Below are 392,030 nucleotides of genomic sequence, written 5' to 3'. Positions count from 1 at the left end.
TTGGCCGCCGCGGATGGAGGGGCGGCCCTTGGGATGGGAGCTTGACCGCCGCGCAGGTCCTTGAGCCAGTTCGCCGGACGGCTTTTTCACACAGCGGAAAGCGGGGTGCGCGAACGATCGCGTTGAGGGCGGCCACGGAACTCAGTTGACGCATACGTCAACCTGAACTAGGCTTCGCATCATCAATCATCCGTCTGCCTAGCGCCGCCAGAAGCGCGGGTTCCATAACCGGAGGAAGCGTCCCGTGACCCAGCCCTATCCGCATCTGCTGGCCCCGCTCGATCTCGGCTTCACGGTGCTGAAGAACCGGGTGCTGATGGGGTCGATGCACACCGGACTGGAGGATCGGCGCCGCCATTTCCCGCGGCTGGCCGCCTATTTCGCCGAGCGGGCACGCGGCGGGGTCGGGCTGATGGTGACCGGCGGCTTCTCGCCGAACGTGGAGGGGTGGCTGTCGCCCTTCGGCTCCACCCTGGCGCGGCATGGGGCGGCGCGGGCGCATCGGGTCATCACCGACGCGGTGCATGCCGAAGGCGGCAAGATCGCGCTGCAGATCCTGCATGCCGGCCGCTATGCCTACAGCCCGCTGTCGGTGGCGCCGTCGCGCATCAAGTCGCCGATCACCCCCTTCACGCCGCGAGCCCTGACCGCGCGCGGGGTGGAGCGCCAGATCCGCGCCTATGTCCGCTGCGCCGAGCTGGCGCGCGAGGCCGGCTATGACGGGGTGGAGGTGATGGGGTCGGAAGGCTACCTGATCAACCAGTTCCTGGTGACCCACACCAACCAGCGCACCGACAAATGGGGCGGGTCTTACGAGAACCGCATGCGCTTCCCGGTGGAGATCGTGTCGCGCATGCGCGAGGCGGTCGGGCGCGACTTCATCATCATCTACCGCCTGTCGATGCTGGACTTGATCCCCGACGGCAGCACGTGGGAGGAGGTGGTGCAGCTTGCCCAGGCCATCGAGCGGGCCGGCGCCACCATCATCAACACCGGCATCGGCTGGCACGAGGCGCGGGTGCCGACCATCGCCACCAGCGTGCCGCGCGCCAACTTCGCCTGGGTGACGGGGAAGCTGAAGGGCGCCCTGTTGGATCGGGGGATATCGATCCCGCTCTGCACCACCAACCGCATCAATACGCCCGAGGTCGGCGACGCGGTGATCGGCGAGGGGCTGGCCGACATGGTGTCGATGGCGCGGCCCTTCCTGGCCGATCCGGACTTCGTTGCCAAGGCGGCGGCCGGCCGGCCGGAGGCGATCAACACCTGCATCGCCTGTAACCAAGCCTGTCTGGATCACATCTTCTCCGGGAAGACGGCCAGCTGTCTGGTCAACCCGCGCGCCTGCCACGAGACGGAGCTGGTGATCGCCCCCGCAGTGAAGCGCAAGCGCGTCGCCGTGGTCGGTGCCGGCCCGGCCGGCCTCGCCTGTGCCACCACGGCGGCGGAGCGCGGGCATGAGGTCCATCTGTTCGACGCGGCCGAGGAGATCGGCGGCCAGTTCAACATGGCCAAGCTGATCCCCGGCAAGGAGGAGTTCTTTGAAACCCTGCGCTATTTCCGCAACCGGCTGGCGGAGACCGGCGTGGCGCTGCATCTGGGGCGGCGGGTGGCGGCCGAGGACCTGACCGGGGCCGGCTTCGACGCGGTGGTGCTGGCGACCGGGGTGGTGCCGCGCGACCCGAAGATCCCCGGCCAGGACCATCCCAAGGTGCTGACCTATGTCGAGGTGCTGCGCGGCGCCAAGCCGGTCGGTCGGCGCGTCGCGGTGGTGGGGGCCGGCGGCATCGGCTTTGACGTCAGCGAATTCCTGGCGCAGGAGGAACCGTCGCCCAGCCTCGACCCGGCGCTGTGGCGCGCCGAATGGGGGGTGGCCGACCCGGCCGAGGCGCGCGGCGGCGTCGCCGGCATCCGCCCCCACCTGACGCCGCCGGTCCGCGAGATCGTGCTGCTCCAGCGCAAGGCGACCAAGCCCGGCGCCGGCCTGGGCAAGACCACCGGCTGGATCCACCGGGCGCAGTTGAAGATGAAGAACATCAAGGCGCTGTCCGGCGTAAACTACGAGCGCATCGACGACGAGGGGCTGACCGTCAGCTTCGGCGAAAGGCGTGAGAAGGTGCAGACGCTGGCGGTCGATGCCATCGTTCTGTGCACCGGACAGGAGCCGCTGCGCGAGCTGCACGCCCCGCTGGAGGCCGCCGGCATCGCCGTCCACCTGATCGGCGGCGCCGACGTCGCGGCCGAACTGGACGCCAAGCGCGCCATCGCCCAGGGGACGAGGCTGGCGGCGGGGCTGTAGGAGCTTACTGACTTAGACGCCTGTTTGGCATGTTCCGGCAGGCTCACTGGCCGAGCAGCGGGACACGTGCAACGTGACGCTCGATGTTTTCCCGGGCCTGCGCGTCATATCCGAAATCGCCTTTGCTTTTCTGCCACGCGTCGAGAATGGCGGTGCGGGCCTGGTCCACCCACAAGGCCATGAAGCTTTCCTCGATGTCGATCTTCCGGGCCATACCCCGGAAGATCTCCTCGGTCACGTCTTCCCACCGTTTCGATCCCCCGAGATTCAGCGCTAGCTTGTCATCCGGGTGATACTGGATCGTGGAGACCAGATCATAGGCGGGAGAAAGAGAGGCGCTTATTCCATCCGGATAGATCATGCTCCAATTCTTGTGGTGCATGTCTCCGTTTCCTGACGCAATCATAAATACGATGCGGCGGATATATTGAGGGAGATCGTCTTCAGCTCCTAATGCCTTAATCAGCCTTGCCAATGTCTCGTAATTGTATTTCGAGTATTTCTGTTCCGGGTACAGATCCAAAATCTGGGCAAAGTCTTCCATATGGACCCGCTTGTCGGGTGTCGAGCGGTCGAAACGGCGGATCGCTAGGGCGAAGGGTTCGGCGAGATCGCCATATGTCGACGGCAGACCTGTCACGTCGGCAATGGGAACGAGGTCCATTTCGGGGATGGCAATGCCGCTGGCCTCGGCCCATCGCATAGTTGCGTATTCGGTGCGTGGAACATCACGAAAGCGTGCGTCAGGCAATTTGACGATCCAGTCGCCGCCGCGGCCACTAACCGGTATCGTCAATCCGCGTTCGGAACGGCGGGCGGAAAACTTTAATTGCACTCCCGCCAGGGAAAAATGCCAAGTGTCGCCGGCCTCCTTTGCCTCCGGTTCTTCCGGTCTCCCGTCGTCCGGTTCCATCCCCTCCATGTTGTCGAGGACGATGCGCACCGCGCCCGGCAGATCCTCACCGAGATGATGCAGCAAGAAGAACTCCCGCGCGGCGGGCACGCCAGCCTGTTTGGCAATCAACTCGCGCAGAACGCCTTCCGGAAGCAGGTTGGAGAACCAGGGCGGCACCCGGGCGCGGGTGCTCCAGACCTTGTCCGGATTGTCCAGGAAAGTCTGGCCCAGCACGGGCCTGGGATAGGCGTGCTTGTAGGACTCTAGGAGACGGAAATCGCTGCCGTCGGTAACGCTGAGAGTGAGCCGTCCGACGGGCAGGTCGCCGAGTAGAACACTGAGAGTCTTGACCATCACGCGTCCTCGTCTTCTGCCACGAGCGCTGCGATGGATGGCCGGTCATTCTCTTCCCAGCGGGCATGCCGGGCGAAGAACTGGTTGCAATGGTGGTTCAGGAAGTCCCCCCTCAACCAAAGGAAGCCGTTGATGTCTCCATCGCGCAAAGTCTGTGCGGCCACTTCGGAGATGCCATGCGAGGCCAGCACGTCCGGATCCCGCACCTCGATCAACCGTTGACGCAGTTTTGGGCGATGGGGATGGATCAGGCGATTGGCGATGGATCGAAAGGCTCGGTTTGCTTCGCCGTGCTGAGCGAAGATGGGAGGCATGGGAAAGTCCGGCTCCTCTGTCTCGGCCGCCAAATCGATACTAAGGAGTTTGCCGTTATCCAGATCCCGAGGCCGAAGGTCCAGCATGGCCAGCGCTAGCAGCTTGCCGGCGGCGAAGCGGAAATTGAAGGCTTCATCGACATTCGGCAAAATGCCAGCGCGGCCCTTTACCAATTCCAGAAGCCTCTGTACGGATGCCTCTTCGTTTCCATCGGTGATCCGATCCAAAGTAGCCCTGGTGGACACGGTATCGCCGCGGTGGGTGCCGGTCAGGGCTCCACGCCACACCCAGCGTTCCAGCAGTTGCCTGGATCGTGCTCCGGGATCGGGATGGAGGTGGAAGAACTTGCCCAGCAAAACGAATGGTTGCTTGTAAGGCAAAAGATCGTAGCGTGGAATTCCAACATCGTCTTTCAGGAACTGGATGACCCGCCGCGCAACCTCCGCTGTAGTCCGATAAGCGCGTTCCGCGTCGGCATCGTCCAGACGAAGTGGCCCCTCGCCCTTACCTTCAATGACGTCTTTGCCCTGCAGTACCCGCAGTAGACGGTAGAGCAGCTTTTCCTCGACCAGCCCGAATCCCATGGGTGCCAGCTCAGAAACGATCTGGCGCAGGGATGTGGGGCGGCCTTGGCTGCGCGCGCCGTTCAAGGCATCAAAGACCTGCTCCTGCCCGAGCGGATGGCCGCTGGAGTTGGTGCGGCCGAAGATTTCCCGCAGGGTCTGCTCCCGTTCGGTGCGCACCAGATAGGCAGGGATTTCGTATTCGCGAATTCGTTTGCCTACAGTGAACGCCCGCTCGCGCCGTTCGGGCTGATCGGCCGTATGCTGAAATACCCACTGCATCAAACGTTCGGAGTCCAGCACCTCGGTCATCGGCAGGTAACGAGAGGGATCCACCGCACGGTCCCTGGGCGGGGCCAAGAACCTCAAATCGTCCAGATCGAAATACAGGGCGAAATCGTCCCGGTCCGGCTCTGGTGCCAACAGCACCCGCGCAAGGGACATCAACCGTTGCTGTCCGTCCACCACCCACAGGGCGTCGCTACGCGCCCCGCCCCCCACGCGAACCGTCCCGAAGGTCACCTCGCCCGCTTCGGCACCGGTTTCCCAGAACAGCAGTGTGCCGATGGGATAACCGCGCCACAGACTGTCCAGCAGTTTGGCCGCGTCGCTCCTGTCCCAACGAAGGCCGCGTTGGAACGAGGGAATGCGCATCCGGCCGCGCCGCAATTCCCCCAGCAGGTCTTCCACCTTGAACGCCCGCGCCTCGGGGCGACGATCAAGGGATTCGACGTCGTCCCCGGCTGTGGCGTAGCGATTGGTGACCATTCAGACCTCAATCTCCAAACCGAAGCGCCCCGCACGCCACAGGCCCTTGAGCAAACAAGCGCAGAGTGCGGCATTTTCCCGTCCCGGATGCCGACCACCCGGAGTGGGGAAGTCTATAACATTCAAGCGAGAGACGGAATTTTCCCGGCATGGATGTCTGGTCATCCTCCCTTCACGGCTACCGAACCCCACAGCCATGGCGGGAGTGAGGGCGCCTTTGTCACACCCATGGGCGGACGCATCACGAGCGAAACTGCTTGCCGTTCCAGCTAATATATTAGTATTCTGAGGCATGTGCTTCTGAGGAGGCTGGACGCCATGCCATCGGGCAACCCGCCGGCCAAAACCGGTTCCATCGCGGTCCCCCCGCCATCAACGACGCCGACCCTGTCGGCCAAGGCCGCTCCGCTCTTGAGCCGCCCGCCGGCACGCCGGGACATGCGGCGCGGTCCGACCGCCGCCGACGCCATCCACCGCGACCTGCGGGCGGAGATCGTGTCGCTGAAGCGCAAGCCGGGCGAACCCATCGCCGAGAAGCAGATCGCCGAGGCCTATGGCGTCAGCCGCACGCCGGTGCGCGAGGCGGTGCTGCGGCTGGCCGACGAAGGGCTGATCGAGATTTTTCCGCAGTCCGGCACCTTCGTCGCCCGCATTCCGCTGGGCGCCCTGCCGGAAGCCGGCGTGATCCGCAAGGTGCTGGAGCGGGCGACTGTGCGCTTCGCCGCCGAACGCGCCACCCGCAGCCAGATCGCCGCACTCCACGCCTGCCTGGAACAGCAGCGCGAGGTCGATGCGGAAGGCGACGCCGACGGCTTCCATCAGGCCGACGAGGCTTTCCACGCCCAGATCACCGAGATGGCGGGCTACCCCGGCTTCTGGGGCATCATCCAGCAGGCGAAGGTCCAGCTCGACCGCTGCCGCCGCCTGACCCTGCCGGTCCCCGGCCGCATGCGCACGGTGATCGCCGAGCATGAAGCCATCGTCGAGGCCATCGCCGGCCACGACCCCGATCGGGCCGAAAAGAGCCTGATCCGGCATCTGGACAATCTGCAGATCACGGTGGACGACGTGCGCAACGCCGCCCCGCTTTATTTCTCCGGCAGCCTGACCGACGGGGCCGCCCTTCCCGATGGAGCACCCTGATGACGAACGAAACCCGCCGCCGCGTCGGCGTCATCGGACTGGGCATGGCCTCTGCACCGCATGCGCAGAGCCTGATCGATCTGGCCGGCCGGGTGGAGGTTGCGGGCTGCTTCAGCCCCTCGGCCGAGCGTCGCGCCGCCTTCGCCGCCCGCCACGGCCTGCCGGTGGTCGACCGGTTGGAGGCGCTGCTGGAAGATCCGGCGCTGTCGGCCGTCCTGCTGCTGACCCCGCCCGACACCCATGCCGAACTGGTGGCGCGTTGCGCCGCCGCCGGCAAGCATGTGCTGCTGGAAAAGCCGCTGGACGCCACGCCGGAGGGGGCACGGGCGGTGGTCGCCGCGATGGAGGCCGCCGGGCTGACGCTGGGCGTCATGCTGCAGCACCGCTTCCGGGCATCGGTGGAGCGGCTGGCCGGGATGATGCGCGACGGCGTGCTGGGCCGGCCGCTGACGGCGGCGGTTTCGGTGCGCTGGTGGCGCGACGCCGCCTATTACGCCCAGCCCGGCCGCGGCAAGAAGGCGCGCGACGGCGGCGGCGTGCTGCTGACCCAGGCGATCCACACGCTGGACGCCTTCGTCAGCCTGCTCGGCCTGCCGGATCAGGTCGCGGGATTTGCCGCGACGAGCGTCTTGCGCAGCCCGGAAATGGGTATGGACGCGGGCATGGACACGGAGGATGTGGTCGCCGCCGCGCTCCGCTACGGCAACGGCATGCTGGCGACCGTCGATGCGACGACCGCCGCCTATCCCGGCTATCCGGAGCGGATCGAGATCGCCGGGACCGGCGGCTCCGCCGTGTTGGCCGGCGATCGGCTGGAGGTGCAGCTGGTCACCGGCGAGCGCATCGTCGCGGGCCAGGACGGCGCCACGCTGGGCGGCGGGGCCGACCCGATGGCCTTTTCCCACCAGCACCACCGCGCCGTGCTGTCCGACTTCCTCGACGCGCTCGACCAGGGGCGCCGGCCGCGGGTGGACGGGCGCGAGGCGCTGAAGGTCCACCGGCTGATCGAGGCGCTGCTGGAGGCCGCAGGCAGCGGCAGAATCGTGGAGGTCGGCACTCCCTGATCGCCACTCCTCCCAGCGATTCCGGGGGTCGCAAGCGCGGCCTTGCGGAATCCACCACTTTGGCGTAAAGCGCCAGAACCAGGCCGGGCCCCTCTGGCAACCGTCACCGGTTGCGATGTCGGACTGGGAAGACAAGGAGCGGCCCGCGCCCCGTGCCCCTGACCGGCGCCTCCCGTCCGATGGTCTCGGCGTGACCCGACCGGTCGGCACGGACTTCGCGCGGCTTCTCCTCCCACATTCATCGTGATGCGAGGATTTCCGCTCAAATGACGGAATTATTCACCACAGAGGCGCTCTTTGCGCTGCTCCAGGTCATCATGATCGACCTGGTGCTGGCCGGCGACAATGCCATCGTCATCGGTCTGGCCGCCGCCGGATTGCCGCGGGAGCATCGCGGCAAGGCGATCCTGATCGGCATCCTGGCGGCCACCGTGCTGCGCATCGCCTTCGCGGCCGTCACCACCCAGCTTCTCCAGATCATCGGGCTGCTGCTGGCCGGCGGTGTGCTGCTGCTGTGGGTCTGCTGGAAGATGTGGCGCGAACTGCGCCAGTCGCACGAGGAGGACGAGGCGGTCGAGGCGCTGGAAGACGATGGCGGCGCCGAAGCCGCCGGGCCGCGCAAGACCCTCGGTCAGGCGGTCTGGCAGATCGTGATCGCCGACGTGTCGATGTCGCTCGACAATGTTCTGGCCGTCGCGGGGGCGGCGCGCGAGCATCTGGGGGTGCTGGTCATCGGCCTGACACTGTCCATCGCCCTGATGGGGCTTGCCGCCAGCGTCATCGCCCGCGTCCTGCACAAGCACCGCTGGCTGGCCTATGTCGGCCTCTCCATCATCCTCTACGTCGCTCTGCACATGATCTACCGCGGCGCCATCGAGGTGTGGCCCCTGGTGAACGGCCACGCCTGATCGGCCAGGGCGGCCGGGCGCCGCTTTCCAGCGGCCGCGGGGGAGGGGCGCGGGGGAGGGGCGTGGAGAGCGCTGAGGCTGAATGTCGCACGCGGCCCCTCGCGAGGATTTGTGATCTGGCTGAAACCCGCTCCTGCGGTCACTTTGTCCCTCTCCGCGCCAATCCGATTCTGATTAATGTCCAAACGGTAGTTGCCTCTTTGAACTTTCAGGGTTGCGCGCAGATTGATATACTAATATCCTAAGAAACAAGAACGGGGCGCCGCAGCCAAGCGGGGGCTGGATAGGAATGGGGGCGAGGGCAGGGCCGGCGGCGGCCAGTTGCGACTTCCCGGTCGCACGGTCCGGTCGCAGCGCTGCGAAAGCCAGGCGTCGCAATGGCCTCTCACCCATGCTCCGCCTGCCGCCGGTCCCCAATTCGTCCAGTCACGTGCGGGCGGCCCGCCGCCCACCAGGTAAACCGCAAACACCAGAACAAGAGAGGCCGGATCGCGTAAGGCTCCGGCTCCGTAATCAGGAGGAGATCCTAATGAAGTTTGGTCTGACTTCGATCCGCACTGCGATGCTGACCGCCTGTGCGATCTGCGGCATCCTGGCCGCTCCGATGCTGTCGGCGCCGGCCGATGCGCGTGACTTCCGATCCGCCGACATCCACCCGACCGACTACCCGACCGTCGAGGCGGTGCGCTATGTCGGCAAGCTGGTGGCCGAGCGCAGCAACGGCAAGCTGGGCGTCAAGGTGTTTCCGAACGGCGCCCTGGGGACCGAGAAGGACACCATCGAGCAGTTGAAGATCGGTGCGCTGGAGATGATGCGCATCAACGTGGCGCCGCTGAACAACGTGGTGCCGGAGACGATGGTCACCGCGCTGCCGTTCATCTTCCGCGACACCGGCCACATGCGCCGTGTCCTGGACGGCCCGATCGGTGATGAAATCCTGGCGGCGATGGAAAGCCAGGGCATGATCGGTCTGGCCTTCTACGACAGCGGCTCGCGCAGCATGTATTCGGCCGCCAAGCCCTACAAGACGCTGGCCGACATGAAGGGCGCCAAGATCCGCGTCCAGCAGTCGGACCTGTTCGTCGCCATGATCCAGGCGCTGGGCGCCAATGCCACGCCGATGCCCTTCGGCGAGGTCTACACCGCGCTGAAGACCGGCATCGTCGATGCCGCCGAGAACAACTATCCGTCCTATGAATCCTCGCGCCACTTCGAGGCGGCCAAGTACTTCACCCTGACCGAACACGCGATGGCGCCGGAAGTGCTGGTCTTCTCCAAGATCGCCTGGGACCGCCTGTCGAAGGACGATCAGGCCCTGATCCGCAAGGCCGCCAAGGACTCGGTGCCCTACATGCGCAAGCTGTGGGACGAGCGCGAGCAGAAGTCCAAGGAGATCGTCACCCAGGCCGGCGCCCAGATCGTCGAGGTGACGAACAAGCAGGAATTCATCGACGCGATGAAGCCGGTCTACGCCCAGTTCGCGAACACGCCGAAGCTGCAGAGCCTCGTCCAGCGCGTCCAGGAAACCAAGTAACGACCGTCCGGTAACGTTAAAGAAGGGGTGACGCGCGGCTTCGTCCCAAGCAGGACGGGCCGCGCCTCGCCAGGGGAGCAGCGGCATGGATATCGAGCTGCAGGCAATGGACGTCAGTCCGCCATATAGCGGCGGCTGGCTGACCCGGATGAACGCGACGCTTGCCAGGACCGGCATGTATGTCGCCATCCTCGGCCTGATGATGATCGTCGGCGTCGTCTTCTATCAGGTGTTCGGCCGCTATGTGCTGAACAACTCACCGACCTGGGCGGAAAGCATGGCGATCCTGCTGGTGCTTTACGTCACGCTGATCGGCGCCGCCGTCGGCGTCCGCGACGCCGGGCATATCGGGCTGGAGTCGCTGCTGGTGATGCTGTCGGACAATGCGCGCCGCAAGATGGACATGCTGATCTACACGCTGGTCGGCATCTTCGGCGCCTGCATGGCCTACAATGGCTGGGTGCTCGGCAGTTCGGTGGCCCATTACACCATTCCCAACCTGCACATCTCCGAAGCCTTCCGCTATGTGCCTCTGGTGCTGTCGGGCGTGCTGATCGTGCTGTTTTCCATCGAGCATGTCGTCGCCATCGTGCGCGGCGAGGAGGTTAAGCCGTCATGGAACTGACCCTCCTGTCGATCACCTTCTTCGGCTTCCTCATCCTCGGCATTCCGGTCGCCTTCGCCATCGGACTGTCGGCGCTCTGCACCATCCTCTATGAAGGCCTGCCCGTCGCGGTCGTCTTCCAGCAGATGATGTCGGGCATGAACGTCTTCTCGTTCCTTGCCATTCCCTTCTTCGTCTTCAGCGGCGAGTTGATGCTGCACGGCGGCGTCGCCGACAAGATCGTCGCCGCGGCCAAGAGCATGGTCGGCCATATCCGTGGTGGCCTGGGCATGTCCAACGTCGTCGCCTGCACGCTGTTCGGCGGCGTCGCCGGCTCGCCGGTCGCCGACGTGTCGGCCATGGGTGCCGTGATGATCCCGATGATGAAGCGGGAAGGCTACCACGCCGACTATGCAGTCAACGTCACCACCCATGCCGCACTCGTCGGCGCGCTGATGCCGACCAGCCACAACATGATCATCTATGCGCTGGCCGCCGGCGGAAAGGCGTCCATCGGATCGCTGATCGCCGCAGGGTTGATGCCGGCGGCGCTGCTGATGGTCTGCAACCTGGGTGCCGCCTATTATGTTGCGGTTCGCCGTGGCTATCCCAAGGGGACCTTCCCCGGCTGGGACATCCTGCTGCACTCCTTCGCCGCGGCACTGCCTGGCCTGCTGATCGTCGTCATCATCCTGGCGGGCATCACCACCGGCGTGTTCACCGCGACCGAGTCCGCCTCGGTGGCCGTGATCTACGCGCTGCTGCTCACCACCTTCGTCTATCGCACGCTCAGCTGGGAGAAGTTCCTGGCCGCCGCCGCCAAGACGGTGAAGACCACCGGCGTGGTGCTGCTGCTGATCGGCGTGTCGACGATGTTCCAGTACCTCATGGGGCTCTATGAGGTGGCGGACATGACCGGCGAGCTTCTGGCCGGCGTGTCGACCAATCCGCTGATGATCTTCCTGCTGATCAACATCATCCTGTTCCTGCTGGGCACCTTCATGGACATGGCCAGCACCATCCTGATCTGCACGCCGATCTTCCTGCCGATCGCCATGCAGTACGGAATGGACCCGGTGCAGTTCGGCATCGTCATGCTGATCAATTGCGCCCTTGGCCTGAACACCCCGCCGGTCGGCACCACCCAGTTCATCGGCTGCGCCATCGGCGGCGTGTCGGTGGGCGAGGTGATGCGCTCCATCACGCCCTTCTACGGGGCGCTGTTCGTGGCGCTGCTTCTGGTCACCTATGTCCCGGCCTTCTCACTGTGGCTGCCGCGCATGCTGATGCATTGAGACGGAGCGGGTTTAGGCCCTCCTGAACGACTTCTCTCCTGGACTGGGCCATCGGGATCTTCCCGGTGGCCCATTTTTTATGCGCGCTCGGTCCTGTGCTAATCCCGAATTGGAGGTAATTGAGCGGGAGACTTCCCAATTCGGGAAAAAGAGTGGCAAGCCGCCGCAACAGGCTGAGCCAGCCGGATGGCGTCGAAATCGATAGCACCTGTACTGCTTGCGCTTCCGGAGAGAAAAAGGTCGCCCGGCTGGGGCCGATGCTTCCCAAGGAATGATCGGCTTATTGGACGTTGTTCTGTGGACATGATCCCGTACATCACAGACGAGCAAAACGATTTCCAACAACTCCCCAGAAAGGGGTTTTCATGCACGGGATCATTCTTGCCGACGCCGGTCTGTCCGACATCGATGCGCTGATCGGCCGCCACGCGCCGGACACGACGGTGGTCCGGGTCGCCGCCGACGAGGACGCCGTCGCCCTGCTTGCCGAGGCGCTGGAAACGGCATCGGCGACGGGTTCCACCGCGGTCCACCTGATCGCCCATGGCGCGCCGGGCGTGGTGAAGCTGGGGGCGATGCCGCTCGACACCAGCGCCCTGTTCGACCGCCGCTGGCCCGATGCGTCCGGCTGCGAGATCCTGATCCATGCCTGCGACGTCGGCGCCGGCAGCAACGGCCGCCGCTTCGTCGAGCGTCTGGCCGCCGTCACCGGCGCCCGCGTCGCCGCCGCCAGCCATCCGGTCGGCCATGCCGACCAGGGCGGTTCCTGGGATCTCGACGTGGTGACCGGCCCGATCCTGGCGGCCCGCCCGTTCGCGGGGGCGGAAGCCTGGCCGCACACTCTGGCCTACAGCGGCACGGCGACCAGCGGCAACGACACGCTGATCGGCGACAATGGCGGCAACACCATCAACGGGCTGGCCGGCAACGACAGCATCACCGGCGGCACCGGCAACGACAGCCTGATCGGCGGGATCGGTGACGACACGCTGGTCGGCGGCGGCAACAGCGGCCAGTCGGCCGGCGACACCATGAATGGCGGGCTGGGCGCCGACCATTATGTCGGCGGCAGCGGCTTCAACATCGTCACCTACGAGAACGCCACCACCGGCATCACCCTGGACCTGACCAACGGTGCCAACAACACCGGCGAGGCGGCCGGCGATACCTTCGTCAACATCCAGCGCTGGGTCGGCTCCGAATATGCCGACAGCCTGACCGCCGGCGACAGCGCCGTGTGGTTCTGGGGCCATGGCGGCAACGACATTGAATATGGCGGCGCCGGCAACGACACGCTGGAGGCCGGCGACGGCAACGACACCATCTTCGGCGGCGGCGGCACCGACCTGATGTATGGCCGTGCCGACAATGACGAGCTTCACGGCGGGATCGGCAACGACACAGTGGCCGGCGGCGGCGGTGCCGACCTGCTCTATGGCGATGCCGGCAACGACCTGATGAAGGGCGATTGGGAACGCGACACCATCCATGGCGGCGACGGCGACGACACCATTCTGGCCGGCATCGTCAGCTCGGGCAGCTATGCCCAGACCCAGGCCGACACGCTCTATGGCGAGGCCGGCAACGACCGCTACATCGTGGTCAGCCAGTATGACGCCGGCACCGTCAGCTTCGACGGCGGCACCGGCACCGACACGCTGGAACTGCGGTCCGACAACCTGACCAGCTACAACGGCTACGATCTGGAATATTACACCGACGTCGCCTCGCCGAAGATCGACATCAGTGGCATGACGCTGACCAGCGTCGAGACGCTGGCCCTGACCGGCAGCAAGCGCCACACGGTGACGATGACGGCGGCCCAGGTCAACGGCTTCACCAGCGTCACCGGGGCTGTGACCGGCGACGCCTTCGCCATCGCCGGGGCGTCGCTGTCCGGCAGCGTCGGGTCGGGCACCGGCAGCACGCTGCAGGCCGGGCAGGTCCAGGCGGAGACGGTGAACGGCGTCACGCTGGTGCATGTCGGGTTGGATTCGACCGCCGGCGCCGACATGACCCTGCGCATCGCCGGCAGCTTCGCCGCGTCGGACATCAGCCTGTCGGGCAACACCATCACGCTGGGGCAGGCCGGTTCCGGCGGGTCCACCGGCGGCGGCGATACCGGGGGAGGAACGGGTGGCGGTACGGGGGGCGGCACCGGCGGCGGTACGGGGGGAACGGGCGGTCTGACCCTGACCGGCACCGATGCCCGCGACTATCTGGCCGGCGGCAGCGGCAACGACACCATCATCAGCAACGCCGGCAACGACTACATGGTCGGCGGCGCCGGCAGCGACACCTTCGTCTTCAAGCCGGGCGACGGCTGGGATTACATCGGCGACTTCCAGGCCGGCAGCGGCGGCGACGTGCTGAATGTCGCCGGCTGGAGCGGGCTGAAGGACTTCGCCTCGGTGATGGCCGTCACCGTTCAGGACGGCGCCAACACCGTCGTCCGCTTCGACAACGGCAACAGCGCCATCCTGGCCAACGTCACCCGCAGCAGCCTGACCGCCGCCAACTTCTCCTTCACGACGGCGGGCGGTGCGACGGGCGGCAGCACGGGCGGGTCCACCGGCCCCACCGGCCAGACCATCACCGGCACCTCGGCCGGCGAGTTCCTGGCCGGCGGCAGCGGCAACGACACCATCACCGGCAACGGCGGCAACGACTACATGGTCGGCGGCGCCGGGCGGGACACCTTCGTCCAGAATCCCGGCGACGGTTGGGACTGCATCGGCGATTTCCAGGCCGGCACCGGCGGTGATGTCGTCGATCTCCGCAGCATCTCCGGCTTCTCCAGCCTGAACGACGTGCTGACCCACTCGGCGCAGAATGGCGCCGACCTGTCGATCGAACTCGGTACCTTCGACTCCATCAAGCTGATGGGCGTCGACCGCAACAGCCTGACGGCGGAGAACTTCCTGTTCGCCAGTTCGGTTGGGTGATCGGGGGATTTGACCGCTCCCTCTCCCCCCTGGGGAGAGGGTCGGGGTGAGGGGGATGCGCCGCAGGATTTTGACAAAGGTCCCGCCGCGTGCCCCCCTCACCCTAACCCTCTCCCCGGAGGGGAGAGGGGATCTCGAACGTTATCGCCCTACCGTTCCACCGCCACCGGGACGTTCAGGGCGTTGCGCTTCGACACCGCTTCGTAGACCGGCGGGAAGGCGGGGCGGTTGACGTAGCGGCCGGCACCGCGCACCGCACGGCTCTCGCCCAGCGCGTGGACGATGCGGCCCTGGCTCAGCGTGTAGGCCGGGGTGCCGGTGACGGTCATGCCTTCGAAGATGTTCAGGCCGACCTTCTGCATCTGGGTCTTGGCCGAGATGGTCTTGGTCGCCTTCGGATCCCACACCACCAGATCGGCATCGGCCCCGACGCTGACCGAGCCCTTGCGCGGGTAGAGGTTGAAGATTTTCGCCGCATTGGCGGAGGTCACGGCGACGAACTCGTTCATCGTCAGCCGGCCGGTGTTGACGCCGTGGGTCCACAGCGCGGTCATGCGGTCCTCGATGCCCGCCGTGCCGTTGGGGATCTTGGTGAAGTCGTTACGGCCCATCGCCTTCTGCTCCGCACAGAAGCAGCAATGGTCGGTGGCGGTGGTGTGCAGGTGACCGGCCTGCAGGCCGCGCCACAAGGCGTCCTGATGCTCCTTCGGGCGGAAAGGCGGGCTCATGACATGGCCGGCGGCGAAGTCCCAATCGGGATTGCGGTAGACCCCGTCGTCGATCAGCAGATGGCCGGCCAGAACCTCGCCGAACACGCGCTGGCCGTCGTTCTGGCCGCGCTCGATGGCGGCGAGCGCCTCCTTGGCCGAGACATGGACGATGTAGACCGGCACGCCGAACACCTTGGCGACCTGGATGGCGCGGTTGGCGGCCTCGCCCTCCACCTCCGGCGGGCGGGAGAGCGGGTGCGCCTCCGGACCGGTCAGGCCCTGGGCCAGCAGCTTCTTCTGGAGCTGGAAGACCAGTTCGCCGTTCTCCGCGTGGACTGTGGGGATGGCGCCCAACTCCAGGCAGCGCTGGAAGCTGTTCACCAGCGTCTCGTCGTCGGCCATGATGGCGTTCTTGTAGGCCATGAAGTGCTTGAAGCTGTTCACGCCATGGTCGGCGACCAGCGTGCCCATGTCCTGCCGCACGCTCTCGTCCCACCAGGTGACGGCGACGTGGAAGCTGTAGTCGCCGGCCGCCTTCTCCGCCCAGCCGCGCCAGGTGTGATAGGCTTCCATCAGGCTCTGCTTCGGGTTGGGGATGACGAAGTCGATGATCATCGTCGTCCCTCCGGCGAAGCCGGCGGCGGTGCCGCTGAAGAAATCCTCCGTCGTCACCGTGCCCATGAAGGGCAGTTCCATGTGGGTGTGCGGGTCGATGCCGCCGGGCATGACGTAGCAGCCGCCGGCATCCACCACTTCGGCCCCCGCCGGCACGTCGAGAGTGTCGCCCACCGCGGTGATGATGCCGTCCTGGCAGAGGACATCGGCGCGGCGGGTGTGCTCGGCGGTGACGACGGTGCCGCCGCGGATCAGGATGGTGGACATGCTCGGGCGCTCCCTCAGGGATTTGGTGGGATGGAGTCGGTGTGCGGTTCGGGTGTTTCAGGTTCTGCTATTCGTGGCTCTGGCAGGCCGGCGGCGCGCAGGACCAGCCGCAGCACCTCTGCCGTCATGACGGCGAAGTCCTGGCGGGTCAGGCTGCGGCGGCCCAGCACCTTGCGGATCTGGACGTCGAAGTCGGCGTAATGCTGGGTTACCGCCCAGATCATGAACAGGAACTGGCGGGCGTCCACCGGCGCCATGCGGCCGGCGGCGACCCAGCCGTCGATGACCGCCGCCTTGGCGTCGACCAGCGCTTTCAGGTCCTCGGCCAGGAAACGCTCGACCTGGGTACCGCCATGCAGGATCTCGTTGGCGAAGACCTTGGAGGCGTGGGGACGGGTGCGCGACGCCTCCATCTTGGCGGTGACGTAGGCGGTCAGCGTCGCCGCCGGATCGGCGTCGGGGGTGAAGGAGGCGATCGGCGCCAGCCACATCCGTAGGATGTTGTCGAGCACCGCGCGGTAGAGATCCTCCTTGGTGCCGAAATAGTAATGCAGGTTGGCCTTGGGCAGGCCGGCCCGTTCGGCGATGTCGGCCATGGTGGCGCCGGCACAGCCGGCCTCGGCGAAGACGCGCTCGGCCGCCTTCAGGATGCGCTCGACGTTCTCACGCCGGATACGGCCCTGGGGCGACGTGGTGTCGGTGGTGTCGGCAGCCGTTCGCGCCATCGCGTTCGCCATTGCTCATTTCGACTGGGACCAATCCCCTCTCCCCCCCGCTCTCGCGCAAACTTCGTTTGCGCTGACGCGACAGGCGGACCATAGGTCCGCCGAAAGCGGGGAGAGGGTTAGGGTGAGGGGGATTCGCTGCGGGACTCCCCGAGAATCCTCGCTGCGCGTCCCCCTCACCCAACCCTCTCCCCGGGGGGGAGAGGGGCAGTTTGCTCGGCCATGGCGTTGGCGCGGTCCAGCACGGCGTGCAGCAGCACCTCGCAGCCGGCGGTCGACCATTCCGGGGTCGTCTCCTCGACCTCGTTGTGGCTGATGCCGTCGATGCAGGGGATGAAGACCATGGCGGTCGGCGCGACCTTCGACAGGTAACAGGCGTCGTGGCCGGCGCCCGACACGATGTCGCGGAAGCTATGGCCGGTGCGCTCTACCCCCTTGCGGACGGCGGCGACGCAGCTTTCGTCGAACTTGATCGGGGCGTAGTACCAGATCTGCTGGAAATCGGTCTCCAGTCCGATCTCGCCGGCGATGCGCTCGACCTCGGCGCGCAGCTCGCCGTCCATGGCGGCGAGGATGCCGTCGTCCGGGTGGCGGAAATCGACGGTGAAGAAGACGCGGCCGGGGATGACGTTGCGGCTGTTGGGGTGGATCTGCATCAGCCCCACGGTGGCGCAGGCGAGCGGGCCGTACTTCATGCCGATGCGGTTGACCGCATCGACGACGCGGGCGGCACCCAGCAGCGCGTCCTTGCGGCGCACCATCGGAGTCGGACCGGCATGGGCCTCCTGGCCGGTGAAGGTGATCTCGTACCAGCGCTGGCCCTGGCAGTCGGTGACGACGCCGATGGTTTTGCCCTCGATCTCCAGGATCGGACCCTGTTCGATGTGCGCCTCAAAATAGGCGCCGACCTTGCGCCCGCCGACTTCCCTATCGCCGGCATAGCCGATGCGGGCCAGCTCCTCGCCCATCGTCTTGCCGTCGAGGTCGGCGCGGGACAGGCCGTAGTCCAGATCGAACACCCCGGCGAAGACACCCGACGACACCATGGCCGGGGCGAAGCGCGAGCCCTCCTCGTTGGTCCAGACCGCGACCTCCACTGGGGCCTCGGTGACGTAGTTCATGTCGTTCAGGCTGCGCACCACCTCCAGCCCGGCCAGCACGCCATAGACGCCGTCATACTTGCCGCCGGTCGGCTGGCTGTCGAGGTGGCTGCCCATGATGACCGGGGGCAGGCTGTCGTCGCGGCCGGGGCGGCGGGCGAAGATGTTGCCCATCTTGTCGACCGACACGGTGCAGCCGGCCTCCTCGCACCAGCGCACGAACAGGTCGCGGCCCTGTTTGTCGAGGTCGGTCAGCGCCAGCCGGCACACGCCGCCCTTGGGCGTGGCGCCGATCTGCGCCATGTCCATCAGGCTCTGCCACAGGCGCGAGCCGTTCACGGCGACATTCTGCGGGGTGGACATGTTGCTCTCTCCTGAACGTCGTTCTTATTCGGCGGCGGCTTCGGGGACGCGCATCGGGTTGCGGGCGTCGTTGGGCCAGGTGACGTAGGGCAGGTTGTTCTGCTCCGGCACCATGGTGATGCAGTCCGGCACCGGGCAGACATGGCTGCACAGGTTGCAGCCGACGCACTCCTCGTTGACCACGGTGAAGACGCGGCGACCGTCTCCCTGGTCGATGCGGATCGCCTGGTGCGAGGTGTCCTCGCAGACGATGTGGCAGCGGCCGCAATCGATGCACAGGGCGGGGTCGATCACCGCCTTGGTCGAGAAGTTCATGTTCAGGTCGTTCCAGTTGACGACGTTGCGCACCGCGCGGCCGCTCAACTCGTCCAGCGTCCGGTATCCCTTCTCGTCCATCCAGTTGGACAGGCCGCCGATCATGTCCTCGACGATCTTGAAGCCATAGGTCATGGCGGCGGTGCAGACCTGGACGTTGGTGGCGCCCAGCGCCAGGAACTCCGCCGCGTCGCGCCATGTGGTGACGCCGCCGATCCCGCTGAGCGGCAGGCCGCGGGTCTCCGGATTGCGGGCGATCTCCGCCACCATGTTCAGCGCGATGGGCTTCACCGCCGGGCCGCAATAGCCGCCATGGCTGCCCTTGCCGTCCACCACCGGGGTCGGGGCCATGGCGTCGAGGTCCACCGCGACGATGGAGTTCACCGTATTGATGAGCGACACCGCGTCGGCGCCGCCGCGCTTGGCCGCTTCGGCCGACCACAGGATGTTGGTGATGTTGGGGGTCAGCTTGACGATCACCGGCAGGTTGACGGCGTTCTTCACCCAGCGCGTCACCTGCTCCACCATCTCCGGCACCTGCCCGATGGCGGAGCCCATGCCGCGCTCGCACATGCCGTGCGGGCAGCCGAGGTTGAGTTCCAGACCATCGGCCGCCCCGGTCTCGGCGATTCGGCGGGCGAGGCCGGCCCAGGCCGTCTCGGTCATTGTGGCCATCAGCGAGACGACCATGGCGCGGTCGGGCCAGTCGCGCTTGACCTCCATGATCTCGCGTAGATTGACCTCCAGCGGCCGGTCGGAGATCAGCTCGATGTTGTTGAAGCCGATCATCCGGCGGTCGGTGTCGAGATGCGCGCCGTAGCGGCTGGAGACGTTGACCACCGGCGGGTCCTCGCCCAGCGTCTTCCACACCACACCGCCCCAGCCCGCCTTGAAGGCGCGGACGACGTTGTAGGCCTTGTCGGTCGGTGGGGCGGAGGCCAGCCAGAAGGGGTTGGGGGAGCGGATGCCGGCGATGGTGCTGCGAAGATCGGCCATGATGTGGCTCCCTTTCCTCAGGCGGTCAGGTGGCTGTGGATGGCGAGTGCGGCGAGCTTGCCGTCCTGCACCGACTGGACCGTCAGATCCTCGCCCGTGGCGACGCAATCGCCGCCGGCCCAGACCTCGGGCAGCGTGGTGCGGTAGGCGTCGTCGATGGCGATCTTGCCGCCGGTGATCTGCAGGCCGTCGAGCGCGTCGGCCGACAGCGTCTGCCCCACCGCCTTCAGCACCATGTCGGCCTGGAGGGTGAAGGTCTCGCCGGTGCCGGCCAGCTTGCCGTCGCTGAGGCGCGTGCGCTCAAAGGTGATGGTGGTGTCGCCGATCTCTTTGGGCGCCGCGAAGGTCTTCAGCACGACGCCTTCGGTCTGCGCCAACTCCTGCTCCCAGGCGGTGGCGCCCATCTGGGCCCGGCCGCGGCGGTAGACCAGGGTCACGTCCTCCGCACCCAGGCGCTTGGCCTGGATGGCGGCGTCGATGGCGGTGTTGCCGCCGCCGATCACCACGACGCTGCGGCCGACGGCCGGCGGCTGGCCGGGGGACGCTTGACGCACACGCTCGATGAAGGCGGTGGCGTCCTCGACTCCTGAGCGCTCCTCGCCGGGGATGCCGAGGCGGTTGTTGGCGCCGAGACCGACGCCGAGAAACACCGCGTCGTAATCGGCGCGCAGGCTGTCGAGCGACAGGTCGGCGCCCAGCTTGCGGCCATGCTCCACGCTGATGCCGCCGACGCCCAGGATGAAGGCGACCTCGCGCTGGGCGAAATCGTCGGCCATCTTGTAGGGAGCGAGGCCGTATTCGTTGAGGCCGCCGGACTTCGCCTTGGCCTCGAACACCGTCACCTCATGGCCGAGCGTGGCGAGCCGGTGGGCGCAGGACAGGCCGGCCGGGCCGGATCCCACCACCGCCACGCGCTTGCCGGTGGCGGCGGCGCGGGCGAAGGGGTGGGCAGGCTCGCCGTCAATCAGGCGGTCGGTGGCGTGGCGCTGCAGCCGGCCGATGGCGACGGGGCGGTCCTCCGCCCGATTGCGCACGCAGGATTGCTCGCACAGCGTCTCGGTCGGGCAGACCCGGCCGCAGGTGCCGCCCATGATGTTCTCCGACAGGATCGTCGTCGCGGCGCCCTTCAGGTTGCCGGTGGCGATCGAGCGGATGAAGGCGGGGATGTCGATCCCGGTCGGGCAGGCCTTGATGCAGGGCGCGTCGTAGCAGAACAGACAGCGGTTGGACTCGGCCAGCGCCTGCACCGGCGTCATCGCCGGGGTCAGGTCGGTGTAGGGTGAGGCGCGGTCGTCTTCGGTGTCGGCAAGCGTAGCGATCAGGGTCATGGCGGATGGCTTCCCTTCGGTCGCAGAGCGGCGTGTCTACCGAAGTGTCAGCAACCCGCGTGCCAAGAGAACCAACCAGCACTGCCAAGGCACAGAGGCGGCGGAAAAGCTGACTGTTCGGTCAAGAACTGACGATATGGACAGGCATGGCGTCATCATGCCAGCCATGCGGATTGCACGCAACTCAGCCTTTTGGCGCCTCTTTTGGCGGCGATACGCAAGAAATGGATGGAAGGCGGGAAGAGAGAGAACAGGAAGTTGCGCCGTTTCAAAGGGTTGCATCCGGCGCCCGCTGCCTTCAATTTCGGCAGCGCGCCTATGCAACAGGGATAGGGGGGCCGCCATGCCTGTTCCGTCCAGCCTGCTGATCGACCGCACCGCCACGCCCATCGGCGAGCTGATCGTGGTGGCGGACGAAGACGGCGCTTTGCGTGCCATCGACTGGACCGAGCATGAGGACCGGCTGCATCGCCTGCTGCGCCTGCACTATTCAGGCGGTTACGAGCTGCGGCCGTCCGCCGATCCGGGCGGGTTGACGCGGGCGATGGATGCCTATTTCGCGGGCGAGCTTGCGGTGATCGACCGGCTGCCGGTGCACACCGGCGGGACGCCGTTCCAGCGCGCGGTGTGGGCGGCACTGCGCGGGATTCCCTGCGGCGGGACCGTCAGCTACCGAGAGCTTGCGGCGTTGGCCGGGCGTCCGGCGGCGGTGCGGGCGGCGGGGCATGCCAATGGCGCCAACCCGATCAGCATCGTGGTGCCCTGTCACCGTGTGATCGGCTCCGGCGGGGCGCTGACCGGCTATGGCGGCGGGGTGGATCGCAAGCGCTGGCTGCTGGCCCATGAAGGCGTGGCATTGCGATAGAGAGCCGCGCTCCTACCGCTTTTGCGCAGCGCACTTTGCGGCTCCGCTCCGGTTGTTGAAGGGAGAGGCGACGCAGCCGGTCAGCCGGCCCGCGCCATCACCACGCCAACGAAAGGGAGCGCCATGAGCGACAAGAACGACAAGAGCCGGACCGCAGGCGACAACGAGCGCATGAAGGGCGTGATCGATCAGGCCAAGGATCAGGCCGCGGGCGACCTTTCCGGACATGAGCAGGACGGGCGCAAGGGTGGCGAGCAGACCAGGCGCGCCGTCGACGCCATGTCCACCGGCAACACGCCGCGGACCGGTGACGATCCGCAGCACATCACCGGTGACACCACGCGCACGCCGATGCCGGACGAGACCGGCGGCGAAGGCGCGAAGCGGCGGGGCCGCGACAAGTAGGAACGCAAAAGGGGGACGGTCGACGTCCCCCATTTCTAGTGCCGAATGGCCGTCGTCAGGCGCCGAAGCCGCCGTCGATGGTCTGGAACGAGCCGGTGATCATCGCGGCATGCGGACCGGCGACATAAGCGGTCAGTTCGGCGACCTCGTCGGCGTGGATATAGCGCTTGATCGCCATGAATTCTTTCATGGTCGGTGCCATCGGCCCGTCGGCCGGATTCATGTCGCTGTCGGTCGGACCGGGCTGGATGGCGTTCACGGTGATGCCGCGGTGGCCGAAGTCGCGGGCGAGACCACGCACCATGCTCTGGATCGCCGACTTGGTCATGCCATAGGCGGCACCGCCCGCGAAGGGCACGCGGTCGCCGTTGACCGACCCGATCACGATGATGCGCCCGCCGTCGTTCATGCGCCGCGCCGCTTCGACCGCCGCGTGGTAGGGCGCGCGGATGTTGATGTCGATCATGCGGTCGACAGCGTCGGGGTCGAAGGTCAGCGGATCGCCGATAATCGCCGTTCCGGCATTGACGACCAGCACGTCCAGGGCGCCGCGCTCCGCCACGGTGGCGATCAGCGCGTCTCGGTCGGCGCTGTCGGTGCGGATGGCTTCCGCGCCGGTTTCGGCGGCAAGCGCCTCGGCGGCGTCCTTCGACCCGGCATAGGTGAAGGCGACGGTGCCGCCGGCCTTGGCGAAGCGGCGGACGATGGCCTTGCCGATGCCGCGGCTGCCGCCGAGGACCAGGATCTTGCGGCCGGTGAACTCACCCATGATGCGCTCCTTGAGAAAATGTAGTGAATGCTATATAAATTCGGGCAGGGGGGTTTGCGCAAGGAGAAATTATAGTGAGCGCTACAGAATCATCCGGAACGCGCGGACGGCGGCGGTCGTTCGATGTGGACGAGGCGGTCGAAACCGCGATGAAGCTGTTCCATGCGCGCGGCTACGACGCCGTGGGCGTCGCAGAACTGGGGTCCGAACTGGGGATTAAGCCGCCGAGCTTCTATGCGGCCTTCGGCAGCAAGGCCGGGCTGTTCGAGCGGGCGCTTCAGCGCTATGCGGCGGGGGAGGCGAACATCTTCGCCCGTGCGCAGGCAGACGGCGGCGGCGTGGCCGAGGTGATCGAGCGCACGCTGCTGCTGGCTGCGCGGCTCTATCCGGAGCGCAACGGGGTGGCGGGCTGCCTCGTGCTCGACGGGGCGCGCAACAGCGCCGATCCGGAAGCCTGCGCGTTGGCCGAGGCGCTGAGGAAGGCCGGCGTGGTGGCAATCCGGGACTTTATCGCGACAGAGGAGCCGGAGCGGGCCGACGCGCTGACGGACTTCGTGGCGATCGCGATGAAGGGGATGTCGGCGGCGGCGCGCGACGGCGCCGACGAGGCGGCGCTCACCGCATTCGCGCAGATGGCGAGCCGCGCCTTCCGCCGCGAACTGGCGGCGGAAGGGTGACGTTGGAGGCTGGAACCGCCGATGCCTCTTCCGCCTGCGCTCACACCGTCAGCAGCAGCCCGGCATAGCCGGCGGCCCCAAGGCCGAAGGCCCAGAAGCGGCTGCGCCGCTCGCTCGGCACCTCTTCCTTCAGAACGTTCAGGACCACGCCGCCGCCGAGGAAGGCGGTGAGCGCGCCGATGGCCGCCTCCGAGACCTCGGTGGTGGCGCCGATGGCCCAGCCGGCGAGCAGCGCCGCGATCAGCACCCAGCGGCCGATGCGCTGGTAGGGCGCCTTGTGGTCCTCGTTCAGCCCGTAATCGGTCACGATGAAGTGCAGAGCCATGGCGACGGTGAAGAAGACCAGCGCCGCCGTCGTCATCTGTTCGCGGTGCAGCAGAAGATAGCCGATCAGCGCGTTGTAGATGGAAAAGGAGGCCATATGGACCCAAAAGACCTCACGGCTGGTCGCCTCCTCCCCCGCCTCACCACCGCGCCCGGCGCGCACCGGCTTGCCGCTGGCCCGGCTGCGCGAGGTCTTCGCCATGCGGTCCAGCCCGTAGAAGGTCAGCAGCCCGACCAGGGCAATCAGATAGACATGCCGCTCGGCCAGTTGGATGCCGCCCGCCGCCTTCTGGATGGTTTCCTGTGCCGCCGCCAGTTCGGGCAGGAAATGGACGAAGACATAGGAGACCGAGACGCCGCCGGCGATGGACAGCCAGATGCTGCGCGGAGTCCCGTCGAGGAATCGCAACGACGGGGTGACGACATGCACCAGGGCGAGGAGCGCCGCCGCCAGCAAGGTCAAGGTCAACAGGGACATGAAATCAACCACCCGATCCAGATACCGAAAGGGCTCGCGCCGCGCGGCGGCGCGGGGCAAGCCCTTGGGCAACTGCGGGCGGCGGTTCCGGTTCCGCCGGCCGGTCTGCTTTCCGTCGCTCCCGTCAGGCCGGCATCGCCTCGCGCGGGATGATGGCGCCGCGGTGCTGGATGACGGCGGCGGCCAGCGTGTGGGCGGCGCGGGCGGCGTCGGCCGGACCCTCGCCACGCAGGCGGGCAGCGAGATAGCCGGCGCTGAAGCTGTCGCCGGCCGCCGTGGTGTCCACCACCGTGGCGACCTTCTGCGCAGGAACCTCGACGGCCTCGCCATTCTCGATCACCACGCAGCCGGGCTGTTCCAGCTTCAGCACGATCTCGGAGACACCGGCGTTGCGGACGCGGGCCAGCACGGCGTCGGCATCGGCGTCGCCATAGAGGTCGCGCAGGTCGGTGACGCCGGGCAGGGCGATGTCGGTCAGCCGCAGCATGCGGTCGAAGGCGGCGCGGGCGGTCTCAAGATCCGGCCACAGGCGCGGGCGCCAGTTGGTGTCGAAGGCGACCTTGCCGCCGCGCGCGCGGACCCGCTGCAGCACCTCGAACAGCCGCTCGCGGCCCTGCTCGCCCAGGATGGCGATGCTGATGCCGGAGAGATAGACGATGCCGTAGCCTTCCAGCGCCTTGGACAGCTCCGGGGTCTGCGGCAGGGCGAACAGCTCGCGCGCCGGCGCCCGGTCGCGCCAGTAGAGGAAGCGGCGCTCGCCGCTGGCATCGGTCTCGATCAGATAGAGGCCGGGCAGGCGGTTCGGCACGCGCAGCACATGGCCGGTGCCGACCCCTTCGGCGGCCCAGGCGGCGATCATGTCCTCGCTGATGCTGTCGTCGCCGAGTGCGGTGACATAGTCGACCGGCGTGCCCAGACGCGCCAGATAGACCGCGGTGTTCAGCGTGTCGCCGCCGAAGCCCATGGTCAGCGACCCGTCCGGCCGCCGGAACATCTCGATCATGCATTCGCCGAGCGCGGCGACGCGGTTGGGCGTGTCGGTCATGCTTCTTCTCCGCAAGCCGGGGAATGCCCCGGCAAATCCTTATTTTTCATGCCGCCGCCGGGCGGTTCTGGCGCGCACGCATTCGTTCGCGGTGCGCGGTGTAGAGGCCGCTGGCGATGATCACGCCGGTGCCGACGAAGGTCCAATGGTCGGGCACCGCGCCGAAGACGAGGAATCCCAGCGCGGTGGACCAGATCAGCTGGACATAGGTGAAGGGCGCCAGCACCGATGCCTCGCCCTGGCGGTAGGCCAGGATCAGCAGCCATTGCGACAGGGTGTAGACCAGCCCGATGAAGACCCCCAGCAGCATCTCCCACGGCGTCGGCCATGCCGCGTGCAGGGGAAGCAGCGCCGTCAACACGATCAGGCCGGTCAGCGCGCTCCACACCATGGTGGTCAGTGGGTTTTCCTGCACCGTCATCTTGCGCGTCGCCACAAGGCCGAGCGCCCAGCTGAAGGCGGTCAGGATCGGCAGCAGCGAGGCCGGTTGGAACCCTTCCGCCCCCGGCCGGATGACGATGATGACGCCGGCCAGCCCGACCAGCAGCGCCGCCCAGCGGCGGATGCCGACCTTTTCGGCCAACAGCAGGATCGACAGCACGGTGACGAAGACGGGGGAGACGAAGCTGATCGCCGCGGCCTCGGCCAGCGGCAGATGCTGCATCGCCATGATGAAGAACAGCGCCGAGCCCAGCATGCCCAGGCCGCGCACGACCTGAAGCCCCGGCCGCGTCGTCCTCAGCACCCGGAGCGAGCCGCCGCGCAGCGCCAGCGGCATCACCAGCGCGGTGAAGACGACATAGCGCATCCAGGCGATCTCGGCCGGCGGCAGGGTCCGGCCGAGATATTTCGCCGTGGCGTCGGAGCAGGACAGGCAGGCCACCGCCAGCACCACCAGCAGGATCGCCCGCATCGGCTCCGTGCCCTTGGACACCGATCCAGTGGGCTGGATCGGTGTCTGCGGCGCGTTGACCGGCTGGGGGCCGGGATCGCGGTGGGGGCCAGAGGGAGGGGTGGAACTGTCGGGCATGGTGCCGGCTCGTCTACGGTCATGAAAAAGGGGCGGACCCCTTACATAACCGCTCCCATCTGCCAAGGGGCGAACTCATCGGCGCCGACGCCGAGTTCCTCGCTCTTGGTCTTGCGGCCCGACGCGGTGTCGAGCACCAGCTGGAAGATCGCGCGGCCGACCTCCTCGATGGAGGCGTCGCCGGTGGCGATGGCGCCGCAATTGATGTCCATGTCGTCCGGCATCCGGCGGAACAGCGTGCTGTTGGTCGCCAGCTTCAGGCTGGGCGTCGGCTTGCAGCCGAAGACCGAGCCGCGGCCGGTGGTGAAGCACAGCACGTTGGCGCCGCCCGCCACCTGACCGGTGGCCGACACCGGGTCGTAGCCGGGGGTGTCCATGAAGACGAAGCCCTTTTCGGTGATCGGCTCGGCATAGCGGTAGACGGCGGTCATCGGGGTGGTGCCGCCCTTGGCGACCGCGCCCAACGACTTTTCCAGGATGGTGGTCAGGCCGCCCTTCTTGTTGCCGGGCGACGGGTTGTTGTTCATCTCGCCGCCGGTGCGGCTGGTGTAGTCCTCCCACCAGCCGATGCGCTCGACCAGCGCCTCGCCCACCTCGCGGCGGACGGCGCGGCGGGTCAGCAGATGCTCGGCGCCGTAGACCTCCGGCGTCTCGCTCAGCACGGCGGTGCCGCCGTTGCGGACCAGCAGGTCGACGGCATAGCCCAGCGCCGGGTTGGCGGTGATGCCCGAATAGCCGTCGGAGCCGCCGCACTGCAGAGCCAGCGTCAGGTGGCTGGCCGGTAGGGTCTGGCGGGTGACGTCGTTGATCTCCGGCAGCAGCGCCTCGATCCGGCGGATGCCCTCGCGGGCCGCCGCGGCGGTGCCACCCATGTCCTGGATGCCGATGGGAATGACGCGGGCGCCGGCCTCAAGCCCGGTGGCCTCCATCAGCTTGTCGATCTGGTTCACCTCGCAGCCGAGACCCAGCAGGATCACCGCGGCGAAGTTCGGGTGGCGGGCATAGCCGGCGATGGTCCGGCGCAGCGTGTCCATCACCTCGCCGCTGCCGGCCATGCCGCAGCCGTAGCCGTGGGTCAGCGCGACGACGCCGTCGATGTTGGGGTAGGCGGCCAGCGCGGGCCCACGGAAATGGTCGGCGATCATCCGCGCCGCGGTGGCGGAGCAGTTCACCGAGGTCAGCACGCCGATGTAGTTGCGGGTGGCGACGCGGCCGTCCGGGCGAACGATGCCCTGGAAGGTGGCGCGCTCGGCTTCCGGGATCGGCTCCACCGGGTGGACGTCGGCGCCGAAGGCGTAGTCGCGCTCGAAATCGCTGCCCATGCCCATGTTGTGGACGTGGACATGGTCGCCGGGCTGGATCGCCGCGGTGGCGAAGCCGATGACCTGATTGTACTTGCGCACCGGCTCGCCCAGCGCGATGGCGCGCACCGCGACCTTGTGCCCGGCCGGCACCGGCCCGGTGGTCGCGACGTCTGTGCCGGGCAGGGCGGTGCCGGGCTCCAGGTCGGCGCCGGCGACGACGACGTTGTCGGCGGGGTGCAGGCGGATGGTCAGCGATGCCATGGGAAGATGTCCTTGAGGAGACGTGATGTCGCGATATCCCCTCTCCCCCCCGGGGAGAGGGTTAGGGTGAGGGGGACGCACAGCGAGGATTCTTGGGATAGCCACGCAATGCATCCCCCTCACCCCGACCCTCTCCCCGGGGGGAGAGGGGGATAGAGGCGTTACAGCCAACCAATCACAGCTTGTAGGCGTTCTTGGCGAGGCGGTAGGCGAGGTCGACGGCCAGTTCCGCGGCCTCGTCCTCGGCCAGCCGGTGTTCGGCCACCAGACGGGCGAGGAAGCTGCAATCGACGCGGCGCGACACGTCGTGGCGGGCCGGGATCGAGCAGAAGGCGCGGGTGTCGTCGTTGAAGCCCACCGTGTTGTAGAAGCCGGCGGTCTCCGTGATCATCTCGCGGTAGCGGCGCATGCCCTCGGGGCTGTCGTGAAACCACCAGGCCGGGCCGACGCGCAGCGCCGGATAGTGGCCGGCCAGCGGCGCCAGTTCGCGGGCGTAGCTGTCCTCATCCAGCGTGAACAGGATGATGGTCAGGTTGCGCTCGTTGCCGAAGCGGTCGAGCAGCGGCTTCAGCGCCCGCACATACTCGGTGCCGCTCGGGATGTCGGCGCCCTTGTCGCGGCCGAAGCGCTGGAACACGAGGTCGTTGTGGTTGCGGAAAGACCCCGGATGGATCTGCATGACCAGACCGTCCTCCAGGCTCATCCGCGCCATTTCGGTCAGCATCTGGGCGCGGAACAGCTCGGCCTCATTGGCCGTGGCGCCGCCGCGGCGCACGATGTCGAACAGCTTCTCGGCTTCCGCGCGGGCCAGATCGGCGGTCGCCGCCGTCGGGTGGCCATGGTCGGTCGAGGTGGCGCCGAAGCTCTTGAAATAGAGGCGGCGGTCGGCGAGCGCGGCGAGATAGCCGTCCCAGGTCGCGGTGTCCTTGCCGGTGATGCGGGCCAGCTCGGCGAGGTTCTCGCGGAAGCCCTCGAATTCCGGATCGACGACCGGGTCGGGACGGAAGGCGGTGATGACCCGGCCCTTCCAGCCGCTCTCGCGGATCGCCTTGTGGTGCACCAGCGGATCGAGCGGCGATTCGGTGGTCGCCAGCACTTCGAGGTTGAAGCGCTCGAACAGGGCGCGCGGGCGGAACTCCGGCTTGCGCAGGCAGTCCTCGATCTGGTCATAGATGCGGTCGGCGCTGGCGGCGCTCAGACGCTCGGTGACGCCGAACACCGTCTCGAAGGCGTGGGTCAGCCACATCGAGGTGGGCGTGCCGCGGAACAGGTGCCAGTTGGAGGCCAGCAAGCGCCAGATGGCGCGCGAATCGGATGAGGTCTCGCCGCCGTCCTTGCGCGGAACACCCAGCTGTTCCAGCGGAATTCCCTGGCTGTAGAGCATGCGGAATGCATAATGGTCGGGCTTGACGAACAGGCTGGCCGGATCGGGGAACGCCTCGTCCTTCGCGAACCAGGACGGATCGGTGTGGCCGTGCGGGCTGACGATCGGCAGGGCGGCGACTTCGCCATACAGGCGGCGCGCGATGTCGCGCTGCGTCGGGTCGCTCGGGAAAAGACGGTCGGGGTGAAGCATCGGAAGCCTCTACGCTGCAAGAGAAGGACAAAAGCAGGGTGGGGGAAGGCGGGGTCCGTGCGGGGGACCGTCCCTACCGGCTGGCCGTATAATATTAATATATCAGATTAGATTGCAAGCCCAATCGTTCCCATTTCGCGGCATCGGTGCCAATGCGGCCTGCGCCCAGTCGCCGCACCCGATCCGTTTGAGAGGGTGGCGATGGATTTGACCTTGGTGAAGGGGGACGGGTAGATTGACGGGTATGACGAACATCCCACGGGCGGCGGTGCGCCGCCCGGAGACATGCCTGCCGGAATGGAGCCATCGGTGAAGAAGGTCGCGACGACAGAGGATGAAGGCGGCCTGGTCTCCGCAACCGTGCGCCGCGCGGCGGCCCCGGCCGCGGCGGTCCGTCCGCCGCGCCGCGCCGCGACCGTGGCGTCGCGCATCTACCGCGATCTGCGGGCGGAGATCGTCTCGCTGAAGCGCAAGCCCGGCGACGCCATCGCCGAGAAGCAGATCGCCGAGGCCTATGGCGTCAGCCGCACGCCGGTGCGCGAGGCGGTGCTGAAGCTGGCCGACGAGGGGCTGATCGAGATTTTCCCGCAGTCCGGCACCTTCGTGTCGCGCATCCCGCTGGACGCCCTGCCGGAAGCCTTCGCCATCCGCAAGGCGCTGGAGGAGGCGACGGTGCGCTATGCGGCGGCGCGGGCCAGCCGCAGCCAGATCGCCGCGCTCCGCGCCAATCTGGAACTGCAGCGGGAGATGCAGGAAACCGCCAACTATGAAGGTTTCCATCAGGCCGACGAGGCGTTCCACGCGCTGATCGCGGAGATCGCCGGCTATCCCGGATTCTGGACGCTGATCCAGCAGACCAAGGTGCAGATCGACCGCTACCGTCTGCTGACCCTGCCGGTGCGCGGCCGCATCGCCGAGGTGATCGCGGAGCATGCCGCCATCCTCGAAGCGGTGGCGGCCAACGATCCCGCGGCCGCCATCAAGGCGCTGGACGACCATCTGGACGACCTGCAGATCTCGATCGCCGACATCCGCCGCGACTATCCGCGCTACTTCACCGCGCCGGGAGATCCGGCTTAGGCGGAGTTCGGAGGTTTACTTCGCGTCGGCTTCCGCGACGTAGGCCACCGGCTCGCCCAGGAAGTCCTCGCGGATCGGCGTGAAGATGTCGAGCAGAACGCCCGGCTCCAGGGCCACCACGCCATGCAGGATGTTGGACGGCACCATATAGCCGTCGCCGGCGTTCAGCCGCTTGGTGCGGCCGTCGATGGTGACGTCGAAGGAACCCTTCTCCACCACGGCGCACTGGACATGGGGATGGCGATGCTGCGCGCCGATGGCGCCAGCCTCGAACTCCACCCGCACCATCATCATCGTGTCGTTGTAGCCGAGAATCTTGCGGCGAACGCCGTCGCCCAGATCCTGCCACGGAATGTCGCCCGCGGTGACGAACACGTCGGTGGTCATCCCTGGATTTCCTCCCCCAATGGAAAGCCCTCCTCCGCCCGTAAGGGGCGGGGAGGGCCGTTATCGTCAGCGCGCCAGCCAGCCGCCGTCGACGGGCAGGATGGTGCCGTGGATGTAGTCGGCGGCTTCCGACGCCAGGAACACCGCCGGGCCGCCGATGTCGGACGGCACGCTCCAGCGGCCGGCCGGGATGCGGCCGAGGATCTCGGCGCTGCGGCTCTCGTCGGCGCGCAGAGCCGCGGTGTTGTTGGTGGCGACATAGCCCGGCGCGATGGCATTCACGTTGATGCCCTTGCCGGCCCATTCGCAGGCCAGAAGCTTGGTGATGCCGGCGACGCCGCTCTTGGAAGCGGTGTAGGACGGTACGCGGATGCCGCCCTGGAAGGACAGCATGGACGCGATGTTGATGATCTTGCCCTTGCGGCCTTCATTGATGGCGTAGCGGCCGAAGGCCTGGCAGAGGAAGAACACCGTCTTGATGTTGATGTTCATCACGAGGTCCCAGTCGGCCTCGCTGAAGTCGACGGCGTCGGCGCGGCGGATCAGCCCGGCGTTGTTGACCAGGATGTCCAGCTTGCCGAACTTGCCGACCGTCTCCTCCACCAACCCCTGGACCGGGGCGATGGAGGTCAGGTCGGCATGGATGCCGTGGAACTTGCGGCCGGCCGCCTCGACCAGACCCTTGGTCTCGTCCAGCGACACCACGTCGACGGCGGCGATGTCGGCGCCGGCCTGCGCCAGCGCCACGGCGATGCCCTGACCGATGCCGGTGTTGGCGCCGGTGACCAGCGCAACCTTGCCGGTCAGGTCGAACGAAATGCTCATGGTCGGTTTCCGTTCTTATGATTTGGTTTTCAGGGGGCGCCTCAGCGCAGGCGGTCCATGGCGACGAAGTCCATGTCCGTGAAGTCCTGGTTGTCGCCGCCCATCGCCCAGATGAAGGTGTAGTTGCGGGTGCCGACGCCGGAATGGATCGACCAGGGCGGGGAGATCACCGCCTGCTCGTTGGCGACCACGAGGTGGCGGGTCTGCTCCGGCTCGCCCATCAGGTGGATGACGCGGGCATCATCGGGCAGGTCGAAGTAGAAATAGACCTCGCAACGCCGATCATGGGTGTGGCACGGCATCGTGTTCCACATGTTGTTCGGCTTCAGCACCGTCATGCCCAGCACCAGCTGCGCGGTGCGCACCACGTCGGGGTGGATCATCTGGTAGATGGTGCGCTCGTTCGACTGGGCCGGGTCGCCCAGGTGAACGGCCTTGGCCTGACCGATCGAGATCTTCATCGTCTCGAACCGGGCATGGGCGGGGGTGCTGTTCAGGTAGAACTTGGCCGGCTCGCGGCGGTCCAGGCTCTCGAACGTGACGTCCTTGCTGCCCATCGCGACATAGAGCGCGTCGCGCGGCGCCAGTTCATACACGGCACCGTCGACGGTGACGCGGCCGGCGCCGCCGACATTGACCACGCCCAGCTCGCGCCGGTCGAGGAAGTTGGGCGAGCCGATCTCCTTGGAGGACTCCAGCTTCACCGGGCCGGCGACCGGCATGGCGCCGCCGACGACGAAACGGTCGATGTGGCTGTAGGTGAAGACGGTCTCGTCGGCCTCGAACAGGGTCGGGACCAGGAAATGGTCGCGCAGCGTCTCGGTGTCGTAGCTGCGGACGGCATCGGGGTGCGAGGCGTGCCGGACGGAGATTTTCATGGGGTGGTCCTTTCAAATCTGTGCAGCCGGCTGTCCGGCAGGTCTGGCGCCATCATACTAATATACTAGTAAGCAGGGCAAGGGTTAATGATGGAAATCCGGACATTTCATCAAGCGGAGGGTGCGACAAAGACGCCGGGGGCGGTCGAACCGTGGCGGGGCGGGGGCGCCGCGTTGCGCTGGCGGCCATGGTAATATATTAGTGGGCGGTCCTCGTCCGGAGTGTCCAGTCATGACCACCGAGCAATCTGGCCAGCAATCTGGCCAGCAGCCCCGCAAGCGCATCGCCCTCGTCGCCCACGACGCCCGCAAGGCGGACCTCATCGCCTGGATCGGCGCCAACATCGCGGCGCTGGACGGCCACGCCTTCTGGGCGACCGGCACCACCGGCCAGAAGGTGCGCGACGCTCATCCCGGCCTGGACGTGACCCCGCTGAAGAGCGGCCCGCTGGGTGGTGACCAGCAGATCGGCGCGATGATCGCGGAGGGGCGGATCGACCTGCTGGTCTTCTTCGTCGATCCGATGACCGCCCAGCCGCACGACGTGGATGTGAAGGCGCTGACCCGGCTGGCGACGCTCTACAACATCCCGATGGCCTGCAACGAGGCGACGGCCGACATGATCGTCTCCTCCGCCCATTTCGCCAGCGGCTACGCCCCGCGCGCCGCCTGCTTCACGGCGTACGAAACGCGCAAGGTGTGAGCGCGCCCCGCCATCCTCAAGCAGTGAAATACTGCGGATAGGTCTGCCGGACGTCGGCGATGCCCAGTTGCAGGTCGGTCAGGTGGTGGCGCAGCTCGCCCACCGCGCGGTCGGGGTCGCGGGCGGCGACCGCCTCGACGATGGCGCTGTGTTCGCCCAGCGCCTTGTCCATCCGGCCGGCCGCTGGCAGGGTCAGGTGGCGGTAGCGGTCGATCTGCCGCTTCACCTGCTGGGTCACCGCCCAGAAGCCGGGATAGCCGGAGATCTCCGCCAGCAGCGCGTGGAACGCCTCGTCGGCATCGTGGAAGCCGTCGAGATTGCCGGCCTCCTTCATCTCGCGCTGCAGTTCCAAATTGGCGCGCAGGCGGGCGATCTGGCTGCCGGTCGCCTGTTCGGCGGCATAGCGCACCGTCGCCTCCTCCAGCGCGCGGCGGATGGCGATGGCCTCCGGCAGGGCACTGAGGGGGATGCGGGCGACGAAGGTGCCGGACTGCGGGAACACCTCCACCAGACCTTCGTCGGCAAGCTTCAGCATCGCCTCACGCACCGGCGTGCGGCTGACGCCATAGGCCTCCGCCACCTCCTTCTCGATCACCGGTTCGCCCGGCTTGCGGCGCAGCGAGACGATGTCGTCGCGCAGGTCGCGATAGATGGTGCCCGACACGGTGGCCCCGCGATGGGCGGGTCTCGCGGTGGCACTGGCGGGCCGGCGACGACGGCGGCGCGCCGGTGCGGCCACGGCCACCAAATTCGAATCGCCCGCATTGGAATCCATGGTCGTCCCGATCCTGTCCTTCGGCCTGATGCCGCAATTACTAATATATCGCTGCGCTTCCATGGGCGAAAAGCCTTTTGCCGCCGGAAATTCATGGCTGCCCGGCGACAGCTCCTGTGACAGCTTGGGACGGGCGGTTCAGCAGGGTTGCAATGGCCGGGCTGCTTGTTTCACTCTCCACAACCTACCCATACGTATACCCACCTTTACACCGCCCATTGCGAGCCCGATCCGCATGACCGCAGCGCCGACCACCCCCTCGCCGTCGGAACGGCTGTTCCGCAAGGCGGCGCTCGACCGCCTGTCGTCGCCGGAGGAACTGGACCGGCTGGTCACGCTGACCACGCCGCGGGGCTGGCTGGCCCTGACCGCACTGCTGGGGCTGCTGGCGCTGGCGCTGGTTTGGGCGGTGGTGGGGAGCATCCCGACGCGGGTGACCGGCTCCGGCCTGCTGGTCAGCAGCGGCGGCCGGGTGTTCGACGCGGTCGCCAGCGCGTCCGGCGCGCTGGTGGCGCCGCTGGTGAAGCCGGGCGACACGGTGACCGCCGGCCAACTGCTGGCCCGCGTCGACAAGGCGGAGCTTGAACAGACGCTCGACCACGCGCGGGCGGTGGTGAGGGAGCGGGAGCAGGATCTGTCCCGCCGCACCAATCAGCTGGAGCGCGAGGCGCAGGCCCGCCGCGCCAATTTCGCGGCCCGCCGCGCCGCCCTGCGGCAGGTGGTGGCCGCCGCCGAGACGCGGGTGCAGTTCCTCGACACCCTGCTGCGCGGGCAGGAGGACATCGCCAGCCGCGGCTTCACCACCCGCCAGCGGGTGGAGGACACGCGGCAGGAGCTGGCCGCCGCCCGCCAGAAGGTCAGCGACGCCAAGAGCCAGCTGCTGCAGATCGACACCGAGGAGCTGGATATGGCCAGCCGGGCCGAGCAGACGCTGACCGAGGGACGCGACCGTGTCGCCGACGCCCGCCGGCGGGTGGACGAGCTTGCCCTGCAGTTGGAGCAGGACACGCGGATCCTCAGCCCGACCGACGGGCGCGTCACCGAATGGAAGGTGGCGGAGGGCGCCCGCGTTGCCGCCGGCACCCCGGTGGTCAGCATCGAAAGCGGATCGCGCGGCCTGCAGCTGGTGCTCTATGTCCCGCCGGAGCATGGCAAGAAGCTGAAGCCCGGCATGGATGTCCGCATCGCCCCCTCGACGGTGCGCAAGGAGGAATACGGCACGCTGGTCGGCCGGGTCGCCGAGGTGTCGGATTTCCCCTCCACCCCGCAGGGCATGCAGGCGGTGCTGCAGAACGACCGGCTGGTGACGCAATTCTCTGCCAAGGGACCGCCCTTTGCCGTGCGTGTCGATCTGGTGCCGGAGGCCGGCACGCCGTCGGGCTACCGCTGGTCGTCCGGTGCCGGCCCGGCGATGACCATCACCAGCGGCACCCTGGCCGAGGGCGAGGTGACGGTGCGCGAACAGCCGCCGATGGCCTTCGTCATCCCGGCCCTGCGCAAGGCGACCGGCCTGTGAGCGCAAAGCCGCCGGTTCGCAAACAGACCCGCGTGCGCACGCCCACCCTGCTGCAGATGGAGGCGGTGGAGTGCGGCGCCGCCTCGCTCGGCATCGTCCTGGCCCATTTCGGCCGCTGGGTGCCGCTGGAGGAGTTGCGCGTCGCCTGCGGCGTGTCGCGCGACGGCAGCAAGGCCAGCAACCTGCTGCGCGCCGCCCGGCGCTATGGCCTGACCGCCAAGGGCTTCAAGAAAGAGCCCGACGCGCTGGCCGACATGCCCTGGCCGATGATCGTCCATTGGAACTTCAACCATTATCTGGTCTTCGAAGGCTTCAAGGGCGATCACGCCTATCTGAACGATCCGGTTACGGGCCCGCGCCGCGTCACCCGCGCGGAGTTCTCCGAGGCTTTCACCGGTGTCGCCCTGGCTTTCGAGAAGGGGCCGGAGTTCGTCGCCGGAGCGAAGCCGCCCGGCCTTGCCGGCATGCTGGGGCGGCAGTTGAAGCGGTCGCGCACCGCGGTGGGCTTCGCGCTGGCCGCCAGCCTGGCGCTGGTGCTGCCGGGCATCGCCCTGCCGGCCTTCACCAAGGCCTTCGTCGACGAGGTGCTGATCGGAGGCCAGCGCAGTTGGCTGGTGCCGCTTCTGCTGGGGATGGGCGCCACGGCGCTGCTGCGGGCGGCGCTGACGGCGCTGCAGCAGTCGGCCCTGCTGAAGCTGGAGACCAAATTCGCCATGGTGATGGCCAGCCGCTATGTCTGGCGGCTGCTGCAACTGCCGGTGCCCTTCTTCGGCCAGCGCCATCCCGGCGACATCGCCGGCCGCGTCGCCGCCAACGACCGGGTGGCGCGGCTGCTGTCGGGGGAGATGGCGACGGCAGCGATGAGCCTGCTGACGGTGGTCTTCTTCGGGCTGGTCATGCTGACCTACGACGTGGCGCTGGCGGCGGTGACCATCCTGCTGGTGCTGGGCAACGTGCTGTTCCTGCGCGGCGCCTCGCGCGGGCGGGAGGATGCCGGACGCCGCCTGCTGTCGGAACAGGCCAAGCTGGGTGCCGTCACCATCGGCAGCATCCAGGCCATCGAGACGCTGAAATCGGCCGGGCTGGAGGGGCAGGCGTTCGAGCGCTGGGCCGGCTATCAGGCGCGGCTGCTGTCGGTGCGCCAGACGCTGGGGGTGCATTCGGCGATGCTGACGGTGGCACCGACCTTCCTCAACGCGCTGGGTACGGCGGCGATATTGGGGCTGGGCGCGGTGCGGGTGATGGACGGGGCGCTGACCGTCGGCGCGCTGGTGGCGTTCCAGAGCCTGGCATCCAGCTTTTCCGAGCCGGTCGCCAAGCTGGTCGGCATGGGCGGGACGCTGCAGCGGGTGAAGGCCGACCTGCAGCGGCTGAACGACACGCTGGACCATGCGCCGGACCCGCAGTCCGGCCTCGCCGCCGAGGGAGCGGAGGTTGCGGACGGGCCGGCGCGGCTGAGCGGGGCGGTGGAGTTGGTCGACGTGTCCTTTGGCTACAGCGTGCTCGACCCGCCGCTGATCGAGGGGCTGTCGCTGGCGCTCGCGCCGGGGATGCGGGTGGCGCTGGTCGGCGGGTCGGGCAGCGGGAAATCCACCGTCGGCCGGCTGATCTGCGGTCTCGTCCAGCCCTGGTCGGGGCAGATCCTGTTTGACGGACGCGCGCCGGCGGAGATCCCGGTGGGGCTGCGCGCCGCCTCCATCGCCTATGTCGACCAGGACGTCTTCCTGTTCGACGGCTCGGTGCGCGACAACCTGACCCTGTGGGACCGCACGGTGCCGGAGGCGGCGCTGACCCGCGCGCTGGAGGACGCCGCCATCCTGGGCGAGGTGGCCGGGCGCCAGGGCCAGCTCGACGCGCCGGTCGCCGAAGGGGGGGTGAATTTCAGCGGCGGCCAGCGCCAGCGGCTGGAGATCGCCCGCGCGCTGACCGGCAACCCGTCGATCCTGGTGCTGGACGAGGCGACGGCGGCGCTGGACGTCGCGACCGAAAAACTGATCGACGACAATCTGCGGCGGCGCGGCTGCACCTGCATCATCATCGCCCACCGGCTGAGCACGATCCGTGATTGCGACGAGATCATCGTGCTGAACCAGGGCCGGGTGGTGGAGCGCGGCAGCCACGAGGATCTTCTGGCGCGCGGCGGCGAGTATGCCTCGCTGATCGCGGCGGGGTGAGACGATGGACGTTCTGGACAGCCCCGCGACACTGCAGGCCGCCATTCTGGTGGAGGGCGGCAACCACCGGCCGCTGACGTTGGACGACCCGCGGCTGGGCTGGCGGGTGGAGCACGGCTATGTCGACCTGTTCCACCTCGCGGGCAACAGCGGCCGGCGCCGCCACCTGTTCCGGGCGGAAACCGGGGCGCTGCTGTTCGGGGTCGGCAAGCAGGAGGACGCGACGCTGGTGGCGGTCGGCTCCATCGGCTCGCGCCTCAGCGGGGTGGAGCGGGAGGCGCTGGCCGGGGCGGAGGATTTCCTGCCCCATGCCGAGGCCTGGATCCTGCGCCTGACCGATGCCGCGACCGGCGGCGAGGCGGTCTGGCCCGACCGGGTGGCGGAACCGGGCGAGCGCTCGCTCGGTCCCGGCGAAAGGCTGTATGCCGATCCGCGCCGGCCGCTGTGGCTGACGGTGACGGAGGGGGAGGCCGCTTGGCTGGCTGGTCCGGCGACGGGGGCAGGCGAGCCGCCGCTGCCGATGGCCGACCGCGCCTGGATTGAAAGTACCGCCGGGGCCGCCGTTTCGGTGACCGAGGTCTGGCCCGATGCCGCCACGCTGTGGCCGGCCTTCGACCGCTTCCATGCGTTGGTGCTGGACCGCATCGGCAGCCGCATCGCCGCCCAGGCGGACAGCGAGGCGAAGCGCGCCCTGCGCAGCCGGGAATCGGCAAAGGAATCGTTGGCCCAGGCGCTGGGCGGCCTGTCCGACCTCGTCGATGGGCAGGCGTCCACGGCCGCTCCGGTCCTTGGCGATCCGCTGTCGGGTGCGCTGGCCGCGCTGATGGCGCACATGGGGCTGGAGGAGCCGCTTCCCCGCATCGATGCCGCCGGCAAGCCGGCCAGTGAAATGCTGGACCTGATGCTGGCCGCGGCGCGCCTGCGCGGTCGCAAGGTGATCCTGCGCGACGGCTGGTGGCGGAGTGAAGGGGCGCCGATGCTCGGCTGGCTGGAGGAGGGCAGGGTGCCGGTGGCGCTGCTGCCCACCCCGGCCGGCTTCGACATGCTGGTGTCCGGCGGCCGGCGCCGGGTGACGCAGGAGATGGCCGACATCATGGCGGCGGAGGCGCTGCACCTCTATCGCCCGCTGCCGGCCCGCGCGCTGGGTGCGGCGGAGGCGATCCGCTTTCCCCTGCGCGGCCTTGGCGGCGACGGCATGCGGCTGGGGCTGAGCGGGCTGGCGGCGGCGGTTCTGGGGCTGCTGGTGCCGGTCGCCACTGGCTTCCTGTTCGACAGCGCCATCCCGCGCGCCGATACCGGGCAGCTGGTCTTCATCATCGCCGGGCTGGTCGCCGCCGCCATCGGCGGTGCGGCGTTCGACATCGTCAAGGTGATGGCGGTGCTGCGGCTGGAAAGCCGGATCGATGGGGTGATGCAGGCGGCCTTCATCGACCGGCTGTTCGCCCTGCCGGTCGGCTTCTTCCGCCGCTTCACCGCCGGCGACCTCGCCGACCGGGCGCTGGGGTTGCAGACCGTGCGCGAGATCCTGGCAGCCAGCACGGTGACCGGCCTGCTGGGCGCGTTGTTCGGGTCGATCAGCCTGGGGCTGCTGGCGGTCTATGACTGGCGCCTCGCCCTGGTCGCGACGGGCTTGGCGCTGCTGTCGGCGCTGGTGACCGCGGCGCTGTCCTATGGGCAGCTGCGGCACGAGCGGGAGCATATCCGGCGTCAGGGCCGCTTGGACGGGCTGGTGCTGCAGCTGATCGTCGGCATCGGCAAGCTGCGCGTCGCCGGGGCGGAGCCGCGGGCGATGGCGGAATGGGCACGCGGCTTCTCGGCGCAGAAGTCGCGTGCGGTGGCCGCCCAGCGTTACGGCAATGCGCTGGAGACCTTCCACGCCGCCTTCCCGACGCTGGCGACCATCGCGGTGTTCCTGGCGGTGGCGCTGCTGATGGAATCGGACGCCAAGCAGCAGGCGTTGCAGGCGCTCGCCGCCACGCCGGGGCAGGAGGCGCCGGCCGCCTTCACCACCGGCAGTTTTCTGGCCTTCATCACCGCCTTCGGCCAGCTGCTGGCGGCGATGACCGAGATGGCGCACGCCCTGACCAAGAGCCTGACCGTCCTGCCGCTGCTGGAGCGCGCCCGCCCGATCCTGGAGACCGCACCCGAGGTTCAGGCCGGCCGCGACGCGCCGGGCGAGTTGCAGGGCGGCATCACCTTGAGCCGCGTCGGCTTCCGCTATGCCCCCGATGCGCCGCCGGTGCTGCACGACCTCAGCCTGTCGATCGAGCCGGGGGAGTTCGTCGCCATCGTCGGCGCGTCGGGCAGCGGCAAATCCACGGTGATGCGCCTGCTGCTGGGCTTCGAACGGCCGGACCAGGGGGAGGTGTTCTTCGACGGACGCGCCGCCGAACGGCTCGACCTCGCCGCCGTGCGCCGGCAGATCGGCGTGGTGCTGCAGAACGGACGGATCACGGCGGGCAGCCTGTTCCAGAACATCGTCGGCACCGCGCCGCTCGGGCTGGACGATGCGTGGCACGCGGCGCGGCTGGTCGGGCTGGACCGCGACATCGAACAGATGCCGATGGGCATGCACACGGTGCTGATGGACGGCGGCGGCACCCTGTCGGGCGGGCAGCGCCAGCGGCTGATGATCGCCCGCGCCCTGGTCCATCGCCCGCGCGTGCTGCTGCTGGACGAGGCGACCAGTGCGCTCGACAACCGTACCCAGGCGGTGGTGACGGCGTCGCTCGCCAAGCTCAGCGTCACCCGCGTGGTGATCGCCCACCGCCTCAGCACCATCCGCGATGTCGACCGCATCCTGGTGCTGGACGCCGGGCGGCTGGTGCAGTCGGGGCGCTACGAGGATCTGATGGCGGTGGACGGCCCATTCCGGACGCTGGCCAGCCGGCAGTTGCTTTAGGGGGAACGATGCGTAAGGTCCTGTATATTCTGGGCAATCTCAGCGACGAGGACATCGAGTGGATGGCCCGCGCCGGCCGGCGGCTCGATCTTACCGGCGGGCAGGTGCTGGTGCGCCAGGGGGAGGCGTCGGACTCGCTCTACATCGTGCTGGAGGGCCATGCCACCGTCGACGTCGCCGGGGTCGGGACGGTGGCGCGGCTGGGCAGCGGCGAGGTCGTCGGCGAGGTGTCCTTCGTCGATTCGGCCCCGCCCTCGGCCACCGTGTCGGCGGACGGGCGCTGCATCGTGCTGGCGCTGGCGAAGCGCGAGATCGAAGCGCGGCTGCGCAGTGACGGCGGCTTTGCCGGGCGCTTCTACAAGGCCCTGGCGATCTTCCTGGCCGACCGCCTGCGCGGCACCGTCGACCGGCTGAAATACGGCAAGGGCCAGCCGATGGACGCCGGCCGGATCATGGAGGACGAGCTGGACGAGGGGCTGCTCGATCAGGTCTCGCTCGCCGGCGCGCGGTTCGAGCGGATGCTGCGCACGCTGATGGCGGCGCGGGGATAGGGGGCGCGGGAAGCGCGGCCCCCTCCCCGACCCTCCCCCACCTTCGGTGGGAGAGGGTGCCTTATGCGAAGCGGCGGCGGTCCCCTCTCCCGCGTAAGCGGGGGAGGGCTAGGGAGGGGGCACGCGAGGCACCCGCTCTCCAAATGACAACCGCCTTACAGCTTCGCCGCCGCATCGAACACCGCGTGGCTGTAGGCGCCTTCCGGCTTCTTCGAGATGACCGGGGTGGAGGCGCCCGACATCAGGATGTCCACCGTGCGGTTGAAGTCCGCCGGGTCGAGATAGCCGGTGCCCTTGGCGCCGCCGTCGATCAGCTTGGCGACCTCCTGCATCATGGTGGTCTGGTGCTCCTCCGTCTGGGCGCCGGTGGTGTCGTTCTCCAGCACGATCTTGACCGCCTCGTCCTGGTTCTTGGCGGCGTATTCCCAGCCCTTGGCCGACGCCTTCACGAACTTCGCCAGCTTCTCCACCATCTTCGGATCGGACAGCGCCTTTTCCGTGGCGTAGAGGCCGTCCTCCAGGGTGGCGACGCCCTGGTCCTGATACTTGAAGACGGTCAGCTCGTCGGCCTTCATGCCGGCTTCGATCAGCTGCCAATACTCGTTGTAGGTCATGGTGGAGATGCAGCTGGCCTGCTTCTGCAGCAGCGGATCGACGTTGAAGCCCTGCTTCAGGACCTTGACGTCCGGGCTGGAGCCGGAGGTGGAGTAGCCCAGCTTGCTCATCCAGGACAGGAAGGGATATTCGTTGCCAGAGAACCAGACGCCCAGCGTGTGACCCTTGAAGTCCTTCGGGTCCTTGATGTTGGCGTCCTTGCGGCAGGTCAGCATCATGCCGGACTTCTGGAACATCTGAGCGATGTTGACCAGCGGCACGCCTTTTTCGCGGCTGGCGAGCGCCGACGGCATCCAGTCGACGATCACGTCGGCGCCGCCGGCGGCGATGACCTGGGTCGGGTTGATGTCGGGGCCGCCGGCCTTGATGGTGACGTCCAGCCCGGCGTCCTTGTAGAAGCCCTTGGCCGCCGCGACGTAATAGCCGGCGAACTGGGCCTGGGTGACCCATTTCAGCTGGAGCGTCAGCGGATCGGCGGCGGCGGCCGGCGCACCCCAGCCGGCGAGGCCGGTGAGCGCGGTGGCGGCGAGCAGGACGGCGGAGGCAAGGGTCTTCATCGCGTTCGATCCTCTTCTGGCTGGAGTTTGTCTTGGCTTGAGGCGGTCAGCGTTTGCGGAAAGACGGGTGCCAGGCGGTGACATGCCGCTCCGCCAGTGCAAGTGCACCGTAGAGCAGCGATCCGGTCAGGGCGGCGACGACGATGGTCGCCCAGACGATGTCCAGATTCATCCGGGCGACCTGGGTGGAGATGCGGAAGCCCATCCCCACCACCGGCGTCCCGAAGAACTCGGCGACGATGGCCCCGATAAGTGCCAAGGTCGAGTTGATCTTCAGTCCGTTGAACAAAAAGGGCAAGGCGCAGGGAAGCCGAAGCATCGCCAGCGTGCGCCAGTAGCCGGCGCCGTAGGAGCGCATCAGGTCGAGCTGGATGCGCTCGGCGCTCTGCAGACCGGCCAGCGTGTTGATGAGCATGGGGAAAAAGGTCATCACCACGATGACGGCGGCCTTGGACTGCCAGTCGAAGCCGAACCACATCACCATGATCGGCGCGATGCCCACCACCGGCACGGCGCTGGCGAGGTTGCCGAGCGGCAGCAGCCCGCGCGCCAGGAAGGGCACCCGGTCGGCCAGGATCGCCACAAGGAAGCCGGCGCCGCAGCCGATCAGATAGCCGCGCAGTACGGAGATCAGCACCGTCTGGTGGAAATCGTCCCACAGATCGGCGGCGTTGGCGGCGAAGGCGGTTGCCACGAGACTCGGCGGCGGCAGCAGGATGGTCGGCACCTGAAAGCCGCGGGTCAGGATCTCCCACAGCATGACAAGCGCCAGCCCGAACAGGGCGGGACCGGCCAGCCGCGCCGGGCCAGTGATGCCTGCCAGCAGGGCCAGCACCCGCCACAGCAGAAGCGTGGCGCCGGCCACGGATAGCCAAAGCCCGCCGGCCTGGGCAAGGGTGTAGCCCTGGCTCAGCAGCACCAGCGGCGTTGCGTAGGCGGCGGCGACTCCGGTCAGCAGGAGCAGGGACTCGCCCAGGGCGGAAGCGGGCAGGCGCCTCGCCAGAATGGTTGCGACGGTCAGTGCGAAGAGAGCCAGCGCCACCGGTATCTGCGGCAGATACAGGGCGGTGCCGTCGAGCGTGGCGAAGGGCAGCAGCGGTGCGGCCAGCATCACCAGTGGCCACGGGGACATGGCGGGGCGGCTCATCGCGCGCCTCCCCGGCCGCCCGGCACCAGCACCCGTTCGGCGAGGCCGACGGCGGCGACCAGCGTGACGCTCAGCAGGGCCGCCATCACCAGCGCGCTCCAGATCTGCACGGTCTGGCCATAGTAGGAGCCGGACAGCAGCCGCGCGCCCAATCCCGCCTGTCCGCCGGTCGGCAGCTCGGCGACGATGGCGCCGACGACGCTGGCGGCGACCGCGATCTTCAGGCTGGTGAACAGGTAGGGCAGGGAGGCCGGCAGGCGCAGCAGGCGGAAGGTCTGGGCGGTGCCGGCGCTGTAGGTGCGCATCAGGTCCAGCGTCAGCGGATCGGCGGAGCGCAGCCCCTTCACCATGCCGATGGTGATCGGGAAGAAGCAGAGATAGGCGGCGATGATCGCCTTGGGCAGCAGCCCGGTGAAGCCCATGTTGCCGAGGATCACCACGATCATCGGCGCAATGGCCAGGATCGGCACGGTCTGGGACGCGATGACCCAGGGCAGCAGGCTCGACTCCAGCGTGCGCGCCTGGACGATCCCCGCCGCCAGCGCCACGCCCAGCACCACCCCCATGGCGAAGCCGGCCAGCGCCGCCCCGGCGGTGACGCCGGTGTGGTAGAGCAGGTTGCGGATGCTGGTCACCGGATAGCCGGTCAGGGAGTTGTAGAGGTCCAACGCGACCTGATCCGGCGTCGGCAGGATCGGGCGCTTCATCGCCAGCGTGGCGCGGATCAGGTCGGCGGTCGTCCAGTCGTGGCCGGCGCGGTTCAGCGCGTCGGTCGCCGTCGGCGCGTTCAGCCAGACCGCACCGGCGTACCACAGCACCAGCACCGCCAGCGCCATCACCACGACGGGGAGCACGCGTTTAGTCGTCATAGCTGTGGCCCTCCATCAGCCCTTCGCGGACGCGGTGGGCGATGCGCTGGAACTCCGGGCTTTCGCGGATGTCCAGCGTGCGCTCGCGCGGCAGGTCGCGGTCGCAGTCGATGACGTCGAGGATGCGGCCGGGGCGCGGGCTCATCACCACGATGCGGGTGGAGAGGAAGACCGCCTCGGCAATCGAGTGGGTGACGAAGATGCAGGTCTTGCGGGTGCTGAGCCACAGGCGGGTGAGCTGAAGGTTCAGATGGTCGCGGGTGATCTCGTCGAGCGCGCCGAAGGGTTCGTCCATCAGCAGCAGGTCCGGATTGAAGGCAAGCGCGCGGGCGATGGACACCCGCTGCTGCATGCCGCCGGACAGCTGCCAGGGAAATTTGCGCTCGAAGCCGGAGAGGCCGACGAGGTCCAACTGCTCGCGGGCGCGCCGCCGCCGTTCGGCCTTGGGCAAGCCCATGATCTCCAGCGGCAGCATGACGTTGCGCTCCACCGTCCGCCACGGGTAGAGCGCCGGGGCCTGGAAGACATAGCCGTAGGCGCGCTTCAGCCGTGCCTGTTCCGGCGTCATGCCGTTGACCGTCACCTCGCCGGAGGTCGGATGTTCCAGATCGGCGACCACCCGCATCAGCGTGGTCTTGCCGCAACCGCTGGGACCGATCAGCGAGATGAAATCGCCCTTGGCGATCGACAGGCTGACGTTGCTCAGCGCGTAGACCGGATGGTCGGCGGCCTGATAGGTCAGGGTCAGGTTGCGGATGTCGACGATGGTGCGCGGCGCATGATCTGCACCCGGCGGAACCAGAGTGAGCGGTGCGGGCTGGGCGGCTGGCACGGCGGTCGTCCCTTCGCGTTGTCGTCTGTCGCGGAGGACGGGAGCAAGAAGCGGACCAGATGGGGCGGTGGTGGGGAGGCTGCTCGGTAGAGCGTTGTGATTGCTCAGAGAAAACTTGTCTATTAAGACAGGAACTGACGGGATGGACAGTGTTCGGGCGCGTGAGTTTTGGTGGGGACGCACAATTTTCGGGCTGAGGCTGAATGGGTGGTGAATTTTAGGGCAGAGGTGGGGAAATCTCCCTCTCCCCCCCGGGGAGAGGGTCGGGGTGAGGGGGATGCGCTGCGTGCCTTATCGAGAATCCTCGCTATGCGCCCCCCTCACCCTAACCCTCTCCCCGGGGGGGAGAGGAGATTAAGGGCGGGAGAGGGGAATCAAACCACCCTTGCCAGTCCTGCCCCGTCCCCGCTAACTGTTGGGACGGCCGACAAATGCACGGGTCCCATGCTCGACAGTTTCCTGCTCGCCTTCACCGCCCTGTTCTCCATCGTCAATCCGCTGGCGATGGCGCTGATCTTCAGTCAGGTGACGGCGGACAGCAGTCCGCGCGACCGGGCGCGGCTGGCCGGGCTGGTCAGCATCTATTCGGCCATCGTCATGCTGACCGCGCTGTGGGCGGGTGCCTATGTGCTGAACTTCTTCGGCGTGTCGATGGCGGCGTTGCGGATCGCCGGCGGCTTCGTGGTGGCCGAACGGGCGTGGGCGCTGCTGACCGCGCCGGAACGGCACGAGGCGCGCAAGCAGGAACAGGCCGCCCCGACCGGCGACAACGACCGCTTGGCGGAATCGGCCTTCTTCCCGATGACGATCCCCTTCACCACCGGGCCGGGCACCATCTCGGTCGCCATCGCGCTGGGCTCCACCCGCCCGACGCACGGGGCCGGCGGGCTGATGGAGTTCTTCCTGGGCATGTCGGGGGCGGCGCTGGCGATCGCCGCCCTGGTCTGGTTGTCCTACCGCTCCGCCGACCGCATCGTCGCCTTCCTGGGTCCGACGCGGGTGCGGGTGCTGACGCGGCTGTTCGCCTTCCTGCTGTTCTGCGTCGGCGTCCAGATCCTGCTGACCGGTGTTCTGGACGCCTTCCCGCTGCTGTCGCAGAAGGGCTGACCTCAAGCCTTCGGACGCAGGTCCTGCACGCGCTTGGCCTTGCCGATCGATCGCGCGATGCCGCCGGGTTCGACGGCCTCGACGCGGGTGCTGATGCCGATCAGCGACTTGATCGAATGCTGCAGGTGCTTGGCGTGGCCGTCCCATTCCGACGGGTGGATGTCCTCGTGCATCTCCACCCGGACGGCGAGGTTGTCCATGTGGCCGTCGCGGCTGACCACCAGCTCATAGTGCGGGGCGAGCGCCGGGATCTTGCAGATCAGCTCCTCGACCTGGGTCGGGAAGACGTTCACGCCGCGGATGATGAGCATGTCGTCGGAGCGGCCGGTGATCTTGTCCATCCGCCGCATGCCGCGCGCCGTCGGCGGCAGCAGCCGGGTCAGGTCGCGGGTGCGGTAGCGGATGACCGGCATGCCCTGCTTGGTCAGGGTGGTGAAGACCAGCTCGCCATAGGAGCCGTCGGGCAGCACCTCGCCGCTGTCGGGGTCGATGATCTCGGGATAGAAATGGTCCTCCCAGACCACCGGGCCATCCTTGGTCTCCACGCATTCCGACGCCACGCCCGGACCCATCACCTCCGACAGGCCGTAGATGTCGACGGCGTGGATGTTGAAGGTGCGCTCGATCTCCTCGCGCAGCGCGCCGGTCCAGGGCTCGGCGCCGAAGATGCCGACGCGCAGGCTGGTGCTGCGCGGGTCGATGCCCTGGCGGCGCATCTCGTCGGCGATGTTCAGCATGTAGGACGGCGTGACCATGATGATGGTCGGCTTGAAGTCCTGGATCAGCTGGACCTGCTTCTCGGTCTGGCCGCCCGACATCGGGATGACGGTGCAGCCCAGCCGCTCCGCCCCGTAATGGGCGCCGAGGCCGCCGGTGAACAGGCCGTAGCCGTAGGCGATGTGCACCCTGTCGCCGCGCGTGCCGCCTGCGGCGCGGATGGAGCGGGCGACGACCTCCGCCCACACGTCGATGTCGCCCTTGGTGTAGCCGACCACCGTCGGCCGCCCGGTGGTGCCGCTGGAGGCATGGACGCGCACGATGTCCTCCATCGGCACGGCGAACATGCCGAAGGGATAGGCTTGGCGCAGGTCGTCCTTCACGGTGAAGGGGAACAGCGCCAGATCCTTCAGCTCCTTGAAGTCGTCGGGATGGACGCCCTTCGCCTCGCACTTGGCGCGGAAGGGGGCCACGTTGGCGTAGGAATGGCGGAGCGACCATGCCAGCCGCTCCGTCTGCATCGCCACGATCTCGTCACGGCTGGCGAACTCGTAGCGGTCCATGCCGGCTTTCGCGCCCTGGTTAACGCCGGTATCGGTCATGATGGACATGGTGCGCTTCTCCCCTTCGTACTGATGCCCGGCGCTTGGCGGCCGGTGATGCCGATTTTTGTTCAGACCCGCTCCACCATCATGGCGATGCCCTGGCCGACGCCGATGCACATGGTGCAGAGCGCGCGGGTCGCCTTGCGGTCCTCCAGTTCCATCACCGCGCTGGCGACCAGACGGGTACCGCTGGCGCCAAGCGGGTGGCCGAGCGCGATGGCGCCGCCGTTGGGGTTCACATGCTCGGCATCGTCGGGCAGGCCCAGCATGCGCAGCACGGCGAGACCCTGCGCCGCGAAGGCCTCGTTCAGCTCGATCACGTCGACGTCGCCGATGGAGAGGCCGAGGCGGGCCAGCAGCTTCTGCGTCGCCGGGGCCGGGCCGATGCCCATGACGCGCGGCGCCACGCCGGCCACCGCGGTGCCGACGACGCGGGCGCGCGGGGTCAGGCCATAGCGCTTGACCGCGTCGGCCGAGGCGACGATCACCGCGGCGGCGCCGTCATTGACGCCCGACGCGTTACCGGCGGTGACGCTGCCGCCCTCCTTGCGGAAGGGGGTGGAGAGCTTGGCCAGCGCCTCCAGCGTGGTGTCGGGGCGCAGATGCTCGTCGGCGGCGACGATGGTCGGCTCGCCCTTGCGGCGGGGGATGCTGACCGGGACGATCTCGCGGGCGAGGCGACCGGATTCCTGGGCGCGGCCGGCGCGCTGCTGGCTGCGGACGGCGAAGGCGTCCTGGTCGGCGCGGCTGATGTTGTAGTCGGCGGCGACGTTCTCCGCCGTCTCCGGCATGCTGTCGATGCCGAACTTCGCCTTCATCAGCGGATTGACGAAGCGCCAGCCGATGGTGGTGTCGAAGATCTCCGCCTGCCGGGAAAAGGCGCTGTCGGACTTGCCCATGACGAAGGGGGCGCGGGTCATGCTCTCCACACCGCCGGCGACGATCAGCTCGGCCTCGCCCGCCTTGATGGCGCGGGCGGCCATGCCGATCGAGTCCATGCCGGAGCCGCAGAGGCGGTTGACCGTGGTGCCGGGCACGGCGACCGGCAATCCTGCCAGCAGGGCCGCCATGCGGGCGACGTTGCGGTTGTCCTCGCCGGCCTGGTTGGCGCAGCCGAGGATCACGTCGTCCACAGCGGACCATTCGACGCCGGGGTTGCGCTCCATCAGGGCCTTCAGCGGCACCGCGGCGAGGTCATCCGGGCGCACCGGGGCCAGCCCGCCGCCGTAACGGCCGAAGGGGGTGCGGACGGCATCGCAGATGTAGGCTTCACGCATGGTTCGCTCCAGAAACTATCAGATGGGGATCGTGACCGTGGCCGCCAGGGGCAGCGCCTTTGATGGCTTCAGGCCACAGGTATCACGGTCCCCGCGATGCGCGCCGACTGGCCGCGGAACAGGCCGACCACCGTGCCGTCCTGGTTGGTGACGGTGACGTCGTAGACGCCGGAGCGGCCGCGCTTGTGCACCTCGCGGCATTCGGCGGTCAGCACGTCGCCCAGCTTGGCCGGAGCCGGGAAGGTGATGGAGCAGCCCGCTGCCACCGTCACCTCGTTCGCCGCGTTGCAGGCATAGGCGAAGGCGGTGTCGGCCAGCGTGAAGGTCATACCGCCATGGCCGATGTCGTGGCCGTTCACCATGTCCTTGCGCACGGTCATCGCCATGCGGGCATAGCCGGGGGCGATCTCCAGCAACTCGATGCCATGGGCCTGGGCGCAATGGTCGCGCTCGTACATGCCGCGGCCGACCGCTTCGGCGAGGCTTTGGGGATCGGTGGTCATGCGGAAAGCTCCTTACCCCCTCTCCCCCCCGGGGAGAGGGTTGGGGTGAGGGGGATGCGCGGCGTGGTATCGGTGGCGCCGCCGGGGTTTCCGCTGCTTGCTGAGCCACGCGGTGCGACCCCCTCACCCTGACCCTCTCCCCGGGGGGGAGAGGGAATACGAGATGCGGAAATCTTGCGGCGCAGCAGGGCGGAGGCGCGGTAGCGGTCCTCGCCGTAGGTGCGGGCCAGCGCGTCGAGCACGGCCAGCACATGGGGCAGGCCGATGCGGTCGGCCCAGGCCAGCGGACCCAGCGGGTAGTTCACGCCTTTGGTCATCGCGATGTCGATGTCGGCGGCGCTGGCAACCCCCTGCATCGCCGCGTCCGCCGCCTCGTTGGCGAGCATGGCGACGGTGCGCATCACCACCAGACCGGGGGCGTCGTCGATCACCGACACTGCCTTGCCCAGCGCCTGGAACAGCCCGGCGGCGACGGCAACCGCTTCGGACGGCGTGCCGTCGGCGGGGGCCAGCGCCACGCGGGCGGCCTTGGCGTAGTCCAGCGCGAGGTCGAACAGCACCAGCGGAGCGATGCCGTCCTCGGCCGCGCGGGCGGTGGCGGTGCGGCCGTCGGTCAGGGCCAGGGTGACGCCGTCCACCAGCAGGACGCCGGGGCCGGCGGTCTCCTCCACCGCGATGCCGGCCTCGCGCAGCAGCCCGACCAGGGACGCGGCGGGGCCGAGGTCGCCTTGAACAACGACACGCTGCGGCTTGGTGGCCGGCTCGGCGCTGCGCGGCGCCGGCTTGGCGGCGCCGGGGCTGTGGTCGTAGAAGCCGCGGCCGGTTTTGCGGCCGAGGCGCCCGGCCTCGACCAGCTCCTGCTGGATCAGCGAGGGCTGGAAGCGCGGGTCGCCGAAATAAGCGGCGTGGACCGAGCGGGTGACGGCGAAGTTCACGTCATGACCGATCAGGTCCATCAGCTCGAACGGTCCCATGCGGAAGCCGCCGGCCTCGCGGGCGACGGCATCGATGGTGGCGGGGTCGGCTGCCTGTTCCTGCACCAGCCGCAGCCCTTCGGCGTAGAAGGGGCGGGCGACCCGGTTGACGATGAAGCCGGGGGTGGAGCGGCAGCGCACCGGGCTCTTGCCCCACGCCTTCGCGGTGTCGAACAGCGTGTCGAGCACCAAAGCGTCGGTGGCGAGCCCGCTGACGATCTCCACCAGCGCCATCAGCGGCGCCGGGTTGAAGAAATGCAGCCCGGCCAGCCGTTCCGGCCGCTGCACCCCGGCGCCGATGGCGGTGACCGACAGCGACGAGGTGTTGGTGGCGAGGATGGCGTCCGCGCCGACGATGCCCTCAAGCTCCGCGAACAGGCGGCGTTTTACGTCGAGGTCCTCGACGATGGCCTCCACCACCAGACCGGCGGGGGCGAGGTCGGACAGGCCGTTCACCGCGCGCAGGCGGTCTACGGTGGCGTCGCGCTCCGCCGCCGTGCGCTTGCCCTTCTCGACCAGCGCGGTCAGGGCCTTGGCGATGGACTCGACGGCGGCTTGCGCGGCGCCGGGGCGGGTGTCGACCAGCAGGACCGGGTGGCCGGCCTGGGCCGCGACCTGGGCGATGCCCTGGCCCATGGCGCCGGCCCCGACCACCGCGACGGTGACGGAGGGATCGAGCGCCGCCATCACCGCCCCTCGAACTTCGGTGCGCGCTTTTCGACGAAGGCGGCGACGCCTTCGCGATAGTCATGCGTGCGGCCGGCCTCGCGCTGGAGATCACGCTCCAGGTCCAGCTGGGTGTCGAGGTCGTTGGCCGAGGAGGCGTTGAGCGCCTGCTTGATGAGGGCCAGACCACGCGTCGGCTGGGTGGCGAGCTGGCGGGCGAGCGCGCCGGCCTCCGCCATCAGCCTGTCGTCGTCCACCGCCTTCCAGATCATGCCCCAGGCTTCCGCCTGCTCGGCCGTGACCTTGTCGCCCAGCATGGCGAGGCCCATGGCGCGGGCATGGCCGACCAGACGCGGCAAGGTCCAGGTGCCGCCGCTGTCGGGGATCAGCCCGATCTTGCAGAAGGCCTGGATGAAGCTGGCCGACCGCGCCGCCAGCACGATGTCGCAGGCCAGCGCGATGTTGGCGCCCGCCCCGGCGGCGACGCCGTTGACGGCGCAGATGACCGGCATCGGCAGGGCGCGCAAGGACCGGACCAGCGGGTTGTAGTTGGTCTCGATCGACACGCCGAGGTCGGGACCCTGGGCGCCCGGCGCGACGGCGCGGTCGGAGAGATCCTGCCCGGCGCAGAAGCCGCGACCGGCGCCGGTCAACAGCAGGCAGCGCACGGCCTTGTCCTCGCGCACCTCGCCGACGGCCTCGCGCAGCTCCTCATGCATCGCCGCGGTGAAGCTGTTCAGCCGGTCCGGCCGGTTCAGCGTGATGGTGGCGACGCCGTCGGCGATGTCGAGGAGGATGGTCTTTTCAGTGGTCTGCCGGTCGCTCATTGGGCGGCCTCCAGAACCGGAACGCGGCTCTGCACCACGCGGAAGCGGTTGGCGACGAAGGCGAGGTCGCACAGCGCCGCATTGGCCGCCGGGTTGGCGCCGGTGCCGTGGAAGTCGCTGAAGGCCGCCGACTGGTTGACGAAGACGCCGCCGGTCAGATTGACCGACAGGGCGACGCCGGCCTCGACGAACAGGTCGGTCGCCTGCTCGATCAGCTGCGGGTCGGTGCTGTAGAGGCCGGTGGTCAGCGCGCCCTTGGTGCGGGTCAGGCGGGCGGCGCGCTCCAGGCTGTCGGCGGTGCTGTCGGTCTTCACGATGATGGAGATCGGGCCGAACAGCTCATGGCCGTACTTGTCCTCGTCGGCCGCATCCATGGTCAGGATCAGCGGCGTGCGGATGCGGGCGTCAGGGAACTTCGGGTGTGTGATGGCGCGCGACGGCAGCACGACGGTGCCGAGCTTGGCGGCCTCGTCGATGCGGGCCAGCGTGGCGTCGGACTGGATGGCGCCCAGCACCTCCACCGCGCGTTCCGGGTCGGACAGGAACTTGTCGACGCCGCCGGCCAGTGCCGAGACGACCTGATCGAAGCTCATGCGGTCAGGGCCGGCCTGGATGCCGTCCTTCGGCACGAAGATGACCTGGGTCGTCGTGCACATCTGGCCGGAATAGAGGCTGAGCGTGAAGGCGAGGTTGCGCACCATGCCCTTGGGGTCGTCGGTGCCGTCGATCACCACCGTGTTGACGCCGGCCTTCTCGGTATAGACCTGGGCCTGACGGGCGTTCTGCTCCAGCCAATCGCCGAAGCCGGTGGAGCCGGTGTAGTCGATCACCGCCACTTCCGGCCGCAGCGCCAGATCCTTGGCGACGGTGTCGCCGATGGCGAGCGTGACGAGGTTGGGGTCGAGCCCGCACTCCGCCAGCACTTCGCGCGCGATCTTCACGGTGATGGCGAGCGGCAGGATGGCGGTGGGGCCCGGCTTCACGATCACCGCGTTGCCGGTGACGAGGCTGGCGAACAGGCCGGGATAGCCGTTCCAGGTCGGGAAGGTGGCGCAGCCGATGACCAGCCCGACGCCGCGGCCGACCACCTCGAAGCGCTTGTCCATCACCAGCGGCGGGTTCTTGCCCTGCGGCTTCTCCCAGCGGGCGGCCGGGGTCTGGTCGGTCATCGCCTTCCAGCCATAGGCGACAGCCTCCAGCCCACGGTCCTGGGCGTGCGGGGCGCCGGCCTGGAAGGCCATCATGAAGGCCTGACCGGTGGTGTGCATCACCGCGTTGGCGATCTCGAAGGACCGCGCGTTCAGCCGCTTGAGGATTTCCAGGCAGACGCCGGCCCGGCCGTTCGGCCCGGCCTTGCGCCAGCCCGGCATCGCCGCCTTGGCCGCCTTCACCAGTGCATCGACATCCGACACCGGATAAGTGATGCCGAGATCGAAGCCGAAGGGCGAGCGCTCACCCCCCACCGTGCCGGTGACGCCCGGCTGGTCCAGTTCGAAGGGCTTGTCGCGGTAGGCCGCGAAGGCCGCCTCGCCATCCGCCGCCGCCGTCTCGCCATAGGCGCGCGGGCTCGGCATTTCGGGGAAGGCCGACCAGTAGGCGCGGCTGCGGCAGGCCTCGACGGCCTTCTGCAGAGTCGCCTCGTGCGTCTCGAACAGGCTCTGCGGGGTGGTGGTCATGGCGGGGCGTTTCCTTTTTCTCGTTGATCAGGCGGCGTCGAAGTCGATGACGACCCGTTCAGTCAGCGGGCGCGACTGGCAGGTCAGGACATAGCCGGCCTCGACCTCCCACGGCTCCAGCGAGTAGTTCTCGGCCATCTCGACCTTGCCTTCGCGGACCTTGGCGCGGCAGGTGCAGCAGACGCCAGACTTGCAGGAATAGGGCAGGTCGGCGCCATGCCGGTGGGCGGCGTCGAGGATGCTCTCGCCGTCATAGGGCAGCGTGAATTCCTTGCGCTTGCCGTCCTGCAGGATGGCGATGGTCGCGGCATCGGTGGGGCTGTCGGCTGCAACCTTCTTCACTACGGGCCGCGCGGCGGTCGTGGTGCCGAACAGCTCGACATGGATGTTGGCCGGCGGGGTGCCGCAGGCGGCCAGGGCGTCGCGCACCTCCTCCACCATCGGCTGGGGGCCGCAGAGGAAGGCGGCGTCGATGTCCTCGGCCTTGAGCGGGCCGGCGCAGAGTTCGCGCACCAGACCGGCGCCGATCCGGCCGCCCAGAAGACCGGCCTCTTCCGGCTCGCGGCTCAGCACATGGTGGATGACCAGCCGGCCGATATAGCGGTTCTTCAGGTCCTCCAGTTCCTCCCGGAAGATGATGGAGGAGACGGTGCGGTTGCCGTAGACCAGCACGAAACGGCTCTTCGGCTCCTGCGCCAGCACGGTCTTCAGGATCGACATCACCGGGGTGATGCCGCTGCCGGCGGCGAAGGCGACATAGGTGCGCGCCGCATTCGGGTCGATGGGGGTGTGGAAGCGCCCCATCGGCGTCATCACCTCCAGCACCGCGCCGGGCGCCAGCGACTGGTTGGCGTGGGTGGAGAACAGGCCGCCATCGACCTTCTTCACCGCCACGCGCAGTTCGCCCTCGCCCACGCCGGAGCAGATGGAATAGGAGCGCCGCACCTCCTCGTGCCCGATGTGGGTCTTGAGGGTGAGGTACTGGCCCTGGACGAAGCGGAAGCGATCGGCGAGATCGGCCGGCACGTCGAAGGCGATCGACACGGTGTCCGCGGTCTCCCGCCGGCACTCGCGGATGGTCAGCGGGTGGAAGCTGGGGGTGGTCATGGGCTCGGGATCCTTGTGGAGCGGACGGAATGAGGCCCCCTCCCTAACCCTCCCCCGCTGGCGCGGGAGAGGGGACTGCCGCCGATCTGGCGCGTACTCCCTCTCCCGCAAAGCGGGGGAGGGTTGGGGAGGGGGCATCCACCGAAAGCACTCAATGGCATTTGAACACGTCGAACGGTTCGAGGCAGGCGTTGCAGGCGTGCAGCGCCTTGCAGGCGGTGGAGCCGAAGCGGCTGATCTGGCGGGTGTCCTGCGAACCACAGCGCGGGCAGGCGATCACCTCGTCCGGCGCGGTCAGGGCGCGCTTGCCGGAGTGCGGCGGCGGGACGATGCCGACCTCGGCCAGCTTCTCGCGGCCGGTGTCGCTGATCCAGTCGGTCGTCCAAGGCGGGGCGATCACCACCGAGACGCGGGCGTCGAGCTTGGCGCGGGCCAGCGCGGTTTCCGCCTCCAGCACGATCACGTTGGTGGCGGGGCAGCCGGAATAGGTCGGCGTCAGGGCCACCGTCAGCCGGCCGTCCGCGTCGGCCGACACCGCGCGGACGATGCCGAGATCGACGATGCTCAGCACCGGGATCTCCGGATCCATCACCCCGGCCAGCGCGTCCCAGGCGGCCTTCACGACCGCGTCGGCGCCCGGTTCCGGTCCCCAGCAGCCTGCTGCATCCGGCATTTCGCCCTCACCAGGTCGCGTCGGGATAGGCGCGCGGCAGGAACTGCATCTCGGCCAGCAGATAGCCGAGATGCTCGCTGTGCTCGCCGCGGCGGCCGCCCTTCTGCATCCAGCCGTCGGCGGGACGGTCGAGCGTCGCCTCCTCCAGCACCGCTTCGACGCGGGCGGTCCAGGCGGCCTTCAGCTCGGCCGGGTCGGGGACGATGCCGGCGGCGATCAGCGCCTGTTCGGCCTCGTCACGTTCGAACATCTCGCCGGTGTAGGGCCAGAGGCGGCCGAGCGCGTCGGCGACCTTGGCGTGGCTGACGTCGGTGCCGTCGCCCAGCCGCACCAGCCAGTCGCCGCTGTGGCGGACATGGTAGCGCACCTCCTTCACCGCCTTGGCGGCGATGCCGGCCAACGTCTCGTCCTTGGAGGCGCAGAGCCGTTCATACAGCTCCACCGCCCAGGCGTCGTGCAGGAACTGGCGGACGATGGTGTGGCCGAAGTCGCGGTTCGGCTGTTCGACCAGCAGGTGGTTGCGGTAGTCGAAGACGTCGCGCCGGTAGGCGAGGCGGTCCTCGTCGCGGCCCTTGCCCTCCAGCTCGCCGGCATAGGTCAGCAGCATGCGGGCGTGGCCGACGAGGTCGAGCGCGACGTTGGTCAGCGCGATGTCCTCTTCCAGCTCCGGCGCATGGCCGCACCATTCCGACAGCCGGTGCCCCAGCACCAGCGACGTGTCGCCCAGCCGCAGCGTGTAGCCGAACAGGGCCTCTTTGAGATCCGTGCTCATCAGATGTTCTTCACGTCTGCGGGGATGTCGTAGAAGGTCGGGTGGCGATAGACCTTGTCGTCGGCCGGGTCGAACAGGCTGGCCTTCTCCGAGGGGTCGGAGGCGGCGATGCTGGCGGCGGGGACCGCCCAGATGCTGACGCCCTCGCCGCGGCGGGTGTAGACGTCGCGGGCGTTGTCCAGCGCCATGCGGGCGTCGGCGGCGTGCAGGCTGCCGACATGCTTGTGCGACAACCCGTTCTTCGGCCGGATGAAGATCTCGAACAGCGGCCAGTCCTTACGATCCATGGTCTCGTTCCCTCGGAATTCTTTGGTCAGCCGGCCTTCTTCAGGGCGCGCTGCTTGCGTTTGGCGGCATGGGCGACGGCGGCTTCGCGCACCCAGGCGCCGTCGTCCCACGCCTTGCGGCGGGCCTCGATGCGCTCGCGGTTGCAGGGGCCGTTGCCCTTCAGGATCTCGTTGAACTCGGTCCAGTCGATGGCGCCGAATTCGTAATGGCCGGTCTCGGCGTTGAAGCGCAGCTCCGGGTCCGGGATGGTCAGGCCCAGGAACTCCGCCTGCGGCACCGTGGCGTCGACGAAGCGCTGGCGCAGCTCGTCGTTGGAGAAGCGCTTGATCTTCCAGGCCATGTTCTGGGCGGAGTGGGCGGACTGGTCGTCCGACGGGCCGAACATCATCAGCGACGGCCACCACCAGCGGTTCAGCGCGTCCTGCGCCATCCGCTTCTGCTCCGGCGTGCCCTGGGCCAGTGCCAGCATCAGCTCGTAGCCCTGGCGCTGGTGGAAGCTCTCCTCCCGGCAGATGCGGACCATGGCGCGGGCATAGGGCCCGTAGGAGCAGCGGCAGAGCGGCACCTGATTCATGATCGCCGCGCCGTCGACCAGCCAGCCGATGGCGCCGATGTCGGCCCAGGTCGGGGTCGGGTAGTTGAAGATGCTGGAATATTTGGCCTTGCCCGACAGCAGTTGGCCGACCAGCTCGTCGCGCGACACGCCCAGCGTCTCGGCGGCGCTGTAGAGGTAGAGGCCATGCCCGCCCTCATCCTGCACCTTGGCCAGCAGGGCCACCTTGCGGCGCAGGGTCGGCGCGCGGGTGACCCAGTTGCCTTCCGGCAGCATGCCGACGATTTCCGAATGGGCGTGCTGCGAGATCTGGCGGACCAGCGTGCGGCGGTAGCCCTCCGGCATCCAGTCGCGCGGCTCGATCTTCTCTTCGGCGTCGACGCGCTCCTGGAAGCGGCCCTGGAGAGCGGCGTCCTGTTCCGTCACCAAGCGGGGAGACGGTTGAGCGCCCTGCTCGGTCTTGGCATCCAAACCCTGCGTGTACATCGGCATCCCCGAGATGGATCGCGTGTCCAGCGAACATTTTCTGAAAGCAAAATATGATACAGATCAAAGACTGTAAAGCGGATTTGTGTGTCGCTTTTGGGGTGGGGCGGCAGGTCTCAAAAAGTCTTTTGAAAATCAGTAACTTGCCTTCGCTATTCAGCGCATGCCTTTGGTCGCGCTCGACCGGATGAGGGCGTGCGTGGGCCTGCACCGATACACAGTCGATGCGGATTTTAAGATTTTGTGCGATGCGGAAGAGGCAAGGCAAAGGAGGAGGGGCGCTGCCGGGCTCATAACCGACAACGGCGCTCTGGTTTGGGCGGCGGAGTGGCAAGAGTCCGCCACGTCCGCATGCGCCCTCTGCCGGACCCCTATCTGTCCGACGGGTGTCCGGCTTGCTTTACGGTGTTTGCGACGGCCCTCGGGCTCGCCGTAGGCAGAGGAGAATCGATGGGGGGCTTACGACGCCCGCAATGCCCCCAGGAATCCGTCCACCTCCTGCCGCATCCGACCGGCGTCGCCGGTGACGGTGTCGACTGACCGCACCATGACGCTGCTCGCCTGCTCGGCGGACGCGGCGGCGGCGGTGACGGCGGCGATGTTGTCGGAAACGCTGCGGGTGCCGTCGGCGGCGTCCTGGATGTTGGCGGCGATCTCGCCCACCGCGGCGCTCTGCTGTTCGACCGCGGCGGCGACCTCGCTGGCGATCTCGTTCAGGCGGGCGATGGTACGGGTGACGGCGCCGATGGTGTCGACCGCGGTGCCCGACGCGCTCTGGATTTCGGCGATGCGCGCCTGGATCTCGGCGGTCGCCTTGGCGGTCTGGCCGGCGAGCTGCTTCACTTCGCTGGCGACGACGGCGAAGCCCTTGCCGGCTTCACCGGCGCGGGCGGCCTCGATGGTGGCGTTCAGCGCCAGCAGGTTGGTCTGGCCGGCGATGCCGGAAATCATGTCGACCACCTTGCCGATCTCCTCCGCCGCCTCGGCGAGGCTGCCCATCACGGCGGTGCTGCGTTCGGCGTCGCGGGTGGCGTCGGCGGCGATGCCGGCGGAATCGGCGACCAGCTGCGAGATGCCGGCGAAGCTGGCCGACAGTTCGGCGGTGGCGGCGGCAACGCTGTCGACATTGGCCGAGGCGCGGCCGGCCGCCGACGACACCGCGTCGGAATGGCGTGCGGTCTCGGCGGCACCGTCTGCCATCGCGGCGGCGGCGGCGGTCATCTCGGCGGTGGAGGCGGACAGCGCCTCGACAAGGCGCTTCACCGTCGCCTCGAAGCCGTCGGCGAGCGTGCGCAGTTCGCGGCGGCGTTCCTCGGCGGCGGCGGTCTTCAGCCGTTCCTGCTCCTGCTGCAGGCGTTCGGTGTCGAGCATGGTGTCGCGGAAGACACGGGCGGCGGTGGCCATGCGGCCGATCTCGTCGCGGCGGCCCTCTTCGAAACTGGCGGTGAAATCGCGGGCGGCCAGCCGTTCCAGCGAACTGGCGACATCGAGGATCGGGCGGGAGATGCCGCGCACCAGCACGGCGCCGAAGCCGAGCGCCAGCAGCGTGCAGAGCGTCACCCCGCCCAGCACCATGCCGTGAGCGCTGTTGTAGACCGCCGCGCCCTGGTCGGCGACGGCGCCGGCGTCGACCATCGTGCCCTCGACCAGCGCGTCCAAAGCCTCCTGCACGCGGGCGAAGGCGACGGCGCTGGGGCGCTTGAAGACGCTGACGGAGGATTGGGCGTTGCCGTCGCGCGAAAGGCCGCGCACCCGTTCGGCGGCCGATGCGTAGGTGGTCCAGGCCTCGTCGAACGCCGCCAGCCGCGCCGCACCCTCGCCGCCGGTGAAGCGCGATCCTGCGGCCTGACGGCGCGCCGTCACCTCGGCCACCGCGTCGGTCCAGCCCTTTTCGGCCTGGTTCACCTGCATCTCGTTGGTGGCGAGCGCATAGGCGGCTTCGGCGATGCGATGGCTCTGCGCGGCGGAGGTCAGTTGACCGGCCAGCTGGGTCGCAGGGAGCGAGCGGCTGCGCATCGTCTCGGCGGCATTGTTTAGGATTTCCAGCCGGCTGAGCGTGAACAGTCCGAAGGCGGCGGCCATCACCACGGTGCCAAGCACGGCGACGATGATCTTGGCGCGGATGGTGAGACGTCCGAATAAACGAATTTTAGCCAATTTGTCTGCACCCCCGCCAAGCTTCCGGCAAGAAGACATCCCGCCCGAAGGAATTATTCGACCCTCAATCTTACTAATCCGAACGTTTAAAATTATCAACGCGGAAGGTGAGTGAAATGGTCGGAGATCGCGGGGAACCGGGCAATGGTCACAGTCCGGGGAAGGACGCGGGCGGGAAAGGGACTTCAAAACGAAACGGCCGCCGCACCCGGTTGGTGCGGCGGCCGTTTCGGGACCGGCTGAGGATGGAGATCAGGCGGCCTTGCGAACGGAACCCAGCTCGGTGAACAGCTTCACCACGGCTTCGACGAACTCGTTCAGCTGGTCCTGGCCCAGGGCCGAGACCGTGATGTCGTCAACGACCAGAGCCTCTTCGCTGATCCGGCCGCCGGCGGCGGTCAGGTCGGCGCGGTAGGCTTCCGGGGCGGCCAGCAGGCGGCCGCGCAGCTTGCCGGGGATCGCCAGCAGCTGGATGCCCTGGTCGATGGCGGCGATCGGCTTGCCGGCATCCAGGAAGTGGCCGACGATGCGGCGGGTGTGGGCCGACTGCTGCAGCTTCGCCACGCTGCGCTCACCGCCCGGCAGCAGCAGCATGTCGAAGTCGGCGCCGAGCGCCTCGCTCAGATGCTTGTCCACCGGGAAGTAATGGCCCCAGGACTTGCCGTGCCAGCCGTTGACCAGACCCGTCTCGGTGGAGATGGTACGCAGCGTGGCGCCGGTCTTGATCAGGGCGCGTTGCGGCTCGGTCATCTCCGCTTCTTCGAAGCCGTTGGAGACGAGGATGGCGATGGACTTTCCTGCGAGCGATTGATCCATACTGTCTTGTCCTTTCATCGTTTCACCAAAGAACGCCGGAGCATCTCCGATGGCATGTCCGCCAGGGGAGAACCCGCCGGGGCAAGTGGCGGTCGGGAAACGGTCATCGCCGCGCACGGGAATGCGCGGCGGCCAGTTCCGCCCGCCGGTGGCCCAAAGTCGGGTGCCGGCGTGTGGGACCTTTACGTCCCGGATCGGTTTGTTTTCAGCATGCGGACTTAATTGGTCCCGATGCGGTCCCAAGTCAACAAGGGATTCCGCGGCGCACCCAAGACCGCGGCGGCCCGGAAACCGCCTCACACAGTGGATTTGGCCGCATTTTCCAGCCCAGTTCAAGACTTTCGGCCGAGCCGGCCCGTACCACCGGTTGATGCCATGCAGGGCTGCCATACCATGGAGGCGTGGCTTCACCGAGGGATTATCGCCGATGACCCTTGCCGGATCCGTTCGGGCACAAAAAAGCGGCCGGGGGGAAGGCCCCCGGCCGTCGGCAAGTCAAAGCATCAGCCGTTCGAAAAGATCCAGCTCGCACACTGGATCACGGACCAATCCCGATGATCGGAACCTGCGATCAATGGAACTGGTCAGCCTCGGTGGAGTCCTTGTACGCGGTGGTCGAGGAGGTGCCGCCGGAGATCGCCGTGGCGACCGCGTCGAAGTAGCCGGTGCCGACTTCGCGCTGGTGCTTGGTGGCGGTGTAACCGTCCTTCTCGGCCGCGAACTCGGCCTGCTGCAGTTCGGAGTAGGCGGCCATGCCGCGCTCGGCGTAACCCTTGGCGAGCGTGAAGGCCGAATAGTTCAGGCTGTGGAAGCCGGCCAGCGTGACGAACTGGAACTTGTAGCCCATGGCGCCCAGCTCGCGCTGGTACTTGGCGATGGTGGCGTCGTCCAGGTTGGCCTTCCAGTTGAAGGACGGCGAGCAGTTGTAGGCCAGCATCTTGCCCGGGAACTGCTTGTGCACGGCCTCGGCGAAGCGGCGGGCTTCGTCCAGGTTCGGCTTGGAGGTCTCCCACCACATCAGGTCCGAATACGGCGCGTAGGACAGGCCGCGGGCGATGCAGTGATCGACGCCCATGCCCTTCTTCAGGCGGAAGAAGCCCTCGGTGGTGCGGCCGCTGTCGAAATCGATGAAGGGATGGTCACGCTCGTCGATGTCCGAGGTGATGAGCTGCGCCGACTCCGCGTCGGTGCGGGCGATCACCAGGGTCGAGGTGCCGCAGACGTCGGCGGCCAGACGGGCGGCGTTCAGGGTGCGGATGTGCTGCTGCGTCGGGATCAGAACCTTGCCGCCGAGGTGGCCGCACTTCTTTTCCGAAGCCAGCTGGTCTTCCCAGTGCACGCCGGCGGCGCCGGCCTTGATCATCGACTTCATCAGCTCGAAGGCGTTCAGCGGGCCGCCGAAACCGGCCTCGGCATCCGCGATGATCGGCGCGAACCAGTAGGTGTCGCCCTTGCCCTCGGAGGTCTGGATCTCGTCGGCGCGCTTGAAGGTGTTGTTGATGCGCTCGACGACCGCCGGGACCGAGTTCACCGGATACAGGCTCTGGTCCGGGTACATCTGACCGGCCGTGTTGGCGTCACCGGCGACCTGCCAGCCCGACAGGTAGATGGCCTTCAAGCCGGCCTTGACCGCCTGCATCGCCTGGTTGCCGGTCAGCGCGCCCAGCGTGTTGATGTAGGGCTCGGTGTTCAGCAGCTCCCACAGGCGGCGGGCGCCCAGCTCGGCCAGCGTGTACTCGATCTTGACCGAGCCGCTCAGACGCTTGACGTCGTCCATGGTGTAGTCGCGGCGGATGCCCTCGTAACGGGCGGCGTGGATGGCGGCCTTGGTCTTTTCATCGAGCGACATGGGTCAGGTTCCTTGTTGTCCGGTGCGCCCGGTTGATCGGCGCGGAACTGGGGTCTCGGGGCGGGCCTTTTGTCGGTCCCTGCGGCTGTTGTGCAGCGGCGTTTCCTCCCGCCGGTTTCATCTGCACTTTTCCGTCTTCGGGGCCGCTTGCGCTTTACAGCGCGGCCGTGAACCAAGACTTAAACCTGCCCTGAGTGCGTTGCAATAAGCCCTTGTTTGTAAAAAGGTCCGTTTGTAAACTGCCGTCTTCACAATCCTGTAAATCCGTAAATCTTGTAAAGTCAGTGATCTGCCGGAGGGGCGTGCCGTGGCGACTATGGAAAAGAAGGCGATGCTGGGTCCGAAGGTCCGCCGCCTGCGCCGCGACCACGCCCTGACTCAGGCGCAGATGGCCGAACAGCTGGGCATCTCCCCCAGCTATCTGAACCTGATCGAGCACAACCAGCGCCCGGTGACGGTGCCGCTGCTGCTGAAGCTGGGCCAGCAGTTCGGCGTCGATCTGCAGGCCTTCGCCGAGGATGAGGAAAGCCGGCTGGTGGCCGGCCTGCGCGAGGTGTTCGCCGACCCGCTGTTCGACGGCTCCGACATCAAGAACCAGGATTTCCGTGAGCTGGCGGCGGTGGCGCCGACGCTGGGGCAGGCGGTGGTGGCGCTCTATCGCGGCTTCCGCGGGGCGCGCGACGATCTGCAGGCACTGGCGGAGCGGGTGGCCGACCGCGAGAAGCTGCATCTGGTGCAGGCCACCGGCTTTCCGCAGGACGAGGTGCGCGACCTGTTCCAGGCCCATTCCAACCATTTCCCGGAGCTGGAGGCGGCGGCGGAAAGCCTGTGGCAGGACGGCAAGCTGGAGCGCGGCGACCTTTATCGCGGGCTGGTCGACTGGCTGAACACCCAGCACAGCGTCCGCGTCCGCCTGCTGCCGTCGGAGGTGATGGGTTATGCGGTGCGGCGGTTCGACCGCCACAGCCGGCGCATCCTGCTGTCGGAGATGCTGGCGCCGTCGGGCCGCACCTTCCAACTGGCCTGCCAGATCGCGCTGCTGCGCCACCGCGACCTGCTGAACGGCATCGTCGACGCCGCCAACCTGTCGGACGACGAGGCGCGGCGGCTGACCCGCATCGGGTTGGCCAACTACTTCGCCGCGGCGGTGCTGATGCCCTACGACCGCTTCCACGAGGCGGCGACCCAGCTGCGCTACGACATCGAGATCCTGCGGCGGCGCTTCGATGCGTCGTTCGAGCAGGTCTGCCACCGGCTGACCACGCTGCACCGGTCGGGGGCCAAGGGCGTGCCCTTCTTCTTCATGCGGGTGGACAGCGCCGGCAACGTGTCGAAGCGTTTTTCCGGCGCCGGTTTCCACTTTGCCCGCTTCGGCGGCGGCTGCCCGCGCTGGATCGTCTATGAGGCCTTCCGTACGCCGGGCAAGATCCACAGCCAGATGGCGGAGATGCCGGACGGCACCGCCTATTTCTCCATCGCCCGCACCGTGGTGAAGGCGGGCGGCGGCCACCGCAGCCCGCCGCAGCAATTCGCCGTCGCTCTCGGCTGCGATGTCCAGCATGCGGCTCAGGTCACCTATGCGGACGGGTTCGACCTGTCCAACACCGACGCGGCGACGCCGATCGGCGTGAATTGCCGGCTCTGCCCACGGCTGGACTGTTCGCAGAGGGCGTTTCCGCCGCTGAATCATCGGCTTATCGTCGATGAGAACCTGCGCGGCCTCTCCCCCTATCTGTTCGCGCCGCCCAGCGCAGAATAGGGAGCGGAATAGCGGGCGAATTGACCGGGATCAATGTTGTACGGCGTCGTTTGTGTTGTTTGCCGGAAAGCCCGTCATTCGACTGGTAGAAATCCGTGGCCTTTGACCGGGTTTGTTGATAGGTTTCGACCGTTGCGTCGCGGCAGCTCCGCTCGCGTCTTCGCGCACCGGCCACCTGAACGCAGCGTCCCGGACTTTGGTATTGAACACCGCCAACCGAGTTGGCCTCGACAGGTTTTGGAACGCCCCATGAGCAACTTGATCAAAGAGCGCGTGCTGACCGTTCACCACTGGACCGACACGCTGTTCAGCTTCACCACCACGCGCGATCCGTCCTTCCGCTTCCTGCCGGGGCAGTTCACCATGATCGGGCTGGAGGTCGAAGGCCGGCCCCTGCTGCGCGCCTACAGCCTCGTCAGCGCCCATTACGAGGAGACGCTGGAGTTCTTCAGCATCAAGGTGCAGGACGGCCCGCTGACCTCGCGCCTGCAGCACCTGAAGGAAGGCGACACGCTGCTGGTGAACCGCAAGGCGACCGGCACGCTGATCACCGACAACCTGCTTCCCGGGCGGAACCTGTATCTGCTGAGCACCGGCACCGGCCTGGCGCCGTTCCTCAGCATCATCAAGGACCCGGAGATGTACGAGAAGTTCGACCGGGTGATCCTGACCCACGGCACCCGCACCGTGGCGGAGCTGGCCTATGACGACCTGATCCACCACAGCCTGCCGGAGAACGAGTTCTTCGGCGAGCAGGTGAAGGAAAAGCTGCTCTATTACCCGACCGTGACGCGCGAGCCCTTCCGCAACCAGGGCCGCCTGACCACGCTGATGGAAACCGGCAAGCTGTTCACCGACCTGGGCCTGCCGGAACTGGACGCCGAGAAGGACCGCGTGATGATCTGCGGCAGCCCGGCGATGCTGGCCGAGACCACTGCGATGATGGAAAAGCGCGGCTTCGTCATGGGCACCAACGGCGAGCCGGGCGGATTCGTCATCGAGAAGGCGTTCGTGGAGCGGTGAGATTGGGGGGTGTCGTCTTACGAATGCCCCCTCCCCAACCCTCCCCCGCGTTCCGCGGGAGAGGGAGTAAGTGCAAGAGCGGCGGCAGTCCCCTCTCCCACCAAAGGTGGGGGAGGGTTAGGGAGGGGGCCAAGGACTTCTCCAGAAAGTCACTCCCCCCGGTGGAATAAACTCCCCCTCCCGCCGGTTTACCATTCCGTGACGAAGGCACGTCACTCAATCCTTGACCGACTGGGCGCGCTTCCTCCGGGGGGCGCGCCTATTTTCTGTCCGCACCCGGTGAATAAAATCGCCGTCCGGCCTGTTGGTGCGACGGTCACCGTTCAAACCGTCAAGCCTTTGGTGTAGACATCCCGCCCATGCGCCTGATCCTCATCCTCGCCGCGATGATCGTCGCCGGCCTCGCGAATCTCGCCGTCTGGTCCCTGCCCAACCGCCCGGTGCCGCTCGATCCGCCGCCGGGGGGCAAGCTGCGCAGCGTGTCCTTCGCCCCCTTCCGCGACGGGCAGAGCCCGCTGACCGGCGTCCTGCCCTCCACCGCCCAGATCGAGGAGGACATCGTCGCCCTCGCGCCGCAGGTGGCGGGCATCCGCACCTACACCTCGCTGGAAGGCTTGCAGGTGGTGCCGGAGCTGGCGCGCAAGCATGGCATGCAGGTCACCATGGGGGCGTGGCTGTCCTCCCGGACCGACAAGAACGAGGCGGAGATCGCGTCGCTGATCGACCTCGCCAACCGCTATCCCGACGTCATCACCCGCGTCATCGTCGGCAACGAGGTGCTGCTGCGCCGCGAGCTGACGCCGGAGCAGGTCGCCGGCTACATCGACCGCGTCAAGGCGGCGGTGAAGCAGCCGGTGTCCTATGCCGACGTGTGGGAATGGTGGCTGAAATACCCGCAGATCGCCGATCACGTCGATTACCTGACCATCCATCTGCTGCCCTATTGGGAGGACGTGCCGGCCGGCGTCGAGGGCGCGACCGAGCGCATCCGCCAGAGCTACCGCACCATCGCCCACCGCTTCCCCGGCAAGCCGATCCTGGTCGGCGAGACCGGCTGGCCGACGCAGGGCCGCTCGCGCGGGGCCGCTGTGCCGGGGCTGGTCAACAAGGCGAAGTTCGTCAACGCCTTCGTCCGCATGGCCGAGCAGGAGGGCTTCGATTACAACGTGATCGAGGCCTTCGACCAGGAATGGAAGGCCAAGCTGGAGGGCACCGTCGGCGGCCATTGGGGCCTCTACAATGCCGATCGCACGCCGAAATTCTCGCTGGCCGGGCCGGTGGTCGGCAATGTCGCGTGGCCCTGGCTGTTCGCGGCGTCGAGCGGGCTGGCGCTGGTGCTGCTGGGCGGGCTGGCGGGGCTCCGCCGCCATCTGCCGGGCACCGGCTGGGTGGCGCTGATCCTGCTGGCGCAGGCCTTGTCCACCCTCTATGTCCGTGCCGCCTTCGTGGCGGAGCATGGCAAGCATTACTGGCAGGACACCACGCTGGCCGTGGTCATGCTGACGCTGACCGCCGCGCTGGCGCTGGCGGTGCTGCTGACCGCCCACCGCACGTTGGCGAGCGGCGGTCTGGCGCGCGAGCCGCTGGTCGGCCTGCGCCACGCCCGCCCGGCCCTGACCCGCACCGAGCGGGTGGGGCGGTGGAGCGCCGTCGCGCTGGGCGTGGTGGCGCTGGTCTGGTCGCTGCTGATCGTCTTCGACGGCCGCTACCGCGACTTCCCCAACCCGTACCTGCTGATCCCGGCGGTGGCGCTGCCGGCGCTGGGGCTGATCCGCGCCGCCCGCCGGCCGGTCGGGACGGAGACGCGCAACGCGCTGGGCATCGCCAGCCTGTTCCGCCCGGCCGTCCCCACCGCCGACGGCGAACCGCGCGGCCTGTGCGGCGCCGTCCGCCGCCTGCCGGTCGAGTCGGCCCTGGGCTTCGCCCTTCTGCTGGGGGCGCTGCTGACGGTGCTGGCGGAGGGCTTTGTGCCGCTGGAATCGCTGATCTACGGCCAGCTTCCGTTCATGGAGGCGCTGCACGAGGTCGATTGGACGCGGCCGAACTGGGAGGCGCTGGGCTGGGCGGCCCTGCAGATCCTGCTGGCGCTGCCCTTCCTGGCCGGGGTGTGGAGCGCCCGGCGTCCGCTGCGGCGGATTTGACCCCAGGCGGCCATTGCGCCGGCCGCCACGCTGTGGATTGATGGACGGGTTCCTGGCACTAACCGGAGACCCGTCCGATGTCCCCCGATCTGTGGCTCGCCTTTGCCGCCGCCTCCGCCATCATGCTGATGATCCCCGGCCCGACGGTGCTGATCGTCGTGTCCTATGCGCTGGGCCATGGGCGGCAATCGGCGATGGCGACGGTGGCGGGAGTGGCGCTGGGCGATTTCACCGCGATGACCGCCTCCATGCTGGGACTGGGGGTGCTGCTGTCGACCTCGGCGGCGCTGTTCACCGTGCTGAAATGGATCGGTGCCGCCTATCTGGTCTATCTCGGCATCAAGCTGTGGCGGGCGCCGGTCAAGGGGGTGGAGACGGTGGCCGACGAGTCGGCGGTGCGGCCCTGGCGCATGATGCTGCACACCTATGCCGTCACCGCGCTGAATCCCAAGAGCATCGTCTTCTTCGTCGCCTTCCTGCCGCAGTTCCTCGACACCGGCCGGCCGCTGGCCGGGCAGATGGTGGTGATGGAGGCGACCTTCCTGGTGCTGGCGACGCTGAACGCCGCCGGCTATGCCCTGCTGGCCTCGGCGGCGCGGCGCGCGGTGCGGAGACCGTCGGTGCAGCGGGCGGTCAACCGGGTCGGCGGGTCGCTGCTGATGGCGGCCGGGCTGCTGACCGTCGCCTGGAAGCGGACGGCCTGACGCCGACGCCGGTTTGTTGACAGATCGTGATGGATTCATCGAAAATTGCCGGCGCATTGGGGGATGCACGCGCCGGTAAATTTTCGGGATGCCGGCCGAGCGAATTGAACCGCGGGGGCGGTGATGGCCGACGGCTGCGACAGGGGCGGGAACGGCGACGGCGCGGATGACGGCCGGCGGGGGGCCGCGAACGATGTTCTGGAATTCGCCGCCGAGACCGAGGACGCCGCCGATCGCGTGCGGCACAATCCGCCCTGGCTGATCCTGATCGTCGATGACGACCACGAGGTCCATGCCATCACCCGCGTCGTGCTGGGCGAAATGAGCTTCGAGGAGCGGCCGGTCCGTTTCCTGTCGGCCTACACCGCGCGGCAGGCGCGGTCGCTGCTGGTCGAGCATCCGGGCATCGCCGCCATCCTGCTGGACGTGGTGATGGAGACCGACGATGCCGGGTTGAAACTGGTCCGCCACATTCGCGAGGAGATGGGCAACCGGCAGGTCCGCATCATCCTGCGCACCGGCCAGCCGGGGCAGGCGCCGGAACGGCAGGTGATCGCCGCCTACGACATCAACGACTACAAGGCGAAGAGCGAGCTGACGGCGCAGAAGCTCTACACCGCCGCCGTCGCAGCATTGCGCTCCTACCAGCACATCGCCACCATCGAGCGCGGCCGGCAGGGGCTGGGGCGGGTGATGGAGGCGGCCGACCATCTGGCCGGGCTGCGCTCGCGCTCGCAATTCCTCGCCGGGCTGGTTGGGCGGGCGGCGGCGCTGCTGACCGATGTCCAGTCCGCTATCCTGTGCGGGATGGGGGAGGGCGACCAGCCGTCGATCCTGGCGGAGGCCGGACTGCCGGCCGACCTGCCGGCGGAGGTCGCGGCCGACATCGTGGCGGTGCTGGGCGATGGTCAAGCGCGCTGGGGGAGCCGGCATGGGGTGACGGTGTTGCGCAGCCGCGATGCGGCACCGCTGGCGCTCTGCCTGCTCGGCGGCCCGTTTGCCGAGGGCGACCGGCCGCTGGTGGAGCTGCTCTGCACCAAGGCGGCGGTCGGGCTGGACAATCTGCGGCTCTATGAACGGCTGAACCAGGCGCAGATCGCCACCGTCCATGCGCTGGGCAAGCTGGCCGAATACAAGGACGAGGTCACCGGCGACCATGTGAAGCGGCTGGGCCGCTGGGCCACCGCCATCGCCCGCGAGCTGTACGCCCGCAATGCCTTCGCGGACGAACTGGACGACTGGTTCTGCGACACCATCGGGCTGGCCAGCGTGCTGCACGACGTCGGCAAGGTCGGCATCCCCGACGCCATCCTGCGCAAGCCGGGCCGGCTGGACGAGGCGGAGATGGCGGTGATGCGCGACCATGCGTCCATCGGCGGCAACATCCTGCGCGACGCCTGCGGCGGCGACCGCCGCGGCTATCTGTCGATGGGCGCGGAGATTGCCGAGAGCCATCACGAGAAATTCGACGGCAGCGGCTATCCGCAGGGGCTGGCCGGCGACGCCATTCCGCTGGCCGGCCGCATCGTCGCCGTCGCCGACGTGTTCGACGCGCTGCTGCACCGCCGCCCTTACAAGAAGGCGTGGGACATCGCCGAGGTGCTGGACCTGCTGCGCGCGGAGTCGGGCAGCCATTTCGACCCGCGCGTGGTCGATGCCTTCCTGGCGGTGCTGGAGCGCGACGGGGCGGGGGCGTAGGTCCCCCATCCCGTCAAAAGGCGCCCCTTTGGAGCTTATACGCCCAGCACGTCGCGCATGCTGTAGAGGCCGGGGGTCTTGTCCTGCGCCCACAGCGCGGCGCGGACGGCGCCCTTGGCGTAGATCCCGCGGCCGGACGCCTTGTGGGTCAGCTCGACCCGTTCGCCGTCGCTTGCGAAGATCACGGTGTGGTCGCCGATGACGTCGCCGCCGCGCAGGGTGGCGAAGCCGATCTCGCCGCGCGGGCGGGCGCCGGTGTGGCCGTCGCGCACCTTCTGCCAGACATCCTCCAGCGCCACCCCGCGTCCGGCCGCCGCGGCGCGGCCGAGGCCCAACGCGGTGCCCGACGGCGCATCGACCTTGCGGCGGTGGTGCATTTCCAGGATGTCGATGTCGAAGTCGTCGCCCAGCGTATGGGCCACCTGCTCCACCAGCGCCAGCAGCAGGTTGACGCCCAGCGACATGTTTGGCGACTGGACGATGGCGGTGTGGGTGGCGGCGGCGGCGATGGCCGCCTGCTGCGACGGGTTCAGGCCGGTGGTGCCGACGACCAGCACGGTTTCCGACTGGGCGGCCAGCGCGGCGTGCCGCTCCGTCGATTCGGGGCTGGTGAAGTCGATCACCGCGTCCGCGTCCGCGAACAGGGCGACCGGGTCGTCGATGGCGGTCACGCCCAGCGGCTCCAGCCCGGCCAGAATGCCGATATCCTTGCCAAGCGCCGGGCCGCCCACCCGCTCGGTCCCGCCGGCCAGCGTACAGCCCGCGGTCGCCGCGATCTCGCGCACCAGCATCTGGCCCATGCGCCCCGCGCACCCGACGACACCGATCTTCATGACGCCCATCCTCCGTTCAGCTCTGCCGGCCAGATCTTCCGACCGTACCTTCCCGCCCTCCCAGCGGTTTAGCACAGGCCCGGCCGGGGCTTAAGCACCAAGGCAGCCGCGCAGCGATGCGGCGAGGTTGCGCATCAGGGTGGGGTAGAGCGCCTCGCCCTCCGGCAGGTCGGCGCCCTCGGGGTCGAGCACGCCGGTCTTGGCCTTGGTGCCTTCCACCACCGTGCGGACCAGCGTCGGTTCGAACTGCGGTTCGGAGAAGACGCAGGCGGCGTTCAGCCCGGCGATCTTGGCGCGGATGGCGGACAGCCGCTTGGCCGAGGGACGGCGGTCCGGGCTGACGGTGATCGAACCCACCGCCGACAGGTCGTAGCGCGCCTCGAAATACTGGTAGGCGTCGTGGAAGACGACGAAGGGTTTGTCCTTCAGCGGTGTCAGCGTGGCCTTCAGCTCCGCATCCAGCGCGTCGAGCGCCTGAAGCGTGCGGTCGGCGTTGGTGCGGAAGGTCTCCGCATCGGCCGGATCCTTGGCGGCCAGCGCGTCGGCCGTTGCCGTGACGATGGCGCGGGCGTTGGCGGGATCGAGCCAGATGTGGCTGTTCAGCTCTTCATGCTCGTCGGCATGGCCGTGCTGCTCATGGCCATGGTCGTGGGCTTCCCAGGCGCCGCCCTCGCGGGCTTGCAGCAGGGTCAGGCTTTTCAGGTCCATCAGGGTCAGCCGCGTCGCCTTCGGCGCGTTGGCCTGCAAGGGCTTTTCCAGGAAGCCCTCCAGTTCGGGACCGACCCAGACCACCAGATCGGCGGCCGACAGTGCCTTCGCGTCCGACGGCTTCATCGTGTAGCTGTGCGGAGAGGCGCCGCCGCGGACCAGCAGAACCGGCTCGCCCACCCCGTGCATGACCGAAGCGACAAGGGAATGGATCGGCTTGATCGACACCACCACCTTCGGCGCCTCTGCCCAGGCAGGTAGGGCGGTGGTGGCGACGAGAGCGCTCATTGTGCCGGTCAAAAGGGTGGACAGCGCGAATCGACGCATGGGAGGGATCCTCTCGACTTGCTGGACAGGTCGCTGGTTTCAGCGCATAGGGAAGTCACGCTCAACTGGTGTCACGTTATAACATAACATGTCAACACCCGCTCTTTCCCGGGATGCGTCCGCGCTGGTCGCCGGCCCGCTCGCCTGGACCGAGGATCTGACCGTCCGTTTCGGCCGCCGCACCGTGCTGGACCGCGTCAACGTCGCCGTCCAGCCGGGGGAGGTGGTGACGCTGATCGGTCCGAACGGCGCCGGCAAGACGACGCTGGTGCGTGCCGTGCTGGGGCTGGTGGCGCCCGACGGCGGGCGGGTGCTGCGGCGCCCGAACCTGCGCGTCGGCTACATGCCGCAACGGCTGTCGGTGGACCGCACGCTGCCGCTGACCGTGCGCCGGTTCCTGGCGCTTTGGCGGCCGGTGACGGCCGACAAGGTGGAGGCGGCGCTGGAGGAGGCCGGGGTGACGCGGCTGGCCGATTCGGCGGTGCAGACGATTTCCGGTGGCGAGATGCAGCGGGTGCTGCTGGCCCGCGCCCTGCTGGGCGAACCGGACCTGCTGGTGCTGGACGAACCCGACCAGGCGGTGGACGTGCATGGGCAGGCGGAGCTGTTCAACCGCATCGCCCAGGTGCGGCAACGGCGCGGCTGCGGCGTGCTGCTGGTCAGCCACGACCTGCACACGGTGATGGCGCGCACCGACCGGGTGATCTGCCTGAACAGCCATGTCTGCTGTTCCGGCCGGCCGGAGGATGTCAGCCGCCATCCGGAATATCACGCGCTGTTCGGCGGTCATGCCCGCGATCTGGCCGTCTATGTCCATCACCACGACCACGCCCATGCCGAGGACGGCAAGGTCGTGCATGACCATGACGGGGACTGCTGCCATGGATGAGTTCGTGATCCGCGCCCTGCTGGCCGGCGGTGGCATCGCCCTGCTGGCCGGGCCGCTGGGCTCCTTCGTGGTGTGGCGGCGCATGGCCTATTTCGGCGACACGCTGGCCCATTCGGCCTTGCTGGGGGTGACGCTGGGCTTCCTGCTGGGCGTCAACCCGATGATCGGCGTGATGGTGGTGTGCGTGACGCTGGCGCTGGCGCTGGTGGCGTTGCAGAGGCGGCGCAATCTCGCGGCCGACACGCTGCTGGGCATCCTGTCGCACGGCTCGCTGTCGCTGGGGCTGGTGGCGCTGGCGTTTCTGGAAACGCTGCGCGTGGATTTGATGGCCTATTTGTTCGGCGACATCCTGTCGGTGACCGACGGCGACCTGATTGCGATCTACAGCGGCGGCGCGGTGGCGCTGACCGGCTTGGCGCTGCTGTGGCGCCGGCTGCTGGCGGTGACGGTGGACGAGGATCTGGCGCGGGTGGAAGGCATGCCGGTTGACGCCCTGCGGCTGGCCTTCATGCTGCTGATCGCACTGGTGATCGCCATCGCCATGAAGATCGTCGGCATCCTGCTGATCACGTCGCTGCTGATCATCCCGGCCGCCTCCGCCCGCCGCTTCGCCCGCACGCCGGAAGGGATGGCGGTGCTGGCCTCGGTCCTGGGCATCCTGGCGGTCATCGCCGGGCTGCTGGCGTCGCTGAACTGGGATTTGCCAGGCGGACCGAGCGTGGTGGTGGCCGCAGCCGCCCTGTTCCTGCTGGGATCGCTGGTGCCCGTACGGCGTTGATGTGCGGCGCTGACCGCAATCAGAGAAAGAATACGACTGTATTGATTTCCCGTTTGCGGACGTTCCCGCCTGCGCCATAGTCCGCCGGCGGACGCGATGGCGGAAGGGCCGCCATCGCCGCCGTACCAACGGAGGGCTGGAGGATGGAGAAGATCCTCACTCTCCTGATCCTGGTGCTGGAGATCGTCAAGCGGCTGCTTGACCTTCTGATGCACTAAGATCGGGCGGGCGGGCCGGGGAGTACCAGTCCTCGGCCTGCCTACCCCCGATATTGGTGCGGCACCCGCCCGCTGTCAACGGGGTGCTCGAAAACACTCATTCGTCAATGTTGCGGGCCAGCACTTCGCGTTTGCCGGAGTGGTTGGGCTTGCTGACCACCCCTTCGGTTTCCATTCGCTCGATCAGACGGGCGGCGGAGTTGTAGCCGATGCGCAGCTGGCGCTGGATGAAGCTGGTCGAGGCCTTGCGCTCGCGGCAGACCACCGCCACCGCCTTGTCGTAGAGGTCGTCGCCCGACCCGCCGCCGGTGCCGGGCAGGCTGCCGTCGTCGAAGGATTCCTCGCCCTCCTCGTCCTCCAGGATGGCGTCGACATAGTTGGGCTCGCCCTGCGCCTTGAGGAACCTGACGATCTGTTCGACCTCGTGGTCGGAGACGAAGGGGCCGTGGACACGGGTGATGCGGCCGCCGCCGGCCATGTAGAGCATGTCGCCCTGGCCCAGCAGCTGTTCGGCGCCCTGTTCGCCCAGGATGGTGCGGCTGTCGATCTTCGACGTCACCTGGAAGCTGATGCGGGTCGGGAAGTTCGCCTTGATGGTGCCGGTGATGACGTCGACCGAGGGGCGTTGCGTCGCCATGATCAGGTGGATGCCGGCGGCGCGCGCCATCTGGGCGAGACGCTGGATCGCCGCCTCGATGTCCTTGCCGGCGACCAGCATCAGGTCGGCCATCTCGTCGACGATCACGACGATGTAGGGCAGCTCGGTGAGGTCGAGAGGCTGCTCCTCGAACAGCGGCTTGCCGGTGTCGGGGTCGAAGCCGGTCTGGACGCGGCGGGTCAGCGACTCGCCGCCCTCGCGCGCCTCGCGCAGGCGGACGTTGTAGCCCTCGATGTTGCGCACGCCCAGCTTGGACATGTTGCGGTAGCGGTCCTCCATCTCCCGCACCGTCCATTTCAGCGCGACCACCGCCTTCTTCGGATCGGTGACGACCGGCGTCAGCAGGTGGGGGATGCCCTCGTAGACCGACAGTTCCAGCATCTTGGGGTCGATCATGATGAAGCGGCAGCGCTCCGGCGGCAGCCGGTAGAGCAGCGACAGGATCATGGTGTTGATCGCCACCGACTTGCCCGAGCCGGTGGTGCCGGCGACCAGCAGGTGGGGGAACCGGGCGAGGTCGGCGACCACCGGCTGTCCGCCGATGTCCTTGCCGAGCGCCAGCGCCAGCTTGCCGCCGTGCTTGTCGAAGCCTTCCGCCGCCATCAGCTCGCGCAGCAGCACCGTCTCGCGCTTGGCGTTGGGCAGCTCGACGCCGATGACGTTGCGGCCGGGAACCACGGCGACGCGGACAGACACTGCGCTCATCGAACGGGCAATGTCGTCGGCAAGGCCGATGACGCGGGACGACTTGGTGCCGGGGGCCGGCTCCAGCTCGTACAGGGTGACGACCGGGCCGGGATGGACCTTCTGGATCTCGCCGCGCACGCCGAAATCGCCCAGCACGCCTTCCAACTGGCTGGCGTTGCGCTGGAGCGCTGCCTCGTCCAGCTGTTCGCCGCGGATACCGGTGGGCGGCATCTGCAGCAGGTCGAGCGGCGGCAGCTCGTAGCCCGGCGGACCGTCCTCCTCGCCCAGCGGCAGGCGGCTCTGGCGCGGGTCGGCCTTTGCGGCTTCGCGCTCCGATGTGGCGGATTTCGGCGGGGCGATGATCGGGACGGCGCGGACCGGCTTGTCGGCCGGGTTCGGAGAGGCAGCCGGGCCGGCGGACAGGGGAACCGGACCGGCGTCGAGGCCGGCCGGCGGCAGCGGGGTCACCTGGACGGCCTCGTCGAAGCGCGGGCGATTGCGTTTCGCCGCCTCCTCGCCGCGCAGCGCGTCGTCCACCGCGACCGAGGCGGCCTGGGCAGCACTGCGGCCATGGCGGCGCAGGACATCGACGCCGTTGCGGGCACCCTGGCGGATCATGCGCAGGCCGTTCACCGTGCCGCGGCCGAGCGAGCGGACGCTGGCGATCCATTCGCCGATGGTCAGCCCGGCGGCCAGGAACAGCACCAGCCCGCCGCCGACCGCGGCGGCGGTCGCCACCATCGGCTCGGCCCCGAACAGGTTGCCGACGCCGCGCAGCAGCACTTGACCGACGCTGCCGCCGGGAAGCGGGGCGAGCGGATCGGTGGAGGCGTCGGTCAGGCCGGCCAGCGCCATTGACACCAGGAACACGCCCCACAGAGCCAGCACGGTGCGGAACAGCGGGTTGCCGAGCTTGCGCTGGGCGCCCAGCCGCCAGCCCCAGAACATCGGCACCAGCGCAATCACGAAGGCGGCCCAGCCCAGCGACTGGATCAGCAGGTCGGCGGCATAAGCGCCGGGCGCGCCGAACAGGTTGCGCGCGCTTTCCGCATTGGCGGGGACCGAGTTCAGCGAGGCATCATGCGGGTCGTAACTGCCCAGCAGCACCATCAGCAGCAGGCCGAACAGGCCGAGCACGAAGCCCATCGCCTCGCGCGCGCGGGCAACGACGAAGGCGCGCATGGCGGGCGAGAAGAAGGGCGGCTTTTCCTGCCGGCCGCGGCCGGCGCGGATGCGGTCCTTGCCCGGTTCCTTCATGCCGTCGCGGGGCGCCCCCTTGCGCGGGCTGGGGGCGGGCCGTCCCAGGCTGGGCCGGGGGCGCGCGGAGGAGGGGCCGGCGGGTCGGGCCATTGGGCGGGAACCTCGTGCTGTAGAAACCGAAGATAAAAGGGGCTGGCCGGAGCCGGTCAGCCGAGAATGCGGACAATGGACGCACAGGCCTGGGCGACGGTGTCGGTGTCCTGCACCAGGGCAACACGGATGAAGGCGTCGCCGGGGTTCGGCTCGCCGGGGTTGTTGCGCGACAGATAGGCGCCGGGCAGGACGCGGACGGCGCCCTCCGCCCACAGCCGCTTGGCCGCCTCCTCGCCGTTGCCGACCTCCAGCCACAGGAAGAAGCCGCCGGCCGGCCGGTAATAGCCGTAGCGGCCGCCCAGCTCCGCCTCCGCCGCCGCGAACTTGGCGCGGTAGGCGGTGCGGTTTTCCTCCACATGCGCCTCGTCGCGCCACAACGCGGTGCTGGCGGCCAGGATCGGCAGCGGCATGCCGGCACAGCCGTAGCTGCGCAGGCGGGAGAAGCGGCCGATCAGCGCCGGGTCGCCGGCGACGAAGCCGGACCGCAGGCCGGCGGCGCTCGACCGTTTGGACAGGGAATGGAAGACCAGCAGGTTGGCCCAGGGCTTGCCGTCCGCGTAGGGCAGGGAGGCGGCGACCTGGAGCGCACCGACCGGCGGGGTGTCCAGCCAGATCTCGGCATAGCATTCATCGACCGCCAGCACGAAGCCATACTGCCGCGCCAGCCCGATGGCCTTGGCGAGATAGGCCGGCGTCGCCGCCGCGCCCTGCGGGTTGGCGGGGGTACAGAGATAGAAGAGGGCGGTGCGCTCCAACAACTCCGGCGTCAGGGCGTCGAGGTCGGGCAGGAAGCCGGTCTCGCGCGTCGCCGACAGGAACACCGGCTCCGCCCCCGCCATCACCGCCGCCCCTTCATAGGGCGCGTAGAAGGGGTTCGGCATCAGCACCCCCGGCTGCCGCCCCGCCTTCTGCGTCGGGACCGCCAGCAGCGCCAGCATGAACAGCGCCTCCCGCGTGCCGGACAGCGGCAGAACGGAGCTGTCGGCATGCAGCAGACCGGCCGGCAGGTCGTAGCGGCGGGTCAGCCAGTCGCCGACCGCGGCGCGGAACTCCGGCGTGCCGCCGACCGGCGGATACTTGTTCCAGCCGGACGCCGTGGCGCGCAGCGTCTCTTCGATGATGGCGGGCGGGGTGTGCTGCGGCTCGCCCACCGTCAGCAGGATGGGGGAGACGTTGGCGCGCGGGGTGATCGGCGCCAGCAGGTTAGCCAGCCGGGTGAAGGGATAGTCGGTCAGCAGGTCGAGCCGGTCGTTGCCGATCGCCTCCGTGAAGACGGCACCGCTGTTGACGCTGAAATCGGTGAGGACCATGGCGACCGCAACCCTCTTCGCACCCCGGATGCCGCACCCCGGCGCGGGGAGGCGGCCACGTCTCGTGAAGGGCCGATCCTATCGGTGCGACACGGGGGGCACAAGCTCACAAAGCCCTTGATTGCGGCTGAGCCCGGCAGGTGGCCGAACGGTCACAGGGGGGCAGAGCAGGGGATCTCTCTGTTTCACCCGGGTGATATTGACGCACCTATTTTATCCGGGTATAAAGCCAGCCTCACAACCGGAGCTCCCGTCATGTCCGTCACCGCTGAGACCCTCTGCACCGCCTTCCGGGGCGAGCGTCGCCTTGCCGCCGGGGATGCGTTGAGCGTTGCGCGGGCGTTGCGGGCGTTGCGGGCGGCGCTGGAGGCGGAGCCGGATGGGCCGCCGGTGCTGGTGTTCGAGGATGCCACCGGCAAGGCGGTCGACCTCGATCTGCGGGGAAGCGACGAGGAGGTCGCGTGGCGTCTTTCTCCCCCGCCGCGGGGGCCGGGGCGGCCGAAGCTGGGGGTGGTGGCGCGGGAGGTCACGCTGCTGCCGCGTCATTGGGAATGGCTGAACGCCCAGCCGGGCGGGGCGTCGGTGGCGCTGCGCAAACTGGTGGACGAGGCGCGCAAAGGGAGCGAGGCGAAGGACCGCGTGCGCCGGGCGCAGGAGGCCGCCTATCGCGTCATGTTGGAACTGGCAGGCGATCGGCCGGGATACGAGGAGGCGGTGCGGGCGCTCTATGCCGCGGACCGCGCGCGGTTCGACGCGCTGACGGCAGACTGGCCGGCCGATCTGCGCGATTATGTCCGTGCGCTGGCGGCGGAGGCGTTGGTCAACCTGAACGAAGGAGGCTGAAAAACGAGAAGGCGCGCGACCGGCGCGCCCATCGGGTCCGTTCCCGCCGGAAGGAGCGGACCCGCCGTGGCCGGCGGTTTGGGGCCGGCAATCTAGGGCCGGAAACCTTACAGCGCCTCGGAGTTGGTCTCGCCGGTGCGGATGCGCACGGCCTGGGCGATCTCCAGCACGAAGATCTTGCCGTCGCCGATGCGGCCGGTGTTGGCGGCCTTCTGGATCGCCTCCACCACCTGCTCGTACTGGTCGTCGGACACGGCGACCTCGACCTTCACCTTGGGCAGGAAGCTCACGGAATATTCGGCGCCGCGGTAGATTTCCGTCTGGCCCTTCTGGCGGCCGAAGCCCTTGACCTCGCTGACGGTCAGGCCCTGGATCCCGAGCGACGTCAGCGCCTCGCGCACTTCGTCGAGCTTGAACGGCTTGATGATGGCCATAACCAGTTTCATGTGGCTTCCCCTTAAAGCGTTGTTCCGGCCGCGTGCAAGGCTGTGGCCGCCCCGTTGCGGTTCCAGTCCGGCCCGTCACCGTACCGTCCTTGCGCCGATGGCCCAAGCCTGTTCGCGTCGACCGCAAAAATCAACGATTACAAGAATCGTGCCGGTTGAATTGCGCTGAAAGAATGGGAATATGCCTGTCGAATGGGCGCCCAAAAGGGCGGCATCTGCCTAAAATTCGTCCAGCGACAATCTGTGCGGTGGCCGGCCTCGACCGGTCCGGGACAGGACACTGGACAGGACGCGCCCGTGCGACAATTGTTTGACCGCGCGGCGGCGCCGGCAAGGCCTGGGCACAAGGCTCAAGCCCAGCCGGCGACCGCGCCACAGGCATCGAAGGCGAGAGGGCAGCGAGCATCATGGCCGTACCGGGCACCGAATCGGGCAACGCGACCGTCCCGCCGCAGGGCGGCGACATCACCACGGAGGTCGTGGTGCTGGGCGGCGGTCTGGCCGGGCTGACCATGGCGGCGGCGCTGGCCAGTGCCGGCGTGCCGGTGGTCTGCATCGACCAGGACAGCCCGGAACGCATGGGCGGCGGCGATTTCGACATCCGCACCACCGCGATCTCCTATGCCTCCAAGATGGTGCTGGAGGCGGCGGGGGTGTGGCACCACATGGCCGATCAAGCGGGCCCGATGCTGGATATCCGCATCGCCGACCAGTTCTCGCCCCTGTTCATCCATTACGACCACACCGAACTGGCGATGGAGGGCAAGCATCAGCCCTTCGGCTGGATCCTGGACAACAAGGACATCCGCCGCGCCCTGTTCACCCGCGCGGCCGAACTGCCGGGGCTGGTCCATCTGGCGCCGGCCAAGGCGGTGACGGTGGAGCGGGCGCGGTCGGGCGTCTCGGTGCGTCTGGCGGACGGGCGGACGGTGCGCGGCCGGCTGCTGGTCGGCGCCGATGGGCGGCGGTCGATGGCGCGCGAAAGCGCCGGCATCAAGGTGCGGCGCTGGTCCTACGACCAGAGCGCCATCATCTGCACGATCCGCCACACCGAGCCGAACAAGGGCGTCGCGGTGGAGCATTTCCTGCCCAACGGTCCCTTCGCCGTCCTGCCGATGACGGACAACCGCTGTTCCATCGTGTGGAGTGAGAAGACCTCGCTGGTCGACACCTATCTGAAGCTGCCCGACGACCAGTTCGTCGACGAGCTGCAGCGCCGGTCCGGCGGCTATCTCGGCGAGATCACGCTGCTGACCAAGCGCGAGGCCTGGCCGCTGTCGGTTCTGCTGGCCGACCGCTTCATCGCCGACCGGCTGGCGCTGGTGGGCGAGGCGGCGCACGCCATCCACCCGATCGCCGGGCAGGGGCTGAATCTCGGCATGCGCGATGTCGCCGCGCTGGCGGAGGTGGTGGTCGACGCCTATCGCCTCGGCCTTGATGTCGGCGGGCCGGAGGTGCTGGCCCGCTTCCAGCGCTGGCGCCGCTTCGACACGGTGCTATTGGCGGCGGTGTGCGACGGGCTGGTCCATCTGTTCTCCAACAACATCCCGCCGGTGAAGCTGGCGCGCGACCTGGGCATGGCGGTGATCAACCGGCTGCCGCCGGTCAAGCGCTTCTTCATGAAGCATGCGATGGGCGTGGTCGGCGACCTGCCGCGGATGATCAAGGGACAGCCGCTGTGACGCTTCCCGCCTGATTTTACTTCGGTGGTCCCGCCATTGGTGCGCCTTGGCAGCGGGGGACGGACGCCTTATGTCCGCCTCATCGCCCGGTCAAGCTGTTCGGGCCACTCCGACCAAGGATGAAGATCGTGCTTCGCCGCCTTTCCCGCTCTCTGCTGACCGGCGCCCTGCTGTCCGCCGCTCTTTTGGCTCCGCTGCCGGCCCTGTTCGCCTCGCCCGCCGCAGCCGCGCCGGCCACCCCGGTCTCGCTGTCGGCGCAGGATCAGGCGGTCGTCGCCAAGGTGGAGGAGTATCTGAACGGCATCACCACCCTGCAGTCGAAGTTCCTGCAGGTGGCGCCCAACGGGCGGCAGGCGACCGGCACCTTCTATCTGTGGCGGCCCGGCCGGATGCGGCTGGAGTATGACCGGCCGCTGAAGGACTTCATCGTCGCCGACGGCAGCTTCGTCTTCTATTGGGACGGCGAGATGCGCCAGCAGTCGAGCGCCCCCATCGGCTCGACGCTCGCCGACTTCATCCTGCGCAAGAACATCCGCTTGGCGGGTGACGTCACCGTCACCGACGTGTTCCAGGCCCCCGGCGTGATCGAGGTCAGCCTGCTGGAGACCAAGGACCCCGGCAAGGGCACCCTGACCCTCGTGTTCGAGGATCACCCCTTCCAGCTGCGCAAATGGCGGGTGCTGGACGCCCAGGGCATGACCACCGAGGTGGCGCTGCTGAACCCGCGCACCGACGTCACCTTCGACCGCGACATGTTCTATTTCAAGGAGCCGCAGCGCGGATCGGATTTCGGCCGCGGCAACTGATCGGCCCCGCCGCGAGCGGGAATAAAGCCCGGGCAACAAAGCCCTTCACCTCCTGTTGTCATGTCGCGGGACCGGCAACAGGAGGCGTTCCATGTCCACCGATCAGGCACATCAGACTGGGACCGGCCGGTCGGGAGTCGAACCGGCGGGTCGCCTGCGCAGCATGAACAGGGCGCTGGCGCGCAACTGGTGGGCTCTGGCCCTGCGCGGAGCGGCGGCGATCCTGCTGGGAGTGCTGGCCCTGCTGATGCCGGGCGTGACGGTGGCGACGCTGGCGCTGACCTTCGCCGCCTATCTGCTGCTGGATGGCGTCTTCGCCATCCTGGCCGGGATCCGTGCCTCCCGTCATCATGAACGCTCGCTGCCCTTCATCCTGGAGGGGGTGGTCAGCCTGATCGCCGGCATCGTCGCCGCCCTGTGGCCGGCCGCCAGCCTGTTCGCGCTGGTGTTCCTGATCGCGGCATGGTCGGTCATCACCGGCTTTGCCGAGGTGATGGGGGCGTGGCGGATGGACCGCACCCATGGGAAATGGGCCTGGGGCGTGGCCGGCGTGCTGTCGATCCTGTTCGGGCTCAGCATGTGGGTGCTGCCGGCGCTGGGGCTGCTGGCGCTCGCCTGGGGGGTGGCGGCGTACCTGATCGCCTTCGGGGTGCTGGCCTTGGTGACCGCCTTCCGGCTGCGGCACTGCCATCGGGAGACCGGTGGGGGAATGACTGCGGCGGTTTGAGGGGGCCTGTATGAGGTATTGCGGGATGCCCCCTCCCTCCCGCTCTTGCGAGCGGGTCCCTCCCTCCCCCGCCTTCGGCGGTAGAGGGTAAGTATGCAGTGCGGCGGCAGTTCCCTCTCCCTCGAAGAGGGGGAGGGTTAGGGAGGGGGCATCGTCAGTCCACACCCATTCATAGCTCCATCGTACAATTTCCTATACGAACAATCTTTGGCAGCCTGAACTCCGGCACGATGTTTGCTGCGCTGCGGCAAAACGGCTGCGAGGGGCTGTGTCATGACGCCGCACCGACCGACTATTGGGCAGACTGGCGACCGATCCGGCGACCGGCGCACAGGTTCTGTGCAACACAACATCCTGGCCGCCGCCGCGTCCGGGGTGTCGACCTTCATCGCCGCGCAGGGCGGCTGTCCCGACCGGGTGTTCCACCGCGCCGGCGTGGAGGAGCGGGCGCTGGGCCAGCCGACGGTGGCGCTCGACCTCCGCGCCTATGTGGCGATGATGGAGGTGGCGGCGGCGGAGACCGGCAACGACAATTTCGGCCTGCTCTACGGCCGCCAGTTCCAGCCGGAGATGCTGGGGCTGATCGGCTCCATCGCGCTGGCCGCGCCGACGCTGGGGGCCGCACTCGACCATCTGGCCCGGCTGTTTCCCTTCCACCAGCAGGCGACCGAGACGCGCTTCGTCCGCGAGGGCGAACTGCTGCGGCTGGAATACCGCATCCTCGACGGCCAGATCGTCGAGCGGCGGCAGGATGCCGAACTGACCATGGGCATGTTCGCCAATGTGGTGCGCGCCTGCCTCGGTCCGGGTTGGATGCCGGAGGAGGTGCATTTCGAGCATCCCAAACCGGAGGGCTGGCGCCAGCATCAGGCGTTGTTCGACGCGCCGGCCCATTTCGGCCAGCGCACCAACGCCATCCTGCTGCGCGACCGCCATCTCGACCGCCGCATGCCCGGCGGCGACATGGCGCGGCTGACAGGGCTGTGCGGCACGCTGATCGACATCGCCCGCGGCACCGGCACGCCGCCGCTGCTCGACCGCGTGAAGGCGGAGGTGCGGGCGCGGCTGCCGGAAGGTCCGCCCTATGTCGAGGACATCGCCGACCGGCTGGGCATCGCCCGCTGGACCCTGCAACGCCGGCTGGCCGACGAGGGGCTGAGCTTCTCCGATCTGGTGGAGGGGGTGCGGCGCGATCTGGCGGCGGTCTATATCCGCCAGCGCCACGTCCCCATCGCCGATATCGGTGCCCTGCTCGGCTATTCGGAGGTCAGCGCCTTCAGCCGCGCCTTCCGCCGCTGGTTCGGCGCGTCGCCGGCGAAGATGCGCGAAGGGAGGGGCTGAAGGATGGCAGTCGTGAGCCTCCCGTCATAAGATCGGTTCCGGGATATACCGGCGCAGGACAGGGCGGACATGGCGCGCGCATCGAGGAATCGTCACCGTTTCTGGCGGGACACCGCGCTTCCGCTTCTTGAGGCGCGGAGCATTGAGGAGGGGCAAGAGGTCAGTTACGGCTGGCACAGCCACCCGACCTTTTCCATCGGGTTGGTGACCGGTGGTGTCAGCGACTTCCGCATCGGCGCCGAATGCCACCGGATCGCTGCCGGCACGGTCGTTCTGATGAACCCGGACGAGGCGCATGTCTGTAACCCGCTGAACGGCCGGCCCTGGTCCTATCGCATGCTGTATGCCGATGCCGCGTGGCTGGCGGCGCTGGAGGGGGAGGCGGCATTCCGGCCCCACACGCCGCATTTGAGCCGCGATCCGGAACTGGCGGACAGGCTGGGCCGGCTGTTTGGCCTGTTGTTCGATCCGCTCCCCGACAGCTCGGAGAAAGAGGCGGCAGTCCGGTCCTTCTTCATCGCGCTGAGGCAGGCGCTGGGCGGTGTATCGTCCGGTCGGCATGGGGAGGGCCGGCCCGGCGGCGAGCATGCGGCGCTGGACCGGGCCGCCGATTTCATCTCCGCCCATTGCACCCAGCCGCTGCGGCTGGCCGAGATCGCCGCGGTGTCGGGCTTGTCGCCGTCCTATCTGGTACGGTCCTTCAAGGCCCGCTATGGGCTGACCCCACATGCTTACCAGATCAACCGCCGCATTCAGTTCGGCCGTCGGGAGCTGCAACGCGGCCGGCCGATCGTGGAGGTCGCGCTGGATGCCGGTTTCGCCGATCAGGCCCATTTCCAGCGCGCCTTCAAACGGCATGTCGCCGCCACCCCCGGCCAGTACATGCGGCGGGAGTGAAAGGCCGGCACGAAGGCGGACGTGGCGATCAGGCGGCGATGCCGATATGGGCGGCGCTCGCCACGAGCAGGGCGGCCATGGCACGGTTGAACAGCCGCATCCGCCGCCCATCCGCCAGCAGATGGCGCAACCGGGCGCCAGCATAGGCCCAGCAGCCGACCGACAGATAACAGATGACGAAATACAGCCCGGCGAAGATCCAGAGCCGGGCAGGATCGTCCCCGGCATAGGCGCCGACCCCGGCCAGCGCCGCGACCCAGGCCTTCGGGTTCAGCCACTGCATGGCGGCGCCCTGAATCACCGAGGGTGCCGGGGGCGGTTCGCCGTCGGCGATCCCGCCGTCGCTTCTCCACAGCTTCCAGCCCAACCACAGCAGAAAGGCCACGCCCGCCCAACGGGTGAGCGTGGCGGCGGCGGGCCAGCCGCGCAACAGCTCCGCCAGGCCGAGCCCGGCCAACACCAGCAGCAGGACGAATCCCAGGGTGGCACCGGCGACATGGCGCAGGGTGGCGCGCAGACCGTGGGAGGCTCCGCTGGACAGCGCCACCACATTGACCGGGCCGGGGGAAATCGATGCGGCCAGCGCGAAGCCGGCCATCGACAGGTAAAGCATCATCATCGCCGCCGTCCTATTTCAGCAGCGGCAGCGAACCGGTCAGCGAGCGCACCAGCGCCGCCGGACCGTGGAGGCAGAGGCCGAGATAGCACAACTCCTCCTGCCTGGTGGCGGCAAGGCGCTGGCGATAGTCGTCGTAGCTCTTGGCGCGCTGGGCGACATCGGTCATGCCGATCACACCCAGCCCGTCGGCTTCCCGTTCCGCCGCGCTCCGGCGCAGCGCGCGCAAGCCCTCGGCATCGGACACCAGGATCGGCATCACGATGGTGGTGATGCCGGGATGGCCGATGCCGTCGGCATCCTGAAGGTCGCAGCCGACCAGTTCGGGCCGCAGCTTCCCCAGCGTCATCGACAGGGCGGCGGCGGTGTTGGCGATCAGCCCAGGCGGCAGGGCGCGGTCGATGATGAAGGCACAGCGTGTCACGTCCGGCTTTCCCTTTGTTGGATGAAGGTCAGGCCGGGGGACTGTCGTGGATCGGGCGGGGGCGGGTATTGAATGAAATTACCCACGGCCGGAAGGGGTGCGGCCGCTCGCGGCACACTGCCGGCGGTTCAGCCCGTCGCCCGCGCGGACGCGCGGCGGCAGGGCTGCAACCGGCATCCGCACCGGCTATATTGTCCCGACAGCACCGTCGCTTTGGGGGTGCCCGGGGGCATATGGGGTGCCGGAATGTCAACGAACTACGTCAACACCTTCATCAACGCCGCGGCCGACTGCAAGGCAAAGACCGGCACCGTTCCGTCCAAAGCCGGTACGATCGGCGCGCTGCAGCTCTCGCTGCTGTTGGAACGGCCATATGCGATGACCAGCGACGAACTGCTGCTGGAGGTCCACATGATCCGCAACGGCATTCCGCCGGAAGAACGCGAGGCGGCGCGCGACCGGCTCTTCGGCAAGCCGCAGGCCTGCCTGCGGGCATCGCCGCTGGTCAAGCAGTATGGCTGGGGCCTGCACCATGACGGCGACGGCCGGGTCGCCGCCTATGGGGCCGAGAGCGACGCCTACCGCGACCTGAGCCGCCGTACGGACCTGAGCGTCGTTGCCGGAATGCGCAACAGCCGCGGCTGACGGCGCCGGTTCAGACCCCGACCTCCACCGCCGCGTTGACGACATAGATCTGCTCGTTGCGGTCGTTCTTGTCGGCCAGGAAGATGCCGCTCGGCGCCAGCATGCCGCCGTCGGTGACGTGGATGCTGACGGCGCCATAGGGGAAGACGGCCTTCACCGCCTCGTGGTCCAGCCGGTCGGCATCGGCCGGCACGGCGAGATGGACGCGCACCTGCATCCGGCTGGTGTCGCCGTCGACCAGGGTGCGCATGCCGGGCATGGAGTTGCGCTCTATGGCGTTGCGCACGGCGCGGACGGCGGCCTTGGTCACGTCCTGGCCATGCAGATCCACCCCCATGCCGAGTTCCACGAACATCACCTGTTTCATCGCGTCGGGCCTTTCATTGGCTGTCGGTCGTGGCTGTTGGTCGACGGGGATGATGGCGCGTGGTCGCAGGCAGGGCCAAGGGGGTGGCGGGGGAATTTCGGGGGGTGGAAGGTGCCGGCCCCCCACCTCACACCGCACCGGACTCTCGTCACGCCTTCGGGCGGATTTCGCCGTCCATCTTGGCGCCGTTGTGGTGGTGGGTGCCGGAGAAGGCGCGTTCCAGGCGGCGGGGCGCGCGGATCAGGTGGAGGTACAGCTCGTCGAACTGGCCGACGGAGGCGAGCTGGCGCACGTCGTTGACGGTGATCCGCTGGCCGTTCAGCTCGATCAGGCCGCTGTCGCGCAGCCGCCGCAGGGTGCGGTTGATGTGGACGATGCTGAGACCCAGCGCGTCGGCCAGGATCTCCTGCGTCACCGGCAGCACGAAATGCCCGTCGGTCACCATGTTGACGATGCTGAGGCGGCGCAGAAGCTCGACGATCAGATGGGCGGTGCGCTCCAGCGCGGTCCGGCGCCCCAGGCTGAGCAGCCGCTCGGCGACGATGGCCTCCTCCCGCGCGCCGGACCAGGCGAGTGCGGCGGCAAGGCGCGGGAAGGACCGGAACAGTTCGCCGATCCGCTCCGGCGGGAAGCTCGCCACCTCGACCGGGGTCAGGGTGGTGACGCTGTGGTCGGCCGATTCGAACAGGGTGCAGTACATGCCGATGATGTCGCCGGGCAGGACGAAATTGACGACCTGGCGCCGTCCGTCCGGCAAGGCTTTGTGGCGGATCGCCCACCCGTCCCGCATGATGCGGACGTCGCGATACCTTTCGCCTTGTTGGAGAAGATCGATGCGCGGCGGCACGCGGTCGGTCGTCCTTTCCAATTCGGCAAGATACATCTTTTCCTCATCCGACAGGACGAGGTAGCTGCTCAATTTGAGCCACAATGGAGTCGGTTCGAGGGCGCGGCTCGCCAGGGCGCGAGTCATGGTCGTCTCTTTGCCTTCTTTGTCCAAATATTGGCGTTTCGATAAACGGTCGCGCCGTTGAACCGGTTCCGCGTTGTCTCGAACGTTTAGGGTTTTCAGGCGAGGCAGCCACAACATAGGTTAATCGGCTGAATATTTTTCTCGAACGGTCTGTGACGCGCAGCCGACCCGTGTGTTGTTCCCTATGCAATTGGACCTACCGGCGGCTTGGCCGGGCGGGGTTGAGAACCAATCGAACGGGGGCATGATGACGTCGGAGGAAGAGGCGGCAGGTATGGCCGCTCTCTCGATTTGTGAATCGTTGGTGATCGCCATGGTCGAAAAGGGCCTCCTCACGGTCGAGGAGGCGCGGGGCGTGCTCGAGGACGCCGCCGCTGCCCATCTGCGACAGGAAATACCGGAACCGGCAATCCGGCGTCAGGAGATGGCGGTGCGCTTCATCGAGCGCCTCGCCCTGCAGGTGAACGCCGCCGGTCCCTACAGTCGCGGCTGACGCACCGGTGCGGGTGGACCGGCGCGATCAGTCCTGCAGGATGGTCGAATTGCGCCGGTCGCCGGCCTCTTGCCGGCCGGTGGGTCCATCCGTCAGGGAATCGCTCAACAACTGCGCGACCTCCTTGGCGGCGATCGGCTTGTGCAGGATGCGGTAGCCGCTGGCCTCGGCATCGGCGATGCGTTCGGGCGCGGTGTCGCCGGTCAGCACGACGCTGGCCGGGGCCGGGAATCCCCGCTCCCGCAGGGCGGTTTCGACCGCACGGAGGGCCTCCAGCCCGGTGGCGCCCGCTTCCAGCCGGTAATCGGCGATCACCAGATCGGGCGGGCGCGGCTGGTCCCGCAGCAGGCGGAGCGCATCGGCGGCGCTGTCGGCCGCGGTCGCGCGCCAGCCGAAATCCTCGATCAGCAGGGTCAGCCCCTCGCGCACCAGCGGATCGTCGTCGATCACCAGGGCGGTGCCGCGTCCGGGCTCCGGCGCCTGTTCCGCATCGGTCGCCCCGGACGCCGCCGCGACCGCCGGCAGGGCGGAGGTGGGGATGTCCAGCGTGAAGCAGGACCCCTTGTTCGGCCGGGACGCGACATGCACGCGGTAGCCCAGCAGCCGCGCCAGCCGGTCGACGATGGCAAGCCCCAGCCCCAGCCCCTTGCCGCGGTCGCGGGTGGGGTTGGAGATCTGGTAGAATTCGTGGAAGATCCGCTCCAGATGCTCGGGCGGGATGCCGATGCCGGTGTCGTGGACCTGGATGCGCAAGGCCCCCGGACGATGGCGGCAGCCCAGCAGGATGCGGCCGTGGTCGGTGTAGCGCAGCGCGTTCTCCACCAGATTGCGGATGATCCGTTCCAGCAGCGCCGGGTCGGCGTTCAGCGTCACGTTGGTGGGGACGCTGCGGAAGGCGACGCCCTTCTCCGCGGCGCGCAGCCGGTATTCGCCCTCCAGCCGGGCGAAGATGGTGCCGAGCGACACCGCCTGGATGTTGGGGGACACCGTGCCGGCATCCAGCTTGGAGATGTCCAGGATGGCGTCGAGCAGGCGGCACAGCGCGTCCATCGACGCCTCGATGCTGCCGACCAGCGACGCCGCCGGATGGTCGCCCAGCCGGATCGCCAGGGCGGAGGTCAGCAGGACCAGCGATTGCACCGGCTGGCGCAGGTCGTGGCTGGCCGCCGCCAGGAAATGCGTCTTGGCGGCGTTGGCGCGCTCCGCCACCATCAGCGCCATCACCGCCTCCTGGCGCGAGCGCTCCTCCTCGTTGCGGGCGCTTTCCGCCTCGGCGCGGGCCTGTTCGGCGCGCTCGGCCAGGGTGCGCTGGATGGTGATCTCCTCCGCCGCCCGCATCTCGCGCTCGCGCTGGATCGCCGCGATGTGGTCCAGCATGGCGTTGAAGCCGCGCGCCAGGGCCGAAACCTCGTCATTGCCGCGCACCCGGGCGCGCTGTCCGGTGAAGCCGTCGGTGGCGATGGCGCCGGCCAGCCGTTCCAGTTCGCGCAGGGACCGGGTCATGTGGTTGCCGACGGCGCGGCTGCCGATGTAGATCGCCAGCAGGGCGAGAACGGCCACCAGACCATAGGCCGGCAGCATCCAGGACAAGAGCGCGGTGGTCGGCGTTTCCGGCGCCTCCAGCCGCAGCTTCAACCCAAGCTTCGCCAGCCGTTCCGGCACGGTCAGCGGCACTGTCACCGCCATCATGTCGGCCGGCACCGGCGGAGGCGGCCCGCTGCCGTGGAGAAGCTCCGCCTCCGGATGCAGGACCAGGGAGTCGAGCGGCACCTTGTAGAGCAGCGCCCCTTCCGGCGAGGTGGTGCGGGAATAGATCAGCATCTCCGCAGCCAGCAGGAACTTGGTATCGCCCTGCTGCACCACCTGGGCGGCGGGCTTGCCGGCGGCGATGGCGGCGCGCAGCCAGGCCATGTCGGCCGGCGCGATGGCCAGCGGGGCGGCATGGCGCCCGTTGTCGGCGACCGGCTCTCCTTCGAAATCGGTGAAGACCAGCGCCACCGGCATGCTGGCGATGTGGTTGAAGCTGCCCAGGAAGGGGATCAGGTAGGTTTCCTTCCCCGCGGAATCGACCAGGGCGGTGGCGAGCACGCTGTTTTCCGCCAGTTCGCGCACCGTCATCACCAGCGTGTTCAGCAGTCCTTCGGTCTGGCGGGCGGCGAGGCTGGCGTTCGCCTCCACATTGGCATGGTGCTGGCGCGCCAGATGGCGGCTCGACACCAGATACAGGCTGGCGCCGATCAGAATGGCGATCAGCACGCCCAGCATCAGCGACACCATCGCGAAGCGGCGGGCCAGCCGTCCGGAGGTCAGCATCCGCTGGGCGGCGCGGGGGATGGTGCCGTCGGAGGTGGGGCCGGTGGGAATTGGTTCGCTCATCCGAGTTCTCAATCCACCGGAACCAGAACGCCGTCGGCGCGGAAGCGAGCCATCAGCAGGTCGTCGGGCCCCAGCGCCTCGTGCCGGCCGGGGGCGAAGGGACGGTCGTAGTCGCGGGTCACCCCGTGATAGGGGCCGACCTGTTCCAGCGCGTCGCGCACGGCGGCGCGGTCGGTGGTGCCGGCGCGGTCGATCGCGAGCGCCAGGATGCGGGTCAGATCATAGGCGTGCAGGAAGCCCACCGGCGACACGATGTCCTCCGGCCGGTGGATGCCGAACAGGCGTCCGGCCGTCTCCAGCACCGGGGCCAGCCGGTCCTTGGGGATGCGGAAGGGGCTGACCGTCTGGATCACGCTGAAATCGACCTCCTGCAGGGCCGGTCCGGCCTGTCCGACGAAATCGCCGCCGGTGACGCCCCAATGGCTGAGGATCGGCAGCCGCCGCTGCGGCGGCAGGGCGGCGACCTCGCGCACCAGCACGGCGGCCTCGTCGTCGTTGGCGACCAGCAGGATCGCCTGGGCGCCGGCATCGGCCAGCGCCTGATACTTGTCGATCAGCGAGCGGTCGCGCCAGTTGTACCATGCGGTGCCGACCAGATCAGGCGTCTTGTGCTCCGCAAGGTAGCGGTTGGCGGCCTCCAGGTTGGATCGTCCCCAGGCGGTGTTGGTCAGCAGCAGCCCGACATGGGTCAGGCCGCGGTCGGTGGCGCGCTTCAGCAGGAAGGGCATCGCCAGGCTGTCGCGCAACGACAGCCGGAAGATGTAGTTGGGCTCCATCCCGTTGTCGACGATGTCGTCGGCTGACGACCAGGGGGCCAGGAACAGGGTGCGGGTCTGTTCCAGGACCGGCAGCTCCTCGATCACCACCGGGCTGAACCGGCCGCCGAAGACGGCGACCAGTCCGGGGATGGTGGCCAGTTCCCGGATGTTCTTGATGCCGCGGGCGGAGATCGAGCGGTGTTCGCGGGTGATCAGCGTTAGCGGCCGGCCGCCCAGAACGCCGCCGCCGCGGTTGATGTCGTCGATGGCGGTCAGGATCCCGCGCTGGATGGATTCGGCCGAGGTGCTGTTGGTCAGCCCGAACTCCCCGTCCAGCGCCAGCACCACCGGTTCCCCGGGAAGGTCCCGCCCCGCCGGCCCGGCAGCAGCCGGCGCTGCCGCAAGCGAAACCGCGAGGGCAAGCAGAAGCAGGATCGGACGGAACAGGTGGAGGGCTGCGGAAAACATTGGCCGTCGTTCAAGTGGATCGGCAAACGGAAGATTTGGCTCCCGTGCGCGTAACGCGGCACTATGGGTGGGGGGAACCGGCGGGGTCAATCTTCCCTTCGGCCGAGCGGCGAGTACGGAAGACCAGTGCCATTGCGGCAAGTCGCTCGCTGGCAGTGATTATTATTATCGTTACAGGCATGAGTGCAGGGAAAGCGCCGCCCGGCGGTGGGCGGCGCCCCTGTCGGACGGATCAGACCAATTTGGCGGTCAGGCTGATCTGGGTGCCTGCCAGCGCCTTCGACACCGGGCAGTTGGCCTTGGCGCCGTTCGCCTGTTCCTGGAAGGTGGCCTCGTCGATGCCGGGGATTTCGGCTTCGCACTCCAGCTCGATCCGGCTGATGGCAAAGCCGGCGCCGGCCTTCTCCAGATGCACCTTGGCGGTGGTGTGGACGCGGGTCGGCGTGTGTCCGGCTTGGGCGAGCCCGGCCGACAGCGCCATGGAGAAGCAGCCGGCATGCGCCGCCGCGATCAGCTCCTCAGGATTGGTACCCTGGCCGTTCTCGAAGCGGGAGGGAAAGGAGTAGCTGCCTTCGAAGGCGCCGCTGCCCAGCCGCATCTTGCCGCTGCCCGATTTCAGGTCGCCGCGCCATTCGGCATCCGATTGCCGCATCGCCATGGTGATGTCTCCCCTTGCTGGTCATGGTCGGACCGGCCCGCCGCCATGGCGGGGACCGGTCGAGCCTGACCTAGGGCCATCGACCGCGGCGGCCAGCCGCATACTCCCTTCGCGCCGCCGACCGTTACAGCCAGCGTTTTCTAAAGCCAATCAGGCACGCGCTCGGCTGCCAGCATCTCCTCCACCGTCGGGCGGGGGCGGATGACGGAGAAGCGGTCGCCGTTGACCAGAACCTCCGGCACCAGCGGCCGGGTGTTGTAGGTCGAGGCCATCACCGCGCCATAGGCGCCGGCCGACAGGAAGGCGACGAGGTCGTCGTCGGCCAACGGCGGCAGCGGGCGCTGCACGGCGAAGGTGTCGCCGCTCTCGCACACCGGGCCGACCACGTCGTACGGCTCCTGCGCGACGCCCTCGGCCGGTTCCGCCACCGGGACGATGCCGTGATAGGCGTCGTACAGCGACGGGCGGATCAGATCGTTCATCGCCGCGTCGACGATGGCGAAGCGGCGGTGCAGCCCCTGCTTCACATAGATGACGCGGCTGACCAGGATGCCGGCGTTGCCGACCAGCGAGCGGCCCGGCTCCAGCGTGATGCGGCAGCCGAGATTGCCGGTGATCGAGCGTACCATCGCGGCATAGTCGGCGAGATCGGGCGGCGCCTCGTTCTTGTAGGTGATGCCGAGGCCGCCGCCGAGGTCGAGGCGCTGGATGTCGTGGCCGTCCTCGCGCAGCTGGTGCAGCAGGGCCGCGACCCGCTCGTAAGCCGCCCGGAAGGGGGCGAGGTCGGTCAGCTGCGAGCCGATATGGACGGCGATGGCGACCGGCTTGATGCCCGGCAGGGCCGCGGCGCGGCGGTAGATCTCGCGCGCGTGGTCATAATCGATGCCGAACTTGTTCTCTTTCTTGCCGGTGGCGATCTTGGCGTGGGTCTTGGCGTCGACGTCCGGATTGACTCGGAAGGCGATGGGAGCCTCCACGCCCATGGACGAGGCGATCTGGCTCAACGCCTCCAGCTCCGGCACCGATTCGACGTTGATCTGGTGGATGCCGGCCTCCAGCGCGGCACGCAGGTCGTCGCGGGTCTTGCCGACGCCGGAGAAGACGATGCGCTCGGCCGGAATGCCGCCGGCCAGCGCCCGCTTCATCTCGCCCACCGACACCACGTCGCCGCCGGCGCCCAGCTTTGCCAGGGTGCGGATGACGGCGAGGTTGGAGTTGGCCTTCAGCGCATAGCAGACGCCGGCATCCTGGCCGGCAAAGGCACCGGCATAGGCATTGTAGTGCGATTCCAGCGCCGCGGTGGAATAGAGGTAGAAGGGGGTGCCGACCTCGCGCGCCACATCCTCCAGCGAGACGGATTCGGCATGCAGCACGCCGTTGCGGTAGGCGAAGACGCTCATCGGCGAGCCGTTGGGAGAACCGGGGCGGGCGGCGTTCATGGGAACTGCACTCCGGAACCGGCCGGCTTGGCGGGCTTCGGGTCCTGTGAGGGGTTGGGGTAGGTGCGCGGGAAGGGATCGACCTGCCCCTCCGGAACCGGGCTGTCGACGAATTTCGGCTTCTTGCCGCAGCCGGCCAGCGCCAGGGCGCCGGTCAGGGCGAGGACGGTCAGGGTGAGGGAGCGGGGAAGGCGGCGGTTCACAGGAAACGCTCCCGGGCGGCCTTCACCGCCTCCTGCACGCGGACGGGTGCCGGGCCGCCGAAGCTGGTGCGGCTGTTCAGCGACGCCTCGATGCTCAGCGCCGGATAGACGGCTTCGGTGATGCGCGGCTCAATGGCCTTCAGTTCATCCAGCGTCAGGTCGGTCAGGCCGACGCGCCGGTCCTCCGCCGCCTTCACGGCACGGCCGGTGACGTGGTGCGCCTCGCGGAAGGGCATGTTCAGCTCCCGCACCAGCCAGTCGGCGAGGTCGGTGGCGTTCAGGAAGCCGCGGTCGGCCGCCTCGCGCATCGCCTGGACGTTCGGTTGCATGTCGCGCACCATGCCTTCCATGGCGGCGATGCAGAGCGCCAGCGTGTCGTCGGCCTCGAACACCGGCTCCTTGTCTTCCTGCATGTCCTTGGAATAGGCCAGCGGCAGGCCCTTCATGGCGATCAGCAGGCTGTTCAGGCTGCCGATCACCCGGCCGGCCTTGGCGCGCACCAGCTCCGCCGCGTCGGGGTTCTTCTTCTGCGGCATGATGGAGGAGCCGGTGGTGAAGGCGTCCGTCAGCTTGATGAAGCGGAACTGGGCCGAGCACCAGATCACGATCTCCTCGGCGAAGCGCGACAGGTGCATGGCGCAGATCGACGCCGCCGACAGGTATTCCAGCGCGAAGTCGCGGTCGGACACCGCGTCCAGCGAGTTGGCGGTCGGCCGGTTGAAGCCAAGCGCCTCCGCCGTCATGAAACGGTCGATGGGGTAGGGGGTGCCGGCCAGCGCCGCCGAGCCCAGCGGGCATTCGTTCAGCCGGCAGCGGGCGTCGCGGAAGCGGCTGCGGTCGCGCCCGAACATCTCGACATAGGCCAGCAGGTGATGGGCGAAGCTGATCGGCTGCGCCGCCTGCAGGTGGGTGAAGCCGGGCATCACCGTCCCGGTGTGCTGCTCCGCCAGATCGATCAGCGCGGTCTGCAGCGCGGTCAGGCCGGCGATGGTGCGGTCGATGGCGTCGCGCACCCACAGCTTGAAGTCGGTCGCCACCTGATCGTTGCGCGAGCGGCCGGTGTGCAGGCGCTTGGCCGGTTCGCCGATCAACTCGGCCAGCCGGGCCTCCACATTCATGTGGATGTCCTCCAGCTCCACCTTGAAGGTGAAGACGCCGGCGTCAATCTCTGCTTTCACGCGGTCGAGGCCGTCGATGATGGCATCGGCGTCGGCCTGGGTTATGATGCCCTGCTTGGCCAGCATCGCGGCATGGGCCTTCGACCCGGCGATGTCCTGGTCGGCGAGCCGCTTGTCGAAGCCGATGGAGGCGTTGATCTTCTCCATGATGGCGGCGGGACCGCGCGCGAATCGCCCGCCCCACATCTGGCTGGCGGCGGGTGCGGCAGAGCCCGTGGGGGCGGCGGAATTCGGCGGGGTCTGATCGGCGCTCATGGGGACGGATACCGGGGCATTCGGGTGAAGGGGAGCGAGGAAGCGTGAGTATGCGGACTTTGGCGGCCGTCGCAACGGTTTGTGTGTGCATGGCCGGGGCCGGCCTGTGGTGGAGCGCCGGCGCGGCGCCGAACCCCGGCTCGGGCGCCCCCGAGGTGGTGCGGCTGGGCGCGGCGGATGCCGCCACGCCGGTCGCCGCCACCGGCGCCGACAAGCTGGAGAAGTTCAAGGGGGCGGAGCCGAAGCCGATGCCGCCGCTGTCCTTCGTCGATGCCGAGGGGCGTCGGGTCGATCTCGCCGAATTCAAGGACCGGGTGATCCTGCTGAACCTGTGGGCGACCTGGTGCGGGCCCTGCGTGAAGGAGATGCCGTCGCTCGACCGCCTGCAGGCCCAGCTGGGCGGCGACGCCTTCCAGGTGGTGGCGCTGTCGCTGGACCGCGGCGGGCGGACGGCGGTGGAGCCCTTCTATAAGAAGACGGGGGTGGAGCATCTGACGGTGTTCCTCGATCCCGGATCGGAATCGATGAAGGTGCTGTCCTTGCGCGGCCTGCCCACCACCATCCTGGTCGATCCGGAGGGGCGCGAGCTTGGCCGCGTCGAAGGGGCGGTGGAGTGGGATTCGCCGGAGGTCGTCGCCTTCCTGCGCCAGTTCCTCGGTCATGGTGGCGGGCCGGCGCGTGACCGCGGCGGGGTGATGAAGACCGGCGGCTGACGATCCTGTGGCCTTGGGGTAGAGTGCGGCGATGATCGTCCGCCTGTCCCGAGCCATTCCATGACGCAGCCCGCAGCAATCGGCCCCAAGCGCTACACCATCGGTCCCGGCATCGTGATGATGCGGCAGGGCGAGCGCGCCGACCGGGCGTGGCTGATCGAATCCGGCGAGCTGGAGGTGCTGCTGACCCTGCCGGACGGCGGCACCCGGCGGCTGAGCGTCGTCGGCAAGGGGGCGGTGGTCGGCGAGATGGCGCTGATCGACGATGGCGAGCGCAGCGCCACCGTGCGCTCGCTGACCGAGGTGTCTTGCGTCGAGGTGACGCGGGAGGCCTTCCGCGGGCTGCTGAAGCGCAGTCCGCCGCTGGCGTCGTTTCTGCTGCAGAGCCTGATCGCCGCCATCCGCCGCGATTATGGCCTGCCGGCGGTCGAACGGTACGGAAATGCGGTGGATTTCCGCTCCACCAACTCCTTCCAGAAGGTGGTCGACCGTCGGATGATCCGCGAGGGGCATGTCTTCTTCGGCCCCAACGAGCCGGTGAACGCCGCCTACCTGATCCAGTCCGGCCGCGTGGCGCTGCGCCCCGGCCGCGGCACGCTGGGCGGCGAGATCGCGTCTCTCGGGCCCGGCCGCCTGTTCGGCGAGATCTATCTGCTGACCGGCCGCCAGCCCGACGTCACTGCCGTGGCGGTCGCCGGTGGCATCTGCGAGGTCATCGACAAGCGCAGCTTCGAGGATGCGGTGACGGCGATGCCGCCGATCCTGAAGTCGCTGGCCCGGATCTACATCGCCCAGCTGACGAAGAAGGCTTCCGCCCCGGCAGGCCCGCCCCCGTCCGCCGAGAAGGCCGGCTGAGTCGGGATCGGACTTGGTGCTGGATTTGCCGGGGCATCTGGTGGAAAACAGCGCCTTCACGAATATTGCGGCGCTCCGGCCCCCTCGGGGGTGTGCGCCATTCAGGGAGACAGCATGTTCACTGCCGCCAGCTTCCGCGTCGGCGACCGCGTGACGATCCGCAGCGGCCAGTCCATTCCGCAATCCATCGCAACGGTGGAACGCTATAAGGAGGGCGGCCGCTGCATGGTCCTGTCCGACGGCAGCGAATGGCGCGCCGACGGGCGCCGCCAGTGGAGCTTCCGTGGCGGCTACTACAAGGGTCCGGTGGTGGAGCCGTTCGAGGCCGGCGACGACGAGTTCATCGCTCGCCGCCGCGCCATCGGCGCCCTCCGCAAGTTCGGTGACGGCCTGACCATGGATTCACCGCTGACCACCGAAGCGCTGCAGCGGATTCTTGAAGCGGTGGACCGGGAGAAGGCGGCGGCCAAGCAGGGGTGAGGACTCACCCCGCCAGCGTCATGCCCATTTCCCAGAAGTCGGCCTCCAGCCGGCAGGCCTGACGGAAGACGGTAAGCAGACGGGGGAAGCGCGCCTCCGTCATCCCATCCGCCGCCAGCCGGTCGAGGTTCTCCCGCGCCGCCTGCGCCACCTCCTGATAGGCCTTCCCCGCATATTCGGCGATCCAGACGCGGTAGGGGTTGGACTCGTTCAGCGCGCCGGGTAGCCCGGCCAGCCGGCGGCCGATCTCGGCATAGCCGATGACGCAGGGGCTGAGCGCCACATGCAGGTCCAGCAGGTCGCCGCGCAAGCCCGTTTCCAGCACATAGCGGGTGTAGGCCATCGTCGCCTTGGCCTCCGCCGCCTGTTCCAGTTCGGCGGCCGGCAGGCCCCAGCCGGCGCACAGGCCGACATGCAGGTCCATCTCCACGTCGAGGATCGCCTTCAGGCCGTTCAGCGACGCCCGCATCTCGAGCAGGTCGCGGCCCTTGTAGATGGCGAGAGCGTAGGCGCGGGCGAAATGGATCAGGAACAGGTAATCCTGCACCAGATAATGCCGGAAGCACGCCTGCGGCAGCGTCCCGTCGCCCATCCCGCGCACGAAGGCGTGGTCGACATAGGCCGACCAGTCCGGCCGCGCCTCGGCGACGAGCCGGTCGAACAGGTCGGTTTGGCTGGTGGCGGCGGTCATGAGCGCAGTCTCCGGTGTCGCTGACGGAATTGGGCGCACACTCTACCCGCTATTCCCCGGTTTGCAGCAAGGCCCCGCGCACGCGCGCCTGGTGGAAGGCGTACAGGAACACGGCGATGCCGGCCGCCATGTAGAGCACGTTCAACCCGACCGCCCAGGCCAGATGGTCCCAGCGCAGGACGCCGTCGAACACCAGCGCCCGCATGCCCTCGAACACATGGGCCGACGGCAGGGCGAGCGAGACCGGCTGGAGCCAGGCCGGCAGGACCGAGACCGGGTAATAGACGGCACTGACCGGGGCCAGCATGAAGACGACGATCCAGGCCAGCCCCTCCGCCCCCATGCCATAGCGCAGGATCAGCGCCACGATCAGCAGCCCCAGCGACCAGCCCAGCACGATCAGGTTGGCGAAGAAGGCGGCGAGCGGCAGACCCAGCGCGTAAACCGAATAGCCGAAGAAGGGAATCGCCAGCGCCGTCGCCGGCAGCACGCCGATCAGGGTGCGCAGCAGGCTCATGGTCATCAGCGCCGTCACCCATTCGCCAGGGCGCAAGGGGCTGACGAACAGATGGCCGAGGTTGCGCGACCACATCTCTTCCAAAAAGGAGATGGAGACGCCGAGCTGGCCGCGGAACAGCACGTCCCACAGCAGCACCGCGCTGACCAGCACGCCGGCGCCCTGCGCCACCCAACCGCTGCCGCCGCCGTTGGTCGAGGCCATGAACTGGTTGATGTAGCCCCACAGGATCATCTGCATGGTCGGCCAATAGGCCAGTTCCAGAATGCGCGGCCAGGACCCGCGCAGCAGATACCAGTAGCGCAGCACCATGGCGCCGACCCGGCGCAGCGAGAAGTCGGCGCGCGGGATCGCCACCTCATTCGGCTGCATCGGCGGCCTCCCCGGTGAGGATGCGGCCATCGGATTCAACGCCGCCGGACGCGCGGGCGATGTCGAGGAAGACCTCCTCCAGCGTCTGGCGGCCATAGCGGGCGACCAGGGCGGAGGGGGCGCCGCGGTCGACGATCCGACCTTGCCGCATCATCAGCACGCCGTCGCACAGCCGCTCCACCTCCAGCATGTTGTGGGAGGCGAGCAGGATGGTGGCGCCGGTGCGAAGGCGGTACCGCTCAAGATATGTCCGGATCCAGTCGGCGGTGTCGGGATCGAGCGAGGCGGTCGGCTCGTCCAGCAGCAGAAGCTCCGGGTCGTTGAGCAAAGCTTTCGCAAGGGCAACGCGGGTTTTCTGCCCCGCAGACAGCCCGCCGGACGGGCGATCGAGAAAACGCGACAGGTCAAGATGCTCGGCCAATTCTTGGACGCGCTTTTTGACGCATGTCAAACCGTAGAGGTGGGCATAGACGGTAAGGTTCTCCCGCACCGTCAGCCGATGGGGCAGTTCGACGTAGGGGGAGGAGAAGTTCATGCGCGGAAGCACGGCATGCCGGTGGCGCGCCATGTCGACGCCCAGGATCTCCACCGTCCCGGCCGTCGGCAGCAAAAGCCCCAGCAGCATCGAGATGGTCGTCGTCTTGCCCGCCCCGTTGCCGCCGAGAAGGCCGGTGACGCTGCCGCGCGGCACGGTGAAGGTGATGGAGTCGACCGCCGTCACGTCCCGTCCGTCCGGAGCCGGGAAGCGCTTGGTCAATCCGTCGGCCCTTATGGCGGGCGATAAGACAGCGATCTGTTCGGTCATGGGCACAGAATATGGCGGTGTCCGCCGCAACCGCCAGGGGCATGCGCTCCAGATGCATGCAGGCCTTGGGCAGGTGGACTGGGGGAACGGATCATGGTGAGTTTCGCCAGCGCGCTGACCGCACCGATCCCGCTCGCTTCGCCGCCGCACTGGGCGCAGCCCGACGGCCGCATCACACTGCGCACGCTGATCCTGATCCGCTGGGTCGCGGTGCTGGGGCAGCTGGCCGCGGTGGCCTTCGTCAATCTCGGTCTGGGTTTCCCGCTGCCGCTGGGGCCGGTTCTGGCCGCCATCAGCGCGTCGGCCCTGCTGAACGTGGTGGCGATGGCCCAGCGCGGCGGCCGGCTGCGGCTGGCCGACCGCGACGCCGCGCTGTATCTCAGCTACGACATGCTGCAGCTGACGCTGCTGCTCTATCTGACCGGCGGGTTGAGCAACCCCTTCGCCATCCTGCTGCTGGCGCCGATGACCGTTGGTGCGGCCATCCTGTCGCGCTACAGCACGGTGCTGCTGACCGGGCTGAACCTGATCTGCCTGACCGCGCTCGCCCTCTGGCACTTCCCGCTGCCGTGGGAGGAGCCGGTGCGCTCGATGGCGCCGCTCTATGCCTTCGGTGTCTGGCTGTCGCTGTCGGTGTCGGCGGTCTTCATCGCCGGCTATGTCTTCCGCGTCGCCGCCGAGGCGCGTCGCTTCGCCGACGCGCTCTCCGCCTCGCAGGTGGCGCTCGCCCGCGAACAGCGCCTCGGCGCGCTGGGCGCCCTGGCCGCCGCCGCCGCGCATGAACTGGGCTCGCCGCTCGGCACCATCGCCGTGGTGGCGAAGGAGCTGGCGCGCGACCTGCCGCCCGACAGCCCCTATGGCGAGGATGTCGAGCTTCTGCAGAGTCAGGTGATGCGCTGCCGCGAGATCCTGGCCGATCTGGCGCGCAAGCCCGAGGCCGACGGCGGCGACCCGTTCGAACGGCTGCCGCTGACCACGCTGATCGAGGCTGCCGCGGCGCCGCATCGTCTCGGCCACATCGACTTCGTCGTGGAACCCCACCCGGTCGGCGAGGCGGAGGAGCCCTTCCTGCGCCGCAGCCCGGAGATCATCCACGGCATCGGCAACTTCATCCAGAACGCCCACCAGTTCGCCCGCCACAAGGTGACGGTCGCCGCCGCCTGGGACGGCCGCGGCGTCACCATCACGGTGATGGACGACGGCCCGGGCTTCCCGCCCCATCTGCTGGGCCGCATCGGCGAGCCGTACCTGTCGGTGCGCGGCGAGCGGTCCGGCCCGAAGGGGCAGACGGGCGGCGGCCATATGGGGCTGGGCATCTTCATCGCGCAGACGCTGCTGGAAAAGACCGGCGCGACCGTGCGCTACACCAACAATCCGCCGGCCGGCACTCCGCCCGCCGACCAGACCGCCGGCGGGCATTCCAACCAGGGCGGAACGGGTGCGCGGATTTCCGTGCGCTGGAAGACCATCAACGCCAAGAAATGAGGTTTCACGGTGGACACCCTCAAAACAACCGATGACCTGCTGTCGGGCGATGCCGTCAAACTGACATTCACTGGCGACGTCACCCGCAGCCTCCTGATTGTCGACGACGACGCCCCCTTCCGCACGCGGCTGGCCCGCGCCATGGAAAAGCGCGGCTTCAACGTCGTCGCAGTCGACTGCGTCCAGCTCGGCATCGAGGTGGCGCAGGAATCCGCCCCCGCCTTCGCGGTGGTCGACCTGCGGCTGGGCGACGGCAACGGGCTGGACGTGGTGTCGGCCCTGCGCGACGCCCGCCCCGACGCCCGCGTCGTCATGCTGACCGGCTACGGCAACATCGCCACCGCCGTCGCCGCGGTGAAGGCCGGCGCCGTCGATTACCTGCCCAAGCCGGCCGATGCCGACGCGGTGGAATCGGCGCTGCTGGCCGATGGCCGTCCGCTGCCGCAGCCGCCGGAAAACCCGATGTCGGCCGACCGCGTCCGCTGGGAGCACATCCAGCGCGTCTTCGAACAGTGCGACCGCAACGTCTCCGAAACCGCGCGCCGCCTGAAGATGCACCGCCGTACCCTGCAGCGCATCCTGAACAAGCACGCCCCGCGCGCCTGAATATCCGCGGCTTCGGCCGAGGTTCTTGGTCAGGAAACGCGAACGGCCCGCCCCGGAAGGGAGCGGGCCGTTCGCATGTCCGGTGCCGCGCCGGTCAGGCGGTGCGGTCTTCCGTCCGGCAGGTCTTGATGCCCAGCAGCGTGTAGGCCGGGCAGAAGCCGACGACGGCCGTCAGCAGCGGCACCAGCCCGACCAGTCCCCACAGGGTCTGCGGCCCGACGACGGTCAGCGAAATCAGGATCAGCCCGACGATGGCGCGCAACGCGCGATCCACCGGGCCCATGTTGCGGCAATTCATGGCGGCACCTGTTATGGATGAACAGTACCGCCTGCTTTACATCCCAGCCATTGGCTCGTCTGTGATTCAGTCACGCTGGGACGCGTTGACCCTAGTTTGACCACGAGCCGTGCGTCGGCAGACCCGGCCCGTCTTCAAGAAACTCGATCATTCGCCTTTCAATCCGCAGCAGCACCTCACGGGCCGGCAGACTGTGGCATTCGCGGCTGTGGTCGCGGATCTGCCTGATCGCGGTGACGGTGGCGGATTCCTGACGGTGCGGCATGACGCAATTCTCCGTCCAAAAGACATACTGATAGTATACCTTTCAGCTTATCCGGTACAGCCTAAAAATACGTATACGTCACAATTTGTCGCACGCCCGAAATCATGATGCGCATTTATCCAGCGCCAGCAGGGCCGCCGGGTCGAGCACCTGGATGCGCCCGCGTGACAGGGTCACGAAGCCGCGCCGCTCGAACTCCTTCAGCTGGCGGCTCACCACCTCGCGCGCGGTGCCCAGTTCCACCGCGAGCGCCTGATGGGTGGTGTCCAGCCCGCCGGTCGCGTCGCGGCGGTCGGCCAGGAAGCGGGCGAGGCGCAGGTCGACGCGGCCGAAGGCGACCTCCTCGATCAGCATCATCATGCCGGTCAGCCGGTTGCCGAAGGACGCGAAGACGAAGTCGCGGAAGGCGGCGGAGCGCGCCACCAGATCGTGGAAGGGGCCGGCCGCCAGCGCCACCGCGTCGATGTCGGTCTCCGCCACCGCCTCGGCGCTGTAGGGCTTGTCGGTCAACAGGCAGGCGGTGGTGACGATGCAGGTCTCGCCGCGGCCGACGCGGTACAGCACGATCTCGCGCCCGGTCTCCGATGCCATCTGCACCCGCACCGCGCCGTCGAGAACCATCAGGAAGGTGTGACAACGGTCGCCTGCGCGGAACAGGACGGTCCCGCGCGGAACGTTCACCCGCCGCCCGGCGTTGCCGAGAAGGGTCGCCGAGTCTTCGTCCAGCTTCGCCAATGTCGGGAAAAGTGCCGGGATTTCCGCCAACCGGCCGGTACGATCGAACGTCATGGAACCTGTCCTTCCGAGTAACCCCCATTATCCCCGGTCCTGCATCGACGGTCCATACTGCACTGCAACAGGGTCAGGAAGGCTACCCACTGCGCGCCCATTGCTCACCTCATGCACTGGATGGCCGATGCAACGGCTGGACTAACACTGCGTTTCAGCCAATCGGACGAACCGCCGAGCCTGCCCGCCGGACAGCATCAGCTGCCCGGAATGGAGGATCGGGCTAACGGACGGTCCTATGGCCGCGCTTCTGGTCGTTACGCGAGGAGGACCCTTTGGCCACCCAGGAACTTCAGGAACAACCCCGACGCAATACCCCTGAGTCTCGGCGGGGCTCCGGTTCCGCCTCCCCCGGCATCTCCTATGATCTGTCGGCCAGCGCCGCCAGTGCGGTGCGCCGGACAACCGGCCTCCTGCGCCGGCACAAGCTGCTGATCGGCACGGTGATCGTGCTCGGCACCGGGCTGGCGGCCCTGGTCGCCTTCCGGATGACGCCGCTCTACACCGCCGAAACCCTCATCATGGTCGAGCACCGCAAGAACACCGTCCTCAATTTCGAGGGTGTGGTGTCCGACATGACCCCCGACATCAGCGCGCTGCAGAGCGAGGTCGCGATCCTGAAGTCGCCGGCCTTCGCCGAGAAGGTGGTGGCGAAGCTGAAGCTGATGAACGATCCGGAGTTCAATTCGGCGCTGCGTCCGCCGCCGCCGGGATGGCTCGCCGCGCTGAATCCGCGCAACTGGATCCCCGACAGCTGGAAGAGCGGCGGCACCGTGCCGCTGTCGCCGGAGGAGGTCGAGCGCAACCAGATGACCTCGGTGGTCAACGCGGTGCTCGACAACACCTCGGTCCGGCCGCAGGGGCGTTCTTACGTCATCGCCGTCAGCTTCGACAGCGAGGACCCGCGCAAGGCGTCGCTGATCACCAACACCATGGCCGACCTTTATCTGGTCGACCAGTTGGACGAGAAGTTCAAGGCGTCCAAGCGCGCCACCCAATGGCTGGAGGAACGGCTGGCCGACCTGCGCAAGGAGGCGCAGACGACCGGCGACGCGGTGGAGAAGTACCGCACCGAGCATGGCCTGACCACCTCGTCCAACAACGAGAGCACGGTTGTCGGCCAGCAGCTGAGCCAGCTCAACACCGACTATATCCTGGCCCGCACCAAGCGGCAGGAGGCGGAAACCAAGCTGCGCGACGTCACCGCGATGGCGAATTCGCCGCGCGGCGCCTCGGCGGTCGGCGACGTGCTGGGCTCCCCGCTGATCCAGGCATTGCGTGAGCGCGAGGTCGATCTGCAGCGCCAGATCGCCGACGCCACCAACCGCTACGGCGCCAAGCACCCGATGCTGCAGGCCCTGCAGAGCCAGCTGCGCGACCTGCAAGGCCAGATCAAGGCCGATGTCGGCAAGATCGTCGCCAACCTCAGCAACGAGGTCGAACTGGCGAAGGGCCGCGAGCAGGGGCTGAAGGCCAGCCTGGACCAGGCGGAGGCGAAGCAGAACCAGCAGCAGCAGGCGACCGTCGGCCTGCGCACGCTGGAACGCGACGCCAGCACCGCCCAGGCGATGTACGAATCCCTGCTGACCCGCTCGCAGCAGATCGCGGCGCAGACCGATATGCGCCAGCCCGACGCCCGCGTGGTGTCGGAGGCGGCGATCCCGCTCGACCCGTCGCAGCCCAACCGCAAGCTGATCCTGCTGCTGGCGCTGGTGGCGTCGGGCACGCTGGGCGTGCTGCTGGCCATGCTGCGCGAACGGGCCGACGGCGGTTTCCGCAGCCCGCACCAGTTCGAACTGGCGACCGGCGTGCGCAGCCTGGGCATCGTGCCGCGCATTCCGCGCTTCGGCGGTTCGCCGGCCGCCTATGTGGTCGACAAGCCGATCTCCGCCTTCGCGGAATCGATGCAGAACCTGCGCACCTCGCTCCTGCTCGCCAATCCGGACGGGCGGCACCGGGTGATCCTGTTCAGCTCCTCGGTTCCGGGCGAGGGCAAAAGCTCCGTCGCCGCGGCCTTCGCCCGCACCTGCGCCAATGCCGGCCAGCGGACGATCCTGGTCGATTGCGACCTGCGGCGGAAGAGCCTGCACGAGATGCTGGGCCTGTCCAACAACCGCGGCCTGTCGGAGGTTCTGGCCGGCGCCGCCGCTCTGGAGGACGTGATCCAGGTCGATCCGCGCACCGGCCTGCACGTCATCGTCGCCGGCCATGGCCGTACGCTGCCGCAGGACGTCCTGGGGTCGTCGGCCATGCACCAGCTGCTGTCGCGCCTGTCGGTCAACTATGACCGCATCGTGCTGGATTCGCCGCCGGTGCTGGCGGTGTCGGAAGGCAAGCTGCTGGCGGCGCTCGCCGACCAGACCGTCTTCATCGTCCGCTGGGGCATGACCAAGCGGGGCACCGCGATGGCCGGCCTGAAGGAAGTGATCGAAGCCGGCGGCGAGGTGGTGGGCGTCCTGTTCAGTCAGGTCGATACCCGCCGCCATGCCCAGTACGAGTTCCCGGACAGCGGCCGCTATCACGGCTACCGCCGCTACTACGCGAACTGAGCCTCACTCTCCCGCCCCGAAAGGGCGGGAGATGAGTTTTTGCGCCGTGCAACGTGACGTTTTGAACCACTGAAGAGCCCATGAATGTCGGCTGGACACCGCATCTTCCGGAACATCCGCGCCCTTGCCGCCGCCAAAATGGCGACGATGGCGAGCGGGCTGGTCACCGCGGCCTGGACCGCGCGTGTGCTGGGCCCGGACAGTTTCGGCGTGCTGGGCTTCGGCACCTCGCTGATGGCCTATGCGGCGCTGTTCGTGAACATGGGCCTGTCCACCTACGCCATCCGCGAGATCGCCCGCGATCGCGAGCAGGCGGCCGAATTGTCGGAGCATGTGCTGACCCTGCGCACCGTGCTGGCAGTGGTGGTGGGCGCCCTCTATGCCGCCTTCATCCTTTCCCTGGATAAGCCAATGGAGGTGAAGGCGGTTCTTCTGGTGCAGGCGGTCCAGCTGCTTGGGAACGCCCTGGTGCTCGACTTTGTTTATCAGGCGACCGAGAAGATGGGGGTGATCGCGACGCGCGAGATCGGCACCTCCATCGGCTCGATGCTTCTCGTCTTTCTGCTGGTGCGTGGGCCTGAGGACGCCATAACAGCAGCCGCCATCACCGGCGGATCGATCACCGTCAACGCGCTGGTGATGATCGGCCGGTTCCGCCGCGATTTCGGCACGCTGCGCCCGCGGGTCGACCTGAAGGTCTGGCGCGAGATCCTGACGGCGGCGACGCCGATGGCGGTCGGCGTCTTCGCCTGGGCGATCTTCACCCATCTGGACGTGGTGATGCTGGGCTTCCTGGCCCCGCACACCGAGGTCGGCTGGTACAGCGCGGCGGTGAAGATCCAGACCCTGGCCAATCTGGTCGGCAACATCGTGATGAACGCCTTCCTGCCGCAGCTGGCCGCTGCCTATGGCGAGCTGGGGCCGATGCGCGACCGGATGCGGGCCTATGCCTCCGTCATGCTGGCGGTCGGCGGGCTGGTCATTGCCGGCGGCCTCGCCCTGGCGCCGTCCATCCTGGGAACGCTGTTCGGCGATGCCTATGCCCCGGCGACGCTGGCCCTGCGGCTGCTGATGCTGGCCTCGGCGGTGGTCTACGCCAACATGATCCTGGGCAACCCGCTGCTCGTCTGGCATCGGCAGACCGGCTACATGATCGCCATGTTGTCGGGTGGCGCGCTGAACGCCCTGCTGAACATCTGGTGGATCCCACGCTACGGCATCGAGGGGGCCGCGATGGCGACCTTCACCGCAGAACTGGCCGCCACGGTCGCCATCGCCTGGATCCACCGGCAGACGGTCGGCGAGCTGTATGGCGGGATCGCCGCGAAGGCGCTGCTGTGCGCCGGCGCCGCTGTCGCCGCGGCACTGGCACTCGACCAGTTCGCCGCCCCGCTGTTCGACCGGATGCCGGCGCTGGTGGATTTCGTCATCGGCAGTGTGGCGATGGTCGCGGTCTATGCGGCCATGGCGGTGCTGACGGGACTGGTACAGCTGAAGCGGTTGCGCCGTCTGACCAGCGCCACGGCCTGAGAGGGGCGGGTCGTGGCAGGGCGGGCGGATGCAACCCTCAATTCCGCAATGCCGGGCCGATCCATGCCGGCAGCTGAAGCAGTTTGCGCCTATTGCACCACTTTCGAACGTCTCTGTTGGTGCCTCCAAGCATTCATTTGGCGTCGGCGAGGGTTAGTACTCTTAATACGTCGGTGATCGGCAATCATAGTCTTTTCATCCGACGGTGATTTCTGAAACACTTCGCGCTGCACAACGCCGGAAACGGGGTACTTCATCGTCACGGCGAAGTCACAACAATAAAACAATTTCGAATTTCGAGGTTTCTCCGTCTGCATCCTTGCCGGCAGGGCAGGGCAGTCGGGGCGTCTCCAAACTCTCGGCAACCCGCCGCCGGTGGCGGGGCCTCAGCAAACGGCAGGAGCGACGATGCTTCCCAAGACTTTTTCCGATCGTAACGTCTGCGTCCTCGGGCTCGGCTATGTCGGCCTGACGCTGGCGGTGGCGATGGCGGACGCCGGCTTCCAGGTGCATGGGGTCGAGGTGCGGCAGGACGTGCTCGACAAGCTCGGCCAGGGCAACCCGCACTTCCACGAACCGGGCCTGACGGAGAAGCTGCGCCACGTCATCGGACGCGGCCGTTTCACCTTCAGCCGCAATCAGGCCGATTGCAGCAACGCCAGCGTCTTCATCATCACGGTCGGCACGCCGCTGAGCAAGGACGGCCGGGTCCGCACCGACATGATCGAGGCGGCGACCCGTCAGGTCGCCAGCTGCCTGCATGACGGCGATCTGGTTATCCTGCGCTCCACCGTGAAGCTGGGCACCACCCGCAACATCGTGGCGCCGATCCTGCGCGCCACCGGCAAGCAGTTCGACATCGCCTTCTGCCCGGAACGCACGCTGGAAGGGCAGGCGCTGCTGGAGCTGAACCAGCTGCCGCAGATCGTCGGGGCGGAGAGCATGGACGTCGCCACCCGCGCGGCGCAGATCTTCGGCTTCCTGACGCCGACCACCGTCAAGGTCTCCACCCTGGAGACGGCGGAGCTGATCAAGCTGGTCGACAACACCTATCGCGACGTCACCTTCGCCTTCTCCAACGAGATCGCCAAGCTGTGCAATGCCATGGAGATCTCGGCGGTCGAGGTGGCGCGCGCCGGCAAGCTGGGCTATCCGCGCACCAACCTGCCGCTGCCCGGTCCGGTCGGCGGTCCCTGCCTGGAGAAGGACCCCCACATCCTGATCGAGGCGGCGCGCGAGGTCGGCGTCGAGATGGCGATCACCGCCGCCGGCCGGCTGGTCAACGAAAGCCAGCCGATCGAGGTCGCCGACTTCCTCGGCAAGCTCGCCAATTCGATGCAGGGCTTCCCGCAGGCGCCGACCATCAGCCTGATGGGGCTCGCCTTCAAGGGCCGGCCGGCGACCGACGACCTGCGCGGCACCATGGCCAAGCCGGTGCTGGAGGAGCTGCGCCAGCGCTTCCCCACCGCCCGCCTGCGCGGCTTCGACGCGGTGGTGCGTCCGGACGACATCCGCTCCTTCGGGCTGGAGCCGGCGGCCAACATGGCCGAGGCGGTGTCCGGCGCCAATCTGGCGGTGATCCTGAACAACCACCCGGTCTTCACCTCCATGCCGCTGCCGGATCTGGCCCAGCGGATGGACCGGCCGGGCGTGATCTACGACTTCTGGAACAACTTCAACAGCCGCGATGTCGACCTGCCGGAAGGCACCGCCTACGTGGCTCTCGGCAGCCATGGCGCCGCCCGCTACGCGCATGTGGCCTGACGTCTTTCGGGCCAGAAGAGGAATTTGACCGACATGAAACACTATCTCGTCACCGGCGGCAGCGGCTTCATCGGCGCCGCCCTGGTCCACCGGCTGGTCCGTGACGGCCACCGCGTCCGCGTTCTGGACGACAACTCGCGCGGGCACACCGGGCGGCTGGCCGGCGTGCTGGACGATGTCGAATTCGTCCAGGGCGATATCCGCGACGCGGCTGCCGTGCGCGATGCGGTGCGCGGCGTCGACGGCGTGCTGCATCTGGCCGCCGTCAACGGCACCAAGCATTTCTACGAGAAGCCGGAAGTGGTTCTGGACGTCGGCGTGCGCGGCATGCTGAACGTGCTGGACGCCTGCCGCGCCGATGGCGTGGGCGACCTCGTTGTCGCCTCCTCCTCGGAGGCCTACCAGACCCCGCCGATGGTGCCGACGCCGGAGGAGGTGCCGCTGGTGGTGCCGGACGTGCTGAACGCCCGCTACAGCTACGGCGGCTCCAAGCTGATCTCGGAACTGCTGGCGATCAACTGGGGCCGCAGCGGCTTCGACCGCGTGGCGATCTTCCGCCCGCACAATGTCTACGGCCCCGACATGGGCTGGGAGCATGTGGTGCCGGAATTTTCCCGCCGCGCGGTGGAGGCGATCGCCGGCCACCCGAGCGGGGCGGTGCCCTTCAAGATCCAGGGTGATGGCCGCCAGACCCGCGCCTTCGTCCACATCGACGACGCCATCGACGGCATCGTGACGGTGGTCGACAAGGGCGAGCATCTCGGCATCTACCACATCGGCAACCCGGAGGAGGTCACCATCGCCGACCTCGCCCGCCAGACGGTCGCCTGCCTCGGCCGCGAGGCCCAGGTGATGCCGGGTCCAGCCGCCCCCGGCGGTACCGACCGCCGCAGCCCCGACATTGCCAAGCTGACCGCGCTCGGCTTCACCCCGCGCATCCCGCTCTCCGCCGGCCTGCCCGGCGTGGTCGAGTGGTATGCCGAACGTGCGCGGGCGGAGTTGGGGCGCATGGGGCAGGCGGCGGAGTAGGGGGCGTTCTCTGCCCCCTCCCTAACCCTCCCCCGCTTCGCGGGAGAGGGGACTGCCGCCGCTTCGGCGGTCAGGTCACGCCGACAAGCGTTCTACCCCCTCTCCCGCGAAGCGGGGGAGGGATGGGGAGGGGGCCTAGGAGCTTCCACCCCCAAGACACCTCTTCATCAGGAGACGGCCCGCATGGACCGCAACAGCCGTATCTTCGTCGCCGGCCACCGGGGACTCGTCGGATCCGCCATTCTGCGGCGGCTGACGGAGGCCGGGCACACCGACCTCGTGATCCGCGACCGGTCGCAGCTCGACCTGACCGATCAGGCGGCGGTGCGCGCCTTCTTCGACCGCGAGGGGATCGAGCATGTGATCCTGGCCGCGGCGAAGGTGGGCGGCATCCTCGCCAACGACCGCTTCGGCGGCGACTTCATCCGCGACAACCTGCTGATCCAGAACAACGTCATCGACGCCGCCTGGCGTGCCGGCGTGAAAAAGCTGCTGTTCCTCGGCTCCTCCTGCCTCTACCCGAAGCATGCGGAACAGCCGATCAAGGAGGAGGCGCTGCTGTCCGGCCCGATGGAGCCGAGCAACAAGCCCTACGCCGTCGCCAAGATCGCCGGCATCACCATGTGCCAGGCCTACCGGCGCCAGTACGGCTTCAACGCCATCTGCGCCATGCCGTCCAACCTGTACGGTCCCGGCGACCATTTCGATCCGGAGACCTCGCACGCGTTGCCGGGGATGATCCGCCGCTTCCACGATGCCAAGCTGGCGGGCGATCCGACCGTCACCCTGTGGGGCACCGGCAAGCCGCGGCGCGAGTTCCTCTATGTCGACGACATGGCGGACGCCTGCCTGCATCTGATGGATCATTACGACAGCGAGGAGATCATCAATGTCGGCCCCGGCGACGACATCGCCATCGCCGACCTCGCCGCCATGATCCGCGACACCGTCGGCTACACCGGCACGCTGACCCACGATCTGAGCAAGCCCGACGGCCATCCGCGCAAGCTGATGGACGTGTCGCGCCTGTTCGCCACCGGCTGGCGCCCGAAGGTGTCGCTGGAGGAGGGGCTGCGCCGCACCTACGACTGGTTCCTGGAGAACGCGGCGCCCGAACGCCTCCAGACCTCCAAGCAGGCAGCGGAGTAAAGCCCGATGCCGGACGATTCCATCCATCTGCGGCCGCCGGTCTTCGACCGGCCGTCCAGCTCGCTTTCCCTGACGGACGTGCCCGTGCCGGAAGAGCTGCTGCTCGTGGCGCAGAGCTATTGGCCGGAACCGGCCGGCAGTGCGCCGATGATGACCGACCTCGCCACCGCCTTCGCGGCGGCCGGGGCCGAAACGACCGTGCTGACCGCGCGTCCCAACTATCCCGGCAACAAGGTCTATGACGGCTACGCCGACGGGTCGCAGGACAGCAAGACGGTGGACGGGGTGCTGGTCGAGCGGCTGCACACCATTCCGCCGGCCGGCGGCGGCATGAAGGCCCGGCTGATCCACGAAGGCGTGCTGCATGCCGGCTTCGCCGCCGCCCGTGCCCGCGGCCGGGTCGGGCGGCACAGCGCCGTGCTTTCGCTCTGCCCGTCGATCCTGTCGGTGGGCATCGCCGACCGCTTCAAGGCGCCGGGCGGGCGCCACGTCGCCATCGTCCACGACATTCAGTCCGGCCTTGCCGGTGCGCTGGGCATGGGCGGCAAGGCGGCTGTCAAGGCGATCCGCGCCATGGAGCGCCGGGCGCTGAACCGCGCCGACGCCATCGTCGTGCTGTCGGAACCGATGCGCGGCGTGCTGGAGGAGCTGGGCGTCACCCGGCCGATCCATGTGATCCCGCCCCATGTCGATGCCGACGCGGTCTATCCGCTGCCGCGCCGCGACCAGCCGCCGACAGCGCTGTACAGCGGCGCCTTCGCCCGCAAGCAGGGGCTGGAGCAGGTGCTGGACATGGCCGGCCATCTGGCGGAGCTGATGCCGCAGGCCCGCATCAAGATGCGCGGGCAGGGCGGCCTGGAGGAGGAGCTGAAGTCGCGCGCCCGCGCCATGGGCCTCAGCAACGTGATCTTCCAGCCGCTGGCACCGAAGGACCAGCTGAACGAAGCAATGGCGGAGGGCGACGTCCATCTCGTGCCCCAGCGGCCGGAAGGGGCGGCCTTCGCCATGCCCGGCAAGGCGGTGACCATCCTCGCCGCCGGCCGGCCCTTCGTCAGCACCTGCCTGCCCGGATCGGCGCTCGCCACGCTGGAGGCGCAGGTCGGTGCCTTCCTGTGCACCCCGCCGGAGGAACCGCGCGCCATGGCCGAAGCGGTGGCAGCCCTGCTGTCCGACCCCGCCCGCGCCACCGCCATGGGACGCCGCGGCCGTGCCTGGGTGGAGGCGAACGCCACCCGCGCCGTGGCGCTCGACCGCTACGCCCGCCTTCTGTTGGGAGAGGCAGCATGAAGAAGCCCGCGCTGGTCTTCAGCTGGGAGATGTTCGGCCCTTACCACATGGACCGGCTGGAAGCGGTCGGCCGCCGGCTGGGTCATGTCTATGACGTGATCGGGTTGGAGGTCGGGTCGAAATCGCACACCTACGCCTGGGATTCGACCGGATCGGGGCAGAATTTCCGCAAGATCACCCTGTTTCCCGGCCAGTCGAAGGCGGATCTGTCGACGGCCACGGTGTACCGCGCCCTGCTGCGTGAATGCCGGCGCGTCGACGCCCGCTATGTCTTCCTGTGCCATTACGAGGATCCGGACGTCTTCGCGCTCGCCCTGACCATGCGGCTGATGGGCCGCAAGGTCATCAACATGAACGCCTCCAAATACGACGACAAGCCGCGCATCCTGTGGCGGGAGATGGTCAAGAGCGTCTTCTACTCCCCCTATCAGGCGGGGATCGGCGGAAGTCACCGCACGGTGGATTACTTCCGCCTGTTGGGACTCCCGAAGGATCGGCTCTATATCGGGTATGACACGCTGTCGCTGGACCGCATCCGACGACTGTCCGGGATGGAGCCGGCCCCTGGGGGAGTACCCTTCGCCGACCGCCACTTCACCATCATCGCGCGCTTCGTCCCGAAGAAGAACTTGTTCCGGGCGGTCGAAGCCTACGACATTTACCGGAAGTTGGCCGGTCCGGCCGCCCGTCCGCTCCACCTCTGCGGCTCCGGTCCGCTGGAGGCGGAGTTGCGGGCCGAGGTGACGCGGCGCGGGCTGGACGGGTCGATCATCTTCCGCGGCTTCCTGCAGGAGAAGGGGATCGCCGAGACGCTGGGATCGACGCTCTGCCTGCTTCTGCCGTCGCTGGAGGAGCAGTTCGGTCTGGTGGTGAACGAGGCTTTGGCCATGGGTGTGCCGACCATCCTGTCCGACCAGTGCGGCGCGCGCGACGTGCTGATCCGCAGCGGGCTGAACGGCCACATCGTGGAGCCGGACAACCCGGAGGGGCTGGCGCGCTACATGCTGTCGGTCGCGGCGGACGAGGACGAGTGGCGCCGGCTGAGCCTGAACGGCCGGCCCTTCCAGGCGTTGGCCGACGCCAGCTTCTTCGCCCAGTCGGTGGAGAAGGCAGTGGTGGCGCTGGGCGGCCCCAGGGCGGAGCGCAGCGCGGACACGGACTATGTGTCCGACTATTCCGCCGATCCGGAGGGTGGCCAGCATGGCCGGTCGACCGGAGCGGCATTGACCGGGAGTTGACGATGGAACGGAACGCGCGCACCCATGTGGTCGTCTCCGGGCGCCTGCCGCCTCCGGTGGACGGGATGAGCCGGGTGACGGCCCTGGTGCTGGAGCGTCTGCAGGACCGCATGCGGGGGCGCGGCCGCGTGGAGGTCGCCGACCTGTCGCCCGGTTGGAACGGCGGCGGCGTCGCCTACCATCTGCGCAAGATGACACGGGTGTTCGGCGCCATGGGCCGGCTCGCCGCCGGGCTGCGCAAGCCGGACCGCCGCTTCTACATGCCGGTGGATTCCGGCTGGGGCACGCTCTACACCGCGGCGCTCGCCGGGACCGCGCGGCTGTTCGGCTACGAGCAGGTGCTGCACCATCACTCCTTCGCCACCATCAGCAAACCGACCTGGCGGATGCGGCTGCTGACCCGGGTGGCCGGCGCCGGCTGCACCCATGTGCTGCTGTGCCCGGCGATGCAGATGCGCTTCCAGTCGGTCTATCCGGCGGCGCGCACCTGCATGACCATGTCGAACGCCATCTTCTCCACGCCCGGCGCGGCCCCGCGTCCGCGGCGTGACGGCCCCCTGCGCATCGGCCACCTGTCGAACCTGTGCGGCGAGAAGGGGCTGGACACGCTGTTCGCCCTGCTGCGCGCTCTGCAGTTGGATGGGGTGGACGCCAAGCTGGTGCTGGCCGGACCGGGGCTGAAGCCGAGGGACAATGCGATGGTCGCCGCCGGGCTGATGGCCTTCGACGGGGCGGTGGAGTATCACGGCCCGGTCCATGGCGAGGCCAAGGAGGCCTTCTACCGCGACATCGACGTCTTCGTCTTCCCCACCCAGTACCGCAACGAAGCGCAGCCGCTGGTGCTGTTCGAAGCGATGGCCGCCGGCGTGCCGGTGCTGGCCTATGAGCGCGGCTGCATCGGCTCCGACATTCCGGCCGACGGGCTGGTGCCCCAGAACACCGACTTCGTGAAGGCGGCGCTGCCGATCCTGGCGGCCTGGGCCGACGACCGCGAGGCGCTTGCCGCCGCCTCGGCCCAGACGCTGACCCGCGCGAGGGTCGCCTACGAGACCAGCCGCACCGGCCTGGACCTGCTGCTCGACCGCATCGCCGGTCCGCATCCGGCAGCAGCGGCGGCGGCCGTGCCGGCCAAGCGCCGTGTGGCGGGGTAGGGGAGGGAAGCAGGGGGGAGCTACGCCCCGCCCCCCAGCGGCAGAGCCGTCTCGAACTTGATTTCCTTCAGGGCGAAGTTGGAGCGGATGCGGACCTGGAAGGGCAGCTGGAAGACGAACTCCTCCAGGAAGCGGTTGTAATCGGCGATGGCCCGCACCGCGACCCGCAGCAGATAATCTGCATCCCCCGACACCGCATAGCATTCCAGCACCTCCGGCCGCTTGCGCACCGCGTCGATGAAGAGGGCTGCGGTCTCGGCCGAATGGTGGTCCAGCGTCACATGGGCGAAGACGCACTCGCCGACCGATGCCGCCTTTGGATCGACCAGCGCCGTATAGCGGCGGATCACCCCGGTTTCCTCCAGCGACTTCAGACGGCGCCAGCAGGAGGACGGCGAGGTCCCGACCCGGTCGGCCAGCTCCTGCACTGTCAGGCGCGAATCCTCCTGCAATGCGACCAGGATTTTGACGTCGATTTCCGATAGGGCGGCGGACAACGGCAAATTTCTCCGAGATGATAGGAGCAGGCGGAAAATCCAGCCAAAATCATAGGTGTACCCGCCTCACTTTGAAAGCTATTTCCACGGACTGTCCGGCATACTGATCGCACAATAAACCAAGGGAGAGACGATCATGGCCGACATGTGGGAAAACCCGATGAAGACCGACGGATTCGAGTTCATCGAATTCACCGCGCCGGACACGGTGGCGCTGGGCCGCCTGTTCGAGCAGCTGGGCTTCACCGCCATCGCCCGCCACCGGTCGAAGGACGTCACGCTCTACCGCCAGGGCGACGTGAACTTCATCGTCAATGCCGAGCCGTCGGGATTCCCGCGCAACTTCGCCGCCCAGCATGGCCCGTCGATCTGCGCCATCGCCTTCCGCGTCGCCGACGCCGCCTTCGCCTACCGCCGGGCCGTCGATCTCGGCGCCTGGGGGATCGAGAACCGCGTCGGCGCGATGGAGCTGAACATCCCCGCCATCAAGGGCATCGGCGATTCGCTGATCTACCTCGTCGACCGCTATGGCGAGCGCGGCAGCATCTATGAGGTCGATTTCGTGCCGCTGCCGGGGGTTGACCAGCATCCGAAGGGCGCCGGCCTGACCTACATCGACCACCTGACCCACAACGTCCACACCGGGCGCATGGAGGAGTGGGCCGACTTCTACACCCGCCTGTTCGGCTTCCGCGAGATTCGTTACTTCGACATCGAAGGCAAGCTGACCGGCCTGCGGTCGAAGGCGATGACCAGCCCCTGCGGCAAGATCCGCATCCCGATCAACGAATCCGCCGACAACAAGTCGCAGATCGTCGAATATCTGCGCGACTACAAGGGCGAGGGCATCCAGCACGTGGCGCTCGGCACCAACGACATCGTCCACACCGTGGAGACGATGCGCGGCATGGGCACCCCGTTCCAGGACACGCCCGACACCTATTACGAGCGTGTCGACAGCCGCGTGCCCGGCCACAACCAGGACCTGAAGCGCCTGCAGGCCAACCGCATCCTGGTCGACGGCGCCCCGACCGAGGGCCAGGGCCTGCTGCTGCAGATCTTCACCCAGAACGTCATCGGCCCGATCTTCTTCGAGATCATCCAGCGCATCGGCAACGAGGGCTTCGGCGAGGGCAACTTCAAGGCGCTGTTCGAATCCATCGAACTCGACCAGATCCGCCGCGGCGTCTTGAGCGAGAACGCCGCCTGATCCTCAGGCGCTTTTGCAGGCAGGTTCCGAACGCCGTCCGGTCGCAAGGCCGAGCGGCATTCGCATGTCAGGATAGCCCGCTCAATATCTTTCCATAATTCTGCTTATGTGTTTATTGTGCGCTGCAATATGGCACCGCCCCCTTCACGCCGCGCCCTTCACTCCGGATGCGTGTGGGCGTCGAAGCGTTCGCGGTCGCTCTTGTCGCTCATGAAGATGGCGAAGGGCCGCAGGGCGTCGGCGTGGTTCAGGGTGATGGCGATCAGCACCGCCATCGGCGCGGCCAGCAGTGCGCCGGCGGCTCCCCACAGCCAGCTCCACAGCAGAAGCGCGATCATCACCACCAAGGGCGAGATGGCCAGCTGCTTGCCCTGCATGTGCGGAGCCACGAAGTTGCCCATCACCTGCTCGATCACCAGCAGGCCGGCGGCGACGGCCATCGCGGTGCCGGCATCCTGCGTCGCCACGACCAGCAGCACGGGCAGCGCGCCGGCCACCACCGACCCCACCACCGGCACATAGTTCAGCAGGAAGGCCAGGAAGCCCCACAGCAGAACCAGATCGACGCCGAACAGCGACAGCCAGCCGATATAGAGCGCGCCGGTGATCAGCCCCAGCACGCTGCTGACCACCAGATAGCGGCGGAACTGCTGGGCGATTGCGGCCACCGCCTCCACCGCCATGCGGCAGCGCTCGCGGCCCAGGGTGATGACGATTTTCTCCCGCCAGACCGGCGCCTCCAACTGCATCAGCAGCGACAGGAAAACGGTCAGCACCAAGGTCGAGATCGTCTGTCCGGCGGAGGACAGGGCGGTCTTGGCGAATCCGGTGATCGGATCGACCGGCACCTCGCCGCCCTGCCCCACCCCTTGGCCGCCTTGCGCCGTCAGGTCGGCCTTGGCGCCCTGGAACCAGTGGTTCGCCTTGGCCCACAGCTTGCCCAGCGCTTCGGCATATTGCGGGAAATCCTCCGCCACCCGCTGCGTTACCAGGGCCATGCTGCCGAAGAAGGCGGCGAGGATGACCAGGATCAGCAGCATCGACGCGGTCAGCCCCAGCCAGGATAGGCGGCGCGACACCCGCCCGCGCACCCAGCGGCCGACCGGCGCTACCGCGATCGCGACGAAGAAGGCCGAGACCAGCGGGATCAGGATGGACGCCGCCGCCTGCAGCACCCAGAGCGATGCCGCCGCAGCCAGCACGCCCAGCAGCCAGAGGGCGAGATTGACGCGGTCGATGCGCGTCCCGCCCCGTCCTCCTCCCGGTTCCCGGCCGTCATCCCACCGCCCGCCGTCCGTTCCGCCGTCCACGCCCGCCGCCTCCGCCGCTTCGCTCCGCATCGTCGGGATGCTCGTTCTAGACGCGCCACGGGGGCATTCGGTTCCATTCACTCCATGGGCGTTCCCGCCACGGATAACTCGGAAAAGCCAAGTCAAAGAATCAAAAAAGGTCGGCAATTGAGCTTATTTCGCAACAGCTCGGTCGAACAGAAACGGCCAAGCTCAAGTTAAGTGGGAAAAATCTGCCGGTCTGTTAGCTGCGCCTTCGCAGCATCATCAAAGTTCCATTTTTGACTGATTCATGGCCGAGGGACGATATCCCTTTTTTGTCTCAATCCTGCCACGGAAAACCCCCTCATTCATAATTTCCTAACCATAAGTGTTAGTACCCGATTAAGGCTAACGAACGAGCCTGCGGAACAAGGCGATACCCATAAAGCGGAGTTCCAAAATGGCTACCACCAACACCGACGGCACGATCCAGGTCACCTTCGCGGTCAATGCCTGGGGCACGCCCGCCGATGGAAAATGGCCGCATTTTCAACTGCTTCTGGATGGCACCAGCATCGGTGAGGCCACCGTCTCCTCCGCCACCCAGTCGCGTTACGTCTTTACCGCCAACGTGCCGGCCGACAAGGCGCACGCGCTGCAGCTGGTCTATGACAACGACGACACGGTTAACGGCGTGGACCGCAACCTGTTCGTCAAGTCGTTCGAGGTGAACGACAGCACCATCCTGTCGATCGATCCGTCGGTCAAATACGACACCGGCAAAATCGACGGCCTGAACGTCATCGGCGGACAGACGGAGATGTACTGGCCGGGCGCGCTGAACGTGCCGCTGCCCGCCACGCTGTTCTCGTCCGCCGCCACCTCCCCGGATGCGGAGACCGCCGCCAGCATGACCACGACCATCAAGGTCAAGGCCTATGGCATCAGTGCCGGCGGGCAGGCCCCGCACTTCAAGCTGCTGGTGGACGATCAGGTGGTGGGCGACGCCTGGGTCAGCGCGACCTCGGCCACCGACTACACCTTCACCGCCAAGGTGGACCCGAACGAGGCCCACAAAATCCAGGTCTGGTACGACAACGACGCCACCGTGAACGGCATCGACCGCAACCTGTTCGTCAAGTCGATCAACATCGACGGCCAGACCATCGCCTCGACCTCCAGCATGGCGTCCTACGATAAGGGCCCGGTGGACGGCAAATATGTCGTCGGCGGCCAGGAGGCCCTCTATTGGGGCGGCGCCCTGACCTTCGGTGTGCCGGAGGAGTATTTCGGCGGCGCCTATGTTCCCCCGCCCCCGCCGCCGCCGAGCAAGGCGGTGGACATCGTCGTCAACGCCTACGGCACTTCGGCCGGCGGACAGGCGGCGCATTTCAAGCTGCTGGTCGACGGGCAGGTGATCGGCGACGCCAAGGCCGCCGCCACCACCGCCGCCTACAAATTCACCGCAAACATCGACCCGACCAAGGCCCACACCGTCCAGGTCTGGTACGACAACGACGCCACCGTGAACGGCGTCGACCGCAACCTGTTCGTCAAGTCGGTCGCCATCAACGGCCACACCGTCGCCGCCACCGACAGCATCGTCACCTATGACAAGGGCGTGGTCGACGGCAAGGACGTGGTCAAGGGCCAGGAAGGGCTCTATTGGGGCGGCGCCCTGAACGTCAAGGCCGGCGCCGATCTGTTCGGCGACGCCCCGATCAACCAGACGCCCGTGCCGACCGCTCCGACCAAGCCGGCCTTCTATGTCGCCGCCAACGGCAAGGATAGCTGGTCCGGCAAGCTGGCGGCCCCGAACGCCGACGGCACCGACGGTCCCTTCGCCAGCCTGGAGAAGGCGCAGGCCGCCATGCGGTCCAGCTCGACCATCGACACCACCTATGTCCGTGAGGGCACCTATCACCTGACCAAGACGCTGGAGCTGACCTCGCTCGACAACGGCCACAGCTTCCAGAACTATCCCGGCGAGAAGCCGGTGCTGAGCGGCGGCGAGGTGGTGAAGAGCTTCACCAGCGAGGGCAACGGCCTCTATTCGGCCAAGCTCGCCAGCGCCAGCAACCTCGACCTGATCGTCGGCGACGTCCGCCAGCATCTGGCGGAGAAGTACGCCTATGACGCCGCCGACGTCACCAGCGGCTGGCATTTCGCCGATGCGGCCTCGGGGGGTCCGAGCGGCTGGTACATCCGCTCCCACGGCACCGAGGTGACCAGCGCCGACATCCAGCCGAACACGCTGATCCAGGTGATGGACGCCGAACGGCTGGGTGACACGCTGACCAGCATCGCCAGCTTCAACGCCTCCACCCGCACCATCATGCTGAAGAACGGCGCCTCCCTGCCCTTCGCGGAAGGCACCACCTACAAGCTGCTGAACAACGCCTCCTACGTCGATCAGGCGGGCGAGTTCGCGTGGCGGTCGACCGACGGCAAGCTGCTCTACAAGGCGGCCAGCTCCGGCTTCGTCTCCAGCGGGGTGGAGGTGCCGCGGCTGGGCACGCTGGTCAAGCTGAACGGCGCCAGCGACGTCACCATCGACGGGCTGACCTTCAAGAACACCACCACCGGCGGCGACGCCCTGCTGCTGACCAATGCCGACGGCAACCACATCAGCGACAACAGCTTCCTCAACGTCGGCTCGGCGATCAAGCTGACCGCCGGATCGTCCAACAACCAGATCGCTCACAACACGCTGAACCACATGGCCGAGAACGGCATCGAGATGGATGGCCGCAGCAACGGCAACAGCATCTATGCCAACACGATCAGCAACATCGGCGAAGTGCGCAAGGCGGTGGCCGGCATCATCGGCACCGGGGTGGACAACAACCTGATCTCCAACAACGACATCGACCACAGCGCGCGCTACGGCATCTCGTTCAAGGATTACGGCGGCACCACCAACACGGTGAACCACAACAACGTCATCCAGTACAACCACATCTCCTACACCGGGCTGGAGACCGCCGACGACGGCGCCATCGAGATCCTGGGCCGGTCCAGCGCCAACACCGGCATGGTCATCCAGGGCAACTGGATCGAGCACGCCAACGGTCTGGCCACCAGCGCGCAGGATACCTGGATGTACGGCCAGAAGGGCTTCGGCATCTATCTGGACGACATGGCCGGCGGCATCACCGTCAAGGACAACTTCATCAAGGATGCCGACTGGGCCTCGGTGCAGATCCACGGCGGCGACAACAACGTTGTGACCAACAACTTCTCGGTCATCGCCAGCAACAAGGAAGACTTCATCCGCATCGAATGGCAGCCGGTGCACGGCACCGCCGGTGACCCGCACAACAACACGATCACCAAGAACGTGGTCATGGGCACCCTGCCGCTCGATGACTATACCGAGCTGCTGAGCGCCAACGACTTCGTCATCGACAACAACCTCGTCTACAACGTGCCCAAATACGGCGATCACGACGTGGTCGGGAAGCCGATGTTCACCAACGCCTATTGGGGCGACTATTCGCTGCAGGCGTCCTCGCCGGCCTTCGCCATGGGCATCCACGACCTCGCCTGGGCGAAGATGGGCGCCGAGGGCGTCGCCCATGTCGGGCTGGAGCATTTCTGGGACGCCGTCTGACCAAGGCCCGGATACGGCGCATCGGGGGTACGCCTTCGACGCGCCGGACCCGTGGCATGGGCGGGGCCTGTTTCGCTCCACGGGCGGAGCCTGTTTCGCTCGATGATCGGGCGGCGCGGGCTCCGCTCAACTGCGTTTGTGGGACTCCGCTTCGAACCTTCCGCTGCTTGGCTCCCGCACTGCAGCGCACCATATGCAGGCCGCGCCCCGGCGACGGATCGGGGCGCCTCTTCCTTTCAGACCAGATGGACCGAGACCGTTTTCCGATGACGCAAGCGACGTGGACCGCGGGAACTTTGGCGAAAATCCTGGGAAGCGGCCTTCTGCTGTGGACCGCCTGCATGGCGCCGCCCACGGCGTCGACTGCCTGGGCGCTGGAGGAGCTGAAGCCGAAATTCGGCCCGGACGCGGTGCCGATCACCCGCGCCAGCGACTATGTCCGCACTGCCGCAGCGCCGGATTACTGGGCGCTCAGCCCCTATTACGTGCCGCAGATGACCGGCGCCTCCTGCTCGCTGGCCAGCGTGACGATGATGCTGAACGCGTTGCGCGGCCTGCCCGCCCTCGCGTCGGAACGGCTGGTGACGGGCAAGCAGCTGCTCGACCGGCTGGACGACGACCATTGGCGCGCCGCCACCGCCGAGGATGGCGAAGGCGTCTCGTTCGGCGAGCTGATCGACTATGTCCGCCGCAGCCTCGCCGCCTACGACATCGATGCCGAGGTGGAGGTCTGGCGCCCGCGCGACGCCTCCCCCGCCACGCTGGCGGAACTGCGCCGCATCCTGGCCGGGAACGAGCGCAGCGCCGACGACATCATCCTGCTGGCCTTCGACCAGGGCACGCTGACCGGCGATGTCGGCGTCGGCCACGTCGCGCCGCTGGGCGCCTATGATGCCGCGACGAAGCGCGCGCTGGTGATGGATCCCGACCGCAACTGGTACGTGCCCTATTGGACCAGCGACGCCCGGCTGCTGGACGCCATGCTGAAGCCGGACCGCGCCGACCCCGAGGGCAGCGGCCTGATCCGCATCCGCAGCCGCCGGGTGTCCGGCTGACCTCCGTTTATTTGACCTCCTGGCTGGTCAGGTCGGAGGGGTTCTGCGACCGCGTCGGCTCGCTCGGCTGATCGGGCTCGCTTGCCCACTGGTTGGGACGCGGCACCGGGTTGCCGTTCAGGTCGGGCGGCGCGCTGCGCACGGCGGCGAGCGCCTGCTGCAATTCGCTGCTGCCGGTCGCGGCGGAACTGGACGCATTGGGCGGCCTCGTGCCCTGCGGCGTGGGGTGGGGATCCTGGCTCTTCTGAACCCCGGCATCGCGCGCGAGGGCATCGCCGGCCGACTCCTTCGAGCCTGAGTCCACCGGGGCCGCCCCGTCTTGTCCTGATTGAGGTTGTTGCTGATCCGCCTGCTGCGCGGCGGCACCGTGCAGCGGCAGGCCGGACAAGAGCCCCGACAGGAGCAGGGCGGCGGCGATCTTGCGCATGGCGCATCCTTCCTTTGGGCGACCGTCGGGGAATCGGTCGGAGCACGGCGTGCGGCGGCACCAATCGGCCATTGGCGCGTTGTACCGGGGACGGAGTCCGGCTTCGGCCGTCCGGTCCCAGCCCATCAGGAACACCGACAATGCCCAGCGAGTTCCCGTCTTCCCCCACCTCCATCTCCAACCCCACGGCGCCGGCCTCGCCACCCGACCGTGCCGAGCGGCGCAGCGTCGGCGTGGTGGTGGAGCGGCGGCGCGTCGACAATCCCTGGATCGAGGCGCGCTGGCAGCCGGTGATGCTGGTCCCGGCCGACCCCACCCTGCCGGACTGGAGTGTGCTGGCTGAAGGGCCGGACTGGACGCGCCATTACGCCGGCACTGCCGAGATCGCCCTGTTCCCGACCGAGGCCGAGAACTACAAGCACAACCTCGACGGCGGCAATCCCAGCGCCTACGTCATCCTGCGTCCGGGCGGTCCGGCGCCGGGGATCCGGCTGCTGGCCGTCACTGCCGACCCCGGCGAGATCGATGCCCATGCCGAAGCCGGCGACGACGTGATCGAGGCGCTGCCGCTGCCGATCCCGCTGGTGCTGTGGATGGACGGCTTCGTCGCCCGCCACCATGTCGAGCGCCCCTTCCACAAGCGCAAGCGCGACCGCGCCGACCCGGAAGCCCTGGCGCTCCGCCGCCGCACCGGGGGTCCGCAGCATGGCTGAGCGGATGGAGGGGGAAAGTGGGTTCCTCGGCCGCTGGTCGCGGCTGAAGCGTGAGGCGCGGACGGAGGAGCCGGCGGTCGAGCCGGTGGTATCGGAAGCGCCCACCATGCTGCCGGCGGAAACGGCCGAGGCTGAGATCGCGGTCGTCGAGGAAGAGGCGCCGGAGCTGCCCTCGCTGGACAGTCTGGATTCCGGCAGCGACTACACCGGCTTCCTCCGCCCCGACGTGCCGGCGGAGTTGCGCCGCCAAGCCTTGAGAAAGGCATGGGCGAGCGATCCGGTCATCGCCGGGTTCCGCGGTTTTGCGGAGTATGACTGGGATTACAACGCGCCGGGCTATGGCGCCCTGCTGCCCACCGACGACATCGCCCGCCTGCTGGACGCCGTGCTGCCCGACGAGAAGCGGGAGGAAGAGGTGGGTGAGGGGGAGGTGGTGGTGGCTCAGCAATCCGTTGAAGCAGAGGATTTGCCGACCTTGCCCCCTCCCCAACCCTCCCCCGCTACGCGGGAGAGGGAGTTAAGTGCCAGAGCAGCGGAGTTCCCTCTCCCGCCAAAGGCGGGGGAGGGTTAGGGAGGGGGCAAAGAGCGTCCCCTCAAATACACCGCCCGCCATCCACCTCCAGGCACACGCCCGTCAGGAAGTTCCCCTCGTCGGAGCACAGGTACAGCGCCGCGTTGGCGATGTCGGACGGCGTCGACAGGCGTCCCAGCGGGATGCTGCTGCGGAACTGTTCGCGGCGTTCCGGCGTGTCCTGGCCCATGAAGCGGTGGAGCATGCCGGTCTCGCCGGCCACGGGCGCGATGGCGCAGACGCGGACATTGTCCGCCGCCAGTTCCGCCGCCATCGACTTGGTCAGGGTGATGACCGCGCCCTTGGAGCCGTTGTACCAGGTCAGGTTCGGCCGCGGCCGCAGCCCGGCGGTGGAGGCGATGTTCAGGATCACGCCGCCGCCCTGGTTACGGAACACCGGCACGGCGTGGATGGCGCTGTGATAGATCGACTTCACGTTGACGGCATAGATGCGGTCGAAGGTGGCCTCGTCCACGTCCAGCATCGAGCCGTAGCGGTGGGTGTAGCCGGCATTGTTGACCAGGATGTCGAGCCGCCCGAACTCGCCGAGCGCCGCCGAGACGATGGCCTCGTAATCCTCCCCCACCGCGACGTCGGCGCGGACGGCGAGCGCCGTCTCGCCTAGGCTGTCGGCGACGCGGCCGGCTGCCGCCTCGTCCAGATCGGCGACGATGACGCGAGCCCCTTCGGCGGCGAAGCGGCGGGCGATGCCCTCGCCGAAGCCCGATCCTCCGCCGGTGACGACGGCGACCTTGTCAGACAAACGCATGAGCGGTTCCTCCCCGGCAATTCGCGGTCCGAGATGCGCGCGGCCGTTCGGCGCGCGGACTCCGTTCAACAGGGAACCGGCGCCATCGGCCGCATCGTGGACGCGGCGAAGAACGCATGATAGCGCGAAGCCGCCCGGTGGGGCAGTCGCCATCATCCGCTACATCGAATTGGGGAGGTATAGGAGAAAATGGCGCGAGTGACGGGACTTGAACCCGCGGCCTCCGGCGTGACAGGCCGGCGCTCTAACCAACTGAGCTACACCCGCGCGATGGCTCCCGGTGCTGGACTCGAACCAGCGACAAGCGGATTAACAGTCCGCTGCTCTACCAACTGAGCTAACCGGGAACGGAGGCCCGCGTTATATGGCCGATGACGAATCCTGGCAAGCGGAAAAACGCAAAGCTCCGCATTTTTTCCCTACGAGGCCGATTTCGCGCCCCTGGCCTGTGACAACGCGCACGGATCGCAGCCATGGGTTGCCGACGTGCAGGCTTGCTCTTGACAGTTCGGGGCTTCTCAGGCTTCTTCTCGCCTCCCCACCCCACCATTGCCGCAGGCCCCGATGTCCGAGGTCGTCCCCTTCGCCGCCGCCCGCGAGGCGCTGCTCGCGCGCCTGACCGAACAGTTGCCGCCCTCGTCGGAATGGGCGGGCCGGCTGATGCTGATGCCGGAGGGGCGCCGGGTGGAACCGATGCCGGCGGCCGAGGCGGTTGAGTCGCTGCGCGCGTTCCGCACCGGGCTTGGCGAGGCGATCGGCGCCGCCGCCTGCTCGGTCGGCGGGGTCTGGGTCGGTCGGGAGGATTGCCTGGACTGGGACGGGCTGCTGGCGCCGCTGGCGGTCGCCGCCGCCTATGTGGTCGGGCGCACCCAGTCGGCCGGCGGCTTCGCCGCCGAGCTGTTCCGCTGCAAGGATGCGTTGGCCGGCTGGGGCGTGCGCGGCCTGCGCGGCGAACCGGCGGTGGCGCGCGCCGCCGGCTATGCCGTGGTGTCGGTCAGCCGCCGCCCGGACGACAACGAGATCGTGCTGGACCGGGTGATGGACACCTTCGCCTTCGTCATGCGCAGCCTGGGCGAGCCGACGGTGGCCGCGGCCGACATGGATCGCCGGCTGGTCAAGCGGGCAGTGCCGCTGCGGCGGTGAAAAGCTTCTGAAGGGGCAGGCGTGATGCCCCCTCCCTAACCCTCCCCCACCTTCGGTGGGAGAGGGAACTCCGTAGCGAGCGCGCCGAACTCCCTCTCCCGCGGAACGCGGGGGAGGGTTGGGGAGGGGGCAACAAAACCTCTACCCTTGCTGCCCCAGCGCACAGCGCGCCGCCGCCAAATCCCACGCCGCGCAGCCGACGCTCTTGAACAGGCGCGGGCGACCCGGCGTGGCGCGGCCATCCAGCGCATCGACCAGCGACTTGACGGTGCCCCACTCGACTCCGGCCTGGATGAAATCGCCGGCCTCGTGGCGGGCGCCGGCGGGATCGTCGACGAACAGCTCGCTGCCATGGACGGCGGTCGCGCCGAACTCCACCATCTCCGGCTTGAAGGCGCCGACGCCGACCAGCAGGCGGTCCGGGCGCGGCGTCTCGTCATAGATGGGGGACAGGCTGGTGGTCAGCGCGATCACCACCTCGGCCGCCGGATCGACCGGGCCGCTCATCGGCCGCAACTCCACCCCCTGCCCGTCCTGTTTCGCGCAAAATGCCGTGGCCGTCTCCAGGCTGCGGCTGTGGATGTCGATGCGGATGCCGGGATAGAGCGATGCCAGCGCCGCCACATGGCCGGCCGACTGGGTGCCGGCGCCGAGCAGCGCGACGTGGCGCGGCGCCGGGGCCAGCGTCCGGATCGCGAGCATCGACACGGCGGCGGTGCGGCGGGCGGTGACGGTGGGGCCGTCCAGGATCACCTGCGGCGCGCCGGTCAGGGCGTCGAAGGCGCTGACCACGCCATGGATGGTCGGCAGCCCGCGGGCGCCGTTGCCGGGATTGACGTTGACCAGCTTGTGGATGGCAATGTCCGCCGCAGTGGCCGGCATCGACAGCAGCACGCCGCCGTCGGGCAGCGGCAGCACCTGCCGCTCCGGGCTGGTGATGCGGCCGGCGGAATAGTCGCGGGCGGCGGCTGCCACCGCGTCGCACAGCGCGGGAAAAGGAAGGCGGGCGGCGGTCTGTTCGGCGGTGAGGACGGCGAGAGACGACACGGGAGGCGGCTTCCTCTTCGATGAGTTGGAAAACGGTCAGGCGCGGGCGCGCTCGATCTCCACGCCGACGCTGGCGGCGTCGGGGAAAACGTCCAGCTTTTCCACCCGCACCTTGGCCATCGTCACCCGCGCGTCGGCGAGGCAGCGCTCGGCGATGCGTTCGGCCAGCGTCTCCACCAGCGTGACATGGCCCTGGGTGACCACGCCCTTGACGATGGTCGCCATGTCCTCGCCGGTGACGCCGGGGGCGATCACGTCGAGGTCGAGGTTCAGGCGGATGCGCTGGGGCTTCAGCCGTTCATGGGCATAGACGCCGATCAGCGCGTCCATCACCAGATCGCGGACGAAACAACGGGTGGACAGCGCCGCCGGGGCCGAACGCGGCACCGGGGCGGTGACGGTGGCGAAGAGCTTGTTCATGGGCGACAGCCCTAACACGGCGGCCCCACCGCTGCCAAGCCGCCGTCCCCGCCAACGCCTATGCCGGACGGACAGGTCAGGGGCGGAGTCAGTGCATCTCCGAGCGGATGCGCTCGCGCAGCACGTCGATCGGGCGCAGATCCTCGCCCTCTTCATAATGCCAGAAGGTCCAGCCGTTGCAGGCCGGCAGCCCGGCCAACGCCGCGCCGACCTGATGGATCGAGCCGCGATGGTCGCCGCGCGGGCCGGAGCCGATCAGCGTGCCGTCGGCGCGCACGCGGGCGGCGACGCGGCGGCGCTGGTCGAACAGGGTCGAGCCGGGGCGCAGCAGCCCGCGCTCCACCACCCAGCCGAAGGGAATGCGCGGCGCGCTGCGCTTGGGCGGCGTGTCGAGGATGGCAGCCTCCGGCGCTTCTTCCACCGCGTCGATGCGGGCCTGGGCCGCCTTGACGTAGGTGTCGTCGCGCTCCAGCCCGATCCATTTGCGGCCCAGCCGCTTGGCGACAGCGCCGGTGGTGCCGGTGCCGAAGAAGGGATCGAGAACCACGTCGCCGGGACGGGAAGAGGACAGGATCACCCGGTACAGCAGCGATTCCGGCTTCTGCGTCGGGTGGGTCTTCTTGCCTTCCTCGTCGCGCAGGCGTTCGCCGCCGCTGCAGATCGGCAGCAGCCAGTCGCTGCGCATCTGAAGATCCTCGTTGAGGTTCTTCATCGCCTCGTAATTGAAGCGATAGCGCGCGTCCTTGTCGCGGGCCGCCCAGATCATCGTTTCGTGCGCGTTGGCGAAGCGGGTGCCGCGGAAGTTCGGCATCGGGTTGGTCTTGCGCCAGACGATGTCGTTCAGAATCCAGAAGCCCAGATTCTGCAGCGTAGCGCCGACGCGGAAGATGTTGTGATAGCTGCCGATCACCCACAGCGAGCCTTCCGGCTTCAGGATGCGGCGGGCGGCCGTCATCCAGTCCTGGGTGAAGCGGTCATAGGCTTCGAAATCGTCGAACTTGTCCCATTCGTCATCCACCCCGGCGACGCGGGTGTGGTTCGGCCGCAGCAATTCACCGCCCAACTGCAAGTTGTAGGGCGGATCGGCGAAGACGAGATCGACCGAAGCGGGCGGCAGATCGTTCATGAGAGCGATGCAATCGCCGACCAGGATACGGTTTTCAGGGAGCATTTTACGACCGGCAAAGAACTGGGACTCGGCCGGACAATGAGTCGCGGCCGAGTCGCCGTCAACAGCTTTCTTTGCCAAGTGACGGCGGGTCAGCCGCTTAGTGCCTTTTGCCGTTTCACTGGTGCAAAACTGACTCGGTGATGCGGCGTGACACCATGGCGGGTCAGCGCTTCCAGATGCTCAGGCGTCGGATAGCCGGCGTTTCGGTCCCATCCATAGTGTGGATACAGCACCGACAACCGCAACATCTCGCTGTCGCGCGCCACTTTGGCGAGAATAGAGGCGGCGGCGATGGACTGGCTGCGGCTGTCGCCCTTGACGACCGCCACCCGCTCGCACGCGATGTCGGGGGTGAATTTGCCGTCCACCAGCGCTGCGTCCGGGGCCGGGCCGGGCAGCGCCAGATAGGCCCGTTTCATCGCCAGCAGCGTCGCCTTGTGGATGTTCAACTCGTCGATCTCGGCGGCCGACGCCTCGGCGATGGCGAAGGCAAGCGCATGGGCGCGGATCGCCGGTTCGATCTCCTCGCGCAGGCGGCGGGTGACCGCCTTGCTGTCGTCGATCTGGGCGGCGATCTCCGGCGGCAGCCCTTCGGGGGCCAAGACCACGGCGGCGGCGACCACCGGGCCGCAGAGCGGGCCGCGCCCGACCTCGTCGATGCCGCAGACGCGGCGGCCGGGGCCGAAGCCGGCCTCCAGCGACAGATCGGGCCGCTGCCGGGGAACGGCTGCTTTGCGGGGCGCTTTGGCAGGCATCGGCGGGCGGCCTTCCGGATAGGGGACGGGATGGGGCCGCTTGATAGCGGCGGCGGAGTCCGGGCGCAAGGCCGCGCCCATTTGCCTCAAGCAAGCTCTTGAGAAGCGAAGCGCGGCTGCGCTATGGATGCGCCCCGATTTGCCGGATCAGTGAAAGCCGGACCACGCCATAACCCGCCACGCCATCACCCGAGAAGCAGGCCATGACCGAAACGACCCAGACCGCCGCCGAATGCCCCTGCCGTTCCGGCAAGCCGCTGGACGCCTGCTGCGGACCCTATCTGGCCGGCATGCCCGCCCCGACGGCCGAGGCGCTGATGCGCTCGCGCTATTCGGCCTTCGCCACCGGCAACATCGACTACCTGCATGACACGCTGCTGCCCAGCACCCGCGACGACTTCAACCGTGAAGAGATCGAGACCTGGGCCAAGAACAGTGTGTGGACCGGCGTGGAGATCCGCTCGACCGAGGCCGGCCAGCCCGGCGACAGCGACGGGGTCGTGGAGTTCGTCGCCCGTTTCAGCATGAACGGCAAGCCGATGACCCACCATGAGACCAGCCGTTTCACCCACCAGGACGGCCGCTGGTACTATGTCGACGGCCAGTTGGGCGCCCGTCCGCGCAGCGGCCCCAAGGTCGGCCGCAACGACCCCTGCCCCTGCGGCAGCGGTAAGAAGTACAAGAAGTGCCACGGCGCGTGAGCCTGCATGCCTGACGGTCGGCCCTGAGTCGCGGCAGAATCGTCACGCTGCACCTGCACAAAAATGGCGAAATCGCACCCGCCCCGCCTGACCGACAGGCGGCGGCGGTGCTTTTGTTGTGCGAGAATCGTGAAAGTGCGCAATCACGATTGAATTATGGGTCGGAACCGATCATCCTTCGCTGGCCCTGTTCCGGGTCTCCCTTCTTTGGTTCTTGCCGGGATGGGGTTTAACACGACAGATGAGACGATACTGATGTTCGACCGTCCGCAGCGCTCTTCCTTCCGCGCTCCTGAGATCACCCAGCGCGACATCCGCGCCACCGTCAAGTGGTTCAACGCCACCAAGGGCTTCGGCTTCGTCACCCCCGACGATGGGTCGCCCGACGCTTTCCTGCACTCCACGGTTCTGCAGTTCTGCGGACACGACAGCCTGCCCGAAGGCGCCACCATCACCTGCGATCTGTCGCGCGGCCCGAAGGGCCCGCAGGTCGCCACCATCCACGCGGTCGACACCTCGACCGCCGCTCCGAGCCGTCCGTCGCGCGCCCCGCGCGAGCGTGACAGCTGGGGCAACGACGGCGGCTACGGCGGCGGCAACAGCTACGGCGGCAGCCGCGGCGGTTACGGCGCCGACAGCTACGGCGATTCGGAAGGCGGCGAAACCGTCGACGGCACGGTGAAGTGGTTCAACGTGTCGAAGGGCTTCGGCTTCATCGCCCCGTCCACCGGCGGCAAGGACATCTTCGTGCACATCCGTGCGCTGGAGCGGTCGGGCATCAGCGGTCTGGACGACGGTGCGCAGGTCCGCGTCACCATCCGCCAGGGCGCCAAGGGTCCCGAGGCTCAGCGCATTGAGATGGCCTGATCTCTCATCGGTCGTTGTGATGTGAAAAAGCCCCCGCTCCGGTTGGAGCGGGGGCTTTTTTTTTAATCCTCTGATCAGGTTACATTTCCGATGTTTCTTATCCTGTCCCAGTAATACCAAGCCCTAGCAACCTTAACTTCTTGCCTGCCCCTTCTCTGAACTAAATAGTTGTGCTCATTTATTAAATATTCTCTGATCCACTCATTTTGATGCGTTCTGGCGTAATTCGTGTTTAGAGACTCAGAGGGTGCCTTTCCAAGAAAGCCTAGAAAACTTCTAAAGAGGCTGTCGCCGTTTGACTTTTCGTTGTAGAAGTTAATTGTCCATTCTGAAGTATGCGATCCGTTCTTGTTGCGGATTTCCGTTAATATGTCGGGAACTTTTGGTAAAGGTGTAGCTAACTTTCCCTGCTGTCCAGAGATTGCAAGAGGAAGAAGGACTGACAATTCTATTTTTAGGTCTTCGTCCCATATAGTAACAAAGCTTCTAATTATATCAATACATTGAGCTGCGTCTCTGAGGCCGAGTCCATAGAAAACTAGTCCGCTGCTAATATAATTGTCTAGTGTATATCCAGGGGGGATGCGGAATCTATTTGCGTCAACACCATATTGCGTCACTAAGCTTTTTACGAAGTTTTCTATTATTGGTTCTTTGAATCGATATGTTCTGTCGAAAAACCTGCTCAGGTAACTTTCTGAGTCAAAGCTATCGCCATATACTGCTTTGATGGACTTCTGTAGCTGATCTGTATTCGTGCTCACAATGAACACACAACCATCTACATCAAATATGTGTTTTATTCGCTCCAGCATTGATATCGAGAATGTTGGCCTGCATCGGTCAAGTTCGTCTATAACTATAAATAATGGTAATTTTGCGGTGAAACAATCGTTATCTTTCATGAATAAACTAAATGAAGATTTAAACTCTTCGATAACACTTCTCCTGCTTCTGAATACTTGCAGGAATTCATTAGCGCTGCTTTCGATAGCATCTTCGACGGGTTTTGCAGCAGCCTTGGCCGTTTCAGAAAGATTTATATCTGTTACAAGATTCTTTAGCTCGTCGGCGCCTTCTCCAATGAACTTTCTAAGCCAATGCATTCCGGCACCTTTTGCGACCGAAAGCGCAATATAGGAACCTTTGCGAACGACCCCTTCCCACCTGTTGGTTTTTTCACCTTCTATCTGCACGAATTTTGATATCTCTGTATCAATTGCCGAAATTACCGGCAGCATAGGATCATCTGCGTGATCATCTTTCCAAGCGTCAACCTCAACCACAACGTAACCAAAATATCTCAATTGCTTCGCTAATCGCAAAATGAAAAAAGTCTTTCCTCGTCCCCAACCTGCATCCAAATTCAACACGTATGATCGATGCAAGCCACGATTCTCTCTTTCTTTTATCCTTCCAATAAGAAATTTTTGCAGAAATTCAGCGTCCTGTCGTCTATTTAACTGGTCATCCTCCCAGATGATTTCGATCATGTCGTTGTCGAAATCCTCGTGTATTGCTTTGCTCATCTAATAAGCCCTTTCATTGGAATATATTAACACCCCATCACCCGCTCCGACGGGAAGCGCAGCCGCACCGTGGTGCCGCGTCCCGGCGCGCTGTCGACGGCGATGCCGCCGCCATGCAACTCCACCAGCGCGGCGGTCAGCGGCAGGCCGAGGCCGGAGCCGTGCTGCGTCGCCGTCATCCGGTCGTGGGCCGGATCATGGATCTGGGCGAAGGCGGTCAGCGCCTGCGGAATGCGCTCCGGTGGCATGCCGCGGCCGTCGTCGGCGACCGCCAGGATCAGGCCGCCGGCTGCGTCGCGCTCCGCCGACACCGTTACATGGCCGCCGGGATCGGTGAATTTCAGGGCGTTGCCGACGAGGTTGGTCAGCATCTGCCGAACCAGCGACGGATCGGCCCACAGCACCGGCAGGTCGGCCGGCAGCCGGGCCGACAGCGCCACACCCGACCGCTCGGCCCGCGCCGCCATCATCGACAGGGTGGCGTCGACGATCAGGGCGGGCGGGCAACCCTCCTCATGCAGCTCCAGCCGCCCGGCCTCGATGCGGGCGAGGTCGAGCAGGTTGTTGATCAGTTCCAGCATATAGTCGCCGGCCGCGACGATCTGCGCTGCCGCCTCGCCATAGCGCGGGCTGCCCGGCGGCCCCAGCAGCTGGTCGCGCAGGATTTCGGCAAAGCCCATCACCGCGGTCAGCGGCGTGCGCAGCTCGTGGCTCAGGTGATGGACATAGTCGGACTTGCGGCGGTTGGCGGCGGCCAGCTCCAGCGCCCGTGCCTTCAGGTCGGTGATGTCGGTGCGCAGGCCGACGGTCCCGCCGTCGCAGGTCCGCCGCTCCTCGATCCGCAGCCAGCGGCCATCGGCCAGCTGCACCTCCATCGGCGGGCCGCCATGGCGGTGGAGGTCCAGCCGCCGGGCGATCCAGTCCTCCGCCCGCTCCGGCGGGATCCGATAGAGGCCGCGCCGCATCCCGTCGTGCAGCAGACTTTCGAACAGTGTGCCGGGCTGCGCCAGATCGGGGTTGGAGATCTTCAGGTCGCGGTAGCGCCGGTTGAACAGCACCAGCCGGTCTTCGGCGTCATACAGGACGAAGCCCTCGCCGATGCTGTCGATGGCGTCCAGCAGCAGCCGGTGCGCCCGCTCCGCCCGCTGTTCCGCCCGTGCCCGGCCGGTGATGTTGCGCAGGATGCAGAGGATGCGGTCGCCGTCGTCGGAAAGGGCGACCAGCCGGGCCTGGAACACCGCGTCGCCCTCTCCGCCGGTTTCCCGATTGACCGGCAGATGGATGTCGACGCTGGCGGTGAGGGCGCCTGCCGCCACCCGTTCCAGCGCCTCCACCAGCGGTCCGGCGGCGGCTTCGGGCAGCACCTCCTGGATGCGGCCGTTCAGGAAGCGCTGGGCCGGGATGCCGAGAGCGGCAGGGCTGCCGGCGGCGAAGTCCAGGATGCTGCCGTCGCGCCGCAGCTCGAACCGCAAATCGGGATAGGCGTAGGACAGGGCGACCAGCTGTTCGTTCAGCCGCGCTACCTCCTGCCGGGCGGCAAGATCGGCCGGCGCCTCCACCAGCGCGAGATAGCACCCCGGAACAGGGCCGATGCGCACGGTCAGAGACAGCGCTTCACCGCCGGCGCCGCGGATGGTCACGGCGCGCTCGGCGGCCGCCGTCGGCGCCGGTCCGGCAGGCGTCATGCGCAGAGTTCCGCCCATCGCGTCGGGGTCGAGCAGCTTGCGGGCCGCCCGGTTCAGCCAGACCACGCCGCCATCCTCCGCCCGCACCAGCCACAGCGGCGTGGCAAGGTCGGTCAGCAGGGTCAGGTCCGGCAGAGTCAACTCCGGTAGGGCGGGCATTGTGGCGGACAGGGACGGCATCGGCTCCCCGGCGGCGGGCGTTCCGGACAGGGTTCTGTCGCGTCTTGGAAGGATAGCACAATGGCATGAAAACAGCCAGCCGTTGAGGCGTAGCCGCTCACCCGTCCGTCGGCGTGTCCCAGTAATGGCAGGCGACATGGTGGCCGGGCGCCACCTCCTCCAGCGCCGGGACCGCCTGGGCGCAGAACTCCCGCGCCAGCGGGCAGCGGCGGCGCAGCGGGCAGCCGTTCGGCTGGCCGAAGGCGGACGGCGCATCGCCCTCCAGCGCCGGGCGCTCGCCACGGGACGCCGCCAGCATGGCGCGGCTGTAGGGGTGCAGTGGCGCGGTGCGCAGGGTCTCGGCGTCGGCGCTCTCCACCACCCGGCCGGCCAGCATCACGATGCCGCGATGGGCGTCGCGCAGCCCCTCGTCATAGCGGTCGGTCGCCAGCACCAGCGACAGGCGGCGGCGATCGCGCACCGCCATCAGCGTGTCGAGGAAGGTCTCGCGCTCCTCCGCCGACAGGCTGGCCGCCGGTTCGTCGGCGATCAGCACCCGCGGCTCCGGCAGGATGGCACGGGCGAGGCCGGCATGGGCGGCCTCCGCCACCGTCAGGGCCGCCGGCCAACGCAGCGCCGCCTCGGGGCGCAGGCCGGCTTCCTCCAGCGCCTCGTCGATGCGATGGTCGCGGCGGTCGGCGGCGATGTCGGGGCGCAGGCTCTCCAGCGCAAGGTCGAACTGGGCGCCGACGGTCATGACCGGGTCGAAGGACGCGGCCGGGTCGGGGAACAGCGGCTGCAGGTCGCGGCGGGCACGGCGCAAGCCGACATGATCGGGCCTGCTCTGGTCGGGGCCGCCGCGGTCGGGGTCCTCCCCCGCGGCCGGCGGCGCCGAGGCGGCCATCAGGTCGCGGCCCATCCACACCACCGCCCCCGCCGTCGGCGGCGGCAGGCAGAGCAGCGAGCGGGCGAGCGTCGCCTTGGCGCTGCCGGTCTCACCCAGCAGGGCCAGCGTCTCCCCCGTCCGCAGATCCAGGTCGATGCCGTGCAGGACGGCCAGCGTCCGCGCCTCCCCCTTCGGACCGGGGGAGAGCGGATAGGACATGCCGACGCCGCGGGCATGCAGGCGGGCGGTGCCCGGCGGCTCCAGCGGCGTCAACGGGGCGGTGCGCGGAGTCCTCGGCGGCAGCAGACGGCCGCGGCGGAGCGAAAGCACATGGTCGGCGGGACCGGCCACCCCGTCCTCCGGCCGGCCGGCGAGGATCAGCGCCACCCCGTCGGCCCGCGCCCAGTCGGCCAGCCGGTGGAGAAGCCGCAGCCGCACCGTCGGATCCAGCCCGGCGGCCGGCGCGTCTGCCAGCAGCACCGCCGGCCCCACCGCCACCGCCATGGCGAACAGGCAGGCCCAGCGCAGGGAGTCCGGCAGTTGTTCGGGCGGCAGGTCGAAGCGGCGGGCGGCGGCGGGCACGCCCATGCGGTCCAGCCCGTCGGCGGTCCGGCGCAGCGCCGACCGCAGATCCAGCCCGAGATGGTGGCCGACGACCTCCGCCACCTGCAGGGCCAGCGGCCGGCGCGGCGCCAGCCGTCCGCCCTGGGCGATCAGCAGATGGCCGTCGACGCGGATGCCGCCGGCCATGTCGACACCGGCCGGGGCCCCGGACGATGTCTGACCGGCGAGCGCCGCCAGCAGGGCGGTCTTGCCGCTGCCGGCCCCGCCGGTGATCGCCAGCACCTCACCCCGCTCCACCCGAAGGCTCGCGCGGTCGAGCAGGACGCGGTCGCCCAGCATCAGGGTCAGCGCCTCGGTCTCCAACGGCGCGGGCTTTGCGGAGATGTGGTTCATGACTTGCGGCTGTTCATGGCTTGCATGCCGTCGGCGATGGCGCAGGCGGCCCAGAGGGCGAGCGCCAGCAGCAGAGCCGGCGGGGCGAAGGCCACCGGGTCGCCCAGCCGCGCCGCCAGCCCGACCGAGGCGCCCCAACTGCCCAACGCCGGCGGCAGGCCGAGGCCGAGCAGGCTGGCGAAACTCTCCGCCGCCAGCACGCGCGGCAGGGCCAGCGTTCCGGCGGCCAGCAGCGGGCGCGTCAGGTTGGGGATCAGGTGCCGGCGCAGCACCTCGGCCTCCGGCAGGCCGGCGGCGCGGGCGGCGGTCAGGAACTCCGCCCGCAACAGGGCCGACAGCTCGGCATGGGCGAGCGCGGCGACCGCCGGGGCAGCGGTCAGGGCGGTGACCAGGGCCAGCAGCCAGACCTTACCCATCAGCCCGCCGGCCAACGGGATCAGCAGGGCGAGCGGCCAGCCGGCCATGCGGTGGGCGGCGGCGATGACGCGCCGCTCCACCCGGTTGCCGACCAGATTGCCGAGCAGCCCGGCCAGCAGCGCCCAGCCGATGCCCAGCGCCCCGCCCAGCACCGCGGCCAGCAGCGCGAAGGACAGGCTGCCCCGCCCGTCGAGCAGCGCCGCGGCGACCGGGTCGGCGTCCAGCCGGTGGACCGCGCTGCCGTCCGCCATCAGCGGCGCCGCGGCGCAGGCGAGCGCCAGGGCGGCAAGCACGGCGGCCCCGGACAGCTGGCGGGCGAAGCCGGCGCGCGGCGGCTCCGGCGGTACCGGGTGGGAAAGCGGCGATTGGTCGAACTCGGCCATCAGGATCCTTCGCGGCGGTCACGCCCCCTCATAGGGCGTGGAGCTGTGGTTGGCCGGGTCGATCCAGTCGCGCACCCCAAGGCCCAGCGCGTTCAGCAATGCGGTCAGCCCGCCCAGCGCCAGCAGGGCCGGCACCGCCCCGGCGGCCGAGCCGGCACGGGCGGCATCGATCATCAGCACCCCGGCCCCCGGCAGGTCCAGCAGGCTTTCCAGCGCCACCGCCCCGACCATCGCCGCCAGCACCGCGGCGCGCAGCCCGCCCATCACCGGGGCGACCGCCTGCGGCAAGGCGTGGTGCCGCAGCACGGTGCGTTCGTCCAGCCCCAGCCCGCGCGCCATGCGCACCGCCGCGCCTTCCGGCCCGGAGCCCAGGGCGCGGCCCATCGCCGGACGCGCCAGCCGGGCGGCCTGACAGGCGGCGGGAATCGACAGGGCGGTCCAGGCCAGCGGCGCCGCCGACGCCCCCGCCCGCACCGCGAGCGCCGCGACGGCGGCAAGTAGGAAGCCCGGCAGCAGCGGCCCGGCCCCGGCCAGCAGCCGCCCGACCAGCCCGCCGGCCGACCGCGGCGCCACCGCCGCCCAGGATCCGGCCAGCGTGCCCAGCGCGGTGCCGACCGCCAGCGACGGAAGAGTGAGCAGAAGCGTGACCACCAGCCCGCGCAACAGCGCCATGGCGGCATCCGGCTGCGGCACCACCAGCGCCGACAGCCCCACCCCGGCCGCCATCGGCAGGACGGCGGTCGGCACGGCATCGATCAGGCGGCGGATCACGGGACGCGGCATCTGGGCAAAGGGACCGGTGGGGAAAGATCCAATAGGTACGACATGCGACCGTAAGCGCCCCACCCCCGCCGGGCAACAGAATTAGCGCCGGCCGGCGCCTCCATCCCGGGGGTTTGCCGCGACACCCGATCAGAGCAACGACGCCGGGTTCAGGTGTGTACGTCCATGAGGCCCGGAGAATTTTGCCCGGGAAGACTTGGTGCCGCCGTAGGAACCGCGCTGCACCGTCCGGTCGCTTCAATGAGGCCCGAGCATTTCTGCCCGGGAAGACCACTCTGCCGCGGATCTTCCGCGCTATCCCTGATGCCGCTTCAATGAGGCCCGAGCATTTCTGCCCGGGAAGACTCCGCCCAGACTTCGGCCCATCCACCCTTGGTGTTGGCGCTTCAATGAGGCCCGAGCATTTCTGCCCGGGAAGACCGAGATCGACATCATCACCACCCTGAGAAAGCAGCTTGCTTCAATGAGGCCCGAGCATTTCTGCCCGGGAAGACGCATGGGATCCAAGCTGCGCAACACGGTGCGCAGCAATGCTTCAATGAGGCCCGAGCATTTCTGTCCGGGAAGACCCCCATCCCCGCCGCCGCTGTCGCCGCCGGCATCGTCGCTTCAATGAGGCCCGAGCATTTCTGCCCGGGAAGACGAAACTGATGTGGCCCGGCGCACGGGTCGTGAAAGCGCTTCAATGAGGCCCGAGCATTTCTGCCCGGGAAGACCGTTCCGCCACACCGTCGCTGGCACCTACCCAGATTTGCTTCAATGAGGCCCGAGCATTTCTGCCCGGGAAGACGCGATCCTCGCCTGTCGCGTCGCGCACCAACAGGTCGCTTCAATGAGGCCCGAGCATTTCTGCCCGGGAAGACCTGCCCGCACGAAGGAGGGCTGAGAGGATGCGGATGATGCTTCAATGAGGCCCGAGCATTTCTGCCCGGGAAGACGCTGCGCGAAATGATGATCGCCGCCCTGCTGAAGGCGCTTCAATGAGGCCCGAGCATTTCTGCCCGGGAAGACCATTCACTCGCTGCCTGCCGGCCACCCCCTGGCTTGCTTCAATGAGGCCCGAGCATTTCTGCCCGGGAAGACACGGTGGTGATCAGCGTCGACAGGGTGCCGCCGCCGGCTTCAATGAGGCCCGAGCATTTCTGCCCGGGAAGACCGGCTTGGCGATCGGCGGGCGGCTGGGGTGGAGGACCGCTTCAATGAGGCCCGAGCATTTCTGCCCGGGAAGACAAGGCGTTGGGCGCCTTTTTGCTGAAGCGGCTCTGCGCTTCAATGAGGCCCGAGCATTTCTGCCCGGGAAGACAGGCTGCCACTGCCTCTGGATCGTCCGGCGGTATGGGGCTTCAATGAGGCCCGAGCATTTCTGCCCGGGAAGACACGGCCCCCTCAGGCGCCCTCCAACTCCGGCACCCTGCTTCAATGAGGCCCGAGCATTTCTGCCCGGGAAGACCGCCACGCTGAACGACCGGACCTTCCGGGCCGCTTTGCTTCAATGAGGCCCGAGCATTTCTGCCCGGGAAGACCCGGAGCTAGTGGAGCTTGAAGGGTGGGGTGAGGTGCCGCTTCAATGAGGCCCGAGCATTTCTGCCCGGGAAGACGGCCACCCTGCAGCCCACTGAAAAGCAATGTGGATTCGCCACGTTTGCGAGGGGTCCGTGTTCCTGACCGGTCGGTCAGGATTTGCCGGTTCCGTTTCGTTCTTCACCTTGTCAAAGAACCTCGCAAAATCAATATGATCGCCTGATGCGAGCGGTAGACGGTGATTCGCGTGCGTCCCAGCGCTCGCAAGGCGACGTGAGCAGCGGAACAAAGGTAGCACAGGTTGAGGGGGCTCGCCAGCATCGTCCTCAGACCGGCCCCGACCACGCCCGTCTCCAACCCATACCCGTGTCCCCTATACCCGACCGCCACGCTTGACTTTCAGCACCGATTTTGTACTATATCACCGCCTGCTCCGCCGGAGAGGCCTGGGCCTGCCGACAGGGGGCCTTGCATCCGTCATATCGCTTTGCACGAGGATGTGACATGAGCACTGCCATTGCCCTCCGTTCGCCCGATTCCGGCGAATCGCTGTCCCGCTACATCAACGACACGCATCGTTACCCGGTCCTGCCGGCCGAGGACGAATACATGCTGGCCAAGGCCTGGACCGAGCATGGCGATGTCGATGCGGCGCACAAGCTGGTCACCAGCCATCTCCGTCTCGTCGTCAAGATCGCCGGCGGTTACCGCGGCTACGGCCTGCCGCTGTCCGACCTGATCGCCGAGGGCAATCTCGGCCTGATGACCGCCGTCAAGAAATTCGAGCCGGAACGCGGTTTCCGCCTGTCCACCTACGCGATGTGGTGGATCAAGGCCTCGATCCAGGATTACATCCTGCGGTCCTGGAGCCTCGTGAAGATCGGCACCACCGCCGCGCAGAAGAAGCTGTTCTTCAGCCTGGGCCGCCTGAAGCGGAAGCTGGGCGAATACGGCAGCGGCGACCTGCAGCCCGACAGCGTCACCAGCATCGCCAACGACCTGTCGGTGCCGGAAGAAGACGTGGTCGCCATGAACCGCCGCCTGTCCGCGCCGGTGGCCTCGCTGAACGCGCCGATGAGCGCCGACGGCGATTCCGGCGAATGGCAGGACCTGCTGGCCGACGAGCGTCCCTCGGTGGAGGACTCGCTGGTCGAGCGCGGCGAGGCCCGTCAGCGCAGCGCCCTGCTGCACGAGGCGATGGGCGTGCTGAACGACCGCGAGCGCGACATCCTCACCAGCCGCCGCCTGTCCGACAGCCCGCTGACCCTGGAAGACCTGTCGGTCCGCTACGGCGTCAGCCGCGAGCGCATCCGCCAGATCGAGGAAAAGGCCTTCGAAAAGGTCGCCCGCCAGACCCGCGTCCTGGCCGCCGCTGTCGCGGCCTGACGGCACCCTTGCTAACAGCTGTTGCGTACCCTGCGGCTCCCTCGTCATGATCGCGGTCCGGTTTGAAAAGACCGGACCATTCCGCCCGCCGATCATCCTGAGGAGTCCGCGATGCCCAGCTATCCCGCCGCCTATCAGGCCAACAAAGGCTCGGCGCTCGACGTCGATCGCGCTTTTTACGGGCGCATCGGGTCGGAGACCGGCGGGCGGGAGCTGGTGGACAGCTTCGTAGTGCCGATCCGCTCCGGCCGTGCCTGGACCGTGCCGGCCGGCCATGTCTTCCGCATCGTCACCATCGAGGGACCGCAGGTCGCCGACCTCAACATCTGGAACCGCCACAACCCGCGCGAACGCTTCTGGGCCTCGCGCACGCGGCAGCTCCAGCAGGCGCATGTCAGCACTTTCGACCGGCTGTGGTCGACCCTGCCCTATCTGCGGCCGCTGGCGACGATCACCCACGACACGCTGGTCGATTACGGCATCGACGAGTATGGCGGCCGGGTCCACGACCTGCTGGGCACCCGCTGCGATCCCTACGTCAACCGCATGCTGACGGGGGAGGATTTCCATCACCACTGCCATTCCAACCTGACCCGCGCCGTCGCCCCCTATGGCCTGACCGAGTTCGACGTGCATGACGTGCTGAACGTCTTCCAGGTCACCGGGCTGAACGCCGAGGACAAGTATTTCATGAAGGCCTGCCCGGCCAAGAAGGGCGATTTCCTGGAGTTTTTCGCCGAGATCGACCTGCTCTGCGCCCTGTCGACCTGCCCCGGCGGCGACCTCAGCGTGCCGCTGTGGGGTCCCGACGCCCGTGACCCGCTGGAGGTCTGCCGCCCGCTGGGCGTCGAGGTCTACCGGCTGGACCCAGCGCTGCTGGCGGGCTGGTCGCAGCCGGAGGTCGCGGCCTATCGCGGCAACCACGGCATGACGCTGCCGACCCCATCCTGGGAGAAGGGCCCGGCGTAATGGCGTGAAGCCCTACTCCACCTCGGTCAGCAGCCAGTCCTTGAAGCGGCGCACGCGCCGGGCCCGCTCGGCGCCCGGCGCGTGGGCGATCAGGTAGCAGCCGCGCGGGCGCAGGGTCTCGGGCATCGGCTGGACCAGCCGGCCCGACGCCACATCCTCCCGCACCAGAAAGACCGGCAGCAGGGCCACCCCCATGCCGGCCGACGCCGCCTCGATGATCATGAAGAAATGCTCGAAGGCCAGCGACAGCGCCGATTCCGGCAGCGGCAGGCCGAAGGCGCCGAGATAGACGCGCCAGGAATCGGGCCGGGTGGTGTGCTGCAAAAGCCGGTGCTGCGCCAGATCGGCGGGGTGGCGCAGCGGCGGCCCCTGCTCCAGCAGCGACGGCGCGCAGAAGACGCCCATCGTTTCCGGCATCAGCGTCGCCGTCTCGGCCCCCGGCCATTCCTCCACGCCATAGCGGATGGCGACGTCGATGCGCTCCTTGGCGAAATCGACGCGATGCTCGCCGATGCTGACCTCGACCTGGATGTCGGGGTTTTCCGCCTGGAAGCGCTTCAGCCGCGGGATCAGCCAGCGCTGGGTCAAGGTGGGCAGCGCGCTGACCCGCAGCACCCCGCCCTCCTGCGCGCGGGCCGCCCGCGCCGCCGCGGCGATGCGGTCGAGCGCCGCCGACGCCTCGCCATAAAAAGCGGCGCCGGTCGGCGTCAGCTCGATTCCCCGGCCGACGCGGCGGATCAGCTCGACGCCCAGATCCGCCTGCAGGGTCTGCATCATGCGGCTGACCGCCCCCTGGGTCACCGCCAGCTCGTCGGCCGCCCGGGTGAAGCTGAGATGGCGGGCCACCGCGACGAAACTGCGGACGGCGTTGAGCGACGGGAGGGCGCGTTCGGGCATGGACAAACCGAATCATGAGTTGAACTCATAAATCTCTGCCCGAGAACTCGTTTGTCAAGTCTGCGGCGATACGCTCTGCTTGGTCCACCAACAGCCATCCCTGAAGGCCACCCTCCGATGACGACGCTGACGCCCTTCCACATCGCCTTCCCGGTCGACGATCTCGCCGCCGCCCGCCATTTCTACGGCACCGTCCTGGGTTGCCCGGAGGGGCGCAGCAGCGACGAATGGATCGATTTCGACCTGTTCGGCCATCAGATCGTCGCCCACCTGAAGCCGCGCGATCCGAACGCCGCCCCGGCCCATCACAACCCGGTGGACGGCCACGACGTGCCGGTCCCGCATTTCGGCGTCGTGCTGCAGCCCGCCGATTGGGACGCCCTGGCCGAAAAGCTGAAGGCCGCCGGCATCAAGTTCGTGATCGAGCCCTACACCCGCTTCAAGGGTCAGGTGGGCGAGCAGTCCACCATGTTCTTCCTCGACCCCGCCGGCAATGCGCTGGAGTTCAAGGCGTTTGCGGACATGTCGCAGCTGTTTGCGAAGTGAGGGGGTGGGCTTAGTTTTGCCCCCTCCCTAACCCTCCCCCACCTTCGGTGGGAGATGGAACTCCGCTGCACCGGCACTTAACTCCCTCTCCCGCGGAACGCGGGGGAGGGTCGGGGAGGGGGCAACAGCACCTCCCCCCTCACCCGCACCCCGCCATCATCAGCCCCAGCGTCTTTTCGTCCGCCTGATCCGGCATCACCTCGCCGACGATGTGGCCGTCGAACATGACGACGATGCGGTCGGACAGCGCGCGGATCTCGTCCAGTTCCACCGACACCAGCAGGATGGCCTTGCCCTGGTCGCGCAGGGCCACCAGCCGGCGGTGGATGAACTCGATGGCGCCGATGTCGACGCCGCGGGTGGGCTGGCCGACCAGCAGCAGGTCGGGGTTGCGCTCGATCTCGCGGGCCAGCACGATCTTCTGCTGGTTGCCGCCGGAGAAGTTGGCCGCCGCCAGCGACCCGTTGCGCGGGCGGGTGTCGTACTCCTCCATCCGGCGGGCGCAGTCGGCGGCGATGGCCTCCCGGTCCATCAGAACCCGTCCGTTCCAGGCCGGATCGTCCTGAAACCCCAGGATCGAGCATTCCTCCGCCGAAAAGCTGGTGACGAGGCCGACCTTCTGCCGATCCTCCGGCACATGACCCACGCCAAGGCCGCGCAGCGCGCGAGCGTTGAAGCGGTCGGGGCGCCCGGCAAGTTCCTCCCCGCGCAGGAGGACGGAGCCGCCGGCGATGGGCCGCATGCCGGCCAGCGCCTCCAGCAATTCGGACTGGCCGTTGCCGGACACACCGGCGATGCCGACGATCTCGCCGGCCCGCACCGACAGGCCGACCCCCTTCACCCGCTCCACGCCCGACGGATCGCGTACCCGCAACCCCTCGACCCGCAGCACCTCCGCGCCAGGATTGGCCGGCGTCTTGTCGACGCGCAGCAGAACCTTGCGGCCGACCATCAACTCGGCCAGATGCTCCCGGCTGGTGTCGCGGGTGGCGACGTTGGCGACCACCTGCCCGCGCCGCATCACCGTGACGTTGTCGGTCAGCTCCATGATCTCGCGGAGCTTGTGGGTGATGATGATGACCGTCTTGCCCTGCTGGCGCAGCGCCCGCAGGATGCGGAACAGATGGTCGGCCTCCTGCGGGGTCAGCACGCCGGTGGGCTCGTCCAGGATCAGGATGTCGGCGCCGCGATAGAGCGCCTTCAGGATCTCCACCCGCTGCTGGGCGCCGACCGGCAGATCGCCGACCGGGCTGTCGAGATCGACCTCCAGCCCATAGTCGCGAGCCAGCCGGGTCAGCTCTGTGCGTGCGCGGGCAAGGCCGCCCGCCAGGGTGACCCCGCCTTCCGCCCCCAACAGCACGTTCTCCAGCACGCTGAAGGGGTCGACCAGCATGAAGTGCTGGTGAACCATGCCGATGCCGGCGGCCAGCGCGTCGCGCGGGGTGCGGATGGCGGCAGGATTGCCGTTCACCCGGATTTCCCCGCTGTCGGCGCGCAGATAGCCGTAGACGATGCTCATGATCGTCGACTTGCCGGCGCCGTTCTCGCCGATCACCCCGTGGATCGTCCCGGCCGGCACCGACAGCGACACGTCGCGGTTGGCGTGGTTGGCGCCGAACCATTTGTTGATCGCCACCGTTTCCAGGGCGACCGGCGCGCTTCCCTCAGTCATCAAGCAATCCGGGCTCAGGGCTGGTACGGCTTGACCGTCAGCGAGCCCGCGATGATCTGCTTCTTCGCCTCTTCCAGCTTCGCTTCCATCTCCGGCGTGATCAGCTTGCGGTTGTTGTCGTCCAGCGCATAGCCGACGCCGTCCTCCTTCAGCCCGACGACGCGGTGGCCGGGCTTCCAGCTGCCGTCCTTCGCCGCCTTCATGCAGTCATAGACGACGACGTCCACCCGCTTGACCATGGAGGTGAGGACGCTGCCGGGATGGACATGGTTCTGGTTGCTGTCGACGCCGATGGACAGTTTGCCGGCATCGGCCGCCGCCTGCAGCACGCCGAGGCCGGTGGCGCCCGCCGCGGCGAAGACCACGTCGGCCCCGCGCGAGAACTGGCTCTTGGCCAGCTCCGCCCCGCGGCCGGGGTCGTTCCAGGCGGCCGGGGTGGTGCCGGTCATGTTGACGAAGACCTCGTCGTTCGCCGCGACATGCTTCACGCCCTGCTCGTAGCCGGTCAGGAAGTTGCGGATCAGCGGGATGTCCATGCCGCCGACGAAGCCGACCTTGCCGGTCTTCGAGGCCAGCGCCGCCGCCATGCCGACCAGATAGGATCCCTCCTCCTCCTTGAAGGTCACGGACTGGACGTTCGGGGCGTCCAGCTTGTCGTCGATCAGGCAGAACTTGGTCTTGGGCGATTCCTTCGCCACCTTCTCCACCGCCGCGGTCTGCGAGAAGCCGACGGCGACGATCACCGAGGCGCCGCGGCGGACCAGCGTGCGCATCGCCTGCTCGCGCTGGCCCTCGTTGGTGATCTCGAACTCGCGGTAGGCGGTGCCGGTCTCTTTCTTGAACCGCTCGGCGCCGTTGAAGGCCGCCTCGTTGAAGGACTTGTCGAACTTGCCGCCCTGGTCGAACACCACCGCCGGCGAGAAGTCGTCGGCCAGCGCCGGAACGCCGGCCGCCGTGATCGCCGTCATCGCCAGCATGCCGGCAAGAATACGCGTCTTCATGTCCCACCCACTCCCGACTGCGGAAACTTGACCCAAAGGATAACCGCGCCATCATTCCGCACAACAGGGAAAGCGGACGAAGCGGTGCAGCGAATCGCGGCGCCCCCGGTTGACGGCAGGGGCGGGGGCGTTTATCACCCCCGCCGATGGTCTTTGCGACGAACTGGTCGCGAGAAACCGGTACGACCGGCCACGGGAATTGGGGGGCGACGCTCGGTGGACGAAGTCTGGGTGCTTTTGCAGGGAATCGTTCTCGGATTCGCCATCGCCGCACCCGTCGGGCCGATCGGTCTGCTGTGCATCCGCCGCACCCTGCAGCATGGGCCCCTGATGGGCTTCTTCACCGGGTTCGGCGCCGCGGTGGCCGACACCTTCTATGGCGCCATCGCCGCCTTCGGCGTGTCGGCGGCGCTCAGCTTCCTGCGCGGGCACGAGATCGCCTTCCAGCTGGTCGGCGGCATCTTCCTGCTGGTGGTTGCGGTCCGCACCTTCCGCCAGCATCCCGAAGCGGAGGAGCGCGAGGCCGCGGCCGCCCCCGACAGCAAATCCTGGTTCACCGGCTTCATGACCGGCCTGTCGCTGACCCTGACCAACCCGGCGACCATCATGGCCTTCATCGCCATCTTCGCCGGCTTCGGACTGGGCGGCACGCTGGACCGGCTGGAGGCGTCGACCCTGGTGCTGGGCGTCTTCATCGGGTCGTCGCTGTGGTGGATGACGCTGGCGATGGGTGTCGCCGCCGTGCGTCACCGCATCTCCGACCGCGGGCTGACCATGCTGAACCACTGCACCGGCGTGGCGCTGGGCGTCTTCGGCCTGTGGGCGCTGGGCATGGCCGCCACCGGCATCGTCGGGATGGCGACCGCCTGAAGACTTGTTCAGCAGCCGGCTGACGGCGTGACGCTCGGCGCTTCCCCGGCCGTACCGCCCTTGCGCAGCAGGTGCAGGTGCTTGGTCAGCCGCCACAGATACAGGCCCACCAGCACCACCAGCAGCCCGATGGTGAAATAGCCGACCAGCCGGTGGGCGAAGGGCCAAGTCGACAGCATGTAGCCGGTCCAGGCCAGCAGCAGCGTCCACAGCACCGACCCGATGCCCGACGCCAGCGAATAGTTCAGGATCGACATCCTGCAGGCGCCGGCCGGAATCGAGATCAGCGTCCGCACCCCCGGCACCGGCTGCGAGAACAGCACGGCCAGCCCGCCGCGCTTGGCGAACCAGTCGGTGCTCTGCCGCACCTTCTTCGGGTTGATGGTCAGCCAGGGGCCGTATTTCTTCAGGAACGCCTCCAGCCGCTCGCGCCCCATCAGGCGGCTCGGCAGGAACCAAACCAGCTGCCCGGCCAGCGAACCGAGCCCGCCGGCGACGGCGATCCCCACCAGCGAGAACTCGCCGGTCGCCGCCCCGATCCCGGCCAGCGGGATCACCGACTCGGAGGGAAGCGGCGGAAACACCCGCGCCAGCGCCACCAGAAGGAAGATCCCGATATAGTGAAGATGGTGCATTACCTGCACCAGCCAGTCCGTCAACCCGCCATCCATTCCGTCCGTCCTTCCCCACCGGTCGAATTGACCCGTATCGGGAGAACGGTTCGCTGTGGTGGGCGGTTCCCGTGTCGGCCAAAGTGTAGGCTTCGATGCCCCCTCCCCATCCCTCCCCCGCTTCGCGGGAGAGGGTGCCTTAAGCGAGGCGGCGGCAGTTCCCTCTCCCGCGGAACGCGGGGGAGGGTTAGGGAGGGGGCACCCGGAGAAATCGCTTAGCCTCACCCATTGAACAGCGCCGCGTCGATCCGCCGGACCATCGCCACCAGCTTCGGCGCGAACTCCTCCTCCAGCTTCTTCAGATCGACCATGAAGGCCGGCCCGCCGCAGTTGAAGGCCAGCACCTGCGAGCCGTCGCGCGGCACGAAGGGGACGCCGACGGCGTGCACTTCCGACTTCCAGGCGCCGATCGATCGGCAATAGCCGCGCGTCCGGTAATCCTCGATGGCCTGGAGGATGCCGTCGCGGATCTCGGGCCAGCGCTCCCCCTCATGCTCTTCCAGCTTCGCCATCAGCGGCGCGCGCTCCGCCTCGGGCAAGGCGGCCAGATAGGCGCGGCCCATGCCGGTGGTCGACAGCTTGATGTGGGAGCCGACGTCGAGCGACAGCGTGATCGGCCCGGTCGCCTTGCAGCATTCCAGATAGATCATGCTCAGCCGGTCGCGCCCGCCCAGCGCCACGGCAAGGCCGGTCTGGTCGGCCAGTTCCTGCATCAGCGGCCGGGCGACCTGCCGGATGCCCATGCCCGACAGGCTGGCATAGCCGAGCGCCAGCACCGAGGTGCCGAGCCGATACTTGCCGGTGTTCTGGTCGTAGGCGAGATAGCCCAGCTTCGCCAGCGTGTAAGTCAGCCGCGACACGGTCGGCTTGGGCAGGCCGGTGCGTTGCGCCAGCTCCAGATTGCCGAGCATCGATTCGTTGCGGCGGAAGGCGCGCAGCAGTTCCAGCCCGCGGGCAAGCGCCGTGACGAAGCGCGGGTCCTTCTCGTCGTCCGCCAGATCGTCGGCGACCAGAGCCTCTTCCCGCCTGCGCATGACCCGTCCCTCCCGCAAAAGATAGCGGGACGATCCTGCCAGCCGCCGGACAGCGCGTCAATGGAACAAGGTTTCGCGATGCGAAATTTATGCCCGGCGGACTATGCTCGCATCACTGCGTCGCCCCCAGCCCCAGCGTCACCATGCGTTCGTACAGCGACGCGCGCGAAATGCCCAGCAGCTTCGCCGCCCGCGCCTTCACCCCGTTGGCCTCCTCCAGCGCGGCGGCGATGGCGTGGCGTTCGGCGGCGTGCAGCACCTCCTGCAACGGCCGCGCGCCCGCCGCCAGCGGCAAGGAGGAGGCGCCGGCCGGATGCTGCATGCCGGGAAGCACGCTGCGGATGTGCGGCGCCGTCAGGATCGGTGCATCGGTCAGCGCCACCACCCGCTCCAGCGTGTTGTAAAGCTCGCGCACATTGCCGGGCCAGTCATAGTCGCGCAGCACCTGTACCGCCGATTCCAGAAGCTCGCGCGGCGGCGTGCCCTGCTGGATCGCCAGCTGTTCCAGGATGCGGTCGGCGATGCTCTCGATGTCCTCCGGCCGGTCGCGCAGCGGCGGCAGGGTGATCGGCACCACGTTCAGCCGGTAATAGAGGTCGGCGCGGAACTGCTTCTCGCGCACCAGGGCATGCAGGTCGCGGCTGGTGGCGGCGATGATCCGCACATCGACCCGCACCACCTTGTTGGATCCCAGCGGCTCGATCTCCCGCTCCTGCAGCACGCGCAGCAGCTTGGCCTGGACCGGCAGCGGCATGTCGCCGATCTCGTCGAGGAACAGGGTGCCGCCGTTGGCGAGCTGGAACTTGCCCTCGCGGTGGCGGCGGTCGGCACCGGTGTAGGCGCCGGGGGCGACGCCGAAGAACTCCGCCTCCAGCAGGGTATCCGGGATGGCGGCGACATTGACGCCGACGAAGGGCTTGGCCGCCCGCGGGCTGGCGGAATGGATGGCCTGGGCCAGCAGCTCCTTGCCCGTCCCGGTCTCGCCCAGCAGCAGGACGGTCGAGTCCATCTGGGCGGCGCGGCGGCCCAGCCGCTTGATCTCACGGATCGATTCGCTGGCGCCCAGGAACTGCGAGAAGGAGTATTTGGCCCGGCGCTCGTGCGCCAGCTCCTGCTGGGTGCGGGTCAGCTCCTCCTGCATCTTCTCGTATTTGCGGACCAGCGGGCGGAGATATTCGGCGCGGTCGAACAGCACGAAGCCGATGGCGCCGATGATCGAGCCGTCGATGCCGAACAGCGGCATCCGCGTCACCACGAAGGAACGGTCGTCGAACTCCATGATGTCCAGCGGCTGGGGCTGGCCGCTGTCGATCACACGGCGCAGCTGGCTGTTGGGGATGACGTCCTCCACCTGCCGGCCGCGCGGATCGTCCGGAACCCCCAGCAGAGCCTTGTACTTCTCGTCCATCCAGGCGATGCGGCCAGTGTGATCGACGGCGACGGCGCCGACGCACATGGATTCCAGATGTTCAAATAGGGAGTGCACCGCCCGCTGGCGCAACGCTTCGAAATCGACGGTGTCGCCCACGTCACCCTCCCAAACGGGACCGATCTTCGTCGTCCCGGTGTCGAGGCCTCTTGCGATGCCGGCTTTGGGGCCTGCTGCATTGCAACGCAATTTGCCAACAATATCAGAGGTCAACATAGTAGCCCATCCGTCGGATTAAAGGGAAGGCATGCAGGTTCGGTCGGGTGCGCGGGGTCGATCCGCACCCGTTCATCAGATCAAAGCTTTGCCGCGTGCCGGTTCGGACCGCTTTTTAAAAAGGCAATCCGGACGAGTTCTCTACATCCTCCGCCATATCCCTGTTTCTTTTTGGGTTTCTCAACCCAGGCGGGTGGAAAAGGGAAAAAGAGGGGGACCTTTCGGTCCCCCCTGGGGGAGTTACGGAGAAGACGGCAGACTCAATGTCCGCGCTTGGGCAGGCGGGCCATCAGCTCGCCGACGATGCCGCGGCGGAAGAGCAGGACGCAGACGACGAAGATGCAGCCGATCACCACCGGCACCGGCAGGCTGGTGGAGGCGAGGTAGCTTTCCAGCGTCACCACCAGTCCCGCACCCACCACCGGCCCGAACAGCGTGCCCATGCCGCCCAAGAGCGTCATCAGCACCACCTCGCCCGACATCTGCCACGTCACGTCGGTCAGGCTGGCGAGCTGGAACACCAGCGCCTTGGTTCCGCCGGCGAGCCCGGCCAGCGAGGCCGACAGCACGAAGGCCACCAGCTTGTAGCGGTCGGTGCGGTAGCCGAGCGACACCGCGCGCGGCTCGTTCTCGCGGATCGCCTTCAGCACCTGGCCGAAGGGCGAATGCACCGTGCGCCAGATCAGGGCGAAGCCGGCGACGAAGATCGCCAGCACGGCATAGTACATGGTCAGCGGCTGGCTGAGGTCGAACAGCCCGAACAGCAGGCCGCGCGGCACGCCCTGGATGCCGTCCTCGCCATGGGTGAAGGGCAGCTGCAGCGCCAGGAAGAACACCATCTGGCTCAGCGCCAGCGTGATCATGGCGAAATAGATGCCCTGCCGGCGGATGGCGATCAGGCCGAAGATCAGCCCCAGCAGCCCGGCCACCACGGTGGCGGCGAGCAGTCCGAACTCCGGCGCCCAGCCCCATTCCTTTACCGTGTGGGCGGCGATGTAGGCCGCCCCGCCGAAGAAGGCGGCATGGCCGAAGCTGAGCAAGCCGGCGAAGCCGATCAGCAGGTTGAAGGCGCAGGCGAACAGCGCGAAGCACAGCACCTTCATCAGAAAGACGGGATACAGCACGAAGGGTGCCGCAAGCGCGAGCAGCAGCAGGACGGCGGCGATCAGCATCGTGCCGATGGCCGGACCTCGAACCGCGACGCGGGTGGAATTGCTGGCGACGGTCATTGGATCAACGCTCCCGTCCGAAGAGGCCCGCGGGCTTGATGAGAAGGACGATCGCCATCACGACGAACACGACGATGTTGGACGCTTCGGGATAGAAGACCTTGGTCAACCCCTCCAACAGCCCCAGCCCGAGGCCGGTGACGATGGCGCCCAGGATGGAGCCCATGCCGCCGATCACCACCACGGCGAAGACGATGATGATCAGGTTGGTCCCCATCAGCGGCGACACCTGATAGATCGGCGCCGCCAGCACGCCGGCCAGACCGGCCAGCGCCACGCCGAAGCCGTAGGTCAGCGACACCATCACCGGCACATTGATGCCGAAGGCCTGCACCAGCGTCGGGTTTTCCGTCGCCGCGCGCAGATAGGCGCCCAGCTTCGTCCGCTCGATGGCGAACCAGGTGCCGAAGCAGATGACCAGCGAGGCGACGACGACCCAGCCGCGATAGTTGGGCAGGAACATGAAGCCCAAATTCTGCCCGCCCTGAAGGGCTGCTGGAATCGGATAGGGCTGGCCGGAGACGCCGTACTGATGGCGGAACGCCCCCTCCAGGATCAGCGCCAGCCCGAAGGTCAGCAGAAGCCCATAGAGATGGTCCAGCTTGTAGAGCCGCGACAGCATCGTCTTTTCCAGCGCGATGCCAAGCAGCCCGACGACGACCGGCGCCACCAGCAGCGCCCCCCAATAGCCGATGCCGGCATAGGTCAGCAGCAGCCACGCCACGAAGGCACCGACCATGTAGAGGGCGCCATGGGCGAAGTTGATGACATTCAACATGCCGAAGATCACCGCCAGCCCAAGGCTGAGCAGCGCATAGAAGGAACCATTGATCAGGCCGAGCAGAAGCTGCCCGAACAGCACTTGGGGCGGGATTCCCAGCAGGCTGACCATCTCCGCATTTCTCCCGGTTCGTTGGTGTTGTTCTTGGTTTTTGGTTGTTGCTTCGCAGGCCCCCTCCCCATCCCTCCCCCGCTTCGCGGGAGAGGGGGTAGGATGCTTGTCAGCGAGGCGTGATTGCCGAAGCGGCGGCAGTCCCCTCTCCCTCGAAGCTCTCGCACAAAGCCTCGCTTTGTGCTGACGCGACAGGCGGACCGTAGGTCCGCTGAGAGCGGGGGAGGGTTAGGGAGGGGGCAAGGCGCCCGCCTCCCCCTCACTTCACCAGCGGGCAGCCGCTCTGCTTCGGGTCCATGAAGGCGGTGTCGGCCGGGATGGTCTTCACGATCTTGTAATAGTCCCAGGCCCCCTTCGATTCGGCCGGGGTCTTCACCTGGGCCAGATACATGTCGTGGAACATGCGGCCGTTGGCGGCGACCTTGCCCTTCTTGGCGAACATGTCCTCGACCGGCAGCTCGCGCATCTTGGCGGCGACCTTGTCGGCGTCGTCGGTCTTCGCCGCCTCGACCGCCTTCAGGTAATGCTTCACCGCCGAATAGACGCCGGCCTGCACCATGGTCGGCTTCTTGCCGGCCTTGGCCTCGAACTTCTTCGACCATTCGCGGGTCTGGTCGTCCATGTCCCAGTAGAAGCCGGTGGTCAGCATCAGCCCCTGCGCCGACTGCAGGCCCAGCGCATTCACGTCGGAAATGAACATCAGCAGGCCGGCCAGGCTCTGGCCCGCCTGGGTGATGCCGAACTCTGCCGCCTGCTTGACGGCGTTGACGGTGTCGCCGCCGGCATTCGCCAGCCCGATCACATCGGCGCCCGAGCCCTGCGCCTGCAGCAGGAAGGATGAGAAGTCGGAGGTGCCGAGCGGATGGCGCACCGACCCGACGATGGTGCCGCCCAGCGACTTCACCATCTTGGTGGTCTCCTCCTCCAGCGACTGGCCGAAGGCGTAGTCGGCGGTCACGAAGAACCACTTCTTCTTGCCCTGCTCGTACAGGGCGCGGCCGGTGCCGGCGGCCATGGCGTAGTTGTCGTAGGTCCACTGGAAGCCGTAGGGGCTGCACTGAGCGCCGCTCAGCGCGGTGGCGCCCGGACCGGACATCAGGAAGATGCGCTTCTTGTCCTTGGTGATGCCCTGCACCGCCAGCGCGGCGGCGGAGTTCGGCACGTCGGCGATGGCGTCGACGCCGCCGGTGTCCACCCACTCGCGAGCCTTGGACGCGGCGATGTCGGCCTTGTTTTGGTGGTCGGCGACGACGATCTCGACCGGGGCGCCGGCGACCTTGTTGCCGAACTCCTCCGCCGCCATCCGGGCGGCGATGGCAGAGCCCTCGCCGGCGAGATCGGCGTAGATGCCGGAACGGTCGTTCAGCACGCCGATGCGGATGACGTTGTCCGACACCTGTGCCGAGGCCGGGATCGCGGTCCCGGCGAGCGTCAGCAGGGCGGTGCCGGCGAGAAGAAGCGTGCGCATCAGAAGGTCTCTCCCTCTTGGTTTTATTGTCGGCCGGTTCCCATTGCGGGTCCCTGTGGCCGTGTCCGGAGCAGGTAATCGGGCAAAATCCGGCGATCCGCCGTCCCGCCTTCGAAGGGAGCGGGACGGCGTTCGTGCCGGTGATATCGGCAGGCGATGCCGGATGGCTGGACGGCCTACACGCCGAGATAGGTGTGGAGCTTGTCCATGTTGGCGTCGAGCTGGTCGTTGGGGATCATGTCCACCACATGGCCCTCTTCCATCACGTAATGGCGGTCGGCGATGGTGGCGGCGAAGCGGAAGTTCTGCTCCACCAGCACGATGGTGAAGCCGCGCGCCTTAAGCGCCCGCACCGCGACGCCGATCTGCTCGATGATGACCGGGGCCAAGCCCTCGGTCGGCTCGTCCAGCAGGATCAGGGTGGCGCCGGTGCGCAGGATGCGGGCGATCGCCAGCATCTGCTGCTCGCCGCCCGACAGGCGTGTTCCTTGCGTCGAGCCGCGGCCCTTCAGGTTGGGGAACAGGTCGTAGATCTGCGGCACCGTCATCCCGCCGTCCTTCACCACCGGCGGCAGTGTCAGGTTCTCGTCGACGCTGAGGCTGGAGAAGATGCCGCGCTCCTCCGGCACATAGCCGATGCCAAGGCGCGGGATCTTGTGCTGGGCCATGCCGATCAGCTCGGTGCCCTGGAAGCGGATGGAGCCGGTGCGCTTGCCCATGATCCCCATGATGGCGCGCATGGTCGAGGTCTTGCCGGCGCCGTTGCGGCCCAGCAGCGTCACCACTTCGCCCTGCCTCACCTCCAGGCTGACGCCGTGCAGCACATGGCTTTCGCCGTAGTAGCCGTGCAGGTCGGCGATCTCCAGCATGGCAGTCTTGGTCATCGCGCCGTCAGGCATGTCCGGTCCCCATATAAGCTTCCATCACCTGCGGGTTCTTGGAGACGACCTCGTACGGCCCCTCCGCCAGGATCTCGCCGCGGCGCAGAACGGTGATGGTGTCCGACAGGTGGGCGACCACCGACAAATTGTGTTCCACCATCAGCACGGTGCGGTCGGCGGCGACGCGCTTGATGAGAGCCGCCGTGCCTTCGATGTCTTCATGGCCCATGCCGGCCAGCGGCTCGTCGAGCAGCATCACCTCCGGGTCGAGCGCCAGGGTGGTGGCGATCTCCAGCGCGCGCTTGCGGCCATAGGGCAGCTCGGCGGCGGTGTGGCCGGCCCAGGGGGTGAGGTTCACCGCCTCGATCAGCTCTAGCGCCCGGTCGTGCAGGTCGTAGAGCGACGATTCGGACTTCCAGAAATGGAAGCTGGTGCCGAGCGGCCTCTGCAAGGCGACGCGGACATTCTCCAGCACGCTGAGGTGCGGGAAGACGGCCGAGATCTGGAAGGAGCGGACCAGCCCCATCAGCGCGATGTCGGCCGGCTTGGTGCGGGTGATGTCGCGGCCCTTGTAGAGGATCTGGCCGCGCGTGGGCGTCAGGAACTTGGTCAGCAGGTTGAACACCGTGCTCTTGCCGGCGCCGTTCGGGCCGATCAGCGCGTGGATGGTGCCCCGCTTCACTTGCAGGTTCACCTCCTTCACCGCCACGAACCCCTTGAACTCCTTCGTCAGGTTGCGCGCTTCCAGGATGATGTCGTCGTTCGGTGCGGCGTTCATCGGTCGCGAATTCTCCTCCCATTCGTCCTTATGTCCGGGCTCCAAGCCCAGGGCTTATTTCCGACAACGCATGTCGGGGCCGCCATGCGGCGGGACGTTTCACCGATTGTTGTACGCACAAAGCGTGCCACGGCCGGGTTCGCTTCGGTCGGGCCGTCGGCCCCGTTGTTTCTCCGCCGGTTTTGCTGCAGCACCCTCCATCCACTGGCTCACCTTAGCACCGGAAAGTGTCGGATTTCCGGACACTCTGTCCGCCAAACATGACAGCATCCAAAATGTCGGTACGCAAGACCGTCCGTGCGGCAGACGCCTTATTGTGGGCTTGCCAAACGCGCGCGGCACTGCGATGGTGGCCGTCCGACGGTGCCCTGCCCGTCCTGACGGGCGGCGGGGATAATAGGGAATGCGGTGCGGAGCTTCTTTGGAAGCGCCAATGCCGCGGCTGCCCCCGCAACTGTAAGCGGCGAGCATCCCGTCCATCATGCCACTGGCCCTCAACGGGCCGGGAAGGCGGACGGCGATGCGGCGACCCGCGAGCCAGGAAACCTGCCGGCGGACGTACCAACCTTTCCCAACCCCGCCGGGTGTGGCGGGAGAGCAAGGATGTCTTCGATGACCACCCGTTCGATGAACACCGCCGCCGGTTCCGCGACCCGCAGCGCCGCCCAGACCGCGGTCGCCGCCTTTGCCGCGATCCTGCTCGGCAGCTTCCTGCTGTACGGCGTCGGCTTCGCCCAGCCGCAGCAGATCCACGACGCGGCCCACGATGCCCGTCACTCCTTCGCGTTCCCCTGCCACTAAGCGGCGGGTCATGGATCTGATCCGGCGGCTGTTCACAGCCGCCCTGGTCGCGGGCGTGCTCTCCGGCACGGCCGCGTCCGTCGTTCAGCAGGCGACGACCGTCCCGCTGATCCTCGAAGCCGAGAAGTATGAGGTGGTCACCCCGCCTCCTGCGATCTCGGCGGCGCCTGCCGGCGCGCCTGCGCCGTCGCACCAGCACGGCGCAGTGCGCGAGATCGGCGAAGGGGTGCCGACCACGCTGGACGAGGCGATGCAGCGCATCGGCCTGACCATCGTCGCCAACCTGCTGACCGGCGTCGCCTATGCGCTGCTGCTGGGTGCCGCGATCCTGCTGGCCGGCCGGCCGGTCGATGCGCGGCGCGGGCTGGTGTGGGGAATGGGCGGCTTCGTCGCCGTCTCGCTGGCGCCTTCCTTCGGCTTGGCACCGGAACTGCCGGGCCTGGCCGGGGCGGAGCTTGAGCTGCGCCAGCTCTGGTGGCTGTCCGCCGCCGCCGGGGCCGGCGTCGGCATGACCGCGCTCGCCTTCGCCCGCAACCGTCTGGTCATCGCCGCCGCCATCCTGGCTGCCGCCCTGCCCCATCTGATCGGCGCCCCCCATCCGGAAAGCGCCGAAGGTGCGGTTCCGCCGGAACTGGCCGCCCGCTTCGTCACCGCCTCTCTCGGCGGGGCCGCCCTGTTCTGGGCGATCCTGGGTGCCACCTGCGGCTGGCTGATGAGCGGTCTGGTCCGCGAGACCGAGTCCCGCCCGGCCCTGCGGGTCCAACCCGGCGCGCGTTAAGGAAACAATCCCATGTCCGCACTTGCGAAAACGGCCGCCGGCAAAGTCCCGGCGACCGTCATCACCGGCTTCCTCGGCGCCGGCAAGACCACGCTGATCCGTGGCCTGCTGGAGAAGGCCGATGGTCGCCGGCTGGCGCTGATCATCAACGAGTTCGGCGATGTCGGCATCGACGGCGACATCCTGCGCGCCTGCGGCAACCCGACCTGCACCGAAGACGACGTGATCGAACTGGCGAACGGCTGCCTGTGCTGCACCGTGGCCGACGACTTCGTCCCGGCCATCGAGAAGCTGCTGGCCCGGCCGGAACCGCCCGAGCACATCGTGATCGAAACCAGCGGCCTCGCCCTGCCGAAGCCGCTGGTCCAGGCCTTCCACTGGCCGGCGATCAAGACGCGGGTCACGGTCGACGGCGTCATCGCCGTGGTCGACGCCGCCGCCGCGGCGGAGGGCCGTTTCGCCCCCGATCCCGCGGCGCTGGAGGCCCAGCGCGACGCCGCCGGCACCGTCGATCACGAGACGCCGATCGAAGAGGTGTTCGAGGACCAACTGCTCTGCGCCGACCTGATCGTCGTCAACAAGACCGATCTGGTCGCCGCCGGCGACCTTGCCCGTGTCGAGGAACTGATCCGCGGCGCCCTCAACCACACGGTCGGCCGCGACGCCAAGCTGGTCCGCGCGTCGCAGGGCGCCGTCGATCCGCTGGTCCTGCTCGGCGTCGGTGCGGCGGTGGAGGACGACCTCGTCAACCGTCCCAGCCACCATGATGACGAAGAGGGTCACGACCACGACGACTTTACCAGCTTCGTGGTGGAGCTGCCGTCGCAGCCCGACCCCGCCCGTCTGGCGATGACGCTGGAACAGGTCGCCGGCCTGCATGGTGTTTTGCGCCTGAAGGGCTTCATCGACGTGCCCGGCAAGCCGATGCGCCTGCTGGTCCAGGGCGTCGGCACCCGCATCCAGACCCACTACGACCGCCTGTGGAAGCCCGGCGAGGAGCGCCGCAGCCGTCTGGTGGTGATCGGCGAGACCGGGCTGGACCGCGATGCGGTGACCAGGGCAGTTGTTGGGTAAGGGGTAGGGTATCGCGGCGTTTGCCCCCTCCCTAACCCTCCCCCACCTACGGTGGGAGAGGGAACTCCCGCCGCTTAGCAAATCTTCCCCCCTCCCGCGAAGCGGGGGGGGGAGGGACCCGCGGCGTAGCCGTGGGAGGGAGGGGGCCAACGCCCCTGGACGTCAAACCATGCACCTGCTCGCCGCCCGCCAGGACGAACTGGACGCCGGCCCCCAGGCGGAAGATCTGGGGCAGACTCCGGCCGACCTCGTCATGCTGTCCTTTTCCGACAGCGACCTGACCGCGCTCGCCACTGCGTGGCGCTCGGCACGCGACCGGCTGCCCAGCCTTCGGCTCGCCAACCTCAACCGGCTCGGTCACCCCCTGTCGGTCGATCTCTACGCCGACACCATCGTTGCCAAGGCGAAACTGGTGGTCCTGCGCCTGCTCGGCGGCAGCGGCTATTGGCGCTACGGCCTCGACCGCCTCGCCGCCCTCTGCCGCGAGCGCAACATCCCGCTGGCCGTCCTGCCCGGCGAGGCGCAGCCCGACCCGAACCTCACCGCCTACGGCACGGTCCCGCCAGACGCCGCCGACCGTCTCTGGCGCTACTTTACCGAGGGCGGCCCGGCCAACATGGCCCATCTGCTGGCCTGCGCCGCGACGCTGGCCGGCAAGCCCCTGCCCCATGACGACCCCGCCCCGGTCCCGCGTTTCGGCGCCTATGACGGCTGGAGCGGTGCCATCCCCGCCGACGCTCCCGTCGCCGCAGTTGTCTTCTACCGCTCCCACCTACTGGCTGGCGACCTCGCCCCGGTCCATGCGCTGTGCGACGCCTTGGCCGAGCGCGGCCTCAGCCCCCGCCCGCTGTTCGTCGCCAGCCTGAAGGAGCCGGACTGCGCCGCCTGGATGCGGGCCAGCCTGACCGCGCAGAACACCGCCGTGGTCGTCAACACCACCGCCTTCTCGGCGGCGCGCGACGACGGCTCGCCGCTGGAGGCCAACGGCAGCCCGGTCCTGCAAGCCATCCTCTCCACCACGCCGGAAGCCGGCTGGCAGGCCTCCACGCGCGGTCTCGGGCCATCCGACCTCGCGATGAACGTCGTGCTGCCGGAGATGGACGGCCGCATCATCGCCCGCGCCATCGCCTTCAAGACGGCGGGCGACCCCGACCCCGATCTGCAATTCGCCGCGCCCGTCCTGCGCCCGATTCCCGACCGGGTGGCCTTCACCGCCGACCTCGCGGCAAGCTGGGTCCGCCTGTCCCGCACCCCGCGGGCGGAGCGGCGGCTGGCGCTGGTGCTGTCCGACTATCCCGGTCCCGGCGGCGGCATCGGCCATGCGGTGGGCCTCGACAGTCCGGCCAGCACCGTGGCGATGCTCCACCACCTGTCCGCCAAGGGCTACAGCCTGTCCGCGATTCCAGACAGCGGTGCGGAGCTGATGGCGGCCCTCACCACCACGCCCACCCCGACCCTGTCGCTGGCCGAGTACGAGCGCCTCGCCCCGCCGGAGCTACGCGCCCGCATCGCCGCGACCTGGGGCGAACCCGCCGCCGATCCCGCTTGGCGCGACGGCGCCTTCGCCTTCCGCGTTCTTCCCTGCGGCAATGCCGTGGTGGCGGTGCAGCCCAGCCGCGGCCACGGTGCCCTGACCACCGCCCAGCACCACGATCCCGATACGCCCCCCAGCCACGGCTATTTCGCCTTCCATCTGTGGCTGCGCCATGTCATCGGCATCCATGCCCTGGTGCAGGTCGGCGCCCACGGCACGCTGGAATGGCTGCCGGGCAAGGCGGTGGCGCTGTCGGCCGACTGCTGGCCGGAGATCGTCGGCGGTGCCCTGCCGACCCTCTATCCCTTCATCGTCAACAATCCCGGCGAGGGCGTGCAGGCCCGCCGCCGCCTGGGCGCGGTGCTGATCGGCCACCTGACGCCGCCGCCAGTGGAATCCGGCCTCTATGGCGAGCTCGCCGCGCTGGAAACCGCCATCGACGAGTATTCGCAGGCGACCGGGCTCGACCCGCGGCGACTGGGCATGCTGCGCGAGACGATCCTCGACCTCGCCTGGAAGTCCGGTGTCGCCGCCGACTGCAACCTGCGCCCCGACGACGACCCCGACGCCATCCTGTCGCGGCTGGACGCCCATCTCTGCGACATCAAGGAGTTGCAGATCCGCGATGGCCTGCATGTCTTCGGCCAAAGCCCGACCGGCGAGCGCCGCGACCGCCTGACCGCCGCCGTCGCCCGCTCCGCCGATCCGGCCATGGTCGCCACTGCCGTCGATGCCTGCGGCGAGGCGGAAATGCGGGCGCTGCTCGACGGGCTGGACGGGCGTTTCGTTCGTCCCGGCCCCGGCGGCTCGCCGGCGCGCGGGCGGGCGGATACGCTGCCGACCGGCCGCAACCTTTATGCGCTCGACCCGCGCGGGGTGCCGACGCCGACCGCCTGGACGCTGGGCTGGCAGGCGGCGGATGCACTCATCACCCGCTATCTTCAGGACCATGGCGACTGGCCGCGCCGGCTGGTGGTGGATTGCTGGGGTACCCCGGCCATGCGCACCGGCGGCGACGAGTTGGCCCAGGCGCTGGCCCTGCTGGGCGTCCGCCCGATCTGGGAGAACGGCTCCGGCCGCGTCACGGGGTACGAGATCATGCCGGCCGGCGTGCTCGGCCGGCCGCGGGTGGATGTGACCCTGCGTATTTCCGGCCTGTTCCGCGACGTCTTCCCGCAGCAGATCGCCCTGTTCGATCAGGCGGTGCGCGCTGTCGCCGGGCTGGATGAACCCGACGATACCAACCCGCTGGCCGCCACCGCACGGGCCGAGGAGCAGCGCCTCGCAGCATCCGGCACCGCTGCGGAAGATGCCCGCCGCTGGGCCACCGCCCGCATCTTCGGCGCCGCGCCCGGAATCTACGGCACGGCGCTGTCCGGCATGATCGCGCGCGGCGACTGGACGGCGCGGGCCGATTTCGGCGCCGCCTATCTGGAGGGCGGCTGCCACGCCTATGGCGCCGGGCTGGAGGGCGTCCCCCTGCCCGCCCTGTTCCGCCGTCGGGTGGGCGGCGCCGACGCGCTTGTCCACCACCAGGACCAACGCGAGCATGACGTGCTGTCCACCGACGGCTTCATGCAGTTCGAGGGCGGTTTCGCCGCCGCCGCCGCGCTGGAGGACTCCGAACCGGCGCTCTATCATCTCGACAGCGCCGATCCGGAAAAGCTCGCCGTCCGCACGCTGGCGGAGGAGATCGCCCGTACCCTGCGCGGCCGGGCCGCCAACCCGCGCTGGATCCAGGGCATGATGCGTCATGGCTATCGCGGGGCGGCGGAGTTGGCGGCCGGCGTCGACACGCTGTTCGCCTTCGCCGCCACCACCGACGCCGTACGTCCTGCCCATTTCGACCAGCTGTATGACGCGTACGTCGAGGATGCGGAGGTATGGGACTTCCTGTCGCATGCCAATCCTGCCGCCGCCCGGCACATTCTGGCGCGCATGAGCGAGGCGCTCGACCGCGGCCTGTGGCATCCCCGCCGCAATTCCACCGCGGAGGATCTGCGGCGCCTCCGGGAGACCGCCGCATGACCAACCCTGTCGCCAACCAGCCCAGACGCCGCGGCACCTGCCCCGGCGTGCTGGCGCCGATGCAGGTCGGCGACGGGTTTCTGCTGCGCGTCCGCGTCCCCGCCGGCATGCTGCCCGCCGAGCATGCCCGCCGCATCGCGGATTTGGGCGATCGTTACGGCAACGGTCTGATCGATCTCAGCCAGCGCGGCAACCTGCAGCTCCGCGGCATCGCCGACGACGGGCTGGAGCCGGTGACCGAGGCCCTGCGCGGGATGGGCTACGTCTCCAGCGATGCAGCGAGCGAGGCGGTGCGCAATGTGCTGTGCTCCCCCACCGCCGGGCTGGACCCTGCGGCGCTGATGGACGTACGGGCGGTGGCGCGTACGCTCGACGCACGGCTGGCGGAGGACACGGCTCTGCACGGCCTACCGCCGAAATTCGGCTGGCTGGTCTGTGGCGGCGGGATCGGCCATCTGGCGGACAGCAGCACGGACGTACGCTTCGACGCGGTGGACGCGGAACGCTTCCGGGTATCCTTGGGCGGCACGCTGACGAAGGCCGCGCCGCTGGGGCTTTGCCAAGTGGAGGAAGTGGCGGACGTGGCGTCGGCGCTGGGCCGCGCCTTTCTGGAGTTGCGTGCGTCGTTGCCGGAGCCGCCGCGCCGCATGGCTGGATTGGTTGCGGCAATAGGCACCGATGAAATTGGCAAGCGCCTCACCTCCAAGATGTCCCCTCCCCCGCCCAGCTCTCGCACAAAGCTTTGCTTTGTGCTGACGCGGCAGGCGGACCGTAGGTCCGCTGAGAGCGGGGGAGGGTCAGGGTGGGGGCAAGTGTCGCACCTCATGGATCTCTTCGACTCTGCCGAACCCCCTCATCCCACCCTTCTCCACGGGGGGGAGAAGGAGCAAGCCCCGGCAATGGTGACGGCCTTCCCCTTCGGCCGCCTGACCGCCGACACCCTCTCGGCCCTCGCCTCCACCTGCGCCGAAATCCGCGTCACCCCCTGGCGCGCCCTGCTCCTCGTCGCTCCCTCCGCCGAAGCCGAATGCATCGCCAAAGCCCACGGCGCCATCCTGTCCCACACCGACCGCCGGCTGAAGCTGACCGCCTGCAGCGGAGCCGGCGGCTGCGATGTCGGCACGACCGACACCCATGCGACCGCGCTCGCCATCGCCGAGCGCGCAGGCCCCTTGCTGGACCATGTCCGAATGGTGCATGTGTCGGGCTGCGCCAAGGGCTGCGCCCATCCCGCCATCGCCGATGTCACCCTGACCGCCCGCGACGGCGTGTATGACGTCGCCCTGAACGCCAAACCCGGTGACGAGTCCCGACATATGCAGGGGCACACCGGCCTGTCCCCCGCCGACGCCGTGGCCCGCGTCGCGGATCTGTTGACCGAGGAGTCCACCGGTGCCTGAGCCGCTCTACGACTACATCCGCGACGGAGCGGCCATCTACCGCCAGTCCTTCGCCACCATCCGGGCCGAGGCCGACCTGTTCGCCATCCCCGACGACCTGAAGCCGGTGGCGGTGCGCGTCATCCACGCCTGCGGCATGGTCGATGCGGCCCAGGATCTGCTGTTCTCCGCCGATGTCGGCAGTGCCGCCCGTGCCGCCCTGCGATCCGGTGCGCCGATCCTGTGCGACAGCGAGATGGTCGCCCATGGCGTGACCCGCGCCCGCCTGCCGGCCGATAACGCGGTGGTCTGCACCCTGCGCGACCCCGCCGTGCCCGATCTGGCGAAGGCCATCGGCAACACCCGTTCCGCCGCGGCGCTGGACCTGTGGGGTGACCGGCTGGGCGGATCGGTGGTCGCCATCGGCAACGCGCCGACCGCGCTGTTCTACCTGCTGGAACTGCTGGCGGCTGGCGCGCCCAAGCCGGCGGCGATCCTGGGCTTCCCGGTCGGCTTCGTCGGCGCGATGGAAAGCAAGGAAGCGTTGGCCGAGAACCCCTTCGGTGTCCCTTATCTGGCGATCCGCGGCCGGCGCGGCGGCAGCGCCATGGCCGCCGCCGCCGTCAACGCCCTGGCGAGCGACGTGGAATGAGCAGCGAGACCTCCCTCACCCCCGGCACCCTGTTCGGCGTCGGCGTCGGCCCCGGCGATCCGGAGCTGATGACGCTGAAGGCGGTGCGCACCATCGGCGCCTGCCCGGTGGTCGCCTATTTCTGCAAGCGTGGCACCCGCGGCCAAGCCCGCCGCATCGCCGATCAGGCCATCACCGCCGACCAGATCGAGCTGCCGATGGTCTATCCGGTGACGGTGGAGCTGCCGCCCACCCATCCGGACTACGGCCGTCAGATCGAAGCCTTCTTCGACGAGTCAGCCGAGCGTATCGCGGAGCATCTTGCCGCCGGGCGTTCGGTCGCCGCGCTGAACGAGGGGGATCCGTTCTTCTACGGCTCCTTCATGCATCTGTTTCTGCGGCTGTCCGGCCGGTTCGCGACGGAGGTCATTCCCGGCGTCACCAGCATGGTGTGCAGCGCCTCGCTGCTGCCGCGCCCGCTGATGCTGCGCGACGATGTGCTGTCGGTGATCCCCGGCACGCTGGACGAGGAGTCGCTGGTCCGCGCCCTGACCGCCGCCGATGCCTGTGTGGTGATGAAGCTGGGCCAGAACCTGCCCAAGGTCCGCCGCGCCATCGCCGCCGCCGGGCTGGCCGAACGGGCGTGGTATGTGGAGCGCGCCAGCATGGAGGAACAGCGCTTCATGCCCTTCCTGGAGGCGCCGGACGTCGCTCCCTACTTCTCCCAGATCGTCATTCCGGGCGAGGGCAAGCGCGGATGACCGGTTGGCTTAAAGTCGTGGGATTGGGCCCCGGCCCCGAGGACTGGCTGACGCCGGAGGCGCGGCGCGATCTGGCCGAGGCGACCGACCTCGTCGGCTATTTCCCCTATGTCGAGCGTGTGCCGCCGGGCAATCAGGTGCGCCACGCCTCCGACAACCGGGTGGAGCTGGATCGCGCCCGCTTCGCGCTCGATCTGGCGGCGCAGGGCCGGCGGGTGGCGGTGGTGTCGGGCGGCGATCCCGGCATCTTCGCCATGGCCGCCGCGATCTTCGAAGCGCTGGACGATCCGGCCGCCCCAGAGGCGTGGCATGCGGTGCATCTCTCGGTCGATCCCGGCGTTTCGGCCATGCAGGCGGCAGCCGCGCGGGCCGGGGCGCCGCTGGGGCATGATTTCTGCGCCATTTCGTTGTCCGACAATCTGAAGCCGTGGGAGGTGGTGCTGAAGCGCCTGCGTCTGGCGGCGGAGGCGGATTTCGTCATCGCGCTTTACAACCCGATCTCCCGCGCCCGACCCTGGCAGCTGGGCGCCGCCTTCGACGCCCTGCGCGACATCCGCGCGCCTGAGACCCCCATCGTGCTGGGCCGCGCCGTCGGCCGCCATGATGAGGAATTGACGGTGACCACGCTTGGCGAGGTGCGGGCGGAGCAGGCGGACATGCGCACGCTGGTCATCATCGGCGCCTCGCACACGCGGTTCGTGGCACGGGCGGATGGCGGGCGCTGGGTTTACACGCCCCGGCATTATCGGGGGTGAGGATGGGTGTGACGACCAACCCGCAGCGAGTAACCCTCTCCCCCCCGGGGAGAGGGCTGGGTGAGGGGGCCGCGCGGCGTGGATTCTCGGGAAGTCACGCAATGCATCCCCCTCACCCCGACCCTCTCCCCGCTCTCAGCGGACCTCCGGTCCGCCTGCCGCGACAGCGCAAACTTCATTTGCGCGAAAGCGGGGGGGAGAGGGGGATATCGCGGGGGAGAGTGTCAGCCCACCCCCTCCAGCCACCTCACCGCAGCATCCACGTCGTGCAGTTCCGCCACGCCGTTGCCGGCCGGCCGCTCCACCATCACCACTGGCAGGCCCAACTCCCGCGCGGCCTCCAGCTTCGCGTCGGTCGCCCGGCCGCCGCTGTTCTTGCTCACCACCACCTCAATCCGCTCCCCGCGCATCAGCGCCAGTTCGCCCTCCACGGTGAACGGCCCACGGTCGAGGATCAGACTCATGCGCGGCAGCGCCGGCATCGGCTCCGGCGGGTCCACCGCGCGGATCAGGTAACGCTTGTCCGGCATCGCCTCGAAGGCCGCGACCTCCTGCCGGCCGATGGTCAGGAACACGGCGTCGCCCAGGTCGCGCAAGGCAAGAGCCGCCGCGTGCATGTCCGGCACCCCGATCCAGCGGTCGCCCGGCCCCGCCACCCAGGCCGGCCGGGTCAGCACACGCAGAGGCACACCGACCCGCGTGCAGGCCGCGGCGGCATTGGCGGAGATCTGGTCCGCGAAGGGATGCGTCGCGTCGATCACCGCCTTGATGCCCTCGGCGCGCAGGTAATTGGCCAAGCCCTCCACCCCGCCGAAGCCGCCGATGCGGGTCGGCAGCGGCGGCAGCACCGGGTTCTTCGTGCGGCCGGCCAGAGACACGCGGGCGTCGATGCGCGGATGGCCGGCCAGCCGCTTGGCCAAGGCCGTCGCCTCCGTCGTGCCGCCCAGGATCAGTACTTTGACCATCAGCGCCTTGACCATTTCCCCCTCCCCACCCGTCAGGATCGGCGCCATGGATAGCATGGGAACGGCCCGCTGGCTCAGCATCGTCGGCATCGGTGAGGATGGCTGGGACGGTTTGTCGCCCGCCGCCCGCGCGGCGGTGGAAAGCGCGGCCATCCTCTATGGCGGCAACCGCCACCTCGATCTCGTGCCGGTCGTTGCGGGACAGGAACGGTTGCCCTGGCCGTCGCCGATCACCGAAGCCTTCCCCGGCCTGATTGCGCGGCGTGGGCAGCGGGTCTGTGTGCTGGCGAGCGGCGATCCCTCCTGGTACGGGGTGGGCGCAACGCTGTCGCGGCTCGTTCCGCCTGCGGAAACGACGGTGATCGCGGCCGCTTCCGCCTTCAGCCTCGCCGCCTCCCGCCTGGGCTGGGCCTTGCAGGACTGCCGCTGCCTGACCGTTCACGGCCGGCCGCTTGAGCAGGTCGTTCCGCATCTGCAACCGAACACCAAGCTGCTGCTTCTTTCCTGGGACGGAACGACTCCGGCCAAGCTCGCCGCCCTGCTGCGCGCCCGTGGTTTCGGCGCCTCGCGCCTGACCGTGCTGGAGGCGATGGGCGGCCCGCGCGAGAACCGGCTGGAGGCCACCGCCGATGCCTGGAGCGCAGAGCGGGTCGCCGACCTCAACACCATCGCGCTGGACTGCGCCCCCGCCCCCGGCGCCCGTGTCCTGCCGCTTGCCCCCGGCCTGCCCGACGACTGGTTCGAGCATGACGGCCAGATCACCAAGCGTGAGGTGCGCGCCGTCACCCTGTCCTTCCTGGCGCCGCGCCGGGGCGAGCTGCTGTGGGATGTCGGTGCCGGGTCGGGCTCCATCGGCATCGAATGGATGCTGCGCGACCCCGCCAACCGCGCCATCGCCGTCGAGCACCACCCGGAGCGCATCGCCCGCATCCTCGCCAACGCCGCCAACCTCGGCGTTCCGGGCCTGCAACTGGCGCGGGGCAAGGCCCCGGCGGCGCTGGAGGGGCTGGAGCGGCCGGACGCCATCTTCATCGGCGGCGGGCTGACCGCGGATGGCGTGCTGGCGGCCTGCTGGGACGCCCTGCCTCCCGGCGGCCGGATCGCCGCCAATGCGGTGACGCTGGAAAGCGAGGCGGTGCTGATCGACGCGCACAAGCGTTTGGGCGGCGAACTGACCCAGATTTCGGTGGCCCGTGCCTCAGCGGTCGGCGGCTTCCGCGGCTGGCGCGCCGCCATGCCGGTCACGCTGTGGCGGGCGGAAAAGCCGTATGCGGAGGGCACATGGACCGCCTGACATCGGATGCCCTGTTGTTCGGCCCGGTCTTCGTCGGTCTCGGCTGCCGCCGCGGCTGCGGCTGGGAGGAGATCGCCGGTCTGGTTGCCGCCGCCTTCGACGAAGCGGCCCTGCCCGACGCCGCGCGCCAGTTGGCTGCATTGGCCGCCCCGGCGATGAAGGCCGACGAAGCCGGATTGGCGGAAGCCGCCCGCGCCCTCGGCCTGCCGCTGTGCTTCATCGATGAGGATGCGATGCTGGCCGCGCAGGACCGCGTCCACACCCGCTCCGCCACCGTGCTGGCCGCCGTCGGGCTGGCCTCGGTCGCGGAGGCCGCGGCGCTGGCCGCCGCCGGGCCGGGTTCGCGCCTGCTGCTGCCGCGCCGCTCCACCCCCCGCGCCACCGTGGCGCTCGCCTTGCCTGCCGTCGCCCTATTGGAGACCCGTTCATGACCGTCCATTTCATCGGTGCCGGACCGGGCGCTCCCGACCTGCTGACCCTGCGCGGCCGTGACCTGATCGCACGGTGCCCGGTCTGCCTCTATGCCGGATCGCTGGTTCCGAAGGAGATCATCGCCCACGCGCCCGCCGATGCGCGGATCATCGACACCGCCCCGCTGACGCTGGAGGAGATCGTCGCCGAGTTCCAGGCCGCCCACGCCGCCGGCCATGACGTGGCCCGGCTGCATTCCGGCGACCTGTCGGTCTACAGCGCGCTGGGCGAGCAGACCCGCGCGCTGCGGGAGTTGGACATCCCCTACACCATCACCCCCGGCGTGCCGGCCTTCGCCGCCGCGTCGGCGGCGTTGGGGCGGGAGTTGACCCTACCGGAGGTCAGCCAGACGCTGATCCTGACCCGCACCGAGGGGCGCGCCTCGGCCATGCCCGCCAACGAGACGCTGGAGGTGCTGGGCGCGTCGGGCGCCACGCTGGCGATCCACCTGTCGATCCACGTCATCGAGCGGGTGGTGGAGCGGCTGACCCCGCTCTACGGCGCCGATTGCCCGGCCGCGGTGGTCTACCGCGCGACATGGCCGGACGAGCGGGTGCTGCGCGGCACGCTGGCCGACATCGCGGCGCAGGTCGCGGCCTCACCGATGGAACGCACCGCGCTGATCCTGGTCGGCCCGGCGCTGGGCCATGAGGAGTTCCGCTGCAGTGCGCTGTATGACGGTAGCCATGTGCGCCGTTACCGGGGGCTGGGGGAGTGAGCACTTCCGACGATCCGCCCCTGGCGGTCTGTGACCAGAACCTCGACCGCGACCGGCGCATCCTCCAGCACATCCTGCGCGGCGCGGCGGGCCAGTTCGGCCACATGATCGGCCAGCCGCAGGCCGGCGGCATCCGCAATGCCCAGCACCTGCGCCGCCGTGTTGGCGCCGCGCGCCTGCGCGATCAGGTCCGGCCCGGCGCCGAGATCCGCCAAACGATCGGCCAGCCACTCGAAGTCGACGCTGTTCCGTTTGCTGTGCAAATCCATCAGCCCGCGCGCCAGCTTGCCGAACTTGGCGAAGCCGCCGCACAGCGTCAGGCGCGGGATGGGGTGTCGGCGCAGGTACTTCAGAGTGCCGCCGACGAAGTCGCCCATGTCGATCAGCGCCTGTTCCGACAGGCCATAGCGCGCGACCACCGCCTTTTCCGACAGATCGCCGGTGCAGGCCGCGACATGGGTCAGCCCGGCGGCTCGCGCCACGTCGACGCCGCGCTGGATCGAGGCGATCCAGGCCGCGCAGGAATAGGGCACGACGATCCCCGTCGTCCCCAGGATCGACAGCCCGCCGAGAATGCCGAGGCGCCCGTTCATGGTGCGCTTGGCGAGCTGTTCCCCATTCTCCACCCCAACTTCGACGACCAAGTCCGCGGGCTGGCCGGCCTCCTTCGCCGCCTCCCCCACCGCCTGCGCGATCATGCGGCGCGGCACCGGGTTGATCGCCGGCTCGCCGACGGCCAACGGCAGGCCGGGCAGCGTCACGGTGCCGACGCCGGCGCCGGCGCGGAACGTCACGCCGCTACCGGGCGCCCCGCGCCACACCCGCGCCCGCACCAGCGCGCCATGGGTCACGTCGGGATCGTCGCCGGCATCCTTGACCACGCCTGCCATGGCCCAGGGTCCGCCTGGGGAGCTGTCCGCCCCCTCCCCCCGTTCCGTCACCGCCAAGGCGAAGGCCGGAGTCTGGCCGCCGGGCAGGGTCACGGTCACCGGGTCGGGGAACTCCCCGCCGAACAGAGCCTCTGCCGCCGCCCGCGCCGCGGCGGTGGCGCAGGTTCCCGTCGTCCAGCCACGGCGCAAGGGTGTAGCATGCTCCGGCATGCCGGCACCCTCCGCACCGCCTTCCGTCTTCTCCGAGCCCGAGTCCGCGTTCATGTCGTTTGAGTCGTCCATTCCCGAAAGCGTCCTGGTCCCCTTTGCCCCCGGCAGCGTCTGGCTGGCCGGGTCCGGCCCCGGCGACCCCGGCCTGCTCACCCTGCTGGCCCTGCAAGGTCTAAGGCAAGCCGACGTCATCGTCCATGATGCGCTGGTGGGCGAACGGATCATGGCGCTCGCCAGCCCGTCGGCAAGGCTGGAGTTCGCCGGAAAGCGCGGCGGCCGCCCCTCCGCCCATCAGGACGACATCACCAACCGCCTGATCGAGCTGGCCAAGGAGGGGCACCGCGTCCTGCGCCTGAAGGGCGGCGACCCCTTCGTCTTCGGCCGCGGCGGCGAGGAGGCGCAGGCATTGGCGGCGGAGGGCATCCCCTTCCGCATCGTGCCGGGCATCACCTCCGGCATTGCCGGCCCGGCCTATGCCGGCATCCCGGCGACCCACCGCGACACCAACCAGGCGGTGATCCTGGCGACCGGCCATTCGCTGGGCGGCGGGCCGGATTGGCGGGCGCTGGCCGCCACCAAGGCGCCGCTGATCCTCTATATGGGCTGGAAGGCGCTGCCGACCATCGCGGCGGAGCTGATGGCCGGCGGCCTGTCCGCCGACACCCCCGTCGGCGTGGTGACTGAGGCGACGACCGCCAACCAGAAAAGCCTCATCACATCCCTCGGCAGTTGCGTCGCCGATCTGGCGGCCAGCGATCTGGAACCACCGGCCATCATCGTGATCGGCGAGGTGGTGCGGCTGCGCCCGGCGCTGGAATGGCTTCCCACCCAAACGGCGCTGCAAAATGCCAGGGGGAAGAATGACTGACGGCCTGATCATCGCCGCCCCGGCGTCGGGCACCGGCAAGACGACGCTGACTCTCGGCCTGCTGGCGGCGCTCCGCGCCCGCGGCGTTGTGGTCGGGGCGGTGAAGTCGGGGCCGGACTATATCGACCCGGCCTTCCACCGCGCCGCCACCGGCCGGCCGAGCGTGAACCTCGACACCTGGGCGATGGGACCGGACCTGCTGGACGGGCTGGCCGCCCGCGCCGCCGAGGGCGCCGATCTGCTGGTCTGCGAAGCGCTGATGGGTCTGTTCGACGGTGTCGCCGGGGTCGGCGCCACCGGCACCGGATCGACGGGGGAGGTCGCGGCACGCACCGGCTGGCCGGTCCTGCTGGTGGTGAACGCCAAAGGCCAATCGCAGTCGGCCGCAGCCCTGGTCAAGGGCTTCGCCACCTACCGCGACGACGTGACCATCGGCGGCGTCGTGCTGAACAATGTCGGCAGCCCCCGCCACACCGCACTGGCCGGCAACGCCATCGAGGCGCTGGGCATCCCCCTGCTGGGCGCTCTGCCCCGTGCTCCCGACCTAAGCCTGCCCGAGCGTCATCTCGGCCTCGTCCAGGCCGACGAGACGGAGGGGCTGGCCGACCGGCTGGCGGCGTTGGGCCGCTTCGTCGCCGAGCATATCGATCTCGACCGCGTCGTCGCGCTGGCCAAGCCGTCACGGGCCGGACGCGGAAGCGATGCCCCCGCCCTGCCGCCGCTGGGACAGCGGATCGCCATCGCGCGGGACGCCGCCTTCACCTTCGTCTATCCGCACCTGACCGCCGGCTGGCAGGCTTCGGGCGCGGAGCTGCGCTTTTTCTCCCCCCTGGCGGACGAGGCGCCGCCGGAGGATGCGGACGCCGTCTATCTGCCCGGCGGCTATCCGGAGTTGCATGCCGGCCGCCTCGCCGCCAACCACATCTTCCGCGACGGCCTGCGTGCGGCGGCGGAGCGGGTGCCGGTTTTTGGTGAGTGCGGCGGCTACATGGTGATGGGGGAGACGCTGGAGGATGCCGACGGCGTCACCCACCCGATGACCGGGCTGCTGGGGGTGCGCACCTCCTTCGCCAAGCGGCGGCTGCATCTGGGCTATCGCCGGGCGTCCCTGCTAGCCGACGGACCGTTGGGTGCGGCAGGAACGCCGCTGATGGGGCACGAGTTCCACTATGCCTCGACGCTGTCGCGCGGTGACGACGCGCCGCTGCTGCATGCGGCGGCGGCGGATGGCGGTGACCTTGGGCCGCTGGGCAGCCGGCGCGGACTGGCGCTGGGGTCTTTCGTCCACCTGATCGCGCGGGGGTGACGATGGAGGAGGATTTCACTCCGGCGGAGCGCGACGCGCTGTACAAGGCGATCTTCTCCCGCCGCGACGTGCGCGGGCAGTTCCGCCCCGACCCGGTGCCCGACGAGGTGCTGAACCGCGTCCTGCTCGCCGCCCATCACGCGCCGTCGGTCGGCTTCATGCAGCCGTGGAACTTCATCGTCATCACCGACCCGGCCGTGAAATCGCGCATCCACGCCGACTTCGCCCGCGCCACTGAAGAAGCGGCTGCGATGTTCGAGGGCGAACGCCGTAGCCTCTACAGCCGCTTGAAGCTGGAGGGCATCCGCGAGGCGCCGGTGAATTTGTGCATCACCTGCGACCGCGAGCGCTCCGGCCCGGTGGTGCTGGGCCGCACCCACATGCCGGCGATGGACCTCTACAGCTGCGTCTGCGCCGTGCAGAATTTGTGGCTGGCCGCAAGGGCGGAGGGGCTGGGGGTCGGCTGGGTCAGCATCCTGCACGAGGAGGCGTTGAAGGATGCGCTCGGCATTCCGGAACGGATCGTGCCGATCGCCTATCTCTGCCTCGGCCACGTCACCCACTTCGAAGCGACGCCGGAACTGGAAACCAAGGGCTGGCGGAAACGCCTGCCGCTGGAGGATCTGGTGTTCAGGGACCGGTGGGAGGGAGAGGAATGACGCGCGCCAGAAACGCCTCCTCCGGCCCGGCGGCCACCATCGGCTTGGCCGCCATCAGCAACTGCAGCAGCGCCGTGTGCAGCTCCGTGCAGGCGGACAGATCCACCCGCGGCGCGGCGGTCGTCTCCAGCCATTCGGCGAGCGGCAGGGCGTCCTCCACCGTGCAGGCGGCCTCGAAACGGGCAAGGTCGGCGTCATAGCGGATCGGCATCACAACAGCTCCCGCAGATCGAGCACCAGGATCAGCCGGCCGTCGCCCAGCACCGCCGTGCCGGCATAGCCGCGCAAGCCCCGCAAAACCCCGGTCATCGGGCGCAGCACCACGTCGGCGCGCTCGCCGACATCGTCCACCGCCACCGCGACCGGCCCGTCGCCCAGTTCGGCCAGCACCACGCAAACCGTCTCGCGCACCTGTTCGTCGTCGGGCTGGGCCAACAGGCGGCGCAGGCGGACCAGCGGCACCACCCGGTCGCGCAGCACGACGCTTTCCGCCCGCTTCACCGAGCGGATCTCGGCCCGCGGCACCCGCTGGACGCCGCCGACCAGCGCCACCGGGATGCCATAGAGCGATCCCGCCGCCTCCACCACCACGACGCGGGTGATGCTGAGCGTCAAGGGCAGCGCCAGCCGCACCCGCGTGCCGCTGCCGGGGGTGGACGCGATCTCCACCCGGCCGCCGGCACGCTCCACCGCCGCCCGCACCGCATCCATGCCGACGCCGCGGCCAGACAGGTCGGACACGCTGCCGGCGGTGCTGAAACCGGGGGCGAAGACCAGCCGCACCGCGTCGGCGTCGCTCAGCGCCGCGGCGGCGTTCGGCTCAAGCAGCCCCTTGGCGACGGCGGCGCGGCGCATCGTCGCCGGGTCGATGCCGGCGCCGTCGTCCGCCACCTCCACCACCACGCCGCCCTTGTCCTGGAAGGCGCGGACCCGCAGCGTGCCGGCCGGCGGCTTGGCCGCCGCGGCCCGCCGCTCCGGCGTCTCAATGCCGTGATCCAGCGCGTTGCGCACCAGATGCAGCAGCGGCTCGCCCAGCACGTCGAGGATGTCCTTGTCGGCCTCCGTCTCCGCCCCCTCCAGCACCAGTTCGATCGTCTTGTCCAGCCGGCGGGCGGTGTCGCGCACCAGCCGGGGCAGCGGATCGAACACGCGCGCCAGCGGCAGCAGCCGAAGCCGCAACGCCGCATGGCGCAGGTCGCCGACCAGACCGTCCAGCCGGGCGGAAAAGCTCTTCAGGTCGCGGGCCATCTCGCCGTCCCCGGCGCGGCGGACCAGCGGCCCCAGCTGCCCCTTCACCACCGACAGCTCGCCGACCAGCGCCATCAGCGCGTCCATCCGCTCCGGCTCCACCCGCAGGGCGCGGCGGGGGACAGGAGCGGTGGCGGGCTGCGGCTCGGTCACTGCGGGCTTTTCCGCAGGCCCATCGGCCAGAAACCGGCGCAGCGTGGGAGCGTCGGCACAGGCGGCCTCCACGGCGGCGCGCTCCGTCGGCTGCCCCAGCGCCGTCAGGATCGCGGCGACCGCCCGCGCCACCGCGGCGCGGCGGGAGTCTCGTTCGGCGGCGCTGCCGGGCAGGTCGAGGATGCGCGCCTGCTCCTCCAGCATCGCTGCCGCCAGTGATTCCGGCGGCGCGGCGGCAAGAGCTACAGCAGCGGGTACCAGCATAACGCTGCCGATCCGCACCTGATCGGGCACGCTGCGGAAGGCCGGCGTCACCGCCTCCACCCCGGCACCGCTCAGGGCGCGGAAGCGCAGGATGCAGCGGTAGGGGTCCATCTGGGCCAAGGGCGGTAGCGGCTCCGCCGGCTCTATCCGCAGCAGCCGGAGGTCGGGCACCCGGCGGAACAGCGCCAGCGGGTCGTCGCCGGTGAAGAAGCACTCCGGATCGGGCCTGTAGTCGATGGCGGTCAGCGTGCCCTCACCCACGGCAGCGCGCTCCTCCTCCGTCAGCGTCGCCACCCAGGGGAAAGCGTCCGCCTCACCGCCGGAAGCCGCAGCACCGGCTGTCGTCTCTCCCCCCGCCAGCCCGCGGGCCAGCGTCTCCGCCGCCTCCGCCGCATCGGCAGGCAGCGCGCCGGTTTCCTCCAAAGCCGCCACCCAGCGGGCGCACTGGTCGAGCGCGCGGAACAGCAAGTCGGCGAGATCGGGCGTCATGGCGCGGTGGCCGTCGCGCAGCAGTGACAGCGTGTCTTCCCCGGCATGGACCAGCAGGGTGAAGGGTGCCATGTCGAACAGCGCGCTCGACCCCTTCAGCGTGTGGAAGGCGCGGAACAGCTCGTCCACCGACGCGCGGTCGGCCGGGTCGCGCTCCAGCGCCAGCAGGGCGGCGCCGGCGGTTTCCAGCAGCTCGTGCGCTTCGACGACGAACTGGTCGAACAGATCGCTCATGGCGCATCCCCCGTGCCGGGAGGCCGCCCGGTCAGCAGCCGCGCCGCCTCCACCAGAACCTCCGGCCGCGGCGGCTTCACGATGTACCAGTTGGCGCCGGCCAGCAGGGCCTGCTCGCGGTCGCTGTCCTTCGATTCGGTGCTGATCATGATGGCGGGCACGTCGCGCAGGCTCGGATCGCGGCGCAGGACGCGCAGCATGGTGTAGCCGTCCATCTTGCGCATGTTGACGTCGACGATCACCAGATCCGGCGGCGTGGCCATCGCCCGCTCCAGCCCCTCGATGCCGTTCACCGCCTCGTCAACCACGAAGCCGTCGGCCTCCAGCACGCGGCGGCTGAAGGCGCGCACGGTCACGGCGTCGTCCACCACCAGAACACGCGGCCCGCAAGTGTTGGTTCCGCTCATGCCGCACCCCCGTCCGCCGGCTTCTGGTAGAGGATGGCGTCGGGGAAGCGGCGCGGGATGAACAGCGAGGACATGCGGCTCATGCTTTCCGAATGGCCGAGGCAGACGAAGCCGCCCGGCGCAAGGGCATCGTGGAACATGCTCGCCGCCTCCCGTCGGCCCAGATCGTCGAAGTAGATCAGCAGGTTGCGGCAAAAGATCACGTCGATCCCGCGAAAGGCCCGCACCTGCTGCGGGTCGGCGATGTTGACCAGAGAGAAATCGACGGACTCCCGCAGATCCTCGACGATCTGCCAGCGTGGCCCGCCGGCATCCGCCGCGCCCCGCACGGGCTGGAAATACTTGGCGCGCAGATGGGCCGGCAGCCCCTGCAGGGCGCGCTCGTCATAGATGCCCTCGCGCGCGCGTTCCAGCACGGCGCTGTCGATGTCGGACGCCAGCAGCTCGATCTCGTAATCGTCCACGCGGCCCCAGTTTTCCAGCAGCATGATCGCGATGGAATAGGGTTCCTCGCCGGTGGCGCAGCCGGCCGACCAGATGCGCAGCCGCGACCCCTTCGGCCGCCCGCGCACCAACTCGTCGAGGACGGAGTTCACCAGACAGTCGAGCTGGTACTTCTCGCGGAAGAAATAGGTCTCGTTCACCGTCATCAGGTTGACGAGCCGCTGAAGCTCCTCCCCCGACGCCTGGAAGCGCAGCAAATTCATATAGGCGCGCAGACCCGTCGCGCCGACCGCCTGCATGCGGGCGGCGACGCGGCGGTCGACGAAATAGCGCTTGGCCTCGGTGAAGGACAGGCCGGTGCGGTCCCGCAGGAATCCGCAGAGCGTCGCATAATCCTCCTGGGACAGGCCTTCCGGTTCGGCGTCGGTCACTCCGTTCACCGTCCCTGGAAGCTGGAACGGGCGGCGTCGACGGCGAATGCGACGAAGGCGTCGTCGGGGAAGCGGCGGGCCAGCGTCTCCAGGCTGGACAGCGCCTCCGGGCTTCCGGCCTCGGCCAGCGCCTCCACCGCGGCGAGGCAGACATTCACGTCGGCGTCGCGCTCCATCACCCTTGCCAGCCAGTCGGCGCGGCCGGAATGGGCGAGGCTGCCCAGCCCCTGCACCGCGAAGATGCGCAGGTCGGCGTCGGCATGGTTGAGCAGCGGCAGCAGCGCCGGGGCGGCGACCTCCGCCGGCATCTGCTGCAGGCTTTCCAGCGCCGCGTTGCGCAATGCCGCATCCTCGCGGTCGAGGAAGGGGACCAGCGCCGCCGCCGCCTCCGGCGTGGCGATGCGGGCGAGCGCGGTCAGGATAGCCTCGCGCACGCCGGCATCCCCCTCGGCCTGAAGCCGGCGGGCGAGCGCCGCCTCCGCGCCCGGCAGCGCCGCATGGCCCAGCGCATGCGCGGCATCGCGACGGACGGCGGCGTCGACATCCTCAAGCGAAGCCAACGGGTCAGGCGGGGCGTCAGTCGCAGCCGGGGCCGCGGCCGGGGCAAGTTCCGGAGCGGCCTTCTTCTTCACCAGTCCCATGGCATCACTCCTCAATCGATCCCGGCGCGCCGGCCGGCGGGCATCAGCCAGCGGGTGAGCTGGCCGGCGATCCGGCCCGACGGCAGCACGACGCCGGCGCCGCCGCGCCGGATCAAGTCCTGCGGCATGCCGAAGACGACGGCGCTGTCCTCCGACTCCGCGATGGTGCGACCGCCGCGGGCGTGAAGTTCGGCCATCGCCGCCGCCCCGTCATTGCCCATGCCGGTCAGCAGAACCCCCACCAGCCGGTCGGCGGGCAGCAGCCGCAGGGCGCTGGTCACCAGCCGGTCGGCATTGGGATGCCAGGGCCGGTCGGGCGAAGGCGGCACACAGACCGCCTGAAGCCGTCCGCCGCGCCGCGCCAGCTCGACGTCGGCGCTGCCGCGGGCGATGCAGACCATGCCCGGCACCAGCACCGTCGCCCGCTCCACCTCCACCACCCTCAGCGCGCACAGCTCGTCCAGCCGGCGCGCCAGCGTCGCGGTGAAGGCAGCCGGCATGTGCTGCGCCACCACCACCGGCCAGGGGAAGCCGGCCGGCAGCAGCGGCAGGATGTCCTCCAGCGTGCTGGGTCCGCCGGTGGACACGCCGACCAGCACCACCCCCTCGCCCTCGCCGCCCGCCGCTGCCGCCGTGACTGCAGGCGACGCCACCGTGGGCGGCACCGCAGACGTCAGCCCCTCCGGTGCGACGAAATCCTCCCCGGCGATGCGGGCACGGGCCAGCCGCAGCCGTTCGCGCAGGCCGCGGACGCGGCGCGGGCGGGAGGACGCGGCGGCGCGCACCGTCTCCACCAACTCCTCGCCGATGCGGCCGATGGAGCCGGCGGCCGGCTTCTGCACCGCCTCCACCGCGCCCAGCCGAAGCGCCTCCAGCGTCTCCTCCGCCCCCGCGCCGGTGAGGGCGGAGACCATGACGACCGGCTTGGGATGCTCCACCATGATGCGGGCAAGGCAGGTCAGCCCGTCCATGCCGGGCATGGTGACGTCGAGCGTCACCACGTCCGGATCGACGACCGGCAGGCGCGCCAGGGCCTCCTCCCCCGTCGCGGCGGTCTCCACCCGGAATCCGGCCTCGCTCAGCAGATCCGCGATGCGCCGGCGCATCAACGCGGAATCGTCCACCACCAGCACCGTCAGCACGCCGTCCCCCATCGCGTCTTCACTGTGGGGTAACGAGCAGGTCGGCCAGCCGGTCCATGTCGAGCAGGCTGTCCGCATCCATCTGCAGGATCAGGCGGGTGCCGCCAGCCACATCCCTGGCCGCATCCAGCGTGGCGACCCGGCGGATCAGCCGGCGCTGCGCCGCCGACACCGCCGGTGCCGGACCGATCCGCTCCGCCGGGACCGTCAGCAGGCCGGACAGCCCATCGACCAGCAGCCCGACCAGCAGCCCGTCGCGCCCGACCACCACCACCCGCCCGCGCTCAAGCCCGGCGGAGAGACTGACCGCAGCGGCCGGCAGGTTCAGCAGCCGGCGCTGGTCGATCAGCGGCAGAACCTCGCCGCGCAAGGTCAGCACGCCGGCGACGAAGTCGGGCGCGTTGGGCAACGGCGTGATGCTGTCGGGCCGGCGCAGCACCTCGCGCACGGCGGAGACAGGCAAGCCGTATTCCGCCCCGGCGAGGCGGAAGACGACGAAGCGTTCCGCGTTTCCGTTCCCCTCCGCAGGCTGCGCCGGTTCCATCCCGTCCCCCTCTCCGCCCGCTTCCGCGCCGATTGCCGCGCCATGGCGGAACAGCCGCTCCGCCGACAGCACCGACACCAGCCGCCGCCCGCCATCCGCGCGGGCGATGCCGTCCAGATCCTCGAACTCGGGCTCGCGCGCCAGCAGCGGCGGCACCGGGTCGATCAGCGCGGGATCGAGCCGCAGGATCTCGCGCACCTCGTCCACCAGCACGCCGACCGGCGCTTCCCCGGCCCCCGGCCGCACGACGACGACGCGGCGCCCGGCCCCCTGCCCGCCTTCCAGCCCGAACAGGGCGCGCAATCCCACCAGCGGCAGCAGCCGGTCGCGCACCGCCATCACGCCCAGCAGATGCGCCTTGGCCCGCGCCATGCGGGCGACCTCGCGCGGGGCCGGCAGAACCTCGCGCACCCGATCCACCGGCAGGGCGAATTCCTGCCCGGCGACCTCGAAGACCAGCAGAGCCTGACGGTCGGGTCCGGCAGCCGCTTTCCCGGTCCCGGCCTCGCCCGCCGCCGCACGTCCGAACCCACCGCTTCCCCGGTCAGTCCTCTCCGCCTCCGTCCGGTCGCCGAACTGGCGGTCGATCAGCACGTCCAGCTTCAGGATGGTGACCGGGCCGTCGCGTACCACGCCATCCAGCATGGCGGGGTCGAGCCCGCCCTCCTCCTGCGTCACCGGATCGATTCGATCGGGATCGCTGCGCAGGATGCCGGCCATCGCGTCCACCCGCAGCCCCACCGGCTGGCCGCGATGCCCGACCAGCACCACGCGCGTCTCCCGCGTGGCGGCCCCACCGTCCGGCCGACCCAACGCCCTGGCAAGGTCCAGCACCGGCACCGCCTCGCCATGCCACTGCGCCAGCCCGTCGAGGCTGGGCGGCCCCAGCGGAATGCGCACCAGCTCCGGCAGCCGGATCACCGCGCGGACCGCCGCCAGCGGCAGGGCGAGGCGCAGGTCGCCGACCGCCACCGTGACGAAGGCGAGACCCCCATCGACCACGTCTTGGGCCACGGCGGTCAAACCGCGCCCAGCAGGCTGTCGGCCATCGCCGCGATCTCCTCGATCGCCGACGCCAGCTCCTCGGCCCCCTTCGCCTGTTCGCGCGCGGCCTTGGCCGCTTCGGAGCCGGCGAGGTTCGCGGCGGCGGCGGCGGCGGCCACCTGTTCCACGCCGACGCGGGTCTCGCGCAGGGCGGCGGTGGTCTCGTTGGCGGCGTCCAGAATCTCGCGACCGCCGGCGGTGACCACCCGCAGCTCCTGCGTGCCGGCGGTCAGGGTGACGCCGAAGGCGCGGTGGCGCGCGATCTCCGTCACCGCCGTCGTAGAGACCTCATCCACGTCGCGGCGCACCCGCAGCATCTGGTCCTGGATGTCGCGGACGATGTCCTTCACCCGCTCAGCACTCTCCGCGCTGTCGCCGGCCAGCTTGCGGATATCGCCGCTGACCACGGTGAAGCCGCGGCCGAACTCCCCCGCCCGCGCCGCTTCGATGGAGCCGCTGACCGCCAGCATGCCGGTCTGGATGGCGACGGTGGCGATGGCGTCCACCACCTTGTCGATGCGCCGGCCGATCCGCTCCAGCGCGTCCAGCCGCTCACCGGCCCGGCGGGAGGAGTCGACCGCCTCCAGCATGCCGTCGGCCAGCTTCCCGATGGTGTCGCGGGTTTCGCCCAGCAGCCCTTCCATCGAGGTGCAGCGATCGACCGACTCGCCCGACCGCCCCGCGGCCAGCGTCGCGGCGGCGTCGATTTCCGCGATCGCCGAGGCCAGCTGGTGGGTGGCGGCGCTCTGCGCCTGCGCCCCGCCGGAGATCTGGCCGATGGCGGTCATGATCTGGGCGGCGCCGCGGTTGATCTCCTCGATGGCGGCCGACAGCTCCTCGGCGGCCGACGCCAGTTCGTCGGCGGTGGCGGCGAGGTCGGCTGTTCCCTCCAGATCCTCGGCCAACTCGGACAGCTGGCCGGCGGCGCGCTGGCTCTGGGTCAGGGCAAGGGCCTGCTCGCCTGCGGTCCTCAGCGCCTCCTCGGCGGCGGCGGACTGCTCCTCGGCGCTGGCGGCGATGGTCTCCGCCCCACGCAGGGCCTCGCGCGCCGCCTGATCGGCCTCCACGGCGGCGCGGATCGTCTCCTGCGCGCCCTGGACGATGGTCGACATGTCCGACCGCACGCCTTCCAGCTGCTGGACGATCATGCGCCCGCGCTCCACCTCCGCCTTTGCGGCGTCGGCGGAGGCGACGATGCCGGCGGCGATGGCGGCCACCGCCTCCTGGATTTCAGCGACCATCCCCTGGATGTCGTTGGCGCTGCGCTCCGACCGTTCGGCCAGCGCCTGCACCTCGTCGGCGACGACGGCGAAGCCCTTGCCGGCCTCTCCCGCCCGCGCCGCCTCGATGGCGGCGTTCAGCGCCAGCAGGTTGGTCTGGTCGGCGATGGCGGCGACGCTCTGGACGATGGTGCCGATCTCCTGCGCCCGGGATTCCAGGTCGCGGACCAGCCGCACCGACGCCTCCTGCCGTTCGGCGGCACGGACGATGCCGTCGATGGAGGACAGGATCTGGCCGCTGACGTCCTTCAGCGTCGCCTGCAGCGCCTCGACCCGCAGCACCGCCTGCTCCGCCGTGCTGCGCGACCGGGTCAGCAGCTCCGACGCGCGGCCGATCATGCGCTGGGACTGCTGGGTGGCGCTGGCCGATTCCTCCGCCCCGGCGGCGATCTGCTCCATCGCCCGGCGTAGTTCCTCCGCCGCAGAGGCCGCTTGCGTGACGCCGCTCGCCAGTTCGGTGGCGGCGGCGGCGATGCCGCTGGCGGCCTGCCGGCGGCGCGAATCGGCACGCGCCCGGCGGCGCTGCGGCGCGCCCGGCGTGGCGGCCAGCGGCGCGGTTTCGGTCGTGGCGGTCACGGATCCAGCGGCGGACCGATCCGGATCGCCGGCGGTGCCAGGCTTGCTCCGGGCGGTCTGCGCCGTGTCGATCTTTGTCTTCTTGATGAGTGCCATGGTCCTTACCCGCCTTTCCAGCCGGTTGTTCTTGTTGCCGTCACGCCACCAGCCGCCCGATGTAGCGGCCGAGCGTCGCCTGCAGCGCCCCGGCGGAGCCGGCGTCGAGCAGCAGGACAACCCGGCCCGCCACCGCCGCCCCGTCGCCGCCCGGCAGGGTCGTGCGCAGGTCGATGTGGAACAGCACCGCGGCGCCGTCCGCGGTTGGAGCCGTTCCCGAACATCCCCGCAGGACGTCCGCCGCACCGCCGCGGAACACCGCCGGCAGGCCGGTTTCGACCGGTTCGCCCAGCAGGTTGGCGACCAGGGCCAGCGCGCTGTTCAGCACGACGTTGCCCAGCTCCGCCAGAACCTCGTCCTCCAGCTCGGGAGCATCCTCCGCCGGTACGTCGGACGGCAGGGCGGCGCGCACCAGGCAAAGGCTGCCCGCCTGGGGGAAGACCAGCAGGGCGCATCCGGCGAACAGGCCGCCCAGCGTTTCCGAAATGCCCACCAGCGGCGGCGTCAGCGCCCGGTCCAGCAGCCCGGCCACCTCGTCCGGCGGCACCATCTCCACCGACGGGACCGACAGGGTGACCAGCCCGCCCAGCATGCGGCCGAGCGCCGTCGAGGCCCGGCCGATGCCGATGTTGCCCAACTCGGCCAGCGCGTCGCGCTCCAGCTCGCTCAGCATGGGGGCTGCGGTCACTCCTGAGGAGCCTGGGTGGGCCGGCGCGGCGGCAGGGCGGTGGAGTTCAGGAAGCGGGCGACCTGTTCCTCCTCCAGCGGCTTGGGCATGAAGGCGGCGCCGACCGCGCGGATGCCGGACACCACTGCGTCCTGGGCGTTGGCGGTGATGATGGCGATGTGGACGTCGGGGTGGCTCTGGCGCAGCTTCGCCGCGGTGTCCACGCCGTTGTCGCCGGGCATGTTGTAGTCGATGATCGCAACATCGACCGGCGTGTCCTGCAACGTCTTGAAGAGTTCGTCACCGTTCGCCGCCTCGACCACCGACCAATCGGGCTTGTTGCGCAAGACCATGGCGCGCACATGCATGCGCGAAAGCTTGCTGTCGTCGACGATGATTGCAGTCTTACTCAAGATATACGCCTTTTGGATGGAGATCGACCGACAAAGCCGGGTTCGGGCTGAATTATTCGCAAGTATACAGAATGAAGATTGGCATGCCAGTCCCCTTATTTGCCTCCGGGATTTTGCCTGCGCGCCGCCCGGCCGAATCATGCTATCGAAATGGCCCGTTCCTTCCCTTGGCGCCCCTCGCTCATGCCGCCACCCGCAGCCCCCGCCAGAGCCGTCTCCACCAGACTGGCCGCCCTCCTGCGCGAGGCGCTGGCCCACCACCGCGCCGGCGACCTGGACGGGGCGGAGCGCGGCTATCGCGCCATGCTGGCGGCCGACGGCAGCAACGCCGACGCGCTGCACCTGCTGGGCGTGCTGCACCACCAGCGCGGGCAGGATGCGGAGGCGGTCCGGCTGATCGGGCAGGCCATTGCCCGGCGCCCGAAGATGGCGGAGCAGCATGCCAATCTCGGCCTCGCCCTCCACGCGCTGGGCCGGCTGGCGGAGGCGGAGGCGGAATACCGCCGGGCGCTCGCCCTGCGCGAGGCTTATGCGGAGGCACACAACAGCCTGGGCAGTGCCCTGCAGGATCAGGACCGGCTGGCGGAGGCCGCCGCCCACTACCGCCGCGCGTTGGACCTCGACGCCGGCTATGCCGAGGCCTGGGCCAATCTCGGCACGCTGCTGCGGGCGCAGGATGACTATGGCGAGGCGGAAACGGCGCTACGCCACGCCCTGCAGCTCGACCCCGGCCATGCCACCGCCCTGACCAACCTCGGCGTCGTGCTGAAGGAGACCGGCCGCACCGGCGAGGCCGAGGGTGTGCATCTGGAAGCGCTGCGCCTCGCCCCCGGCGATGCCGAGACGATGGTGAATCTCGCCCTGCTGCGCGAGGCGCAGGGGCGCGGCGGGGAGGCGGAGGCGCTCTATCGCAACGCTCTCGTCCATGCGCCGGGCTTCGCTCTGGCCCGCTGGAACCTCGCCCTGCGGCTGCTCGGCCGCGGCCGGCTGGCGGAGGGGTGGGACGAGTATGAGGCGCGCTTCGCCTCCCGCCGGGTGTCGGCCGGGCGCAGCATCGCCCTGCCGGGCTGGGATGGCGCGACCGGCCGGCGCGTTCTGGTCTGGCGCGAACAGGGGCTGGGCGACGAGCTGATGTTCGGCACCGCCCTGCCCGACCTCGCCGCAAAGCTGGGTCCGGCGGCGCTGGTGGTGGAGGTCGATGCCCGCCTGACCGGGCTGGTCGGCCGCGCCCTGCCCGGCGTCACGGTGCGGGCGGAGACCGCCAACTCCGCCGATGCAACCACCGGTGCCGACGCCCATCTGCCGATGGGAACGCTGCCCCGGCTGCTGCGCCCGGCCCTAGCTGATTTTCCCGCCCGGCCGTCCTGGCTGGCGCCCGACCCGGCGCGCGCCGCGGAGTGGGCCGACCGGCTGGCGGCACTGGGGCCGGGTCTGCGCGTCGGCATCTGCTGGGGCAGCCAGAACATGCTGGGCGAGCGCAAGGCGTCCTACACCGCGCTCGCCGAGTGGGCGCCGCTGCTGACCCTGCCCGGCCTGATCCCGATCACCCTGCAATATGACGGGCGCGAGGCGGAAATCGCCGCAGTCGAGGCCAAACTGGACCTGCGCATCCACCGCTGGCCCGGAACCGACCTGAAGAACGATCTGGAGGGCGTCGCCGCGCTGATCGCCAACCTCGACCTCGTGGTGACGGTTGCGAGTTCGGTCGGCGAGATGGCGGGCGCGCTGGGCGTGCCGGTCTGGCGCTTCGGCCCGGCCGGCGACTGGACGGCACTGGGCAGCGGCGTGCGGCCCTGGTTCCCGTCGATGCGGCTGTGGAGCACGCGCCCCGGCGAGGGGTTGGCCGACCTTCTGGCCCGCATGGCTGCGGAACTGCGCCGGCTGGTCCCTGCCTTGCCCATCGACGCGTGGCTTGCCGAAGCGCGCACTCTCCACGAGGCCGGCCGCTGGCCCGAGGCGGAGAAGGCCTATCAGCACATCCTCGACCAGGGTGGAGAGGTGCCGGCGGCGCTGGAGGGCTACGCGCTGCTCGGTCATCAGGCCGGGCGTCCCGACATCGCCGCCACCCTGCTGACCCGCGCCATCGCGGTGGAGCCGACCGCCGACCGCCACAAGCGCCGCGCGCTGGCCCATCAGGAGATGGGCGCCCTGGCCGACGCCGAGGCCGACTGGCTGGCCGCCACCACGCTCGCCCCCGACGACGTCGAAGCGCTGGGAAATCTCGGCGCCCTGCGCCTGTCCCGCGGCGCGGCGCTTGAGGCGGCGGAGGCGACCGACGCGGCGCGGCGCCTCGCCCCCTTCCATGCCGGGCTGTGGGCCAATGCCGGGCTGGCGCGGCAGGGGGCGGGGGGCGACGGCCTGCCCTTCTTCCAGCGGGCACTCGCCCTCGACCCGGCACTGGCGGAGGCCTGGACCGCCCTGTCGGCCGAGGCCTTGCGTGACCCCAACCATGCCGCCGAGGCGGAGCGTGCCGCCGGCCGGGCCTTGCGCCTGCGACCCGGCGATCCGGCGGCGGTCAGCAACATGGGGCTGGCCGCCCTGGCGCTTGACCGTCCGGCCGACGCAGTGGCGCATCTGCGGCTGGCGCTCCAGGGCCGGCCGGGCGACATCGGCACGCTTGGCAACCTCGCCCTGGCGCTGGAACGGGCCGGCGGCGGCAACGCCGCCGGGCTGGCCTGGTGGCGGGTGATCCTGTTCGCTCCCGGCACCGGCGCCGGCTGGGCCGGGCTGGCCGACCTGCGGCAACGGCAGAGCCGGCTCGACGCCGCGCTGAAGGGCTGGGGCCGCGCCCTGGCGCTGGAGCCGGCGCGGGCGGACTGGCGCTACAATCTCGGCAACGCCCTGCACGCCGCCGGCCGTCCAGCCGAGGCGGACGCGGCCTATCGCCGGGCGGTGGAGGACGACCCGACCCTGACGCTCGCCACCTTCAACCGCGGTTATGCGGCGCTGGCGCGCGGGGAGATCACCGACGGCTGGACCGGGCTGGAGGCCCGTTTCGCCGCCGGGCAGGCCTTGCCCGACCGCCGCTTCCGCATTCCCGCCTGGGACGGCGGCGATCCGGCCGGAAAGACCGTGCTGGTCTGGCGCGAGCAGGGGGTGGGCGACGAGCTGATGTTCAGCGCCTGCTACCCCGACCTGATCGCGCGTGCCGGCCGGGTGATCTTGGAATGCGAGCCGCGGCTGGTGGCGCTGTTCGCACGCTCCTTCCCCCAGGCGGTGGTGCGCGCGGCGACGGACGATCCGGTGGACGCCGACTGCCACGCCCCGGCAGGGTCGCTGCCGTTGTTGCTGGGCTGGGGGTTGGGCGGCTTTCCGGCGCAGGGTGGATGGCTGCGGGCGGACGGGGCGGTGGTGGAGCGGTGGCGGGGGTGGGTGGATCAGTTCGGCAGCGATTGCCCCCTCCCTAACCCTCCCCCGCGTTCCGCGGGAGAGGGGACTGCCGCCGCTTCGCAATTAACGCACCCTGACGAGCATTCTACCCCCTCTCCCGCCGAAGGCGGGGGAGGGATGGGGAGGGGGCAATGGTTGAATTGCAACTCCACATTGACCATCGGCCTCTGCTGGCGCAGCAGCCTGCGCAACCCATCGCGCGACGCCAACTACGCCCCGCTGTCCGACTGGGCGCCGATCCTCACCCTGCCCGGCCTGTGGCTGGTCAACCTTCAATACGACGACTGCGAGGCCGAACTCGCCGACGCCGAACACCGCTTCGGCATCACGATCCACCGCCCGCCGCTGGATCTGAAAAACGACCTCGACGGCGCGGCGGCCCTGACGGCGGCGCTGGATCTGGTGATCTCCGCCGGAACGTCGGTGGCGGAAATGGCCGGTGCGCTGGGATTGCCGGTTTGGCGGATCGGGCCGGCGGGGGACTGGACGGCGCTCGGCACCGGCTGCCGGCCCTGGTATCCGTCGATGCGGCTGTTCGCGCCGCGACCGGGAGAAACGCTCGGCGACGCGCTGGGCGCCGCCGGACGTGCCCTCAACGCTCTCAGAATGCCGGAACCACGGCGTTCTTGAACTTGGTGAGGATGAACTCCTTCACCTCCGGGCTCTGGTAAGCCTTCACCAGCTTGGCGACCCAGGGCTTGTCCTTGTCGGCCTTGCGGACGGCGATGACGTTGGCATAGGGGCTGTCCGCCGCCTCGCGGGCGATGGCGTCCTTGACCGGGTCGATGCCGGCCTCCAGCGCGAAGTTGGTGTTGATGGCGGCGACGGTCACGTCATCCAGCGAGCGCGGCAGCTGGGCGGCGTCCAACTCGACGATCTCCAGCTTCTTCGGGTTCTCGACGATGTCGATCGGCGAGGCCTTCAGGGTGCCGCCGTCCTTCAGCTTGATCAGGCCCTTGGCCTGCAGCAGCAGCAGGACGCGGCCGCCGTTGGTCGGGTCGTTGGGGATGGCGACCTTGGCGCCGGGCTGCAGCTCGTCCAGGCTCTTGACCTTCTTGGAATAGATGCCGATCGGGTAGACCACCGTCTTGCCGACGCTGACCAGATCGAAACCGCGGTCCTTCACCTGGTTGTCCAGATAGGGCTGGTGCTGGAAGCTGTTGGCGTCCAGATCGCCGCCGGCCAGCGCCTGGTTCGGGATGACGTAGTCGGTGAATTCCAGGATCTGGATGTCGAGCCCGTCCTTGGCGGCGATGGGCTTCACCGCCTCCAGGATCTGGGCGTGCGGACCGGCGGTGACGCCGACCTTGATGGTTTCGGCGGATGCACCGAAGGCGACGGCCAGGGTGGCGGCACCGGCCAACAGGGAAGCCAGCGAACGGAAGCGCAGCATCTCGAACACTCCTTGGATTTCTCGGGTCAGGTTTTTGGGGTCAGGTTTTTGGGGTCAGGTTTTTGGGGGTCAGGTTTCTGGGGATCAGGATTTCAGATTACGTTTGTTGACGCGGCGGGCGATCCAGTCCCCCGTCGATTGAAGGATCTGCACCAGCACGATCAGCACGATCACCACCGCCAGCATCACCTCCGGCAGGAATCGCTGGTAGCCATAGCGGATGCCGAGGTCGCCCAGTCCGCCGCCGCCGACCGCGCCCACCATGGCCGAATAGCCGACGAGGCTGACCGCCGACAGGGTCAGGCCGGCGACGATGCCCGGCAGGGCTTCCGGCAGCAGCACCTTGCGGATGATCTGGAACGGCGTGGCGCCCATCGCCTGCGCCGCCTCGACCAGACCGCGATCCACCTCGCGCACCGCATTCTCGACCACGCGGGCGATGAAGGGGGCGGCGGCGACGGTCAGCGGCACGATGGCGGCATTGGTGCCGATGGAGGTGCCGGCGATCAGCCGGGTGAAGGGGATGATCGCCACCACCAGGATGATGAAGGGGGTGGAGCGGGTCATGTTGACCACCGCCCCCATCACCTTGTTGAAGGCGAAGTTCTGCAGCAGTTCGCCCCGGCCGGTGACGGCCAGCAGCACGCCGATCGGCAGCCCGATCAGCGTCCCGATGGCGCCCGACACCGCCACCATGTGCAGCGTGTCGAGCAGCCCCTTGATCAGCAGGTCAATGATTTGCGGGGAGAGCATGGCCCAACACCTCGACACCCAGATTGTTCTCTTTCACCAGCGCCATGGCGGCCTCGACCTTGGCCTGATCGCCCAGCGCCTCCACCACCAGCGTGCCGAAGGGCGCGCCCTGAATCTCGTCGATCTGGCCGTGCCAGATGTTGAGGTCCAACTCCAGCCGGCGGCTGATGGCGCTGATGACCGGGGTGGTCGCCTTCTCGCCGGTGAAGGTGATGCGCAGCACGGGGTTGCTGCCGGGGCCGGGCTGCGGCGACAGCCGGTCGCGCAGGCTGTCGGGGATGCCGCGGTTGATGACGGGATCGACGAAGCTGCGGGTGGTCGGGTGCTTCGGATGGGCGAAGATGTCGAAGACCGGACCCTGTTCGATCACCCGGCCGCCCTCCATCACCGCCACCTTGTGGCAGATCTCCTTGATGACGGCGATCTCGTGGGTGATGAGGACGATGGTCAGGCCCAGCCGCCGGTTGATGTCGGCCAGCAGATGCAGGATCTGCGTCGTAGTCTCCGGGTCGAGCGCCGAGGTCGCCTCGTCCGACAGCAGCACCTTCGGCTTGCTGGCGAGAGCGCGGGCGATGCCGACGCGCTGCTTCTGCCCGCCCGACAGCTCCGCCGGGTAGCGGTCGCGCTTGTCGGCCAGCCCGACGAGGTCGAGCAGCGGCTCCACCGCCTTGCGTATTTCCGCCCGCGGAGTGCCGGCCAGTTCCAGCGGCAGCGCCACATTGTCGAAGACGGTGCGCGAGGACAGCAGGTTGAAGTGCTGGAAGATCATGCCGATGGAATGGCGGGCCTGCCGCAGCTCCGCCGCGGACAGGGTGGTCATCTCCACCCCGTCGACCATGACGCTGCCCGATGTCGGGCTTTCCAGCAGGTTGACCGTGCGCAGCAGCGTGGATTTCCCGGCGCCGGACCGGCCGATGATACCGAAGATCTCGCCGCGGCCGACCGTGATGTCGACGTCGGCGAGCGCCTGGACCGAAGCCCCGCCGCCGCGCGCGGCGTAAGTCTTATGAATGTTTGTTAGCGTTATCATCATTTATTCGACAAAGGGGGACGTCCTGCGTCCCCCCAGCCCCTTCACCAAGTCGGAATGATGGAACCGTTGAAGCGCGTTTCGATAAACTGCCGCACTTCGGGCGAACGATACAGCGCAATGAAGCGCTTGATCGTCGGGTCTTCCATGCGATCCTTGCGGACCGCCCACACCAGGTTCCACTTGGACTGGTCATCCTCCAGCACCAACGCCTTCTTCGGTTCCAGTCCGGCCAGCACGGCATAGTTGAGGGTGATGACCGACGCATCCACGTCGTCGAGCGAGCGCGGAAGCTGGGCCGCATCCAGTTCCACCAGCTTGATGCCCTTCGGGTTGACGATGTCGGCGATGGTGGTGTTCAGCCCGGCCCCCTCCTTCAGCCCGATCACGCCGGCCCTGGCCAGCAGGAACAGGGCACGGGCACCGTTGGTGGGGTCGTTGGGGATCGACACCGACGCGCCCGGCTTCAGATCGGCCAGCGCCTTCACCTTGCTGCTGTAGACGCCCATCGGCACCACGACGCTTTTGGCGACGGAGACGATGTCGTAGTTGCGCTGCTTCACCTGATTGTCCAGGAAGGGCTGGTGCTGGAAGTTGTTGGCGTCGATGTCGCCGGCCTGGAGTGCGGCATTGGGCATGTTCCAATCGGTGAACTCGATCACCTGTGCCTCGATGCCCTCCTTGGCGGCCAGCTTGGCGGTGAAGTCCAGGATCTCGCCGTAGGGACCGGCCGAAACGCCGAGCTTCAGCGGAGCGGCGACGGCGGAGGCGGCGGAGGTCAGCAGGCCGGCGGCGACCGCCACCGACATCAGGATGCGTTTCATCGGGACTTTCCTCGGAATCGTTGGATCGGCGGGTCGTCAGCGGCGGCGGGTGTCGGGCAGCCGGCTGTAATGCTGGTGGGCGGCGCGCTGGGCCTGTCCGACATTGCGGAAGACGCGGCGGTCGAGATCGCGGAAAGCCCAATCGGACACGAAGAAGGTGAAGCCGCCGCGTTCGGCGACGACGATGCCGGCGGAGCGGCCCTGGACTTCGATGGCGTAGGCGTTGGCGTGGGACATGGCGAAGGACTCCCCTCGGCGCGGCTGGCCCTCGGCATGGCGGGGCGGCGGCGCAACGATGTTCGGCTCTGGCGTTCGGGACTGGCGGGTATGCGGGATGGGCGCTGTGTTGTTGTGCCGCAGGTCAGCGGCAACACAGGCCCGAACGCATCATGCAGGCCGGGGGCGCGGTCCGAAGCACGGATGGGGGAGCGGAAACTCGCGAGGTCATTCCGGTCTCTCCTTCTTGAAGAGGTCCACGACCGGTATCGTGGCGCTTTAGCGTTTGGTGACGCGGCGCAAGCTGCAGAAGTCAAATTGCCGCGGGATGCCCGGGTGGGGCGTCCATGGATTTTTATCTACCCTTTCGATGGGGTTTAGTCAAACTCATTTTCTAATTTGTGTGAAATACGTCGTTGGACATAACTTTCGTGTAAAATCTCGCAGACGCGACAGCGACAGGTGACGGGCGCGTGGAATGTGCTATCTATCGCGTCGATGGTTCATCCGGGGCATGCACATCGCCCCGGCGAGCGATGCGAGGAGAGTGTTTTGTCCGCCGATCCCAGCGCCCAAGGGGTGACTGCCGCCGCGATGACGGCCACACCGGTTGACGACCAGCTGGTGCTGGCCCTGCCCAAGGGCCGCATCCTGAAGGAACTGCGCCCGCTGCTGTCCCATGCCGGCATCCATCCGGAGCCGGCCTTCGACGACGACAAGAGCCGGCTTCTGCGCTTCGCCACCAATGTGCCGAACCTCAGCATCATCCGTGTCCGCTCCTTCGACGTGGCGACCTTCGTCGCCTTCGGTGCCGCCCATCTGGGCGTGGCGGGCAACGACGTGCTGATGGAATTCGACTATCCGGAAATCTATGCCCCGCTCGATCTCGGCATCGGCGCCTGCCGGCTGTCGGTCGCCGAACCGGTGGAGATGATGGAGGGCGACGATCCGTCGCGCTGGAGCCATGTGCGCGTCGCCACCAAATACCCGGAAGTGACCAAGCGCCACTTTGCCGCCCGCGGCGTCCAGGCCGAATGCGTCAAGCTGAACGGCGCGATGGAGCTGGCGCCGACGCTGGGCCTGTGCCGCCGCATCGTCGATCTGGTCTCCACCGGCTCGACGCTGAAGGCCAACGGGCTGGTGGAGGTGGAGCATATCGCCGACGTCACCTCGCGCCTGATCGTCAACCGCGCCGCCTTCAAGACGCGGACGGCCGAGATTTCTCAGTGGATCGACAAGTTCCGGGAGGCGGTGAATGCCCGTCAGGCTTGATATTCGCGACGCGGACTTCGCCGCCGGGTTCGAGGCTCTGCTGCACGCCAAGCGCGAGGCCAGCGAGGATGTCCAGACCCTGGTCGCCGGCGTGATCGAGCAGGTGCGCACGCGCGGCGACGCGGCCCTGATCGACTACACCGCCCGCTGGGACCGCCAGACCCTGACGCCGGAAACTCTGCGCATCGGCCAGGACGAGATCGACGCCGCCACGGCCAAATGCTCGGCCGAGACGCTGGAGGCGCTGGACCTCGCCGCCGCGCGGATCGAGGAGTTCCACCGCCGCCAGATCCCGGAGGTCACCGACTACCGCGACGCCGCCGGGGTGCGGCTGGGCGCGCGCTGGACGGCGGTCGGCGCCGTCGGCCTCTATGTGCCGGGCGGCACCGCCTCCTACCCGTCCTCGGTGCTGATGAACGCCCTGCCGGCCAAGGTCGCCGGGGTGGAGCGCGTCGTCATGGTGGTGCCGACGCCGGACGGGGCGATCAACCCGCTGGTGCTGGCCGCCGCCAAGCGCTGCGGCGTCGATGAGATCTACCGCATCGGCGGCGCCCAGGCGGTCGCGGCGCTGGCCCACGGCACGGCGACGATCCGGCCGGTCGACAAGATCGTCGGTCCCGGCAACGCCTTCGTCGCCGCCGCCAAGCGGCAGGTCTACGGCCTCGTCGGCATCGACAGCATAGCCGGCCCGTCGGAAATCCTGGTGGTCGCCGATGGCAGGAACGATCCGGCCTGGATCGCCATGGACCTGCTGTCGCAGGCGGAGCACGACACCTCGGCCCAGTCGATCCTGATCACCGACGATGCCGCCTTCGCCGACGCGGTCGCCGCGGCGGTGGAGAAGCATCTGGAGACGCTGCCGCGCACGGGAATCGCCGGCGAGAGCTGGCGGGAGCATGGCGCCATCGTGCTGGTCGGCGACCTGATGGCCGATGCTCCCGCCCTGGTCGACCGGCTGGCGCCGGAGCATCTGGAGTTGGCGGTGGAGGATCCGGACGCGCTGGCGGCGAAGATCCGCAATGCCGGCGCCATCTTCCTCGGCCGCTACACGCCGGAGGCCATCGGCGATTACGTCGCAGGTCCCAACCATGTGCTGCCGACGGCGCGCAGCGCCCGCTTCTCCTCCGGCCTCAACGTGCTGGACTTCATGAAGCGGACGACCTTCGTCGCCTGCGACGCCGACAGCCTGCGGGCCATCGGCCCGGCGGCGGTGACGCTGGCGATGGCCGAGGGGCTGGAGGCGCACGCGCGTTCCGTCGCGCAGCGGCTGCCGGGCTATAAAGACTAAGATCTACAAAGACCGAAGACAGCGGGGGGAGGCGGGGCGTGACGACGAAGAGCAAGCGGCGCATCACCCATGTGACGCTCGACGAGCGGAGTGTCGTCCGCCACAAGCCGGAGGTCGAGCATGAGCGCGCCGTCGCCATCTTCGACCTGCTGGAGGACAACGAGTTCTGCCCCTGCGACTTCGCGGAGGACGGGCCGTACCACCTGCACCTGTCGATCGAGGACAACCGGCTGGTCTTCGACATCCGGCGCGAGGACGACAGCGTGCTCGACCGGCTGATGCTGCCGATCACCGGCTTCCGCTCGATCGTGCGGGACTATTTCCTGATCTGCGAGAGCTATTACGCCGCCATCAAGCGGTCGACGCCCTCGCAGATCGAGGCCATCGACATGGGCCGCCGCGGCCTGCACAACGAGGGGTCCGAGATGCTGCGCGAACGTCTGGCCGGCAAGGTGGAGATGGACCTGCAGACCGCGCGCCGGCTGTTCACGCTGATCTGCGTTCTGCACATTCGCGGCTGACGGGCACGGGCGGCGCATGGCCATGGCGGCGACCCCGGTCCTCACATCCCTGCCGGTCACGAGCGTATTGTTCGCCTGTACCTACAACATGATCCGTTCGCCGATGGCGGCGGCGATGATGCGCCATTACCACGGCACCCGCGTCTATGTGGACTCGGTCGGCGTCCGTGAGGGCGACGAGGTCGATCCCTTCGCCGTCGCGGTGATGGAGGAGATCGGCATCGACCTGTCCAAGCACCGCTGCCGCACCTTCGAGGATCTGGAAGACACCAACTTCGACCTGATCGTCTCGCTGTCGCCCGAGGCCCAGCACCGCGCCATCGAGATGACGCGCACCATGGCCTGCGACGTGGAGTTCTGGAACACCTTCGACCCCACCCTGGTCGACGGCACCCGCGATGCCATGCTGGAAGCCTACCGGCAGGTCCGCGACGGCCTGCTGGACAAGGTTAAACAGCGCTTCCCCCTGACCCGCGGCCCGACGGTCTAGAGTTCATCTGATGCTTATTGAAGCATCAGATGAACTCTACAGCGCCGTGCGTTTAATATGAAACGCACGGCGCTGTAGCTTTATGGTTGGCGATCGGATTCACGCTCCAAATCGATTCCGATTTTACGCGATCCGATCTAGCCGTTTGATTTTCCGTGCGATTCACGTTTCAGACGAGTCCGTCTGAAACGATCGCACTCTAGCGGCAGGTCCCCACCGGCCGCGTTTACGTCTTCTGCCGCAGGCCGCCACACGGCATGGTCGGTAATAATTTTGGCATTCTGCAACTTTTTGCGCTGCGGGCAGTTCACAGTGCATCCCCGCCAATGTTATTGAGCTGTGTCATCGCAACGCGCCGAGTGCCGCCATAGGCTCAGGAGCGTCGACGAATTTTCGCGCGGAGAGCCGTCCATCCATGCCCGCCGGTCTGATGCCCCGCCTTCTCCGCGTCTTCAGCCCGCGCAGCCTGCGCGCGCGCCTGATGGGCGTGGTGCTGGCCTCGCTGGCGCTGCCGCTGGTTGGCGCGCTCTATCTCGCCGACCAGCAGCTCGACGACCACATCGGCGCCGCGCGCGAACTGGCCCTGCATCTGGCCGACGACGGGGTGCAGCGCCAGCATGACCTGATCGGCGAGGCGCGCAACCTGCTGGGCGTGCTGTCGCTGGTGCCGGCGATCCGCAACGCCACGCCGACCGACACCGACGGCTGCGTCGCCACCCTGGCGCCGATGCCGCGCCAGCACCGCTGGACCACCGGCGTCTGGCTGACCGACGCCGACGGCAACATCATCTGCGACACCACCGGCCCGGGCGCCGGCATCTCGCTGCGCGAACGCGAATATTTCCAGCGCGTCCTCGACACCAAAAGCTGGGTGGTCAGCGATTTCATCATCGGCAAGCGCTCGCTGAAGCCGCTGATCATCGTCGCCAGCCCGATCATCGAGAATGGCCGGATCGTCCGCGTGATGGGCGTCGCCGTCGACCTGACCTGGCTGACCGATCTGGTGAAGGTGCTGAAGCAGCCCGACGCCCGCGTGATGGTGCTGGACCGCAACGGCGTGATCGTCGCCCGCCAGCCCGATCCGGAAGGCTGGCTGAACCGCAATGTCGGCCATATGCGCCATGTCCAGCAGATGCTGAAGGAACGGGACGGCTTCCTGGATTCAGAAAGCGCCGACGGGCGCGACCGGCTGTGGGCCTTCCGCCATTCCGACGAAACCGACACGATCTTCGCCGTCGGCATGCCGACCAGCCCGATCATCGCAGAGGCGCGGCGCGACCTTTGGCAGAGCCTGGGGCTGCTGGGCATCGCAGCGCTGGTCAGCGTCACCGCGCTGTGGGTCCTGCTGCGCGCCTCCGTCCTGCGCTGGGTGTGGGAATTGGGCAGCGCGGCCACCCGCATCGGCGACGGCGGCGGCGGCACCGTGATCGAGGCGGAGCGGGCGCCGCATGAATTCCGCGTCGTCTCCCACGCCTTCAACAACATGTCGCGCCGCCTGAAGCAGCGCGAGCAGGAGCTGCGCTCCGCCATGGAGGAGGCGCGGGCCGGCAGCCGCGCCAAGGAGGAATTCCTCGCCACCATGAGCCACGAGATCCGCACGCCGATGAACGGCGTGATCGGATTCGCGGAGATGCTGCTGGAAACCCCGCTGACGGCCGAACAGCGGCGCTACGCCTCGCAGGTGCGCGACGCCGGGCGGTCGCTGCTGACCGTCATCAACGACGTGCTCGACCTGTCGAAGCTGGAGGCGGGGCGGCTCGATCTGGTCAGCGTGCCCTTCCGGCTGGACGATCTGGCCGACCGCTGCGTCGCCATCGTCCGCCTGGCTGCCGAACAGAAGGGGCTGGAGCTGCAGACCAGCATTTCCGCCACCGCCCGCGGCTTCGTCATGGGCGACCCCGACCGGCTGCGCCAGATCCTGCTGAACCTGCTGAGCAACGCGGTGAAGTTCACCGACCGCGGCTCGGTCCGGCTGACGGTCAAGGCGATCGACGATGATGGCAGCCGGACGGCCGGCAAGCCCGGCGGCGGCCGCATCTGCACCTTTACCGTCACCGACACCGGGATCGGCATCGCGCCCGAACGGCAGCGCGACCTGTTCCAGCGCTTCACCCAGTTGGAACGCGGGCGCGGCGGCACCGGGCTGGGGCTGGCCATCTGCCGCCGGCTGGTGGAGCTGATGGGCGGCGAGATCGGCATGGAAAGCCGGCCCGGCAGCGGCAGCACCTTCTGGTTCTCGCTGCCGCTGCTGCCCGCCGGCAGCGCCGCGGTCCAGCGCGATGGCGCCCCCCTTGCCGGCAGCGAGCCCGGCAGCCCCGGCGCCCGCATCCTGCTGGCCGAGGATCTGGCGATGAACCGCGATCTGGCGGTGACCATGCTGACCAAGGCCGGCCACCATGTCGATGCCGTGGAAGACGGTGCCGCCGCGGTCGCCGCGGTGCAGGAACAGACCTACGACCTCGTGCTGATGGACGTGCAGATGCCGGTGATGGACGGGCTGGAGGCCACCCGCCGCATCCGTGCCCTGCCCGGACCGGTCGGCCGCATCCCGATCCTGGCCCTGTCGGCCGGCGTCCTGCAGGTGGAGGTCGAACGCTGCCTGCAGGCGGGCATGAACGCCCATCTGGCCAAGCCGCTTGAGAAAACCAAGCTGCTGGCCGCGATCGGCCGCTGGGTTCGCGTCGGGCACGCGGACAATGGCCCGGGTGGCAGCGGACCGGCTGGCAGCGGACCGCCCGACGATGGACAGGATGAGCCCCCGCGTCCGCAGTTGATCGCGCACAGCTGACGAGTCGGTGCTATAGTGGCTGCACCTCTCCCGGCAGGCTCGGCCGGTCTGCAGCGAAGTGTGTGTCATGAAGGTTGCGCAGCCCCCTCTCGCCCCCGTTCCGGAGCGCAAGCCCGACAGCCCCCCGTCGCCAGCCGATGGCGCCGGCGGCGAGTCGTCCTTCCGTGACGCGCTGGTCCAGACCAATCGGCCCGGCACCGAGGCCGCGCCCGTCGGCCGTCCCGCCAACGGCAGGCTCCATGGCGGTCAGAAGGCACCGCCCCTGCCGGCCGCCAAGCCGCCGGCCCCGATCCTGCTGACCGACGGCACCCAGGTCCCCTTTCCGGCGGCCAAGCCGGTTACTCCAATCCGCTTGGCCGACGGTACGGTCGTGCCGCTCCCCGCCGTCAAGCCACCCGCCGTCAATTCGGAGGCGCCTGTCATGCTGGCGAACTCCGCGTCGGCGGACGGCGGGGCCGCTGCGCCACGCGCGCCCCTGCCCGGACTGAAGCCGGCGGCGCCGGTGGTGGGGCCGGCGGTGGCGCAAGGCCCGACTCCAAGCTCGAAGAAGGTGGCGGAGACGGTGAAGGCGGTGAACTCCGACGATCCGACCGCCACGCGGGTGCTGGTCGCCTCGCAGCAGGTCGCCGGGCTGTCGGGCCACAGCTTCACCGCGATCCTGGCCCAGGCCACCCAGGAAAGCGGGCTGGACCCCGGCGCCAGGAACAGCCGCAGCTCCGCCGCCGGCCCGTTCCAGTTCCTCGAATCGACGTGGCTCGACCTGTTCCGCCGCCATGGCGCCGCCTATGGTCAGGGTGAGCTGGCCTCGCACATCCAGGTCCGCAACGGCGTGTCCAGCGTCAAGGATCCGGCGATCCGCCGCCAGATCCTGGAGCTGCGCCACGATGTCGACCTGTCGGCCGGCATGGCCGCCCGCTATCTGGCCGAGGGACGCGAGGCGCTGGAGAAGCGGCTGGGCCGCCCGGCCAGCGAATCGGAGAGCCGCATGGCCTATGTTCTGGGCTCCGGCGGGGCGGCGAAGCTGATTCGCGCCGCCGAATCGAGCCCCGGCGCCGTCGCCGCCGACCTGTTGCCCAGCGCGGCGAAGGCGAATCACAACCTGTTCCACGACCGCTCCACCGGCCGCGCACTCACTGCGGCCGAAACGGTGGGCCGCCTGACCCGCCGCATGGAGATCGACCAGCGCGAGATGTTCGCGGCGATCGGCAAGGCGCTGGAACAGCCGCGCCGCTTGGAAGAAGGCGGCGCATCGCCGCTCAACCCCTATCAGGCGGTCTGACGCGGCAGGGGTTACAGGGTATTTTCGCCACACAACGCGGGGCTGCCCCGCGCGGATGGCTGCGGCCGAACGCACCGGTGGTGGGAATCCCCCTTGACCCGGCGGCCTTGGAAGGTCAGTTATTGCCGCGAAACTATTAGGACGGACATAAGGGCCTATGGCAAAGGAAGATCTGATCGAGTTTTCCGGGACCGTCGTCGAATTGCTTCCGAACGCGATGTTCCGGGTGAAGCTCGACAACGATCACGAGGTTCTGGCGCACACCTCCGGCAAGATGCGTAAGAACCGGATTCGCGTCCTGGCGGGCGACCGCGTCAATGTGGAAATGACGCCGTACGACCTGACCAAGGGCCGCATCACCTTCCGGTTCAAGTAGCATCCTTGCTGCATCGCGGTTCCCCGTGACGATCCCGTCCAAGGCGCCCCGGCTGGTGCTGGCTTCGGCCTCGCCCCGCCGGCTCGACCTTTTGCGCCAGATCGGCATCGTGCCCGACGCGGTCGATCCCGCCGATCTCGACGAAACGCCGCTGCGCGACGAACTCCCGCCCCAGCACGCCATGCGTCTGGCGGCGGAAAAGGCGTCGTGCGTCGCCGCGCGCCATCCCGATTCGTGGATTCTCGCCGCCGACACCGTGGTCGCCTGCGGCCGCCGCATCCTGCCCAAGGCCGAACGGGAGGAGGAGGCGCGACGCTGCCTGTCCCTGCTGTCCGGCCGGCGGCACCGGGTGATCGGCGGCATCGTGCTGCTGATCCCCGGACCTGAAGGCCACCACCGAATCGACCGGCTGGTCCGCACCGACGTCACCTTCAAGGTGCTCGACCGGGCGGAGACCGACGCCTACATCGCGTCCGGCGAATGGAAGGGCAAGGCCGGCGGCTATGCCATCCAGGGCCGGGCCGGGGCGCTGGTGCGCTGGATCGGCGGCTCCTACAGCAATGTCGTCGGGCTGTCCCTGCACGAAGTCGCCGGCATGCTGCATGGCGCCGGCTTCCCGCTTCCTCCCCCGACACCTCCCGAGCAATGAGCAGGCTTGAGCTGCTGGTCGACCGCGACGGCCCGCTGACGCGGGCGGCGGTGCTGGCCGACGGCCGTCTGACCGACCTGCACATCGACCATGCCGACCGCCCGTCGTTGCTGGGCGCCATCATCCTCGGCCGGGTGGAGCGAATCGCCACCGGCCTGAACGGCGCCTTCGTCGATCTAGGAAATGGCCTGTCCGGCCTGCTGCCGGCTGCCGACGTGCGCCGTCCAATCCTCGACGACGACTCTCCGCAGTCCCGCTCCCATCGCCCCGGCGCCAAGCCGGCGCCCATCGGCGCACTGCTGCGCACCGGCCAGCCGGTGCTGGTGCAGGTGAAGGCCGACGCAGTCGGGGCCAAGGGTCCGTCGCTGACGATGGACATCACCCTGCCCGGCCGTTTCCTGGTGCACGCCCCGCTTGGCCGCGACATCGCGGTGTCGAAGCGCCTCGGCACCGGCCCTGAGCGCGCAGCCCTGGCCCGCCGCATCGAACAGCTCGCCACCGGCGCCGGCTGGATCGTGCGGGCCGGCGCCGCCCAGGTCTCCGACGATCTTCTGGCCGCCGAATCGGAGGCGCTGCATCTGCAATGGCGCGCCATCCGCGACGACGCCCGCGCCGGCTCCGCCCTCCGCCTGCTGCATCCCGGCCCCGACGCCCCCACCCGCGCCCTGATCGAGCAGGGAGCCGCTGCCCCCGCCGCCATCCTGGTCGACGACCCGGCCCCGGCCGGCGGGATCAGAATGGGCGACGGGCCGCTGCTGTCGGCCTTGCGCGACTGGTGCGACCGCCACGCCCCCGACCTGCTGCCGCGCCTAAGCGCCCATAAGGACGCCCAGCACCTGTTCGACCTGCGCGACCTCGACACTGCGATTGCGGAGCTTCTGGATGTCCGGGTGCCGCTGCCGCTCGGCGGTTCGCTGGTGATCGAGCGGACGGAGGCGCTGACGGTGGTCGACGTCAATGCCGGGGAGCGCGGCAACCCGCTGGACGTCAACCTCGACGCCGCGGCGGAGATTGCCCGCCAGCTTCGCCTGCGCAATGTCGGCGGCATCGTGGTGGTGGATTTCGTCAACATGCGCAGCCGCGGCGATGCCGAGCGCGTGTTGGCCGCCCTGTCGCAGGCGGTGGAAAGCGACCCGGTGCAGACCCAAGTTTACGGCATGTCCAAACTGGGCCTGGTCGAACTGACCCGCGCCCGCCGCGGCACGCCGCTGGCAGCCCTGCTGCGGCCCTGACCGCTATCGTCCGTTACGGAGGCCATCCTTGTCCAACCCCCAATCCCCCGGCGCCCCGCAGCGCTCCCACACCCATGCCGGCGCCAAGGCGGGCACCAACTGCCCGATCTGCGGCCGCCCGAGCGAACCGGCCACCCGCCCCTTCTGTTCCAAGCGCTGCGCCGACGTGGATCTGTCGCGCTGGCTGGGCGGCGTCTACCGCATCGAGAGCCCGGAACCCCCCGCCGCGCCCGGCGGATCCGACCCCGATGAGGAGGCGTGAGACGGGTCTAAATTTTTTTGAATTTTCCTCTGGACAGCCCGTCCGAACCCCTCTAAAAAGCGCCCCACACGACGCGCCGCACCGACCGAAACGGTCACCCACCAAGCGGCGCCGAGATGCCCAGGTAGCTCAGTTGGTAGAGCAGGGGACTGAAAATCCCCGTGTCGGCGGTTCGACTCCGTCCCTGGGCACCACCTTCCCTCTTTTAAAATCAACGGGTTGGTTGGTGCGGTTTGGTCAGCTCTTCTGACCGAGTTTTCCAGAGTTTTCCAAACGGTTTTCCACCGCTGTTCTGGCTCTGGTCACGCCTTCTTCCCTACCCCTTCCAGCTTCATGATCGCCGCCGTCGCGCGCCGCTTCTGGTCTGCCGACCGGGTGTAGCGGGCGACCATCGCTTCGGTCTTGTGGCCGGTGATCGCCATGATGTCGCGGGTGTCGCAGCCGGCATCCGCGAGCTTGGTCGCTGCCGTGTGCCGCAGGCCGTGGAAGGTCAGGCCCGGCTGCACCTTGCCTTCGGCGACGAGCTGCCGAATCACCTTGAAGAACCGCGCGCGGAAGCCGGACTCGGTGAACGGTTCGCCACGCTGCCCAACCACAATGGTCATGGGCACCGGGCGGTTCTTCGCCGCCAGCTTCGCCGACAGGGCCGGCAGGCGGGCACGGGCTTCGTCGAGAATCGTCTTCAGCTCCGAATGCACCGGCACCCAGATCGGGTCGTCGGTCTTCGCCTGTCGCGACTCGATCACGCCGCCACGGTAGGCAGACCATGTCAGGCGGATGGCGTCGCCCTCGCGCAAGCCGGCATGCGCCCCCAGCGCCACAGCAACGCGCAGCTCCGGCGGCATTGCCGCCATGACCGTGGCGAACTCTTCGTTGGTCCACGGGCGGTTGACCACGCGTTCGCCGCGCGGCTTCCGGATCTTCGGAACTTTCTCGCAGGGGTTCGCGTCCATGTAGCCGTATGGGCGGCCCCAGTTGAACAGTGCCGACATGAAGCGCAGCAGGTGGTTCGCGAACCACCGCTTGCGCGTCTTGTACGCCTGATCGCGCAACCGGGTCATGGTGGGAGTGTCGATCCGATCCAGCGGCATGTCGTGCAGAGGCTTCAGCCAATCCATGGCTTCGTGATAGTCGGCCTTGGTCGAGTCGGCTTTCTCGGCAAAGGTCGGGCTGCCCCGATAGGCGATCAGCAGCGCGCCCAGCGTCTTGCAGATCACCGGGGCAGCCGCGTCGCTGTTCTCGACGGCGATGCCTTCCAGCCGCCGGTATTCGGCTTCGAACTCAGCACTGCCCGGTTCACCCGGCAGGCGCATGCCGGTGCCCCGGTGATAGTAGTAGGCCCGCCCCTTGGCGGTGACCCGCTTCACGTTCCGCATTGGGAAATTCGCTCCATCCAGGATTGAGGTTCCCCATCCTGCCGGTGGCCCGCCAAGTCGTCCACCCAGCGGTCCAGATCGGTCCGGTCGTACATCCGCCGGGAGCCGACCTTGTGAAAGGTGATGCCCAGCCGATCCAGCACGTTCGGCGACTGGCCGATGTAGGCCGCCGCCAGCTCACGCGACAGCAGGCGGGGCCAGCCGGGCAACTCGGACGGGCGCGCTTTGGCGGCAGTCATGCCTCACCTCACCAGCAGGGGCTGCACCGCCCCGTCGCCATAGATCATGTCCTGAGGGATGTCTCCGGTCGGCTCGTCCCCATCCCAGCCGTTCGGCCATGTGCCGGCGGCGATCAGCTCGCGAATGCGGGCTTCTTCCTCTGCGTTCAGCATGTCGATGGCGGGGCGGCCGATCTGCACGGCGGCTTCGTTCACGGCCGCCTGGATCGACAGGATGCGGTCTAGACCCATCAGCCGGGCTTCAAAGGTCAGCGGCCCCATGCGCTGCCGGTTCTTTGCCGTGGCGATGGTGCCATCCGCATTCAGCCCGGTCTTCTTCAGCCGGTGCCGCGGCAAGCGCAGCTCGCGGTACAGCGGCTTCAGGCCGCGCAGGGGTGACAGGTACGCCCACTTCGGTGACTTCAGGATGGACTCCAGCGCCAGCTCCTTCTGCGCCAGCGGGCAGCCGGTGCAGCCGGTACGGGCGTTGATTTCCTCCGCCTCGTCCCCGCCGTAGGCGTCGGCAATGTCCGCCGTGGCCCAGCCGGCGGCATGGGCGTCGAACATCAGCCATTCCCAGACGTGGCAGACCCGCCAGTGCAGCAGTGGGGCCAGCGTGGCGATCCGTCCCCGGATGCCCTTGGCCGCCGGCAACACCTGCTGGTACCAGCCCTGGCCGCATTCGCCGCCGTCCTTGCCGCAGGACAGGGCGATGCGCTGGTCGCGGGCGGCACTCTCGCCCAGGCGCACCCCGGTGATCATCAGGAAGGTGCCGTCGACAGCGTTGATCTGCTGTTCGATGGCCGCTGTCATCGGGTCCACCTTGATCTGACGGGTGCACCAGCGGAGCGTGTTGTTGTTCGGCGGCGGCACCCCGCGCCCCAAGATGTAGACGAGGAAGCGCTTTTCCAACGGGGCCGTGACCACGCGCACCGCGATCCCGCGCGCCCGCAACTGATCCATGATCCGCTGGGCGGCGATGGCGAGCGGCGGCAGTTCCTGACGGGTGTCGGCATAGAAGACCGTGAGGGAGCGCGGCCGGGGGATGCGCCCGGTGTCCAGCAGGTGCACCAGCAGGGTCAGTGTGGCGGAGCTGTCCTTGCCACCGCTCCAGGCGATTCCCCAGTGCGCGTGGTCGCAGCCATGGGCCAGCAGGCTTTGCACCGTCAACTCGACAGCGTCATCCTTGTGCAGGCGCTCGCGGTCCCAGAGGGTTGCTTGCAACTTGCTCATGACGCCCGCCGGCATGCAGAGAGGAACCACACGAACCCGCCGGCAGAGCTGGCGAGGATCGCGGTGACGGTCAGAGCGGGCAGAAGCTCAAAAGGCATGGTGGTCGCCTCCCTTCGGAAAGAGGTGGCGACCGATCAAGGCGATGGTGTCTTCGCGCGAAGGGAGAGCGGCGAGCATCTCCGCCTGTTCGGTGCAGCCGTCGCACAGGCGCGTGGCACGGTCGATGCGGGTGTGTTCCCCGCAGTCATAGCAGTGGCCGATGACGGTCATGGTTCCTCACTTCCGCCGTTCGCGGCGGCCGGTCTTGGGGTTGAAGGTGCGGGGCCGCCACCGCCGGCCGGCGGTGCGGTCTTCGTCGAGGAAGGCGGAGACAAGGGCGGTGACGTGGGCGAAGCCGCCGGGCTGGCGCAGGACGCGCCACGTCATCACCGCTTCGTAGAGCTTCGCGCCGCGCGTCATGGCGCGTGACCGCCATGCCCGGCGGCACACGGCGCAGCAGAATTCCTGCTGAAGGTCGATGGGTCGGAAGGGCCGTCCGCACTCTCGGCACTCGTTCGGGTGCCGATCTGCGGCGGATGGGCCGGAGGCCGATCCTGGCGCATCCTGCGGAACGTGCGTACGCGCGTTGGAAACCTTGGCCTTTGCCATCACTGGACCCGCAGGCGCAGGTTCAGGAAGTGGATGCAGCTCGCCTTCTGGCGCCGCAGGCCGTGCCGGGCGAGTTGGCGCAGCAGACCGGCGCGGGTGATCGGCTCCAGGCCGCGGGGCTGACACCACGCGACATAGGCGGTCCACAGGGCCTCCGCCTTCAGGCGGGCACCGGGGGCCGGTTCCGTGCTGTCGGAGAGGAAGGACTCGACCCAGTCGAGCGTGTCCTTGCCCTTGCTGTGCGCGTCCAGCGGCGGCAGGGGTGATGATCGCCACAGCCGGCGGGCGGCGTCGCGGCCACCCAGCATGCGCGCCTCGCGGATGATGTCGATCCACAGGCGGTAGATCGCTTCAAGATCGGGGGCGTGCGTCTGGGGCACGGCGGGCAAAGCTCCGCCGTCCACCGAAGCGGTGGTGTCGGTCATGGTCGAAGTCTCGGGGTGTGGTCCCGGCGACCCCCGGCACTTCCGCCGAAACCGGGGGTCTCACGCTGGGGCACTCGTATGGCCGGATTGCGCCAGCCGCGCCCGCTACCTACTGCGGCGGCGGCCGGAGGGGACGCAGTGCATCCACTCGGGTCGCCGTCGCCGCGCTGGGGCCTTGAACGTGCCCCAGCGCGGAAAACGATCAGGCGGCTTGCTTCATGCCCAACAGGTCGCGGGCATAGTCGCGGGCAGCTTCGATGTGGAGCTTGATGTCGCTGGCGCTGAAGTCGGTCAGCAGGTCGGCTTCCGTCACTGCATCGCCGGAGCCGCCCAGATCGGCAATCTTGCGGCCCATAGCGCGGGCGGTGGCATGCAGGGTGGAGGGGCTGCGCATCGTGTGACGGTGCTTCATATCGCGTATCCCTGAAAAACTCCCCGGCGGGCCGCGTCTCAGCCGCGCCGGGGCAGGTTGGGAGGAACGCCAAGTCGCGGCTATCAACCGGTGCTCACGACCAAGCGCGGCACATATATACACATACGCATAAGGGGCGACAAAGAGAAAAATGCAGGCCTGTATGAAACCCCGGCATTCATGCGCGATTATGCAGGCGAAAGGAGACGCCTGGACGCAGTTAGTGCGTCTGATTGCCGCACCGGTCTCAACCTGAGGTGCCGTGGAAAGTCGAGATAAGCGACTAGAAGAGTTAACGCCTGCGCAGGAACGGACGGTACGAGCCAATGACGAGGCCAGCGATAACCACTGTCTCCACATCATCTTCGTGGCCGTTGCGGAGCTTAATAGGCCGTTGGAACGCTGGGTGGTCTGACTCAGGCACAAGCCACGGCTCGTCATCCATAACAACGAGTTTCTTGACCGTAGCTTCGATGCAGCCATCAGCGCGATGGCGCTCAACAACTACATAGTCATTCGGCTGCGGCTCTTCGCCCAGATCCTCAAAGCGGAGGCACTCCACAACGGAGCCTTCAGGAAAGACGCGGTTCATAGATGGGCCGCGCACCTCGAGACCGAAACGCTTTATGTCGGGATATTGGGGGTGTGGCGGTAGGGAAACCGAATACCACTCGTCGCGATTCCACTCCACTGCTTCCACCCAATGACCGGCTTGCACTGCGCCGACCACGAATACGAGCTGCAAGGTTAACTCTTCGTTGACCTGCTGCCCAAATGCGAACTGCTGCGGCGTTTCGCCCGCCAGATCGGCCAAGGCGACGATCTGATCGAACTCAGGCTCGCTCTTGCCTAGCTCCCAACGGCTCACGGTTGGCTGGGTAACGCCGAGCAGTTCGGCGAACTCAGCCTGATTCAGCCCGCGCGACTTGCGGAGCTGCTTGATGCGTTGGGCGAGCGGGTTCATGAGGAACGGCATATTCGCTTGCGTATCACATGGCAAATACGAGGTGGCATAATCATTGGGATAACCCCTTGCCCCTTTATACGTATGTGCATATAGTCGCGGCTCATGAACGCCATTCGCCGCATCCGATGCGAAATTCTCCAGCTCACGCAGGCCGAATTGGCGCGGGCGGCTGGAACCACCCAGGCAACAGTAAGTCGATGGGAGCGTGATGAAGCCGAGCCGTCGCTGAGTGAAATGACCCGCATCCGCGCCCGCGTGAAATCGGCCGGACTGCCCTGGGACGATGCGTGGTTCTTCGAACCGCCTCCGTCGACGTCAAATCGGAAAGCAGTCGCTGCATGACTGGAACAACGCAAACCGCCGGACGCAGCACGCCTCAGCAACCTGCCCACCTCGGGCTGGAGGGCTGGCTGTTGCGGAATTCCGTTCTGCGTCCGGTGAGTAGCTTCGGGCATGGCCGAACTATGAACCCGCGAATTCATACAGTCTTGTTCAATCCCCAAGAGAGTGTCGGACAATGACCAAGCGCCGTGATCCGCTGTCCTTGGAAGACGCGGTGTTTCTCGTCCATGCCTCCCTGGGTGACGCCCAGGTCGAGGCCGTTACCAGCAAGAGCGCACGTCTCGTCCGTATGTGGTCGGACCCTGATGACGACGCACACCGTATTCCCCTGTTCCAGGCCCTGCGCCTGGATCGGGCCATGATTGGCCGTGGCGAGGCCCCGCCGATCCTGACCGCCTACAGGGCAGAGCTGCGCCGTGCGGCCGACGGCACCGCGGTGCCGGGTGACCCGATGGCGCGGCTTGCCGAAGCCATGGTCGAGCTTGGCGACGTGGCCGAAGCCGTCCGGCAGGCGCGCTGCCCCAAGAGTGACGGCGGCCGGCAAATCACGGTGGAGGAAGGCCGCGACGTGCTGCGTGAGCTGGCCGTCCTGCGCGGCGTGCTCGACGCCCTGGAACGCGACGTGACCGCCTCCATCCCGGCTGGCCCCCGCGCCGTCGAGGTGGCGTGATGACCGCGCTGCTGACCACTGGGGGCGCTGCCCTGATGCTGTCCGGCCGGATGGAGCATCCGACCGACGTGCGATTCCTTACGGCCTGGGGGGAAGGCTCTGCCGCCTGCCTTGCCCGCTGCCCGCTGTCCGACAACCCCTATCTGCCCGACACCATCAGCGGCTGGGGCTGGGCGTCCGGCTGGGCTGAGACCGACAGCATGGTGTCGGCTCTCGCCGGCCATCTGGAAGCCTGCCGTCCGGACCATGCAGCCCAAGAGGTGCCTGCATGACCGCCCCGGCCGGCTCCCGCGACCTCGCCCCCGGCATCGCCCTGTCGCTGGCTTGCGGCCGGGTGCTGATCGGCCGTCCCCAGGACGCCGACCGCGACGGCCTGGTTAAAGCGATCGCCGCCGTGCCGGATGTCGATAGCGCCGCGCGCGGGCTGGCCCAAGTCGCCGCCGCGTGGCTGGCCGGCGGTCTCGACAACCACGCCCTGGCCGTGGCCCTCGCCAACTTCAACGCCCCTTTCTGCGCCAGCCGGCGCCCCGATCCGGCGCAACGCGGTGTCGATGACATGCCGCTGTTCGCGCCCGCAACCCACGCCGCGAGAGTGGCCCAAGCTCTGGAGGATTGACCCATGTCCGCCACGTTGAACGCGTTCCTCCGCAGTGCATGCGAGGGACGCGAAGCCTCCGTTCGTGTCCGCGATCTGTTCAACGCCTACGCTCTTTTCTGCGACAGCAAGCGCCTGCGTCCCCTGACGCGGGCAAACTTCGGCCGGAGCCTGTCCCGCCACGGCTACAAGCCGGAGTTGGACCCGCAGGGCCACACCTGGGTGTCGGGCATCGGTATCCGGTCGCTGCCGGGCCTGCCGAAGGTTCAGGCGCGGCCGGTGCTGACGCTGCCGGAGGGGCTGACCCCGTCCGACATCGATGCTCTGTCCATCGTGGTGCGCGAGCTGGCCGCCGCACGGAAGGCGGTGGACGATGGCGCTGCTGCCGATGACGAACTGTCGCCCGGCACGCTGGACGCGGCCGGCGGCGAATACCTGTCCCATGCCGGCTATCACCGCCGGGACGATTTCCCGCCGGGCCAGCCGTCCGACTCCTGGCCGCTGGAACCGGAGGATTGGCAGCCGACAAAGCCGATGGACGATGCCGTGCGCGGGTGCGTGTTCGGCATCGCTGCCGTGTCCTACCGCCTGCGGGCGGGCGAGCGGGCGGAGGGCTGACCGATGGTCGCCTACAGCTTCAACAAGCGGTTTGCCGACCGGATCGTCGCTGGCCTGGAACCCGGCCCGCTGCTGTCGGGGATGAAGCGCCAGACCATCCGGGCGCCTCGCAAACGCCATGCCCGGCCGGGCGAAGAGCTTCAACTCTATGTCGGCATGCGAACCGTGTCTTGCCGCCTGCTGGGGCGCACGATCTGCACAGCCTGTGTCCCCGTCACCCTCCTTCTGGGTCGCCAGCCCTCGGTGATTGTCGGCGGGGAGGATAGCGGTCTTTCACAGATCGTCACCGACACGCCCGGCCTGAACCAGTTCGCCCATTATGACGGCTTCAGCGACTGGGCTGACCTCTGCGGCTTCTGGGCGGATGCCCATCCGGACCTGACGGAGTTCCGTGGTGTCCTGATCCGGTGGGAGCCATGGCCATGACCAGCGTGTCCTATCTGAGCGACCTGCGGAGGCTGGCCCAGGACGCCACCAGCCTCCGCACGGAATGCGAGGCGCTGCACTCCGCCATCCTGTGCCTGCGCGCAAGCGGCCGGATTGTTCTCAACGCCGATCAGCATGCGGGCTTGCGACGGCAGATCAGCGACGCCGCTTTTGGGCTGCTGCCGCCGGTCACGCTGGTCGGCGCTGCCCTGGTCATGGTCCCGGCCGGCTACCGGTTGGAGACCGCCGCGGGCGACCGGCGGGCGACGATCAGCCGTGCGGGCCAGTCCCACAGTTCGTGGGGCTTCTTCTCGCTGGCCCTGTCCATCGCCGATGCCTGCCTTTGGGCGCATGTCCACGATCTGACGTCCGGGGAGGTTCGGCCATGACCGAAGTTGCCGGACCGGAACTGTTCGAGGCGGCGGCGGCCTATGCCGCCCGCGGCTGGGCGGTGTTCCCTTGCTCCGCCCGATCCAAAGTGCCCTGCAAGGAAGAAGGATTCTTCGAAAACGGCGTGAATCAGGCGGCCGCGGGCCAATGGTGGGTCCGGCAATTCTGGAAACGCTGGCCGAAGGCAAACGTCGGGCTGGCGGCCGGTGAACAGTCCGGCTTCTGGGTGCTGGATGCCGACATCAAGGAAGCGGACGGCGACAAGCCGGCGGAGAACGGCTTCGAGACGTTGCAGATCCTTGAAGGGCTGTTCGGGGAGGCCCTGCCGGAAACGCTGGGGCAGAACACCCCCAGCGGCGGCCGGCACTGGCTGTTCCGCTGGCCGGGCCGCCCGGTGAAGAACAGCGCGCGGTCGCGCCTGGGTCCGGGTCTCGACACCCGGTCAAGCGGCGGCTACATCCTCGCCGCCCCGTCGATCCACCCTAACGGCGGGCGGTATGCCTGGGTCGGCAGTCCGGACTCTACCCCCATCGCCCCCGCCCCGGAGTGGGTGATTCGGCTGTTGATGGGCGAGCCGGAAGACCTTGAGTGGCTGCGCCTGCGCCTCGACGGGCGCGAGCTGCCGGCCTTCCTCGCCAAGCGGATCGGTCAGCCGGTGCCGAAGGCTGCCGCACGCGCGCCTTCGGCCAAGGCCGAACGCATCTCCGCCTATGCCCGCGCCGCGCTGGATGACGAAACCAAGCGCGTTCGGCAGACCGGGCCGGGCAATCAGAACAACGCGTTGAACGAAGCCGCCTTCAAGTTGGGCGGGCTGGTCGCCACCAATGCCCTGCCGGAAGATTTGGTGCGCCAGCACCTGATGGCGGCGGCGCTGGGGTGGAGCATTGACCCGCGCAAAGGCGGGTGGGACCCGGCGCACCTAGAGAAGATCATCGATGGCGGCATCGCTGCCGGCCGGAACCACCCGCGCGACGTGCCCGAGCCTCCGGAGCGGCAACAGCGGCGCTATCAGCCCCAGCGTCGCCGCCGTGGCAGTGCTCCTTCGCCTGCCGCCGTGGGCGTGCAGATGGCCGCTGGGCGGGCGGTGTGGAATGCCCGCGCCGCGTCGCTGACCGATACGCCCGCCGCCGCCTTCCTCGCTGCCAACGGCGTGGACCCGGCGACCGCCGGGCCGTGGTTCGGCTTTGGGGAGGTGGAATACCTGCATGGCCCAGACGGGTCGGAGCCGGGGTGCATCGGCCGGTGGCCCGCCCTGCTGGCCGGCATGGCGCGATGGCCCGACCGGGACGGCAAGCCCGAAGTGCGCGCCGTGCTGGCGACCTTCCTGTCGGCGGATGGCCGCATGGCGACCATCGCCGATCCCAGCACGGGGGAGGTGCTGCCGTCCCGCCGCCTGATCGGCGCGTGGCAGGGTGCGGCGGTGCGCCTGGGCAAGCTGTCGGGCGAGCGGCTGCACCTCACCACCGGGGCCGTGATTGGGCTTCAGACCCGCAACGCCTATCCGGGCGTGCCGGTGTGGATCGGCGGGCCGGTGTCGGCGCTGCTGCATCTGGCGCTGCCGGAGACGGTGCGAGACGTGATCGTGATCGGCGCGGATGCCGCGTCGGACGAGCTGCGCGGCCGGGTGGCGCGGGCGCTGGGTGGTGATGGCCGCGTGACGGTGCGCTTCCCACCCCGCCGGGCGCGGAATGGGGGCGGTCATGGATGACGCAGCCGCCCGCCTGCTGGCCTTCCGCTACATGACCATGACCGCGCGTCGTGCGCCGGACGTCTACCGTTGGTGTCGCCGGCTGCTGGGGCACCGTGATCGCCGCCGCGATTGCACCGCCTTGTGGTCGGATGCCTTCGACCTGCTGGTCGTGCTGATCGCCGATTCCGAACTGTTCGCCGCAGGCATCGCCCGGCGGGTGGCTGCGGCTGATCAGCTTGCGGCGAAATTCGACCAAGACCGAACGAGGGCCGTCGCGTGACCAAGACCACCTCCCCCGCCCCCCTCCTGTTCGATCTGCCTGCGATTGGTGGCGATGCTCCCTCTCGGGCGTCCTTGCTGTCGGGCAAGCCTGCATCATGGCAGTGGGGAAGCCTCGCGCCTGCGTCGTACCGCCTGATCATGGCTGACCCGCCGTGGCGCTTCTACAACCGCTCCGCCAAGGGCGAGGGCAAGAACCCGGTGGCGCACTACGCCTGCATGCCGGTGGACGCCATCAAGGCACTGCCGGTGCAGCAGCTCGCCAACCCGCGCGGCTGCCTGCTGTGGATGTGGGGCACCTGGGCCATGCTGCCCCAGGCCATCGCCGTGGGGGAGGCCTGGGGCTTCCGGTACGTCACCGGCTTCCCGTGGGTGAAGCGCACCCCCTCCGGCAAGCTGGCCTTCGGCCCCGGCTATGTCGTCCGGGTCTCGACCGAGCATGTCACGCTGTGGGCTATCGGAGACCCGCCCTATGGGCCGGGCTGCACGTCGGAACGCGGCATCCTGCTGGACGGTGGCGAAGCTCTGGACGCGGTGACGCGCGAGCACAGCCGGAAGCCGGACGAGCAATATGCCATGGCACGCCGGCTGATTCCCAGCGGTCCCGCGTGCGAGCTATTCGCCCGCCAGTCCTGGCCGGGCTTCGACGTCTGGGGAAACCAGACGGACAAATTCACGGCAGACGCCGGGGAGGTGGGTTCATGACCCGCTCGCACCCCTCCGCGCCTCCCCCCGCCCCCCTCACAGATTGGGCGCCCGATGGGCGTGCCAGAGGCTTTCAGGTGCGCGATGCCCGATGACGGAGCGAAGATCGTGCCGGTGGACTTGCCCGACACGCTGGAAGACCTGCGACAGCAGATCGACGGCGCTGTCGTGGTCGATGCCGGAACGGGCGGCAGCGGTGTCGCCCAGCCGCCGGACGATGACGACGGGGAACCGCCGCCCGACCGAGAGCTTGCAACTTACGATAAGTCCGACAAGGGCAACGGGGAGCGGCTGATTCAGCGGTTCGGCCGTGACCTTGTCTTCGTCGATCAGAACGGCTGGGCTGTGTGGGACGGCAAGCGCTTCGGCTACGAGCTGGGCGAGGCGGCGGCGACGAAGCTGTGCCACCGTATGGTGGAGAAGCTGCGGGACGAAGTGAAAGAGCTGCGCGACCTGGGGCCGCCACCGGCCCCTCCGACCGAGACCGAAGAGACTGACCCGAACGTCCAGGGCAAGCTGCGTCTGGAGCGCATCAAGGACTGGGAACGCGGCCTGAAGGCGTTCGAGGCGTTCGCGGTCAAGAGCGGCGACACCCCGAAGGTGAAGGGCGCGCTCGAACAGGCCAAGCCCTACCTGTCGAAGCCGATGCGGGCGATGGACGCGCACCCGTGGTTGCTGACGGTGGACAACGGCACGCTGGACCTGCGCCAGAAGCCGGAGAGCTGCGCCCAGATGCACCTGGGCGGCTTCCGCAAGGCGAACCTCATCACCCGGCTTGCCGGTGCGGCATTCAACCATGAGGCGAAATGTCCGCAGTTCGACCGGTTCATCAACCGCATCCTGCCGGATGCAGAGGTGCGGAAGTTCGTGCAGAAACTTCTCGGGTACTGTCTGACCGGCGACACGTCCGAACAGATATTTGTCATCTTCTACGGCACCGGCAAGAACGGCAAGTCAAAGCTGGTAGACCTCATCCGCAAGATTTTCGGGGACTATGCCGCCACCATCCCGGTGGGCGTCTTCCTCGACGGGAAGGACAAGAAGGCGGACGGGCCGAAGCCGTCCATCGCCAAGCTTCCAGGCGTGCGGCTGGTGCTGATGAACGAGCCGGACAAGGGCGAGGCCCTTTCGGAAGGTCTGGTCAAAGAGGTGACCGGCGGCGAACCGATGGAGACGCGCAAGCTCAACAAGGACCCCTTCGAGTTTCGGCCGGAGTTCACGCCAATCATGGTCACCAACCATCGGCCGATCATCAGGGGACAGGACGTGGGCATCTGGCGCCGCGTGATCCTAGTGCCGTTCGAAGTCTTCATCACCCCGGACGAGCGCGACCCGCACATCCTCGACAAGCTGGTCGCGGAGAAGGACGGGGTCTTGAATTGGCTGCTGGACGGGCTGTGGCTGTGGCTGGAAGAGGGGCTGGACCCGCCTGAGAAGATCATGGCGGCGGTGGAAGAGTACCGGCGCGATCAGGACCCGCTAGGCGACTTCCTTGAGGCGGAGACGGCGGCCTTGCAGGGGCGGCGTGTCACGGCCACGGCGTTGTACGACGCCTACACCAAGTGGTGTGAAAGAAATGCGCAAGAACCTCTCAAACAAAACGGGTTCGGACGGAAAATGAAGGATCGTGGCTTCCGCACAGTCAAGAGTTGCGGCGTGAACGAGTATGTGGGGCTGTGCCTGCTGGACGGGCTGCCCCAGCACGTCGAGGCCCCGCCCCCCGAATTCTGACGGGACAGGGAGCAATCGACCCCCAAGGGAGCAATCGCGGGCATAGCTCCCCTGGGGAAAGGCGCGGAAATGCTGGGTTTAGGGAGCATAGGGAGCGAAGGGAGCATTTTTCGGGGGTCTCACATATGTGCGTGCGTGTGTGCGCGGGTGCGTGCGGGCGCATATGGCAGACCTCCGAACATTGCTCCCTATCCTCCCTATCCTCCCTAAAGTGAGAGTTTCCAAGGGGTTCAGAGAGGGAGCATTCCCGCCGGGCGGGGAGCAATAGGGAGCATTCGGGCATGGATGGCGGAGCGGTGATACCGGGCAGGGGTGAGGACGACGGTGACGCGCTGGTCACCGGGCGGCTTCGGGACCTGCCGAAGCGGGGTGACCCGGCGGTGCCGGGGCTCGTCTGCGGCCGGGGGTGGGTGGCGCTGATGTACGCCCGTGGGCGGATGGACGTGGCGCAGCTTGCTGCTGCCGTGGACATCGGACGCGGGCTGGCGACGGAGATCGGGACGGCGTCGGGGCTGCGGGCGATTGATCCGTCGCGGCTGGTGGTCGATGGCGGCAATCGCACCAGCCCGCCGCTGGCTCCGTCCGGCGGCACGGTGTCGTGGGTGGTGTCGGCTCCGGCCCGGCGCGTGGCGGAGTGGCGGGCGGCGGTGCGGGCGGCGGGCAAGGCGGGTCTGCTGCGGGGCCGGCATGACGCGTTGTACCTCGACGTCGTCACGGTCAAGGTGCTGATGGGGGAAGCGTCGCCCGACGCGCTGGATCGTGACCTGGGCGTTCGCAAGGACCGCACGCGCGATGCGGTCCTGTCTGCTCTGGCAGGCTACGCCGCAACATTCCGTCTGGATGTTCCGAAAGATCCCTCTTGACGGACACCGGGGGGATTTTGATAGCCTCTCCGCTAGATTGAGGTAGTACGCCCGGCCAGGGTAATCCCCCGCGCCGGGCGTACTGCGTTTTACCCCCAATGATAGACACCCGCACCCCCTCCCTCCGGCACCCGACGGTGCCCCTCCGCTGCCCCCTGGGCGGCGGGGAACCGCGTCCGGAGGCTGCCACCCGCCGGTCGGGGCTGGCCGGGGTAGGTGCCCCCACCCCCACCACCCCCCTTGCGGGTCCTTCCGGCCATCCGATGGAATACGGGTGGCCGAGGCGTCCGCGCGGGCCAGTCGGTGGGGGTCAAGTTTGCGGCAACGCCGTTGCAGGCGTTGCAACAGGGCGTGCAACGTGAGCAACGAGCGTCCTGACGACCTTGTCGGCGTCACCGAAGCCGCTGCCGCCGTGGGCGTGAACAAGTCCACCGTCAGCCGCTACGTGTCCCAGGGGCTGCTGGCCGATTATGGCGTGCCCGGCCGGCCGCTGGTGTCGGTCGCCCAGGTGCGGTCCGTCCGTGCTGCCGCACTGGACCCGGCCAAACGCCGCACCCCTGCGCCCGCTCCGGCCGATGCCGACCCGGCCGAAGCGGCTCCGCGGCCCGGTCTCCCCACCAGCATCGCCGCCAGCGTCGAAACCACGCTGGCGAACGAGCGCATCCGCAAGACCCGCGCCGATGCGGACCGGGCGGAGCTGGAAAACGCAAAGTCACAGGGGCAGCTGGTGGAGCGGGACGCCGCCGCCAATGCCGGCTTCGATCTGGGGCCGGCATTGATGCGCCTGCTGGACGAGCGTGCGCCCGATCTGGCGAACCGACTTGTCGGCGTTGCCGACTATCGGACGGCGCTTGGCGCAATTCAGGACGCTGACCGGCAGATGCTGGAAAAGTGGAAGCGCCAGATCGAAACCACCCTGGCCGATTTCGGCCTGATGCGGACCGATGGCAAGCCTGAGTGACCGGTTCCCCGCGCTGGGCGATGCCCACGCCGTGGTGCTGGGGTCTTTCGCGCGCGGAATCACGCCGCCGCCGCGCCTCACCGTCACCCAGTGGGCAGAGACGGAACGCTATGTCAGCGCGGAGAGCGGAAGCCCCTATCCTGGCCGGTGGAACGGCGACCGCGTCCCCTACCTGCGCGAGGTGCAGGACGTTCTCAGCCTGTCACACCCCTGCACCGAAGTCGCGTCGATGAAGTCGGCGCAGGTTGCCTTTTCCGAAGCCGGCTTGAACCTTGTCGGCTCCGTCATCCATGGCGAGCCGTCGCCGATCCTGATCCTGCTGCCCAGCCTGGGCGAGATGGACAAGTATGCCAAGCTGAAGCTCGGCACCACCATCGACGTCACCCCGGCCCTGCGCGACCGCGTCCGCCCCCAGCGGTCGCGGGATGCCGACAGCTCCACCCAGGGCATGCTGCGCTTTGCCGGCGGCTTTGCCGTCATCGGCCATGCGTCGTCGTCGCAGCCGCTCCAAATGATGAGCTATCGCGTCGTCGTGCTGGAAGAGGTGTCGGAATACCCGTGGGATGTCGACGGGCGCGGCGACCCGGTCGATCTGGCCTTCGCCCGCACCAAGGCGTGGCGCGAGACGCGCGGCGCGAAGATTTTCTATTGCTCCACCCCCGGCATCGACGGCGCTTGCCGCATCACGGCCAAGTTCGAGGCCAGCGACCAGCGCCGCTACTATGTGCCGTGTCCCCATTGCGGTGCGTACCAGCTGCTGCGCTGGGAGAACCTGAAGTGGGAGAGCGACACGCCGCCGTTCAACGCCCATTTCGTCTGCCTGTCGGCGGGGTGCGGCGGGGTGATCGAGCATCACCACAAGACGGAGATGCTGGCCCGCGGCGTCTGGCTGAAGTGCCATCCGGGCAGCGAGGACGATCTGCCGCCGCCCAAGGTGTTCGAGCCGGAAGACCTCGCCCGCTGGCGCGCCCGCGGCTCCGCCGGCCGGGAACCCGGCTTCGCCATCTGGCAGGCCTATAGCCCGTTCAACAGCTGGGACGGGATCGTGAAAGAGTTCCAGGACGCCAAGCGCAAGGGGCCGGCCGGGCTGAAGGTCTTCACCCAGCAGACGCTGGGCGAGCCGTGGAAGGAGAAGGGCGACGCGCCGGAGGCCGAAAAGCTGCTGGAGCGTCGCTTGTCCTATCCGCACCGGCAGCTGCCGCCGGGAGCGCTGGTGGTCACCGGCTTCTGCGACGTGCAGGCGGATCGCCTGCAATGGGGCGTCTACGCCTGCGGCCAAGGCCTGCCCGGCGTGCCGACCTTCTGGCGCATCGACGGCGGCACCATTCCCGGCGACCCGGAAGGGGACGAGGTGTGGAAGCGCCTGGAAGCGGTCCAGTCCCGCCGCTATCCGGACGCCCGCGGCGCGACGTGGCCGATTGAGGCCTTCGGCGTCGACACCGGCTATCTGTCGCACCGGGTCTATCTGTGGGCGCGTCGCCGGCAGGGCGTGTTCGCCTGCGATGGGCGCGGTGGTGATGGTCGCGCCCAGGCATGGCTGCTGCCGCCGGTCGGCACGCCGAAGAAGGTCGACATCGACTGGCGCGGCCAGCGGGTCAAGGGCGGTTGCCTGCTGTGGCCGATTGGCACATGGCCGCTGAAGTCACAGCACTATGCCGCCCTGCGCCGCATGCTCCGCGGCCCCGGTCCGGATGGCGTCATCCGTCCCGGCGCCCTGTACGTCAATGAGGACGCCGACCTGGGCCTGCTGAAGCAGATGACGGCGGAGACCCTGCGCAAGGGCACCCGCAATGGGCGTCCGCACCAGTGGTGGGAACAGCACGGCGCGAACGAAGAGCTGGATATCGCCGTCGGCTGCCGGGCGCTCGCCTACTACTTGGGCTGCGACACCATGACCTCCGATCAGTGGCAGGCGCTCGCCGCCCACCGGGCCGCCGCTCCGGTGGCGGACCGCGACCTGTTCAACCTGCCGCTGGTCGCGGCAGCGGAACCGCCCGTCGTTGCCCCGGCTGCACCATCCGTCTCCCCATCCGATGAAGCGCCCCGCGCCGCGTCGGTCGTTCTGCCGGCACCTCTGCGCCGGGCGATGAAGGGGGCCGGCGGCCCCCGCATCACCCTGCCCAAAGCCACCACCGCCGACGATCCCTATCTGTCGTGAGGGTTCCCACCATGACTGACATCGAGACGCTTCGGACCCGCTTGTCCGAGGCGGACACCGCCTTGCATGCCCTGCTGACCGGTGGGCGCCCGGTGCGCGTCACCAGCGGCGACGGGCGAACCGTCGAGTTTTCGACCTCCACCGCCCCCGATCTGCGCCGCTACATCGCGGAGCTGAAGGAACAGATCGCCGCTGCCTCCGGCCGGCCCCGCCGTGCCCTGCTGATCAGCTTCTGAGCGCCCGGCCATGCCCCCCGTTCCGTCCGTGACCATCCTCGACCAGCACGGCCAGCCGATGCGCCCGGCCCGCCGTACTGCCGTCGATACCGCTTATGACGGCGCGTCGCTGATGTCGCGCGAGCTGGCGTCCTGGCAGGTCGGCGCCACCTCCGCCGACGCGGAGCTGCTGCCGGAACTGTCCACCCTGGTGGCGCGCTCGCGCGACCTGTGGCGGAACAACGGCATCGCCTCGTCCGGCATTCAGTCGATCCTCGACAACGTCGTCGGCACCGGCCTGCGGCTGTCGAGCACGCCCGATTACCGGGCGCTGGGCCGGGACAAGGCCTGGGCGGACGAGTGGAGCGGCATCGTCGAAGCCAAGTTCCGCGAATGGGCGGAGACCACCGATTGCGACGCCGCCCGCACCCTGACCTTTGCCGGCATGACCGCCCAGGTCACGCGGGCCGGTCTGCTGAACGGCGAAGGCCTTGCCGTGCCGCTGTGGCTGCCGTCGCGGGATCGGAAGTATGCGACCTGCATGCAGGTGATCGAGGCGGACCGCCTGTCCAATCCGGATGGCCGGATGGACGGCCCCACCCTGCGTGGCGGCATCGAAATCGACCGCAACGGCGCGCCCACCGGCTACTGGATCAGGAACGCCCACCCTGGCGACTGGTTCAGCTGGGCGCCCGACATAAACCAGTGGACGCGGGTGCCGGCGATGACGCCCTGGGGGCGCAAGCAGGTCATTCACATTCATGACCGCGAGCGCACCGGCCAGACCCGCGGCAAGCCGCTGCTGTCGCCCGTGCTGGCGCAGTTCAAGATGTACCAGCACTACACGGAATCGGAGCTGAAGGCGGCCATCGTCAACGCGATGATCGCCGCCTTCATCAAGACCAGCTCCACCGCCAAGGATCTGGAAGACCTGTTCGGCGGGGTTGACGAATACATGGACAAGCGGGCGGAACACGCCGTCCGGCTGAAGGCGGGGTCCGTCATCCCGCTGTTCCCCGGCGACGAGATGCAGCCCTTCACCCCGGCCCGGCCGGCGACCGCCTTCGACGCCTTCACCAAGTCGGTGCTGCGCCACATCGCGGCGGGGATGAACATCCCCTATGAGCTGCTGATGAAGGACTTCAGCCAGACGAACTACAGCAGCGCGCGGGCCGCCATGCTGGAGGCATGGCGCTATTTCCTGGGTCGCCGGGCGTGGCTGGCGACCTATTGGGCAACCCCGGTCTTCCATCTCTGGCTGGAAGAGGCGGTCAGCCTGGGCGAGGTGGAGGCCCCGGACTTCTACGGCAACCGCTACGCCTATGGCCGGTGCCGCTGGATCGGTGTCGGGCGCGGCTGGGTGGACCCGGTCAAGGAAGTCGCCGCCGCTGAGATGCGGATGAAGATCGGCGTCTCCACCCTGGAAGACGAATGTGCCGAACAGGGCAAGGACTGGCGCGAGGTGGCTGAACAGCGCGCCAGCGAAGCGGAGTTCCTGCGCAAGCTTGGCCTGCCGGTGCCCTGGGAGGCCCCGACGCAGGTGATTCTGCATGACGGTCCGGAACCGTCCGACCGCAACCGCCAGTCCCGCGAGGATTGATCATGGACCCCTTCCTGTTCGTGTCGGGGCCGGCGCTGCTGGCCCCGGCCTTCGTCACGTCCGCATCGGCGCTGCTGCCCCAGCTCGTTGGTGCGGCCCCCGCCTCGACCTCGTCCGGGCTTCAGCGCCCGGCGCCTGGTGCTTTGCATCTGTCGGAGCTGGACGAGCGCAGCCGGCCCTATCAGCTGGTCGGCGGTGTCGCCATCGTCCCGGTCTGCGGCCTGATCGTGCCGCGCCTCGACTGGATCGGCTGGAGCTACGCCACCGGCTGCAACGTCCTGAAGCTTCAACTCAGCATGGCCTTCGCCGATCCGCAGGTGCGGGCGGTGGCGCTGTGGTGCAAGAGCGGCGGCGGCTTCGTCTCCGGCGTGGCCGATCTGGTCGATTGGGCAGCCCAGGCCAAGGGCGACAGCGGCAAGCTGGTGGTCGCCATCCTCGACGATTACGCCTATTCCGCCGCCTATTGGCTTGCCGCCGGCATTGCCGACACCGTCAGCGTGCCGCGCACGGGCGGGCTTGGCTCCATCGGCGTGATTTCCATCCACTGGGACGTGTCGGCGGCGCTGTCGGAAGCCGGCTGGAAGCCGACGATCATCGCCGCCGGAAAGCACAAGGCGGAGGGCAACGCCTTCCAGCCGCTGGCTGACGATGTCCGCGACCGCTGGCTGGCGGAGAGCGAAGCCATCCGCCAGCTGTTCGCCGCCTCCGTCGCCCGTGGCCGCGCTGCCGCGGGCGCCTCTCTCGACCTTACCGCCGTGCTGGCGAGCGAAGCCGCCACCTGGGACGGCCCGACCGGCACGGCTGCCGCCGTCGAGCAGGGCTTTGCCGATGCGGTGCTGCCGCCGGACGACGCCTTCCAAGCCCTTCTCACCCATCTGACCACCGCACAGGGAGCCTGACCCCGCCATGAAGATTCCGTTCAGCTTTTCGCACCTCCGCCCCGGCGCTGCCGCCGGCCCGACGGTGCCCCCCGGTACGAAGCCCGCGTCGGGTGCCACCATCCCGCCGGCCCAGCCCGGCGGCCCGCAGTCCCAGGCTTCCGGCGACAGCAAGCCGGCGGATGAGGACGAGGACGAGACCGACGGCGAAGAGGACAAGCAGGCCCGCACGGTCCGTCGGAAGGAGCGCGAGCGTTGCGCCGCGATCTTCGCGTCGCCGGCCGCCGCTGGCCGGGTGGAGATGGCCGCCACGCTGGCCTTCGGCACCGACCTGACGGCGCAGCAGGCGATTGCCGTGCTGGAAACCGCTCCGGCCGCTGCGGCTCCGTCGTCCGCATCGTCCGCCCAGACGCCATCCAACCCGCTCGCCGCCGCCATGGCGGTGCTGGGTAACCCGCCGATCACCCCGGACGGCGGCGCGTCCGCCGGGGGTGACGACGTTTCGGCCGAAGTGGCCGCCATCATGAACCTGCACGCTGCCCACAACGGCACGCCCGCGAAGTAAAGGAGCGCCGTCCATGCCCGCCAGCTTCACCAGCGAAACCTTCAGCCCCGACCGCTTGCAGGTCGAAGGCCCGTACCCGGCCAAGGGAATCACCCTGGCGTCGGGCCAGACCCTGCCGCGCGGGGCCGTGCTCGGCAAGATCACCGCGTCCGACAAGTATGTGCTCAGTCTGGCCGCCGCCGCCGATGGCAGCCAGACCCCGGACCTGATCCTGGCCGAAGCCACCGACGCCAGTGCCGCCGACACCGCCACCGTCGCCTACATGGGCGGCAGCTTCGCCGATGGCGCGTTGACCTATGGCACCGGCCACAGCTACGCCACCGCCTTCGCCCCGCTGCGGGATGTCGGCATCCTGATCGTCAAGCCCCTGTCCTAAGAAAGGGCATCTCCCATGGTCGATACCTTCTCCACCGCGGTGCTGGCCGGTGTCGTGCGTCAGGTCAAGACGCCGCCGTCCTTCTTGCTGGACCGCTACTTCACCAGCGAAACCCGGTCGCAGACCGAGGAAATCGCCTTCGACCTGATCACCCGCCGCCGCCGTCTCGCCCCCTTCGTGTCGCCGATGGTGGCCGGTAAGGTGGTGGCGTCGCAGGGCTACACCACAAACACCTTCAAGCCGGCCTATACCAAGGACCGCCGCCCGTTCAATCCGGGCCGTGCCCTGAAGCGCGCGGTTGGCGAGACCATCGGCGGTGCCGCTCTGTCGCCGGCTGACCGCATGCGTCTGCTGCTGGTGGAGGATCTGGAAGACCAGATCGACATGCTGACCCGCCGCTTCGAATGGATGGCGACGTCGGCGCTGACCACCGGCAGCGTCACGGTGGTGGGCGAGCTGTATCCGGCGTGCGTGGTCAATTTCGGCCGTGACAGCTCGCTGACGGTGACGCTGTCGGGCACCGCCCGGTGGGGCCAGTCGGCGGCGGCCATCCTCGACAACCTTCAGGACTGGGCCTTGCTCGTCCTTCAGAAGTCGGGGTCGATGCCCACCGACGTGATCATGGGCGTCGATGTCTGGAAGGTGTTCCGCAAGGACCCCGCCATCAACGACAAGCTGAAGCAATGGAAGGATCAGGCGGCCAGCCTCAACACCGGGGCGATGACGTCCCCGGTCGAAGGCGGCCAGTTCATGGGGCAGGTCGACGGCTTCAACATCTTCACCTATTCGTCCTGGTATGAGGACGAGCAGGGCGCCGAACACTCCATGTGGCCGGCCGGCACCGTGGTGCTGACCGGTATCGGCGTCGAGGGCGTGCGCGCCTTCGGGGCGATCCGCGACGATGAAGCCGGATTGCAGGCGATGCCGTACTTCTCCAAGAGCTGGGTGGAGAAGGACCCGGCCATCCGCCAGCTGCTGACCCAGTCGGCACCGCTGATGGTGCCGACCAACGTCAACGCCTCTCTGGCCGCGCAGGTGCTCTGATGAAGATCGTCGCCGTCAACACCATCGTGGCGATGGTGAAGAAGGATCAGGTCACCGTGCTGCCGGGCCAGACGGTGACCCTGCCGGACGCCGAAGCGGCGGAGCTGATCAGGCGCGGTGTCGCCAAGCGGGCCGGGGCCGATCCGGACGCGGTGCCGGAGGCCGAAGCCGGCCCCGGTATCGCCAAGCGGACCAGTGCCGATCCGGATGCCGACGCCGGCACCGAAACCGGCACCGGTGTGGGGTCCGACCCCAAGCCCGACCTGCTGGGCTGATCCGGCATCACCTCGACCACGCGCGACGGGCGGCCCCAGGGCCGCCCGTCGCGCATCGGGAGACCGTCCGATGATCGTCGACCTTGATGCACTCCTTCACGGCCCGGTGGCTCAGGTTTGGGGCCGTCCGGCCATCTACACGCCGCCATCAGGCGCCCTGGGGGGCACCCCAGTGGCCTGCGTTGCCGTCCTGTCCGCGGGCGACCGCGACTGGCGGTCCGGCGGCAGCGGCGTGACCACCCCGGCCCGCATCGCCGAAGTGCGGGCGTCCGAAGTGGCGGTGATGGAGATCGAAGGCACGCTGACCGTCGGGGCGGACGTCTTCGTCATCGACAAGGCCACCCAGCCGGACGCGGACCGGCTGCTGTGGCGGCTGGAGCTGAAGTGATGCCGACAGCGATTCGCGAACAGGTTCTGGCCGCCTTCGAAGCTCGCCTGGGCATGGTGGTGGCGGCCAATCTGCCGGGGTCCATCACCGTCTATCGCGGGCTTCGTAAACAGGTTCCCGATGGCAAGCTGCCGGCACTGGTGATGAAGGCGTCGCCGGTGTCGTCCGATCAGGAAAGTGCCGCGGTGACCCGCAATGTCGAGCGGATCGCCGTCACCGGTTTCCTGAAGGCCAATGCGTCGGATGCCGAGTTGCACCGGCAGGGTGTCGACTTGGGGGCCGCTATCCTGCGCGTTGTCGAGGCTGACCCGACTTTGGGTGGCCTCGCCGTCGACACCAACCTGACCGAAGCCGATCAGGATGAAGCCGACGGTGAAGGCGTCGGTGGCCTAGGGGACATCTTCTTCGCCTTCACCGTCGAGTTCTGGACCAAGCCCGGCGACCCCTACGCCCTGGCTCCCTGACCCTTTTCCCATCCACCCGGAGAACATCCATGGACATCCCGGCCCATCGGGCGGCGGCGGTGGTGCCGACGCCTGCCCACAGCTTCGAGCTTCGCGACGGCGATCAGCTCGTCAATCTGACCGAGGAAGAGCGCGCGGCGGCCGAAGCCTCTGCCACCGCCGCCGCTGCCGCGGTTCCGGTCCCCGCCACCAAGGGCCGCCGGCCCGCCGCTGATGCGCCGGCCCAGTCCGCGCCGACGGCCGAGTAAGGAGTTCCCACCATGGCCCTGCGCACCCGCAATGCCGCCCTGCTGGCGAAGATCGAAACCACTGAAGGGACGGACGCCAATCCCGCCGCGTCCACCGATGCGGTCTTGGTCGAAAATCCGCAGATCAGCTTCAACCCGAACACCGTTCAGACCAACGAAGTGACCGGCAGCCTCGACGGCCGCGGGCCGATCACCGGGGGCATGACGGTGCAGATCACCTGCGACGTCCTGCTGAAGGGGTCGGGCGTGCCCGGCACCCCGCCGGAGTGGGGCGATCTGATGAAGGCGGCCGGCTGGGCGGAAGTGATCACCGCCGCCGCCGTCCCGGCTGCCGCCGAAGCCGCCACCGCTGGCACCACCACCAGCCTGACGCTGTCGGCGGGGGCGAGCGGCACGGCCCAGACCTATCGCGGCATGCCGCTGCTGCTGACCGGCAACCCGGCGGGTGGGGCGACCAGCTTCATTGCCGACTACACCGCCGGCAAGGTGGCAACCCTGACCGACCTGTTCGGCACGGCACTGTCCGCCGCCACCAACTATCAGGTGCCGGTGAACGTGCTCTACAAGCCGGCGTCTACCAACATCCCGTCGCTGACCCTGTACCTCTACATGGACGGCTTGCTCTACAAGGTGGTGGGCGCCCGCGCCAACGCGACGCTGAAGCTCCAGAGCGGCAACATCGGCCGTATCAGTTTCACCCTGACCGGCATGTTCGCCGGCAAGGTCGACGCTAACGTGCCGACCGGGCTTGTCTATGACGCCACCCGCCCGCCGGTCTGGAAGGGCGGCAAGGCGCTGGTTAATCGTGTCGTTTCGGCCATGTCGTCGATGTCGATCGAGTTCGGCAACCAGATGACGAACCCGGACAACCCCAATGCGGCCGAAGGCTTCGACCCCAGCATCATCACCAGCCGCAACATGACCGGGTCGTGCGATCCGCTGGAAACCCTGGTCGCCACCCGCGACAGCATGGCGGCCCTGCGCGCCGGCACCCAGCAGATCATCCATGCTTGCTACGGGATTACCGCCGGCAACCGGATCGGCGTCACCATGCCGGCAGCCTTCTACACCAACCTTCAGCCGGGCGACCGCAACGGCCTGATGACGAACACGCATCAGTTCGCCTGCACCGGTCAGGATGCCGGCTCCTTCCTCTGCCTCTACTGACCCCGCGACCCCGGCCGGCACCGGGCAACCAGTCGGCTTCGGCCGGCGGGGCGCCGTCGCGCGCCAGCGGGCGGTGATGTCGGCACCGCCCGTACCCCATCCCTCACCGACAGAGGATTGTCTCCCATGCTTCCCGTCTCGACCAAGGACGTGATTCCGTTCACCCCCCGCCTCGATCAGCTCGCCGCCCTGACCAAGCTGCGCGAGGCAGCCGACAAGCCGGAGCTGATCGCCGGCTTCGACCGCCTGATCGATCAGGTGCAGGCTGAAATCGACGCCGCACCGCAGCCGGTCTATCGTCTGAGGGTGCCCAGCCATTTCCAGCGGGCCGCCTTTCGCCGCGACCTGCGGGCGGCCGGTGCCACCTATCCCGGCGATGCCGAGCTGTACAAGGCCCTGCGCGAAGACCTGCGCGAGGTGAACCCCTACAACCTCGACAGCCTGCTGGAACTGGTCGATTCCGTCGAAGCCGCCGCCCAGGGCGATGTCGACCCCGACGCGCTGGACGGGCTGGAGGCCATCACCCGGCTGGCCCGGGCGGCCGGTGGCCGCTATGCCGCCATGGAGGGTGACCGCGAGTTCTGGCTGTCGGTCGCCCCCATCGTGGCGTGCCGGCACTTCCTGCTGGGATGGGAGGAAGTGAAGGCTGCGGATGGCACCGACGCCCCCTTCGTCCGCCGCCGCGACATCACCACCGATGAAACGCTGTCTCATCTGGACGAAGCCGAGCTGCGCACGGTGGGCTTCAAGATCATGAGCCTGATGCGCCCGTCGAAGGATCAGGAAAAAAACTTCGCATCGCCGTCGCGGTCAGCCTCCAGCCGGAAGCCTACCAAGACGGCGTCGAAGAGCTTGCCGGCGATGCCGGCTGGGTCCTCTTCGGAGAACACTTCCGCCGAAACCCCCGCCTTGAGCTGAGCGAGGATCATTTCGACATGGTCCAGCTCTGGCGGGCTTACCGGCCCCAGCCCGGCCGCATCGGCGGCATGGCGGCTGGCGTTATGCCGGTCTCCGGCCATCTGCCGGATGCCGGTGGTGTTGGCGATCAGGCCGCCATCATGATCGACGCCTTCGCGATCATGACAGCGGCCGAAGCCGAACTGCTGGCGCTGGAGCCGTCGTGATCGTCGGTCGCATCACAGGCGATCTGAAGGAGCTGGTGAACGCCGGCTTCGATGAGATTGCCGACGCCGCGCGGACGGCGGTGCGGTCCGCGTCTGAAGCGCTTCAGACGGAGTTGCGCCGGCAGACCCGTGCGGCCGGGCTGGGCACCGGGCTGGAAAAGGCGTGGCGGCTGGAGCTGTACCCGAAGACCGGCCGGCGCACCCTGCGGCCGGCCGGTCTGGTCTATTCCAAGGCCACCCGGCTGCACGATGCCTTCGACAGCAGTGAAACCATCACCGCGCGCGGCTCGAAATGGCTGGCGATCCCACTGCCCGCCGCGAAGGAGCTGGGATTCGATAAGAGCGACCAGCGGCCAGACAGCCGGCGGGCCAGCCCGATGCCGGCAAAATGGTCGAACGTATCGTCGGCTGAATATCACTTCGGCGGAGACCTGCGCTTCATCCCCATCGGGAATGGGGCGCGGGCGCTGCTGGTCGCCGATGGCAAGGCCCGCGGTGACCGGCTTGCCCGCGGCGGTGCCGGCCGCGCCACCTCCATCCCGCTCTTCCTGCTGGTGCGCAAGGTGCGCGGCCGGAAGCTGCTGGACATCAGTGCCGCCACCCGTGCGGCCGAAGCCCAACTCGCCTCCAACCTCTCCAACATTCTCGGGCGGTAGCCGTGGCAGCACAGAAGAAGGTCAGCGTCCGGATCGGCGTCGAGGCGGACAACCTCGACGCCGTTCGGAAGAAGCTGGAAGACCTGGGCGTCACCATCAAGGGGGTTGGCAATGACAATGCCCCGGTGGACCGGCTCCGCCGTTCGTTCGAAGCGCTGGAAAACCGGATCGACCCGGTGTCCCGCGCCACGCGCAAGCTGGCCGATGACGAAGCCCTGCTGAAGCGTGCCGTCGATGAAATGGGGGTGTCGCGCGAGCGGGCCAACGCGCTGCTGAAGGCCGCGCGGGATGCCTACGATCCGGCGGCCATCGCCGCCCGCAAGGAAGCGGATGCCTTGCGCGCCCTGGTCGATTCCCTCGACAAGACCGCCGCCGCCGAACGCAAGGTGACGGACGGTCAGGCGCTGCTGGACAAGGCTCTGTCCGGCGGGGTGCAGGGCGTCACCCTGAGTGAGACGCAGCACCGCAACCTGAGCAAAGCGCTTCGCGAACAGCACGGGCTGCTGGATCAGTCCGCGGGCAAGACCAAGCTGGCCGCCCATGAAATCACCAACCTGACCTATCAGATCCAGGATGCCGCCGTGCAGCTGGCCGGCGGCCAAAGCCCCTTCCTTGTCCTGATGCAGCAGGGTCCGCAGGCCACGGGTGCCGTGGGCGGTCTCAGCCGCGCCCTGGCGCTGATGCTGTCGCCTATCGGGTTGACCATTGCCGCGGGTGCGACGCTGGCGGCCGGGCTGGCGCTGGTGACCTCGCGCGCCGTTTCAATTGAAGGGCAGCTGCGCAGCCTGTCGGTCACCACCAAGGCCTATGGGACGGAGGCGCAATCCACCGCGGCACAGCTGCGCGATCTGAGCAAGGCCTTGTATGCCGGCGGTGCCGGCAAGGACGAGTCGGACGCTGCCGCCAAGGTGATCGCCACCACCCGCGGCCTGTCCGCCACCATGGGCAGGGAGATTGCCGGCATCGGCAACGACATGGCTGCCGGCATGGGCAAGTCGGTGGACGAGATGGTGAAGCAGCTCGGTTCGCTTGCGACCGAGGGCTATCCCGCCATCAAGAAGCTTCAGGACGAAATCGGCTTCCTGACGTCGGACGAGCTGAAGGCGGTCCGCGCGATGGCGGAGCATGGGCAGCAGGCCCAGGTGCTGGGCATCGCCTTGGAGGCCCTGCACCGTCGCTTCGACGGCCTGCGGCAGCAATCCATGTCGCCCGCTGAACAGGCCTTCCGCGACCTGGGCATCGGCTGGAATGCCTTCATGGATGCGGTGGCGCAGAGCCGGCCGGTCATGGACACCATTGCCAACGTGTCCGGGGCGGTGGTTCGCATGGCGAATGCCGTCAGCAGCACGCCGAAGGAACAGGTTGCCGACCTTGAGGCGCGAGCAGCCGAGATCCGCAAGAGCATCGCCATGCGCGACGCGGCTAAAAAGGACGGCGAAAGTTATCTGAATCTCAACCTGTGGAGCCTCATCACCGGCACCACGGATGGAAGCGACCTCGACGCCCAGCTTGCGAAGATCGAAGAGCAGCTGAAGGCCGCCCGCGGCCGGGTGGTGACGGAGCTGTCCAAGACCCCCGTTCGCATGGCTGGCACGTCGGCCGGCGCCGCCAGTGCTGGCGGCAAGTCGGATGAAAAAGCCGTCCAGTATGTGGACGAGCAGACCGCCGCTTATGAGCGTCTGGCGAAGGCGATGGGCGGCAGTCAGGCCGCCCGCACGCTCGAAATGGCGTCGATGCGCGCCGAAGACGAAATCCGCGAGAAGAAGCTTTCCGGGCAGGATGCTGAAGACATCCGCATCCTGCGCCGCAAGGAAGCGCTGTTGCAGCTGTCGACCGCCTATGGCGACGAACTGCACAGCATGTCGCTGACCACCCAGGGCAACGTCCAGCTGGCTGCGGCTTATGCCCAGAGCGAGGCGGCGGCCCTGCGCCAGAAGGCGGCCAACGATGCCCAGGCGGCAGCGGCCGGCAATGCCGCCGTCAGCGTCGCCGAACTGACCCGGCAGAACCTGCTGAACACGGCTTCCGCCGCCGCCGCCGATGCCGCGAAGTCGGTGGTCGATCTTGAGCGTCAGGTGACGGCACAAGAGAAGGTCGCCGTTGCCGCCAAGCAGGGTGCGGCAGCACAGGCCGAAGCGGAACGGCAAGCGCAGGTCGCCACCCAGACTTCCGGCCTTCTGGCCGCTGCCCAGGTGGCGGAGGAAGAGGGCGCGGCGGAGCTGGCGAAGACCCTGCGCACTCTGGCCGGCGCCTATGACACCATGTCCAAGCGCGGGGTGGAGGCGCAAAGGCGGACACAGGGGGAAGAGACCCTGCGGAACGCCCGGCAAGGGCTGGAGTATGCCCAACAGGAACTGGCCCTGATGGGGCAGGCTGAGCCGATCCGCAATCGCGCCCTGCGCTCGCTGCAAATTCAGCAGCAGGCGCAGGACATGGCGAAGTCCGCGACCTCCGATCAGATCGCGGAATGGGTGAAGCTTCAGGAACAGATTGCCGACACCCAGGCTCTGACCCAGTACGCGAACGACGTGAAGGCGACCTCCAAGGAAATCGCCGGCAGCATTTCGGAAAATCTCTATGACCGCCTGACCGATCCCGACAAGGCGACCAGTGCCGTCGACTTCTTCAAGTCGATCTTCAAGCGCATTGCCGTGGCAGCGCTTGAGAACGCAGTGGTGCTGCCCATTGTCACCCAGATTGTGGGATCGGTTCCGTCACTGTTCGGCATCCAGGCGCCGACGACAGCTGGGACTGCCGCCACTCAGAGCGGTGGGTTGACCAGCACGGCTAACCTGATCAGCACTGGGTCATCACTCTACAACGGCCTCACCGGGGCCACGGCGACAAGCTTTGCCAATGCCGGGACGTGGCTGGCTGAATCGTCGGTGGGGCACTCCATGGGGCTGTCCACCGCCTATCCGCTGATGAGCGGCGGCGGTGCGGCCCCGGTGACCCAGGTGGGGACGCTCTATGCCCAGAACTCGGCAGGAACGGCGCTGTCCAGTACGCTGGGTGACATCGGCGCGGGCCTGCCGTTTGGCGCTCTGGGCGGTTTTGGCGGCTCACTGATCGGCAATGCCACCGGCTCCAAGGCCGTAGGCGCGCTGTCTGGTGCTGGTCTCGGGGCGGGGTCTGCGCTTGCTTATGAGGCCATCTTTGGAGCGGGGTCTGCTGGCGGTCCAATTGGCATTGCCGCTGCGGCAGTGATTGCTGCCGTCATGGCCGCCATCGGCACGCAAAAGCCGACGGTGGGGCCAACAGCGTCCGCCGACATCACCATCAATGCCGGCGGCAAGAGCGCCTCTGCCGGCAACTTCCTGGTCGACAATGACGGCAAGATCGAAGACGCCCAGAACCTTGGCGCTGCCTTCAGCACGATCTTCAGCGCGGCTGCATCCGGCGGCGGCACGCTGACCAAGGATTTCGGCATCGGCCGCACGGCGGCCAAGGGTCTCTATGTCGCCGGCTCTGTGCCGTACCATGAGTTCGGTACCGGGGAAGACGCCTTGGGCAACCTGCTGCGTTACACGCTGCTGGAAGAGGGTGGGCTTCAGGGCGGCGGGGCCAGCGTCACCAAGGCCATCCAGCGCACCAAGGCCGCGACCTATGAGGATGCGGCCAAGGACATTGCGCTGGGTGCCAGCATCGATGCCGGAACCACTGCCCTGGCGGAGCTGGACCGCTCGCTCAACAGCGTCACCAAAGCGGCACGCGAGGCCACAGCCGAATCGCTGAAGCCGATGCTGGACGAGCTGGCCCGGGCCAAGTCGCTCGACCTGGGGGCGGAGTATGTCAACCTCGCCACCGGCCAGATCACCGCCTATCTGGACGCGCTGAAGAACCCGGTGGAGTGGACCCAGACCGAGCAGGACATGGCCAGCCTGACCGGCCGGTTCGATGCCATCCGCGAGGCGGTGCAGCAGCTCAATCCGGAGCTGGTCACCTATGTGAACCAGATCGAGGCGGAGACTCGCGCCCGCATCAAGGCGGATGCCCAGGCCAGCTATCTGCAACAACTCAACGAGGCGCAGGATCGCGGCTACATCAACCAGATCAATGAGCTGATCAAGTCGCGGGACGTCAATCAGCGGTCATGGGCTGCGGTGGGGCTGGACCCGGCCAACGCAACCACCCTGTTCACCACCCAGCTGACCAAGCTGCTGAAGACCCTGGACGACACCCAGCGGGCGGATGTAGTGGCGACCTTCGGCGACAGCATCACGAACCTCTCGACGGTGATGCAGCAGGCCGCACAAGCGACCGACACCGCCACGGCGGCGGCAGAGCGCGCCGCCTACAATGCCGATCTGCGAAGCCGGATGTATGCCGTCCTTGGCAACGACCGGATGTCGGGACTGGTCGCGCTGGACCAACAGCAGGCGGTGGAGTTGGCGCAGGCCAAGGCTGCCGGTCGCGACACAACGCTGCTCCAGCAGGTGCAGGCGGCAGAGCGGGCGACCAAGGCCTTCGATCTGGCACAAGCCGATCTGCTGGCCGCCTATGACCAGCAGATCGGCGCGCAGCAGGACTACATCTCGGAGCTGACCAACGGCGCGGTGAAGATTGCGCAGTCGGCCAGACAGTTCCGGGCCGCCTTCGATGCCCTGGCGCTCAACGACAACTCACCGCTGAGCGACATCGACCGCCTGAAAGAGGCGCGTCGGCAGTTCGGCATCGATTACGCGACCTACAAGGACCGGACCAAGAGCGACGACGAGCGGGACGCGGCCAAGCAGGACCTTCTCTCTCTCGGGCCGAGCTTGGTCCAGCTCGCGCGGGATTACTTCGGCCCCACCGACCGCACGGACTATGACTGGGTCCGCTCCGTCTTGGCGGAGTTCGGAGACACCACGGCCTTGGGCGTGGACACCGCTGAACAGACGCTCGTCACCGCCAACAACACGCTGAAGGAGATGCAGAAGGCCCGCGTCGACGCTGCGGCGATGGGGCAGAAGCAGTACGGGGCGCTCACTGACCTCGCCGCGGTGGCCGAGCAGAGCAAGACGGCGATGCTGGCGGCCTTGGCGCCGCTGGCGACCCTCTCGGCACGCAATTGGGGTGCGAGTGAATCCGTCTCCACCAACATGCAGCTGGCGCTGAAGACCGGGTACGCCGGTGACTTCGGCGCCGGCGGGTGGCAGGCCTGGATCACGCAGCAGCCTGACTCGGTCAAGGCGATTGCCCGCCAAGTCCTCACTCAAATGGGTCAGGCGTGGCGCATTAACGGCTTCGCCATCGGCACCGACTCCGCCCCTCCTGGCCTTGCCTGGGTGGGGGAGCGCGGGCCGGAGCTGATCCAGATGGCTGGCGGCGAGCGGGTCTATCCGCATGCCGAGAGCATGGCCCTCGCCCAGTCTTGGGCATCGGCGGCCAACGACCGCTTCTCGGCGAACGTCGTCACCCTTCGCCCGCCCCGCGCCTCTGCTGGGGGTGGCTCAGGTGACGTGGTGTCCGAGCTGCGCAAGTTCCGTGAGGAAGCACGCCAGGATGCCCGCGCCATCGCCAGCACCGTCGTCGACATGATGGAAAAGCAGATCAGCACGCTGCGTGAAGAGAACGCTGAGCTGCGGCGGCGCATCGACAAACAGTCTCAGGAAATCCGGCTCGGACAGTCCGCGCCGAAGTACGCAACGAAGGGAAAATAACCGATGCCGATGTCCAATTACCTGCGCAACAAGCTGCTCGACCACGCCAACGGGAAAACGGCTTACACGATGCCGGCCACGGTTTACGTGGCGGCCCTGACCACGGCGTCGACGGTCACGACGCCCGGAACCGAAGTCAGCACCGCCAGCACCGGCTATGCCCGGCAGGCCATCACCGCCGCCATGTCGGCGGCGAGCAACGGCGCGTCCGCCAATGCCGCAGCAATCGTCTTCGGACCGGCCTCGGCGTCTTGGGGGAACATCACCGACTACGCCATCTTCGACGCCGCAACCGGCGGCAACATGCTCTGGTACGGCACGCTGCCCGCAGCGAAAACAATCGCCGCCGCCGATGAGCTGAAGTTCGCCGCGGGCAACCTGAGCCAGTCGCTGACCTGATGCTTGGCATATCGCCGGTCGGGGCTGGGCCGCTCGCTGCCGTCGGCGGCGGCACCTCCCATGAGATCAGCGGTGCGGTGCTGGCAACGGCGGCGGTCAGTGGCGCGGCGGGGGTGGTCGCGAACCGGGTGGCGACACTCTCCGCCTCCGCCGCCTCTCTTGCCACTGGTTCCAGAGCGGCAGGTGGCGTGGGGAGGCTCGCCGGTGCCGGGACCTTCTCCGCTGCTGCAGCCCGCGTCGCTGGGATCAGCGGCAGTGTGGCCGCTGCGTTTAGCGGTGTAGGAACCGCCAGCCGGCGTGCGGGTGTCTCCGCAGTTGCCGGCGGTCTATCGACATCGACCGGTGCCGCAGGGTGGACGGCGGCGGCGATGGCCTCCGCCACAGCAAGTTCGGCAGCTGCGGCGGTCGCCGGCCGGGTGCAGCCCAGCATGGCCGCCGCCACGGCCAGCACGGGCGGTGCGGCGATGGCGGCGCGGGTGGGGGGCGGCGTTGGAACCGTGACCAGCACCTCCGCCGCGAATGGCGCGGCGGCCCTGGTGGCGGGAGCCTCCGGCCCAACCGTGGGGGCTGGATCAGTCGATGCAACGGCTGGGCGGTCTGCCTCCGCCTCCGGGGCGCCTGCGGCGACCGCAACGTTTTGGGCGGTCGCTGGCGCGATGCGAGGTGGCAGCGCCATCCAAGCCGCAGGCGGCACTGTCTGGGCTGTCGCTGCTCGGGTCGGTGCTGCCGTTGCCTCTCTTGCAGGCACATCGGTCAGCACAGGTCTCGCTGGTCTGAGAGCGGGGGTATCTGGAGCCGTATCGGCTACGTCAACATCGTCGGGCACCGCCGGCCGTCGTGCGGCCGTCATAGGGTCAGCTGTCGCCGCGCTGACTGCCTCAGCAGCGGCTGGTGCCCGGCGGGGTGTCAGCGGCGCGTCCATAGGCGCCAGCATGCTGTCCGCCATAGCCGGCCGGGTCCATGCCGCCAGGGCCTCCTTCGGCGGGACCGGCACCGTCTATGCCTACGGCGAGCTGCCGATTGAGCTGCTGACCAGCGGCCGGCACCGGCTCGTCTACACCATCGAACTGACAATCCGCCAAATCCCGAGGTAGCGCCATGCTCGGACAATCGCTTAGCGAGGCTCCGCTGGCAGTCGTGCCGGCGGTAACGGTGTCGGCTGACATCCTCACGCTCTACGCCGCCACCGAGGATTTCGAAACAGGCTTTGGCGAGACCCCGGAGAACACGCTCTGGCCCGGCACCCTGTTCTCTCCCCTGCGGGTGGAGCGCTCGCTGCTCTCCGACCTGCTGGGGGGCACCGTCGCGGTCTCCTATGGCGAGGCCGAGCTGGTCAATGTCGAGCGCACCTATGATGACCTGGTGCACGACTTCGACGTCGCCGGACGGCCGGTGGTGATCCGCGCCGGCGCGGCCGGGTCGCGCATTGCCGACTTCGTCACGCTGTTCGATGGCACCGCCTCCGGCTGGTACGAAACGGATGAGCGTCTGATCGTCCAGCTGCGCGGCTGGGAGTTCCTGCTGGAAGTCGCGCTCGAAAGCCGGACCTTCGCCGGCACAGGCGGTCTGGAGGGCACGTCCGATCTGGAAGGCAAGCGGCTGCCGGTGGCACTGGGGTGGCCGAACAACATCACCCCGGCCTTCGTCATTCCGGCCGAGCTGCTGTTCATGGCCCATGGCGGGCCGGTCAGCGACATCTCCGCCGTTTATGTGCGCGGTGCTGCGCTGAACAAGGGGCCGGACTACCCGACCGCCGCAGCTCTGCGTGCCGCAACCGTACCGGCGCAGAGCTACATCACCTGTGTGGCGGAGGGGCTGTTCCGGGTCGAATACCTGAACGACGGCGAGAAGGGGGCCGTCACCTGCGATGTGAAGGGCGCGGTGATCGGCGGTGCCTTTCTGGAGACCACGGCGCAGATCGTCGGGCATGTGCTGCTGGACCGCGCCGACGTGCCGGCGGCACGGGTCGCCCCTCTGTCTGCCGCGCCCTGGCAGTTCCACCGGCCGATCGGCTTCTACGCCGGTCCTGACGACAGCTCGACATGCGCTGATGTGGTGGAGCAGTTGCTGCGCGGCTGCGTCGGATGGGGCGGCTTCAGCCGGCGCGGCCTGTTCGGGCTGGGATCGTTCCGGCTTCCTGCCGGCCCGGCGGTGGCGGCCTATGAAGAGGCGGACATCATCTCCGCCACTGCGCTGGAGCTGCCGAGCGAGGTGACACCGCCGCCCTGGCGGTGGCGGGTGGCGTACGACCGCAACTGGACAACGCAGGACTCCGACATCGCGGGCGTGGTGACGGAGGAACGGAGAAAGTGGCTGAAGGAAGAGCGGCGGCTTGCCGAGTGGGCGAACATCATCGCCAAGGATCTCTACCGGAAGCCCAGCGATCCTGAGCCGGTGGAGGGGTGTTTCCGCGACCGTGCCGATGCCCTTCAGCTGGCGCAGGAACTCGAAGCCATGTGGCAGGCGCCGCGCGGCTTCTATCGCCTGCAGCTCGGCACCCAGGCCTTCGCGCGCGACCTCGGCGACATTGTTCACATCGACTATCCCCGCTGGCGCCTCAAAGGGGGCGCTTTGGCTGTCATCGCCGCGCTGTCCGAAGACGCCGAGGACGCGAGATCCGAAATCACCGTGCTGGTGGCCTGACATGAACACCGTCTTCAAGATCGGCTACATCAACCATGCCGACACCGCCGTGCTGTCTGCCTCGGGGCAGGTCGGCACCAAGCCCGTGACGCTGCTCGCCGATCCGCATCCGGCCCGGCGCTGGTCAGCCGGACTGACCTCCGCCGCCTGGGTCAACCTTGTCTGGCCGGCGCCGGTCACGCTGGATTGCGTGGCGCTGATGGGGTCCAGCCACAGCTGGGAGGCCGGCCGGTGCCGAGTCACGGCATCGGATGTGTCCGGCGGGACTGACCGCTACGACAGTGGCGATGTGCCGGCTCTGGTCGATCCGCGCTTTGGCTACCTGATCCACACTCTGCCGGCGCCGATCACCACCCGGTCGCTGCGCCTGTATCTGTCGGATCCATCGGTCGCGGAGACGCGGGGCGGGCGGCTGTTCGTGGGGCCGCTGTGGACCCCGGAATATGGTCCGGCGCTCGGGGTGGACTGGGGGCGAGCGCCAACCAGCACGCAGACCGTGGGCCGAGGCGGACAGACCTTCGTCGACCGCCGTGCCAACCCGCGGGCGACCAGCTTCAGCCTCGGCATCGTCCCGCTTGCCGATGAGCGCCGGCACCTGCGCGAGCTGCAGCGCACCTGCTCAAACACCGACGACATCCTGGTGATCTTCGACGCCAGCGACCCCAACCCCGGCGACGTGTCGATCTGGGGGCTGGCTCAAGACCTTCAACGACCAAAGCGCGACTACGGGCGGTATTGGTCCGCCGCATTCTCGATCACGGAAAGGCTGTAACAATGCCCTTGGTAAAAGACAGGGTCAAACAGACCACCATCACCACCGGCACCGGAGCCGTCGCTTTGTCCGGTGCGGTGGCCGGGTTCCAGACCTTCGCCCAGGCGTTCGCCTCAGGCGCGCAGGTCTATTACTGCATTGCCGACGGGACGGCCTGGGAGGTCGGCATCGGCACCTATACCGCCGGCTCCCCTGGTTCGCTGTCGCGCGACACCGTCCTCGACAGCTCCAACGGTGGGGGCTTGGTCGCCTGGGGAGTCGGCACGAGGGACGTCTTCGTGACCCTGCCGGCGGCGGCGGTTTCCTCCGGGTCCAGCGAGGTCACGCTGGCGACCATCCACTCCTATACCCTTGCAATGTGAGGCCGTGACATGTCTGCCAGCAACAACGCCATCTTCCCGCAACTGTCCTTCGGCGTCAGCGCCGTCGTGACGGGGGCCAACACGACCCTCAGCGACACCCCGGATGCCAACGCCGTAGAGCTTGTGCTGCCGGCAACCGTCGAGACGGACGGGGCACAACTCGTCGCTTTGTGGGCGCTGCCCCGCGCCACCTGTTCCGCAACGGTGCTGTACCTCTACCGCTCGTTGGACGGCGGCACCACCAAGCGCCTGATCGCCACGGCGGCGGTGGCAGCTGACACGGTGAGCACGACCGACGCCCCGGCGGAAGTCGTCTTCAAACTCAAGGGCGCCAGCATCTCCGAAAGCAACCCGCTGTACCTCCCGCCGGGCAGTGGCGTCGGAAAGACCCGCCTTTATGTCGGCGCGTCTGTCGCCCTGGCCGCGGGTTGGGCCATCTCCGGAGACGGCCTGCTCATGCAGAAGGCGGCTTGATCATGGCGGTCGGACGCGTGGTAGGCGCAAGCGGCAAAGCTGGGCGCAAGGCGGTGGGGGTGCCCGTCGTGGCAAGCGGCACTATCCAGCGCCGCGTCTCCTTTCTTCTTATCGGTGCCGGCGGTGGCATAGGAGGCGGAGGGCAAGGCCAGATGGGGGACGGTATTGGTGGTGACGCGGCTCCAGTTGCGTTTGACTATTTACTAGATCCCGGCACGACCCTGACCCTTGGGGTAGGCCCAGCCGGGTTGAGTGGCGACTGGGACAATCGAGCGGGGATGTCTGCGCCAACGTATTCCGGGATCACCGGCGCATGGGGACGCGGTGGTGATGGCGGGACGTCGAACGGAGCCAACTACGGCACAGGTGGTACCGGAGGGGGCGCAACACTAGTAATGATCGGGGACATGGTCTGGGCTGCATCTGGCGGGGGCTGGGGCGGCGCGGCGGCGCCGAGCGGGTCGTGGTTCTCTAACGCAACCATCAAAGGCGTAATACCAGCTTCTCCTGGAGGGCCGGGTGGGGGTGGGTATGGCGGTCATGGGGGCGGGGGCGGCTACGGTGGCATCGGCGGCATGACGGTCGGGAATAGCGGTCGTCGTGGCACGTCGGGACTGAACCTAATTCCATTTGGTGCCCTGCCTTACACTGGGCCGAGCGTGACAAATTATCCGCTTGGCAGTTACGGGGGCGGCGGCTCTTACTATGTCAGCCGAATGCCACAACCCGGAATCGCGGTAATTGCCCTTGGCAGTGACGCCAAGATCTTCACCACTGTTGGTCAAGACATTCCCCTGGTGATCGAATGAGCAATCTTTATTGCAAAATCGACTTGGCTCGGCTCGCCATCGTCGGTGCCCCCGGCCCACTGCCGTCTGAGCTGCGCGGCACCTTGTCTGATGCCGACCTCGCAGACCTGTCTTGGACAGACGAAACGCTCGGTCTGCACGGCTACGGCTTCTGGCCGGTGGAGCGAGCTGCGGCGACCTACGATCCGGCGACACAGCGTCTGTCTGGGGAGGTGAGCCGGCTGCCCGATGCCGACCGGCGTGTGGTGGTCGAGACGCCGCTGGTGGTGGAGCTGACGGACGAGGAATTGGCGGCTCGCCTGACCGTCGCGAAGGCCGAACGGAAAGCCGCCGCTACGGCCAAGCGCTGGGAGGTGGAAGTTGCGGGCACCATCGTCAATGGCATTCCGGTCGCGACGGATGATCGCTCCAAGACGCTGATCCTGGGTAAGCGCGCCCAGGCGCAAGCCGACCCGGACATGACGTTCCGCTGGAAGGCGGTCAACGGGTGGGTGGAACTGAGCGGTGCCCAGATCATCGCTATCGCCGATGCTGTCGCTGACCATGTGCAGGCGTGCTTCGACCGCGAGGGCGAACTGCACGATGCTATTGACGCGGCCAAGGACGCCGCCGCGGTGCTGGCTGTCGACATTACCGCCGGCTGGCCCGTTCAGTAATCTGGCGCGACAACATTCCAACTCAGATCGAACCGGCGCCCAGTGAGGCGCCTTTTCTCATTCCGGAGGATGCAATGCCTCTCATTGACTGGCTGTCGGTAGGCAGCTGGATTGCCACCCACTGGCATTTTGTCGCACTCTCTGCGCTATTCCTGGCCTGCGCCTTTCGCGAGCGAGGTCAGGGACATTCCTGGCTTGGCACCACCGGAGCGCGTGTGCTCTCTTGGGCGCTGCCGGTCGGTGCCGTCGTTTCAGCCATCTCCACAGCCCCCGCTGCGGGTTGGACGGCGGTGCTGACCGGTGCCATGGCCTATCTCGGCCTGCTGCTGCCGCACGGTGCCGGTCAGAACCTCACCGAAGCACCTACTGACTATCCGGCCAGTTGGACCGCCTGCCTGCCGCTGTCTGAGAAGCTGGGCTATCTGGCCGCTGTCGGTATCGCCCGCATGGCGCTCATCTCCTTGCCGCTGATCCCCGACCACCCGTCGGCGCTCTGTCTGCCGCTGACTGGCCTTGCCATGCCGCTAGCGTACCTGCTCGGGACCAAGCTCCCGGCACTCCCCTGGCGCCTGACCCGGGCGACCGAATGGGGTGAGTTCCTGACCGGCGCCAGTGTCGGCGCCGCGCTCGCTGTCCTGCTGACCGTCTAGTCAGAGGCCTGCAGCTTCGGCTGGCCCTTTGACAACACTCCACCCCTAACCGAACCGGCGCCCGCGAGGCGCCTTTTTCATGCGCGGAGGGCATTGTGACCATTCTTCGAGCTATTACCTACGCCGGCTCCGTGCTGGTGACCTGCGGTGCTGCGGTGGCGGCCACCGACCCGCCTCCCATCGATCAGTTAGCCGGGCAGCTTGAGCGCTTCCTCGACCTGCTGGAGCGCGGCGGCGCTGCTGTGGTGGCGCTGGAACTGGTGCTGGGCGTCGCTTTCCTCGCCGCCCTGGCTGCCGTCGTGCTCGTCCTCATCACCGTGGTGCAGGCGCTGCCGCGGGCCGCCCGGCCGCTGGCCGATGCCTACGCCACGATGCGAGGCGGTGCGACTCGCCGCGAAGAGCGGCTGCGCGAACTGAATGCCTCGCTCGCTCGCAAGGTGGAGCTGCTGGAAGCCCAGGTCGTGGGGCTGGAGCATCGCGACGAAGAGAAGAGCCGGATTATCTCCGCCCTGGTCGATCAACTCGGGGCCTTCGGCATCGACGTGGCAGCGCTACGCGCCATGGCCCCGCGCCCCCTCTCAGAAGTCGAGGTGGACCATGCCTCTGCCGCCTGATGCCGCGCAGCAGCTCGCCGCGCGCGTGCTGGCAGAGTGCGGCGGCGATGAAGCCCTTGCCCGCCTCACGCTCGCCCGCCTCCTTCTCGCCGCCAACGGCGGCATGTCCGCCGGTTTCCTCCGGCTTGGCCCTCCGTCCCGTCAGTAGAGGAATTCGACCATGACCCAGTCTCCCCCGCTCCCTGCCATGACGTCGCGTGAGGTGATCGCCCGCACCCTTTGGGGTGAAGCGCGCGGCGAAGGCCGCAACGGCATGGCGGCCGTTGCTTGTGTCATCCAGAACCGGGCGCGCAACCCGCGCTGGTGGGGCAATTCCCCGGCGGCGGTGTGTCTGAAGCCTTATCAGTTTTCGTGCTGGCTGGCAGACGATCCCAACCGGACCAAGCTGCTGGCGGTGACCGACCGCGACTCGAGCTATCGCGCGGCGCTGGAGCTTGCCGACTCGCTGCTGTCCGGCCGGCTGGTGGACGTCACCAACGGCGCTGACCACTACCACACCGCCGGAGTGACCCCGGCTTGGTCGGGAGGCAAGAAGCCGGTGGTCGTGATCGGTAACCATCGCTTCTTCCGGCTGGAGCTGAAGTAGCCCGGCGGCCCCCGTCCGCACCGCTGATCCACCGCTCTGCCGCCGGCATTCCGCCGAGCGGCATTTTTGATGCCCGAAGGAGGGGCACGATCATGAAGACCATCAACATGCAGCGCCTGAAGGAACCCAGCACCTATGCCGGTCTCGCCAGCATCCTGGGCGGCGTCGGGCTGATTGCCTCGTCCCCTTGGGTGACGGCGGCGGCCAGCCTTGCCGATGCTGCCGCCCAGGGCGCAGCTTCCGGTCAGGGGTGGCTGGGCATCGGTCTGGCCGTGCTGGGCGCGGCGGCTTCGCTGGCGAAAGACCCGTCCAGCCCGCGTTAACAAGATCAGGTCCGGGCCGGCGGAGATAGCTGGCCCGGACCCTAAGCAGCACAGATAATATTAAGACAATTTCATTGAACCATTCTTTTCATTTGCTGCACTTCCGCCTCAAGCCGCTGCTTCGCTGCCACTGCCTTGCCACGCGATACTCTGAGGCCATGAAGCTCTCGCTCCATTTCTCTTATTTGTGCTTGTATTGCAGCAATCTCAGCGGCTTGGGCATTTTGAACTTTTGTAATTCTCTGTACTTCAGACCAGAGATTTCTTACCCCCGCCGCCAAGCGCTTGCCTAGGCTGCTAACTGGTAGCTCTTCTTCATCAAAATCGTCAGTCATATGCGTTTCCTCATCGTGTAACCGGCACATGAAAATATCAATTTGTTGTTACGATTACTTTAGGAACTCAGGATAGTAGTTTGACTTAGCTGGCTCTAACTAATCTAGTTAAACCCATCTCCTGAATCCCCTGCGACTACGGCACGGCTTTCTCAGGAGCATAAGCATCAACCCTTACGTTGTAATCACGGTAGGGCGACAGCGGTCGGCCGGTCGTTCCCGACTGCCTATTTCGTCTGGCCGGGCCACGGCCATGGGCCTTCGTAAATGACTCCTTCCACCGGCAGGGCACCGCCTACTTCGACGGCTTCCAATCGCATGCCGGCCACGATTGGGCGGGCTGCCGCCAACTCGATTGCTCGCTCTGGCGAGCGGGCGCGCACCTGAAGGACAGCGGTTGGGGCGTCCGCTTCCTCTGGGAAGCCCTTCACCCCATAGAAGCGCATCGCGGTTGTGTTCATGGCACTGCCTTGTGGCTGTTCATGCGAGCGTCGTAACCCACCACGATATTGCGTCCGGTTGCCCCGCATCGCGAGCACCGCCATGGCAGGGCAGATGGGTGCCTGTTGAACGTCTTGGGGCGCAAGATGAGCGGCGCCGTGTCGACCTCTGCATATTTCCAGCAGGATCGGCACAGCACGGCGATTGGAACCCCGTGTCGATGGAAATCTCCCACACATTCGAAACGTTTGGTGCCCAAGCCGTTCTCCCTGCGTTCTCGCGCATGGAAGCCCAACGTGAATGGCCGGTCAACCGCTGTCGGAGGGATTTCGAAATCTATTCGAGAGGCGCTTTACAAGCAGTTGATATTAAAAGAAAAAATGTCAGTGGCCCATATTGTCGAACCACTGGTCGAAGAGGCTTATTCAGCTTAGCGGCAGCGAGAGCCGTGACATCCACAATGCGCACGCATACTCTCAGCAGTTGTTCACGCTTGGAGGAAAGGCGCATATGGCGAAGCGTAGCCGTACAGATAACTTCGAGATTGAGTTTTCAGGGCCGGGGGAAACGATACGCGGATGGGCATTCCCCGTTTCTTCCGCCTTTCGTGAGCCGCTTGATATTCAGTTCACTCAACGCAAGGGCGGCGCACGTTGGACTCAAGGCGAGCCACCGCAGTATCAGTTTTCAGCGGGAGCAAGGTTCTTTGACCCGCCAGCTGCAAGGCAGATGGTCTGGAGCGATGCCCTTCAGGTAATGCAGAGAGTGATTAAGATCGATTCTGCAACACCAGATGTGCTGGACGGAAGCAATGTGAGGTCTGGTTTTGTAGCTTTCAGGATCGACTATTACCAAGATGGAAAGATAACTTCCACTGAACGCAATGAAGCGACGCAGCGCGGCTTTGTTTCTTTATTACGTGATGGGGTTATCCCAGATCAAGAGCTTGTAAAAGAAACTCGCTTGCCCAAGCGCCATGGGATGACCCCGCGCTGGACACTGACAATGTCTGGAAGCAACGATGAACAGTATGAGCGGACTGTTCGGGCTCACTCACTAGTCGAAAGGCAAGATGTGCTCTACATCGACGGTGTTTGCGAGTATGCGCGCGCGCCGCGTCAGTTCCGCGTGGACGAAATCATCGAGATATTTGACCTGGATACGGGTGAGATTGTTGAAAACCCGCGAAACTGGATCGCTGCTCTTAAGCAGACTGCGATTGACGCTATGCCGGGAGCGCTTAAAGAAGAAGCAAAGCGCGGACTGAGAGTCTTGATGGCTATTGCCGCGGCTGGCGGGGGTCTCAACGATGAAAGAAGAGCATTGTTGAAGCGCTATACTCTATCCCGTGCCTCCATGATTGGAGTGACCATGGACGATAATGTGTCAGCGGTCATAGAAGCTTTGCTGGGGCGTATGAGACCATCCCGTGAAGTTGCTCTTGCTGCTCTGGAGAAACAATCACGTTTGGACAGAGAAAAGTGGCCGGATCACCATGGCCTGATCCTGGAAGTTGCTTCCGCACTCGCGCTTGCCTGTGACCCCTGCGATGAGGTCAATCTGATCCTGCAGGACATATCTTCCGCACTGCATGCAGCCGATGCCCACAGCTGAGGCCTGCCCAGTAAGCGCCTTTCCCTCCTAATGGTCCAGTTGGGAGCCTATGGGTGGTTTTCCGAATCGGGGCGCTCCTAAGATGTTGCTCGCACTTAGGAGCGCTCCAACTGAAAATCCCCGTGTCGGCGGTTCGACTCCGTCCCTGGGCACCATTTTCCTCTTGTAGATCAAGGGGTTAATGGTGAGATAGGTAAAGCCAACTTACCTAACACAGACCCAGCACAGTCGCAGAGGACAACTTTCCTCTCCTGCTAAGTCATTGATTTTCCTCACCTTAGAAATTCCGATTTTCGCTGTGCTAGCACAATCGCAGCACAGTCAAATCAGCAGTGTGAACCCCTCTGGGCGACGATTTCCACGCCCGAATCACCTCCTGAAAATCGCCCCTGCCGGCTGTGCTAACTGCTGTGCTAAATTCGCCCACAAGCGACAGTGACGACGCTACAATACAACCTATAGGTTGATGTCGTCAGGAGAGGGCAATGTCAGAGCCGTTCCAGCTTTTCCAGCGCACCGGCAGCAGCAAGTGGTGGGTTCGGTTCTCGATCCGCGGCCAGGGCCAGATTAGGAAGTCACTCGACACTACGGACGAAGCCGAGGCGAATCAGCGGGCGCGCAAGGTCTACTATGAAGCCCTCTACCGCACCGAAAACGGTCTGAACGCCACGGCAAAGACCTTCGGCGACATGGCCGAGGAGTTCATCGCCAAGATCGAGCGTGAGGTCGAGCGCGGCGAGCGTAAGAAGGAGCAGGGGGAGAAGTTTCCCGGCATCATCCGGCGCTACATGGTGGGCTATTTCGGCGACCGGGCGATGGACAGCATCACCGACCGCGACATCGACGCCTACACAGAGTGGCGCAAGGATTACTGGAGCAAGGGACCGGGCCGGGATATCGCGTTCATCACCTACGAGCGCGCTGGCCGCCAAATCCGCCGCCCCATTACCAAGCGCGATCCCCCTACCCTCTCCCGCCAGCGTAACGAGGCGGTGCTCCTTCGCACGCTTCTCCGATTCGCTGCCAAGCAGGGCTACATCAAGCAGGCGGCCATGCCCGAGGTCGAGGTGGTGAAAGCGCCTGATGTGCCCCGTCCCAGCTTCAGCGCCGACGAGTTTGGTCGGCTGGTCGAAACTTCAATGGCCCGTATGAGCGATCCGAAGCTCAATGAGCACGTTCGGCGGGATCGGGCTATCCTGCATGCCTACATGATGATCGCCGCATTCACCGGCTGCCGGCCGACGGAATTGAAGGGGCTGAACTGGGGGGATGTGCTGGGCTACCGGGAGGGGCGCGACAAGCCGCTCCGTGACCGCGACATCCGCCTTCGGGTCCGTGGCAAGGGCAAGGCTCGCACCTTCGTTCCCCAGGAAGCCGCCCTGCCCTGGTTCGACACCTTGTGGATGCTCTGGGTTCGAGCCATGAAGCGCGATCCGCTCGACGCTGAGCCGGTCTTCGCCACGACGGCCGGGAATCGGCTCGACAGCGTGAAGAAGAGCCTCGCCGAACTGCTGAAGGCATGCAACCTGCTGACCGACCATCGCGGTGTCCGTCGCACGTCGTATTCGTTCCGCCACTTCTACATCAGCCAGCAGCTCATTGCCGGCGTGGACATCTTCATCCTAGCGCGCAACACCGGCACAAGTAGCGACATGATCCATCGCTTCTACGCCGACGTGAAGCTGGAGCTGATGAAGGATCATCTGCGGCCCGAGTGGAAGCTGATGGTTTCTATTTGAGGCATCGTGCGTTGCCGAATAGCTCCTGGCCTGTGGTTAAAGCGCGCTGGCTGCTGCCTGAGCCCCACGCGCTACGTTGGTAGCAGAAACCGTCAGGGCCAACTGGCGCGCTTTGGCAAGCCGCCACCCCTGCCCCTATCCCCGCCAAGAGCAGAATAACCAATCGTGAGACAAGAACGTTATTCTCAGAATAACAGACAGCTCTTTGGCATTAGAGGGCTACAAGGCTGAATCTTGATTTTTTTCTTAAGAAATAGCGCTTGAAAGCTTGCAATGTTCTGCTAAACTAGATCTCGCCGTCACGAAGATCAAACTCTCCGGATGGCAATCGAGTTCGGGCTTCCTTGCCCAATTCGTCGGCGTTGATGGTTCTTCGGGGTGGTTCGATTCCACCTGAACGCTCCAAACGAACAGTTCGTTTGACGGTCGATTGTATTCGGCCGGCGAATTACCGCACTGCATTCGGTGCGACGCAAGGAGCATGCCTTATGACTCACACTAACCTCGATAACTCTGGAAACAAGTCGGAAACCACGGCCGCCGATGCTGTGGCCGACGAGACGAACAACAATGCGGTCCCGGCCGCCGAATCGCTGCCCCCTGATATCGCGACTCTGTTCGAGCCTCGCACGCCGCTGCCGGCGTCGTTCGAAACACGCTCCGCCAGCCACGCAGCGGTTCCTCTTCAGGCTGAAGCCGCTCGGAGGATCGGCGAAAGCATCAATAACCTCGCCCGTGTGAACGACAACGAGGCCGAGAAGGCTGCGCGTCAACATAAGGATCGGCGTTCCTATCTTGCCGACGCCAAGCTCGCGGCTCTGACCCTGAGTGATATGCTTCAGGAGGGCACGGAAGAGGAAAAGAAGAAGGCTTACGAGAGCTATGCCAAGGAACGCGGCATGGTGGCATTGGACAAGGGGTCGATGTATGCAACAGGCAACCTGATCGTCGGCATGCTGCTACTCGATACCAAGAGCCAGGACCAGCAAACCAAGCGCCATGCCTACAACGTGCTGAAGGATTACGGACCGGCGATTAGCGCGGCGATTGCTGCAATCAATGCGGTTAAGGGTGAGGGTTGGTTGCCGACCTGTGACGCCGCGAGCTTCGCCGACATCATCAGCATCATCCGCGAACGGGGTGGCCTGAAGAGGCTGGCCGAGGAAGGGCGACCCAAACCCGTGTCGGGTGCTGACGTCAATATGGCTCCGGAAATTGCTCTCGACCCCAAAGCTCTGGCAGCCCGGCTGACGACGAAAGCACTGGAGACGATCGATATCGACGCCATTGGCGCTGCGGCCAATTGGCTGGTATCCCGTGACCGCTTGGAAGCGTTTTATGCCCGAGAAGTGGTGGTTATCCCGCCAGAGATTGCAACGTTTCGCGAAGTGCTGATCCTGGGACAGATGATCAAGACCTACCCGTCTCCTCTGCCGGTTAGGCGCAGCGATGATCCCAGCACGGCCGATACACCGATGCAGATGGCACGCCGCCAATTCTACCTGCTGGCTGATGAAACGCTTCTCGTCAGCAATCCTCTAATGACGGCGGGGTGCGTGGTGATCGAGATGGTGTTGCGCTCACCCCTCGTCGGTCAGCCTCGCACCGTGGACTTGTGGTTTCAGCCTGGATCTACGGGGTGGCAAGGGCAAATCCGGAACGGCAGCATCCGCATGGCAGAAAAGAACATCCTGGATGCGCGCCGGGCCGCCGGCTTCACCATGGCGGTGGCGCCGACCACAAGCGAACCCAACCCGCCAAAGACCGGGCATTTCCGTCTTCACTTCACCACCGACGTGGCGAAGGAGGGAGAAGACCCGACCTTCAACGTCTTGTTGCGGGCGGCCAGTCGTGGCGACCACTGGCAAGAGCCTTGGGCAATCGACCATGACCGTTTCAACCCTACTGTCTCAGGCGCGCTACCTCGGACCAGCGTCAGCAACCTCATCCATGAGGCGTTCGTCAAGGATGTCGAGCGGCAACGCACCGACCGGGTTCGCCTGACATTCGGCGATGAAGCGGTCGCGGTTGGGGTCGGCACCAAATTCACCAAGCGGGAAGCGGCGGAAATTCACAGCCCGACCAGCAAAAGAGTCGTCACAGTGGAGATTCACGCCGACGACTTCATCGGTCTGGCCCGGTCCCTTCAGTTGATCACGTTGACATGCGACGCGGAGTTCGAACTCGACCCCGAAGGCTTGCTGATGCTGAAGTTCAACACGGAAGGGGCTGAGCATACGGTCGGCATTCCCCTGATGAAGGGTAAGGAGCGCAGCGACAAGCTCCTGCACCGGTATCCACTCAAGCGTTCTGCCACACCGACGGCTGACGACGAAGCTGACGCGCCCGGCCTCACGGACTGACCCCTTTCAATCAGCGCAGGGAGGAGCTGACGCAACTCGGCTCCTCCTCAGTGGTGGAGCGATCCATGGACCTCAGCATGGAACAAAACAAATACGCGATTTTCGCGCCGGCGGTTCAGCCCGATTACGCCAAGTTGGCGATTCCTCGCGCGATCAAGACGGATCGATTGCCCCAGGGGGTGAAGCCGCAGGATCTGAACTTTCTGCGCCGCCCGAACCCGCTGTTCACCATCAAAGCGACGCTGGCCAGCGCGGCGACCTTCGACGGCCAGCCGCCGCCCACAATGCTGGACCGCTCGGTTCGTGCGTCCGATAGCGTGGTGATCGTCGACAGCGGCGGCTTTTCGCTGATTAACAACAATGGCAATCTGGCGCTTACCGATGAAACCCGGCTGCGTTTCTTACGCTGGCAGGAATGCTGGGGCGATGTCGGCATGACCCTCGATGTGCCGCTCAAGGCCATCGACGTGCCGCAATCAGGATTCACGACGTTCAAGGAATGCCTGAACACAACGGTTCAGAACCTAACGTTCATCGTCAAACACCGGGATCGGTCATCGCCGCTGCGGCTGCTGAATGTTCTTCAGGGGCGGACACCGAAGGAAGCAGACCAGTGGTACGACGCCGTAAAGAGCTTTCCTTTCGAGGGCTGGGCCGTGGGCGGCGTGCTCAAGCTCGACCTCTACGGCGTGATCCGCCGCATCCTGATCATGCTGGAGGAGGGACGGTTGACCTCCAGCACGGCATGGCTTCACTTTCTTGGGGTGGAAAGCCCGCGCATGGCGGTGGTGCTGACGGCGCTGAAACAGGCGCTACAAGAGATTCTACCGACCATGGAAATTACCTTCGACGCGGCGACGCCGTTCACGTCCTTCGCGAGGGGAGCGGGACAGGCCGTGTTGGGGCTGCGGCTCGATGCCGAGCGTTTCAACTTTCAGCGTCACACCCTTCAGGACCTTTCCTCCCTGGACCCCAGCACGCCGCTTCCCCTGCACAGCCCACTGGCGGATCGTCTGACGGTGGGGATGGTGCGGGGCAACGATACTGGTTGGGGGCGCAAGCTGGATGGACTGGGGATGGTGATGGTGAAACACCACAACGTTTACGCGACCGTGATGGGGTTGCTGCTGGCGAACCGGCATGTTCTCCATACCGACGTCAACCATGCGATCGTACCCTACGACGTGATGGCGGTGGTCAAGGCAGTTCACTCTATCTTCAAGGAGACGGACCGCAAGGGTGAACTGGAACGACGAAAGATGACGCTGCGGAAACTGATGCCAGGAGAGCAACTGTCGTCTGACGATCAGAATGATGTAGATCGCTGATTATTCTCAGAATAACACTACAGACTCCAACCCTGGAAAGGCTCCAGGGTTGGTTTGTCCGCACTCTTTTCACAAAATAATCAACGCTGGGTACCGCCGCTCTTGATTGAAATCATGATACTCCTGATTTGCCTCTTTCGGTCCTGGCGGTTGCTCTGCGATTCACCATGGTGCGCGTCGAGCAACTGAGCGATTTCAGCGTGGTCGTATCCTGCTTGAGCAAGGCGACGAGCAAAGCGCCAAAAGCCCGCGTTGCCTTCTCCAGCGGTGGTGGCTCGCCAATCCTCCAGGGCGGCTTCATAGGCGCGCTTCCGGCATTCTTCACGCCGGTGGTCGGCGTCCTCGACTGTCTCTCGGTGAACCAACCGCTCTAATAGTCTACGCAAGTCTGGGTTGTGGTTCTTTACCGCCGCGACCTCTTGGTATTCGGGGGCATCAATCACAACGCGATCCAACCACTCCAAGGGATCGAGCATCGGCACGCCATCCCAATGATCGATCCAAAAGCTCTTCGATTGATCCTTGGCCTGACATGGCAAATAAAACCAACTCGATGGAGTGCGTTTGCTAATATCAAGTCCGCTGTTGATACCGCTCTCCCCCAACTTCGTCCCAACCGAGTAGCCAATATTTCTGACTCTATCAGCACATATATCCCAGATCGCCTTATATGCCTCCGAACCCACCGGGCAGTTCAATGGAACAACCATACGGTAACGCCACAGCCCGTCACGTCCATTGGAATAGGAGTTGAACAGTAGGTGCCTCACGTCTTGGAAAATTCGATGGACGCGTTCCGGGTCCAATGGGCTGTCATCAAAATCGAGCTGAAGCAATTGCATCTGGACGACATTCGCCGCTCCCTTCGTGGTGTCCGGTGATGCATCGGGATCGAACGTCGCCCCCGAGATGAGCCAGTTGTTGGCTTTGCTCGCAAACACCACCTCATGACACCGTCGTAGTTCATTGCGAACCACATCCCAGCTATTGAAGGTATGATTCACTATTGATTTTGAAGTCGTCGCAAGCTCAAACGACAGCGTTACCGGATAGCATGTTTTATTCACCAGATCGGCTTCTAACGAATAGTCCTTATATAAGGTATTTTCGTTAGATGCGAACCCATCATGGATCATTCGTTCCTGCAAATCCCGCAATGCTGCGACAGTCGCTTTTAACTGCTTCTTTCGTTTCTGATGAGCCGCATTGCGTTCTGCGTTACTTTGAACAACCACCTTGGTTGGACGGCCTCGCTGGCTTGGCCCGAGTTCCGGAATACCGAGGTCGAGAAAATCCAAACGACTGCCAGGGAGAAGGCCACAGATGTAATCTGCGGTGCGTCGATCCGGCACGATCACGCTGACCGGCACATCACTGTCACGGTCGCGCAATGCGGTTCGCATGATCATCTGGTAGGCAGCCTCTTGCGCCTTGGCACGACTCAGTTCCATTGGGTCAATGCCGAACGTCTTCTCAGCCCACGCAAAGTGACTGGTCATGTCGTTGAGCGCGGCAACAAATACGGCTTTATCAAAATCGCGATAGTCGTTGAGTCCATGGCTCACAGGCGGAATACGACACCCCAACGGAATAGTCCATTGCCAATCCTGAACGTCGCCATTTGCCGACCAAATGTGCCGACCATCGACATGATCTTTGAGTCTATTGCATATAGACTGCAACCCACCGCATTTGTCGCGCAGTGTCTTGCTCCAGATACCCTCTGTGAAATACTTTACTCGCACCCGACTACCCGTCGTGTCATCGTGACGAGGAAAAGCGGGTTGGATCATCGGGTGCGGTAGAAAATCGACGCCTTGGCTCTTCCACACCAGATAGAGCAGACTGTTGGTGAGGTTCGCGCCCATGATGGTCAGATCGCCCCAGCCCTCAAGCACGCTGGGTTGGAGCCAGCCATGAGCATGAAGCTGGGCTCGCCCCTGCCAACCGGCGCTCATCCAATCAGCTCTGGTCAGGGCAAGGTTCCAATGAGGGTTGATCAATGCGTTGAAGAACGGCTGAACCACAGCCACAATATCATCTTGCTCTTCATTGCGCGCCCATTGGTCAACGATGCTGGAATGACCCGGTTTGATCATGACATCAAGAAGCGCGTCACAAGATGAATTCGCCTCAACGTCAAAATGCTCGGTCCACCAATCCCACGTAATGCTGAGGTTCTTCTGAAAGCTAAAATCGACCTGTGGGACTTCGTCGATAACAAGGCTCCAATCGACCTTGCCCCGGAGATCGGGATTATCCAAGATGCATTTGTGAGTCACCAGGATGCAATCGACGTCTCTTGCCTGTAGTGCTTTGCGAAACTCGCTTGCTACCTCTCCAGGATGCTGGTCCGCAGTGATGGCTCGCCACCGCACGCTCGGTGCCATCTGCCGTGCCCGTTCAAGTGTGGATGCAATGAGTTGACGGGTGGGCTGAGCGATAACAAAGCGGCTTTGAAGCCTTTCAACCCCATGGGCAATCGACTTGATCGCCGCTGTTGTTTTTCCGCTACCTGCGCATGAATCTACATAATAAATCCGCATAATATGTCCCTACGATAATTCAAATAAAAAGCCCCATGGCGTGACGAGCGCCATGGGGCATTATGTAGATACGACATACGACAGAACGGGGCTTGTAATAACAAACCACACCACCCCCGAATGTGGTCGAAACTCAGAAAATTTCTTGTCGCATCTACAGCACGGGCCTCGTCAACCCTTATTACTTTTATTTATAATGTATATGATACCTTAGAATCAATATTATATCTATATTCAATAAAAGCAAAATTTGTTGTCTATTGCCCTTCAGGGTAGCTAACACCACTACGGCACACTTAAAAGGGGCCTATGCCATATCTATTACATGGAGATATGCATGCTACCAGCGGCATCGTACAATCAGAGCACATCAACCGCCGCCCGCATCAGTTCGTCGTTAACCTCAATATAGCGTTGGGTCGTGGTCAGGTGCTTGTGACCGGCCAGCGTCATGATAACCTTCGGGCTGATGCCACTGTGGGCGAGACGTGTGATGAACCACCGCCGTCCACTGTGTGAGGTCGCACCATCGAGCCCCGCCTGCTCGTAAAGCTGCGCCATCAACTGGCACAGGGTATTGGCGCTGAATGCCGTCCGCTTCTGCGTCAGCAACAGGGGCCGTTCCGGTTTCGCTCCCTCGCCCACGACGCTGCGGTAGCGTTCGATCTCCTTCCGCAGCCGGTCATTGACGAACGCTACCCGCGCATGACCGCCCTTGGTCATCTCCGCGCTGAGGCGGACCTGTTCACGCACAGCACCATTGCCGTCCAGCACGTCGCCCCAGGTCAAAGCCGCGATCTCACCGACCCGCAGACCCGCGAGGTAGGACAGCATGACGGCCATCCGATTGCGGGCAGCGTGCCGCCCCTGCGCGACCACGGCCAGCAACCGCTTCTGTTCCGCGTCCGTCAGCACCCGCGCCTGTTTCATCATAACCTCATTATGCGTAGTCGTTGCGCACAAGACATTATGTTTTCGGGCGCGGCCTCGCTCAAGACCTGAAAGAGGCTGAGGAAATATGCGACTTCCAATAGGAACATAAGAAAATGTAGATTGTCTTAGGTTCGTTCTACTGCTGCGTGCTTCCAGGTAGGTGCTATTTGCTTCTAGCGACGATGAGGTGGATTTTCCAGAGAGCATCACCTACTTTCCGTCCGCCACAAGTAGGGCCTAGACCTAGAATGCTTTTGCTGCTAAAGGTCGGATCAAAACGCGAACAGGATGGATGATCCAGTGAAGCCGCGGACTTTAGATCTTTTTGAACAGGGCGACACCTCAGTGGCGCCGGTTGGATGCAAAGCCCCTACGCAATGCATACCTGCATTCGAGGTTGAAAAGTTCATGGAGGGTGCAGAAGCTCCGTATTTTCAGTCGCCATATGGTGCGCTGTTTGACGGAGATTGCATGGACTTCTTGCCGCGAGTGAAATCTGCGACAATTGATACTGTGTTTGCTGATCCCCCGTTTAATCTAGATAAGAAATACGGAAAGAAGTCCAATGATAAACTGCCCGATGCAGAGTATGTCAGCTGGTGCAGGTCATGGCTCAATGAGTGCATGCGTATCCTGAAGCCTGGTGGGGCATTGTTTGTCTATAACCTGCCGCGCTGGAATATTCTCCTTGGCGCATATCTGATGGAACAGGGTATGGTATTCCGTCACGATATAACTGTTGAAATTAAATCTTCTCTTCCTATCGCGGGACGTTTGTATCCAGCTCATTACTCACTTCTATACTTCACGAAAGGAAAACCTAAGACGTTCCGAAAAATTCGTACGCCAATCGAAGTCTGCCGGCATTGCGGAGGGGAAATCAAGGATTACGGTGGGCATCGACATGCTATGAATCCTCTTGGCGTGAACCTTAAGGATGTTTGGACAGACATCCCGCCGGTTCGGCATTGGAAATTCAAATCGAAGGATAGGCCAGCTAATGCACTCTCCACAAAGCTGTTAGATCGTGTTGTTGAGATGAGCACTGTTGAGGGCGAGGTGGTGCTTGATCCATTTGGCGGTTCCGGCACCACCTTCGCAGTTTGTGAAAAGAAAAACAGATATTGGCTGGGCAGCGAGCTTGACTTTTCTCAGCAGATCAAGGAGCGTTTGCTAGATCGTGAGATCGCACACCACTCCAATAGCGACCATATCGAGGATTAGCTTTTTTTAATTAGGGCGGCAAGTTGTCCTTCTGCCGCCCTACCGTCCCTTCCCTTCGGAATGCGAGGCACTTCCATACTGACGCTGTCTTGTTCGATAACAACGACCTCTAGGACGCCTTCATTCACCGCGAGGTTTTCCCACAAAGAGAAGTACGGCCGAATTTCTTCAATGTTGCCGATCCTGTCAGTTAGGAATTTAGCTAACGTCATGTTAGGGATTACGAGGACGCCGGCCACACATTTTTTCTTTTGAAGGCCGAGCGCCATTTTATTGATGGCCCGATGGGACGAGCTGACATTCCCAGTCTCCCATTCAACAACAACCAAACCATCGTCAAACTGCTTGGCAGCATCGATGTCACCAGGACTCGAACCCTTACGGCTTTTTCCAGCCACCCCGGCTTTGGCGGCTACCTCCCACGGATATTCCAGCGTCCAACCATCATCCCTAAGGATCTTCATCGGTTTAGCTTTGATTGGAACCACACCGTTGCCTTGGCCGGACCGTTTTCCGCTCTCCGGATAGATAGTAAATGAACCGGAATTTACGGGCCATTCGGCCTGTGCGATGGCAGTGTGAATTTTATGCCTGATATCCGCCCACTGCTTCGACTTAGCAAAAGGGCCTTTGTTGATCAGGACAATGGTTTCTGCGATCTTCATTAATGAGCTCCTCTTTAGAGCTCATTGATATCCTAACATGCCTCAAAATTGAAGCATGATCGACCAAACTCTCTCTTTTTTGATGAAAGAAAGTTCCTGCGGAGAACAGTAGTTAGCAGGACCGACAAGATAAACACTGTGTGCATGTGCCTGGTGGAGTCAGTAGGTGATGGACGGCCCGAACGTGGCGTTAGTTCGACATTACGCCGGTATCGATATCGAGCGTCCGTCCCACCGTAATAGGTAATTAAACCACTGGGTTGAATAGTGCCGGTTAGAAAGTTACTCCGAGAGTGAACCAGATCAATCGTGTCAACGACCAGAGCTGGGGCTTAGCATCCGCTCCAGATCAGCATTCATCATGACGATGACACCCAAATCATATAGATGGCAGTAGAGGAAAATTGCTTGAGAGCTATCAATGAATTACTGAAAGCGTGAAGCTATCACCTTGATATGTTTGCGTTCCGTTCTATAGTAACCTCAGCCCCTAAGCGGAGAGTTTGCTCTTGACTGAAACAGGTGGAAAAGTATCATGACCGCATGGAAAAGAAGATTAAACTCAACCCATTCGTGAAATGGGCGGGCGGCAAGCAAGGCATCGCTTCAAACCTCATACGTTACTTTCCCGTGAAATACGGTAAGTATTACGAGCCATTTGTTGGCGGCGGCAGCGTACTTTTTACGCTCCAGCCAGAGTGTGCGATGATATCCGATGCGAATACATGGCTTATTGACACATATCAGGCCATTAAAGAAGACTGGAATGCAGTTGCGGAAGCACTGATGGAAATGCCTAACACTAAGGAGTTCTTTCTTGATCTGCGAGCGCAATGCCCTAGAGCCTTGCCGCGTGCACAGAAAGCTGCCAATTTTATCTACTTGAATAAAACGTGCTTCCGCGGACTCTTCCGAGTGAATCAGAGGGGACAATTTAACGTTCCTTATGGGAATTACGACAGGCGATATTTTGACCCAGCTAATTTGCAAGCTGTCGCTGAGTTTTTAAATAATGTTGATTTGCGACACGGTGATTTCAAAATTTCGCTTCAAGATGTACAGGAGGGTGACTTCGTATACCTAGATCCACCTTACTACAAGCTTGGCGGGCATTCTGAATTTAACCGGTACACTGATCAGCAGTTTCGCGCTAACGATCACGTTAGGCTTGCCGAGGTTTGTCGCGAGATGACTTCCCGTGGCGTGCACTGGATCATGAGCAACAGCAATACCGAGTTTATTCGCGAACTCTATTCGAGTTACTACATCGAAAACATAAGGAATCGGCGAGAAATAAACCTAAAAAGTGGAAATCGGGATATTGATGAATTGCTCATATCTAATAGACCTCTTGTTGAACGCCGTGGGAAGAAATTTGATGAGTCCGATGTGCAAGCAGTACTATTGGAGTAACGCCGATATGGGCACCTTTGTCATTACTTTGCCAGATAAGTATAAATGCAACATTGGAGAAATGCAAAAATGCGTGCATATGAGTTAGGAATCTATGATCCAGCCGAAGACCATCAATCAAAGATACGTCTGGGCGACGCGCGGAAGCCTCGAACAAGCCTACACGACCTGAACCGGGAGAAGCGGATACGTCAGGCGCGTGAGCGCCAACACCGACGGGAGCAGCAGACCATCGCGCTGATCTTTGGCGACCCCGAAGTGGAACGCGAAGAACTCGAACTGCGGAAGGATCGAGCAGAACTCCGCAAAACGGAGTATGAGGCGGAGCAGGCGCGGTTAGAGATCGAGCAAATCCGCGCTGAAACGCTGGCGACAATGGCTGCTGCACAAAAGTCAAGATCGGATGCAAAGCTCACTGCCGCGAAGGCATGGAGTGAATAAATAAGATGCTGCTGGCGCAGCAGCTTCCATTATAGATATTGATTAAGGCGATGAGATGATTTTACAGAATGCATACAATATCCTCGCTCATGTTGGCATTTGTAACACGAAGGCGCAATTCAGCCGAGACTGGTTGGGCGCATCACCAAGTTACTTCACCTCCATGGAAGCAAGGCAGCGCCAACCTAACATGATGGCCTTGATGGGGTTGGCTGCGCGGCTGGAATTGCTCGTCGACCGACTGGCCGCTGATCCGCGCTACCACGAGCAATACGGTCTTTTGGAAAGACTCCTTGATGCCCTGTGGGATGACATGCGCGCCCGTGCTTTGGCCGCAGCACCGAAATGCCGTGCTGCTGGCGCTGTGCCAGTAAGGTCTGATCCTCATGCTACCGTTGTAGCTGGATAAGGTTCGGGCACAGATGCCGCGCGCCGCTATGCGGAGCCCGAGCTCTTTGAATGCACGCCTGCATGCGTAGACGCAGAGCATTCATTTCCTCTTCAGTCATTGCCCGATCCCCAGGACTGGGAAAGGGAAAAAGGTCATCGATATCTTCAATTTCCATAGCAGTTCTCCATGAGCGTATCCGTTATACGGATATTTATCTCCCGCTGCCTTGGCAGCACCGGTGGGTGGCAGATCGATTAAAGGCGTTAGCCACGGCTCACTCATAGGTTGAGCCATGGCGCCGGGGCGTTACCATACAGAAATTGAACGTATGGAGAACGCAAATGAGCATCCTGGACAGCCTAACCCTCACGAACATCGGTAAGCAGCGCGAAGCCAGCCCAGAAGGGATTGCCCGTCGCAAGCTGCTCGACGCACTGGCACTTCAGATCGAGGCCGCGACGGCGACGATTAAAGGCGAGGTGTTCATCCGCCGGGTCGGCCGGTGGGTTGAGGTCGACGGCACGAAGGAACGCCGCGACGTGCCGGTGCGGTTCCGGCCCTGGTGGTGGAAGGACGAGGCGGGAACGATTCACCTCCACATCCACTATGGCAACAAGCCGCTCGAACTCAAGCCCGGCAAGTCGGTCATCGCCGTGGGCACGATAGACCGTCTGGTGCCGGTGCTGGAACAGGTCCGTCAGGCCATCGCGGCTGGGGAACTCGACAAGGCGATTGCCGGCGCGGTTGCGAGCCGTCAGCGGGTGCTGAAGAAGCCGACGACAACCAAAGCCGGAAAGGCCGCGCAATGACCGACAAGGCGCTGGGGCGTGCGGCGGAAATCGCGCGCCTCAACGACCATCTGCGCCGAACCTTCGATGGCGGCCGGCTGGTAATTGGCGTCAGCATTGCCTCACTCAATCTTACGGCCTCATGAATATTCAGATTTGTTTGACCTTTTAGCTCGAAATGCACAATTCCTTGAATGAAGATATCTTGGCTATGGCACCGTATTCGGCTTCGGGGAATCGCAGCACAGAAGCCCTGTGTCCGCGGTCACTACCTTCAGCAAGCTGATGGGGTCATGATTACTTAGCTCCACCAAGTAGACATCAGGGCACCCGTTCTCTAGGCAGCATGAGACGATGGTACCTATTGTACCACGAGCGACGACAACATCATCCTGCCGAACAGAGCGGACCAGTCGGACAACGTCGTGCTCCTTCATTTTTCCGTCTCCGTCTGCACTGCATGTTCAGACTGCATACCGGTCCACGATGTAGTGCTTAACTCATCTATTGGGGCACAACACTGGGCGATAAAGCTCGATGTTTCGTGAGGTGAATGGAACACTCTAGGTATGGACGCTTCGAGTATGTACTCGCGATATCGCGCCAAGCTATTGATAAGCCAGAGTAACGAAGTGCGTGTGGCGGGTGAAAGCTCACGGAACTGAAAGCGAAATTGCTGCCTATCGACCGATGGTGCGATTATCCGCACCCAGCCGCGAAGTAAGGCTGCCTCATACCACATCCGGTAAGGCTGGGTTGGGCTGAGATCGATGAACTCGTCATGATCTAGTAGTGCACTAATATGGCCGTGCCTCTCCTCCACATTCGAGATTGCTCCGCAATTGCTGATCCAGTAACCGTAGGAGGATTGTTTCAGCAGTTGCGGAACGTGATAGTCATTCATGCTTGTAGCCCAACCTACGCCTTGGCGGATGACCGGCTTCACAGTTGGTGAAGTGCAATCCTGAAAATGAGTTGGCGAAATACCGGTTACCTGAGGCTTTTCCCTGCGAAAAAAGCGCTTGGTGGGCCATCTACTGTCACGCGGTACCCCCACTCGCTTCCAGCGCTATCGATCACGCCGACATCAATATATCGTATCTTACCTTCGCGATTTGCCTGTAGGTAGATGAGCGATGGAGGGTATTCGCAATCATCATCGACATGGACTTCCAACGTTTTGACGACGTGCTCTCCATATGTTCTAAAAAGCTGTTCTGCGTAGATGGAGGCAGCTGCCCTTGCGCCGATCTGTTGACTTATCTGAGCTTTGTCGACTTCGACCGTGGTGGGGCACTCACGGGATGAGAATTCCATTGCCCAGCACTTAAACACTTCCTTACTCACGGGTCATCCCCTTAGCTTGTCGCCAGAATCGTCGGCTCCGCTTATCGGCAAACTGATAAGCAACGTCAGCCATCAGAAAACAGCAATTGGTGTAACATTATGGACAGCGGATGCGATCTATTTCAGCTGTTACGGGAGGCCCTTGCTGAACGCGAGGCATTGGACGCGAGTCTCAGGGAGGCTGGCTGGCATTCTACGAGAGATGTAAACCTGCGGGCTTTCCTATGGCTGGTGTCAGGCAGTATGCCTCTTTGGTCAGATTTTTTCATCAAGCACGGGGAGCTATTCCGCGGTGGGGAGCTGGTGCACCAGCTACATCCCAACATGCCTATCAAAGTCATGGCGTACGAAGAGATCTGGCTTCCCCCTTCACAGGAGGTTGTGAATAACCTGTGGGCGCACGTTTCTAGGTTGGCTTCGGAGCAGCCGACTAGGTTTTTGGCAACTCTGCTAAACAACCAAAAAGTCGACGACGCGTATAATGTATGGCCGCCTTAAAGTTATGCCCTCAATTGTCCTTTTCTGTGCTTACGTTAGCTGAAACTGGATTGAATGGCAGTTTGAGGAGGACACCGCATTGAGGCAGCGTAGATCTAAGCCCGTGAAGCCGTCCTTCCTTCGATTTCTCTGGAAGAATCATCGTGTGGTAGCTTGGGTTGACCGCACGTCGCCAATAGCAGTTGCGATGGGGCACCCCTTACACATTGGAAGTCCCGGTCTGAAGCCTTACAATCGGGGTGTCGCCGGGGTTCTTTGGGAGCGCCGCAGGTCTCTGTTGCTTAATCGGGTACCTGCCCGTACAGATGACACCTTCTATGCGCAAAGCAGGTTTATTGGGAAAGCCATTTCGTGGCGGCATAAGGTCTGATGGATCTCGCCTACAACGAGCGAGGAGGAAGTGGCCTGTCTGTTTGACCACCGCTGCCGTAAACTGCTTCAGACTGGCGCTTAACGGTCGACAAGGCGCGGATGGTCCGCTTGATGCGCCCAATGTCCATGCTGGAATACATTGTGAATGGCACACTCGCTAACGCTGTTAGGATGATAGGGACCAAACATGGATAATACCTGCTCCCAAAATCCCGGCTTGAACACATTCCGGTCATGGTACGTGAGTCACCAATATCGCTTTCTCATCCCCCTTCGTCAGATTAGCGACAGAGAGTGGGAGTTGGCTGCATCGAGTTTGCTCGTCACCACAGCAGTGCGAGACAGCCTCGTTGTAACGGTAAGAAACCCAGCGGACCGTAACGACCGTTGGGATGAAATTGCGGAATTCGATGCTGTGGCTGCGCAAACCTCCGATGGGTGGATCTGCACCCTTTGCCGCGACATACCGCGAATAGGCCCCGCACCGCCTAAAGTATACGGGAGTCGCGAGATGCTACTTATCGACCATGTGTACGAGCCATTCCTCGCTTGGGTAAACAACACGCTACATGAAGCTAAGACATTGGCGCTGTACGACATAGGAGACGGCTTCAGCTGGGCAAAACTTCTGATGGAAGAGGCAGATGCCGAGGCAGATCACATCAAGTACCGGTTCCCACTCAGTTAGCGCTGCGCAAGGGAAGGGCTTAGCTGGAACTTAGAAGATTATGTCGTTAGCGCGCTTTGCAGAAACGCTGAATCTGCATTCGTGCTTGATCTTGTTGAGGCAAAGCACTATGCACCGCAAGGCAAATACGCAATGGGTGATAGGAAATCTTACCTAAAATTACCTAACCTAGCACACCGCTAGCACATACCTCGGCGCATTCGTGCAAAATCAACAGCTTAACCTGCGCTGTTTGCAACTGAAAATCCCCGTGTCGGCGGTTCGACTCCGTCCCTGGGCACCATCTTCCCTTCTAAGTTCAGGGTTTGGATGGTGTGCTCCGGTCAATCCAACTGACCATACTCTTCCAAACTCCCCACGAGTTCTTCCGCTCTTCTCAAAGTGGCTCCGACTTAATCCACCCCACCCGTCCGATCCCCGGCAGTTTCACTGCAAGATCCAGCGGGTCGATTCCCACCGTCAGCCCCAGAAAATTCACCTCCAGCCCCTCCTCGAGCGCCAGCAGCAGGCCGGCGACGCCGAACAGGCTGATCTGCCAGCCGGTGCCGCTCGGCGCCCGTGCGAACACCCCACGCCCCAGGTAATCCTTGCCCAGCGCGGTCGATGGCAGGTCGAGCCGGAGTTCCGGCACGGCGCGGGCGACCCAGGCGGCGAAGGTGTTGCTGTTTGGGCCGGGCCAGACGCGGTACTCGCCGGCATAGGGGTAGCTGGCGGCGGCCTCGGCGATCTTGGGGATGACGGCTTCGGCGGCGGGGCCGCGCAGCTCGCCCAGCAGGATGGGCTGGGCGCCGAACCAGCGGCCGTCGGGGTCGCGGTTGCTGACGGAGACCACGGACAGGCCGCGGTAGGCGCGCCAGCCGATCACCTCGTAAACCGTATAGCTGCGGGCGCCGGCCGGCTTCACGGCGAACCAGGGATGCACGCCGAAGGCGCCGCGCCAGGACAGCACGCGGGCGGCATAGACCTGCACCACCGCCTCCGGCGTCGTCGCCGCGTCGGGGGCGAGGCCCACCGGGCTACGGTCGATGCGGCTCCAGTCGACGGCCGTCGGCACCGCGCCAGAGGCAAGCAGGAACACCGGCCCGGCCAGCAGCAGGACCAGCGTCAACAGAAATGCCAGCAGCACCCTCACGGCCCTCGTGCCCTGTTACCGTCCGCCTTCCATGTAGTCATTGCGATGGCGGATTTCCGGTGACAGCGGAGGGACAGCGCAAAGGCGGCTCAGATGCTGTAATCGCCCTGCTGCAAGCTCTGGTCCATGGTGAGCGCCGGCGCCGGCTCGTCGCGGCACCAGCCGACGACCTTGGCGGGCACGCCGGCCACGGTGGCGCAGCCGGGGACGTCCTTCAGCACCACGCTGCCGGCGCCGACCTTGGCGTGGGCGCCGATGGTGATGTTGCCCAGCACCTTGGCCCCGGCCGACAGCAGCACGCCGTCGCGCACCTTGGGGTGGCGGTCGCCATGCTCCTTGCCGGTGCCGCCCAACGTGACGTTCTGCAGGATCGACACGTCGTTGCCGATCACCGCCGTCTCGCCGATCACCACGCCGGTGCCGTGGTCGATGAACACGCCGCGCCCGACCGGCACCGCCGGGTGGATGTCGACGGCGAAGGCCTCCGACACCCGGCTTTGCAGGAAATGGGCGAGGTCGTGCCGGCCGCCCCGCCACAGCCAGTGGGCGACGCGGTGCCATTGCAGGGCATGGTAGCCCTTGAAATAGAGGAAGGGCGTCAGGCAGCCGTCGGCCGCCGGGTCGCGCGCCAGGATGGCGGCGAGATCGGCGGCGGCGGCCTCGACGATGGCCGGGTCGGACTCCATGGCGTCGCGCACCACGGCGGCCAGCCGGTCTTCCGGCATGGCGCGGTCGGCCAGCTTGCGCACCAGCAGGGCGGCCAGCGCCGGGCCGAAGCCGTCGCGCGCCAGCACCGCGTCATAGAGATAGGGGGCGAGGCCGCTTTCCTCCTCCGCCACCCGGGCGGCGTCGGCGCGCAGGCTGCACCACAGCGACTGTTCGACCGTTTCGGCCGCCTCGCGCATCGTGACGTCCAGGCTGTCCATCGCCATCACCCTTTCCCGCAAACAAGGCTGTTACTGTGGTGAGCCGCCCCCGGTCCGGTCAAGGCCGTTGCCGTCAAGGCTGCTTCCCGTTCCACCATCGCCATGCGCCCGGCGGAAGGCCTGCGGCGACCGCCCTTCGCGCTTGGTGAAGAAGCGCGAGAAATAGGCCGGGTCCTCGAAGCCCAGGGCATAGCCGATCTCCGCCATGCCGTGGCTGGTGTAGATCAGCGAACGGCGGGCCTCCAGCATCAGCCGGGCATGGACCAGCTGCAGGGTCGACAGGCCGGTGACTCGGCGGCAGGCGGCGTTCAGCCGGCCGGGCGTGACGCCGAGCGCGGCGGCATAGCGCTCCACCGGCCAATGCCGGCTGAAGCGCTCGTCGATCATCGGCCGCAGCCGGGCGAGCAGCCGCAGGTCGGCCGATACCCCCTGCCCGCTCCGCCCGGCCTCATCGCGCCGCCGGTCGGCCGCCAGCCGCGCGGTGGCGACCAGCAGCAGCATCACCTGCGCCGAAATCGCGCTGGCCCGACCGACGTGGTGGGCGCGGAACTCCCGCCTGATTTCGGCGAAACAGCGGTCGAGCGAAGCCGCCTCGTCCGACCCGGCATTCAGGTCCCAAGCCTGCGGCAGGGCCGGTGCCTCGCGCAGTTCCGCCTCCGGTGCGGCGGCCAGCACACCGGCCAGAAACCCCTCCGACATGGTCAGCACATGGCCGTCGGTGCCGGGATCGAAGCGGAAGCCATGCACCACCTGCGCCGGCACGGTGATCAGCGCCGGGGCCCGGAAGGCCACCTCCACCCCGTCGGCGGTCAGCCGCCCACCGCCGTCCGTGACCAGCAGCGTATGGCTCAGCCCGTCGTGGCGGTGGGGGCGGACCTCCCAATTGTACAAGCGCATCCGCTCCGGAATCGTCTCGATATGGACGAAGCGCAGCTCCGGCATCGCCGGCGGTTCGCCGTACAGCCAATAGCGGGGAATGGGTTCGGCGCTGTGGCCGGAATGGGCAGCGTGGGCGGACATCGCACGGGCTCCGGCAGGCTTGCGATGAAAAGTACAAGTCTTTCGCCGGTTCGTCTATGTCCGGCCCTCCGCCTCCGGGAATAGCATGAGTGCAAATGATTGGTCAGCTCAACAATCAGCAACAGCGCACCTGCCCCAGGTCCCCAAGGAGGGCGAGAGACATGCACCCCACCAATTCGGCCGATACCCAGGTCGGCCGCACCCAGGTCGCCATCATCGGCGCCGGCCCGGCCGGTCTGTTCCTGTCCCATCTGCTGCACCGCCAGGGCATCGAGTCGGTGATCCTGGAGCACCGCAGCCGCGAGGAGATCGAGGGCACCATCCGTGCCGGCGTGCTGGAGCAATGGGTGGTCGACCTGATGAACGACATGGGGCTGGGCGACCGCATGATGCGCGAGGCCCATTTCCATTCCGGCATCACGCTGCGCTTCGACCGCCGCAGCCACCACATCGACATGGCGGAGCTGACCGGCGGCAAGCGCGTCACCGTCTATGCCCAGCACGAGGTGATCCGCGACCTCGTCTCCGCCCGGCTGGAGGATGGCGGCACCATCCTGTTCGGCGTGTCCGACGTGCAGTTCCACGACCTGGAGAGCAAGGCGCCGCGTGTGCAGTTCAGCCGCGGCGCGGACAGCCCGCTGGAGGAACTGCGCTGCGATTTCGTCGCCGGCTGCGACGGCTTCCACGGGCCGAGCCGGCAGGCGATCCCGGCCGCCGCGCGCACCGAATACCAGATGGTCTATCCCTTCGGCTGGCTCGGCATCCTGACCGAGGCGCCGCCGTCACACCCCGAACTGATCTACGCCAACCACGAGCGCGGCTTCGCCCTGCTCAGCACCCGCTCGCCGGAGGTGCAGCGGCTCTACATCCAGGTCGATCCCAAGGATGACATCGCCAATTGGTCCGACGACCGCATCTGGTCCGAACTGCACCGCCGGTTGGAGGACGGGAATGGCTGGACGCTGACGGAGGGGCCGGTCTTCCAGAAGGGCATCATCGCCATGCGCAGCTTCGTCTGCGATCCCATGCGGCATGGCCGGCTGTTCATCGCCGGCGACGCCGCCCACATCGTGCCGCCGACCGGCGCCAAGGGCCTGAACCTCGCGGTCGCCGATGTGCTGGTGCTGTCGCGCGCCCTGACCGCCTACTACAAATCCGGCACGACCGAAGGGCTGGACGGCTACAGCGCCACCTGCCTGCGGCGGATCTGGAAGGCGGAGCGCTTCTCCTGGTCCATGACCACCATGCTGCACCGGAATGACGCGGAGTCGCCCTTCGAGCAGCGCGTGCATCTGGCCGAGCTGGACTATCTGGTCCATTCCCGCGCCGCCATGACGGCGCTGGCGGAGAATTACGTGGGCTTGCCGATGGAGTGAAAAACAGCCGGCCCGCCCGCCCCTTTACGCCTGCTTGGCGTCGATGATCCCGCGGCGCACGGCCCGCGTCTTGGTGAAGTGGTCCTGCAGCTGCTGCCCCTCGCCCCAGCGGATGGCGCGCTGCAGCGCCGTCAGGTCCTCGGTGAAGCGCTGGAGAATTTCCAGCACCGCCTCGCGGTTGTTCAGGAACACGTCGCGCCACATCACCGGATCGCTGGCGGCGATGCGGGTGAAGTCGCGGAAGCCGCCGGCGGAAAACTTGATGACCTCGGACTTGGTGTCTTCCTCCAGGTCCGACGCGGTGCCGACGATGGTGTAGGCGATCAGGTGCGGCAGGTGCGAGGTGATGGCCAGCACGCGGTCATGGTGGCTGGCCTCCATGATCTCCACGGTGGAGCCGACGCGGCGCCACAGCTCCGTCACCCGCTCCAGCGCGTCGCGGTCGGCCCCGGTCGGCGGAGTCAGGATGCACCAGCGGCCCTGGAACAGGGTGGCGAAGCCGGCCTCCGGCCCGGAATGCTCGGTGCCCGCCACCGGGTGGCCGGGGATCAGATGGACGCCGTCGGGCAGGTGCGGCCCGATGTCGCGCAGGGCCGCCTGCTTGACCGAGCCGACATCGGTGACGATGGTCCCGCGCTGCAAAAGCGGCCCGATGGCCTCGGCGACCGCGGCGTAGCTGCCGACCGGAGTCGACAGAATCACCAGATCGGCACCGGCGAGCGCCTCGGCCGGATCGGTGGAGGCCTCCGCCACGATGCCCAGTTCCAGCGCCTTGGCGCAGGCCTCGGCGCTGCGGTCGGCGCAGACGACCTGCCGCGCGATCCCATACTCCGCCAACGCCCGTGCCAGGGAGGAGCCGATCAGACCGATGCCGATGATGGCGACGCGGTCGAACAGGGGGCCAGGAGCGGAGGTGGTATCGGTGCTGGCGGTGGACATGACGCAGGGTGTCCCGAAAGCGGAGTGAACGGGCGAAAAACCGTCCCGTTTAAACCATCTCGCGCCCGCCGGACCAAGCGATACTTTGAGCGCGGCCGGTTCCCCAGCCGTCGCCCTCAGCCGTCCTTCCGCGTCATCTCCGCCCGCAGCGCTTCGGCCAGGCGCTGGAAGGTCTCCTTCCGGCCCGAGGTGCGGCGCCAGGCCAGCGCGATCCGCCGCCCCGGCCGGCCGCCGGCCAGCGGGCGCACCGCCAGATCCAGCCCGCGCAGGATGCCCGAATCGACCGCCATCTGCGGCAGCAGCGTCACCCCCAGCCCGTTCGCCACCATCTGCACCAGCGTGTGCAGGCTGGTGCCCTCGAAGGCGGTGTTGTGCGGCGTCGCGTCCAGCGCGCAGGCGGCCATGGCATGGTCGCGCAGGCAGTGGCCGTCCTCCAGCAGCAGCAGATCCTCCGACGGGACCGTCACCGGCTCGGCCGGATCGCCGGCGCTCAGCCGGTGGCCGGTGGGGCAGACGAAGGAGAAGCGGTCCTCCGCAATGTCCTCCGTCTCCAGATCGCCCATCGGATAGGGCAAGGCCAGCAGCGCCGCGTCCAGCTTGCCGGCGTTCAGCTGTTCCAGCAGCCGCGCCGTCTGATCCTCGCGCAGATAGAGCCGCAGGCGCGGGAAGGCCTCGCGCAGGGCCGGCATCACGCGGGGGATCAGGAAGGGGCCGATGGTCGGGATCACGCCCAGATGCAGCGCGCCCGACATCGGATCGGCCGCCGAGCGGGTGATGTCCACCAGCTCCTCCGCCCCCTTCAGCAATTGCCGCGCCCGTTCGGCGATTTCGCGGCCGAGCGGGGTCGGCAGCACGGAACGGCGCGTGCGCTCCACCAGCGTAGCGCCCAGCAGATCCTCAAGCTCCTGCAAACCGGCGCTCAGCGTCGACTGGCTGACGAGGCAGGCCTCCGCCGCCTGCCCGAAATGGCAGCGGTCGACGACGGCGACGAGATAGCGGAGCTGGCGCAAGGTGGGGAGCGGTTTCATGCCCGATTATGTAATCGGTTTTATCGATCAATCCAATTGGTATTTTCTACTTCTCTTGATAACAGATTTCCCGTATTCCTCCTCGGGTCAACGGGACACGGGAACATCGCCCCGACCCCTGGCCACAAGGCAGGCCCTCTTGTTCGACCCGGTGCGCCGCACTAAGTCGGGCATGTCACGGCCCCCGGCCGGAGATCGAGGCGACAACCATTCATCGCACCTCATCGGAGAACACAAATGTCCTTGATCAACAGCGAGATTAAGCCCTTCAAGGCGACCGCTTTTAAGAACGGCAAGTTCATCGACGTGACCGACGCCGACCTGAAGGGCAAGTGGTCGGTCGTGTTCTTCTATCCGGCCGATTTCACCTTCGTCTGCCCGACGGAGCTGGAAGACTTGGCCGACAACTACGCCGAATTCCAGAAGCTGGGCGTCGAGATCTACAGCGTCTCGACCGACACCCACTTCTGCCACAAGGCCTGGCACGACACCTCGCCGGCCATCGGCAAGATCAACTACACCATGATCGGCGACCCGACGCTGGCGATCAGCCGCAACTTCGAGGTCCTGATCGAGGAAGTCGGTCTGGCCGACCGCGGCACCTTCGTCGTCGACCCGGACGGCAAGATCCAGATCGTCGAGATCACCGCCGGCGGCGTCGGCCGTGACGCCAAGGAGCTGCTGCGCAAGATCAAGGCCGTCCAGTACGTCGCCGCCCACCCGGGCGAGGTCTGCCCGGCCAAGTGGCAGGAAGGCGAGAAGACCCTCGCCCCGTCGCTCGACCTCGTCGGCAAGATCTAAGGTTCTCCCGCAAGGGAAATCCTAAGGATCGGGGGCCGGCTTCGGCCGGCTCCCACCCCGCTCCGGCGGACATGTGTTGCGGTACCCTTGAGGCCGACAGGCCACAGGGCGAGTTTTTGCGGGCCGGCTTTCAAAGCCTCCCCGCCATCAGGGTCCGTCATCGGTTTCCCCATCCCCGCGAAGGCGGGCACCCAGGCGCTTTTTGTCGCAGCCTTTTCCAAGCCTGGATCCCCGCCTGCGCGGGGAGGACGATGACGTTTCAAACTCTTCACTGTTTCAAAACCAGACCGCCCGCCCGACCGGCTCTTTTGACTCGGGCCACCATTTCTCCGCCCGGACCGCCGCGATTCCGCGCAGGCGATCCGCCCCGGACACGAGACGTTGGGAACGAAAGCCATGCTGGACGCCAATCTGAAGACGCAGTTGAAGGCCTATCTGGAGCGCATCACCAACCCGATCACGCTGGTGGCGTCGCTGGACGGCGGGGCGAAGTCGCAGGAGATGCTCGGCCTGCTGGAAGACATCGCCTCGCTGTCCGACAAGATCACGCTGGACCGCAACGGCGCCGACGCCCGCCGGCCCTCCTTCGCCATCAAGCGCGACGGCACCGACATCGGCGTCACCTTCGCCGGCCTGCCGATGGGTCACGAGTTCAACTCGCTGGTCCTGGCGCTGCTCCAGGTCGGCGGCCATCCGTCGAAGGAGTCGGAGGAACTGCTGGAGCAGATCCGCAATCTCGACGGCGATTTCCGCTTCGAGACCTATTTCTCGCTGTCCTGCCAGAACTGCCCGGACGTGGTCCAGGCCCTGAACCTGATGAGCGCGTTGAACCCGCGGATCAAGCATGTCGCCATCGACGGCGCGCTGTTCCAGCAGGAGGTCGAGCAGCGTCAGGTGATGGCCGTCCCCACCGTCTTCCTGAACGGCGAACCCTTCGCCCAAGGCCGGATGGACGTGGCGCAGATCGTCGCCAAGCTCGACACCGGCGCCGTCGCCCGCGCCGCCGAGAAGATCAAGGCCAAGGCCCCGTTCGAGGTGCTGGTGATCGGTGGCGGGCCCGCCGGCGCCGCGGCCGCCATCTACGCCGCCCGCAAGGGCATCCGCACCGGCGTGGCGGCCGAGCGGTTCGGCGGTCAGGTGCTCGACACCATGGCGATCGAGAACTTCATCTCGGTCTCGCACACCGAGGGGCCGAAGCTGGCCGCGGCGCTGGAACAGCACGTCAAGGACTATGAGGTCGACGTGATGAACCTGCAGACCGCCACCGCCCTGGTACCGGCCACGCAGGAAGGCGGGCTGATCGAGGTGAAGCTGGCCAGCGGCGCCTCGCTGAAGTCGCGCACGGTGGTGCTGTCGACCGGCGCCCGCTGGCGCTCGATGAATGTCCCGGGGGAGGCGGAATACCGCAACAAGGGTGTCGCCTATTGCCCGCACTGCGACGGCCCGCTGTTCAAGGGCAAGCGCGTGGCGGTGATCGGCGGCGGCAACTCCGGCGTCGAGGCGGCGATCGACCTCGCCGGCATCGTCTCGCACGTCACGCTGATCGAGTTCGACAGCCAGCTGCGCGCCGACGCGGTGCTGCAGCGCAAGCTGAACAGCCTGCCCAACGTCACCGTCATCCTCTCGGCCCAGACCACCGAGGTGCATGGCGACGGCAACAAGGTCGTCGGCCTGTCCTACAAGGACCGCAACAGCGGTGAGCTGAAGCGGGTCGATCTGGAAGGCATCTTCGTGCAGATCGGTCTGGTGCCGAACACCGAATGGTTGAAGGGCACGCTGGCGCTGACCCCGCGCGGCGAGATCGAGGTCGACAACCGCGGCCAGACCTCCCTGCCCGGCGTCTTCGCCGCCGGCGACGCGACGACGGTGCCGTTCAAGCAGATCGTCATCGCCATGGGCGAGGGTGCCAAGGCCGCACTGGCCGCCTTCGACCACCTGATCCGCACGGTGCCTGCCGAGGAACCCGCGCGCGAGACCATCGCGGCGGAGTAAAGACGTAAAGAGCCGGGGCGATGCGCCGCCCCGGCTCTTGATGCGCATCAGCGCTTTTCTTGGCCGTCATCCCCGCGAAGGCGCACTGCTGTCCGGGATTTTTGGATGGATTGAAGCTGCACGGCAGACAAAGCCAGAGTTCTGGCCCAAAATCGCAGTCGCCAAACATAGATTTTGAGGTCTGCCGTGCCGTTCCAAGCTAGCGGATTTTTGCGCCTTGTGGAACCTCTGGACCGTCGTGTGGTGAACGGGATTGTGGCGCGGCACCGTGGCAATCATGGGGTTGGGAGTGGTGACAAGGGCTGGACGTGCCAGCGGCACCTGAAGGCGATGCTTTTCGCCCAGTTCGCCGGGCTGAAGAGCCTTCGCGAGATTGCGGAGGGGTTGGCGGCCCAACCGGCAGGGCTTTACCACACCGGGCTGCGGCCGGTTAGCAAGAGCACGCTCAGCGATGCCTCGGCGGCCCGGCCTGCGGCGGTGTTCCGGGAGATTGCCGAACAGGTCATGGGCGGCTTGGCCCGATCGGCGCGTCAGGAAAGCCGGGAGTTGGTGCGGCTGATCGACGGCTCTGCGATCATGTTGCGGGACCGCCGCTTCAACTGGGCCGAAGCCGATTCGCGCTGCCGTGGCCTGAAGCTCCATCTGGTCTACGATCCGCGGACAGCCACGCCGGTGCATTTTGCCGTGGAAACGCCCAAGCTCAGCGAAATCAAGATGGCGCGACGCCTGCCGTTCGCTGCCGGGGCCACCTATGTCTTTGACAAGGGATACACGGATTACCGCTGGTGGCATGAGATCACCATGGCGCAGGCGCTGTTCGTGACCCGGCTGAAGGCCAATGCACACCGCCGTGTAGAGCGAACCGTGGAGGCGGTTGGCGACAACATCGTGGCGGACCGCCGGGTGAAGGTCGGCCACAAAAAGCCGCGTGGCGGCGCGACCAACCCACTCTACGACGCCGAACTTCGTGAAGTGGTGGTGGCGCGTCCGGATAAGGAGCCACTCCATCTGATCACCAATGATCTTGACCGGACTGCTCAGGAGATCGCCGACCTTTATAAGGAGCGTTGGCAGATTGAGTTGTTTTTCAAGTGGATCAAACAGAACCTGAAGCTGAAGACATTCTTCGGTCGCTCGGAGAATGCCGTCAGAATTCAGATCTACACGGCATTGATTGCCTTCTGCTTGTTGCGGCTGTTCCAGAACACCTACGCCAAAAACCATGTCGGCGGTGCGAAGGCCCTGAAGATCAGGCTCAAGGTTGCACTCTTCGAACCTTTCGACACCACCAATCATTGTCCGACAAGACCACGGCCACCGCAAAAAAGACCGCCAGACCGTCAACTTAGTCTGCCCCTGGCGGAGCCCTGAAAATCCCGGACAGCAGTGCGCGAAGGCGGGGATCCAGGAAGCTCCGCAATGAAGCGGCTGAATCGGCTGGATTCCCGCCGTCGCGGGAATGACGACCGAAAAAGTAACTTTATTCCAGAGGCTTGGTGTTGGCTGACGATCTGCGATCGCCGCAGAACTTCACCCCAGCGTATGCTCCAGCAGGATCTTGGCGCCCAGGCCGATCAGCACCACGCCGCCGGCCATTTCCGCCCAGCGGCCCAAATGATTGCCGGCGGCCTTGCCGATCAGCACGCCGCCAAAGGCCACCGCGAAGGTCACCGCGCCGATCAACGCCGAGGTCGTCACCATGTCGACATCGACCAGCGCCAGACCGGCGCCGACGGCGGCGGCGTCGATGCTGGTGGCGACGGCAGTGGTCAGCAGGGCCAGCCATTCGGCCCGCACGCTGCGCACCGGGCCGCAATCCTCCTCGCCCTCGTCATCGCTGTCCATGATGGCATTGCGCAGCATCGCGCCGCCGACCGCCAGCAGCAAGCCGAAGGCGATCCAGTGATCGACCGTTTCCACAAGGCTGGCAAAGGCGATGCCGATGCCCCAGCCGACCAGCGGCATGGCGAACTGGCAGACGCCGAAGGCCGCGCCCACGCGCACCGCCTCGGGCAGGCCGGACCGGCGCGAGCAGGCCCCGCGGCCGAGAGCGGCGGCGAAGCTATCCATCGAAAGGCTGAAGGCAAGCGCAAGGGACGTGGCGATCATGGCTATTCCCGGGCCAGACAACACAGTGGAATCGGACGGACTCCGGCTGGCCGCGGAGATGCCCGATCCACTGGTCTCGCCGGGTCGGCCCTTCGGCCGCCGTGCGCGCCATGGCGGTAGCGGCCGGAGGCCGGAACCGTCCAAGTCTGTTGACGCGAACCCCGCCAGATCGCTGCCGGCGGGTGGCTACTCCCCAATGACGGGGGAACTCCTACAAGGACTAGGGGCTTGGGTCAAGCGCCCGATTGCCGCAGGTGCGAATTGCGCCCGCGCAGGTAGGTGGCGGCCACCGAACGGTCGTCGCCCAGCGTCACCTGGATGAACAGCTCTTCCTCCAGATCCCCGTCCACCGCCTTCATGCGATGTCGCATAGCCGGGGTGGCGGCGGGGTCGAGCACGACGAGGTCGGCCCAGCGGCCGGGCTCCAGGCTGCCGATCTCGTCGGCCATGCCCAGCGCCTCGGCATTGCCGCGGGTCATCCAGTGCAATGCTGCGAGCGCCGGCAGGTTCTGGCGCCGCAGCTGCAGCACCTTGTAGGCCTCCGCCGCCGTGCGCAGCATGGAATAGCTGGTGCCGCCGCCGACATCGGTGGCGATGGCGGTGCGCACCGGCCGATCCGGCTTCGACAAGGCGTCGAGGTCGAACAGGCCGCTGCCGATGAACAGGTTGCTGGTCGGGCAGAAGACGGCGACCGAGCCGCTTTCCGACAGCCGTTCCATCTCCGTCTCCGACAGATGGATGCAGTGGCCGAACAGCGAAGTCGGCCCCAGCAGCCCGAAGCGGTCATAGACGTCGGTGTAGTCGCGGGCGCCGGGGAACAGGCGGCGCACCTCGGCGATCTCGTCGGTGTTCTCCGACAGATGGGTCTGCATATGAACGCCGGGATGCTCGCGCAGCAGCGCGCCGGCCGCCTCCAACTGCGCTTCGGTCGAGGTGATGGCGAAGCGCGGGGTCACCGCATAGCGCTGCCGCCCATGCCCGTGCCAGCGGCCGATCAGATCCTTGCCGTCGCGATAGCTGCCGTCGGCGGTGTCGGTCAGGGCGGCGGGCGCGTGGCGGTCCATCATCACCTTGCCGGCGATCATCCCGGCGCCGCGCGCCTCGGCCTCGGCGAACAGGGCGTCGACCGACTGCGGATGGACCGAGCCGTAGACCACAGCGGTCGTCGTGCCGTTGCGCAGCAGCTCATCCATGAAGAAGGCGGCGTTGACGGCGGCGTGGGCCGGATCGGCGAAGCGCTGTTCCTCGATGAAGGTGTATTTCTCCAGCCAGTCGAGCAGCTGGGCGCCGTAGGAGGCAATCACCTGGGTCTGCGGAAAATGGATGTGGGTGTCGATGAAACCCGGCAGCACCAGCTTGCCGCTGTGGTCGTCGACCGCCACCCCCTCCGGAACCCGGTCGCGCAGATCGGCCCAATCCCCGACCTCCAGAATCCGCCCGTCAGCCCCGACCAGCAGCAGCCCGTCTTCATGATAGGTCAGGCAATCGAAATCCCCCGGCCCGGCGGGCGCGCGATGGAAGCTGAGCAGGCGCCCACGGATGGCGGAAGCGATGGTCTGGTCGGGCATGGGGTCCGGTTCAATGGAGTACTGTGAGGGAGGGTTACTTAATGTCCCCCGACCACGCCGCCAACACCGCGCGTTCCTGGGGCGTGATTCCGGTGACGTTGGCGGGGGGCATGGCGCTGCTGAAGCCGGCCTGGAGGCGGATCTGTTCGGCATGGCGGCGGATGCCGTCACCCTCCAGCACGACGCCGCGCGGCGGGCTGGCGATGCCCTCCCACACCGGCTGGGCGGCGTGGCACATGCTGCAGCGGGTGGAGACGATCTCCTCGACCTGATTGAAGCCGACCTTGACCGGCGACGCCGCCGCGGTGCCGCCAGTCGCCGGCCCCATGGTGCTGAGCCACGCACAGGCCAGCATGCCGGCGGCAGCCACCCCCCAGGTCCACCAGGGCGTCGGCTTGCCGGCATGGCGGCTGTTGAAGAAGTGGCGGATCGCCGTGCCGACCACCAGCACCAGCGCCACCATCACCCAGTTGTAGCGGGTGGAGCTGACCAGCGGATAATGGTTGGACAGCATCAGGAAGACGACCGGCAGGGTCAGGTAGTTGTTGTGCAGCGACCGCTGCTTGGCCTTCTTTCCCAGCGACGGGTCCGGCGTATCGCCGCGCAGCATGGCGGCCACCGTCTTGCGCTGGTTGGGGATGATCAGCATGAAGACGTTGCAGGCCATCATCGTCGCCATCAGCGCACCGACCTGCAGCATGGCGCCGCGCCCGCTGAACAGCTTGGTCATCGCCCAGGCCGTCGCCACCAGCATCACGAACCCGGCAATCGCGAGCGCCCCGTCATTGCGGCCCAGCGGCGACTTGCACATCAGGTCATAGGCGACCCAGCCCGCCACCAGCGCGCCGACGCTGATCGCCACCGCCTGCCAATGGCTGAGCGCCATCACGTCCTGATCGATCAGGAACAGGTCGGCGCCGCGGTAATACAGCACGCACATCAGGAAGAAGCCACTGAGCCACGTCGCGTAGGATTCCCACTTGAACCAGGTGAGATCCTCCGGCAACTGCGGCGGGGCGACCATGTATTTGGTCATGTGGTAGAAGCCGCCGCCGTGGATTTGCCAGGCGTCGCCCGCCGTCCCGGCCGGCGCCCCCGTCCGCTTGCGCAGCGAGGCGTCGAGATGGATGAAGTAGAAGGACGATCCGATCCAGGCGATGGCGGTGATGACGTGCAGCCACCGCGCCAGGGCGTTGATCCATTCCCACAGGATGGGCTCCATCGCGCGCACGCTCCTTCCGGTCAGGTCGATGGCTTGACTGTAAGGCGAGTGTGCGGGTGCGGAAAACCATTCGTCCGTCCCAACAGCTTCAAAAAATGACGAAAGATCGGGATGCGGGAACGTGACGCCGCGCATGCGGCCGTGTGGACCGAGGAGGCGTCACTCCATTCGGTCCACATGGTCGTCAGTTGCCCATCAGGCCGCGAACAGGGTAGCGTCCAGGTGGGTCATGTTGTTCATGGTATCGAACGCCGACGACACGAGGCCGACATCGGTCCAGGCGAACTGGTTGAACGTCTGGATGCCGCCATACGACACCGGGGTGCTGAGATAGACGTCGCGCACGGCGCCGATCACCTCGTCTGTCGAAATGTGCAGGTCGTCGTTGACGTCGATCTTATCCAGCGTATTCCACACCGTGTCGAAGTTCGTGCCGACCAGTGTAGCGGCTTCATGGAGTTGATCGGCGTTCATGTAATAGTTGAGGTCATCGCTCATGGAATTGGCGAGAGCCGCCGTGGAGGACCGCAGCAGCGCCGCCTCCCCGCCGCCCTGCGCCGAGAGGGCTTCCGACAGGGTCGGGTCGGAGGAATAGTAAGGCACCTTGGTCGAACCCTTCACGTCCACGCCGAACACGGTTTCGTAGCGCGTGTTCGGATCGAGGTGGGTTTCCTGCTGGAAGAGGTCGAGGTGGTTCTTCCAGAAGCCAGGCGACTGCGCCAAGGCGTGCTCGGGCGGCGGCGGCTCATCGACACACGGCAGCAGGTCGATCGGATGGTTCGGATCGTCCTGGATCTTGGCGCTGCCCCCGCCCGTTCCGGTGGACTGGAGCCGCAGCCACCAGTCGCTGCTGTCGAACAGCGCTTCGGCGTCAAGGGCGGTCGTGCCGCTGATCACGAAGCTGGCGTTCTGCACGACGCCATCGTTCGCGCCCAGGCTGCCGAACTTGATGCCGATGTCGTACGGCTCCTCCGATGTTCCGCCGGTGGTGCTGAAACCGGGGTCGGTCATGCCGGGATTGTCGGAGATCCGGTTGGCGTCGATCAGCGCGGCGTAAGGCCCGGCGGCGCCATTGGCGGTGATCTGGCTGATGGAGAGCCCGGAAACCGCATCTTTGTTGACGCTGAACGCCACGCCGACAAGGTCCGCTTTCAGATCGTTCAAGACACTGAACGAAACCTTCACGTCATCCAAGCCGTCTCCGGTGAAATCCTGGCAATATTCGAATGTTGCCCGGATAGATTCTGGCGCCGAGTCGGATGTCGCCTTGTAGTCAAAGGTGTAGTTCGTTGTGCGGGCGGTCATTTTCAAATCCTCCCATTGCAAAGATAAGTCTTCCTTTCCGGCAGCGAAAATTCATCGCCGCCTGTGGAACTCTTTGATCGTGATACCGGGATATGCAGCTCTCAACGGAGATTGCGGCTATGGCTAAGCCCCCATTCCGTGCGCGGTGATTGGGCGACTGCTCCGAAAAAAAGAGTACAGCCTCACCAGCGAAGGTGACTTAATCAGGCACTTCGTCCCGTAAAAAGTATCGCAACAATGAAAATTAGAATAATAATCCTACATCATTCTGGTTTTGAACTTCTCTTCACAGCACCCATACATTTTCTATAATTCGATCCATGATTTTGGAACTGCTTTCAAGTATTTCCGATATCTATATGAAGTGCGCGATCTGGTTCACAAAAAGCAATTTATCCGGCAGAGTATTAGAATACTTTATATTAGAAACACATGATTTACTTTAATCACTTACCTATTTCACCTGTTTCGCGACTTCACGAGGCCGGCATTCCGCTGTGGACAGAATGTCGCACCCAAGCTATACCTCCGCCCGCAAAGGTGAGTAAGCACTCACTTATCACAAGCTACTGATTTAATGCCCCCCAATGGCACCACGCCTCGACAGCAGCGCCCGGAAGCGGGCGATCCTCGACGCCGCCTTGCCGCTGTTCGCGCGCAAGGGCTTCGCCGCGACCACCACACGGGAGATCGCGCAGGCTGCCGGCGTGTCGGAGGCGCTGATCTTCAAGCATTTCCCGTCCAAGGCCTCGCTGTACGAGGCGATCTTCCTCAGCTGCATCGACGGCGACCCGGAATATGAACGGCTGGTGGCCCTGCCACCGGGCACCGGCACGCTGGTGCAGATGATCCAGGGGCTGGTGAACTACTTCGTGGTCGAGGTGCCGTCCGATCCCAACGAACGGGCGCGCCACCGTCTGTCGATCATCAGCCTGCTGGAGGACGGCGAGTTCATGCGGCAGGTCTATGAGGGCATCCGCAGCCGCTTCATGCCCTGTTTCGCCGCCTCCATCGCCGCCGCTGTCGCCTGCGGCGACCTTGCGCCGGGGCCGATCGATGCGGAGAACGGGCTCTGGCTCGCCGAACATCTGTGCGGAATGATGGCGACCGTCTGCCTGTCCGGCGGGACGGTGGTGCCCTATCCCTGCGGCCGTCCCGAGCTTGCCCGCCAGACCGTCTGGTTCATCCTGCGCGGCCTCGGCCTGCGCGACGACATCATCGCCGCCCGCGAGTGCGGCTCCAACAATGACGACCCCACACCCGAGAGACCGGAGTAGCCGAACGTGACCCTGGACCATTCGCCAAAGACCGAGACGTCATTCGGGCACCCGGCGTCCGAGCCTGGCCGCGGGACGCCTCCCCCTCCCCCGCCGCGCAAGCCGGTGACGCGCGGGCGGCTGACCCTGCGCATCGTCATCACGCTGGTGATCCTCGGGTTGCTGGGGGCTGCGCTGTACGGCTTCAACAGCTTCCGCGCCAAGGCCATCGCCGACTTCTTCGCCAACAACAAGCCGCCGCCCACCCCGGTGGCTCTGGCGGACGCGACGGTGCAGACGATCCCGAAATACCTGCCGGCCATCGGCACGCTGCAGGCGGCGCGTCAGGTCACGGTGGCCCCCGAGGTCGCCGGCCGGGTGGAGCGCATCCCCTTCGAATCAGGCTCCCGCGTCAAGGTCGGCGACCCGCTGGTGCAGCTGAACGACGCCACCGAACAGGCCGATTTGCTGGCCCAGCGCGCCCAGGCGCGTCTGGCCGAACTGAACCTGGAGCGCTACCGCGACCTGCGCCGCAGCCAGGCCACGCCGCAGAGCAACGTCGACCAGTATCAGGCCCAGCTCGACGAGATCAACGCGAACATGAAGCGCACGACGGCGCTGATCGGCCAGAAGCTGATCAAGGCACCGTTCGACGGCGACCTCGGCATCCGGCAGGTCAATGTCGGCGACTACGTCAATCCCGGCGCCACCATCGTCACCCTGACCGACCTGTCGCAGCTCTACATCAACTTCACCCTGCCGGAGCAGGCGCTGCCGAAGCTGTCGGTCGGCCAGGGTGTGCTGATCAACGTCGATGCCCTGCCCGGCCGCGATTTCGAGGCGAAGATCACCACCATCGAACCGCAGGTCAGCGCCGACACCCGCGCGGTGAAGGTGCAGGCGACCATGGACAACCGCGAGCGCCAGCTGCGGCCGGGCATGTTTGCCAGTGTCCGTGTCGTCCTGCCGCCGCAGCCCGACACGCTGACCGTGCCGGAAACCGCGGTCGACTACACGGTCTACGGCGATTCCGTCTTCGTCGCCGTGAAGAAGCAGGGCCAGGACGGCAAGGAGCAGATGGTGGTGGAGCGCAAGGCGGTGAAGACCGGCGACCGCCTCGCCAACCGGGTCGAGATCCGCAGCGGCCTGAACCCCGGCGACCGCGTCGTGGTGTCCGGCCAGCTGAAGCTGGACAACGGCGCCGCGGTCGTCGAGGCGCAGAGCAATCCGCTCACGCCGCCGCAGACCCTGCCGCAGAACTGAGGCCGATGCCATGGGCAGTTTCACCGACATCTTCATCCGCCGGCCCGTTCTGTCCGTCGTGGTCAGCCTGCTGATCCTGCTGGTCGGCATCCGCTCGATGCTGGAGCTGCCGATCCGGCAGTATCCGCAGCTGCAGAACACGGTCATCACCGTCACCACCAGCTATCCCGGCGCCTCGCCGGAGCTGATGCAGGGCTTCATCGCGACGCCCATCGAACAGGCGGTGGCGACGGCGGAGGGTCTCGACTACCTGACCTCCTCCTCCACCCAGGGGCAGAGCGTCGTCACCGCCTATGTCCGGCTGAACTTCGATCCCAACGTCGCGATGACCGACGTGATGGCGAAGGTGCAGCAGGTCAAATACCAGCTGCCGCGCGAGGCCAACGACCCGGTCATCCTGAAATCGACCGGCGAGACGACCTCCATCCTTTATATGGGCTTCTCCAGCCCCGATTTGTCGGGGGCGGCGATCTCCGACTATCTGACGCGCGTGGTGCAGCCGGTGCTGTCCACCGTGAACGGGGTGGCGCAGGCCAAGATCCTGGGCGGCCAGACCTTCGCCATGCGGCTTTGGCTGGATCCGGCCAAGATGGCGGCGCGCAACATCTCGCCGGCCGACGTCTCGGCTGCCGTCGCCGCCAACAACTACCAGTCGGCTCCCGGCCAGACCAAGGGCGTCTTCGTCATCTCCAACGTCACCGCCAACACCGGCCTAACCGATGTTGAGCAGTTCCGAGACATGGTGGTTAAGGCCAAGGACGGGGCGCTGGTGCGGATGCGCGACATCGCCACCGTCGAACTCAGCTCCAAGAGCTTCGACGCCAGCGTGGCGATGAACGGGCAGCAGGCGATCTTCATCGGCGTCGACAGCACCCCCACCGGCAACCCGCTGAACATCGTCGAAGACATCCGCAAGATGGAACCGGAGCTGCGGCGCAACCTGCCGCCCGGCATGAAGATGGAAATCGTCTATGACAGCACCCGCTTCATCCAGGCGTCCATCGACGAGGTGGTGAAGACGCTGCTCGAAGCGGTGGCCATCGTCATTGTCGTCATCTTCCTGTTCCTCGGATCCCTCCGGTCGGTGCTGATCCCGGTGGTGACGATCCCGCTGTCGATCATCGGCGCCGCCACCTTCATGCTGGCGCTGGGATTCTCGCTGAACCTGCTGACGCTGCTGGCGATGGTGCTCGCCATCGGCCTTGTGGTAGACGACGCCATCGTGGTGGTGGAGAACATCCACCGGCACATAGAACACGGCAAGTCGGCGGTCGCGGCATCGCTGATCGGCGCGCGCGAGATCATCGGGCCGGTCATCTCCATGACCATCACGCTGGCGGCGGTCTATGCCCCCATCGGCCTGCTGGGCGGACTGACCGGCGCGCTGTTCCGCGAATTCGCCTTCACGCTCGCCGCGTCGGTGATCGTGTCGGGCATCGTGGCGCTGACGCTGTCGCCGATGATGTGCTCCGTCATCCTCAAGGAGGGCGGAAGCCAGGGCCGCTTCGCCGCCTTCCTCGACCGCCAGTTCGAACGGCTGGCCGGCTGGTACGAGCGGCGGCTCGACGGCATGCTGGACTATCGCGCCGCGACCCTGCTGTTCGCGCTGGGCATCCTGCTGTCGGTCGGCTACCTGTTCGCCAACACCATGTCGGAACTGGCGCCGGAAGAGGACCAGGGCATCCTGTTCGGCATCTCCAAGGCGCCGCAATATGCCAACCTCGACTATATCGACAGCTTCGGAAAGCAGATCGACGATACCTTCGCCAGCTTCCCGGAGACCGACACCCGCTTCGTCCTGACCGGCATGCCGACCCTGAACCAGGGCTTCGCCGGCATGATCCTGAAGCCGTGGGGCGAGCGCGCGCGGTCGGCCAAGGAACTGCAGCCGCTGGCCCAGGCCGAGCTGAGCAAGGTGACGGGCATCAACGTGTTCCTGGTGTCGCCGCCGGCCCTGCCCGGTTCCACCGGCGGCCTGCCGGTGCAGATGGTGATCTCCAGCCCCGGCGATTACCGCACCATCTTCGACGCCATCGAGCGGATCAACGACGCCGCCATGAAAAGCGGCATGTTCATCGTCACCGACACCGACCTGAAATATGACAGCCCGGTCGTCCGGCTGAAGATCGACCGCGCCAAGGCGGCCGACCTCGGCCTTTCGATGAAGGCGGTTGGCGACACGCTGGCGGTGCTGGTCGGCGGCAACTACGTCAACCGCTTCAACCTGAACGGCCGTTCCTACGAGGTGATTCCGCAGGTGCCGCGGGCCGACCGCCTGACACCGGAATCGCTGACCAACTACTACGTCACCTCCGGATCGGGCGCCCAGATCCCGCTGTCCACCGTGGTGTCGGTGGATACGGCGGTGGAGCCGAACGCGCTGAACAAGTACAACCAGCTGCCCTCGGCCACCTTCTCCGCCGTGCCGATGCCGGGCGTCTCCATGGGGCAGGTCGTCGATTTCCTGGAGGCGCAGGCGCGCACCCAGCTGCCGGCCGGCTTCAACCACGCCTACCTGTCTGAATCGCGCCAGTTCGTGACGGAGGGCAGCCAGTTGATGGTCACCTTCGCCTTCGCGCTGATCGTGATCTATCTGGTGCTGGCCGCGCAGTTCGAATCGCTGCGCGACCCGCTGGTGATCCTGGTGTCGGTGCCGATGTCGATCTGCGGCGCGCTGCTGCCGCTGTTCTTCGGCGCCGCCACCATGAACATCTATACCCAGGTCGGTCTGGTGACTCTGATCGGCCTGATCTCCAAGCACGGCATCCTGCTGGTGGAGTTCGCCCGCGAGATGCAGATCAACGAAGGCGTGGACCGCCGCACCGCGATCGAGCACGCCGCCCGCGTCCGCCTGCGCCCGATCCTGATGACCACCGCGGCGATGGTGGTCGGCCTGCTGCCGCTGCTGACCGCGGCGGGCGCCGGTGCGGCCAGCCGCTTCTCCATCGGTCTGGTGATCGTGTCCGGCATGCTGATCGGCACGCTGTTCACGCTGTTCGTCCTGCCGGCGGTCTACACCCTGCTGGCCAAGGACCATTACGCCGCGTCCCGCTCCAGCCGGGCGGAGCAGCTGCGCAGCACGACCTGACGCGCCGTCGGGCACCGCAAGACGAAACAGGCCCCTCCCGACCGGGAGGGGCCTGTTTTCGTTTGTGCCGTCTCACCCCGCCAGCTCCACCGGCACCGGCAGGTCCTCGCCCTCTTCGCAGCGGAGCATCCAGACCAGCCAGCGTTCGGTGTGGATCAGCAGGCGCCGGGTTTCGATGCTGGCGCAGCCGCGGCTGTGGTCGCGCAGCAGACGGATGGCGCTGCAGATCGCTGACTGCGGGTCGAGGGCTCGTTCCGGCACGGCGGAGGTCCTTTGCGGCGAGGAGGCACGCCCGACACATAGCGGACCGCCCCGCAACCAAAGCGTGATCTTTCTTGGACGCCCGCCGAATCCTTCCACACTCCCGTTTCAAAGTTGCGCAGGGCCGGCAGAATGATGCGAGCAGGAATGGCCAAAGTTCCACAAGCTTTTCGCATCGCGGGCAACCGGCCGGGACATGCGCGAAAGAGGCCGCCCTGCGCGCTCTTGTCCCTACCTGCGGCATTTATCGAATGTTATATCTTTTGTCCTAGGCCACTGGTCGGGCCTTCGCCGTAACGAATGCTGTCCGTTCATGCGCCGGCATTTCACGCCTGCACAACGTAGGGATCCGAGATCCATGACAAAGCGTCTGTTGCCCGGCCTTGCCGCGCTCTGTTCCGCCCTGCTGTGCGGGCTGGCAACTCCCGCTCCGGCCGTGGCGGCGGAGCAGGCGTTCCGCATCGGCATCGCCCCGCACACCAGCGCCCGCGTCATCATCGAACAGTACCAGCCCGTCCGCCGCGCGGTGGAGGCGGCGCTGGGCCGGCCGGTGGAGATCGTGACGGCACCCGACTTCACCGCCTTCGCCCGCCGGGCGGTCGAACAGGAATACGACATCGCCGTCACCACCGGCCATCAGGCGGAACTGCTGCGCAAGGACGCCGCCTATCTGCCGCTGCTGACCTACAAGGCCGATTTCCGCGCCGTGGCGGTGACGGCTGCCAAGGGACCGTACCAGACGGCGGCGTCGCTTGCCGGCACCACCGTCCTGGGCCTCAGCCCGTCGTCGCTGGTGACGCTGTGGGGCCAGCATTGGCTGGCCGAACAGAAGCTGCCCAACATCCAGCTTCGCTACGTCAGCGCCGCCGACAGCGTGGCCCAGTTGATCCTGGCCGGCGATGCGTCGGCCGGCTTCATGTCGCTGGCCAACCGAGCCAAGCTGGCGCCGGAGGTTCAGGCCCAGCTCTCCACCATCGCCGAAAGCCGCCCGATGGCCGGCCGCGTCTATATGCTGAACGGCAGGCAGGCGGACTTGGCGGACCCTTTGCGCAAGGCGCTGTTCGCCTTCGGCGAGACGGCGGAGGGCAAGGCGTATTTCGACGCCAACCAGCTCGACGGCTACCGCATGGTCACCGATGAGGAGCTGGAATCGATGGAACCGCTGTCCGACGAGGTCCGGAGCGTTCTGAAGGCCGGAAAATGATCCTGACCCGTCTGGCGCCCTGGAAGACCCTGCGCGGGCGCATGCTGGTCGCCGCCATGGCGGTCGAGGCGATCATGCTGACCCTGCTGGTCGCCAACAGCGTGCGGCTGCTCTACGGCAGCCTCGCCGAACAGGCAAGGCTGCATGCGGGGCAGGTGGCGCCGGTGCTGAACGCCGCGCTGGTGGCGCCGCTGGCCCAGCGCGACTATGCGACGCTGCAGGCGGTGCTGGACGAAAGCCGCTCCACCGGCGGCGTCCTCTACCTCGCCGTCAGCGACAGCAACGGTCGGCTGGTGGCGATCAGCGGCTGGCCGGAAAACCGCGCGCTGCCCAATCCCGACCCGGCCCTGACGCTGGACACCAAGGACGGCATCGCCCGCTACGACGTGGCGGTGCCGGTGTCGCTGGCCGGGCAGAAGCTGGGCGCGGTGCAGTTCGGTCTCGACCTGCTGCACATCGTCGAGGCACGGCGTGACCTGCTGACCCAGGGCATCGCCATCGCCCTGTCGGAAATCCTGCTGTCTGCCGGGCTGCTGACCCTGCTGGGCCTGTGGCTGACCCGTCATCTGGCGGCGCTGGCACGGGCCAGCGAACGGGTGGCGGCCGGCGACTACAGCCCGCCCGAACTGGCGGAGGGGAGCGACGACATCGGCCGGCTGGGTGCGGCCTTCAACACCATGTCCCACGCCATCAAGGAGCGCGTCGACCAGCTGACCGTCGCGCTCGACGAGCAGGAGGCGCTGGCCCGCGACGTGGAGCAGGAACGTGCCCGCCTGTCCGCTCTGCTGTCGGCGATGGATTTCGGCGTGCTGTTCGTCGGCGGCGACGGGCGCATCGCCTACGCCAACCCGGCCTTCTCCGGCCTGTTCGCGATCACCGTGGCGCCGGTCGGCCACCGGCTGGACGAGACGCTGGCCAATGCCGGCAACGCCCCGCGCGACACCGACCATACCCTGCTGTCGGCGGTGGACGGCGACGAGCGGCGCGAGATGACGCTGACCGACGGGCGCATCGTCAGCTGGCACAATGTGCCGGTGCGCAAAGGCGCCGGGGCCGCCGGCACCGCCATCGGCAAGCTGTGGCTGTGCATCGACGTGACCGAGCCGCGTCAGGCGGCCGAGCAGTTGCTCCAGGCCAAGGAGAAGGCGGAGGCCGCCAGCCGGTCGAAGACCGAGTTCCTGGCGACCGTCAGCCACGAGCTGCGCACCCCGATGAACGGCGTGCTGGGCAACCTGACCCTGCTGGCCGACGCCTCGCTGCCGACGGAGGAGAAGCGGCTGGCCGACGTCGCCCGCCGCTCGGCCGAAACGCTGCTGCGGCTGCTGGACGACATCCTCGACCTGTCGAAGCTGGAGGCCCGCCGCATCGACCTGGAGGAGGCGGACTGCGCCCTGCCCCAGCTGATCGACGGGGTTCTGGAGGTGCTGCGCCCGAACGCCACCGACAAGGGGCTGGAGCTGTCGGCCCGGCTGATGCCGTCGGTGCCGGAGGTGATCGTCACCGATCCGGCCCGCCTGCGCCAGATCCTGTTCAATCTGGTCGGCAACGCGGTGAAATTCACCGAGGAGGGCCATGTCGCCGTGCGGGTGCGCCGGCTGGACCGCACCCCCGCCGACCTCATCGCTTATGGTCATCCCGACTCCTTCCATCTGGAGTTCGAGGTGGAGGACACCGGCATCGGCATCGCGCCGGGCTCGGTGCCGACCCTGTTCGACCGCTTCACCCAGGCCGACAGCTCCATCACCCGGCGCTATGGAGGCACCGGCCTGGGGCTGGCGATCTGCCGCGACCTCTGCCTGCTGATGGGCGGCAGCATCGCGGTGGACACCGCCCCCGGCCGCGGCAGCGTCTTCCGCTTCACCGTCGTCGCCCGTCCCGGCGACCCGTCGGCCCTGCGCCGCGTCGAGCCCGGCCACGGCGCCAGCGTCGGCGAGGCGGCGCGCGCCGCAGCCTTGCCGACGCTCCGCGTGCTGGCGGTCGACGACATCGAGGTCAACCGCGACATCGTCCGCGGCATCCTGGAGCGCGCCGGCCACAGCGTGGCGCTTGCCGCCAGCGGCGGGGAGGCGGTGCGCATGGTGCGCGACCAGCCGTTCGACCTCGTGCTGATGGACATCCAGATGCCGGGCATGGACGGGCTGACCGCCACCCGCCGCGTGCGCGAACTGCCCGACCCTCAGGGAAGCGTCCCCATCCTGGCGCTGACCGCCCATGCGTCGGGCAGTTCGCGGCCGGAATGCCTGTCGGCGGGGATGAACGGTTTCGTCACCAAGCCCTTGCGCCCCGCCCTGCTCTTTGCCGAAATGGCGTCGGTGCTGGGCAACGGCGCGGCTGTGTCCGCCGCCCCCGCGCCCGCCGCTCCGGAGCCCGCCATGATCGACCAGCCTGCCATTCCCGACGACGACCTGCTGGATGAGGAACAGGTGTCCCTGCTGCTGGAGGTGCTGACGGCCGACGACTGGACCGCCTCCGTCGCCGGCTTCACCGACAACGGGCAGAAGACCATCGACAGCATGGTCGCCCAGGCCCGCGCCGGGGAGCCGCACAACCGCACCGCCCACACGCTGAAGGGCACCTCGCTGAATCTCGGCGCCGCCGCCCTCGGCCGTCTGGCGAAGGAGTTGGAGCACGCCCCGGCCGCCACCGTCCTGGAGCAGGAACAGCGGCTGCGCGACCTGCTGGACCGCTCGCTCGCTGCGCTCCGCACCCGCCAGCCGCTAAACGTCTGAACGGATAGGTGGTGGCCGCAACGCCACCAACAGGCAGCCGCTCCCTCCACATTCGGACAGGTCGGCGTGGCACAAAAGTCCTCCTGGCGCGTTGTCTCCTCAGGACCAAGACCAGAGAGGCGACATGAGCGACCTAGCGGACGATCTCGATCAATGGACTGGGCCACATACCGGGCCACATACCGGATTGCTGGCCGGATTGCGGGCCGACCGGGTGCGACCGGCGGTGCGGAAGGCCATGACCGAGGCCGGCTTCACGCCGATGGATCTCGGCGACGGCTGCCGGGCCTGGTACCGCCGGTCGGACGACGGCACCCATGCGCTGATTTCGCACAACAACGCGCTGGACGGCGACCCGACGGTCAAGGACTGGATCGTCGGCCAGTATGGCGAGCGCGGCGGCTTCGTCGAGGTCGGCGGCCTGCCGCTTTTCCGGGCGCTGGAAGGGGCCGACACCCTGCCGTCGCCGGTGCGGCCGGACGGGTCGCTGGTGGAGGCACTCTATCCGTCCCTCCAACAGGCGCTTGATGATCTGGGGTGATAGTCCAGCCATAGCTTGCGGATGGCCCTATGGGCGATGACCAAGGTCGGGCTGGACAAGCGGAGGGCTGAACGGAAAAGCTCACGCCGGTTGCCATATGGGATTAAGACCCCCATCTGACGGCCGACAACAGCCCCGACCATCAGCGAGCCGCCTGTCCATGGAAGCCGACCGATCGAAGCCCTTGCGCATCCTGCTCGTCGAGGACGAGCCGCTGGTGGCCATGGCCATCGAGGATTCGCTGGAAGTCCAGAATGTCGGCGTCGTCGGTCCCGCCGGCACGGTGGCGGAGGCGCTGGAGCTGATCGCCAAGGGCGGCATCGACGCCGCCCTGCTGGACGTCACCCTGCGCGGGGAGCGCGTCGACAGCGTCGCCGACGCGCTGAGCGCCCAGGGCATCCCCTTCGTCTTCACCACAGGCCATGGCGCCGCCGGCCTGCCGCGGAGCCATCAGGACCGGCCGGTCCTGACCAAGCCCTTCCGCGAGGTCGAGATGACGGACGCCATCGACCGTTACTTCCGCGGCGCCGCCTGACCGCCCATCGGCCGACCCCGATCAGCCAATGCCAATCAGCCCGGCCGCCCGTCGACCCGCGGCGACATCAGGACCGGGGCGTAGGCGACGAGATACAGGGTGAAGGCCGCGACCCAGGCATAGCCGGAGCATTGCAGCGCCGACCACACCCACTCCACCGGCAGCAGCGGCGAGGCGGTGCGGGCGACCGCCGCGACCGTCAGCAGCACATAGGCGGCAACCGTCAGCCGCGACACCACCAGCGGCCGCCCGGTGTGGCCGAGCGAGGCGCGGCTCATCACCGCCAGGATCAGGGTGGCGAAGGCGCCGATCGTCATCGCATGGGTTCCCGCCGCCGCCGGCAGCCCGGCCAGGGCATGCAGCCCGCGCAAGCCCAGCGCCACCGGCACCCACAGATAACCGACATGCAGGATCCACAGGATCGGCGAGCGCCAGGCCTTCCAGCCCTGCCAGCCGGCCAGCCGCACCGCATGGGCCACCGCGGCGGCGAGCGCGATCAGCCCGGTGACAACGGACTCCGGCGCCACCATCGCCGCCGGGATCAGCACCAGCGTCAGCACCAGCACCGGACGCTCCACCATCGGCCAGGACCGCACGCCCAGTCCCGCCTTGCCCAGCCCGTTGCGGGTGAAGGCCGGCAGGATGCGCCCGCCGATCACCGTCACCATCATCAGCACCACGCCGAGGCCCAGCGCGAAGCCGGCATCCGTCCCGCCGTCCAGAATCTCCAGCCAATCGAGATGGATCAGCAGGTTGGCCGCCGTCAGCAACCCGATCAGGATCAGGAAGGCGCTGTTCCGCCACTTGCCCGCCGCCACCAGCGGCCGGCCGAGCGCCAGCCCCAGCCCCGGCAGGAAGGCGATGTCGATCACCGCCGCCACCGGCTCCGGCATGCCGGTCCAGGGGAAGACGGCGACGCGGCCGGCGATCCACAATGCCGCGAGCGCCATCAGCGGCGCGCCGGACACCGCCTTGGTTCCGGTCCAGCTCGGCACCGCGGTCAGCAGGAAGCCGGCGACGGCGGCCACCACCGTGCCGAACAGCATCTCATGCGCATGCCAGGCGCTGGCGCCGACCGCATGCTCGGGCCATTCCCCGGTCACCAGAACGCCCAGCCAGGCGCCGAGCAGCCCGACGGCGGCCACGCCGCTGAACAGGAAGAAGAAGCGGAAGCCATATTGGAACAGGATCGGGATGGCGGGGCCGTCGTCGCGGCCGGCAAGACTGGGGGAGGACATGAAGGGGAACTCCGCAAAAAGACGGGTGCTGCAGTGCAGGATTGACCGTCAGCCTGCGCCCCACGCCCCCACGCCGCCTTGACGAAAATCAAACGCATTCGCAAGCTGGCATCCCGCCCGCTTTCCTTTCAGGTCCATGCCCCGTCCCGACAGCCTGTCCCTGCGCGAGGCCCGCCGCATCGCCATCGCGGCCCAAGGCTTCCCCAACACGACCTCCGACGCCGATCCGGTTGAGGCCCGACATGCCCGGCGCCTGATCGGGCGGCTGGGGCTGGTGCAGATCGATTCCGTCAACGTGCTGGTGCGCTCGCATTACCTGCCGCTGTTCTCGCGGCTGGGGCCGTACGAGGCGGCGCTGCTCGACCGGCTGGCCTATGGCGGCAAGCGGCGGGCGCTGTTCGAATATTGGGGCCACGAGGCGTCGCTGATCCCGGTGGAGCAGCAGCCGCTGTTCCGCTGGCGCATGGCGCGGGCCGAACGTGGCGAGGGCACCTACAGCGAGTTGGCGCGCTTCGCCGCCGAACGCCGCCCCTACATCGACTCCGTCCTGGCCGAGGTGGCGGCGCGCGGGCCGCTGGGCGCCTCGGAACTGTCCGAGGCCGGGCGCGGGGCCGGCGGCTGGTGGGGGTGGAGCGACGGCAAGCGGGCCGTGGAGTTCCTGTTCTGGGCCGGTCTGGTCACCACCGCCGGCCGCCGCGGCTTCGAGCGGCTCTACGACCTGCCGGAGCGGGTGCTGCCCGCCGCCGTCCTAGACACCCCCACCCCGGAGGAGGCCGAGGCCCAGCGCGCCCTTCTGCGCATCGCCGCCCGCGCCCATGGCGTGGCGACCGAACGTGACCTGCGCGACTATCATCGGCTGGACGTCGCCGACGCCCGCCTGCGCATCGCCGAACTGGTGGAGGCCGGCGACCTGCTGCCGGTGACGGTGGAGGGCTGGGAGCGCACCGCCTACGTCACCCCCGACCTGCGCATTCCTCGCAAGGCCCCGGCCCGCGCCCTGCTCTCCCCCTTCGATTCGCTGATCTGGGAGCGGCAGCGCACCGAACGGCTGTTCGGCGCCCGCATCCGGCTGGAAATCTACACCCCCGCCCACAAGCGGGAGCACGGCTATTACGTCCTGCCCTTCCTGATGGACGAGCGCATCGCCGCCCGCGTCGACCTGAAATCCGACCGCAAGGCCTCCACCCTGCTGGTCCAGGCCGCCCACACCGAACCCCACGCCAGCCATGGCAGCGTGGCCCCGCCCCTGGCGGCGGAACTGCGCCGTCTGGCCGGCTGGCTGGGCCTGGAGCGTGTGACGATGACCGGCGGCGGCGATCTGGCGCCGGCCTTGGCGGCGGAATTGCGGCTGACGGGTGCCTGAGTTCGACCGGAGGTTAGGAAATCGCATCGACTCCCTCTCCCGCCCCGGGAGAGGGAAGGGGCCCGCCGCGCAGCGGTGGGAAGGGTGAGGGGTTAGGCACGAAGCTACGCAGTTTAGGATTCTTGGACTCCCCCTGACCCTCCCCACTTCGTGGGTCCCCTCCCTCTCCCGGGGCTCTCAGCGGATCTTTGATCCGCCTGACGCCGTCAGCACAAACAAAGTTTGTGCGAGAGGCGGGAGAGGGCGAATCGCGCCTCACTCCAGATGGTCGAGCGGCAGCCGGGTCTCGAACTTCACCTCCTTCAGGGTGACGCTCGATTTGACGTGCGACACCGCGGGGATGGAGAAGATGCGTTCGCTGAGGAAGCGGCCGTAATCCTCCGTCGTCGGCACGACGATGCGCAGCAGGTAATCGGCGTCGCCGGTGACGGCGAAGCATTCCAGCACCTCCGGCATGTCGGCGATGGCGGTCTCGAACTGTTCGACCGCATTCTCCTTGTGGCGTTCCAGCGTGACATGGGCGAACACGCACTCGCCAAGCCCCAGCTTGCGCGGGTCGAGCTGCACCGTGTAGCGGCGGATGACGCCGATGTCCTCCATCGACCGAACCCGGCGCCAGCAGGGCGAGGCCGACAGGCCGACCGTATCGCCCAGCTCCTGCATGGTCAGGCGGGCGTTCTCCTGCAGGGCCGTCAGGATGCCCTTCTCATGCCGGTCGAGCTTGATCGCCGCCATCTGCGCCTTCCCCCTCCTCCGCCCAGTCAATCGTTACACCTGCAAACATAAGCAGAGCCGGCGGCCGGTGCGAGCCCTTCCATGCAACCAATCCGCCCTTCCCGGTGTTGGTCCGACGGTGGGAGTGGGCGCCAAGCGTGGGAGAACGGACGTGTTCGATTGGATCGTCACTATGGTGGAGCACACCGGCTATGTCGGCGTCGCTCTGCTGATGTTCGCGGAGAACCTGTTTCCCCCCATCCCGTCGGAGCTGATCCTGCCGCTGGCCGGCTTCACCGCCGCGCGCGGCGAGTTGGGGCTGGTGATGGTCATCGTCTCGGGCACGGCCGGCGCCTTGCTGGGGGCGCTGTTCTGGTATCTGATCGGCCGCTGGGTCGGCTGCCGCCGGCTGAAGCAATGGGCCGGGCGCCACGGCCGCTGGCTGACCATCGCACCGGAGGAGGTCGATCAGGCCGCCAGCCGCTTCCGTGAGCATGGCGGGCGCTCGGTGCTGATCGGCCGGATGATCCCCGCAGTGCGCACGCTGATCTCGATTCCGGCCGGGGTGTCGGAGATGCCGCTGGGGTCCTTTCTGCTCTACACCACCGTCGGCACGGCGATCTGGACGACCTTTCTTGCCAGCGCCGGCTATCTGCTGGAGGACCGCTATCAGCAGGTCGCCGGTTGGCTAAACCCGATCTCCAACATCGTCGCCGCCGGCATCGCCCTCTGGTACGTCTATCGCGTCGCCACTTTCGGCCGGCGGACGAACCAGCAGCCGGCGGAATAACCGGCAAACCCTTTTCCACCCTGAGGAAAAGCTCCCCGCGCCGGCTGGACGCCGCGCCGCCGCCATGCTCTGACTGGCCGATCCGACCGCCAGGGGGAGCGCCCTTCCATGAGTTCCACACCCACCATCATCCTCGTCCATGGCGCCTTCGCCGACGGCTCCTCCTGGGGCCGGGTGATTCCTCGCCTGCAGGCGGAAGGCTTCGCGGCGGTCGCGGTGCAGAACCCGCTGGTCTCGCTCGACGACGATGTCGCCCATGTCCAACGCGCCATCGACCGGACCAAGGGGCCGGTGGTGCTGGTCGGCCATTCCTGGGGCGGCGCCGTCATCACCCAGATCGGCGACCAGGAGCGGGTGAAGTCCCTGGTCTACGTCGCCGCCTTCGCCCCCGACGCCGGGCAGTCGCCGAACGACACGCTGAAGCCCTTCCCGCCCTCGGCCGGCCTGTCCGGCGTCTCGGTGGACAAGGACCGTTTCCTGACCCTGAAGCCGGAAGGCATGGCCCGCAACTTCGCCCAGGATTTGCCGGCGGAGGATGCCGCCCTGCTGGCCGCGACCCAGGGGCCGGTGGCGGCGGGCTGCTTCGCGACCAAGGTCACCGCCGCCGCCTGGAAGACCAAGCCCGCCTGGTATGTCGTCGCCACCAATGACCGCATGCTGCCGCCGGACTTCCTGCGCGCCACCGCGTCGCGCATCGGTGCCCGGACGGTGGAGGTCGACAGCGGCCATGCCCCGCACCTGTCGCGCCCGGAAGCCGTCGCGGCGGTGATCGTCGAGGCGGCCCGCTCTATCTAGACTTCCGCACCGCCCCCGGGGTGATGCCGCGGCGGCGGCGCAGGCTGCGAGTCAGGGCGCTCTGGTCGGAGAAGCCAACCGCCAGCGCCACCTCGGCCAGCGGCAATCGGCCGTCCCGCAGCAACGCCTCCGCCCGGTCCAGCCGCAGCTCCGCCAGCATCGCGGCGGGGGTGCTACCGGTCCGCGCACGGAAGCGTTCATGGAACCGGCTGGGCGCCAGACCGGCCGCCTCGGCCAACTCCGCCACCGTCAGCGGCTCGGCACAACGCTCCGCCATCAGGGCCAGGGCGCGGTCGATGGGTTCGTCCGATAGCAACGCCGGCGGCTGCCGGGCTTCCAGGGCGCGCAGCAGCAGCCCGGCCGAGTGATGGGCCAGCACCGGGTCGAGCGGCTTGTCGGCCGCCTCCGCCGCCAGATAACGCACCAGCCCGTCCAGCGCGCCGTCGATGGCGAAGAAGGCGTCACAGGCGCGCACCGCCGCCTCCGGCACCAAACCGGCGGACGGCACGTCCAGCACGACGAAGCGGTTGGTCCCGCCGCTGCGGAAGCTGTGCGGCACGCCGTCGGCCACCAGAACCCCGCGCCCGTCACCCACCCGTCCGCAGGCCCCGCCGACCTCCATGTCGAGGGTCCCGGCGACGGGCAGCACGATCTGGTGATGGTCATGGGCGTGCCGCCGTTCATGCCCGTCGTAACTGCGGGTGCTGACGGTCGGCCGATGCGGGGATGCCACGCCGACGGGCTCCTTGCCGTTGGATCGACGGGCCGATGCTACGCCCTCCTCCCCGGCGCGTACAGGCACAGCTGTGCACAGACACGGGACCGGTCGCCCGGCACAAATACCAGAACGCGAAACTGAGTTTCACCAAATCACACCGACACTTACCAAAGACCACGCCCATATTTCGCACCGATCATCCGATATTCGCCCATCCATTCACTTCCAAATGGCCTGATATTCCGGACGAACAATTGCAGCCCCCGACAGCCCATCCCTATTGATTATTTTCAAATAAGAAAGACGACCGCTATGGCACGGATCGTTCGCCATTCGCTGAAAAGCACTCATAAAAGGAACGCCCGATGTACCGAGATCGCATCCGCCTGAAATCCCTGTGGGGCAAGGTGGTTCCGGCGGAAGAGGCCGCCTTCCTCATCAAGGACGGCATGACCGTGGGCATGAGCGGCTTCACCCGCGCCGGTGACGCCAAGGCGGTGCCGCTGGCGCTGGCCGAGCGCGCCGCGTCGGAAAAGCTGAAGATCACGCTGATGACCGGCGCCTCGCTGGGCAACGACGTCGACCGGATCCTGACCGAGGCGGGGGTGCTGTCGCGCCGCCTGCCCTTCCAGGCCGACCCGGTGTTGCGCAAGGCGATCAACCGCGGCGAGGTGATGTTCGTCGATCAGCACCTGTCGGAAACGGTGGAACTGCTGCGGTCCCGCCAGATGGGTCCGGTCGACGTCGCGGTGATCGAGGCCTGCGCCATCACCGAGAATGGCGGCATCGTGCCGACCACCTCGATCGGCAACTCGGCGACCTTCGCCATCCTGGCCGAGAAGATCATCATCGAGCTGAACCTGACCCAGCCGCTGGATCTGGAGGGGATGCACGACGTCTACATCCCGACCCGCCGCCCCTTCCGCGAGCCGATCCCGGTGGTCACGGCGGAAAGCCGCGCCGGCCTGCCCTATATCCCGATCGACCCGTCGCGGATCGCGGCCATCGTGGTGACGCGCAAGCAGGACAGCTCCGCCAACATCCTGCCGCCAGATGACGAGACCAACGCCATCGCCGGCCACCTGATCGAGTTCCTGGGCCGCGAAGTGAAGCAGGGCCGCATGGGCCGCTCGCTGGCGCCGCTGCAGGCCGGCATCGGCACCATCGCCAACGCGGTGCTGCACGGGCTGATCGACGGGCCGTTCCACGACCTGACCATGTACAGCGAGGTCCTGCAGGACAGCACCTTCGAGCTGTTCGACGCCGGCAAGCTGAACTTCGCCTCGGGCTCCTCAATCACGCTCAGCGCCGGGAAATATGCCGAAGTGCTGCCGAAGATCGGCTCCTACAAGGGCCGGCTGCTGCTGCGCCCGCAGGAGATCTCCAACCATCCGGAGGTCATCCGCCGCCTGGGCGTCATCGGCATCAACACGGCGCTGGAGTGCGACATCTACGGCAACGTCAACTCCACCCACGTCAACGGCACGCAGATGATGAACGGCATCGGCGGCTCCGGCGACTTCGCCCGCAACAGCCACCTCGCCATCTTCGTCACCAAGTCGCTGGCCAAGGGCGGCGCCATTTCCAGCGTCGTGCCGATGGTGACCCATGTCGACCACAACGAGCATGACGTGGACGTTCTGGTGACGGAGGTCGGGCTGGCCGACCTGCGCGGGCTGGCTCCGCGTGAGCGGGCGGAGACCATCATCCGCAACTGCGTCCATCCCAGCTACCGCGAGTTGGCAATGGACTATCAGCGCCGGGCGCTCCAGCGCGGCGGCCACACCCCGCATCTGCTGGAGGAAGCTTTCGCCTGGCACACCCGCTTCCAGCAGACCGGCAGCATGATGCCGAGGCCGCTGGCGGCCGAATAGGATCCCTCGAAAACGGGCGGGCCGCGAAATTCCGCGGCCCGTTCCCGTTACCTGTGCCGGTCAGACATGCTGCCCGCCATTGCGCTCCAAGTAGAGAAGCAATGCTGGATAATAGTGCTTGCGCTCGGACGAAATCTTCTCGCAGAAACGCCGGGCGGCACCGCTCTTGAGCCAATCCTCGAGCTGACCGTTCTGACGTTTTTCCGCGACGATGGCATCGATCGCGTCCAGAATCTTGTGTATCACCTCAGGCCTCGTCTTATGAAGATTGGAGCGGCGTCTTCGTCGCTCTCACAATCTTATATGCGCTCAGCTGCCGGTGAACGGCCCTGCATTCTGGGAATGGCTGCGTGTTGCAATGCACAAAACGAATGGGGTGAGGCGCCATCAGTCCGGAGATTTCGGCGCATCGGTCAACCATGCGGCCAGTCGATGGCGTAGGCGAACCAATCGCTCGGTGCCAATCTCCCCAATCCGACCGCTCAACAGCGCTCCATCGATCACAGCGAGCCGACCTAACCGCATTACGCTGGTCACCTTCAGACCTGTGTTATTGAAATCGGGATCTTCGGGAGTAAGAATTTCATCAAGATCGGGTTCAGCTTGCCGTATCTGTGATGAAACCATACAGACAAGCCAATCATCGAACTGGGACGATGCTTGTCGGATCAGCAATACCGGCCGCAGCTTGCTCCCGTTCAGATCCGTGAACGGGAAAGGCACCAACGCAATCTGACCAGCCCGTTTCATCGCCAGACTTCCCGCAGATCGCCACGACTGTAGGTAACGGGGTCATCTTCCATCCCCCGCATCGCTTGTTCCATGCTGAACTCGGCGAATTGATTTCCGGACCATTCGTCCCTTCCTGCATCCTTGGAAGCAGCGAAGCGGGCAGCCAGGAATTCGACGAAATCGAAAACTTCGGCCTGCTTGTCTTCGGGCAAAGCCTGCAGCTTCTTGATCAGCTCAGCGTAGCCCATGACGACCTCTCTTTCGGCAACATGTACCCGATGACGGTACATTATAGCAGGATCAGGTCAATCCGGCATCCCCACCGCCCGGTCGTCCACCCTCAAGCCCTCTCCCGCTCATCCTCCGGCGGGCGCAGGGCCTGTCCGGTCGGGCACAGGCGCAGCAGCACGCAGCGGTCGCAGGCCGGCGCCTGATAGTAGCAGCAGCGCTGGCCGTGCAGCATCATGACCTCGTGGTTGTCGTAGACCTGCTGGGCGTCCCAATCCTCCGGCAATTGCGCCGACAGCACCGCATGCGACGGACCGACGGCGACGTTGGCGGGGATCAGGCCGGTGCGGACGGCGACGCGGTGGTGATGGCTGTCCACCGGCAGCGCCGCCTGCCGCAGGGTGGAGAAGCTGAGCACCGCCGCGCTGGTCTTCGGCCCCACCCCCGGCAATTCCTCCAGCCATACGCGCGCCTCCGGCACCGTCATGCCGGACAGCAGGTCGAGCGACAGGCTGCCGACCCGCTCGGTGATGCGGCGCAGGATGGCCTGGATTCGCGGGGCCTTCTGCTCCGGCCATGTGACGCCGGCGATGGTCGCCTCCACCTCCGCGACCGGTGCGTCGCGCACCGCCTCCCAATCGGGCCAGCGCCGCCGCAGCGCCTTGAAGGCGGCGCCGGAGGCGGCGTTGCGGGTGCGATGCGACAGCAGCGACGACACCAGCTCGCTCAGCGGGTCGAGGCTGTGGAAATAGGCGACCGGGCAGCCGTAGACGGTGCACAGCAGCCGGTGGATTTCGAGCGCCTTGTCGCGCAACGCAGCCGGGTCGGTCATAAGAACCGACAACAGCCGAACCGGTAAGGCGTTACCGGTAAATCATCAGGCTCCGCCCTACCCCACCAGCCCGGACATCACCGCGCGCAGCTGCGCCGGCTTCACCGGCTTGTTCAGCACCAGACAACCGGCCGCCTTGGCCTCGTCCGCCAGTTCGGGCGTGCGGTTGGCGGTGACGATCACGGCCGGCAGGATACGGCCGCAGGCGGCGCGCAGCCGCGCCACCTCGTTGACGCCCAGCGCCCCGTCGTCGAGGTGATAGTCGGCGATCAGCAGATCCGGCGGCTGCGGCATGCCGGAGAGCAGGGCCAGCGCCTCGTCGCCGTTGGTGGCCGACACCACGTCGCAGGCCCAGCCGCGCAGCAGCGCCTCCATCCCCGCCACCACCGCCGGCTCGTTGTCCAGCACCAGCACGGAGGTGCCGGCCAGCCGGTTGGTCATCGGCCGGGCGGCGACGCTGGCCGGACGCACGGCGCGCCGCTCCGTCCCCCGCGGCACCATGACGGCGAAGACCGATCCCCGGCCCGGCTCCGACCGCACGGTGATGGGATGGCCCAGCATGCGGGCGACACGGTCGACGATGGCGAGGCCAAGCCCCATGCCGCGGTCGCGCCCCTTGGTGACGGGGGTGTCGAGGCGGCGGAACTCCTGGAAGATCTCGGTGATCTTGTCGCGCGGGATGCCGGGGCCGTTGTCCCACACCTCGATGCGGATGCCGTCGCCGGTCCGGCGGCAGCCGACCACCACCCGGCCGCCCTGGACATAGCGCAGCGCGTTGGACAGGAAATTCTGCACGATCCGGCGCAGCAGCCGCATGTCGCTGCGCACCACCGCCCCCGATCCCACCACCTTCAGGTCGATGCCCCGCTCCGCCGCCACCGCGGCATATTCGGTGGCGAGCGGCGCCAGGATGCCGCGCAACGGGAAGTCCGTCACCTCCGGCGTCACCGCCCCGGCATCGAGCTTGGAGATGTCCAGCAGCGCCGACAGCAGATCCTCCACCGACGCCAGAGCCAGGTCGATGTTGTCCACCAACTCCGCATTGGCGGCCGGCTGCTCCAGGTCGGCCAGGGCCGAGACGAACAGGCGGGCGGCGTTCAGGGGCTGCAACAGGTCGTGGCTGGCGGCGGCGATGAAGCGGGTCTTGGACAGGTTGGCCTGATCGGCTTGGGATTTGGCCTGCTGAAGCTGGTCGTTCAGCGTCATCAGCGCGGATTTCTCCGCCTGCTCGGATTCGCGCCGCCGCTCCTCCTCATGCTTGATGACGGTGATGTCGGTGTAGACGCCGACGATGCCGCCGTCGCGGGTGCGCCGCTCGTTCACCTGGATCCAGCGGCCGTCGGACAGCCGATTGAGGAACACGCCCTTCAGGTCGTGGCGGTGCTCCATCCGCTCGCGCAGCCAGACGTCGGGCGGCGGTTCGCTGACCGCGCCGGCGGCGGCGACCATCGCCACCAGATCGTTGAAGCGGATGCCGGCCTGGATGCGGCCCGCCACCGACGGCCAGTAGGACAGGTATTTCCGATTGCACAGCACCAGCCGGTCGGACGAGTCGAACAGAGCGAAGCCCTCGTTCACCGACTCGATCGCCTCGAACAGGCGGGTGCGCATGGTGTCCGCCAGTTCCTTGGCGCGGGCGAGGTCGCGGTTGCTGTCCTCCAGCTTGTGCAGGGCGCGTTCCAGTTCCAGCGTGCGTTCGCGGATCTTCTGCTCCAGCACGATGGCGGTCTGGAACAGCGAGAAGGCGCCGCCCTGGAAGTCCATCGACCGTTCGACACGGTCCATCAGCACCTTGTTGATGCGCTGAAGCTTGGCGTTCTCGCGCTCCAGCCCGGCGATGCGGTCGGCGGGGTCGAGCGTCCAGTTGCGGGTGGGGATGCCGGCCATGGCTTAGCGCCCTCCGATGGCGACGCCCGTGAAGGTCTGGTTGACGTGCATGCCGTTCACCTGTTCGCCGTAGGCGCAGAATCCGACAACCCGGTTGCGCGCCAGCCGTTCCGCCATGACGGCGTTCAATTGCCGCTGCTCCATCTCCAGCCGGCGCAGGATGCAGTCGCAGCCGAGGATCAGGTCGGGGGCGCCGACCTCCGCCTCGATGCCCGCGATCAGCCCATCGAAGTTGGAAACCGGATCGACCCCCTCGGCCACCGTCAGGACGATGCCCTCGTCGATGGCGCAGAAGAAGGTCAGGCTCTCGTCGTCGTTCACCTTCTGGATGGAGCGGACATGGTACTGGCCGCCGACCCGCACGACGACCGGATGGGCGGCGAAGATCATCGGGGTCAGCGGCTCGCCCTCCAGACCGACCAGCCGGGCGTATTCGCGGCCGGCCGGCTCGGCATTGATCTCATGGACGATGCGATGCTGCGGGTCGGCGCCGGTCACCACCATCTTGCGGTCGGAGCTGACGAAATGCTGGGTGCGGAAGACGGTGAAGGGCCGGTTGGTGGTGAACAGCGCCACCACTGCGGCATTGGGGTGGAAGGCGCCCTCGTGCAGGACGAAGGTGCGTTCGAAATGCAGGTCGTCGCCGGCCGAGGCGCCGAACAGCGGGATGTCGATCAGCGCGTTGTGCAGCGCGCTGACCACCGTCTCCTCGCTCATCGACAGGCCGTCGATCAGCAGCATGGCGAAGCTGCGGGCATCCTCGCCCAACGGCACCGGCCGGCTCGCCATCGCCCGGTCGCGGCGCGACATCAGCGAGCGCGCGATGGCGGTGCTGTCGGCGATCTCGAAACGGTCGACATGATCGACCAGCGCGGTGACGACGCAGAAATCCTCGCTCGGGAAGCCGACCGCCACCAGGGCGTTGGTGGTGTAGCCGCCGGGACCGATCTCCCCCGCCGTGGTGCAGCCGATGACCGGCACCATGCCGAACTCCCGCGCCAGGGCATCGGCTAGGGCGTGTCGGTCATAGCTGGGGGCGCAGAACACCACCACCAGCTCCAGCGGCACCTCGCCCAGCCCGGCGCGCAGATCCCGCGCCGCCTCGTCGGGCCGTTCGGCATGGGTCACGGCGCGCGGCATGCCGTCGCCGGACGCGGGCTTCACCGGGCCGTCGGAGGGGCCGTCTGCGGAGATCTCCCGTGTGGACATCGATGCCGCCTGCGCCTCCCTCTCCGTGCGCGGATGCGATCCGGCAAGGGTACTCCAGGGATGGCGGCGGGCAAGACCAATCCGCGGACCGGTGAAGGAGGACATGATGCGGGGCGGCTCCTGAAGATGCTCGGCCTAGATACTCTCTGCCGGCTGCGGATCGGGCAAGCCGGCCAATTCCTCGTCGGTGAACAGGCGGGCCCTGGCGGTGAAGCGGACACCGTCCGGCGCCTCGATCGAAAAGCCGCCGCCGCGCGCCTGGATAACGTCCAGGATGACCTGGGTGTTGCGCCACCATTGGAAAGTGTCGTCGGACATGCAGAAAGGCGTGTCGCCAATCTTGCCGATGCAGATGTCGCGCCCGCCCATGCGGAACTCCCCCTTCGGCAGGCAGAGCGGCGCCGACCCGTCGCAGCAGCCGCCCGACAGATGCAGCATCAGCGGCCCGTGCTTCGCGGCAAGGCGGTCCAGCAGGGCGACGGCTTCGGGGGTAGCGGTGACGCGGTCGGTCAGGACGGGGGCTGTCGGCATGGAACGTTCCCTTATCACGAAACCACGCTTGGAAAGAAAAAAGGCCGGGGGACGCGCCCCCGGCCCAGGTTCGCCCGATAGGGAGGAGCAGGGCTCAGAAGAAGCCGAGCGCTTTCGGGCTGTAGCTGACCAGCAGGTTCTTGGTCTGCTGGTAGTGGTCGAGCATCATCTTGTGCGTCTCGCGGCCGATGCCGGACTTCTTGTAACCACCGAAGGCGGCGTGCGCCGGGTACAGGTGGTAGCAGTTGGTCCACACGCGGCCGGCCTGGATACCGCGGCCCATGCGGAAGGCGCGGTTACCGTCACGGGTCCACACGCCGGCGCCCAGGCCGAACTCGCTGTCGTTGGCGATGGCCAGCGCCTCTTCCTCGGTCTCGAAGGTCGTCACGGCGACGACCGGGCCGAAGATCTCCTCCTGGAAGATGCGCATCTTGTTGTGGCCTTCCAGGATGGTCGGCTGGACGTAGTAGCCGCCTTCCAACTCGCCGCCCAGATGGGCGCGCTCGCCGCCGATCAGCACCTTGGCGCCCTCGGCCTTGCCGATCTCGATGTAGGAGAGGATCTTCTCCATCTGCTCCTGCGACGCCTGGGCGCCGATCATCGTGCCGCCGTCCAGCGGATGGCCCTGGGCGATCTTGGCGACGCGCTCGACCGCCAGCTTGATGAAGCGGTCATAGATCGACTTCTGGATCAGCACGCGGCTCGGGCAGGTGCAGACTTCGCCCTGGTTCAGCGCGAACATCGCGAAGCCTTCCAGCGCCTTGTCCAGGAACTCGTCGTCCGAGGCCATCACGTCTTCGAAGAAGATGTTCGGCGACTTGCCGCCCAGCTCGACGGTCGACGGGATGATGTTCTCCGACGCGTACTGCAGGATCAGGCGGCCGGTCGAGGTCTCGCCGGTGAAGGCGATCTTGGAGATGCGCTTGTTGGTGGCGAGCGGCTTGCCGGCCTCGATGCCGAAGCCGTTGACGACGTTGATGACGCCCGGCGGCAGCAGATCGCCGATCATCTCCATCAGGACCATGATCGCCATCGGGGTCTGCTCGGCCGGCTTCAGCACGATGCAGTTGCCGGCGGCCAGCGCCGGGGCCAGCTTCCAGGCGGCCATCAGCAGTGGGAAGTTCCAGGGAATAATCTGGCCGACGACGCCCAGCGGCTCATGGAAGTGATAGGCGTAGGTGGTGTGGTCGATCTCGGCGATCGAGCCTTCCTGGGCGCGGATGCAGCCGGCATAGTAGCGGAAATGGTCGATGGCGAGCGGAACGTCGGCGGCGCGGGTCTCGCGGATCGGCTTGCCGTTGTCCAGCGTCTCGGCCAGCGCGATGATCTCCAGCCGCTCTTCCATGCGGTCGGCGATCTTCAGCAGGATGTTCGAGCGCTCGGTCGGCGAGGTGCGGCCCCAGGCGTCCTTGGCCTTGTGGGCGGCGTCCAGCGCCAGCTCCACGTCGGCGGCCTGGGAACGGGCGACCTCGCACAGCGGCTTGCCGGTAATCGGCGTCAGGTTGGTGAAGTATTGGCCGTCCACCGGCGCAACCCACTGGCCGCCGATAAAGTTGTCGTAGCGGGGGCGGAGCGCGATCTGCTTCTGGAGCGTTTCGAGAGCCTGGTGGAGCATTTGGGCCGTTCCTCTCAGTGTGGTGAACCGGTCAGGTCTCCGGTCCAACGCGTTTGTCGGGGGCCATTCAGCCACTCTGAGAGGGAGGGGGTAAATTGTACTATGGAAGGAGACGGTGCGGGGGTGGGATTGTTCGCCCACCACCCAATGGGCCACCCGATGAGGGGCGCGAAACCGCTCACTCCGCCGGCTGGCGCCCTTCGACATAGCCCTTGCGCAGCTGCTCCTGGTACCAGCGGCGGTGATGCTCCATCGCCCAGTTCTCGTCGACGTCGCCGGAGCCCATGGCGTCGAAGGCGCCCTCCATGCCGATGGTGCCGATGTAGATGTGACCGATCACCGCGGCGATCAGCGCCGCCGCCAGCAGCCCGTGGATGACGTGGATGGTCTGCATCCCGCCGATCCCGGTGACGGCGAAGGGCACCATCAGCAGGTAGCCGGTGGCCGCCATGCCCGAGCCGCCCAGCACGATGCTCCAAAACACCAGCTTCTGCCCGGCGTTGAATCGCCCGGCTTCCGGATGGTGGCCGCCGGCCTTGGAGAAGAGCCCGCCGGCCGTCTTGATCCAAACCCAGTCGGCCTTCTCCGGAATATTGTCGCGCAGCCAAAGCGCGACGATCATCAGCAGCCCGACGACGAAGGGCACGCTGACGAAGTTGTGGATCGACTTGGAATATTCCGCCAGCGGCGTGAAGGCCTGATGGCCGATCAGCGGGATCAGCAGCGGCCGGCCGAAGGTCAGGATCACGCCGGTCAGCGCCATCGTCAGGAAGCTGACCGCCGTCGTCCAGTGGGCGAAGCGGTCCAGTCCGTTGAAGCGCAGCACCAGCCGCCCCGCCTTGCCGCCATGGATGCGGATGGTGCCGCGATAGAGGAAGAAGATCGCCAGCACCACCGTCATGCCGATGGCCAGCCCGCCGATGGCCAGCCGCAGCGTGCGGGTGCGCCACTCCCGCCACTCCCGCCCTTCCGGCTGGACCAGCACCGCCAGCTTCTCGTCCGGGATGCTGACGCGGCCGACGACCTTGTCGTCCTGCGGGACGTAGAGCGGCACCTGCTCCTTGGTGGTCGGCGAGTTGGGGCCGGGCGCCTGATAGAGCTGCGCTTGTGCGAAAGTCGGAGCGGCCAGACCAGCAACGGCCAACAGGGCGATCAGCAGCAGGGCGTGCAGGGGGCGCATGGGTTGGATCTCCCGGTATGGTCGTTCTTGTGGGGGCGCCGATTGCCCCCTCCCTAACCCTCCCCCTCTTCGAGGGAGAGGGAACTGCCGCTGGACGCCGACAAAGCTCCTGCCCCCTCTCCCGCGGAGCTCTCGCACAAAGCTATGCTTTGTGCTGACGCGACAGGCGGACCATAGGTCCGCTGAGAGCGGGGGAGGGATGGGGAGGGGGCAACCGGCGCGACGCTCACGCCCCTCCCGTGCTCGGCCCGCCGGGCGCGAAGGGGGAGCCGCGGTCGTTGCGGCCGTAGGCGGTGGACCAGCCCGGTGCACCAGAGCCGTAGCCGCGGCGCACCGACCGTTCCTGATAGATGTCCGCCAGGATCGCGCCGTCGCCGGCCATCAGCGCGCGGGTGGAGCACATCTCCGCGCAGAGCGGCAGCTTGCCCTCGGCCAGCCGGTTGGCGCCGTATTTCTGGTACTCCTCGACGCTGCCGTCCGGTTCGGGACCGCCGGCGCAGAAGGTGCACTTGTCCATCTTGCCGCGGCTGCCGAAATCGGTGGTGCGCGGGTATTGCGGCGCGCCGAACGGACAGGCGTAGAAGCAGTAGCCGCAGCCGATGCACAGATCCTTGCTGTGCAGCACCACCCCGTCTTCGGTCTGCAGGAAACAGTCGACCGGGCACACCGCGGCGCAGGGCGGGTCGTTGCAATGCATGCAGGCCATGGAGATCGACCGCTCGCCCGGCTTGCCGTCGTTCAGCGTGACCAGACGGCGGCGGTTGATGCCCCACGGCACCTCATGCTCGTTCTTGCAGGCGGTGACGCAGGCGTTGCATTCGATGCAGCGTTCCGAATCGCACAGGAACTTCATCCGGGCCATGTCTCATCAGCTCCTGCACGTCATGCCGGCTCGACCCGGCAGAGGGTGACCTTGGTTTCCTGCATGAAGGTGACGGGGTCGTAGCCGTAGGTCGTCACCCCGTTGGCCGGCTCGCCCAGCACGATCGGGTCGGTGTTGGGCGGGTAGTTGCCGCGCAAGCTGTCGCCCCGCCAGAAACCGGAGAAGTGGAAGGGCAGGAACACGGTGCCGCTGCCGACGCGGTCGGTGACCAGCGCCTTGACCTTGGCCTTGCTGCCGTCCTCCGGCCCATGGATCCACACCCAGGCGCCGTCCCGGATGCCCAGCCCTTCGGCGTCCTTGGTGTTGATCTCCGCGAACATCGACTGCTGCAGCTCGGCCAGCCAGGGGTTGGACCGGGTTTCCTCGCCGCCGCCCTCGTATTCGACCAGCCGGCCGGAGGTCAGGATCATCGGGAAACGCTGGCGCAGATCGCTGTCCGCCACCTTGAACTGAAGCGAGCGGGCAAGCTGGACCAGACGGAAGTCGCGCCGGTCCTCGATGGCCGGATAGGCCTTCACCAGTTCCGGACGCGGGGAATAGATCGGCTCGCGGTGGATCGGCACCGGGTCGGGCAGGTTCCAGGCGACGGCGCGCGCCTTGGCGTTGCCGTGCGGCACGCAGCCATGCTTCAGCGCCACGCGGATGATGCCCATCGACAGGTCGGTCTGCCAGCTGACATTGTCCACCTCGGCCCCGCCGCCGCCGATGGCCTGGATGACGCGCGTCTCCTCCGGCGTCAGGTCCTTGTCCCAGCCCAGCTTCTTCAGCACGGCCATGGTGAATTCGGGATAGCCGTCCTCGATCTCCGATCCCTTGGAATAGGAGCCGTCGGCCAGCAGCGAGACGCCGTTGCGCTCCACGCCGAAGCGGGCGCGGAAGACGCCGCCGCCGTCCATCACATGCTTGGAGGTGTCGTAGAGCACCGCCGATCCCGGATGCTTGATCTCCGGATGGCCCCAGACCGGCCAGGGCAGGCCGTAGTAATCGCCGGCGCAGGGGCCGGAGGAGGCCCGCATGGTGATCTTGTCGAAATCGGCCTGATGCTTCATGTGCATCTTCAGCCGTTCCGGCGATTGTCCGGTGGCGCCGATCGACAGGCAGCTGCGGTTCATCTCGCGCAGGATGTCCTCCGGCACCGGCCGGGTGTTCTCCACCGTGATGTGCTTGAACATCTCGTCGGCGAAGCCCAGCTTGCGCGCCAGCAGGTACATGATGGTGTAGTCGTCCTTCGATTCGAAGATCGGCTCCACCACCTTCTCCCCCCACTGCATCGAGCGGTTGGAGCAGGTGCGCGACCCGTCGGTCTCGAACTGGCTGCAGGCCGGCAGGATGTAGGTGCCGTTGCGCCGTTCCTTGATCGCGGCGAAGGTGGTCGGGTGCGGGTCGGCGATGACCAGCAGGCTCAGCTTCTCCAGCCCCTTCACCATGTCCGGCATGCGGGTGACGGTGTTGCCGCCATGGCCGAAGCACATCATGGCGCGCAAGGGGCTGGGCTGGTCGATCTCGCCCGGCTTGGCCAGCACCGCGTCGAACCAGCGCGTGGTCGGGATGCCTTTGGCCTCCATCAGTTCCTTGGAGGCGAACCGGCTCTTCATAAAGTCGTATTCGACGTCCCAGGCGCGGGAGAAATGCTTCCACGCCCCTTCGGCCAGCCCGTAATAGGAGGGCAGCGTGCTGACGTCGAGGCCGAAGTCGGTGGCGCCCTGCACGTTGCAGTGGCCGCGATAGATGTTGGCGCCGCCGCCGGCCACGCCGATGTTGCCCAGCGCCAGCTGCAGGATCGACAGCGCGCGGACGTTGGCGGTGCCGACCGTGTGCTGGGTGACGCCCATGCACCAGATCACCGTGCTGGGCTTGTTCTTCGCCAGCGCCTCCGCCACCCGGCGCAGCTGGGGGCCGGGGACGCCGGTCACCCGCTCCACCTCCTCAGGCGTCCATTTCTTCACCTCGGCACGGACCTCGTCCATGCCGTAGACGCGCTGGCGGATATACTCCTTGTCCTCCCAGCCGTTTTCGAAGATGTGCCACAGCAGACCCCAGGCGATGGGGATGTCGGTGCCGGGACGGATGCGGACATATTCGGTGGCGTGCGCCGCGGTGCGGGTGAAGCGCGGGTCGATGACGATGAAGGGGGCGCGGTTGTGCTCCTTGCCGCGCAGCATGTGCTGCATCGACACCGGGTGCGCCTCCGCCGGGTTGCCGCCGACGATCACCAGCGCCTTGGAGTTCTGGATGTCGTTGTAGCTGTTGGTCATGGCGCCGTAGCCCCACGTGTTCGCCACGCCGGCGACCGTGGTGGAATGGCAGATGCGCGCCTGATGATCGACGTTGTTGGTGCCCCAGAAGGCCGCCAGCTTGCGGTAGAGATAGGCGCCCTCGTTGGAGAATTTCGCCGAGCCCAGCCAGAACACCGCGTCCGGCCCCGACGCCTGCCGAATCTCCATCAGCTGGTTGCCGATCTCCTCGATCGCCTGGTCCCAGGTGATCCGCTGCCACACGCCGTCGACCAGCTTGAGGGGGTATTTGACCCGGCGGGTGCCCTTGGTCAGTTCGCGCACCGACGCGCCCTTGGCGCAGTGGGTGCCCTGGTTGATCGGGCTTTCCCAGCCCGGCTCCTGCCCGACCCAGACGCCGTTCTGCACCTCCGCGATCACCGTGCAGCCGACGGAGCAATGGGTGCAGACGTTCTTGCGCGTCACCACCTCGACATTCGGCAGAATGGGACCGGCCTCCGCCTTGCGGATCATCGCGCCCGGCAGCGCCCCGACGGCGGCGATGCCGCCCGCGGCAAGGCCGGAGCGGCGCAGGAAGCCGCGGCGGCTGACGCCCGACTCCAGACTGTCGGCCAGCGCGGCGACCAGACCGGAGCGCTTGTTGCCTGTCGTTTTCGCCGAGCTGCGTTTGACCAGCATGGACACCCTCCGGATCGCCTACAGGCGGTTCAGCGCGTAGAAGCGCTTGACGTGTTCGGTTTCGCGGTAGCGGGTCTTCACCTGCTCCTGCGGCGATTCCATCGCCTGCGCCTCGCCCCCCGCCGGCAATACGGCCGCCGCGGCGGCACCGGCCGCGCCGAGGCCCAGCGTCTTCAGGATGTCGCGGCGTTGCAGGGGATTGCGCGGCGGCTCTTGCGGCGGCGTCTTCATGCGTCGGCCTCCTCCAACTGGTCGGTCTGTCGGTTGAGTGCTTCCTGTTCGATCTCCAGGAACAGGCGGCCGATGGTGCCGACCGGGCGGTAGAGGCCGGCCGCCTCCGCCCCTTCCAGATCCTGGAAGAAGCGATCGGCCCAGGGCAGCAGATGGCTGTCCAGCATGTGGCGCTGCACCGCCGGGTCGGCCCCCTCACGGATCAGCACCGCCATCACGTCGCAGAGCGCGGCGATGTGGTCCTCCGGCTCCGACACGTCGGGCGCGCGCTCCAGCCCCAGCGCCTGCAGGTCGGCGCGCAGGGCCGACAGCGGCCGGTCGGTCAGGAAGCCCGTGCGGTAGAAGGAGGCGTAGGGGACCAGTTCGCCCTGGACGACGCCGATGAACAGCGCGTTGAACTCGCGCTCCGCCGCTTTGGGATCGGTGGCGCGGGCGCGGGCGGCCAGATCGTCAAAGGCACGGCCGATCGGCGTCGCATCGCCGGTAAGGCCGCCCAGCAGCGCCAGCAGGTCGGCGCCCGGCGGGGCCGACAGCGTCAGCGCCAGCAGCCGGTAGACGTCGGCGCGCAAACCATCCGCGCCGCTTTCCGGATCATGAACCGTCATCACACTCCCGCAAGCCGCTCCGGACCACTCAGCGAAGGCCGCCGCGAGGTTGCGACTGGCCTGAACCGGAATAACGCCCGGCGCGGGCAAAGGTTGCCTTACCCGGTCGGGGCTACCCGGCCGGGGTCATCCCTTTTCCCCGTCCGCCGGATCATTTCTCCGGAGTGTCAGCCTGCTGGCGATCGGTTTGCGGGCGGCCGGAAAAGTTGCGGTGCTCGACCGACGCCTCCTCCCCCACCCGCGCGCCCACCGAGGCGAAGGTCTCGTCGGCACTGCGGGCGAACAGGCTGGGCAGGATCGCCCAGGCGCCGCCCGCCAGGACCAGGATGGCGACGAGCGCGGCAAGGAAGGCTTTCATCGGCTAAACTCCGGACAGCGCTGACCGGAGCGAAGCCGCGCTGCCGGCTCCGCCCACGCCACCCACAACGCCGCCCAAGCCGGATTGTTTCCGTCCGATCTTTTCCGCTTGATATGCTCCTGTCGAGCACATATGGTTTTGCTCAGAACGAGCATATAGCGGAGCACATGATGCCCGAGGTCGCCGAACTCGCCTATACCCCTGCCGTCGCCGCGGCGACCGCACCGATCTATGACCGGATGAAGCGCGTCGTGCCGGCCATCGAATGGCCCTTCCACGCGCCGCTGGTCCACGCCATCAACGAGCTGAAGCGAGAGCGCAACGCCGTCATCCTGGCCCACAACTACCAGACGCCGGAGATCTTCCACGGCGTGGCCGATATCGTCGGCGACAGCCTGGCGCTGGCCGCCAAGGCGACGCAGACCGACGCCGACGTCATCGTGCTGGCCGGCGTCCATTTCATGGCGGAGACGGCGAAGCTGCTGAACCCGGCCAAGACGGTGCTGATCCCCAGCCGCAACGCCGGCTGTTCGCTGGCCGACAGCATCACCGCTGCAGACGTGCGTCTGCTGCGCGAGGCGCATCCCGGCGTGCCGGTGGTCGCCTACGTCAACACCTCCGCCGAGGTGAAGGCGGAGGTCGACATCTGCTGCACCTCCGGCAACGCGGTGGAGGTGGTGGAATCGCTGGGCGTCGACCGGGTGATCTTCCTGCCCGACGAGTATCTCGCGAAATACGTCGCCACCCAGACCAAGGTCGAGATCATCGCCTGGAAGGGCCATTGCGAAGTGCATGAGCGCTTCACCGGCGCCGAGATCGAGGATTTCCGCCGCCGTTTCGACCGGCTGACCGTGATCGCCCACCCCGAATGCCCCCCCGACGTGCTGGACGCGGCCGATTTCGTCGGCTCCACCGCCCGCATGATCGACTTCGTCGGTTCAGAGAAGCCGCCGCGGGTGCTGATGGTCACCGAATGCTCGATGAGCGACAACGTTGCCGCCGCCTCTCCCGAGACGGAGTTCGTGCGGCCCTGCAACCTGTGCCCGCACATGAAGACGGTGACGCTGTCGGGCATCCTGGAGTCGCTGCAGACCCTGGAACCGCGCGTCGAAATCCCCGACGCGCTGGCCGCCCGCGCCCGCCGCTCCGTGGAGCGCATGCTGGCAGTGAAGCCGAAGTGAATTAAGCGACCCCAAATCCCCCTCTCCCCCCGGGGAGAGGGTCGGGGTGAGGGGGGTGCACTGCGAGGATCTCTTCGGCTTCGCCGAACCCCCTCATCCTAACCTTCTCCCCAGGGGGGAGAAGGAACTTGTGAGGAGTTCTTTTATGACCTCCAGCACGCCTTACGATGTCCGCGATGCCGAGGTGATCGTCGTCGGCTCCGGCCTCGCCGGAATGACCGCCGCCCTGCAGCTCGCCCCACGCGCCGTCACCCTCATCACCAAGACCGCCGGCCTGCCCGGCGGCTCCAGCCTCTATGCCCAGGGCGGGATCGCCGCCGCCGTCGGCCCCGGTGACCGGCCGGAAGACCATGCCGCCGATACCGTCGCCGCCGGGGCCGGGCTGGTCGATGCGGCGATGGCGGCCCTGCTGACCCGCGACGGCGCCGCCCTGGTCCGCCGCCTGCTCGATGACGGCCTGCCCTTCGACCGCGCCGCCGACGGCTCGCCGCTGCTGGGCCGGGAAGCCGCCCATGGCGCGGCGCGCATCGTCCATGCCGGCGGCGACGCCACCGGCCGCACGCTGGTCACCGCCCTGGCCGAGCGGCTGCGCGCCACCCCGTCGGTGCGGGTGGAGACCGATGCCTTCGCCGTCGATCTCGTCCTCCGCAACGGCCGGGTCTGCGGCCTGCTGGCCTGCCATCCCGAAGGTTGGGTGCTGCACCGCGCCCCGCGCGTGATCCTGGCGACCGGCGGCATCGGCGCCACCTTCGCCCGCACCACCAACCCGGCGGAGGCCACCGGCGACGGCCTCGCCATCGCTGCGCGGGCGGGCGCCCGGCTGGCCGACCTGGAGTTCGTGCAGTTCCACCCCACGGCGCTCGCCGTCGATGCCGACCCGGTGCCGCTGCTGACCGAAGCGTTGCGGGGAGCCGGCGCCATCCTGCTCGATCACGCCGGCCATCGCTTCATGCCCGACGAGCATCCGCTGGCGGAGTTGGCGCCACGCGACGTGGTCGCCCGCGCGATCGGCCGGCGCGTCGCGGCGGGGGAGCCGGTGTTCCTCGACCTACGCCCGGCGCTGGCCGCCAAACCCGACGGCTTCCCCACCGTCATGGCTCTCTGCGCCGAGCATGGGCTGGATCCCTTCGCCAAGCCGATGCCGGTGGCGCCCGCCGCCCACTACCACATGGGCGGGGTGGTCACCGACGCCGACGGCCGCACCAGCCTGGAGGGGCTGTGGGCCTGCGGCGAGGTCGCCTGCACCGGCGTCCACGGCGCCAACCGTCTGGCAAGCAATTCCCTGCTGGAGGCGCTGGTGTTCGGCGCCCGTGTCGCCCGCGACGTGGCGGAGCGCCCGCTGGCGCCACTCCCGCCCTTCGCCCTGCCCCGCCCGCCGGCGGTCGCCGCCGATGTCAGCTGTATCCTGCTCGAAGCCATCGGGGCGGAGGCGCGCAGCGCGCTTTATGACGGCGCCGGGCTGGTGCGCGACGGCCTGGGCCTGCTGGCCACCCGGCGCAAGCTCGACCGGCTGGCGGCGGCCTTGGACATGCTCCGCTGCGAGGATGACGACGCCCACGAAGACGCCAAAGCCCCGCCGGAAATCGTCCGCCAATGGGGCGAGGCGCGCAACCGGCTGCTGGTCGGCAGGCTGGTCGTCCATGCCGCGCTGGCGCGGGAAGAAAGCCGCGGCGCCCATTGCCGTAGCGACCATCCCCTCCCCAACCCCGCCCATGGTGATGGGGCTGGCACCCGCACCCTGACCCTCAGCGATCTGGCCGGCACCGCCGGTCCCCTGTCCGGAGACGCCGCATGCTGCATCCTCTGACCGTCGAGCCCATCGTCCGCGCCGCCCTGGCAGAGGATCTGGGCCGGGCCGGCGACATCACCACCGACAGCATCATCCCGGCCGACGCGGTGGCGACCGCCCGCATCGCCGCCCGCAAGGACGGCCGCGTCGCCGGTCTGGAAGCGGCGCTGATCGCCTTTCGCCTGCTCGACCCCGCCATTTCGGTGACGGTGGAGCGCGCCGACGGCGACGACGTTGCGCCCGGCGGCACCATCGCCAGCCTGACTGGCAAGGCCCGCGCCCTGCTGACGGCGGAGCGCACGGCGCTGAACCTGATGGGCCGGCTGTCCGGCATCGCCACCGCCACCCGCGCCCTGGTGCGCGAGGTGGACGGCACCAAGGCCCGCATCGTCTGCACCCGCAAGACCACCCCGGGCTTGCGCGTTCTGGAAAAGCACGCGGTGAAGCTGGGCGGCGGCTTCAACCACCGCTTCGGGCTGGATGATGCCGTCCTCATCAAGGACAACCACATCGCCGTCGCCGGCGGTGTGCGCCCGGCGGTGGAGCGCGTCCGCGCCGCCATCGGCCACATGGTGAAGGTGGAGGTGGAGGTCGACACGCTCGACCAGCTGGACGAACTGCTCGGCCTGCCGGTTGATGTCGTTCTGCTCGACAATATGGACCCGGACACGTTGCGCCGCGCCGTGCGGATGGTCGACGGCCGCCTGCTGACGGAGGCATCGGGCAACGTCACGCTCGCCACCGTCCGCGCCATCGCCGAGACCGGCGTCGACATGATCTCCTGCGGCTGGCTGACCCACAGCGCCCCGAATTTGGATCTGGGGCTGGATATGTGAGGGGGAGACGATGATGAGGATCCCCTCTCCCCCCCGGGGAGAGGGTTAGGGTGAGGGGGTCGCACAGCGTGCCATCCCGAGAATCCTCGCCTTGCATCCCCCTCACCCCGACCCTCTCCCCGCTTTCGGCGGACCGGAGGTCCGCCTGTCGCGTCAGCGCAAACAAAGTTTGCGCGAGAGCGGGGGAGAGGGGGATGTGGTCAGGCTTTTTCCGCTTACGCCGCCAGCTTCTCGACGTTGCCGTCCAGGCCCATCAGCAGCAGCTCGACCTCAAGGTCCGGGTGGCGTTCCTTGACCATCGCCTTCAGCTTGGTCAGGTACTGGCCATGCACCTCGGCCTCCTTGGCCGGATCGGGCGACAGGTCCATGCCGAGGAAGACCTTGTAGGCGCCGCAGTCGCGGTGATCCATGACGATCACGCGCTTGATGTGGTGCAGGTCCTTGGCGACCGCGACATGGTCCCAGAAGGCCTCGCCCCAGGCGGGCTTCTTCTCGGTCAGGGCGCCCAGGCTGGCGCCGGCCAGGATGACGTGGTCGTAGTTCGCCTGCATGTTGCGGGCGTTCATGTAGCTGGCGACATGGCCCATCAGGCGATAGTCCATGCAAGACAGTAGAAGCGTGTCGACGCTGCCGGCCAGGGCCGGGCGGCTCATCATCATCGGCGCCATCAGCGTCACGCCGGCACCCAGCGTCGCCAGCTTCAGGAACCCGCGGCGCGAGCTGTGTTCGCCCTGGCAGCAGCCATGGTGATGACCGGTCGAATGATCCATTGTGCCCTCCCAACACGCCCCGAACCCGTATCGGGGGTTTCACGCGCGATGGTGGCAGGTAAGTATTAAAAATTCCAATACATGGGGTTCCACAGTGCGAAAAAGCAATGAATCCCGACACTGTGGTATTTTTCGGATAGATCGACCCACAACCGGATTTCATTCCGTTACCGAACGGAAAGGAAAACGGGCCGCCCCGGTGAGGGACGGCCCGTTTCCATGCATGGATGTTCCCGGTCGTCAGCGTTCGGCTGTCACCCGCCGCGCGTGCTGCTCGGCGCCGGTGTGCCGGCCGACCCGACGGTGCTGGAGGCCGGCGGCGGCGAGGCGCTCGCGCTGTGGCTGGACGAACAGTCCGCGTTGGCGATCCCCGCCGTCAGGAGAGTGGCGAGACCGAACAATGCGGCGACGACCGGACTGGCTCCATGAGACATTGGATCACCTCCTTTCTGAAACGTTGCGACCACCAACAGATTGACACAGTAGAGCACTCGGTCAATGGCCGATTCAAAGATTGATGGCCCGTCTCCCAAAGGAACAGGTTCCGGTCTTGAACTTGAGCAGCGTTACCGGGTTTCCAGCAGCCCGCTCATCCTCGCGAACAGTTCCGACTTCGCTTCGAAGCCGACGCCGGGCAGGTCCGGCAGGCGCACCCGGCCATCCTCGACTGCGATACCGTCGGCGAAACCGCAGAAAGGCTTGAAGACATCGGGATAGGATTCATTGCCGCCCAAATGCAGGCCGGCGGCGATGTTCAGCGACATCTGGTGCCCGCCATGCGGCACCACCCGGCGGCTGGACCAGCCATTGTCCTTCAGCATGTCCAGCGTGCGCAGATACTCCACCAGACCATAGCTCAGCGCGCAGTCGAACTGCAGCCAGTCGCGGTCGGCCCGCATGCCGCCATGGCGGATCAGGTTGCGGGCGTCCTGGTGGGAGAACAGGTTCTCTCCCGTCGCCATCGGCCGGTCATAGTGGTTGGCGAGTTCGGCCTGCAGCGCATAGTCCAGCGGATCCCCGGCCTCCTCGTACCAGAACAGGCCATAGGGCTTCAGCGCCTCCGCGTACGTGATGGCGGTGTCGAGGTCGAAGCGGCCATTGGCATCGACGCACAGGTTCTCGCCCGACCCGACCACCTCCAGCACCGCGTCGATGCGCCGCAGATCCTCCGCCAGCGGGGCACCGCCGATCTTCATCTTCACGACCTTGTATCCGCGGTCGCGGTAGCTGCGCATCTCGTCCTGCAGCGCCCTCACATCCTTGCCGGGATAGTAATAGCCGCCGGCCGCATAGACCCAGACGCTGTCGTCGGCCACCCCGCCGCGGAAGCGGTCGGCCAACAGGCGGTAGAGCGGCACGCCGGCGATCTTCGCCACGGCATCCCACACCGCCATGTCGATGGTGCCGACGGCGACGGAACGCTCGCCATGGCCGCCCGGCTTCTCGTTGGTCATCAGCCGCGCCCAGATGCGGAACGGGTCCAGGTTCTCGCCGCTGTCGTCCAGCAGGCTGTCGGGCGCCGCCGACATCAGCCGGGGAATGAAGCGCTCGCGCAGCAGACCGCCCGCGGCATAGCGGCCGTTGGAATTGAATCCGTAGCCGATCACCGGCTTGCCGTCGCGCACCACGTCGGTGACCACCGCGACGACGCTGCAGGTCATCTGGCTGAAATCGATGAAGGCGTTGGCGATGTCGGACTTGATGCCGGCGGTCTGCTCGCGGATTTCGACGATGCGCATGGCGGTTCCCCTTGCAGCGTGGTGGCGCGTTCGATGGCAGCACTGTAGGGATGGTGCGGGCCGCCGGGCCAATGCCAAGGTCGGAACGCATCATGCGGGTTCGGCATAGGGTGGCCGGAGGCCGGCAGACGTGACGAAGATTGGGCGATGGAACTCTCCTGGCTCGACGATTTCCTGGCGCTGGTGGATTGCGGCAATTTCTCCCGCGCCGCCGACGCGCGCCACCTGACCCAGCCGGCCTTCAGCCGCCGCATCCGCGCGCTGGAGGACTGGGCCGGCACCCCGCTGTTCGACCGCAGTACCCAGCCGGTGACTCTGACGGAGGCCGGGCGCCGCTTCCGCCCCTTCGCCGACGAGACCGTGCGCCGCCTGCTGCAGGGCCGCGAGGAGGCCCGGCTCGCCGCCCAGTCGGAGGCCGCGACCCTGCGCTTCGCCGCCACCCACGCGCTGTCGCTGACCTTCTTCCCCTCCTGGCTGCGGGCGCTGGAGGCGCGGGCAAGGCTGGGCGCCATCACCCTGTCGTCCGACAGCATGGAGGCCTGCGAGCGGCTGATGCTGGCCGGACAGGCGCAGTTCCTGCTCTGCCACGCCCACCCGGCGGCGGCCGGCCGGCTGGATGCGGAGTCCTTCCGCTCCGTCGTCGTCGGCGGCGACCGGCTGCTGGCGGTGACCGCCCCCGATGCCGCCGGTCGGCCGCGCCATCTGCTGGCTGCCAGGGAAAACAGTGAAAGCGGCGAAAGCGCGCCGCTGCCCCACCTGTCCTACAGCCGCGAATCCGGCATGGGCCGCATCCTGGAGGCGGTGCGGGCGGCGCAGCCGCTGCCCGCGGCGCTCGACACCGTCTTCACCTCCCACCTCGCGGCGGTTCTGCGCACGCTGGCGCGCGACGGGCGCGGGGTGGCTTGGCTGCCGGAGAGTCTGATCGCCGAGGATCTGGCGCGCGGCACCCTGGTTCGCGCCGGGGTGCCGGCCGGCGACGAGCGCTGGACCGTTCCGGTGCAGATCCGGCTGGTCCGCCCGCGCGCCCGCCAGAGCAAGGCGGCCGAAAGCTTCTGGACGCTCGCGGTCGAAGCCGCCCTGTGGCGCAACGCCGAGTCGCCGGCGGAGTCCGCTCTCCCGGTTGCCGGAGTGGAGTCGGTCACGGAAGAAGAGTTGTGACCGTTTGCCCCCAAGTCACTTTGATCGTTGACATTCTCGACAAAGGCTGTCCAAGCGCGCGATTTCGCTGGCACTAACCCTTCCGATCGGGCAAAATTTGCCTAGTTGGTTTAGGAGGCGTCGCGTCAGCGACCGGAGGAACGATCATGGGCGTCAGCAGCATTGGCGGTATCGGCGGCTATCAGCAGCAGCCCTACGTCACCCCGCTCAGCAGCGGCCCGGCCGCGGCGCAGCGGTCCACCTCCCCCGTCGAAACCGCGCAGGAAGACCAGACCGAGCGCACCCGCCGCCAGCAGGAGGCGCAGACGGTCCAGAGCGGTTCCAGCGGCGGCAACACCACCCCAACCCGCGGCCAGAACCTCAATATCACGGTCTGACCCGGATCGGGTCGCGTAGCGGGGACGGCTGGGAGAACGACGCGGGACGGCACCCGGCCGGGGGCTGTCTCAACGGCAACGCCTGGAAAGCGGGCAAGAAGCGCGGGAGGCACCGATGGAGATCCGTGGCGTTTCCAGCACGACGGCAATCCGCCCGACGGCTTTCCAGCCGACGGAGTCGGGATCCGCTTCGGCATCGCCTCCCGCCGAGAGCACCGGCAGCACCGCCGAGGGCGGGACGGACAAGGCTTCCGGCCCCGGCTATATCAGCCCCTTCCTGCGCTATGACCAGGGCGCGCGGGTGGCTGTGCTGTATTTCCGTGATTTCGACACCGGCGAAACCCAGGACCAGATCCCCTCCCAGCGCGTGGTCGAGGAATACCGCCGCACCGCCAGCCGCTTGGCGCAGGAGGACGAGCGGAAATCGGCCGCGACGAAGGCGGGGTCGAGCGGATCGGCGGACGGTAGCACCGGTGGAACGGGGACTTCGTCGGGCAGTGGCTATACCCCGGCGGCGAGCGGCTCCGGGTCGGCCGGCACGTCGATCGGCGTATCCTTCGCGAGTGCTTCAGGCGGCGGGACGACGGCGGGGGCCAGCAATGCAGCGGCGCCGGCGACCGGCGGGTTCACTCCGGCCGCGACCGGCGGGCGCTCTGGCGGATCGCCGGGCGGACTGGTTTCGGTGACGGTTTGAGGGATTTGGCTGGGGTGTCGGCTTCGATTGCCCCCACCTAGCCTCCCCCGCTCTCAGCGGACCTACGGTCCGCCTGCCGCGTCAGCACAAAGCGAAGCTTTGTGCGAGAGCTGGGCGGGGGAGGGACTGCCGCCACTGTCCCGCATCAGCACTTGCCCCTCCCCCGCCCAGCGGGGGAGGGTTGGGGTGGGGGCATCGTCAGCCGACACCCACACCCCCCAAACCTCACCCCCCAGCCGCCTCCTCCTCCGCCTGCCGACGCCTGAACCCGACCAGCGCGGTTTCGTCCAGCATCGCGGCCTCCTTGCGCTTCTGCTTGTCGCGCTCGCGCTTCAGCCGCTCCTCCTCCGCCAGTTCGTAGCGCTTCAGTTCCTGGAAGGCCTCGGCCATCTCGTCGGTGGCGATGTTGATCTGCGCCTCCACTTGGCCCAAGGATTCGCCCAGCTTGCGGCCGCGCTCCAACGCCGCCTGGGCGAAGTTGGAATAGGTGAAGGAGACGGAGAAGTCGTCGCGCACCGTTTCCTGTTCGTGCGCGATCTCCTGCTTCACCTTCTCGATCTCGTTGCGCAGCCGGTCGGCCAGCGTGTGGAGTTCCGCCAGGACGCGACGCTTCTCGTCCAGTTGCAGCTTCTGCAGGCGGATGATCGTTTTCAGGCTCATTGCGGCCACTGCACCCCAAAGATTTCAGCGAGCATGGCGTAGCTGGTCTCCAGATCGGTGGCCTCGCGCTTGCCCTGCTTCAGGAAGGCTTCCAGTGCCGGCTGGTAGTGGATCGCCTCGTCCACCTGCGGGTCGGTGCCGCGGCGGTAGGCGCCCAGCCGGATCATCTCCTCCATATTGTCGTAGGAGGACAGAAGGCGGCGGGCATAGCCGACCAGTTCGTTCTCGTTCGCCGTGTTGCAGCCGGGCATGGTGCGCGACACGCTGCGCAGGATGTTGATGGCGGGATAGCGCCCGCGCTCGCCGATCTTGCGTTCCATCACGATGTGGCCGTCCAGGATGCCGCGCACGGCGTCGGCGATCGGTTCGTTGTGGTCGTCGCCGTCGACCAGCACGGTGAACAGGCCGGTGATGGTGCCCGACCCGACCACCCCCGGCCCGGCGCGCTCCAGCAGGCGCGGCAGCTCGGCGAAGACGGTCGGCGGATAGCCCTTGGTCGTCGGCGGTTCGCCGGCGGACAGGCCGATCTCGCGCTGGGCCATGGCGAAGCGGGTGACGCTGTCCATCATGCACAGCACGTCGCGACCCTGGTCGCGGAAATGCTCGGCCACCGCCAGAGTCATGTAGGCCGCCTGCTTGCGCATCAGCGGCGCCTCGTCGGAGGTGGCGCAGACGACGACGCTGCGGGCGAGACCCTCCTCGCCCAGATCCTCGGTGATGAACTCCTGCAATTCGCGTCCGCGCTCGCCGATCAGGCCGATCACCGCGACCTCGGCGGCCGAAAAACGCGCCAGCATCGACATGACCGACGATTTGCCAACGCCCGATCCGGCGAAGATGCCCATACGCTGGCCGCGGCAGCAGGTGAGGAAGGCGTTGATGGCGCGGATGCCCAGGTCCAGCTTGCCCCCCACGCGGGCGCGGGAATGGGCGTTGGGCGGGTTGTTGCGGATCGGCGTGCCCTGCGGCCCCTTGGGCAGCGGCCCCTTGCCGTCCACCGGCTCGCCCAGCGCATTGACGACACGGCCGAGCCAGGCGTCGGTCGGGTAGATCATCGCCTGATCGCCGGCCACCAGCGCGCGGCAGCCCAGCCCCACCCCGTCGAGCGCGCCGAAGGGCATGGCGAGCGCCCGCCCCTGACGGAAGCCGACGACCTCGCACGGAATGCGGCGGCGGTCGCGCGTCTCGACGATGCAGCGGCCACCGACCGACAATTCCTTTTCGATCCCGCCGACCTCGACCATCAGGCCGGACACGGCGGTGACGCGGCCGTAACGGCTGCAGTCGGGAATCTGGTCGATGTCGCGGATCAACTGATCGATATCGAACGGCATGGATCGGATACCGGCGTTCCCAAGACGGAACGCGCTCCTATTAAGTGGTAGTTCTGTGGACGGAGGCGACGTTAACCACCATGATCGCATCTTGCGATGGAAGGATTAACGTTGTGTAAGCGCTTGGCGCTGGCGTTAAGCTGAATCGTCTGTTAACTTGTGTAAACGGGATGGTTGAAATCGATCATCAAGGATCGGGGACCATTACCAGAGTCGGGTAGCGAAAGCGCGCCATCAAACGTCGGGATATCGCCATGAGGGTTCTGCTGGTTGAAGACGATTCCTCCGTCGCCAAAAGCATCGAGCTGATGCTGAACACGGAAGGATTCATCGTCGACTCTACCGACCTGGGTGAAGACGGGCTGGAGATCGGCAAACTCTATGACTACGACATCATCATTCTTGATCTGATGCTGCCGGACATCGACGGGTACGAAGTTCTTCGCCGCCTGCGCGCCGCGCGCGTCACCACCCCGATCCTGATCCTGTCCGGCCTGACCGAGATGGACAACAAGATCAAGGGGCTGGGTTTCGGCGCCGACGATTACCTGACCAAGCCGTTCGACAAGCGCGAGTTGATCGCCCGCATCCAGGCCATCGTCCGCCGGTCGAAGGGGCATTCCGACAGCATCATCCGCACCGGCCGCCTGACCGTCAATCTCGACACCCGCACGGTGGAGGTCGACCAGTCGCCGCTACACCTGACCGGCAAGGAATACGGCATCCTGGAGTTGTTGAGCCTGCGCAAGGGCACGACGCTGACCAAGGAAATGTTCTTGAACCATCTCTATGGCGGGATGGACGAGCCGGAACTGAAGATCATCGACGTCTTCGTCTGCAAGTTGCGCAAGAAGCTGGCTGCCGCCACCCAGGGCGACAACTACATCGAAACGGTGTGGGGCCGCGGCTATGTGCTGCGCGACCCGCACGAGGAAGTCGCCGAGGGCAATCCCCCGCCGCCGCCGCGCGTGCCGCAGCAGCAGGCCGCCGGCTGACGGCAAGCCCGCATTTCTTTTCGTCCGCCCATCGAACGCCCGGCCTTCTTTCGCCTTGAAAGGGGGACCGGGCGTTCCCATGTCTGATGGGTCATTCTGCTTCGGACTGCGGGGCGTTCAAACGCTCCCACGCTCAGCCCCCCTTTTTTCGCCATCGCGATCATGCCTTAGCGGGCATTTGGGGGCCGCCATTCCCACACCCAGTCTGATGCGCCGCACCGGTGGTGCGGCGCCCTTCGCGTTATGGGAGACAGACATGCCCGTCGGCACCGTCAAATGGTTCAACAGCACCAAGGGCTTCGGTTTCATTCAGCCGGAAAGCGGCGGCCCGGATGTGTTCGTTCACATCTCCGCTGTCGAACGCGCCGGGCTGCGCAGCCTGGTCGATGGCCAGAAGATTTCCTACGAGGAGCAGCGCGATCCGAAGCGTGGCAAGACCTCGGCGGAAAATCTGAAGGCGGTCTGACCGCCTGACCGCCGACCTGCGGAAAAAGGGGCATCGGGAAACCGGTGCCCTTTTTCCGTGTTGCACAAGTCGCTGTTGCCCAGACGCAGGGCTCTGCCCAGAGGAGAACCGCTATGGCTTTCAAACCGAATTACAACCAGCAGCGGGCCGAGCGCAACCGGGCCAAGGAACAGAAGAAGGCGGAACGGCTGCAACGCCGCGAGGAAGGCGTCGCCGCCCGCCGCGCCGGCGACCAGACCGACAGCGACCAGACTGATCCCGAGTTGACCGGGCAGGACGATGCGGACGTGCAGGATGACGCCGTCTCGACCGAGACCGGTACCAAGACCGACACCAACAATGCCTGACCGGGCGACCGCAAGCGCGGCCGACCGCGACCATACGGAGGACAGGCCATGGCCCGTCAGAAGAAGCAACCCGTCGAAAACGCCTTCGCGCTCTTCGATGTGATCTACCAGGACGGAGCGCGCACCTCGAACCGCAAGGTGCCGACCGCCGACATCGACCAGTTCGACCGCGAGAACTCCATCCGCACCTTCATCGAGACGCAGGACCGCAAGATCGCGGAAATGTCCGGCAACCCGCGCGGCCCGATCAAGTCGATCACGCCGTCGGCCTGACGCCGTTTTTTCGTTCGAATGGGGGCGGCTTTCCCGCCCCCGTCGCACCTGCGGAAAGCCTTACGCCACCTTGGCGCCGGCGGCGGAGAAGCCGCCCATGCTGTAGAGGCCGCGCTGGCCTTCCACCGGCTTGAACTTGTCGGTGATGCCCAGCACCGTTTCCGCGCCGCCCAGATACAGCACGCCGTCCTGCGGCATTTGGCGGGAAATCGATTCCAGCACCTTCGCCTTCGTCGGCTGATCGAAATAGATCAGCACATTGCGGCAGAAGACGATGTCGAACTGGCCCAGCGGCGACAGGTCGCCCAGCAGGTTCCATTCACGGAACGACGCCATCTGGCGCAGTTGCTGGCTGATCTGCCACTTGTCGCCGTTCTGCTTGAAATGCTTCACCAGCATGGTGATCGGCAGGCCGCGCTGCACCTCGAACTGGGTGTAGATACCGGCCTTCGCCCGCTCCACCATTTCCGCCGAGATGTCGGTGCCGATGATCTCGATGCGCCAGCCGGCCAGCTTCGCCGCCTCGTCATTCAGGATCATCGACAGCGAATAGGCTTCCTGTCCCGACGAACAGGCGGCCGACCAGATGCGCAAGCTGCGCTTGGCCGCCCGCGCCTCCATCAGCTTCGGCAGCACCAGCTGCCTGAACTGGTCGAAGGGCTTCTGGTCGCGGAAGAAGGACGACTCGTTGGTCGTCATCGCTTCCGTGATGTCGCGCAGCAGCGCCTCGTCCTTGCGGGTGCGGACGGTGGTCGCCAGTTCCTCCAGCCCCTTCATGTTCCACTTGCGCGCCACCGGCATCAGCCGGGATTCGAGCAGGTATGCCTTGTCGCGGGTGAGGACCAGGCCGGAACGCTGCTTGAGCAGCGTGGAGAACATGTCGAAATCTTCGACTCTCATGCTGCCCTCGAAGCGAGCTTGCGGATGTGGGGACCGATTTCCTTGAGCGGCAGGATGGCGTTGCAGATGCCGGCTTGCGCCACCGCACCGGGCATGCCCCAGACCACGCTCGACGCCTCGTCCTGGGCGATCAGGGTGCCGCCGCCGTTGACCACGTCGGTGCAGCCCTTCAGCCCGTCCTGCCCCATGCCGGTCAGGATGCAGGCCAGGATCTTGCGTCCGCCGAAGGCCTTCAGGATCGACCGCATCATCGGATCGACCGCCGGGCGGCAGAAATTCTCGGGCGGGTCCTTGCTCAGCGCGATCACGTTGGTGCCGCCGCGCTGCGCCACCAGCATGTGGAAGTCGCCGGGCGCGATATAGCAGCGGTTCTGCACGACCGGCTCGCCGTCCTTGGCCTCGCGCGCGTCGATCCCGCACTGGCGGCTGATGTGCTCGGCCAGGATGGTGGTGAAGGTCGCCGGCATGTGCTGGGTGATCAGGATCGGCTGGCTGATACCGGTCTTCAGGTGCGACAGCACCTCGAACAGGGCCTGCGGGCCGCCAGTGGAGCTGCCGATGGCGATCACATCCGGCTTCACCGCGATGCCGGCCGGGGCCGGGCGGGTGGTGATCGGCCCGACCTCGCGCTTCAGCAGTCCGACCGGAGCCGCCGGGGTCAGCGGGCGGATCTCGCCGCGGCTTCGCGACCCGGCACGCCGGGCGGCGGCGCCCAGCGCCTTGACCTTGGCGACCAGCTCGCGCTTGAAATCCTCCGCCCCGCCGATCTCGCGGGTGGAGGTCGGCTTCGGGATGTAATCGGCGGCACCGGCCGACAGGCAGCGCATCGAAACGTCGGCCCCGCGCAAGGTCAGCGTGGAGGCCATGATGATCTTCACCTGCGGCGCCACCGCCAGCAGCTTCGGGATGGCGGTCAGCCCGTCCATCACCGGCATTTCGATGTCCAGCACGATGACATCGATGGAATTGCGCTGCAGCGAATTGACCGCCATCTGTCCGTCGCCGACGGAGGTGACGACGCGGATGTCCGGGTCCCCTTCCAGCGCGCGGGTCAGCAGGCCACGGATGACGGCGGAGTCGTCCACCACCATGACCCGGACGGGATCCGGGTTGGCCGGTCGCGCGGTGGTGAGGGGGCCTCTGCCAAAACTGTCCGACATAACGGCGATTCGCCTTTCAACTCGACATAGTCAACGCGGCTTTTTCCCGGGCGGCTTCTTCCGGCACCCGGGCCTGGAATGCGGCCAGGATCAGAGAAGGCCGACCTGCGCGAACTTGGTCTGGATGATGTCGCTGTCGAAGGGCTTCATGATGTACTCGTTGGCCCCGGCGGACAGCGCCTCCTGGATGTGGGCGAGGTCGTTCTCGGTCGTGCAGAACACCACCTTGGGCTGCTCGCCCCCGCTCATCTTGCGCAGCCGGCGCAGGAACTCGATCCCGGTCATCACCGGCATGTTCCAGTCCAGCAGGATGGCGTCGGGCATCTGCGCCGCGCAGGCTTCCATCGCCTGCCTGCCGTCTTCCGCCTCGCTGCAGGCGAAGTTCAGCTCTTCCAGGATCTTGCGCGCGACCTTGCGGACCACGCGGCTGTCATCGACCACCAGGCAGGATTTCATTGCGGCAGGGCCTCAGGTCATCTGTTCGTCGGCAAAAGCCGGCCGGGCCGGAGCGGCGCTCTCCATCGCGAAGAGCGCCGCGAGCCGTCAGGCCGTCTCGATGGTTGTGAAGTTGAGCAGACGGGGCACGTCCAGCACAACCATCAACTGGCCGTTCAGCCTATAAATTCCGGTCGAGACCTCCCGCCAGCGCGGATCCAGCGTCGCCGGGTTGCGTTCGAAGTCCTCCTTGGTCAGGCTCAGCACCTCGCCGACCGAATCGACCATCAGGCTGTACAGCTCGCCGCGCAGGTCGACGACGATCGACATGCCCGGCTTGTCCTTCGGCCGGCCGGTCAGGCCGAGCCGCAGGCGGACGTCGATAGCGGTGACGATGCGGCCGCGCAGGTTCAGCGATCCGGCGACCTCCGGCGGGGCCAGCGGGATGCGGGTGATCCGCTGATGGCCCAGCACGTCCTGCACCTGAAGGACCGGGATGCCGAACATCTGGTCGGCGATCGTCATGGTCACAAAGTCCTGGTTGCCGGAGACGACGATGTCGTCGCCCCTGGACTTCCGGACGGTGGACGGCAGCTTGGCGTTGCTCATGCGGCACCTTTCTGTTCGGTCAGCGTCTGCTGCAGCGCGAAGAGCAGCGCGTCACGGTCGAACTTGGCGACATAGTCGTTGAAACCGGCGATCCGGCCGCGGTCGAGGTCGCGGGCGCTGGCGTGGCTGGACAGCGCGACCATCGGCACACGCTGCCAGCGGCTGCCGTGGCGCACCGCCTCGGCGAAGTCGAAGCCGCTCATGCCCGGCATCTCGATGTCGGAGACGATGACGTCGAAGTCCTCGCCCGCCTCGCAGAGAGCCAGCGCGTCGCCGGCATTCTCCACCGCCGTCACGTCGTAACCGGCGACCGACAGCAGCGGCGTCAGCAGGTTGCGGAAGAAGGGGCTGTCGTCCACCAGCAGCACGCGCTGCAGCTTCTCCTCCTCGAACCCCTCCTGGGCGGAGGAGCCGAACCAGTCCTTGTAGGCCTGGGTCAGGAAGAAGCCGGCGTCGATCACCTCGGTCGCCTTGCCGGCGATGATGGCCGAACCCATCAGGCCGGGACGCTCCGCGGCCAGCTGGACGTTCAGCTTCTCCTCGACGATGTCGACGATCTCGTCGACGATCAGCCCCATCGAGCGGTCGCCGTCGGCGAAGACCAGGACCGGCTGGCGGCCTTCGTTGGCGATGACGAAGTTCGGGTTGATCGGCACCAGCGGCATCAGCTTGCCGCGGTACTGGACCACCGGCAGGCCGTTCGACAGCTCGACCGTGGCGAGATCGACGTCCTCCAGGCGGGCGACCAGCGACAGCGGCACCGCCTTGGGCGCGCCCTCGCCGGCGCGGAACAGCAGGAGCGCCATCTTGTCCTCCTGGCGCTGGGTCTGGACCGCGGTGGTCTCCTTCCCCGCGGCCTCGCCCATCGCCATCTCGCCGGTGGCCGACGCGATGCCGTTGGGGTCCAGGATCATGATGACCGAGCCGTCGCCCAGGATCGTGTTGCCCGAGAACATCTCGATGTGGCGCAGGATCGGCGCCACCGGCTTCACCACGATTTCCTCGGTGTCGAACACGCGGTCGACCATGATGCCGAAGGTGTAGGTGCCGACCTGGGTGACGACGATGAAGGTCTCGTCCTCCGTCTTGGCGGCGCCCTCGCTGTCGTCCAGCCGCAGCAGCTGCTGCAGCGACACCAGCGGCAGCAGGCGGTTGCGCAGGCGCAGCACCGGCGTGCCCTTCAGCCGTTCGATGGTGTGCTCGCTGTCCGACGCGGCGCGCACCAGCTCGACCACGCTGATCTGCGGAATGGCGAAGCGTTCGCCGGCGCATTCCACGATCAGGGCCGAGACGATGGCCAGGGTCAGCGGGATCTTGATGACGAAGGTCGAGCCCTTGCCCTGGGCCGACTTGATCTCGATCGTGCCGCCGATCTTCTCGATGTTGGTCTTCACCACGTCCATGCCGACGCCGCGGCCCGACACGTTGGTGACCTTGGCGGCGGTGGAGAAGCCCGGCTTCATGATGAACTGGATGATCTGCTGGTCGGTCATCGAGGCCAGCTCGCCTTCCGACGCCATCCCGTTCTGGATCGCCTTCTGCTTGATCCGGTCGATGGCAAGGCCCTTACCGTCGTCCTGAATCTCGATGATGATGTGGCCGCCTTCGTGATAGGCGTTCAGCGTGATGCGCCCGGTCTCCGACTTGCCGGCCTTCAGGCGCTCCGCCGGGATCTCCAGCCCATGGTCGGCGCTGTTGCGCACCATGTGGGTCAGCGGGTCCTTGATCAGCTCCAGCACCTGGCGGTCCAGCTCGGTGTCGGCGCCGAGCATCTGGAGGTCGATCTTCTTGTTCAGTTCGTGCGCCAGATCGCGCACCAGACGCGGCAGCTTGGCCCAGGCGTTGCCGATCGGCTGCATGCGCGTCTTCATGACGCCTTCCTGCAGCTCCGACGTCACATGGTTCAGGCGCTGCAGCGGGGCGGCGAACTCGCTCTCCTTCTGCGACCGCAGGATCTGGAGCAGCTGGTTGCGGGTCAGCACCAGCTCCGACACCATGGTCATCAGGTTTTCGAGCAGGTCGACGTTCACGCGGATGGTCTGCGCGGCGACCGCCGATTCCTTGGTCGCGGCCTCGGCGCCCGCATCGGCGGCACCGCCGGCCGAACCGCCGCCGCTCGCCATCGGGGCGACCGGGGCCGGCATCTTGGCGGCGGCCGGCTCGGCGTCGGGCACGACGAGGTCCTGCGACGGGGCCGGCTCCTCGGCCGGCTCGGGCGCGCGGGTGGCGACCGCGGTGCCGGCGGCGGGAGCGGCGGCCGGGGCGGGAATGTCGTTCGGGCCGGGGGTGGAGTTCCACAGCGCCTCAAGCTCGTCCAGGGTCACCGGACGGGACTCCGACGCGGCGACCGCGGGGGCGGTCGGAGGCGGCGGCGGCGCGGCGGCGGCCGGGGCGGGACCGCCCAGCTTGCCTTCGGCGCACAGGTTCAGCCGCTCGATCAGCGGCAGGTCGTCGCCCGGCGGTTCCGCCTCGGTCGCTTCCAGGACCGCCAGCAGGCTCTTGATGGTGTCCAGAGCCTGCAGGATCAGCGACACCGCTTCCGGGTTGATCGTCAGTTCGCCATCGCGGAACTTGCCCAGCACGTTCTCGGACGCGTGCGCCACCTTCTCCAGGCGGGGCAGGCCGAGGAAGCCGCAAGTGCCCTTGATGGTGTGAACGAGCCGGAAGATGTTCGACAGCAGTTCCGGATTGTTGGGGTTCTGCTCCAACCGGACCAACTCGACGTCGAGCACCGAGAGGTTTTCGTTGGTTTCCGTCAGAAATTCGGACAGCAGATCATCCATGTCGCATTCCCCAGGCCCAATGTTTATGGTCCGCGCCGGCCTGCGGCTCGAACGGACGGCTTTGCCGGCCGCCGGTTGCGCTCCAGTCCAGGTAGGGTGGGAGCCTGTCAAACACTGATTAAGAGAACCTTACCTCTTCCGATAGGGAGTCCTCCCGGAGCTTCCACCGGTAGGATCGGGGTTTCATTGTCACAGGGAGGATCGATGACCGACGCCGAACTCGCCCAATCCGTGCGCGAAGCCGTGGAACGCCTCAACGCCGCGCTGGCGGAGGCCGCGCGCCACAATCTGGCGGTCACGCTGCGCACGACCGCTCACCAGACCACCGGCGGGGTGGAGCAGGTCGTGCTGGAGCCGCGGATCTTCAAGCAGCTGTAAAGGCGGCTGTCAGAGCGGCGGAGTGCCTCACCATTCCGCGGTGAAGACCAGCCGCTCGCTGCTTTCGGTGGCGACGGCGATGCGGAAGCCGTCGCTCTCGGCCAGCCGGCCGGCGAGATAGGCGTGGATGGTGCGCGGGGTCAGCGCCTCGGCCCCCGCCGTGCCGGCCAGCGCCGCCGCAGCCTCCGGGTTGAGCGTTCCCGGCCGCCCGGCGGCGGTCACGGTGATGCGGCCGGCGGTCTCGTCGCCGTCGGCGGCGACGGAGACCAGCCCGCCATGCGTCAGCGCCTCATCCGCCAGCATCACCAGATTCAGCACCAGCTTCACCACGCCGCGGCGCTGGGCGGTCATGTCGTGGGGAACCCGCTCCGGCCAGTCGAGCCGGGTGCGCCCGCCCTCGACATAGCCGGCGGCGGCGGCGCGGGCGTCGCCGAATCCCTTCTGGTCACGCCCGGCGACCCCATAGGCCAGCCGGAACACCCGCAACCGGCGGTCGGCCTGGCCGGAGGAATGGTCGATCAGCTTTACCGCCTCGCCCAGGAATCCGCCGACTGCTGAACCGCCCTCCTCGTCCTCCTGCATCTCCTCGATCAGTTCCAGGCCGTTGCGGATGGCGCCGACCGGGCTGACCAGATCATGGCAGAGCTTCGACGCCAGCAGTTCCAGCACGCGGATGTCGACGCTGACGGGGCGGGAGGACGATTCGGTCACAGGGCGAACTCCGGGAAAAAAGGAACGGCGACGGCGCGGTGCCGGAGACTCTATACTCTCCGGGCGCCGCCGCACAGGCGGTCGCATTTCCTATGTAGAATAGCGGCATGGATGGGACGCGACATGGACGATTCGCTGGTGCCCGGCGCCTGGGTGCGCCACCCGGACCAGCCCGACTGGGGGCTGGGACAGGTGCAGTCGGCCATCCGCAACCGCATCACGGTGAATTTCGAGCATGCGGGCAAGGTGCTGATCGATTCGGACGTTATCTCGCTGACGGTGGTCGATCCGGAAGAGATCTGAGGTCCGGCACTGGGGGTTTGGGGCTCCGCACTCCGGGAAAGCGCGGATTGCGCGGCACCGGCGGCTTTGCTTTTATGCGAATGATTTCGGACGCCTGTTTGGGAGAGACCACATGAAGGCAATGATCCTCGGCTTCGCCGCCGCGGCGGTGATCGCACTGGGCACGGCAGCGGTGCTGAACTCCATGACCCATTCGACCGCGGAGCGCTATTCCAGCACGTCCGTCCGCCTGTAGGCGAACATCGCCCCACCCCATTCCACGAAAAGGCGACTTCCGGCTGCCCGGCGCACGGTGTAGGATCGGTCGATCCATGACCGGACACGGCGGGGCTTTGCTTGATCTCGCGTCTCAAAGGGGGAATGGGCGCATTCGGTGTGGCGCTGATCCTTGGCCTCAACGCCATGGTCGGCTACGACCTGCTGCACCAGCGTGACCAGACCATCTCCCGGGCGCGGGAGGACACGGCGTCGATGGCGCTGGTGCTGGAACGCCAGGCGAGCGACACCCTGTCCGGCGTGTCGAAGATTCTTGCCGGCGCCGTGGAGGTGCTGGCCGTCAGGTCCGACAGCTGGACCCGCGGCGATGCCGACATCCACGCCCTTCTGCGCCGTCAGGCCGCGCTGTCGCCACTGGTCCGCGCCATCCTGGTGGTATCCGCCGACGGCAGGCTGATCCACGACACCGAGACGCTGGAGCCGGCGAACGTCGACCTGTCGGACCGCGATTACCTGATGGCCCACCGCGACCGGCTGGTCCCCGACGGCGGGGTTTTCGTCGGCAATCCCGTGCGCGGCCGCACCTCCGGCTCTTGGTTCTTCAGCATGAGCCGGCGGCTGGATTCGCCAGACGGCAGCTTCGCCGGCGTGGTGGTCGCCGTGCTGGAACCGATGGCCTTCCGCGGCTTCTACCAGTCGCTTCCACTGGCCGGCGACGCGGTGGTGACGCTCTATCACTCCGACGGGACGGTGATCGCCCGTTTCCCCGACCATGACGGCTTCATCGGCCGCTCCGCCCAATTCCTGCCGCTGTTCACCGATCTGCTGAAGGAGGCGCGGGCGGGGACCGCGATGCTGGACGGCACCGTCGACGGACCGCGCCGCATCCTCAGCCACCGCGCCTCCGCCGAGATGCCGCTGGTGGTGACGGTGTCCTCGTCGCAGGACGCAGTGCTGGCTCCCTGGTGGTCGAAGGCGATGACGCTGGCGGCGGCCGACCTCGCCGGGACGCTGGTGCTGGCGGCGATGACGCTGGCCCTGCTGCGCGAGGCGGAGCGGCGGGAACGGGCCATCGCCGACCTCCAGAACAGCGAGCAGGCGCTGCGCGACAGCCAGCAGAGGCTGATCCAGGACATCGCCGCCCGCCACAGGATCGAGGCGGAGCTGATCGCCGCCAAGCAGGTCTCCGACGCCGCCAACCGGGCGAAGACCCAGTTCCTGGCCAACATGAGCCACGAGCTGCGCACGCCGCTGAATGCGGTGATCGGCTTCGCCGAGGCGCTGGAAAGCGGCATCTTCGGCGCGATGTCGGGCAAGCAGACCGAATATGTCGGCGACATCCGCCGGTCCGGCCAGCATCTGCTGAGCCTGATCAACGACATCCTCGACACCACCAAGATCGAATCGGGCAAATACGTGCTGCACCAGGAGGATCTGGCGGTCGGCGACCTGATCGGCGAATGCCTGCGCCAGATGGAGCCGCTGGCGGTGGAAAAGGGCGTGACCCTGACGGCGGCGCTGCCCGCCACCCTGCCCATCCTCCATGCCGACGCCCGCGCGGTGCGGCAGATCCTGCTGAACCTGCTGTCCAACGCGGTGAAGTTCACCCCGCCGGGTGGGCGGATCGCGGTGGAGGCCGACAGGGCGGCGCGCAGCCTGCGCCTGCGGGTCAGCGACACCGGCATCGGCATCCCCGCCGTTGAGCTGGAACAGGTGATGGAACCCTTCCATCAGGTCGACAACTCCCACACCCGCCGCTATGCCGGGACCGGGCTGGGGCTGCCGCTGGTCAAGTCGCTGGTGGAGTTGCAGGACGGCCGCTTCGTGCTGTCCAGCGTGCTGGGGCGCGGCACCACCGCCACCGTGCTGTTCCCGCAGTCGCGGCTGCGCACCCATCCGGACGATCTGCGGCCTCTGGAACAGGTGCAGGCCGCCCCGGCATAAGAATCTCTCCCTAGACCCGCCGCGCCTTGCCGACGATGACCAGGGCGATGCCGCCCAGCACGGCGACCGACGACAGCGCCAGAACCGGGGTGATCCGCTCGCCCAGCGCCAGCACTGCAACCAGTGCGGTGATGACCGGGACGCTCAGCTGGACCGAGGCGGCGCGAGCGGCGGTCAGGGCGGGCAGCGCCGCATACCAGATGGAATAACCGACGCCCGACGCCAGCGCCCCCGACAGCACCGCATAGACCAGCCCTCCCTGGTCCCAGCGCACGCCTCCGCCAAACAGCGGACCGGCCAGCGCCGCCAGCAGGGCCAGGACCGCCGCCATCGGCGCGGCGCGCAGGAAGTTGCCGGCGGTGGTGGCGATGGGATCGCGGCTGGTGCGCCCCAGCAGGGAATAAACGCCCCAGGCCGCTCCGGCCGCCATCATCAGCAGCGCCCCCAACGGGTCCGGCGCCGACAGGCCGGGCGCCAGCAGCAGCGCCAGCCCGCCGAGCGCCAGCGCCAGCCCGCCCCATTGCAGAGGCACCAGCCTTTCGCCGCGGTAAAGCCCGACCAGGATCATGGTGGCCTGCACCGCCCCGAACAGCAGCAGCGCCCCGGTCCCCGCCGTCATGGTCAGATAGGCGAAGGAGAAGGCGGCGGCATAGGCCAGCAGCGCCGCCGCCCCGCGCCAGCTGCCGGCTCCCGCTTTCGCATGGCCGGTGGCGCGGGCGATCAGCCACAGGCTGGCGGCCCCGGACGCGATGCGCACCAGCGTGAAGCCGGCCGGGTCGATGTCGGTCTGGGTCAGCGCCAGCCGGCATAGGATGGAGTTCGCGGCGAAGGCCAGCATCGCCAGCAGGGTCAGCAGCGCCGCCCGCCCGGCGCTCGGCACCGTCGGTGCCGGAACGGCCCCCGCCTTTTCGCTCGCCATCATGATTGTTTTCCCTGCAACCATTTCCGCCCAGCTAGCCGCAGGGCCGCCGCCCTGTCAAATACCCAGCGGCGCCAGCCCCGTCCGACTTTGGTCGGACTGCGGTTACGAGGACGGGCCGGGAAGGGCGAACAGCAGCAGGTAGGTGCGCTGGAGCGAGCTGAAATTGTTGTCGGAGATCAGATAGACCAGCGTTTCCCCCGCCGGCCCCGGCCGGGTGGCGATGCCTTCGAAATTGTCGTTCACCAGCGGCGCCTCCAGGCGCCCAAGCTCTTCGCCCTCCACCACCTTTCCGGCGGTCAGCTGGCCCGGCGCCACGCGGACCAGCCGCGACGACCAGCCGCCCAGCAGCGACACCCAGCGTTCCAGCACCAGCGCGCCGCCGTCCGGCAGCGGGGCGACGCTGGTCGGGCGGTAACGCGGGGCGGCGAGATAGATGAAGGGCTGCCAGTCGGCGGCGCTGCGCGGAACGCCGTCTCCTGCCAAGCCCGATCGCGTGATCCAGGCGCGGCGTTCCCGGCGGCCGTCGTCCTTCCCCTCCTCCATGGCGAGCAGCCGTCCGTCGGGAAGGCGGGTCAGCGCCTCCAGCCCGCCATTTTCCGGCGCGCTGTCCATGCCCGGCGGCAGTGGAATGGGCGTCGGCGTGCCCTCCGGCCCGCGGCTGCCACCCATATAGCGCAGGATACGGTGGTCACGTTCCAGCGAGACCAGCCAGCCGCCGTCGGGCAGCCGCGTCAGATCCTCCGCATCGGTGCGGCGCTTGCTGTGGGAGGTTCCCTCCTCCACCGTCAGCGGTCGGGCATGGACATCGGACAGGCCGGTCAGCCGCCCCCCGGCATCGGTTTGCAGCCGGCCATCGACAACCAGCCCGGTGTCGCCGATGGCGACGAAGCGGTCGCCGGCCGGGTCCACCCACAGCCCGGACAGCCCGCCGACCCGGTCGCCCCCGGCGATGTCCAGCCCACCCAGGAAGCGCAGCGGCCCGACCGCCAGCTTGCCCGACCGTCCGCGGTCGAGCGGAACGGCGACGGCCTTGACCGATTCGGGCTCCCCTCCGCCGGCACCGACCACGGCGGCGCAGCCGCCGGCCAGGGCCACCAGCAGCAGGCTCCACAACACTGTCTTTCGCATCGTCATCGCGCCACTCTTGTCAGTGCAATCGAGAGACACAATCTTTCTTTTGAGGATCATTGCGTGCATATGGCGACTTGCGGCGCAGCCGTTACGGCACATCCATCATACCGGCTAGGCGCGGCGGATTACTCCCTCAGAACCGGTGGGGTCGACGGGACAAGCGCTTAGATTGACGAATGTTTTCGACGATGCCTATCCATGACGATCGAGCCGAGCCCGTTCCCATGCCGATGCTTCCGCGGTCGCAGACCGCCTATTCTCCTCCGGACCAGACCGGCGACGGCGTCGCGTCCGGTGTGTCTGGCGGCGTGTCTGGCGGCGAGGCCGGCGCCATGCCCTTGGCCGACCGGCTGACGGCGCGCATCCAGGAGTTGGAAGCGGAGCTGCGGGAACTGCAGCACCGCGCCAAGAACAGCCTGCAGCTGGTCATCAGCCTGCTGAAGCTGCAGGCCGGCCGCATCCGCGACCCCGACGCCCGCGCCGCCTACGAGCAGACCATGGTCCGCATCGAGGCATTGGCGATTCTCTATCGTCAGCTGCACGAGAGCGGCGCCGGCACCCATGTCGACCTCGGCCGCTACGTCACCGCGCTGTGCGAGGCGGTGCGGGAAGGCACGCCCGGCGCCCTGTCGCGCGTGCCGGTGACCGTCGATTCCGACCCGATCCAGATCGGCCTGTACGAGGCGATGCCGCTCGGCCTCATCATCGCGGAGCTGGTGACGAACTGCCTGCACCATGCCTTCCCCGACGACGGCTGGATCCGCATCACCGTGCGCCAGCAGGACGACAGCGGCCGTGCCCGTCTGACGGTGGAAGACAACGGCCGCGCCCTGCCCGCCGGGTTCGACACCACGTCCGAAGACGGGATGATGCTGGCCGAGGCGCTCGCCGGCCAGCTCGGCGACACGCTGTCCACCGACAGCGACGCCGCCGGCACCACCGCCAGCGTCAGCTTCCCGGTCTGACTGCGGTTCCGCTGATAGAGATCTCGGAAGGCGCCTGTCGGCCGTCATTCCCGCGAAGGCGGGAATCCAGTCGTTTCATCCGCTTAACTGCGGAGTTCCCTGGATCCCCGCCTGCGCGGGGATGACGGCCGAAACAGGGTTGTCATTGGTGTGGGGACGATAAACGTCCCCCTCAGTGCCGGCATCCCTCACCGTCATGGGGCTCACGTCGTCATCGTCGGATTGATGCCGCGACGCTTCATTCACGCGGCCCTGCAATTCTCCTGACACGGTTGATTTTTCGACCACCGGCGCGGTTCGGGTGGCTGCAATTCCCACCGGCTTTCACCAAATGGCGAAGGGCGGGGAAGGAAAGGCCTTCCCACATGTTATGACCCAGGACACGCAGCCGATCGGACGCCATGTACGCCCATTCGCCCCAGCCAATCCCGTCAGCCGGATCGCCGCCCGCCCCCACCGGGGCCACCGGCGTGCTGCGGCCGATCCTGGAGCCGGGGCGGACCTGCTGGCGGGTGGAGGACACCGCGAGGCTGGGCGTCATCGTCGATGCGGAGGATTATTTCGCGCTGGCCAAGGCGGCCATGCGGCGCGCCCGGCGCAGCATCTACATGACCGCCTGGGATTTCGACGCCCGCATCCGGCTGATGCCGCAGACCCGCCGCCCGCGCCGGCCCGACCGGCTGGGCACGCTGCTGAACTGGCTGGCGACGACGCGGCCAGACCTGCACATCCATGTGCTGAAATGGGACTATGCCGAGCTGTTCGACCTCGCCCGCTGGTCGCACCCCTTCATGCTGCGCAACTGGCTGACCCACCGGCGCCTGCAATACCGGCTGGACAGCGACCATCCGACCGGCGCCTGCCATCATCAGAAGATGCTGGTGATCGACGATCAGGTCGCCTTCTGCGGCGGGCTGGACGTCACCGCCAACCGCTGGGACACCCGCGCCCACCATGCCCATGACCCGCGGCGGCGCCAGCCCGACGGCAAGCCCTACGAGCCGTTCCACGACGTGATGATGGCGGTGGACGGCGACGCCGCCCGCGCGCTGGGGGAGATGTTCCGCGACCGCTGGGCGCGCGCCACCGGCGAGACGCTGGCGCCCCCCGCCCACTCGCCCGGCCGGCCGGCCCGCCGCCACCCGCTGGCCGCCGACCCCTGGCCGCCCGGATTCGAGCCGATGCTGCGCGGCGTGCGCGTCGGCATCGCCCGCACCGATCCCGCCTACAACGGGCGCGAGGCGGTGCGCGAGGTGGAAGCGCTCCATCTGGAGGCCATCGCCCAGGCGCGTGACGTCATCTATCTGGAAAGCCAGTATTTCGCCTCCACCGCGGTGGCCGAGGCGCTGAAGGCGCGGCTGGCGGAACCGGACGGGCCGGAGGTGATCGTCGTCAACCCGGTGCGCACCACCAGCTGGCTGGAGAACACCGTCATGCTCGGCGCCCGCGCCCGGCTGACCCGCGAGCTGCGCGAGGCCGACCGCCACGGCCGCTTCCGCCTGTTCGCCGCGCTGACCGACGGCGGCGCCTGCATCACCGTCCATGCCAAGGTGATGGTGGTGGACGACCGTCTGCTGCGAATCGGCTCGGCCAACCTCAACAACCGCTCGATGGGCCTCGACACCGAGTGCGACCTTGCGCTGGAAGCCGGGCCTGGGCCGGAGCATGCGGAGACCCGCCGCGCCATCCGGCACACCCGCGACGACCTGATCGCCGAGCATCTGGGATCCACGGCGGCGGCGGTCGCGGCGGCGCACCGGCGGCTTGGCTCGCTCACCGCCGCCATTGAGTCGCTGCGCAAGCCGATCGGGCGGACGCTGGAACCGCTGCACGACCCCGAACCCGACGGGCTGGCCGCCGCGGTCGCCGACGCCCGTGTCTTCGATCCCGAACATCCGGTCGGCGCGGTGGACATCGTCCGCCGGGTTCTGCCGTCTCGCATCCCGCGCACCCGCCACTGGCTGATGCTGGCCGGCGTCCTGGCCCTGCTGGGGCTGTGGGGCATGTGGCGCTACACCGCGCTCAGCGAGTGGGCGACGCTGGACGCCGTGCTGACCGTCTTCCATAGCCTGGGCGAGAGTCCGCTGGCGCCGCTGTGGCTGATGCTGGCCTATGTCGCCGGCGGCTATGTCATGTTCCCACTGACCGTGATGATCGCCGCCACCGCCATCGTCATGGGGCCGTGGTGGGGCTTTCCCACCGCGATGGCCGGGGCGGTCGCCTCGGCGGTGGCGATGTTCTGGACCGGGCGGATGGCGGGGCGCGACCTGCTGGACCGCCATGGCGGACCGCTGATCGCCCGCATCAACGAAAAGCTGGCCGACAGCGGCATCGCCGCGGTGGCCGGCGTGCGCGCCGTGCCGGTGGCACCCTATACGGTGGTGAACCTCGCCGCCGGCGCGTCGAAGCTGCGCTTCGGCGATTATGTGATCGGCACCATGGTCGGTCTTGCGCCCGGCATCCTTGCCTTCAATCTGCTCGGGCACCAGCTTGAGCGCACCATCACCAATCCCGGGGCCGGCGACATCGCGCTGCTGGCGGGGATGGCGGCGGTGGCGATCGGGCTGGGCTGGGTGACCAGCCGCCTTCTCGGCCGTTCCGGCCGGGCCAACGGTCCGGGCAAGAGCAAGCAGGACCGGCCAGACGACAGGTCGGACGAAAGGCCAAAGGGAAGGAATTTGGAACCGTGATCCGTTTCAGCCGTGACCGTGTCCAGCGCATCGCCGCCGCGTTGCGCGCCGCCCGCGCCCGCCGTCCCCGCCGTGCCGACCGCCGCAGCAACCCCATTCCGGACGGCATGGCCGCGCTCAGCGTCGCCACCTGGAACATCCACAGCTGCGTCGGGCTCGACGCCCGATTCGCCCCCGACCGCATCGCGCAGGTGATCCGCGACCTCGACGTCGACCTGATCGGCCTGCAGGAGGTCGGCTGGCACCATCGCGGCGAATCGGGGATGGACCAGTTCGCCTTCCTCGAACGGCACACCGGGCTGACGGCCTATGCCGGCCCGACCAAGCACAGCGAGCGCGCCCATTACGGCAACTGCCTGCTGACCCGCCTGCCGGTGCGGTCGATGGAGACGATGGACCTGTCCGTCGGCAAGCGCGAGCCGCGCGGCGCCATCGACGCGGTGGTGGAGGTGCAGGGCCGCCCGGTGCGGGTGATCGTCGCCCATCTCGGCCTCGACCCCTGGGAACGGGCCAAACAGGTCGGTGACATTGTGTCGCGGGTGGAAAGCCAGCCGAAGCTGCCCACGCTGTTCATGGGCGACCTGAACGAATGGACGCCCAGTTCCCCCCGGCTGCGCCAGCTCGCCTCCTCCTTCGCCGACGTCGCCAATCCGCGCAGCTTCCACGCCCGCATGCCGACCCTGCGGCTCGACCGCATCTATGTGACGGGAGGCTTGCAAATCCCCGCTTTCGAGGTGGTTCGCACCATCCTCACCCGTCGGGCATCGGACCATCTGCCGGTCCGCGCGGTGCTCGCCGTCCCCTGAACGTCAACAGCTGTTCCTAAACGTCAGTATGACCAACGGAGTCGCGCTCCGGGGTCATAGCGGAATCGTTGCGGTTGATAATTTTTTGTGCAGTGCAATGTTCTTTCAACAACAGAGCTTTGCAAATGCGAAGAAGCTCTTGACCTATACGCCACCCCTGACGAAGGATATGGTTGGTAATACGATCAATACGCTGATCGAAGGTATAACCGACCCTGGCCGACCGGGGGCAGCCGTGACGTGAGGATCTGATTTGCTGTACCATCTGTACGACATGCAACACGCCGCCATGCGGCCGATGCGTTTCTGGGCCGAAGCCGCCCAGCACACCTTCCAGAACCCGCTGATGCCGTTGTCCTACACCAAGCTTGGCCGGGCGGTCGCCGCCGGGGCCGAGCTGGTGGAGCGGACGACCCGCCGCTTCGGCAAGCCGGCGTTCGGTCTGGCGGAGACGGTGGTCGATGGGCAGACGGTGCCGGTTACCGAGCGTTTCGTCTGGCAGTCCCCCTTCTGCAAGCTGCTGAACTTCGCCAAGCCGGAAGGCACGCCGCGCCAGCCCAAGGTGCTGCTGGTCGCCCCGATGTCGGGGCACCACGCCACGCTGCTGCGCGGCACGGTCGAAGCGCTGATGCGCGACCATGACGTCTACATCACGGACTGGATCGACGTGCGGCTGGTGCCGATGGCGGCCGGCCGCTTCGACCTGGACGACTACATCGACACGGTGGCGGAGCTGATCCGCTTCCTGGGGCCGAACACCCACGTCATCGCGGTGTGCCAGCCGGCGGTGCCGGTGATGGCGGCGGTGTCGCTGATGGCGGCGGCGGACGAGCCGGTGCAGGCGCGCAGCATGACCCTGATGGGCGGCCCGATCGACCCGATGGCCAACCCGACGGTGCCGGTCAAGCTGGCGATGGAACGCCCGCTGAAGTGGTTCGAGCGCAGCGTCATCACCACGGTCCCGGTTTATTATCCGGGCGCCTTCCGCCGCGTCTATCCGGGATTCATCCAGCTGTCGGGCTTCATGTCGATGAACCTCGACCGCCACATCAACGAGCATGTCGGCCTGTTCCGCCACCTCGTCCGCGGCGACGGCGATTCGGCCGAGCAGCACCGCCGCTTCTACGACGAATATCTGTCGGTGATGGACCTGTCGGCGGAATTTTACCTGCAGACCATCGAGACGGTGTTCCAGAAGCACGCCCTGCCCAACGGCACCATGATGTCGCGCGGCCGCAAGGTGGAGCCGGCGGCGGTTCGCAAGACCGCGGTGATGACGGTGGAAGGCGAGCTGGACGACATCTCCGCCCCCGGCCAGACCATCGCGGCCCAGCGCCTGTGCTCGTCGCTGCCGGACGAGATGCGCAAGACGCATTTCCAGAAGGGCGTCGGCCACTACGGCATCTTCAACGGCCGCCGCTGGCGCGAAGCGATCCTGCCGGAAATCCGCAGCTTCATCCAAAGCCACGACGGGGAGTGAAAACGGAAGGGGCGCCGGCTGCGGGTGCCCCTTCCCTAACCCTCCCCCGCGTTCCGCGGGAGAGGGGACTGCCGCCGCACTGCAAATCTACCCTCTACCGCCGAAGGCGGGGGAGGGAGGGACCCGCTCGCCAGAGCGGGAGGGAGGGGGCACCCGCAAGGCACCCCCACCCCCTCAATCCACCCCTTCTCAATCCACCATCGACCGCGCCTCGGTGAAGGCATCCATATGCCCCAGCCCCGAAGCCCCGCCGGCCTTCACCCGCATGCCGGCGGTGGCGACGTGGAACAGGTAGCCCAGCGCGAACAGCGCCACGAACAGCCCGAAGACCAGCGCGTTGTAGTAGACCATCGTCACCAGGGCCAGCACCGCCAGCACAAGCGAGATCGCCGGGAACACCGGATAGAAGGGCGCGCGGTACGGCCGCTCCAGCGCCGGTTCGGTGGTGCGCAGGTGGAACAGCGCCGCCATGCTCATGATGTACATGACGATGGCGCCGAACACCGACATGGTCACGATGTTGGCGGTCAGCGGCTGGCCACCGATCTTGATCAGCTCGTCGGAATAGATGGCGGCGATGCCGATCACACCGCCGGCCAGGATCGCCCAATGCGGGGTCTTGCGGGTCGGGTGCAGGCGGGCCAGCACCGGCGGCAGGAAGCCGGCGCGGGACAGCGCGAAGATCTGGCGCGAATAGCCCATGATGATGCCGTGGAAGGAGGCGATCAGCCCGAACAGGCCGATCCACACCAGCATGTGCAGCCAGCCGCTCGATTCACCGACCACCGCCTTCATCGCCTGCGGCAGCGGGTCGTTGATGTTCGACAGCGCGTTCCAGTCGCCGACGCCGCCGGCGAAGATCATGGTGCCGAAGGCCAGCACCACCAGCGTCAGGATGCCGCCGATATAGGCGCGCGGCACGGTGCGCTTGGGATCCTTGGTCTCCTCCGCCGCCATCGCCGCCCCCTCGATCGCCAGGAAGAACCAGATGGCGAAGGGGATCGCGGCAAAGATGCCGCCGAAGGCGTCCATGCTGAAGCTGGGCGACCCCGCCCAGCCGTTGGCGGTGAAGTTGGCCCAGGAGAAGCCGGGATAGACGACGCCCATGAACACCACCAGTTCGATGATCGCCAGGATGGTGACGAACAGCTCGAAGGTGGCGGCGATGGACACGCCGGCGATGTTCAGCCCCATGAAGACGATGTAGGCGCCGACCGCCGCAGTCTTCGGATCGAGCCCCGGAAATTGCACGTTCAGATAGGCACCGATGGCGAGCGCGATGGCCGGCGGCGCGAAGACGAACTCGATCAGCGTGGCGAAGCCGGCGACGAAGCCGCCGGTCGGTCCGAAGGCGCGGTAGCTGTAGGCGAAGGGACCGCCGGCATGGGGGATGGCGGTGGTCAGCTCGGTGAAGCTGAAGATGAAGGTGGTGTACATCGCCGCGATCAGGATCGTGGTGACGAGGAAGCCCAGCGTCCCCGCCGCCGCCCAGCCGTAGCTCCAGCCGAAATATTCGCCGGAGATCACCAGCCCGACGGCGATCCCCCACAGATGGAGCCCGCTCAGGCTCTTGCTCAATTCAGGTTTCGTGTTCCCAGACATGTTGTCTCCTGCCCCTGTTCAAGGCGTTGGAATTGATGGCGGCGCTCTCTCACGACCGGTCGGTCAGTTGGTTTTTGTCGTTGTCCGGACCGGCAAGGGACGGGGCGTCCTCCTTCAGGGCGACCCCCGTCAGCTTCAGCCGCGCCGCCTCGGTGGCGAGCCAGCACAGCTTGTCGGCGGCCGTCTGGATCGACAGGCCACCGGCATGGATGTTCGAAATGCAGTTGCGTTCGGAATCGGCACGGCCGGGCTTCGGGTCCCAGGTCAGATAGGCGCCCAGCGACTCCGCGGCCGACAGGCCGGGCCGCTCGCCGACCAGCAGCGCCACCAGCCGGGCCCCCATGGCCGCCGCCACCTCGTCGCCCAGCGCCACCCGCGCCTGTTCGGCCAGCACCACCGGCCCGATGCGCAGAGGCCCCAGCCACGCCACGCAGGCATGGACCAGCGGCGCGGCATTCACCTGCACCGCGGCGGCCGACAGCCCGTCGGCGATCACGAACAGCAGATCCCACTCTCCCGCCGGCAACCCGGCGGCGCTGGCCGGATCGAGCCGGCGGCCGAGATCGGGACGGCGCAGATAGGTCGGCCGGTCGGGTGCGGCGCTGTGGACGCGGATCGTCTCCAGCGGTGACAGGTCGGCGGCCAGCCGGTCGAAATCGACAGCACTATGGACGGCGTCGCGGGCGCGGGCATGGGCAAGCTGGAACTCCAGCAGCGCCTTGGTCGGCAGCGCGTCGCCGCTGCGGCCGAGCGCGATGCGGGCGCGGGTGGCGCTGCGGAAGCGCGCCCACGGATCTTTCGGGGTCTCGCTCATCAGGCCGCACTCCCCAGCAGGGCGGAGACGACCAAGCTCTGGTCGGGCCAGGGCGGCAGGCGGCGCTGCTCGTCGAGCCAGCCGGCCTTGTCCAGCCACGCTTCGAACTCCGGCGCCGGCGGGCGTTTCAGCAGATGCCGCAGCCCGAGCACGTCGTGATAGGACAGGCTCTGGTAATTCAGCATGACGTCGTCGGCGCCGGGCACCGCGATCAGGAAATTGACGCCCGCGGTCGCCAGCATCGTCATCAGGACGTCCATGTCGTCCTGGTCGGCCTCGGCATGGTTGGTGTAGCAGACGTCGCAGCCCATCGGCACGCCCAGCAGCTTGGCGCAGAAATGGTCTTCCAGCCCGGCCCGCGTGATCTGCTTGGCGTCGTAGAGATATTCGGGGCCGATGAAGCCGACCACCGTGTTGACCAGCAGCGGGTCGAAGGCGCGGGCGACGGCATAGGCGCGGGTTTCCACCGTCTGCTGGTCGACGCCGAAATGGGCGTCGGCCGACAGGGCGGACCCCTGCCCCGTCTCGAAATACATGACATTGTCGCCGATGGTGCCGCGCTTCAGCGCCTTGGCCGCCTCCTGCGCTTCGGCCAGCAAGGACAGGCTGACGCCGAAGCCGGTATTGGCTTTCTCGGTGCCGGCAATCGACTGGAACACCAGATCGACCGGCGCCCCGCGCTCCATCGCCTGCATCGTGGTGGTGACATGGGCCAGCACGCAGGACTGCACCGGGATGTCGAAGCGGGTGCGCACGGCGTCCAGCATCTCCAGCAGCGCGATGCAGGCCGGCACATTGTCGGTCGCCGGGTTGATGCCGATCACCGCGTCGCCGATGCCGTAGAGCAGCCCGTCGAGCGTCGAGGCGGCGATGCCGGTCGGATCGTCGGTCGGATGGTTGGGCTGCAGCCGGCTCGACAGCCGCCCCGGCAGCCCGACCGTGGTGCGGAAACGGGTGACGACCGAGCATTTGGCGGCGACGCAGACCAGATCATGGTTGCGCATCAGCTTGGACACCGCCGCCACCATCTCCGGCGTCAGGCCGGGGGCGAGCGCCGTCAGCGCCGCGGTGTCGGCATCATAGGACAGCAGCCAGTCGCGGAACTGCCCGACCGTCATGTGCGCCACCGGCCGGAAGGCCTCGGCGTCATGGCGGTCGATGATGAGGCGCGTCACCTCGTCGGTCTCGTAAGCGACCAGAACCTCGTTCAGGAAGGTTTTCAGCGGCAGGTCGGCCAGCACCATGCGCGCCGCCACCCGCCGTTCGTCGCTGTCGGCGGCGATGCCCGCCAGTTCGTCGCCCGACCGCCGCGGCGAGGCGCAGGCCATCACCGCCTTCAGATCGTCGAAACGGTGGCGCTGCCGCCCCAGATCGCAATGGTACCCAGCCATGCCGGCCTCCCGCCCGTCTCATCACGGCAGGCAGAGTGGCACGGCGGGCGCGGCGGGCAGTTGACCGTAGAACACAAAATGCGGGGCAGCCGCTTACCCTGCCCAGGATCCCCTCTCCCCCCCGGGAGAGGGTTAGGGTGAGGGGGTCGCGTGGCGAGGATCTTCAAGAATCGCGCACTCTCCGCTCGCACATAATCCACGCAGTGCGTCCCCCTCACCCCGACCCTCTCCCCGGGGGGGAGAGGGAGATTCGAACATGGGGAGTAGCTGAAATGGAGGCTCCCAAGCCCAAGCGGAAGCGTCAGCGGTGCAATCGGCTAGCCACGCGAACCCAGAGCCCGGTCCTCCCGTTCCCTATCGCACTGCAGCGCGCCGCCCGTCACCGGACGCCGCGCGCCACAAGAAGGAGACCGTCATGCTGACGCTGTTGCGCACCGCCGTCCTGGTCCTGCCGCTGGTCGCCGTGGCCGCCTGCCACAAGGACGGTCCGGCCGAGCGGGCCGGCGAGTCCATCGACAACGCCGGCCAGAGCGTCAAGGACGCCATCGACCCGCCGGGTCCGGCGGAAAAGGCCGGCCGCGCCATCGACCGGGCGGTGAACTGACTCCCCCGCTCAGCGTGCCGCGAAGTCCAGACCGTCCGGCTGGACGCCCGACACCTCCAGCAGCAGTTTGCTGAGAATGGCGTCGGCGAAGGCGTCGAAGTCGCGGGCGGGCACCAGGAAGGCGCCGGGGCCACCGATGACATGGTCGCGGTAATAGCCCTCCAGGTCGTTCGGCGCCGCGCCGCCCCAGGGGTTGGGCCGGTCGTTCAGGATCGGCAGCCCGTTGATGGTGATGCCGCGGGCGACCGCGGCGTCGCGCGCCTCCTCCACCGGGCGGCCGCGGTTGTTCTCGCCGTCCCCGGAAATGTCGATGACCCGCCGCATGCCCTCGAACCCGTTGTTGTCGAACAGCGGAACGACGAAGTCGATGGCGGCGCTGATCGAAGTCCATTGCTCCGTCGTCATCGGCGCCTCCGCCACCATCGCCGCGAAGCGCTCGACGCTGGCCGGATCGCTCAGCTCGGTCCAGGCGACGACGATGTGCTGATAGCTTTCACCCGACCATTCCACATAGGTGGCGCCGATCCGGCCGAAGGGTCCGCCGCGGATCGCCGCCTGCACCTTCGGGTTCAGCAGGGCCTGGACATAGCCGTTGCGCTGCAGCTTCGCCTCGTCCGGGTCGACGCTGCCGGACACGTCCACCGCCAGGACCAGTTCCAGGTCCACCGGCGTCTGCGCCGCGGCCGGAACCGCGGATAAGCACAGGCATAAAGGAGCGACGACAAGCAGGGAGGCGAGGAGGCAGGCACGGCTATGGGCCAAGAGACGGTATGCACGCATACGCACCCTCCTTCTCGCCACCGGTGTCCGGCCTGTCGCGCCGGACAAAGAGCCGCGCCGGACGAAGGATTGAGGATTGGTGTGCGAACGTTTCCTGTCCATGCCCCGCCGGGCTATTCCGGCAGTCGCGATTGGGCAGGGCGGGGTACTCCACGCCGCCCACCGGACTTGCGGTCCGGCGGCACCCCGCGGCGGTTCGGAGCTTCGCCCCGATAGGGAGGTGACAAACCGCCGATTGCCTGCATAGCTTACGCCTTAAGAGGTAGTCCGCAAGGCGGTGCCTTCCCGTCCCTCCCCGTCCCCATCCATGTTCCGAGCAGCCATAGACGTGCCTTCCGCCCGCTCGCTCCCCGGCCATACCGCCGCACCGGTTCCGTCCCGATGGACAGGCCGGCTGTCATGGTTGGCCGGCGCGGCACTGGCGGCCGGCTGGACCGTCATGGCGGCGGCCCAGACCCTGCCTCCTCCGCTGCAGTCCGCCGGGCTGACCGTACCCGCTCCGCCGAAGCTGCATGCCCCTGTCGGGCAGACTCCAACCGGGCAGACACCAGCACAACAGGCTCCTGCTGGCCGCCCCGCCGACGCTCCCGGCACCTGCGCCGATCATGAACCGGCGGGCCAGGCCGTCCTCGATGCCCTGTCCGGCGGGGACGAGGCATTCGCCGAACTGGCCCGCCGGTCGCCGGCGGACGCCTTCCGCTGTTCCAGCCTGTTCCCCGGCGAGGCGGCGCTGGCCGCGCTGCGCGGGGCGGCGGCGCTGGCGCCCTTCGACGCGGTCGGAGCCGCGGACCAGATGATCGGCCGTCCCGGCGGCGCGGAGATCGTCGCCCTCGCCCTGGACCTCGCGCTGCTGTCGCGGGCGCTCGACACCGGACTGCCCTTCTACGAAACGCGGCACGAACTGCGCAAACGCCTGGGCAAGCCCGACCTGCGGGCGCTGGAGATCCAGGCGGCGAAGGCGCTGGCCGCCTCGCTTGCACGCGATCCGGTCGCGATGGCGCCGAAGATCGGCGCGCTGCCGGACGACATGGTGGACGATCCGCCGGCCGACCGCTTCCGCATCGCCATGGCGCTGTCGGCGGAGGATCTGTTCGGGCTGATCGCGCGGATCGGGCCGCAGCTCTACACCTCCTCGCTCGACGGGCTGGTCAACATCCTGCAAATCCAGCTCAAGCAGGAGCGGCGGAGCCTTCTCGACTTCGTGCGCGGAGAGCGGACACGGCCGCTGTGGGCCGACTTCTTCGTGGCGACGGTTGGCGGCGGCCGGGCGGCCAGCCTGTTCGGCACCAATCCCGCCATCGCGCGGGAGCTGATGCGCGAGAGCCTGCGGGCTCTGCTGCCGGCCCAGGACGCGCCGGTTCCCGGAGCCGACGCCGCCATGGTGATCGGCGCGCTGGCCGATGCCATGGACCTGGACAACCGCGCCGTCCGCGCCGCCCTGGAGGACGAGTTGGCGGCCTGGTACCGCGGGACCGACGAAACGCCGGCCCGGATCATGGCCGGACTTGCCGGCAGCCTGCATGCGATGCGCCTGTCGGGCCGCCCGGCCACCCCGGCTTTCGAGGCCGAACGCTTCCTCCAGCGCCATCCGCCGGCCGCCCTGCCCGTCCTGACCGGGCAGCGCCTGTTCCGCAACGGCATCAACGTCCAGCGGATGACCTTCTACGACGACCCCGACGGGCGGGCCTCCTTCCGCGGCTTCCTGCGGCAGCACCGTGCCCAGGGCTGGGCGCTCCACAGCCAGTCCGGCTTCACCGTCGCCGTCAGCCCGGACCGCCATGGGCGCCGGATCGTCATCGTCGCCGACGAGCCCGGTGCCAGCGACGCCGGCCGTGCCGCCGCCTGGGACTGGATGGCGCGCGAAGGGCTGACGCCGTCCGTCGTCATCCATCGCGGCCACAGCTATCACGAGGACTCCACCATGACGGAGATCGCGCCGGCCACGGCGCTGGTCTTCTGGGGGTCCTGCGGCGGGCACACGCGATTGCGCGCCACGCTGGAACGGGCGCCCGACGCGCTGGTGCTGGCGACGCAGAACATCGGCGTGTCGACCGTCAACGAAGCCCTGCTGGGCATCATCGAAAACCGGCTGCTGGCGGACGGCGCCATCGACTGGAACGGGGTGTGGCGCGAGGCGCAGCGCCGCATTCACGACCGCCGCTTCGCCTCCTACAAGCGGCCGGACCAGGATTCGGCGAACCTCGCCTTCCGGGCTTGGCAGGTGCGGGCGGCGGCGCCCTGAGCAGGACCGTGAGCCGGAACGGCCGGCCATCTCGCCGCCGAGCATGGCTGTGTTTCGCCGGAGCCGCTTGCGGCGGAGCCGGGCGCGTGCTGCTGTGGTGCGGCCGATTGTTGCCCACCCCCCGGTATCCCCGTTCTTGAGGCCCGCAAATCATGATGTGGCAGACCCTCGCCTTCTTCTTCGCCACCGCCTTCGTGATCTCGGCGACGCCGGGGCCGAACATGCTGCTGGCGATGAGCCTCGGCCTGCGCTTCGGCGCCCGGCGTGCCGCCTGGGGTGGCGCCGGCATGTGCGCGGCGCTGGCGGTGATGGCGGCGCTGTCGGCCTTCGGGCTGGGCGCCCTGCTCTCCACCTCCGTCCTGGCCTTCGAGATCGTGCGCTGGGCCGGCGTCGCCTATCTGACCTGGCTCGGCATCGCCGCATGGCTGGCGCCGGTCGAGCAGCCCGGCGAGCGTGACGCCGCCGCAGCCGCATCGGGGGAAGGCACGCCCGTCCGCCTGTTCCTGCGCGGCGCGCTGGTCGCCTTCAGCAATCCGAAGGCGCTGGTGTTCATGGGCGCCCTGTTCCCGCAGTTCATCGACGCCGCCGCGCCGCTGGCGCCGCAGCTGATGGCGCTGGTCGCCACCATGGTGGTGATCGAGTTCGGCTGGATCATGGCCTATGCCACCGGCGGAGACCGGCTGGCGGCGAAGCTGACCACCGTGTCGGCGGCCAAGTCGCTGAACCGTCTGACCGGCGGCCTGATGATCGGCGCCGGCGGCCTGCTGGCGCTCGCCCGCCGGGTCTGAGAGTCTGCAGGATTCTTCGCGCGGTTATCGTTCGTCATCCCCGCGAAGGCGGGGAACCAGGAAGCTCTGCACCTAAGCCACTGAAAAAGCTGGATTCCCGCCTTCGCGGGAATGACGGCCGAGAATGGTCTATGATAGGGCCCAAAGTCTGCAGACTCTGATTCACCCCTTTCCTCCCGCTCAAAGAAAAAGGGCCGCGCAATCGCGCGGCCCTGAAGTTTAGGGAGGAAACGCCCCGAGAATGGGCAGGGCCAAGATATGCTGCGGCGCACACGAACTGGTATTACCAATGCTGAATGGTAGCCATGCGCCGCAGGAATGGACCTATGCAGCAATATGCATTCTCAGCAATAGAGCCCGTCCCCGGTTACAAAAATTTCACGGAACCGCCGCGCCCCGGTCATCGCCCGCACCACTAATGCTTCGGCTTGCCGCCTCTGCCGAAAGGCTTACCCCCGACCGGGGCGGCGGTGCGAAACATGCGGCCGAGGAACGGTGCGATGGCGATCCCAGTCCTGCGCAGCCTGACGCTGAAGCAGGCGATTCACGCGGTTCTCGCCGCCTTCGTCATCGGCCTGACCATCACCGCGGCCGAATTCGCCTGGACCGCCAGCCGTGAGCGCACCATGGCCCTGGCCCAGGTGGCGGACACCGTCGCCCTGGTGGAGGGGCCGGCCGCCAGCGCCGCTTGGCTGATCGACGCGGAGCTGGCCGGTCAGGTACTGCAGGGCATGGTTCGCGCCAACGCCGCCTGGGCGGAGATCCGGCTGGGCGACGGCACCCTGCTCGCCCGCCGCGAGCGCCTGTCCAGACCGACGAGCCTGCTGGAGCGCGCGGCGACGACGCTGCTGTTCATCGACCGGCCGGTGGTGACCCATGACCTGACGACCCCGGCGAGCACGCCGAAGGTCGCGGACAGCCCCCGCATCGGCACGCTGATCGTCGGCATCGACACCGGGCGGGCGGCGTCGGGATTTCTCGCCTATGTCTCGGCGGCGTTGTTGGCGGGGACCCTGCGCAACCTGCTGATCGGGCTGGCGATGGCGGCGGTGTTCCACCGGCTGCTGACCCGCCCGCTGCTGCAGATCGGCCGGGCGGTGGCGCGGATCGACCCGGAAAAACCCTATGGCCAGCCGCTGACCGTGCCGCGCGGCCATGCCGACGACGAGCTTGGCTTCGTCATCGCCCGCTTCAACCACACCCTCACCCTGCTGGAGCGCGAGCATGACGAGTTGCGGCGGCTGGCGACGCGCTGCCCGCTGACCGGGCTGGCGAACCGGGCGCTGCTGCTCGACCGGCTGGACCACGCCATCGAACTGGCGAACCGCGCACGCGAACCGGACGCCGGCCGGCTGGCCGTGCTGTATGTCGACCTCGACCGCTTCAAGCGGGTCAACGACAGCCTCGGGCATGGCGTCGGCGACCTGCTGCTCTGCCGGGTGGCGGAGCGGCTGGGCGCCAGCGTGCGCCGCTGCGACACCGTCGGCCGACTGGGCGGCGACGAGTTCCTGGTGGTGCTGGAGCGCGTCGCCGACCGCGACGAGGCGGCGATGGTGGCGCAACGGCTGCTCGACGGCCTGTCCTCCCTGCGCGAGGTGGGGGAGCATCGCGTCCACCTCACCGCCAGCATCGGCATCGCCGTCCATCCCCTGCCGGGCAACGGCGAATCGCCCGACAGCACCGGCCTGATGCGGATGGCCGATTCGGCGATGCAGGCGGCCAAGACGGCGGGCGGCGACCGCTTCGTCTTCTACACCCGCGACATGACCGACCGCGCCGAGACCCGGCTGCGGCTGGAATCCGGCCTGCGCGAGGCGGTGGCGGCGCGGGCCTTCGAGTTGGTCTATCAGCCGAAGATCGAGGCGGCGAGCGGCCGGCTGACCGGCTTCGAGGCGCTGATCCGCTGGCGGCACGAGGGGGCGGCGATCTCCCCCGCCGACTTCATCCCGGTGGCCGAGGACACCGGCCTCATCATCGAGATCGGCCGCTGGGTGCTGGAGGAGGCCTGCCGCACCGCGACCCGCTGGGCGCTGGACCATGGCCCGGTGCCGGTGGCGGTCAACGTCTCCGCCCGCCAACTCGCCGATCCCGGCTTCGCCCGGCTGGTCGAGCAGGTGCTGCAGCGCCACGGCACCCCGCCCCACCTGCTGGAGCTGGAGATCACCGAGACCGTCATCATGAAGGACGTGCGCCACCATCTGCCGACACTGAACCGGCTGCGGGCGTTGGGGGTGCGCATCGCCATCGACGATTTCGGCACCGGCTATTCCTCGCTGGCCTATCTGCGCCAGCTGCCGGTGGATGTGCTGAAGATCGACCGCAGCTTCGTCAACGACCTGCCGCACGCCCCCGACATCGCCTCCACCGTCATCGCGCTCGCCCAACGGCTGTTGTTGTCCACCGTGGCGGAGGGGGTGGAGACCGCCGAGCAGCGGCATTGGCTGGCGGAGGCCGGCTGCGACTGCCTGCAGGGCTATCTGATCTCGCGCCCGCTGGCGGCCGAGGCAGCGGAAGCGATGGTGATGACCGCCTTTGCCCGCAACGAGGCGCTGCCCCTGACGGCATAAGGCCGCCGCGTGAGGCCGGAGCTTCGGTCAATGCGCGGCGGAGGTCCGGTCAAGACAGCCGTCCGCCGGCCGGCTATGGTCGCCTCCCCCGCGCCAACCGACCGACACGCATCATGACCGTCTCCGCCACGCCCTCCGCCACCGTGCCTGACCGCCGATCCGTCAACCGCGCCACGCTGGTCGGCTTCACCGCCATCCTGCTGTGGGCGACGCTGGCCCCGCTGGCGACGCTGGCCTCCATGGTGCCGCCGTTCCAGCTGGTGGCGACCTCCTTCCTTCTGGCCTTCCTGGTCGGCAGCGGCTGGACCGCCTCGCGCGGCGACAATCCCTTGCGCTATTTCCGCCAGCCGCTGGCGGCCTGGGCGCTGGGAGTCGGCGGGCTGTTCGGCTTTCACTTCCTCTATTTCATGGCCCTGCAGGCGGCGCCGCCGGTGGAGGCCAACCTGATCAACTACCTGTGGCCGCTGCTGATCGTGCTGTTCTCCGCCCTGCTGCCGGGGGAGCGGCTGCGCTCCTGGCATGTCGGCGGCGCGCTGGCCGGGCTGGCGGGCACGGTTCTGCTGATCGCGCGCGGCGGGACTGGCAACTCCATGGGCGGATTCTCGATCGACCCGGCGCATCTGCCGGGCTATGCCGCCGCTCTCGGCAGCGCCGTCACCTGGGCCGGCTATTCGGTGCTTCGCCGCCGGCTGGGCCAGATCGGCGAGGCGCCGACCGACGCGGTCAGCGCCTTCTGCCTCGTCACCGCGATCCTGTCGCTGCTCTGCCATCTGGCGCTGGAACGCACCGTCTGGCCGGAGACCGCCGCCGGCTGGGGAGCGATGCTGCTGCTGGGGCTGGGACCGGTGGGGGCGGCCTTCTTCGTCTGGGACTACGGCGTGCGCCACGGCGACATCCGGGCGCTGGGGGCGCTGTCCTATCTGGCGCCGCTGCTGTCGACCCTGCTGCTGGTCCTGTTCGGCCTTGCCCCCAACTCCGGCATCATCTGGGTGTCCTGCGCCCTGATCGCCGGCGGTTCGCTGCTCGCCAGCAAGGACTTGTTGCGACGGAGGTGAGCGTGGCGGTGCGCGGACTGCCCCGCCCCTGATCACGGCAGGCTATCACTTGGACGCGAATTGCGGTCGATTTGGGGGGAATCGGCACGGAGTGGCATCGGACGTTACGGAACCGTCGGTCTCTTGCCCGCGGAGGTGGCAAATCCCGCGCGGTTTTTTGCCGCGCCCGGCGGGAGACCCCGATGCTGACTGCTTTATTCTTTAACGATCGGTGCGTACAGTCGCTGTTGCCTACCCCTTTCGCGCAACCCAAAGCCGAGCGTCGCGATGAGCAAGTCGATCGAGGGTGTATCCAACTGGATGCACATGTTCCGCTGGATCGTGAAGCTGATCCGCGACGAATATGGGGTCGACGAGGCTCTGCTGACCCGCAATGCGACCCTGGAGACCGATATCCAGCTGTCGATCGATCAGGTCGAACAGGTTCTGGAATACATCTCCGAAAGCTTCGCCATCCGCTTTCCCGAAGGAACGCTGGACGAGCTGGTGAAGCTGGAGGAACTCTGTCTGCTGGCGAGCTGGATCAAGGGCTATTACAAGCGCCCCGAATTCATCTCCGACGCCTTCGAGGCCCGCTGCCGCAGCATCAACCAGATCGCAGCCTGACCATGACCGACCGGACCTTTTCTTACCCACCGGGTTTCGTCTGGGGCGTTTCCACCTCCGCCTACCAGATCGAGGGGGCGGCGGCCGAGGACGGGCGCGGCGCCAGCATCTGGGACGTCCGCTGCCGCACCCAGGGCGGGGTGGTGAACGGCGACACCGGCGACATCGCCTGCGACCACTACCACCGCATGCCGGAGGATGTGGCGTTGATGAAGGGGCTGGGCGTCGACGCCTACCGCTTCTCGATCTCCTGGCCCAGGGTGATGCCGCGCGGCAAGGGCGCGGTGAACGACGCCGGGCTGGACTTCTACGACCGGCTGATCGACCGGCTGCTGGAGTCCGGGATAGAGCCCTGGCTGTGCCTCTACCATTGGGACCTGCCGCAGGCCCTGCAGGATCTGGGCGGCTGGTCGGCCCGCGACTGCGCCGGCTGGTACGCCGACTATGCCGCGCTCTGCGCCCGACGCTACGGCGACCGGGTGAAGCGCTGGATCACCTTCAACGAATTCTCGGTCTTCACCCTGTTCGGCTACGCCATCCCCTGGGCGGCGCCGGGAATCGTCGACCGGGCCCAGCATCTGCGCGCCATCCACCATGTCAACCTCGCCCATGGCGCCGGGGTAGACGTGCTGCGCGACATGGTGCCGGGGGCCTCCATCGGCGCCATCCACAACCGGCAGGTCGTGATCCCCGAGACCGACACGCCGGAAAACCGCGCCGCCGCCGCCCTGCTGGACGAGCATTGGAATCTGGTCTTCTGCGATCCGCAGATCCTCGGCCACTATCCGCCGCAGACCGCCGCCGCCATCGAACCCTATGTCCAGCCCGGCGACATGGCGCGCATCGCCCGGCCGGCGGACTGGTTCGGGCTGAACCATTACGGCCCGATCTTCGCCAAGGCCGAGCCGGCCCGGACCTGGGGCTATGGCTGGGGCGACGCACCGCCCGATTCGCCGACTCACGGCGTCGGCTGGGCGATCTTCCCCGACGCCTTCCGCGACGAGTTGCTGACGATCCAGCGCCGCTACCGCCTGCCCATCGTGGTGACGGAGAACGGCTGCGGCGGCAGCGACACCGTCAGCCCCGACGGCAGGGTCCACGATCCGCACCGCATCAACTACCTGACCATCTACAACGCCGCGATGCGCGACGCGATGGCCCAGGGCGCCGACGTGCGCGGCTATTTCGTCTGGTCGCTGCTGGACAATTTCGAATGGGGCAGCGGCTATGGCCAGCGCTTCGGCATCGTCCACGTCGATTTCCAGACCCTCGCCCGCACGCCGAAGGACTCGGCGCGCTGGTACGCGGATCTGATCCGGGCGGCGAAGGCTTAGCGCCGCCGCACCTCCGCGCAGACGCCCTCCGCCCCGTCCGGTGCCTCCACCAGCGCGGCCGTGTCGCGCAGAAGCAGGCTGTGGCCGGCGGGAACCGTCAGCGCATCGCCGCCGTCCGGGTTGACCGTCAGCGTGCCGGCCAGCGCATGGACCAGCAGCACGTCGCCGGCGGCGCGATGGGCAGGACCTCCCGCCAGCAGGGTCAGCGCGCCGGTGGCCGACGCGCGGTCGAGCATCAGATTCACGTCGCGAATCGGGCCGGCGGTCGGCTCGCACCAGACCGGCGCCTCGCCGGGAAAGGCGAAGGCGGGGTCCAGGCGGCGGCGTTCGACCGGCTGGGCGCCATCGACCGACAGGCGCATGCCGTCGCCCTCCACCACCGCGATCAGCCGGTCATAGCCGGGAAAGGCGGAAAAGGGGCCGGATTCGACCACGTCGGCGATGCTGACGCGCCAGACGAATCGCCCGTCGGCAGCCGGTTCCACCGCCAGTTCGGTGGTGACGCCGCCGCCATTCTTCCAGGGAACGCGGCGATGGTCGTCGGGGGTCAGGCGCGTGATGGACGGGTTTTTGGACTGCAAGGGTCTGCTCCGGAACGGATCGGCTCCGCCCGGTCATAGCACAGCCGACAGCCCGGCTTCACACGAACAGGCTGAAGCTGCCCATCAGTTTCTGTGTGCCGGTCTGGCCGGTGGGGATCGAGTTCATGCTGCCGATGGCCTGATTCAGCCCGTCGAGCGTCGCCTGCTGACCGGTGGTGAGCGTCAGGCCGGTATCACCCTTGGCCGGCTGCTTGGCCACGGTGTCGTAGTCCTGGCTGTAATTGCCCATGACCAGCTGCATGGCGTAGTTCTTGGGGTCCTTGTCCGACTGCCCCTTGTCGCGGGTGACGCGCAGGGTGTAGTCGCCCTTGTCGACCGACAGATTGCCGGCCTGCAGCTTCTTAAAGGCGGTATAATTGTCGCCGGCCTTCGGATCGCTGTCGGCCATCACCCGGCCAAGCCGGTTCATCAGCTGGACATGCACACCGTCGTCGCCGACCTGCCCCATGGTCAGCTCGCCCTTGGTGACGACCTTGAACTTGTAGAAATCGACCTTGTCATTCGGGGCCAGCGTGCTGGCGACATTCAGGCGGGTGGTGTTCTTGGAAATCACGCCAATGTCGGTGGCGCCGCCCGCGGTGGTCAGCGCCGACTTCTTCACCGTCTTGGAGAACTCCTTGACGTCGCCGACCGCCTGATTGCTCTGCGACTTCTTGATCGCCTCGACCGCATTGTTGATCGAGGCGTTGAGGCTGGACACCAGGGAGTTGACGCTTGAGAGAGCATCATCCGCCATGATCAGTCATCCTTCTTCCGATCCGATCCCCACACCCGAAAACAAGTCCGAAAACCCGATCCGAACGCCGGTTGAGGAGCACCAAGCCACAAAACAGAGGGTACGGCCGGCTGAGCCGTAACCCGGACACGTCTGCCCTAAGGGAGTATACGACAACAGCCGGCGGAACATAGGCAGGATTCGTGATTTTTTTGGTCGAAAGTCCGGATGCGGGACCTGTACGCCACGGTCGGCGGCCCCATCCGGCTCAGGACCGCGGCTTTTCCCCCTTGTCCGGCAGCGACTCCGACCGGGTGCTTCCGGCCGCTGCGGCCAGGGCTGCCGGCTGCGGGGACGACTCGGCGGCCTCCGATGCGGCGGAGTCTTCGGCGATCGGGCAGTGGGGCGGCTGGGTGGGGCCGGTGACGACATCGAAATCGAACATGACAACCTCTCTCGGCTGGTGATGAAGCCGCCCGGGTCGCCCGTGCTCGGATTTTCAGGATGTGAGGCCCATCAAGGGCCGGGGTCACAAACACGAAAGCCGCCGCGGGTCGGTCCGGGCGGCTTCGGGAGTGAGCGACAGATGCGCGTTCCTAGGCCGCCGAACGAAACCAGCGGCCAAAATATCGGGAACGTCCAATGGACGTGATGGAAAGCGTCTGTCGCATAGCGGCGACCATAGCGCGCGGTTGCCGCCCTGCCAAGAAGGATTTTGGCCAAGGGATATCTCGGCGGGTGCGAACGGCCGGCGCCGCAAGGCCGCGAATTATCCGGACTAAGCTGAGTGGGATCGGTACAAGGCTCGGCGGCCGGGGCTATACTCCGCCATTTCTCGGATAGCGAAGTGCCCATCGCCAAACCCGCCATGACGCCGGTTTGGCGATGTTGCGTTGAATTCTGTCGCACACCTTCCGTGGATGGAGCTTGGTCATGAACAACGTTCGTTTCCTCGCCTCGGTAGCCGTTGCGGCAACGCTCCTTTCAGGCCCTGCTTTCGCTCGCGATATGACCATCTATCAGGCGGTCATTGGAGAGACCGACCAGAAGACACAGGAGATCAGCACCGAGGACATGCGCCGCATCGTTTCGCAAGGGGGTGCAACCATCCTGGATACCCGTCCCCATGCCGAATTCGTGAACTGGCATATTCCCGGAGCGAACACTCTCAAAGGCCCTGCATCGGAAGCGGTTGCCGGGGTCGAGAAGCTGGTGGACGGCGACAAGAGCAAGGCTTTGGTTCTCTACTGCAATGGGCCTCATTGCCAAGCCAGCCGGCGCATGGCCGCCCAACTGCTCGATGCTGGCTTCACGAACGTGCGCCGCTATCAGCTCGGCATGCCGGTCTGGCGAGCGCTCGGCGGCCCGACCGAAATCGACCTCGAAGGGGTCCTGCGGATCTTCAAGAACGATCAGACCGCGGTCTTCCTCGACGCGCGGTCGGCTGAAGACTTCGGCAAAGGCAGTCTGCCGCGTGCGCACAATCTCACAGCCGAGACTGCTGCGAAGGTCCAGGGGGCTCCCATGCCCCTCGATGACTTCAATACGCGGATCGTGTTGTTCGGCCGCGATGCGCAGCAGGCGCGGGAGCTTGCCGAAGCCCTGAGCAAGCGGCCATGGCACAACGTGTCGTATTTCGCCGGAACCTTCGAGTCCCTGAACGCCGCCGTCAAATGATACATGAATTCAGTCAGCCGGCCTTCCGCTCGCCCACCGTGTCGGCGACATAGGCGTCACGCCGGCCCATCGGGCGGGAGGCGTGGCCGTCGCGGTCGGTGGTGTCGCGGGCGGTCTGGTGCTCGATCTCCGCGTTCAGCTCCGCCCCCATCAGCACGACATAGGAGGTCAGGTTGAACCACAGCAGCAGGATCACGACGGCGCCGACCGAGCCGTAGGTCTCGTTGTAGCTGCCGAAGTTCGACACATAGACGGAAAAGCCCAACGACCCCAGCAGCCAGACCACGGTCGCCACCGCCGACCCCCAGGTGACCCAGCGCCATTGCGGCTCGCGGCGGTCGGGGGCGTAGCGGTAGAAGACGGCCAGCGCCAGCATGATCGTCACCGCCAGGATCGGCCAGCGGGCGAGGCTGGCGATCCAGCCGATCGGCGTGTCCTTCAACCCGATGATGTTGATGGCGGCCGGGACGGCGACGATCAGCGCAATGGCGAGGATGACGAACAGCAGGCCCGCCACCGTCAGCCCCATCGACAGCATCGCCAACTTGAGGAAGCCGCGCGTCTCCTTCTCGCCATAGGCGATGTTGAGAGCCGTCACCATCGAATTGGTGCCGCGCGAGGCGCTCCACAGCGTCAGCAGCAGACCGAAGATCAGCCCGAAGCCCAACCCCTGCGACGGGGCGGTCGCCACCTTGCGCGCCTGGTCGCTGACGATCGACAGCGCTTCCGGCGGCAGCAGGCTGCCCAGCTGGTTCAGCTGGGTCTCGATCATCGACGGATCGGCGACGAGGCCGTAGATCGACACCAGCGCCGCGACGGCGGGGAAGATGGCGAGCAGAGCGTAATAGGCGACGCCGGCCGCCAGCATCGACACATTGTCCTTGCTCTGCTCGTCCCACACCCGCAGCAGGATGTCCTTCCAACCCTTCTTGGGGATGTCCGACGGGGTGTCCGCCGACCGGCCGCGGCCGTCCCCGCCCCCCTTGCCGCTGCCGTCATTCGCGGCGCGTCCGCCCGCACGGTTCCGGTGCTCGTAGTAATGGCGTCGGCTCAGCCCCAGCATGCCCCGCCCTCCTCAGACCACGGCTTCGCGCAACGCGCCGACGCGATGGCGCGCCGTTTCGATGGCGTGGAACTGGGCGCCGATGACGACCTGCAGATGATCGTCCGGCGCATCGTGCAGGGCATCGCGGAACAGCGACAGCGTGCCGTCCAGCCCGCCTTCCAGCCGGGCCAGCAGGTCGCCGCGCGCCCCGGGCCCGCCGGCCCCGGCCATCACGCTGCGGGCGCTGGCCTCCGCCAGTCCATGCATGGGCGACCAGACGCGCGTGCCGTCACCGGCGGTCTCGATCCAGCCGCCGCCGGTGCGCAGTTCGGCGTCCAGCGCCATGGCGCTGCGGTCGAGCTGGTCGGCCAGATCCTCCAGCCGGGCGGACAGGGCCGTATCGGCGATGGTCATGTCGGCGCGGCGGAAGGCTTCCGAGCCGTCGCGGCAGGCGGCGATCAGGTCGGTCAGCAGATGCCGGCTGCGCGGATCGAGATGGCGGCCATGGGGATCGTAATCGTCGAACTCCGTGGTCGATTCCGGCGTGCGGGCGACCGCCACGGCAAGCCAGAGGGCGCCGACGCCCATCAGCGCCACCGGGATCGGGTTGGCGCGCACCGCGCGGGCGATGCGGCCGGACAGCCCGTCGCCGCCGCCCTGGATCACGTCGCGCACCACCTGCACCACGCCGCCGGACATCTGGCCGGGCGACAGTCGGAACTCGATCTCGTCGATCACCGAGTCCATGCGGGCGCGGATCGATTCGATCTCGTGCTCGATCTCTTCCGGCCGGCGGCCCTGGGGCGATGTGGCTGTGGTGGGTGTGGCGGCCGCATCGGACGGAGCGGCGGACGGAATGGCGTCGTTGTGATGGGTCATGCCGGGCGTCTCCTGTGGGGGCTGCCGGCTTGCAACACCAGGAGACGCCGATTGTTCCGACCGCGCCGGCCAAGACCCCACCCGGTCAGTTCACAGGTTCAGCCCACATGCTGGGCGAAGGCCATGACCTCCATACTGCCCTGCCAGATCATGCGGACGGCGACATAGACGATGACCACCAGCCCCAGATAGGCGATCCAGTGGAAGCGGTTCAGCAGCCGCGCGATCACCGTCGCCGCGGCGCCCATCAGCGCCACCGACAGCAGAAGGCCGATGGCCAGCACCCACAGATGCTCGCGCGCCGCACCCGCCACCGCCAGCACATTGTCGAGCGACATCGACACGTCGGCGATGATGACCTGCCGGATGGCGGCGCCCACCGACTTGCCACCCCCGGCGGGGGTGGGGACAGCGTCGTCGCCCTCCTCGGCCATCAGGGCGGCGGCCTCCGCCTCCTCGCGCTGGCTGCGCAGCTCGCGGAACAGCTTCCAGCACACCCACAGCAGCAGCAATCCGCCGGCCAGCGTCAGCCCGATGATGTCCATCAGCCGGGTCGCCGCCAGCGCGAAGCCGATGCGCAGGACCACCGCGGCGGCGATGCCCCAGAAGATCACGCGGGCGCGTTTCTCCCGCGCCACCCCGGCGGCGGCCATGCCGACGACGATGGCGTTGTCACCGGCCAGCACCAGGTCGATGAACACCACCTGGGCAAGCGCGATCAATTCCGGAATCAGCGAGTCCACGGTCTGTCCGTCGATTTTCAGTTGAGGAGATGCGGGCGGGGAAGGCCTGCCCTATAGCGCGTGAACACGCGGCGGCGCAACCTTGTCTCCCGGCGCAAGTGGAAAAATGTCGCGGTCCCGCGTGGGGCGGCGGCTGAATACGCAGCAAAAAGGCCGGACGGTCTCCCGCCCGGCCTTCGCCATGAACTTGGGGTCGCAAGGCTCCGGATCAGGCCAGCGCGGCCAGCGCCACGCCGCCCAAACCAATCGCCGCACCCAGCCCGCGCAGGGCCAATGCCGCCCCGGCGGCGCCGCGCAGCGACAGGGCCGCGGCGACGCCGGCGCCGTGCAGCAGCGCGGTCGCCAGCACGAAGCCAAGGCCGTAGAGCAGCGGCTGTGCCGCCTCCGGCATCTCGGCGCCATGGGCATGGCCGTGGAAGACGGCGAACAGCGCCACCAACGCCATCGACAGCGGCAGCGACAGGCGCGACTGCGCGGCGACCAGGACGCCCAGCGCGATCACCGACCCGGCGATCCCCAGTTCCACCGCCGGCAGCGCGATGCCGCTCATGCCCAGCAGGCCGCCGCCGATCATGGCGGTGACGAAGGCTGCCGGCAGCGCCCACAGGGCGGCACCGCCGCGCTGCGCCGCCCACAGCCCGACCGCGACCATCGCCAGCAGATGGTCCCAGCCGCCGGCCGGGTGCAGGAAGCCATGGGCGAAGCCGGCGTCATGGGCGCCGAAGGTGTGGGCGTCGGCGACCGCGGGCAGCACCAGCCCGGCCAGCAGCGCGGCCGAGGCGAGGGAGAAACGTTTCATTGACCAGCATCCTCTGATGTCGTGTCGCGCTGTCGGGGCGAAGTGTAGCAGAAAGCATCAGCCCGGCCATGGCCGAGACGGCGGTTCCGCCCCGCCGGATCTACGTCGTTTGACGCAGGTCAATGAGTTGCACCCCCGATCCGTCACGATGCGCTGCCCGTTGCCACAGGAATCCTCGATGTCCACCGCCACGCTTCCCGGAGAGGGTTCGGTATCCGTCCGGCTGTGGCTAGATGGCGGGAATGATGGCAAAGCCATCCGCCGGGCCGAGGTCGCCACCCGCCGCCCGCGCGCCGTCGCAGCATTGGTCGGACGCAAGGCGGAGGAGGCTGTGCGGCTGGCGCCCCTGCTGTTCAGCCTGTGCGGCAGCGCCCAGGGGCTGGCCGTCGCCCGCGCCTGCGAGGCGGCGTTGGGCATCGACGCCACTCCCCACGAGACCGCCCGCGCCCTGCTGACCGATGCGGAGGCGCTGGACAGCCATGGCTGGCAGGCTGTGGTTGAATGGCCGGCGCGCCTCGGCGCCCCGCCGCGGCCGGCGGCCCTGCGCGATCTGCGGGCGGCGGTGTCGGCGATCATGCCGACGCTTTACCCCGCCAGGGACGGGCTGCGGCCCGGCGGCGGCGTTCTGCGGCCGGACACGGCGGCCCTGCAGGATATCCTTGTGCGGATAACCGGCTGGCTGGGGACGACCGTTTTCGCCGGCCCGCCGCCTCAGGATGCCGACGACCTCGCCCGCTGGGCGGCAGGCGGCGGCAGCGACGCGGCGCGGCTGGCCTCCCGGCTGCTGTCGCCCGATCTGGCCGGCTGGGGCGCCTGCGGCACACCCCTGCTGGCTGAGCGGTCGCCCCTCTGGTACGCGACGGCGCTATCCGGCAACCCGTCCTTCGCCGCCACCCCCCGGTACAAGGATGCCCCTGCCCTGACCGGCCCGCTGGAACGGCAGGTCGACCATCCGCTGGTCGTCTCGGTAACGGAACGCTTCGGCGACGGGCTCGCCCGGCTGTTCGCGGCGCGGCTCGCCGATCTGGAAGAGCTGCCGCGGCGGATGGAGGCGGCCATCGCGGACCTTCGCCCCGCCGATCCCGCCACCGCCGGATCGTCGCGTCCTGGCGAAGGCTGCGGCGTGGCGGAGACGGCGCGCGGGCGGCTGGCCCACTGGCTGCGGCTGGACGGCGACGGCCGGCTGGCCGAGGCCCGCATGGTGGCGCCGACCGACTGGAACTTCGCCGCCGACGGCCCGCTGGCGCGCGGCTTGGCGGGGGCCGAGGTGCGCGACCGCGACGACGCGGTGGACCGGGCGCGGCTGCTGGTCGCGATGCTGGACCCCTGCGTCGCCTGCGGCATAGAAGTACACGAATGACGAGCGCTTGCCGAAGCCTGCGGGCAGACCGATGATGGGCAGGGCGGACGGATTGCGGATGGAAGAGCGGGAGAGCGCGTGATGTGCACGGTTTGCGGATGCGGCGAGGGCGAGACCCGGATCGATGGCAAGGGGATCGACGGCAAGGCCGCCGATGCCGAGCATGAGCACATCGGCCCCGACGGCAAAATCTACCGCCACCACCACGGCGAGGCGCATCACCACGCCCATCACCACCATGACGACACCCACGAGCATGTCGCCCCCGACGGCACGGTGTTCCGCCACAGCCATAACGACCACGATCATGGCCACCATCATCACACCCACGACCACCACCGCCCCGACCGAGCCGATGCCATCGACGGCGGCGCCGCGCTGAACCAGCCGCGGCTGGTCACCATCGAACGCGACATCCTGGCGAAGAACGACGGTCTGGCCGCCGTCAACCGCCGCCGCTTCGCCGAGCGCGGCGTGTTCGTGCTGAACCTGATGTCCAGCCCCGGATCGGGCAAGACCACCCTGCTGACCCGCAGCCTGACCGACCTGAAGGGCCGCTTCCCGGTCGCGGTGATCGAGGGCGACCAGCAGACCAGCTTCGACGCCGACCGCATCCGCGCCACCGGCACCCCGGCGGTGCAGGTCAACACCGGCAAGGGCTGCCATCTCGACGCCTCCATGGTGGCGCAGGCCGCCGACAAGCTGGCGGCCGACGGCCAGTTCGCCGAGGACGGCGTGCTGTTCGTCGAGAATGTCGGCAATCTGGTCTGCCCCGCCGGCTTCGACCTGGGCGAGACCCACCGCGTCGTCGTGCTGTCGGTGACGGAGGGCGAGGACAAGCCTCTGAAATACCCGGACATGTTCGTCCGCGCCGACCTGCTGGTGGTCAACAAGATCGACCTGCTGCCGCACCTGACCTTCGACGTGGAGCGCATGATCGGCTACGCCCAGCGCCTGAACCCGTCGCTGGCGGTGATCCAGCTGTCGGCCACCACCGGCCAGGGGCTGGAGGAGTGGTACGACTGGATCGCCGACGGTCTGGCGGAGGCCCGCGCCGCCCACACCGCTTCCGCCGCCGCCCATACCGTCGCTATCTGACCGAAGGATCGCCGCCATGTGCCTCGCCGTCCCCGCCCTGGTCACCGCCCTGCTGCCCGACGACCGCGCCACCGTCAGCCTGGGCGGCGTCACCTCGACCTGCTCGCTTGAGCTGGTGGAGGACGTCACCATCGGCGATTACGTGATCGTCCATGTCGGCTACGCCCTGTCCCGCCTGGATGCCGAGGAGGCCGAGCGAACGCTCGCTCTGCTGGCCGAAGTCGCCGACGCCGCGGCCTGACGCGAATCCAGCGCCTCCCACACACCCCCGCCGACCACCCGGACCCCCGCCATGACCGATCGCCGCCTCTTCACCCGCAAGCTCGACATCGCCCGCGGGGCGGTGGACATGACCCACGGGTCGGGCGGCAAGGCGATGGCGCAGCTGGTGCGCGAGCTGTTCGCCGCCGCCTTCGCCAACCCGTATCTCGACCAGGGCAACGACCAGGCCGCCTTCGACGTGCCGGGCGGGCGCATGGTGATGACGACCGACGGCTTCGTCGTCTCGCCGCTGTTCTTCCCCGGCGGCGACATCGGATCGCTGGCGGTCCACGGCACGGTGAACGATGTCGCCATGGCCGGCGCCGTGCCGCTGCACCTGACCGCCGGCTTCATCATCGAAGAGGGCTTCCCGCTCGCCGACCTGAAGCGGGTGGTCGACAGCATGGCCGCCGCGGCGCGCGAGGCCGGGGTTGCCATCGTGTCGGGCGACACCAAGGTGGTGGAGCGCGGCAAGGGCGACGGCATCTTCATCACCACCACCGGCATCGGCATGGTGCCGCCGGGCGTCGCCCCGTCGGGCGACCGGGCGCGGCCGGGCGACGTCATCCTGGTCAGCGGCACCATGGGCGACCATGGCGTCGCCATCATGTCGACCCGCGACAATCTGGGCTTCGAGACGGCGATCCTGTCCGACAGCGCGGCGCTGAACGGGCTGGTCGCGGCGATGGTGGCGGCGGTGCCGGACGTGCATGTGCTGCGCGACCCCACCCGCGGCGGGCTGGCGACGACGCTGAACGAGATCGCCCACCAGTCCGGCGTCGGCATGCGGCTGCGCGAATCGGACATTCCGCTGCGGGCGCAGGTCGCGGCGGCTTGCGAATTGTTGGGGTTGGACCCGCTTTACGCCGCCAACGAAGGTAAGCTGATCGCGATCTGCGCCGAGGAGGAGTGCGACCGTCTGCTCTCCGTCATGCGCGACCATCCGTTGGGACGGGACGCCGCCCGCATCGGATGTGTGGTGGAAGACCCCCACCGCTTCGTTCAGATGGAGACCCGCTTCGGCGGCCGCCGGATTGTGGATTGGCTGACCGGGGAACAGCTTCCCCGGATCTGCTGACCCGTACCGGCGGGCTAACTCACCCTTTCCAATCGTACCGTCCCTTTGGCGGGACCCCTTTCGCGCGCTGGCCGTTGCCTCTCTCGGATGGTCCTATGCTCTGACCCGAGACGATCAGCGACGAGAGAATATAATGGCGTTGTCCAACATCGCCCTTCTGGGCGCTCCCCGTCTGGACCCCGGCCGGATGGCCGGGACCCGGTCGGCGATGCAGGCGATGGACCGGCTTCCCGGTTGCCCACCCTTGCACAGGCACCGCGTGAAACGCGCGTTCGACATTGTCGGCGCGCTGGGTCTGCTTGCCCTTTTCGGGCCGTTGATGCTCGTGCTTGCCTGGATGGTGGCGCGCGACGGCGGCCCGGCGGTGTTCGGCCACCGGCGCATCGGCGCCGACGGGCGCCCCTTCACCTGCCTGAAATTCCGCTCCATGGTGGTCAACTCGGCCGAGGTGCTGGAACGGCTGCTCGCCACCGACGAGACGGCGCGCGCCGAATGGCTGGCGACGCGCAAGCTGCGCAACGACCCCCGCATCACCCCGGTCGGCCGTTTCCTGCGCAAATCGAGCCTGGACGAGCTGCCGCAGCTCATCAACGTCCTGCGCGGTGACATGAGCCTGGTCGGCCCCCGCCCGATCATCGACGACGAGGTGTCCTACTATCACGCCTGCTTCCCCTTCTACACCCGCTGCCGCCCCGGCCTGACCGGGCTGTGGCAGGTCAGCGGCCGCAGCGACGTCGATTACGTGCGCCGCGTCCAGCTCGACACCGCCTATGTCGTCGGCTGGAACTTCTGGGCCGACATCGGCATCATGCTGCGCACGGTGCGGGTCGTGGTGAAGGGCAGCGGCGCCTACTGACGCCCGCCAACTCCGAAAGCGTTCATTCGTTCGGATAGGTCGCGCGCTCCCTCGGGGCGCGCGACATCGCCGTTTGCGCACCCTATCTCTGGAGTCCGCCCTCTTGCGCGGTTCGGCCGATCCACCTCGGGCATGACCCTCTTGCCGAAATCGGGATGGATTTTGAGAATGGGCGGACGACGTGCTAGGGTCGCGGCAACCGGCGAAACACTGGTATAAGTGAACGATGCGCGTAAGACCGCCGGCCGGATCGGCCAGTCAAGAGGGTCCAAGGATGGCGAAGCTGCTGGCTGCCTTGCTGCTGATGATGGTGGCGATCGGGCCCGCCTGCGCCGTGGCCCCCACCAGCCGTGCCGACACCGTGGCGGCTCTCGACCGCTACCGGACGGATTTCGCGAAGATCCGCGGCTATGGCTCGCTGTCCACCGCCGACCGCAATTACGTCCTCTTCTCCGACGCCATGCGCCGCGTCCTGACGGAGCATGTGAAGGCCTATGATCCGCAGGTGCTGATCGACAAGGCCGAGGACGGGCTGAAGAAGAAGAAGGCGGAGAACCCGAAGGCCAGCGACCGCATGCTGACCGAGGCGGCGCTGGACAGCATGCTGGGTTCGCTCGATCCCTATTCCAGCTTCCTCGACGCCGAGCGCTACCGCTATCTGCGCGAACAGACGCAGGGCGAGTTCGGCGGTCTCGGCATCGAGGTGACGATGGACGAGGAAAGCGGCCTGATCAAGGTCGTCTCCCCCATCGACGGCTCGCCCGCCGCCCGCGCCGGTCTGCGCAGCGGCGACCTGATCGCCCGCATCGACGACATGGCGGTGAAGGGGCTGAACCTGCACGACGCCGTCGCCCGCATGCGCGGCCCCGTCGGCAGCTCCGTCGCCCTGTCGATCCGCCGCCCGCCCTCGACCGAGGCCAACACCCGCGTCTCGCTGACCCGCGCCATCGTGAAGATCCAGCCGGTGCGCTACCGGTTGGAGGGCAAAGTCGCCTATGTCCGCATCGCCACCTTCAACCAGTCGACCTCCACGGCGCTGGACGCGGCGATCGAGACCATGCGCCGTCAGGCGAAGGGCCGGCTGACCGGCGCCGTCATCGACCTGCGCAACAACCCCGGCGGCCTGCTGGAGCAGGCGGTGCAGGTGGCCGACCGCTTCCTGGAGACGGTGGACATCGTCTCCGTCCGCGGCCGCGATCCGGAGGAATCCCGCAACTACCGCGGCACCCCCGGCGACCTGCTGGCCGGCCTGCCGGTGGTGGTGCTGATCAACAGCGGTTCGGCGTCGGCGTCGGAGATCGTGGCCGGCGCCCTGCAGGACCATCACCGGGCGCTGCTGTTCGGCTCCCGCTCCTACGGCAAGGGGTCGGTGCAGACGATTTCCTCGCTCAGCGTCGACACCGGCATCCGCCTGACCACCGCCCGCTACTACCGCCCGTCGGGGGCGCTGGTGGACTGCTTCGGCGTCTCGCCGAACCTGGAGGTCAAGCCGACCCACGGCAGCACCGAAGAAACCCACCCCGACCCCGCCACCTGCGATTCCAACGCCCCGGTCCCGCCGAAGCCGCAGGTGTGGCTGGCGCAGGACATGTGCCCCGACGTGATGGACAAGGCCCCCAAGCCCGACGACGACCGCCCCCTGGAATGCGCCGTCTCCGCCATCCGCAACCGCCTGACCGGGACGTTGGCCGGGGGAGAGTAAATTCCCTCTCCCGCCCCGGGAGAGGGAAGGGGCCCATGCGGAGCATGGGAAGGGTGAGGGGCAGCGCAAGGAGCCGTGCGGTTCGGGATGCTTGGGTCACCCCTCACCCTCCCCGCCTTCGGTGGGTCCCCTCCCTCTCCCGGGGCGGGAGAGGGCGTTTTCCTACCCCACGAACCCCGCATCCATCACCCGCGTCTCCACCGTCCAACCGGTCCCATGCGCCGCGATGGCGGCGATGGTGCCCGGCAGCACCCGGCGGTCGAACAGGCTCCAGTCGGCCGGCACGCCGACATCCCCGCGCAGCCGCCCGTCGATCTCCAGCAGCGTCGGCGGCGCACCGGGCGTCACCTCCACCGCGAACTGGTCGAGCGGCATCGACAGCCCGACCCCGGCCGCCTTGATGAAGGCTTCCTTCCGGGTCCAGGCCAGCAGGAAGCCCTCGTCCCGCTGCTCCGGACCCAGCGCCTGCAAGGCAGCACGCTCGGTGGCGTGAAAGAAGCGGTCGGCGATGCCGTCGGCGCTTTCAATCGGGCGCAACCGCTCGATGTCGACGCCGATCCGCCCCTCCGCCGCCACGGCGATGGCCAGCGAATCCTCGCTGTCGCTGAGGTTGAAGGCCGGACCGCCGGCCAGCGCCGGCTTGCCGTGCGTGCCGTAATCGAAGACCAGCCCGGCCGGATCGCGCCCGGTGCAGCGCCCCAGCAGCAGCCGCAGCAGCCCGCGCCGCAGGATGAAGCGCTCGGTCAGCCGTTCCATCATGAAGCGGTCGGCGCGCTCCACCTCGTCGTCCGACAGCAGGGCGCGCATCGCCGCCTTCTGCTCCGACAACCCCGCCAAATCGGCGAACCAGACGCGGACGACTCCGGGCGCCAGGACATAGTCGCCGGCGCCCCCCGTTGCGGTCCCGGCTGCGGGCATTGTGATGCTCCCGTCATGCATCGGACAGCGATCCTCCCTCTCAATTTAGCGTCCTGGCTCCGGCAGGGGTTTCGGGTATCATGCGCGCCTCTCGCATCCGCCCCTGCATCCGGACCAGGATCCCATGGTTGACACCGCCCTGCTCGCCCCGCACCTGACCAACGTTCTTCGCGACGCCTTCATCCCGGAGCTGCCCAATCATTACCGCGGCAAGGTGCGTGAAAACTACGACCTTCCGGACGGCAGGCGGATCCTGATCACCACCGACCGTCTGTCGGCCTTCGACCGCATCCTGACCGCCATCCCCTTCAAGGGACAGGTGCTGACCCAGACCGCCCGCTTCTGGTTCGTGGCGACGAAGGACATCTGCGCCAACCACGTGCTGGAATACCCCGATCCCAACGTGGTGGTGGCGAAGCGGCTGACCATCATGCCGGTCGAGGTCGTGGTCCGCGATTACATGGCCGGCACCACCGGCACCTCGATCTGGTCGATGTACAAGCAGGGCCGGCGCGAGATGTACGGCCACATCTTCCCCGACGGGCTGCGCCAGAACCAGAGGCTGGAAACCCCTATCATCACGCCGACCACCAAGGCCTTCGACGCCGGCCATGACGAGGAGCTGACCGCGGCCGAGATCGTGGGCCGCAACCTGCTGACCCGCGCCCAGTGGGACGAGGTGTCGGACAAGGCGCTGGCGCTGTTCGCCCGCGGCCAGAAGATGGCGGCGGAGCGCGGCCTGATCCTGGTCGACACCAAGTACGAGTTCGGCTTCGACGAGGACGGCAACATCCTGCTGGCCGACGAGATCCACACCCCCGACAGCTCGCGCTACTGGTTCGCCGGCAGCTATCAGGAGCGGTTCGAGACCGGCGGGAAGCCGGAGAGCTTCGACAAGGATTTCGTCCGCAACTGGGTCGTCGCCCGCTGCGATCCCTACACCCAGGACATCCCGGAGATCCCCGGCGACGTGGTTCTGGAAGCCGCCCGCCTCTACATCGAAGCCGGCGAGACCATCACCGGCCGCCCGTTCGAGGTGCCGGCCACCGCCGTGCCGATCCTCGACCGCATCCGCGCCAACCTGGCGCCCTACTTCACCAAGTAAGCGGGAGCGGGCTCCATGCGCGTCGCCGTCCTCGACGATTACCAGGGGGTCGCCCGCGACCTCGCCGACTGGTCGCAGTTGCCGCCGGGCAGCGACCTGACGGTCTTCGAGCAGCCGCTCGGCGACCCGGACGCGGTGGCGGCGGCGCTGGAGCCTTTCGACGTGCTAGTCATCATGCGGGAACGCACGCCGTTCCCCGCATCTCTGATCGACCGGCTTCCGAACCTGAAGCTGCTGGTCACCACCGGCGCCCGCAACAACGCCATCGACCTGAAGGCCTGTGCCGCCCGCGGCATCCCGGTCAGCGGCACCCGCATGGTCGGCGCGCCGACGGCGGAACTGACCTGGGGCCTGATCCTGGCGCTGGCCAAGCGCATCCCGGCCGAGGAGCGCGCCCTGCGCGAAGGCCGCTGGCAGACCGGATTGACCGGCGATCTCGGGGCCAAGCGGCTTGGTCTGGTGGGCTTGGGCAAGCTCGGCAGCAAGGTCGCCAAGGTGGGACAGGCCTTCGGCATGGAGGTGGTGGCCTGGAGCCCCAACCTGACCGACGAGCGCGCCGCCGAGGCCGGCGTGACCCGCGTGGAAAAGCGCGACCTGTTCGCGACCTCCGACGTGGTCAGCGTCCATCTGGTGCTGAGCGAGCGCACCCGCGGCGTGGTGGGGGCGGACGAGATCGGCGCGATGAAGCCGACCGCCTTCCTCGTCAACACCTCGCGCGCCGGGCTGGTGGACGAGGCGGCGCTGGTCCATGCGCTGCGCCACGGCCATATCGGCGGCGCCGGCATCGACGTCTTCCCCATCGAGCCTCTGCCGAAAGACAGCCTTTGGCTTGACCTTCCCAATACCGTGCTGACGCCCCATCTCGGCTACGTGACGCGGGAGAATTACGCGGTGTTCTACCGCGACGCCCTGGAGGACATCCTGGCCTGGACGGCCGGCTCACCGGTGCGGCTGCTCTCTCCCGCCTGAACGGGCAAAGGGGATGGAGGATGCCGGTGAGGACGAGTGACGGGGCCGGGGACGGCATCCGGGCGACGTTGCGGGACAGGCTGAACCGCTATCAGCCCGGCGTTCTGATCGGCTTGTCGGCCATCGCCGCCCTGCTGTTCGGCTTCGTCGAACTGGCCGGCGAGGTGATGGAGGGCGAAACCACCGCCTTCGACAGGCACATCCTGCTGGCGCTGCGCGATCCGCTGAACCCCGACCTGCCCGGCGGCCCCTGGTGGCTGGCGCGGATGGCGCGAGACATCACCTCGCTCGGCAGCACCACCATCCTCGCCATTCTCACCGTCGCGACGCTGGGCTTCCTGCTGCTCCTCCACAAGCGGGCGGCGGCCCTGCTGGTGCTGGTCGCCGTCGCCGGCGGCGGGACGCTCAGCACCGTGCTGAAGAGGCTGTTCGACCGCGCCCGCCCCGATCTGGTGCCGCATGGCGACCAAGTAATCTCCGCCAGCTTCCCCAGCGGCCACGCCATGCAGTCGGCCGTCGTCTACCTGACGCTGGGCGCCCTGCTGACCCAGTTCGTCGAGGGCCGACGGACCAAGGCCTATCTGCTGAGCTGGGCGATGGTGCTGACTCTCATCATCGGGGCGAGCCGCGTCTATCTCGGCGTCCATTGGCCAACCGACGTGCTGGCGGGCTGGAGCGTCGGCGCCGCCTGGGCGGCGCTGTGCTGGATGGTCGCCGAATGGCTGCAGCGCCGCGGTGCGGTTGAGCAGGACCGGCCGGAAGAGACGGCGGGACGATAAGGGCGGGACGGCAAATCCGGTGCGTCGCACAAAAGGTTAACAAGCGGCTTGAATACGGACGCTTGCCCGCCGATAGTGTCGACCCTACCCCTTTCGGATCAGGCCGCACCATGCCTCAGGGCACCCTCGACCGCGAAACCCTTGAAGCCGTCGGCGTCCTCGCCCGTGCGGTGGAGCGCGAGCGGGTGCCCGGTGTCCTGGAATGCCGTCTGCTGGCGAACGCCCTGAAGCGCACCTTGGACAGCGGCCGGGAACGCGAACTGACCGAGGCGTCGCGCGTCTTCCGCACACTGGATGTGGACCTGCGCGAACGCATAGTCGCCCGCGCGCGGGTGGAAGCCCAGCAGACCCGCGCCCAGGCGAAGGCCGCCGCGACGCCGGACAGCGCCATCGACCGGGAGGAGATCACGCAGGAGATTCCGGCACTGCCCGCCTGGCGTGTTTCCGAACCGAAGGGCCGCGAACAGAAAGGCCGCGCCGGCACCAATTTCCTGGCCGCCCTGAATGGCCTGCGCCCGGCGGCCACCACCGGCTCCAATGCCGGCTCCAGCCGGGGCGCGGCCCGCGACCGCCTGCGCGCCGCCGTCGATTCCCAGCGCCGCGTCGGCCAGCGGGCGGAACCGACGCTGGACTGAGGGCCGCCTCAGCGGATGAAGAACTGGACCGGGACCACCAGCTCGATGCGGTCCTTCGCCATCTCCTCCGGCGGGGCCGGCAGGGGGGAGGCGCGGCGGACCATCTCCACCGTCTCCTCGTCCAGCGACGGTACGCCGGAACTGCGGTCGAGCCGGACCGACAGCACGTTGCCGTCGCGGTCGATGGTGAAGCGGACCTGGGTGACCCCTTCCTGCCGGCGGGTCTGGGCGGCGCGCGGATAGCGCTTGTGCCGTTCCAGATGGCTCAGCAGCCGCCCCTGCCAGCTCGGCACCGCCCGGCTGGGCGCAGCCGACGGGGCCGTCGCCGCCGGTGCGGGAGCCGGAGTGGGCGCGGGCGGAGCGGCCACCGGGACCGGCTGCACCGGCTGAGCCACCGGGCGCGGAGGCTTCGGCTTCTCCAGTTTGGGTTTTTCCGGTTTGGGCCTGTCCGGTTTGGGCCTGTCCGGTTTGGGTATGGGCTTCGGCAGTTCAGGCGGCGGTTTGGGAAGCACCACCTCCGGCTCGACCACAGGGGGTGGTTCCGGCGGCGGTTCCTCGACCACCGGTTCGGGCGGCGGCGGTTCGCGTTCCGGTTCGATCACCGACTCCGGCATCGGTTCCGGCAGGGGAATGTCGATGGCCGGCGCCGGCTCCGGCGGCGCCACCGGCAGCGGCGCCAGTTCCAGCAGCACGGCCGGCGGCTCGACCTCCGACGGCGTGATCGGCACATGCCACGCCACCATCGCCACGCCGGCCGCGGCATGGACGCCCAAGGCCAGCATCAGGCTGCCGCCCCAGCGGAAAGCCCCGCGCTCCGGACGCTCCGCCCCGTCGGCGGACCAGCCCCCCACCGCTTCCTGGTCGAAGGCCGCACTCATGGCGCCGGCGCCGCTTCCAGCCCGACGAGGCCGATCTTCAGGTAACCGGCGGCGCGCAGGCTGTTCATCACCTCGGTCAGGGCGCCGTAATCCACGGTCTTGTCGGCGCGCAGGAAGACGCGCTGGGTCTTGTCGCCATGGGTGGCGGCGTCCAGCGCCGCGCCCAGGGCTTCCCTGGTCGTCGTGGTGTCGCCCAGCGACAACGTCTTGTCGGCCTGGATGGTCAGGAACAGCGGCTTGTCCGGCCGCGGCGTCGGCGTGGCGGTGGAGGCCGGCAGATCGACCGGCACATCCACCGTCGCCAGCGGGGCCGCGACCATGAAGATGATCAGCAGGACGAGGACGACGTCGATGAAGGGCGTGACGTTGATCTCATGGGTTTCGGTCAGATCGTCGTCGCTGCCGCTGGAGCCGAGGCGCGCACCCATCGCCGTCACTCCGCCGCGCGGGAGTTGCTGTGGGGACGCGGCAGCGCATGGCGGTCGATGTCGCGGCTCAGCAGGCGCAGCACCGCCGCCGACGCGTCGGTCAGCTGCGCCTTGTGCCCGCCGATGGCGCGGCTGCAGGCGTTGTAGACAACCACCGCCGGGATGGCGGCGACCAGCCCGATGGCGGTGGCCAGCAGCGCCTCGGCGATGCCCGGCGCCACCACGGCGAGGTTGGTGGTCTGCGCCTTCGAAATGCCGATGAAGCTGGTCATGATGCCCCACACCGTGCCGAACAGGCCGATGAAGGGGCCGGTCGAGCCGATGGTGGCGAGGATCCCGGTGCCGCGCGCCATGCGCCGGCCGGCGGCCGACTCGATCCGCTCCAGCCGCGAGGCGGCACGGTCCATCAGTCCGTCGCGCGACGGCGCGTCGGCCGACAGGTGGGTCTCGGCGACCACGGCACGGACCAGCGCCGCCGCGGTGCCCTGGCTGAAGCCGACCCGCTCCGCCGCCTGCGACAGCGAGCGCGCCTCCTCCAGCATCGCCAGCGCCGCGCGCGCCTTGCGCTTGGCCGACGATAGTTCCACCGTCTTGGCGATGGCGATGGTCCAGGTGACGACCGAGGCGAGCGCCAGACCCACCATCACCGCCTGCACCACCGGGCTGGCGGTGACGAACATGCCCCAGGGCGACAGGTCGTGCGGCAGCGAGGCGAGAGCGGCAGCCGCCGCGTCCGGAGCGGCCTGCGCCGCCCCTTGCATCGCTCCGTCCGGCACCGCCCCGGCGGCGGCGGGCGCGGCGGCCTCCTGCGCACGGGCGGCAGCGCCGGCCATCAGAGCCCCGGCACCGGCAAGTGCGGCGGCCAGCGCAGGACGGTGGCGAAACGATGTCGGCATGGCGGTCCAACTCCCCCTCGGCGCGTGTCCGGCACGCGCGCTGCGAAAATCAAAAACCAAAAATCCCTTTGGCACTCCGGCGCTATGCTCCGGAGCGGATAGCCCGATGCGGTTATAATGCGAATGAGTCGCACTCGCACTGAAAATCGACCGCTGCCGGCGGGGAAACTTGCATTTTTGTGGGAATTCGCCGCCCTAAGTCCGTGGTTTCGCTGGTCTTGCGAACAGTCTCGGGCACCGGAACGGCCATCGCCGCTGCATCCGCTACCAAGTGCGAATAAGTCTCAATACCATCGCTGAGCCCTGCTGTCGTGGAGAATCTCGGCGCCCTGCAACCTTCCGCCGCTCCCGCCGGTTGAACCGGCCGTTGAGACAGCGCCAAGGAGAGTGCCGATGACCCAGGTTTCGGTTGTGGAGGAAAAGGGCAGCTTCCGGCTGGTGGCCTGCGACGGCCGCTTCGCCGTGGTGGAGGCGCGGGCGGGACAGGTGTTCGGCCTGCCGGATGATGCGGAGGGTGGCCGCGACGGCGCCTCGGACAGTCCCGACGGCATCGCGGCCGTCGCCCGCTGGACCGGCGAGGCCGAGGCCCGCGCCCTGATGCGCGACCTGTCGGAGCGCGGCGACGAACTGGCCCGCCGCATCTGGTGATCCGTCGGAACCCCGGCCGCGTATCGCCGCCGGGACTTTGTGCGGAGCGCGTCATGGATGGCACTGGCGGTGAGGCGGAGAGCGGGTCGAACGGCAAACGGCCCGGCATCACCTGGATCACCGGCGCCAGCAGCGGCATCGGCCGGGCGCTGGCGATCCATCTCGCCGACGGCGGGGCGCGGGTGGCGCTCTCCGCCCGCTCGGTCGAGGATCTGACGTCAACGGTGCAGCACAGCCCGGACCGCATGCGCCTGTTCCCGCTGGACGTCACCGACCGCGTCGCCACCACCGCTACCGTCGCCGCCATCGAGCGCTGGTTCGGTCCCATCGACCGGGCGGTTCTGAACGCCGGCACCCACGTCCCGATGTCCTTGGAGGATTTCTCCGCCGACACCGCCCGCCGGCTGATGGAGGTCAACTATATGGGCGTGGTTCATGGGCTGGAGGCTCTGCTGCCGCGGATGCGGGCGCGCGGGCGCGGACAGGTGGCGGTGGTCGCCTCCGTCGCCGGATACCGCGGCCTGCCGACGGCGGCGGCCTATGGCCCGACCAAGGCGGCGCTCATCAACCTGTGCGAATCGCTGAAGCCCGACTGCGACCGCGCCGGGATCAGGCTGCAACTGGTCTGCCCCGGCTTCATCGATACGCCGCTGACCGCCCGCAACCCCTTCCCCATGCCGGACCTGATGCCGGTGGAGGACGCCGCCCGCCAGTTGGCCGACGAGATGGAGGGCGAAGGCTTCGAAATCACCTTCCCCAAGCGCTTCACCCGCAAGCTGAAGCTGGCGCGCTGCCTGCCCTATCGGCTTTACTTCCCGCTGGTGCGCAAGGCGACCGGAACATGACGGACGATTCCCGACAACACGGACTGGATGCCTGGGTCGATTTCTTCGAGACCCTCAGCGTCGAGACGCTGGACCGGCTGCCGGCGCTGACCGTGCCGGAGGTACGGTTCCGCGACCCCTTCAACGACGCCCATGGCCGGGACGCGGTGCGGGCGGCGCTGCTCCATACCCTGAATGGCTGCCGCGATCTGCGCTTCACCGTCACCCACCGGCTGTTCGCACCCGATCTGGCGATCCTGCGCTGGCGCTTCGAGGCGACGGTGACCGGCATCGGCCGGATGGACGTGATCGGCACCAGCGAGGTGCGGCAAGCCCCCGACGGCCGGGTGGCCGAGCACATCGACCATTGGGATTCCGGCGAGCATGTCTATCTGCGCCTGCCGCTGCTGGGCGCCCCGCTCCGCCTCATTCGGCGGCGGCTGGGGGCTGCACCGCCGCGTTGACGGCGCCGGGCTGGACCGTCCGGCCTTCGGGCAGGAAGAACAGGCTGACCGTGCCGATCCACAGTCCCCAGCGATAGACGTTGGCGCGGTTGATCAGCGCATCGCCCGGCTGCAGCCACATCCAGTCGTCGAACCGCACGCGCCAGCGGTCGCCGCCCACCTTCAGCGCCATCTCGTAGCTCCAGTTCAGCGCGTTGCCGGCTGACCGCCCCACCGCCGTGCCGATCACGTCGTCGGCCCGCCCCTCATAAGCTCCTTCGGCCGTCCTGACGATGCGCCAGACCCGGCGGTCGGTCTCGCCGTCGGCATAGAGGAAGCGTTCGTCCAGCACCAGTTCCCGCCCGTCCCACTGCCCGTCGATGGCGACGGTGAAGCTGCGGCGCAACGTGCCGAACCGGTCCTCGAACACCCCCCAGGCATGGGTGCGCCCGGCGAAATAGCGCTCGATCCGCAATTCGGGCGTGTTGCCGGCGAAATCCCCGATCTTCATCGCCCCGATCTTCATCGCCCCGATCTTCATCGCAAGGGGTCCTCCGCTTACGGCTTGCGAAAGCGCCAGAGCCCGACATCGATGGTCCCGGCGCGGAACCCGGCCTCGCAATAGGCGAGGTAATAGTCCCACAGCCGGCGGAACCGGTCGTCGAAGCCCATCTCCGCCACCTGCGGCCCGGCCTCCAGGAAGCGCCGCCGCCACTCCGCGCAGGTCCGGGCATAGGAGTCGCCGAACGTCTCGACATGCTCCACCACCAGCCCGGCCCGCTCCGCCTCGGCGCGCAGGGCCGACGGGCAGGGCAGCATGCCGCCGGGGAAGATGTGGCGCTGGATGAAGTCGCAGCCGCGGCGGTAGCGCGGGAAGCGCGCGTCGTCGATGGTGATCGCCTGCACCACCGCCGCCCCGCCGGGCACCAGCCGGTCGCGCAGGGCGGCGAAATAGCGCGGCCAATGCTCCTCCCCCACCGCCTCGATCATCTCGATGGAGACGATGCGGTCGAAGCTGCCGCCGGCGTCGCGGTAATCCATCAGCCGCAGGTCGACCTCCCCGGCTAGCCCGGCCCGCTCCAGCCGCGCGTGGGCGAAGGCCAACTGCTCCGCCGACAGGGTCAGCCCGACGACCGACGCGCCGCGGCGGCCGGCCATATGCTCCGCCATCCCGCCCCAGCCGCAGCCGATCTCCAGCACCCGGTCGCCGGGGCGGAGTTGCAGCAGCTCGGCGACGCGGGCGATCTTGGCCTCCTGCGCGTCCTCCAGGCTCTGCCCGTCCCGCTCGTACAGAGCGGAGGAATAGGTCATGCCGGGATCGAGCCACAGCCGGTAGAAGTCGTTGCCCAGGTCGTAATGGAAGGCGATGTTGCGGCGGCTGCCACGGCGGGAGTTGGCGCGGCTGCGGTGGAACAGCCGGTTGGCCGCCGCCGCCGCGACCGTGCCCCTGAAACCTCCCTTTTTGGCCCCGCCACCGATCGCCGCCTCGTTGCGGATCGCCAGTTCGATCAGCGCCGGCAAATCGCCGCTGCGCCACAGCCCGTCGCCATAAGCCTCGGCCATGCCGACCGCGCCGCCCAGCATCAGCCGCCGCGCCGCCGCATCGTCGAGCAGCGTCAGGTCAGCCCGCGGCCCCTCGGCCGGATCGCCGACGCACATCGTCCGCCCGTCGGGCAGGCGCAAGCTCAGCTCGCCCCGGCGGATGCCGCCGGCCATCCTCATCAGGGCGCCGGTCCACAGGTCGCGTCCGGTCACCAGCCGCAGCCACCGGGGGTGACGTCGAGGCGCGGTCGCAGCGATGTCGGTAGCGATGTCGGTCATGAATGGCCTTCTCGGAAACGGTCAGGAACGACGATATTTTTCACGACGGTCACCGGCTGCGCCGGGGCCGGCGGGCGTGGGCGGATCGCCAGCCCCTTGCGCCACAGGTGCAGCGCCTCCCAATGGATGCCGGCGACCACCTTGGCGGTCATCAGCGGGTGGCGGGCCCAGGCGCGCAGGATGGCGCCGTCGGTCAGCTCCACCCGCCTCAATGTCAGCGACGCATGCAACACCGGCCCCCCGGTGTCGGTCTGGCGGATGGACACCGCCATCGGCTCCCCCGCTTCGCCCTTGGGTGGGCGGATGCGGAAGTGATAGGCGGTCTCCATGTCCATGAAGGGCGAGACGTAGAAGCGCTTGTCGCACTGCTGGCGCACCAGCCCGTCCGGTCCGGGCGCCGCCGGGATCAGATAGGCGTGGCGCTGGCCGAAGGTGTTGGACACCTCATGGATGATGGCGGCGAGCGTCCCGTCCCGGCGGTGGCAGAACCAGACGCAGAGCGGATTGAAGACGAAGCCCAGCACCCGCGGAAAGCACAGCAGGCGGATCGGCCCACCACCCTCGATCCCGGCAGCGGCAAGCTGGTCTTCGGCCCAAGCCTTGAGCCCCCGAATCTCCCTCTCCCCCCCAACACAAGCTCCGCTTGTGTTGCCGACAGGCGAAGCTTCGCTTCGCCGAAAGGCGGGGAGAGGGTCGGGGTGAGGGGGATGCACTGCGTGACTATCCCGAGAATCCTCTCCGCGCTCCCCCCTCACCCTAACCCTCTCCCCAGGGGGGAGAGGGGACTCTCCCAATGGCCCGAAATCGCGGTCCTGGAACCCGATCAGCCCGAAGCGGTTGTGGGCGAACAGCCGCATTTCGCGGTCCAGCCGGGGAAGCTCGTCCAGATCGGCCAGCAGGCTGAACACCCGGTAGGACAGGCGGTGCCGCACCGGCTTCACCCGGTGGTGCATCACCGTGCCGACATAGAGGCCGGAGGCGAAGCGGGGCGCCTCCATCACGCGGTCTCCAGCTCTGCGCCACGGATTGCCGGCGCCGACCCGACATGGATGCGGCCCGACGGGTTCGCCACCGTCCAGGGCCGGCGCACGCCGCCCAGCGCCTCCGCCACCGCCAGCCCGGCCTGCGCCCCGTCCTCGTGGAAGCCGGCGCCGAAATAGGACCCGGCGAACCAGGTCCGCCGTCGGCCCTGCAGGCTCCACAGCTGCCGCTGCGCCGCCAGCGCCTCCATCCCGAAGATCGGGTGGTCGTAGAGCACGCTGCGCAGGATGCTGCCGTCGCGCGGCGGGCGGATGGGGTTCAGCGTGACGAACAGGTCGCGCTCGCGCGGCAGGAAGTCCTGCAGCCGGTTCATCCAGTAGGTCACGCACAGGGCGTCCTGCCCGCCATCCCCCCGCTCGGCCAGATAGTTCCAGCTCGACCACACCGCGCGGCGCTTCGGCATCAGGGCGGGGTCGCCGTGCAGGATGGCGAGGTTGCGCTCGTAGCCGAAGGCGCCCAGCAGCCGGCGCTCCTCCCCGCCGGCATCCTCCAGCAGGGCCAGCGCCTGATCGGCATGGGTGGCGAGCACGACATGGTCGTGGGCGCGCACCTCGCCGCGGCGGTCGCGCAGCAGGACGCGGCCCTCCTCGCGGACGATGCCCTCCACCGCGCAGTTCAGGCGCAGGGCGCCGGGCATGTCGGCGAGGATGCGGCCGACATAGCTGCGGCTGCCGCCCTCCACCGTGCGCCAGACCGGCCGGCCCTTGAGCTTCAGAAGGCCGTGGTTGTCGCAGAAGCGGATGAAGGCGGCGGCGGGATGGCCGCGCATCGACTCCGCCGGGCTGGACCAGATGGCGGCGGCCATCGGCAGCAGATGGTCGCGGATGAAGGCGTCGGAATAGCCGCCGCGGTCCAGCACGTCGCCCAGCGTCAGCGTCTCCGCCGCGGGATCGACCAGAAGGCCCGGCGCTTCGCGGTAGAAGCGCAGAATGTCGGCGATCATCCGCCAGAAGCGCGGGCGCAGCAGGTTGCGTTTCTGCGCGAACAGGGCGGCGGGCGTGCCGGCATACTCCACCCGCCCGCCGTCCAGCGAGGCGGCAAAGCTCATGTCCGTCGCCCGCGTCGGCACGCCCAGATGGTCGAACAGGGCGACCAGATTGGGATAGCAGGGCTCGTTGTAGACGATGAAGCCGGTATCGACCGGGCCGGCGCCCCCGGCCTCCGCCGCCACGTCCACCGTGTTGGCATGGCCGCCCGGCCGGTCCTCCTTCTCATAGAGGGTGACGCGGTGCGCCTTCGACAGCAGCCAGGCCGCCGACAGCCCGGCGATGCCAGAGCCGACCACCGCGATGTCGAGCGGAGCCGGCGAAGTGTGGTCGGGCGGGGAAAGCGGCATGGGGCGGTCCTTGGCGGATCTTGTCGGAGGGCTTGTCGGTGCGTGGACCCGGAGCCTAACCCGAAATGGGTAGGTCCGGCTTGTGATCGGGATACGGCGGCAAATGGCCGTTGGATCATCGCCACGCCCACGCTTTCCCGCCAGCCCCGAAAAGACAGGATCGGCGGTGATCCGAAGCACAGGCTGCGGCGTATCCTGGCCATGATCGCCCAATTGGCCTCCCTTCTGACGCATGCCGCCGGAGCCGACCGGACGCCGGATCCCAAAAGGATCGGACAGGCGGCCCGCGTGTCGGCCAAACCGGCGGTGGCCGATCCCGCCACCGCAAGGCTGGCGGCGGACCAGTCGGCCGATCTGGTGGCGGTGGCGGCGGGCGACCGGGCGGCCTTCGCCCGGCTGTTCGCCCACTTCGCCCCGCGGGTGAAGGCCTACATGCTGAAGCTGGGGATGCCGGCGCAGCGGGCGGAGGATCTGGCGCAGGACACCATGCTGTCGGTGTGGCGCAAGGCCTCGCTCTACGACCCGGCGAAGGCGGAGGCGGCGACCTGGGTCTTCACCATCGCCCGCAACCTGCGCATCGACATGCTGCGCCGCGAACGCCATCCAGAGGTGTCGGACGACGAGCTGCTGGAGCATGAGGACGACCGCCCCCGCGCCGACGAGATGCTGGACGGCGACCGCCGCGCTCGCCGCCTGCGCGGCGCGCTGGCCTCGCTGACGCCGGAACAGGCGGAGGTGGTGCAGTTGTCCTTCTTCGCCGACCTCGCCCACCCGGCCATCGCCGAACGGCTGGACGTTCCCTTGGGCACCGTGAAATCGCGCCTGCGTCTGGCCATGGCCAAGATCCGCAAGGCGCTGGGAGACGACGACCGATGACCGCCCGACAACCCGCCGCCCGCCAGCTTTTCCTGCCGAATCACCATCCCAGCGACGCCCTGCTGGTGGCCTATGGCGCGGGCAGCCTGGGAGAAGGGCTGTCGCTTGCCGTCGCCGTCCACCTCGCCCATTGCCCGGACTGCCGCGCCACCCTGGCGGAGGTGGAGGCGTTGGGCGGCGCCCTGCTGGAGGATCTGCCGCCGGCCCCGCTGGAAAGCCTGTCGCTGGCCGCCACCCTCGACCGCCTGGAACAGGAGGAGGCGCCGGGCAACCCCTGCAAGGCCATGCGGATACGGCCGCGATGCAGCCGCCCCGCCGGCCCGGCCACCGCGTCCCTTCCGGGTCCGCTGCGCGCTTATGTGCCCTCGCTGGAGACCCTGTCCTGGCAGCGGCTGGCTCCCGGCGTGCGGCGGGTGGAGCTGCTGCCGCGCACGTCGTCGGGCGGCGCGGCCCAGCTTCTGCGCATCGCCCCCGGCACCGCCCTGCCCCACCACGGCCATGGCGGGCTGGAGCTGACCGTGGTGCTAAGCGGCCATTTCGCCGACGAACTCGGCCGCTACGGCCCCGGCGATCTGGCGGAGGTCGATGGCGACACCAACCACCAACCCATCGCCGACAGCCACCGCGACTGCATCTGCCTGATCGCGACGGACGCGCCGCTGCGCTTCACCGGCCTGATGGGCCGGCTGATGCAGCCCTTCATCGGGCTATAGCAGATCCTTGAACAGAAGCTGCGCCGGCGGTTCCTTGTCCTTGCCCCGCTTGCGCGCCTTCCCCTTCGCCTTTTCCTTCGCCACGTCGGGTGGCAGTTCGGCTGCCGGTTCGGCCGGCGTTTCGGCTGCCGCTTCGGGCTGCTCCACCGGCAATTCCGGCGCGGCCATCGGCGGTTCGGCCGCCGGTTCCGGCGCCGGCTGGGCAACGGGTTCCTGCGCGGCCGATTCCTGGGCGACGGGTTCCGGCACGACCGGCTCCGGCGCCGTCACCGGTTCGGCCACCACCTCGGCCGCCGGCTGTGCGGCTTCGGGCGCCGCCTCCACCTTTTCCTTCTTCTTCCGGGACGGCCGGCGCGGGGCGACGCCGACGCCTTCCTTGGCGCGCTGCTTGGCCTTGTCGCGGGCCTGGGCCTCCGGAGCCTCGGGGTTGTCGGTCAGCCATTTGCGGCGCTTGATGACCTCGTTCACCCGGCCCTGGTTCACGCCCAGCTGGAAGGCGATCTCCTGCTGGGTCATGTTGGTGGTCTCGTGCAGGTGCAGGATCTCGGCGGCCAGCTCCGGCGTCATCTTGCGCCCGGTCAGGCGCCGGGCCGGCCGGACGGAGCGCTGCGAGCGGTCGCGCGCCCTCAGGGACTCAAGGATCTCCAGCGCGGCCGTGTTGCCCGCCGCCTTCAGCGCGTCCTCGAATTCCTTCAGCGTCGCCATAAGTCCCCCTCCCGCTGTCGTCGGCCCGGTCCCCGCAGCAACCGGCAGGATCACAGATAGTTCATCGTCTGGCGATGGAAAAGCCACGACGGATAGTCCCGGTCAGGCCGGAAAGCGCAACTCGATCCGCGTGCCGCTGCCGCCGGTCGCGCCATAGCTCAACTCGCCGGACAGCTGGGCGGCCAGGCTTTGAATGATCTTCCAGCCCAGGCTGGGGAGGCGCTGCACGTCGAAGCCGTCCGGCAGGCCGATGCCGTCGTCCATCACCAGCAGATGCAGTTGGTCCGGCTGGCCCGGCACCGAGTTCAGTTCGATGGTCACGGTCCCGCCATTCTCGGCGAAGGCGTGCTTCAGGCTGTTGGTCAGCGCCTCCACGATCAGCATGGCCAGCGCCAGCAGCCGTTCAGGCGACTGCGGCGCCGCCCGCACCGCCACGCGGCAGTCGATACCGGGGACACCGGCCGCCTTCAGCATGTCTCGGCACAGCCCCTCGACATGGCTGCCGAAATCGTCGCTGGAGCGCGGGTCGTGCAGGCGCCGGTGCACCTGCGCCATGGTGTGCAGCCGCCGCCCCGCCTCCTCCAGCGCCGCCAGCGCCCCTTCCGGCGTATGGCCGACGGTCCGCCGCTGCAAATCCAGCAGGGCGGAGACGAACTGCATGTTGTTGGCGACGCGGTGCTGCAGCTCGTGGAACATGGTGGTCTGCGCCTCCAGCAGGGAGGCGGTGCGGCCGCGCTCCTCCTGCAGGCGGGCCAGCGTCACCTGCATGCCGTGGATCAGCGCGATGTCCACCGCAACCACCACAGCATAGAAGGCCAGCGCCAGCCCGACCGATCCATCCAGCCCGAAACTGTCGAAGGGCGGGATGAAGAAATACCAGGCGGCCAGCCCCGACAGCACCGCCGTCACCACCCCCGGCCACAGCCCGGCCATGAAGGCGGTCAGGATCACCGCCGGGAAGAAGGTGAGATAGGGAAAGCCGGACGGCAGAGTGTTGTCGACCAGCCGGCGCAGCAGCAGGGCGGTGGCGAAGGTCAGCAAGGCCATGCCATAGCGCGCCACCGGGCCGCGCAGCAGCAGCGAGAAGCGCGTGAACAATTGCCAGACCGGCCGCTCGGACCCCATCGACGTCACTTCCCCCAATTCCCCGCACTGGCATATCACCGGCACTCATCGCTTGTAAGGCCGGCGGGCAACCTGCGCACGTGAAATATCGGGCCGAAGGCGTGACCATCCAAGGGCGAGGCCCGGCCGCGGGGTTCGCTGGTCGGGCGGCCGGTTTGTCCAAAGCTGTTCACAATTCCGCCACATCCGTTCAAGCCGGGCGGGCACTTTGTTCAATCCACGGAGCGATTGTGACCTTGCGCGGCGGCCGGGACCTCCCCTGCCCCGGCGCCCTCGAAACGAATAAGGCTGAAGGAGCCCCGCCCCGTGAAGACCCGTCTGAGCGCGCTCGCCATCGCGGCCACCCTGTCCGTCTCCGCCCTTGCCCTCTCCGGTACGGCCCAGGCCGGCGCCACCTTCGACGGCGTGAAGCAGAAGGGCTATGTCCAGTGCGGCGTCAACCTGGGCCTGTACGGCTTCTCCTCGCCCGACGACAAGGGCAAGTGGTCGGGCCTTGACGTCGACATGTGCCGCGCCGTTGCCGCCGCCATGTTCGGCGATGCCGAAAAGGTGAAGTACACCCCGCTGTCGGCGCAGCAGCGCCTGCCGGCGCTCCAGTCCGGCGAGATCGACATCCTCGCCCGCAACACCACCCGCACCCTGACCCGCGACACCGCCAACGGCCTCAACTTCGGCCCGACCAACTATTTCGACGGCCAGGGCTTCATGGTCTCGGCCAAGCTGGGCCTGAAGAGCGCCAAGCAGCTGAACGGCGCCACCGTCTGCGTCCTGCCCGGCACCACCACCGAACAGAACGTGTCGGATTACTTCCGCGCCAACAAGATGACCTTCAAGCCGGTCGTCATCGAGAAGAACGAAGAGCTGAACAAGGCCTTCTTCGCCGGCCGCTGCGACGCCCTGACCTCCGACGCCTCGCAGTTGGCCGCCATCCGCGCCGCCGAGGTGCAGAACCCCAACGACTACGTCATCCTGCCCGAGCTGATCTCGAAGGAGCCGCTGTCCCCCGCCGTCCGCCAGGGTGACGAGGAGTGGATGAACCTGGTCACCTGGGCCTTCTACGCCATGGTCCAGGCCGAGGAGAAGGGCCTGACGTCGGAGACCGTCGACGCCGCCATGACCTCCCCCGATCCGGACGTGAAGCGCCTGCTGGGCGTCACCGCCGGCAACGGCAAGGCGCTGGGCGTCGAGGAGAACTGGGCCTTCAACATCATCAAGCAGGTCGGCAACTACGCCCAGAGCTTCGAGCGCAACGTCGGCGCCGGCTCCAAGCTGAAGATGCCGCGCGGCCAGAACGCCCTCTACACCGAAGGCGGCATGATGTACGCCCCGCCGATGAAGTAAGGCTGAGTCCCCTCTCCCCCCCGGGGAGAGGGTTAGGGTGAGGGGGAAGCGCGGCGGGACCTTCGGGATAGCCACGCAATGCATCCCCCTCACCCCGCCCCTCTCCCCGGGGGGAGAGGGAGGTTCTCCCCCCGCACGGAGCAACACCATGACAAACCCGGTCCAGGCGCTGAATTCCGCGCGCGTGCGGGGGTGGCTGTATCAGGCATTGTTCCTGGCCTGCGCCCTCGCCGTCGCCTGGTATCTCGTTTCCAACACGCTGACCAACCTCGCCACCCGCGGCGTCGCCACCGGCTTCGGCTTCCTGCACCGCGAAGCCGGCTTCGAGATCGGCGAGAGCCTGCTGTCCTATTCCGCGTCCGACACCTATCTGAAGGCGCTGGTCGTCGGGCTGCTGAACACGCTGGCGGTGTCGGCCGCCGGTGTCGTGCTGGCGACCGTGCTGGGCGTGCTGATCGGCATCGCGCGGCTGTCCTCCAACTGGATGGTGAACCGCTTCGCCACCCTGTATGTCGAGACGATCCGCAACGTGCCGCTGCTGCTGCAGCTGGTGGTCTGGTACACCATCATGAACCGGCTCCCCAGCCCGCGCGAGGCGCTGGAGATCGTGCCGGGCATCTTCCTCAGCAACCGCGGCATGAAGTTCCCGGTGCTGGTGGAACATGCCGGTCATGGCTGGGCCCTGCTGGCGCTGATCGCCGGCATTGCCGCCGCCATCGCCGTCGTCCGCTACGGCCGCCGCCACCGCGAGACCACGGGCAAGCCCTTCCCCACCCTGCCGGCCGCCATCGCCGCCGTGCTGCTGCCGCCGGCCCTGGTGTTCGTCGCCACCGGCGCGCCGCTGGCCTTCGACGTGCCGGTGCTCTCCGGCTTCAACTTCGAAGGCGGCGGGTCGGTCACCCCGGAATTCACCGCGCTGCTGATCGGCCTGTCGGTCTACACCGCCGGCTTCATCGCCGAGATCGTGCGCTCCGGCATCCTCGCCGTGCCGCATGGCCAGACCGAGGCCGGGCTGGCGCTGGGCCTGTCGCCGGGCAAGATCCTGCGCCTCGTCATCCTGCCGCAGGCGCTGCGCGTCATCGTGCCGCCGCTGACCAGCCAGTACCTGAACCTGACCAAGAACAGCTCGCTGGCCGTCGCCATCGGCTATCCGGATCTGGTCAGCGTCTCCAACACCTCGGCCAACCAGACCGGTCAGGTGGTGGAGGCGGTGGCGATGATGATGCTCGTCTATCTCATCATCAGCCTTGCGATCTCCGGCTTCATGAACTGGTACAACCGCCGTGTGGCCCTGGTGACGCGATGAGGGACCCGATGAGCAATCACTCCCCGGCCGATCAGGCCCCGATTCCCACCGGTCCCGTCGCCCCCGCCCGCTGGGCCGCCTCCTACGAGGAGGAGCCGACCCAGGCCTCCGCCCCGCCGCAGGCCAACGGCATGACGGCGCTGAAGCCCTTCGGCTGGGCCAAGGACAATCTGTTCAACACGCCGCTGAACACCGTCCTGACCCTCGCCTGCCTCGGCCTCCTGTGGCTGGTGGTGCCGCCGATGGCGAACTGGCTGCTGCTGAACGCCAGCTGGTCCGGTTCGTCGGAGGCCTGCCGCGAGGCGGCCGGCGCCTGCTGGTCGGTGATCGTGGTCAAGCACCGGCTGATCTTCTTCGGCACCTACCCCTATGACGAGCAGTGGCGCCCCTTCCTGGCCTGCGCGCTGTTCGTAGCGATGCTGGGCGCCAGCGGCGTGCGCGCCTTCTGGCGGCCCTGGCTGGCGGTCGCCTGGGCGCTGACGCTGGTCGGCATGGGCGTCCTGATGTGGGGCGGCGTCGCCGGTCTCAGCTATGTGCCGAACGACCGCTGGGGCGGCCTGCCGATCACGCTGATGCTGTCGGTCTTCTCCATCGCCATCGCCTTCCCGCTGTCGATCCTGCTGGCGCTGGGCCGCCAGTCGTCGCTGCCCGCCATCCGCACCTTCTGCGTCGGCTTCATCGAGACAATGCGCGGCGTGCCGCTGGTCAGCGTGCTGTTCATGGCGTCGGTGATGTTCCCGCTGTTCCTGCCGGAAGGCGTCACGGTGGACAAGCTGCTGCGCGCCCTGGCCGGCATGACGCTGTTCACCGCCGCCTATCTGGCCGAGGCGGTGCGCGGCGGGTTGCAGGCGATCCCCAAGGGCCAGTACGAGGCCGCCGACGCGCTGGGCCTGTCCTACTGGCAGAAGACGGTGCTGATCGTCCTGCCGCAGGCTCTGCGCATCGTCATTCCGCCCATCGTCAACCAGTTCATCAGCGCCTTCAAGGACACCTCGCTGGTCACCATCGTCGGCCTGTACGACCTGCTGACCGCCGCCACCGTGGCGACGACCGACCCCGAATGGCGCCCCTATTTTGCCGAGGTCTATGTCTTCGCTGGGCTGATGTTCTGGATCTTCTGCTTCAGCATGTCGCGCTACAGCCAGTGGCTGGAGCGTCTGGCCAACCGCTACAACCGCCGCTGACCGGCTCTGGAGACCGAGCAATGACCGAGAACGCCATCATCGAACTCCGCAAGGTCGGCAAGTGGTACAACAGCTACCACGCGCTTCGCGACGTCAGCATCAGCATCGGCAAGGGCGAGAAGGTCGTCGTCTGCGGACCCTCCGGCTCGGGCAAGTCGACGATGATCCGCTGCATCAACCGGCTTGAGGCGCACCAGACCGGCCACATCATCGTCGACGGCATCGAGCTGACCGACGACGTCAAGGCGGTGGAGAAGATCCGCCGCAAGGTCGGCATGGTCTTCCAGAACTTCAACCTGTTCCCGCACCTGACCGTTCTGCAGAACCTGACGCTGGCCCCGATCTGGGTCCGCGGCATGGCGAAGTCCGAGATCGAGGAAATCGCCATGATGTACCTGAAGCGGGTGCGCATCCCCGATCAGGCGCACAAGTTCCCCGGTCAGCTGTCGGGCGGCCAGCAGCAGCGCGTCGCCATCGCCCGCGCCCTGTGCATGCGGCCCGAAATCATGCTGTTCGACGAGCCGACCTCCGCCCTCGACCCCGAAATGGTCAAAGAGGTGCTGGACGTGATGACCGAACTGGCGGGCGAGGGCATGACCATGGTCTGCGTCACCCACGAAATGGGCTTCGCCCGGCAGGTCGCGGACTCTATTGTCTTCATGGCCGAAGGCTCGATCATCGAGAGCGGGTCGCCGGCCGAATTCTTCGAGAACCCGAAAAGCGAGCGCACCCGCCAGTTCCTGGGCCAGATCCTGGAACATTGAGGTGAACATTGAGGCGGCATCCCCGATAGGGGGCGCGGAGAGGCGGATAAGAGGGCCATGCCGGCGACCATTGCCATCACCGACGACGACGCGGTGACGCGCGAGACGCTGAAGTCCTACCTGACGGACGAGGGCTTCGACGTCCTGCTGGCCCGAAGTGCGGAGGAGTTGAAGGATCTGCTGGCGGCGACGGCGGTGGACCTTGTGCTGCTCGACATCCGGCTGCCGCGCCAGGATGGGCTGACCCTGACCCGCGAACTGCGCGCGGTGTCGGAGATCGGCATCATCCTGGTCAGCAGCCGGGCGGAGAAGCTGGACCGCATCATCGGGCTTGAGATGGGGGCCGACGACTACATCGCGAAGCCCTTCGAACCGCGCGAGATCCTGGCCCGGGTGCGGAACCTGCTGCGCCGGCTGAAGGCGCCGGGCGACCAGCGCGACGACCGCAAGCGCTGCTTCTCCGGTTGGACGCTGTGGCTGGACCGCATGCGCCTGACCGACCCGCAGGGCAACCCGGTGCGGCTGACCGGCGCGGAGTTCGAACTGCTGTCGACCTTCGTCTGCAACCCCGGCCGGGTGATGAACCGCGACTATTTGCTGACGGCGACGACCCGGCGCAAGACCGACGCCACCGACCGCACCATCGACAGCCTCGTCCGCCGCCTGCGCCGCCTGATCGAACCCGACCCCGCCGACCCAAGGCTGATCGTCACCGTCCACGGCACCGGCTACCTCTTCGCCGGCGACGTGACGCAGGACGGGTAAACACGCCCTCTCCCCCTGGATCCCCTCTCCCCGGGGGGGAGAGGGAGAGCGGGGCGGGAGAGGGCTACAGCCACCGAACCCCGAGCAAACTCCCCCGTCGCTTCAGTCTTGCGGCGGCCACGCGCTCGGCAACCTGGGCCACGGAAATCGCGAAAAATTTTTCGCGCGTTCCCGTGGCCCATTCTTTATGCACCGAAGCAGGCAACCGGCCTCTTCCGAAGTCAACCCGCCACACACGGTTGCTTTTCGTCTTGCAGCATTCCCCCATAGGAAAGTCATAGACCGCCCGTCTGCTCACGAAAGCCGTCTGACGTCTTTCCACCGGCATTCCCGCTTGTCTCAAATGCAAACCAAAAGACACGAGCTGTTCACAATTAGACGCTAAACCGTTCAAAGAGCCCTGCGACGATGTGCGCGTAGCAATCCGTGGAACCGTTTTTGTGGCGGCGGGGGGTTTGGGCATGACGGCGATCTCGACGAAAGCAGGCGTGACGAAAACGGGCGGCACCCTGGACGACGGCGGCGCGCGCCACCGCTTCTGGACCTTGCGCCGCGCCATGGTGTCGGTGGTGGGCGTGCTGGTGGCGGCGCTGATCGCCAGTCAGGCCTGGGTGTCGCAACGCTACACCGGCTTCGCGCTCGAAACCTTCAACAGCAGCGCGGCGGCGACCCTGCGGGTGCTGGCCAACGACCGCATCCGCAAGAACTACACGGAGTGGCTCCAGAACCACGCCAACGAATGGAGCCGCGATTCTTTCCTGGTCGACAGCATCAACCAGAAGGACCCGGCCAAGACGATGCTGGCGCTGAAGAACATCAACGCGCGGCCCGTGGTGGTCGACCGCGAGGTGCGGCTGATCTCGGTCGCCGTCTATGACGCCGACATGACCCGGATCGCTGCCACCGGCGGGGAGCAGGACAGCGTCGCCACCGTCGCCCCGCTGTTCGAGGCGCTGAAGTCGCGCGACATCGCCGACAAGCGCCGCCCGGCCAGCCTGCTGTGGCGCGACGGCCAGGGCCGGCCACTGTTCAGCATGATCGTCCCCATCGGCGGCTTCCGCGTCCTGGGCTTCCTCGAGGTGGTGACCGATCCCCTGCCCGCCCTTTCCAGCCTGGGCGCCGTTCTCGACGCCGACATCCGCTTCACCGACGGCAGGGGCGGCGTGCTGTTCGAGGCCAAGGGCGGCGAGCCGTCGGCCCACGCGCAACTCTCCACCACCACCGTGTCGCTCGGCGGCGACGGCGGGCTGCCCTGGGCGACGGCGGAGATCTCCCGCGACGTGTCGGAGTTCGTCGGCGCGACGGAGGCTCTGCGCAACGACGCGCTCAAGATGGTCGGCGCCTTCGCACTGGCCGTCGCCATCGCCGCCGCCCTGCTGCTGCGCGTCGCCGTCTTCGCCAACCTGCGCAAGTTCGCCCGCGCCATGGAGCAGATCGCCGCCGGCGACCTCTCCATCGAGATCCCCCGTACCGGCCGCGACGAGTTGGCAGTGATGGCGACGGCGCTGCGCCACCTGCGCGGCAGCGTGGAGCAGGTGCTGCTGATGAAGCGGATGGTCGACAGCAGCCCGGTGCCCACCGCCCTGCTCCGCACCGACGGCCAAGTAGGGTTCGTCAACCCCGCCGCCCGGACCTTCTGCGAGGCGCACGGCATCGACCCCGCCGGTCCCGACCTGCTGGCCCAGGGGCCGGACTTCACCGCCGACTGCACCGACCCGACCCGCCCGCCGATCCCGCGCCGCACCCTGACGGTGGACGAGACGACGGTGGAGGCCCATGTCGACACCGTCTTCGACGACCAGGGCAACGTGCTGGGCAAGACCCTGTCCTGGACCGACGTGACTGAGCAGATGCGCTCCGCCGCGCTCGCCCGCCAGTTGATGGAGGACGTGCATCAGGTGGCGTCGGGCGTCGCCACCCAATCGGGCCAGCTGCGCGAGCTGGCCGACGCGCTGCGCCGGGAATCGGCCGGCACCATCGACAGCACGGTCAGCGCCGGCAGCTTCGTCGCCGAGAGCAACCGCAACGCCACCACCTGCAACGACAGCGCCGGCACGCTGATGGACACCATCGGCACCGTCTCCAGCCTTGCGACCGAGGCGGCCGGCGTGGTCGGCGCCACGCTGGACGAGCTGACCGCCGCCCGCGAGGTGGTCGGCCAGCTGGGCGAGAACACCGAGCAGATCCGCCGCATCGTCGACGTCATCACCGGCATCGCCCACCAGACCAAGCTCCTGGCGCTGAACGCCACCATCGAGGCGGCGGCGGCCGGCGTCGCGGGCCGTGGCTTCGCCGTGGTGGCGGCGGAGGTGAAGAAGCTGGCGGAGGAGACCGCCAATGCCACGGTGCAGATCGCCAGTTCGGTCGGCGCCATCAACGGCAGCATCCAGAACACCGTCGGCACCTTCGCCCGCATCTCCGGCTCGGTCGAGCGCATCAACGAGGTGCAGGACCTGATCGGCGAGGCGGTGGCCCGCCAAACCGACTCCTCCACCGACATCCGCAACCGCGTCGGCGTGATCGCCGGCAACACGGGCGAGGTGGCGGCGCTGATCGACGGCGTCGGTGCCCAGGCGGCGCGCACCGGCGACATCGCCGCCTCGCTGACCGAGACGGCGAACACGCTGGCCGAGGAAGCCGCTTCGCTGCATAGTCTGCTCGGCACGCTGCGCGCCGGGCAGGCGGCCTGACCCCGCCCGCCGCACAATGGCGGGGACTGGGACGGGCCAGGGGACGGACCGGGGGATGGGTGTCGGGATGCGGCTGGTGTTGCTTCTGCTGCTGGCGATCGTGTCGGCCTCGCCGGCGCTGGCTCCACCGGCCCAGGCCGACGACGGCGAGACACTGGAGCGCATCCACAGCCGCGGCTTCCTGATCTGCGGCCTGCGCAGCGGCGTCAGCGGCATCTCCTTCTCCGACCCGCAGGGGCATCTCGACGGTTTCCTGGTCGATGTCTGCCGGGTCTTCGCCGCGGCGACCCTGGGCAACGCCCAGGCGATCCGCGTCGTCCGCCTGCCGGAAAAGCCGCAGGAATTCCAGGCGGTGGAGAAGCACGAGGTCGACGTGGCGCTGACCACCACGACCTGGACCTTCAGCCGCGACCTGTCGCACGACATCGAATTCCTGATGCCGCTTCTGCATGACGGCCAGGGCTTCGCCATCCACGCAGACGGCGCGCCGCCGCCGCTCGACCGGCTGGGGCCGCGGACGGTTTGCGTCAAGACCGCCACCACCACGGTCCGCAACCTTGAGGACTATATCCGCAAGTCCGACCTGCCCTGGACGATCCGCACCTTCCAGACGCTGGACGAGGCGTTGCAGGCCTTCCTCGCCCATGAATGCGACCTGCTGACCACCGACCGCACGGTCCTGATCACCTCGCTGGCCGGCTACCGCCAGGCGGGGATGGGCATCACCATCTACCCCGACGTGATCTCGCGCGAGCCGCTGACGCCCTACATCGCGCGCGGCGACCGCAACTGGTACGACATCACCCGCTGGGTCCTCCACGCCATCGTGCTGGCCGACGCCAAGGGCGTCACCGCCGCCGACGTGCAGGCCGGCCGCATCCCCGACGACCCCGAACTGCACCGCATGCTGGGCCACGCCGGCACCGTCGCCCGCACGCTGGGCCTGCCCGACGACTGGGCCCTGCAGGTGCTGGCGCAGGTCGGAAACTACGGCGAGATCTTCGACCGCAACCTCGGCACCCCCTACGGCATGGACCCCGGCCTGAACAAGCCCTGGACCGAGGGCGGGCTGCTCTACGCCCCGCCGTTCCGGTAACGCGCACCAAGCCCCCCAAGCCCCCAAGATCCCCTCTCCCCGGGGGGGAGAGGGAGATTTCACCATCCCCTACGTCGCCAGCGCCACGCCCAGATGCCGTTCCAGCAGCGCCGGATCGGCCTTCGCCTGCGCCGCCGGCCCGGCATGCACCACCCGGCCGCGGTCGAGGAAGACCACGCGGTCGGCGAAGTCCAGCGCGCGGTCGACCTGCTGCTCCACCAGCAGGATGGTCATGTCGAGCTTCGACAGCGCCGCCATCAGTGTGTCGCAGATCACCGGCGCCAGCCCTTCCAGAGGTTCGTCGAGTAGCAGCACCGTCGGCTTGCCGAGCAGCGCGCGGGCGACCGACAGCATCTGCTGCTCGCCGCCCGACAGCTCGTCGCCGCCGTTGCGCCGCCGCTCGCCCAGCCGCGGGAACAGTTCGTACGCCTCTTCCAGCGCCGAGCGCGGACGCCCCTTCAGCCCGGTGACGAGGTTCTCCTCCACCGTCAGCGATTTGAAGATGTCGCGCGTCTGCGGCACATAGCCGAGCCCCGCCGCCGCCCGCGCCGAACTGCTCATTCCCCCCAGTTCCACCCCGTCCAGCCGGATGCTGCCGCCATGGCGGGTGGTCTGGCCGACCAGCGTCGCCAGCGTCGTCGTCTTTCCCACCCCGTTGCGGCCGAGCAGCGCCAGCCGCCCGCCCGCCGGAACGCTGAGCGACACGCCGTCGAGGATCAGCGTCTTGCCGTAGCCGGCGCGCAGATCCGCCACCTCAAACGCTCCGACAGCTTCAGTGGGCATCGGCGCGGCTCCCCAGATAGACCTCGCGCACGCGCGGGTCGGCGACGATCTCCTTGGCGGTGCCGCTGCACAGCAACCGCCCCTGCGCCAGCACGACGATGGTTCTGGCGAAGCGAAAAACCAAATCCATGTCGTGCTCGATCATCAGCACCGCCAGATCCTTGGGCAGCCGGTCGATGGCGTCGAGGATGCGCTGGCTCTCCGAATGCGGCACGCCGGCCGCCGGCTCGTCGAGGATCAGCACCTTCGGCTTCATCGCCAGCGCCAGCGCGATCTCCAGCAGCCGCTGCTGCCCATAGGCCAGCGAGCCCACCGCCGTGTGCGCCACATGGGTCAGCCCCATGGTGTCGAGCAGCCCCGCCACCTCATCGGCCAGCCCGGCCGCCTTGGCGACGTTGGCGAACAGGCGGAAGGTGCGGCGGTCGCGCTGCAGCACCGCCAGCTCCAGATGCTCGCGCACCGTCATCGACTTGAACAGCCGCGCCACCTGAAAGCTGCGGATCAGCCCCAGCCGCACCCGCTCCGCCGCCGACAGCTTCGTGATGTCACGGCCGTCCAGCCGGATGGTACCGGCACTGGGCGGGATCACCCCGGTGACGAGGTTCACGAAGGTGGTTTTCCCCGCCCCGTTCGGCCCGATCAGGGCGCAGCGGTCGCCGGCATTCAGCGTCATGGAAATGTCTGACGACACTTGGAGGCCGCCGAAATTCTTGGACAGCCCCTCGACTTCCAACAGTGCCGTCATGCCCGGTCCTCACCATTGTTTTGCGATGGGCCCCGCAGCAGCCCGCCCAGCCGCTCCACCCCCGAGGCGATGCCGCCGGGCAGGAACAGGACGATGCCGATCAGGAACAGGCCGATGAAGCCCATCCAGTGGAAGGGGTCGCTGGCGGCCAGGATATGGTGGATGCCCATGAAGGCCGCCGTGCCGATCACCGCGCCATAGAGCCGCCCGGTGCCGCCCAGCACCAGCATCACCAGCGCCTCCGCCGACCAGGGGAAGCCGGCGCTGTCCAGCCCGACGATGCCGCTGGTCACCGCGGTCAGCGCGCCCGCCACACCGGCGAACACCCCGGCCACGCCATAGAGCACCACCAGATAGGATTTCGGCGACCCGCCGATGGCGGAGATCCGCAGGGGATCCTCACTAACCCCACGGCAGGCCAGCCCGAAGGGCGAGCGCACGATCCGCCGCGCAACCAGCAGCCCGACCACCAGCACCGCCAGCGCGAACAGGTAGGAGGTGCGGCCATACATGTCGAAGCGGAACATCCCCAGCACCGGCGCCGGGTCGATGCCCGACAGCCCGTCGCTGCCGCCGGTCCAGTCGCGCGCCTTGTTGGCGACCTCCTGCACGATCTGCCCGACCGCGATGGTCAGCATCAGCAGGGTCAGCCCGCGCGCATGCAGGATCAAGGCACCGGTCGCCAGCGCGATCAGCCCGCCGGCCAGCCCGCCGGCCGCCAGCATGACGAAGGGGTCGTTGTTCCAGTTGACCGCGACGATGCCAGCGGCATAGGCGCCGGTGCCGAACATCGCCGCCTGCCCCAGCGTGGCGATCCCGCCATAGCCGAGCACGAGGTCGAGCGACAGCACGAACAGGGCCGAGGCGGCGATGCGGGTCAGCAGCGCCAGATCGTCCGGCAGCAGCCAGAAGGCGGCAAGTCCGACCGCCGCGACCAGCGGAATGCCGATCCAGCCGAGATCGCGGCGGGCCGCCAAGGGAGTGCCCAGCGGGGTGCGTCGGGTCATGCTGCCGCCCTTGCTGTCGCCGTTCTCGTCTCGCTCGGCGACGCTCGTCATGCCGTCCTCCCTTTGAAGAAGCCGTGGGGCCAGCGGAACAGGATCAGGATCAGCGCGGCGTAGAAGAAGAACTCGCCGAAACTCGGGATCAGGTATTTGCCGGCGGTGTCGACAATGCCCAGCGCCAGCGCCGCCGCCGCCGATCCGAAGATGCTGCCGGCGCCGCCGACCGCCACCACCGCCAGGAACAGCACGATGTAGCGGATGGCGTAATAGGGCTCCAGCGGCAGCAGTTCCGCCCCCAACACCCCACCCAGCGCCGCCAGCCCGGTGCCGAGCGCGAAGGTCGCCAGATAGAGCCGCTCGGTCCGGATGCCCAGCGCCGCCGCCATGGCGGGATCGTCGACCGCCGCGCGCAGCCGGATGCCGAAATCGGTGCGCTCCAGCAGCCACCACAGCCCCAGCAGGGTCGCCGCCCCGGCGGCGATCACGAAGGCGCGGTGGGTCGGGATCGCCTTCGGACCCAGTTCCACCGTGCCGGTCAGCAGTTCCGGCAGCGGAATGCGCTTCAGCGTCGGGCCGAACAGGTAATTGATACCGGCGACGATGACGAAGGTCAGCCCGATGGTCAGCAGCACCTGCGCCAGCTCGTTGGCCGAGCCGTAGATGCGGCGATACAGCAGCCGTTCCAGCGGCAGCGTCGCCAGCACCGTCAGCGCCACCGCCACCACCAGCGCGGCCGCATAGGGCAGGCCTGCCTCCTGCGCCGCATAGGACGCGACATAGCCGCCGACCATGGCGAAGGCGCCATGCGCCAGATTGACCACCCGCATCAGCCCCAGCGTCACCGACAGCCCGACGGAGATGATGAAGAGGATCATGCCGTAGGCGACCCCGTCGACGGCGATCCCGAACATGGTTTCCATGATGTGCGTCCGTCTGCGCTGTTTCCGGTGCCCCCTCCCTAACCCTCCCCCGCTTTCAGCGGTGGAGGGGACTACCGCCGCTCCGCATAAGGCACCCTCTCCCGCCAAAGGCGGGGGAGGGTTGGAGAGGGGGCACCCTCACCACCACGCCAGCTTCAAAGATCCCCCCTCACTTCGCCAACTTGTACCCATAGTCCGGCTGCTTCGGGAACGCCTGCTTCTCGACGTTCTCCAATTTGCCGTCGACCTTCTCCACCGTGCGCAGATAGATCGTCTGGGTGACGTGGCGGCTGTCCGGGTCGATGGTCAGCGGCCCGCGCGGGCTTTCCCAGCTCATGCCCTTCACCGACTCCACCATCTTGGCGCCGTCGATCTTGCCGCCAGCGTTCTTGAGCATCTGATAGATGACGTGCGTGCCGTCATAGGCGCCGACCGAGGTGAAGGTGACGCTGTCGACCGAGCCGAACATCTCTTTGTGCTT

Annotated in this window: 371 protein-coding genes, 4 tRNA genes, 1 CRISPR repeat array and 2 riboswitches (1 of these 378 cut by a window edge); of the genes, 199 read left to right on the top strand and 176 right to left on the bottom strand. The window is 67.7% G+C overall.

What is annotated here, in order from left to right; translation table 11 throughout:
- Positions 1-244 precede the first annotated feature (244 nt).
- Positions 245-2,299: an oxidoreductase gene (locus M5E06_RS30700; protein ID WP_252141470.1), complete on the top strand. Its 2,055-nt coding sequence runs from the start codon at positions 245-247 to the stop codon at positions 2,297-2,299.
- A 43-nt stretch (positions 2,300-2,342) separates the two neighbouring features.
- Here the strand turns inward: M5E06_RS30700 and M5E06_RS30695 are convergent, their stop codons facing one another.
- Positions 2,343-3,548, bottom strand: coding sequence for a type II toxin-antitoxin system HipA family toxin (locus tag M5E06_RS30695; RefSeq protein WP_252141469.1), 1,206 nt, complete (start codon positions 3,546-3,548; stop codon positions 2,343-2,345).
- The gene (locus M5E06_RS30690; protein ID WP_252141468.1) at positions 3,548-5,194 is read right to left on the bottom strand and encodes a DUF262 domain-containing protein; all 1,647 of its coding nucleotides are present in this window, start codon (positions 5,192-5,194) and stop codon (positions 3,548-3,550) included. The genes M5E06_RS30695 and M5E06_RS30690 overlap by 1 nt, the downstream gene beginning before the upstream one ends.
- 318 nt (positions 5,195-5,512) lie before the next feature.
- Here M5E06_RS30690 and M5E06_RS30685 point away from each other — a divergent pair, with 318 nt between their 5' ends.
- The 7 genes from M5E06_RS30685 (at position 5,513) to M5E06_RS30655 (ending at position 14,687) form a co-directional block, all read left to right on the top strand.
- Complete coding sequence (locus tag M5E06_RS30685; RefSeq protein WP_252141467.1) at positions 5,513-6,337, top strand: GntR family transcriptional regulator; 825 nt, start codon at positions 5,513-5,515, stop codon at positions 6,335-6,337.
- Positions 6,337-7,401 carry a Gfo/Idh/MocA family protein gene (locus M5E06_RS30680; protein ID WP_252141466.1) on the top strand — a complete coding sequence of 355 codons (1,065 nt, stop codon included), beginning with the start codon at positions 6,337-6,339 and terminating at the stop codon, positions 7,399-7,401. The genes M5E06_RS30685 and M5E06_RS30680 overlap by 1 nt, the downstream gene beginning before the upstream one ends.
- A 266-nt stretch (positions 7,402-7,667) precedes the next feature.
- On the top strand, positions 7,668-8,309 hold the full coding sequence (locus M5E06_RS30675) for a TerC family protein (protein ID WP_109154653.1): 642 nt from the start codon (positions 7,668-7,670) through the stop codon (positions 8,307-8,309).
- Between the two features lie 529 nt (positions 8,310-8,838).
- Positions 8,839-9,843: a TRAP transporter substrate-binding protein gene (locus tag M5E06_RS30670; protein ID WP_252141465.1), complete on the top strand. Its 1,005-nt coding sequence runs from the start codon at positions 8,839-8,841 to the stop codon at positions 9,841-9,843.
- Positions 9,844-9,928: 85 nt separating this feature from the next.
- Positions 9,929-10,468 carry a TRAP transporter small permease gene (locus M5E06_RS30665; protein WP_109076175.1) on the top strand — a complete coding sequence of 180 codons (540 nt, stop codon included), beginning with the start codon at positions 9,929-9,931 and terminating at the stop codon, positions 10,466-10,468.
- Complete coding sequence (locus M5E06_RS30660) at positions 10,459-11,742, top strand: TRAP transporter large permease (RefSeq protein WP_252141464.1); 1,284 nt, start codon at positions 10,459-10,461, stop codon at positions 11,740-11,742. Before M5E06_RS30665 ends, M5E06_RS30660 begins: the two co-directional genes overlap by 10 nt.
- 365 nt (positions 11,743-12,107) lie before the next feature.
- Positions 12,108-14,687: a DUF4347 domain-containing protein gene (locus M5E06_RS30655; RefSeq protein WP_252141463.1), complete on the top strand. Its 2,580-nt coding sequence runs from the start codon at positions 12,108-12,110 to the stop codon at positions 14,685-14,687.
- A 149-nt stretch (positions 14,688-14,836) separates the two neighbouring features.
- Here M5E06_RS30655 and hydA read toward each other — a convergent pair whose 3' ends face one another.
- The 5 genes from hydA to M5E06_RS30630 all read right to left on the bottom strand — a co-directional run bounded on the left by hydA (position 14,837) and on the right by M5E06_RS30630 (position 21,106).
- The gene (gene hydA, locus M5E06_RS30650; RefSeq protein WP_252141462.1) at positions 14,837-16,279 is read right to left on the bottom strand and encodes a dihydropyrimidinase; all 1,443 of its coding nucleotides are present in this window, start codon (positions 16,277-16,279) and stop codon (positions 14,837-14,839) included.
- Between the two features lie 14 nt (positions 16,280-16,293).
- A complete protein-coding gene (locus M5E06_RS30645; RefSeq protein WP_252141461.1) occupies positions 16,294-17,016 on the bottom strand; it encodes a TetR/AcrR family transcriptional regulator in 723 nt (240 codons plus the stop codon).
- A 164-nt stretch (positions 17,017-17,180) separates the two neighbouring features.
- The gene (locus tag M5E06_RS30640) at positions 17,181-18,467 is read right to left on the bottom strand and encodes a Zn-dependent hydrolase (protein ID WP_252141460.1); all 1,287 of its coding nucleotides are present in this window, start codon (positions 18,465-18,467) and stop codon (positions 17,181-17,183) included.
- Between the two features lie 24 nt (positions 18,468-18,491).
- The gene (preA, locus tag M5E06_RS30635) at positions 18,492-19,778 is read right to left on the bottom strand and encodes an NAD-dependent dihydropyrimidine dehydrogenase subunit PreA (protein ID WP_252141459.1); all 1,287 of its coding nucleotides are present in this window, start codon (positions 19,776-19,778) and stop codon (positions 18,492-18,494) included.
- A gap of 17 nt (positions 19,779-19,795) precedes the next feature.
- A complete protein-coding gene (locus M5E06_RS30630) occupies positions 19,796-21,106 on the bottom strand; it encodes an NAD(P)-dependent oxidoreductase (protein WP_252141458.1) in 1,311 nt (436 codons plus the stop codon).
- Between the two features lie 343 nt (positions 21,107-21,449).
- Between M5E06_RS30630 and ogt the strand changes: the two genes are divergently transcribed.
- Together ogt and M5E06_RS30620 are read left to right on the top strand one after the other, a co-directional pair.
- Positions 21,450-21,971 carry a methylated-DNA--[protein]-cysteine S-methyltransferase gene (gene ogt, locus M5E06_RS30625; protein WP_252141457.1) on the top strand — a complete coding sequence of 174 codons (522 nt, stop codon included), beginning with the start codon at positions 21,450-21,452 and terminating at the stop codon, positions 21,969-21,971.
- Positions 21,972-22,094: 123 nt separating this feature from the next.
- The gene (locus M5E06_RS30620; protein WP_252141456.1) at positions 22,095-22,376 is read left to right on the top strand and encodes a hypothetical protein; all 282 of its coding nucleotides are present in this window, start codon (positions 22,095-22,097) and stop codon (positions 22,374-22,376) included.
- A gap of 55 nt (positions 22,377-22,431) precedes the next feature.
- Here the strand turns inward: M5E06_RS30620 and bdcA are convergent, their stop codons facing one another.
- Positions 22,432-23,145: an SDR family oxidoreductase gene (bdcA, locus tag M5E06_RS30615; protein ID WP_252141455.1), complete on the bottom strand. Its 714-nt coding sequence runs from the start codon at positions 23,143-23,145 to the stop codon at positions 22,432-22,434.
- A gap of 74 nt (positions 23,146-23,219) precedes the next feature.
- Here bdcA and M5E06_RS30610 point away from each other — a divergent pair, with 74 nt between their 5' ends.
- Positions 23,220-23,822 (top strand): TetR/AcrR family transcriptional regulator, encoded by a 603-nt coding sequence (locus tag M5E06_RS30610; RefSeq protein WP_252141454.1) that lies wholly within the window; start codon positions 23,220-23,222, stop codon positions 23,820-23,822.
- Between the two features lie 40 nt (positions 23,823-23,862).
- Here the strand turns inward: M5E06_RS30610 and M5E06_RS30605 are convergent, their stop codons facing one another.
- The 5 genes from M5E06_RS30605 to uxaC all read right to left on the bottom strand — a co-directional run bounded on the left by M5E06_RS30605 (position 23,863) and on the right by uxaC (position 29,840).
- On the bottom strand, positions 23,863-24,624 hold the full coding sequence (locus M5E06_RS30605; protein ID WP_252141453.1) for a ZIP family transporter: 762 nt from the start codon (positions 24,622-24,624) through the stop codon (positions 23,863-23,865).
- A 124-nt stretch (positions 24,625-24,748) separates the two neighbouring features.
- Positions 24,749-25,669, bottom strand: a complete 921-nt coding sequence (locus M5E06_RS30600) for a sugar kinase (protein ID WP_252141452.1) — start codon at positions 25,667-25,669, stop codon at positions 24,749-24,751.
- A 46-nt stretch (positions 25,670-25,715) separates the two neighbouring features.
- Complete coding sequence (locus tag M5E06_RS30595) at positions 25,716-26,699, bottom strand: DMT family transporter (protein WP_252141451.1); 984 nt, start codon at positions 26,697-26,699, stop codon at positions 25,716-25,718.
- A 41-nt stretch (positions 26,700-26,740) separates the two neighbouring features.
- Entirely contained in the window at positions 26,741-28,264 is a 1,524-nt protein-coding gene (locus M5E06_RS30590) for a UxaA family hydrolase (protein WP_252141450.1), read from the bottom strand.
- A 175-nt stretch (positions 28,265-28,439) separates the two neighbouring features.
- Positions 28,440-29,840 carry a glucuronate isomerase gene (gene uxaC, locus M5E06_RS30585; protein WP_252141449.1) on the bottom strand — a complete coding sequence of 467 codons (1,401 nt, stop codon included), beginning with the start codon at positions 29,838-29,840 and terminating at the stop codon, positions 28,440-28,442.
- Positions 29,841-30,125: 285 nt separating this feature from the next.
- On the opposite strand from uxaC, the gene M5E06_RS30580 reads away from it, so the two are divergent.
- Positions 30,126-30,920, top strand: a complete 795-nt coding sequence (locus M5E06_RS30580) for a GntR family transcriptional regulator (RefSeq protein WP_252141448.1) — start codon at positions 30,126-30,128, stop codon at positions 30,918-30,920.
- Positions 30,921-30,935: 15 nt separating this feature from the next.
- On the opposite strand, the gene M5E06_RS30575 is transcribed toward M5E06_RS30580, so the two are convergent.
- The 3 genes from M5E06_RS30575 to kduI form a co-directional block, all read right to left on the bottom strand.
- The gene (locus M5E06_RS30575) at positions 30,936-31,307 is read right to left on the bottom strand and encodes a cupin domain-containing protein (RefSeq protein WP_252141447.1); all 372 of its coding nucleotides are present in this window, start codon (positions 31,305-31,307) and stop codon (positions 30,936-30,938) included.
- A gap of 66 nt (positions 31,308-31,373) precedes the next feature.
- Positions 31,374-32,132, bottom strand: a complete 759-nt coding sequence (gene kduD / locus M5E06_RS30570; RefSeq protein ID WP_109073395.1) for a 2-dehydro-3-deoxy-D-gluconate 5-dehydrogenase KduD — start codon at positions 32,130-32,132, stop codon at positions 31,374-31,376.
- Between the two features lie 41 nt (positions 32,133-32,173).
- On the bottom strand, positions 32,174-33,010 hold the full coding sequence (kduI, locus tag M5E06_RS30565) for a 5-dehydro-4-deoxy-D-glucuronate isomerase (protein ID WP_109152208.1): 837 nt from the start codon (positions 33,008-33,010) through the stop codon (positions 32,174-32,176).
- A gap of 232 nt (positions 33,011-33,242) precedes the next feature.
- On the opposite strand from kduI, the gene M5E06_RS30560 reads away from it, so the two are divergent.
- Positions 33,243-33,713 (top strand): methylglyoxal synthase, encoded by a 471-nt coding sequence (locus M5E06_RS30560; RefSeq protein WP_252141446.1) that lies wholly within the window; start codon positions 33,243-33,245, stop codon positions 33,711-33,713.
- Between the two features lie 16 nt (positions 33,714-33,729).
- On the opposite strand, the gene M5E06_RS30555 is transcribed toward M5E06_RS30560, so the two are convergent.
- Positions 33,730-34,488, bottom strand: a complete 759-nt coding sequence (locus tag M5E06_RS30555; protein ID WP_252141445.1) for a GntR family transcriptional regulator — start codon at positions 34,486-34,488, stop codon at positions 33,730-33,732.
- Positions 34,489-34,723: 235 nt separating this feature from the next.
- Here M5E06_RS30555 and M5E06_RS30550 point away from each other — a divergent pair, with 235 nt between their 5' ends.
- Genes M5E06_RS30550 through M5E06_RS30535 form a run of 4 tightly spaced genes read left to right on the top strand, consistent with a single transcriptional unit; the run spans position 34,724 to position 41,631 of the window.
- Complete coding sequence (locus M5E06_RS30550) at positions 34,724-36,004, top strand: NHLP bacteriocin system secretion protein (RefSeq protein ID WP_252141444.1); 1,281 nt, start codon at positions 34,724-34,726, stop codon at positions 36,002-36,004.
- 32 nt (positions 36,005-36,036) lie between these two features.
- On the top strand, positions 36,037-38,178 hold the full coding sequence (locus M5E06_RS30545; protein WP_252141443.1) for an NHLP family bacteriocin export ABC transporter peptidase/permease/ATPase subunit: 2,142 nt from the start codon (positions 36,037-36,039) through the stop codon (positions 38,176-38,178).
- 4 nt (positions 38,179-38,182) lie between these two features.
- Complete coding sequence (locus M5E06_RS30540) at positions 38,183-41,080, top strand: NHLP bacteriocin export ABC transporter permease/ATPase subunit (RefSeq protein WP_252141442.1); 2,898 nt, start codon at positions 38,183-38,185, stop codon at positions 41,078-41,080.
- Between the two features lie 8 nt (positions 41,081-41,088).
- On the top strand, positions 41,089-41,631 hold the full coding sequence (locus tag M5E06_RS30535; protein WP_252141441.1) for a cyclic nucleotide-binding domain-containing protein: 543 nt from the start codon (positions 41,089-41,091) through the stop codon (positions 41,629-41,631).
- 155 nt (positions 41,632-41,786) lie between these two features.
- On the opposite strand, the gene M5E06_RS30530 is transcribed toward M5E06_RS30535, so the two are convergent.
- From M5E06_RS30530 to M5E06_RS30515, 4 genes are read right to left on the bottom strand one after another with little or no spacing between them, the layout of a single operon-like run.
- Complete coding sequence (locus M5E06_RS30530) at positions 41,787-42,803, bottom strand: ABC transporter substrate-binding protein (RefSeq protein ID WP_109152201.1); 1,017 nt, start codon at positions 42,801-42,803, stop codon at positions 41,787-41,789.
- Positions 42,804-42,849: 46 nt separating this feature from the next.
- Complete coding sequence (locus M5E06_RS30525) at positions 42,850-43,950, bottom strand: ABC transporter permease (RefSeq protein ID WP_252141440.1); 1,101 nt, start codon at positions 43,948-43,950, stop codon at positions 42,850-42,852.
- Positions 43,947-44,819 carry an ABC transporter permease gene (locus M5E06_RS30520; RefSeq protein WP_252141439.1) on the bottom strand — a complete coding sequence of 291 codons (873 nt, stop codon included), beginning with the start codon at positions 44,817-44,819 and terminating at the stop codon, positions 43,947-43,949. The genes M5E06_RS30525 and M5E06_RS30520 overlap by 4 nt, the downstream gene beginning before the upstream one ends.
- A complete protein-coding gene (locus tag M5E06_RS30515; RefSeq protein WP_252141489.1) occupies positions 44,809-45,621 on the bottom strand; it encodes an ABC transporter ATP-binding protein in 813 nt (270 codons plus the stop codon). Before M5E06_RS30515 ends, M5E06_RS30520 begins: the two co-directional genes overlap by 11 nt.
- Before the next feature lie 474 nt (positions 45,622-46,095).
- Here M5E06_RS30515 and M5E06_RS30510 point away from each other — a divergent pair, with 474 nt between their 5' ends.
- Entirely contained in the window at positions 46,096-46,758 is a 663-nt protein-coding gene (locus M5E06_RS30510) for a MarC family protein (protein ID WP_109152197.1), read from the top strand.
- Positions 46,759-46,760: 2 nt separating this feature from the next.
- On the opposite strand, the gene paaK is transcribed toward M5E06_RS30510, so the two are convergent.
- From paaK to aceA, 14 genes are all read right to left on the bottom strand, one after another.
- Entirely contained in the window at positions 46,761-48,086 is a 1,326-nt protein-coding gene (paaK, locus tag M5E06_RS30505) for a phenylacetate--CoA ligase PaaK (protein WP_252141438.1), read from the bottom strand.
- 62 nt (positions 48,087-48,148) lie between these two features.
- Positions 48,149-49,357 carry a 3-oxoadipyl-CoA thiolase gene (gene pcaF, locus M5E06_RS30500; RefSeq protein ID WP_136701079.1) on the bottom strand — a complete coding sequence of 403 codons (1,209 nt, stop codon included), beginning with the start codon at positions 49,355-49,357 and terminating at the stop codon, positions 48,149-48,151.
- Between the two features lie 68 nt (positions 49,358-49,425).
- Positions 49,426-49,860, bottom strand: coding sequence for a hydroxyphenylacetyl-CoA thioesterase PaaI (gene paaI / locus M5E06_RS30495; RefSeq protein ID WP_252141437.1), 435 nt, complete (start codon positions 49,858-49,860; stop codon positions 49,426-49,428).
- Entirely contained in the window at positions 49,857-51,521 is a 1,665-nt protein-coding gene (gene paaH / locus M5E06_RS30490) for a 3-hydroxyacyl-CoA dehydrogenase PaaH (protein ID WP_252141436.1), read from the bottom strand. The genes paaI and paaH overlap by 4 nt, the downstream gene beginning before the upstream one ends.
- Positions 51,521-52,327: a 2-(1,2-epoxy-1,2-dihydrophenyl)acetyl-CoA isomerase PaaG gene (gene paaG, locus M5E06_RS30485; RefSeq protein WP_252141435.1), complete on the bottom strand. Its 807-nt coding sequence runs from the start codon at positions 52,325-52,327 to the stop codon at positions 51,521-51,523. Before paaG ends, paaH begins: the two co-directional genes overlap by 1 nt.
- A complete protein-coding gene (paaN, locus tag M5E06_RS30480; RefSeq protein ID WP_149227120.1) occupies positions 52,324-54,003 on the bottom strand; it encodes a phenylacetic acid degradation protein PaaN in 1,680 nt (559 codons plus the stop codon). Before paaN ends, paaG begins: the two co-directional genes overlap by 4 nt.
- A 27-nt stretch (positions 54,004-54,030) precedes the next feature.
- A complete protein-coding gene (paaE, locus tag M5E06_RS30475) occupies positions 54,031-55,110 on the bottom strand; it encodes a 1,2-phenylacetyl-CoA epoxidase subunit PaaE (RefSeq protein WP_252141434.1) in 1,080 nt (359 codons plus the stop codon).
- Between the two features lie 151 nt (positions 55,111-55,261).
- Positions 55,262-55,783, bottom strand: coding sequence for a 1,2-phenylacetyl-CoA epoxidase subunit PaaD (gene paaD / locus M5E06_RS30470; protein WP_252141433.1), 522 nt, complete (start codon positions 55,781-55,783; stop codon positions 55,262-55,264).
- A 7-nt stretch (positions 55,784-55,790) separates the two neighbouring features.
- The gene (gene paaC / locus M5E06_RS30465; RefSeq protein WP_252141432.1) at positions 55,791-56,555 is read right to left on the bottom strand and encodes a 1,2-phenylacetyl-CoA epoxidase subunit PaaC; all 765 of its coding nucleotides are present in this window, start codon (positions 56,553-56,555) and stop codon (positions 55,791-55,793) included.
- Complete coding sequence (paaB, locus tag M5E06_RS30460) at positions 56,555-56,842, bottom strand: 1,2-phenylacetyl-CoA epoxidase subunit PaaB (protein WP_014189511.1); 288 nt, start codon at positions 56,840-56,842, stop codon at positions 56,555-56,557. Before paaB ends, paaC begins: the two co-directional genes overlap by 1 nt.
- A 26-nt stretch (positions 56,843-56,868) precedes the next feature.
- Positions 56,869-57,882 carry a 1,2-phenylacetyl-CoA epoxidase subunit PaaA gene (gene paaA / locus M5E06_RS30455; protein WP_252141431.1) on the bottom strand — a complete coding sequence of 338 codons (1,014 nt, stop codon included), beginning with the start codon at positions 57,880-57,882 and terminating at the stop codon, positions 56,869-56,871.
- Between the two features lie 459 nt (positions 57,883-58,341).
- Complete coding sequence (locus M5E06_RS30450) at positions 58,342-60,039, bottom strand: methyl-accepting chemotaxis protein (protein ID WP_252141430.1); 1,698 nt, start codon at positions 60,037-60,039, stop codon at positions 58,342-58,344.
- Between the two features lie 252 nt (positions 60,040-60,291).
- Entirely contained in the window at positions 60,292-60,855 is a 564-nt protein-coding gene (locus M5E06_RS30445) for a DJ-1/PfpI family protein (protein ID WP_085092123.1), read from the bottom strand.
- 571 nt (positions 60,856-61,426) lie between these two features.
- A complete protein-coding gene (gene aceA, locus M5E06_RS30440; protein WP_109152186.1) occupies positions 61,427-62,704 on the bottom strand; it encodes an isocitrate lyase in 1,278 nt (425 codons plus the stop codon).
- A gap of 316 nt (positions 62,705-63,020) precedes the next feature.
- On the opposite strand from aceA, the gene M5E06_RS30435 reads away from it, so the two are divergent.
- The 5 genes from M5E06_RS30435 to M5E06_RS30415 all read left to right on the top strand — a co-directional run bounded on the left by M5E06_RS30435 (position 63,021) and on the right by M5E06_RS30415 (position 70,029).
- Positions 63,021-64,463 carry a helix-turn-helix domain-containing protein gene (locus M5E06_RS30435; protein ID WP_109073374.1) on the top strand — a complete coding sequence of 481 codons (1,443 nt, stop codon included), beginning with the start codon at positions 63,021-63,023 and terminating at the stop codon, positions 64,461-64,463.
- 249 nt (positions 64,464-64,712) lie between these two features.
- Positions 64,713-65,486: a ferredoxin--NADP reductase gene (locus tag M5E06_RS30430; RefSeq protein ID WP_109073373.1), complete on the top strand. Its 774-nt coding sequence runs from the start codon at positions 64,713-64,715 to the stop codon at positions 65,484-65,486.
- A gap of 359 nt (positions 65,487-65,845) precedes the next feature.
- Positions 65,846-67,627, top strand: a complete 1,782-nt coding sequence (locus tag M5E06_RS30425) for a glycoside hydrolase family 17 protein (RefSeq protein ID WP_252141429.1) — start codon at positions 65,846-65,848, stop codon at positions 67,625-67,627.
- A 77-nt stretch (positions 67,628-67,704) separates the two neighbouring features.
- Complete coding sequence (locus tag M5E06_RS30420) at positions 67,705-68,331, top strand: LysE family translocator (protein ID WP_252141428.1); 627 nt, start codon at positions 67,705-67,707, stop codon at positions 68,329-68,331.
- Between the two features lie 123 nt (positions 68,332-68,454).
- Positions 68,455-70,029 (top strand): response regulator, encoded by a 1,575-nt coding sequence (locus tag M5E06_RS30415; protein WP_252141427.1) that lies wholly within the window; start codon positions 68,455-68,457, stop codon positions 70,027-70,029.
- A 35-nt stretch (positions 70,030-70,064) separates the two neighbouring features.
- Here the strand turns inward: M5E06_RS30415 and dapB are convergent, their stop codons facing one another.
- Positions 70,065-70,862: a 4-hydroxy-tetrahydrodipicolinate reductase gene (gene dapB / locus M5E06_RS30410; RefSeq protein ID WP_252141426.1), complete on the bottom strand. Its 798-nt coding sequence runs from the start codon at positions 70,860-70,862 to the stop codon at positions 70,065-70,067.
- Between the two features lie 90 nt (positions 70,863-70,952).
- Positions 70,953-71,897, bottom strand: coding sequence for a zinc ABC transporter substrate-binding protein (locus M5E06_RS30405; RefSeq protein WP_252141425.1), 945 nt, complete (start codon positions 71,895-71,897; stop codon positions 70,953-70,955).
- Between the two features lie 88 nt (positions 71,898-71,985).
- On the opposite strand from M5E06_RS30405, the gene znuC reads away from it, so the two are divergent.
- Entirely contained in the window at positions 71,986-72,786 is an 801-nt protein-coding gene (gene znuC, locus M5E06_RS30400) for a zinc ABC transporter ATP-binding protein ZnuC (protein WP_199230901.1), read from the top strand.
- Positions 72,779-73,564: a zinc ABC transporter permease subunit ZnuB gene (gene znuB / locus M5E06_RS30395; protein WP_252141424.1), complete on the top strand. Its 786-nt coding sequence runs from the start codon at positions 72,779-72,781 to the stop codon at positions 73,562-73,564. Before znuC ends, znuB begins: the two co-directional genes overlap by 8 nt.
- Before the next feature lie 315 nt (positions 73,565-73,879).
- Here znuB and M5E06_RS30390 read toward each other — a convergent pair whose 3' ends face one another.
- Together M5E06_RS30390 and M5E06_RS30385 are read right to left on the bottom strand one after the other, a co-directional pair.
- Positions 73,880-76,477, bottom strand: a complete 2,598-nt coding sequence (locus M5E06_RS30390) for a DNA translocase FtsK (protein WP_252141423.1) — start codon at positions 76,475-76,477, stop codon at positions 73,880-73,882.
- Positions 76,478-76,533: 56 nt separating this feature from the next.
- Positions 76,534-77,790: an aminotransferase class I/II-fold pyridoxal phosphate-dependent enzyme gene (locus tag M5E06_RS30385; protein ID WP_252141422.1), complete on the bottom strand. Its 1,257-nt coding sequence runs from the start codon at positions 77,788-77,790 to the stop codon at positions 76,534-76,536.
- Positions 77,791-78,045: 255 nt separating this feature from the next.
- Here M5E06_RS30385 and M5E06_RS30380 point away from each other — a divergent pair, with 255 nt between their 5' ends.
- Positions 78,046-78,633: a DUF2239 family protein gene (locus M5E06_RS30380; protein WP_252141421.1), complete on the top strand. Its 588-nt coding sequence runs from the start codon at positions 78,046-78,048 to the stop codon at positions 78,631-78,633.
- 107 nt (positions 78,634-78,740) lie between these two features.
- Here M5E06_RS30380 and glnK read toward each other — a convergent pair whose 3' ends face one another.
- Positions 78,741-79,079: a P-II family nitrogen regulator gene (gene glnK, locus M5E06_RS30375; RefSeq protein WP_014189833.1), complete on the bottom strand. Its 339-nt coding sequence runs from the start codon at positions 79,077-79,079 to the stop codon at positions 78,741-78,743.
- 407 nt (positions 79,080-79,486) lie between these two features.
- On the opposite strand from glnK, the gene M5E06_RS30370 reads away from it, so the two are divergent.
- The 5 genes from M5E06_RS30370 to M5E06_RS30350 all read left to right on the top strand — a co-directional run bounded on the left by M5E06_RS30370 (position 79,487) and on the right by M5E06_RS30350 (position 84,532).
- Positions 79,487-80,761: a UbiH/UbiF/VisC/COQ6 family ubiquinone biosynthesis hydroxylase gene (locus tag M5E06_RS30370; RefSeq protein WP_252141420.1), complete on the top strand. Its 1,275-nt coding sequence runs from the start codon at positions 79,487-79,489 to the stop codon at positions 80,759-80,761.
- A gap of 119 nt (positions 80,762-80,880) precedes the next feature.
- Complete coding sequence (locus tag M5E06_RS30365; protein ID WP_109153901.1) at positions 80,881-81,567, top strand: LolA family protein; 687 nt, start codon at positions 80,881-80,883, stop codon at positions 81,565-81,567.
- A gap of 91 nt (positions 81,568-81,658) precedes the next feature.
- Positions 81,659-82,294 (top strand): HdeD family acid-resistance protein, encoded by a 636-nt coding sequence (locus M5E06_RS30360; protein ID WP_252141419.1) that lies wholly within the window; start codon positions 81,659-81,661, stop codon positions 82,292-82,294.
- A gap of 339 nt (positions 82,295-82,633) precedes the next feature.
- Positions 82,634-83,635: an AraC-like transcriptional regulator QhpR gene (gene qhpR / locus M5E06_RS30355; RefSeq protein ID WP_252141418.1), complete on the top strand. Its 1,002-nt coding sequence runs from the start codon at positions 82,634-82,636 to the stop codon at positions 83,633-83,635.
- A gap of 69 nt (positions 83,636-83,704) precedes the next feature.
- Positions 83,705-84,532, top strand: a complete 828-nt coding sequence (locus tag M5E06_RS30350; RefSeq protein WP_252141417.1) for a helix-turn-helix transcriptional regulator — start codon at positions 83,705-83,707, stop codon at positions 84,530-84,532.
- Between the two features lie 28 nt (positions 84,533-84,560).
- Here M5E06_RS30350 and M5E06_RS30345 read toward each other — a convergent pair whose 3' ends face one another.
- Together M5E06_RS30345 and M5E06_RS30340 are read right to left on the bottom strand one after the other, a co-directional pair.
- Entirely contained in the window at positions 84,561-85,151 is a 591-nt protein-coding gene (locus M5E06_RS30345) for a LysE family translocator (protein ID WP_252141416.1), read from the bottom strand.
- A 10-nt stretch (positions 85,152-85,161) separates the two neighbouring features.
- Positions 85,162-85,572 (bottom strand): DUF2000 domain-containing protein, encoded by a 411-nt coding sequence (locus M5E06_RS30340; protein WP_252141415.1) that lies wholly within the window; start codon positions 85,570-85,572, stop codon positions 85,162-85,164.
- Positions 85,573-85,818: 246 nt separating this feature from the next.
- Here M5E06_RS30340 and M5E06_RS30335 point away from each other — a divergent pair, with 246 nt between their 5' ends.
- Positions 85,819-86,217, top strand: coding sequence for a DUF6157 family protein (locus M5E06_RS30335; protein ID WP_252141414.1), 399 nt, complete (start codon positions 85,819-85,821; stop codon positions 86,215-86,217).
- 10 nt (positions 86,218-86,227) lie between these two features.
- Here M5E06_RS30335 and M5E06_RS30330 read toward each other — a convergent pair whose 3' ends face one another.
- Together M5E06_RS30330 and M5E06_RS30325 are read right to left on the bottom strand one after the other, a co-directional pair.
- Entirely contained in the window at positions 86,228-86,584 is a 357-nt protein-coding gene (locus M5E06_RS30330; protein ID WP_252141413.1) for a Lin0512 family protein, read from the bottom strand.
- Positions 86,585-86,732: 148 nt separating this feature from the next.
- Positions 86,733-87,557: a Crp/Fnr family transcriptional regulator gene (locus M5E06_RS30325; protein ID WP_252141412.1), complete on the bottom strand. Its 825-nt coding sequence runs from the start codon at positions 87,555-87,557 to the stop codon at positions 86,733-86,735.
- A gap of 244 nt (positions 87,558-87,801) precedes the next feature.
- Between M5E06_RS30325 and M5E06_RS30320 the strand changes: the two genes are divergently transcribed.
- Positions 87,802-88,050 (top strand): hypothetical protein, encoded by a 249-nt coding sequence (locus M5E06_RS30320; RefSeq protein ID WP_252141411.1) that lies wholly within the window; start codon positions 87,802-87,804, stop codon positions 88,048-88,050.
- 27 nt (positions 88,051-88,077) lie between these two features.
- Here the strand turns inward: M5E06_RS30320 and M5E06_RS30315 are convergent, their stop codons facing one another.
- From M5E06_RS30315 to argH, 6 genes are all read right to left on the bottom strand, one after another.
- Complete coding sequence (locus M5E06_RS30315) at positions 88,078-90,426, bottom strand: hybrid sensor histidine kinase/response regulator (RefSeq protein WP_252141410.1); 2,349 nt, start codon at positions 90,424-90,426, stop codon at positions 88,078-88,080.
- Between the two features lie 8 nt (positions 90,427-90,434).
- Positions 90,435-91,652: an ABC transporter substrate-binding protein gene (locus M5E06_RS30310; RefSeq protein ID WP_252141409.1), complete on the bottom strand. Its 1,218-nt coding sequence runs from the start codon at positions 91,650-91,652 to the stop codon at positions 90,435-90,437.
- 232 nt (positions 91,653-91,884) lie between these two features.
- Positions 91,885-92,310 (bottom strand): OsmC family protein, encoded by a 426-nt coding sequence (locus tag M5E06_RS30305; protein ID WP_136701105.1) that lies wholly within the window; start codon positions 92,308-92,310, stop codon positions 91,885-91,887.
- A 140-nt stretch (positions 92,311-92,450) separates the two neighbouring features.
- The gene (gene lysA / locus M5E06_RS30300) at positions 92,451-93,710 is read right to left on the bottom strand and encodes a diaminopimelate decarboxylase (protein WP_252141488.1); all 1,260 of its coding nucleotides are present in this window, start codon (positions 93,708-93,710) and stop codon (positions 92,451-92,453) included.
- Between the two features lie 35 nt (positions 93,711-93,745).
- Positions 93,746-93,952, bottom strand: a complete 207-nt coding sequence (locus M5E06_RS30295) for a hypothetical protein (RefSeq protein WP_252141408.1) — start codon at positions 93,950-93,952, stop codon at positions 93,746-93,748.
- Entirely contained in the window at positions 93,949-95,385 is a 1,437-nt protein-coding gene (gene argH / locus M5E06_RS30290) for an argininosuccinate lyase (protein WP_252141407.1), read from the bottom strand. The genes M5E06_RS30295 and argH overlap by 4 nt, the downstream gene beginning before the upstream one ends.
- A gap of 89 nt (positions 95,386-95,474) precedes the next feature.
- Here argH and M5E06_RS30285 point away from each other — a divergent pair, with 89 nt between their 5' ends.
- From M5E06_RS30285 to M5E06_RS30275, 3 genes are all read left to right on the top strand, one after another.
- The gene (locus tag M5E06_RS30285; RefSeq protein ID WP_252141406.1) at positions 95,475-96,098 is read left to right on the top strand and encodes a TlpA family protein disulfide reductase; all 624 of its coding nucleotides are present in this window, start codon (positions 95,475-95,477) and stop codon (positions 96,096-96,098) included.
- 60 nt (positions 96,099-96,158) lie between these two features.
- Positions 96,159-96,953: a cyclic nucleotide-binding domain-containing protein gene (locus tag M5E06_RS30280; RefSeq protein WP_252141405.1), complete on the top strand. Its 795-nt coding sequence runs from the start codon at positions 96,159-96,161 to the stop codon at positions 96,951-96,953.
- Between the two features lie 114 nt (positions 96,954-97,067).
- On the top strand, positions 97,068-97,433 hold the full coding sequence (locus tag M5E06_RS30275) for a hypothetical protein (protein ID WP_252141404.1): 366 nt from the start codon (positions 97,068-97,070) through the stop codon (positions 97,431-97,433).
- A 4-nt stretch (positions 97,434-97,437) separates the two neighbouring features.
- Here the strand turns inward: M5E06_RS30275 and tenA are convergent, their stop codons facing one another.
- From tenA to M5E06_RS30260, 3 genes are read right to left on the bottom strand one after another with little or no spacing between them, the layout of a single operon-like run.
- A complete protein-coding gene (gene tenA, locus M5E06_RS30270; protein WP_252141403.1) occupies positions 97,438-98,124 on the bottom strand; it encodes a thiaminase II in 687 nt (228 codons plus the stop codon).
- 49 nt (positions 98,125-98,173) lie between these two features.
- A complete protein-coding gene (locus M5E06_RS30265; RefSeq protein WP_252141402.1) occupies positions 98,174-99,013 on the bottom strand; it encodes an ABC transporter permease in 840 nt (279 codons plus the stop codon).
- Positions 99,000-99,818 carry an ABC transporter ATP-binding protein gene (locus M5E06_RS30260; RefSeq protein WP_109153919.1) on the bottom strand — a complete coding sequence of 273 codons (819 nt, stop codon included), beginning with the start codon at positions 99,816-99,818 and terminating at the stop codon, positions 99,000-99,002. The genes M5E06_RS30265 and M5E06_RS30260 overlap by 14 nt, the downstream gene beginning before the upstream one ends.
- Positions 99,819-99,911: 93 nt before the next feature.
- Here M5E06_RS30260 and M5E06_RS30255 point away from each other — a divergent pair, with 93 nt between their 5' ends.
- Complete coding sequence (locus M5E06_RS30255) at positions 99,912-101,303, top strand: ActS/PrrB/RegB family redox-sensitive histidine kinase (protein WP_252141401.1); 1,392 nt, start codon at positions 99,912-99,914, stop codon at positions 101,301-101,303.
- A 9-nt stretch (positions 101,304-101,312) separates the two neighbouring features.
- On the top strand, positions 101,313-101,909 hold the full coding sequence (locus tag M5E06_RS30250; RefSeq protein WP_014189610.1) for an ActR/PrrA/RegA family redox response regulator transcription factor: 597 nt from the start codon (positions 101,313-101,315) through the stop codon (positions 101,907-101,909).
- Positions 101,910-102,003: 94 nt separating this feature from the next.
- Here the strand turns inward: M5E06_RS30250 and M5E06_RS30245 are convergent, their stop codons facing one another.
- The 3 genes from M5E06_RS30245 to M5E06_RS30235 all read right to left on the bottom strand — a co-directional run bounded on the left by M5E06_RS30245 (position 102,004) and on the right by M5E06_RS30235 (position 103,261).
- The gene (locus tag M5E06_RS30245; RefSeq protein ID WP_085092153.1) at positions 102,004-102,207 is read right to left on the bottom strand and encodes a YgaP family membrane protein; all 204 of its coding nucleotides are present in this window, start codon (positions 102,205-102,207) and stop codon (positions 102,004-102,006) included.
- Positions 102,208-102,298: 91 nt separating this feature from the next.
- Positions 102,299-102,472: a hypothetical protein gene (locus M5E06_RS30240; protein ID WP_252141400.1), complete on the bottom strand. Its 174-nt coding sequence runs from the start codon at positions 102,470-102,472 to the stop codon at positions 102,299-102,301.
- Positions 102,473-102,574: 102 nt separating this feature from the next.
- Positions 102,575-103,261: a Crp/Fnr family transcriptional regulator gene (locus M5E06_RS30235; RefSeq protein ID WP_109153921.1), complete on the bottom strand. Its 687-nt coding sequence runs from the start codon at positions 103,259-103,261 to the stop codon at positions 102,575-102,577.
- Positions 103,262-103,536: 275 nt separating this feature from the next.
- Here M5E06_RS30235 and M5E06_RS30230 point away from each other — a divergent pair, with 275 nt between their 5' ends.
- The 8 genes from M5E06_RS30230 to M5E06_RS30195 all read left to right on the top strand — a co-directional run bounded on the left by M5E06_RS30230 (position 103,537) and on the right by M5E06_RS30195 (position 114,958).
- Positions 103,537-105,810: a GumC family protein gene (locus tag M5E06_RS30230; protein WP_252141399.1), complete on the top strand. Its 2,274-nt coding sequence runs from the start codon at positions 103,537-103,539 to the stop codon at positions 105,808-105,810.
- Between the two features lie 84 nt (positions 105,811-105,894).
- A complete protein-coding gene (locus tag M5E06_RS30225) occupies positions 105,895-107,340 on the top strand; it encodes a flippase (RefSeq protein ID WP_252141398.1) in 1,446 nt (481 codons plus the stop codon).
- A 408-nt stretch (positions 107,341-107,748) separates the two neighbouring features.
- Positions 107,749-109,104, top strand: coding sequence for a nucleotide sugar dehydrogenase (locus M5E06_RS30220; protein WP_109153924.1), 1,356 nt, complete (start codon positions 107,749-107,751; stop codon positions 109,102-109,104).
- 33 nt (positions 109,105-109,137) lie between these two features.
- A complete protein-coding gene (locus M5E06_RS30215; RefSeq protein WP_252141397.1) occupies positions 109,138-110,133 on the top strand; it encodes an NAD-dependent epimerase/dehydratase family protein in 996 nt (331 codons plus the stop codon).
- Positions 110,134-110,316: 183 nt separating this feature from the next.
- Positions 110,317-111,282 carry a GDP-L-fucose synthase family protein gene (locus M5E06_RS30210; RefSeq protein ID WP_252141396.1) on the top strand — a complete coding sequence of 322 codons (966 nt, stop codon included), beginning with the start codon at positions 110,317-110,319 and terminating at the stop codon, positions 111,280-111,282.
- Between the two features lie 6 nt (positions 111,283-111,288).
- Positions 111,289-112,569 carry a glycosyltransferase family 4 protein gene (locus tag M5E06_RS30205; RefSeq protein ID WP_252141395.1) on the top strand — a complete coding sequence of 427 codons (1,281 nt, stop codon included), beginning with the start codon at positions 111,289-111,291 and terminating at the stop codon, positions 112,567-112,569.
- Entirely contained in the window at positions 112,566-113,807 is a 1,242-nt protein-coding gene (locus M5E06_RS30200; protein ID WP_252141394.1) for a glycosyltransferase family 4 protein, read from the top strand. Before M5E06_RS30205 ends, M5E06_RS30200 begins: the two co-directional genes overlap by 4 nt.
- A 2-nt stretch (positions 113,808-113,809) precedes the next feature.
- Complete coding sequence (locus M5E06_RS30195) at positions 113,810-114,958, top strand: glycosyltransferase family 4 protein (protein ID WP_252141393.1); 1,149 nt, start codon at positions 113,810-113,812, stop codon at positions 114,956-114,958.
- Between the two features lie 20 nt (positions 114,959-114,978).
- Here the strand turns inward: M5E06_RS30195 and M5E06_RS30190 are convergent, their stop codons facing one another.
- Positions 114,979-115,455 (bottom strand): Lrp/AsnC family transcriptional regulator, encoded by a 477-nt coding sequence (locus M5E06_RS30190; protein ID WP_252141392.1) that lies wholly within the window; start codon positions 115,453-115,455, stop codon positions 114,979-114,981.
- 136 nt (positions 115,456-115,591) lie between these two features.
- On the opposite strand from M5E06_RS30190, the gene hppD reads away from it, so the two are divergent.
- Positions 115,592-116,665 carry a 4-hydroxyphenylpyruvate dioxygenase gene (gene hppD, locus M5E06_RS30185; RefSeq protein WP_252141391.1) on the top strand — a complete coding sequence of 358 codons (1,074 nt, stop codon included), beginning with the start codon at positions 115,592-115,594 and terminating at the stop codon, positions 116,663-116,665.
- A 158-nt stretch (positions 116,666-116,823) separates the two neighbouring features.
- On the opposite strand, the gene M5E06_RS30180 is transcribed toward hppD, so the two are convergent.
- Positions 116,824-118,005: an AI-2E family transporter gene (locus M5E06_RS30180; protein ID WP_252141390.1), complete on the bottom strand. Its 1,182-nt coding sequence runs from the start codon at positions 118,003-118,005 to the stop codon at positions 116,824-116,826.
- A 391-nt stretch (positions 118,006-118,396) separates the two neighbouring features.
- On the opposite strand from M5E06_RS30180, the gene M5E06_RS30175 reads away from it, so the two are divergent.
- On the top strand, positions 118,397-121,549 hold the full coding sequence (locus M5E06_RS30175) for a carbohydrate-binding domain-containing protein (protein WP_252141389.1): 3,153 nt from the start codon (positions 118,397-118,399) through the stop codon (positions 121,547-121,549).
- A 341-nt stretch (positions 121,550-121,890) separates the two neighbouring features.
- Positions 121,891-122,604, top strand: a complete 714-nt coding sequence (locus M5E06_RS30170; protein ID WP_252141388.1) for a phytochelatin synthase family protein — start codon at positions 121,891-121,893, stop codon at positions 122,602-122,604.
- 7 nt (positions 122,605-122,611) lie between these two features.
- On the opposite strand, the gene M5E06_RS30165 is transcribed toward M5E06_RS30170, so the two are convergent.
- Positions 122,612-123,031, bottom strand: a complete 420-nt coding sequence (locus tag M5E06_RS30165; protein ID WP_252141387.1) for a hypothetical protein — start codon at positions 123,029-123,031, stop codon at positions 122,612-122,614.
- Positions 123,032-123,171: 140 nt separating this feature from the next.
- Here M5E06_RS30165 and M5E06_RS30160 point away from each other — a divergent pair, with 140 nt between their 5' ends.
- The gene (locus tag M5E06_RS30160) at positions 123,172-123,744 is read left to right on the top strand and encodes a DUF3305 domain-containing protein (protein WP_252141386.1); all 573 of its coding nucleotides are present in this window, start codon (positions 123,172-123,174) and stop codon (positions 123,742-123,744) included.
- A complete protein-coding gene (locus M5E06_RS30155; RefSeq protein WP_252141385.1) occupies positions 123,737-124,315 on the top strand; it encodes a DUF3306 domain-containing protein in 579 nt (192 codons plus the stop codon). Before M5E06_RS30160 ends, M5E06_RS30155 begins: the two co-directional genes overlap by 8 nt.
- 22 nt (positions 124,316-124,337) lie before the next feature.
- Here M5E06_RS30155 and M5E06_RS30150 read toward each other — a convergent pair whose 3' ends face one another.
- From M5E06_RS30150 to M5E06_RS30140, 3 genes are all read right to left on the bottom strand, one after another.
- Positions 124,338-125,084 carry a glucose 1-dehydrogenase gene (locus M5E06_RS30150; RefSeq protein WP_109153936.1) on the bottom strand — a complete coding sequence of 249 codons (747 nt, stop codon included), beginning with the start codon at positions 125,082-125,084 and terminating at the stop codon, positions 124,338-124,340.
- Between the two features lie 190 nt (positions 125,085-125,274).
- Positions 125,275-125,351: transfer RNA gene (locus tag M5E06_RS30145), tRNA-Asp, on the bottom strand.
- Positions 125,352-125,355: 4 nt separating this feature from the next.
- Positions 125,356-125,431, bottom strand: a tRNA-Asn gene (locus M5E06_RS30140).
- Positions 125,432-125,648: 217 nt separating this feature from the next.
- On the opposite strand from M5E06_RS30140, the gene M5E06_RS30135 reads away from it, so the two are divergent.
- Positions 125,649-126,227 carry a hypothetical protein gene (locus tag M5E06_RS30135; protein ID WP_252141384.1) on the top strand — a complete coding sequence of 193 codons (579 nt, stop codon included), beginning with the start codon at positions 125,649-125,651 and terminating at the stop codon, positions 126,225-126,227.
- 141 nt (positions 126,228-126,368) lie between these two features.
- On the opposite strand, the gene lhpI is transcribed toward M5E06_RS30135, so the two are convergent.
- From lhpI to rnhB, 4 genes are all read right to left on the bottom strand, one after another.
- A complete protein-coding gene (gene lhpI, locus M5E06_RS30130; protein WP_252141383.1) occupies positions 126,369-127,274 on the bottom strand; it encodes a bifunctional Delta(1)-pyrroline-2-carboxylate/Delta(1)-piperideine-2-carboxylate reductase in 906 nt (301 codons plus the stop codon).
- 36 nt (positions 127,275-127,310) lie between these two features.
- Positions 127,311-127,694, bottom strand: a complete 384-nt coding sequence (locus M5E06_RS30125) for a dihydroneopterin aldolase (RefSeq protein WP_109153939.1) — start codon at positions 127,692-127,694, stop codon at positions 127,311-127,313.
- Positions 127,695-127,782: 88 nt separating this feature from the next.
- The gene (locus M5E06_RS30120) at positions 127,783-128,865 is read right to left on the bottom strand and encodes a site-specific DNA-methyltransferase (protein ID WP_109153940.1); all 1,083 of its coding nucleotides are present in this window, start codon (positions 128,863-128,865) and stop codon (positions 127,783-127,785) included.
- A gap of 89 nt (positions 128,866-128,954) precedes the next feature.
- On the bottom strand, positions 128,955-129,620 hold the full coding sequence (gene rnhB / locus M5E06_RS30115; protein ID WP_109153941.1) for a ribonuclease HII: 666 nt from the start codon (positions 129,618-129,620) through the stop codon (positions 128,955-128,957).
- Positions 129,621-129,823: 203 nt separating this feature from the next.
- On the opposite strand from rnhB, the gene M5E06_RS30110 reads away from it, so the two are divergent.
- Together M5E06_RS30110 and M5E06_RS35710 are read left to right on the top strand one after the other, a co-directional pair.
- A complete protein-coding gene (locus tag M5E06_RS30110) occupies positions 129,824-130,321 on the top strand; it encodes a YchJ family protein (protein ID WP_252141382.1) in 498 nt (165 codons plus the stop codon).
- A gap of 255 nt (positions 130,322-130,576) precedes the next feature.
- On the top strand, positions 130,577-131,188 hold the full coding sequence (locus M5E06_RS35710) for a cold-shock protein (RefSeq protein WP_109153943.1): 612 nt from the start codon (positions 130,577-130,579) through the stop codon (positions 131,186-131,188).
- A 74-nt stretch (positions 131,189-131,262) separates the two neighbouring features.
- Here M5E06_RS35710 and M5E06_RS30095 read toward each other — a convergent pair whose 3' ends face one another.
- The 5 genes from M5E06_RS30095 to M5E06_RS30070 form a co-directional block, all read right to left on the bottom strand.
- Positions 131,263-132,681 (bottom strand): KAP family P-loop NTPase fold protein, encoded by a 1,419-nt coding sequence (locus M5E06_RS30095; protein WP_252141381.1) that lies wholly within the window; start codon positions 132,679-132,681, stop codon positions 131,263-131,265.
- Between the two features lie 62 nt (positions 132,682-132,743).
- Positions 132,744-134,582, bottom strand: a complete 1,839-nt coding sequence (locus tag M5E06_RS30090; RefSeq protein ID WP_252141380.1) for a sensor histidine kinase — start codon at positions 134,580-134,582, stop codon at positions 132,744-132,746.
- Between the two features lie 97 nt (positions 134,583-134,679).
- Positions 134,680-136,404, bottom strand: a complete 1,725-nt coding sequence (locus M5E06_RS35705; protein WP_286209034.1) for an ABC transporter ATP-binding protein — start codon at positions 136,402-136,404, stop codon at positions 134,680-134,682.
- A complete protein-coding gene (locus M5E06_RS30075; RefSeq protein ID WP_252141379.1) occupies positions 136,401-137,204 on the bottom strand; it encodes an ABC transporter permease subunit in 804 nt (267 codons plus the stop codon). Before M5E06_RS30075 ends, M5E06_RS35705 begins: the two co-directional genes overlap by 4 nt.
- Positions 137,205-137,222: 18 nt before the next feature.
- Positions 137,223-137,987, bottom strand: coding sequence for an ABC transporter permease subunit (locus M5E06_RS30070; RefSeq protein ID WP_252141378.1), 765 nt, complete (start codon positions 137,985-137,987; stop codon positions 137,223-137,225).
- Between the two features lie 234 nt (positions 137,988-138,221).
- A CRISPR array of direct repeats spans positions 138,222-139,585; the repeat unit is 37 nt; unit sequence GCTTCAATGAGGCCCGAGCATTTCTGCCCGGGAAGAC.
- Positions 139,586-140,012: 427 nt separating this feature from the next.
- Between M5E06_RS30070 and rpoH the strand changes: the two genes are divergently transcribed.
- Entirely contained in the window at positions 140,013-140,894 is an 882-nt protein-coding gene (gene rpoH / locus M5E06_RS30065; protein ID WP_252141377.1) for an RNA polymerase sigma factor RpoH, read from the top strand.
- A 111-nt stretch (positions 140,895-141,005) separates the two neighbouring features.
- Positions 141,006-141,863 (top strand): urea carboxylase-associated family protein, encoded by an 858-nt coding sequence (locus M5E06_RS30060; protein ID WP_252141376.1) that lies wholly within the window; start codon positions 141,006-141,008, stop codon positions 141,861-141,863.
- A 12-nt stretch (positions 141,864-141,875) separates the two neighbouring features.
- On the opposite strand, the gene M5E06_RS30055 is transcribed toward M5E06_RS30060, so the two are convergent.
- The gene (locus tag M5E06_RS30055) at positions 141,876-142,760 is read right to left on the bottom strand and encodes a LysR substrate-binding domain-containing protein (RefSeq protein ID WP_252141375.1); all 885 of its coding nucleotides are present in this window, start codon (positions 142,758-142,760) and stop codon (positions 141,876-141,878) included.
- A 117-nt stretch (positions 142,761-142,877) separates the two neighbouring features.
- Between M5E06_RS30055 and M5E06_RS30050 the strand changes: the two genes are divergently transcribed.
- Positions 142,878-143,306: a VOC family protein gene (locus M5E06_RS30050; RefSeq protein WP_109084408.1), complete on the top strand. Its 429-nt coding sequence runs from the start codon at positions 142,878-142,880 to the stop codon at positions 143,304-143,306.
- A gap of 139 nt (positions 143,307-143,445) precedes the next feature.
- Here the strand turns inward: M5E06_RS30050 and M5E06_RS30045 are convergent, their stop codons facing one another.
- Together M5E06_RS30045 and M5E06_RS30040 are read right to left on the bottom strand one after the other, a co-directional pair.
- Positions 143,446-144,978: an ABC transporter ATP-binding protein gene (locus tag M5E06_RS30045; RefSeq protein ID WP_252141374.1), complete on the bottom strand. Its 1,533-nt coding sequence runs from the start codon at positions 144,976-144,978 to the stop codon at positions 143,446-143,448.
- Between the two features lie 14 nt (positions 144,979-144,992).
- Positions 144,993-145,979 carry a BMP family lipoprotein gene (locus M5E06_RS30040; RefSeq protein WP_252141373.1) on the bottom strand — a complete coding sequence of 329 codons (987 nt, stop codon included), beginning with the start codon at positions 145,977-145,979 and terminating at the stop codon, positions 144,993-144,995.
- A 231-nt stretch (positions 145,980-146,210) separates the two neighbouring features.
- On the opposite strand from M5E06_RS30040, the gene M5E06_RS30035 reads away from it, so the two are divergent.
- Positions 146,211-146,849 (top strand): LysE family translocator, encoded by a 639-nt coding sequence (locus M5E06_RS30035; RefSeq protein WP_252141372.1) that lies wholly within the window; start codon positions 146,211-146,213, stop codon positions 146,847-146,849.
- An 8-nt stretch (positions 146,850-146,857) separates the two neighbouring features.
- On the opposite strand, the gene M5E06_RS30030 is transcribed toward M5E06_RS30035, so the two are convergent.
- The 8 genes from M5E06_RS30030 to M5E06_RS29995 all read right to left on the bottom strand — a co-directional run bounded on the left by M5E06_RS30030 (position 146,858) and on the right by M5E06_RS29995 (position 155,447).
- On the bottom strand, positions 146,858-147,520 hold the full coding sequence (locus tag M5E06_RS30030) for a DedA family protein (protein ID WP_109155039.1): 663 nt from the start codon (positions 147,518-147,520) through the stop codon (positions 146,858-146,860).
- 221 nt (positions 147,521-147,741) lie between these two features.
- On the bottom strand, positions 147,742-148,554 hold the full coding sequence (locus M5E06_RS30025) for an IclR family transcriptional regulator (RefSeq protein ID WP_109155040.1): 813 nt from the start codon (positions 148,552-148,554) through the stop codon (positions 147,742-147,744).
- 112 nt (positions 148,555-148,666) lie between these two features.
- On the bottom strand, positions 148,667-150,082 hold the full coding sequence (locus M5E06_RS30020; RefSeq protein WP_252141371.1) for a sigma-54 interaction domain-containing protein: 1,416 nt from the start codon (positions 150,080-150,082) through the stop codon (positions 148,667-148,669).
- A gap of 377 nt (positions 150,083-150,459) precedes the next feature.
- Complete coding sequence (locus M5E06_RS30015; protein ID WP_252141486.1) at positions 150,460-151,371, bottom strand: branched-chain amino acid ABC transporter permease; 912 nt, start codon at positions 151,369-151,371, stop codon at positions 150,460-150,462.
- A gap of 61 nt (positions 151,372-151,432) precedes the next feature.
- Positions 151,433-152,320: a branched-chain amino acid ABC transporter permease gene (locus M5E06_RS30010; RefSeq protein WP_109155329.1), complete on the bottom strand. Its 888-nt coding sequence runs from the start codon at positions 152,318-152,320 to the stop codon at positions 151,433-151,435.
- 259 nt (positions 152,321-152,579) lie between these two features.
- Complete coding sequence (locus M5E06_RS30005; protein ID WP_109155331.1) at positions 152,580-153,788, bottom strand: ABC transporter substrate-binding protein; 1,209 nt, start codon at positions 153,786-153,788, stop codon at positions 152,580-152,582.
- A gap of 176 nt (positions 153,789-153,964) precedes the next feature.
- The gene (locus M5E06_RS30000; protein WP_252141370.1) at positions 153,965-154,687 is read right to left on the bottom strand and encodes an ABC transporter ATP-binding protein; all 723 of its coding nucleotides are present in this window, start codon (positions 154,685-154,687) and stop codon (positions 153,965-153,967) included.
- Positions 154,680-155,447: an ABC transporter ATP-binding protein gene (locus tag M5E06_RS29995; RefSeq protein WP_252141369.1), complete on the bottom strand. Its 768-nt coding sequence runs from the start codon at positions 155,445-155,447 to the stop codon at positions 154,680-154,682. The genes M5E06_RS30000 and M5E06_RS29995 overlap by 8 nt, the downstream gene beginning before the upstream one ends.
- Positions 155,448-155,791: 344 nt before the next feature.
- Positions 155,792-156,015: riboswitch (cobalamin riboswitch) on the top strand.
- Positions 156,016-156,059: 44 nt separating this feature from the next.
- Between M5E06_RS29995 and M5E06_RS29990 the strand changes: the two genes are divergently transcribed.
- From M5E06_RS29990 to cobJ, 8 genes are all read left to right on the top strand, one after another.
- Positions 156,060-156,248, top strand: coding sequence for a CbtB domain-containing protein (locus M5E06_RS29990; RefSeq protein WP_149198646.1), 189 nt, complete (start codon positions 156,060-156,062; stop codon positions 156,246-156,248).
- A 10-nt stretch (positions 156,249-156,258) separates the two neighbouring features.
- Entirely contained in the window at positions 156,259-157,026 is a 768-nt protein-coding gene (locus M5E06_RS29985; protein ID WP_252141368.1) for a CbtA family protein, read from the top strand.
- Between the two features lie 12 nt (positions 157,027-157,038).
- The gene (cobW, locus tag M5E06_RS29980; protein WP_252141367.1) at positions 157,039-158,100 is read left to right on the top strand and encodes a cobalamin biosynthesis protein CobW; all 1,062 of its coding nucleotides are present in this window, start codon (positions 157,039-157,041) and stop codon (positions 158,098-158,100) included.
- A 169-nt stretch (positions 158,101-158,269) separates the two neighbouring features.
- Positions 158,270-161,662 carry a cobaltochelatase subunit CobN gene (cobN, locus tag M5E06_RS29975; RefSeq protein ID WP_252141366.1) on the top strand — a complete coding sequence of 1,131 codons (3,393 nt, stop codon included), beginning with the start codon at positions 158,270-158,272 and terminating at the stop codon, positions 161,660-161,662.
- Positions 161,659-163,062, top strand: coding sequence for a precorrin-3B synthase (gene cobG, locus M5E06_RS29970; RefSeq protein ID WP_252141365.1), 1,404 nt, complete (start codon positions 161,659-161,661; stop codon positions 163,060-163,062). The genes cobN and cobG overlap by 4 nt, the downstream gene beginning before the upstream one ends.
- Positions 163,055-163,693: a precorrin-8X methylmutase gene (locus tag M5E06_RS29965; RefSeq protein WP_252141364.1), complete on the top strand. Its 639-nt coding sequence runs from the start codon at positions 163,055-163,057 to the stop codon at positions 163,691-163,693. The genes cobG and M5E06_RS29965 overlap by 8 nt, the downstream gene beginning before the upstream one ends.
- Positions 163,690-164,433, top strand: a complete 744-nt coding sequence (locus M5E06_RS29960; RefSeq protein ID WP_252141363.1) for a precorrin-2 C(20)-methyltransferase — start codon at positions 163,690-163,692, stop codon at positions 164,431-164,433. Before M5E06_RS29965 ends, M5E06_RS29960 begins: the two co-directional genes overlap by 4 nt.
- On the top strand, positions 164,430-165,188 hold the full coding sequence (cobJ, locus tag M5E06_RS29955; RefSeq protein WP_252141362.1) for a precorrin-3B C(17)-methyltransferase: 759 nt from the start codon (positions 164,430-164,432) through the stop codon (positions 165,186-165,188). Before M5E06_RS29960 ends, cobJ begins: the two co-directional genes overlap by 4 nt.
- A 224-nt stretch (positions 165,189-165,412) precedes the next feature.
- On the opposite strand, the gene M5E06_RS29950 is transcribed toward cobJ, so the two are convergent.
- The gene (locus M5E06_RS29950) at positions 165,413-166,168 is read right to left on the bottom strand and encodes a cobalt-precorrin-6A reductase (RefSeq protein ID WP_252141361.1); all 756 of its coding nucleotides are present in this window, start codon (positions 166,166-166,168) and stop codon (positions 165,413-165,415) included.
- Between the two features lie 40 nt (positions 166,169-166,208).
- On the opposite strand from M5E06_RS29950, the gene cbiE reads away from it, so the two are divergent.
- Genes cbiE through cobM form a run of 3 tightly spaced genes read left to right on the top strand, consistent with a single transcriptional unit; the run spans position 166,209 to position 168,636 of the window.
- A complete protein-coding gene (gene cbiE / locus M5E06_RS29945) occupies positions 166,209-167,447 on the top strand; it encodes a precorrin-6y C5,15-methyltransferase (decarboxylating) subunit CbiE (RefSeq protein ID WP_252141485.1) in 1,239 nt (412 codons plus the stop codon).
- Positions 167,435-167,878, top strand: coding sequence for a cobalamin biosynthesis protein (locus tag M5E06_RS29940; protein WP_252141360.1), 444 nt, complete (start codon positions 167,435-167,437; stop codon positions 167,876-167,878). The genes cbiE and M5E06_RS29940 overlap by 13 nt, the downstream gene beginning before the upstream one ends.
- Positions 167,875-168,636: a precorrin-4 C(11)-methyltransferase gene (gene cobM, locus M5E06_RS29935; protein ID WP_252141359.1), complete on the top strand. Its 762-nt coding sequence runs from the start codon at positions 167,875-167,877 to the stop codon at positions 168,634-168,636. Before M5E06_RS29940 ends, cobM begins: the two co-directional genes overlap by 4 nt.
- On the opposite strand, the gene M5E06_RS29930 is transcribed toward cobM, so the two are convergent.
- On the bottom strand, positions 168,615-169,736 hold the full coding sequence (locus tag M5E06_RS29930) for a cobalt-precorrin-5B (C(1))-methyltransferase (RefSeq protein WP_252141484.1): 1,122 nt from the start codon (positions 169,734-169,736) through the stop codon (positions 168,615-168,617). The genes cobM and M5E06_RS29930 overlap by 22 nt on opposite strands.
- Before the next feature lie 52 nt (positions 169,737-169,788).
- Here M5E06_RS29930 and cobA point away from each other — a divergent pair, with 52 nt between their 5' ends.
- From cobA to bluB, 3 genes are read left to right on the top strand one after another with little or no spacing between them, the layout of a single operon-like run.
- The gene (cobA, locus tag M5E06_RS29925) at positions 169,789-170,604 is read left to right on the top strand and encodes a uroporphyrinogen-III C-methyltransferase (RefSeq protein ID WP_252141358.1); all 816 of its coding nucleotides are present in this window, start codon (positions 169,789-169,791) and stop codon (positions 170,602-170,604) included.
- The gene (locus M5E06_RS29920) at positions 170,597-171,910 is read left to right on the top strand and encodes a cobyrinic acid a,c-diamide synthase CobB (protein WP_252141357.1); all 1,314 of its coding nucleotides are present in this window, start codon (positions 170,597-170,599) and stop codon (positions 171,908-171,910) included. Before cobA ends, M5E06_RS29920 begins: the two co-directional genes overlap by 8 nt.
- A gap of 2 nt (positions 171,911-171,912) precedes the next feature.
- The gene (bluB, locus tag M5E06_RS29915; RefSeq protein ID WP_252141356.1) at positions 171,913-172,569 is read left to right on the top strand and encodes a 5,6-dimethylbenzimidazole synthase; all 657 of its coding nucleotides are present in this window, start codon (positions 171,913-171,915) and stop codon (positions 172,567-172,569) included.
- Here the strand turns inward: bluB and M5E06_RS29910 are convergent.
- The 10 genes from M5E06_RS29910 to M5E06_RS29860 are packed head-to-tail and all read right to left on the bottom strand — an operon-like array spanning position 172,541 to position 182,642.
- Entirely contained in the window at positions 172,541-172,780 is a 240-nt protein-coding gene (locus M5E06_RS29910; protein WP_252141355.1) for a hypothetical protein, read from the bottom strand. The genes bluB and M5E06_RS29910 overlap by 29 nt on opposite strands.
- On the bottom strand, positions 172,780-174,957 hold the full coding sequence (locus M5E06_RS35700) for a chemotaxis protein CheA (protein ID WP_286209033.1): 2,178 nt from the start codon (positions 174,955-174,957) through the stop codon (positions 172,780-172,782). The genes M5E06_RS29910 and M5E06_RS35700 overlap by 1 nt, the downstream gene beginning before the upstream one ends.
- Positions 174,954-175,364 carry a response regulator gene (locus M5E06_RS29895; RefSeq protein ID WP_252141354.1) on the bottom strand — a complete coding sequence of 137 codons (411 nt, stop codon included), beginning with the start codon at positions 175,362-175,364 and terminating at the stop codon, positions 174,954-174,956. The genes M5E06_RS35700 and M5E06_RS29895 overlap by 4 nt, the downstream gene beginning before the upstream one ends.
- Positions 175,361-176,239, bottom strand: a complete 879-nt coding sequence (locus M5E06_RS29890) for a CheR family methyltransferase (RefSeq protein WP_109155141.1) — start codon at positions 176,237-176,239, stop codon at positions 175,361-175,363. The genes M5E06_RS29895 and M5E06_RS29890 overlap by 4 nt, the downstream gene beginning before the upstream one ends.
- A 5-nt stretch (positions 176,240-176,244) precedes the next feature.
- Positions 176,245-176,880 carry a HEAT repeat domain-containing protein gene (locus M5E06_RS29885; RefSeq protein WP_252141353.1) on the bottom strand — a complete coding sequence of 212 codons (636 nt, stop codon included), beginning with the start codon at positions 176,878-176,880 and terminating at the stop codon, positions 176,245-176,247.
- Between the two features lie 11 nt (positions 176,881-176,891).
- Positions 176,892-178,022 (bottom strand): chemotaxis-specific protein-glutamate methyltransferase CheB, encoded by a 1,131-nt coding sequence (cheB, locus tag M5E06_RS29880; RefSeq protein ID WP_252141482.1) that lies wholly within the window; start codon positions 178,020-178,022, stop codon positions 176,892-176,894.
- A 19-nt stretch (positions 178,023-178,041) separates the two neighbouring features.
- Positions 178,042-179,580, bottom strand: a complete 1,539-nt coding sequence (locus tag M5E06_RS29875; RefSeq protein ID WP_252141352.1) for a chemotaxis protein CheW — start codon at positions 179,578-179,580, stop codon at positions 178,042-178,044.
- A gap of 5 nt (positions 179,581-179,585) precedes the next feature.
- On the bottom strand, positions 179,586-181,562 hold the full coding sequence (locus tag M5E06_RS29870; protein ID WP_252141351.1) for a methyl-accepting chemotaxis protein: 1,977 nt from the start codon (positions 181,560-181,562) through the stop codon (positions 179,586-179,588).
- A 40-nt stretch (positions 181,563-181,602) separates the two neighbouring features.
- Positions 181,603-182,250 carry a chemotaxis protein CheC gene (locus tag M5E06_RS29865; RefSeq protein ID WP_252141350.1) on the bottom strand — a complete coding sequence of 216 codons (648 nt, stop codon included), beginning with the start codon at positions 182,248-182,250 and terminating at the stop codon, positions 181,603-181,605.
- Positions 182,247-182,642: a response regulator transcription factor gene (locus M5E06_RS29860; protein WP_252141349.1), complete on the bottom strand. Its 396-nt coding sequence runs from the start codon at positions 182,640-182,642 to the stop codon at positions 182,247-182,249. The genes M5E06_RS29865 and M5E06_RS29860 overlap by 4 nt, the downstream gene beginning before the upstream one ends.
- Before the next feature lie 183 nt (positions 182,643-182,825).
- On the opposite strand from M5E06_RS29860, the gene M5E06_RS29850 reads away from it, so the two are divergent.
- A complete protein-coding gene (locus M5E06_RS29850; RefSeq protein WP_286209030.1) occupies positions 182,826-186,662 on the top strand; it encodes a tetratricopeptide repeat protein in 3,837 nt (1,278 codons plus the stop codon).
- Here M5E06_RS29850 and M5E06_RS29845 read toward each other — a convergent pair.
- The 5 genes from M5E06_RS29845 to M5E06_RS29825 all read right to left on the bottom strand — a co-directional run bounded on the left by M5E06_RS29845 (position 186,634) and on the right by M5E06_RS29825 (position 190,269).
- The gene (locus M5E06_RS29845) at positions 186,634-187,425 is read right to left on the bottom strand and encodes a MetQ/NlpA family ABC transporter substrate-binding protein (protein ID WP_286209029.1); all 792 of its coding nucleotides are present in this window, start codon (positions 187,423-187,425) and stop codon (positions 186,634-186,636) included. The two genes, M5E06_RS29850 and M5E06_RS29845, sit on opposite strands and share 29 nt — an antisense overlap.
- An 84-nt stretch (positions 187,426-187,509) precedes the next feature.
- Positions 187,510-188,178: a methionine ABC transporter permease gene (locus M5E06_RS29840; protein WP_252141348.1), complete on the bottom strand. Its 669-nt coding sequence runs from the start codon at positions 188,176-188,178 to the stop codon at positions 187,510-187,512.
- Positions 188,156-189,208, bottom strand: coding sequence for a methionine ABC transporter ATP-binding protein (locus tag M5E06_RS29835; protein WP_252141479.1), 1,053 nt, complete (start codon positions 189,206-189,208; stop codon positions 188,156-188,158). Before M5E06_RS29835 ends, M5E06_RS29840 begins: the two co-directional genes overlap by 23 nt.
- Positions 189,209-189,252: 44 nt before the next feature.
- Entirely contained in the window at positions 189,253-190,032 is a 780-nt protein-coding gene (locus M5E06_RS29830) for a MetQ/NlpA family ABC transporter substrate-binding protein (RefSeq protein ID WP_109073226.1), read from the bottom strand.
- Between the two features lie 36 nt (positions 190,033-190,068).
- Complete coding sequence (locus tag M5E06_RS29825; protein ID WP_045583820.1) at positions 190,069-190,269, bottom strand: hypothetical protein; 201 nt, start codon at positions 190,267-190,269, stop codon at positions 190,069-190,071.
- Positions 190,270-190,842: 573 nt separating this feature from the next.
- Between M5E06_RS29825 and hisG the strand changes: the two genes are divergently transcribed.
- The 11 genes from hisG to M5E06_RS29770 all read left to right on the top strand — a co-directional run bounded on the left by hisG (position 190,843) and on the right by M5E06_RS29770 (position 200,599).
- Positions 190,843-191,520: an ATP phosphoribosyltransferase gene (gene hisG, locus M5E06_RS29820; protein WP_109073237.1), complete on the top strand. Its 678-nt coding sequence runs from the start codon at positions 190,843-190,845 to the stop codon at positions 191,518-191,520.
- A complete protein-coding gene (gene hisD / locus M5E06_RS29815; RefSeq protein WP_252141347.1) occupies positions 191,504-192,808 on the top strand; it encodes a histidinol dehydrogenase in 1,305 nt (434 codons plus the stop codon). The genes hisG and hisD overlap by 17 nt, the downstream gene beginning before the upstream one ends.
- Before the next feature lie 38 nt (positions 192,809-192,846).
- Positions 192,847-193,329 carry a UPF0262 family protein gene (locus tag M5E06_RS29810; protein WP_085092229.1) on the top strand — a complete coding sequence of 161 codons (483 nt, stop codon included), beginning with the start codon at positions 192,847-192,849 and terminating at the stop codon, positions 193,327-193,329.
- A 16-nt stretch (positions 193,330-193,345) separates the two neighbouring features.
- Positions 193,346-193,819, top strand: coding sequence for an arsenate-mycothiol transferase ArsC (locus M5E06_RS29805; protein ID WP_109073223.1), 474 nt, complete (start codon positions 193,346-193,348; stop codon positions 193,817-193,819).
- A 415-nt stretch (positions 193,820-194,234) separates the two neighbouring features.
- Entirely contained in the window at positions 194,235-196,607 is a 2,373-nt protein-coding gene (locus M5E06_RS29800) for a hybrid sensor histidine kinase/response regulator (protein WP_252141346.1), read from the top strand.
- A gap of 67 nt (positions 196,608-196,674) precedes the next feature.
- Positions 196,675-197,886 (top strand): lysozyme family protein, encoded by a 1,212-nt coding sequence (locus M5E06_RS29795; protein ID WP_252141345.1) that lies wholly within the window; start codon positions 196,675-196,677, stop codon positions 197,884-197,886.
- Between the two features lie 157 nt (positions 197,887-198,043).
- Positions 198,044-198,262: a translation initiation factor IF-1 gene (gene infA / locus M5E06_RS29790; protein WP_012977999.1), complete on the top strand. Its 219-nt coding sequence runs from the start codon at positions 198,044-198,046 to the stop codon at positions 198,260-198,262.
- 25 nt (positions 198,263-198,287) lie between these two features.
- Positions 198,288-198,911: a Maf family protein gene (locus M5E06_RS29785; RefSeq protein ID WP_252141344.1), complete on the top strand. Its 624-nt coding sequence runs from the start codon at positions 198,288-198,290 to the stop codon at positions 198,909-198,911.
- Positions 198,908-200,143, top strand: coding sequence for a ribonuclease E/G (locus M5E06_RS29780; RefSeq protein ID WP_252141343.1), 1,236 nt, complete (start codon positions 198,908-198,910; stop codon positions 200,141-200,143). Before M5E06_RS29785 ends, M5E06_RS29780 begins: the two co-directional genes overlap by 4 nt.
- 28 nt (positions 200,144-200,171) lie before the next feature.
- Complete coding sequence (locus M5E06_RS29775) at positions 200,172-200,405, top strand: DNA gyrase inhibitor YacG (RefSeq protein WP_252141342.1); 234 nt, start codon at positions 200,172-200,174, stop codon at positions 200,403-200,405.
- 118 nt (positions 200,406-200,523) lie between these two features.
- A tRNA-Phe gene (locus M5E06_RS29770) sits at positions 200,524-200,599 on the top strand.
- 108 nt (positions 200,600-200,707) lie between these two features.
- On the opposite strand, the gene M5E06_RS35930 is transcribed toward M5E06_RS29770, so the two are convergent.
- The 8 genes from M5E06_RS35930 to M5E06_RS29730 form a co-directional block, all read right to left on the bottom strand.
- Positions 200,708-201,772 carry a tyrosine-type recombinase/integrase gene (locus M5E06_RS35930; protein ID WP_252141341.1) on the bottom strand — a complete coding sequence of 355 codons (1,065 nt, stop codon included), beginning with the start codon at positions 201,770-201,772 and terminating at the stop codon, positions 200,708-200,710.
- Complete coding sequence (locus tag M5E06_RS29760; protein ID WP_252141340.1) at positions 201,769-202,020, bottom strand: hypothetical protein; 252 nt, start codon at positions 202,018-202,020, stop codon at positions 201,769-201,771. Before M5E06_RS29760 ends, M5E06_RS35930 begins: the two co-directional genes overlap by 4 nt.
- A 3-nt stretch (positions 202,021-202,023) precedes the next feature.
- Positions 202,024-203,232 carry a phosphoadenosine phosphosulfate reductase domain-containing protein gene (locus M5E06_RS29755; RefSeq protein WP_252141339.1) on the bottom strand — a complete coding sequence of 403 codons (1,209 nt, stop codon included), beginning with the start codon at positions 203,230-203,232 and terminating at the stop codon, positions 202,024-202,026.
- Positions 203,233-203,319: 87 nt separating this feature from the next.
- Complete coding sequence (locus M5E06_RS29750; RefSeq protein WP_252141338.1) at positions 203,320-203,502, bottom strand: hypothetical protein; 183 nt, start codon at positions 203,500-203,502, stop codon at positions 203,320-203,322.
- 6 nt (positions 203,503-203,508) lie between these two features.
- On the bottom strand, positions 203,509-203,691 hold the full coding sequence (locus M5E06_RS29745) for a hypothetical protein (protein ID WP_252141337.1): 183 nt from the start codon (positions 203,689-203,691) through the stop codon (positions 203,509-203,511).
- A gap of 188 nt (positions 203,692-203,879) precedes the next feature.
- On the bottom strand, positions 203,880-204,305 hold the full coding sequence (locus M5E06_RS29740) for a hypothetical protein (RefSeq protein WP_252141336.1): 426 nt from the start codon (positions 204,303-204,305) through the stop codon (positions 203,880-203,882).
- A 202-nt stretch (positions 204,306-204,507) separates the two neighbouring features.
- Positions 204,508-204,717, bottom strand: coding sequence for a hypothetical protein (locus M5E06_RS29735; RefSeq protein WP_252141335.1), 210 nt, complete (start codon positions 204,715-204,717; stop codon positions 204,508-204,510).
- A 292-nt stretch (positions 204,718-205,009) separates the two neighbouring features.
- The gene (locus M5E06_RS29730) at positions 205,010-205,693 is read right to left on the bottom strand and encodes a LexA family protein (RefSeq protein WP_252141334.1); all 684 of its coding nucleotides are present in this window, start codon (positions 205,691-205,693) and stop codon (positions 205,010-205,012) included.
- Between the two features lie 93 nt (positions 205,694-205,786).
- On the opposite strand from M5E06_RS29730, the gene M5E06_RS29725 reads away from it, so the two are divergent.
- The 40 genes from M5E06_RS29725 (at position 205,787) to M5E06_RS29530 (ending at position 240,045) form a co-directional block, all read left to right on the top strand.
- Positions 205,787-206,026: a helix-turn-helix transcriptional regulator gene (locus M5E06_RS29725; RefSeq protein ID WP_252141333.1), complete on the top strand. Its 240-nt coding sequence runs from the start codon at positions 205,787-205,789 to the stop codon at positions 206,024-206,026.
- Positions 206,027-206,201: 175 nt separating this feature from the next.
- The gene (locus M5E06_RS29720) at positions 206,202-206,696 is read left to right on the top strand and encodes a hypothetical protein (protein ID WP_252141332.1); all 495 of its coding nucleotides are present in this window, start codon (positions 206,202-206,204) and stop codon (positions 206,694-206,696) included.
- Positions 206,696-206,968, top strand: coding sequence for a hypothetical protein (locus M5E06_RS29715; protein ID WP_252141331.1), 273 nt, complete (start codon positions 206,696-206,698; stop codon positions 206,966-206,968). The genes M5E06_RS29720 and M5E06_RS29715 overlap by 1 nt, the downstream gene beginning before the upstream one ends.
- Positions 206,965-207,312, top strand: a complete 348-nt coding sequence (locus M5E06_RS29710) for a hypothetical protein (RefSeq protein ID WP_252141330.1) — start codon at positions 206,965-206,967, stop codon at positions 207,310-207,312. The genes M5E06_RS29715 and M5E06_RS29710 overlap by 4 nt, the downstream gene beginning before the upstream one ends.
- A 3-nt stretch (positions 207,313-207,315) precedes the next feature.
- The gene (locus M5E06_RS29705) at positions 207,316-207,909 is read left to right on the top strand and encodes an RFX family transcription factor (protein WP_252141329.1); all 594 of its coding nucleotides are present in this window, start codon (positions 207,316-207,318) and stop codon (positions 207,907-207,909) included.
- A 3-nt stretch (positions 207,910-207,912) separates the two neighbouring features.
- Positions 207,913-208,335 (top strand): ASCH domain-containing protein, encoded by a 423-nt coding sequence (locus M5E06_RS29700; protein WP_252141328.1) that lies wholly within the window; start codon positions 207,913-207,915, stop codon positions 208,333-208,335.
- The gene (locus M5E06_RS29695; RefSeq protein WP_252141327.1) at positions 208,332-208,724 is read left to right on the top strand and encodes a hypothetical protein; all 393 of its coding nucleotides are present in this window, start codon (positions 208,332-208,334) and stop codon (positions 208,722-208,724) included. The genes M5E06_RS29700 and M5E06_RS29695 overlap by 4 nt, the downstream gene beginning before the upstream one ends.
- Positions 208,721-210,433, top strand: a complete 1,713-nt coding sequence (locus M5E06_RS29690; protein ID WP_252141326.1) for a bifunctional DNA primase/polymerase — start codon at positions 208,721-208,723, stop codon at positions 210,431-210,433. Before M5E06_RS29695 ends, M5E06_RS29690 begins: the two co-directional genes overlap by 4 nt.
- Entirely contained in the window at positions 210,426-210,695 is a 270-nt protein-coding gene (locus tag M5E06_RS29685) for a hypothetical protein (protein ID WP_252141325.1), read from the top strand. The genes M5E06_RS29690 and M5E06_RS29685 overlap by 8 nt, the downstream gene beginning before the upstream one ends.
- 140 nt (positions 210,696-210,835) lie before the next feature.
- Entirely contained in the window at positions 210,836-211,399 is a 564-nt protein-coding gene (locus tag M5E06_RS29680) for an MT-A70 family methyltransferase (protein ID WP_252141324.1), read from the top strand.
- A gap of 84 nt (positions 211,400-211,483) precedes the next feature.
- Complete coding sequence (locus M5E06_RS29675; RefSeq protein WP_252141323.1) at positions 211,484-213,130, top strand: DNA primase family protein; 1,647 nt, start codon at positions 211,484-211,486, stop codon at positions 213,128-213,130.
- A 296-nt stretch (positions 213,131-213,426) separates the two neighbouring features.
- Complete coding sequence (locus M5E06_RS29670) at positions 213,427-213,993, top strand: hypothetical protein (protein ID WP_252141322.1); 567 nt, start codon at positions 213,427-213,429, stop codon at positions 213,991-213,993.
- A gap of 358 nt (positions 213,994-214,351) precedes the next feature.
- Complete coding sequence (locus M5E06_RS29665) at positions 214,352-214,954, top strand: hypothetical protein (RefSeq protein WP_252141321.1); 603 nt, start codon at positions 214,352-214,354, stop codon at positions 214,952-214,954.
- Positions 214,938-217,112, top strand: coding sequence for a phage terminase large subunit family protein (locus tag M5E06_RS29660; RefSeq protein WP_252141320.1), 2,175 nt, complete (start codon positions 214,938-214,940; stop codon positions 217,110-217,112). Before M5E06_RS29665 ends, M5E06_RS29660 begins: the two co-directional genes overlap by 17 nt.
- A gap of 11 nt (positions 217,113-217,123) precedes the next feature.
- A complete protein-coding gene (locus M5E06_RS29655; protein WP_252141319.1) occupies positions 217,124-217,348 on the top strand; it encodes a phage head-tail joining protein in 225 nt (74 codons plus the stop codon).
- Positions 217,349-217,358: 10 nt separating this feature from the next.
- A complete protein-coding gene (locus M5E06_RS29650; protein ID WP_252141318.1) occupies positions 217,359-218,927 on the top strand; it encodes a phage portal protein in 1,569 nt (522 codons plus the stop codon).
- A 2-nt stretch (positions 218,928-218,929) separates the two neighbouring features.
- Positions 218,930-219,826, top strand: a complete 897-nt coding sequence (locus M5E06_RS29645; protein WP_252141317.1) for a S49 family peptidase — start codon at positions 218,930-218,932, stop codon at positions 219,824-219,826.
- A 7-nt stretch (positions 219,827-219,833) separates the two neighbouring features.
- Positions 219,834-220,370 carry a hypothetical protein gene (locus M5E06_RS29640; protein ID WP_252141316.1) on the top strand — a complete coding sequence of 179 codons (537 nt, stop codon included), beginning with the start codon at positions 219,834-219,836 and terminating at the stop codon, positions 220,368-220,370.
- Positions 220,371-220,383: 13 nt separating this feature from the next.
- Entirely contained in the window at positions 220,384-220,746 is a 363-nt protein-coding gene (locus M5E06_RS29635; protein WP_252141315.1) for a head decoration protein, read from the top strand.
- A gap of 15 nt (positions 220,747-220,761) precedes the next feature.
- Entirely contained in the window at positions 220,762-221,790 is a 1,029-nt protein-coding gene (locus M5E06_RS29630) for a major capsid protein (protein ID WP_252141314.1), read from the top strand.
- Positions 221,790-222,065 carry a hypothetical protein gene (locus M5E06_RS29625; protein ID WP_252141313.1) on the top strand — a complete coding sequence of 92 codons (276 nt, stop codon included), beginning with the start codon at positions 221,790-221,792 and terminating at the stop codon, positions 222,063-222,065. The genes M5E06_RS29630 and M5E06_RS29625 overlap by 1 nt, the downstream gene beginning before the upstream one ends.
- 70 nt (positions 222,066-222,135) lie before the next feature.
- Positions 222,136-222,453, top strand: a complete 318-nt coding sequence (locus tag M5E06_RS29620; RefSeq protein ID WP_252141312.1) for a head-tail joining protein — start codon at positions 222,136-222,138, stop codon at positions 222,451-222,453.
- Positions 222,453-222,917 carry a hypothetical protein gene (locus tag M5E06_RS29615; RefSeq protein WP_252141311.1) on the top strand — a complete coding sequence of 155 codons (465 nt, stop codon included), beginning with the start codon at positions 222,453-222,455 and terminating at the stop codon, positions 222,915-222,917. Before M5E06_RS29620 ends, M5E06_RS29615 begins: the two co-directional genes overlap by 1 nt.
- 29 nt (positions 222,918-222,946) lie before the next feature.
- Positions 222,947-223,165, top strand: coding sequence for a hypothetical protein (locus tag M5E06_RS29610; RefSeq protein WP_252141310.1), 219 nt, complete (start codon positions 222,947-222,949; stop codon positions 223,163-223,165).
- Between the two features lie 12 nt (positions 223,166-223,177).
- Positions 223,178-224,332 (top strand): phage tail tube protein, encoded by a 1,155-nt coding sequence (locus tag M5E06_RS29605; protein ID WP_252141309.1) that lies wholly within the window; start codon positions 223,178-223,180, stop codon positions 224,330-224,332.
- 126 nt (positions 224,333-224,458) lie between these two features.
- Positions 224,459-225,250, top strand: coding sequence for a hypothetical protein (locus M5E06_RS29600; RefSeq protein WP_252141308.1), 792 nt, complete (start codon positions 224,459-224,461; stop codon positions 225,248-225,250).
- 17 nt (positions 225,251-225,267) lie between these two features.
- Positions 225,268-225,456, top strand: a complete 189-nt coding sequence (locus M5E06_RS29595; protein WP_252141307.1) for a hypothetical protein — start codon at positions 225,268-225,270, stop codon at positions 225,454-225,456.
- Positions 225,453-226,112, top strand: coding sequence for a DUF6441 family protein (locus tag M5E06_RS29590; protein WP_252141306.1), 660 nt, complete (start codon positions 225,453-225,455; stop codon positions 226,110-226,112). The genes M5E06_RS29595 and M5E06_RS29590 overlap by 4 nt, the downstream gene beginning before the upstream one ends.
- Before the next feature lie 2 nt (positions 226,113-226,114).
- Positions 226,115-231,757: a phage tail length tape measure family protein gene (locus tag M5E06_RS29585; RefSeq protein WP_252141305.1), complete on the top strand. Its 5,643-nt coding sequence runs from the start codon at positions 226,115-226,117 to the stop codon at positions 231,755-231,757.
- Positions 231,758-231,760: 3 nt separating this feature from the next.
- Positions 231,761-232,156 (top strand): phage tail fiber protein, encoded by a 396-nt coding sequence (locus tag M5E06_RS29580; protein ID WP_252141304.1) that lies wholly within the window; start codon positions 231,761-231,763, stop codon positions 232,154-232,156.
- Positions 232,157-233,088: 932 nt separating this feature from the next.
- Positions 233,089-233,250 carry a hypothetical protein gene (locus M5E06_RS29575; RefSeq protein WP_252141303.1) on the top strand — a complete coding sequence of 54 codons (162 nt, stop codon included), beginning with the start codon at positions 233,089-233,091 and terminating at the stop codon, positions 233,248-233,250.
- Between the two features lie 4 nt (positions 233,251-233,254).
- Entirely contained in the window at positions 233,255-234,799 is a 1,545-nt protein-coding gene (locus M5E06_RS29570; RefSeq protein WP_252141302.1) for a type 1 periplasmic-binding domain-containing protein, read from the top strand.
- Position 234,800: 1 nt separating this feature from the next.
- Positions 234,801-235,571, top strand: a complete 771-nt coding sequence (locus M5E06_RS29565) for a hypothetical protein (RefSeq protein WP_252141301.1) — start codon at positions 234,801-234,803, stop codon at positions 235,569-235,571.
- 2 nt (positions 235,572-235,573) lie between these two features.
- Positions 235,574-235,933 (top strand): hypothetical protein, encoded by a 360-nt coding sequence (locus M5E06_RS29560; RefSeq protein ID WP_252141300.1) that lies wholly within the window; start codon positions 235,574-235,576, stop codon positions 235,931-235,933.
- A gap of 9 nt (positions 235,934-235,942) precedes the next feature.
- A complete protein-coding gene (locus M5E06_RS29555) occupies positions 235,943-236,407 on the top strand; it encodes a hypothetical protein (RefSeq protein WP_252141299.1) in 465 nt (154 codons plus the stop codon).
- Positions 236,408-237,212: 805 nt separating this feature from the next.
- Positions 237,213-237,872, top strand: coding sequence for a DUF4376 domain-containing protein (locus M5E06_RS29550; protein ID WP_252141298.1), 660 nt, complete (start codon positions 237,213-237,215; stop codon positions 237,870-237,872).
- A gap of 215 nt (positions 237,873-238,087) precedes the next feature.
- Positions 238,088-238,522: a hypothetical protein gene (locus M5E06_RS29545; protein WP_252141297.1), complete on the top strand. Its 435-nt coding sequence runs from the start codon at positions 238,088-238,090 to the stop codon at positions 238,520-238,522.
- A 95-nt stretch (positions 238,523-238,617) separates the two neighbouring features.
- Positions 238,618-239,136: a hypothetical protein gene (locus M5E06_RS29540; RefSeq protein WP_252141296.1), complete on the top strand. Its 519-nt coding sequence runs from the start codon at positions 238,618-238,620 to the stop codon at positions 239,134-239,136.
- 160 nt (positions 239,137-239,296) lie between these two features.
- Positions 239,297-239,722 carry a cell wall hydrolase gene (locus M5E06_RS29535; protein ID WP_252141295.1) on the top strand — a complete coding sequence of 142 codons (426 nt, stop codon included), beginning with the start codon at positions 239,297-239,299 and terminating at the stop codon, positions 239,720-239,722.
- Positions 239,723-239,814: 92 nt separating this feature from the next.
- Positions 239,815-240,045: a hypothetical protein gene (locus M5E06_RS29530; protein ID WP_252141294.1), complete on the top strand. Its 231-nt coding sequence runs from the start codon at positions 239,815-239,817 to the stop codon at positions 240,043-240,045.
- Between the two features lie 71 nt (positions 240,046-240,116).
- Here M5E06_RS29530 and M5E06_RS29525 read toward each other — a convergent pair whose 3' ends face one another.
- The gene (locus M5E06_RS29525) at positions 240,117-240,380 is read right to left on the bottom strand and encodes a hypothetical protein (protein WP_252141293.1); all 264 of its coding nucleotides are present in this window, start codon (positions 240,378-240,380) and stop codon (positions 240,117-240,119) included.
- Between the two features lie 951 nt (positions 240,381-241,331).
- Between M5E06_RS29525 and M5E06_RS29520 the strand changes: the two genes are divergently transcribed.
- The 5 genes from M5E06_RS29520 (at position 241,332) to M5E06_RS29500 (ending at position 247,865) form a co-directional block, all read left to right on the top strand.
- Positions 241,332-242,435 carry a WYL domain-containing protein gene (locus tag M5E06_RS29520; protein ID WP_252141292.1) on the top strand — a complete coding sequence of 368 codons (1,104 nt, stop codon included), beginning with the start codon at positions 241,332-241,334 and terminating at the stop codon, positions 242,433-242,435.
- 84 nt (positions 242,436-242,519) lie between these two features.
- Positions 242,520-242,590, top strand: a tRNA-Phe gene (locus M5E06_RS29515).
- Positions 242,591-242,920: 330 nt separating this feature from the next.
- Positions 242,921-244,174 (top strand): tyrosine-type recombinase/integrase, encoded by a 1,254-nt coding sequence (locus M5E06_RS29510; RefSeq protein ID WP_252141291.1) that lies wholly within the window; start codon positions 242,921-242,923, stop codon positions 244,172-244,174.
- 488 nt (positions 244,175-244,662) lie between these two features.
- The gene (locus M5E06_RS29505; RefSeq protein ID WP_252141290.1) at positions 244,663-246,537 is read left to right on the top strand and encodes a hypothetical protein; all 1,875 of its coding nucleotides are present in this window, start codon (positions 244,663-244,665) and stop codon (positions 246,535-246,537) included.
- Positions 246,538-246,602: 65 nt separating this feature from the next.
- Positions 246,603-247,865: a hypothetical protein gene (locus M5E06_RS29500; RefSeq protein ID WP_252141289.1), complete on the top strand. Its 1,263-nt coding sequence runs from the start codon at positions 246,603-246,605 to the stop codon at positions 247,863-247,865.
- Positions 247,866-247,945: 80 nt separating this feature from the next.
- On the opposite strand, the gene M5E06_RS29495 is transcribed toward M5E06_RS29500, so the two are convergent.
- Both M5E06_RS29495 and M5E06_RS29490 read right to left on the bottom strand, forming a co-directional pair.
- Positions 247,946-250,411, bottom strand: coding sequence for a DEAD/DEAH box helicase family protein (locus M5E06_RS29495; RefSeq protein ID WP_252141288.1), 2,466 nt, complete (start codon positions 250,409-250,411; stop codon positions 247,946-247,948).
- 360 nt (positions 250,412-250,771) lie between these two features.
- Positions 250,772-251,341 (bottom strand): tyrosine-type recombinase/integrase, encoded by a 570-nt coding sequence (locus M5E06_RS29490; RefSeq protein ID WP_252141478.1) that lies wholly within the window; start codon positions 251,339-251,341, stop codon positions 250,772-250,774.
- Positions 251,342-251,632: 291 nt separating this feature from the next.
- Between M5E06_RS29490 and M5E06_RS29485 the strand changes: the two genes are divergently transcribed.
- Positions 251,633-252,568, top strand: a complete 936-nt coding sequence (locus M5E06_RS29485; RefSeq protein WP_252141287.1) for a DNA-methyltransferase — start codon at positions 251,633-251,635, stop codon at positions 252,566-252,568.
- On the opposite strand, the gene M5E06_RS29480 is transcribed toward M5E06_RS29485, so the two are convergent.
- Positions 252,565-253,233, bottom strand: a complete 669-nt coding sequence (locus tag M5E06_RS29480; protein WP_252141286.1) for a PDDEXK family nuclease — start codon at positions 253,231-253,233, stop codon at positions 252,565-252,567. The two genes, M5E06_RS29485 and M5E06_RS29480, sit on opposite strands and share 4 nt — an antisense overlap.
- A 543-nt stretch (positions 253,234-253,776) precedes the next feature.
- Here M5E06_RS29480 and M5E06_RS29475 point away from each other — a divergent pair.
- The 5 genes from M5E06_RS29475 (at position 253,777) to M5E06_RS35690 (ending at position 256,412) form a co-directional block, all read left to right on the top strand.
- Positions 253,777-254,646, top strand: a complete 870-nt coding sequence (locus M5E06_RS29475) for a DNA adenine methylase (RefSeq protein WP_252141285.1) — start codon at positions 253,777-253,779, stop codon at positions 254,644-254,646.
- Between the two features lie 69 nt (positions 254,647-254,715).
- Positions 254,716-255,087 carry a hypothetical protein gene (locus tag M5E06_RS29470; protein ID WP_252141284.1) on the top strand — a complete coding sequence of 124 codons (372 nt, stop codon included), beginning with the start codon at positions 254,716-254,718 and terminating at the stop codon, positions 255,085-255,087.
- A gap of 55 nt (positions 255,088-255,142) precedes the next feature.
- Positions 255,143-255,496, top strand: coding sequence for a DUF6626 family protein (locus M5E06_RS29465; protein WP_252141283.1), 354 nt, complete (start codon positions 255,143-255,145; stop codon positions 255,494-255,496).
- Positions 255,497-255,819: 323 nt separating this feature from the next.
- Positions 255,820-256,287, top strand: a complete 468-nt coding sequence (locus M5E06_RS29460; RefSeq protein ID WP_252141282.1) for a DUF6641 family protein — start codon at positions 255,820-255,822, stop codon at positions 256,285-256,287.
- The gene (locus M5E06_RS35690; RefSeq protein WP_286209028.1) at positions 256,284-256,412 is read left to right on the top strand and encodes a hypothetical protein; all 129 of its coding nucleotides are present in this window, start codon (positions 256,284-256,286) and stop codon (positions 256,410-256,412) included. Before M5E06_RS29460 ends, M5E06_RS35690 begins: the two co-directional genes overlap by 4 nt.
- A 3,135-nt stretch (positions 256,413-259,547) precedes the next feature.
- Here the strand turns inward: M5E06_RS35690 and M5E06_RS29455 are convergent.
- The 3 genes from M5E06_RS29455 to M5E06_RS29445 form a co-directional block, all read right to left on the bottom strand.
- Complete coding sequence (locus M5E06_RS29455; protein WP_252141281.1) at positions 259,548-260,297, bottom strand: DUF3750 domain-containing protein; 750 nt, start codon at positions 260,295-260,297, stop codon at positions 259,548-259,550.
- Positions 260,298-260,392: 95 nt separating this feature from the next.
- The gene (cysE, locus tag M5E06_RS29450) at positions 260,393-261,235 is read right to left on the bottom strand and encodes a serine O-acetyltransferase (protein WP_252141280.1); all 843 of its coding nucleotides are present in this window, start codon (positions 261,233-261,235) and stop codon (positions 260,393-260,395) included.
- 24 nt (positions 261,236-261,259) lie between these two features.
- Positions 261,260-262,249, bottom strand: coding sequence for a helix-turn-helix domain-containing protein (locus M5E06_RS29445; RefSeq protein WP_252141279.1), 990 nt, complete (start codon positions 262,247-262,249; stop codon positions 261,260-261,262).
- Between the two features lie 161 nt (positions 262,250-262,410).
- On the opposite strand from M5E06_RS29445, the gene pobA reads away from it, so the two are divergent.
- The gene (gene pobA / locus M5E06_RS29440; protein WP_252141278.1) at positions 262,411-263,625 is read left to right on the top strand and encodes a 4-hydroxybenzoate 3-monooxygenase; all 1,215 of its coding nucleotides are present in this window, start codon (positions 262,411-262,413) and stop codon (positions 263,623-263,625) included.
- Positions 263,626-263,649: 24 nt separating this feature from the next.
- On the opposite strand, the gene M5E06_RS29435 is transcribed toward pobA, so the two are convergent.
- Together M5E06_RS29435 and M5E06_RS29430 are read right to left on the bottom strand one after the other, a co-directional pair.
- The gene (locus M5E06_RS29435; protein ID WP_252141277.1) at positions 263,650-264,564 is read right to left on the bottom strand and encodes a prephenate/arogenate dehydrogenase family protein; all 915 of its coding nucleotides are present in this window, start codon (positions 264,562-264,564) and stop codon (positions 263,650-263,652) included.
- A gap of 116 nt (positions 264,565-264,680) precedes the next feature.
- Entirely contained in the window at positions 264,681-265,592 is a 912-nt protein-coding gene (locus M5E06_RS29430; RefSeq protein WP_252141276.1) for a hydrogen peroxide-inducible genes activator, read from the bottom strand.
- Between the two features lie 237 nt (positions 265,593-265,829).
- On the opposite strand from M5E06_RS29430, the gene ahpC reads away from it, so the two are divergent.
- The 3 genes from ahpC to M5E06_RS29415 all read left to right on the top strand — a co-directional run bounded on the left by ahpC (position 265,830) and on the right by M5E06_RS29415 (position 269,756).
- The gene (ahpC, locus tag M5E06_RS29425; RefSeq protein ID WP_085092243.1) at positions 265,830-266,393 is read left to right on the top strand and encodes an alkyl hydroperoxide reductase subunit C; all 564 of its coding nucleotides are present in this window, start codon (positions 265,830-265,832) and stop codon (positions 266,391-266,393) included.
- Positions 266,394-266,789: 396 nt separating this feature from the next.
- The gene (gene ahpF / locus M5E06_RS29420) at positions 266,790-268,385 is read left to right on the top strand and encodes an alkyl hydroperoxide reductase subunit F (RefSeq protein WP_252141275.1); all 1,596 of its coding nucleotides are present in this window, start codon (positions 266,790-266,792) and stop codon (positions 268,383-268,385) included.
- Between the two features lie 186 nt (positions 268,386-268,571).
- Positions 268,572-269,756, top strand: coding sequence for an IS4 family transposase (locus M5E06_RS29415; protein ID WP_252137514.1), 1,185 nt, complete (start codon positions 268,572-268,574; stop codon positions 269,754-269,756).
- A 159-nt stretch (positions 269,757-269,915) separates the two neighbouring features.
- Here the strand turns inward: M5E06_RS29415 and M5E06_RS29410 are convergent, their stop codons facing one another.
- The 4 genes from M5E06_RS29410 to M5E06_RS29395 form a co-directional block, all read right to left on the bottom strand.
- Positions 269,916-270,494, bottom strand: a complete 579-nt coding sequence (locus M5E06_RS29410; protein ID WP_109150837.1) for a manganese efflux pump MntP — start codon at positions 270,492-270,494, stop codon at positions 269,916-269,918.
- Positions 270,495-270,576: 82 nt separating this feature from the next.
- Positions 270,577-270,701: riboswitch (yybP-ykoY riboswitch) on the bottom strand.
- 26 nt (positions 270,702-270,727) lie between these two features.
- Entirely contained in the window at positions 270,728-272,062 is a 1,335-nt protein-coding gene (guaD, locus tag M5E06_RS29405) for a guanine deaminase (RefSeq protein WP_252141274.1), read from the bottom strand.
- Between the two features lie 34 nt (positions 272,063-272,096).
- Positions 272,097-273,284 carry a urate hydroxylase PuuD gene (locus M5E06_RS29400; RefSeq protein WP_252141273.1) on the bottom strand — a complete coding sequence of 396 codons (1,188 nt, stop codon included), beginning with the start codon at positions 273,282-273,284 and terminating at the stop codon, positions 272,097-272,099.
- Positions 273,285-273,479: 195 nt separating this feature from the next.
- A complete protein-coding gene (locus tag M5E06_RS29395) occupies positions 273,480-274,589 on the bottom strand; it encodes a hypothetical protein (RefSeq protein WP_252141272.1) in 1,110 nt (369 codons plus the stop codon).
- A gap of 587 nt (positions 274,590-275,176) precedes the next feature.
- On the opposite strand from M5E06_RS29395, the gene M5E06_RS29390 reads away from it, so the two are divergent.
- The 3 genes from M5E06_RS29390 to M5E06_RS29380 are packed head-to-tail and all read left to right on the top strand — an operon-like array spanning position 275,177 to position 280,196.
- Positions 275,177-275,866 (top strand): TetR/AcrR family transcriptional regulator, encoded by a 690-nt coding sequence (locus M5E06_RS29390; protein ID WP_109152746.1) that lies wholly within the window; start codon positions 275,177-275,179, stop codon positions 275,864-275,866.
- Between the two features lie 6 nt (positions 275,867-275,872).
- Entirely contained in the window at positions 275,873-277,108 is a 1,236-nt protein-coding gene (locus tag M5E06_RS29385) for an efflux RND transporter periplasmic adaptor subunit (protein WP_252141271.1), read from the top strand.
- A gap of 10 nt (positions 277,109-277,118) precedes the next feature.
- Complete coding sequence (locus M5E06_RS29380; protein ID WP_252141270.1) at positions 277,119-280,196, top strand: multidrug efflux RND transporter permease subunit; 3,078 nt, start codon at positions 277,119-277,121, stop codon at positions 280,194-280,196.
- Positions 280,197-280,268: 72 nt separating this feature from the next.
- Here the strand turns inward: M5E06_RS29380 and M5E06_RS29375 are convergent, their stop codons facing one another.
- Positions 280,269-280,457 carry a hypothetical protein gene (locus M5E06_RS29375; RefSeq protein WP_252141269.1) on the bottom strand — a complete coding sequence of 63 codons (189 nt, stop codon included), beginning with the start codon at positions 280,455-280,457 and terminating at the stop codon, positions 280,269-280,271.
- A gap of 358 nt (positions 280,458-280,815) precedes the next feature.
- Here M5E06_RS29375 and M5E06_RS29370 point away from each other — a divergent pair, with 358 nt between their 5' ends.
- The 4 genes from M5E06_RS29370 (at position 280,816) to M5E06_RS29355 (ending at position 285,466) form a co-directional block, all read left to right on the top strand.
- Positions 280,816-281,661 (top strand): phosphate/phosphite/phosphonate ABC transporter substrate-binding protein, encoded by an 846-nt coding sequence (locus M5E06_RS29370; protein WP_252141268.1) that lies wholly within the window; start codon positions 280,816-280,818, stop codon positions 281,659-281,661.
- Positions 281,658-284,390 carry a hybrid sensor histidine kinase/response regulator gene (locus tag M5E06_RS29365; protein ID WP_252141267.1) on the top strand — a complete coding sequence of 911 codons (2,733 nt, stop codon included), beginning with the start codon at positions 281,658-281,660 and terminating at the stop codon, positions 284,388-284,390. The genes M5E06_RS29370 and M5E06_RS29365 overlap by 4 nt, the downstream gene beginning before the upstream one ends.
- Positions 284,391-284,514: 124 nt before the next feature.
- Positions 284,515-284,931: a hypothetical protein gene (locus tag M5E06_RS29360; RefSeq protein WP_109152753.1), complete on the top strand. Its 417-nt coding sequence runs from the start codon at positions 284,515-284,517 to the stop codon at positions 284,929-284,931.
- A 160-nt stretch (positions 284,932-285,091) separates the two neighbouring features.
- The gene (locus M5E06_RS29355; RefSeq protein WP_109152754.1) at positions 285,092-285,466 is read left to right on the top strand and encodes a response regulator; all 375 of its coding nucleotides are present in this window, start codon (positions 285,092-285,094) and stop codon (positions 285,464-285,466) included.
- A gap of 35 nt (positions 285,467-285,501) precedes the next feature.
- Here the strand turns inward: M5E06_RS29355 and M5E06_RS29350 are convergent, their stop codons facing one another.
- Positions 285,502-286,704, bottom strand: coding sequence for an NnrS family protein (locus M5E06_RS29350; protein WP_252141266.1), 1,203 nt, complete (start codon positions 286,702-286,704; stop codon positions 285,502-285,504).
- A 136-nt stretch (positions 286,705-286,840) separates the two neighbouring features.
- Between M5E06_RS29350 and M5E06_RS29345 the strand changes: the two genes are divergently transcribed.
- Positions 286,841-288,067: a winged helix-turn-helix domain-containing protein gene (locus tag M5E06_RS29345; RefSeq protein ID WP_252141265.1), complete on the top strand. Its 1,227-nt coding sequence runs from the start codon at positions 286,841-286,843 to the stop codon at positions 288,065-288,067.
- Between the two features lie 255 nt (positions 288,068-288,322).
- Here M5E06_RS29345 and M5E06_RS29340 read toward each other — a convergent pair whose 3' ends face one another.
- Entirely contained in the window at positions 288,323-288,802 is a 480-nt protein-coding gene (locus tag M5E06_RS29340; RefSeq protein ID WP_109152757.1) for an Lrp/AsnC family transcriptional regulator, read from the bottom strand.
- Between the two features lie 151 nt (positions 288,803-288,953).
- Here M5E06_RS29340 and M5E06_RS29335 point away from each other — a divergent pair, with 151 nt between their 5' ends.
- On the top strand, positions 288,954-289,571 hold the full coding sequence (locus M5E06_RS29335) for a DedA family protein (RefSeq protein WP_252141264.1): 618 nt from the start codon (positions 288,954-288,956) through the stop codon (positions 289,569-289,571).
- A 108-nt stretch (positions 289,572-289,679) separates the two neighbouring features.
- A complete protein-coding gene (locus tag M5E06_RS29330; RefSeq protein WP_252141263.1) occupies positions 289,680-290,366 on the top strand; it encodes an alpha/beta fold hydrolase in 687 nt (228 codons plus the stop codon).
- Here M5E06_RS29330 and M5E06_RS29325 read toward each other — a convergent pair.
- Positions 290,359-291,099, bottom strand: a complete 741-nt coding sequence (locus M5E06_RS29325) for an AraC family transcriptional regulator (protein ID WP_252141262.1) — start codon at positions 291,097-291,099, stop codon at positions 290,359-290,361. The two genes, M5E06_RS29330 and M5E06_RS29325, sit on opposite strands and share 8 nt — an antisense overlap.
- 350 nt (positions 291,100-291,449) lie before the next feature.
- Between M5E06_RS29325 and scpC the strand changes: the two genes are divergently transcribed.
- Complete coding sequence (gene scpC / locus M5E06_RS29320; protein WP_252141261.1) at positions 291,450-292,958, top strand: succinyl-CoA:acetate CoA-transferase ScpC; 1,509 nt, start codon at positions 291,450-291,452, stop codon at positions 292,956-292,958.
- A gap of 60 nt (positions 292,959-293,018) precedes the next feature.
- Here scpC and M5E06_RS29315 read toward each other — a convergent pair whose 3' ends face one another.
- The 14 genes from M5E06_RS29315 to M5E06_RS29250 all read right to left on the bottom strand — a co-directional run bounded on the left by M5E06_RS29315 (position 293,019) and on the right by M5E06_RS29250 (position 306,161).
- On the bottom strand, positions 293,019-293,204 hold the full coding sequence (locus M5E06_RS29315; protein ID WP_109152762.1) for a hypothetical protein: 186 nt from the start codon (positions 293,202-293,204) through the stop codon (positions 293,019-293,021).
- Between the two features lie 141 nt (positions 293,205-293,345).
- The gene (locus tag M5E06_RS29310) at positions 293,346-293,708 is read right to left on the bottom strand and encodes a type II toxin-antitoxin system PemK/MazF family toxin (RefSeq protein WP_252141260.1); all 363 of its coding nucleotides are present in this window, start codon (positions 293,706-293,708) and stop codon (positions 293,346-293,348) included.
- Positions 293,705-293,938 carry a DUF2281 domain-containing protein gene (locus M5E06_RS29305; RefSeq protein WP_149269270.1) on the bottom strand — a complete coding sequence of 78 codons (234 nt, stop codon included), beginning with the start codon at positions 293,936-293,938 and terminating at the stop codon, positions 293,705-293,707. Before M5E06_RS29305 ends, M5E06_RS29310 begins: the two co-directional genes overlap by 4 nt.
- 92 nt (positions 293,939-294,030) lie before the next feature.
- A complete protein-coding gene (locus M5E06_RS29300) occupies positions 294,031-294,750 on the bottom strand; it encodes an endonuclease III domain-containing protein (RefSeq protein WP_252141259.1) in 720 nt (239 codons plus the stop codon).
- Between the two features lie 57 nt (positions 294,751-294,807).
- The gene (locus tag M5E06_RS29295; RefSeq protein ID WP_252141258.1) at positions 294,808-296,637 is read right to left on the bottom strand and encodes an ATP-binding response regulator; all 1,830 of its coding nucleotides are present in this window, start codon (positions 296,635-296,637) and stop codon (positions 294,808-294,810) included.
- A 3-nt stretch (positions 296,638-296,640) separates the two neighbouring features.
- Entirely contained in the window at positions 296,641-297,846 is a 1,206-nt protein-coding gene (gene nosP, locus M5E06_RS29290; RefSeq protein WP_252141257.1) for a nitric oxide-sensing protein NosP, read from the bottom strand.
- A gap of 135 nt (positions 297,847-297,981) precedes the next feature.
- On the bottom strand, positions 297,982-298,377 hold the full coding sequence (locus M5E06_RS29285; RefSeq protein WP_252141256.1) for a DUF779 domain-containing protein: 396 nt from the start codon (positions 298,375-298,377) through the stop codon (positions 297,982-297,984).
- A 94-nt stretch (positions 298,378-298,471) separates the two neighbouring features.
- The gene (adh, locus tag M5E06_RS29280; RefSeq protein ID WP_252141255.1) at positions 298,472-299,992 is read right to left on the bottom strand and encodes an aldehyde dehydrogenase; all 1,521 of its coding nucleotides are present in this window, start codon (positions 299,990-299,992) and stop codon (positions 298,472-298,474) included.
- 178 nt (positions 299,993-300,170) lie between these two features.
- The gene (locus tag M5E06_RS29275; RefSeq protein WP_252141254.1) at positions 300,171-301,172 is read right to left on the bottom strand and encodes a formate dehydrogenase subunit gamma; all 1,002 of its coding nucleotides are present in this window, start codon (positions 301,170-301,172) and stop codon (positions 300,171-300,173) included.
- Positions 301,173-301,398: 226 nt separating this feature from the next.
- Complete coding sequence (fdh3B, locus tag M5E06_RS29270) at positions 301,399-302,034, bottom strand: formate dehydrogenase FDH3 subunit beta (RefSeq protein WP_109152767.1); 636 nt, start codon at positions 302,032-302,034, stop codon at positions 301,399-301,401.
- Between the two features lie 20 nt (positions 302,035-302,054).
- The gene (locus M5E06_RS29265; RefSeq protein ID WP_252141253.1) at positions 302,055-304,967 is read right to left on the bottom strand and encodes a formate dehydrogenase subunit alpha; all 2,913 of its coding nucleotides are present in this window, start codon (positions 304,965-304,967) and stop codon (positions 302,055-302,057) included.
- A gap of 18 nt (positions 304,968-304,985) precedes the next feature.
- Positions 304,986-305,198 carry a hypothetical protein gene (locus tag M5E06_RS29260; RefSeq protein ID WP_252141252.1) on the bottom strand — a complete coding sequence of 71 codons (213 nt, stop codon included), beginning with the start codon at positions 305,196-305,198 and terminating at the stop codon, positions 304,986-304,988.
- A complete protein-coding gene (locus tag M5E06_RS29255; protein ID WP_252141251.1) occupies positions 305,195-305,803 on the bottom strand; it encodes a TorD/DmsD family molecular chaperone in 609 nt (202 codons plus the stop codon). The genes M5E06_RS29260 and M5E06_RS29255 overlap by 4 nt, the downstream gene beginning before the upstream one ends.
- A 151-nt stretch (positions 305,804-305,954) precedes the next feature.
- On the bottom strand, positions 305,955-306,161 hold the full coding sequence (locus M5E06_RS29250; protein ID WP_252141250.1) for a hypothetical protein: 207 nt from the start codon (positions 306,159-306,161) through the stop codon (positions 305,955-305,957).
- 170 nt (positions 306,162-306,331) lie between these two features.
- Here M5E06_RS29250 and nadA point away from each other — a divergent pair, with 170 nt between their 5' ends.
- From nadA to nadC, 3 genes are all read left to right on the top strand, one after another.
- Positions 306,332-307,342, top strand: coding sequence for a quinolinate synthase NadA (gene nadA, locus M5E06_RS29245; RefSeq protein ID WP_252141477.1), 1,011 nt, complete (start codon positions 306,332-306,334; stop codon positions 307,340-307,342).
- Between the two features lie 145 nt (positions 307,343-307,487).
- Positions 307,488-309,149, top strand: coding sequence for an L-aspartate oxidase (locus M5E06_RS29240; RefSeq protein ID WP_252141249.1), 1,662 nt, complete (start codon positions 307,488-307,490; stop codon positions 309,147-309,149).
- Entirely contained in the window at positions 309,134-309,967 is an 834-nt protein-coding gene (gene nadC / locus M5E06_RS29235) for a carboxylating nicotinate-nucleotide diphosphorylase (protein WP_252141248.1), read from the top strand. Before M5E06_RS29240 ends, nadC begins: the two co-directional genes overlap by 16 nt.
- Positions 309,968-310,182: 215 nt before the next feature.
- Here nadC and M5E06_RS29230 read toward each other — a convergent pair whose 3' ends face one another.
- Complete coding sequence (locus tag M5E06_RS29230; RefSeq protein WP_109156233.1) at positions 310,183-310,737, bottom strand: carbonic anhydrase; 555 nt, start codon at positions 310,735-310,737, stop codon at positions 310,183-310,185.
- Positions 310,738-310,956: 219 nt separating this feature from the next.
- On the opposite strand from M5E06_RS29230, the gene M5E06_RS29225 reads away from it, so the two are divergent.
- Positions 310,957-311,166, top strand: a complete 210-nt coding sequence (locus tag M5E06_RS29225) for a hypothetical protein (RefSeq protein WP_247870802.1) — start codon at positions 310,957-310,959, stop codon at positions 311,164-311,166.
- 137 nt (positions 311,167-311,303) lie between these two features.
- On the opposite strand, the gene M5E06_RS29220 is transcribed toward M5E06_RS29225, so the two are convergent.
- Entirely contained in the window at positions 311,304-312,476 is a 1,173-nt protein-coding gene (locus M5E06_RS29220; protein ID WP_252141247.1) for a mandelate racemase/muconate lactonizing enzyme family protein, read from the bottom strand.
- A 147-nt stretch (positions 312,477-312,623) separates the two neighbouring features.
- Here M5E06_RS29220 and M5E06_RS29215 point away from each other — a divergent pair, with 147 nt between their 5' ends.
- The 3 genes from M5E06_RS29215 (at position 312,624) to M5E06_RS29205 (ending at position 314,705) form a co-directional block, all read left to right on the top strand.
- Positions 312,624-313,634, top strand: coding sequence for a LysR family transcriptional regulator (locus M5E06_RS29215; protein ID WP_252141246.1), 1,011 nt, complete (start codon positions 312,624-312,626; stop codon positions 313,632-313,634).
- Between the two features lie 146 nt (positions 313,635-313,780).
- The gene (locus M5E06_RS29210) at positions 313,781-314,011 is read left to right on the top strand and encodes a hypothetical protein (protein WP_136701216.1); all 231 of its coding nucleotides are present in this window, start codon (positions 313,781-313,783) and stop codon (positions 314,009-314,011) included.
- Positions 314,012-314,126: 115 nt separating this feature from the next.
- On the top strand, positions 314,127-314,705 hold the full coding sequence (locus M5E06_RS29205) for a hypothetical protein (RefSeq protein ID WP_252141245.1): 579 nt from the start codon (positions 314,127-314,129) through the stop codon (positions 314,703-314,705).
- Positions 314,706-314,930: 225 nt separating this feature from the next.
- Here M5E06_RS29205 and M5E06_RS29200 read toward each other — a convergent pair whose 3' ends face one another.
- Positions 314,931-315,365: a flagellar export protein FliJ gene (locus M5E06_RS29200; RefSeq protein WP_109150424.1), complete on the bottom strand. Its 435-nt coding sequence runs from the start codon at positions 315,363-315,365 to the stop codon at positions 314,931-314,933.
- Entirely contained in the window at positions 315,362-316,699 is a 1,338-nt protein-coding gene (gene fliI / locus M5E06_RS29195) for a flagellar protein export ATPase FliI (RefSeq protein WP_109150425.1), read from the bottom strand. Before fliI ends, M5E06_RS29200 begins: the two co-directional genes overlap by 4 nt.
- A 254-nt stretch (positions 316,700-316,953) precedes the next feature.
- Here fliI and ctrA point away from each other — a divergent pair, with 254 nt between their 5' ends.
- The 4 genes from ctrA (at position 316,954) to M5E06_RS29175 (ending at position 318,780) form a co-directional block, all read left to right on the top strand.
- Entirely contained in the window at positions 316,954-317,694 is a 741-nt protein-coding gene (gene ctrA / locus M5E06_RS29190) for a response regulator transcription factor CtrA (protein WP_109150426.1), read from the top strand.
- A gap of 256 nt (positions 317,695-317,950) precedes the next feature.
- The gene (locus tag M5E06_RS29185) at positions 317,951-318,160 is read left to right on the top strand and encodes a cold-shock protein (RefSeq protein WP_012977930.1); all 210 of its coding nucleotides are present in this window, start codon (positions 317,951-317,953) and stop codon (positions 318,158-318,160) included.
- Between the two features lie 113 nt (positions 318,161-318,273).
- Positions 318,274-318,507, top strand: a complete 234-nt coding sequence (locus tag M5E06_RS29180; RefSeq protein WP_109150427.1) for a hypothetical protein — start codon at positions 318,274-318,276, stop codon at positions 318,505-318,507.
- Positions 318,508-318,555: 48 nt separating this feature from the next.
- Positions 318,556-318,780: a hypothetical protein gene (locus M5E06_RS29175; protein WP_109150428.1), complete on the top strand. Its 225-nt coding sequence runs from the start codon at positions 318,556-318,558 to the stop codon at positions 318,778-318,780.
- 60 nt (positions 318,781-318,840) lie between these two features.
- Here M5E06_RS29175 and M5E06_RS29170 read toward each other — a convergent pair whose 3' ends face one another.
- The 5 genes from M5E06_RS29170 to M5E06_RS29150 all read right to left on the bottom strand — a co-directional run bounded on the left by M5E06_RS29170 (position 318,841) and on the right by M5E06_RS29150 (position 324,667).
- Positions 318,841-319,680 carry a CheR family methyltransferase gene (locus tag M5E06_RS29170; protein WP_252141244.1) on the bottom strand — a complete coding sequence of 280 codons (840 nt, stop codon included), beginning with the start codon at positions 319,678-319,680 and terminating at the stop codon, positions 318,841-318,843.
- Positions 319,677-320,840, bottom strand: coding sequence for a protein-glutamate methylesterase/protein-glutamine glutaminase (locus M5E06_RS29165; protein WP_252141243.1), 1,164 nt, complete (start codon positions 320,838-320,840; stop codon positions 319,677-319,679). Before M5E06_RS29165 ends, M5E06_RS29170 begins: the two co-directional genes overlap by 4 nt.
- A gap of 90 nt (positions 320,841-320,930) precedes the next feature.
- Positions 320,931-321,296: a response regulator gene (locus M5E06_RS29160; RefSeq protein ID WP_109150431.1), complete on the bottom strand. Its 366-nt coding sequence runs from the start codon at positions 321,294-321,296 to the stop codon at positions 320,931-320,933.
- 87 nt (positions 321,297-321,383) lie between these two features.
- Positions 321,384-321,884, bottom strand: coding sequence for a chemotaxis protein CheW (locus tag M5E06_RS29155; protein WP_098736194.1), 501 nt, complete (start codon positions 321,882-321,884; stop codon positions 321,384-321,386).
- Positions 321,881-324,667: a hybrid sensor histidine kinase/response regulator gene (locus M5E06_RS29150; RefSeq protein ID WP_252141242.1), complete on the bottom strand. Its 2,787-nt coding sequence runs from the start codon at positions 324,665-324,667 to the stop codon at positions 321,881-321,883. The genes M5E06_RS29155 and M5E06_RS29150 overlap by 4 nt, the downstream gene beginning before the upstream one ends.
- 204 nt (positions 324,668-324,871) lie before the next feature.
- On the opposite strand from M5E06_RS29150, the gene M5E06_RS29145 reads away from it, so the two are divergent.
- A complete protein-coding gene (locus M5E06_RS29145; protein WP_169054747.1) occupies positions 324,872-325,045 on the top strand; it encodes a hypothetical protein in 174 nt (57 codons plus the stop codon).
- Positions 325,046-325,072: 27 nt separating this feature from the next.
- Here the strand turns inward: M5E06_RS29145 and M5E06_RS29140 are convergent, their stop codons facing one another.
- Entirely contained in the window at positions 325,073-325,756 is a 684-nt protein-coding gene (locus tag M5E06_RS29140) for a histidine phosphotransferase family protein (RefSeq protein ID WP_252141241.1), read from the bottom strand.
- Between the two features lie 123 nt (positions 325,757-325,879).
- On the opposite strand from M5E06_RS29140, the gene M5E06_RS29135 reads away from it, so the two are divergent.
- The 3 genes from M5E06_RS29135 to M5E06_RS29130 all read left to right on the top strand — a co-directional run bounded on the left by M5E06_RS29135 (position 325,880) and on the right by M5E06_RS29130 (position 328,219).
- Positions 325,880-326,059: a DUF3553 domain-containing protein gene (locus M5E06_RS29135; RefSeq protein ID WP_252141476.1), complete on the top strand. Its 180-nt coding sequence runs from the start codon at positions 325,880-325,882 to the stop codon at positions 326,057-326,059.
- 112 nt (positions 326,060-326,171) lie between these two features.
- On the top strand, positions 326,172-326,294 hold the full coding sequence (locus tag M5E06_RS35685; protein ID WP_286209027.1) for a hypothetical protein: 123 nt from the start codon (positions 326,172-326,174) through the stop codon (positions 326,292-326,294).
- A gap of 125 nt (positions 326,295-326,419) precedes the next feature.
- Complete coding sequence (locus M5E06_RS29130; RefSeq protein WP_252141240.1) at positions 326,420-328,219, top strand: sensor histidine kinase; 1,800 nt, start codon at positions 326,420-326,422, stop codon at positions 328,217-328,219.
- Between the two features lie 10 nt (positions 328,220-328,229).
- On the opposite strand, the gene M5E06_RS29125 is transcribed toward M5E06_RS29130, so the two are convergent.
- The gene (locus tag M5E06_RS29125; RefSeq protein WP_252141239.1) at positions 328,230-329,141 is read right to left on the bottom strand and encodes an EamA family transporter; all 912 of its coding nucleotides are present in this window, start codon (positions 329,139-329,141) and stop codon (positions 328,230-328,232) included.
- Positions 329,142-329,243: 102 nt separating this feature from the next.
- Complete coding sequence (locus tag M5E06_RS29120; RefSeq protein ID WP_252141238.1) at positions 329,244-330,275, bottom strand: esterase-like activity of phytase family protein; 1,032 nt, start codon at positions 330,273-330,275, stop codon at positions 329,244-329,246.
- A 221-nt stretch (positions 330,276-330,496) separates the two neighbouring features.
- On the opposite strand from M5E06_RS29120, the gene M5E06_RS29115 reads away from it, so the two are divergent.
- The 4 genes from M5E06_RS29115 to M5E06_RS29100 all read left to right on the top strand — a co-directional run bounded on the left by M5E06_RS29115 (position 330,497) and on the right by M5E06_RS29100 (position 336,213).
- Positions 330,497-331,237 carry a sensor histidine kinase gene (locus tag M5E06_RS29115; protein ID WP_252141237.1) on the top strand — a complete coding sequence of 247 codons (741 nt, stop codon included), beginning with the start codon at positions 330,497-330,499 and terminating at the stop codon, positions 331,235-331,237.
- 401 nt (positions 331,238-331,638) lie between these two features.
- Complete coding sequence (locus tag M5E06_RS29110; RefSeq protein WP_252141236.1) at positions 331,639-333,927, top strand: VTT domain-containing protein; 2,289 nt, start codon at positions 331,639-331,641, stop codon at positions 333,925-333,927.
- Complete coding sequence (locus tag M5E06_RS29105; protein ID WP_252141235.1) at positions 333,924-334,733, top strand: endonuclease/exonuclease/phosphatase family protein; 810 nt, start codon at positions 333,924-333,926, stop codon at positions 334,731-334,733. Before M5E06_RS29110 ends, M5E06_RS29105 begins: the two co-directional genes overlap by 4 nt.
- A gap of 253 nt (positions 334,734-334,986) precedes the next feature.
- Complete coding sequence (locus tag M5E06_RS29100) at positions 334,987-336,213, top strand: polyhydroxyalkanoate depolymerase (protein ID WP_109150442.1); 1,227 nt, start codon at positions 334,987-334,989, stop codon at positions 336,211-336,213.
- 189 nt (positions 336,214-336,402) lie between these two features.
- Here the strand turns inward: M5E06_RS29100 and eat are convergent, their stop codons facing one another.
- The 3 genes from eat to M5E06_RS29085 are packed head-to-tail and all read right to left on the bottom strand — an operon-like array spanning position 336,403 to position 340,020.
- A complete protein-coding gene (eat, locus tag M5E06_RS29095) occupies positions 336,403-337,815 on the bottom strand; it encodes an ethanolamine permease (RefSeq protein WP_252141234.1) in 1,413 nt (470 codons plus the stop codon).
- Between the two features lie 49 nt (positions 337,816-337,864).
- Positions 337,865-338,629 (bottom strand): ethanolamine ammonia-lyase subunit EutC, encoded by a 765-nt coding sequence (gene eutC, locus M5E06_RS29090; RefSeq protein ID WP_252141233.1) that lies wholly within the window; start codon positions 338,627-338,629, stop codon positions 337,865-337,867.
- Complete coding sequence (locus tag M5E06_RS29085) at positions 338,629-340,020, bottom strand: ethanolamine ammonia-lyase subunit EutB (protein WP_252141232.1); 1,392 nt, start codon at positions 340,018-340,020, stop codon at positions 338,629-338,631. The genes eutC and M5E06_RS29085 overlap by 1 nt, the downstream gene beginning before the upstream one ends.
- Positions 340,021-340,435: 415 nt before the next feature.
- Between M5E06_RS29085 and M5E06_RS29080 the strand changes: the two genes are divergently transcribed.
- The gene (locus M5E06_RS29080; protein ID WP_109076510.1) at positions 340,436-340,624 is read left to right on the top strand and encodes a hypothetical protein; all 189 of its coding nucleotides are present in this window, start codon (positions 340,436-340,438) and stop codon (positions 340,622-340,624) included.
- Positions 340,625-340,633: 9 nt separating this feature from the next.
- On the opposite strand, the gene M5E06_RS29075 is transcribed toward M5E06_RS29080, so the two are convergent.
- The gene (locus tag M5E06_RS29075; RefSeq protein WP_109076502.1) at positions 340,634-341,404 is read right to left on the bottom strand and encodes a DUF1194 domain-containing protein; all 771 of its coding nucleotides are present in this window, start codon (positions 341,402-341,404) and stop codon (positions 340,634-340,636) included.
- A gap of 328 nt (positions 341,405-341,732) precedes the next feature.
- Here M5E06_RS29075 and M5E06_RS29070 point away from each other — a divergent pair, with 328 nt between their 5' ends.
- The 6 genes from M5E06_RS29070 to M5E06_RS29045 all read left to right on the top strand — a co-directional run bounded on the left by M5E06_RS29070 (position 341,733) and on the right by M5E06_RS29045 (position 349,996).
- The gene (locus M5E06_RS29070) at positions 341,733-343,646 is read left to right on the top strand and encodes a hypothetical protein (protein WP_252141231.1); all 1,914 of its coding nucleotides are present in this window, start codon (positions 341,733-341,735) and stop codon (positions 343,644-343,646) included.
- Between the two features lie 152 nt (positions 343,647-343,798).
- Complete coding sequence (locus tag M5E06_RS29065) at positions 343,799-344,434, top strand: LysE family translocator (RefSeq protein WP_109150448.1); 636 nt, start codon at positions 343,799-343,801, stop codon at positions 344,432-344,434.
- A 500-nt stretch (positions 344,435-344,934) separates the two neighbouring features.
- On the top strand, positions 344,935-347,001 hold the full coding sequence (locus M5E06_RS29060) for a putative bifunctional diguanylate cyclase/phosphodiesterase (RefSeq protein ID WP_252141230.1): 2,067 nt from the start codon (positions 344,935-344,937) through the stop codon (positions 346,999-347,001).
- 113 nt (positions 347,002-347,114) lie between these two features.
- Positions 347,115-348,056 carry an aromatic amino acid exporter YddG gene (yddG, locus tag M5E06_RS29055; RefSeq protein ID WP_252141229.1) on the top strand — a complete coding sequence of 314 codons (942 nt, stop codon included), beginning with the start codon at positions 347,115-347,117 and terminating at the stop codon, positions 348,054-348,056.
- A gap of 267 nt (positions 348,057-348,323) precedes the next feature.
- A complete protein-coding gene (locus tag M5E06_RS29050) occupies positions 348,324-348,662 on the top strand; it encodes an acyl carrier protein (protein ID WP_085091864.1) in 339 nt (112 codons plus the stop codon).
- 2 nt (positions 348,663-348,664) lie between these two features.
- Complete coding sequence (locus M5E06_RS29045; RefSeq protein ID WP_252141228.1) at positions 348,665-349,996, top strand: GH1 family beta-glucosidase; 1,332 nt, start codon at positions 348,665-348,667, stop codon at positions 349,994-349,996.
- Here M5E06_RS29045 and M5E06_RS29040 read toward each other — a convergent pair.
- The 3 genes from M5E06_RS29040 to M5E06_RS29030 all read right to left on the bottom strand — a co-directional run bounded on the left by M5E06_RS29040 (position 349,993) and on the right by M5E06_RS29030 (position 351,758).
- Positions 349,993-350,577 (bottom strand): HutD/Ves family protein, encoded by a 585-nt coding sequence (locus M5E06_RS29040; RefSeq protein WP_252141227.1) that lies wholly within the window; start codon positions 350,575-350,577, stop codon positions 349,993-349,995. The genes M5E06_RS29045 and M5E06_RS29040 overlap by 4 nt on opposite strands.
- 58 nt (positions 350,578-350,635) lie before the next feature.
- Positions 350,636-351,334: a hypothetical protein gene (locus M5E06_RS29035; protein ID WP_252141226.1), complete on the bottom strand. Its 699-nt coding sequence runs from the start codon at positions 351,332-351,334 to the stop codon at positions 350,636-350,638.
- A 247-nt stretch (positions 351,335-351,581) separates the two neighbouring features.
- Entirely contained in the window at positions 351,582-351,758 is a 177-nt protein-coding gene (locus tag M5E06_RS29030) for a hypothetical protein (protein WP_252141225.1), read from the bottom strand.
- 488 nt (positions 351,759-352,246) lie between these two features.
- Between M5E06_RS29030 and M5E06_RS29025 the strand changes: the two genes are divergently transcribed.
- On the top strand, positions 352,247-352,990 hold the full coding sequence (locus M5E06_RS29025) for a rhodanese-like domain-containing protein (RefSeq protein WP_252141224.1): 744 nt from the start codon (positions 352,247-352,249) through the stop codon (positions 352,988-352,990).
- Between the two features lie 13 nt (positions 352,991-353,003).
- Here M5E06_RS29025 and M5E06_RS29020 read toward each other — a convergent pair whose 3' ends face one another.
- The 4 genes from M5E06_RS29020 to M5E06_RS29005 all read right to left on the bottom strand — a co-directional run bounded on the left by M5E06_RS29020 (position 353,004) and on the right by M5E06_RS29005 (position 356,456).
- Entirely contained in the window at positions 353,004-354,053 is a 1,050-nt protein-coding gene (locus tag M5E06_RS29020) for a YihY/virulence factor BrkB family protein (protein WP_252141223.1), read from the bottom strand.
- A gap of 12 nt (positions 354,054-354,065) precedes the next feature.
- Positions 354,066-354,914 (bottom strand): DUF3618 domain-containing protein, encoded by an 849-nt coding sequence (locus M5E06_RS29015; protein ID WP_252141222.1) that lies wholly within the window; start codon positions 354,912-354,914, stop codon positions 354,066-354,068.
- A gap of 98 nt (positions 354,915-355,012) precedes the next feature.
- The gene (locus M5E06_RS29010; protein ID WP_252141221.1) at positions 355,013-355,657 is read right to left on the bottom strand and encodes a YjbE family putative metal transport protein; all 645 of its coding nucleotides are present in this window, start codon (positions 355,655-355,657) and stop codon (positions 355,013-355,015) included.
- A 208-nt stretch (positions 355,658-355,865) separates the two neighbouring features.
- Positions 355,866-356,456, bottom strand: a complete 591-nt coding sequence (locus tag M5E06_RS29005; protein ID WP_252141220.1) for a HupE/UreJ family protein — start codon at positions 356,454-356,456, stop codon at positions 355,866-355,868.
- Positions 356,457-356,634: 178 nt separating this feature from the next.
- Here M5E06_RS29005 and M5E06_RS29000 point away from each other — a divergent pair, with 178 nt between their 5' ends.
- From M5E06_RS29000 to M5E06_RS28975, 6 genes are all read left to right on the top strand, one after another.
- Complete coding sequence (locus M5E06_RS29000) at positions 356,635-357,816, top strand: nickel-dependent hydrogenase large subunit (RefSeq protein ID WP_252141219.1); 1,182 nt, start codon at positions 356,635-356,637, stop codon at positions 357,814-357,816.
- Positions 357,817-357,897: 81 nt separating this feature from the next.
- Positions 357,898-358,914 (top strand): hydrogenase nickel incorporation protein HypB, encoded by a 1,017-nt coding sequence (hypB, locus tag M5E06_RS28995; protein WP_252141218.1) that lies wholly within the window; start codon positions 357,898-357,900, stop codon positions 358,912-358,914.
- Between the two features lie 16 nt (positions 358,915-358,930).
- Complete coding sequence (locus tag M5E06_RS28990; RefSeq protein WP_252141217.1) at positions 358,931-359,155, top strand: HypC/HybG/HupF family hydrogenase formation chaperone; 225 nt, start codon at positions 358,931-358,933, stop codon at positions 359,153-359,155.
- 51 nt (positions 359,156-359,206) lie between these two features.
- Positions 359,207-360,253 (top strand): hydrogenase expression/formation protein HypE, encoded by a 1,047-nt coding sequence (gene hypE / locus M5E06_RS28985; protein ID WP_252141216.1) that lies wholly within the window; start codon positions 359,207-359,209, stop codon positions 360,251-360,253.
- Between the two features lie 133 nt (positions 360,254-360,386).
- A complete protein-coding gene (locus M5E06_RS28980; protein ID WP_252141215.1) occupies positions 360,387-361,109 on the top strand; it encodes a sugar transferase in 723 nt (240 codons plus the stop codon).
- A gap of 274 nt (positions 361,110-361,383) precedes the next feature.
- Positions 361,384-362,811: a S41 family peptidase gene (locus M5E06_RS28975; protein WP_252141214.1), complete on the top strand. Its 1,428-nt coding sequence runs from the start codon at positions 361,384-361,386 to the stop codon at positions 362,809-362,811.
- Between the two features lie 162 nt (positions 362,812-362,973).
- Here M5E06_RS28975 and M5E06_RS28970 read toward each other — a convergent pair whose 3' ends face one another.
- Complete coding sequence (locus tag M5E06_RS28970) at positions 362,974-363,729, bottom strand: 4'-phosphopantetheinyl transferase family protein (protein WP_252141213.1); 756 nt, start codon at positions 363,727-363,729, stop codon at positions 362,974-362,976.
- A 124-nt stretch (positions 363,730-363,853) separates the two neighbouring features.
- On the opposite strand from M5E06_RS28970, the gene M5E06_RS28965 reads away from it, so the two are divergent.
- The 4 genes from M5E06_RS28965 (at position 363,854) to M5E06_RS28950 (ending at position 367,217) form a co-directional block, all read left to right on the top strand.
- The gene (locus tag M5E06_RS28965) at positions 363,854-364,834 is read left to right on the top strand and encodes a phosphoribosylaminoimidazolesuccinocarboxamide synthase (protein ID WP_252141212.1); all 981 of its coding nucleotides are present in this window, start codon (positions 363,854-363,856) and stop codon (positions 364,832-364,834) included.
- A 15-nt stretch (positions 364,835-364,849) separates the two neighbouring features.
- The gene (locus M5E06_RS28960) at positions 364,850-365,803 is read left to right on the top strand and encodes a D-2-hydroxyacid dehydrogenase family protein (RefSeq protein WP_252141211.1); all 954 of its coding nucleotides are present in this window, start codon (positions 364,850-364,852) and stop codon (positions 365,801-365,803) included.
- Between the two features lie 26 nt (positions 365,804-365,829).
- Complete coding sequence (locus M5E06_RS28955; RefSeq protein WP_252141210.1) at positions 365,830-366,582, top strand: phosphatase PAP2 family protein; 753 nt, start codon at positions 365,830-365,832, stop codon at positions 366,580-366,582.
- A 110-nt stretch (positions 366,583-366,692) separates the two neighbouring features.
- Entirely contained in the window at positions 366,693-367,217 is a 525-nt protein-coding gene (locus tag M5E06_RS28950; protein WP_252141209.1) for a hypothetical protein, read from the top strand.
- Between the two features lie 8 nt (positions 367,218-367,225).
- On the opposite strand, the gene M5E06_RS28945 is transcribed toward M5E06_RS28950, so the two are convergent.
- From M5E06_RS28945 to exbB, 3 genes are read right to left on the bottom strand one after another with little or no spacing between them, the layout of a single operon-like run.
- Positions 367,226-368,095: an energy transducer TonB gene (locus M5E06_RS28945; RefSeq protein ID WP_252141208.1), complete on the bottom strand. Its 870-nt coding sequence runs from the start codon at positions 368,093-368,095 to the stop codon at positions 367,226-367,228.
- On the bottom strand, positions 368,092-368,523 hold the full coding sequence (gene exbD, locus M5E06_RS28940) for a TonB system transport protein ExbD (RefSeq protein ID WP_085091886.1): 432 nt from the start codon (positions 368,521-368,523) through the stop codon (positions 368,092-368,094). Before exbD ends, M5E06_RS28945 begins: the two co-directional genes overlap by 4 nt.
- Positions 368,524-368,528: 5 nt before the next feature.
- Positions 368,529-369,419 (bottom strand): tonB-system energizer ExbB, encoded by an 891-nt coding sequence (exbB, locus tag M5E06_RS28935; protein ID WP_252141207.1) that lies wholly within the window; start codon positions 369,417-369,419, stop codon positions 368,529-368,531.
- 393 nt (positions 369,420-369,812) lie between these two features.
- Here exbB and M5E06_RS28930 point away from each other — a divergent pair, with 393 nt between their 5' ends.
- From M5E06_RS28930 to M5E06_RS28920, 3 genes are read left to right on the top strand one after another with little or no spacing between them, the layout of a single operon-like run.
- Positions 369,813-370,067, top strand: coding sequence for a hypothetical protein (locus tag M5E06_RS28930; protein ID WP_252141206.1), 255 nt, complete (start codon positions 369,813-369,815; stop codon positions 370,065-370,067).
- Between the two features lie 53 nt (positions 370,068-370,120).
- The gene (locus M5E06_RS28925) at positions 370,121-370,912 is read left to right on the top strand and encodes an SDR family NAD(P)-dependent oxidoreductase (RefSeq protein WP_252141205.1); all 792 of its coding nucleotides are present in this window, start codon (positions 370,121-370,123) and stop codon (positions 370,910-370,912) included.
- Positions 370,909-371,355, top strand: a complete 447-nt coding sequence (locus M5E06_RS28920) for a nuclear transport factor 2 family protein (RefSeq protein ID WP_252141204.1) — start codon at positions 370,909-370,911, stop codon at positions 371,353-371,355. Before M5E06_RS28925 ends, M5E06_RS28920 begins: the two co-directional genes overlap by 4 nt.
- Here M5E06_RS28920 and M5E06_RS28915 read toward each other — a convergent pair.
- The 4 genes from M5E06_RS28915 to M5E06_RS28900 are packed head-to-tail and all read right to left on the bottom strand — an operon-like array spanning position 371,318 to position 375,532.
- Positions 371,318-371,875 (bottom strand): DUF3833 domain-containing protein, encoded by a 558-nt coding sequence (locus M5E06_RS28915; RefSeq protein WP_353654375.1) that lies wholly within the window; start codon positions 371,873-371,875, stop codon positions 371,318-371,320. The two genes, M5E06_RS28920 and M5E06_RS28915, sit on opposite strands and share 38 nt — an antisense overlap.
- A gap of 17 nt (positions 371,876-371,892) precedes the next feature.
- Positions 371,893-373,155 (bottom strand): SAM-dependent methyltransferase, encoded by a 1,263-nt coding sequence (locus M5E06_RS28910; RefSeq protein ID WP_252141203.1) that lies wholly within the window; start codon positions 373,153-373,155, stop codon positions 371,893-371,895.
- Complete coding sequence (locus tag M5E06_RS28905) at positions 373,152-374,153, bottom strand: DUF1365 domain-containing protein (protein ID WP_252141202.1); 1,002 nt, start codon at positions 374,151-374,153, stop codon at positions 373,152-373,154. The genes M5E06_RS28910 and M5E06_RS28905 overlap by 4 nt, the downstream gene beginning before the upstream one ends.
- Entirely contained in the window at positions 374,153-375,532 is a 1,380-nt protein-coding gene (locus M5E06_RS28900) for an NAD(P)/FAD-dependent oxidoreductase (protein WP_252141201.1), read from the bottom strand. Before M5E06_RS28900 ends, M5E06_RS28905 begins: the two co-directional genes overlap by 1 nt.
- A gap of 201 nt (positions 375,533-375,733) precedes the next feature.
- On the opposite strand from M5E06_RS28900, the gene M5E06_RS28895 reads away from it, so the two are divergent.
- Positions 375,734-376,408: a sigma-70 family RNA polymerase sigma factor gene (locus M5E06_RS28895; RefSeq protein WP_252141200.1), complete on the top strand. Its 675-nt coding sequence runs from the start codon at positions 375,734-375,736 to the stop codon at positions 376,406-376,408.
- Positions 376,405-377,121, top strand: coding sequence for a ChrR family anti-sigma-E factor (locus tag M5E06_RS28890; RefSeq protein WP_252141199.1), 717 nt, complete (start codon positions 376,405-376,407; stop codon positions 377,119-377,121). The genes M5E06_RS28895 and M5E06_RS28890 overlap by 4 nt, the downstream gene beginning before the upstream one ends.
- Here the strand turns inward: M5E06_RS28890 and M5E06_RS28885 are convergent.
- A complete protein-coding gene (locus tag M5E06_RS28885) occupies positions 377,116-377,826 on the bottom strand; it encodes a hypothetical protein (RefSeq protein ID WP_252141198.1) in 711 nt (236 codons plus the stop codon). The two genes, M5E06_RS28890 and M5E06_RS28885, sit on opposite strands and share 6 nt — an antisense overlap.
- Before the next feature lie 102 nt (positions 377,827-377,928).
- Entirely contained in the window at positions 377,929-378,951 is a 1,023-nt protein-coding gene (locus M5E06_RS28880) for a sensor histidine kinase (protein ID WP_252141197.1), read from the bottom strand.
- Positions 378,952-379,257: 306 nt separating this feature from the next.
- Between M5E06_RS28880 and M5E06_RS28875 the strand changes: the two genes are divergently transcribed.
- From M5E06_RS28875 to M5E06_RS28845, 7 genes are all read left to right on the top strand, one after another.
- The gene (locus tag M5E06_RS28875; RefSeq protein ID WP_109150482.1) at positions 379,258-380,292 is read left to right on the top strand and encodes an amino acid ABC transporter substrate-binding protein; all 1,035 of its coding nucleotides are present in this window, start codon (positions 379,258-379,260) and stop codon (positions 380,290-380,292) included.
- Positions 380,293-380,440: 148 nt separating this feature from the next.
- Positions 380,441-381,598 (top strand): amino acid ABC transporter permease, encoded by a 1,158-nt coding sequence (locus M5E06_RS28870; protein WP_252141196.1) that lies wholly within the window; start codon positions 380,441-380,443, stop codon positions 381,596-381,598.
- Positions 381,595-382,782: an amino acid ABC transporter permease gene (locus M5E06_RS28865; protein ID WP_252141195.1), complete on the top strand. Its 1,188-nt coding sequence runs from the start codon at positions 381,595-381,597 to the stop codon at positions 382,780-382,782. The genes M5E06_RS28870 and M5E06_RS28865 overlap by 4 nt, the downstream gene beginning before the upstream one ends.
- A 20-nt stretch (positions 382,783-382,802) precedes the next feature.
- Entirely contained in the window at positions 382,803-383,546 is a 744-nt protein-coding gene (locus tag M5E06_RS28860; RefSeq protein WP_109076463.1) for an amino acid ABC transporter ATP-binding protein, read from the top strand.
- A 57-nt stretch (positions 383,547-383,603) separates the two neighbouring features.
- Complete coding sequence (locus tag M5E06_RS28855; protein WP_252141194.1) at positions 383,604-384,311, top strand: response regulator; 708 nt, start codon at positions 383,604-383,606, stop codon at positions 384,309-384,311.
- 461 nt (positions 384,312-384,772) lie between these two features.
- Positions 384,773-387,001: a methyl-accepting chemotaxis protein gene (locus M5E06_RS28850; RefSeq protein ID WP_252141193.1), complete on the top strand. Its 2,229-nt coding sequence runs from the start codon at positions 384,773-384,775 to the stop codon at positions 386,999-387,001.
- A 55-nt stretch (positions 387,002-387,056) separates the two neighbouring features.
- On the top strand, positions 387,057-388,097 hold the full coding sequence (locus M5E06_RS28845; RefSeq protein ID WP_252141192.1) for an amino acid ABC transporter substrate-binding protein: 1,041 nt from the start codon (positions 387,057-387,059) through the stop codon (positions 388,095-388,097).
- A 69-nt stretch (positions 388,098-388,166) separates the two neighbouring features.
- Here M5E06_RS28845 and M5E06_RS28840 read toward each other — a convergent pair whose 3' ends face one another.
- From M5E06_RS28840 to M5E06_RS28820, 5 genes are all read right to left on the bottom strand, one after another.
- Positions 388,167-388,880: an ABC transporter ATP-binding protein gene (locus M5E06_RS28840; RefSeq protein ID WP_252141191.1), complete on the bottom strand. Its 714-nt coding sequence runs from the start codon at positions 388,878-388,880 to the stop codon at positions 388,167-388,169.
- Positions 388,870-389,625: an ABC transporter ATP-binding protein gene (locus M5E06_RS28835; protein ID WP_252141190.1), complete on the bottom strand. Its 756-nt coding sequence runs from the start codon at positions 389,623-389,625 to the stop codon at positions 388,870-388,872. Before M5E06_RS28835 ends, M5E06_RS28840 begins: the two co-directional genes overlap by 11 nt.
- On the bottom strand, positions 389,622-390,683 hold the full coding sequence (locus M5E06_RS28830; protein ID WP_252141189.1) for a branched-chain amino acid ABC transporter permease: 1,062 nt from the start codon (positions 390,681-390,683) through the stop codon (positions 389,622-389,624). Before M5E06_RS28830 ends, M5E06_RS28835 begins: the two co-directional genes overlap by 4 nt.
- Positions 390,680-391,549, bottom strand: a complete 870-nt coding sequence (locus tag M5E06_RS28825; protein ID WP_109150491.1) for a branched-chain amino acid ABC transporter permease — start codon at positions 391,547-391,549, stop codon at positions 390,680-390,682. Before M5E06_RS28825 ends, M5E06_RS28830 begins: the two co-directional genes overlap by 4 nt.
- A gap of 169 nt (positions 391,550-391,718) precedes the next feature.
- A protein-coding gene (locus M5E06_RS28820; RefSeq protein ID WP_252141188.1) for an ABC transporter substrate-binding protein crosses the window boundary here: on the bottom strand, positions 391,719-392,030 show its end. Its footprint extends 873 nt past the window's final position; the window shows 312 of its 1,185 coding nt (coding positions 874-1,185); the start codon falls outside the window, past its right edge — the gene reads right to left on this strand; the stop codon is at positions 391,719-391,721.

The sequence above is a fragment of the Azospirillum sp. A1-3 genome (assembly GCF_023806445.1).
Classification (GTDB): domain Bacteria; phylum Pseudomonadota; class Alphaproteobacteria; order Azospirillales; family Azospirillaceae; genus Azospirillum.
Note: the sequence above shows the minus strand (reverse complement) of the source record. Positions and strands in the feature narration are given on the sequence as shown.

What these genes read in the sequence shown, in the direction of transcription:
- M5E06_RS30695 (WP_252141469.1), bottom strand. Translation starts at nt 3,548, where the DNA reads ATGGTCAAGACTCTCAGTGTTCTACTCGGCGACCTGCCCGTCGGACGG.
- M5E06_RS30690 (WP_252141468.1), bottom strand. Translation starts at nt 5,194, where the DNA reads ATGGTCACCAATCGCTACGCCACAGCCGGGGACGACGTCGAATCCCTT.
- M5E06_RS30685 (WP_252141467.1), top strand. Translation starts at nt 5,513, where the DNA reads ATGCCATCGGGCAACCCGCCGGCCAAAACCGGTTCCATCGCGGTCCCC.
- M5E06_RS30680 (WP_252141466.1), top strand. Translation starts at nt 6,337, where the DNA reads ATGACGAACGAAACCCGCCGCCGCGTCGGCGTCATCGGACTGGGCATG.
- M5E06_RS30675 (WP_109154653.1), top strand. Translation starts at nt 7,668, where the DNA reads ATGACGGAATTATTCACCACAGAGGCGCTCTTTGCGCTGCTCCAGGTC.
- M5E06_RS30670 (WP_252141465.1), top strand. Translation starts at nt 8,839, where the DNA reads ATGAAGTTTGGTCTGACTTCGATCCGCACTGCGATGCTGACCGCCTGT.
- M5E06_RS30665 (WP_109076175.1), top strand. Translation starts at nt 9,929, where the DNA reads ATGGATATCGAGCTGCAGGCAATGGACGTCAGTCCGCCATATAGCGGC.
- M5E06_RS30660 (WP_252141464.1), top strand. Translation starts at nt 10,459, where the DNA reads ATGGAACTGACCCTCCTGTCGATCACCTTCTTCGGCTTCCTCATCCTC.
- M5E06_RS30655 (WP_252141463.1), top strand. Translation starts at nt 12,108, where the DNA reads ATGCACGGGATCATTCTTGCCGACGCCGGTCTGTCCGACATCGATGCG.
- hydA (WP_252141462.1), bottom strand. Translation starts at nt 16,279, where the DNA reads ATGTCCACCATCCTGATCCGCGGCGGCACCGTCGTCACCGCCGAGCAC.
- M5E06_RS30645 (WP_252141461.1), bottom strand. Translation starts at nt 17,016, where the DNA reads ATGGCGAACGCGATGGCGCGAACGGCTGCCGACACCACCGACACCACG.
- M5E06_RS30640 (WP_252141460.1), bottom strand. Translation starts at nt 18,467, where the DNA reads ATGTCCACCCCGCAGAATGTCGCCGTGAACGGCTCGCGCCTGTGGCAG.
- preA (WP_252141459.1), bottom strand. Translation starts at nt 19,778, where the DNA reads ATGGCCGATCTTCGCAGCACCATCGCCGGCATCCGCTCCCCCAACCCC.
- M5E06_RS30630 (WP_252141458.1), bottom strand. Translation starts at nt 21,106, where the DNA reads ATGACCCTGATCGCTACGCTTGCCGACACCGAAGACGACCGCGCCTCA.
- ogt (WP_252141457.1), top strand. Translation starts at nt 21,450, where the DNA reads ATGCCTGTTCCGTCCAGCCTGCTGATCGACCGCACCGCCACGCCCATC.
- M5E06_RS30620 (WP_252141456.1), top strand. Translation starts at nt 22,095, where the DNA reads ATGAGCGACAAGAACGACAAGAGCCGGACCGCAGGCGACAACGAGCGC.
- bdcA (WP_252141455.1), bottom strand. Translation starts at nt 23,145, where the DNA reads ATGGGTGAGTTCACCGGCCGCAAGATCCTGGTCCTCGGCGGCAGCCGC.
- M5E06_RS30605 (WP_252141453.1), bottom strand. Translation starts at nt 24,624, where the DNA reads ATGTCCCTGTTGACCTTGACCTTGCTGGCGGCGGCGCTCCTCGCCCTG.
- M5E06_RS30600 (WP_252141452.1), bottom strand. Translation starts at nt 25,669, where the DNA reads ATGACCGACACGCCCAACCGCGTCGCCGCGCTCGGCGAATGCATGATC.
- M5E06_RS30595 (WP_252141451.1), bottom strand. Translation starts at nt 26,699, where the DNA reads ATGCCCGACAGTTCCACCCCTCCCTCTGGCCCCCACCGCGATCCCGGC.
- M5E06_RS30590 (WP_252141450.1), bottom strand. Translation starts at nt 28,264, where the DNA reads ATGGCATCGCTGACCATCCGCCTGCACCCCGCCGACAACGTCGTCGTC.
- uxaC (WP_252141449.1), bottom strand. Translation starts at nt 29,840, where the DNA reads ATGCTTCACCCCGACCGTCTTTTCCCGAGCGACCCGACGCAGCGCGAC.
- M5E06_RS30580 (WP_252141448.1), top strand. Translation starts at nt 30,126, where the DNA reads ATGCCTGCCGGAATGGAGCCATCGGTGAAGAAGGTCGCGACGACAGAG.
- M5E06_RS30575 (WP_252141447.1), bottom strand. Translation starts at nt 31,307, where the DNA reads ATGACCACCGACGTGTTCGTCACCGCGGGCGACATTCCGTGGCAGGAT.
- kduD (WP_109073395.1), bottom strand. Translation starts at nt 32,132, where the DNA reads ATGAGCATTTCGTTCGACCTGACCGGCAAGGTTGCGCTGGTCACCGGC.
- kduI (WP_109152208.1), bottom strand. Translation starts at nt 33,010, where the DNA reads ATGAAAATCTCCGTCCGGCACGCCTCGCACCCCGATGCCGTCCGCAGC.
- M5E06_RS30560 (WP_252141446.1), top strand. Translation starts at nt 33,243, where the DNA reads ATGACCACCGAGCAATCTGGCCAGCAATCTGGCCAGCAGCCCCGCAAG.
- M5E06_RS30555 (WP_252141445.1), bottom strand. Translation starts at nt 34,488, where the DNA reads ATGGATTCCAATGCGGGCGATTCGAATTTGGTGGCCGTGGCCGCACCG.
- M5E06_RS30550 (WP_252141444.1), top strand. Translation starts at nt 34,724, where the DNA reads ATGACCGCAGCGCCGACCACCCCCTCGCCGTCGGAACGGCTGTTCCGC.
- M5E06_RS30540 (WP_252141442.1), top strand. Translation starts at nt 38,183, where the DNA reads ATGGACGTTCTGGACAGCCCCGCGACACTGCAGGCCGCCATTCTGGTG.
- M5E06_RS30535 (WP_252141441.1), top strand. Translation starts at nt 41,089, where the DNA reads ATGCGTAAGGTCCTGTATATTCTGGGCAATCTCAGCGACGAGGACATC.
- M5E06_RS30530 (WP_109152201.1), bottom strand. Translation starts at nt 42,803, where the DNA reads ATGAAGACCCTTGCCTCCGCCGTCCTGCTCGCCGCCACCGCGCTCACC.
- M5E06_RS30525 (WP_252141440.1), bottom strand. Translation starts at nt 43,950, where the DNA reads ATGAGCCGCCCCGCCATGTCCCCGTGGCCACTGGTGATGCTGGCCGCA.
- M5E06_RS30520 (WP_252141439.1), bottom strand. Translation starts at nt 44,819, where the DNA reads ATGACGACTAAACGCGTGCTCCCCGTCGTGGTGATGGCGCTGGCGGTG.
- M5E06_RS30510 (WP_109152197.1), top strand. Translation starts at nt 46,096, where the DNA reads ATGCTCGACAGTTTCCTGCTCGCCTTCACCGCCCTGTTCTCCATCGTC.
- paaK (WP_252141438.1), bottom strand. Translation starts at nt 48,086, where the DNA reads ATGTCCATCATGACCGATACCGGCGTTAACCAGGGCGCGAAAGCCGGC.
- pcaF (WP_136701079.1), bottom strand. Translation starts at nt 49,357, where the DNA reads ATGCGTGAAGCCTACATCTGCGATGCCGTCCGCACCCCCTTCGGCCGT.
- paaI (WP_252141437.1), bottom strand. Translation starts at nt 49,860, where the DNA reads ATGACCACCGATCCCCAAAGCCTCGCCGAAGCGGTCGGCCGCGGCATG.
- paaH (WP_252141436.1), bottom strand. Translation starts at nt 51,521, where the DNA reads ATGGCGGCGCTCGATCCCTCCGTCACCGTCGCGGTGGTCGGGGCCGGC.
- paaG (WP_252141435.1), bottom strand. Translation starts at nt 52,327, where the DNA reads ATGAGCGACCGGCAGACCACTGAAAAGACCATCCTCCTCGACATCGCC.
- paaN (WP_149227120.1), bottom strand. Translation starts at nt 54,003, where the DNA reads ATGACCACCACCCCGCAGAGCCTGTTCGAGACGCACGAGGCGACTCTG.
- paaE (WP_252141434.1), bottom strand. Translation starts at nt 55,110, where the DNA reads ATGACCACCCCCAGCTTCCACCCGCTGACCATCCGCGAGTGCCGGCGG.
- paaD (WP_252141433.1), bottom strand. Translation starts at nt 55,783, where the DNA reads ATGCCGGATGCAGCAGGCTGCTGGGGACCGGAACCGGGCGCCGACGCG.
- paaC (WP_252141432.1), bottom strand. Translation starts at nt 56,555, where the DNA reads ATGAGCACGGATCTCAAAGAGGCCCTGTTCGGCTACACGCTGCGGCTG.
- paaB (WP_014189511.1), bottom strand. Translation starts at nt 56,842, where the DNA reads ATGGATCGTAAGGACTGGCCGCTGTTCGAGATCTTCATCCGGCCGAAG.
- paaA (WP_252141431.1), bottom strand. Translation starts at nt 57,882, where the DNA reads ATGTACACGCAGGGTTTGGATGCCAAGACCGAGCAGGGCGCTCAACCG.
- M5E06_RS30445 (WP_085092123.1), bottom strand. Translation starts at nt 60,855, where the DNA reads ATGGATCAATCGCTCGCAGGAAAGTCCATCGCCATCCTCGTCTCCAAC.
- aceA (WP_109152186.1), bottom strand. Translation starts at nt 62,704, where the DNA reads ATGTCGCTCGATGAAAAGACCAAGGCCGCCATCCACGCCGCCCGTTAC.
- M5E06_RS30435 (WP_109073374.1), top strand. Translation starts at nt 63,021, where the DNA reads ATGGAAAAGAAGGCGATGCTGGGTCCGAAGGTCCGCCGCCTGCGCCGC.
- M5E06_RS30430 (WP_109073373.1), top strand. Translation starts at nt 64,713, where the DNA reads ATGAGCAACTTGATCAAAGAGCGCGTGCTGACCGTTCACCACTGGACC.
- M5E06_RS30425 (WP_252141429.1), top strand. Translation starts at nt 65,846, where the DNA reads ATGCGCCTGATCCTCATCCTCGCCGCGATGATCGTCGCCGGCCTCGCG.
- M5E06_RS30420 (WP_252141428.1), top strand. Translation starts at nt 67,705, where the DNA reads ATGTCCCCCGATCTGTGGCTCGCCTTTGCCGCCGCCTCCGCCATCATG.
- M5E06_RS30415 (WP_252141427.1), top strand. Translation starts at nt 68,455, where the DNA reads ATGGCCGACGGCTGCGACAGGGGCGGGAACGGCGACGGCGCGGATGAC.
- dapB (WP_252141426.1), bottom strand. Translation starts at nt 70,862, where the DNA reads ATGAAGATCGGTGTCGTCGGGTGCGCGGGGCGCATGGGCCAGATGCTG.
- M5E06_RS30405 (WP_252141425.1), bottom strand. Translation starts at nt 71,897, where the DNA reads ATGCGTCGATTCGCGCTGTCCACCCTTTTGACCGGCACAATGAGCGCT.
- znuC (WP_199230901.1), top strand. Translation starts at nt 71,986, where the DNA reads ATGTCAACACCCGCTCTTTCCCGGGATGCGTCCGCGCTGGTCGCCGGC.
- znuB (WP_252141424.1), top strand. Translation starts at nt 72,779, where the DNA reads ATGGATGAGTTCGTGATCCGCGCCCTGCTGGCCGGCGGTGGCATCGCC.
- M5E06_RS30390 (WP_252141423.1), bottom strand. Translation starts at nt 76,477, where the DNA reads ATGGCCCGACCCGCCGGCCCCTCCTCCGCGCGCCCCCGGCCCAGCCTG.
- M5E06_RS30385 (WP_252141422.1), bottom strand. Translation starts at nt 77,790, where the DNA reads ATGGTCCTCACCGATTTCAGCGTCAACAGCGGTGCCGTCTTCACGGAG.
- M5E06_RS30380 (WP_252141421.1), top strand. Translation starts at nt 78,046, where the DNA reads ATGTCCGTCACCGCTGAGACCCTCTGCACCGCCTTCCGGGGCGAGCGT.
- glnK (WP_014189833.1), bottom strand. Translation starts at nt 79,079, where the DNA reads ATGAAACTGGTTATGGCCATCATCAAGCCGTTCAAGCTCGACGAAGTG.
- M5E06_RS30370 (WP_252141420.1), top strand. Translation starts at nt 79,487, where the DNA reads ATGGCCGTACCGGGCACCGAATCGGGCAACGCGACCGTCCCGCCGCAG.
- M5E06_RS30365 (WP_109153901.1), top strand. Translation starts at nt 80,881, where the DNA reads ATGAAGATCGTGCTTCGCCGCCTTTCCCGCTCTCTGCTGACCGGCGCC.
- M5E06_RS30360 (WP_252141419.1), top strand. Translation starts at nt 81,659, where the DNA reads ATGTCCACCGATCAGGCACATCAGACTGGGACCGGCCGGTCGGGAGTC.
- M5E06_RS30350 (WP_252141417.1), top strand. Translation starts at nt 83,705, where the DNA reads ATGGCGCGCGCATCGAGGAATCGTCACCGTTTCTGGCGGGACACCGCG.
- M5E06_RS30345 (WP_252141416.1), bottom strand. Translation starts at nt 85,151, where the DNA reads ATGATGATGCTTTACCTGTCGATGGCCGGCTTCGCGCTGGCCGCATCG.
- M5E06_RS30335 (WP_252141414.1), top strand. Translation starts at nt 85,819, where the DNA reads ATGTCAACGAACTACGTCAACACCTTCATCAACGCCGCGGCCGACTGC.
- M5E06_RS30330 (WP_252141413.1), bottom strand. Translation starts at nt 86,584, where the DNA reads ATGAAACAGGTGATGTTCGTGGAACTCGGCATGGGGGTGGATCTGCAT.
- M5E06_RS30325 (WP_252141412.1), bottom strand. Translation starts at nt 87,557, where the DNA reads ATGACTCGCGCCCTGGCGAGCCGCGCCCTCGAACCGACTCCATTGTGG.
- M5E06_RS30320 (WP_252141411.1), top strand. Translation starts at nt 87,802, where the DNA reads ATGATGACGTCGGAGGAAGAGGCGGCAGGTATGGCCGCTCTCTCGATT.
- M5E06_RS30315 (WP_252141410.1), bottom strand. Translation starts at nt 90,426, where the DNA reads ATGAGCGAACCAATTCCCACCGGCCCCACCTCCGACGGCACCATCCCC.
- M5E06_RS30310 (WP_252141409.1), bottom strand. Translation starts at nt 91,652, where the DNA reads ATGTTTTCCGCAGCCCTCCACCTGTTCCGTCCGATCCTGCTTCTGCTT.
- M5E06_RS30305 (WP_136701105.1), bottom strand. Translation starts at nt 92,310, where the DNA reads ATGGCGATGCGGCAATCGGATGCCGAATGGCGCGGCGACCTGAAATCG.
- lysA (WP_252141488.1), bottom strand. Translation starts at nt 93,710, where the DNA reads ATGAGCGTCTTCGCCTACCGCAACGGCGTGCTGCATGCCGAATCCGTC.
- argH (WP_252141407.1), bottom strand. Translation starts at nt 95,385, where the DNA reads ATGAGCGCCGATCAGACCCCGCCGAATTCCGCCGCCCCCACGGGCTCT.
- M5E06_RS30285 (WP_252141406.1), top strand. Translation starts at nt 95,475, where the DNA reads ATGGCCGGGGCCGGCCTGTGGTGGAGCGCCGGCGCGGCGCCGAACCCC.
- M5E06_RS30280 (WP_252141405.1), top strand. Translation starts at nt 96,159, where the DNA reads ATGACGCAGCCCGCAGCAATCGGCCCCAAGCGCTACACCATCGGTCCC.
- M5E06_RS30275 (WP_252141404.1), top strand. Translation starts at nt 97,068, where the DNA reads ATGTTCACTGCCGCCAGCTTCCGCGTCGGCGACCGCGTGACGATCCGC.
- tenA (WP_252141403.1), bottom strand. Translation starts at nt 98,124, where the DNA reads ATGACCGCCGCCACCAGCCAAACCGACCTGTTCGACCGGCTCGTCGCC.
- M5E06_RS30265 (WP_252141402.1), bottom strand. Translation starts at nt 99,013, where the DNA reads ATGCAGCCGAATGAGGTGGCGATCCCGCGCGCCGACTTCTCGCTGCGC.
- M5E06_RS30260 (WP_109153919.1), bottom strand. Translation starts at nt 99,818, where the DNA reads ATGACCGAACAGATCGCTGTCTTATCGCCCGCCATAAGGGCCGACGGA.
- M5E06_RS30255 (WP_252141401.1), top strand. Translation starts at nt 99,912, where the DNA reads ATGGTGAGTTTCGCCAGCGCGCTGACCGCACCGATCCCGCTCGCTTCG.
- M5E06_RS30245 (WP_085092153.1), bottom strand. Translation starts at nt 102,207, where the DNA reads ATGAATTGCCGCAACATGGGCCCGGTGGATCGCGCGTTGCGCGCCATC.
- M5E06_RS30240 (WP_252141400.1), bottom strand. Translation starts at nt 102,472, where the DNA reads ATGCCGCACCGTCAGGAATCCGCCACCGTCACCGCGATCAGGCAGATC.
- M5E06_RS30235 (WP_109153921.1), bottom strand. Translation starts at nt 103,261, where the DNA reads ATGACGTTCGATCGTACCGGCCGGTTGGCGGAAATCCCGGCACTTTTC.
- M5E06_RS30225 (WP_252141398.1), top strand. Translation starts at nt 105,895, where the DNA reads ATGTCGGCTGGACACCGCATCTTCCGGAACATCCGCGCCCTTGCCGCC.
- M5E06_RS30220 (WP_109153924.1), top strand. Translation starts at nt 107,749, where the DNA reads ATGCTTCCCAAGACTTTTTCCGATCGTAACGTCTGCGTCCTCGGGCTC.
- M5E06_RS30215 (WP_252141397.1), top strand. Translation starts at nt 109,138, where the DNA reads ATGAAACACTATCTCGTCACCGGCGGCAGCGGCTTCATCGGCGCCGCC.
- M5E06_RS30210 (WP_252141396.1), top strand. Translation starts at nt 110,317, where the DNA reads ATGGACCGCAACAGCCGTATCTTCGTCGCCGGCCACCGGGGACTCGTC.
- M5E06_RS30205 (WP_252141395.1), top strand. Translation starts at nt 111,289, where the DNA reads ATGCCGGACGATTCCATCCATCTGCGGCCGCCGGTCTTCGACCGGCCG.
- M5E06_RS30200 (WP_252141394.1), top strand. Translation starts at nt 112,566, where the DNA reads ATGAAGAAGCCCGCGCTGGTCTTCAGCTGGGAGATGTTCGGCCCTTAC.
- M5E06_RS30195 (WP_252141393.1), top strand. Translation starts at nt 113,810, where the DNA reads ATGGAACGGAACGCGCGCACCCATGTGGTCGTCTCCGGGCGCCTGCCG.
- hppD (WP_252141391.1), top strand. Translation starts at nt 115,592, where the DNA reads ATGGCCGACATGTGGGAAAACCCGATGAAGACCGACGGATTCGAGTTC.
- M5E06_RS30180 (WP_252141390.1), bottom strand. Translation starts at nt 118,005, where the DNA reads ATGCGGAGCGAAGCGGCGGAGGCGGCGGGCGTGGACGGCGGAACGGAC.
- M5E06_RS30175 (WP_252141389.1), top strand. Translation starts at nt 118,397, where the DNA reads ATGGCTACCACCAACACCGACGGCACGATCCAGGTCACCTTCGCGGTC.
- M5E06_RS30170 (WP_252141388.1), top strand. Translation starts at nt 121,891, where the DNA reads ATGGCGCCGCCCACGGCGTCGACTGCCTGGGCGCTGGAGGAGCTGAAG.
- M5E06_RS30165 (WP_252141387.1), bottom strand. Translation starts at nt 123,031, where the DNA reads ATGCGCAAGATCGCCGCCGCCCTGCTCCTGTCGGGGCTCTTGTCCGGC.
- M5E06_RS30160 (WP_252141386.1), top strand. Translation starts at nt 123,172, where the DNA reads ATGCCCAGCGAGTTCCCGTCTTCCCCCACCTCCATCTCCAACCCCACG.
- M5E06_RS30155 (WP_252141385.1), top strand. Translation starts at nt 123,737, where the DNA reads ATGGCTGAGCGGATGGAGGGGGAAAGTGGGTTCCTCGGCCGCTGGTCG.
- M5E06_RS30150 (WP_109153936.1), bottom strand. Translation starts at nt 125,084, where the DNA reads ATGCGTTTGTCTGACAAGGTCGCCGTCGTCACCGGCGGAGGATCGGGC.
- M5E06_RS30135 (WP_252141384.1), top strand. Translation starts at nt 125,649, where the DNA reads ATGTCCGAGGTCGTCCCCTTCGCCGCCGCCCGCGAGGCGCTGCTCGCG.
- M5E06_RS30125 (WP_109153939.1), bottom strand. Translation starts at nt 127,694, where the DNA reads ATGAACAAGCTCTTCGCCACCGTCACCGCCCCGGTGCCGCGTTCGGCC.
- M5E06_RS30120 (WP_109153940.1), bottom strand. Translation starts at nt 128,865, where the DNA reads ATGCTCCCTGAAAACCGTATCCTGGTCGGCGATTGCATCGCTCTCATG.
- rnhB (WP_109153941.1), bottom strand. Translation starts at nt 129,620, where the DNA reads ATGCCTGCCAAAGCGCCCCGCAAAGCAGCCGTTCCCCGGCAGCGGCCC.
- M5E06_RS30110 (WP_252141382.1), top strand. Translation starts at nt 129,824, where the DNA reads ATGACCGAAACGACCCAGACCGCCGCCGAATGCCCCTGCCGTTCCGGC.
- M5E06_RS35710 (WP_109153943.1), top strand. Translation starts at nt 130,577, where the DNA reads ATGTTCGACCGTCCGCAGCGCTCTTCCTTCCGCGCTCCTGAGATCACC.
- M5E06_RS30095 (WP_252141381.1), bottom strand. Translation starts at nt 132,681, where the DNA reads ATGATCGAAATCATCTGGGAGGATGACCAGTTAAATAGACGACAGGAC.
- M5E06_RS30090 (WP_252141380.1), bottom strand. Translation starts at nt 134,582, where the DNA reads ATGCCGTCCCTGTCCGCCACAATGCCCGCCCTACCGGAGTTGACTCTG.
- M5E06_RS35705 (WP_286209034.1), bottom strand. Translation starts at nt 136,404, where the DNA reads ATGAACCACATCTCCGCAAAGCCCGCGCCGTTGGAGACCGAGGCGCTG.
- M5E06_RS30075 (WP_252141379.1), bottom strand. Translation starts at nt 137,204, where the DNA reads ATGGCCGAGTTCGACCAATCGCCGCTTTCCCACCCGGTACCGCCGGAG.
- M5E06_RS30070 (WP_252141378.1), bottom strand. Translation starts at nt 137,987, where the DNA reads ATGCCGCGTCCCGTGATCCGCCGCCTGATCGATGCCGTGCCGACCGCC.
- rpoH (WP_252141377.1), top strand. Translation starts at nt 140,013, where the DNA reads ATGAGCACTGCCATTGCCCTCCGTTCGCCCGATTCCGGCGAATCGCTG.
- M5E06_RS30060 (WP_252141376.1), top strand. Translation starts at nt 141,006, where the DNA reads ATGCCCAGCTATCCCGCCGCCTATCAGGCCAACAAAGGCTCGGCGCTC.
- M5E06_RS30055 (WP_252141375.1), bottom strand. Translation starts at nt 142,760, where the DNA reads ATGCCCGAACGCGCCCTCCCGTCGCTCAACGCCGTCCGCAGTTTCGTC.
- M5E06_RS30050 (WP_109084408.1), top strand. Translation starts at nt 142,878, where the DNA reads ATGACGACGCTGACGCCCTTCCACATCGCCTTCCCGGTCGACGATCTC.
- M5E06_RS30045 (WP_252141374.1), bottom strand. Translation starts at nt 144,978, where the DNA reads ATGACTGAGGGAAGCGCGCCGGTCGCCCTGGAAACGGTGGCGATCAAC.
- M5E06_RS30040 (WP_252141373.1), bottom strand. Translation starts at nt 145,979, where the DNA reads ATGAAGACGCGTATTCTTGCCGGCATGCTGGCGATGACGGCGATCACG.
- M5E06_RS30030 (WP_109155039.1), bottom strand. Translation starts at nt 147,520, where the DNA reads ATGGATGGCGGGTTGACGGACTGGCTGGTGCAGGTAATGCACCATCTT.
- M5E06_RS30025 (WP_109155040.1), bottom strand. Translation starts at nt 148,554, where the DNA reads ATGCGCAGGCGGGAAGAGGCTCTGGTCGCCGACGATCTGGCGGACGAC.
- M5E06_RS30015 (WP_252141486.1), bottom strand. Translation starts at nt 151,371, where the DNA reads ATGCTGATCGCCGCCGTCCTGCTGCTGCTCGCGCTTGCGGCACCCTTC.
- M5E06_RS30010 (WP_109155329.1), bottom strand. Translation starts at nt 152,320, where the DNA reads ATGGTCAGCCTGCTGGGAATCCCGCCCCAAGTGCTGTTCGGGCAGCTT.
- M5E06_RS30005 (WP_109155331.1), bottom strand. Translation starts at nt 153,788, where the DNA reads ATGCGCACGCTTCTTCTCGCCGGCACCGCCCTGCTGACGCTCGCCGGG.
- M5E06_RS30000 (WP_252141370.1), bottom strand. Translation starts at nt 154,687, where the DNA reads ATGCCTGACGGCGCGATGACCAAGACTGCCATGCTGGAGATCGCCGAC.
- M5E06_RS29995 (WP_252141369.1), bottom strand. Translation starts at nt 155,447, where the DNA reads ATGAACGCCGCACCGAACGACGACATCATCCTGGAAGCGCGCAACCTG.
- M5E06_RS29990 (WP_149198646.1), top strand. Translation starts at nt 156,060, where the DNA reads ATGACCACCCGTTCGATGAACACCGCCGCCGGTTCCGCGACCCGCAGC.
- M5E06_RS29985 (WP_252141368.1), top strand. Translation starts at nt 156,259, where the DNA reads ATGGATCTGATCCGGCGGCTGTTCACAGCCGCCCTGGTCGCGGGCGTG.
- cobW (WP_252141367.1), top strand. Translation starts at nt 157,039, where the DNA reads ATGTCCGCACTTGCGAAAACGGCCGCCGGCAAAGTCCCGGCGACCGTC.
- cobN (WP_252141366.1), top strand. Translation starts at nt 158,270, where the DNA reads ATGCACCTGCTCGCCGCCCGCCAGGACGAACTGGACGCCGGCCCCCAG.
- cobG (WP_252141365.1), top strand. Translation starts at nt 161,659, where the DNA reads ATGACCAACCCTGTCGCCAACCAGCCCAGACGCCGCGGCACCTGCCCC.
- M5E06_RS29960 (WP_252141363.1), top strand. Translation starts at nt 163,690, where the DNA reads ATGAGCAGCGAGACCTCCCTCACCCCCGGCACCCTGTTCGGCGTCGGC.
- cobJ (WP_252141362.1), top strand. Translation starts at nt 164,430, where the DNA reads ATGACCGGTTGGCTTAAAGTCGTGGGATTGGGCCCCGGCCCCGAGGAC.
- M5E06_RS29950 (WP_252141361.1), bottom strand. Translation starts at nt 166,168, where the DNA reads ATGGTCAAGGCGCTGATGGTCAAAGTACTGATCCTGGGCGGCACGACG.
- cbiE (WP_252141485.1), top strand. Translation starts at nt 166,209, where the DNA reads ATGGGAACGGCCCGCTGGCTCAGCATCGTCGGCATCGGTGAGGATGGC.
- M5E06_RS29940 (WP_252141360.1), top strand. Translation starts at nt 167,435, where the DNA reads ATGGACCGCCTGACATCGGATGCCCTGTTGTTCGGCCCGGTCTTCGTC.
- cobM (WP_252141359.1), top strand. Translation starts at nt 167,875, where the DNA reads ATGACCGTCCATTTCATCGGTGCCGGACCGGGCGCTCCCGACCTGCTG.
- M5E06_RS29930 (WP_252141484.1), bottom strand. Translation starts at nt 169,736, where the DNA reads ATGCCGGAGCATGCTACACCCTTGCGCCGTGGCTGGACGACGGGAACC.
- cobA (WP_252141358.1), top strand. Translation starts at nt 169,789, where the DNA reads ATGTCGTTTGAGTCGTCCATTCCCGAAAGCGTCCTGGTCCCCTTTGCC.
- M5E06_RS29920 (WP_252141357.1), top strand. Translation starts at nt 170,597, where the DNA reads ATGACTGACGGCCTGATCATCGCCGCCCCGGCGTCGGGCACCGGCAAG.
- bluB (WP_252141356.1), top strand. Translation starts at nt 171,913, where the DNA reads ATGGAGGAGGATTTCACTCCGGCGGAGCGCGACGCGCTGTACAAGGCG.
- M5E06_RS29910 (WP_252141355.1), bottom strand. Translation starts at nt 172,780, where the DNA reads ATGCCGATCCGCTATGACGCCGACCTTGCCCGTTTCGAGGCCGCCTGC.
- M5E06_RS35700 (WP_286209033.1), bottom strand. Translation starts at nt 174,957, where the DNA reads ATGAGCGATCTGTTCGACCAGTTCGTCGTCGAAGCGCACGAGCTGCTG.
- M5E06_RS29895 (WP_252141354.1), bottom strand. Translation starts at nt 175,364, where the DNA reads ATGAGCGGAACCAACACTTGCGGGCCGCGTGTTCTGGTGGTGGACGAC.
- M5E06_RS29885 (WP_252141353.1), bottom strand. Translation starts at nt 176,880, where the DNA reads ATGGGACTGGTGAAGAAGAAGGCCGCTCCGGAACTTGCCCCGGCCGCG.
- M5E06_RS29870 (WP_252141351.1), bottom strand. Translation starts at nt 181,562, where the DNA reads ATGGCACTCATCAAGAAGACAAAGATCGACACGGCGCAGACCGCCCGG.
- M5E06_RS29850 (WP_286209030.1), top strand. Translation starts at nt 182,826, where the DNA reads ATGCCGCCACCCGCAGCCCCCGCCAGAGCCGTCTCCACCAGACTGGCC.
- M5E06_RS29845 (WP_286209029.1), bottom strand. Translation starts at nt 187,425, where the DNA reads ATGCTGCGCTTCCGTTCGCTGGCTTCCCTGTTGGCCGGTGCCGCCACC.
- M5E06_RS29840 (WP_252141348.1), bottom strand. Translation starts at nt 188,178, where the DNA reads ATGCTCTCCCCGCAAATCATTGACCTGCTGATCAAGGGGCTGCTCGAC.
- M5E06_RS29835 (WP_252141479.1), bottom strand. Translation starts at nt 189,208, where the DNA reads ATGATAACGCTAACAAACATTCATAAGACTTACGCCGCGCGCGGCGGC.
- M5E06_RS29830 (WP_109073226.1), bottom strand. Translation starts at nt 190,032, where the DNA reads ATGAAACGCATCCTGATGTCGGTGGCGGTCGCCGCCGGCCTGCTGACC.
- M5E06_RS29825 (WP_045583820.1), bottom strand. Translation starts at nt 190,269, where the DNA reads ATGTCCCACGCCAACGCCTACGCCATCGAAGTCCAGGGCCGCTCCGCC.
- hisG (WP_109073237.1), top strand. Translation starts at nt 190,843, where the DNA reads ATGACGGCCACACCGGTTGACGACCAGCTGGTGCTGGCCCTGCCCAAG.
- hisD (WP_252141347.1), top strand. Translation starts at nt 191,504, where the DNA reads ATGCCCGTCAGGCTTGATATTCGCGACGCGGACTTCGCCGCCGGGTTC.
- M5E06_RS29805 (WP_109073223.1), top strand. Translation starts at nt 193,346, where the DNA reads ATGGCCATGGCGGCGACCCCGGTCCTCACATCCCTGCCGGTCACGAGC.
- M5E06_RS29800 (WP_252141346.1), top strand. Translation starts at nt 194,235, where the DNA reads ATGCCCGCCGGTCTGATGCCCCGCCTTCTCCGCGTCTTCAGCCCGCGC.
- M5E06_RS29795 (WP_252141345.1), top strand. Translation starts at nt 196,675, where the DNA reads ATGAAGGTTGCGCAGCCCCCTCTCGCCCCCGTTCCGGAGCGCAAGCCC.
- infA (WP_012977999.1), top strand. Translation starts at nt 198,044, where the DNA reads ATGGCAAAGGAAGATCTGATCGAGTTTTCCGGGACCGTCGTCGAATTG.
- M5E06_RS29780 (WP_252141343.1), top strand. Translation starts at nt 198,908, where the DNA reads ATGAGCAGGCTTGAGCTGCTGGTCGACCGCGACGGCCCGCTGACGCGG.
- M5E06_RS29760 (WP_252141340.1), bottom strand. Translation starts at nt 202,020, where the DNA reads ATGACTGCCGCCAAAGCGCGCCCGTCCGAGTTGCCCGGCTGGCCCCGC.
- M5E06_RS29755 (WP_252141339.1), bottom strand. Translation starts at nt 203,232, where the DNA reads ATGAGCAAGTTGCAAGCAACCCTCTGGGACCGCGAGCGCCTGCACAAG.
- M5E06_RS29750 (WP_252141338.1), bottom strand. Translation starts at nt 203,502, where the DNA reads ATGACCGTCATCGGCCACTGCTATGACTGCGGGGAACACACCCGCATC.
- M5E06_RS29745 (WP_252141337.1), bottom strand. Translation starts at nt 203,691, where the DNA reads ATGACGCGCGGCGCGAAGCTCTACGAAGCGGTGATGACGTGGCGCGTC.
- M5E06_RS29740 (WP_252141336.1), bottom strand. Translation starts at nt 204,305, where the DNA reads ATGACCGACACCACCGCTTCGGTGGACGGCGGAGCTTTGCCCGCCGTG.
- M5E06_RS29735 (WP_252141335.1), bottom strand. Translation starts at nt 204,717, where the DNA reads ATGAAGCACCGTCACACGATGCGCAGCCCCTCCACCCTGCATGCCACC.
- M5E06_RS29730 (WP_252141334.1), bottom strand. Translation starts at nt 205,693, where the DNA reads ATGCCGTTCCTCATGAACCCGCTCGCCCAACGCATCAAGCAGCTCCGC.
- M5E06_RS29725 (WP_252141333.1), top strand. Translation starts at nt 205,787, where the DNA reads ATGAACGCCATTCGCCGCATCCGATGCGAAATTCTCCAGCTCACGCAG.
- M5E06_RS29720 (WP_252141332.1), top strand. Translation starts at nt 206,202, where the DNA reads ATGACCAAGCGCCGTGATCCGCTGTCCTTGGAAGACGCGGTGTTTCTC.
- M5E06_RS29715 (WP_252141331.1), top strand. Translation starts at nt 206,696, where the DNA reads ATGACCGCGCTGCTGACCACTGGGGGCGCTGCCCTGATGCTGTCCGGC.
- M5E06_RS29710 (WP_252141330.1), top strand. Translation starts at nt 206,965, where the DNA reads ATGACCGCCCCGGCCGGCTCCCGCGACCTCGCCCCCGGCATCGCCCTG.
- M5E06_RS29705 (WP_252141329.1), top strand. Translation starts at nt 207,316, where the DNA reads ATGTCCGCCACGTTGAACGCGTTCCTCCGCAGTGCATGCGAGGGACGC.
- M5E06_RS29700 (WP_252141328.1), top strand. Translation starts at nt 207,913, where the DNA reads ATGGTCGCCTACAGCTTCAACAAGCGGTTTGCCGACCGGATCGTCGCT.
- M5E06_RS29695 (WP_252141327.1), top strand. Translation starts at nt 208,332, where the DNA reads ATGACCAGCGTGTCCTATCTGAGCGACCTGCGGAGGCTGGCCCAGGAC.
- M5E06_RS29690 (WP_252141326.1), top strand. Translation starts at nt 208,721, where the DNA reads ATGACCGAAGTTGCCGGACCGGAACTGTTCGAGGCGGCGGCGGCCTAT.
- M5E06_RS29685 (WP_252141325.1), top strand. Translation starts at nt 210,426, where the DNA reads ATGGATGACGCAGCCGCCCGCCTGCTGGCCTTCCGCTACATGACCATG.
- M5E06_RS29680 (WP_252141324.1), top strand. Translation starts at nt 210,836, where the DNA reads ATGGCTGACCCGCCGTGGCGCTTCTACAACCGCTCCGCCAAGGGCGAG.
- M5E06_RS29675 (WP_252141323.1), top strand. Translation starts at nt 211,484, where the DNA reads ATGCCCGATGACGGAGCGAAGATCGTGCCGGTGGACTTGCCCGACACG.
- M5E06_RS29660 (WP_252141320.1), top strand. Translation starts at nt 214,938, where the DNA reads ATGGCAAGCCTGAGTGACCGGTTCCCCGCGCTGGGCGATGCCCACGCC.
- M5E06_RS29655 (WP_252141319.1), top strand. Translation starts at nt 217,124, where the DNA reads ATGACTGACATCGAGACGCTTCGGACCCGCTTGTCCGAGGCGGACACC.
- M5E06_RS29650 (WP_252141318.1), top strand. Translation starts at nt 217,359, where the DNA reads ATGCCCCCCGTTCCGTCCGTGACCATCCTCGACCAGCACGGCCAGCCG.
- M5E06_RS29645 (WP_252141317.1), top strand. Translation starts at nt 218,930, where the DNA reads ATGGACCCCTTCCTGTTCGTGTCGGGGCCGGCGCTGCTGGCCCCGGCC.
- M5E06_RS29640 (WP_252141316.1), top strand. Translation starts at nt 219,834, where the DNA reads ATGAAGATTCCGTTCAGCTTTTCGCACCTCCGCCCCGGCGCTGCCGCC.
- M5E06_RS29635 (WP_252141315.1), top strand. Translation starts at nt 220,384, where the DNA reads ATGCCCGCCAGCTTCACCAGCGAAACCTTCAGCCCCGACCGCTTGCAG.
- M5E06_RS29630 (WP_252141314.1), top strand. Translation starts at nt 220,762, where the DNA reads ATGGTCGATACCTTCTCCACCGCGGTGCTGGCCGGTGTCGTGCGTCAG.
- M5E06_RS29625 (WP_252141313.1), top strand. Translation starts at nt 221,790, where the DNA reads ATGAAGATCGTCGCCGTCAACACCATCGTGGCGATGGTGAAGAAGGAT.
- M5E06_RS29620 (WP_252141312.1), top strand. Translation starts at nt 222,136, where the DNA reads ATGATCGTCGACCTTGATGCACTCCTTCACGGCCCGGTGGCTCAGGTT.
- M5E06_RS29615 (WP_252141311.1), top strand. Translation starts at nt 222,453, where the DNA reads ATGCCGACAGCGATTCGCGAACAGGTTCTGGCCGCCTTCGAAGCTCGC.
- M5E06_RS29610 (WP_252141310.1), top strand. Translation starts at nt 222,947, where the DNA reads ATGGACATCCCGGCCCATCGGGCGGCGGCGGTGGTGCCGACGCCTGCC.
- M5E06_RS29605 (WP_252141309.1), top strand. Translation starts at nt 223,178, where the DNA reads ATGGCCCTGCGCACCCGCAATGCCGCCCTGCTGGCGAAGATCGAAACC.
- M5E06_RS29600 (WP_252141308.1), top strand. Translation starts at nt 224,459, where the DNA reads ATGCTTCCCGTCTCGACCAAGGACGTGATTCCGTTCACCCCCCGCCTC.
- M5E06_RS29595 (WP_252141307.1), top strand. Translation starts at nt 225,268, where the DNA reads ATGGTCCAGCTCTGGCGGGCTTACCGGCCCCAGCCCGGCCGCATCGGC.
- M5E06_RS29580 (WP_252141304.1), top strand. Translation starts at nt 231,761, where the DNA reads ATGCCGATGTCCAATTACCTGCGCAACAAGCTGCTCGACCACGCCAAC.
- M5E06_RS29575 (WP_252141303.1), top strand. Translation starts at nt 233,089, where the DNA reads ATGCTGTCCGCCATAGCCGGCCGGGTCCATGCCGCCAGGGCCTCCTTC.
- M5E06_RS29570 (WP_252141302.1), top strand. Translation starts at nt 233,255, where the DNA reads ATGCTCGGACAATCGCTTAGCGAGGCTCCGCTGGCAGTCGTGCCGGCG.
- M5E06_RS29565 (WP_252141301.1), top strand. Translation starts at nt 234,801, where the DNA reads ATGAACACCGTCTTCAAGATCGGCTACATCAACCATGCCGACACCGCC.
- M5E06_RS29560 (WP_252141300.1), top strand. Translation starts at nt 235,574, where the DNA reads ATGCCCTTGGTAAAAGACAGGGTCAAACAGACCACCATCACCACCGGC.
- M5E06_RS29555 (WP_252141299.1), top strand. Translation starts at nt 235,943, where the DNA reads ATGTCTGCCAGCAACAACGCCATCTTCCCGCAACTGTCCTTCGGCGTC.
- M5E06_RS29550 (WP_252141298.1), top strand. Translation starts at nt 237,213, where the DNA reads ATGAGCAATCTTTATTGCAAAATCGACTTGGCTCGGCTCGCCATCGTC.
- M5E06_RS29535 (WP_252141295.1), top strand. Translation starts at nt 239,297, where the DNA reads ATGACCCAGTCTCCCCCGCTCCCTGCCATGACGTCGCGTGAGGTGATC.
- M5E06_RS29530 (WP_252141294.1), top strand. Translation starts at nt 239,815, where the DNA reads ATGAAGACCATCAACATGCAGCGCCTGAAGGAACCCAGCACCTATGCC.
- M5E06_RS29525 (WP_252141293.1), bottom strand. Translation starts at nt 240,380, where the DNA reads ATGACTGACGATTTTGATGAAGAAGAGCTACCAGTTAGCAGCCTAGGC.
- M5E06_RS29520 (WP_252141292.1), top strand. Translation starts at nt 241,332, where the DNA reads ATGGCGAAGCGTAGCCGTACAGATAACTTCGAGATTGAGTTTTCAGGG.
- M5E06_RS29510 (WP_252141291.1), top strand. Translation starts at nt 242,921, where the DNA reads ATGTCAGAGCCGTTCCAGCTTTTCCAGCGCACCGGCAGCAGCAAGTGG.
- M5E06_RS29505 (WP_252141290.1), top strand. Translation starts at nt 244,663, where the DNA reads ATGACTCACACTAACCTCGATAACTCTGGAAACAAGTCGGAAACCACG.
- M5E06_RS29500 (WP_252141289.1), top strand. Translation starts at nt 246,603, where the DNA reads ATGGACCTCAGCATGGAACAAAACAAATACGCGATTTTCGCGCCGGCG.
- M5E06_RS29495 (WP_252141288.1), bottom strand. Translation starts at nt 250,411, where the DNA reads ATGCGGATTTATTATGTAGATTCATGCGCAGGTAGCGGAAAAACAACA.
- M5E06_RS29490 (WP_252141478.1), bottom strand. Translation starts at nt 251,341, where the DNA reads ATGAAACAGGCGCGGGTGCTGACGGACGCGGAACAGAAGCGGTTGCTG.
- M5E06_RS29485 (WP_252141287.1), top strand. Translation starts at nt 251,633, where the DNA reads ATGGATGATCCAGTGAAGCCGCGGACTTTAGATCTTTTTGAACAGGGC.
- M5E06_RS29480 (WP_252141286.1), bottom strand. Translation starts at nt 253,233, where the DNA reads ATGAAGATCGCAGAAACCATTGTCCTGATCAACAAAGGCCCTTTTGCT.
- M5E06_RS29475 (WP_252141285.1), top strand. Translation starts at nt 253,777, where the DNA reads ATGGAAAAGAAGATTAAACTCAACCCATTCGTGAAATGGGCGGGCGGC.
- M5E06_RS29470 (WP_252141284.1), top strand. Translation starts at nt 254,716, where the DNA reads ATGCGTGCATATGAGTTAGGAATCTATGATCCAGCCGAAGACCATCAA.
- M5E06_RS29465 (WP_252141283.1), top strand. Translation starts at nt 255,143, where the DNA reads ATGATTTTACAGAATGCATACAATATCCTCGCTCATGTTGGCATTTGT.
- M5E06_RS29460 (WP_252141282.1), top strand. Translation starts at nt 255,820, where the DNA reads ATGAGCATCCTGGACAGCCTAACCCTCACGAACATCGGTAAGCAGCGC.
- M5E06_RS35690 (WP_286209028.1), top strand. Translation starts at nt 256,284, where the DNA reads ATGACCGACAAGGCGCTGGGGCGTGCGGCGGAAATCGCGCGCCTCAAC.
- cysE (WP_252141280.1), bottom strand. Translation starts at nt 261,235, where the DNA reads ATGGCGATGGACAGCCTGGACGTCACGATGCGCGAGGCGGCCGAAACG.
- M5E06_RS29445 (WP_252141279.1), bottom strand. Translation starts at nt 262,249, where the DNA reads ATGTCCGCCCACGCTGCCCATTCCGGCCACAGCGCCGAACCCATTCCC.
- pobA (WP_252141278.1), top strand. Translation starts at nt 262,411, where the DNA reads ATGCACCCCACCAATTCGGCCGATACCCAGGTCGGCCGCACCCAGGTC.
- M5E06_RS29435 (WP_252141277.1), bottom strand. Translation starts at nt 264,564, where the DNA reads ATGTCCACCGCCAGCACCGATACCACCTCCGCTCCTGGCCCCCTGTTC.
- M5E06_RS29430 (WP_252141276.1), bottom strand. Translation starts at nt 265,592, where the DNA reads ATGAAACCGCTCCCCACCTTGCGCCAGCTCCGCTATCTCGTCGCCGTC.
- ahpC (WP_085092243.1), top strand. Translation starts at nt 265,830, where the DNA reads ATGTCCTTGATCAACAGCGAGATTAAGCCCTTCAAGGCGACCGCTTTT.
- ahpF (WP_252141275.1), top strand. Translation starts at nt 266,790, where the DNA reads ATGCTGGACGCCAATCTGAAGACGCAGTTGAAGGCCTATCTGGAGCGC.
- M5E06_RS29410 (WP_109150837.1), bottom strand. Translation starts at nt 270,494, where the DNA reads ATGATCGCCACGTCCCTTGCGCTTGCCTTCAGCCTTTCGATGGATAGC.
- guaD (WP_252141274.1), bottom strand. Translation starts at nt 272,062, where the DNA reads ATGCCCGACCAGACCATCGCTTCCGCCATCCGTGGGCGCCTGCTCAGC.
- M5E06_RS29400 (WP_252141273.1), bottom strand. Translation starts at nt 273,284, where the DNA reads ATGGAGCCCATCCTGTGGGAATGGATCAACGCCCTGGCGCGGTGGCTG.
- M5E06_RS29395 (WP_252141272.1), bottom strand. Translation starts at nt 274,589, where the DNA reads ATGACCGCCCGCACAACGAACTACACCTTTGACTACAAGGCGACATCC.
- M5E06_RS29390 (WP_109152746.1), top strand. Translation starts at nt 275,177, where the DNA reads ATGGCACCACGCCTCGACAGCAGCGCCCGGAAGCGGGCGATCCTCGAC.
- M5E06_RS29380 (WP_252141270.1), top strand. Translation starts at nt 277,119, where the DNA reads ATGGGCAGTTTCACCGACATCTTCATCCGCCGGCCCGTTCTGTCCGTC.
- M5E06_RS29370 (WP_252141268.1), top strand. Translation starts at nt 280,816, where the DNA reads ATGACAAAGCGTCTGTTGCCCGGCCTTGCCGCGCTCTGTTCCGCCCTG.
- M5E06_RS29365 (WP_252141267.1), top strand. Translation starts at nt 281,658, where the DNA reads ATGATCCTGACCCGTCTGGCGCCCTGGAAGACCCTGCGCGGGCGCATG.
- M5E06_RS29360 (WP_109152753.1), top strand. Translation starts at nt 284,515, where the DNA reads ATGAGCGACCTAGCGGACGATCTCGATCAATGGACTGGGCCACATACC.
- M5E06_RS29355 (WP_109152754.1), top strand. Translation starts at nt 285,092, where the DNA reads ATGGAAGCCGACCGATCGAAGCCCTTGCGCATCCTGCTCGTCGAGGAC.
- M5E06_RS29350 (WP_252141266.1), bottom strand. Translation starts at nt 286,704, where the DNA reads ATGTCCTCCCCCAGTCTTGCCGGCCGCGACGACGGCCCCGCCATCCCG.
- M5E06_RS29345 (WP_252141265.1), top strand. Translation starts at nt 286,841, where the DNA reads ATGCCCCGTCCCGACAGCCTGTCCCTGCGCGAGGCCCGCCGCATCGCC.
- M5E06_RS29340 (WP_109152757.1), bottom strand. Translation starts at nt 288,802, where the DNA reads ATGGCGGCGATCAAGCTCGACCGGCATGAGAAGGGCATCCTGACGGCC.
- M5E06_RS29330 (WP_252141263.1), top strand. Translation starts at nt 289,680, where the DNA reads ATGAGTTCCACACCCACCATCATCCTCGTCCATGGCGCCTTCGCCGAC.
- scpC (WP_252141261.1), top strand. Translation starts at nt 291,450, where the DNA reads ATGTACCGAGATCGCATCCGCCTGAAATCCCTGTGGGGCAAGGTGGTT.
- M5E06_RS29310 (WP_252141260.1), bottom strand. Translation starts at nt 293,708, where the DNA reads ATGAAACGGGCTGGTCAGATTGCGTTGGTGCCTTTCCCGTTCACGGAT.
- M5E06_RS29305 (WP_149269270.1), bottom strand. Translation starts at nt 293,938, where the DNA reads ATGGGCTACGCTGAGCTGATCAAGAAGCTGCAGGCTTTGCCCGAAGAC.
- M5E06_RS29300 (WP_252141259.1), bottom strand. Translation starts at nt 294,750, where the DNA reads ATGACCGACCCGGCTGCGTTGCGCGACAAGGCGCTCGAAATCCACCGG.
- M5E06_RS29295 (WP_252141258.1), bottom strand. Translation starts at nt 296,637, where the DNA reads ATGGCCGGCATCCCCACCCGCAACTGGACGCTCGACCCCGCCGACCGC.
- nosP (WP_252141257.1), bottom strand. Translation starts at nt 297,846, where the DNA reads ATGTCCACACGGGAGATCTCCGCAGACGGCCCCTCCGACGGCCCGGTG.
- M5E06_RS29285 (WP_252141256.1), bottom strand. Translation starts at nt 298,377, where the DNA reads ATGCCGACAGCCCCCGTCCTGACCGACCGCGTCACCGCTACCCCCGAA.
- adh (WP_252141255.1), bottom strand. Translation starts at nt 299,992, where the DNA reads ATGCTCCACCAGGCTCTCGAAACGCTCCAGAAGCAGATCGCGCTCCGC.
- M5E06_RS29275 (WP_252141254.1), bottom strand. Translation starts at nt 301,172, where the DNA reads ATGCGCCCCCTGCACGCCCTGCTGCTGATCGCCCTGTTGGCCGTTGCT.
- fdh3B (WP_109152767.1), bottom strand. Translation starts at nt 302,034, where the DNA reads ATGGCCCGGATGAAGTTCCTGTGCGATTCGGAACGCTGCATCGAATGC.
- M5E06_RS29265 (WP_252141253.1), bottom strand. Translation starts at nt 304,967, where the DNA reads ATGCTGGTCAAACGCAGCTCGGCGAAAACGACAGGCAACAAGCGCTCC.
- M5E06_RS29260 (WP_252141252.1), bottom strand. Translation starts at nt 305,198, where the DNA reads ATGAAGACGCCGCCGCAAGAGCCGCCGCGCAATCCCCTGCAACGCCGC.
- M5E06_RS29255 (WP_252141251.1), bottom strand. Translation starts at nt 305,803, where the DNA reads ATGACGGTTCATGATCCGGAAAGCGGCGCGGATGGTTTGCGCGCCGAC.
- M5E06_RS29250 (WP_252141250.1), bottom strand. Translation starts at nt 306,161, where the DNA reads ATGAAAGCCTTCCTTGCCGCGCTCGTCGCCATCCTGGTCCTGGCGGGC.
- nadA (WP_252141477.1), top strand. Translation starts at nt 306,332, where the DNA reads ATGCCCGAGGTCGCCGAACTCGCCTATACCCCTGCCGTCGCCGCGGCG.
- M5E06_RS29240 (WP_252141249.1), top strand. Translation starts at nt 307,488, where the DNA reads ATGACCTCCAGCACGCCTTACGATGTCCGCGATGCCGAGGTGATCGTC.
- nadC (WP_252141248.1), top strand. Translation starts at nt 309,134, where the DNA reads ATGCTGCATCCTCTGACCGTCGAGCCCATCGTCCGCGCCGCCCTGGCA.
- M5E06_RS29230 (WP_109156233.1), bottom strand. Translation starts at nt 310,737, where the DNA reads ATGGATCATTCGACCGGTCATCACCATGGCTGCTGCCAGGGCGAACAC.
- M5E06_RS29225 (WP_247870802.1), top strand. Translation starts at nt 310,957, where the DNA reads ATGCATGGATGTTCCCGGTCGTCAGCGTTCGGCTGTCACCCGCCGCGC.
- M5E06_RS29220 (WP_252141247.1), bottom strand. Translation starts at nt 312,476, where the DNA reads ATGCGCATCGTCGAAATCCGCGAGCAGACCGCCGGCATCAAGTCCGAC.
- M5E06_RS29215 (WP_252141246.1), top strand. Translation starts at nt 312,624, where the DNA reads ATGGAACTCTCCTGGCTCGACGATTTCCTGGCGCTGGTGGATTGCGGC.
- M5E06_RS29210 (WP_136701216.1), top strand. Translation starts at nt 313,781, where the DNA reads ATGGGCGTCAGCAGCATTGGCGGTATCGGCGGCTATCAGCAGCAGCCC.
- M5E06_RS29205 (WP_252141245.1), top strand. Translation starts at nt 314,127, where the DNA reads ATGGAGATCCGTGGCGTTTCCAGCACGACGGCAATCCGCCCGACGGCT.
- M5E06_RS29200 (WP_109150424.1), bottom strand. Translation starts at nt 315,365, where the DNA reads ATGAGCCTGAAAACGATCATCCGCCTGCAGAAGCTGCAACTGGACGAG.
- fliI (WP_109150425.1), bottom strand. Translation starts at nt 316,699, where the DNA reads ATGCCGTTCGATATCGATCAGTTGATCCGCGACATCGACCAGATTCCC.
- ctrA (WP_109150426.1), top strand. Translation starts at nt 316,954, where the DNA reads ATGAGGGTTCTGCTGGTTGAAGACGATTCCTCCGTCGCCAAAAGCATC.
- M5E06_RS29185 (WP_012977930.1), top strand. Translation starts at nt 317,951, where the DNA reads ATGCCCGTCGGCACCGTCAAATGGTTCAACAGCACCAAGGGCTTCGGT.
- M5E06_RS29180 (WP_109150427.1), top strand. Translation starts at nt 318,274, where the DNA reads ATGGCTTTCAAACCGAATTACAACCAGCAGCGGGCCGAGCGCAACCGG.
- M5E06_RS29175 (WP_109150428.1), top strand. Translation starts at nt 318,556, where the DNA reads ATGGCCCGTCAGAAGAAGCAACCCGTCGAAAACGCCTTCGCGCTCTTC.
- M5E06_RS29170 (WP_252141244.1), bottom strand. Translation starts at nt 319,680, where the DNA reads ATGAGAGTCGAAGATTTCGACATGTTCTCCACGCTGCTCAAGCAGCGT.
- M5E06_RS29165 (WP_252141243.1), bottom strand. Translation starts at nt 320,840, where the DNA reads ATGTCGGACAGTTTTGGCAGAGGCCCCCTCACCACCGCGCGACCGGCC.
- M5E06_RS29160 (WP_109150431.1), bottom strand. Translation starts at nt 321,296, where the DNA reads ATGAAATCCTGCCTGGTGGTCGATGACAGCCGCGTGGTCCGCAAGGTC.
- M5E06_RS29155 (WP_098736194.1), bottom strand. Translation starts at nt 321,884, where the DNA reads ATGAGCAACGCCAAGCTGCCGTCCACCGTCCGGAAGTCCAGGGGCGAC.
- M5E06_RS29150 (WP_252141242.1), bottom strand. Translation starts at nt 324,667, where the DNA reads ATGGATGATCTGCTGTCCGAATTTCTGACGGAAACCAACGAAAACCTC.
- M5E06_RS29145 (WP_169054747.1), top strand. Translation starts at nt 324,872, where the DNA reads ATGACCGACGCCGAACTCGCCCAATCCGTGCGCGAAGCCGTGGAACGC.
- M5E06_RS29135 (WP_252141476.1), top strand. Translation starts at nt 325,880, where the DNA reads ATGGACGATTCGCTGGTGCCCGGCGCCTGGGTGCGCCACCCGGACCAG.
- M5E06_RS35685 (WP_286209027.1), top strand. Translation starts at nt 326,172, where the DNA reads ATGAAGGCAATGATCCTCGGCTTCGCCGCCGCGGCGGTGATCGCACTG.
- M5E06_RS29130 (WP_252141240.1), top strand. Translation starts at nt 326,420, where the DNA reads ATGGGCGCATTCGGTGTGGCGCTGATCCTTGGCCTCAACGCCATGGTC.
- M5E06_RS29125 (WP_252141239.1), bottom strand. Translation starts at nt 329,141, where the DNA reads ATGATGGCGAGCGAAAAGGCGGGGGCCGTTCCGGCACCGACGGTGCCG.
- M5E06_RS29120 (WP_252141238.1), bottom strand. Translation starts at nt 330,275, where the DNA reads ATGACGATGCGAAAGACAGTGTTGTGGAGCCTGCTGCTGGTGGCCCTG.
- M5E06_RS29115 (WP_252141237.1), top strand. Translation starts at nt 330,497, where the DNA reads ATGCCGATGCTTCCGCGGTCGCAGACCGCCTATTCTCCTCCGGACCAG.
- M5E06_RS29110 (WP_252141236.1), top strand. Translation starts at nt 331,639, where the DNA reads ATGTACGCCCATTCGCCCCAGCCAATCCCGTCAGCCGGATCGCCGCCC.
- eat (WP_252141234.1), bottom strand. Translation starts at nt 337,815, where the DNA reads ATGTCTGGGAACACGAAACCTGAATTGAGCAAGAGCCTGAGCGGGCTC.
- eutC (WP_252141233.1), bottom strand. Translation starts at nt 338,629, where the DNA reads ATGAGCGAGACCCCGAAAGATCCGTGGGCGCGCTTCCGCAGCGCCACC.
- M5E06_RS29085 (WP_252141232.1), bottom strand. Translation starts at nt 340,020, where the DNA reads ATGGCTGGGTACCATTGCGATCTGGGGCGGCAGCGCCACCGTTTCGAC.
- M5E06_RS29080 (WP_109076510.1), top strand. Translation starts at nt 340,436, where the DNA reads ATGCTGACGCTGTTGCGCACCGCCGTCCTGGTCCTGCCGCTGGTCGCC.
- M5E06_RS29075 (WP_109076502.1), bottom strand. Translation starts at nt 341,404, where the DNA reads ATGCGTGCATACCGTCTCTTGGCCCATAGCCGTGCCTGCCTCCTCGCC.
- M5E06_RS29065 (WP_109150448.1), top strand. Translation starts at nt 343,799, where the DNA reads ATGATGTGGCAGACCCTCGCCTTCTTCTTCGCCACCGCCTTCGTGATC.
- M5E06_RS29060 (WP_252141230.1), top strand. Translation starts at nt 344,935, where the DNA reads ATGGCGATCCCAGTCCTGCGCAGCCTGACGCTGAAGCAGGCGATTCAC.
- yddG (WP_252141229.1), top strand. Translation starts at nt 347,115, where the DNA reads ATGACCGTCTCCGCCACGCCCTCCGCCACCGTGCCTGACCGCCGATCC.
- M5E06_RS29050 (WP_085091864.1), top strand. Translation starts at nt 348,324, where the DNA reads ATGAGCAAGTCGATCGAGGGTGTATCCAACTGGATGCACATGTTCCGC.
- M5E06_RS29045 (WP_252141228.1), top strand. Translation starts at nt 348,665, where the DNA reads ATGACCGACCGGACCTTTTCTTACCCACCGGGTTTCGTCTGGGGCGTT.
- M5E06_RS29035 (WP_252141226.1), bottom strand. Translation starts at nt 351,334, where the DNA reads ATGGCGGATGATGCTCTCTCAAGCGTCAACTCCCTGGTGTCCAGCCTC.
- M5E06_RS29030 (WP_252141225.1), bottom strand. Translation starts at nt 351,758, where the DNA reads ATGTTCGATTTCGATGTCGTCACCGGCCCCACCCAGCCGCCCCACTGC.
- M5E06_RS29025 (WP_252141224.1), top strand. Translation starts at nt 352,247, where the DNA reads ATGAACAACGTTCGTTTCCTCGCCTCGGTAGCCGTTGCGGCAACGCTC.
- M5E06_RS29020 (WP_252141223.1), bottom strand. Translation starts at nt 354,053, where the DNA reads ATGCTGGGGCTGAGCCGACGCCATTACTACGAGCACCGGAACCGTGCG.
- M5E06_RS29015 (WP_252141222.1), bottom strand. Translation starts at nt 354,914, where the DNA reads ATGACCCATCACAACGACGCCATTCCGTCCGCCGCTCCGTCCGATGCG.
- M5E06_RS29005 (WP_252141220.1), bottom strand. Translation starts at nt 356,456, where the DNA reads ATGAAACGTTTCTCCCTCGCCTCGGCCGCGCTGCTGGCCGGGCTGGTG.
- M5E06_RS29000 (WP_252141219.1), top strand. Translation starts at nt 356,635, where the DNA reads ATGTCCACCGCCACGCTTCCCGGAGAGGGTTCGGTATCCGTCCGGCTG.
- hypB (WP_252141218.1), top strand. Translation starts at nt 357,898, where the DNA reads ATGTGCACGGTTTGCGGATGCGGCGAGGGCGAGACCCGGATCGATGGC.
- M5E06_RS28990 (WP_252141217.1), top strand. Translation starts at nt 358,931, where the DNA reads ATGTGCCTCGCCGTCCCCGCCCTGGTCACCGCCCTGCTGCCCGACGAC.
- hypE (WP_252141216.1), top strand. Translation starts at nt 359,207, where the DNA reads ATGACCGATCGCCGCCTCTTCACCCGCAAGCTCGACATCGCCCGCGGG.
- M5E06_RS28980 (WP_252141215.1), top strand. Translation starts at nt 360,387, where the DNA reads ATGGCGTTGTCCAACATCGCCCTTCTGGGCGCTCCCCGTCTGGACCCC.
- M5E06_RS28975 (WP_252141214.1), top strand. Translation starts at nt 361,384, where the DNA reads ATGGCGAAGCTGCTGGCTGCCTTGCTGCTGATGATGGTGGCGATCGGG.
- M5E06_RS28970 (WP_252141213.1), bottom strand. Translation starts at nt 363,729, where the DNA reads ATGCCCGCAGCCGGGACCGCAACGGGGGGCGCCGGCGACTATGTCCTG.
- M5E06_RS28965 (WP_252141212.1), top strand. Translation starts at nt 363,854, where the DNA reads ATGGTTGACACCGCCCTGCTCGCCCCGCACCTGACCAACGTTCTTCGC.
- M5E06_RS28960 (WP_252141211.1), top strand. Translation starts at nt 364,850, where the DNA reads ATGCGCGTCGCCGTCCTCGACGATTACCAGGGGGTCGCCCGCGACCTC.
- M5E06_RS28950 (WP_252141209.1), top strand. Translation starts at nt 366,693, where the DNA reads ATGCCTCAGGGCACCCTCGACCGCGAAACCCTTGAAGCCGTCGGCGTC.
- M5E06_RS28945 (WP_252141208.1), bottom strand. Translation starts at nt 368,095, where the DNA reads ATGAGTGCGGCCTTCGACCAGGAAGCGGTGGGGGGCTGGTCCGCCGAC.
- exbD (WP_085091886.1), bottom strand. Translation starts at nt 368,523, where the DNA reads ATGGGTGCGCGCCTCGGCTCCAGCGGCAGCGACGACGATCTGACCGAA.
- exbB (WP_252141207.1), bottom strand. Translation starts at nt 369,419, where the DNA reads ATGCCGACATCGTTTCGCCACCGTCCTGCGCTGGCCGCCGCACTTGCC.
- M5E06_RS28930 (WP_252141206.1), top strand. Translation starts at nt 369,813, where the DNA reads ATGACCCAGGTTTCGGTTGTGGAGGAAAAGGGCAGCTTCCGGCTGGTG.
- M5E06_RS28925 (WP_252141205.1), top strand. Translation starts at nt 370,121, where the DNA reads ATGGATGGCACTGGCGGTGAGGCGGAGAGCGGGTCGAACGGCAAACGG.
- M5E06_RS28920 (WP_252141204.1), top strand. Translation starts at nt 370,909, where the DNA reads ATGACGGACGATTCCCGACAACACGGACTGGATGCCTGGGTCGATTTC.
- M5E06_RS28915 (WP_353654375.1), bottom strand. Translation starts at nt 371,875, where the DNA reads ATGAAGATCGGGGCGATGAAGATCGGGGCGATGAAGATCGGGGATTTC.
- M5E06_RS28910 (WP_252141203.1), bottom strand. Translation starts at nt 373,155, where the DNA reads ATGACCGACATCGCTACCGACATCGCTGCGACCGCGCCTCGACGTCAC.
- M5E06_RS28905 (WP_252141202.1), bottom strand. Translation starts at nt 374,153, where the DNA reads ATGGAGGCGCCCCGCTTCGCCTCCGGCCTCTATGTCGGCACGGTGATG.
- M5E06_RS28900 (WP_252141201.1), bottom strand. Translation starts at nt 375,532, where the DNA reads ATGCCGCTTTCCCCGCCCGACCACACTTCGCCGGCTCCGCTCGACATC.
- M5E06_RS28895 (WP_252141200.1), top strand. Translation starts at nt 375,734, where the DNA reads ATGATCGCCCAATTGGCCTCCCTTCTGACGCATGCCGCCGGAGCCGAC.
- M5E06_RS28890 (WP_252141199.1), top strand. Translation starts at nt 376,405, where the DNA reads ATGACCGCCCGACAACCCGCCGCCCGCCAGCTTTTCCTGCCGAATCAC.
- M5E06_RS28885 (WP_252141198.1), bottom strand. Translation starts at nt 377,826, where the DNA reads ATGGCGACGCTGAAGGAATTCGAGGACGCGCTGAAGGCGGCGGGCAAC.
- M5E06_RS28880 (WP_252141197.1), bottom strand. Translation starts at nt 378,951, where the DNA reads ATGGGGTCCGAGCGGCCGGTCTGGCAATTGTTCACGCGCTTCTCGCTG.
- M5E06_RS28870 (WP_252141196.1), top strand. Translation starts at nt 380,441, where the DNA reads ATGACAAACCCGGTCCAGGCGCTGAATTCCGCGCGCGTGCGGGGGTGG.
- M5E06_RS28865 (WP_252141195.1), top strand. Translation starts at nt 381,595, where the DNA reads ATGAGGGACCCGATGAGCAATCACTCCCCGGCCGATCAGGCCCCGATT.
- M5E06_RS28860 (WP_109076463.1), top strand. Translation starts at nt 382,803, where the DNA reads ATGACCGAGAACGCCATCATCGAACTCCGCAAGGTCGGCAAGTGGTAC.
- M5E06_RS28855 (WP_252141194.1), top strand. Translation starts at nt 383,604, where the DNA reads ATGCCGGCGACCATTGCCATCACCGACGACGACGCGGTGACGCGCGAG.
- M5E06_RS28850 (WP_252141193.1), top strand. Translation starts at nt 384,773, where the DNA reads ATGACGGCGATCTCGACGAAAGCAGGCGTGACGAAAACGGGCGGCACC.
- M5E06_RS28845 (WP_252141192.1), top strand. Translation starts at nt 387,057, where the DNA reads ATGGGTGTCGGGATGCGGCTGGTGTTGCTTCTGCTGCTGGCGATCGTG.
- M5E06_RS28840 (WP_252141191.1), bottom strand. Translation starts at nt 388,880, where the DNA reads ATGCCCACTGAAGCTGTCGGAGCGTTTGAGGTGGCGGATCTGCGCGCC.
- M5E06_RS28835 (WP_252141190.1), bottom strand. Translation starts at nt 389,625, where the DNA reads ATGACGGCACTGTTGGAAGTCGAGGGGCTGTCCAAGAATTTCGGCGGC.
- M5E06_RS28830 (WP_252141189.1), bottom strand. Translation starts at nt 390,683, where the DNA reads ATGACGAGCGTCGCCGAGCGAGACGAGAACGGCGACAGCAAGGGCGGC.
- M5E06_RS28825 (WP_109150491.1), bottom strand. Translation starts at nt 391,549, where the DNA reads ATGGAAACCATGTTCGGGATCGCCGTCGACGGGGTCGCCTACGGCATG.